Origin of the sequence: Persicobacter psychrovividus (assembly GCF_036492425.1) — a bacterium.
GTDB classification, from domain to species: domain Bacteria; phylum Bacteroidota; class Bacteroidia; order Cytophagales; family Cyclobacteriaceae; genus Persicobacter; species Persicobacter psychrovividus.
Map to the genome: position 1 here is coordinate 2,362,750 of NZ_AP025292.1, position 461,373 is coordinate 2,824,122.

Annotated in this window: 383 protein-coding genes, 21 tRNA genes and 4 other RNA genes (1 of these 408 only partly in view); 164 read left to right on the forward strand and 244 right to left on the reverse strand. The window is 43.7% G+C overall.

What is annotated here, in order from left to right; genetic code table 11:
• From AABK40_RS10080 to AABK40_RS10095, 4 genes are all read left to right on the forward strand, one after another.
• Positions 1–1,155, forward strand: partial view of a bifunctional UDP-3-O-[3-hydroxymyristoyl] N-acetylglucosamine deacetylase/3-hydroxyacyl-ACP dehydratase gene (locus AABK40_RS10080; protein ID WP_332922249.1) — the 3' portion only. Its footprint begins 234 nt before the window's first position; 1,155 of the gene's 1,389 nt are visible here — the last part of the coding sequence; the start codon falls outside the window, past its left edge; the stop codon is at positions 1,153–1,155.
• Entirely contained in the window at positions 1,152–1,925 is a 774-nt protein-coding gene (lpxA, locus tag AABK40_RS10085; protein ID WP_332922250.1) for an acyl-ACP--UDP-N-acetylglucosamine O-acyltransferase, read from the forward strand. Before AABK40_RS10080 ends, lpxA begins: the two co-directional genes overlap by 4 nt.
• Before the next feature lie 74 nt (positions 1,926–1,999).
• Entirely contained in the window at positions 2,000–2,635 is a 636-nt protein-coding gene (locus AABK40_RS10090) for an ABC transporter ATP-binding protein (protein WP_332922251.1), read from the forward strand.
• Positions 2,632–3,105 carry a hypothetical protein gene (locus AABK40_RS10095; protein WP_338396964.1) on the forward strand — a complete coding sequence of 158 codons (474 nt, stop codon included), beginning with the start codon at positions 2,632–2,634 and terminating at the stop codon, positions 3,103–3,105. Before AABK40_RS10090 ends, AABK40_RS10095 begins: the two co-directional genes overlap by 4 nt.
• 70 nt (positions 3,106–3,175) lie before the next feature.
• Here AABK40_RS10095 and AABK40_RS10100 read toward each other — a convergent pair whose 3' ends face one another.
• Positions 3,176–4,051, reverse strand: a complete 876-nt coding sequence (locus AABK40_RS10100; RefSeq protein ID WP_338396965.1) for a helix-turn-helix domain-containing protein — start codon at positions 4,049–4,051, stop codon at positions 3,176–3,178.
• 102 nt (positions 4,052–4,153) lie between these two features.
• On the opposite strand from AABK40_RS10100, the gene AABK40_RS10105 reads away from it, so the two are divergent.
• The 3 genes from AABK40_RS10105 to AABK40_RS10115 are packed head-to-tail and all read left to right on the forward strand — an operon-like array spanning position 4,154 to position 6,815.
• Positions 4,154–4,951 carry a hypothetical protein gene (locus AABK40_RS10105; protein ID WP_338396966.1) on the forward strand — a complete coding sequence of 266 codons (798 nt, stop codon included), beginning with the start codon at positions 4,154–4,156 and terminating at the stop codon, positions 4,949–4,951.
• Between the two features lie 10 nt (positions 4,952–4,961).
• Entirely contained in the window at positions 4,962–5,786 is an 825-nt protein-coding gene (locus AABK40_RS10110; protein WP_338396967.1) for a phytanoyl-CoA dioxygenase family protein, read from the forward strand.
• 3 nt (positions 5,787–5,789) lie between these two features.
• Entirely contained in the window at positions 5,790–6,815 is a 1,026-nt protein-coding gene (locus AABK40_RS10115; RefSeq protein ID WP_338396968.1) for an L-rhamnose/proton symporter RhaT, read from the forward strand.
• 225 nt (positions 6,816–7,040) lie between these two features.
• Here AABK40_RS10115 and AABK40_RS10120 read toward each other — a convergent pair whose 3' ends face one another.
• Positions 7,041–7,514, reverse strand: coding sequence for a DUF4293 domain-containing protein (locus tag AABK40_RS10120; RefSeq protein WP_332922257.1), 474 nt, complete (start codon positions 7,512–7,514; stop codon positions 7,041–7,043).
• Positions 7,515–7,669: 155 nt separating this feature from the next.
• On the opposite strand from AABK40_RS10120, the gene truA reads away from it, so the two are divergent.
• From truA to AABK40_RS10150, 6 genes are all read left to right on the forward strand, one after another.
• Complete coding sequence (gene truA / locus AABK40_RS10125; RefSeq protein WP_338396969.1) at positions 7,670–8,425, forward strand: tRNA pseudouridine(38-40) synthase TruA; 756 nt, start codon at positions 7,670–7,672, stop codon at positions 8,423–8,425.
• A gap of 41 nt (positions 8,426–8,466) precedes the next feature.
• Positions 8,467–10,236: an ABC transporter ATP-binding protein gene (locus AABK40_RS10130; RefSeq protein WP_338396970.1), complete on the forward strand. Its 1,770-nt coding sequence runs from the start codon at positions 8,467–8,469 to the stop codon at positions 10,234–10,236.
• A gap of 110 nt (positions 10,237–10,346) precedes the next feature.
• A complete protein-coding gene (locus AABK40_RS10135; RefSeq protein WP_332922260.1) occupies positions 10,347–11,162 on the forward strand; it encodes a carboxypeptidase-like regulatory domain-containing protein in 816 nt (271 codons plus the stop codon).
• A 101-nt stretch (positions 11,163–11,263) separates the two neighbouring features.
• The gene (gene proC / locus AABK40_RS10140; protein ID WP_338396971.1) at positions 11,264–12,067 is read left to right on the forward strand and encodes a pyrroline-5-carboxylate reductase; all 804 of its coding nucleotides are present in this window, start codon (positions 11,264–11,266) and stop codon (positions 12,065–12,067) included.
• An 80-nt stretch (positions 12,068–12,147) separates the two neighbouring features.
• A complete protein-coding gene (locus tag AABK40_RS10145; RefSeq protein ID WP_338396972.1) occupies positions 12,148–12,351 on the forward strand; it encodes a fructose-6-phosphate aldolase in 204 nt (67 codons plus the stop codon).
• A 3-nt stretch (positions 12,352–12,354) separates the two neighbouring features.
• Positions 12,355–13,068, forward strand: coding sequence for a cell division ATP-binding protein FtsE (locus tag AABK40_RS10150; protein ID WP_332922263.1), 714 nt, complete (start codon positions 12,355–12,357; stop codon positions 13,066–13,068).
• Positions 13,069–13,093: 25 nt separating this feature from the next.
• On the opposite strand, the gene AABK40_RS10155 is transcribed toward AABK40_RS10150, so the two are convergent.
• The 6 genes from AABK40_RS10155 to ffs (AABK40_RS10180) all read right to left on the reverse strand — a co-directional run bounded on the left by AABK40_RS10155 (position 13,094) and on the right by ffs (AABK40_RS10180) (position 16,809).
• Positions 13,094–13,969 carry a DUF2279 domain-containing protein gene (locus AABK40_RS10155; RefSeq protein ID WP_338396973.1) on the reverse strand — a complete coding sequence of 292 codons (876 nt, stop codon included), beginning with the start codon at positions 13,967–13,969 and terminating at the stop codon, positions 13,094–13,096.
• Positions 13,970–14,052: 83 nt separating this feature from the next.
• Positions 14,053–15,360: a cryptochrome/photolyase family protein gene (locus AABK40_RS10160; RefSeq protein WP_338396974.1), complete on the reverse strand. Its 1,308-nt coding sequence runs from the start codon at positions 15,358–15,360 to the stop codon at positions 14,053–14,055.
• A 55-nt stretch (positions 15,361–15,415) separates the two neighbouring features.
• Complete coding sequence (gene fsa, locus AABK40_RS10165; protein ID WP_338396975.1) at positions 15,416–16,072, reverse strand: fructose-6-phosphate aldolase; 657 nt, start codon at positions 16,070–16,072, stop codon at positions 15,416–15,418.
• 126 nt (positions 16,073–16,198) lie between these two features.
• An RNA gene (gene ffs / locus AABK40_RS10170) (signal recognition particle sRNA small type) lies at positions 16,199–16,295 on the reverse strand.
• A 210-nt stretch (positions 16,296–16,505) separates the two neighbouring features.
• Positions 16,506–16,602: signal recognition particle sRNA small type (ffs, locus tag AABK40_RS10175), an RNA gene on the reverse strand.
• Positions 16,603–16,714: 112 nt separating this feature from the next.
• Positions 16,715–16,809, reverse strand: an RNA gene (ffs, locus tag AABK40_RS10180) — signal recognition particle sRNA small type.
• 225 nt (positions 16,810–17,034) lie between these two features.
• Here ffs (AABK40_RS10180) and AABK40_RS10185 point away from each other — a divergent pair.
• From AABK40_RS10185 to AABK40_RS10210, 6 genes are all read left to right on the forward strand, one after another.
• Positions 17,035–17,505, forward strand: coding sequence for a hypothetical protein (locus AABK40_RS10185; RefSeq protein WP_338396976.1), 471 nt, complete (start codon positions 17,035–17,037; stop codon positions 17,503–17,505).
• A 147-nt stretch (positions 17,506–17,652) separates the two neighbouring features.
• Positions 17,653–17,928 (forward strand): phosphorylase family protein, encoded by a 276-nt coding sequence (locus tag AABK40_RS10190; protein ID WP_338396977.1) that lies wholly within the window; start codon positions 17,653–17,655, stop codon positions 17,926–17,928.
• Complete coding sequence (locus AABK40_RS10195) at positions 17,921–18,541, forward strand: nucleoside phosphorylase (protein WP_338396978.1); 621 nt, start codon at positions 17,921–17,923, stop codon at positions 18,539–18,541. The genes AABK40_RS10190 and AABK40_RS10195 overlap by 8 nt, the downstream gene beginning before the upstream one ends.
• A gap of 51 nt (positions 18,542–18,592) precedes the next feature.
• Complete coding sequence (locus AABK40_RS10200) at positions 18,593–19,282, forward strand: SDR family NAD(P)-dependent oxidoreductase (RefSeq protein WP_338396979.1); 690 nt, start codon at positions 18,593–18,595, stop codon at positions 19,280–19,282.
• Between the two features lie 348 nt (positions 19,283–19,630).
• A complete protein-coding gene (locus AABK40_RS10205; RefSeq protein ID WP_332919893.1) occupies positions 19,631–20,794 on the forward strand; it encodes a pyridoxal phosphate-dependent aminotransferase in 1,164 nt (387 codons plus the stop codon).
• A gap of 37 nt (positions 20,795–20,831) precedes the next feature.
• Positions 20,832–21,692, forward strand: a complete 861-nt coding sequence (locus tag AABK40_RS10210; RefSeq protein ID WP_332919894.1) for a prephenate dehydrogenase — start codon at positions 20,832–20,834, stop codon at positions 21,690–21,692.
• Between the two features lie 104 nt (positions 21,693–21,796).
• Here AABK40_RS10210 and AABK40_RS10215 read toward each other — a convergent pair whose 3' ends face one another.
• On the reverse strand, positions 21,797–22,228 hold the full coding sequence (locus AABK40_RS10215) for a hypothetical protein (protein ID WP_332919895.1): 432 nt from the start codon (positions 22,226–22,228) through the stop codon (positions 21,797–21,799).
• A gap of 199 nt (positions 22,229–22,427) precedes the next feature.
• Between AABK40_RS10215 and AABK40_RS10220 the strand changes: the two genes are divergently transcribed.
• On the forward strand, positions 22,428–23,219 hold the full coding sequence (locus AABK40_RS10220) for an acyl-[acyl-carrier-protein] thioesterase (RefSeq protein WP_332919896.1): 792 nt from the start codon (positions 22,428–22,430) through the stop codon (positions 23,217–23,219).
• 271 nt (positions 23,220–23,490) lie between these two features.
• Here AABK40_RS10220 and AABK40_RS10225 read toward each other — a convergent pair whose 3' ends face one another.
• Both AABK40_RS10225 and AABK40_RS10230 read right to left on the reverse strand, forming a co-directional pair.
• Entirely contained in the window at positions 23,491–25,296 is a 1,806-nt protein-coding gene (locus AABK40_RS10225; protein WP_338396980.1) for a hypothetical protein, read from the reverse strand.
• Between the two features lie 146 nt (positions 25,297–25,442).
• Positions 25,443–26,045 (reverse strand): ribonuclease HII, encoded by a 603-nt coding sequence (locus tag AABK40_RS10230; RefSeq protein WP_338396981.1) that lies wholly within the window; start codon positions 26,043–26,045, stop codon positions 25,443–25,445.
• 85 nt (positions 26,046–26,130) lie between these two features.
• Between AABK40_RS10230 and AABK40_RS10235 the strand changes: the two genes are divergently transcribed.
• Positions 26,131–26,676, forward strand: a complete 546-nt coding sequence (locus tag AABK40_RS10235; protein ID WP_338396982.1) for an NUDIX domain-containing protein — start codon at positions 26,131–26,133, stop codon at positions 26,674–26,676.
• Here AABK40_RS10235 and AABK40_RS10240 read toward each other — a convergent pair.
• The gene (locus AABK40_RS10240) at positions 26,673–28,457 is read right to left on the reverse strand and encodes an SLC13 family permease (RefSeq protein WP_332919900.1); all 1,785 of its coding nucleotides are present in this window, start codon (positions 28,455–28,457) and stop codon (positions 26,673–26,675) included. The genes AABK40_RS10235 and AABK40_RS10240 overlap by 4 nt on opposite strands.
• A gap of 426 nt (positions 28,458–28,883) precedes the next feature.
• On the opposite strand from AABK40_RS10240, the gene AABK40_RS10245 reads away from it, so the two are divergent.
• The 3 genes from AABK40_RS10245 to dnaN all read left to right on the forward strand — a co-directional run bounded on the left by AABK40_RS10245 (position 28,884) and on the right by dnaN (position 30,975).
• Positions 28,884–29,225 carry a hypothetical protein gene (locus AABK40_RS10245; RefSeq protein WP_332919901.1) on the forward strand — a complete coding sequence of 114 codons (342 nt, stop codon included), beginning with the start codon at positions 28,884–28,886 and terminating at the stop codon, positions 29,223–29,225.
• Positions 29,226–29,265: 40 nt separating this feature from the next.
• The gene (locus AABK40_RS10250) at positions 29,266–29,709 is read left to right on the forward strand and encodes a type I restriction enzyme HsdR N-terminal domain-containing protein (protein ID WP_332919902.1); all 444 of its coding nucleotides are present in this window, start codon (positions 29,266–29,268) and stop codon (positions 29,707–29,709) included.
• 135 nt (positions 29,710–29,844) lie between these two features.
• A complete protein-coding gene (dnaN, locus tag AABK40_RS10255; RefSeq protein WP_332919903.1) occupies positions 29,845–30,975 on the forward strand; it encodes a DNA polymerase III subunit beta in 1,131 nt (376 codons plus the stop codon).
• Between the two features lie 239 nt (positions 30,976–31,214).
• Here the strand turns inward: dnaN and AABK40_RS10260 are convergent, their stop codons facing one another.
• Positions 31,215–31,700 (reverse strand): hypothetical protein, encoded by a 486-nt coding sequence (locus AABK40_RS10260; protein WP_338396983.1) that lies wholly within the window; start codon positions 31,698–31,700, stop codon positions 31,215–31,217.
• 672 nt (positions 31,701–32,372) lie between these two features.
• On the opposite strand from AABK40_RS10260, the gene AABK40_RS10265 reads away from it, so the two are divergent.
• Positions 32,373–34,151 (forward strand): hypothetical protein, encoded by a 1,779-nt coding sequence (locus tag AABK40_RS10265; RefSeq protein ID WP_338396984.1) that lies wholly within the window; start codon positions 32,373–32,375, stop codon positions 34,149–34,151.
• Between the two features lie 42 nt (positions 34,152–34,193).
• Here AABK40_RS10265 and AABK40_RS10270 read toward each other — a convergent pair whose 3' ends face one another.
• From AABK40_RS10270 to tamL, 7 genes are all read right to left on the reverse strand, one after another.
• Positions 34,194–34,979: an NYN domain-containing protein gene (locus tag AABK40_RS10270; RefSeq protein ID WP_332919906.1), complete on the reverse strand. Its 786-nt coding sequence runs from the start codon at positions 34,977–34,979 to the stop codon at positions 34,194–34,196.
• Between the two features lie 6 nt (positions 34,980–34,985).
• Complete coding sequence (locus AABK40_RS10275; protein WP_338396985.1) at positions 34,986–38,054, reverse strand: MBOAT family O-acyltransferase; 3,069 nt, start codon at positions 38,052–38,054, stop codon at positions 34,986–34,988.
• A gap of 1 nt (position 38,055) precedes the next feature.
• Positions 38,056–39,636: a hypothetical protein gene (locus AABK40_RS10280; protein ID WP_338396986.1), complete on the reverse strand. Its 1,581-nt coding sequence runs from the start codon at positions 39,634–39,636 to the stop codon at positions 38,056–38,058.
• Between the two features lie 298 nt (positions 39,637–39,934).
• The gene (locus tag AABK40_RS10285) at positions 39,935–40,402 is read right to left on the reverse strand and encodes a DoxX family protein (RefSeq protein WP_338396987.1); all 468 of its coding nucleotides are present in this window, start codon (positions 40,400–40,402) and stop codon (positions 39,935–39,937) included.
• A 172-nt stretch (positions 40,403–40,574) separates the two neighbouring features.
• Positions 40,575–42,101, reverse strand: a complete 1,527-nt coding sequence (gene purH / locus AABK40_RS10290) for a bifunctional phosphoribosylaminoimidazolecarboxamide formyltransferase/IMP cyclohydrolase (protein WP_338396988.1) — start codon at positions 42,099–42,101, stop codon at positions 40,575–40,577.
• A 118-nt stretch (positions 42,102–42,219) separates the two neighbouring features.
• Positions 42,220–42,789, reverse strand: a complete 570-nt coding sequence (purN, locus tag AABK40_RS10295) for a phosphoribosylglycinamide formyltransferase (RefSeq protein ID WP_332919911.1) — start codon at positions 42,787–42,789, stop codon at positions 42,220–42,222.
• A gap of 188 nt (positions 42,790–42,977) precedes the next feature.
• The gene (tamL, locus tag AABK40_RS10300; protein ID WP_338396989.1) at positions 42,978–45,449 is read right to left on the reverse strand and encodes a translocation and assembly module lipoprotein TamL; all 2,472 of its coding nucleotides are present in this window, start codon (positions 45,447–45,449) and stop codon (positions 42,978–42,980) included.
• Between the two features lie 15 nt (positions 45,450–45,464).
• On the opposite strand from tamL, the gene AABK40_RS10305 reads away from it, so the two are divergent.
• On the forward strand, positions 45,465–46,220 hold the full coding sequence (locus AABK40_RS10305) for an RNA methyltransferase (RefSeq protein WP_338396990.1): 756 nt from the start codon (positions 45,465–45,467) through the stop codon (positions 46,218–46,220).
• Here the strand turns inward: AABK40_RS10305 and AABK40_RS10310 are convergent.
• From AABK40_RS10310 to AABK40_RS10330, 5 genes are all read right to left on the reverse strand, one after another.
• Positions 46,164–47,024 (reverse strand): queuosine precursor transporter, encoded by an 861-nt coding sequence (locus AABK40_RS10310; RefSeq protein WP_338396991.1) that lies wholly within the window; start codon positions 47,022–47,024, stop codon positions 46,164–46,166. The genes AABK40_RS10305 and AABK40_RS10310 overlap by 57 nt on opposite strands.
• Before the next feature lie 248 nt (positions 47,025–47,272).
• Positions 47,273–48,184: a ribonuclease Z gene (locus AABK40_RS10315; protein ID WP_338396992.1), complete on the reverse strand. Its 912-nt coding sequence runs from the start codon at positions 48,182–48,184 to the stop codon at positions 47,273–47,275.
• 93 nt (positions 48,185–48,277) lie between these two features.
• Positions 48,278–48,643 carry an STAS domain-containing protein gene (locus AABK40_RS10320; RefSeq protein ID WP_332919916.1) on the reverse strand — a complete coding sequence of 122 codons (366 nt, stop codon included), beginning with the start codon at positions 48,641–48,643 and terminating at the stop codon, positions 48,278–48,280.
• A 74-nt stretch (positions 48,644–48,717) separates the two neighbouring features.
• Positions 48,718–49,665 carry a phosphoribosylaminoimidazolesuccinocarboxamide synthase gene (locus tag AABK40_RS10325; protein ID WP_338396993.1) on the reverse strand — a complete coding sequence of 316 codons (948 nt, stop codon included), beginning with the start codon at positions 49,663–49,665 and terminating at the stop codon, positions 48,718–48,720.
• 96 nt (positions 49,666–49,761) lie between these two features.
• A complete protein-coding gene (locus AABK40_RS10330) occupies positions 49,762–51,096 on the reverse strand; it encodes a toxin-antitoxin system YwqK family antitoxin (protein WP_338396994.1) in 1,335 nt (444 codons plus the stop codon).
• Between the two features lie 810 nt (positions 51,097–51,906).
• Here AABK40_RS10330 and AABK40_RS10335 point away from each other — a divergent pair.
• A complete protein-coding gene (locus tag AABK40_RS10335; protein ID WP_338396995.1) occupies positions 51,907–53,061 on the forward strand; it encodes a porin in 1,155 nt (384 codons plus the stop codon).
• A 254-nt stretch (positions 53,062–53,315) separates the two neighbouring features.
• Entirely contained in the window at positions 53,316–54,743 is a 1,428-nt protein-coding gene (gene aspA, locus AABK40_RS10340; RefSeq protein ID WP_338396996.1) for an aspartate ammonia-lyase, read from the forward strand.
• Positions 54,744–54,821: 78 nt separating this feature from the next.
• Here aspA and AABK40_RS10345 read toward each other — a convergent pair whose 3' ends face one another.
• A complete protein-coding gene (locus AABK40_RS10345; RefSeq protein WP_332919921.1) occupies positions 54,822–56,075 on the reverse strand; it encodes an aspartate kinase in 1,254 nt (417 codons plus the stop codon).
• Between the two features lie 382 nt (positions 56,076–56,457).
• On the opposite strand from AABK40_RS10345, the gene fbp reads away from it, so the two are divergent.
• Together fbp and AABK40_RS10355 are read left to right on the forward strand one after the other, a co-directional pair.
• Positions 56,458–57,462 (forward strand): class 1 fructose-bisphosphatase, encoded by a 1,005-nt coding sequence (gene fbp, locus AABK40_RS10350; protein WP_332919922.1) that lies wholly within the window; start codon positions 56,458–56,460, stop codon positions 57,460–57,462.
• A 127-nt stretch (positions 57,463–57,589) separates the two neighbouring features.
• Positions 57,590–58,567, forward strand: a complete 978-nt coding sequence (locus AABK40_RS10355) for a cation diffusion facilitator family transporter (RefSeq protein ID WP_338396997.1) — start codon at positions 57,590–57,592, stop codon at positions 58,565–58,567.
• A gap of 180 nt (positions 58,568–58,747) precedes the next feature.
• On the opposite strand, the gene AABK40_RS10360 is transcribed toward AABK40_RS10355, so the two are convergent.
• Positions 58,748–59,689: an alpha/beta hydrolase gene (locus AABK40_RS10360; RefSeq protein WP_338396998.1), complete on the reverse strand. Its 942-nt coding sequence runs from the start codon at positions 59,687–59,689 to the stop codon at positions 58,748–58,750.
• A 158-nt stretch (positions 59,690–59,847) separates the two neighbouring features.
• The gene (locus AABK40_RS10365) at positions 59,848–60,747 is read right to left on the reverse strand and encodes a site-specific tyrosine recombinase (protein WP_332919925.1); all 900 of its coding nucleotides are present in this window, start codon (positions 60,745–60,747) and stop codon (positions 59,848–59,850) included.
• 94 nt (positions 60,748–60,841) lie between these two features.
• Between AABK40_RS10365 and aroQ the strand changes: the two genes are divergently transcribed.
• The 6 genes from aroQ (at position 60,842) to AABK40_RS10395 (ending at position 65,095) form a co-directional block, all read left to right on the forward strand.
• Positions 60,842–61,258, forward strand: coding sequence for a type II 3-dehydroquinate dehydratase (gene aroQ / locus AABK40_RS10370; RefSeq protein ID WP_332919926.1), 417 nt, complete (start codon positions 60,842–60,844; stop codon positions 61,256–61,258).
• A gap of 21 nt (positions 61,259–61,279) precedes the next feature.
• Entirely contained in the window at positions 61,280–62,329 is a 1,050-nt protein-coding gene (locus AABK40_RS10375) for an aminotransferase class V-fold PLP-dependent enzyme (RefSeq protein ID WP_338396999.1), read from the forward strand.
• Between the two features lie 28 nt (positions 62,330–62,357).
• Positions 62,358–62,951, forward strand: coding sequence for a MarC family protein (locus AABK40_RS10380; RefSeq protein WP_332919928.1), 594 nt, complete (start codon positions 62,358–62,360; stop codon positions 62,949–62,951).
• Positions 62,948–63,421: a ribonuclease HI gene (gene rnhA / locus AABK40_RS10385; RefSeq protein WP_332919929.1), complete on the forward strand. Its 474-nt coding sequence runs from the start codon at positions 62,948–62,950 to the stop codon at positions 63,419–63,421. Before AABK40_RS10380 ends, rnhA begins: the two co-directional genes overlap by 4 nt.
• A 74-nt stretch (positions 63,422–63,495) precedes the next feature.
• The gene (locus AABK40_RS10390; RefSeq protein ID WP_338397000.1) at positions 63,496–64,203 is read left to right on the forward strand and encodes a tRNA1(Val) (adenine(37)-N6)-methyltransferase; all 708 of its coding nucleotides are present in this window, start codon (positions 63,496–63,498) and stop codon (positions 64,201–64,203) included.
• A 259-nt stretch (positions 64,204–64,462) separates the two neighbouring features.
• Positions 64,463–65,095 carry a TetR/AcrR family transcriptional regulator gene (locus tag AABK40_RS10395; RefSeq protein WP_332919931.1) on the forward strand — a complete coding sequence of 211 codons (633 nt, stop codon included), beginning with the start codon at positions 64,463–64,465 and terminating at the stop codon, positions 65,093–65,095.
• A 91-nt stretch (positions 65,096–65,186) separates the two neighbouring features.
• On the opposite strand, the gene AABK40_RS10400 is transcribed toward AABK40_RS10395, so the two are convergent.
• The 4 genes from AABK40_RS10400 to AABK40_RS10415 form a co-directional block, all read right to left on the reverse strand.
• Positions 65,187–66,998: a M61 family metallopeptidase gene (locus AABK40_RS10400; protein ID WP_338397001.1), complete on the reverse strand. Its 1,812-nt coding sequence runs from the start codon at positions 66,996–66,998 to the stop codon at positions 65,187–65,189.
• Between the two features lie 197 nt (positions 66,999–67,195).
• Positions 67,196–67,765, reverse strand: coding sequence for a hypothetical protein (locus AABK40_RS10405; RefSeq protein ID WP_338397002.1), 570 nt, complete (start codon positions 67,763–67,765; stop codon positions 67,196–67,198).
• A 5-nt stretch (positions 67,766–67,770) separates the two neighbouring features.
• Entirely contained in the window at positions 67,771–68,424 is a 654-nt protein-coding gene (locus AABK40_RS10410; RefSeq protein WP_338397003.1) for a protein-L-isoaspartate(D-aspartate) O-methyltransferase, read from the reverse strand.
• Entirely contained in the window at positions 68,405–68,989 is a 585-nt protein-coding gene (locus tag AABK40_RS10415) for a phosphatase PAP2 family protein (protein WP_332919935.1), read from the reverse strand. The genes AABK40_RS10410 and AABK40_RS10415 overlap by 20 nt, the downstream gene beginning before the upstream one ends.
• Before the next feature lie 614 nt (positions 68,990–69,603).
• Here AABK40_RS10415 and AABK40_RS10420 point away from each other — a divergent pair.
• Positions 69,604–70,167: a hypothetical protein gene (locus tag AABK40_RS10420; RefSeq protein ID WP_332919936.1), complete on the forward strand. Its 564-nt coding sequence runs from the start codon at positions 69,604–69,606 to the stop codon at positions 70,165–70,167.
• Between the two features lie 13 nt (positions 70,168–70,180).
• Here the strand turns inward: AABK40_RS10420 and AABK40_RS10425 are convergent, their stop codons facing one another.
• From AABK40_RS10425 to AABK40_RS10435, 3 genes are all read right to left on the reverse strand, one after another.
• The gene (locus AABK40_RS10425; RefSeq protein WP_338397004.1) at positions 70,181–70,384 is read right to left on the reverse strand and encodes a DUF6728 family protein; all 204 of its coding nucleotides are present in this window, start codon (positions 70,382–70,384) and stop codon (positions 70,181–70,183) included.
• Positions 70,385–70,452: 68 nt separating this feature from the next.
• Positions 70,453–72,435 carry a (E)-4-hydroxy-3-methylbut-2-enyl-diphosphate synthase gene (gene ispG, locus AABK40_RS10430; protein ID WP_338398065.1) on the reverse strand — a complete coding sequence of 661 codons (1,983 nt, stop codon included), beginning with the start codon at positions 72,433–72,435 and terminating at the stop codon, positions 70,453–70,455.
• Positions 72,436–72,596: 161 nt separating this feature from the next.
• Positions 72,597–73,307: an SDR family oxidoreductase gene (locus AABK40_RS10435; RefSeq protein WP_332919939.1), complete on the reverse strand. Its 711-nt coding sequence runs from the start codon at positions 73,305–73,307 to the stop codon at positions 72,597–72,599.
• Positions 73,308–73,497: 190 nt separating this feature from the next.
• Between AABK40_RS10435 and AABK40_RS10440 the strand changes: the two genes are divergently transcribed.
• From AABK40_RS10440 to AABK40_RS10450, 3 genes are read left to right on the forward strand one after another with little or no spacing between them, the layout of a single operon-like run.
• On the forward strand, positions 73,498–74,226 hold the full coding sequence (locus tag AABK40_RS10440; protein WP_332920118.1) for an MlaE family ABC transporter permease: 729 nt from the start codon (positions 73,498–73,500) through the stop codon (positions 74,224–74,226).
• 10 nt (positions 74,227–74,236) lie between these two features.
• Complete coding sequence (locus tag AABK40_RS10445) at positions 74,237–75,001, forward strand: ABC transporter ATP-binding protein (RefSeq protein ID WP_332919940.1); 765 nt, start codon at positions 74,237–74,239, stop codon at positions 74,999–75,001.
• Positions 74,998–75,588 (forward strand): HAD-IA family hydrolase, encoded by a 591-nt coding sequence (locus tag AABK40_RS10450; RefSeq protein WP_332919941.1) that lies wholly within the window; start codon positions 74,998–75,000, stop codon positions 75,586–75,588. The genes AABK40_RS10445 and AABK40_RS10450 overlap by 4 nt, the downstream gene beginning before the upstream one ends.
• 417 nt (positions 75,589–76,005) lie before the next feature.
• Here AABK40_RS10450 and AABK40_RS10455 read toward each other — a convergent pair whose 3' ends face one another.
• The 17 genes from AABK40_RS10455 to AABK40_RS10535 all read right to left on the reverse strand — a co-directional run bounded on the left by AABK40_RS10455 (position 76,006) and on the right by AABK40_RS10535 (position 99,244).
• A complete protein-coding gene (locus AABK40_RS10455; protein WP_338397005.1) occupies positions 76,006–79,665 on the reverse strand; it encodes a sensor histidine kinase in 3,660 nt (1,219 codons plus the stop codon).
• Positions 79,666–79,917: 252 nt separating this feature from the next.
• The gene (locus tag AABK40_RS10460; protein ID WP_332919943.1) at positions 79,918–80,217 is read right to left on the reverse strand and encodes a hypothetical protein; all 300 of its coding nucleotides are present in this window, start codon (positions 80,215–80,217) and stop codon (positions 79,918–79,920) included.
• Between the two features lie 11 nt (positions 80,218–80,228).
• Positions 80,229–80,816, reverse strand: a complete 588-nt coding sequence (locus AABK40_RS10465; protein WP_338397006.1) for a DUF420 domain-containing protein — start codon at positions 80,814–80,816, stop codon at positions 80,229–80,231.
• 51 nt (positions 80,817–80,867) lie between these two features.
• Positions 80,868–81,440, reverse strand: coding sequence for a hypothetical protein (locus AABK40_RS10470; protein ID WP_338397007.1), 573 nt, complete (start codon positions 81,438–81,440; stop codon positions 80,868–80,870).
• 50 nt (positions 81,441–81,490) lie between these two features.
• Positions 81,491–81,820: a cytochrome C oxidase subunit IV family protein gene (locus AABK40_RS10475; protein ID WP_332919946.1), complete on the reverse strand. Its 330-nt coding sequence runs from the start codon at positions 81,818–81,820 to the stop codon at positions 81,491–81,493.
• 119 nt (positions 81,821–81,939) lie between these two features.
• Positions 81,940–82,710 carry a cytochrome c oxidase subunit 3 gene (locus AABK40_RS10480; RefSeq protein ID WP_332919947.1) on the reverse strand — a complete coding sequence of 257 codons (771 nt, stop codon included), beginning with the start codon at positions 82,708–82,710 and terminating at the stop codon, positions 81,940–81,942.
• A gap of 32 nt (positions 82,711–82,742) precedes the next feature.
• Entirely contained in the window at positions 82,743–83,276 is a 534-nt protein-coding gene (locus tag AABK40_RS10485; RefSeq protein WP_332919948.1) for a cytochrome c oxidase subunit 3, read from the reverse strand.
• A gap of 67 nt (positions 83,277–83,343) precedes the next feature.
• Positions 83,344–84,237, reverse strand: a complete 894-nt coding sequence (gene cyoE, locus AABK40_RS10490; protein WP_421953288.1) for a heme o synthase — start codon at positions 84,235–84,237, stop codon at positions 83,344–83,346.
• A 65-nt stretch (positions 84,238–84,302) separates the two neighbouring features.
• Positions 84,303–86,171, reverse strand: coding sequence for a cytochrome c oxidase subunit I (locus AABK40_RS10495; protein ID WP_332919949.1), 1,869 nt, complete (start codon positions 86,169–86,171; stop codon positions 84,303–84,305).
• Positions 86,172–86,188: 17 nt separating this feature from the next.
• On the reverse strand, positions 86,189–87,268 hold the full coding sequence (locus AABK40_RS10500) for a cytochrome c oxidase subunit II (protein ID WP_332919950.1): 1,080 nt from the start codon (positions 87,266–87,268) through the stop codon (positions 86,189–86,191).
• 435 nt (positions 87,269–87,703) lie between these two features.
• Positions 87,704–90,679, reverse strand: a complete 2,976-nt coding sequence (locus tag AABK40_RS10505) for a M16 family metallopeptidase (protein ID WP_338397008.1) — start codon at positions 90,677–90,679, stop codon at positions 87,704–87,706.
• A gap of 169 nt (positions 90,680–90,848) precedes the next feature.
• Positions 90,849–92,180, reverse strand: a complete 1,332-nt coding sequence (locus AABK40_RS10510) for a quinol:cytochrome C oxidoreductase (protein ID WP_332919952.1) — start codon at positions 92,178–92,180, stop codon at positions 90,849–90,851.
• Between the two features lie 53 nt (positions 92,181–92,233).
• Complete coding sequence (locus AABK40_RS10515; protein ID WP_332919953.1) at positions 92,234–92,860, reverse strand: c-type cytochrome; 627 nt, start codon at positions 92,858–92,860, stop codon at positions 92,234–92,236.
• A complete protein-coding gene (locus tag AABK40_RS10520) occupies positions 92,850–93,413 on the reverse strand; it encodes a DUF3341 domain-containing protein (protein ID WP_332919954.1) in 564 nt (187 codons plus the stop codon). Before AABK40_RS10520 ends, AABK40_RS10515 begins: the two co-directional genes overlap by 11 nt.
• 1 nt (position 93,414) lies before the next feature.
• On the reverse strand, positions 93,415–94,788 hold the full coding sequence (gene nrfD / locus AABK40_RS10525; RefSeq protein ID WP_338397009.1) for an NrfD/PsrC family molybdoenzyme membrane anchor subunit: 1,374 nt from the start codon (positions 94,786–94,788) through the stop codon (positions 93,415–93,417).
• Positions 94,789–94,801: 13 nt separating this feature from the next.
• Positions 94,802–97,930, reverse strand: coding sequence for a TAT-variant-translocated molybdopterin oxidoreductase (locus AABK40_RS10530; protein ID WP_338397010.1), 3,129 nt, complete (start codon positions 97,928–97,930; stop codon positions 94,802–94,804).
• Positions 97,931–97,993: 63 nt separating this feature from the next.
• Positions 97,994–99,244, reverse strand: coding sequence for a c-type cytochrome (locus AABK40_RS10535; protein WP_332919957.1), 1,251 nt, complete (start codon positions 99,242–99,244; stop codon positions 97,994–97,996).
• An 810-nt stretch (positions 99,245–100,054) separates the two neighbouring features.
• On the opposite strand from AABK40_RS10535, the gene AABK40_RS10540 reads away from it, so the two are divergent.
• From AABK40_RS10540 to AABK40_RS10550, 3 genes are all read left to right on the forward strand, one after another.
• Positions 100,055–102,319, forward strand: coding sequence for an aconitate hydratase (locus AABK40_RS10540; RefSeq protein ID WP_332919958.1), 2,265 nt, complete (start codon positions 100,055–100,057; stop codon positions 102,317–102,319).
• Between the two features lie 177 nt (positions 102,320–102,496).
• The gene (locus tag AABK40_RS10545) at positions 102,497–102,826 is read left to right on the forward strand and encodes a hypothetical protein (protein WP_338397011.1); all 330 of its coding nucleotides are present in this window, start codon (positions 102,497–102,499) and stop codon (positions 102,824–102,826) included.
• Positions 102,827–102,994: 168 nt separating this feature from the next.
• Complete coding sequence (locus tag AABK40_RS10550) at positions 102,995–103,837, forward strand: hypothetical protein (RefSeq protein WP_338397012.1); 843 nt, start codon at positions 102,995–102,997, stop codon at positions 103,835–103,837.
• A gap of 114 nt (positions 103,838–103,951) precedes the next feature.
• Here the strand turns inward: AABK40_RS10550 and AABK40_RS10555 are convergent, their stop codons facing one another.
• A complete protein-coding gene (locus AABK40_RS10555) occupies positions 103,952–106,552 on the reverse strand; it encodes a DUF5686 and carboxypeptidase regulatory-like domain-containing protein (protein ID WP_338397013.1) in 2,601 nt (866 codons plus the stop codon).
• Positions 106,553–106,694: 142 nt separating this feature from the next.
• On the opposite strand from AABK40_RS10555, the gene AABK40_RS10560 reads away from it, so the two are divergent.
• Complete coding sequence (locus tag AABK40_RS10560) at positions 106,695–107,564, forward strand: SprT-like domain-containing protein (protein WP_338397014.1); 870 nt, start codon at positions 106,695–106,697, stop codon at positions 107,562–107,564.
• 11 nt (positions 107,565–107,575) lie between these two features.
• Here the strand turns inward: AABK40_RS10560 and AABK40_RS10565 are convergent, their stop codons facing one another.
• On the reverse strand, positions 107,576–108,142 hold the full coding sequence (locus AABK40_RS10565; RefSeq protein ID WP_338397015.1) for a hypothetical protein: 567 nt from the start codon (positions 108,140–108,142) through the stop codon (positions 107,576–107,578).
• A 93-nt stretch (positions 108,143–108,235) separates the two neighbouring features.
• Here AABK40_RS10565 and AABK40_RS10570 point away from each other — a divergent pair, with 93 nt between their 5' ends.
• On the forward strand, positions 108,236–108,814 hold the full coding sequence (locus AABK40_RS10570; RefSeq protein WP_338397016.1) for a DUF3332 domain-containing protein: 579 nt from the start codon (positions 108,236–108,238) through the stop codon (positions 108,812–108,814).
• Between the two features lie 101 nt (positions 108,815–108,915).
• On the opposite strand, the gene AABK40_RS10575 is transcribed toward AABK40_RS10570, so the two are convergent.
• Complete coding sequence (locus AABK40_RS10575; RefSeq protein WP_338397017.1) at positions 108,916–109,455, reverse strand: DUF2911 domain-containing protein; 540 nt, start codon at positions 109,453–109,455, stop codon at positions 108,916–108,918.
• A gap of 163 nt (positions 109,456–109,618) precedes the next feature.
• Here AABK40_RS10575 and AABK40_RS10580 point away from each other — a divergent pair, with 163 nt between their 5' ends.
• On the forward strand, positions 109,619–110,113 hold the full coding sequence (locus AABK40_RS10580) for a deoxycytidylate deaminase (RefSeq protein WP_332919966.1): 495 nt from the start codon (positions 109,619–109,621) through the stop codon (positions 110,111–110,113).
• Between the two features lie 77 nt (positions 110,114–110,190).
• On the opposite strand, the gene AABK40_RS10585 is transcribed toward AABK40_RS10580, so the two are convergent.
• Entirely contained in the window at positions 110,191–115,587 is a 5,397-nt protein-coding gene (locus AABK40_RS10585; protein WP_338397018.1) for a BspA family leucine-rich repeat surface protein, read from the reverse strand.
• Between the two features lie 153 nt (positions 115,588–115,740).
• On the opposite strand from AABK40_RS10585, the gene AABK40_RS23855 reads away from it, so the two are divergent.
• Positions 115,741–115,944, forward strand: coding sequence for a transposase (locus AABK40_RS23855; protein WP_421953289.1), 204 nt, complete (start codon positions 115,741–115,743; stop codon positions 115,942–115,944).
• On the forward strand, positions 115,917–116,798 hold the full coding sequence (locus AABK40_RS10590) for an IS630 family transposase (protein ID WP_338397019.1): 882 nt from the start codon (positions 115,917–115,919) through the stop codon (positions 116,796–116,798). The genes AABK40_RS23855 and AABK40_RS10590 overlap by 28 nt, the downstream gene beginning before the upstream one ends.
• Positions 116,799–117,116: 318 nt before the next feature.
• Here AABK40_RS10590 and AABK40_RS10595 read toward each other — a convergent pair whose 3' ends face one another.
• From AABK40_RS10595 to AABK40_RS10620, 6 genes are all read right to left on the reverse strand, one after another.
• Positions 117,117–121,403, reverse strand: coding sequence for a BspA family leucine-rich repeat surface protein (locus tag AABK40_RS10595; RefSeq protein WP_338397020.1), 4,287 nt, complete (start codon positions 121,401–121,403; stop codon positions 117,117–117,119).
• Positions 121,404–121,611: 208 nt separating this feature from the next.
• Positions 121,612–123,009 (reverse strand): group II intron reverse transcriptase/maturase, encoded by a 1,398-nt coding sequence (gene ltrA, locus AABK40_RS10600; RefSeq protein ID WP_338397021.1) that lies wholly within the window; start codon positions 123,007–123,009, stop codon positions 121,612–121,614.
• Positions 123,010–123,473: 464 nt separating this feature from the next.
• On the reverse strand, positions 123,474–124,493 hold the full coding sequence (gene murB, locus AABK40_RS10605; protein WP_338397022.1) for a UDP-N-acetylmuramate dehydrogenase: 1,020 nt from the start codon (positions 124,491–124,493) through the stop codon (positions 123,474–123,476).
• Positions 124,494–125,340: 847 nt separating this feature from the next.
• Positions 125,341–126,477 (reverse strand): DNA-processing protein DprA, encoded by a 1,137-nt coding sequence (dprA, locus tag AABK40_RS10610; RefSeq protein ID WP_338397023.1) that lies wholly within the window; start codon positions 126,475–126,477, stop codon positions 125,341–125,343.
• A complete protein-coding gene (locus AABK40_RS10615; protein WP_332919970.1) occupies positions 126,455–126,790 on the reverse strand; it encodes a MerR family transcriptional regulator in 336 nt (111 codons plus the stop codon). Before AABK40_RS10615 ends, dprA begins: the two co-directional genes overlap by 23 nt.
• A 236-nt stretch (positions 126,791–127,026) precedes the next feature.
• Positions 127,027–128,004 (reverse strand): M23 family metallopeptidase, encoded by a 978-nt coding sequence (locus AABK40_RS10620; RefSeq protein WP_338397024.1) that lies wholly within the window; start codon positions 128,002–128,004, stop codon positions 127,027–127,029.
• Positions 128,005–128,177: 173 nt separating this feature from the next.
• On the opposite strand from AABK40_RS10620, the gene alaS reads away from it, so the two are divergent.
• Together alaS and AABK40_RS10630 are read left to right on the forward strand one after the other, a co-directional pair.
• Positions 128,178–130,802: an alanine--tRNA ligase gene (alaS, locus tag AABK40_RS10625; RefSeq protein WP_338397025.1), complete on the forward strand. Its 2,625-nt coding sequence runs from the start codon at positions 128,178–128,180 to the stop codon at positions 130,800–130,802.
• 400 nt (positions 130,803–131,202) lie between these two features.
• Complete coding sequence (locus AABK40_RS10630) at positions 131,203–132,009, forward strand: DUF2262 domain-containing protein (protein ID WP_338397026.1); 807 nt, start codon at positions 131,203–131,205, stop codon at positions 132,007–132,009.
• 296 nt (positions 132,010–132,305) lie between these two features.
• Here the strand turns inward: AABK40_RS10630 and AABK40_RS10635 are convergent, their stop codons facing one another.
• Complete coding sequence (locus tag AABK40_RS10635; RefSeq protein WP_338397027.1) at positions 132,306–133,895, reverse strand: ATP-binding protein; 1,590 nt, start codon at positions 133,893–133,895, stop codon at positions 132,306–132,308.
• 174 nt (positions 133,896–134,069) lie between these two features.
• Here AABK40_RS10635 and AABK40_RS10640 point away from each other — a divergent pair, with 174 nt between their 5' ends.
• Positions 134,070–135,188 carry a redoxin domain-containing protein gene (locus AABK40_RS10640; protein WP_338397028.1) on the forward strand — a complete coding sequence of 373 codons (1,119 nt, stop codon included), beginning with the start codon at positions 134,070–134,072 and terminating at the stop codon, positions 135,186–135,188.
• A gap of 84 nt (positions 135,189–135,272) precedes the next feature.
• Here the strand turns inward: AABK40_RS10640 and AABK40_RS10645 are convergent, their stop codons facing one another.
• Positions 135,273–135,830 carry a YfiT family bacillithiol transferase gene (locus AABK40_RS10645; protein ID WP_338397029.1) on the reverse strand — a complete coding sequence of 186 codons (558 nt, stop codon included), beginning with the start codon at positions 135,828–135,830 and terminating at the stop codon, positions 135,273–135,275.
• Positions 135,831–135,966: 136 nt separating this feature from the next.
• Positions 135,967–138,900 (reverse strand): FAD-binding and (Fe-S)-binding domain-containing protein, encoded by a 2,934-nt coding sequence (locus AABK40_RS10650; RefSeq protein WP_338397030.1) that lies wholly within the window; start codon positions 138,898–138,900, stop codon positions 135,967–135,969.
• A gap of 248 nt (positions 138,901–139,148) precedes the next feature.
• On the opposite strand from AABK40_RS10650, the gene AABK40_RS10655 reads away from it, so the two are divergent.
• Complete coding sequence (locus AABK40_RS10655) at positions 139,149–139,622, forward strand: C40 family peptidase (protein ID WP_332919978.1); 474 nt, start codon at positions 139,149–139,151, stop codon at positions 139,620–139,622.
• On the opposite strand, the gene AABK40_RS10660 is transcribed toward AABK40_RS10655, so the two are convergent.
• Positions 139,619–142,888 (reverse strand): SpoIIE family protein phosphatase, encoded by a 3,270-nt coding sequence (locus AABK40_RS10660; protein WP_338397031.1) that lies wholly within the window; start codon positions 142,886–142,888, stop codon positions 139,619–139,621. The genes AABK40_RS10655 and AABK40_RS10660 overlap by 4 nt on opposite strands.
• 427 nt (positions 142,889–143,315) lie before the next feature.
• On the opposite strand from AABK40_RS10660, the gene AABK40_RS10665 reads away from it, so the two are divergent.
• Both AABK40_RS10665 and AABK40_RS10670 read left to right on the forward strand, forming a co-directional pair.
• Positions 143,316–144,503 carry an FKBP-type peptidyl-prolyl cis-trans isomerase gene (locus AABK40_RS10665; protein ID WP_338397032.1) on the forward strand — a complete coding sequence of 396 codons (1,188 nt, stop codon included), beginning with the start codon at positions 143,316–143,318 and terminating at the stop codon, positions 144,501–144,503.
• Between the two features lie 90 nt (positions 144,504–144,593).
• Positions 144,594–145,730 carry a THUMP domain-containing class I SAM-dependent RNA methyltransferase gene (locus tag AABK40_RS10670; RefSeq protein ID WP_332919981.1) on the forward strand — a complete coding sequence of 379 codons (1,137 nt, stop codon included), beginning with the start codon at positions 144,594–144,596 and terminating at the stop codon, positions 145,728–145,730.
• Positions 145,731–145,992: 262 nt separating this feature from the next.
• Here the strand turns inward: AABK40_RS10670 and AABK40_RS10675 are convergent, their stop codons facing one another.
• From AABK40_RS10675 to AABK40_RS10690, 4 genes are all read right to left on the reverse strand, one after another.
• Positions 145,993–146,229, reverse strand: a complete 237-nt coding sequence (locus AABK40_RS10675) for a hypothetical protein (protein WP_332919982.1) — start codon at positions 146,227–146,229, stop codon at positions 145,993–145,995.
• A 116-nt stretch (positions 146,230–146,345) separates the two neighbouring features.
• The gene (locus tag AABK40_RS10680) at positions 146,346–146,789 is read right to left on the reverse strand and encodes a cupin domain-containing protein (protein WP_338397033.1); all 444 of its coding nucleotides are present in this window, start codon (positions 146,787–146,789) and stop codon (positions 146,346–146,348) included.
• Positions 146,790–146,902: 113 nt separating this feature from the next.
• Complete coding sequence (purU, locus tag AABK40_RS10685; protein WP_332919984.1) at positions 146,903–147,769, reverse strand: formyltetrahydrofolate deformylase; 867 nt, start codon at positions 147,767–147,769, stop codon at positions 146,903–146,905.
• Positions 147,770–148,335: 566 nt separating this feature from the next.
• On the reverse strand, positions 148,336–149,547 hold the full coding sequence (locus AABK40_RS10690) for a bifunctional alpha/beta hydrolase/OsmC family protein (protein WP_338397034.1): 1,212 nt from the start codon (positions 149,545–149,547) through the stop codon (positions 148,336–148,338).
• Positions 149,548–149,727: 180 nt separating this feature from the next.
• Here AABK40_RS10690 and AABK40_RS10695 point away from each other — a divergent pair, with 180 nt between their 5' ends.
• Entirely contained in the window at positions 149,728–150,735 is a 1,008-nt protein-coding gene (locus AABK40_RS10695) for a YhdH/YhfP family quinone oxidoreductase (RefSeq protein ID WP_338397035.1), read from the forward strand.
• Positions 150,736–150,834: 99 nt separating this feature from the next.
• On the opposite strand, the gene recD2 is transcribed toward AABK40_RS10695, so the two are convergent.
• The 3 genes from recD2 to AABK40_RS10710 form a co-directional block, all read right to left on the reverse strand.
• Entirely contained in the window at positions 150,835–153,396 is a 2,562-nt protein-coding gene (gene recD2 / locus AABK40_RS10700; protein WP_332919987.1) for an SF1B family DNA helicase RecD2, read from the reverse strand.
• A 142-nt stretch (positions 153,397–153,538) separates the two neighbouring features.
• Complete coding sequence (locus tag AABK40_RS10705; protein WP_338397036.1) at positions 153,539–154,531, reverse strand: FKBP-type peptidyl-prolyl cis-trans isomerase; 993 nt, start codon at positions 154,529–154,531, stop codon at positions 153,539–153,541.
• Between the two features lie 91 nt (positions 154,532–154,622).
• Entirely contained in the window at positions 154,623–155,639 is a 1,017-nt protein-coding gene (locus tag AABK40_RS10710) for a DHH family phosphoesterase (RefSeq protein ID WP_332919989.1), read from the reverse strand.
• 219 nt (positions 155,640–155,858) lie between these two features.
• On the opposite strand from AABK40_RS10710, the gene AABK40_RS10715 reads away from it, so the two are divergent.
• The gene (locus tag AABK40_RS10715; protein ID WP_338397037.1) at positions 155,859–156,311 is read left to right on the forward strand and encodes a carboxypeptidase-like regulatory domain-containing protein; all 453 of its coding nucleotides are present in this window, start codon (positions 155,859–155,861) and stop codon (positions 156,309–156,311) included.
• Between the two features lie 288 nt (positions 156,312–156,599).
• Here the strand turns inward: AABK40_RS10715 and AABK40_RS10720 are convergent, their stop codons facing one another.
• Positions 156,600–157,112, reverse strand: a complete 513-nt coding sequence (locus tag AABK40_RS10720; protein WP_332919991.1) for a hypothetical protein — start codon at positions 157,110–157,112, stop codon at positions 156,600–156,602.
• Positions 157,113–157,228: 116 nt separating this feature from the next.
• Here AABK40_RS10720 and AABK40_RS10725 point away from each other — a divergent pair, with 116 nt between their 5' ends.
• Entirely contained in the window at positions 157,229–157,804 is a 576-nt protein-coding gene (locus AABK40_RS10725; protein ID WP_338397038.1) for a hypothetical protein, read from the forward strand.
• Positions 157,805–157,921: 117 nt separating this feature from the next.
• On the opposite strand, the gene AABK40_RS10730 is transcribed toward AABK40_RS10725, so the two are convergent.
• Positions 157,922–159,739, reverse strand: a complete 1,818-nt coding sequence (locus AABK40_RS10730) for an AMP-dependent synthetase/ligase (protein WP_332919993.1) — start codon at positions 159,737–159,739, stop codon at positions 157,922–157,924.
• A gap of 804 nt (positions 159,740–160,543) precedes the next feature.
• On the opposite strand from AABK40_RS10730, the gene AABK40_RS10735 reads away from it, so the two are divergent.
• A complete protein-coding gene (locus AABK40_RS10735) occupies positions 160,544–160,828 on the forward strand; it encodes a hypothetical protein (protein WP_332919994.1) in 285 nt (94 codons plus the stop codon).
• Positions 160,829–161,115: 287 nt separating this feature from the next.
• Here the strand turns inward: AABK40_RS10735 and AABK40_RS10740 are convergent, their stop codons facing one another.
• Positions 161,116–163,740: a WG repeat-containing protein gene (locus AABK40_RS10740; RefSeq protein ID WP_338397039.1), complete on the reverse strand. Its 2,625-nt coding sequence runs from the start codon at positions 163,738–163,740 to the stop codon at positions 161,116–161,118.
• A gap of 173 nt (positions 163,741–163,913) precedes the next feature.
• Here AABK40_RS10740 and AABK40_RS10745 point away from each other — a divergent pair, with 173 nt between their 5' ends.
• From AABK40_RS10745 to AABK40_RS10770, 6 genes are all read left to right on the forward strand, one after another.
• On the forward strand, positions 163,914–164,828 hold the full coding sequence (locus tag AABK40_RS10745) for a Ppx/GppA phosphatase family protein (RefSeq protein WP_338397040.1): 915 nt from the start codon (positions 163,914–163,916) through the stop codon (positions 164,826–164,828).
• A gap of 155 nt (positions 164,829–164,983) precedes the next feature.
• Positions 164,984–166,864, forward strand: coding sequence for a hypothetical protein (locus AABK40_RS10750; protein WP_338397041.1), 1,881 nt, complete (start codon positions 164,984–164,986; stop codon positions 166,862–166,864).
• An 85-nt stretch (positions 166,865–166,949) separates the two neighbouring features.
• Positions 166,950–168,953, forward strand: coding sequence for a BatA domain-containing protein (locus tag AABK40_RS10755; RefSeq protein WP_338397042.1), 2,004 nt, complete (start codon positions 166,950–166,952; stop codon positions 168,951–168,953).
• A gap of 104 nt (positions 168,954–169,057) precedes the next feature.
• Entirely contained in the window at positions 169,058–170,320 is a 1,263-nt protein-coding gene (locus AABK40_RS10760; protein WP_338397043.1) for a dihydroorotase, read from the forward strand.
• Positions 170,321–170,395: 75 nt separating this feature from the next.
• Entirely contained in the window at positions 170,396–170,926 is a 531-nt protein-coding gene (locus AABK40_RS10765) for a DUF4199 domain-containing protein (protein WP_332920000.1), read from the forward strand.
• A gap of 12 nt (positions 170,927–170,938) precedes the next feature.
• A complete protein-coding gene (locus AABK40_RS10770; RefSeq protein WP_338397044.1) occupies positions 170,939–171,484 on the forward strand; it encodes a DUF4199 domain-containing protein in 546 nt (181 codons plus the stop codon).
• 164 nt (positions 171,485–171,648) lie between these two features.
• Here AABK40_RS10770 and AABK40_RS10775 read toward each other — a convergent pair whose 3' ends face one another.
• From AABK40_RS10775 to hisG, 5 genes are all read right to left on the reverse strand, one after another.
• Positions 171,649–174,408, reverse strand: coding sequence for a family 14 glycosylhydrolase (locus AABK40_RS10775; protein WP_338397045.1), 2,760 nt, complete (start codon positions 174,406–174,408; stop codon positions 171,649–171,651).
• 309 nt (positions 174,409–174,717) lie between these two features.
• A complete protein-coding gene (gene hisB, locus AABK40_RS10780) occupies positions 174,718–175,824 on the reverse strand; it encodes a bifunctional histidinol-phosphatase/imidazoleglycerol-phosphate dehydratase HisB (protein WP_332920003.1) in 1,107 nt (368 codons plus the stop codon).
• A gap of 2 nt (positions 175,825–175,826) precedes the next feature.
• A complete protein-coding gene (gene hisC, locus AABK40_RS10785; protein WP_332920004.1) occupies positions 175,827–176,888 on the reverse strand; it encodes a histidinol-phosphate transaminase in 1,062 nt (353 codons plus the stop codon).
• Between the two features lie 11 nt (positions 176,889–176,899).
• Positions 176,900–178,192: a histidinol dehydrogenase gene (gene hisD / locus AABK40_RS10790; protein WP_338397046.1), complete on the reverse strand. Its 1,293-nt coding sequence runs from the start codon at positions 178,190–178,192 to the stop codon at positions 176,900–176,902.
• Positions 178,193–178,198: 6 nt separating this feature from the next.
• Positions 178,199–179,059, reverse strand: coding sequence for an ATP phosphoribosyltransferase (hisG, locus tag AABK40_RS10795; RefSeq protein WP_338397047.1), 861 nt, complete (start codon positions 179,057–179,059; stop codon positions 178,199–178,201).
• A gap of 651 nt (positions 179,060–179,710) precedes the next feature.
• Between hisG and AABK40_RS10800 the strand changes: the two genes are divergently transcribed.
• Complete coding sequence (locus tag AABK40_RS10800) at positions 179,711–180,238, forward strand: hypothetical protein (RefSeq protein ID WP_338397048.1); 528 nt, start codon at positions 179,711–179,713, stop codon at positions 180,236–180,238.
• A 141-nt stretch (positions 180,239–180,379) separates the two neighbouring features.
• Here the strand turns inward: AABK40_RS10800 and AABK40_RS10805 are convergent, their stop codons facing one another.
• On the reverse strand, positions 180,380–180,889 hold the full coding sequence (locus AABK40_RS10805) for a hypothetical protein (protein ID WP_338397049.1): 510 nt from the start codon (positions 180,887–180,889) through the stop codon (positions 180,380–180,382).
• 76 nt (positions 180,890–180,965) lie between these two features.
• Between AABK40_RS10805 and AABK40_RS10810 the strand changes: the two genes are divergently transcribed.
• The 3 genes from AABK40_RS10810 (at position 180,966) to AABK40_RS10820 (ending at position 183,390) form a co-directional block, all read left to right on the forward strand.
• Entirely contained in the window at positions 180,966–182,138 is a 1,173-nt protein-coding gene (locus AABK40_RS10810) for a DUF2891 domain-containing protein (RefSeq protein ID WP_338397050.1), read from the forward strand.
• A 45-nt stretch (positions 182,139–182,183) separates the two neighbouring features.
• The gene (locus AABK40_RS10815; protein WP_338397051.1) at positions 182,184–182,681 is read left to right on the forward strand and encodes a helix-turn-helix domain-containing protein; all 498 of its coding nucleotides are present in this window, start codon (positions 182,184–182,186) and stop codon (positions 182,679–182,681) included.
• A gap of 79 nt (positions 182,682–182,760) precedes the next feature.
• Positions 182,761–183,390 (forward strand): transposase, encoded by a 630-nt coding sequence (locus AABK40_RS10820; protein ID WP_338397052.1) that lies wholly within the window; start codon positions 182,761–182,763, stop codon positions 183,388–183,390.
• Between the two features lie 182 nt (positions 183,391–183,572).
• Here AABK40_RS10820 and recO read toward each other — a convergent pair whose 3' ends face one another.
• The 3 genes from recO to AABK40_RS10835 all read right to left on the reverse strand — a co-directional run bounded on the left by recO (position 183,573) and on the right by AABK40_RS10835 (position 187,252).
• Positions 183,573–184,268, reverse strand: coding sequence for a DNA repair protein RecO (gene recO / locus AABK40_RS10825; protein WP_338397053.1), 696 nt, complete (start codon positions 184,266–184,268; stop codon positions 183,573–183,575).
• 169 nt (positions 184,269–184,437) lie between these two features.
• Positions 184,438–186,681 (reverse strand): type IX secretion system anionic LPS delivery protein PorZ, encoded by a 2,244-nt coding sequence (porZ, locus tag AABK40_RS10830; RefSeq protein ID WP_338397054.1) that lies wholly within the window; start codon positions 186,679–186,681, stop codon positions 184,438–184,440.
• A complete protein-coding gene (locus tag AABK40_RS10835; RefSeq protein ID WP_332920012.1) occupies positions 186,638–187,252 on the reverse strand; it encodes a thymidine kinase in 615 nt (204 codons plus the stop codon). Before AABK40_RS10835 ends, porZ begins: the two co-directional genes overlap by 44 nt.
• Before the next feature lie 239 nt (positions 187,253–187,491).
• Between AABK40_RS10835 and AABK40_RS10840 the strand changes: the two genes are divergently transcribed.
• On the forward strand, positions 187,492–188,502 hold the full coding sequence (locus AABK40_RS10840; RefSeq protein ID WP_338397055.1) for a hypothetical protein: 1,011 nt from the start codon (positions 187,492–187,494) through the stop codon (positions 188,500–188,502).
• Positions 188,503–188,647: 145 nt separating this feature from the next.
• On the opposite strand, the gene ald is transcribed toward AABK40_RS10840, so the two are convergent.
• Positions 188,648–189,778 carry an alanine dehydrogenase gene (gene ald, locus AABK40_RS10845; RefSeq protein ID WP_338397056.1) on the reverse strand — a complete coding sequence of 377 codons (1,131 nt, stop codon included), beginning with the start codon at positions 189,776–189,778 and terminating at the stop codon, positions 188,648–188,650.
• 484 nt (positions 189,779–190,262) lie between these two features.
• Here ald and AABK40_RS10850 point away from each other — a divergent pair, with 484 nt between their 5' ends.
• Positions 190,263–192,677, forward strand: coding sequence for an alpha-ketoacid dehydrogenase subunit alpha/beta (locus tag AABK40_RS10850; protein ID WP_338397057.1), 2,415 nt, complete (start codon positions 190,263–190,265; stop codon positions 192,675–192,677).
• 311 nt (positions 192,678–192,988) lie between these two features.
• Here the strand turns inward: AABK40_RS10850 and AABK40_RS10855 are convergent, their stop codons facing one another.
• The 6 genes from AABK40_RS10855 to AABK40_RS10880 all read right to left on the reverse strand — a co-directional run bounded on the left by AABK40_RS10855 (position 192,989) and on the right by AABK40_RS10880 (position 200,020).
• Positions 192,989–193,369 carry a PH domain-containing protein gene (locus AABK40_RS10855; RefSeq protein WP_332920016.1) on the reverse strand — a complete coding sequence of 127 codons (381 nt, stop codon included), beginning with the start codon at positions 193,367–193,369 and terminating at the stop codon, positions 192,989–192,991.
• 259 nt (positions 193,370–193,628) lie between these two features.
• Positions 193,629–193,814 (reverse strand): histone H1, encoded by a 186-nt coding sequence (locus AABK40_RS10860; RefSeq protein ID WP_332920017.1) that lies wholly within the window; start codon positions 193,812–193,814, stop codon positions 193,629–193,631.
• A 205-nt stretch (positions 193,815–194,019) separates the two neighbouring features.
• Entirely contained in the window at positions 194,020–195,267 is a 1,248-nt protein-coding gene (locus AABK40_RS10865; protein WP_332920018.1) for an aminotransferase class I/II-fold pyridoxal phosphate-dependent enzyme, read from the reverse strand.
• Positions 195,268–195,401: 134 nt separating this feature from the next.
• Positions 195,402–196,712: a UDP-N-acetylglucosamine 1-carboxyvinyltransferase gene (murA, locus tag AABK40_RS10870; RefSeq protein ID WP_332920019.1), complete on the reverse strand. Its 1,311-nt coding sequence runs from the start codon at positions 196,710–196,712 to the stop codon at positions 195,402–195,404.
• A 196-nt stretch (positions 196,713–196,908) separates the two neighbouring features.
• The gene (locus AABK40_RS10875; protein WP_332920020.1) at positions 196,909–197,619 is read right to left on the reverse strand and encodes a DUF4290 domain-containing protein; all 711 of its coding nucleotides are present in this window, start codon (positions 197,617–197,619) and stop codon (positions 196,909–196,911) included.
• A 97-nt stretch (positions 197,620–197,716) separates the two neighbouring features.
• A complete protein-coding gene (locus tag AABK40_RS10880; RefSeq protein WP_332920021.1) occupies positions 197,717–200,020 on the reverse strand; it encodes an ATP-dependent helicase in 2,304 nt (767 codons plus the stop codon).
• Positions 200,021–200,412: 392 nt separating this feature from the next.
• On the opposite strand from AABK40_RS10880, the gene AABK40_RS10885 reads away from it, so the two are divergent.
• Entirely contained in the window at positions 200,413–200,985 is a 573-nt protein-coding gene (locus tag AABK40_RS10885) for a DUF3109 family protein (protein ID WP_332920022.1), read from the forward strand.
• Positions 200,986–201,347: 362 nt separating this feature from the next.
• Here AABK40_RS10885 and AABK40_RS10890 read toward each other — a convergent pair whose 3' ends face one another.
• The 3 genes from AABK40_RS10890 to glgX all read right to left on the reverse strand — a co-directional run bounded on the left by AABK40_RS10890 (position 201,348) and on the right by glgX (position 207,026).
• Positions 201,348–203,579 carry a ligand-binding sensor domain-containing protein gene (locus AABK40_RS10890; protein WP_338397058.1) on the reverse strand — a complete coding sequence of 744 codons (2,232 nt, stop codon included), beginning with the start codon at positions 203,577–203,579 and terminating at the stop codon, positions 201,348–201,350.
• A 382-nt stretch (positions 203,580–203,961) separates the two neighbouring features.
• Complete coding sequence (locus AABK40_RS10895) at positions 203,962–204,747, reverse strand: YARHG domain-containing protein (protein ID WP_338397059.1); 786 nt, start codon at positions 204,745–204,747, stop codon at positions 203,962–203,964.
• A 218-nt stretch (positions 204,748–204,965) separates the two neighbouring features.
• Complete coding sequence (gene glgX / locus AABK40_RS10900) at positions 204,966–207,026, reverse strand: glycogen debranching protein GlgX (protein ID WP_338397060.1); 2,061 nt, start codon at positions 207,024–207,026, stop codon at positions 204,966–204,968.
• Between the two features lie 316 nt (positions 207,027–207,342).
• Between glgX and AABK40_RS10905 the strand changes: the two genes are divergently transcribed.
• The 6 genes from AABK40_RS10905 to AABK40_RS10930 all read left to right on the forward strand — a co-directional run bounded on the left by AABK40_RS10905 (position 207,343) and on the right by AABK40_RS10930 (position 216,224).
• Positions 207,343–208,341 (forward strand): homocysteine S-methyltransferase family protein, encoded by a 999-nt coding sequence (locus AABK40_RS10905; RefSeq protein ID WP_332920025.1) that lies wholly within the window; start codon positions 207,343–207,345, stop codon positions 208,339–208,341.
• A 162-nt stretch (positions 208,342–208,503) separates the two neighbouring features.
• Entirely contained in the window at positions 208,504–211,254 is a 2,751-nt protein-coding gene (metH, locus tag AABK40_RS10910) for a methionine synthase (RefSeq protein ID WP_421953290.1), read from the forward strand.
• Positions 211,255–211,684: 430 nt separating this feature from the next.
• Positions 211,685–212,314 (forward strand): tetratricopeptide repeat protein, encoded by a 630-nt coding sequence (locus AABK40_RS10915; protein ID WP_332920026.1) that lies wholly within the window; start codon positions 211,685–211,687, stop codon positions 212,312–212,314.
• Between the two features lie 280 nt (positions 212,315–212,594).
• Positions 212,595–212,864, forward strand: a complete 270-nt coding sequence (locus AABK40_RS10920) for an OadG family protein (RefSeq protein ID WP_338397061.1) — start codon at positions 212,595–212,597, stop codon at positions 212,862–212,864.
• Between the two features lie 219 nt (positions 212,865–213,083).
• A complete protein-coding gene (locus tag AABK40_RS10925) occupies positions 213,084–214,967 on the forward strand; it encodes a biotin/lipoyl-containing protein (RefSeq protein ID WP_338397062.1) in 1,884 nt (627 codons plus the stop codon).
• Between the two features lie 60 nt (positions 214,968–215,027).
• Positions 215,028–216,224, forward strand: a complete 1,197-nt coding sequence (locus AABK40_RS10930; protein WP_338397063.1) for a sodium ion-translocating decarboxylase subunit beta — start codon at positions 215,028–215,030, stop codon at positions 216,222–216,224.
• Between the two features lie 63 nt (positions 216,225–216,287).
• On the opposite strand, the gene AABK40_RS10935 is transcribed toward AABK40_RS10930, so the two are convergent.
• The 5 genes from AABK40_RS10935 to AABK40_RS10955 all read right to left on the reverse strand — a co-directional run bounded on the left by AABK40_RS10935 (position 216,288) and on the right by AABK40_RS10955 (position 222,086).
• A complete protein-coding gene (locus AABK40_RS10935) occupies positions 216,288–217,856 on the reverse strand; it encodes a GAF domain-containing protein (RefSeq protein WP_338397064.1) in 1,569 nt (522 codons plus the stop codon).
• Positions 217,857–218,358: 502 nt separating this feature from the next.
• Positions 218,359–219,207, reverse strand: a complete 849-nt coding sequence (locus AABK40_RS10940) for a hypothetical protein (protein WP_338397065.1) — start codon at positions 219,205–219,207, stop codon at positions 218,359–218,361.
• A gap of 237 nt (positions 219,208–219,444) precedes the next feature.
• Positions 219,445–219,518: transfer RNA gene (locus AABK40_RS10945), tRNA-Ala, on the reverse strand.
• Between the two features lie 197 nt (positions 219,519–219,715).
• A complete protein-coding gene (gene codB, locus AABK40_RS10950; RefSeq protein WP_338397066.1) occupies positions 219,716–220,978 on the reverse strand; it encodes a cytosine permease in 1,263 nt (420 codons plus the stop codon).
• Positions 220,979–221,093: 115 nt separating this feature from the next.
• On the reverse strand, positions 221,094–222,086 hold the full coding sequence (locus AABK40_RS10955; RefSeq protein WP_338397067.1) for a hypothetical protein: 993 nt from the start codon (positions 222,084–222,086) through the stop codon (positions 221,094–221,096).
• A gap of 1,049 nt (positions 222,087–223,135) precedes the next feature.
• On the opposite strand from AABK40_RS10955, the gene AABK40_RS10960 reads away from it, so the two are divergent.
• Complete coding sequence (locus tag AABK40_RS10960; protein ID WP_338397068.1) at positions 223,136–224,506, forward strand: GAF domain-containing protein; 1,371 nt, start codon at positions 223,136–223,138, stop codon at positions 224,504–224,506.
• 270 nt (positions 224,507–224,776) lie between these two features.
• Positions 224,777–225,370 carry a YceI family protein gene (locus AABK40_RS10965; RefSeq protein WP_332920035.1) on the forward strand — a complete coding sequence of 198 codons (594 nt, stop codon included), beginning with the start codon at positions 224,777–224,779 and terminating at the stop codon, positions 225,368–225,370.
• A 68-nt stretch (positions 225,371–225,438) separates the two neighbouring features.
• Here the strand turns inward: AABK40_RS10965 and AABK40_RS10970 are convergent, their stop codons facing one another.
• The 9 genes from AABK40_RS10970 to AABK40_RS11010 form a co-directional block, all read right to left on the reverse strand.
• Entirely contained in the window at positions 225,439–230,538 is a 5,100-nt protein-coding gene (locus AABK40_RS10970; RefSeq protein ID WP_338397069.1) for a T9SS type A sorting domain-containing protein, read from the reverse strand.
• Positions 230,539–231,269: 731 nt separating this feature from the next.
• Positions 231,270–231,675: a transfer-messenger RNA gene (gene ssrA / locus AABK40_RS10975) on the reverse strand.
• A gap of 74 nt (positions 231,676–231,749) precedes the next feature.
• The gene (locus tag AABK40_RS10980) at positions 231,750–232,634 is read right to left on the reverse strand and encodes a GIN domain-containing protein (RefSeq protein ID WP_338397070.1); all 885 of its coding nucleotides are present in this window, start codon (positions 232,632–232,634) and stop codon (positions 231,750–231,752) included.
• A gap of 118 nt (positions 232,635–232,752) precedes the next feature.
• A complete protein-coding gene (locus AABK40_RS10985) occupies positions 232,753–234,114 on the reverse strand; it encodes a DUF58 domain-containing protein (protein WP_338397071.1) in 1,362 nt (453 codons plus the stop codon).
• A 6-nt stretch (positions 234,115–234,120) separates the two neighbouring features.
• The gene (locus AABK40_RS10990) at positions 234,121–235,101 is read right to left on the reverse strand and encodes an AAA family ATPase (protein ID WP_332920039.1); all 981 of its coding nucleotides are present in this window, start codon (positions 235,099–235,101) and stop codon (positions 234,121–234,123) included.
• A 19-nt stretch (positions 235,102–235,120) separates the two neighbouring features.
• Positions 235,121–236,296, reverse strand: a complete 1,176-nt coding sequence (locus AABK40_RS10995) for a DUF4350 domain-containing protein (protein WP_338397072.1) — start codon at positions 236,294–236,296, stop codon at positions 235,121–235,123.
• Position 236,297: 1 nt separating this feature from the next.
• Positions 236,298–236,960 (reverse strand): hypothetical protein, encoded by a 663-nt coding sequence (locus AABK40_RS11000; RefSeq protein WP_338397073.1) that lies wholly within the window; start codon positions 236,958–236,960, stop codon positions 236,298–236,300.
• A 36-nt stretch (positions 236,961–236,996) separates the two neighbouring features.
• On the reverse strand, positions 236,997–237,785 hold the full coding sequence (locus tag AABK40_RS11005; protein WP_338397074.1) for a hypothetical protein: 789 nt from the start codon (positions 237,783–237,785) through the stop codon (positions 236,997–236,999).
• A gap of 5 nt (positions 237,786–237,790) precedes the next feature.
• Positions 237,791–238,753, reverse strand: a complete 963-nt coding sequence (locus AABK40_RS11010) for a stage II sporulation protein M (protein WP_338397075.1) — start codon at positions 238,751–238,753, stop codon at positions 237,791–237,793.
• Between the two features lie 108 nt (positions 238,754–238,861).
• On the opposite strand from AABK40_RS11010, the gene AABK40_RS11015 reads away from it, so the two are divergent.
• Both AABK40_RS11015 and AABK40_RS11020 read left to right on the forward strand, forming a co-directional pair.
• Positions 238,862–239,590 (forward strand): RDD family protein, encoded by a 729-nt coding sequence (locus AABK40_RS11015; RefSeq protein ID WP_338397076.1) that lies wholly within the window; start codon positions 238,862–238,864, stop codon positions 239,588–239,590.
• 106 nt (positions 239,591–239,696) lie between these two features.
• On the forward strand, positions 239,697–241,547 hold the full coding sequence (locus tag AABK40_RS11020) for a DNA polymerase III subunit gamma/tau (protein ID WP_338397077.1): 1,851 nt from the start codon (positions 239,697–239,699) through the stop codon (positions 241,545–241,547).
• A 22-nt stretch (positions 241,548–241,569) separates the two neighbouring features.
• On the opposite strand, the gene AABK40_RS11025 is transcribed toward AABK40_RS11020, so the two are convergent.
• Positions 241,570–242,793, reverse strand: coding sequence for a leucine-rich repeat domain-containing protein (locus AABK40_RS11025; RefSeq protein ID WP_338397078.1), 1,224 nt, complete (start codon positions 242,791–242,793; stop codon positions 241,570–241,572).
• A gap of 203 nt (positions 242,794–242,996) precedes the next feature.
• Between AABK40_RS11025 and guaA the strand changes: the two genes are divergently transcribed.
• The 9 genes from guaA (at position 242,997) to AABK40_RS11070 (ending at position 254,651) form a co-directional block, all read left to right on the forward strand.
• Complete coding sequence (gene guaA, locus AABK40_RS11030) at positions 242,997–244,526, forward strand: glutamine-hydrolyzing GMP synthase (RefSeq protein ID WP_332920047.1); 1,530 nt, start codon at positions 242,997–242,999, stop codon at positions 244,524–244,526.
• A gap of 237 nt (positions 244,527–244,763) precedes the next feature.
• Positions 244,764–246,611 carry an ABC transporter substrate-binding protein gene (locus AABK40_RS11035; protein WP_338397079.1) on the forward strand — a complete coding sequence of 616 codons (1,848 nt, stop codon included), beginning with the start codon at positions 244,764–244,766 and terminating at the stop codon, positions 246,609–246,611.
• An 8-nt stretch (positions 246,612–246,619) separates the two neighbouring features.
• Positions 246,620–247,912 carry a glutamate-1-semialdehyde 2,1-aminomutase gene (hemL, locus tag AABK40_RS11040; protein ID WP_332920049.1) on the forward strand — a complete coding sequence of 431 codons (1,293 nt, stop codon included), beginning with the start codon at positions 246,620–246,622 and terminating at the stop codon, positions 247,910–247,912.
• Between the two features lie 404 nt (positions 247,913–248,316).
• Positions 248,317–249,369: a hypothetical protein gene (locus AABK40_RS11045; RefSeq protein ID WP_338397080.1), complete on the forward strand. Its 1,053-nt coding sequence runs from the start codon at positions 248,317–248,319 to the stop codon at positions 249,367–249,369.
• A gap of 122 nt (positions 249,370–249,491) precedes the next feature.
• Positions 249,492–250,229, forward strand: coding sequence for an SIMPL domain-containing protein (locus tag AABK40_RS11050; RefSeq protein WP_338397081.1), 738 nt, complete (start codon positions 249,492–249,494; stop codon positions 250,227–250,229).
• 77 nt (positions 250,230–250,306) lie between these two features.
• Positions 250,307–250,531 (forward strand): hypothetical protein, encoded by a 225-nt coding sequence (locus tag AABK40_RS11055; RefSeq protein WP_332920052.1) that lies wholly within the window; start codon positions 250,307–250,309, stop codon positions 250,529–250,531.
• Between the two features lie 370 nt (positions 250,532–250,901).
• The gene (locus AABK40_RS11060) at positions 250,902–253,262 is read left to right on the forward strand and encodes a TonB-dependent receptor (protein WP_338397082.1); all 2,361 of its coding nucleotides are present in this window, start codon (positions 250,902–250,904) and stop codon (positions 253,260–253,262) included.
• A 75-nt stretch (positions 253,263–253,337) separates the two neighbouring features.
• Entirely contained in the window at positions 253,338–253,907 is a 570-nt protein-coding gene (locus tag AABK40_RS11065; protein ID WP_338397083.1) for a Crp/Fnr family transcriptional regulator, read from the forward strand.
• Positions 253,908–254,051: 144 nt separating this feature from the next.
• The gene (locus tag AABK40_RS11070) at positions 254,052–254,651 is read left to right on the forward strand and encodes a GNAT family N-acetyltransferase (RefSeq protein WP_338397084.1); all 600 of its coding nucleotides are present in this window, start codon (positions 254,052–254,054) and stop codon (positions 254,649–254,651) included.
• Between the two features lie 70 nt (positions 254,652–254,721).
• On the opposite strand, the gene AABK40_RS11075 is transcribed toward AABK40_RS11070, so the two are convergent.
• The 6 genes from AABK40_RS11075 to AABK40_RS11100 form a co-directional block, all read right to left on the reverse strand.
• A complete protein-coding gene (locus AABK40_RS11075; RefSeq protein WP_338397085.1) occupies positions 254,722–255,183 on the reverse strand; it encodes a low molecular weight protein-tyrosine-phosphatase in 462 nt (153 codons plus the stop codon).
• A gap of 8 nt (positions 255,184–255,191) precedes the next feature.
• On the reverse strand, positions 255,192–255,908 hold the full coding sequence (locus tag AABK40_RS11080; RefSeq protein WP_338397086.1) for an RluA family pseudouridine synthase: 717 nt from the start codon (positions 255,906–255,908) through the stop codon (positions 255,192–255,194).
• A complete protein-coding gene (locus AABK40_RS11085) occupies positions 255,905–256,993 on the reverse strand; it encodes a sensor histidine kinase (protein ID WP_338397087.1) in 1,089 nt (362 codons plus the stop codon). The genes AABK40_RS11080 and AABK40_RS11085 overlap by 4 nt, the downstream gene beginning before the upstream one ends.
• A 106-nt stretch (positions 256,994–257,099) precedes the next feature.
• Complete coding sequence (locus AABK40_RS11090; RefSeq protein WP_332920059.1) at positions 257,100–257,789, reverse strand: response regulator transcription factor; 690 nt, start codon at positions 257,787–257,789, stop codon at positions 257,100–257,102.
• Between the two features lie 117 nt (positions 257,790–257,906).
• The gene (locus tag AABK40_RS11095) at positions 257,907–258,737 is read right to left on the reverse strand and encodes a DUF3108 domain-containing protein (RefSeq protein ID WP_338397088.1); all 831 of its coding nucleotides are present in this window, start codon (positions 258,735–258,737) and stop codon (positions 257,907–257,909) included.
• Positions 258,738–258,754: 17 nt separating this feature from the next.
• Complete coding sequence (locus AABK40_RS11100; RefSeq protein WP_332920061.1) at positions 258,755–259,783, reverse strand: aminopeptidase; 1,029 nt, start codon at positions 259,781–259,783, stop codon at positions 258,755–258,757.
• Between the two features lie 266 nt (positions 259,784–260,049).
• On the opposite strand from AABK40_RS11100, the gene recA reads away from it, so the two are divergent.
• A complete protein-coding gene (gene recA, locus AABK40_RS11105) occupies positions 260,050–261,087 on the forward strand; it encodes a recombinase RecA (protein ID WP_332920062.1) in 1,038 nt (345 codons plus the stop codon).
• A gap of 139 nt (positions 261,088–261,226) precedes the next feature.
• On the opposite strand, the gene AABK40_RS11110 is transcribed toward recA, so the two are convergent.
• Complete coding sequence (locus tag AABK40_RS11110) at positions 261,227–262,471, reverse strand: ABC transporter permease (protein ID WP_332920063.1); 1,245 nt, start codon at positions 262,469–262,471, stop codon at positions 261,227–261,229.
• Between the two features lie 155 nt (positions 262,472–262,626).
• Here AABK40_RS11110 and queA point away from each other — a divergent pair, with 155 nt between their 5' ends.
• Together queA and AABK40_RS11120 are read left to right on the forward strand one after the other, a co-directional pair.
• Positions 262,627–263,679 (forward strand): tRNA preQ1(34) S-adenosylmethionine ribosyltransferase-isomerase QueA, encoded by a 1,053-nt coding sequence (queA, locus tag AABK40_RS11115; protein ID WP_332920064.1) that lies wholly within the window; start codon positions 262,627–262,629, stop codon positions 263,677–263,679.
• 391 nt (positions 263,680–264,070) lie between these two features.
• Positions 264,071–264,757: a 2-C-methyl-D-erythritol 4-phosphate cytidylyltransferase gene (locus AABK40_RS11120; RefSeq protein WP_338397089.1), complete on the forward strand. Its 687-nt coding sequence runs from the start codon at positions 264,071–264,073 to the stop codon at positions 264,755–264,757.
• Positions 264,758–264,800: 43 nt separating this feature from the next.
• Here the strand turns inward: AABK40_RS11120 and AABK40_RS11125 are convergent, their stop codons facing one another.
• On the reverse strand, positions 264,801–265,022 hold the full coding sequence (locus AABK40_RS11125; protein WP_332920066.1) for a DUF2795 domain-containing protein: 222 nt from the start codon (positions 265,020–265,022) through the stop codon (positions 264,801–264,803).
• Positions 265,023–265,244: 222 nt separating this feature from the next.
• Between AABK40_RS11125 and AABK40_RS11130 the strand changes: the two genes are divergently transcribed.
• Positions 265,245–266,060: an N-acetylmuramoyl-L-alanine amidase-like domain-containing protein gene (locus AABK40_RS11130; RefSeq protein WP_338397090.1), complete on the forward strand. Its 816-nt coding sequence runs from the start codon at positions 265,245–265,247 to the stop codon at positions 266,058–266,060.
• A 3-nt stretch (positions 266,061–266,063) separates the two neighbouring features.
• Here AABK40_RS11130 and AABK40_RS11135 read toward each other — a convergent pair whose 3' ends face one another.
• The 4 genes from AABK40_RS11135 to AABK40_RS11150 form a co-directional block, all read right to left on the reverse strand.
• Positions 266,064–267,341 carry an MFS transporter gene (locus AABK40_RS11135; protein WP_338397091.1) on the reverse strand — a complete coding sequence of 426 codons (1,278 nt, stop codon included), beginning with the start codon at positions 267,339–267,341 and terminating at the stop codon, positions 266,064–266,066.
• Between the two features lie 64 nt (positions 267,342–267,405).
• Complete coding sequence (murQ, locus tag AABK40_RS11140) at positions 267,406–268,215, reverse strand: N-acetylmuramic acid 6-phosphate etherase (protein WP_338397092.1); 810 nt, start codon at positions 268,213–268,215, stop codon at positions 267,406–267,408.
• Positions 268,216–268,290: 75 nt separating this feature from the next.
• On the reverse strand, positions 268,291–269,139 hold the full coding sequence (locus AABK40_RS11145) for a hypothetical protein (protein ID WP_338397093.1): 849 nt from the start codon (positions 269,137–269,139) through the stop codon (positions 268,291–268,293).
• A 167-nt stretch (positions 269,140–269,306) separates the two neighbouring features.
• Positions 269,307–270,560 (reverse strand): DUF349 domain-containing protein, encoded by a 1,254-nt coding sequence (locus AABK40_RS11150; RefSeq protein ID WP_332920071.1) that lies wholly within the window; start codon positions 270,558–270,560, stop codon positions 269,307–269,309.
• 210 nt (positions 270,561–270,770) lie between these two features.
• Here AABK40_RS11150 and ettA point away from each other — a divergent pair, with 210 nt between their 5' ends.
• From ettA to radC, 3 genes are all read left to right on the forward strand, one after another.
• Positions 270,771–272,453, forward strand: a complete 1,683-nt coding sequence (gene ettA, locus AABK40_RS11155; RefSeq protein WP_332920072.1) for an energy-dependent translational throttle protein EttA — start codon at positions 270,771–270,773, stop codon at positions 272,451–272,453.
• Between the two features lie 271 nt (positions 272,454–272,724).
• The gene (gene rpsT / locus AABK40_RS11160; protein ID WP_332920073.1) at positions 272,725–272,976 is read left to right on the forward strand and encodes a 30S ribosomal protein S20; all 252 of its coding nucleotides are present in this window, start codon (positions 272,725–272,727) and stop codon (positions 272,974–272,976) included.
• 122 nt (positions 272,977–273,098) lie between these two features.
• Positions 273,099–273,797 carry a RadC family protein gene (radC, locus tag AABK40_RS11165; protein WP_338397094.1) on the forward strand — a complete coding sequence of 233 codons (699 nt, stop codon included), beginning with the start codon at positions 273,099–273,101 and terminating at the stop codon, positions 273,795–273,797.
• A 131-nt stretch (positions 273,798–273,928) separates the two neighbouring features.
• Here radC and AABK40_RS11170 read toward each other — a convergent pair whose 3' ends face one another.
• Positions 273,929–274,513, reverse strand: a complete 585-nt coding sequence (locus AABK40_RS11170) for a tetratricopeptide repeat protein (RefSeq protein WP_338397095.1) — start codon at positions 274,511–274,513, stop codon at positions 273,929–273,931.
• 58 nt (positions 274,514–274,571) lie between these two features.
• On the opposite strand from AABK40_RS11170, the gene AABK40_RS11175 reads away from it, so the two are divergent.
• The 5 genes from AABK40_RS11175 to rny all read left to right on the forward strand — a co-directional run bounded on the left by AABK40_RS11175 (position 274,572) and on the right by rny (position 280,172).
• The gene (locus AABK40_RS11175) at positions 274,572–275,192 is read left to right on the forward strand and encodes a DUF1684 domain-containing protein (RefSeq protein ID WP_338397096.1); all 621 of its coding nucleotides are present in this window, start codon (positions 274,572–274,574) and stop codon (positions 275,190–275,192) included.
• Positions 275,193–275,347: 155 nt separating this feature from the next.
• On the forward strand, positions 275,348–277,753 hold the full coding sequence (pheT, locus tag AABK40_RS11180; protein ID WP_338397097.1) for a phenylalanine--tRNA ligase subunit beta: 2,406 nt from the start codon (positions 275,348–275,350) through the stop codon (positions 277,751–277,753).
• 213 nt (positions 277,754–277,966) lie between these two features.
• Entirely contained in the window at positions 277,967–278,227 is a 261-nt protein-coding gene (locus tag AABK40_RS11185) for a hypothetical protein (protein ID WP_338397098.1), read from the forward strand.
• A gap of 2 nt (positions 278,228–278,229) precedes the next feature.
• Positions 278,230–278,502 (forward strand): cell division protein ZapA, encoded by a 273-nt coding sequence (locus AABK40_RS11190; RefSeq protein ID WP_332920079.1) that lies wholly within the window; start codon positions 278,230–278,232, stop codon positions 278,500–278,502.
• A gap of 104 nt (positions 278,503–278,606) precedes the next feature.
• Positions 278,607–280,172 carry a ribonuclease Y gene (gene rny / locus AABK40_RS11195; protein WP_332920080.1) on the forward strand — a complete coding sequence of 522 codons (1,566 nt, stop codon included), beginning with the start codon at positions 278,607–278,609 and terminating at the stop codon, positions 280,170–280,172.
• A gap of 153 nt (positions 280,173–280,325) precedes the next feature.
• Here the strand turns inward: rny and sucD are convergent, their stop codons facing one another.
• The gene (gene sucD / locus AABK40_RS11200) at positions 280,326–281,210 is read right to left on the reverse strand and encodes a succinate--CoA ligase subunit alpha (RefSeq protein ID WP_332920081.1); all 885 of its coding nucleotides are present in this window, start codon (positions 281,208–281,210) and stop codon (positions 280,326–280,328) included.
• Positions 281,211–281,464: 254 nt separating this feature from the next.
• Complete coding sequence (locus tag AABK40_RS11205; RefSeq protein ID WP_338397099.1) at positions 281,465–282,850, reverse strand: hypothetical protein; 1,386 nt, start codon at positions 282,848–282,850, stop codon at positions 281,465–281,467.
• Between the two features lie 233 nt (positions 282,851–283,083).
• On the opposite strand from AABK40_RS11205, the gene AABK40_RS11210 reads away from it, so the two are divergent.
• The 5 genes from AABK40_RS11210 (at position 283,084) to AABK40_RS11230 (ending at position 286,455) form a co-directional block, all read left to right on the forward strand.
• Positions 283,084–283,320: a cytochrome b5 domain-containing protein gene (locus AABK40_RS11210; protein WP_332920083.1), complete on the forward strand. Its 237-nt coding sequence runs from the start codon at positions 283,084–283,086 to the stop codon at positions 283,318–283,320.
• A gap of 66 nt (positions 283,321–283,386) precedes the next feature.
• On the forward strand, positions 283,387–284,040 hold the full coding sequence (locus tag AABK40_RS11215) for a DUF4159 domain-containing protein (protein ID WP_332920084.1): 654 nt from the start codon (positions 283,387–283,389) through the stop codon (positions 284,038–284,040).
• Between the two features lie 344 nt (positions 284,041–284,384).
• Positions 284,385–285,053 carry a head GIN domain-containing protein gene (locus AABK40_RS11220; protein WP_338397100.1) on the forward strand — a complete coding sequence of 223 codons (669 nt, stop codon included), beginning with the start codon at positions 284,385–284,387 and terminating at the stop codon, positions 285,051–285,053.
• A gap of 32 nt (positions 285,054–285,085) precedes the next feature.
• Positions 285,086–285,766: a GIN domain-containing protein gene (locus tag AABK40_RS11225; protein ID WP_338397101.1), complete on the forward strand. Its 681-nt coding sequence runs from the start codon at positions 285,086–285,088 to the stop codon at positions 285,764–285,766.
• A 2-nt stretch (positions 285,767–285,768) separates the two neighbouring features.
• Positions 285,769–286,455, forward strand: coding sequence for a head GIN domain-containing protein (locus AABK40_RS11230; RefSeq protein WP_338397102.1), 687 nt, complete (start codon positions 285,769–285,771; stop codon positions 286,453–286,455).
• A gap of 269 nt (positions 286,456–286,724) precedes the next feature.
• On the opposite strand, the gene ltrA (AABK40_RS11235) is transcribed toward AABK40_RS11230, so the two are convergent.
• Positions 286,725–288,122: a group II intron reverse transcriptase/maturase gene (gene ltrA / locus AABK40_RS11235; RefSeq protein ID WP_338397103.1), complete on the reverse strand. Its 1,398-nt coding sequence runs from the start codon at positions 288,120–288,122 to the stop codon at positions 286,725–286,727.
• Between the two features lie 1,031 nt (positions 288,123–289,153).
• Between ltrA (AABK40_RS11235) and AABK40_RS11240 the strand changes: the two genes are divergently transcribed.
• Together AABK40_RS11240 and AABK40_RS11245 are read left to right on the forward strand one after the other, a co-directional pair.
• Positions 289,154–291,562 (forward strand): TonB-dependent receptor, encoded by a 2,409-nt coding sequence (locus tag AABK40_RS11240; RefSeq protein ID WP_338397104.1) that lies wholly within the window; start codon positions 289,154–289,156, stop codon positions 291,560–291,562.
• Positions 291,563–291,687: 125 nt separating this feature from the next.
• Positions 291,688–292,374 (forward strand): head GIN domain-containing protein, encoded by a 687-nt coding sequence (locus AABK40_RS11245; protein ID WP_338397105.1) that lies wholly within the window; start codon positions 291,688–291,690, stop codon positions 292,372–292,374.
• A gap of 222 nt (positions 292,375–292,596) precedes the next feature.
• Here the strand turns inward: AABK40_RS11245 and dnaA are convergent, their stop codons facing one another.
• The 3 genes from dnaA to AABK40_RS11260 form a co-directional block, all read right to left on the reverse strand.
• Positions 292,597–294,033: a chromosomal replication initiator protein DnaA gene (gene dnaA / locus AABK40_RS11250; protein ID WP_332920088.1), complete on the reverse strand. Its 1,437-nt coding sequence runs from the start codon at positions 294,031–294,033 to the stop codon at positions 292,597–292,599.
• A 98-nt stretch (positions 294,034–294,131) separates the two neighbouring features.
• A complete protein-coding gene (locus AABK40_RS11255) occupies positions 294,132–295,049 on the reverse strand; it encodes a bifunctional metallophosphatase/5'-nucleotidase (RefSeq protein WP_338397106.1) in 918 nt (305 codons plus the stop codon).
• Between the two features lie 11 nt (positions 295,050–295,060).
• Entirely contained in the window at positions 295,061–295,831 is a 771-nt protein-coding gene (locus tag AABK40_RS11260; protein WP_338397107.1) for a 5'-nucleotidase C-terminal domain-containing protein, read from the reverse strand.
• A 399-nt stretch (positions 295,832–296,230) separates the two neighbouring features.
• Here AABK40_RS11260 and bioB point away from each other — a divergent pair, with 399 nt between their 5' ends.
• A complete protein-coding gene (gene bioB, locus AABK40_RS11265; RefSeq protein ID WP_332920091.1) occupies positions 296,231–297,220 on the forward strand; it encodes a biotin synthase BioB in 990 nt (329 codons plus the stop codon).
• Positions 297,221–297,355: 135 nt separating this feature from the next.
• On the forward strand, positions 297,356–298,207 hold the full coding sequence (locus AABK40_RS11270) for a lysophospholipid acyltransferase family protein (protein WP_332920092.1): 852 nt from the start codon (positions 297,356–297,358) through the stop codon (positions 298,205–298,207).
• A gap of 85 nt (positions 298,208–298,292) precedes the next feature.
• Here the strand turns inward: AABK40_RS11270 and AABK40_RS11275 are convergent, their stop codons facing one another.
• On the reverse strand, positions 298,293–299,750 hold the full coding sequence (locus tag AABK40_RS11275) for a trypsin-like peptidase domain-containing protein (protein ID WP_338397108.1): 1,458 nt from the start codon (positions 299,748–299,750) through the stop codon (positions 298,293–298,295).
• A gap of 245 nt (positions 299,751–299,995) precedes the next feature.
• Between AABK40_RS11275 and AABK40_RS11280 the strand changes: the two genes are divergently transcribed.
• The 3 genes from AABK40_RS11280 (at position 299,996) to rseP (ending at position 304,247) form a co-directional block, all read left to right on the forward strand.
• A complete protein-coding gene (locus tag AABK40_RS11280; protein ID WP_332920094.1) occupies positions 299,996–301,498 on the forward strand; it encodes a GH3 auxin-responsive promoter family protein in 1,503 nt (500 codons plus the stop codon).
• A gap of 231 nt (positions 301,499–301,729) precedes the next feature.
• On the forward strand, positions 301,730–302,896 hold the full coding sequence (locus tag AABK40_RS11285) for a 1-deoxy-D-xylulose-5-phosphate reductoisomerase (RefSeq protein ID WP_332920095.1): 1,167 nt from the start codon (positions 301,730–301,732) through the stop codon (positions 302,894–302,896).
• A 1-nt stretch (position 302,897) separates the two neighbouring features.
• Positions 302,898–304,247 carry an RIP metalloprotease RseP gene (gene rseP, locus AABK40_RS11290; RefSeq protein WP_332920096.1) on the forward strand — a complete coding sequence of 450 codons (1,350 nt, stop codon included), beginning with the start codon at positions 302,898–302,900 and terminating at the stop codon, positions 304,245–304,247.
• A 222-nt stretch (positions 304,248–304,469) separates the two neighbouring features.
• Here rseP and AABK40_RS11295 read toward each other — a convergent pair whose 3' ends face one another.
• From AABK40_RS11295 to AABK40_RS11305, 3 genes are all read right to left on the reverse strand, one after another.
• A complete protein-coding gene (locus AABK40_RS11295; RefSeq protein WP_338397109.1) occupies positions 304,470–305,396 on the reverse strand; it encodes a hypothetical protein in 927 nt (308 codons plus the stop codon).
• A 581-nt stretch (positions 305,397–305,977) separates the two neighbouring features.
• Positions 305,978–307,024, reverse strand: a complete 1,047-nt coding sequence (locus AABK40_RS11300) for a hypothetical protein (RefSeq protein WP_338397110.1) — start codon at positions 307,022–307,024, stop codon at positions 305,978–305,980.
• Between the two features lie 428 nt (positions 307,025–307,452).
• Positions 307,453–307,962 carry a D-glycero-alpha-D-manno-heptose-1,7-bisphosphate 7-phosphatase gene (locus AABK40_RS11305; protein ID WP_338397111.1) on the reverse strand — a complete coding sequence of 170 codons (510 nt, stop codon included), beginning with the start codon at positions 307,960–307,962 and terminating at the stop codon, positions 307,453–307,455.
• A gap of 194 nt (positions 307,963–308,156) precedes the next feature.
• On the opposite strand from AABK40_RS11305, the gene AABK40_RS11310 reads away from it, so the two are divergent.
• Positions 308,157–308,963, forward strand: a complete 807-nt coding sequence (locus AABK40_RS11310) for a polyprenol monophosphomannose synthase (protein ID WP_338397112.1) — start codon at positions 308,157–308,159, stop codon at positions 308,961–308,963.
• Between the two features lie 81 nt (positions 308,964–309,044).
• A complete protein-coding gene (locus AABK40_RS11315) occupies positions 309,045–309,755 on the forward strand; it encodes a YoaK family protein (protein ID WP_338397113.1) in 711 nt (236 codons plus the stop codon).
• 96 nt (positions 309,756–309,851) lie between these two features.
• Here AABK40_RS11315 and AABK40_RS11320 read toward each other — a convergent pair whose 3' ends face one another.
• Positions 309,852–311,072 (reverse strand): ABC transporter permease, encoded by a 1,221-nt coding sequence (locus AABK40_RS11320; RefSeq protein WP_338397114.1) that lies wholly within the window; start codon positions 311,070–311,072, stop codon positions 309,852–309,854.
• Between the two features lie 109 nt (positions 311,073–311,181).
• On the opposite strand from AABK40_RS11320, the gene AABK40_RS11325 reads away from it, so the two are divergent.
• From AABK40_RS11325 to AABK40_RS11350, 6 genes are all read left to right on the forward strand, one after another.
• Positions 311,182–312,378, forward strand: a complete 1,197-nt coding sequence (locus AABK40_RS11325; RefSeq protein ID WP_338397115.1) for an exo-beta-N-acetylmuramidase NamZ family protein — start codon at positions 311,182–311,184, stop codon at positions 312,376–312,378.
• A gap of 16 nt (positions 312,379–312,394) precedes the next feature.
• Positions 312,395–313,309 (forward strand): methionyl-tRNA formyltransferase, encoded by a 915-nt coding sequence (gene fmt / locus AABK40_RS11330; protein ID WP_332920104.1) that lies wholly within the window; start codon positions 312,395–312,397, stop codon positions 313,307–313,309.
• Between the two features lie 4 nt (positions 313,310–313,313).
• Entirely contained in the window at positions 313,314–313,802 is a 489-nt protein-coding gene (locus tag AABK40_RS11335; RefSeq protein ID WP_338397116.1) for a dihydrofolate reductase, read from the forward strand.
• A 136-nt stretch (positions 313,803–313,938) separates the two neighbouring features.
• Complete coding sequence (locus AABK40_RS11340; protein ID WP_332920106.1) at positions 313,939–315,099, forward strand: BAR domain-containing protein; 1,161 nt, start codon at positions 313,939–313,941, stop codon at positions 315,097–315,099.
• 20 nt (positions 315,100–315,119) lie between these two features.
• Positions 315,120–316,373: a competence/damage-inducible protein A gene (locus AABK40_RS11345; protein ID WP_332920107.1), complete on the forward strand. Its 1,254-nt coding sequence runs from the start codon at positions 315,120–315,122 to the stop codon at positions 316,371–316,373.
• Between the two features lie 193 nt (positions 316,374–316,566).
• Entirely contained in the window at positions 316,567–318,186 is a 1,620-nt protein-coding gene (locus tag AABK40_RS11350; RefSeq protein ID WP_338397117.1) for a 2-oxo acid dehydrogenase subunit E2, read from the forward strand.
• A gap of 256 nt (positions 318,187–318,442) precedes the next feature.
• Here AABK40_RS11350 and AABK40_RS11355 read toward each other — a convergent pair whose 3' ends face one another.
• Positions 318,443–321,181 (reverse strand): hypothetical protein, encoded by a 2,739-nt coding sequence (locus AABK40_RS11355; RefSeq protein ID WP_338397118.1) that lies wholly within the window; start codon positions 321,179–321,181, stop codon positions 318,443–318,445.
• 881 nt (positions 321,182–322,062) lie between these two features.
• On the opposite strand from AABK40_RS11355, the gene AABK40_RS11360 reads away from it, so the two are divergent.
• The gene (locus tag AABK40_RS11360; protein ID WP_332920110.1) at positions 322,063–322,419 is read left to right on the forward strand and encodes a hypothetical protein; all 357 of its coding nucleotides are present in this window, start codon (positions 322,063–322,065) and stop codon (positions 322,417–322,419) included.
• A gap of 36 nt (positions 322,420–322,455) precedes the next feature.
• Here AABK40_RS11360 and AABK40_RS11365 read toward each other — a convergent pair whose 3' ends face one another.
• Positions 322,456–323,085: an NAD(P)H-dependent oxidoreductase gene (locus tag AABK40_RS11365; RefSeq protein ID WP_332920111.1), complete on the reverse strand. Its 630-nt coding sequence runs from the start codon at positions 323,083–323,085 to the stop codon at positions 322,456–322,458.
• A 254-nt stretch (positions 323,086–323,339) separates the two neighbouring features.
• Between AABK40_RS11365 and AABK40_RS11370 the strand changes: the two genes are divergently transcribed.
• The 6 genes from AABK40_RS11370 to AABK40_RS11395 all read left to right on the forward strand — a co-directional run bounded on the left by AABK40_RS11370 (position 323,340) and on the right by AABK40_RS11395 (position 332,858).
• A complete protein-coding gene (locus AABK40_RS11370) occupies positions 323,340–326,063 on the forward strand; it encodes a 4-alpha-glucanotransferase (protein ID WP_338397119.1) in 2,724 nt (907 codons plus the stop codon).
• A 275-nt stretch (positions 326,064–326,338) separates the two neighbouring features.
• Complete coding sequence (locus AABK40_RS11375; protein ID WP_338397120.1) at positions 326,339–327,922, forward strand: acyl-CoA carboxylase subunit beta; 1,584 nt, start codon at positions 326,339–326,341, stop codon at positions 327,920–327,922.
• A 31-nt stretch (positions 327,923–327,953) separates the two neighbouring features.
• Positions 327,954–329,144, forward strand: coding sequence for an acyl-CoA dehydrogenase family protein (locus tag AABK40_RS11380; RefSeq protein ID WP_332920114.1), 1,191 nt, complete (start codon positions 327,954–327,956; stop codon positions 329,142–329,144).
• A gap of 161 nt (positions 329,145–329,305) precedes the next feature.
• Positions 329,306–331,279, forward strand: a complete 1,974-nt coding sequence (locus tag AABK40_RS11385) for an acetyl-CoA carboxylase biotin carboxylase subunit (RefSeq protein WP_338397121.1) — start codon at positions 329,306–329,308, stop codon at positions 331,277–331,279.
• A 3-nt stretch (positions 331,280–331,282) separates the two neighbouring features.
• Positions 331,283–332,110 (forward strand): enoyl-CoA hydratase/isomerase family protein, encoded by an 828-nt coding sequence (locus tag AABK40_RS11390; protein WP_338397122.1) that lies wholly within the window; start codon positions 331,283–331,285, stop codon positions 332,108–332,110.
• A gap of 31 nt (positions 332,111–332,141) precedes the next feature.
• On the forward strand, positions 332,142–332,858 hold the full coding sequence (locus tag AABK40_RS11395) for a phosphorylase family protein (protein WP_338397123.1): 717 nt from the start codon (positions 332,142–332,144) through the stop codon (positions 332,856–332,858).
• A gap of 247 nt (positions 332,859–333,105) precedes the next feature.
• On the opposite strand, the gene AABK40_RS11400 is transcribed toward AABK40_RS11395, so the two are convergent.
• The 8 genes from AABK40_RS11400 to AABK40_RS11435 form a co-directional block, all read right to left on the reverse strand.
• A tRNA-Asn gene (locus tag AABK40_RS11400) sits at positions 333,106–333,179 on the reverse strand.
• Positions 333,180–333,219: 40 nt separating this feature from the next.
• Positions 333,220–333,293 (reverse strand) — tRNA-Asn (locus tag AABK40_RS11405).
• A gap of 40 nt (positions 333,294–333,333) precedes the next feature.
• Positions 333,334–333,407, reverse strand: a tRNA-Asn gene (locus AABK40_RS11410).
• A 40-nt stretch (positions 333,408–333,447) separates the two neighbouring features.
• Positions 333,448–333,521, reverse strand: a tRNA-Asn gene (locus AABK40_RS11415).
• A 40-nt stretch (positions 333,522–333,561) separates the two neighbouring features.
• Positions 333,562–333,635, reverse strand: a tRNA-Asn gene (locus tag AABK40_RS11420).
• A gap of 40 nt (positions 333,636–333,675) precedes the next feature.
• Positions 333,676–333,749, reverse strand: a tRNA-Asn gene (locus AABK40_RS11425).
• A 40-nt stretch (positions 333,750–333,789) separates the two neighbouring features.
• Positions 333,790–333,863 (reverse strand) — tRNA-Asn (locus AABK40_RS11430).
• A 40-nt stretch (positions 333,864–333,903) separates the two neighbouring features.
• Positions 333,904–333,977: transfer RNA gene (locus AABK40_RS11435), tRNA-Asn, on the reverse strand.
• A 427-nt stretch (positions 333,978–334,404) separates the two neighbouring features.
• Between AABK40_RS11435 and AABK40_RS11440 the strand changes: the two genes are divergently transcribed.
• Positions 334,405–335,886: a Do family serine endopeptidase gene (locus tag AABK40_RS11440; protein WP_338397124.1), complete on the forward strand. Its 1,482-nt coding sequence runs from the start codon at positions 334,405–334,407 to the stop codon at positions 335,884–335,886.
• Between the two features lie 324 nt (positions 335,887–336,210).
• Entirely contained in the window at positions 336,211–339,114 is a 2,904-nt protein-coding gene (gene gcvP, locus AABK40_RS11445) for an aminomethyl-transferring glycine dehydrogenase (RefSeq protein ID WP_338397125.1), read from the forward strand.
• A gap of 241 nt (positions 339,115–339,355) precedes the next feature.
• Here the strand turns inward: gcvP and AABK40_RS11450 are convergent, their stop codons facing one another.
• Together AABK40_RS11450 and AABK40_RS11455 are read right to left on the reverse strand one after the other, a co-directional pair.
• Positions 339,356–339,754: a hypothetical protein gene (locus tag AABK40_RS11450; RefSeq protein ID WP_332922941.1), complete on the reverse strand. Its 399-nt coding sequence runs from the start codon at positions 339,752–339,754 to the stop codon at positions 339,356–339,358.
• Positions 339,755–339,796: 42 nt separating this feature from the next.
• Positions 339,797–340,519 (reverse strand): SH3 domain-containing protein, encoded by a 723-nt coding sequence (locus AABK40_RS11455; RefSeq protein ID WP_332922942.1) that lies wholly within the window; start codon positions 340,517–340,519, stop codon positions 339,797–339,799.
• Between the two features lie 150 nt (positions 340,520–340,669).
• Between AABK40_RS11455 and AABK40_RS11460 the strand changes: the two genes are divergently transcribed.
• The 7 genes from AABK40_RS11460 (at position 340,670) to AABK40_RS11490 (ending at position 344,898) form a co-directional block, all read left to right on the forward strand.
• Positions 340,670–340,742, forward strand: a tRNA-Lys gene (locus AABK40_RS11460).
• 79 nt (positions 340,743–340,821) lie between these two features.
• Positions 340,822–340,894: transfer RNA gene (locus AABK40_RS11465), tRNA-Lys, on the forward strand.
• A gap of 30 nt (positions 340,895–340,924) precedes the next feature.
• Positions 340,925–340,997 (forward strand) — tRNA-Lys (locus AABK40_RS11470).
• Positions 340,998–341,027: 30 nt separating this feature from the next.
• Positions 341,028–341,100, forward strand: a tRNA-Lys gene (locus tag AABK40_RS11475).
• A 29-nt stretch (positions 341,101–341,129) separates the two neighbouring features.
• Positions 341,130–341,202: transfer RNA gene (locus AABK40_RS11480), tRNA-Lys, on the forward strand.
• A 187-nt stretch (positions 341,203–341,389) separates the two neighbouring features.
• Positions 341,390–344,107: a TonB-dependent receptor gene (locus tag AABK40_RS11485; protein ID WP_332922392.1), complete on the forward strand. Its 2,718-nt coding sequence runs from the start codon at positions 341,390–341,392 to the stop codon at positions 344,105–344,107.
• Positions 344,108–344,109: 2 nt separating this feature from the next.
• On the forward strand, positions 344,110–344,898 hold the full coding sequence (locus tag AABK40_RS11490) for a hypothetical protein (protein WP_338397126.1): 789 nt from the start codon (positions 344,110–344,112) through the stop codon (positions 344,896–344,898).
• 70 nt (positions 344,899–344,968) lie between these two features.
• Here AABK40_RS11490 and AABK40_RS11495 read toward each other — a convergent pair whose 3' ends face one another.
• From AABK40_RS11495 to AABK40_RS11510, 4 genes are all read right to left on the reverse strand, one after another.
• Positions 344,969–346,003, reverse strand: a complete 1,035-nt coding sequence (locus AABK40_RS11495) for an alpha/beta hydrolase (RefSeq protein ID WP_338397127.1) — start codon at positions 346,001–346,003, stop codon at positions 344,969–344,971.
• Positions 346,004–346,152: 149 nt separating this feature from the next.
• The gene (hxpB, locus tag AABK40_RS11500; RefSeq protein WP_338397128.1) at positions 346,153–346,812 is read right to left on the reverse strand and encodes a hexitol phosphatase HxpB; all 660 of its coding nucleotides are present in this window, start codon (positions 346,810–346,812) and stop codon (positions 346,153–346,155) included.
• 230 nt (positions 346,813–347,042) lie between these two features.
• On the reverse strand, positions 347,043–348,173 hold the full coding sequence (gene bshA / locus AABK40_RS11505) for an N-acetyl-alpha-D-glucosaminyl L-malate synthase BshA (protein ID WP_332922396.1): 1,131 nt from the start codon (positions 348,171–348,173) through the stop codon (positions 347,043–347,045).
• Between the two features lie 2 nt (positions 348,174–348,175).
• Positions 348,176–351,139, reverse strand: coding sequence for a serine hydrolase domain-containing protein (locus AABK40_RS11510; RefSeq protein ID WP_338397129.1), 2,964 nt, complete (start codon positions 351,137–351,139; stop codon positions 348,176–348,178).
• 128 nt (positions 351,140–351,267) lie between these two features.
• On the opposite strand from AABK40_RS11510, the gene AABK40_RS11515 reads away from it, so the two are divergent.
• The 4 genes from AABK40_RS11515 (at position 351,268) to AABK40_RS11530 (ending at position 355,616) form a co-directional block, all read left to right on the forward strand.
• Positions 351,268–351,621 carry a hypothetical protein gene (locus AABK40_RS11515; RefSeq protein ID WP_332922398.1) on the forward strand — a complete coding sequence of 118 codons (354 nt, stop codon included), beginning with the start codon at positions 351,268–351,270 and terminating at the stop codon, positions 351,619–351,621.
• A gap of 44 nt (positions 351,622–351,665) precedes the next feature.
• On the forward strand, positions 351,666–353,660 hold the full coding sequence (mutL, locus tag AABK40_RS11520; RefSeq protein ID WP_332922399.1) for a DNA mismatch repair endonuclease MutL: 1,995 nt from the start codon (positions 351,666–351,668) through the stop codon (positions 353,658–353,660).
• A gap of 142 nt (positions 353,661–353,802) precedes the next feature.
• Positions 353,803–354,642 (forward strand): rhomboid family intramembrane serine protease, encoded by an 840-nt coding sequence (locus AABK40_RS11525; RefSeq protein ID WP_332922400.1) that lies wholly within the window; start codon positions 353,803–353,805, stop codon positions 354,640–354,642.
• 68 nt (positions 354,643–354,710) lie between these two features.
• Positions 354,711–355,616 carry a rhomboid family intramembrane serine protease gene (locus tag AABK40_RS11530; protein ID WP_338397130.1) on the forward strand — a complete coding sequence of 302 codons (906 nt, stop codon included), beginning with the start codon at positions 354,711–354,713 and terminating at the stop codon, positions 355,614–355,616.
• Positions 355,617–355,705: 89 nt separating this feature from the next.
• Here AABK40_RS11530 and AABK40_RS11535 read toward each other — a convergent pair whose 3' ends face one another.
• The 5 genes from AABK40_RS11535 to cysC all read right to left on the reverse strand — a co-directional run bounded on the left by AABK40_RS11535 (position 355,706) and on the right by cysC (position 360,502).
• Positions 355,706–356,143 carry a Rieske (2Fe-2S) protein gene (locus AABK40_RS11535; RefSeq protein ID WP_338397131.1) on the reverse strand — a complete coding sequence of 146 codons (438 nt, stop codon included), beginning with the start codon at positions 356,141–356,143 and terminating at the stop codon, positions 355,706–355,708.
• Positions 356,144–356,219: 76 nt separating this feature from the next.
• Positions 356,220–357,248: a phenylalanine--tRNA ligase subunit alpha gene (gene pheS / locus AABK40_RS11540; protein ID WP_332922403.1), complete on the reverse strand. Its 1,029-nt coding sequence runs from the start codon at positions 357,246–357,248 to the stop codon at positions 356,220–356,222.
• Positions 357,249–357,607: 359 nt separating this feature from the next.
• Positions 357,608–358,882: a sulfate adenylyltransferase subunit CysN gene (cysN, locus tag AABK40_RS11545; RefSeq protein WP_332922404.1), complete on the reverse strand. Its 1,275-nt coding sequence runs from the start codon at positions 358,880–358,882 to the stop codon at positions 357,608–357,610.
• 84 nt (positions 358,883–358,966) lie between these two features.
• Positions 358,967–359,872 carry a sulfate adenylyltransferase subunit CysD gene (gene cysD / locus AABK40_RS11550; protein WP_332922405.1) on the reverse strand — a complete coding sequence of 302 codons (906 nt, stop codon included), beginning with the start codon at positions 359,870–359,872 and terminating at the stop codon, positions 358,967–358,969.
• Between the two features lie 18 nt (positions 359,873–359,890).
• Positions 359,891–360,502 carry an adenylyl-sulfate kinase gene (gene cysC, locus AABK40_RS11555; protein WP_332922406.1) on the reverse strand — a complete coding sequence of 204 codons (612 nt, stop codon included), beginning with the start codon at positions 360,500–360,502 and terminating at the stop codon, positions 359,891–359,893.
• Between the two features lie 213 nt (positions 360,503–360,715).
• Here cysC and cysQ point away from each other — a divergent pair, with 213 nt between their 5' ends.
• Positions 360,716–361,477: a 3'(2'),5'-bisphosphate nucleotidase CysQ gene (cysQ, locus tag AABK40_RS11560; protein WP_338397132.1), complete on the forward strand. Its 762-nt coding sequence runs from the start codon at positions 360,716–360,718 to the stop codon at positions 361,475–361,477.
• 232 nt (positions 361,478–361,709) lie between these two features.
• Here the strand turns inward: cysQ and AABK40_RS11565 are convergent, their stop codons facing one another.
• The 17 genes from AABK40_RS11565 to AABK40_RS11645 form a co-directional block, all read right to left on the reverse strand.
• Positions 361,710–363,017, reverse strand: coding sequence for a UDP-glucose dehydrogenase family protein (locus AABK40_RS11565; RefSeq protein WP_338397133.1), 1,308 nt, complete (start codon positions 363,015–363,017; stop codon positions 361,710–361,712).
• A gap of 91 nt (positions 363,018–363,108) precedes the next feature.
• Complete coding sequence (locus AABK40_RS11570) at positions 363,109–364,470, reverse strand: exopolysaccharide biosynthesis polyprenyl glycosylphosphotransferase (protein WP_338397134.1); 1,362 nt, start codon at positions 364,468–364,470, stop codon at positions 363,109–363,111.
• A gap of 3 nt (positions 364,471–364,473) precedes the next feature.
• A complete protein-coding gene (locus AABK40_RS11575) occupies positions 364,474–366,150 on the reverse strand; it encodes a capsule assembly Wzi family protein (protein ID WP_338397135.1) in 1,677 nt (558 codons plus the stop codon).
• The gene (locus AABK40_RS11580) at positions 366,134–366,886 is read right to left on the reverse strand and encodes a glycosyltransferase (RefSeq protein ID WP_338397136.1); all 753 of its coding nucleotides are present in this window, start codon (positions 366,884–366,886) and stop codon (positions 366,134–366,136) included. Before AABK40_RS11580 ends, AABK40_RS11575 begins: the two co-directional genes overlap by 17 nt.
• 3 nt (positions 366,887–366,889) lie before the next feature.
• Positions 366,890–367,930 (reverse strand): glycosyltransferase, encoded by a 1,041-nt coding sequence (locus AABK40_RS11585; protein WP_338397137.1) that lies wholly within the window; start codon positions 367,928–367,930, stop codon positions 366,890–366,892.
• Positions 367,908–369,146: an O-antigen ligase family protein gene (locus AABK40_RS11590; RefSeq protein WP_338397138.1), complete on the reverse strand. Its 1,239-nt coding sequence runs from the start codon at positions 369,144–369,146 to the stop codon at positions 367,908–367,910. The genes AABK40_RS11585 and AABK40_RS11590 overlap by 23 nt, the downstream gene beginning before the upstream one ends.
• Complete coding sequence (locus AABK40_RS11595; protein WP_338397139.1) at positions 369,127–369,972, reverse strand: glycosyltransferase; 846 nt, start codon at positions 369,970–369,972, stop codon at positions 369,127–369,129. Before AABK40_RS11595 ends, AABK40_RS11590 begins: the two co-directional genes overlap by 20 nt.
• Entirely contained in the window at positions 369,972–370,979 is a 1,008-nt protein-coding gene (locus AABK40_RS11600) for a glycosyltransferase family 2 protein (protein WP_338397140.1), read from the reverse strand. The genes AABK40_RS11595 and AABK40_RS11600 overlap by 1 nt, the downstream gene beginning before the upstream one ends.
• On the reverse strand, positions 370,969–371,940 hold the full coding sequence (locus AABK40_RS11605) for a polysaccharide pyruvyl transferase family protein (protein ID WP_338397141.1): 972 nt from the start codon (positions 371,938–371,940) through the stop codon (positions 370,969–370,971). Before AABK40_RS11605 ends, AABK40_RS11600 begins: the two co-directional genes overlap by 11 nt.
• On the reverse strand, positions 371,940–373,016 hold the full coding sequence (locus tag AABK40_RS11610; protein WP_338397142.1) for a radical SAM protein: 1,077 nt from the start codon (positions 373,014–373,016) through the stop codon (positions 371,940–371,942). The genes AABK40_RS11605 and AABK40_RS11610 overlap by 1 nt, the downstream gene beginning before the upstream one ends.
• Complete coding sequence (locus tag AABK40_RS11615) at positions 373,000–374,538, reverse strand: lipopolysaccharide biosynthesis protein (protein WP_338397143.1); 1,539 nt, start codon at positions 374,536–374,538, stop codon at positions 373,000–373,002. The genes AABK40_RS11610 and AABK40_RS11615 overlap by 17 nt, the downstream gene beginning before the upstream one ends.
• Before the next feature lie 55 nt (positions 374,539–374,593).
• Positions 374,594–375,595, reverse strand: coding sequence for a dTDP-glucose 4,6-dehydratase (rfbB, locus tag AABK40_RS11620; RefSeq protein WP_338397144.1), 1,002 nt, complete (start codon positions 375,593–375,595; stop codon positions 374,594–374,596).
• Positions 375,596–375,656: 61 nt separating this feature from the next.
• Entirely contained in the window at positions 375,657–376,517 is an 861-nt protein-coding gene (gene rfbD, locus AABK40_RS11625) for a dTDP-4-dehydrorhamnose reductase (RefSeq protein WP_338397145.1), read from the reverse strand.
• On the reverse strand, positions 376,517–377,068 hold the full coding sequence (rfbC, locus tag AABK40_RS11630; RefSeq protein WP_338397146.1) for a dTDP-4-dehydrorhamnose 3,5-epimerase: 552 nt from the start codon (positions 377,066–377,068) through the stop codon (positions 376,517–376,519). The genes rfbD and rfbC overlap by 1 nt, the downstream gene beginning before the upstream one ends.
• 1 nt (position 377,069) lies before the next feature.
• Positions 377,070–377,930: a glucose-1-phosphate thymidylyltransferase RfbA gene (gene rfbA / locus AABK40_RS11635; protein WP_338397147.1), complete on the reverse strand. Its 861-nt coding sequence runs from the start codon at positions 377,928–377,930 to the stop codon at positions 377,070–377,072.
• 36 nt (positions 377,931–377,966) lie between these two features.
• Complete coding sequence (locus tag AABK40_RS11640) at positions 377,967–379,112, reverse strand: GNVR domain-containing protein (protein WP_338397148.1); 1,146 nt, start codon at positions 379,110–379,112, stop codon at positions 377,967–377,969.
• Positions 379,113–379,120: 8 nt separating this feature from the next.
• On the reverse strand, positions 379,121–381,502 hold the full coding sequence (locus tag AABK40_RS11645) for a polysaccharide biosynthesis/export family protein (protein WP_338397149.1): 2,382 nt from the start codon (positions 381,500–381,502) through the stop codon (positions 379,121–379,123).
• Between the two features lie 495 nt (positions 381,503–381,997).
• On the opposite strand from AABK40_RS11645, the gene AABK40_RS11650 reads away from it, so the two are divergent.
• The 6 genes from AABK40_RS11650 (at position 381,998) to AABK40_RS11675 (ending at position 387,624) form a co-directional block, all read left to right on the forward strand.
• Positions 381,998–382,657, forward strand: a complete 660-nt coding sequence (locus tag AABK40_RS11650; RefSeq protein WP_332922424.1) for a heme exporter protein CcmB — start codon at positions 381,998–382,000, stop codon at positions 382,655–382,657.
• A 93-nt stretch (positions 382,658–382,750) separates the two neighbouring features.
• The gene (ccsA, locus tag AABK40_RS11655; RefSeq protein WP_332922438.1) at positions 382,751–383,491 is read left to right on the forward strand and encodes a cytochrome c biogenesis protein CcsA; all 741 of its coding nucleotides are present in this window, start codon (positions 382,751–382,753) and stop codon (positions 383,489–383,491) included.
• Positions 383,492–383,515: 24 nt separating this feature from the next.
• Entirely contained in the window at positions 383,516–383,764 is a 249-nt protein-coding gene (locus AABK40_RS11660; RefSeq protein WP_332922425.1) for a CcmD family protein, read from the forward strand.
• 68 nt (positions 383,765–383,832) lie between these two features.
• Entirely contained in the window at positions 383,833–384,237 is a 405-nt protein-coding gene (locus AABK40_RS11665; protein ID WP_332922426.1) for a cytochrome c maturation protein CcmE domain-containing protein, read from the forward strand.
• 63 nt (positions 384,238–384,300) lie between these two features.
• Positions 384,301–386,877 (forward strand): heme lyase CcmF/NrfE family subunit, encoded by a 2,577-nt coding sequence (locus AABK40_RS11670; protein ID WP_338397150.1) that lies wholly within the window; start codon positions 384,301–384,303, stop codon positions 386,875–386,877.
• Between the two features lie 375 nt (positions 386,878–387,252).
• Positions 387,253–387,624, forward strand: coding sequence for a hypothetical protein (locus tag AABK40_RS11675; protein ID WP_332922428.1), 372 nt, complete (start codon positions 387,253–387,255; stop codon positions 387,622–387,624).
• A gap of 108 nt (positions 387,625–387,732) precedes the next feature.
• Here the strand turns inward: AABK40_RS11675 and AABK40_RS11680 are convergent, their stop codons facing one another.
• The 8 genes from AABK40_RS11680 to guaB form a co-directional block, all read right to left on the reverse strand.
• On the reverse strand, positions 387,733–388,698 hold the full coding sequence (locus tag AABK40_RS11680) for an AAA family ATPase (RefSeq protein ID WP_332922429.1): 966 nt from the start codon (positions 388,696–388,698) through the stop codon (positions 387,733–387,735).
• A gap of 180 nt (positions 388,699–388,878) precedes the next feature.
• Positions 388,879–390,228 carry a peptidylprolyl isomerase gene (locus tag AABK40_RS11685; RefSeq protein WP_332922430.1) on the reverse strand — a complete coding sequence of 450 codons (1,350 nt, stop codon included), beginning with the start codon at positions 390,226–390,228 and terminating at the stop codon, positions 388,879–388,881.
• Positions 390,194–391,090: a peptidyl-prolyl cis-trans isomerase gene (locus AABK40_RS11690; protein WP_332922431.1), complete on the reverse strand. Its 897-nt coding sequence runs from the start codon at positions 391,088–391,090 to the stop codon at positions 390,194–390,196. Before AABK40_RS11690 ends, AABK40_RS11685 begins: the two co-directional genes overlap by 35 nt.
• Positions 391,056–392,933, reverse strand: a complete 1,878-nt coding sequence (locus AABK40_RS11695; protein ID WP_338397151.1) for a peptidylprolyl isomerase — start codon at positions 392,931–392,933, stop codon at positions 391,056–391,058. The genes AABK40_RS11690 and AABK40_RS11695 overlap by 35 nt, the downstream gene beginning before the upstream one ends.
• A gap of 138 nt (positions 392,934–393,071) precedes the next feature.
• Positions 393,072–393,482 carry an ATP-binding protein gene (locus tag AABK40_RS11700; protein ID WP_332922433.1) on the reverse strand — a complete coding sequence of 137 codons (411 nt, stop codon included), beginning with the start codon at positions 393,480–393,482 and terminating at the stop codon, positions 393,072–393,074.
• Positions 393,466–393,816 carry an STAS domain-containing protein gene (locus AABK40_RS11705; protein WP_332922434.1) on the reverse strand — a complete coding sequence of 117 codons (351 nt, stop codon included), beginning with the start codon at positions 393,814–393,816 and terminating at the stop codon, positions 393,466–393,468. Before AABK40_RS11705 ends, AABK40_RS11700 begins: the two co-directional genes overlap by 17 nt.
• Positions 393,817–393,852: 36 nt before the next feature.
• On the reverse strand, positions 393,853–395,910 hold the full coding sequence (locus tag AABK40_RS11710; RefSeq protein WP_332922435.1) for a PP2C family protein-serine/threonine phosphatase: 2,058 nt from the start codon (positions 395,908–395,910) through the stop codon (positions 393,853–393,855).
• 125 nt (positions 395,911–396,035) lie between these two features.
• A complete protein-coding gene (gene guaB / locus AABK40_RS11715) occupies positions 396,036–397,505 on the reverse strand; it encodes an IMP dehydrogenase (RefSeq protein WP_332922436.1) in 1,470 nt (489 codons plus the stop codon).
• Positions 397,506–397,701: 196 nt separating this feature from the next.
• On the opposite strand from guaB, the gene AABK40_RS11720 reads away from it, so the two are divergent.
• The 8 genes from AABK40_RS11720 (at position 397,702) to AABK40_RS11755 (ending at position 399,716) form a co-directional block, all read left to right on the forward strand.
• Positions 397,702–398,124: an acyl-CoA thioesterase gene (locus AABK40_RS11720; RefSeq protein WP_332922437.1), complete on the forward strand. Its 423-nt coding sequence runs from the start codon at positions 397,702–397,704 to the stop codon at positions 398,122–398,124.
• A gap of 121 nt (positions 398,125–398,245) precedes the next feature.
• A tRNA-Ser gene (locus tag AABK40_RS11725) sits at positions 398,246–398,330 on the forward strand.
• 44 nt (positions 398,331–398,374) lie between these two features.
• Positions 398,375–398,459 (forward strand) — tRNA-Ser (locus AABK40_RS11730).
• Positions 398,460–398,514: 55 nt separating this feature from the next.
• Positions 398,515–398,599, forward strand: a tRNA-Ser gene (locus tag AABK40_RS11735).
• Between the two features lie 26 nt (positions 398,600–398,625).
• A tRNA-Ser gene (locus AABK40_RS11740) sits at positions 398,626–398,713 on the forward strand.
• A gap of 69 nt (positions 398,714–398,782) precedes the next feature.
• Positions 398,783–398,867, forward strand: a tRNA-Ser gene (locus AABK40_RS11745).
• Between the two features lie 70 nt (positions 398,868–398,937).
• Positions 398,938–399,022, forward strand: a tRNA-Ser gene (locus tag AABK40_RS11750).
• A 274-nt stretch (positions 399,023–399,296) separates the two neighbouring features.
• Positions 399,297–399,716 carry a hypothetical protein gene (locus tag AABK40_RS11755; RefSeq protein WP_338397152.1) on the forward strand — a complete coding sequence of 140 codons (420 nt, stop codon included), beginning with the start codon at positions 399,297–399,299 and terminating at the stop codon, positions 399,714–399,716.
• A 24-nt stretch (positions 399,717–399,740) separates the two neighbouring features.
• Here AABK40_RS11755 and AABK40_RS11760 read toward each other — a convergent pair whose 3' ends face one another.
• The 7 genes from AABK40_RS11760 to AABK40_RS11790 form a co-directional block, all read right to left on the reverse strand.
• Complete coding sequence (locus AABK40_RS11760) at positions 399,741–401,084, reverse strand: PhoH family protein (RefSeq protein WP_338397153.1); 1,344 nt, start codon at positions 401,082–401,084, stop codon at positions 399,741–399,743.
• Between the two features lie 270 nt (positions 401,085–401,354).
• Positions 401,355–404,390 carry a protein translocase subunit SecDF gene (secDF, locus tag AABK40_RS11765; RefSeq protein ID WP_338397154.1) on the reverse strand — a complete coding sequence of 1,012 codons (3,036 nt, stop codon included), beginning with the start codon at positions 404,388–404,390 and terminating at the stop codon, positions 401,355–401,357.
• A 105-nt stretch (positions 404,391–404,495) separates the two neighbouring features.
• Positions 404,496–404,864, reverse strand: coding sequence for a hypothetical protein (locus AABK40_RS11770; RefSeq protein WP_338397155.1), 369 nt, complete (start codon positions 404,862–404,864; stop codon positions 404,496–404,498).
• Positions 404,865–405,026: 162 nt separating this feature from the next.
• A complete protein-coding gene (locus tag AABK40_RS11775) occupies positions 405,027–405,728 on the reverse strand; it encodes a potassium channel family protein (protein ID WP_332921284.1) in 702 nt (233 codons plus the stop codon).
• Positions 405,725–406,348: a uridine kinase gene (udk, locus tag AABK40_RS11780; protein WP_332921285.1), complete on the reverse strand. Its 624-nt coding sequence runs from the start codon at positions 406,346–406,348 to the stop codon at positions 405,725–405,727. The genes AABK40_RS11775 and udk (AABK40_RS11780) overlap by 4 nt, the downstream gene beginning before the upstream one ends.
• Positions 406,345–406,974, reverse strand: a complete 630-nt coding sequence (udk, locus tag AABK40_RS11785; RefSeq protein WP_332921286.1) for a uridine kinase — start codon at positions 406,972–406,974, stop codon at positions 406,345–406,347. The genes udk (AABK40_RS11780) and udk (AABK40_RS11785) overlap by 4 nt, the downstream gene beginning before the upstream one ends.
• Positions 406,975–407,054: 80 nt before the next feature.
• Complete coding sequence (locus AABK40_RS11790) at positions 407,055–407,636, reverse strand: non-canonical purine NTP diphosphatase (protein ID WP_332921287.1); 582 nt, start codon at positions 407,634–407,636, stop codon at positions 407,055–407,057.
• A 213-nt stretch (positions 407,637–407,849) separates the two neighbouring features.
• Between AABK40_RS11790 and AABK40_RS11795 the strand changes: the two genes are divergently transcribed.
• The gene (locus AABK40_RS11795; RefSeq protein WP_338397156.1) at positions 407,850–408,797 is read left to right on the forward strand and encodes a Ppx/GppA phosphatase family protein; all 948 of its coding nucleotides are present in this window, start codon (positions 407,850–407,852) and stop codon (positions 408,795–408,797) included.
• Positions 408,798–408,887: 90 nt separating this feature from the next.
• The gene (locus AABK40_RS11800) at positions 408,888–409,958 is read left to right on the forward strand and encodes an Ldh family oxidoreductase (protein WP_332921289.1); all 1,071 of its coding nucleotides are present in this window, start codon (positions 408,888–408,890) and stop codon (positions 409,956–409,958) included.
• A gap of 45 nt (positions 409,959–410,003) precedes the next feature.
• Here AABK40_RS11800 and AABK40_RS11805 read toward each other — a convergent pair whose 3' ends face one another.
• The 49 genes from AABK40_RS11805 to AABK40_RS12045 form a co-directional block, all read right to left on the reverse strand.
• On the reverse strand, positions 410,004–410,558 hold the full coding sequence (locus AABK40_RS11805; protein ID WP_338397157.1) for a hypothetical protein: 555 nt from the start codon (positions 410,556–410,558) through the stop codon (positions 410,004–410,006).
• 37 nt (positions 410,559–410,595) lie between these two features.
• Positions 410,596–410,895: an FtsB family cell division protein gene (locus AABK40_RS11810; RefSeq protein WP_332921291.1), complete on the reverse strand. Its 300-nt coding sequence runs from the start codon at positions 410,893–410,895 to the stop codon at positions 410,596–410,598.
• A gap of 82 nt (positions 410,896–410,977) precedes the next feature.
• Entirely contained in the window at positions 410,978–412,276 is a 1,299-nt protein-coding gene (eno, locus tag AABK40_RS11815; RefSeq protein ID WP_332921292.1) for a phosphopyruvate hydratase, read from the reverse strand.
• A gap of 11 nt (positions 412,277–412,287) precedes the next feature.
• Positions 412,288–413,394: a glutamine-hydrolyzing carbamoyl-phosphate synthase small subunit gene (carA, locus tag AABK40_RS11820; protein ID WP_332921293.1), complete on the reverse strand. Its 1,107-nt coding sequence runs from the start codon at positions 413,392–413,394 to the stop codon at positions 412,288–412,290.
• Positions 413,395–413,516: 122 nt separating this feature from the next.
• Entirely contained in the window at positions 413,517–413,993 is a 477-nt protein-coding gene (gene rplQ / locus AABK40_RS11825; RefSeq protein WP_332921294.1) for a 50S ribosomal protein L17, read from the reverse strand.
• Between the two features lie 8 nt (positions 413,994–414,001).
• Positions 414,002–414,991 carry a DNA-directed RNA polymerase subunit alpha gene (locus AABK40_RS11830; protein WP_332921295.1) on the reverse strand — a complete coding sequence of 330 codons (990 nt, stop codon included), beginning with the start codon at positions 414,989–414,991 and terminating at the stop codon, positions 414,002–414,004.
• Between the two features lie 55 nt (positions 414,992–415,046).
• Complete coding sequence (gene rpsD / locus AABK40_RS11835; protein WP_332921296.1) at positions 415,047–415,649, reverse strand: 30S ribosomal protein S4; 603 nt, start codon at positions 415,647–415,649, stop codon at positions 415,047–415,049.
• Between the two features lie 31 nt (positions 415,650–415,680).
• The gene (gene rpsK / locus AABK40_RS11840) at positions 415,681–416,073 is read right to left on the reverse strand and encodes a 30S ribosomal protein S11 (protein WP_332921297.1); all 393 of its coding nucleotides are present in this window, start codon (positions 416,071–416,073) and stop codon (positions 415,681–415,683) included.
• 11 nt (positions 416,074–416,084) lie between these two features.
• Entirely contained in the window at positions 416,085–416,462 is a 378-nt protein-coding gene (gene rpsM, locus AABK40_RS11845; protein WP_332921298.1) for a 30S ribosomal protein S13, read from the reverse strand.
• Between the two features lie 3 nt (positions 416,463–416,465).
• The gene (gene ykgO / locus AABK40_RS11850; protein WP_071932151.1) at positions 416,466–416,582 is read right to left on the reverse strand and encodes a type B 50S ribosomal protein L36; all 117 of its coding nucleotides are present in this window, start codon (positions 416,580–416,582) and stop codon (positions 416,466–416,468) included.
• 8 nt (positions 416,583–416,590) lie between these two features.
• Positions 416,591–416,812: a translation initiation factor IF-1 gene (infA, locus tag AABK40_RS11855; RefSeq protein WP_332921299.1), complete on the reverse strand. Its 222-nt coding sequence runs from the start codon at positions 416,810–416,812 to the stop codon at positions 416,591–416,593.
• Between the two features lies 1 nt (position 416,813).
• The gene (map, locus tag AABK40_RS11860; protein WP_332921300.1) at positions 416,814–417,587 is read right to left on the reverse strand and encodes a type I methionyl aminopeptidase; all 774 of its coding nucleotides are present in this window, start codon (positions 417,585–417,587) and stop codon (positions 416,814–416,816) included.
• Positions 417,587–418,903 (reverse strand): preprotein translocase subunit SecY, encoded by a 1,317-nt coding sequence (gene secY, locus AABK40_RS11865; protein WP_332921301.1) that lies wholly within the window; start codon positions 418,901–418,903, stop codon positions 417,587–417,589. Before secY ends, map begins: the two co-directional genes overlap by 1 nt.
• Before the next feature lie 9 nt (positions 418,904–418,912).
• The gene (rplO, locus tag AABK40_RS11870) at positions 418,913–419,359 is read right to left on the reverse strand and encodes a 50S ribosomal protein L15 (protein ID WP_332921302.1); all 447 of its coding nucleotides are present in this window, start codon (positions 419,357–419,359) and stop codon (positions 418,913–418,915) included.
• 2 nt (positions 419,360–419,361) lie between these two features.
• Positions 419,362–419,541, reverse strand: a complete 180-nt coding sequence (rpmD, locus tag AABK40_RS11875; protein ID WP_332921303.1) for a 50S ribosomal protein L30 — start codon at positions 419,539–419,541, stop codon at positions 419,362–419,364.
• A gap of 5 nt (positions 419,542–419,546) precedes the next feature.
• Positions 419,547–420,065 carry a 30S ribosomal protein S5 gene (gene rpsE / locus AABK40_RS11880; protein ID WP_332921304.1) on the reverse strand — a complete coding sequence of 173 codons (519 nt, stop codon included), beginning with the start codon at positions 420,063–420,065 and terminating at the stop codon, positions 419,547–419,549.
• Between the two features lie 4 nt (positions 420,066–420,069).
• The gene (gene rplR / locus AABK40_RS11885; protein ID WP_332921305.1) at positions 420,070–420,426 is read right to left on the reverse strand and encodes a 50S ribosomal protein L18; all 357 of its coding nucleotides are present in this window, start codon (positions 420,424–420,426) and stop codon (positions 420,070–420,072) included.
• 5 nt (positions 420,427–420,431) lie between these two features.
• Entirely contained in the window at positions 420,432–420,989 is a 558-nt protein-coding gene (gene rplF / locus AABK40_RS11890) for a 50S ribosomal protein L6 (RefSeq protein ID WP_332921306.1), read from the reverse strand.
• 12 nt (positions 420,990–421,001) lie between these two features.
• Positions 421,002–421,397, reverse strand: coding sequence for a 30S ribosomal protein S8 (rpsH, locus tag AABK40_RS11895; RefSeq protein ID WP_332921307.1), 396 nt, complete (start codon positions 421,395–421,397; stop codon positions 421,002–421,004).
• 91 nt (positions 421,398–421,488) lie between these two features.
• Positions 421,489–421,758: a 30S ribosomal protein S14 gene (rpsN, locus tag AABK40_RS11900; RefSeq protein ID WP_053406754.1), complete on the reverse strand. Its 270-nt coding sequence runs from the start codon at positions 421,756–421,758 to the stop codon at positions 421,489–421,491.
• Positions 421,759–421,767: 9 nt separating this feature from the next.
• Positions 421,768–422,319, reverse strand: a complete 552-nt coding sequence (gene rplE / locus AABK40_RS11905) for a 50S ribosomal protein L5 (protein WP_332921308.1) — start codon at positions 422,317–422,319, stop codon at positions 421,768–421,770.
• Positions 422,319–422,642, reverse strand: a complete 324-nt coding sequence (gene rplX, locus AABK40_RS11910; RefSeq protein ID WP_421953291.1) for a 50S ribosomal protein L24 — start codon at positions 422,640–422,642, stop codon at positions 422,319–422,321. Before rplX ends, rplE begins: the two co-directional genes overlap by 1 nt.
• A gap of 19 nt (positions 422,643–422,661) precedes the next feature.
• A complete protein-coding gene (gene rplN / locus AABK40_RS11915) occupies positions 422,662–423,030 on the reverse strand; it encodes a 50S ribosomal protein L14 (RefSeq protein WP_053406751.1) in 369 nt (122 codons plus the stop codon).
• A gap of 2 nt (positions 423,031–423,032) precedes the next feature.
• Positions 423,033–423,287 (reverse strand): 30S ribosomal protein S17, encoded by a 255-nt coding sequence (gene rpsQ, locus AABK40_RS11920; RefSeq protein WP_332921309.1) that lies wholly within the window; start codon positions 423,285–423,287, stop codon positions 423,033–423,035.
• Positions 423,288–423,291: 4 nt separating this feature from the next.
• On the reverse strand, positions 423,292–423,483 hold the full coding sequence (gene rpmC / locus AABK40_RS11925; RefSeq protein WP_332921310.1) for a 50S ribosomal protein L29: 192 nt from the start codon (positions 423,481–423,483) through the stop codon (positions 423,292–423,294).
• Positions 423,484–423,488: 5 nt separating this feature from the next.
• Entirely contained in the window at positions 423,489–423,911 is a 423-nt protein-coding gene (gene rplP, locus AABK40_RS11930; protein ID WP_332921311.1) for a 50S ribosomal protein L16, read from the reverse strand.
• 27 nt (positions 423,912–423,938) lie between these two features.
• Complete coding sequence (gene rpsC / locus AABK40_RS11935; RefSeq protein WP_332921312.1) at positions 423,939–424,664, reverse strand: 30S ribosomal protein S3; 726 nt, start codon at positions 424,662–424,664, stop codon at positions 423,939–423,941.
• A gap of 6 nt (positions 424,665–424,670) precedes the next feature.
• Positions 424,671–425,033: a 50S ribosomal protein L22 gene (rplV, locus tag AABK40_RS11940; protein ID WP_332921313.1), complete on the reverse strand. Its 363-nt coding sequence runs from the start codon at positions 425,031–425,033 to the stop codon at positions 424,671–424,673.
• 2 nt (positions 425,034–425,035) lie between these two features.
• On the reverse strand, positions 425,036–425,314 hold the full coding sequence (gene rpsS, locus AABK40_RS11945) for a 30S ribosomal protein S19 (protein WP_332921314.1): 279 nt from the start codon (positions 425,312–425,314) through the stop codon (positions 425,036–425,038).
• Positions 425,314–426,138, reverse strand: coding sequence for a 50S ribosomal protein L2 (rplB, locus tag AABK40_RS11950; RefSeq protein WP_332921315.1), 825 nt, complete (start codon positions 426,136–426,138; stop codon positions 425,314–425,316). Before rplB ends, rpsS begins: the two co-directional genes overlap by 1 nt.
• 11 nt (positions 426,139–426,149) lie before the next feature.
• On the reverse strand, positions 426,150–426,437 hold the full coding sequence (gene rplW, locus AABK40_RS11955) for a 50S ribosomal protein L23 (RefSeq protein WP_332921316.1): 288 nt from the start codon (positions 426,435–426,437) through the stop codon (positions 426,150–426,152).
• A 2-nt stretch (positions 426,438–426,439) separates the two neighbouring features.
• Positions 426,440–427,066 (reverse strand): 50S ribosomal protein L4, encoded by a 627-nt coding sequence (gene rplD, locus AABK40_RS11960; RefSeq protein ID WP_332921317.1) that lies wholly within the window; start codon positions 427,064–427,066, stop codon positions 426,440–426,442.
• Positions 427,067–427,070: 4 nt separating this feature from the next.
• Positions 427,071–427,694, reverse strand: a complete 624-nt coding sequence (rplC, locus tag AABK40_RS11965; protein WP_332921318.1) for a 50S ribosomal protein L3 — start codon at positions 427,692–427,694, stop codon at positions 427,071–427,073.
• A 370-nt stretch (positions 427,695–428,064) separates the two neighbouring features.
• Positions 428,065–428,370, reverse strand: a complete 306-nt coding sequence (rpsJ, locus tag AABK40_RS11970) for a 30S ribosomal protein S10 (RefSeq protein WP_053406740.1) — start codon at positions 428,368–428,370, stop codon at positions 428,065–428,067.
• A gap of 15 nt (positions 428,371–428,385) precedes the next feature.
• Positions 428,386–430,509 carry an elongation factor G gene (gene fusA / locus AABK40_RS11975; protein WP_332921319.1) on the reverse strand — a complete coding sequence of 708 codons (2,124 nt, stop codon included), beginning with the start codon at positions 430,507–430,509 and terminating at the stop codon, positions 428,386–428,388.
• A gap of 5 nt (positions 430,510–430,514) precedes the next feature.
• Positions 430,515–430,982, reverse strand: coding sequence for a 30S ribosomal protein S7 (gene rpsG / locus AABK40_RS11980; protein WP_338397158.1), 468 nt, complete (start codon positions 430,980–430,982; stop codon positions 430,515–430,517).
• A 37-nt stretch (positions 430,983–431,019) separates the two neighbouring features.
• The gene (gene rpsL, locus AABK40_RS11985) at positions 431,020–431,400 is read right to left on the reverse strand and encodes a 30S ribosomal protein S12 (RefSeq protein WP_332921321.1); all 381 of its coding nucleotides are present in this window, start codon (positions 431,398–431,400) and stop codon (positions 431,020–431,022) included.
• Between the two features lie 198 nt (positions 431,401–431,598).
• Positions 431,599–431,934, reverse strand: coding sequence for a DUF3467 domain-containing protein (locus AABK40_RS11990; protein WP_332921322.1), 336 nt, complete (start codon positions 431,932–431,934; stop codon positions 431,599–431,601).
• 107 nt (positions 431,935–432,041) lie between these two features.
• Complete coding sequence (gene rpoC / locus AABK40_RS11995; protein WP_332921323.1) at positions 432,042–436,349, reverse strand: DNA-directed RNA polymerase subunit beta'; 4,308 nt, start codon at positions 436,347–436,349, stop codon at positions 432,042–432,044.
• Positions 436,350–436,385: 36 nt separating this feature from the next.
• A complete protein-coding gene (gene rpoB / locus AABK40_RS12000; RefSeq protein ID WP_332921324.1) occupies positions 436,386–440,246 on the reverse strand; it encodes a DNA-directed RNA polymerase subunit beta in 3,861 nt (1,286 codons plus the stop codon).
• Positions 440,247–440,421: 175 nt separating this feature from the next.
• Positions 440,422–440,796, reverse strand: a complete 375-nt coding sequence (gene rplL / locus AABK40_RS12005; protein ID WP_332921325.1) for a 50S ribosomal protein L7/L12 — start codon at positions 440,794–440,796, stop codon at positions 440,422–440,424.
• Between the two features lie 38 nt (positions 440,797–440,834).
• A complete protein-coding gene (gene rplJ / locus AABK40_RS12010; protein ID WP_332921326.1) occupies positions 440,835–441,362 on the reverse strand; it encodes a 50S ribosomal protein L10 in 528 nt (175 codons plus the stop codon).
• 2 nt (positions 441,363–441,364) lie between these two features.
• Positions 441,365–442,063, reverse strand: a complete 699-nt coding sequence (rplA, locus tag AABK40_RS12015) for a 50S ribosomal protein L1 (protein WP_332921327.1) — start codon at positions 442,061–442,063, stop codon at positions 441,365–441,367.
• A gap of 12 nt (positions 442,064–442,075) precedes the next feature.
• Entirely contained in the window at positions 442,076–442,519 is a 444-nt protein-coding gene (gene rplK / locus AABK40_RS12020; RefSeq protein WP_332921328.1) for a 50S ribosomal protein L11, read from the reverse strand.
• 8 nt (positions 442,520–442,527) lie between these two features.
• Positions 442,528–443,094, reverse strand: coding sequence for a transcription termination/antitermination protein NusG (nusG, locus tag AABK40_RS12025; RefSeq protein ID WP_332921329.1), 567 nt, complete (start codon positions 443,092–443,094; stop codon positions 442,528–442,530).
• A gap of 18 nt (positions 443,095–443,112) precedes the next feature.
• On the reverse strand, positions 443,113–443,304 hold the full coding sequence (gene secE, locus AABK40_RS12030; protein ID WP_332921330.1) for a preprotein translocase subunit SecE: 192 nt from the start codon (positions 443,302–443,304) through the stop codon (positions 443,113–443,115).
• A 23-nt stretch (positions 443,305–443,327) separates the two neighbouring features.
• Positions 443,328–443,400: transfer RNA gene (locus AABK40_RS12035), tRNA-Trp, on the reverse strand.
• 104 nt (positions 443,401–443,504) lie between these two features.
• Entirely contained in the window at positions 443,505–444,692 is a 1,188-nt protein-coding gene (gene tuf, locus AABK40_RS12040) for an elongation factor Tu (RefSeq protein WP_332921331.1), read from the reverse strand.
• A 286-nt stretch (positions 444,693–444,978) separates the two neighbouring features.
• Positions 444,979–447,549, reverse strand: coding sequence for a M1 family aminopeptidase (locus tag AABK40_RS12045; RefSeq protein WP_338397159.1), 2,571 nt, complete (start codon positions 447,547–447,549; stop codon positions 444,979–444,981).
• A gap of 155 nt (positions 447,550–447,704) precedes the next feature.
• Here AABK40_RS12045 and pyrH point away from each other — a divergent pair, with 155 nt between their 5' ends.
• The gene (gene pyrH, locus AABK40_RS12050; protein ID WP_332921333.1) at positions 447,705–448,415 is read left to right on the forward strand and encodes a UMP kinase; all 711 of its coding nucleotides are present in this window, start codon (positions 447,705–447,707) and stop codon (positions 448,413–448,415) included.
• A 12-nt stretch (positions 448,416–448,427) separates the two neighbouring features.
• A complete protein-coding gene (gene frr / locus AABK40_RS12055) occupies positions 448,428–448,988 on the forward strand; it encodes a ribosome recycling factor (protein WP_332921334.1) in 561 nt (186 codons plus the stop codon).
• Positions 448,989–449,124: 136 nt separating this feature from the next.
• Here the strand turns inward: frr and lpdA are convergent, their stop codons facing one another.
• On the reverse strand, positions 449,125–450,519 hold the full coding sequence (gene lpdA, locus AABK40_RS12060) for a dihydrolipoyl dehydrogenase (RefSeq protein WP_332921335.1): 1,395 nt from the start codon (positions 450,517–450,519) through the stop codon (positions 449,125–449,127).
• 302 nt (positions 450,520–450,821) lie between these two features.
• On the opposite strand from lpdA, the gene fabG reads away from it, so the two are divergent.
• A complete protein-coding gene (fabG, locus tag AABK40_RS12065; protein WP_332921336.1) occupies positions 450,822–451,568 on the forward strand; it encodes a 3-oxoacyl-[acyl-carrier-protein] reductase in 747 nt (248 codons plus the stop codon).
• A 184-nt stretch (positions 451,569–451,752) separates the two neighbouring features.
• Entirely contained in the window at positions 451,753–453,831 is a 2,079-nt protein-coding gene (locus tag AABK40_RS12070) for a hypothetical protein (RefSeq protein ID WP_338397160.1), read from the forward strand.
• 402 nt (positions 453,832–454,233) lie between these two features.
• Here AABK40_RS12070 and AABK40_RS12075 read toward each other — a convergent pair whose 3' ends face one another.
• The 3 genes from AABK40_RS12075 to AABK40_RS12085 form a co-directional block, all read right to left on the reverse strand.
• Entirely contained in the window at positions 454,234–456,789 is a 2,556-nt protein-coding gene (locus AABK40_RS12075; RefSeq protein WP_332921338.1) for an ATP-dependent Clp protease ATP-binding subunit, read from the reverse strand.
• 89 nt (positions 456,790–456,878) lie between these two features.
• Positions 456,879–457,526: a WbqC family protein gene (locus AABK40_RS12080; RefSeq protein WP_332921339.1), complete on the reverse strand. Its 648-nt coding sequence runs from the start codon at positions 457,524–457,526 to the stop codon at positions 456,879–456,881.
• Between the two features lie 18 nt (positions 457,527–457,544).
• A complete protein-coding gene (locus AABK40_RS12085; RefSeq protein ID WP_332921340.1) occupies positions 457,545–458,174 on the reverse strand; it encodes an L-threonylcarbamoyladenylate synthase in 630 nt (209 codons plus the stop codon).
• Between the two features lie 40 nt (positions 458,175–458,214).
• Here AABK40_RS12085 and mltG point away from each other — a divergent pair, with 40 nt between their 5' ends.
• Positions 458,215–459,252 (forward strand): endolytic transglycosylase MltG, encoded by a 1,038-nt coding sequence (mltG, locus tag AABK40_RS12090; protein ID WP_338397161.1) that lies wholly within the window; start codon positions 458,215–458,217, stop codon positions 459,250–459,252.
• 82 nt (positions 459,253–459,334) lie between these two features.
• Here mltG and AABK40_RS12095 read toward each other — a convergent pair whose 3' ends face one another.
• From AABK40_RS12095 to AABK40_RS12110, 4 genes are all read right to left on the reverse strand, one after another.
• On the reverse strand, positions 459,335–459,862 hold the full coding sequence (locus AABK40_RS12095; protein ID WP_338397162.1) for a dihydrofolate reductase family protein: 528 nt from the start codon (positions 459,860–459,862) through the stop codon (positions 459,335–459,337).
• A gap of 3 nt (positions 459,863–459,865) precedes the next feature.
• Entirely contained in the window at positions 459,866–460,321 is a 456-nt protein-coding gene (locus tag AABK40_RS12100; RefSeq protein ID WP_338397163.1) for an FKBP-type peptidyl-prolyl cis-trans isomerase, read from the reverse strand.
• 69 nt (positions 460,322–460,390) lie between these two features.
• Positions 460,391–460,819 carry an FKBP-type peptidyl-prolyl cis-trans isomerase gene (locus AABK40_RS12105; RefSeq protein ID WP_332921344.1) on the reverse strand — a complete coding sequence of 143 codons (429 nt, stop codon included), beginning with the start codon at positions 460,817–460,819 and terminating at the stop codon, positions 460,391–460,393.
• 90 nt (positions 460,820–460,909) lie between these two features.
• On the reverse strand, positions 460,910–461,218 hold the full coding sequence (locus AABK40_RS12110) for a DUF4286 family protein (RefSeq protein WP_332921345.1): 309 nt from the start codon (positions 461,216–461,218) through the stop codon (positions 460,910–460,912).
• Positions 461,219–461,373 lie beyond the last annotated feature (155 nt).

Here is a 461,373-nt window from a genome sequence, read left to right on the forward strand (position 1 = left end):
CACGTTTTAGCAGCATTGGTGGGTTTACAGATTGACAATGTGATGGTTCAATTGGATGGCCCAGAGCCTCCAATTATGGACGGCTCATCAATGGCATTTGTAGAAGCACTCAAAAGTGTTGGCCTTGAAGAGCAAAATGCACTCCGCAACTATTTTGAGATTCCGAAAAGTATCTATTACAGCGATAAATCCAAAGACATCGATATTGCAGCTATGCCTGCCGATGACTACCGATTAACCGTCATGGTAGATTACAACTCGCAGATTCTTGGCTCACAGCATGCTTCTATCACACATATCAAGCAGTTTGAAAAAGAAATTTCTACCTGTAGAACTTTCGTTTTTCTGCACGAGCTTGAAGCCCTGTACAATCAAGGATTGATTCGCGGAGGTGATGTGGATAATGCCGTAGTGATTGTTGACCGGGAACTTTCTCCTGAACAAATGGAGAACCTGGAGAAAATTTTCAATAAAAAAGACATCGTCGCTAATCAAGGTTTCCTGAATAACGTCGAGTTAAGATATAAGAATGAGCCTGCACGCCATAAATTATTGGATGTGATAGGTGATTTGGCTTTGGCAGGTCGTCCCCTTAAAGGACAAATCATGGCTGCACGCCCTGGACATGCCGCCAACGTGGCTTTTGCCCGCAAGCTGAAGAAAATGATGCAGGAATCGCATAGCAATATCCCGCATTACGATCCAAAGATGCCTGCAGTAAAAGACATTAAGCAAATTCAAGAAATGCTGCCGCACCGCTACCCATTCCTTATGGTGGATAAAATCTTCCACCTGGACAGCAAGTACGTGGCCGGCATTAAAAATGTAAGCTTGAATGAGCCCCAATTTACGGGACACTTCCCTGGTAACCCAGTTTTCCCTGGTGTACTGATGATTGAAGCATTGGCACAAACAGGTGGGATCTTGGTCTTATCAAACTATGAAGACCCTGAAAACCACTGGACTTACTTCCTTGGTATTGACAAGGTAAAGTTCCGCCAAATGGTAACCCCTGGCGATACGCTGATTCTTCAGTGTGAGCTCTTAGCACCGATCAAACGTGGCATCGCCAAAATGAAAGGTGAAGCTTACGTAGGAAACAATCTGGTATGTGAAGGGGAAATGATCGCAAGAATTGTACGTAAAGACTCATGAAAGGAGAAATAAGTAAACTGGCAAATGTTCATCCTGAAGCAAAAATTGCTGATGGAGTAACGATAGAAGCATTTGCTACGGTACAAAAAGATGTCGTTATCGGTGAAGGCACCTGGGTAGGCCCAAATGCCGTGATTATGGATGGCGCACGAATTGGCAAGCACAATGAAATTCATTGTGGCGCTGCTATTGCCGGAACTCCTCAGGATCTTAAATTTGCGGGCGAATACAGCACCGTAGAGATCGGAGACCACAACATCATCCGAGAATATGTAACCATTCACCGTGGTACGGTGGATAAGCACACCACTGTGGTGGGTAATCACTGCCTGCTGATGGCTTATGTACATTTGGCACACGACTGTATCGTCGGTGACCGTTGTATCTTAGGAAATGCCACTCAGGTGGCAGGACATTGTAAAATTGACGACTGGGCTATTTTAGGTGGCACAACAGCCGTTCATCAGTTTGTCAGTATCGGTGCCCACAGTATGGTGGCTGGCGGTACACTTTTAGGCAAAGATGTTCCTCCATTTGCCATGACGACCCGCTCTGGCGGATTTTCTGGGATTAATTCTATTGGACTGAGAAGACGTAACTTCACCTCTGAGCAGATCAATATCATTCAGGAAACTTATCGCACGATTTTTAATCGTGGATACAATATTTCAAAAGCAACTTCCGTTGCTGAAAACGAAATTCCTGTAACCAAAGAAAGAGATTATATCCTGTCCTTTATCAGGAGTTCTGAAAGAGGCATTATTAAATAGTCAGTATTACTGACCCTAAATCACAGCCACATTGAAGCGATATCCCTTTAATGTGGCTGTTATTTTTTAATGATATGATTAAACAAGAATTTAAAATCAGTGCGCAGGGTGTCGGCAAAAGATTTATCAATGAATGGATCTTCCGCCACTTCGACTACACCTTTGAGGCAGGTAATACCTATGCGGTTACAGGCCCCAATGGCAGTGGAAAATCCTCGATCATGAAAGTGCTCGCCGGAATTACACCACCAACGCAGGGAAATGTGCATTATGAAAAAAATAGCGCCATTATTAAGCCCGATGCTTTTTTCAAAGAACTGGTCTATGTGGCGCCTTATCTTGAATTACCAGAAGAACTCTCACTTCGCGAATTCCTACTATTTCATTACAAATTTAAAGAATTAAAAGAGGGTTTCTCTATTGACTTCTTAATAAAATTTCTATCTTTGGAAGGTCATTCCGATAAACCTATCAAATTTTTTTCTTCGGGAATGAAACAACGGGTACGTTTAGGATTGGCCTTTGCCACCGACTCCCCTTTGGTTTTTTTAGATGAACCAACGTCGAATCTTGACGAATGGGGTATTGAGTGGTATCACCAAAACTGTCAAAAGTGGTTGATGAATCAATGTGTCATCATTGGATCCAATCAACCTTTTGAGTATAAACATGCAAATTTTTTATTAAACATTAACTTGTTCAAAAAATGACAAATCTGTTCAACCACGCTGCAAAATTGTTTTTCTTCATTGGTGCTATCGCCCTTATGACTGCCTGTGGCGGTGATGATCCAGCGCCAACGCCAGAGCCAGAAAATCCACAAGAAACTCAATCAAAATTATTGATGGGAATGTGGGGCGATGCTACAGTAGAAACTACTGACGGCGACGATTCTTTCGATGCTTTAACATTGAAATTTGGTAACGACGCTGACTTCAAAGGTGGTTCTTTGGAAGCTGGTGGTGTAAATGATGAATTAGCTGCATTCGGTGACGCTTGGGCTTTTGCCGGTTCTTCTACTACTTCTCTTTCAGTAGGTGGTGGTGTTGAAACAATCACGATCGAAAGCATCAGTGAAACAACTTTAAAAATCAAATTCTCTTACGAAGGTGCTGAGGCTGCTCGTGAAAAAGCAATCAACGGTGTAGGTTCTTACACTGTGACTTTGACTAAGAATTAATTAGATCAAAACATTAATTAAAAGCCACCTCTTCCACGGGTGGCTTTTTTTATGCCCAAATTTTCCTTACTTACAGCGCCCCTTTACGATAAGCCGAAGGGGTTTTTAACATGACCTTTTTAAACTGACGGCAAAAATAAGCCTCCGAATCAAAGCCTGCTGCAAACGCGACCTCTTTCACAGTCATGGTAGTTCTTGTCAGTAGATTCCCCGCATATTTGATTTGCAACCCAATTTTATATTGCTGTGGTGCATAGCCCGTTTCCATTCTAAAAGCCTTCCTGAACCACACATAACTCACCCCAAGTTCAGCAGCCAATTGAGGCATATTAAAGGCCGAATTCACCGCCTGCTCCTGCATGCGTATTTTTGCCTTTCGTAATAACTGATCCTTTCGGGAAGTGGACACCTCCCCCTGATGGACCTGCAAAAAAATCATCGATAAAAGTCGCTGCAGTTCACAACAAGCCCGTACCTGAAAACCCTCGCGCTCCTGCAACACCTCTTGCTTTACCTGCGCCAAAATACCCAACACCACTGAAGGCTCTTTCAGAGGTACCCGCTGCTGCTTCCCCAGTACTTTATAGTGAGATAATAATTGATCTATCGACCTACCCGATAATCCTACCCAATGCTCGCGCCACCCCTTGTCTGGCAATGGTCGGTACCGATGCCGAATTCCTGGATACAGGATCAGGCAATCACCAGGATTCACTTGTTGCAATGGCTGATCCTCCACCTGGAACTCTCCTGCCCCCTCACTGATATACACCAAAAAAAAGGTATCCAATACTCGGCCCTTCTGCCAGAAAGAATGCTGGTAATTTTTACTGACTCCCCCTTTGCTTTCTTCCGCAGGAACAAACAACTCCCCGAAACTATACAGGTGCATTCCCCATACCGTTGATAATGAATCTGTGTTAAACTCTTTTAGGATTAATGACATGAAATATCAATTTGTGCAATCATCCACCCAAAACAATGAATGAAAAACACCTGATCATTTTCTAATATTATAAGTGTAAATTAATAATTATCAGGAAAGTAAATGACAGAAGTCAGTAATAATTTTGAATGGTGGATCAGTATGGGTAACCTGTCTGACTTAATCAGCACTGCCACCCCCAACCGTATCCCTGCACAGGAACACTATGCATTCATTAAAAAAGCAGGATTTAATGGCGTTTCAGGGGTTTTCAGCGAGCTGAATTATCCCCTTCTGCAAAAGGAACAGCTTCAGTTCAGTATTACCATAAGCTTTCTCGATCTTTCTCAAGGGATACACGACCTGCAACAGGCCTTAAGCAAAGTGCCTACATCAGTAAATATTCATTTAGGGATAGGAACGGAAGAAGACCAACAAATAGTGCAATGGCTCAATGCTATTCAGGATATTCAAACTACTATCCCCATTTATATTGAAACGCATCGAGGAACAGTTACGCAAGACCCCTGCCGCTGCCTTGCCCTTCTGAGACAATTCCCCGCCCTTCGCTTCACAGGGGACTTCAGCCATTGGTACATCAGCACCCTCATGGCCGATCACTTTCAGAAAAAGTTCAATGCCATTTTGCCCATCCTCCAAAATACCCGAATGATCCATGCCCGAATGAGCTCCCCAGGTATGATACAACCTCCTCTCAAAAACATTTTCACCGAAGATAAAAACCATTTTTTACAGCTTTGGAATCAGGTGCTCCGCCTGAATCCCGATCATAAAATTCCCATTGTCATCGAACTGCTGAGTCACCAGTTAGGCTACGCTCCCGCAACACCAACAGGAGAAGATGCCGTCGACCGCTGGGAAGAAGCGATTCACCTGAAATCTATTTTTAACACCCAATAAATATACTTTTATGAACACAAACATCACCGCAGCACAAACCGAATTTTACCAAGAAAATGGGTTTGTCGTTATCGATGACTTTTTAACTTCTGATGAGCTTGACCATTGGCGCCAACAGGTAGATGAAGCTGTTGCTTTGCGAAAAGGACGGGCATTACCCGACAGAAATGAAGTTACAGAAGGTGCTGATCGAACTTTTGTAAATAAAGTATTTGACCAGCTGATCAACCTGTGGCAAGATCATGAGGGTGTCAAAAAATTGATGCTCGACGAACAACTTGGAAAAATGGCAGCGCAGCTCGCCCAAGTGGACGGCATTCGGATATGGCATGATCAGGCTTTGTTCAAACAACCCTGGGGCAACCCCAGCACCCTGCACACCGACAATCCCTATTGGTCGTTCCACCACCCGCAGGCCATTACTATCTGGATCGCCCTCGATGATGCGACCCTGCAAAATGGCTGTCTGTATTTCCTGCCAGGTTCCCACAAGAAAACGACCTACCAGGAAGCTGGATTCTCGGCCAATATGGATGAATTTTTCATCACCTTCCCCGAGCTGAAAAACACTCCTGCCGTTCCTGCCAATATGAAAGCCGGCAGTTGTTCCTTTCATAATGGCTTGGTGGTACATGGCGCCAACGCCAACATGACTCCTTTTGCACGCCGTGCCATGACCTGCGCCTATATGCCTGATGGAGCCATATTCAATGGCAAAAAAAATATACTCTCCGAAGCGCAGCACAATGCCCTGCAAGTTGGACAAACGCTCCAGGACGATCAGCAAAACCCTTTACTGTGGTCAAAAAATTTAGTTTCCACTCCTGAATCCTAACCCATGAGTTCATTTATTGGAATATTCTTACACGCCGTCGGGGGATTATGTGCCGGAAGCTTTTACGCACCCATTAAAAAGATTGAAACCTGGTCATGGGAAAGCTCCTGGCTGGTCATGGGCCTATTCGCCTGGCTCATCGTTCCGTTGGCAGTAGCAGGCGTTACCGTCAGTGGACTTACCCAAAGCCTTTCCCTTGCGCCAGATCAGGCCATCGCCATGACTTTCCTTTTTGGATTTATCTGGGGGGCAGGTGGCCCGATTTTCAATTTGACCATGCGTTACCTCGGCGTTTCGCTGGGCATGACAGTTTCCCTCGGAAGTGGCGCGGCCTTTGGCACCCTTATTCCTCCACTGGTCGATGGAAGTATGCCAAGCCTGTTGCAAAGCACCTCCGGACAGCTAACTCTTTTTGGGGTAATGATCTGCCTATTGGGCATTGGCATGGCAGGCTATGCCGGACACCTGCGAGACCGAAGCCAGCGCAATACCACAGGAGAAGGCTTTAAATCCATGAAAGGCATTGTGATTACCTTTCTTTCTGGCCCGATTGGCGCTTGTTTCGCCTACGGACTCGCTGCCGGCCAGCCTATTGCCGCTGAAGCGCAGGCATTGGGCACTGCCCCACTGTGGCAAAACAATGCGGTATTGATTGTGCTCCTGCTTGGCGGCTTGCTAAGCAACGCCCTGCTGTGTCTGTATTACAATTTCAGAAATAAAACCAGCCGCGAATATTTCAAAAAAATCCCTACAACCCGAAAAAATTATCTCCTCGCTTCCCTGGGCGGATCAATATGGTATTTGCAGTTTATGTTTTACGGCATGGGCTCCTCCTTCCTTGAGGAACGCTTCCACTTCGCCAGCTGGACCGTCCATATGTCCTTTATTATCTTGTTTGGCAACCTGTGGGGACTATATTTTAAAGAATGGGCGGGCGTGGCGAAAAGCACCAAAAGGTGGCTGATTTCAGGCCTGCTTCTCCTCATTACGGCAACGGTCATTATTGCCTGGGGCGGGCAGACGCATTAATACCACCAACCTTCATGTAGTGTGATATTTTGTTCACAGATTACTTTCAATATACATTCTTTTGGTTCAATGCCTCTCCCTTGAATAAAGCACCCAGTCCAATAGGGTTCCTTGAGCAAAAAAACCGATTTACAAAATCGGGAGATGCGGTATTAATTTGGCGACAGGCAAAAAAAAGGGCTAACACAATATTCGTGTTAGCCCTTTTTGAGTATCATCAACCCCTTATCTCATACGGTCCATTGAGCGAACAAGCTCTTCATCTTTACGGATGAACTTACCGGCCACCATATTGGCAACAATTGCACCGACGACCAAAAAGAAGCCTACAGAGTAGTTTCCTTTTCCTCCTGCCAATTCTACCAGGTTGTATTTTACCAGATAAAGACTACCGGCCATAATACCAATCATCAAAAATGCGTTGATATAGCCAAGCTTTAATTGCTTCATACGATTCTTGAACTGGAAAATAGAGATCAAAGAAATGGTTGCTGCTGCAAAAGCAAGCATCCCCAAGGCCGCATAAGGCATGGCTTCTTTCACTATTTCACCACTTGCTGAAATATGATTGTATCCTAAAAGGAACAACTGATGAACTTCTCCACCTGCGGCATCAAAAGCCCACACCGGAAAAAAACAGGCAGCTACCAAAAGGGCAGACACCAAAAACAAAAAAACGGTTTGAATTCTTTGTATCATAATAATTAATAGTTTCTCTTATTTGGCAAACTTACGAAATTCTATTTAGGGCAAAAATACTTTTTTGTGCTTAAAGAAATATTTCAAATCAGGCCAAAGAGTTGAAAAGTTTGATATACATGTATTAGCTTTACACTGAAAAAACACAGAACATTTTGCGATACTTTATCGAGATCGCCTATAAAGGCACAAATTACCATGGCTGGCAGAGCCAAAAAAACCAGACAGTACCCACTATTCAGGGGGTTTTAGAAAAAGCGTTGAGCACAATACTGAGAACGCCCATTGAAATTCTGGGCAGTGGCCGAACAGATACCGGCGTGCACGCCAAACAAACATTCGCACATTTTGATGTCGCTGAAGCGCTGGATTGCGAAAAATATGTATATAAATTCAATGCCCTGTTACCCTTTGATATCAGCATTATGCGGATGTTCCCTGTCGATGATCAGACACATGCCCGCTTCGATGCCACCACACGAAGCTATGAATACCACCTCCACCTGAGTCGGGACCCCTTTCTTCAGGAACTGAGTTATTTTCATAAGGAGCCTGTGAATGTGGAACGAATGAATGAGGCCGCAAAACTCCTTTTGGGCAGGAAAGATTTTCAGTGCTTCTCCAAAGTAAAAACGGATGTCAATAATTATTTTTGTGAAATATTTCATGCACAATGGGAACTCAGGGATAAAGATCATCTGATATTTCACATTACCGCCAACCGATTCCTTAGAAATATGGTTCGTGCCATAGTGGGCACACTGCTTGAAGTGGGCCGCGAGCGCATGACTCCACAACAGGTGCTTGAGGTCATCGACAGCAAAAACCGAAGCGTTGCCGGGCGTTCCGTTCCTTCTGATGGTTTATATTTATCAAAAGTCCTTTACCCGTTTATAAAAGAAAATGCGTAATTAGGCATTTGCTATCCAAGGCAGTCTAAAAAAGAAAATTTGTGAAAGAAGAAAAAATCAGTGGCAAAGTATTCGACTCCGTTGTTTTACGGCGATTATTCAAATTTGTCAAACCTTACTGGAAACGATTCATTCTATTGCTTGTCCTAACGGTCGGTGTGGCGATTTTAGGGCCAATACGCCCTTATTTAATCCACATCGCTATTGATGAGCACGTAGCTAATGGGAATTTCCCGGGCTTGCTGAACATGACCATCCTGCTGATCGGTCTGTTGGTTCTGCAAGGCATCGTTACCTATTTGCATACCTATATTTCGGGCTGGCTGGGGCAAAACACCATTAAAGATATCCGCGATGAACTCTATGACCACCTGCTGGGCTTGCAGTTGCGCTTTTTCGACAATACCCCCATCGGGCGGCTGGTAACCAGAACGGTGTCAGATATCGAAACCCTTGCCGAGGTATTCAGTCAGGGAGTAGCGGCCATCGTCGGCGACGTGCTACAACTGTTTGTCATTACTGCCATCATGTTTTATACCGATTGGCGACTGACACTGGTGAGTCTTTCAACCCTTCCCATTCTGCTGTTCTCCACTTACATCTTCAAAGAGAAAATTAAATATGCCTTCAATGAAGTCCGTAATGCGGTATCTTCCCTAAACTCTTTTGTGCAGGAACATATCACGGGCATGGCCATTGTACAGATTTTCAACAGCGAAGATCGGGAGTATGAAAAATTTGAGGAAATCAATAAAAAGCACCGTGAGGCCAATCTTAAGTCGGTGTTGTATTACTCCATTTATTACCCTGTCGCTGAAATTATTTCCGCAGGTTCCATCGGCCTGCTGGTTTGGTATGGCGCACAGCAGCTCCTTTCCGACAACAGCATTACGCCAGGGATACTCATCGCCTTCATCATGTATATTCAGATGTTTTTCCGTCCGATACGCATGATCGCCGACCGCTTCAACACGCTTCAGATGGGAGTCGTTTCCGCTTCACGAATCTTCCTGCTACTCGATAGCGAGGAACAAATTCCTGATCAGGGTAATTTAAAACCTGCAAAAATCAATGGGGATGTGAAGTTTGATAAAGTCTGGTTTGCTTACGATGATAAAAACTTTGTCCTCAAAGACATTTCTTTTGATGTCAAGGAAGGACACACCCTCGCTTTGGTAGGTGCTACGGGAGCGGGGAAATCATCCATTATTAATCTGTTGAACCGTTTTTACGACATTCAGCAAGGGAGCATTACCATTGATGGTCATGCGGTAAAAGATTTTGACCTCCCTTACCTCCGGAAAAATATTGGCGTTGTGCTGCAGGATGTTTTTCTGTTTTCAGATACCATCCGCGAAAATATCCGCCTCGGCGACAACAGCATCACTGATGAACAAATCCGAAAAGCCGCAGAATTGGTAGGCGCTTTGGACTTTATCGAAAAACTGCCCGGTGGCTTTGATTACAACGTAATGGAGCGAGGCTCAACCCTCTCGGTGGGGCAACGCCAACTGATCTCCTTTGTGCGCGCGATCGTCTATCAGCCCCGAATCATTGTGCTCGATGAGGCCACCTCTTCCGTAGATTCAGAGACGGAGGAAATGATTCAAACCGCTATTGAGCGACTCATGAAAGGCCGCACAGCAATCGTGATTGCCCATCGACTGTCAACCATTCAACATGCTGAAAAAATCATTGTCCTGGACAAGGGCAGGATTGTGGAACAGGGAGATCACCAGCAACTGCTCGACGCCAAAGGCTTTTATGCCCGATTGCACAAGATGCAGTTCAAAAGCCTCAAGCAAGCCTAACCAAAGCCCCAAAGATCATAAAAGGAACCCCTCGGGTTCCTTTTTTACGTTAAAAAAGGTGAAATACACCCCCCGACTTTGCTTGTGGCCAAATATTCCATTTAATTTATATGAGTGAATTATTCGACGGTAAAAAAGTAATATTGAAAGCCTCAACCCTCTTATTACTGCTGATATGCAGTCTGCCCATTTTTTGTTTCGGACAAGATGCCCCACAGCTGCCGGAGAAAATCATTATCCGTGGTATTGTCATGGACGACTCCACCCGCGCACCAATCCCTTTCGCTCAAATTGTACTCCAGGGAAAAGTACGCGGAACCACCACCAATGAAAGCGGTGCCTTCGCCGTAAAAATACACCCCTCAGACACCCTCATTTTCAGCTCTATGGGCTACGCTTACAGTTCCTACTGCTTCAAAGATAGCAGCCAGCTCGACATGCCCAACCTGATTTTTCTTAAGGAAACAGCCATCAGACTGAAAAATGTGGATGTTTACGGCATTGATGAAAACCACCCGCTGATAAAAAAAGAACTGAAACCCTACTATATTCCCGGGCTTGGTCAGAATGCCGACGGCACCTACCCTGAGCCCAAAGACCTCACAGGATTCCAGAAAGGTATGCGGGCAGTTGGCAGCCCAATTTCTGCCCTTTACGATGCGTTCAGTAAAGAAGGAAAACAAAGACGGAAGATGGTGGAAATCCTGCGTAACGAGAACGAGGAAGCACGGCAAATTGCTTATTATCAACGGCGCCTGAGCCCCGAGAGAATCAGCAGGCTGCTGAACATCTCGAAAGAAGAGGCCGTCAATTTCCTGAAATTCTACACCCCTTCCATGGAGTTTGTCCTATATGCTGACCGCAACCAGCTGACCCTCGATATTATGGAGTTTTATGAACGCTACCAGCTGATTAAAGACCTATAAATAATAACAATGGCTACAGGCTTTGTGATCTGACCTGATTGAGATGTTGATTTGTAAAGAATTAACCTTAAATTTCAACAAACAAGACCAACAAACCTGACATGAACCAAAAAATTGCCATCATCGGTGGGGGAAACCTCGGAAGTGCCATTGCCTACGGACTCATCAACGAGTCTTTCATTGCACCGGAAAACCTATACATTACCCGCCGCCAAACCAATAAGCTGGCAGACCTGGCCGAAAAAAAGGTCAATGTCCTTGCCGACAACCTTCATGCCTGCCGACAGGCACAATGGATCATCCTTGCGGTAAAGCCCCATTTGATCAACAAGGTGCTCAGAGAAATCAACGAAGCCATTACGGCTGATTCTGTCGTGATTTCCGTGGCGACAGGCGTAGATATTCAACAGATCAGAAACACCGTCGGCGAAGCACCTGCTGTATTCCGTGCCATGCCCAATACCGCCATCGCCATTCAGGAAAGTATGACCTGTATCGCAACAGATACCCCTTCGGCAACCCTTCAGCAAGCAGTTGTCGACCTGTTTGAGCAGGTGGGCAAGGCCATCATCATTAATGAAGAGCTTATGAATGCCGCGACCGTGCTTGGTGCTTGTGGTATTGCCTATGCCCTGCGCTTTATCCGTGCGGCCTCGCAAGGAGGGATCGAGATTGGCTTCCCAGCAGAAACTGCCCAGCTGATTGCCGCCCAGACGGTAAAAGGAGCAGCCTCCCTACTGATAGAAAACGGGCAGCATCCTGAAAGGGAAATCGACAAAGTAACCACCCCAATGGGCTGTACAATTGCGGGTCTTAATGAAATGGAGCACCGTGGCTTCAGCTCTGCTTTAATCAAAGGGGTAAAAACCTCCTACCAAAAAATTGATAAGATCCCGACGGAATAAGCAACTATGGTCGGTTTTTGAAGCACATATTCAACAAAAGCAATGCTTTTTTCTATATTGCAGAGAGAACAAGGATCACTATGTATATTATTAAAGTAAAGGGGAAAGCAAAAATCCCCGATTATATTCAGTTAAGGGACGACAACTTTGTGTTGGTCGCTTATTTTCGTGCTGACCGCCCACTGAAAAAGCTGGAAAAATATGGCCTCGAAGGGCAAGAAGAAGCCCTGAAGGCCATTATTGAAGCCTTGCCTTTTGGTAAATTACACCCTTTAAATCTGTAACTGATGGCCCCTTTTTCCACTGACCCCGTTGTTTCAGTCCGCAATATTGAAATCAGTATTGAAGGGCGACAATTGCTGAAAAATTGCTCCTTCGACATTCAGAAAGGTGAATTTGTTTACTTGGTAGGACGCACAGGCAGCGGAAAATCTTCCCTGCTGCGAACCCTATATGCCGACCTGACCCTGGATGCCGGCAGTGCCTCAGTAGCCGATTTCAACCTCGTCGAACTTAAGCAAAAAAATGTCCCGATGTTGCGCCGTAAGCTCGGCATTGTCTTTCAGGATTTTCAGCTTTTTAAAGACCGTTCGGTCAATGAAAACCTGGAGTTTGTCCTTAAAGCCACAGGCTGGACCGACCGCAGTAAAATGAAATCGCGCATTTCAGAGGTGCTGATGCTCGTTGGGCTTGCTGGACAGTCAAAAAAAATGCCCCATCAGCTTTCTGGGGGAGAACAGCAAAGGGTGGTGATTGCCCGTGCCTTGCTGAATGAACCAAGGATCCTGATTGCCGATGAACCCACGGGAAACCTTGACCCTGAAGTTACGGAGGACATCTATCAGATTCTCGACAAAATTAATCGACAAGGAACGGCCATCCTGATGGCGACGCACGATTATTCGATGATCAATCAGCATCCGCAGCGGGTCCTGAAACTTGAAAATGGTGAAATTATTGACTCCAATGAACAGGAGATTAAGCTGGTAACCATCTTTTAAAATTCAGAAAACCGTAAGAGCGTGTTTAAAAATAAACCCAGTACAATTGCCAATGCCCATTTTCGCGAACTTCGAGGGTGGGCATCGGTAATTTGAATAGTTCCAAAACTAATTTCACCCTCTGGAGCCTGCGCAAAGGCAGCTGTGCATAATCAATATCAAAGCTAAAAAGCAAACTGTTGTAAGGCTTGTAGCCCGCCTCAAGGTTTTGGTGTACCCTGCCATAAACCATCCCCTCCACCTGATACCCGATAGAGCACATCAGCCAGGAAGGGACACTTTTACGGTTGATAAAATACCGTACCGGGTAACTCATCCAATAAACCTGCCCATTATAATCCTTCAGTACCTGCTCCCCCAAATGCTGCCCCAGCAACTGCGGACGGTGTTCCGCCCAGGCAGAAGGAAAGAAGCTGAAACGGGGAAACATTTTCACTTTACCCCAAAAGCGAAGCTGCAAATAGGCAAAGGAGGCACCTGCAGCATTGGCCAGCAAATCATAAACAGAAAATCCATACGCTCTGCCAAATCCATCCAAAACCTCCACAGGCAATAAAATCAGTAAACCTAACAGGTAAGCCACCGACTGCCGTTTCTGACGATCCCATCCGCCCTTTTTCAGCAAGACCTCAGCCCAGCGCACCATCTGAAAACAAGTGAAAAAGTGGCCAAGCTTATCCATGCCATACCATTCGTCCAGATCATTGAAAAAATGAAAGCTCGACACGCCCTGAGGGCCATACCACGCCAAGCCAAGCCCCGCGATCATGAGTACATACCAAATCACAAAGTACAACAGGCCACGCCCTGCGGTCCAGGTGGTCGGTTGACGCTTACTCACCTGAAGCAGTACCCAAATAAAAAATAACAGCAGGGGGACCCACCAGTATTGTGCTGACATGTTTACTTTTTATTCAAAGAAAAGCCATCCCCACGCTATTACAAAAAGATATTCAAATTATCTCTTATTTTTCAACCGCGAAATCAACCATCGGCTTTGTCCAGTGCTTCTTTATAGGTATCAATAGCCCGCTGCCGAGCCGATTTATGCTCGACCATAGGTTCCACATAATCATCGGTACCATACTCCGGCACCCACTTTTTCACATAATGCTCGTCAGGGTCAAATTTATTGAATTGACTTTCTGGATTGAACACCCGAAAATAAGGCTGAGCATCGGTGCCTGTTCCTGCAGCCCATTGCCAGCCCCCATTATTGGAAGCCAATTCGTAATCCAGTAATTTTTCCGCAAAATAAGCCTCACCCCATCGCCAGTCAATCAGCAGGTGCTTGGTCAGGAAACTCGCCACCACCATTCTCACCCGATTGTGCATATACCCCGTTTGGTTGAGCTGTCGCATTCCGGCATCCACCATCGGGTAACCTGTTTCGCCCTTGCACCATTTCTCAAAACCCTCTTCGTCATTTCGCCACGGGACATTATCGTATTTTGCCTTAAAGGCCTCACTGACCACATGCGGAAAGTTCGCCAGAATCATGGCATAAAATTCCCGCCAGATCAACTCACTCAGGTAAACTTCACTTTCGTCCATCGCCTTGGCCACCAAATCACGAATACTGACCGTCCCAAACCTTAGGTGTAACCCAATGCGGGTCGTGCCTTCCTCGGCCGGGAAATCCCGCTTATCCTCATAATTTTGCAACGTCCGCTTGTTCACCACCTTGGTGGGCATGTCCTCATATTTGAAGCCTGAAAAACCCATTTTCTTCAAGGTAGGCAGTTTGAATTTCGGTTGGCCTTCCAAAATATGGCTCAGCCGATTTTCAGAAAGGAAGTGCTGCTCCCCTTCCTTTTTATATTTCGCAAGCCACACTTTTTTATAGGGCGTAAACACCCGATAGGCGGTACCATCATCTTTGGCAACCTCTAGTTTTTCAAAAATCACCTGATCCTTAAAAGTTTCAAAAACGATATCGTGTCCTTCAAGCAAATCACGAACCTGCTCATCCCTTTCATCAGCATAAGGCTCATAATCATGATTGGCAAATACCTTCTTGACCTCGTACTTTTCAATCACCTGCTCCCAGGCCTTCAAGGGTTCATCATAGATAAACTCGAACACCTGCCCGTCAATCTTATCGCGTAAATCTTCAAGACGTTCATAAATGAAAGTTACCCGCGCATCATCTTCAGGCAGTTCATCAAGAATATCCCGATCAAAGATAAAAAGTGGAACAACAGGTTCGTCGGCTTCAAGGGCCTCAAACAGTGCGTGATTATCCTTAAAACGAAGATCACGCCGCATCCAATATATATTTACTTTCGCCACAACTATAAATTTTTATATCCAAAGGAATACAACGGACTGTACCCCAAACTGGCGGTTATTTTTGGGATTTTTGATAATCAGCAAGGAATTTTTCCAGGCCAACATCTGTCAGTGGGTGCTGAAACAGTGCTTTGAGAGTTTTGAGTGAAGCAGTAACCACATCGACGCCCATTTCCGCAGCTGTAATCACATGCATGGGGTGGCGGACCGAAGCGCCAAGAATTTCAGTCTGAAAATTATAATTTTGATAAATATTGACAATCTGCCCGAGCATCTCCATGCTGTCCATGGAAATGTCATCAAGTCGGCCCAAAAACGGTGACACATAGGTTGCCCCCGCCTTCGCGGCCACCAAGGCCTGCCCTGCCGAAAACACCAGCGTACAATTGGTTCGCGCCCCCATACCTGACAGCTTTTTTATTGCCTTCACGCCATCGGGTATCATTGGGATTTTCACTACAATCTTTTCATCTATGCCCGCAAGGGCATCGGCCTCTTTCATCATGCCCTCAAAATCGGTGGAAATCACTTCCGCACTGACATTATTATCGACCAAATCGCATATTTTTTTATAATGCTGATAGATGGCTTCCTGCCCCTGAATTCCCACCTTGGCCATCAGTGAAGGGTTGGTGGTTACCCCATCAAGAATCCCGAGACTTGCCGCCTCTTCTATTTCTGAAAGTAATGCAGTATCAATAAAAAACTTCATCGTGTTATAATTATCTGTGAGTGAAATATTTGATAATTATAAAACGAAAAGATCCCCCAAAAAAGAATAATTTTTGGGCATAAAAAAAGACCCATGGGATGGATCAGAATTGTACTTTTTTGATATAAAAAAACGACCCGACGTAGCATCGCTCAACTATTTACCCTTGCTGCCTTCCGGCCCTGGGGGAGTTCAACAGGAGCAGATCTCGTCGAATCGCATGACAAAAGTACGCCTTTTTTATTGCTTTACAAGCACTGAGGGCTATTTTTTAAACTTGTCGGCGTATTACTTTTTTGAGCAATTGACAATCAACCACTTAATCTTAAAAATTTTTTAACGCTAAGGATACTCCTTTTAGGGAATTGTACTATTCCTGAAATTTTGGGCATAAAAAAAGCCCTCATTTAGAGTGCTTCACGGATAATTCAAAAAAAAGACAAGCCAAGATCGCATCGCTCAACCACTTACCCTTGCTGCCTTCCGGCCCTGGGGGAGTTCAGTAGGAGCTGATCGTCCTGACTTGCGGGCACAAACATACGAACTCATTATCGATTTCCAAAACATGACATCAAAAAATTCAAACAATTTTTTGGGCATAAAAAAAGCCCTCATTTAGAGTGCTTCGCGGATAATTCAAAAAAAAGACAAGCCAAGATCGCATCGCTCAACCACTTACCCTTGCTGCCTTCCGGCCCTGGGGGAGTTCAGTAGGAGCTGATCGTCCTGACTTGCTCTGCAAAGTTGGGGAAAAAGTTCGGATTCTGCAACCTCAGCCCATAAAAAAGCCATTCAGCAGCCCTGAAGGCACACTCAACCCACGAATGGTCAAGCAGTTGACCCTTGATTTTTTTTTCTCCCCAACACCAAAACTCCGTACAAATCGCCCTTACCTGTTGCCTTTGGCGCTGCATTTTGATTAACTTGACGCTTCAATTTCAATCTGATCCTATTCCCATTTTATGAAAAAATTTCTTGCCGTCCTTTTTTCTGTGTGCTGCCTGTCGTCAGTGGCAGTGGCACAATCAAAGTCTTCCGCACCAAATACTGAAGGCAAACTTGAGCTTGGTATTCGGATGAGTGTTACACCGGGCGTTACGGGTGTCTATAAACTTGGCGAACAGCAATCTATCGAGGGGTTACTGAATTTCGATGGTAACGCAGCCATTCTTTCTGGTTTTTACAGGTATAATTTCGGCTTGCTCTCCTCCAATATCCCGGGGCTTACCTGGTATGGCGGCGCAGGGGCACACCTGCGCATGGACAGCGGCCTGACCCTCGGTGCTGGGGCAATGATTGGCTTGCAGTACACCTTCGACGAAGCTCCGATCAATATCAGTATTGACTGGAAACCATCTTTCGATATTGTTGGCGTGGACGGTGGCGGTGGCCACTATAACGACGTCGGGCTTTCTGTCAGGTACATGTTCTAAAATTGAGCTCCCATTAAAGAAGCCTCAAAGTTATATTAATTTACTTTGAGGCTTTTTTTTATTGAAAAATACCGACAATATTGACCCTTCAGCTAACCTCTATGATTTTATATAGTTGATTTTTTTAAAGTACATTAAGTAGATATTATGAGTAACAAGATAGACCCTTCAGAACTGATCATTAACGAAAATGGCAGCATTTTCCATCTGAACCTGATGCCCGAAGACATTGCAGATACCATTATCTTAGTGGGTGACCCCGGCCGTGTGGAGTTGATTTCCTCCTATTTTGACCATGTTGAACTGGAGAAAAAAAACCGCGAGTTTGTTACCAGAACGGGTACATACAACGGAAAGCGAATTTCGGTGGTAGCCACAGGTATTGGTACCGATAACATCGACAATCGACATTGTAGTGAATGAACTTGACGCCCTGGCGAATATCGACCTAAAAACTCGCGAGATTAAGGCTGAAAAAAAACAGCTGAATTTCGTGCGTATCGGTACTTCTGGCGCATTGCAGGAAGACCTCCCAGTGCATTCGTTTCTGCTTTCTGAAAAAGGAATGGGCTTTGATGGCCTGTTGAACTTTTATGCGAACCGTGCGGCAGTTTCTGACCTGCAACTCGAAGATGCTTTCACAAAACACACCGACTGGGACAGCAAACTTACAGCGCCTTATGTTGTGCCTGCCGCTGAGGAGCTGATCAGTAAACTCAAAAGCGATGCTACAAGACAGGGGATCACGATCTCGGCACCCGGTTTTTACGGACCACAGGGGCGCATGCTTCGCCTGAAAACGGCAGACCCTGCGCTTAACGACAAAATCAGTGCTTTTGAATTTGAGGGACAGAAGATCACCAACTACGAGATGGAATGTTCTGCCATTTATGGCTTATCGGCATTGCTTGGCCATCATGCTGCCACGGTATGCCTGATTATTGCCAACAGGCTGCGCGGGGAGTTTGGTGGCGATTATAAACCACACATGAAGCGACTGGTAAAATATGTGCTCGATGCACTGACCAAGAACTAAACTAATTTCTTCGATATTCGCTTACGATAGTAACTCACTAAACGTACGATCATGAGCAAATATTTGATTGTCGGTGCAAGCAGCGGTATAGGGCTTGCATCGGCAAAAAAACTCACCGCCAACGGCCACCAAGTTATCGGCATCAGCCGTAGCGAAAACCTTTTCAGCCACTCGAATTATGATCACTTTACGGCTGATATTACCGAGAAAAACCCACCCTTCCCACAGCTGGAATCCCTGGATGGCATCATCTATTGCCCGGGCTCCATCAATCTGAAGCCTTTTCAGAGTTTAAAGCCTCAGCAATTTGAAGAGGATTTTGAACTTAACTTTTTAGGAGCAGTAAAGACCCTCCAACATTATTATCCGCTCCTGAGGAAATCACCCGAGGCGGCGGTCATCCTTTTCAGTACTGTTGCTGTGCAACGCGGCATGAAATACCACAGCTCCATTGCAGCGGCCAAAGGCGCTATCGAAGGGCTTACCCGCTCCCTTGCAGCCGAATGGGCTCCAAAAATTAGGGTCAATGCATTGGCTCCTTCACTGGTCAAAACTTCATTGGCAGAATCCCTGATCAATACGGAGGACAAAGAAGAGCAGGCCGCCAACCGCCACCCCATGCAACAAATCGGTGACCCCGATGATCTGGCGGCACTTTGCGCCTATTTACTCGGGCCTACTGCCAAATGGATCACCGGACAGGTTATCGGTATCGATGGGGGAATTTCCTCCCTCGGCTAAGCGCACGTTATTTTTGATCCCTTTTACAAAACACCATTTTTTTTTAACGAATTATAAATCACAAATACCCGCAAAAAAATCGCAAGGAGCCTTCGGGCTCCTTTTTTTGGCTGAAAAACAAATCGGGATATTAATGTAATAAAAATGCTTTTTTCCGGACAGCTATTGGATATTTCGTCAAGGTGATTTAAGTTTGTAGCACTCGAAAAAATTATGAAAAACGTAAGCGTAAATATCATTCCCACCCGATATTATTACTATTATCGCTATCAGGCTTAATCCAACATAAGCCGACCAACCCCACTACATCTACTTTTTTTCGAATTATCCCTTTTTAAAAATTTCATCATGATTATTCCAAAAGCCGAGCGGCTAAATAGTGTTAAGGAATACTATTTTTCTGTCAAATTACAGGAAGTTCGCGAACTTATTGCCCAAGGAAAAGAGGTCATCAATATTGGTATCGGTAACCCTGACCAACGACCTTCAAGTGCCACTTTAGAAGCATTAACCAATGCTGTCAATCAAAATGATGCACACGGTTATCAGCCTTATCGCGGTATCGCTCCCTTACGCTCTGCCATGGCCAATTGGTATAAACGCACTTATGATGTAAGCCTGCAGCCGGACACCGAAATTCTCCCACTGATGGGCTCAAAAGAGGGAATTACACACATTTCTTTGGCTTTCTTAAATCCAGGAGATGAGGTTTTAGTGCCTGAACTCGGCTACCCTGCTTACCGGTCGGTCACCGAAATGATCGGTGCCAAGAGCGTCAATTTCCCAATGGTGGAATCTACCTGGGAGCCTGATTTTGCCGCATTGGAGCAAATGGACCTTTCGAAAGTAAAAATCATGTGGGTCAATTACCCCAACATGCCAACAGGCAAGCAAGCTTCTTTGGGATTGTTTGAGCGGTTGGTCGCTTTTGCCCAAAAGCATCAGATTTTACTTTGCCATGACAACCCCTATTCATTGATTCTTCCGCAGCAAAAACCGATCAGTATTTTGTCGGTGGCAGGAGCCAAAGAAGTCGCTATTGAGTTGAATTCAATGAGTAAGTCGCACAATATGGCCGGCTGGCGTATTGGCTGGATCAATGGCGATCAGGCCTATTTGAATGAGATCATCAAGGTAAAAAGCAATGTTGATTCCGGTATGTTCCGACCACTTCAGGAGGCGGCCACTGCGGCGCTCAGCAATTCCGAGGCGTGGCATCAAGCACAAAATGAGGTTTATGCGCAAAGGAAAAAGCTGATGACGCAGGTACTCGACAAGCTACAGTGCACCTACGACAACGAGCAGGTGGGCATGTTTCTTTGGGCAAAAATCCCCGACCAAATTCAGGAAGTGGAGAAACTCGTCGATCGCCTGCTGTATGATTACAGTATCTTTTTAAGCCCTGGCTTTATTTTCGGAGAGAAAGGCCAACGGTACATCCGGGTGTCGCTTTGTACGCCTGAAAGCAAAATTCAGGAAGTCATTGACCGCCTTGCGGATTTTAAAATTTAATGGTTAAATAAAATCACCTTTATACTATTTTTTTGCTATGAAAATATGTGTTATTGGATTGGGGCTTTTAGGAGGCTCCTTTGCACTCGGGGTACGCAACACCCTTGACGATGTAGAAATTATTGGGGTGGATAAAAACCCTGAGCATTCGCAAAAAGCCCTTGAACTGGGGATTATCGACAAGATCATGACCATGGAAGATGCCGTTCCGCAGGCTACCATCGCCGTGATCGCCACACCAGTGAATATCATTGAGTATCAGTTACCGTTTGTACTGGATTTGATCTCGCCTATGGGTGTGGTGATTGACCTTGGCTCTACCAAAGGAAACATCTGTAAAGCGGCCGAAGATCATCCCAAAAGAGCACGATATGTAGCGACACACCCGATCGCCGGTACCGAAAATTCCGGTCCTGAATCTGCTTTTAAGGGCTTGTTCCGAAACAAAACAATGATTATCTGCGACCGTGAGAAAAGCGACCCGATCGCCTACCAGTTTATCAAGAGCATTTTCAAGGACCTTGACATGCAGGTATCTTATATGGATTCGGTGGAACACGACAAGCACATTGCCTATGTTTCGCACCTCTCGCACATCAGTTCTTTCGCCCTTGGAGCGACGGTATTGGACATGGAAAAAAGCGAGAAGAGCATCTTTGCCATGGCAGGCTCGGGTTTCAGTTCTACTGTCCGGTTGGCCAAAAGTTCCCCGGCCATGTGGGCGCCGATCTTTGAGCAAAATGCCGAAAATATCTCCGAAGCGCTAGGAAGTTATATTGAACACCTGAAATCGTTCAAAGAAATTATCGACAATAAAGATATGGAAAAAAGCACGCAGGTGATGAACCGGGTGAATGACATCCGCCGGGTGCTTAAAGGTATTGATATTAAATCCTAACGCACTCCCCTTCATAGCAAAAATTAAAAAAGCACTAACTCCCTAAGAATTAGTGCTTTTTTTATGGGAAGGATTTCTTCCGCTATTATTAAGTCAGTACCTGATTAAAGGACTTTCTCTCCGAACCAAACTTCTTTACGCATCACTTTGCCCGACTGAATCATGAATCGTAATGGGTTTGGAATCACGACCAAGCGGCAAATTCTGTCCTCAAGCTCTTCCACATCGACAATCACACCTTCTTTCATGCCAACATCAAACATCGGCTTGCCGTCATCATCTTTTCCAACAATGGTGTATTCATGGGCAACATATGCAATCGGTGACAATACATCGCTTTCAGGACAATATTGATCATGGATATCACCAATGATGTCCTCCAAATACTCACCATATTCATCAATAAAGTCATCTTCAAGGTCATGCAATTCCTCTTCAACGTCATCATACTTGTCGTCTGAATAGCTCATTGCAGTTAGCTCATTGCGCTTCAGTGCCAAGGCAATCAAGGCTTCATTTAGTTTTTCCTTATCCATATCGAGATTAATCCTGTTTCCAGTTTAAAGATAAAGCAATTTTATAAAATCGGCAGTCCTAAAAAAGAAAAATCAGCGGATTCTTACTACGATGTAAAAAATATCACCTTTTAATAATATTGACATGCAAATCCTTCACATACTTTTGATTCAGCCCACGAACTGTTAGATTACCAAAAAATTGAATAAGCATTGAATTATGAAAGAGATAGAAGGAATCTGGCAGGAGGCACATCGTATTCAGGCCCACGAATGTGACCCCTTTGGCTTTGTACGCCCGATTGTTATTGCTGATATTTTACAGGAAGGCGCCAGTAATCATGCCATTTACCGTGGCTTTGGCTTTGATGACATGCTGAAAGAAGGGAAACTATGGGTGTTGAGCCGCATAGAAATTACTTTTTTAGAGCTCCCAAAATGGCGGGACTGCCTGAAGCTTAAAACCTGGGTGAAAAATTATCAGCGTTCTTTCTCCCATCGGGATTTTGAAATTTACAATGCCTCAGGCGAGTGCATTATCAAGGCCACTTCTTTATGGGTAATGATTGACCATGCCAATCGCCGACCAACCACTATTGGTACTGTGGCGGAAAAAATGCCTGCCTTTCCTGAAAAGCACGGTATTGAACGATCGCCAGTACGGGTAAAGGCGGTCAGTACAGAAAAACCTTATGTTTTCGGTGTTCGCTATGGTGAAATCGATCTGAATAACCATGTCAACAACACCAAATACCTACAATGGGCCATTGACAGCCTCTCGGAGGAAGTTTGGCAAACCCACCGACTTAGTAGCATCACGGCAAACTATCTTACAGAAACACGACTCAAAGATAAGGTTGAAGTGCACACCATTACTGAACAGGAGGGCGAAGGGCTATGTGTATTTACAAGCCTGACCAACCAGAACCAAGGAAAAAATGCTTGCCAGATCGAGACCCATTGGGTACCTGCCCATAAGGAATATGCATCTAAAAGTGCGGCGAAGGCTTAACCTGAAGGAGTTACCGATCAATTTATTTTCAACAATTAAGAAGCTGATGCCATTCCCTGACCTCATGACGGATACTTCTGTTTTTCCAGCATAATCAAACATCAGATAAAAGGTGGCTGATTATCGGAAGGACAGAACCCATCCGTCATATTTCAGAACAATTATTGGCCAGGTATTTAACTGTCCATACCCCAACCTCCATGTTGTCCCATATTTATTGCTTCTTCTTCCGCTTTGCTCATCCGTATTCCCCTAATCCCTGCCTTCAGCTCTATTCAAAGAAATTAACCTTCGGCTTACGGATCTGAAAATTATCCCAGTTTACAATAGTTCGGGTGGAGAAATCAATCGATAATGGCGCTATTCCCGAAGGAGGATCTATGTGCACCCCAATACGCAACTGCATGGTATTGAAAATCAGGTTTTCATTGCGCAAGCGGATCCCGCCACCGACACTGTTGTAAACATCCCGAGGATCTTCGACATCCGTTGCACCACGGATATTCGCCACATCAGCAAAGCTGAAAAAAGCCATCTTGAAGCCGACCAACTGCCAAGGGCTAAAAAAGACCGACTCATATTTGAAGACTATCTTTCGGTCTCCCAACAACCCAGGGACATTCAGCCCACGGACATCCTGTTCACGATCCAGCCCAAGTGCCAGCAAACCCTGATAACCAAAAAGCTGTGAGAAACTCGCCTCAAAGAAGTTTCGCCAATGAAAGCCCCCCAGTGGTACCAAAGGGGAAATATATTTATAGTTGGCGCCCAAAGCATAATTATTCACCTCCTGATAATCGGTATTCAAGGAACCGGTTACCGAGGCGTAATGGTACCCCTTGTGGGGTGCATACCAGCTTTTGGAAGCTTCCGCCTGATAGAGTGTCCCCTGGTCAAATTCCAGCCATTGGTAGCCCCCTAACAACGACAGCTTCCAGCCCACCGGAATATCCTCCGTCTGCCCAAAAGCCCGAATCAAATTAGACTTGTAATAAGATTGCTTGTTCAAGCTCAGGCCACCAAGGAAAACCCGCCCATTAATAAAAATGCGGTTACTGTCTGGCGCAACAAAAGGGCGCTCAAAGAAGTGCCGCTCCGCGAAACGCCCCGTCAGGTAAAGCCTGATGGCATCAAGATCATCTCCCTGAATATTGAAGGAATGCCCCGCCCAGGCTTCATTATTCACAAAATGAATAGGTCCTTCGAGGGTATCGAGCAGATTGATCACTTGCCCTTTCTGAATCACCTCCTGATGATACACCGCCCCTGCCCATCGCAATCGTGGCGTCAGGAATTCCCGACGAACTTCAGCACTCTTTTCCAGCCGCACCGCATCGTCCTCAAAGCGTAACTCAGCATCCACAAAAGAGCCCAAAATATTTTTTGCCTGATATCCAATGTTGAAACCAATATTTACAGAATCCTGAAAATTAAAGGGCACTGCCATCGAAAGCTCATGACCATAGCCCAGAAAGTTACGATCTTCAAGACCAAGCTTACCCGACTGCAAACTGCCAATCTCGGCAAGTGGCCGTATCGGAAATACATCCTGCGTTACCACCAAAAGGCTCACTGATCCATCACTGTTCTTCCGGACCAAAATGCGGGCATCCTGCACATTGGCCGAGGCACGCAAAAGTCGCTCAGATTCTGCGAGCAGTGTCGGGTCAAGGGCGTCGCCTTCCTGCTGAAGCAACAGGCGCTTGAGGATAAAGGTACGCGTGGGGATGGTCAGTTTGTTACCAATAAACTGACGCGCCTCTTCGCTGTCCCAGGTGGAGCGATCAAAAATACTTACCCCAAAAATCTCCAATTTGCGATAAGTGATCGATTTAATAGGTTTGCCCTCGTAATTGACAAAACTATTGACATTCTCCTCTCCCTGGTAATTCTGTTGTCCCGAACTCTGCGAGACAAACAGCAACTTATACAAATGAGAGGTTACCTTCCGTTTTTCACTGTAGGACTTCAGCGAATCAAGCATTTTGCGGGTTCGCAGAGAATCCACCACATTCGTAGGGGCGATATATCTTTCCTGCCTGACGTTGTCTTTCGTCTGGGCGGTATCATTCCTCAAAATTTCCCTTTTGATACTTTGCGGAATAACAGGCTTCTGAATGACGGAATCATTTGGCAGTCGAATTTGGGCATAACAAGCACTCCCTTTGTCAATAAAAGAGCACACCAATAGGCACCATATCACATACCAACCCCTGACCATGGTTATTTTTTATCCGCCAATAATTTGAAAGACCTTCGGTGAAGCGGGCTCGGCCCATGTTCTAAAATCCCCGCCCTGTGCGCTTTGGTTGGGTAGCCTGCGTTTTTCTCCCAGGCATAAAACGGATATTCCTCCGCCAAAGTGATCATCAGCGCATCACGGTAAGTTTTCGCTAAAATTGAGGCGGCGGCAATCGACATAAATTTACCATCACCCTTAATCACGCACTCATGCATAATCCCCATATAAGGTGAAAAGCGATTACCGTCAATCAACAGTAATTCTGGCCGTACTTTTAACTGATCCACCGCCTTGTGCATGGCCAAAAAGGAGGCATTTAGAATATTGATCTCATCGATTTTTTGATGATCCACCTCGGCTATTGCCCACGAAAGGGCATCCCTTTTAATAATTTCAGCAAGCTGATCGCGCCTTTTGGCAGTAAGTTTTTTTGAGTCATTCAAATATGGCAGTTCATAATCTTTGGGCAAAATTACCGCTGCAGCCACCACAGGCCCTGCCAGGCAACCTCTCCCCACTTCATCGCAACCCGCCTCAATTAAATCGGGTGTGCGCTGTGCCGCCAATTTTATCGTATCTTCCATGTAACAAAAATAAAGGAATAATTTCTATCTTTCCTACCGAATTGGGAGTTCAAACACATAAGCCTATTTAAAAAAACATGAGCCGATGAAAGAGATGGAGAACCCTTGGAAAAAACTCAACAGCGATACCGTGCATGAAACTCCGTGGATCAAAATTGAGCAGGACCAGGTCATTACCCCTTCAGGGAAAAAAGACCAGTACAGTAAAGTTCATTTTCAGCAAAAAGCAGTCGGCGCACTGACCATCGATCAGGAAGGGAACATCTGGCTCGTTGGCCAATACCGGTATGCCATCGATCAGTATTCCTGGGAAATCCCCTTGGGGGGTGCACCTGCTGGCGAACCAGCCCTTGAAGCTGCAAAACGGGAGCTGAAAGAAGAAACCGGCATTGTGGCAAAATCATGGCACCCTTTCCTGTACCTGCACCCTTCAGTATCCTCCACGGATCAGGAGGCGGAAATTTTCCTTGCTCAGGAGGTAACGCATGGCACAACGGCTCCGGATGAAACCGAAGTGCTGGAAGTAAAAAAAGTCAGCCTGAAAACCGCCCTTCAAATGATCGACAACCACCAGATCACCGAAGCTATTTCCGTGGCGGCCATTTATAAATATGCCCTACTGAAAAGCTAAAAAAAACAGGAGTGATACAGCACGCAGATCGCTGTAATCACAACCACCATATAAATGAGGGTCATCGGTAAACCGACCTTTATAAAATCACTGAATGTATAACCGCCAGGGGCAAAGACCATCAGGTTGGTCTGATAGCCAATCGGGGTCAGGAATGCCCCCGAGGCCGCATAGGCAATCGCAAGATAAAGCGGTGTTCCGTCCATCCCCATTTGGTGGGAGATCGACAAAGCCAAAGGAAAGGCAATGGATACTGCCCCAACATTGGTCACGAAGCTTGTCAGTACAATCGTGATGATAAACAAACCCACAAGCACGGCCAGTGGCCCAATAGGTTGCAGCACCTCCAATAAGCCAGCGGCCAGCAGGTCGCCGGCTTTCGTAACTACCATCGCCCGTCCCAAAACCAGTGAAAAGGCCAAAATAGCAAGCATATCCAGATCGATGGTGCGTTTTATATCTGTAATTGAAATCAGCTTGGTCGCTGCCATCACTGAAAAGATGACCATCAACGACAAGAACAATGGGTACACGCCCGTAGCCGCAAGCCCGATAGAAATCAAGGCGGTCAGGATAAGTGCCCAGCTGCGTTGCTTACTTGGCTTGGCAAACTCCTCCACCTGATTCACCACATGCAAATCACTGAAAAAATTGACATTCTTCGTAAAGTTGGGCCCGGCATACAGCAGTAATAAATCTCCCGAGAGCAGGGTCATATTACCGATTTTCCCCGAGAGGCGTTCGCCCTGTCGGTGAATTGCCACCACTGCGGCATCATAGCGGTTCCGGAAGCCTGAGGTCTTGACCGTCCGCCCGATGAGTGGGGACGTTTTGGCAATCACGGTCTCAATCACCCGTACGGCCTCATTTTCTTGCTGATATTTATCTTTCGGCAGGCGCAAACCTTCCATTGATTTCACAAGGTCGTGAATAGAGCTGGTATCTCCAGCAAAGAAAAGGCTGTCGCCCCCCTGAATAATCTCTTCAGGTTCCACGGGCGAAATCACGCGGTCGCCACGAAGAATCTCCACCAGGTATACCCCCTTCAAATTACGCAAGCCTGCCTCCAGAATAGTTTTGCCCACCAGTTTCGATCTGTCAGACAGATGAGTTTCGACCACAAACTCCCGAATATTTTCACGGAAATCCGCTACTGCTCTTTGGCGGTCAGGCAAAAGGCGATGCCCATAAAGCACAAAAAAAGCAATCCCGACAATCACGACTGTCCCACCGATACGGAACAGGTCGAAAGGCTGAATACTCGGCAGATCGGAGGACTCCAAAAAACCCTGCAACACCAATGTTGTCGAGGTACCAATTTGTGTAATCATTCCGCCAAGAATTGTGGCAAAAGACAAAGGGATCAATAATTTGGAAGGGCTGATTTTATTACGCTTTCCCCAGCTGATAATGTAAGGGGTCATGATCGCCACCACAGGCGTATTATTGATGATCGAGGAAAGAATCGCCACTTTGGCCATCATCCGCGCCAAAAAGCCTTTGTAACTCACCTGTGCAGGAAAAAGCTTATCGATCATCCCAGCGAGGTTGAAGTTTTTCCGCAAGCCTGCCGTAATCAAAATCAACAAAACCACCGAGGCGATGGAGGAATTCGAGAAGCCGATCAGTAAATCTTTACTGTGTAAAATCCCCATCACTGCAAAAAGTAAACCCGTCAGCAAAAAGCCCACCGATGCACGAATCTTGTTCAGGTAGATAAATACGAAAAGCAAAAAGGTAGCTGCGATGACAAAATAAGGTTGGGCTGCCTCTGAAAGCATATATTTTTTTGTTAGAATACCGTAAAATTCAAGGCAGAAATTTAAGTATTTAGGCCGTCCTATCCTATGACTCCACCCAATAATTAAAAATTAGCCCGCCCCCCTTCCGCCCACTGAAAATTTTCATTTTCCTAACAATCAAAGGGTTCCAACAATAAAAATCGTAATTTTTACACCCAAATATTTGGGGAATAAAAAATTCCTCCCTAAATTACCTGCATACAAAAATTCACATGATTTTTATGCTTTCGACACCAAATAATATGGTCATTAAACAACGCTTAAACTACTCTATGTATCGCATTAGAGAAGGATTATCGTCATGACCGTGAATTTGTATCGAGCATAAACGAAAAGTCCTTCTCTCCGTAAAATGAGTGAAGGACTTTTTTTTATACCCCCATTAATATATTAAATGCAATTAAAATGGAAAAGCAATTTTGGATTACCTTGTTCGCTGACAGCAGCGATGAAACTTTAGCCCAAATCACCACTGCATTTGTAGGAAAATCAATCAATATTGGTCAGCTCCGAGCGCAGTCAAGCCTTTTGCCTACTTTAATGCAATATGACATCGAGGTCTCGGTCAAGCCCGAAGCCTTAAAAGACCTGAAAAAAATGCTTAACAACGCTTCTACAGTACACAAACTACTGACCTATGAAGCCAAAGACAGAAATGCACCAAAAATTAAAGACAAAATCAAAGACACCCTCAAGACAGTAGCGCGTAGGAAACAATCCTACCTCAACATGAGGGTTGGCGCCTGATTTTTGGGCATTCGCCAAATCTTATGCAACTTGCACCCCGATGATGGAAAAACTAAATTTACCCTCCTTCCCTTTTGAGATTCGGGAAGCATCGGGGCGCAAGTTACTTTTTGACCCCCTTCGTAAAAAAGAGGTCGTCCTTACTCCTGAAGAATGGGTAAGGCAACACTTCGTACAATACCTTATCCAACAATGCCAATACCCCTCGGCGCTTATTTCAATGGAAAGCGGCCTGAAATACCACGGCATACAAAAACGCTCAGACATCCTGATTTATGACCGCAATGGCGCTCCGTTTCTGTTGGTAGAATGCAAAGCACCGAAAATCAAGCTCGACGCCAAAGTGGTACAACAAGCCGCAACTTACAACCAAAGCCTGCGCGCCCCTTACATCGCGATTACCAATGGCTTACAACACGGCTGTATGCACTGCACCCCCGAAGGCAGCAAATGGATCAGCGGCTTTCCTCCCTTTCCAAAATAGCCAAAATTATTGCGCCTAATCGGCAGTCAGATTTCAATTAACGGATTAATTTTTTACCTTTGAAGTTCCCCAAATACATTGGGAAAGTATCGCCCATCCGAGGGCATTATCTTGCAATTTTAACCCTGCACATATATGAAATTTATTGTTTCTTCTTCTTCATTGTTGAAGCAATTGTCCAAAATTCATGGCGTCGTTACCACTAATCCCGTGGTGCCAATTTTGGAGAATTTTTTGTTCGAAATTGATGGTGAATCAGGAAAACTGACGGTAACAGCATCTGACTTGCAATCTTCGATGATCACGGAGATTGAAGTGAATGCTCAGGAGAGTGGCAGTATTGCTATTCCTGCAAAAATCTTGTTGGACACCCTGAAAAACCTTCCTGAACAGCCTGTAACTATTTCAGTTGATGAAGAAACATCAGGTATTGAAATCAGTTCTGAAAACGGTCTTTATAAACTTACTGGAGAGAACCCAACGGACTTCCCCCGCACCTCAAGTGTAGAGGGTGGCCAATCTATTGAGCTTTCTGGAGAAGTGATGAGCCGCGCGATCAACAATACGCTTTTCGCTGCTGGAACGGATGACCTTCGCCCTGCGATGACAGGCGTTTACATGAATCTGAATGCCGAAAACATTACTTTCGTAGCCACTGATGGCCACCGATTGGTACGTTACCGCCGTTCAGACATCGAGGGGGCTTCAGAGGCATCCATCATTCTTCCTCGTAAGGCATTGAACTTGTTGAAATCGACTTTACCAACTGATGAAACTCCAGTAACGATCGAGTTCAACGATGCTAACGCATTCTTTTCTTTCAACAATCTGCGTTTGATCTGCCGATTGATTGATGAGCGTTTCCCTGATTATGAAAACGTGATTCCATTGGATAACCACAATGAGATGACCATCAATCGTGCACAATTCCTGAGCACGTTGAAGCGTTTGGCCATTTACGCCAACAAAACCACCAACCAGGTGCGTTTGTCGATCAAAGGAAATGATCTTGCAGTTCATGCGGAAGATTTGGACTTCTCGAACGAAGCCAACGAAACTTTGGCTTGTCAGCATTCAGGTGAGGACATCGATATTGGTTTCAATGCAAAATTCTTGATTGAAATGCTGAACAATGTCAATGCCACGGAAGTAACTTTCCAATTCTCTCAGCCTAACCGCGCAGGATTGATCGTCCCAACGGATCAGGATGAAAACGAAGACTTACTGATGTTAGTAATGCCAGTAATGTTGAACAATTACTATTGATCGGAAATTGAAAAATAAAGAAAAAAGGCTGTTGAATAGATTTCAACAGCCTTTTTTTGTGGGGAGTGGGCTTCATGTTTTTTTGACCATGATTTACATGACTAAAAGGATTACCGTGATTTTTTTTGCTTTACATATCTCGAGTTTCTTTGATCCAAGCGACTCTTTTGAATTAATGATGATAAATTACTTTCCCCCTGACAATATTGTTTGTTGCTTAAAACCAATATTGAGCATAGTTACTTAATCAACCTCGCATAAATATGAGCATACACACAGGAATTATCTACCCCACGATCCACTCTAACATCTAAAAACTGATCAGCAGAAGGCTTCAATTCAGATACAATCCTTAACAGTTCTTCCATTAAATTTTGCTTTGTGTTGTATTTTCCATGATCCTCATATTTGACATTAGACTGCGCACCAAGCGGGTTTACGACCAATTCAGAAGGGGTTATTTTAAACTGTATAGGATCGTCAATCATCTCCTCTCCCATAATTTCTCCCTCTTCAAAAAATTCAGCAGCAAAGACATCAACCACCTCTACTATTGGCATTTCCTCAAGGTCAATATGTGTAGTCATAAACCCTTCGGGTAATTCAAAATTATCCCAATCAATCCCTGAAATCTCGATTTCCTCTTGTACCGCTTGTTTCTCAGCACAAGCACCTACGCTGAACAATATTGAAAACAGACCAATAAATTTAAGTACTTTCATCATGTAGCTTGTTGGTTATCTACTCAAGATAAGCAAGTTGTACTTCTTATTCGCTACTGAAAAAACAAAAACCTTACATATAAAACATCATCCTTTTACCCCAGGGGCTGTCGCAGAACTCTAATCTAAAATCACCTTACAGAATTTTATGCTGTTGGGCACGGGCGAACCCAATGTCATTAAGTTAAGCGCATTATCCTGTAGAAACGTTATTTTTAACGTCTAATTCAATGGTGATTTTATAGGTTTCCTCTTAGATTTATTCAAATTGTTACGTGAGTCGTTAAGAATAACGCCTCTACGAGCATTTCAAATTTAGACCTGTGTCCCTCAAAATCCTTAACTTAATGACATTGCGGGCGAACCCACGTGTTCGCCTGAAGTTAGCGTGCAAAATGACTATTTAGGTTATACTCATGGGGCTGACCCTGCCAGATCCGAATATTATTTGATGATATAAATTACAATTCAAGTTATGCAACAACCCCCGCTGTATTGGAGTTTAGGCTCATCAACCCTACCCCATTACATTTGAATATATCAGACTCGCTGACAAAGAAGCATTGTCAGAATGCCCAAAAAAAAGCATTATGAGCTGCTTACTTAGGATTGATCGGAGTATTTAACTATTTTCACCCACTAAAATTACACCATCACATCAACCTATTTAAGACCATGAGACATCCAGGGATTATTTTACTCCTGTTGCTTTTCACCATTAATTCCGCAGTCGCTCAAGAGGCTCCTACTGAATTATATTATCAATTGATCCAAGGCCAATATCCAGTAACTGCAGATGCTTTGGAAAATTACGAAGAAACCTCTTTTCATGAGGCTTCGATGGGTTTCAATTTTGCTGAAAGGGAAGTGCCTGCAATCCTATATTCCAGTTCTTATGACTATCCCGTCAATCTTAGCATCGAAATCCCTAAAAAGAAAGCACATTTCAAGGACCCTTACCGGAACACCAAGTTTAAGATCAAAACTGATGAAATCGATAGCATTTGGGCGGGAGAACGTAAGATCGTTACCTCAAAAGAAAAAATCATTATAGGGAATAGTCAAACGCCAAAAATGTATTTGTTATTTGAGGATGAGAAAGTCGCTGATATGCAGCTATACAAAACCTTTAACAACGACCTGATCGCTTGGGGTGGCACTCACTTTTACAATGTTCAAGTTAATAAGGTATGGCATAAGGCTGGCCTTCGGAAGGTTTTTGGAAATGTCCCCGTGCTTGAGGAAAGCTTGAAGGAAATGAAAAAAATTGAGATTAATAACCTTGCGCATTGGATCAAAGTTTCGGACTACCATCATGCTTCGAAAAGCAATGGCTATTTATATTTTGATCAAAAGGGTATCCGTACCACAGACCATAAAAATTACCACCTGAAAGCGAAAGTTAAGGAGGTTATACCGAATCTTTGGGAGCTTGAATACTATAACCAGCAGGATGTTTTGGTTAAAACTGCCACCTACAGATTTAATGTCAGTGAGCAGGTCAAAACCCTTTGGGAAAACATCATAACAAGTGATCACCCCTCCAGCCAAAACGCTTTTTCTGATCCACAAATTTCTGACAAAGAGCTAAGAGCACTAAAGCAGAAAACAGAACAAAGCAAATGGCATGAATCTTCAGCCAACCAATACGAAACGCAATTGATTGGTGAGGTCAAATACTTCCGCCCAGATGGCAGTCTCCGAAAGGTGTTTATTCCTGTACCCTCTACAGCAACAAAAAAAACGTTGAAAAATTACCCTTTCGACAAAGACACCTACATTACTTATTTCCCAAACCATCAACAAGCGCATTACACTTACCAAATCAAAAATGGAAAGGTCAGTTTCATCAGTGTCAAGGATTCTCTCGGAAACGAAAAATTAAACGAAGAAGGCGCGGGAATCGAAACCCTGTGGGATCCCTTAGCCAAGAGAAAAATCCGACGAGAGTTTAGTCGGAAACATTTAACCAAAAGCTTCTTCATGGGAGATGACAAAAAATACATTTCTCAAACCTTATGGCCCAAACCGCTAAATCTTGAATTTGACACAAAGAAGGTCGAATTAGACCCTGATTTATATACCCACCTACTAAAATCACCTTCTTTTTTGGCAAAAGTTACCTTCGGAAAAGACCTTAGGGTGAAGGACCTTCAGTTAGTCGGTGCACCAGAAGCCCCATTTTGGGAAAAACAGCTGACTCCTGCATTAATTAAGCAATTCAAGAAAAAGAAAATAAGCATCTATAATAGTAACCCCACTGCTGAAGAGACACGAGTGATTGTGAGGATAAACTTTTATTCAGATGTTTTCACCATACAACGCTCTTATTGGGATTTACTGATGAACCAATCTCAGGATATGATGATGATGCAACTTCAGCAACAACAATTCCATCAAATGATGCATCAACAAACGATGCAGAACATCCAACACAGTATGCCTAAATTTTAATAAAAAAGTCCCCTGAGAAAATGAATCTCAGGGGACTTTTTTTTACTTCCGACGCTTCCTGAGCGCCCTGACATAAACATGCTTAACATTCTTATCGTTACTGGAGGCACGCTCATCGACTTCAAAATAATCTGAGAGAAATTTCATCATATTCATCAGCTTGCGGAAACCATAGTTTCGAGGATCAAAATCTGGTCTTTGCTTATTGAGCATCGATCCAAATTCTCCGAGGTTTGCCCAGCTTGAATCATCGGAAACATCATCAATTGTTTTCCGCAGAAGTGCCAACACTTTCCCATCGATTCGCTTGATCGAGGTCGCTGAATCCTCATTCTTGGACGTAGCCCCCTGATCATTGTCATTCTCATCTTTCGAGGATTCCTTCTGACGCAACACTTCCAGGTACACAAATTTATCACAAGCGATAATGAACGGCTTGGGAGTTTTCTGTTCCCCAACGCCCATCACCCACATGCCGGATTCCCGAAGTCGGGTGGCCAAACGGGTAAAATCACTGTCACTGGAAACAATACAAAAACCATCCACGCTTCCAGAATACAGAATATCCATTGCATCGATAATCATGGCGGAGTCTGTCGCATTTTTTCCCTGAGTGTAACCATATTGTTGCACAGGACTGATGGCATTTTCCAAAAGGACATTTTTCCATCCCCCCAAATTGGGTTTGGTCCAATCTCCATATATTCTTTTAGTGGTTAAGCGTCCAAAACGAGCGATCTCCGCCATCATCTCCGTCACATAGTTAGACGACACATTGTCGGCATCAATCAGGACCGCTAAGTCCCTGTCTTGTTTTTCTTTTTTCATAAAAATCTAAAACTGAAAATAAATAAAGGGATGAACATCTGAAGAAGTCACTTGCCAAACACACCACATCACAAAGGCGAGCGTCAGTGCTCTTCCCCATACGGGAAAAATACTCAGCGTATGCTTAAATCTGTTTTCCCAACGGTTGGGAATCAGGTGTGTCAGGTATCCAAGTATAATTAAGCCAAAAACCTCCTTATATCCCATAATTACGACAGGAATTTGCTTCCAGGTCGTATCTGTAAAAATTCTACTGATCACGGTACTTGCCTGGGCGAAACTTCCTGCACGGAAAAACACCCACGCCAAACATACCCAGTGGAAAGTATATAATTGCCCGAGGGAACGGGTTACGGCATTTGATGGCAGCCTCCAATAGGTCTTTACCAGCCTTTCAATAGCCAGCACCACCCCGTGCATTGTTCCCCACAATACAAAATTCCATGATGCCCCATGCCACAATCCACCGAGAATCATGGTCAGCATCAGGTTAATATAAGTTCTGACTGTTCCATTTTTATTCCCCCCGAGCGGAATATACAGGTAATCCCGAAGCCAGGAGGAAAGAGAAATATGCCAGCGTCGCCAAAATTCCGTCAGGCTGAAAGCATTATAGGGCGTCCGAAAATTCTCTGGCAACTGAAAGCCCATCAGCAATGCTATACCAATGGCCATATCCGAATACCCTGAAAAGTCGCAATAAATTTGAATGGCGTAACCATACACGGCCATCAGGTTTTCAAAACCAGAATACAGGGTCGGCTGGGTAAACACCCGATCCACAAAATTTACACTGATATAATCGGAAATGATGGCCTTTTTGATCAGTCCACCGATAATCAATGTCAGGGCGATGGTCATTTGGCGCTTATTCAGGCTGATCTTCTGTCGGATCTGAGGAATAAAGTCTGCTGCCCGAACGATAGGCCCCGCCACCAACTGCGGAAAGAAGGTTACGAAAAACATAAAGTCTCCGAAAGACTCCGCAGGTTTCATTGATTTACGATAGAGGTCAATTGAGTAACTCATCGTCTGAAAGGTATAAAATGAAATACCTATGGGCAGAAAAATGTTGGCATGAGCAATATGGCCTCCCGCAATAGCGTTCACACTATCGATAAAGAAATTGGTATACTTAAAATAACCCAACAAGCCGAGATTAACAATGACACTGAGTGCGAGGTACAACTTCCGCTGCTTCGGATCGGTGACCTTATAAAGCTTATTCCCGATATAATAATCCACTATGGAAGAGAATATCAGGAGCACAAAAAAGATCCCGCTCGATTTAAAATAGAAGAAAAGGGAAAAAATCGTTACATATATCACCCGAAAAGAGTGAATATGCTCCCACTTCAGATAAATGGCATAGAAGAGGATGAACAGGATCAGAAACAAGCCAGAGTTAAACAGTAAAGGGCGTGTTTTCTGATAGGTAAATACCGATGAAATCGCCGACCAATTGACCTGATCAAAGTTTGGAAGGCTGAAAAGTGCCGCCTCCCCTTTATCTTCAGCCACCTGTTCTTTCCTGATTTTCTGAAGGAACTCAGGAGTCAGGTATTGGCCATCAATCGGCATGGCATCCTTCACATCCAGCCCTTTCGGCGGTAACAGCAACTCCCCACCCGATTGTTCATAGGCACGAATCATTGCCTGATAAAAGCACCTTGCCTGAATACGGTAGCCTCCAGCAGAAAAATGCACATAATCGCGGCTATAACCTGCTTTTTTCCATGCGCGAATGCCGTTCTCGCCACCCATCACAGCCCACCAGTCCCAATAAGCAACACGCTGCTCATTTGAAATTTGGAGCATGGCATCGTGTACCGCTTTCACGCGAGGGTTGTAGCGCTTTTTACTTCCCCGACCGATATAACTGTCCGCAGGAGTGGTTAAAATAATGGACGCTTCAGGGTGATATTTTCGGATCTGCCCAATGAAGTGGCGCATATCATCTTTGTACTCTACCATCGTGTAGGATGGATCGAAACATTCATTGGTGCCCATGGAAAGGACATACAGGTCGGAAGGCAATTGCCCGAGCTGCTCAAAAAACAATGGATAGCGATTGTAATCTCGGAATTGCGCACCATTAGCGCCCAGCATACTGTAAACAATACCCTTAGCCTGAGAATCTTCCAGATAGAAGCCCGTAAATACCGACTCCTGCTGTTGGGTGTTTTTCTTAAACCCCTGCAGCAAACACGCCTGCTGAGGACTGTCCCAAGAAAATACCTGCATTCCAACGCCAAAATGCTGTGCTTTCACCTTCGCCCAGACAACATCATCACTTTTCAGTCTTGACACTGCCGATGGCTGATCGCCATTTTTTACCACTAATTTTTGCCCAGCGCGAATCATGGTTTTTCGCCCCATGCCATTCCATTGCTGAAGGTGCGATACCCGCACACCATATTTTTTAGCAATAGACGACAGGTTATCCCCTGAGCGCACTTTATGATACACTTTAGTCGGTGCCGCAATATATTTTTTCTCCGTAGCCGCCTGCGCTTTGGCTACTCCAACTTTAAAATCATAGGCCCGATCACTGGGTTTGGCAAACACCCACAGGCGATCGAAATGCCGAAGGCTGTCCTGTAATTTTAAGTTGATCTGATAGAAGTCAGAAGTACTTTTAATGCTATGTCCCGAAACTCCGGTTTCCTGCACAGGTTTCCGCAGTGAATTTCTTTTGCCTTTCCAACGGATATTTGAGCTGTACTTTACCGCTGAAGGTCCGTTGGTATGCGATAAGCGATAGGGAAAACTTGCTCCCCAGCCGCCATCACCAAAAGTCCCCTGCATCAGGTTACGCACCTCTCCACTGAAAAAGTCCGCCTGAATATGGCTGTCCCCGATATGAAACACGCGGACTTTATCCCGCTGGTCAGCCTCCAGCCCACTGAGTTTCTTCAGAAACGGACGAATATACTGCGCATTACCTATACTGTCTGCGGCTTCATTCAGTAGGCCTGAGGGCACCTTCACCTCATGATCGGAAGGGTGAGCCACTGTCGAAAAAGACCACCCCAACAGACCCATAAAAATTAAAAAAAGCTGTTTAAAAGTCATCTTATCGAATGTTTTTTGTTTGGATCGTTTTTACCTCTACGCGTTTCTTTGCGCGCGCCCGAATTTCCTCCTGACGTACCTTCCAGCCGTCGAGTAAAAAATCATAAAGCAGGTGCCCTACCTTGTTGGCACCCCTGAAATTAAAGTGGGTGTAATCTTTATTTGCCTTCGGTTTGGGATCATCAACCCATTGGATCATCGACCCCTCGCCACCCATAGCATTGAACAGGTTAAAAAAGGTGGCGTTGGCTTTTTTGGCCGCGCCCATCTGAGCGGTAATTACACCATGAACTGCGGGGTCTGTCTTTAGCTCCCCATCAATTTTACGGGCTTTATCAGCCATAGATACGATCAGGCAAGGCGCTTTGAATTCCTCTTGCATAAATCGGATGGTTTTATACAAATTCACCCCATACCAGCCATAATTAAGGTTGGTGGTATCCACCACATTGGCACCATATTGCATAATGACCAAATCGTAATCGAGGTATTGGTTGAAAGCCGTAAGTACATCTCCTTTCAGGTGCCTCAAATGTGTCCCACTACTGCCTCTCAACGACAAATCATCGACAATCACCCCTTTGTCCGACTCCACACTTACGCCATAAAATGGTAAATCTTTGTCTGCCTTTACGTGAAGATCAACCCGCTTTACGGCCTTTTCAGAAACCGTAAGCTGATTCACGGCCTTTTGTCCATCAAGCTTGAACTGAACGGAATCCCGTTTATCCAAAACGGCCATCATGCTATAATCTCGTCGCTTGGCCTGTGACTGACCGTAATATAACTTAATATTTTTCAGGCTGTCCAGTCGTTTGCGGTGAACGCCTTCAAACCGTACCCACAGATCATCATAGGTTTCCGCAGGGGTGGCATAACTTACATCGCAGCTGATACCAAAGGCGTAAGGGGTTGTTTTCCGATTGAAAATATAATTGTCATGTTGCCAGTTATCAGAAAATTTATGGCGTATCGTGCCACGGAAGCCTGCCACGTTGGAGATCATCGGCACAAAACCAACACCAGAACCGCCAAATTTTTGCTGGAACAACGAACGTACCGTACTGACGATCAAATCGCCTTCAATCATGGAATCCCCAAAAAAGGCAATCCGTACCTGTTTCTTTTTCCCTGTTTTCAGGGCATCCAATGCGGCATAAAATTGCTGCAAATTTGGGCTTTGAAAGGCAGGCGATTTAAATTTGGCTTTTGCTGAAGCAGTGGTTTTACTTTTTGCTTCAGGCACTGCTTTTTTTGCGGGTTGTTGTACCGTTTTCTGAGATTTGCTAACGGTCTTTTTAACAGGAATCACTGGTTTTTTCAGCGCCTGCTTCCCCGCTCGGCGGCTCGAATCTTCCGAAGCGGCAGCGTCAATTTGCGCCAGAATATCTTCTTCACTGATTTTATTTTCCGCGGGCGCTTCCTTCGACGGCTCTTTGAGGATCAGGTCACTGAAAAAATGAAAATTTCTAAACCCCTGAAGTGCTTCGATATGTGGTGTTGCCACCTGATATATTAATCCGAAACAAAGCACTAAAATCAGGGTATGCAATGTCTCTTTAAAGTATTTATTTTCTCTCACAATTATTCACTCGGTCAACAGGATATTTTTCGCTGTATAGCATTACTAACCTTTTTATAATATCCTTGGTTCTGCACATTCCTTCTCCAACAAAAATTACTCCACCAAGCAACAAAGTTAAGGTTAAATTACCAATAAGAATGAAGGCTTGCGGTGAGTTATTGCGGTTTTCAATGGTTAAGGGCACGAAATTACGCAATTTCTAAATACAGAGGCAAAAAAATAGCCTTCAAAACACTGGGTTTAAAAGGCTAAGCAGGTGAAATTTTCATGTTCTGTTCTTTAACCGCAAGAAGGATCAGGCGGTGAGTTCTGTGCGCTTTTTGGTAACTGTCCTGACTTTCCGACTTCGGTTGTAAGTTTTTCTGCCAAAAAAATCCTGAAAACGATGATCGGGAATCATGGCGTATTTTCCATCTCCGAGAATAATGATCGTCACCATACCGATGAAATACACAAAAAGGTTCTCTTCCAGCGTTACCGTGGCTGAAAAGGCGGAGAGCAGGGCCAAAGTAAAGAGTACAGCAGCTGGAAAGATCGCTACGATTCGACTTCGGATACCGAGCATAATTAATAAGGGGCAGATCAGGCAGGCGGTAATGCCCAAAAACAATAGGGCTATGGCAGATACGCCCGTTTGAGCTAAAAATGTTGCGTTGGTTCCAGCGGACATCAACAGGTCCAATTGCTCAATTCCGAAGGGAATCAATAACAAGCTAAAAGAGACCCTCAGAAACAAACGACCAAAATGCGACCACTTTCTCATTAATATAAATATTCAACGTTTAGATAATTAAATATAATAATAATGATATCTATCGAAAAACAAATAATATTTTTTTATGATCATTTATTCTTGAAGTAATAAATTTAATCAAATGACAAAAAAAAGCCACCCGAAAAGGGTGGCTTTAGTATCATTGAGTGGTATTTGAATCTTAGTGTTTGAAATGACGAACACCCGTGAAGACCATTGCCATGTCGTTTTCATCGCAATAAGCAACAGAGTCTTTATCGCGAACAGAACCACCTGGCTGAATAACCGTTTTGATTCCCTCTGCACGGGCAATCTCTACACAGTCGGCAAATGGGAAGAAGGCATCAGAGGCCAGCACCGCTTTCGACAAGTCAAATTTGAACGATTTTGCTTTTTCAATCGCCTGGCGCAATGCATCCACGCGGGAAGTTTGGCCAACACCAGTTGCAAACAATTGCCCTTCAGCAGCCAACACAATCGCATTGGATTTGGTATGTTTACAAATTTTCGATGCGAAGATCAACGCTTTCTTTTCTTCTTCAGAAACCGCTTTTTTGGTCGCCAAAGTTAAATCTTCAATCGCATCTGTTTTCAAATCTCTATCCTGAACAATTACACCATTCAGACAGTTTTTAAACATTTTTGTAGTGGTTAACGGCTGCTTCTGCACCAAAAGAATACGGTTTTTCTTTGATTTCAAAAGTTCCAAAGCCTCCTCAGAGTAAGAAGGGGCAATCAATACCTCGCAGAAAAGTTTGTTGATTTCTTCTGCGGCAGCCAAATCTACACTTCCATTGGTACAAAGCACGCCACCAAAAGCAGAGATTGTATCTGCAGCGAAGGCTTTCAAATAAGCATCTTTAACGGTTTCAGCTGTGGCACAACCACAAGCATTGGTATGTTTCAGAATCGCAAAAGCGGTTTCACCCTTAAATTCTTCTACCAACGATACCGCTGCATCGATATCCACCAAGTTGTTGTAAGAAATCTCCTTGCCATGCAGTTGGTCGAACATTGCATTGAATGCACCGAAAAACTCCCCTTTTTGATGAGGGTTTTCACCATAACGAAGCGTACGGCTTTCGTTTTCGCTTACGCGGAAAGCTGGTAAAGTTTCGTCCTGGTTGAAATAGTTGAAAATGGCACTGTCATAATGAGAAGATACCGCAAATGCCTGAGCTGCAAAACGACGACGGTCAGCCATTGTTGTACCGCCCTCGTGGTCTGTCAATACCTGCTCCAATTCACCATATTGCGCTCTTGAAGCCACAATTGTAACATCCTTGAAATTCTTTGCCGCCGCACGGATCAAAGAAATACCACCGATGTCAATTTTCTCGATAATCGCCTCTGCCGCAGCACCTGAAGCTACTGTTTCTTCAAAAGGATACAAATCCACGATGACTAAGTCGATCTCAGGGATCTCGAATTCCGCAATTTGCGACTGGTCGGTATCGTTATCACGACGGTTCAGGATACCTCCAAAAATTTTCGGGTGAAGTGTTTTCACACGACCACCCAAAATCGACGGGTAACTTGTCAAGTCTTCCACAGGAATCACTTCAGCGCCTTGCTCTTCAATGAACTTTTGCGTGCCTCCGGTAGAGTAGATCGTAACGCCTTGGTCTTTCAACAATTTGATAATTGGTTCTAAATTATCTTTGTAGAAAACAGAGATCAGTGCCGATTTGATTTTTTTTACTGACATGGAGTTGTAGTTTACTTATTAAAGAAATCTGGTAATAGAATGATTTTATTGCCTTATTTATGAGCTACACGAAAGTATAGCAACAAAAAAAGCCCTCAGAGAAAAGGGCCCAATAATTTTATATTTCTTCCACCACCTGCTGAATCACTGCAGGAAAGTGTGCATATTCTAACGCGTGGATTTTTTCAGCCACCTGCTCAGGGCTATCCGTAGATTCAACCGCTACAGTAGCCTGGAAAACCGTCGCGCCTTCATCGTAGCGTTCGTTCACATAATGAATCGTGATGCCGGTTTCCTTTTCCTGCGCTTCCACAACGGCCTGGTGCACGTTCATGCCGTACATCCCTTTACCGCCAAATTTAGGCAATAGCGCAGGGTGAATATTCAGTATTCTGTTCGGGTAAGCCTCCACCAGATAAGGCGGAACGAGCCATAAAAAACCCGCTAACACAATAAAGTCGATTTCATTTTCCTGAAGAACGGCCATCATTTTTGAGGCATCCCTGAAAGTCGGGCGATCGAAAACATAGGAAGGAATCCCCAGGTTTTCTGCGCGCGTCAAGCAGTAAGCTGAAGGATTATTACATAATATCAGGCTTACTGTTATGCTTGGGTGATCTTGGAAATGCTCCGCGATCTTTTGTGCATTACTTCCGCTTCCGGAAGCAAAAATTGCGATCTTTTTCATGGATTGCAGGTTATGAACCGTGTTGAATAAAAAATTCCAAATTTAACAAAACATGCTTTTTTACGGCTTAAACGGCTATTTTGAACCCTTGATCACCGACAACACACTTGCTTTTGACTATTTGAAGCGCAAAAATAACCCTTTTTTCCATACAAATGCAAAATAAAGAACAAAGTATATTGCATTAATTAGAACGGGTAACCAATTCCGATATTGAGCAGCACCTGATTGTTGCCACTGTTCAAAAATTTGAAGTCGCTCCATCGTAAATCCGGCAAAACGAAATAGTGGCCATCAGGGCGGGCAGGGTCAAATGCCCGGACACCGACATCAAAACGGATCAGCATAAAATCAAAGTCAAGGCGAAGGCCGGCCCCTACCGTTACCCCCAACTGTTGCAGGAATGAATTGAACTGAAATTTACCCGCCACATTTCGGTTGTTCTCATCGGGCAGGGTTGTTCCTTCGGAAGGTGTTACCGCACTGCTGCCGCCCTGGTTGAAGCCCAGCGTCCATACGTTACCGGCATCAACAAACAATGCGCTTTCAAAAAAGCCGAACAGCTTCTGACGATACTCAAAGTTGGTTTCCAGTATCATCTCGCCCGGTTGGTCGTAATTGGTTCCGGGAACGGGCACAAAATAACCCGGCCCAAGCCTGCGCGGCACCCACCCACGGTTAGAGCTGCTACCACCGGCAAAGAAATACCGCTCGGAAGGTAATTGCTTGTTGTCTCCGTAGGCCACGGCCATCCCAAACTTCAGCCGATAGGCAAACCTCGCCGTCTTCTGACGGTTGAGGGTAACGTATTTTCTGAAATCAAAGGAGTATTTAAAATAGCGGTAAGACTCCAGATTGTTTTGGTCATACAACGGCTTGAGGACGTTTCCAAAAAGCAGTCCGCCACTTTCCAAAAACACCTGTAAATATGCCCCCCGATCGGGATTGTTGACATCACGGTTAAAATTGAAAATCGCAGAGAAATTGGTGGTTGTTACCACAGAAGGCAGGTAAGAATTGATCAGGTTGTTCCCCTGCTTGGCCAGCTCTTCGAGGTCTTCCCGGAACTTATCACTCAGGGAGGAGTTGATGAATGCCACCTCAAAAGGGGTAAATTTAAACTGATTCCCCTTACGGCCTTTCCATACATAATCGAAAGAGGTGTTAATATTACTCTTGAAATAATCCGGACGATCCACCGTACCATAACCGAGAGTCAGCTTGGTTCTGGGGTTTAAATAACCGAAGCGCAACCTTTGCGACTCTTTCATGGGAAAGAGGAACTGCGGGAAGGTCAACGATAAGTTGGCGCGCCACTGCTGGCTGATATCAATTTTCGACAAGCCTTCATTATTGATCGTCTGCACCCCTTCCATGGAATACCCTCCGTTAAGCTCCAAAACCTCGAGCCCCCCGAAGGTATTTCTGTTTTTCACCCCAAGGTTGAATACTGGCCCTGGAATTCCCTGCGTTACGTTCATACCGGCCTCATAACTGGTTTGGTAGAGGTCAAGGGGATTGGTGAAAATGTGCGCCACCATCTTTCCGCCAAGGGTATCATAATTAACATTGACAAAACGGAACATGTCCATATTGGCAAGTTGCTGCTGTGTTTGCAGGGTTTTATCTTTACTGTAAGGGTCGCCTGGGCGAATAAATACCCTTCGGGAGAGTACCTTATCAGACATTCGATGATCTTCAGAGCTAAAAACTATGCCGGAAACCGATCGCTGAATACGGGCTTTTTCCAGTCCCTGCACCGAAGCATCGGTTGTAAAGGTCACCGAATCGAGGGTATAGACTTTATGTGCCCCGCCATCGTCAGGGTTACTGATTTGTGTTTCCACAGAGTAAAAGCCCGGCTTTGTGAGGGTGTCCACCTGAAAGCTGACATATTCCTTACTGAATTCAAAATAGCCATGATTTTTCAGCAAATCATCAATCCGGGTACGTTCATCGCTCAATTTCGACTGTGCGTAGATGGTGCCTTTCTTCAGCTTGGACTCCGCCCGATGTTCTTTAAGCAATGCTGTGATATTGGCATCGGTGGTAACGAGCTTTACCGTATCCAACCGATGTGGAGTGCCTTCAGACACGTTGTAGGTAACACTGGCCAACCGTTCGCGGTACTTGACATTGTAATTCACCTGAGCAGAAAAATAACCCCGCGCATGGTAAAGTGCCTCAATCGCTTCTGCTGAAGCCTCCACTTTACTGCTGTCGAAAACCGCCAATGGTTCACCATTCCTCATCCAGAAGTTCCCCTCTCGAATCTTCACGTCCTGTTTTTCTACCTTGGCACGCTTTTTATCCAGGGTTTTGTTGTACTTCCTGCTGTTGGGTTTAAGCTTGGCCAGCTTGGTATCATACTTTGAAATGATGCGCTGCTTTTGTGCTTCATAGGCGGCAGAATCATAGCTATGCACTCCCCGTTCGTACATTGTAACGTAATAATTGAACGGCAAAAACAAGGTTTTGCTGTTTGGCTTTGCTTTTGCCCAACGTAAAAGATCGTCTTCTTTAAAAGAATCATTACCTTTGACCTGATGCCTGTTGAGCACATATTGCCCCTCTGCCAAATAACGAGAGGCGCCACAGGCCGAGAAAACGAGCACCATTAAGGTGTAGAGTACAAGGGTTATATAAAACTGCTTTCGCAATTGACAATGAGTTATATGATGTATAAGGAACTATCCAAAAGGATCTCAAAATTGATCAAATCCCTGCAAATAAAAAAGTACAGGAAACAAGAACATTCATTTTTTGTCGAAGGTGCGAAAAATACAGAAGAAATTCTATCAACAGGCTATAAAGTAACGGTTTTGGTGGGTACTGCCGATTACCTTGACAGTATTGCGGAACTGATCGCCAAGCACCCGGAAATGGAAGTTTTTGTGGCTGATGAAAAACAGCTCGGGGCCTTGGGTACATTCGCTACCAACAATGCTGCTATTGCGGTGGCGGAACAGAAAGATTTTGAACAGCCTTCACTCGATGAGCAGGAATTTGCCCTCGTGCTCGATGATGTCCGTGACCCGGGCAACCTCGGGACCATCATCCGTATTGCGGACTGGTATGGCATCAAAAAAATTATTGCCTCTCCCAATACTGCTGACTTCCACAACCCAAAAGTACTGAATGCCTCCATGGGTTCTTTCAGCAGGGTGAGTATACATTACACCGCCCTGCCGGAGTTTCTTGCCGCGCAGCAAGCCCCCATTTATGGCGCACTGCTTGAGGGAGACAATATCTACAATGAGCGCTTTGATCAGGGCGGATTTGTGATCATGGGTAACGAGTCTATTGGAATATCAGATGCCGTGAAACCATTCATCACACATCAAATTCATATCCCCAGAATTGGTGGGGCAGAATCACTGAATGTCGCTATTGCCACGGCGGTGATCTGCGACAACATCCGAAGACCCTAAAGATTCTTGCTCGCCAAAAAACAAAGAGGTTTTGCTTGCCTCATTGGCCAATTCATCTGCATATTCCTTGCCCAGGTATTGGTCGATGAGGTAGTGAGCAAAATACAAAACGGGCGTCAGGATAATGGCTACCGTGAATTTATAGATGTAATTAATGATCCCCACCGATAGCACAAGGCTGTACGACCAGTTACCAAACACCCAAAAGGCAATCCAGAGCACCACAAAGGAATCTATCAGCTGAGAAACAAGGGTGGAACCGGTGGCCCTGAGCCATATTTTACCGGAGCCGGTTACTCGTCTTAATTTCTGAAAAATATAAACGTCAAGAAATTGACCGATCAAAAAAGCCACCAGCGAACCGACAATAATCCCCAGCCCCTGCTGAAAGATGGTTTTGAATGCATAATTGATATTGAAAGCCTGCCCCTGCGCATCCTGCGCATTGACCTCAAGCCAAAAATCTGCGGCAGGCAGCTGCGTAACGCCATAAATCACAAAAAACGAATAGGCGATCAGCCCGGCGGTCAGGAAGCTGATTTTCCGCACCCCCGCTTTCCCAAAATATTCATTGATGATATCCGTAGTGATAAAAACGATAGGCCAGAGAATTGCGCCAGCGGTCAGGTTAAAATCCAGCATCAGCTCTTCAAAAAGCGGAATCCTTGCCGGATCCACACCAAGCGCCTTTTCAGCGGAAAAAATCTTTACCCCTATCAGCTCCGCAAGAATGGCATTGGTGATGAAAATCCCGCATAAAAATATAAACAGGCTGGTTTTCTTTTTAGTAAGGTTGGTGGTCATGGCAGGTAGTGGTTATCGGTATTTTAGGGTGATGAAGGTTGAATTTCGGCAATTTATTGTAATGGGCAGCAAAGTAAGGCTGAAATTATGCCTAAAATTTGGCCCTTAAACCAATGGAATTTATAGGGTGAATTTTGAAATCCAATAATTCTCATGCCATTGCAAGCGCATATCGCCGCTTATACTTGCAGCAAGAACAGAAGTCGCCACTGCGTTTTGCTCAGCAAAAACCAAAATCGGCGGTACAATTACTTTCTAAGGTAAACTTTCGTTCCTTCTACTCCCAGAATTGTCTGTTCAAATACTTCCCTGGCCTCTTCCAAAAGAGGATCGAGCTCATTATATCGAATAGAAAAGTGGCCGATCATGAGCTGCTTCACATTGGCCATTTTTGCGATAGTCGCAGCCTGTTTGGTGGTGGAATGATGCGTTACTTTCGCTCGGGCTTCCATATCATGCATAAAAGTGGCTTCATGATACAATAAATCGACCCCTTTGATTTGCTCAATAAATGATTTTGTAAACAGCGTATCTGAGCAATAGGCATAGGAAAATGACGGCTGAGGAGGCAAGGTGTATTCCTGATTGCTCAGAATCCTGTTTTTATATACCGTATCCCTGCCGCTTTTCAGGTCACCAATATTTTCCAAACTCAAATCGTAAGGCATCTTGGCTTTATTGATTCTCCGCTGATGGGGTTGTTCCTTGATCAGAAACCCTGTGCAGTGAATCTGATGCGCTAAAGGAATAGAGGTTACCGAAAATTTGCTCGTCTCAAGGATGGTTTCTGCCACCTCGCCATTGGTCACATGAAACACCAGGCGATAATTCAGAAATGTCATGGAGGCCTTCAGCTGTACGGTAATCACCTCGGCCAGCTCCGGAGGCCCGTAAAGGTGCAGTTCCCCTTTCTTCTTGAACAGATGCATGGTGGAAAGCAGGCCTATCAGGCCAAAGTAATGATCCCCATGCATGTGAGAGATGAAAATATGGGAGATCTTGGCCAGTTTTGCCCGGTACTTGATCAGTTGCAACTGCGCACCTTCTCCACAATCAATCAAAAGGTGATGATTATCGATGGTGATAAGCTGGGATGTGTTAAATTTATTCAGTGCTGGCGCCGCAGCATTGGACCCAAGAACTAAAACTTTAAATGCCAATGGTGTAAGGTATTAAAGAAAAAGGAAGCAATAAATTGCTTCCTCTTCTGTATTATAAATATTTTCTTTTCTGACTTCAATTCAGCATTTCAATCAATTGACGTCGCGTTCAATCTCATTGAAAAAAACAGCATCAATAGCATCCTGTGTAGAATCTTTGATTTCAAGGACAGAATCCAATTGCGAAATTTTGATCAATTTGCTGACGTGCTCATTAATATTGGCCAGAATAAACTTGCCTCCTTCGTCTTTAAACAAGCGATTACCTACTAATAAAGCACTCAATCCTGATGAGTCGATGTACTTGACATCGGCAAGGTCCAAAATAATATTGGTTACCCCTTCAGCATGCAGGGTGATCACTTCGGTTTTTACGATTGGAGAAAGGGTCGAATCGATTTTCTCTTCATTTAAATGTAGAAGAGAATATTTTTCTTCTTTGTTAATGGAATATTTCATAGCAGTCGCCTGTAAAAAAGGTTATCGGTCTTTAAATATAGGAAAATTAAAGTCCTTGAGAAAATATTCAAATCTTATTTCAGTGTTTCAAGATGTGCTGAAATATTCTTTTCTATACGGGCAATTACATCATTCATGTCAGATTTTTGGAACTTTTCTCCTGTTACCTGTTCAAAAAGCTCAATATATCTTTCAGAAATCCCCTGAATAACCTCTTCCGTCATGGCAGGAACCTGCTGTCCCTCTTTCCCTTGAAAGCCATTTTCTATCAACCATTGGCGCACAAACTCCTTGGAAAGCTGTTTTTGTTTCTCGCCCTTGTCCTGACGTTCCTGGTAACCTTCAGCATAAAAATAGCGAGAAGAATCCGGTGTATGAACTTCATCAATTAAGTAGATTTTTTCACCTTGTTTACCAAATTCGTATTTGGTATCGACAAGGATCAAGCCTCTTTCTTTGGCCATTTCAGTGCCTCTCTCAAACAGCGCCAAGGCATATTGCTCGAGTTGCACATATTCCTCTTCCGCGACAATGCCCTGCTTCAGAATTTCTTCACGGGAAATATCTTCATCGTGGCCCTCATAAGCCTTCGTTGTCGGTGTGATGATGGGGTGCGGTAGGCGATCATTCTCTTTAAGCCCTTCAGGTAATGCAACACCACAAAGGATGCGTTTTCCTTCGCGGTACTCGCGCCAGGCATGTCCGGCAAGGTAACCACGAACGACCATTTCCACAGGGTAGGTTTTACAGCCCACACCAAAGGAAACACTTGGGTCCGGAACGGCTTCGAGCCAGTTAGGGACGATGTCTTGGGTTGCTTCCAAAAACTTCGACGCAATTTGGTTGAGCACCTGTCCTTTATAAGGAATTGCCTCCGGTAAGATCACATCGAAAGCTGAAATTCGGTCTGATGCTACAATTGCAAGCTTTTTCCCGAAGTAATACACATCACGCACTTTTCCTCTGTAAAAGTCCGTCTGTCCTTCAAAATTGAAGTTTGTTTCTTTAATTGCTACTGCCATGATACAAAAATAAACATCCCATCGGCATTGCCCACGTAATGAAGTATAAATTTTAAAATTTGCTACAATTCGTAATCATCGAGGTGTTTTTCCACCCTATTGTTCCTCCACAAGCACCCCTCGCTTGTAGTTTTCGGTGTTTTTCACCGCACCTCTTCGGTTGTGATATTTCCATTCACCCACCTTCTGATCGCCGACATACTCCCCTTCCCAGGCCACAATTCCATTGCGGTGGTAGGTGAAATACTTGCCATTTTTTTTGCCCCGCGCATAGTTGGCCAGGGTTGTTAATTTTCCGGAAGGGCTGTAGTTTTTTACTATGCCCGTCAGGTGCCCAAAATGATATTGCGCCTCCTGCTCAAGCTGTCCATTCGGATAATAAAAAATGCGCATCCCATTAATCCGGTCTTTATTATAAGGGCAACTTTCTTTCAACTTGCCATTCTGTGCATAATAAAATTGCCAGATACCTATGGCCAGATCATTGGCCCACTTTTTATCCGCGATCAACACGCCATTTTCAGCATAGCTCAACTCCTGACGGTGGCGCCCCTTATCCGTGATTTTTATGAGCCGTTTCACCGATTCACCATCAGGGAAATACTCATAATTATCGCCATGCATTTCATTGTTTCGGAAATTGTTTTTCTGCCACAGCTTACCGCTTTCATAATAGGCCAACACTTGCCCTTCTACTTTGCCCTCTTTATAGGTACCTGATTTTTTCAGTTGCCCAGAAAGGTAGTACTCTTTAAAAGTTCCTGATTTTTTCCCGGCAAGGTGCTCGTAACTCTTTTGAAGTTGTCCGCTTTCAAAAAAGGTTTTATAAGAGCCATTCATGTAGCCATTCACAAAAGTCGCTTCGGTAGATTTATGCCCATTGGGGTAATAGGTAATGGTCAGGCCATTGGGTTTGCCATTTTTATAAACCACCGACTTCCTGATCTTCCCATTGTCATAAAAATCGTTCACCTGTCCATCAGGAGCTCCACCCGCCATGGCTGTCTGGTTCCTGATTCGTCCATCGGCATAGTAGGAAGTTACCTCGCCAACGAGCGTATCGGCCTTAAAAGTGGCCTGCTGAATCACCACTCCCTGATCATTATAAACCTCCACCTTTCCGGATTTCAGCCCCTGATGATAGGGAATCTCACGCATCAGCTGCCCATCGGGATAATAATCCTTGAAAGTCCCTTCTCGTTTACCTTTCTCAAAAATGCCCTCACTGGATATTTTGCCATTGGGGTGAAAAGTTTTGAACACTCCTTCTATCATGGAGCTGTCGCTGCCAATAATAAAATAGTGAGCCTTGAGTTGCTTTTGAGCCTGATCGTGGTAAATCGTTACTTCCCGCAGCGCGGGTCTTCCCTGCCCAAAAGTAGCGGCAGCAATAAAACTGAAGAATAATAAATGGATTAAGCGTTTATTCATAGCTTAAAAATAGCACAAAATTCAATAGCCTAAATAATTTTTATGCTGATATCATTTTCAAATACAACAATCACCTTAATTACTAACCTCATTTTAATATAGAGGTGATAATAATCGACATTTAAATAAAATTTAATGATAACAATCATAAACGAACCTTAAAGGCGTCAATATTACTCTCAGTTCAACCCCCTACATTTGTATTATAGTCAGTGAGCGTGCAACGAAGCACCTCAGCCAAGACTAAGTGGTTATTGTTTGTTTTATGGTTTTGCAATAACAGGAGGTGGGTTCTCCGTTATTGAAAATTTGTTTGATTGTTGATTAGATTCCCGGTTTCTTCGGAAACCGGGAGTTTTTCTAAACAAGCCACGAACTGAAGAGTATCTATCCGAGCTTCGGCTCCGGTATTTATATTATAGGTTGAATTTCATTTCAACCTATGGTTATTGTTTGTTTTAGGGTTTTAGAAAGGTGTAGAGGTACATCTTTCGGGTTTTAGTTTGATTGTTGATAGCCTTTCAATGTTTGCATTGAAAGGCTTTTTTTTGCTCCAATCCGAATTATTTTTGTGTAATTAGCAAAAAAATACCCTTATACAAATAGACAATCCTGTCGCCCAACATCCACTACTAACTTTTACCAAAAACAACCCCCTGTTAAACTGAGGGCGCTTTTTATGTCAAACCTACTCTTTTTTGGAAGAGCGACAATATTACGATCATGCTCAAGAATACTAATCACAACGATAATCACTATTATTTATATGGCACGATAATTGGCTTAAAGGATTTTGTAAAAAATATCCCAATGAAGCAACCAGCCGTTTTCCTCTTTTTTATTTCGCTGTTTTTTTGCGAGCACACTAAGGCGCAAGATGCCACCAACGATTACGTTGAGCAAACCCCTAATTCCTTGCTTTTAGGGCCACAGTTCAAGCAAAAGCACAATGGTTATATTCTGTTGCAAAGCAGCTTCAACTTGATGTCTGGTCCTGAATACCCACAGGGATCATCGTTTAGCATTAATCAACTCAGAATTCAGTTTAACGGTGAAATTATCCCCGGTTTGGAGTATGACGTTCGCCAAAGACTTAACGAGCCTTCACCAACTGAAAACCTCGATAACTCCTCACTGGCAACAGACTGGGCGTACCTGACCTACACCTTTCAGAATAATCTATTTATTACTGTTGGTAAACAATGGGCGGCTTACGGAGGGTTTGAATTTGATGCAACCCCAACAGATATTTACAAATACAGCCAAATGGTATGGTGGAAAGAGGCTTTCCTTACGGGGATTAATCTGGGCTACAGATACAAGGAACAGGAAATTAACTTTCAGGTCACCAATGGGCATACAGCAACGATAGAGTCTTTTTACGGTAACCTTCCGGAAGGCTTTACCCCTGCCGCCCATCCGCTACATTATGCGGTGAACTGGAATGGCGGACTTTTCAACCATTTAATAGACACCCGTTGGAGTTATGCGGTAACGCAGGAAGGCGAAGAAGAATTTACACAATACCTGGTACTGGGCACCAAGCTGAATCAGCCCTTCTGGCAGCTTTCTGTAGATTATCATTTATCTGCAGAAGACCTTGACAGAACCTGGTTTGCCTCAGCCCTGATGCCTGAGGATCATGCCGTTTTAAGGGACACTCGGTATCAATCAACTTTGGCTCGATTAGATGTACAGCCTGCAGAAAGATGGAATTTATTCTATCAGATGGCCTATACAGACACCTATTCCTATGATGCTTCATTAGGAGAAAACAAAGGTTGGATGTACACCTCGCAGGTTCAGCAAATGGGAGTGGAATTTCAGCCTATCAAAGAACAGCCTTTAAAGTTGTTTGCCACTTATATTCATGAAAAAGACCTCAAAAGTGAATTCCTGAATTCCCCAACAGCTATCAATAAAAACTTAATGATAGGATTTCTATATAAATGGAACATCTATTAATTAAATTTCATCTTGATTTAGAGATAATTTTACCTATTAATTTTATAAATTAATTAACCAACACACTGCTAATCAAGCAAAAAAGGGAATGATTCTCCTTATGCTTTAAAGGAAATTCAATATAATTTATCAACTAAATATTATCCTTCATTCCATTCGTCATTTCATAAATTTAGAGTGATTGGATATTGCGAAATTATCCTCTACATTTGGTCGAAGAATTTTTTTGATACATTCCAGTAAAGCAAAATATCATGGAATATAGAATTGAACACGATCTGCTTGGGGAAAAACAAGTACCCGCAGATGCCTACTACGGTATACAGACCCTCAGAGCCATTGAGAACTTCCATATCTCAGGCGTAAAAGTAAATATGTTCCCACTTTACATTCGTGCTTTAGCGGCTGTAAAAATGGGTGCAGCAAAGGCGAATCATAACCTTGGATTACTCCCGAAGGAAATAAAAAAAGCAATTGTTCAGGCATGTGAAGAAACCATGGATGGTCAGTTGGATGATCACTTCCCGATCGACCTGATTCAGGGCGGAGCGGGGACTTCTACCAACATGAACATCAATGAAGTAATTGCCAATCGTGCCTTGGAGATTATGGGGCATGAGAAAGGGCAATATGAATTCTGCCACCCGAACAACCATGTTAACATGGCGCAATCGACTAACGATGCCTACCCTACGGCCATCAAGATTGCCCTGCAGTGGATGAACGAAGAGCTGGTAAAAGAACTTCAGTTGCTGATAAAATCCTTCCGCAAGAAGGGGGAAGAGTTCACCAACGTTATCAAGATGGGGCGTACCCAGTTGCAGGATGCCGTACCGATGACCCTTGGGCAGGAGTTTGAAGCATTTGCCGCAACACTTGAGGAAGAGGTTACCCGCCTGAATACGAACGCCGCCCTTTTCAGAGAAATTGCGATGGGAGCAACAGCGATTGGTACAGGTATAAATGCCGATCCGGAATATCCTGATAAAGTGGTGAAGCATTTGCGAAAAATCACAGGACTTGAGTTGGTAAAAGCCACCAACTTTATTGAGGCAACACCAGACACGGGCGCATTCGTCATTTATTCAGGAACAGTAAAACGCCTTGGGGTAAAACTTTCCAAAATCTGTAACGACCTCCGCTTGCTTTCTTCTGGTCCGCGTACAGGGTTTAACGAGATCAACTTGCCGCCAATGCAGCCGGGCTCCTCGATTATGCCTGGTAAGGTAAACCCGGTTATTCCTGAGGTGGTGAATCAGATTTGCTTCATTGTATTCGGAAATGACTTGACGGTGACCTTTGCTTCAGAGGCCGGACAATTACAGCTGAATGTGATGGAACCGGTGATTGTTAGATCATTGTTTGAAAATATTCAGATGTTACGCAGAGGGATGGAATCCTTACGCACCAATTGCGTGGATGGCATTACCGCAAACGTTGAGCACTGCAAGGAAATGGTGTTAAATTCAATTGGTATTGTTACGGCGCTGAACCCCATTCTCGGTTACGAGATCTCCTCATCGTTAGCAAAAGAAGCACTGAAAACCAATGGATCGATCTACAAGCTGGTCCTTGAAAGAGGCTTAATCCCTAAGGACGAACTCGACCAGATCCTATCTCCTGAGAATATGGTAAAACCTCATCACCTTGACCGGATCGAAGAGGAAAACGATGATAATTAATCATCAAAAGAAATAAAAAAAAGGTCGTGAATATCATTTGTTCACGACCTTTTTTTTTATATACTAAATTACGCTATTTTACTTCGTTACCAACTGAAAGGTTGTCGGGGTTCGCTGTTCAGTAACCACCTCCGCTACCGAAAGGTACTTCCTTTTTAATTCAGGTGTATAATTCCTAAGCGTAATCAATTGTAAATCTTCCTGATAAGCAATTTTAAAATCTCCCTCCAATGCATCGATCAGTTTTTGAACACGATCCAGTCGGTTATCAAAACAGATACTCAAACTCAGTGCGGTACTTTGCAGCATATTTATCTTAACACTGTGTTTATCCAGCAGGTGAAAAATTATCGACAGATTATTCTCATTTAAAAAGGCTAAATCACGCACACTGAAGGTCATCAGGCATTGGTGATCCTTGAAAATAATATTGGGGATTTTTTTTGTGTCCACTCCCCGGCCTATAGTGGTGCCCGACGCCTGTGGGTCTTCAAAAGAACGTACCAGCAGAGGAATATTTTTGTCTGCCAATGGCTTGATCGTCTTTGGGTGAATGACCGATGCCCCGTAAAAAGTCATCTCCGCAGCTTCCTGATAGGAGATTTCTTCAAACTTAATAGTATCCGACACCCGCTTTGGGTCCGCATTCAGAATGCCTGGCACATCTTTCCAAATCGTTACCGATTCCGCATCAAGAATATTTCCGAAAATCGCCGCAGAAAAATCTGACCCCTCACGGGCAAGTGTCGTGGTTGCGCCCATGCCACTTGAACCAATGAAACCCTGAGTCATCACCACCCCCGCAGCAAGCAACTGCGGAACGTCTGCCAACACCCGCTGCTCGGTCATGCCCCAGGAAATTCGCGCTTCCTGAAACCGGTCATCAGTCTTGATCACTTTTCGGGCGTCCATCCAGCACGATTTAATCCCTGAAGCCTTCAGGTACTGATTCAGTATCGCTGAACTGAGCAACTCCCCATAACTGACAACGGCATCATACATTTGATGCTTATCGCTCCAGTCTTCGGTGAGCAATTGCTCCGCCTGCTCCAATAAGTTTCGAACAATTCCATAGGCCTGATGTGCTTTATCAGCAAACAAATCGCCCAGCATCTGCTCATGAAACTCGGTACAGACAGCCCATTCAGTCGCCCAGTCGGCTGATTTATCCCAAGCAGCAGCCACCACCCGCTCGAGTGCATTGGTCATTTTCCCCATTGCCGACACCACCACCAACAAGTCGCCTTGCTGATGATCAGCAATAATTGCGGTCATATTTTTTACCGCATGAGCATCTTTAATAGAGGCCCCTCCAAACTTAAAAACCTTCATGATAATCTATTAAGCGGCACAGACTTATGTGCGCTTAAAAATAATAGTTTAACTTGTTAAATAAGTACCTTTTTTGAGAAATTCCGTTAAATTTATATAATCATAATTTTTCAAGATATTAGAACGTGTTCAAAACCTGACATTCACAATGAAAATCTGGAATACTGCCAAATGATGGAACAACTTTTAGAATAGTAATGCTATTGCTGAAAGGAGTTCAAAGTCATTTTCAGTCCTCTGAATTTGCAGCCGGATGCCAATTTTTAACACACGCTTATCTTTAGTGCCATTTTTTTAGCTTAAATCAAACACTTGAAACGAAAAACTATCTTTATCTATGTGTAAGGAGTGAAACATTCATTAACCCCCAAACAACCAACGCATGTCATTTAAAAAATTTGACTTTGAGGTAGGATTGCCTCTCGACCGTTTCATCAAGAAAAAACAAGACGATTTCCCCTATGCCACTGGGGAGCTCTCGCAACTCCTCCGCGACATTGCCCTTGCGGGCAAGCTCGTTAACCTGGCCATCAGCAAATCTGGCCTTTTGGGCATTGAGGGCGCAATGGGCAAAAACAATGTGCAGGGAGAAGCCCAGCAACACCTTGATGTGATTGCCAACGACCGGTTCATCAATGCACTGAAGAACGGTGGCGAAGTGGCGGGTATTATTTCTGAAGAAGAAGACAATATCATTAAGGTAAACTGCGATGGCAAGTACATTGTGGCTATTGATCCTCTTGATGGCTCTTCCAATATTGATGTTAATGTCTCAATTGGCACCATTTTCTCCATTTATCGCCGCAAGTCGGAAATTGGAGGAAAGGTTACGAAAGAAGATGTGCTGCAGAGCGGGAATCAACAAGTAGCCGCAGGATATCTGCTTTACGGATCCTCCTCTATGCTGGTATTTACAACAGGTGCGGGAGTGTATGGCTTCACTTATGAACCATCGATTGGCGAATTCTTCCTTTCCCACAACAACATTCAAATCCCTGAAAAGGAAACTTATTACTCTGTGAATGAGGGCTCGTATTTCAATTTCGATGACAGCATTCGCCAATATATCGATCAGTGCAAAAAATCGGGAATTTCTGCACGGTACATCGGCTCGTTGGTGGCGGATTTCCACCGTAATTTACTCAAAGGCGGAATTTACTTCTACCCAAGAACGAAGAGCTACCCTGAAGGAAAATTAAGACTCTGCTATGAGTGCAACGCACTGGCATTTTTGGTGGAACAGGCCGGGGGCATGGCCTCCAATGGGCAACAGCGAATTTTGGATATCAAACCTGAGAGCATGCATCAGCGATGCCCTATGTATATCGGAAATAAAAGCATGGTAGAAGAGGTCATTAGCCTGATAAATGAAGTCGCTACCCCTTAAAAACATTTAAATTGTATCAAAAAAACACCGTTTCCTACGGTGTTTTTTTTCGCTTTTCCCATTTTTTGCAACAAGGTAAAACTTCTTTTTTCCTACCTTTCCTTTGCAAAACCAAGAACGAATTAAAATGGGACATCATCACGGGCATCACCATCACAGCAGTCAACTGAATGGCAGAAACCTCTTCCTGACCATCCTGCTTAATATTGGAATTACCGCTGTACAAATTGTTGTGGCAATATTTACCGGCAGCCTGGCGCTACTCACCGATGCCGCACACAATTTTAGCGACGCACTGTCGATCGTTATCAGCTGGGGAGCCAATCGCATGAGTCAGAAGCAGCCTGATGGTCATGCCACCTATGGTTATTACCGTGCGGAAATTTTATCAGCCCTGATTAACGGTTTAGCCTTACTGATTATTGCTGGGGTGCTGCTTTATGAAAGTCTACTGCGGCTCATCTCGGGCGCGACTGGAAGCCTCAACAACCCTCTTTGGATACTTGCCGCTGCCGCTTTCAGTGTAGTTGCCAATGGCATCAGTGTTTTACTACTCCATCACGACGCCAAAGACAGCCTCAACATCCGGTCGGCTTACCTCCACCTGCTCACCGACCTGATGACCTCCATTGCCGTGATTATCGGTGCGGCTGCCATGTGGTTTTTTGAAATTTACTGGCTTGATGCCGCCATTGCCACGGGCATTTCCGCCTACCTCGTATATTCAAGTTATCCCCTACTGAAAAATTGCTACCAGATTATTATGCAGATCAGCCCAATAGAGGTTTCTCCTGCCGATATGATTACGGTTGCACGGCAAACCAAGGGAGTCGTTTCGTTGCATGATGTCCACCTTTGGCAAATGAACGAGCACCAGAATATGATGGAGGCGCATGTTGTTCTGGATGATAATTACGACCTAAAGACCACCAATATCATCATTGATAAACTCAAAAAGTCCCTCGACAAAAAGTTCGACCTGGCGCACATCACTTTGCAGCCTGAAGTTCTTCAATGTCCGGCGAGTGTATTTTCAAGGGAGTACTATGAAGAAGGCGCCATCCGTGAGCCACAAAAATGCGATCACAAACATCATCATCATTAAGGATAAAAGCATAAATTACCGCCCATTTCACCATGGATAGGCGGTATTGCTTGAGCCTATACTCATAGTAACCCACAAATGATGCTCCCTTCCATTCTTTCAAGACCTGGCTCAAGCTGACGCCTTTGAACGAATTGGGCGGGTCAAAAACAACCTTTTCAGACAATCAGAATAAGGCGATCAATGTGCCTCATTGGCTGCGGGCAAGCCTCGGGTGAAAGCAATACACTGGTCGAGCCAGCCCGAGAGCCCTTCCTGTCCGACCGCCAGACCAAACCCATGCGCACCCTGCGGATACAGAAACATTGCAGCATGCACTCCCTTTTGCTGACAAGCCTCAAAATACACCATGCTGTTCTTGTAATTCACCGCTTGGTCATCTACACCATGAATTAAAATCGCCGGTGGAGTATCCTCCTTCACCTGTAATTCATTGCTGAAATGGTGCACCAAATCGTTATTGTTCCACTCTTGCCCGAGCAAATTTTTCCGTGAGCCCATATGGGTCAGGGCGTCGGAAAATGAAATAACAGGATAAACCAGCCAGCTGAAATCAGGTCGGGAAGAAAACCTGTCCACTGGGTCTTTTGCCTGTGGATTTTCAGCAGAAAAATGCGTACTGAGCGTAGAGGCGAGATGCCCTCCCGCAGAGAAGCCCATCACCCCAATTCGGTCGGGTTTCAATCCCCATTCTTTCGCTTGTGAGCGCACTATTCGTACTGCCCGTTCTGCATCAAGCAGAGGGGATTCCCATCTTACCTTACTACTTTCGGCCGCAGGCAATCGGTATTTTAAGACGATGGCGGTAATGCCTTTCGAAACCAGATAACTGGCAATATCAGTCCCTTCAAGGTCATAAGCCAGCATATGATAGGCACCTCCGGGGCAAATGATCACGGCCTCGCCTGTGGCATATTTTCTCGATGGAAAGAATACGGCAATTTCCGGGGACTCCACCTTCCACAGTTTCATCATACCATCTTTTTTCTCCACAATTTCCTCCCGAGGAGCACGGAGTGCATTGGGCACCTGGCCCTGATACAGGGGCAATTTCAATTCCTGGGCTTCGGCAAACGAAAAGCCGGCGACGATAATCAGCAAGACAAAAAATAATTTCTTCACAATGATAATGAATAGATTGAAAAATAATGCGCTGATAATTTAACCGAAAAGCGGCTGAAAATTATTCTCATTAATAAATGGAGAGAAAAAAACATCAAAAAAGCCTTCCCCGAAAGAGGAAGGCCCTGAAAATTTTATGATCTGCAGTTATCTCACCACTAACTACGAGGGTGATATTCTGTAATAATTTGCTTCAGATAGGTCTGATCAAGGTGTGTATAAATCTCCGTAGTAGTTACAGACTCATGACCAAGCATCTCCTGAACGGCAATCAGGTCAGCCCCACCTTCAATCAGGTGTGTGGCAAAACTATGGCGGAAAGTATGGGGCCCGACAGCCTTCTTCATGCCAATTGCCTGCGCAAGGCGCTTAATAATCGTGAAGATCATCACCCGGGTCAGCTTTGCCCCCCGACGGTTAAGAAACACATAATCTTCATTGTTTGGCTTTACATTTACCGCAGGACGAATTTCTTCCAAATAAAAATCGATATTCTTCAGTGCAGGTTTTCCGATGGGCACCAAGCGGTCTTTGTTACCCTTACCGTGAATCCGCAAAAAACCAATATCGCGATGAATATCATTTACCTTGAGGTTAATCAGTTCACTCACACGCAGGCCTGAACTGTAAAGGGTTTCCAGGATGGCAAGATTTCGGGGTCCCTCTGGAGTACTTAGGTCGATGGCGTCCATCAACTGATTGATTTCATCGATATTCAAAACCTCTGGAGGGTTCCGCTTCAGCTTGATACTGTCGATTCTTGAACAAGGGTCAATCTCAATTTCATTTTCAAAACGCAAGAAGCGATAAAAAGCTTTCACCCCCGATAGCATTCTCGCCTGGGTGTAAGTTGACATCCCCAACTCGCCAAGATACTCCAAAAAATCATGCAATTGCACCTCTGACACTTCCGTAGGGCCAATATTCCAGTTCCGCAAGCGCCCGAATTCCTCCAATTTATAGAGGTCCCGCAGGTAGGCTTCGGTGGTATTGTCTGCCATCCGTCGATCCAGACGGAGGTAATTTTTAAATGAGTCGATATAATACTGCCAGTTCATGCTACAAAAATACAAAATCCATTAGTAAATTGATGCCCTTTGGGCATTTTAAGGTGCTTGATTATCTTTACATGTGAAAAAACACAGACAACCCATGAACATCCTCATACTTAACGGCCCGAACCTGAACCTTTTGGGCGTCCGAGAAAAAACCATTTATGGTGATCAGAGCTTCGAAGACTATTTTAAAGAATTAAAATCAAAATTTGAAGAAATTGAGCTGGAATACTTTCAATCTAACCACGAAGGGGCTATCATTGACAAAATTCACGAAGTTGGCTTCTCTTTTGATGGTATCATCCTGAATGCCGGCGCCTACACCCATACTTCCGTCGCCATCGCTGATGCCATTAGTGCGGTCAACACCCCAGTGATTGAGGTACACCTATCGAATGTGCACAAGCGAGAGCCTTTCCGCCACAAAAGCTATCTTTCCCCTGTTTGCAAAGGGGTCATTGCAGGATTTGGAATGGACAGTTACCGTTTGGCACTGGCACACTTCATCAAGTAAAAAAAATTATTCCGTTCTAATATGTACACTTTTTCACCAGGTCCTTCAGCGGTGCACGCGCAGCTGCCCCAATACTTTCAGGAGGCTTTCGATACTGGTATTTTAAGCATGAACCACCGCAGCCCGGAGTTTATTGCCATGAATAAAGAGCTTCAGGAGGTGATTCGTTGTAAGCTTGAAATCCCTGCGGATTATGTGGTGATGTTCTCCTCCTCGGCAACGGAATGCTGGGAAAATATTGCGCAGAGTATTCAGCCCCAACGGAGCCTGCACTTTTACAATGGTGCTTTTGGTGAAAAATGGGCCAGCTACCATGAGCAGATTTGTGGGGAAGAGCGCACGCTAAAAGCGCCTTATGAGGTAGAAGAGATGCCCGATTTTGAGGCTTATAAAAGTGAAAAACCCGATTTGGTTTGCCTGACACACAATGAAACCAGCAATGCAACACAACTGCCGGAAAACAGCCTGCATTTGGTTCGTCGCCATTACCCTGAAGCACTGATCGCCCTGGATGCCACAAGCTCCATGGCTGGTTTGCGCCTGCCATTTAATCAGGCAGATATCTGGTATGCTTCTGTACAAAAATGCTTTGGTTTGCCGGCAGGGATGAGCGTGATTATTCTTTCTCCCAAAGCGCAGGAGCGTGCGCTGGCCACTGCTAACAGTCACTATAATGCCCTGGGGAGCATGATTAAACAAGCGGAAAAATTTCAGACAACCCACACGCCGAATGTCAGTAACATTTATCTGTTGTTGCGTACGCTGCAGGACAGTGAGCATATTGCCGTTACTGATGACCGACTGCATGCGCAATGGTTACAATGGAAAAATTTCCTGAGTGAAAATGGTTATGAGTTGCTGGTCAAAAATGAACTGATACAATCTAAAACAGTGCTTGCCATTAAAGGGCAGCCGGAAGAAATTCGCGAGATCAAAGCCAAAGCCAAAGCCGCAGGTATTTTGCTGGGCAATGGCTATGGCGCCTGGAAAGACAGCAGCTTTCGCATCGCCAATTTCCCTGCCATTCCTCTCACAGGAATCCAGGCTTTACAGCAGTTTTTGTCGAAATAAATTAAACCACCTACACCACAATTTATCCATGTCTTTTAACTTTGCACTGGAGCACTTTTCTCTCAAAGAGATCATCTCCGTTAGTTTGATTCTTTTCTCGATTATCGATATTGTCGGTTCTATTCCGATTGTTATTGACCTTAGACAAAAAATCGGTCATGTGCAATCAGGGAAAGCAACCCTCGTGGCTGGGGGGATTATGATTCTGTTCTTGTTTTTGGGAGAGAACTTACTGGGGCTCTTCGGGGTAGATGTCGCCTCTTTTGCCGTTGCGGGGGCCATTATTTTGTTTCTTATGGGGCTTGAGATGATTATGGGTATAGAGCTTTTCAAAACGGAACCTTCGGACACCGGAGCTTCTGCCATAGTACCGATCGCTTTTCCTCTTTTGGCAGGTGCCGGAACCATGACCACCATTATTTCACTGAAAACCACCTACCTGACGGAAAACATCCTGACAGGGATCCTGGTCAACTTACTTGTGGTGTATGTCGTTCTGAAATCCTGTGGATGGCTACAAAAAAAGATAGGCACTGGAGGGCTGACGATTTTGCGGAAAGTGTTTGGAATTATTCTACTTGCCATCGCCATTAAACTATTCAAATCCAACTTAATGTTATGAGTCAAATAACAGTTTACACTGATGGATCATCGAGAGGAAACCCGGGCCCTGGAGGCTATGGTGTCGTCTTAATGTTTGGTCAGCACAGAAAAGAACTCAGCCAAGGCTATCGAAAAACCACCAATAACCGAATGGAGCTTTTGGCGGTAATTGTTGCTTTGGAGTCTATAAAAAGACCTGAACTACCTGTTGTTATTCACTCCGACTCTCAGTATGTGATTAATTCCATAGAAAAAGGATGGCTCTGGGGATGGGTAAAAAAAGGCTTTAAGGGCAAGAAAAATGCCGACCTTTGGCAACGCTTCATTCCCGCGTACAAGCGGGTAAATGACGTTAAACTGAAGTGGGTGAAAGGGCACGCAGGTATTCCTGAGAACGAACGTGCAGATGAATTGGCAACCCTTGCGGCAGACCATCCACCACACCTAATCGACGCTGGCTTTGAGCAAGAAGCCAACACCTTATTATAAATTATTGTATAAAATTGCCTTAGTGAACCGATTCACTAAGGTATTTTTTTTGAGGATCACATCTTTCATATTCAATGGCTTTTCATTTTAAACAATTCTCTGTTGCCCAGGACCAATGTGGCATGAAGGTAACCACCGACGCATGCATTTTAGGTGCCTTTGCACACCACCAAAACCCTGTAAAAATTCTTGACATTGGCGCAGGCACAGGGCTACTGAGCCTGATGCTCGCCCAGCGCTACCCCGAGGCGGAAGTTCATGCTATTGAGGTAGACCTCAAGGCTTTTCAGCAGGCAAAGGAGAATTTCAGCAACTCCCCTTTCAGCGATCGGCTCCATATACACCATGGTACCATTCAGGATTTCGCCATCAACGCCCCACATACCTTCGACCTGATTGCGGTAAATCCGCCATTTTTCCCTGACCACCTCAAAAGTACCGACGAAGCCCGCCGCAAAGCTTTTCATAATGATCTGTTGCCCTTCAACGAACTTGCAGCATCCATTCGCTTATTACTGGCTCCTCAGGGGCTGTGTCATATTTTACTTCCCAAAACCCAATGCGACTGGATTGAGCTCGATATGATCGTGGAGCAACTCTTCATTCAGGAAACATTGGTCATCTACCCCAAGGAAGGGGCGCACAACCCCAGACAGATCAACGTTTTTGGGAAAAATGCAGGCTTCCACTATCGTCGCCATTCGTTAACCATCAAACAACCCAACGATCAGTACACCTCAGAAATGGTAAACTTAATGCAGCCATTCTATAAAAATATTTAAACACCGATCATAAAAAAAAGTAGAAACCGAAAACCGAAAACGAATATTAGTTTCCTTCTTGCTTATATTAAATCACTTTTTTTTGTATATTTAAGCGTAAAATTCAAGACAATATCTCAATTAAACATCGCGCAGGTGGAAACGTACCAATATCAGTTTCTTATTTTTGGCTGACTTCACAAAGCTCACAAAAAGGAAACCGAGCATTTAGAAAACGCTCCTTCGCCCAAAGCACCCGATGTACAAACCATAGATTTCAATGGATAAGCAAGCTGCTAATAAAAAGAAAATTCAGGATACAGCTAAACAACTTTTTTTAACTCAGGGCTATACGAAGGTTACCATGGATGACATCGCCCTACAATTAGGAATGAGTAAAAAAACACTTTACAAGCACTTTAAGGGCAAGTATGAACTGCTTTCGAAAGTGATTGAGGAGTTCAAAAGAAAAACAGGCGATGGTGTCAATAAAATACTGAATGACACAGAGTTGGAATACGCTACAAAACTCAAAACCATGCTGAAGTTTATCGCTGTTGAACTTAGTGATATCAGTCCCGTGTTAATTGAGGATTTACAGCGCAATGTCCCTGAACTTTGGCGCGAGATCAATGCCTACAAAAAGGAAGCGGCCTTCAATCGCTTCAGCCGCCTGATTGAGGAAGGTGTGAAAAAAGGGCATATCAACCCAGAAATCAACCAGCCGTTGGTGGTAGCACTTTACGCTTCGGGTATCAGTAACCTGATCAATGCAGAGTTTTACAGCTCGATGCCCGAAGAGATGGTGGAGCAGATTCCTTCTTCGCCATCAGAGATTTTCGACCATATGATCAACATCATTTATGAAGGGATCCTTACGGAGGAAACTAAAAAATGTCTGCATAGCTCATAAAAATAATCAAGAAATAACAATGAATAAAAAAGCGAGTCCTTTAGAAGAACTCGCTTTTTTTATGCAATTCAATTATGGTATCTGAAAAAAATTAATCATTTTTTGCCAGCCAAATCGCTTTAAGTTTCTCTTGTTGCTTAGTCGATTTATCCATTTCACTGAACTTGTATTGGTGCGTCTGCATTGGCTGAGGCGTCACCTTGATTGTTTGAAGTAAACCATCTCTGTTAATCAATACATCGATCGCTTTGCCTGATTCCATTCGGCTCAGCACCGACTTGTAATTGTCCATCGTCATTCGGACACCATCAACCGCCAGAATTTCATCATGAACATTCAGCCCATCGTTCCATCCGGCACCGCCACGCACCACTGTACGAACCACAACATCATTTCCTGAATTGCTGAAATACACCCCAAGAGATGGCGATTTTTTAGCCTGAAGACCTGCATCTGTCAAATTCATTCCAACCGCAGCAAAATATTTCTTGTAATCAATGGTTTTCGTACCATGGATAACATCAGCAAAAAACTGATCCAGGTTTTGCTTGGCATACTTTTCAACCGTCGATTTCACCAAAGCTTCATCATAGCCCTTCCCTGTTTTCAGATAATGCTGATACAATGACTTCATCACGTCGTCGAGTTTATACTTCCCTTTTGAGCCGTCAATAATAATGGCATCCAACAAGGCCGCCACAACGACTCCTTTAGTATAATAAGAGATCGTGGAGTTGTAAGAGTTTTCATCTGTGCGGTAACCCTTGATCCAGGCATCAAAAGATGAACTTGCCAAGGATTGTACCCGTGAGCCTGGCTGATTTTCCACCCTTGTGATTGTGGCCGCCAACTTACTCAAATATTGCTCTTGCGTATAAGCACCAGAACGAAGCAGCAACAGGTCGTCATAATAAGTGGTTACTCCTTCGGCCACCCATAATAAGGAGGTGTAATTTTCATGCTGATAATCAAATGGCCCCAAAGCTTCTGGGCGAATACGCTTAACATTCCAAAGGTGGAAATATTCGTGCGCTACCAGCGATAGAAATCGTTTGTAGCCACTGTCAGTACCGTATTGCCAGCGTTCAGCCTGCAAGGTGGTCGATTTCTTATGTTCCAGCCCTCCTCCAGGGTTCTCAATATTGTGAACAATAAAAAGGTAATGGCTACCCTCGTTCGGATTACCACCGAAAACTGCCGTTTCCTGCTCCACAATTTTTTTCATATCTACCTGAAGCGAAGGAATATCGTAATTCGACTGCCCGTACATCGCAACGGTGTGCTTCACCCCTGAGGCCGTAAAATCAAATACCGTTTGGTTGCCTATTTCAATAGGGCTATCTGCCAACTCATCGTAATCTTTGGCCGTGAAAGTGTTTTTTTCTTTCCCTGCATCCATCGCCGTAGAAATCGTTGACCAACCCTCAGCAGGAGTAATCGCCAACTTGATCGGCAAATCTTTATGCCCTTTCAGGTACATAAAAACGGAAGTCCCATTGATATATGCATGGGAGGCATCGATAAAGGAGGTACGCACCGAAAGTTCGTAAGCGTAAACCTTATAAGAGAAAGTAAAACTGTGATTTCCTTTGGTATTGACCACCCAGGTGGCTTTGTCTTTTTTCCTGAAGGTCAGCTCCTGCCCATTTTGCGCAGTAACTTTTACCCCTTCCACATGGCCAGCAAATTCCCGAACAAGGTAGCTTCCTGGTGCCCAGACTGGCATCTGCACTTCCGCCTGCTGGCCTCTGAAATTATCTACTTTAAAGGCCACCTCAAAATAATGCGTTTGAGGCATCGGCATACTCAACTGGTAGTGTACATTAGGTTTGGCAACTGCTATAGAAGACAGGGCGACAAGCAGCAGCACTAAAAAAGAATGGAGTCTTAAATTTTTAGACATTCGAGCGTATTTTTCGAAAAGAAAAGCCCATTCAGAATGGCTTCAACTTTTCATGAAATGATTTGATTTCTATAATCCCGAAGATCAATAAATACATGCTCATTTCAAACCCAAAAACGATTGAAGCCCGATTTTTTTATATGAAGTAATATGGTTAGTGTTTAGATGGTCATGCATCTACGGCTACCATGCCCAGATCAGGCAATGGGCAAACCTTTAATCATGTTCCAAAGTGCCAGCTTGGCGTCACGGTCATTGTGCATTAAAGACAGGCTGTTCGTTGGGCAAACAGTGAGTGTTTTTCCCTTACGGGCGACATTCCACTGCAAGCCTCGCAACTCTGGAATATCGGCTTCAGAGAGCCCGAAAGTCAGGATGAAAGTGGCTGGAAGGTGCTCACGAAGCATCGCAAAGCCGAAACCTTCCGCTTCGCTCATGTTGACCAAAGCCACGTCCTCGATGTTAAAATCTTTTGCTTTCAGGATATTGGACAGCAGCGTTCGGTCATTATCAGGCAGGCCAGCAGGGTATTTTACAATCACCAGCACCTGAGCTTCCGCATTGCCATATACAGGAAATGGAATTGCTGCTTCAGCATCTTCAGTGGTAGCCTCTTCAGCCACATACACATCGGCAAGCAGTTGTTCGGCCACTTCGGCCACCTGTTTTTCGTCGTGCGCTTCATTGACTACAAACAGCAGATCGTGATCTAAAAATGATACTGCGGAAAAATCCGTCATCTGTGCTTTATCCATTCCTTCCTCCATAATATCTACCAACCAAAGGTTCCTTTCAAAGGTACAAAACTAAAATCATTAAATATCTCCTGTTCGAATTTGGTTTCCGAAACACGGGTATATCGATACATTTTTTGTCGCTCATGGTCACCAACAGGAATAACCAACCGACCACCAACCACAAGTTGCTCTAACAAAACCTGTGGTAAATTTGGTGCTCCCGCCGTTACGATTATCCCTTGATAAGGCGCATGTGCAGGCAAACCCTTGGAGCCATCGCCCCAAAATAAAGTGGGTGAGAAACCGAACTCATTAAGCTGTTCTGCGGCTTTCAAATGTAAATTCTTGACATACTCTACAGAATATACCGCAGCACCCAAATGGCATAACACCGATGCCTGATAGCCTGAGCCTGTACCAATTTCAAGAATTTTATATCCCGCTTTCACGCCCAAAAGTTGCGTCATGAAAGCGACCGTATATGGCTGAGAGATCGTTTGCCCATCGCCTATTGGAAAAGCCTTGTCCTCATAGGCATGAAACAAAAAAGCCTCATCAAAAAAGTAATGTCGGGGGATTTTACCCATCACGGCCAAAACATTTTTATCGGTAATGCCTTTTTTTTGCAGCTCAAGAATCAGTTGCCGGCGCAATCCCTGGTGTTGATAACTATCCGTTTTTTTCTTCATCTTTCTTTAAAAATAAATGCGTCAGCAAATTCCCAAAGTTCACGGCTACCCAACCAGAGAACAAACCGACCAGTGCACCGCCAATCACATCAAGGGGATAATGTACCCCCACATAAATTCGGGAATAAGCCACAACCACCGCCCAAAAAAATAACCATTTGATCCATGGGTATCGCGGCTTCATGATTTTATATAATAATAAGGATAATCCGAAAGTATTCGAAGCATGTGAGGAAACAAATCCAAATTTTCCTCCACGGGTACCGACCACATGCACCAAACCTTCAAGCAGCGGCTCATGGCTTGGCCTCGGTCGCATAAAAAGAGGTTTGATCAGGCCGCTCGCCAGTTGATCGGCGCAAACAATACACACGACAATGGCTAAAATCCATACCCATACCTCCTTTTTGTATTGTTTAACCAAAAAATACAACAGCACAGCATAAAAGGGAATCCAAGTAAATTTATAGGTAATAGCATACATGATCGGATCAAGAAAATCCCAATGCCATTGATTAAGTGCCAAAAACCACCCCTGATCGAGCTGAAAAATTTGCTGAAGCATATTATTTGTATAGAAAGCCAATTACTGAAACACATTGGCAGCAGGCTCACTTAAACCAACTGCCAGGGTAAATATTGAGGGTGTAAATGTAGAGAAAAGTACTGAGATTTTTTCTGACAGAAATAAAAAGGCGCTTTTTCAGCTGAAAAAATTTTTATCGCAAACAATTCTATACTAAAAAACAGGTAACCTCAACGAGAAACTTACATCACGGAAAAATGATACAAATATTAATGGGCAAGCATGGTTTAAGCATAAACTACATCAATACCTACACCTCAAAACCTACCACTAAAATCCACGCAATCACAGTACAACATTGCAAAACATTTGAAATTGGTTGAAAAATCAACATAAAAATAATGCATCTCGAAAGTGGTTTTCTGTCATCAATTGCACTATTAATAGTGTGTACCTTAATAAGGCGATCGAATTGCCAATTTTTAATGTGCTGTTTTGGGGAAAAACAAGCTTGATTACTTGAGATGTTTATCTTCAAACAAATAAGGTACGCAGATTATTTACGCAAAGGAGAACAATTTCAGCATAAAGAACTGAAATAGAGTTTATTCCAATGCAATACCTGATTTTTTTAAAAATTAAAATTGTAACAAATGCCAAATGTTGTTCTATATCACGAAGCTCAATTCGAAGCAAGCCTGCAAAATTTCATCGATCAGATGCAGAATAACAGGCATCGTCTGTCTTCTACAGGAAAACGGGCACTAACCGTTATGCAGCAACAATTCGAGAAGTGGCAAAATCTTCCTGAGGATGATTATTTTATTCAAAAAATCAGGAATCTCAACATCATCAAGTGCAATCTTGAGGTGGAGATTCGGGAATTGCACAAAATGGAATTTCCTGCGCTTGCCCATGAACTGAGAGGTTTGAGCGGCATCCCGATGGTCGATTTTTTACAGACTGAAGGAATGCACTGTGCCACCAATGCCATTATCTGGAAAAAGCTCAGCCAATTGATGGAAGAGCTCAAAATCGCTTCCATTATGAAGGATGAATACCTTGCCACACGGGAATCGATTGGCAATACCCGCAAGCACCTTCAGAATGAACTTTGGAGAACAAAGGTGAACTATGAAACGAGCAATATTTTTTCCTTCAGAGGCGCCTTACAAGTGTTTAGAAACACGGCACTTTTAGGCAAGGCCAAAGCATAGCCCGTGTTCCGCGTTAATACATCAACCTACGCACTACCAAATACACTACCCCTATCAGAAACATCAGGATAGAGATTTTATTGACTCCGTGCATCATTTTCAGGCTGAAGGAGGTCGGACGATTAGGGTCTTTCTTTCTGAAAAAGTAGCCTAAAACTTCAGAGAACTGAAAATAGGCTTTCCAGCCCTTTGGTTTTTCATCGGTAGATTCTTTCATAGTATAAGTGTTGATATTGGGAAAACCCGATGATCGACCACAAAGTTAGCCGATCACCACGTTTTTTATTATGATTGTGGATCGAACCAATTATCGTCCTCTTTGATAATTTCAATCAGCTCATTCACCGCATTTTCAGAAGGCACATTTCGCTTCACTACTTCCTGCCCACGGTACAGGGTGATTTTCCCGACGCCAGATCCTACGTAGCCATAATCTGCATCAGCCATCTCTCCTGGCCCGTTAACAATACAGCCCATAATACCGATTTTCACCCCTTTGAGGTGATCCGTCCGCTGGCGAATCATGGCGGTGGTTTCCTGCAAATCAAACAACGTTCTTCCGCAGGAAGGGCAAGAAATATATTCCGTTTTGGTCATTCTCGTTCTTGCTGCCTGCAAAATACCAAAACTCACCTGGTTGTACATTTTTACCCTGGTCATCATGGCATCAGCATCCTGATCCACAAATTTCGGGCTCAGCATTACGCCATCCCCCAGGCCATCAATCAGCAGGCCTCCAACATCTGTTGAAGCATGCACCTGAAAATCTTCCTCTTCCAGCTCGGCATATCGTTTCCATGCAACCACAGGAACGTTCACATTTTCCATCATCAGCTGAAAAATCAAACGGCGGGTGGCCACCATGGCGTGATCATTTTCAGTCTCGAGTAAAAATACCACTGGATAATCTTTCAAAGACGCCTTCAACGCTTCCGACCAATCGGCCATAGACAGGCGGATGAAGTTCAGCGCCTCGTGCTGACGTGCTGTTGCCAACCATTCTTGCGCAGTAAAAACAGGGTATTGATGTTCGTCGGCTTCCTGCTGTTGCCATAGCGAAGCATCCACCAACGCTTTCAGTCCATTGGGTAACATGAAAGGCAAAGGGTGCTTACCCACATAAACCATATCAGCCCCAAGGTCGCCCATTTTCCACTTGTCCAGTTCAGGCAAATAATGGTGGCCAATTACTTTAAGGTCTTTATATTGCACCTCGCCACGGGCGGTCAGGGCAGAAATATCTGCAATTACCCGGGGCACCTGCGCACCACCAAAAACACTTACTTCCTGTGTTTTTCTGCGCTCATAAGTGTAAGGGTTTACAGGCGATTGTTTCAGTGCTGGGATTTCAGCGTGTTCGGCACGTCCCACATATCGGTCAATCAATTTTTTTGCTACTGGTGCTTCGGCTTCTGGTGCTTCGGTCAATGATACCCGCACAGTATCGCCAATACCATCTTCCAGCAGGGTCCCAATTCCAACGGCAGATTTAATCCTGCCATCTTCACCATCTCCTGCTTCGGTAACGCCGAGGTGCAACGGGTATGGACGCATACCTTCCTGCTCCATGCGTTCTACCAGCATTCGGTAAGCCTGCACCATAATACGCGTATTGGAAGCTTTCATCGACAACACCACTTCGTGATAGTCGAGGTCCTCACAGATCCGCAGAAACTCCAAAGCAGATTCCACCATCCCCAGCGGGGTATCACCATAACGGCTCATGATACGATCAGAAAGCGACCCATGGTTGGTACCGATACGCATCGCCGTACCGTGCGCTTTACAAATTTCAACCAACGGGGCAAATCTGGCGCGGATACGATCCAGCTCCGCCTGATATTCCTCATCAGTGTATTCTATCTGCTCAAAGCGTTTTTTATCAGCATAATTCCCTGGGTTAATCCGCACCTTCTCGATAATGCGTGCAGCCACTTCCGCCGCATTGGGAGTAAAATGAATATCAGCCACCAAAGGGACATCGTAGCCTCTTTTGAGTAATTCCGCCTTGATATTGGCTAAATTCTCCGCTTCCTTTTTGGAGGGTGCGGTAATGCGGACATACTCACAGCCAGCATCTACCATACGGATGGTTTCTTCTACCACCGCCTGAGTATCCATGGTATCCACCGTGGTCATGGATTGTACCCGTATCGGAAAATCTCCGCCCATCGGCACTTTCCCTATATGAACTACAGACGCCTTTCGACGCTGATAGCGGGTAAGGCTCGGACAATATTTACCTTCTAAATTATTATTCTCTGACATCAGATTATTTCTATCAAAAACATAGCTGAAGCTATGAAAAATATGCTTACCAAAAACAATAGGCGTGGAAAAACCGATTTGAAAACCACCTTTTTCTTCTGACCACCTACGCAAAAATACCAATTTAACGGCTCATCACCGAAAAACCACCCATAAATCTGCTACCCCAAATCACCGAGCTGTGGACGGATCACGATTTCTTCCACCACGGCCGAAGGACTCATCTGGTAGGCACTCCATACACTTTCGGCAACATCCTCCGCTTTCATAAAGCGCTCTTCGGGTAAATCTACCCCATCCCAGGAGGCGGTCAGGGTTGCCCCGGGCATAATCGCGGTAACCTTCACCCCATGCTCCTTCATTTCTTCCCGCAATACACGGGTCAGGCCGAGTTGAGCATGTTTGGAAATGGCATAAGAGCCACCGTTGGTGTAGGCGGTAATACTTGCCGTTGAACAAATATTGAAAACATGGCCCGCTTTCCGCTCCTTCATCTCTGGAACTATCGAACGGCACAGGTGGTAGGTGCTGTACAGGTTGGTTTCGATCATTTCCTCCAAAACACCCTCTTCTTCCTCATGAATAAAGCCTGGAATAAACCGCCCTGCATTATTGATCAACACTTCCACTGCCTGCGGCAGGCTGTTCACCAACTCGCCAAAGCTTTTCACCTCCTCTTTTTTCGACATATCCACAGTGGCCACATAGCACTTTGTTTCAGGAAATTGCTTCAGCAGCTCTTCCCTAAGGTGCAGTAGATCTGCTTCATTTCTGGCGCAGGTAACAATATCAAAACCTGCCTGGGCAAAGCGGTGGATAATGGCTTTACCGATACCTTTGGTACCTCCCGTAACGACGATTAATGGATTCATTTAAAAAGGATTAAATTTTTGTTTTCCTATAAATTAATGCCTTGCAACACCAAAAAAACGTGATGTATAGCGACATGATTCAGCAAAAAAACGCTAATTATATTAAGTTCCGCAAAAAAACACGTTGAATTGATTCATTTTTATAAATCTGTGGCATCTTTGCAGTAAAACCACTTTAAGATAATTCATGATTTCGAATTTAGGAAAGTATTGTTTATTCATTAAATCCCTTTTCGTCAATAGAGAAAGATTTAGTCTTTACGTTAGATTGACGTTTGAGGAAGCGGTGGAGATCGGTTACAACTCCATCATCATTGTTGCACTGATATCGACTTTTATTGGTGGTGTTACGGCTATTCAAACTGCCTACAACATGACCAACCCACTGATCCCCAATACCGTGATTGGCTTTATTGTTAGAGAAATGACCTTTCTTGAGCTTGCCCCAACCATTACAGCACTGGTATTTGCCGGAAAAGTAGGGTCGAGCATTGCTGGGCAAATCGGCACCATGCGAATCACCGAGCAGATTTCTGCCCTGGAGGTGATGGGTATCAACTCTTCGAGCTATTTGGTCCTTCCGAAAATCACCGCGACCATGATCACCTACCCTTTGTTGGTCATTCTCGCTATTGCACTCGGCCTGACAGGCGGTTACTTATCGACTACCCTTACAGGAGCACTTACGCCAGTTGAATATATTCAGGGAATTCGCACAGAATTTATCCCATGGAATGTGGCATTTGCACTGATCAAGTCCATTGTTTTTGCTTTTATCATTTCGAGTGTTTCAGCCTACGAGGGCTTCTTCACCACAGGAGGTGCTTTGGAGGTTGGTAAATCATCGACAAGAGCGGTAACAAACAGCTGTTTGATTATTTTGGTGGCTGATTTCTTCCTTGCTGAATTGTTATTATAATTTTATTGACATGATTGAAGTAAAAAATCTTAGCAAATCTTTCATGGGGAAATCGATCCTCAGGAATATCAATGGGACCTTCGAGCAGGGAAAAGTCAATATGATTATTGGCGCATCTGGTACAGGAAAAAGCGTGTTGCTGAAATCAATTGTGGGGCTTTACCCTCCTGAGGAAGGGGAAGTGCTTTTCAATGGGCGCAGTTTTTATGATTGTGAGCTGAAAATGCAAAAAGAAATCCGGCAGGAAATCGGCATGCTGTTTCAGGGGTCTGCACTTTTTGACTCCAAGACGGTGGCTCAAAATGTGAAATTCCCCCTTGATATGCTGACCGATTACAGTGAAAGCGAGAAAGAGGACCGCGTAGCCGATATCCTGAAACGGGTAGGCCTCGAGCACGCACATCACAAAATGCCCTCGGAAATTTCGGGCGGTATGCAGAAGCGGGTGGGCATTGCCCGAGCCATTATCAATAACAGCAAATACCTGTTTTGCGATGAGCCCAATTCAGGCCTTGACCCACAGACGTCCATTCTTATTGATGGACTGATCAGGGAAATTACCCTCGAATATAACACCACCACGGTAGTTGTAAGTCATGATATGAATTCCGTACTCGAAATTGGCGATCACATTATTTTCCTCTATAAAGGCGATAAAATATGGGAGGGCCCCAATACAGAAATCACCAAGGCGGAACCTGAATCTTTACAACAATTTATCTCGGCCAACAAGCTTCTCAGGGCGATGGTCGCTGAAGAAAATAAGAAACGATGAAAAAGCAGATTATTATCCCTGCGCACATCAAAGGGTTGATCTTTGATGTAGATGGAACTTTGGCTGATACCATGCCAACGCATTATTTGGCATGGAAAGCCATTGCTGACCGCTATGGATTTGAGTTCCCAGAATCGCTGTTTTATGAATGGGCAGGAAAACCAACGACTGAAGTAACGGCATTGCTTAATCAGCGCCACGGCCTTTCATTAGACATTGAGCGGGTTTCTGCAGAGAAAGAAGAGGCTTACCTCGCGCTCGCCGATCAGGTTCAGCCGATTTCCATCACGGTAGATGTAGCCAAAGCTTACCACGGAAAACTACCGATGTCCGCAGGAACGGGAAACATTCCTCACCTGACCACACATAGCTTGAAAGCCATCGGTTTGGAGGAAATCATCACGACCATCGTAACGATCGAAGATGTTGCCAAGCCCAAACCTGACCCTGAGACTTTCGCCCGCTGTGCTGAATTAATGGGTGTTGCTCCTGAAGATTGTGCTGTATTTGAAGACGGTGACCACGGAATTGCTGCTGGCAAGGCACTTGGAATGACCATCTTTGACGTTCGGGATTATCTGGATTAATCCTTTAAGTTAAGTGCCCACAAATTACAAAAGTTCCCCCCGTTTACTTCTCGTGATTTGACTGGTAACTGTATTTTATGGCTTAGCGTACATATGAAGTTGCATCCTCAATATCATTAAGTTAAGTGCATCACCCTGTAGAAACGCAATTATTTGCGCCTAACACCACGGCGATATTATTGGTTTCTCTCCTTGAATTATTCAAATGGTTAGGTGGGTGGTAAGAACAACCACAATACTGGCATTTCAAATTCAGGCGAGTGCCATATTGAACCCCTTAACTAAATGGCATTGGGACATCCATACCCTGCACGAGGAAATCATTTACATTAGATTTAAAGAAGACTTTAGCATAGATCAGGTAAATAAAGTCATCGACCCATCATCAGTAACCTCAGATCGCCTTTTTAGGGTCGATCAAACCGTTATTTGCTTTGGCAACTGCACAAAGAAAGTGGTGCCCTTCCCTTCTTCAGAATCAAACCAGATTTTTCCTCCCGCATGCTCTATCCCTCGTTTGGCAATGGCCAGGCCAATGCCTGATCCTGAAAATTTAGTACTGAAGTTCGGCAGGAAAACCTTCGACTGAATGTCCTCAGCGATCCCCACACCATTGTCTTTAATAGCCACTTCGATCACCTCGCCAAGATCGGCAAGCTGAAGTTCTATCAGCGGTTCAACATCAGAAGACACTGCCTGAAAGCCATTGATTATCAAATTTGACAATGTTCTACCGATCAGTTGCTGATCTCCTTCCACCATCATTTGATCAGGGATTTCTGGATACACCAATTGCCCACGTTCGGGGGTTCGATGCAATTCAATCACTCGGCGCAATTCGGTCGAGAAATTAAAAGTTTCCTTGATGGGCATCGGCATTTTTGCAAACTCACTGAAAGAGGTAGCAATTTCCGAGAGGGTATCCACCTGCCCCAGCAGCATATCAATTGCACCACGGATCCGCTCCACTTCCTCTGCTTCACTATTCGACATCACCATTTGCATATATTGCAGGCGCAGCTTCATCGGTGTCAGCGGATTTTTAATTTCATGCGCCACCTGTTGGGCCATCTCCCGCCAGGCAGATTGCTTTTCCGTTTGTGCCATCTGCAATTTATTGTCGGAAAGCTTCCGCAACATCCGGTTGTATTCCTTCACCAGCGCACCAATTTCATCATCAGAACGCCAATGCAGGGGCTGATCGAGCGACGTCAGGTTTGTTTGTCGGATCCGTTGCGCCAAAAGGGTCATCGGGTAGGTCAGCCACCTCGATGCAAAGAAAGCCACCGAAAGGAAGATGATGAAAATCACGGTAAACAGATTGATAATACTGTTCACGCCCTCGTTAAGCAAGGGGTCTGAAATTGGATTTACAGGAAAGAAAGGTACCCCGATAATCCCCATCAGTGTGCCATCCAAGGCGGAGCGTAAGGCTACATACACTTGTTTGTATTCGTAATCACCAGCATATTCATCAAAAACCACTTTTTGCTCACCTTCAAAAACCAAGGCCCGCAATGCTTTCGGGTTAATGTGATTCGAGAGTAACTGCCGCTGAAAGATCATCGGCTGATTGGAAGTAATGAGTTTTCCGCGCACATCATAAAGCGCAATATCAAGCGAGGAAATATTCGCCACCTTGGCAATTTCCGCCACAATATCTTTTTTGTCAAAAATGCGGTCATGATAACGCACCATCACCTCGTTGAGGTTATTGGCAAGCCCTTCCGCCTTGGAGCTGTAGGAGCTGATTACCGATCGCTTGGAAGTGTTGACCATCATACTCAGTGTGGTAACCGAAAGCGCCAACAGCGGCACCAAAAAGGCCGAGTTCAGGTAGATCTGAATCTTGGCAACGAAGTTCAGTTTTACATTCTGCGAAAGCATCAGGAAACCAAAGCTTACCACCACCAGGGAGGCCAGCAAAATCATGATCAGGAAGATATAAGCAAAATCCGTGTACAGGTCATAGAGCCCATAAACGGCGTGTGTAACCACCCGAACACGGTTTTCCTTCTCGCGGATGCCAATATGCCGATAGCCATTCACCACAACGCCACTTTCGTAAAGCGCAGGATTCTGCAATAAATCCTGATTGAAAAATTTGGCGTAATTGTAAGCGCCACTCTGAAATTGCAGTTCATCAAAAGCAAAGTCCGCGTAGCTGAACTTCGACTCATCATAACTGTTATTTTTTTTCTTCTCGTGCATTAACAGCAACGGAAAAACACTGTTCTGATTCAAATCCTGATGCACCAGTTTGATCACCACATACCCTTCAGCACCTCCCTGATCCCGAACGGTAAACACACAGGAGTAGGTCAAGTTTGCGCCAAAGGAGGCATCTTTCAGTTGATATACCGAAGGGTAGTCTGTCTCCGTCATCGTTTTCCGAAACTCCACCCGAATCCGATCCAGCGTTTCGGTATTGTTTACCGAAATCGGTAAGCCATCACGGTCAAAGAAATAAAACTGCGCGGTATATTTATCGAAATAGTCATTGAGAAAACGTCGCTGAAAATACTCATCATCGAACTTCACCAACTGCTTCGGGTGGGTAATTAAGCGACTCACCCAGGCATCCTCGCTCATGGTTTGCCCGACGCGCTGCAACAGATATTCCCCGATAATGTCGTTTTCAACATTCAGGTTATTGATGAATCGCTCTCGGCTTGCCCCCAAATTATAACTCTGGTATTTCTGTACGGAGATCGTTCCCAGCACCGAAACGATGATCGTCCCCAAAAACAGGTATAAAACCGTTGCATAGCTGATACTTCCTTTTTTGCGGAAATTGCGCCATCGCCAGGAAAGCAAAACCAATACCCCGACAGTGCAAACCACCGCCAGGCCTGTAAAATCAAAATGGTTATTGTTCAGTAATGCCAGCACCATTCCCCCAAGCCAGATCAGGCTGGTAGAAAGGATATTCTGACGGTAAAAAAACTTGGAAATCAACTTCAATAAAACCGACTCGCCGAGCATAAATGCCATGGCGGAAAGTGCCACACACAAATAACTGAAAACCATGAAATTATCCCACAGCAAATTGACGCCAATGGAAAAACTGGACTGCGAATGGTAATTGATCGACTCAAAAATATTGAACACGAAAAAGCCGAGTTCAAAAACAAAAAAGGTGAAAATCAGCCCGTAAAAATGCAGCGTTCGCGAAGATTGACGAAACAGATAACGCACCAAACCTGAACGGTAATAATGGCTGAAAATATAATTGACCACAATACACAGGAAAAACAGATTCAGGATCAGGTCTCCGAGTGAGGGGTTCAGAAAAGACGAAGCAAAAATCTTCGGATCAAAGATCTTGATCTCATTGAAGGCGAATGTTTCCCGGGAAAACAGCAAAGGCAATCGCCCACCGACCAGGGCAGTCACTAAGAACAACAAGCCGAAATCGAAATGCCCTGCCTGTGCAAGGTATTGCGCATTGATCCATACAAAACGGATAAAGCAGGCAATAGAAAGAAAAATCACCAGCCAAATGAGGTAATAGACGTCTGCCATCTCCCGTCGATAGCCCATCTCGTACTGAATGCCACAGAGGAAATTGCCGTTGGGAGCGAAAATCCGGAATTTGGAACTTTGGTATTGCGCCTTCAGGTGGAGTAACTTATTGGTGAAAATTTTCTCATTGTAAGTTTTCCCCTGATACGTAATGTGGGTCTTTGCTTTGACCTTTAGCGGAATGACCTCTACAATTTCATAAATGATCGAGCCTTTTTCCAATGTCCGCCGCGAAAGGATCGATTCCCTGCGTGCCACTTCCCGAAAATGGTAGCGGTAATTCCCTGCCACTTCTTTATAGGAAGGCACAAAGGTTTGGTCTGACCAATAGATCAGCTTTCCATTCAGGTATATGGTCGTTGGGTAAGTGGGCGTAAAATCCCCGAGGTGCTCGGCATTAAAATAGCCATCCTCCTGAATCTGATCCCGAAGCAGGCTCATTTCAGCATTCACTTTTTTGAGCTCGGCATTGAGCTTGGTCTGAATCTGCTCCGTATAGGCCTTAGGGTATTGAAACTGCCCTACGGCACCTTTTTCTAAAAAAATAGCCAATAGGAGGCCTATTCCCGAGATCAGGAGCCACCTAAGATGATAAATCTTTATCTGTTTTGAAAAAAGTTGAAATGTACTTACCAAAAGAAATTTCTAATTGTCATTTAATGTAGGAACCTCATACAAAAGAAGTACCAAATTTTATTTATTCATCAATATAATTCAAAAAAACAGCCTGAAGCATTTATTTATTCTTGCAGGCCTCCAAAAATACCATCTATTTGATACAAAAAAAGCCCTTACGGGCATTTTTTAATTTGTTCGCTGAGCAGCGTTCTGTATGATATGTTGATTTTTGAGCAAGCGTTCTTTCTCTCTTTTGGAGCTTCTGTACCAAAAGAATCCAATGGTAGAAATGACCACATAGGGCAGGATAAAAAGGTAGAGAATTCCTGTATTTAGCCCTGCACCAATACCAATATCTCCTTCAGAGACATTGTTTTCCACCGTGGCACGACACATGGCACACTGTGCCAACACGGGCATTTTAACAAACACCAGTATTCCGATCAATGTAAAAATTCGCGAGCACCATTTCATAGCATCAGACATCCTTTTCAGTTTTATTGGTAATAAGGAAGAATCATCAGGTAAACGATCACTCCAGAGACAGACACAAAAAGCCAGATAGGGAATGAAAGTTTAACAATTTTGCGATGCTTTTCCAGCTTATTAGAAAGTGCATAAAGATAAGACAATAACACCAACGGAAGCACCACCATTGCCAAGCCAATATGTAATAAAAGCAATCCAAGATATAATGTTCGTAAAATCCCCAGGGAATTTTGTTCGGCCGTATCGAGCACCCCATTATGGTTGGCATCGCCGAAAATAGTGGCTTCCACGGAACCATGGTAAATCACATACCCGACCAAAAACAACGCACCAAGCACAAAAGCTGCAAACATAAACTGTTTATGTTGCTCTACCTTTTTCTGCTTGATCGCACGCACCGCCAGCACCAGTGCTACGGCAGTTGCAGAGTTGATAACGGCATTAAAATGGGGGATCATCTTCACCCATTCGCCAGTAATTTCAATTTTAAATGGGCTGAAAAATAAAACCGCTACGGCAATTGGGATAATGAAGCTCAGCAGGGCAATAAGAATGATAAATTTTCGTCCTTTTTCTTGATCAATAGCTGTTTCCATAATTGTAAAGATTGTAATTGGGTAGAATGGAATATTAGGTTTGGGTTCAGTTTAATACTGACTGTATAAAATGCTAACTTCTTGTTTGAGGCGATCCATTTCCTCCATTTTTTTGCTGTCGAAGAATCCCCGCAAATCCCCTGCGGAATCCATCAACACAATGGTAGATGTCCAATCCCCTTGTGGTTCAAGGGCAAATCGGCATTTAAAAACTTGGGCTAAAGTTGTGGCATTTCCCAAAATCGTATGGATGCCTTCTGGGGTAACCCCTTGCTCCTCTGTCATGAGCCAATAGCCTACTTTGGGATATTTCTTCAGGGCATCTTTAAGCTCCAGCAGCAAGGCCGCCTGTTGTTCGGGTTGCTGAACACCGTAAGCCATCAGGTTGATTTGTCCTGCAAGCTGACCATTGATCTGCAATTGTGCTGCGCTGTCGTCAAGCAGCAGGGAGGCTACTTTTACCGATCCGCAATCGGTTTGAGTTATGAGCGAATCTTTGGCATAGCGCACAGGAAGATCATAGCTGTTTTCGCCGAAGGCCTGTAAAAAAAGGTAAACCAAAACAGGCAAGAGCAATAAAGCTGACAGAAATATAGATTGTTTAATTTTGTTCTTCTTCATCATAAAAATAAAAATCAGACCGATGAGGTCTGATTTTATTACTTTTTAAACACTTATCCTACAAAATAGGAGAATATCGCCGAGCCTTCGTTGAGTAAGGCAATTACAAGCCAAATTATAAAGACCACTGGGAGACCCAATGACCAGATCAACACCTTGTGTTCATGTTTCAGGTGCATAAACTCCGAAACAATATAGAATGCTTTCCAGAGGGTCAGCAAAATAAACAAAGAGTTACGTGGCATTCCTGAAGATACCGTAAAGGCAATCACGAATTCCACCGCGGTAATCAGGGCAAGAATCCCCGCTACCTTCCATATTTTCTTGATCTTCGCAGGATCAGCAGGTTGTACCTGAATGTTGTTGTTGGTCGTTTCCATCATTTCATATTTTTAAAAAAGCAGTGGAGCCTAAAATGAGCTACTTATTTTCCGAATAATTACAACTCGGCTCCCACTAACATTTATTTCTTAACGGCGCTATGACAGGCTTTCGATGCTCCTTAGATCAAATAGAAAAAGGTAAATACGAATACCCAAACCAAATCGACAAAGTGCCAATAAAGTCCTACTTTTTCCACCATCTCATAATGTCCGCGTTTATCATAGGTACCTACTACAACATTATAGAAGATAATGAAATTCAGGATAATCCCTGACAACACGTGCGTTCCGTGGAAACCAGTGATGAAGAAAAACAGATTGGCAAAAACCTGAGGTCCGTACTCGTTGGCTTCCAAATTGGCGCCGTACACCATGGCTTCCACCCATTTCCCATCTACGAGTTCCTTGACTACCATACCAACACCTTTACCATCGATAAAGTGTGCCCATTCCCAAGCCTGACAGCCCAGGAAAGTAATCCCACCGACGATCGTCCAGAGCATCCATTTCTGTACGGCCTCACGGTCCATACGGTGCCCAGCCTCTACAGCCAAAACCATTGTTACTGAAGACAGGATAAGAATAAAAGTCATGATCCCCACAAATACCAAAGGCAAGTGAACACCATGCAAAAATGGAACAGCATCAAATACCAGCTCAGGAATCGGCCAATGTTCTGCTGAAGGCAGGAACGAGTCCGTTGGAGAATGCGGATAAGCCGGGAATCGGTATCGCAACATTCCGTAGGCAATCAAAAGCCCAGAAAAAGAGAAGGTATCAGACAGCAGAAAAAACCACATCATCAGCTTGCCGTAGCTTGCATTCATGGGCTTGTTTCCACCCCCCCAAACACCAGTAGCGCCAGGAATTAAAGTTGAGGTTTGTGACATAATGGTTGATAAGGTTATAGTCGGTTATTTTTTTAATTATAGTAATTCAGAAATACGTAAAGGTAGATCCAAAGCCCTCCGAGGAAGTGCCAATAGGTTACAAACATCTCCATACGGTCCAGTTTACGAGAGTGTACCTTGAAGCGGAAAGCGGCATAAAGCATGATCAGCAAAAAGACAATAGCACTCACCAGGTGCGCAACATGAACACCCGTAAAAACATAAATGAATGAACCTGCAGGGTTGCCCACAAAGTTGATATTCATCGCCATAAGATCATCCCAGGCAAGCAACTGCCCATAAATAAAGGCAATGCCCAAAACTGCAGAAGCCACCAGCATCATTTTCACTTTGGCAAGCTGATCTTTTTTCGCAAAATGATAAGCAAGCTGTGCGGTTACCGAAGAGCAGACGATCAGTGCGGAGTTCCATAAGAAGATGGTCGGCAAACTGATTCCGAGCGTACCGGTTTCAGAAACCTTAACAATATAAGCGGAGGTCAATGCGCCAAACAACAAGACAACTGACACCAAAAACAGCCATAAGGCAAATTTCTGGGCATTCATAGCTAAAGGTGTTTGGGGTTGTGCACTCATATGAAGCGAAGTATCCATCGTGGTATTTGTTTAATGATTAAAGCAAGTCAAACAGTAATGACAGTTGCACAATAGGCAGGTAAATAAACGACCCGAACATAATACGCAAAGCGGACTTGCGGTCCTGATAGCGCATCAGCTGGATGGTCTGTGCTAAAAACAGCACCCCGCATACGGTGGTAATCAATGCTGAATTAATGCCTGTGATTCCAAAACGGGCAGGCAAAAGCCCTATTGGAATTAGAAATAAAGTGTAAGTGATAATCTGTAAACAGGTTTCCATATCCTTTTTACCATTCACTGGCAAAAGCTTGAATCCTGCTTTCTTATAATCTTCATCAGCCACCCATGCAATAGCCCAGAAATGAGGGAATTGCCAGAAAAACTGAATACCGAACAGGATAATCCCGATCAGGGAAATCTCCCCAGTTGCGGCTGTCCAGCCCAAAAGCGGAGGCAAAGCACCGGGAATTGCCCCTACGAATACCGCCACAGGACCAACGCGTTTCAGTGGTGTATATACAAAAGCATATAGCACCAAAGAGATCACCGACAGAATGACTGTAAGTGGGTTGGTGTAAATCACCAGCAACACCAGGCCTGCAGTACCAACAATACCGGAATAAAGTAACGCTTCCATGTCGGTCAGTCGACCTTGTGCCATCGGGCGGTTTTCCGTCCGTTTCATTAGCAGGTCGTACTCTTTTTCCTGAATTTGATTCAGCGTAATCGAGGCACCGGAAACCAGGAAGCCACCGAGTGAAAGCATCAATAATGTTTCCCAGTTCACCTCACCACGCATAGCCATGGCATAACCAAAAGCCGATGAAAAAGCCACTAAAAGTGACAGTCTTGCTTTCAGTAAAGCCATCAGATCCTTCACGATCAGCATGCTGAATGTTCGGTTGGAAACAGGATTGGATGAAATCATAGCCTAAAGGGATTGTTGGAATAGAAGAAAAGATTTGGGAGCTCAGCGCTCCCCTAATGTATCACTTATTTATTCACTTGTTTTTGCACTTCTTTCAACTGCTCCTGCTCATGTGGCAAGTTCGAGTTGGGGGTTTCCGTTAAAGGAACTGTTTGAGGAATAAAATCCTCGAATCCGTCTGCTTCCGCATTTGGCTTAGAGTAATCGTAAGGCCAACGGTGAACAGCAGGAATTTCTCCCGGCCAGTTACCATGCCCTGGCTCTACTGGAGTAGTCCATTCCAAAGTTGTCGAGTTCCATGGGTTTTGCGGAGCGCGACGTCCACGGTACATCGAATAGAAGAAGTTGAAAAGGAATACCAATTGCGCAAAGAAGGTAAAGATTGCCGCCGCAGACACAAAAGCATTCAGATCAGAAAATCCGCTGAAAGCCTGGAAGTTCGTGAAGGAATAATAGTGTCGTGGGAAACCTGCAATACCGATATAATGCATTGGGAAGAAAACCAGATACACGCCGAGGAAAGTAAACCAGAAGTGAATATAACCCAAACGAGGGTCGATCATTCTGCCAAACATTTTCGGGAACCAGTGATAAACCCCAGCCATCAGCCCGAAGAAAGAGGCAGAGCCCATTACGAGGTGAAAGTGAGCGACCACAAAATAGGTATCGTGTAGCTGAATATCAATTGCGGAGTTCCCCAGGAAGATCCCCGTCAGTCCACCAGAGATGAACAAGGATACCAAACCAATAGAGAACAAAGTTGCGGGTGTAAATACAATGTTACCTCTCCAGAGTGTCGCCAGATAATTGAAGACCTTAACGGCCGACGGCACGGCAATAATCAGGGTAAGGAGGGTAAATATTGTCCCGAGGAATGGGTTCATTCCGGAGACGAACATATGGTGTGCCCATACAACGAAAGACAAAACCGTAATACCGAGCATAGAACCAATCATGGCACGATAACCGAAGATCGGCTTACGTGAGTTGGTAGAGATTACCTCTGAAGTAATACCCAACGCTGGAAGCAGTACGATATACACTTCTGGGTGCCCAAGGAACCAGAACAAATGCTGATAAAGGATCGGTGAGCCACCTACCTGTGGCAATGCTTCGCCACCAATATAAATTTCTGACAAATAGAAAGCGGTACCGAATCCACGGTCGAAGATCAACAACAAAGCGGCCGCCAATAACACAGGGAAAGACAACACACCAATAATGGCTGTCAGGAAGAATGCCCAGATCGTCAATGGCATACGGGTAAGGGTCATGCCCACCGTACGGAGGTTAATTACTGTCGTGATATAGTTGATACTTCCCAATAGCGAGGAAACGATAAATAAGGCCATCGCCACCAGCCACATCGTCATCCCCAGTCCTGAGCCAGAAACTGCCTGCGGCAGTGCCGACAGCGGCGGATAGTTCCACCAACCTGCGGAGGCAGGCCCTGTTTCGATGAACAAAGAAAGGAGCATTACCAAGCCTGAAGCGACAAAGAACCAGTAAGACAACATATTCATGAAGCCTGAGGCCATATCGCGGGCTCCAATTTGGAGCGGGATGAGGTAATTACTAAAAGTACCCGACAAGCCGGCGGTCAGTACAAAGAATACCATAATGGTACCGTGCATGGTCACCAGGGCGAGATAAAACTCGGGATCGAGCTTTCCTTGTGGTGTAATCCATTTTCCCAAAATCGGACGGATCCACTCCAAATCCATATCAGGAAAACCAAGCTGAAGACGGAAAATCATGGAAAGTCCTCCGCCAATCAAGGCCCAGAATATACCAGTCACCAAAAATTGCTTACCGATCATTTTATGATCCGTAGAGAAAATATATTTGGTCCAAAAGTTATCGTGATGCTCGTGGTGGTCATCATGTGCGTGATCTTCGACATGTGCCGCCGTCTGCGTTCCAGTAGTTGACATCTTAAAGGTATTATGAATTATAGGGAAGTTTCTTTTTCTATTGCGACTTCAGCACCAGCGGGCTCTTCTGCCTGCCCTGTTTTCACCAAAGCCAGTTCTTTCAGCTCTTCAGGAACCCTTGACAAATATTCAGGATTCTTCGACAGCCATGACTTCTGCTCCGATTTCCATTTCTGGTAATCTTCCTGAGAATCCACCACTACCAAAAGTCGCATAGCGAAGTGACCACGGCCACAAATTTGGTTACAGGCCAATTCATAGTTGAAATCCGGGTTACCCAACTCCTGACGCATCTGTTCCGTCGTTTTTGTAGCTGTAAAATGAAAGCGAGTTGGCATGCCAGGAACGGCATCCATTTTCAGGCGGAACTGAGGAATAAATACAGAGTGGATTACATCACGGGCACGGATTTTCAACTCTACAGGCTGATCTACCGGAATGTGTAATTCACGAGGAATGAAATCATCAAAAGCAGTACGGTCAGAGAAATCGATCCCGAACATATTATCTGCATCGATCAGGCGGTAATCGTGCTTACCCAGTTTACCATCGGCACCAGGATAGCGCACTTTCCATGCAAACTGATAACCAAGCACTTCAATGACTTCTGCATTTTCAGGTGCCGGACCCGTGATTTTATGCCAGGTGCTCAAACCTGTAACAATCAAAGCCGCCAGAACAATTGCCGGAACGATCGTCCACAAAGCCTCTACCTTGCCGTTGTCAGGGTAAAAGAAAGCGGGTTTCTTTTCGTTATGCTGATACTTAAAAGCAAAGCCAAACAACAATACCTGAGTGATCAGAAAAACAACACCCGTAACCCCCATGGTCACCCAGAACAGGTGGTCCGTCATGGCGCCGTGCTCAGAGGCAATCGGAATGGTGTATTCGTCAAAATGAACGTAGGAATAGTAACCTGAGGCAATCAGGGATACGGTTAGAAAAATCACCATTAAGGCGGCATTCCATTTGTTGGCCGGAGTGATTCGCTTTTTATCGGTGCCTTTGACAACGCCTACAAGTACAAATATTCGATGTACGAGTAAAATCGCTACCAAAACAAAGAAAGCCCCGACTAAAATTACAAGGTTCTGCATGGATGTGGTTCTTAATTATATAGGGTAATAGTTTATCAAATCTATATGCTCAACCAACTGTGTAAAGGCTGGGTTGAAAAATAAAAATATGACGTCTGTCATAATTCATTGCGATAATAGTTAGACTTTTCCTTTCAAGCAATAAAAATCCATGAAAAATATATCTTAACCGCTATTCAATTGAATGAAAGCACGCCAAAACGAAAATACACTGTTTGAGCCCCAACCTTAATAATCCCAACAAAAAGCGCTTCACAACACCATAACGGTCTATTTCCCTCGAAAAAACAATATACATGAGTCAAACAACAAAACATGATGCATATCATTTATATAAATATAATACTATTTTAATGTGTATTTGTTGCCCATTTCGACCAAAAAAAAGAGCCATGGACTACTCCATGACTCTTGTTCATATTGATTCTAATTTAACTATAAGGCTAAATCCTCTTCAAAACCAAAGATTTCCTCCAGGCTAATCTGCTGCAAGTCACCGTATTTCGACAACTCCTTAAAGTCCAAATTCTCTTTTTTGCCGATCACCGCCAAATTGTAATTCCCTCCTTTGATCATCTGCTGCTGAAATTTCATCAGGTCGTCAAGGGTTAATTTTTTAAGCTCGTTATACACTTCCTCAGTCTGATCTTCGGTCAATCCTTTACGGAGCGTGGACTCATAAGCATTCAGTACGCCTGCACGAATCACCCTGCTCGACTCCATTTTCTTGAGCACCGCCACCTTGGAAGCCTCAAAGTTTTTCTCGACCCGAGGAGGGTTATTCAATAGGTCAGTCATGCCTTCAAGGGCATCCTTCAGCTTATCTGATTGCGTGCCAATATAAGCAAACATCATGTCGCGCTTGGCCTTTTCATTGGCAGGGACATAAGCGGCATACACCGAATAAGCCAATGCCTTGGACTCCCGCATCGTGGTGAAGACAATGGATCCCATACCGCCACCAAAATATTGATTGTACAACGTTACCAATGCCGTTTGCTTCGGGCTGTAAGTATCCAGCGGAGCGATCATCACCACTTCCGCCTGGCGCATGTCATAATCTACCCAAAAGACCTGAGGTTTTTCCGCCTCCAAAACCTTAAAGTCCACTTCTTCGGGCAATGCTTTCAAAGTTGCAGGTAGCTGGTGTTTTTCATCCAGCACACTCACGAGCGTTTCCATTTCGAGCGGACCGTAATATTCCACCTTGTGGGTATAATCCAACATATGATGGATTTTATCAATCAGCTGATCTGCTTTCAGTGCTTTTAACTGACTATTGGACAGATCATGTCTTGTTGGCGATTTTTTACCGTAGGCTGCATAAGCCCTCAGGCCAGAAAACAACAGGGCCTGCTTGTTCTTCACAAGGTCTGCACGTTGTTTCAGTTTGCCGTCAATCATGTTGGTCAAGGCCTGCTCATCCGCTTTTACATTTTTGAGCAAATCTTCAAACATTTCCAGTGCAGGCTCAAAATTCTCCGTGAGGCCAGAGAGGCTTACATACACCTTACGGTCGCCGGAATAAACCCCGTAATCACAGCCGAGCTTGTAAAACTCCTGCTTTAAGGCTTCAGCCGAGAGTTTGTCTGTACCAAGGTAAGAAAGGTAGTTTACCGCATGTGCCAACACCGGATCGTTGTTTGAGCCCCTGTCGAGTTGATAAACCAGCGAGAACAAATCATTTTCTGTGTTCTGCTTATACCATACCGCAATATCCTGCTTCATGGCGCCAACGGCCATATCATTCTTGAAGTCCACAAATACGGGCTTCAGGTCGGGCATTGGCTGACCGTTCACTTCCGCAAGGAAAGCCGAAGATTTATCCCTGTTCAGGTGTACCTCTGTGATCTGTGGTTTTTCCACCTTCTGACTCACTTCCTTTTCACCTGTCTTTTTATAGATCACCACATAGTTATCACCGAGGTATTCATTGGCATAATCCATCACATCCTGCTTCGTCAGTGCTTTCATTTGCTCATCATCATCCACATAATCAGCCCAGCTGATATCATTGGTGAAAGCCGTAACAAAGTTGGCCGCACGCTTGGCGTTACTCTCCTGCTCACGGATGGTCGAAATTCGGAAATCGTTCACAATGGCATCAATCAACCAATCATCAAACTCCCCTTTCTTGAGCTTATTGACTTGTTCAAGCAACAGGTCTTTGACCTCTTCGAGGGATTGCCCCTCACGAGGTGCGCCGTGTAAAATAAAGGTCGAGTAATCGTTGTTGGCAGACACATAAGAATAAGGGTTCAGCACCTTCTGCGATTGCGAAAGGTTCAGGTCAATTAATCCCGCACTACTGTTGGAGAGGATCATATCAGCCAGCTTGGCCACCGTCCGCTCTTCCGCCATATTTCCTGGAATTTTAAAGCCTATCTGTACATATTCAGCCTCAGGACCGGTAATGGTTTTCTCCTGAATTGCTGATAATGGTGCAGATTTCTGCTGTTCGTAAGCGGCCAGCGGCTTTGCTTCCCAGCCGCCGAAATGCTCCTGAATTTTAGCGATGGTTTCGTCATAATCCAGATCACCACTCATACAAATCGCCACATTGTTGGGCACATAATATTTGCTGAAGTATGCTTTAATTTTGGTGATCGAAGGGTTTTTCAGGTGGTCAATTGTTCCGATAACCGTTTGCTTACCATACTTATGATCTGGAAAGAGTGTTTTCGACATGGTTTCATAAACCTGCCATCCGTCATTATCAAGTGACCGGTTTTTCTCTTCATAAACCGCCTCAAGCTCGGTATGAAACAAACGGTTGACCTCCATCGAGAAGCGTTCCGCTTCCACTTTCAGCCATTTATCAACAGCATTGGCAGGAATATCATTCACATAAACTGTTCTGTCTTCCGTTGTGTAGGCGTTCGTCCCGGTAGCACCCATACTACTGAGCATTTTATCATACTCATTGGCGATGGCAAATTTAGAGGCCTCAAGGCTTACCTGATCTATCTTCGCATAATAGGCCTTTCTCTCCTCAGGGTCATCGAGGGTGCGATAGTGCTCAAACATCTGCTCAATGCTGTCGAGCAAAACTTTTTCCTGCGCCCAGTCCTGCGTCCCGAACTTTGAGGTCCCCTTGAACATCATGTGCTCGAGGTAATGTGCGAGTCCTGTCGCATCAGTAGGGTCATACTTCCCGCCAGCTTTCACGGCGATGTAAGTCTGAATACGAGGGGTGGCGTTGTATTTCGAAAGGTAAACTTTCAGCCCATTATCGAGGGTGTAAATACGGGCCTTCAGCGGGTCGCCTTCCACATACTGATAGGAAATGCCATTGGCGCCAGTTTCGGTGCGCATACCCGTGCCTGTGGGCTCGCCCTGATGTTCCTGGGTGGCACATGCTCCAAAGAGAAGCCCCATCAGAAGCACCAATAAGTAGGTTGTGTTTTTCATTGAGTCAATTAAAAGTAAATGAATATTGAAATCAATATAAAGTACTAATAATAACATTATAAACGAAATTATTGAACTTTTTAAAGATCAACATTATTGTGCTTTACCATAAAAAAAAGCCCCAGGTCAATGACTGACCTGAGGCTTTACATAAAACTATATGCTCAAATTAAATATGATGATGTTTTGCTTCTTCCATCATTGGATGATTTGGCGCCACCAATGGGTGCTTGGCCAAATTGGTCAGGAATACCCAGATGAAGGCTACGCCGAACACCAGGAAGAATCCTAAATCAATGAAGGTTAAACCGCCGTTGCCTTTCAAAATACCTGGCGCTACCATCAGGTAGAAATCCAACCAGTGACCAGCAATTACTGCCGGACAAGCAATCTTCAGGAACAATCCGTGACGCTTCGCATCGCGGGTCATTAAGAAGAAGAATGGGAAGATAAAGTTGATCGCGATATTAATGAAGAACAATGGCTTGTATGGGCCCGACTGCAAACGCTGTACGTAGTAGATGGTTTCCTCTGGAATGTTGGCATAATAGATCAACAAAAACTGAGAGAACCACAAGTAACACCAGAATACAGAGAAGGCGAATACATATTTACCCAAATCATGGATATGGTTTGAGTTTACTTCTTTCAAGTAACCGTTTTCTTTCAGCAACACCACCGACATACAAATAAATGCCAGGCCAGTCACCCACCAGGAAGCGATCACATACCAACCGTAAAGGGTCGAGAACCAGTGTGGGTCAATCGACATCAACCAGTCCCATGATGCCGTTACACCAGTAACCGCAAAGATGATGATGTAGATGGCCGACAACTTACGGCCTTTGAACCAGTATTGGTCACCACCGTTGGCATCTTCTGCCAAGGCGTTTTTCTTCAGCTGGAAGAACATTACAATCCATAATGCTACATAAAGCACCATACGAACCACAAAGAATGGGAAGTTCAGGAATACCTTTTTACCATCCAGGATAGGATCGTATTCAGGGGTTCCCTTCACATAAAGGTACTCGTGCGTCCAGTGGAACAAATCATGGTTGGCTACCACAGAGATGATCACCAACAAGATTGCACCAATTGGCAACCAGTTACCCATCGCCAAAGGAATACGCTGAACGGGCGCCGACCAACCTGCCTGAGCGGCATATTGTACAGCAAAGAACAGAATACCTGCGGCTGCGATTCCCAAAAAGAATACGGCATTATGCCATAATGAGGCTTTCACGCGCTTGGTCCAGGAGAATTCCTCGTGGTGACCACCAGCGGCGTGCTCATCGCCATGCGAAGCGTCAGCATGTGCGCCATGCGCATCATGTCCTGCAGTTTGCTCCACCTTCGGAGCGTGATCAGCATGGGCGTCGTGATGACCACCACCCATAATGCCCATCGCAAAACCGATGATCAAAAACAGGATACCGGCAATGGCCACCCCGATCAACGGTTTTTTAACTGCAGCGCTAAAGTCAAATTTTTCAGTCATGATGTTAGCTATTTCTTAGGCAAGGCCGAAGCCCTGCCGTTGTTTCAAAAAAATTATTGTTTTTGCAGTTGCTGAACGTAAGTAACAATCTCCCAACGCTCCTTCTGATTCAGCTGAGAAGCGTGAGCACCCATACGTCCTTTACCGTGCGTGATCACATGGAAAATATGACCTTCGGAAACTTCTGCCACACGACCTTTAGAATAAGAAGGCACCCCTTTGAATACCTTACCTACTTTACCGTCGCCTTGCCCGGCACCACCATGGCACTGCACACAGAACTTGTTATAAAGGGCACGGCCATTCTCTACCATTGCTTCGGTTTTCTCGAATGGGTTCGTTACCACTTTACCGGCATATTCCAGGCTGTCGGCAGGCAAACGATAAGGCAACAAGCCGTTTTCGTCGCGCTTCACCGTACCGGCCACAGGCTCCCTCATGTTCATGTTGTTCGGGTTGTTTACGTTGGAGTTAAAAAACTCCCCTAAACCATCCTCACGGGTAGAAAGCCATGATCCTGCCTCTTTGTTATCAATTTGCTTGAGTGGCTCATAAGCTACAGAGTGGTACATATTTGGTGCATATTCCACTCCTTGGTTATCGCCATCAGCCATGGTACAACCGAACATTGCGGTTGCTGCCAAGGCACTCATCCATAATGTGTTCCAACTAAACCGCATATTCTTCTTGTTGTTTTTCGTTGTTCAAACCACGATTGCTGTCATTGACCTCCGAAGCACCGGAATCTTTGATAATCTGGCGAAGCACTTCTTCGTCCATTTTATTCTTGTCCAAATCAACAATCATCACATGCTTGTCATCCGTTTGGCGCACGTCGTAAACTTCTGCCGTGGCGTAAGGCTTCAGCCCCACCATCACGAAGAAAGTCCCTACCATGCCAAAGGCCGCCAATAGTACCGTCAGCTCAAAAGTAACGGGAATAAAATCCGGGAATGCGATATGATCTTTACCACCAATAATCATTGGCCAGTCAATTCCCATCATATAGGTCATCATCAAAAGTGCCAGCGTAGTGCCGAGTCCTCCGAAAAGGAAAGCAGCGATAGGCAAGCGAGAACGCTCGTAACCCAAAGCGTGCTCAAGCCCGTGCACAGGGAAAGGTGTAAACACCTCATAGATTTTGACATTATTGTCACGCACCTTCTTCACTCCGTGAAGTAGCACGTCCTCATCATCATAGATGCCGATCAAATAATTCTTTGGAGCACTCATATTATTTCTTGTCAGCGATTTCACCAGAAGAAGATTTCAAAACAGACTTCACCTCCGCCATATTAATTACCGGGAAGAACTTCGCGAAAGCAAAGAACAGGGTAAAGAACAGACCGAATGTGAACAGGTAGAAGCCTACGTCATACCGCGTTGGGTAGAACATTGCCCACGATGAAGGCAGGAAGTCACGGTGCAAAGACGTTACGATAATCACGAAACGCTCAAACCACATACCGATGTTCACGATGATCGACAAAATGAATGTCAGCTTCAATGAACGACGAACTCTCTTAAACCAAAAAGCTTGAGGAGATATAACATTACATGCCATCATTGACCAGTAAGCCCACCAATAAGGACCAGTCATACGGTTAATAAATGCATATTGCTCGGCTTCTACACCTGAGTACCATGCCACGAAGAACTCCGTGATGTAGGCACAACCTACGATAGAACCGGTCGTGATAATCACGTAGTTCATGTACTCGATGTGCGTCATGGTGATGTAGTCTTCCAATTTATACACCTTACGGGTAACCAACATCAGCGTCAATACCATCGCAAAACCAGAGAAAATTGCTCCGGCTACAAAGTATGGCGGGAAGATGGTAGTATGCCATCCAGGAATAACAGAAGTCGCAAAGTCAAAAGATACAATGGTGTGTACCGACAATACCAATGGTGTTGCCAGACCAGCCAAGATCAATGAAACGGCTTCATAGTGCATCCAGGCTTTAGCTGAACCACTCCAGCCCATAGACAAGGCACCGTAGATGGCTTTAGAGATTGGGTTCTTTGCACGGTCACGGATGGTTCCGAAATCAGGAATCAAGCCGATGTACCAGAATACCAGCGATACCGAGAAATAAGTCGAGATCGCGAAAACGTCCCACAAAAGTGGCGAGTTGAAGTTCACCCAAAGTGAACCAAAGGTATTCGGTAAAGGCAAAGCCCAAAGAAAACCGATCCATACACGGCCCATGTGAACCAATGGGAACATGGCCGCACAGATTACGGCAAAGATGGTCATGGCCTCGGCCGCACGGTTAATTGAGGTTCTCCATTTCTGGCGGAACAACAACAATACTGCTGAGATCAGGGTACCGGCGTGTCCGATACCTACCCACCAAACGAAGTTGGTGATATCCCAGGCCCAACCAACTGTCTTGTTCAGTCCCCACATTCCGATACCGTCCCAAAGGGTACGGTACACAAAATAGGAGCCGAAAAGCAGCAAAGAGATGGAGGCTACCATGGCCACCATCCACGATTTCGTCGGGGCTTGTTCCACACGCGAGCAAACGTCTTCGGTTACGTCGTGGATGGTTTTTCCACCGGTAACTAAGGGCTCGCGAACAGGTGATGTTACTTGCATATCTAAAATATTTTTAAGCCTGAACTACTTCTTTTTTGTCTTTATTTCGGATTTTGGTCATGTAGAACACGTTCGGCAATACATTAATCTCTTCCAAGACATTGTATGCACGCTCTTCGCCTACCTCAACAATCGTTTCCACCTTATCCGTACGCTCTTTCTTCAATTTCAAAGTTTTTGAAATCTGCGAGTTTGGATCATTGATATCACCAAACACAATCGCCCCAGCCGAACAAGCCGCTGCACAGGCAGTGGTTACTTCTCCGTCTTCAATGCGGCGACCTTCTGCTTTGGCACTCAGTTTACCTGCCTGAATACGCTGCACACAGAAAGAACATTTTTCCATTACACCACGCGAGCGAACGGTAACATCCGGGTTCAATACCATTTTACCCAAATCGTTATTCATCGACAAGTTCTTATCGAACTGCGTGTTGTCGTGGTATTTAAACCAGTTGAATCGACGTACTTTGTACGGACAGTTGTTCGCACAGTAACGCGTACCGATACAACGGTTGTAAGTCATCTGGTTCAGACCTTCCGAAGAGTGTGTTGTTGCAGCCACCGGACAAACCGTCTCACAAGGAGCGTTATTACAGTGCTGGCACATCATAGGCTGGAATGTAACCTCTGGGTTATCAGAAGCCTCCTCAAGTCCTTTATGGTCTGATGGGTCCGCATCAGAAGAATAGTAACGGTCGATACGCAACCAGTGCATTTCACGACGCATCAATACTTCTTCTTTACCCACAACAGGCACGTTGTTTTCTACATTACAAGAAACCACACAAGTACCACAACCATTACAGGCGTTCATGTCAATGGCCATCACCCAGTGGTGATTTTCATATTTATGACCGTTCCAAAGCGTTACTGCATTTGGTTTTACTTTACCGTCCACAGTGGTAATTTCAGGACTCACACGACCCGCTGAAGCATCTTTTTGATACTCGGCCAAAGTTGTTTCCTGAATCACATTATGGCGATTCATGTAAGTATGGTGCGTCTGGGTTTGTGCAATGCGGTACTTCTCACCGGTTGGCTTCAAAGAAACCCCTTTGGTGATATAGTAATTGGCAAAGCCGTTAACCATCGTTACCAATGGGTTGGCATCAACACCTACACCGTCAGCCACACGGCCGGCAGCGGTACGTCCGTAACCCAATGCCAAACCGATCGACCCTTTGGCCTGACCTGGCTGCACCATTACAGGCACGTTCATTTTCTGACCACCAACCGTCAGTTCCACCATCTGAGAATCTCCCTCAAACATTTCAATGCCGAATTCCTTCGCCATCGCCTGTGAAACCGTCACGTAGTTGTCCCAAGTCGATTTCGTTACCGCATCAGGAAGCTCCTGCAACCAAGGGTTGTTGGCCTGAACACCAGTACCGATACCGAATTTGGTATAGATCGCCAATTCAACCGCTGCAGGTTTGTAAGTAGCGGCCACTTTCTTGGCGCACACTACTGGGTTTCCTGTAAACGGAATGGCTTCGGCAGCATTTTTACCTTTAGCAGGCTCAAATACACCGTCGTATAATGTTTTATCCCAGAACATCTGGAAGTCCGCCTGCTCCGATTGCATCGGGAACAAAGTCGCTTTCCAGTTATTTTGAAGATAAGTGTAATAGTCTGTTTTCTCTCCTGCCCATGCAAGGAAGGATTCCGGCATCTGGCGTGTGGCAAATAATGGCGAGATCGTTGGCTGAGCCAAAGAGTAGAAGTTCGGAACAGGTTCCGCATCATTCCACTGCTCCAAAAAGTGATGATCCGGAGCAACATAAGTTACCGCCTCAGTGGTTTCATCTTTTCGGTCTGAAGTAGAAACGGTCAGGCTGGCCTTTTTCAATCCTGCCTTGATCGCCGCCCCTTGAGCGTGATCATAAACCGGGTTACAGTTCAGGAAGAACACCCCTTTATACTGGCCACCGTTCAATCCTTTCACGAAAGCACCGAAAGCCATATCATCTCCCTGGCGGGTCAGGTTAGGCTGATTCAGGTTGATCGTGGTGGTATAGTTGCCCAGCATCTCATTGATACCGTTCACCAATACCTGAACGTAAGGATCATTTACTCCTGCTACTACCAATGATTTCCCTTTGGCTGCCCAAAGGTCCTTGGCCATTTTATCAAAATAAGAAACGTTCGCTTTACCTGCTGAAACCGCTGGGCGGTTTGCCTTTTTGGCAATGGCATTGTAAAGATTCACGACTGCCACAGGAATCATCGATGGCTGTACAGCCGAGCGGTAATCCGCATTGGCGCCGGTCATCGACAAGTTCGCTTCCACCTGGTAGTGGCGCGACATGTTTCTATCTTCTTTGGTTACTTTTTTCGTCGCTGCATATTGAGCTGAATGCGCAATTGGATTCACCCAATTATTCATAAAGTCGGCATCAAAACTTACGATCACTTCTGCTTTCGAGAAGTCGTAAGAAGGGACCACCTTGCGGCCGAAAGACCATTCGTTGGCTTGTGCAATTGCGGCTACAGAAACAGGATCATAAGAAACCATCTCTACGTTACCATATTTGGCAGCAAAAGCATTCAGCACCTTCTTGGTCGTTGGCGAGATAATCGAATGGCTCACCAAAGCGATCTTTCCACCCTGACTGGCGATTTTCTCCAGTCCAGCGGTAACCTCTTTATCCAGATCAGCCCAGCTCACCTGCTGCCCACCTTTTTGTGGTGCCGTGAAGCGGTGCTTGTCATAAAGGCTCAACACAGAAGATTCCACCTGTGCATTTACACCACCAAGTGTAACGCTCGAAAGCTTGTTACCTGCTAATTTGATCGGGCGACCCTCGCGGGTTTTTACCACTACCGATGCGTAATCACCACCCAGCATATAGGTAGAGGCATAGTAGTTGGCTTTCCCTGGATCTACATCCACAGGCTTATTCAAATATGGGATTGCTTTTCTTACCGGTGCCTCACAAGCGGCCAAAGCTGCTGCGGTCACGGAAAAGCCCATCATTTTCAAAAAATCTCGACGGGAAGGTCCGCCCTCATCGCCTGCACGCTTGGATTCGTTGATCGGTAAGTATTCCGAAAATTCCTTATCAGCATGCTTAACGAACTCAGGATCGTTTTTCAACTCTTCGATCCCTTTCCAATATCTTTTATTCGTTTTTTCCATTGTTGTGTAGTTATAGTATGTGGTTCAACACTGCCCAACCGGGGGCAGTCAACACCATCGCTACTAATAATGACATTTAGAACATTCTAAGCCGCCAATGTCTTCAACACGCATAGGCTCTTTGCTATGCTCTGCGTGAAGCTCTACTAACTTATCGTAGTAAGCATTGCCTTTGCTATTGACTTCCGTCTTGCGGTGACAGTCAATACACCAGCCCATCGTAAGAGGAGCTTCCTGCTTAACGACTTCCATCGTCTGTACTTCACCATGACATTGCTGACATTCCAAACCGCCCACTTTTACGTGCTGCGAGTGATTGAAATAAGCCAGATCCGGCAAGTTGTGAATACGAACCCACTCGATCGGCTGATTGCTCTCGACTGCGGCATAGATCTTTTGGATCTCTGGAGAGTCGGTTTTAATCGCCGAATGACAGTTCATACAGATGTTGGCAGAAGGAATGTTGGCATTTTTTGATTTGGTAACCCCTGTATGACAGTAGTTACAGTCAATATCGTATTGTCCGGCATGCAATTCGTGAGAGAATGCAATAGGCTGCGTAGGCGCATAACCCTGCTGAACACCAACATAGAAAAGAGAATCAATAACCGTTTTAGTGATCACTGCAATAAACAGGATCGTCATGATGGCAATCATCGGTTTTGATTTGAATACATTCGCAAGGCTGAAACGCTGTGCGATAATTTCCTGATCCTCGGCGTCCAGTTCAGATTTCTGCTGCAAGTACTGGGTCAATACTCGAACAATCATCGCAAGGACAATCAGGATCAATACCAAAATCACCAAGTTGATGATCAGGGCATACATCACAAAATCAGACACCCCTTCTGCAGGAGCTGCCTGAGCACCTTCGGCTCCTGCTGCCGGCGCGGCATCAGCAACTACGGGCGCTTTACTTGACTCCTGCTTTACGTAAGCAACAATGGAGTTGATCTCTTCATCAGAGAAATCAAAAGAGGTCATCTCTGTTTTGTTGTACTGCTCGTACAATTTCACAGCATACTCATCTCCACTTTTGATTACCTTCTGGGAGTTTTTGATAAAGGCATGCAGCCATTCCAACGGACGCCGCTCGTGCACATTCTTTAGTGCTGGTCCAACGACCACCTCATGGACCGCATGGCAGACGGTACAGTTATTCTCAAAAAGAGATTTACCTGCTGAGATGGATGCCTCGTCCGTCGGGAGTCCGTCCCCTCCGGCAGCATCCTGAGCGTGCGTGCCAGCCGTGAAGCTGAGCATCAACAGCACCGTGAATGCCAAACGAGAAAAAAAAGTTTTAAACAACATCATAGCGATTAATAAGAAGCATTGAGTTTTATGTTTTCGTCTAAAAAAGACTTCGGTTATTTCAAATCTAACACGACCTTAATTCATTTCATAATAGGATCAATTCGGGCATTTCATCAGGCAAGTACAAACGGGCACCCAAAACACTGATATTTGTTTGAAATAAAGGTATTTAAAGCCCTCGGGGGGATATAAAATATAGTTATTTAGAATTATTATAAATTGTCTTTTTTTAGATAAATACCATTCAAAAACATGATTATCGTCATTTCAACGACAAGCATCCGCTATTCAATCAGCGCCCTAAGGTCAGAATTTAAGTAAAAAAGAATAATTATCATTGTTCAATAGTCTAAAATAGACATTGTCGTTAAAATTACCCTAAGTCACAAAAACAGCCCAAATTCCGCAATTCACAGCATAAACGCCAAAAACGGCATTCCTATTCAGCTTTCGACTGATATTATCAGTAAAACTATTTGTCTAATACATCCCAAGCCCATTAAGGCAAAAATAAAGTACACCCTCGGGCTTGTCTGATATATACTTTCATGGAAAATGTTTGCGCTTTTAAGCTAAAAAACTGACAATAAATTCGTCAAACTCTATCTATTTTGATTAATTAATTGATGTTTTTTATTAAATTCGGTGAACAAGCAAAGAAACGCTAAAAAACATGGCGTAAGCAGCTCCTGCACGATACATTCAATCAATCATGACTGCCAAAAAAAATGCTTCATGGCAAATGCCGAAGCCACATTGCTTGACCCTTGTAAAACATCGCAATTAACTTTTCACCTAAAATCCATTTTTATGATTTTCGATTTAGATATGATCAAAGCCCTCTACGCTAAGTTCCCTGAGCGTGTAGATGCTGCAAAAAAACATATCGGAAAGCCGCTTACCCTTGCTGAAAAAATCCTTTACGCTCACCTTTGGGAAGGCAACGCTTCTCAGGCTTATGAGCGTGGATCTTCTTATGTTGACTTCGCGCCAGACCGCATCGCTTGTCAGGATGCCACCGCACAGATGGCCCTTTTGCAGTTCATGCAGGCAGGAAAATCACGTGTGGCTGTTCCTACAACCGTTCATTGCGATCACCTTATTCAGGCCAAAGTAGGCGCTGAAAAAGATTTGGCCAATGCAAAGTCACAAAGTTCAGAGGTATTTAACTTCCTGGAGTCAGTATCCAACAAATATGGTATCGGATTCTGGAAGCCTGGCGCGGGAATCATTCACCAGGTGGTTTTGGAAAACTACGCCTTCCCTGGCGGTATGATGATCGGAACCGACTCCCACACCGTAAATGCGGGTGGCCTTGGGATGGTCGCTATTGGTGTAGGTGGTGCTGATGCCGTGGATGTAATGGCAGGAATGCCCTGGGAGCTGAAATTCCCGAAACTGATCGGTGTAAAACTGACCGGTAAACTGAATGGCTGGACTGCCCCTAAGGATATTATCCTGAAAGTGGCGGGTATTCTGACTGTAAAAGGCGGAACCGGCTGTATCGTTGAGTATTTCGGCGAAGGTGCAAAATCCCTTTCAGCAACAGGAAAAGGAACAATCTGTAATATGGGAGCGGAAATTGGCGCAACCACTTCTACTTTTGGTTACGACGAATCTATCGAGCGTTATCTTGCAGCCACAGGCCGTAAGGACGTTGCAGATGCTGCCAACGAAATTAAAGAATATTTAACTGCTGACGAAGAAGTGTACGCTTCTCCTGAGCAGTATTTTGATCAGGTGATTGAGATTGACCTCGATACCCTTGAGCCACACCTTAATGGTCCGTTTACGCCAGACCGCGCAACGCCAATCTCGGAAATGAGCAAGGTGGCCAAAGAAAACGAATGGCCTTTGGATGTTGAGTGGGGACTGATCGGATCATGTACCAACTCTTCGTACGAAGATTTATCGCGCGCTTCTTCAATCGCCAAACAAGCGGTAGAAAAAGGTTTAGCCACGAAAGCTGAATTTGGGATCAACCCGGGTTCTGAGCAAGTGCGTTACACTGCCGAGCGTGATGGCTTGTTGGAAATTTTCGAAAACCTGGATGCTAAAATCTTCACCAATGCCTGCGGACCGTGTATCGGACAGTGGGCCCGTGCAGGTGCAGAGAATGGTGCCAAAAACACCATCATCCACTCTTTCAACAGAAACTTCTCCAAGCGTGCCGATGGCAACCCGAACACCCACGCTTTTGTAGGTTCCCCTGAAATGGTGGCGGCCATTGCTATTTCCGGCCGTCTGGATTTTAACCCGATCACAGATACCCTGACCAACGACAAAGGAGAGCAGGTTAAACTTGATGCCCCGGTAGGCGATGAATTGCCAACCAAAGGTTTTGCGGTAGAAGACAACGGCTACCAGGCTCCTGCAGACAATGGCGAAGGTGTTGAAGTTTCGGTAAGCCCAGACTCCAAACGTCTGCAATTACTGACGCCTTTCGAGCCTTACGATGGCAAAGAAATCAGCAACATGAAATTGTTGATCAAAGCACAAGGAAAATGTACAACAGACCACATCTCGATGGCGGGTCCTTGGTTACGTTTCCGTGGGCACCTCGACAATATCTCTGACAACTGCCTGATCGGTGCGGTAAATGCTTTCAATGAAGAAACCAACACCGTGAAAAGCCAGATCACAGGCGAATATGGCCCGGTACCTGCAACCGCACGTGCTTATAAAGCGGCTGGTATTCCGTCGATTGTAGTCGGTGATGAAAACTATGGTGAAGGATCTTCGCGTGAGCATGCGGCGATGGAGCCTCGTCATTTGGGTGTGAAGGTGGTATTGGTGAAATCTTTCGCCCGTATTCACGAGACCAACCTGAAAAAGCAAGGTATGCTTGGCCTGACGTTTGCCAACCCAGCGGACTACGACAAGATCAAGGAGGATGATACTTTCGAAACCCTTGACCTTACGGCATTTGCACCAAACAAGCCACTTACCCTGAAGGTAACTCATGCTGATGGATCGGTGGACGAAATTGTGGCCAACCACACTTACAATGAGAATCAGATCGAGTGGTTCAAATCTGGCTCGGCCCTGAACTTGATTAAACTTCAGAATGTTTAATACTGAATTTAAAGCATAAGATCATTAAAACGCCCACCAATTCGGTTGGGCGTTTTTTTATGTGTTGATTTTCATGCATTTAATCATCAATTAATCTGAAAAATGACCTCATTAATTTTGATATTCGTATATTAAAGTACCACATCAATCATTTTTTGTCCCCAAATACGATTTGTTATGGAAAGCTTTATATTAAACTCGATCGGATTATTGGTTATGGTGCTTGCTTTAGGGCTGCCCATCCTTTTTATTGGCACCATTGCGCTGGTGTCTATATTGTATTTTCAGTATCACGAACATCACCTCCACAATGTCATCCCCATGGTGATCATCAGCCAGGGCATTACCCTGCTACTGACCGCTGCACTTTACGCACTGGTTTTCAAGGACCTTCCGCTGTTGATCGGAAAAGTCATGATCCCTGCCACCATTATTGAAATCATCGTCATCCCGGCAACCCTGCTGTTTAAAGGATATGACATCAGTAAAATATTACCGAGTTATTAAGCGCGTGTTTTAAACACAATCGAAATTTCAGCCATCAAAATATTCCCAAAAGCCGAATTTTTTTCGGCTTTTTTTGTATGCTTGTTAAACCTTTTCTGCCACCGCGCATCAAAAGGCTCAATATTAACCATAAGCACACCACTGGTGCTGAAATATCGACCCATAATTATGAAAAAACACCTCCTATCACTCGCCATTTTATGGATAGCGGCCATGACCTTCACCGCCTGCCAGCAAACTGAAATGGCCAATCCTAAACCAGAAGAGGAAGAAGAAGAAGCATTGGCGCAAGACCTTGTAGAGGCACAAGACGAAGAAATTGTCGATCAATTTTTTGCTTCCATCGAAGATGCCGCAGAATACGAACTCATCAATGGCAATAACAGCAGAACTGCGCAGGCTTATGCTGTTGATACCGACGAAACCACAAATAGTATCATCATCGATTATCAGGATGGCTGGCAGAACGCCAACGGCGATATTCTTAAAGGAAAGCTGACCATCGTTTGGGAAGGCGACCGCCGATCAAGTGAACGATCGAAAACACTTTACCCAGAGGATTTCTATATCAATGGGTATAAAATTGAAGGAACACGCCAGACCATCTGGAATAAAGAGGCACAAAATTTCACGGTGCTGCTGGAAGATGCCATCATTACGGCTCCTGATGGTAGCGTAATGACACGTGATGCCTCATGGACGATCAATTTACAGCGCGACGAAACCACCAACGGGCGCTACCGATTTGGAACAGCAACAGGGACTTCACGATTTGACAGAACCTATCAGGTAACGATCAAAGAAGACGAAGCTCTTTTTTATGACAACAGTTGTAAACTTGGCCGATCACGTTTCCCCGTTTCAGGGATTAAAACCCGAACAGTTACTAAAGACGGTGTCGAACTCCGTACCAAAACCATCGATTTCGGTGATGGCAACTGTGACTACAAGGTGATGGTTACGATTGGGGAATATTCCATGGAAATCGACCTCAGACCTACCAATAGATAACAGGCCGACTGCTGATCTGCAACCAAATACCGAAGGCTAAACCGACGGCACAGGCTGCAGATCATCAGTCTCCTTTACACAAAATAAAGGTGGCCAACGAACCTTTTTCTTTCTTTAGAAAGACAGCCCAACCTTCATCCCCCAGCTGTCATACTGCCCTTTATTGAAGCCGACAACCGCTTCCACGGATAAGAGCATAAAGATCTGCCGTAACCCATAGCAAACTTCAAAATAATGATCGAGTGATGGGTTTTGCATATAATCCAGGCTGATATTTTCACTGATCAATGTTTTGTTCAGGATCGGTAACCGCTTCAAAAGCAAGCGCTGGGTATTGAAATTCAGGTGTGCCTCCACAGCATAATCATCCGTCCCGTTCAAATAATAAGGCAACAGTCGGAAACCATTTTGATGCTGCCCAACAATGAACTCAAACCGACGGGTATTGGGATAATAGAAATCCATCAAGCTCATTTTGTCATTGTTCAGGAATTTCGACCCCTTGACCATATAGGTCAGGCTCCCCAGAAAGCCCACCTCAAATTGCTGTTCAATGCTCAGGTCAGCAAAATCATAATTAATTTTGTCGGAAAAGCCTTTGCGGTAGTGCGCACCAATGGTGGGGTATTTGGACTTGACGTGCTTCTTGACGCCCTTTTTGGTAAAATAGTAGCGGTGTCGTGGCGTATATTTCAGCCCTACTGAAACAATATTCACCTGATGGTCGAAATTCAAATCTGCACCACCATCTTCCACCACGGGAATATTGGCCGTATATCGTTCATCACGACCACGCCAAAATACGGTCGAGGAAAAATTATCCAACACGTGCCGATCTTCAAAACGGTAACCGACATCCACCATCAGCCCATTTACAGGTTCATACTGATGCGTTAAGTGCAAGAAATTCTTTTCGTACAATTTCAGGTAATTATCCCCGAGAAAAAGGGAGGAGACGATATTTTCCAACACATGCATTCCCGTTGACGGGTTGTAATCCGAAGTCCACTTCCCTCCTTCAACCGAATAGCTCCCAAAATGCCTTGGGGCATAATGGTGCTCAAATTTCATTTTCAGCAATGGCGCCTTCCGAGCAAAAGTATAACCGCCTGCAATGCCTAATTCCCATTGCTCATGCTCCCTGGTTTCCTTACTGAAAGTCATTCCTGATGTCAGTTTAAAGCCGTCCACAGTATTGAACTGAAGGCTGTCCAGCAGGCCTGTGTAGCGAAGTATTGCACGATGATCTGGGTATTTATAGGTGTTGCCGAAAATAACATCACCAGCATGGAATTTCATTTCTGCCTGCTTGACCGAATCCTTATAGGCAGGGCTCGAGGTGACCGCCACGATGGAATCCTTTTCCGTAAAACTCTCTTGCTCCTTGATGGTCAGTGGCACCGGGCGGACGGTATTCCAGTAATCCCCAGAGCGCTGGCGTGCCAGGGAATCCACCTTCACCTGCGAACGAATCTCCAGGGGTGGCTCTGGCGCATTTTTCTTGGCTTCCTTCTTCACCAGCCGCTGAAGTTTTCGCATCTCCTTGTTCGACAGGTCATCTTTGGCCATCAGTTGCTGGATATTGCGCGTCCGTTCATTGATCGTCCCTATGGTATCCTCTGGAGAATCCACGAGTGTTTCTGCCACCTCTTTGGGCAACGCATGGGCTATCTGCGCCTGAATTTCGGTATCAGGCACCACAGTGTAATTGCTCAGGGAAGTCATATAATCAAAGACGAGCTCAACCCCCATCACCGAAATATCGCCATCCACTTTCAGCGACACGGGCATCCAAACACCATCATTCTGCGGCGCATAAAGTTGCTTCACGTGCACATCGCCAAAAGAGGTTGGCACCACTAGATTGGTGCTGTGAATAAACCAGGCATTCTCCACAATATAAATATAGCCCCGATAATATTGCTGCCCTTTTCGTTTTGGACTGAGTTTGATTTTATTGACCTGCATCCCGCGATCCTCAAAAGTCCCCTCATATTTGAAGCGGTAAAACTGAAAGGCATTACGGGAAAGTGGGGAAATCATGATGTCAGTTTTTTCATCATAAAGACTTGTGGTTACAAACTGCATCGGGTCCACCTGATCGTCGGCATCAGGAATGCTCGAGCGGTAGGAAATGACTTTCTGCTGATATTCCTGCGGTTGGCGATAATGAACATCCACCACCGATTCCATCACCAGTGGTTTATCGAGGAGCTTCTTTTCGTCCTCGTCATCCATCATCATTTTGAACATGCCTGGGATTTTCTTGACCGTTGCTCCCCCTTTTACATAGGCCCGCATATCATAAGACATCACCTGCTGACGGTAGAACTTCGCCAGCCCGATGGCCTTCCGCATAATATAATAGGCAGGATCTTCTGCATCGGAATTGATATTAACACCTGAAAGGGTAATGGCCTGTTCCTGCAATACAATGTTCAGTTGCTGATCCCCCTTCATTTCCACAGGAATAATATTGAGGGCATAGCCCATAGACTGAAATTGAACCTGATGCGATCCCTTGGCCAGGGAAAGCTCAAATTTCCCTTCACTATTAGAATAGGTTCCATTCTTTTCGCCAATAACCAGAATGGTTACATTGGGCAGTGCCTCGCCCTGGGCGTCGTTTACCTGACCCGTAAGCGTATATTGCTGGGCCGAAGCAGATAAAACCAGCGTAAAAAAAAAGAAGGTGAAAAGCAGGCGATAGGTCATAAAAGTATCAGGAAGTTATTTATTTTTGGGATGTGTCGAATGAATACTGACTTAAAATTACAATGACGTAAAATAGAACGATTTCAATACGTCTTCAACAATTTTTCAGACAATTAACGCATAAATTTATTCTCCATTTCCTATGAATGCCAAAGAGATCGAAAATCACCTTCGCCCTATGCTCCCGCCAGCCTCTGCAGGCCTTGTTGCTGACCTTTGGAAGAAAGACCCTTTTTCGATCAAAATCACCCGAAACAGGCTGAGTAAGTTTGGTGATTTCAGCTATAAACCTGCCCAGGGAGCCATGATCAGCCTGAATTCCACTTTAGAGCCCATGCAGTTCCTGCTCACCCTGATCCATGAAATTGCCCATTGGCACTGTTTTCGGAAATATGGCAGCAAACGGAAGAAAATTGCCCCGCACGGGATGGAATGGAAACGAACCTTCCAACAATTGATGGTCCCCTTTCTGAACCATGATCACTTTTCGGAAACGGCCCTGCCGCTGGTCAAAAACTATATGGAGAACCCCAAGGCAAGTTCCGCCCAAAACGCTCCCCTTTTCAAGGCGCTCAATCCTCATCAATCATCCCCTGAGAACATGAAGGAGGTGGGGCTTTTTGAAGTCGGTCAGTTGACCATAGGCGACTATTTTATTTATCGCAAACATGCCTACCGCCTCGACCGCCATTTGGACAAAAACACCCTTGCCCACAGGGTCACCGATCAGCGCAATTACAAGTTCAACAAAGGCGCTTTTGTCCAGCATATCAAGGAAGAAAAACAACGGGAGGCCTTTGAGCTTCTGGATCAACAGGCAAAAAACTTGCAAGCCGAAGCCTCCGCTGATCGTATTACCGTAGGCGAAATCCCGATCGGCTCGGATTTCCGCTATCAAAAAATCCGTTACCGCAAGCTGAAAGACAACCGTACGCGAAGTGTCGTTCAGCAGGTTGGAACATCGAATCACTTCACTTTTCCGATGGAGGCCGAAGTAGAAAAAATAGCCTGATCAGGGGCTCTTCAGCCCAGGCGCTTTCGTGCCAGGCCATCCACCGCCTGCAGCAGTAATTGTGGTGGGCTGGTGCGCCATTTGCTCATCTGCAGGTCCTGCCCACTGATTACATACTGACCGATCTGAAATTGGTCCATCTCCGCCAGCACATGTTCCCGAAAGTTCATCGCGACTATCCAGCCTTCTTCCACCTCCTCGAACCACTCTTCATAATAGGCGTCGTCAGAACCATGAAAATTCATCACATATTCACCGATCAGTAAAAATTTATTGATCCCTTCTGCCATCAGGCTTTCAAGGATATTCCTTTTCAGGCTCATGATGTCATTATTGATGGCGTCGTTCCACTCACCAATAAATTCCATAATCACTCCACCCCATTCGTAATTAACATACAGTATTTTAACAAAAAGCGTTTCTGATCCAATACTATCCCAGGCAGGGTCAATATAGTAGCCATAAATGGTCTCAGAATACAAATCAAAATTGTACTTTTTCTCGTAAAAGGGAGAAAGCATATCTTTTGTGCTGTCGTAAAATTGATACCAGCCAGCATAAGGCTCTAAATCATGCATAAAACTATCTATTTTTTACGTTTTTTTCTAAATTCACAGTAATAAGGCCACCGCTGTGGTGCACTATCATAAACACAACCAAAATTCACTCAAATGAAAAAACTATCCACTTACCTTATGGCATTTTTTATGCTGAGCGCAGGATTATTTCAAACCAGCTGTTACGGCCCTTTCAAGCTGACCGTAAAATTATGGAACTGGAATGGTCAGATTGGCGATAAATTTATCAATGCCTTGGTTTTTGTAGGCCTGAACATCATTCCTGTTTATGGCATCACCGCATTTTTGGATGCAGTCATTTTCAACTCTATTGAATTTTGGGGTGGCAACAATCCCATCACTATGGGACCTGATGAAACAGAACAACGAATTGTTCAAGGGGAAAATAGCACTTACGCCATCACGGCTTCCCAAAACCGCTTTGATATTGAAGTAATTGCAGGTGAACATAAGGGCGAAACGGGTGCTTTTGTTTTCTCGGCACAGGAAAAATCCTGGGCATGGGAAACAGAAAATTCTTCGGAGGTTTTGATTCAGATGTCGGGCGACGAAAATAATCCGATGATCAATATGCTTCCTCAATCAGCACACGCTTTCACGATGGATTACGCGCAATTGGAACGTGTAAAAGCAAAAGGATGGCAAGCTCCTGAACTTGTGATGAACAAATAACGTTATCAAGGTGTAAGTAATACAACTTATCACAATGACAATCGGTCATAAAAAAAGGTAGCCTCAAACGGAAGCTACCTTTTTTTGTGCCTAAAAAAGTCTTACCAGGCAAATTCCACGGGAATCACCACCTTGGTTTTATCCCAAATGATCAACCAGTTGGCTTTGCCATCCTCTTTGTTTTCAAACTCCATGGTAAAAGGCTCATACACCTGATCGAGCTGTTCTACCTTAGCCGTAACCCGAAGGACATCATTGTTTTCGTTATAATCATAAGCGCCCCATTGCCCAAGGTCATTATTAAAAATGATGGTCCATTCTTTTTCATTAGGCACAGTAAACACCGAATAGGTGCCCGCTTTAAGGATTTTTCCGCCAACACGCACATCCCCCGTAAGGGTGATTTCTGTAGCTTCATTGGCTCCCGTCCTCCAGACTTTACCATAAGGCACCAGCGTGCCAAACAGTTCCCGGCCGCGTTTATTTGGCCTTCCGTAAGTGATCTTCACATAGCTGTCATGATTTTTCATGGTCACCGCCGCCAAGGGACTCACTCGAGGCTTTAGGGCCTGTTGCGCCTGTACCTGAAAGGCTATCGTGCATAAAATCACCATTAAGCTCGCTAATATAATTTTTTTCATCTCCGTTTAGTTTGATTTTAAGTGTGGGCAGATTTATTTTGAGTCAAAATAATACTTGACGGAAATTAAGAAGACCTTTTCAGTCCCGCAAATGAATTCGTGCTGATAAAGCGATATTTTTTATGAGTGGTTAATTTCTGTCCTCCTACGAAATATAAAAACCATGAGCAGACCGAATTTTGACGATATTTACATGGAGCTCGCGCTGAATATCGCACGACGATCCCACTGTATCAAGAAGCATGTTGGTGCAGTATTGGCCAAAGACACCCGAATTATTTCCATCGGTTATAATGGGCCTCCAGCAGGCACACACAACTGTGATGAAGAATACCCAACAACAGGATGCGCAAGTGATTCCAAGGGAAGTTGTTCATTGGCCATCCATGCCGAACAAAACGCAATTCTGTATGCGGTAAAAAATAAAACAGACGTTGAAGGCAGTACGCTCTACGTTACCCTTGCCCCTTGTTTGGCCTGCGCGCGCATCATTTACAGCTCTGGCATCAAGGAGGTGTATTATTACAAATCATATGCTGAATACAAAGGACTGCCTTCAGATGAAGGCGTGGATTTCCTGCGTAAGTTTGGCGTGAAAGTCGAAAAATACACCACCCAACGATTTGAAGATAAAGAACGATTGGATTCGTTGATTTAAATACTACAACAAACGAAACAGGCTACCCAAATTGGATAGCCTGTTTTTGTTTTATGCGGAATTTTGGTGCACTCACCTTATTCTTTCAATAATTTCTCGATGACCTGTCCGTCCAACATCACCTGGTACAAACCTGTTCCCAATGGACTGACATCAACCGTTGAGGCGTTTGGCGCAACCACTGTTTTCAAAACAATGCGTCCCATGGCATCAACGAACTGAACCGTTGCCTGCTTGCTCAGCCCTGCGAAATGAAGGTGCTCTTGAACAGGGTTTGGATAAACATGAATGCCCACCTGCTGATCATTCGACAAAATACGGGTAAAGATCGCCGTGATTTCATGGTCTGCGTCCACGGCCTCGAAGGTGTAGGTTTCTACCGCACCAACGGATTTGCCATCGACTAAGACGTCTTCGATGCCTCCATTTTCAACAGGAGTAATGGTAAAGGTTTGACTCTCTCCATAACTCAGGTTAGTGGTTTCAGGAGAGATCGTTCCAAAACGAGCTTGTGTTACCATAAGGGTATAAATAGCAGGTTCTACTACGGCTTCCACTTTTAAATAACTTTTTTGCACATTCTTCAAGACAAAGGTGGTTGATGTTTCATCTTGAATAGATCCAACAACATCACGAAGAATCCAATGTTTCAATTGATAGCCAGGGTCAAGGGTAAGGGTAAAAGATTGATCACTCCCATGGGTTACATCAACTACTTCTGGACTAATCGTTGCCCCTTCATTCACTGTCGCAGTTACCTGATAGGTTCTCAACTTGAAAGCAACCTCTACCTTAACCGCTGCCTGAACGTTTGCGACAACAAACGAACCTTGCTCACCTACAAAAATCGGTTCTCCATTAACTGTCACCTGATCTACCACATAATTTTCATTAGGAACGGCTTTTAGCGAAATACTCCCGCCTTTTCTCACCAAGTAATCATTGCCTTCCACGCTTCCATTTCCATCGGTGCTAACATTTACAGCCAATAAATTACGCTGAAAAAATGGCCGCTTTTGGTTACCCTCAATACCGATTGCCCACAAGGCATCAAAATCCCAACTCTTGAAATTTGAAGAAGTTGCAAAATCAGCAGTAGCCAAGCCTGCATTTTCACTCGAACCGGCAGAAGATGTTTTACCTGTCACCTCTTTGTCCCAGTACACATTCTCTACCAATAAACCGACCGTCTCGACGCCTATCACACCGCCGACATTCGAACCGCTGGCATTTATTTTTCCCGCAGCATAAACATGAGCTGTACGTCCGGTGTTATTTTGCGCTACGATCCCACCGACATTCGAACCACCATTTACTTCTGCCAAACTATAACTATTCACAATATTGGCTCCCATGGCATCTCCGACCAAACCACCAACATATTCAGTGCCTTCAACCTTTCCTTTTATGGCTATATTCCGGATATCAGTATCGTATCCACCCAAGCCAAATATATAGTTGGCATACCCAACAGCACCACCAACTGAATTAGCCCCTTTCACATTCACCTGAAGATCAGCCGTAGCTACTTTACTATTGGATAGGAAACCTACTATTGCTCCTGTATAATCTACTCCCTCAACGTCTCCCTGAATATGAATATTCTCTATTTGTGAGTTTCGGGCAGAAGCGATCAGACCGACTTTCTCTTTACCTGCAATCGAAAGGTCTGTCAATGTTACATTCTTGATGGTGGCGCCATCCACCTTTCCAAAGAACCCAATATCATCATGCTGATTATCATTTATTCGCAAACTGAAAATATCGTTGGATTGACCATCAAATACCCCTGTAAAGGCTGTTGTGGTATTTCCAATTGGCATAAGGCCCAAACCGTCATTCCATTGTTGAGTTTCTATGGCATCAATAATATTCGTTACCTTATAGTATTTACCTGCCCAGCGTTCTTCATCGGTCATACCACCCGAAATACCTTCAGACAGCCAACGGAGTTCTGCCAGATTCGAAATCAAATAGGGAGTTCCTTCCGTACCATCACCCTGCGGTTTGACCGCTGCGGTCTCCTGATCAAAATCACAGCTTCTTCCGCCATCCCTTAGATCCCAGCCTTTAGCGGCTAATTTTTCATGAGCTTCAAATGCCTCAACAGAACAATAAGCCAAATCAACTTCTAACACCACACCTGCAGGTAGTTGTTGTTCACTCCAAGAGATCAACATTCGCTCATAGTCTTCATCGGTCAATGAGGTATTTTGAATAAAACGAGAAGCCGACTCCAAACTCGACAACTCCCATGTACTTAAATCGCCATTAAAAGGGTAAGCATCATAAAACATATATTGCATATACCGCACACTACTAACATCCCAAGAGGAAACATCTCCATTGAATAATCTGGCTCCCTCAAACATAGAGTTCATATTCGTCACATTACTCACATCCCAGGAAGAAACATCACTATCAAAGGCATAGGCATGCCCAAACAAAGCATTCATATCCGTTACATGTCTCACATCCCAGGAAGAAACATCACTATCAAAGATATAGGCACTGCGAAACATTGAGTTCATATCCGTTACCTGACTCACATCCCAAGAGGAAACATCTCCATTAAAAGAGCGAGCAGCACGAAACATTGAACTCATATTCGTCACATTACTCACATCCCAAGAGGAGATATCACTGTTGAATGAACGGGCATCATAAAACATAGCATTCATATCCGTTACATGACCAACATTCCAAGAGGAGATATCACCGTCAAAAGATGTTGCCTGCTCAAACATACTATTCATTTTTGTTACCTGACTCACATCCCAGGCATTCAAATTTTGATTAAATACCGTGGCTCGATCGAACATCCGCTCCATATCCGTTACCTTGCTCACATCCCAACCTCCAATATTTTGATTAAATTGACTATTGAGTGAAAACATATTTCCCATGCTCGTCACCTGACTCACATCCCAACGACTAAGGTCTCCATTAAAAGGACAGTCTGAAAACAGTCCTCCCATATGAGTCACATTACTCACGTCCCAATCACTGATATTGCCCGTAAAAGATCTTGCCCCCCTAAAAGTCCAAATCATCAATTCGACATTACTCACGTCCCAGGCATTCAGGTCTGCATTAAACAGCCCTGCTTCCCTGAATGTATTTCTCATGGTGGTTACATGCGTCAAATCCGGAACAGCGTCAGTATTATAGATAAAGTTTCCGGCACCATAAAAAAGATTAGCTAAACTATACCATTGATTATTTCCCCAGGAGTCCAAACTGATGACTTTTTCAGCATTTTCCGAATCACTGGAATTTAACCATTCTCCAAAACCCGAAAACGTCATTTGTGGTAATTTCCCACTAATACTTACTTGGTATTCCCCCGCCGATTCATATGTATGATCAATTGTTTCGATAGCATCACTTCCTCCCGTCGTAATATTCCCATCTCCCCAATCAATCGTGTAATCACTCGCTCCCGATTCATTAACATTCCCATGGATTTTTACATAAAAGTCTTTGCTATCTTCTGGGATTTTAACGGTAACTATAAAATCATCCGCATTGCCCACGACAGCTTTCAATCGATGGTCAGCCTGAATATTTTCAATGGTAAAACTGTTGCCTTGAACGGACTGACGAACCCCATTCACCGACCAATAAAGCACCGATTTACCTTCAGGGACATTGACCGTGAAAGTATAAGAATCGCCTGGAGTAAGAGTCACTTGATCTTCAAAAATTGTCGCTCCTCCAGTGGCCGATGCCCAAATCTGATAATCATATTTGGCATAAAGGGTCATGTTTTCCACTGCCTGATCTTTCATAAAATCCCATGCGAAATCCAATGTCTGTCCGCCATCATTACTTGTTGCCCAACCTACACAAGGCTGTCCGTCTTTTTCAGGAACAACCTGAGGTACCCTTACCAACTGATCCTTTTGGCCAGCATATTGATCAACCAAGGAAGCTGGATTACCGCCAAGGGTATTGAACCTCACCAATGCACTACAGTTTTGTGTACTTTCAGTGATTGTCCAGCCTTTCTCACTGATAAGCTTTTCACGTAAGGCATAATCTGCTTCATTACAGTAATAGGCCGGTGCTCTAAACACCACATTGGATTGTAGCGGTAATTGAGACCAGGCATAAAGCAATTCATCGTAATTCCCCGCAGCAAAGTTATTTGTCCAAGAAAACATCCCCTCCATACTCTCCACTTTGCTCACATCCCAACTACTCAAATCGCTATTGAAACTGATCGCAGAATAAAACATGCGAGACATATCAGTCACATTACTTACATCCCAGCTACTCAAATCACTATTGAAACTCATGGCATAATCAAACATTTGAGACATATTCGTTACATTACCGACATCCCAAGAACTCAAATCACTATTGAAACTCGAAGCAGAATTAAACATCTGATACATATTCGTTACATTACCGACGTCCCAACTACTCAAATCACTGTTGAAACTCGGAGCAACAGAAAACATCTGATACATACTTGTCACATTACCGACGTCCCAACTACTCAAATCACTGTTAAAGTTCCGAGCCCAACAAAACATAGCGGACATATTTGTAACACTACTGACATCCCAAGAACTCAAGTCACCATTGAAACTGTCGGCACTTCTAAACATCTGATACACACTTGTCACATTTCCAACATCCCAAGAACTCAAATCACCATTGAAACTGTTGGCGCCAAAGAACATAGATGACATTCTTGTCACATTTCCAACATCCCAATTACTTAAATCACCATTGAAATTAATCGCTCTACTAAACAGCAGTGACATGTTCTTTACATTGCTTACGTCCCAATTACTTAAATCATCATTGAAAATAGTTGCCTCACAAAACATATAAGACATATCTGCTACGTTACCTACATCCCAATCACTTAAATCACCATTGAAGCTGTTGGCGCCAAAGAACATAGATGACATATCCGTTACATTACTAACATCCCAACTATTCAGATCACCATTGAAACTCTTGGCACCACGAAACATATATCTCATGTCACTTACCAGAGAAAAGTCAGGGACATCAGTATTTCTCCCCTGTATATTCCTTGCAAAATTAAACATGAAACTTGCACTGTACCATTGATTTGTTCCCCAAGCGTCTAAAAACAAAACCTTTGCTGCATTATTTTTTCTCACTTCTGATGCTTGCCCAAAAAATACTGAAAAAGTAATATGAGGCAACTTCCCACTCATACTCACTTGATACTCCCCTGCTTCAGCATAGGTATGACTTACCTCTTCCTCTGAACTGCTTCCTCCTTTGGTCGTATTACCGTCCCCCCAATCAATGGTATAATCACTGGCACCTGAGCCATTGACATCCCCTTTGATTCTCACAAAAAAATCCTTGCTGTCTTCGGGAATATTGACAGTAATGATAAAAGGGCGCTCTTCTTCGGCACAGGCGTGCCATGGCGCCACCATTTGGAGCCCCAACAGGCTCAATAGTAGAAATAAAAATCTCATATAGGTTGAGTTAAATTAAAATATTATAAGTAAAAATAAATATTATTTTACTGAATGAATGCTTGATATTGATTTTTATTCTCAATAATTATAGATCACGAAGAAACTTTCCGCCCAAATTTGTTATAGCTCTACAACCAGTAGTAAAAAACGATGAAAAAGCTTGAAGACATCCATTTATTGAACAATTGGCTCGATGATAACAAGAAGTACTCTGAAGAATTCCGTGCATTATGCCTCAAACTGATTGACGAGTATGATGGAAATATTTCACACGTAGCCCAAGTTACTCATGTCTCAGAGAGTAGTTTGAAAAGCTGGAGGAGAGCATGGCTCGAAAAAAAACGGACGTCCTGACAAGTCATCAAGGTAAAAATGGTGGACGAGAATCCAAGCTGAGTGAAGAGCAGCTCACTAAAATGAAAACTGAACTTCATCAAATCGACTTTTGGTCAAACTCGGATGTGCGAGCCTATTTAGAAGAAGAGTTTAATGTCCAGTATTGTAAACGCTCCGTTGTCAATTTATTGAGGGGATTTGGGATGTATTATTACAAACCAAGCCCTATAGATATACACCGACCAAAGAATGCTGATAATATATTGAAAATGCGTTTAAATGGCTTAAAACAGCAGTTGGAGCTCGATAATGTTAAATTTGAGAATTGTAGCTTCGGCTTTTGCGATGAAACCTCATATCAAAATTATCACAATTCATCACGGCTATGGAGCTTTTTTAAAAAACGGAAAGAGGTAAACTCTAAAAGAAACAGACTTAGTACTTTTGGTTTTTATGCCATGAAAGGCAATAGTGTTTATTGTGAGCTTGAAAATGCCAAGTCAGATCGGTTTGTTGACGCTTTAAAGGAGGTGAAAAACGCTAACTCTGAGGCGGAAGCAATTATTGTATTGTGGGATAATTTTTCATCTCACAAATCGCAGGCAGTAAAAGAATATGCTCGAGAGAATAATATTTACTTAGTTTACCTACCTCCATACTCACCTGATCTTAACCCGATTGAGCAGTTATGGAAGCAAATAAAAAGGAGCTTAAGCCAACAAGGTATCATTAAAAGCAAAGATGTTTTGAGCGAATTTATTCAAGAACAATGGAGTGAGCTTGCCTCAAAATTATCAACTGGAATTAGATGGTTTAAAGAATATATTGACCCACTATTCCCGTCGGTGCAATTGGGAAAGACAGAAAGTTGATTCCATGTCTATACATCAATCAACCTATAGCGACCCAAGCACTTAACCGAATATAAAGGAATTAAACAAAAAAATACAAGCCTGAATTGAACTTGGATCTCCCTCTCTTATCATCAAGAGATAATATTGATGCATTTATCTTATTTTATTTTCATTTAATATCAATCAATAATATTCAAACCTGACTGAATCCATTGATTTAAAAACCGTCGCAAACAAAACAGGCTACCCCAAAAAGGATAGCCTGTTCCTATTTTATGCGGGATCTTGGTGCGACATATTGAACGTTAGCACGCCGCATGCGGTGCACCTACCGTCTTATTCTTTCAATAATTTCTCGACCACCTGTCCGTCCAACATCACCTGATACAAACCGGTTCCCAATGGACTGACATCAACCGTTGGGGTATTTGGTGCAACCACTGTTTTCAAAACAATGCGTCCCATCGCATCAACGAACTGAACCGTTGCTTGCTTGCTCAGCCCTTCGAAATGCAGATTCTCCCGAACTGGGTTTGGATAAACACGAATGCCCGCCTGCTGATCATTCGACAAAATACGGGTAAAGATCGCCGTGATTTCATGGTCTGCCTCCACTGCCTCGAAGGTGTAGGTTTCTACCGCACCAACGGATTCGCCATCGACTAAGACGTCTTCGATAAGGTGGTATTTATCCGTTGAGATCGTGAAAGTTTGATCTTCGCCATAACTGACTGTGGTGGTTTCTGGGGAGATGGAGCCGTTTTCTACTTGAACCACTGTTAGGGTATAAACCACAGGTTCTACCACCGCTTCAACATGCAGATTATTTTCCTGAACATCCTTCAACACAAAGGTATTAGAGGTTTCTGTCTGAATCATGTCATTGACCATCCAATGTTTCAGTTGGTAACCAGCTTCGATCTCCAAAGTGAAAGTTTGATTTTCACCATGGAAAACAGACACGGTCTCAGGGGAAATGGTTGCCCCCTCATTCACGCTTGCCGTTACCTCATAAGCCTTGCGCGTTAATAAAGCACTTACTTGATGTTCAGATTTTATATCTCTTAAAGTATAAACCAAACTGTTTACTTTTACCGACTCACCGTCTACCGTCCAATAATCTACTGAATAACCATCTTCCAGGGACAGTTCAAAGGTTTGATCCATACCATGTGCTACTTCAATGGTTGCCGGTGAAATCGCAGCTCCTTCTACCTGAACAACGGTTATTGGATATTTGATCAATTCAAGGACAACTTCAATAACCAAGTCTTCTTTTACCCCTTGAATAAGCTTGTTGGTTTCTTTGGTATTTTCAACCACCCCATTGACAACCCACTGATTGACTTCATACCCCTCATTCAAGCTTACTGAAATCTCAAAATCCTGACCGTGGATAAGTTCATCATCACGGTAGGACAGGGAACCACCAGCATCATTATTTACAGAAGCATTGACCTTGTACTTCTTCTGTTGTGTTGTTGCGTGTACATGATGTTCACCGCTTACCAACAAATCAAATGTATTGCCCGCCGCACCTTCTTGAGTAACATCATCTACGGTCCAACGAATCACTTCATAATCCTCTCTTGGTGTAACAGTAAAGCGTTGTGTTGCCCCATAACCCACCATGATCTCTTCTGGAGAAATCGTTGCATTAATACCTGCAGAAGCGGTAATGTTATAAGCAATCGGTTTTACTTTCGCCTCGATATTCATCGCATCAAAAGCAGTAATACGCAATGTGCTTGATGTTTCTGACTGCAATTCATCATTAATATACCAGCCATCCAACTCATAGCCTGTTTCAATAGTTAGTTCGAAATCTTGACTTGCACCATGTTCCAAGGTTACCGTCGTTGGATTGATACTTGCTTGATCTGGCTCAGATACAGATGCCGATATTGGATAAGTTTTCAACTTGACCGTAGCCGAAACTCTATGCGCCTGAGTTACGCTCAAAATGGTCAAAACATTCGATGGTTCATCGACTACCACATTATCGATTGTCCATTCATCCAATTCATAGCCTTCTACTGGCTCCAAGGTGAAGTTCACTGAAGTGCCATGAGGAACTGAAGTCGTTGATGCGGAAATAACCCCATTTTCCAAAGGTAGCAACGTCATTGGATATTCAATGATTTTTGCTTTAGCCTCCACTGTTTGAGCCTTCGTCACATTACTTAATGTTAAGGTATTGGAAGTCTCTTCCTGAATTTGGCCATCAACCTTCCAATAATCCAACTCATAGCCGGGATCGAAAGTCAAAGTAAAGCTCGCCTCATCCCCATGCGTAACTATTGTGGATTCAGGGGTAATCGTTGCTCCTTTTTCGCCTATTGGTCCGTCTGCTACTGATGCGGTTAGTTCGTAGGTTTTCAATGTAAAGCTGACATTGACATTTATATCTTCCTGAATGTTCGCGAACTCCAACTTCATATTGTCCTTCACATCAACAATATGACCATCAACCTCGCAAGATTCCAACACATAGTTTTGATTTGGTTGAATCACGAAACTTAAATCAACACTATCAAAAGCATAAAAGGCATCCCCAGTTACTTTCCCATTACCATTTATGGAAACCTTTACCTGATTTACATCCTTTTGGAAGAACGGGCGAATTAATCCTTCACTCGTCTTACCCATTGCCCAAACACCCTCAAAATCCCAGTTGGTAAAATTGGACTGATCTTCAAAATCAGCCGTCAAGAGCCCGACCGAATGCTCCGAACCATCCGATTGCATTCCCGTGGTTTGTTTATCCCAAAAAACACCCGCAACATTACTGTTGGTTACCTCTCCAATTGCACCACTTAAAACTTGTCCATAATTTGGTATAAGGAGCCCTATTGCGTAGGCATTGCTAATTTGAGCGTCTTCAACAAATCCTGCAAGTCCGCCAATCTGGTCAATATGGTCACCTGGGTATTTACTTTCTATCTGAACACTCGAATGCCCATTTTCTAACTTTGTATTCTTCAACCAACCGACAAGCCCTCCAATATAATTATATCCCGGTATGGTTCCTGCCGACTGACAAAGACGTATAGTCCCTCCATCCACTGCCTCACCAACAACCCCTCCAACCTTTTTAGGTACGCCTATCATTTCGACCGTTGCTGCGCAAAGACTTATATTGGACCCATCACCTAAATAACCAACCACACCACCTAACGTCTCCTTTGCCAAATATCTTCCCTGAACATGAACATTTTCAATTTCACTCCTAATTGCGGAGGCGATCAAACCGACTTTTTTATCAGCATAAACTTCATAATGGTCAACGGCTAAATTTTTCACCGTCGCATCTTCTATTTCACCAAACAAGCCATAGTTTATGCCATATCTGTCATCGAGCCTCAAATAAGAAATCTTAAAATTTTGTCCGTCAAAAACGCCTGTAAAACTCAACCCCTCACGACCAATCGGCAAAAAACCTTTCCCCTCGTTCCATTCTTTACACTCAAAGGCATCTATATCAGCAGACAATAAATAGTGATTATGCTCCCCCTGCCATCGATCAGCGGCTGAGGTTCCTTCCTCTATTCCCTCAGACAACCACCTCAGTTCAGCTAAATTTGATATAACATAGGGGTTTTCGGACGTACCTTCTCCCTCCGGCAGTTGAGGAGCTGTTTCTACTACCCCAGAACAATTTCTCCCATTATCAGAAATTACCCATCCTTTTTCGATCAATATACGCCGACCTTCAACCGCCTCAGGCGAGCAATAAGTGGTGGATAATTCAAGTCTGAGCCCAGAACGCACGTCTAATTGGCTCCAATTTTTCAGAATTTTTTCATAAAGGTCCCGATTAAAATTAGGGTACCGTAACAAATCATCCATCAAGTACACATTACTAATATCCCATGTGCTCAAATCCCCAGAAAAGATCAGCGCACCACTGAACACATAACGCATATACCGCACATTACTGACGTCCCATGCGCTTAAATTCCCATTGAACGCTCTTGCATGTTGAAACATAAAATCTATGGTTGCCACATTACCAACATCCCAGCTACTTAAATCTCCATTAAACGATGCGGCAATTGCAAACAAATAGGACATATCCTGCACATTGCTGACATCCCAGGAACTCAAATTTCCATTGAAATTAACTGCTCTGTAAAACATTCCCTGCATGCTACTAACAAAGCTCAAATTGGGACTTTCTTCTGGCATATCTGTTATTGCGGATGCTTCCGCAAACATATATTCCGTACTGTACCACTGGTTACTTCCCCACTGAACGACCTCGGATACTTTTGAAGCGTTGTCCTTTTGAGTTTGATTAGGATTATTATTAAATGTCGAAAATGTAACTGAAGGCAACTTCCCACTCATGCTTACCTGATACTCTCCTGCCTCCGCATAAGTATGACTTACCTGTTCCTCTGAACTGCTTCCTCCTGTTGTCGTATTGCCATCCCCCCAATCAATGGTATAATCACTGGCTCCGGAATCATTGACTCCTCCCCTGATAAGTACATAAAAATCCTTACTGTCATCCGGAATATCGACAGTAATAATAAAAGGGCGTTCTTCATCGGCATGAGCCTGTTGTGATGCAAATACCTGAACGCCCAATAAGCCTAATAATAAAAATAGAAATCTCATATAGGTTGAGTTGAATTTAGAAATTGGAGCAAAAGTATACATTTACCTAAAGAACAAACTCCACTTTTTAACTCCCAACCCTCTTGAATTATCCCGTTTGAAAAATCAACATAATAGGGTAGATGGCTGGTGAAAGAAAATTTCCTCTTTCACCAGTGCACCTCCCACACCACCCTGCGTACGGATCCGTACAGGGCGGTTCTTTAATTCAGTGTACAGAGAGATAGTATGTCTTTAGAGAGACGTAGCCTTGTTCTCGAAGCACTTCATCAGTCAGGGTTTTGTGTAATACAGGGCTCTTTGCGATCCGCCAATGTCCTTTTCTTGTGTTGGCGTGTTCCCAGGCTTTCGATGTATCGGCACCCAGTCGCTTTAGTTCCTTGAACCGTGTTCTTACCCGCTTCCAATTCTTCCAAGTAAATGCCCGAATTCGTCGGCGTAACCACTCGTCGAGTCGTTGCATGATGGTTTTCATCTCGGCAAATTTGTAGTAATTGATCCACCCTTTTATCGTTTGAGATAGCAGGGTTTTCCGCCTTTGATAGCCCAGACCATTACTTTTATTGGTGATAGCACGCATTTTATCCTTTAGCCGATTGATACTTTTGGCTTGAACTCGAAAACGTGCTTTTCCCTTCCACATGTAGAAGGAGTATCCCAAAAATTTGATTTGCCGTCTTGGTACTACCTGCGTTTTCTCCTTGTTTACCCTCAAATACAGCCTACCTTCAATAAATCGGGTAACTGTTCTTTTGAGTCGTTCCGCTCCTTTTCTACCTTTACTAAAGATAATCATATCATCAGCATAGCGCACGAATCGGTGTCCCCGCTTGGTCAGTTCTTGATCCAACACATTAAGCATTACATTGCTCAATAATGGGCTCAATGGTCCACCCTGCGGTACGCCGTCGGTGCTTGCTTCAAATTTATGACCGATCACAACACCTGCATTCAAATATTTGTGAATGAGTGAAATCACCGATCCTTCCTTGATTTGTTCTGACAGTAAAGTGATAAGATAACTATGATTTACCGTGTCAAAGAACTTCTCCATATCTAAGTCCACCGCATAGCGATAGCCTTCTGATAAAATCTCTTGGCTTTGAAGTAATGCCTGATGCTGACTGCGACCAGGACGAAATCCATAGCTATGAGGTGAAAATTCCTTTTCGTAAATCGGAACTAAAACTTGGCTGATCGCCTGTTGTACCCAACGATCCACTACCGTTGGTATCCCCAAAGGGCGTGTCTTCCCATTGTCCTTCGGTATTTCTACACGTCGGACTGGGTTCGGGCGGTAGTTCCCTTGACGTATGGACTGCACAATCTCCCTTCCATGAATTTGCAGATATGACGCCAAAGCGCCGACCTTCATTCCATCAATTCCATGGCTCCCTTTGTTCTTGACCACTCGCTGATAAGCTCGGTTCAAATTATAAGGGCACAAGATTTTGTCTAACAATCCTTCCTTTCTCTGTGTAACTGTGAAATCATCCGCTTCAGTTATCCAAACAAAAGTCGGCACTCGTTCGGCTTTCCCCTGTTCCGCAGGTGCTTTTCCGAACAAGCTACTATTTCTTTGTACTTTCTGCTTTCTACCTTTCATTCGGTAACTTTCTGTAATGATTTCTAATTAAAGTTCAGTCCTTCGCCGTCGGTCTCGGCTACTATGACTTCGGCTGACTTCTCGCAGTAAACCTTTTTCGAACGTGTCCTTTACTATTAGTAGACACCCCTGCGAGATCTCCCGCGGTAAGACGATTAACTTTCTCCCCATCTACCTGCACCATTTACAGCATTGCCTTCCGAGTAGTTTTGGACTTTACTTTGTTATGCAAGCTTATCCAAACAATACTGCCTCATGATGTTCGTGTCCCTCAGGCCAGAGATTTGCATACGGCTTCCTTCAGATTATACCTCACGGTATACACCCTTGCCTTCTGCTATGTGGTTGGCACTACTAACCCCCACTACGGACTTGCACCGATTAGTTAATCGCCATGCACGGCGCACATAAAAAAGTCCAAGCCTTTATTAGACTTGGACTTCATTGTATTATTAAGAGAAAAATCAACCAATAATATTCACTTCTGGCTGAATCTCCACCCCGAACTTTTCCATCACTGAGGCTTGAATTTCTTTCGCCAGATCAATAATCGCCTGACCGTTGTTTCCGCCGAAGTTCACCAAGACCAATGCCTGCTTTTCGTGTACGCCAACATTCCCTTTTCGGTAGCCTTTCCATCCTGCTTGGTCGATCAAAAAACCTGCGGGGATTTTCACAAAACCTTTTCCTGCAGGGTAACCGGACAATCGTGGAAACTCTTCTTTGAGGTCAAGGTATTGATCTTCTTCAATGACAGGATTTTTGAAGAAGCTTCCGCCGTTGCCGATTTCTTTGGGATCGGGCAATTTGGACTGACGGATCTCAATCACGGCATCGCTGACGGCCTTTGGGGTGATTTCGGTAATGCCTTTTTCTTCCAAGACCTGCTGAATCGCTCCATAGGAAACATTGATTTGTGCGGATTTATTCAGCTTCAGACAAACCGAGGTAATGATGAATTTGCCTTTGCCTGCTCTTTTGAAGAAGGAATCACGATAGCCAAAAGCACATTCTTCATGCGTAAAGGTTTTCAGCTTGCCGGTTGCCACCTCAACAGCCTCCAAAGATTCAAAAACATCTTTGAGCTCCATGCCGTAGGCTCCAATATTCTGTATCGGTGATGCTCCCACAGAACCTGGGATCAAGGACATATTTTCCATGCCAAACCAACCGTTTGCCAAAGTATGCAAAACCACTTCATGCCATACCTCTCCTGCGCCTACTTTCAGGAACACATTACTTTCATCTTCCTTTACCAACTCTATGCCTTTGATTTGATTCAAGATGATTAATCCATCATAAGGCTTGGTGAACAACACATTGCTTCCACCGCCGAGCATCATCCACGGATTCTGCTGAAAAATATCCGAGGCCAACACCTCTTTCAGTTCCTCCACAGAGGTTATGGATGTGAAATATTTGGCTGTTTCAGACACCCCGAAAGTGTTCAAGCCCGCAAGCGAATGGTTTTCCTGAATTTTCATGCTGTAAATGTTATGGCTTGCAAGTTAAGGAACAGGAATGAGAATTAATACCATGAGGGGAAAGGATTGTGGCTTGTCAGTTGGAAGGGCTAAATTGTAGTGTTTTGACCATGATTACCTTGATTTACAGGATTGCCTTGATTTTTTTATTCAGGTCAATCTTGTAAAGGCATAATTCATTATGTCTCACCCTATGGTTTTCGATGATAATGTAGAAGGGTTGTTGCATAACCATAATCTGATTTTACACCACGAAATTTTATTTGGCCACTGTATGGGCTGACCCAATGTCATTAAGTTAAGCGCATTATCCTGTAGAGACGTTATTTTTAACGTCTAATTCAATGGTGATTTTATAGGTTTCCTCTTAGATTTATTCAAATCGTTACGTGAGTCGTTAAGAATAACGCCTCTACGAGCATTTCAAATTTAGACCTGTGTCCCTCAAAATCCTTAACTTAATGACATTGTGGGCTGACCTATGTGTCTGCCCGAATCATCATCTATTTTGGGTGGTTTGGATACACACGCAGGTGCATCCGTACAGCTCACGAAATAATATTTTGCACTAAATTCAAAGAACCAAACCGTGCGACAGCCTCTTAGCGAAGCGAAAGATAAAGGTCATGGTTAATTGATTTTTTATTAAAGCTAACCCATGCTATCACGAGAGAGACGCTCGCGATAGCCTAAAATTGTTAAGTGAGTCGTTAAGAATAACGCCTCTACAAGCATTTCAAATTCAAGTCTGTGTAAATAAAAATCATGGAAATCAAGGTCCCTTAACACGCTATTTTGGTACCTCACGGTACGGACGTTGCATGCAACGTCCCTACATAACCATAAATCACCGCCGCAACACCACCTGATTACCTGGCAGGTTTTGCACAATAGACTGCAACTCCAGGCTCAGCAAGGTCGAAAGCAACTGATTGTCCTCCATCTCCATTCCTGCCAAAAGTTCATCACGGTGAATGGGTTGCCCGTATTTTTGAAGAAAAGTAACCACGGCCATCTCCTCATTGCTCAAAAATTCTTCAAACTTCTTGCTTACTGCGTCTTGTTCATCTGTTGGCAATTGCCAATTCAGCAAGCTGACCAAATCCTCGGGAGTCGTCATAAGGTGTGCTCTTTGCTGTTTGACCAGGTTATTGCAACCTTCACTATATTTGGAATGATAGGGCCCACCGAGTGCCAAAACCTCCCGATTGTAATCATTGGCAAGTTCAGCCGTAATCAGGGCGCCACCAGAAGCCATGGCTTCAATGACCACCACAGCATCGCAGAGGCCAGCGATAATCCGGTTTCGGGCAGGAAAAAGCATGGCATCGGGGGAGGTATCCAAGGGGGATTCTGTGATCAGGGCACCACCACATTTCACCATTTCTACGGCGGTATTGCGGTGTTTTTGCGGATAAATAATGTTCATTCCACTGGCCATAACTCCGATGGTGGGCAGCGCTGTAGCGAGTGCTCTTTTATGTGCATGGATATCAATACCGTAGGCAAGCCCAGAGACGATGGTGGGCTGATAGGGCTTGAGGTAATCTATAAAATCAGTGAGAAAATCAAGTCCGTAAGCGGTAGCACGCCTTGTACCCACCACTGCAATACTCCGGTGCGGATTCAGGTCGGCCTCCCCATATACATAAATGACGGGCGGCGCATCGGCAATTTGTTTGAGTCGGAAGGGATAAGCGGGATCCTGCAATGAAAGCAAACGGATACCCAGCAGGCTGCAACGATCGATTTGCTGTTGTGCGGCATCAAAAAACAGGGTCGGGTTTTTCAGGTGTGCCGATAATTTAGCGCCCACCCCTTTAACTTTCTGAAGTTCACCTGGAGGAACATCCCATACCGCTTGTGCCGAGCCAAAATGGGCGATCAGTGAACGAAAAATATGCGCTCCGACGCCTGGTACCATGCCCAGGGCGATAGCGCCTAAAAGGAATTGTTTTTCCTTAGAGCTGTGTTTTGAGGTCAATGAGGAAAGATTTTAGTGAGCGAAGAGATTCTACTATCTCCAACTTATCTTTAACCTCTTTGGAATTGTTTTTCAGGTAATCTTTGGCACCTTGTAAGGTATAGCCCTTTTCTTTCACCAAATGGTAAATCACTTTCACATTGGCAATATCCTCACGCGTAAACTGACGGTTACCATTGCGGTTTTTCTTCGGGCGGATCAATCCAAATTCCCCCTCCCAGAAGCGAATCAATGAAGTGGAAACCTGCAACATTTCCGCTACCTCGCCAATTGTAAAGTATTTTTTTAGTATTTCTTTCTCTTTGTACGGCACAGTTCAAAGGCTTAAAGTGTTCATTTCCTCCCAAGTACTCTTTCTTAAATATCGCATAAATTTAAAAGAAATAAAGCACTTACTCTAAAAGACTTCAAAAAAATAGCGACAGGTTTTCTCCCGAATCCACGGACGAAGGTCGGCAGATTCGCGAAAAACCAATCGCTAATATTGATCTCAGTGCCTCAAAACGGTTTTTTCAAACGCTCGAGCAAAAAGACGAAATTTTGTTTTATTTATGACAATGACTGATTTTCTACCGATGCCAGGCGCAATAACTCCTCATATTCCTCAGGCGTAATCCCCTGGTACAAATAATTAATTGGATTGACCGGGCGGTCATTTTTACGGACTTCATAATGGCAATGCGGTGCAGTCGAAGAGCCCGTGTTCCCCACGTAGCCGATCAAATCCCCACGCTTCACTTTTGCACCACGCTTAACCGCAAAATCCTGCATATGCGCATAAAGTGTTTTATAGCCATAACCGTGGTCAATCACAACATGCTTACCGTAACCACTGAAATCCGTTTTGGTCTTCACCACCTTGCCGGCCCCGGTAGCGTAAATTGGCGTTCCTTTGGGTGCCGAAAAATCAATCCCAGTATGTAATCTTCGGATTTTATGAATCGGGTGAATACGATAACCGTAACCGGAAGCCAAACGCTTCAGGTCTTTATTACTCAAAGGCTGAATAGCAGGCAATGATGCCCACAGTTTTTCTTTGTTTCGGGCCAGGCTCAAAATTTCATCGTAGGATTTAGACTGCACATACAGGCGTTTGCGCAGCGCGTCCACTTTTTTGTAAGTATCCAATACCAGGGATTCACTTTTCAGCCCTCGCTCCAGCAGGTCAGCATACCGATAACTGCCGCCAACACCCCCTTGCCGTACTTCGAGAGGAATAGGCTCTGCCTCATAAATTACCCGATAAATATTTGCATCCCGCTCCTCCAGATAGCCCAGCATCTTCACCGCATTATCGACCTTGCCTTTAAGCAGGTCATAATGATACTGAAGCTCTTTATTTTCCTTCTTGAGTATCGCTTCCTTCGGGGAGTCAAACCAAATACCGAAAATCACTAAAATAACGATTGCACAGCAAATACTGCCGGTCAGGAACCCCAAATAGTTCATTAACCGCATACGTTTAGATATGGTAATCCTTTCGTATCTGCACGTTTCTGTATCGTAGTAATATTTTATCTTGGCCATCTGTTGAGTATGTATTCTAAAATTCTGCTATTTTTGTGAATTAAATGTTCGTTCACATCATTTGATGCATTACTTTTGCAGAAGTGATCAAAATCGACATAGCAAGTTATGTAAAGGTACAGCTAAAACATAACTTTCAAAATTAGCAATTCAAATTTTAGTTATTCAGATACATGGATTCCAAGCAAATAAGACAGAAATTTTTGGAGTTTTTTGAGGAAAAAACACACCAAGTAGTGTCCTCTGCGCCAATGGTAGTCAAAGACGACCCTACCTTGATGTTCACCAATGCCGGAATGAATCAATTTAAAGATATCTTCTTAGGTAATAAAACGGTAGATTATAAACGAGCCGCAGATACTCAAAAGTGCATGAGGGTTTCTGGCAAGCACAATGACTTGGAAGAGGTGGGGATTGATACCTATCACCACACCATGTTTGAGATGCTGGGTAACTGGTCTTTTGGTGATTATTTCAAAAAAGAAGCCATCGCTTGGGCGTGGGAACTTTTGACGGATGTTTATCAGTTGCCAAAAGAGCGTTTGTATGTAACGATCTTCGAAGGGGACGAAAAAGAAGGATTGGCACGCGATACGGAGGCTTATGATTTCTGGAAAGCGTTGATCGCTGAGGACCGTATTCTGAACGGTAACAAGAAGGACAACTTCTGGGAAATGGGTGAGCAAGGTCCTTGTGGTCCATGTTCGGAAATCCACATTGACTTGCGTTCGGATGAGGAGATCGCCAAAGTTGCGGGTAAGGATTTGGTGAATGAAGACCACCCACAGGTTGTTGAAATCTGGAACTTGGTATTCATGCAGTTCAACCGCATGGCGGATGGTAGCCTGATCAAGTTGCCTGCGCAACATGTCGATACGGGTATGGGCTTTGAGCGTTTATGTATGGCGCTTCAGGGCAAAACATCAAACTACGATACAGATGTTTTCCAACCAATGATCCAATTCTTGGCACAGAAGTCAGGCGTTGAGTATGGTAAAGAAGAGAAGATTGACATCGCTTTGCGTGTGATTGTCGATCACGTTCGTGCGGTATCATTTGCGATTGCCGACGGTCAGTTGCCATCAAACAACAAGGCAGGATATGTGATCCGTCGTATTTTGCGTCGTGCGGTACGTTACGGTTATACTTTCTTGGACTTCAAACAGCCATTCATCAACACGCTTGTGCCATTATTGTGTGAGCAATTTGACGGTGTGTTCCCTGAGTTGATCGCTCAGCAGGACTTCATCATCAAGGTGATCATGGAAGAGGAATCGGCTTTCTTGCGTACGTTGGAAACAGGTTTGCGCAAAATCGACGGCTTGAGCGAAGAGTTGAAGGCTTCGAAAAAAGATACTTTGGACGGTAAGACTGTCTTTGAATTATATGATACTTTCGGTTTCCCTGTCGATTTGACGGCATTGATCGCCCGTGAGAACGGTCTGAACATTGACGAAAAAGGCTTCGAGGCGGAGATGAAGGTACAGAAAGATCGTTCGCGTAATGCGGCGAAAACAGAAACTTCGGATTGGACGGTTGTTCATGAGGGAGAAGATGTGAGCTTCATCGGCTACGATCATTTGGAAGCAACGACCAAAATCTTACGTTACCGTGAGGTGAAAGACAACAAGAAAAAGTCGATGTTCCAAGTGGTTTTGGAAACAACACCATTCTATGCAGAATCAGGTGGACAGGCTGGTGATGTTGGGTACATTGAGGCTGAAGGCAAAAAATACAGCATCATCGATACCAAGAAGGAAAATGAGTTATCTATTCACATCATGAAGGCACTTCCTGAAAATCCTTCGGCAGAATTTCATGCAGTGGTAAGCGCGAAAAAACGTCAGTTGTCGATGAACAACCACACGGCAACACACTTGTTGCACTCGGCATTGAAATCAGTTTTGGGTGATCACGTTCAGCAAAAAGGATCTTTTGTATCTGACAGCGTTTTGCGTTTTGACTTCTCTCATTTCTCAAAAATGACAGACGAGGAAATCGCTCAGGTGGAAGAAATCGTGAACCAAAAAATCCGTGAGAACATCTCTTTGGATGAGCGTCGTAACTTGCCAATCGCTGAAGCACAAGCTTTGGGCGCAACGGCATTGTTCGGTGAGAAATACGGTGATTTCGTTCGCGTGATTACTTTCGATCCTGCTTACTCTGTTGAGCTTTGTGGAGGTACACACGTATCGGCTACGGGTCAGATCGGTTTGTTCAAAATCACTGCTGAGTCTTCAGTAGCTGCGGGTGTTCGTCGTATCGAAGCCTTGACTGCTGACGGTGCGGAAGCTTATATGAACAAAGCATCGAACGAGTTGAAAGCGATCAAAGAAGCATTGAAAAATCCTAAGGATGCCATCAAAGCGATTGAAGCCTTGATGAACGAACGTGCTGCTTTGGCGAAAGAAATCGAAACATTGCACGCTGAAAAAGCACAGGCATTGAAAGGCGATTTGAAAGCTGCTGTTGAAGCCAAAGGCGACATCAACGTAGTGATCAAAAAAGTAAGCCTTCCTGCTGCGGATCAGTTGAAAAACCTTTGTTTCCAAATGAAAAACGAGATCGATAACCTGTTCATGGTATTGGCTGCCGACATCGCTGGCAAACCACAGGTAGCGGTAATGATCTCCGAAAACTTGGTAAAAGAAAAAGACCTGCACGCAGGCAAAATGGTGAAAGAATTAGCCAAAGCCATCAAAGGTGGTGGCGGTGGTCAGCCATTCTTCGCTACTGCAGGTGGTAAAGATATCACAGGATTGGATGCCGTGGTAGAGAACGCCAAAGCGTTGATCTAATCATCCATTCTTCTTTGAATTTTAAAGCGTCGCTTTCCTCGGAAGGTGGCGCTTTTTTTGTATCCTACATAATTGAGCCATCCTGTAAAGGCGAAATTCATTACGTCTCACCTATTGTGGATCCGTCCCCTGTTTCTTTTTACCACAGCTGAAGCAGTGGCCTAACAGAGTAAAACCTGCTGAAGCAGGTTGGTATTTCATTTATGGATAATCCTGTAGAGGCGTAATGCTTTGCGTCTTGGCTAAGGCGAAAATTGACAACGATTCAAATAATTGAAATTTGTTCTGTTTGTTGGGTGATATAATTATATTAATGAAAATTATTTTTTTGAGATGTAGACTTGTTAACACATACTCAATATATTTATCACAGAATTTCACAATAACGTACAAGCAAAAAATGAAGAAAGAAGAATTAATTGGCGTATGGAAATTAAATGAATGTAGTGATGGTCAAAACAAAATGTTTACAACACAAACCCATTTAGTTGTTAAAGATGATATTTTATGGAAAGTTCATCCTGAAACCGTTTATTATGAAAACAAGCCTGGACCCGATGTAAAATATGATTTTGAAGAAGGAAATTTAAATTCTCATGGAAAGCTTAGTTTAGAGAATGGTTATAAATACCTTGTAAAAAAAATTGGGGATACCCTTTATCTAAAACTTGGAAATATTTATGGTCATTTCCCGAAAGACTTTGAGGATAAAGGAAACATAGAGAAGTACCAATTGGAGATAGAGGAAGTTGCTAAAGTTATAGGCATTCTACCTAAAAAAGTAAAAGAACAAGAGTTTAAAATAAGCGGTTTGGGCACTTTAAAATTTGATAGTAACCTGGACTGGTGGACAGGTAATGCTAAATTTCAAGATAATGAGATCACTCTGAATATCTATGCATATGAAGAGAATAAACTTAAGCCTATGGACGATATAAAAGGACGGCTTAAAGGACTTGAAAAACTCTCTTTTGAGCAAATAGCAGCAAACAACTTATTATCATTATTTAATGGCTCATGGAACGGAAATAATCCTGACATTACACAAGGGGAGTTTGCTTCAAGGGTAAAATTAGAGGCCATTACTTTTGAAACAGGTGGAGAGGTATCAATCTGGCTCGAGGATGGGGGAATTTTCGGAGGTCATTCAATAACTATTTCTTTAGATGGTGAAAATAATGTTATTGATGTTGAAATGATGGGTTAAAAATTACAAATCGAGAAAAGATAAAAATGTAAATCCAATATAGATGTAGACGAAAGAACCCATAACGTGAGACGTAATTAACTACGCCTAAACAGGATATCAATAGCTATCACGAGAGCGACTCTCGCGATAGGATGAATAATTGGTACTTCCCAACACCCACCAAACCAACCCACTTCAGTGGGTTTGACGCTGTTAGGCCAAGGTTTCAACCTTGGTGAAAATATGTAGGTCAAGGCTTTATTCTGATAAAATAATGATTGGGTCGTAGACGGGAGCCTACGACCCGCGCTTAATTAAATAGTATCATCCACCTCAAACCAATCCAAATTACGCTCGGCTTCATTGAAGTGCATACCGATCAGAATGATCTTTCGACCATCATTCAAGTAGGGCGCATAGTACTTTTTCTCATGGATTTGCTGAATGGCTTCGCCTTTCTCTTTGCCTTCGGGCTTTGGTGCATTCACCTTGAATTCGACTACATAAATGTGCGTTGGGGTTTCCATCACCAAGTCAATACGTCCGTGAGAGGTCGCTTCTTCGGTGTGGGTTTTCAAGCCTAAAGCCATCAAATAAACATACATCACCGAGGCGTAATAGCCTTCAAACTTATCGATGTTGTTTTGCACATAATTGTTGTAAGGGATGGCTGAAAACATCGCCCTGATTGCTTTTTCGAAATCACCCAATTGATGATCATAAATAGCATCAAATGCCTTATAATTTTGGTGCTGACTGCTTTGACGGAGTCCTGTCAGATCCATCAGGAAGAGTCTGTTCAGCGATACCTGGATTTCATTATTGGGGATCGCCATTCGGTAGCGATAACCACGCATTGGTATTTTGATGCGCTCAGCAATGGTCAGATAGCCCGCTTGCCACAACAAAGAAACCAAGTTCAGGTTGTTCAAATCAAACTGTTTTAACTCCTCCGAAGGCAAAACCAAATTGCTCAATTGGTAGGGCGTGACCTCCCCTTTCGAAAAGATTTTGGTGATGAAAGCAGGCTGACCTGAGTCCCACCAATAATTATCAAAATCAGCACCTCTGTCTAAAAACAATAATATATCAAAAGGATTATAAACCTTGTCCCCAAGGTAGTTATAGCCATTATACCAAGCTTTCACCTCCTCCATATCGACATTATCGAAATAATTACCAAAGCAGGTCTCCAATTCATTCTGAGTAAATCCACAAATTGAGGCATATCGACTATCCAGTGTAATATCATTGAAGTTATTCGCCCCACTGAATAGCCCCACACCAGTGAACTTGGTAATTCCCGTCATGAAACAGAAGCGAATGTATTGATCCGATGCTTTGATCGCCGAATAAAAACCCCGCAAAACATCTAAAGACTTAGAAGCTAATTGATCATCGCTGGACAGGGTATCCTGCACGGGTTTGTCATATTCGTCGATGAGGATTACAATTTTGCTTTCATATTTTTGGTGTAATTTTTCGATCAATTCACCAAATTTGGGCCCCAAACCTTTTTGTTTTAGGTCTTCGAATGGAATGTTATGCTTTAGGCAGGTTCTTAATAATGAATTCCCAAGTTGATCTTTTACTGACTCAAGATTCTCATAATTGATTCCACTCAGATCAATCCGAATCACAGGATAACTTTGCGACCAATCCCATTTATCATGAATATAAAGTCCCTCAAACAGTTCCTGCTTTCCTTCAAAAAGCGCTTCAAAGGTGGAGCAAAGCATGGATTTTCCGAAACGACGAGGACGTGACAAAAAGTAATAACCAATGCTAAGTTTGGCCATTTCATAAATATATTTTGTTTTATCCACGTACAAGAAGTCATCCTTAGGAAACCTAAGGCGCTCAAACGTCTGTATGCCGATCGGTAATGCTTGTCTTTGGCTCATGGGATTATCCATTTTTATATTCAAGTTTAAAGATACAGATTTTTTAGGAAAGAGACTTGAAAAGTAGTCGAGCTTATCTTTGCAGGATTTATTGCGGGATTTGCATAATCCGCCACTTCCCGTTATTTTACAAAAAAATAGAAATCAATCACTCCACCCTCATACCCCCTTATCATGAAAAAATATCTTTTTGGGCTCTCCATTCTTGCTTCTATCGGGTTTAGCGCCTGTAATTCTTCGGAACAAGCACAACAGGAAAATGCCAAACATACCGTTCACCTGAAGGGGAATATTCAAAAAGCTGAAGATGCCCAAGGTGCTGTGGTACTTTTGCAAGTGGAACCTGCAGGTAATCTGCGCGACACCATTCGGGTGGATGCCAATGGAAAATTTGATTATGAATTGAAGGACTTTGAGCCAGGATTTTATCGTCTGATGGTTTACAATCAGCTTCCTGTGATTTTAGCGATCAACAATAATGACCTTGAGATTAATGTTGATGCGGAGAACTCCAAGGTTACGGGCTCTCCTGAGGTTGAGGTGCAGCAAAAGATCAATTTACTCAATCAGCAAATTACCGACAGCGTGGCTGAAATTCAGATGAATTATGCCGAAGCGGCCAATAAAAAAGACCAGGCAGGAATGCAAATGGCCGAAGCGCAATTTACCAACTTGCAAGGGCAGTTGAATCAGCAAATAAAAAAAATTATTGAGGAGGCGCCAGTCAACCTAACTACCCTGAACATTTTAAAGGATGTGATTACCTATGATACTGATCCAGAATTTGTAGATGCACAGCTTGCTCGACTTAATAAGAAAATGCCTGGCCTGAAAATCGTCAAGCAATTTGAGATGCAGCTTGCGGCAACAAAAAAGCTTGCCATTGGTGCCGAAGCCCCCGAGGTCAGCCTCAAAGATCAGGAAGGAAAAACCATTAAGCTGTCCTCTTTGCGTGGTCAGGTGGTTTTGTTGGATTTTTGGGCTTCATGGTGTGGACCTTGCCGTAAGGAAAGCCCAAGCCTTGTGAAAGCCTATAAAAACTTCCACGATAAAGGATTTGAAATTTATGGCATCTCACTCGACCGCAACCCTGAAGCGTGGCAAAAAGCCAAGGCTGATGATCAGTTGCCAGGCGTGCAGGTGATCGGGATGGAAGATGGTAAAGCCGATGTAGCAGGTATCTATCAGATCACGGCTATTCCTGCATCTTTCCTTTTAGATAAAGAAGGGAAAATCATCGCCAAGAATTTAAGGGGCGAGGAATTGGAGAAGGCGTTGGAGAAGGCGTTGTAGGTTGAAATATTGGTCGTAGCGAAGGCGCCACGACCAAATAAGGGTAAAAACTGGTTGTAGTCTCCGTACTATGACCAGTTTTTTTTATAAATATGGCCTACCCCTTAGCTTCCCTTCAGCCTCAATTGCCAATCGAACATGAGCCAAATGATGGTTACAATGCCATGCATAAATCCCAATATTCTCCACCAAACTAAAGGACGTACCATGCTCGGGATGCACAAAGGTTCGATTCAACTCCTCTTGATTAAGGCTTTTCAACAACTTCACCCATTTCCGATGCAATGCCCTGAGCAAAAGCAAAGAATCCTCAATATTATCATCCAAACTATCTGATAGTTCTGCCCAACGATCTTCAAAATAGGGTCTAATCGCTGGCGCCTCTTCTGTTAATGCCAATTTGAACCGAATGAAGCTGTTCATATGAGAATCTGCACAATGATGAACTAATTGTTTGATGCTCCACCCTCCTGCTCTATAACACCAATTTAACTGATCAACTGATAAGTCCTTCACGACCTCTTGTAAGGTGGAAGAAAACTGTTCAATCGTCAAAATCCATTGTTCCAATTGTGCTGAAGTTGGGTGTTTTTCAGAAGGCATTTCCCCAATAGGGAATCGTAGGTTGATTGTAGAATTCATACTATTTGATTTTTTATCGCACAGCTAAAACTGATCGTAGTTCGGGGACTACGACCAGTAAAGACTATCACGAGAGGGACTCTCGCGATAGCTTTAATTTTATCGTCCAAGCGCGACGCTTGAACGGTAAAATTTCTTAATCCAAAGCCTCATACAAAATCTCCACAGGGTGCTTGGCGTGACGGTCAGTTCCATCCTTAATTTGATGTCGGCAACTTGTTCCAGTCGCTGAAATCAAAACCTCTTCCGGTTGCTTTCTCACCGTTGGGAACAGCACCAATTCTCCGATCTGCATTGATAGTTCATAATGCTCTTTTTCATAACCGAAAGAGCCTGCCATTCCGCAACATCCTGAAGGGATAGACTCCACGGTGTAGTTGCTTGGAAAGGATAATATCCGCTTGGAAGGCACCAAACTCGCCACCGCCTTTTGCTGACAGTGCCCATGCAGTTTAACCTTTTTACTTTCTTTGGTAAAGCGACTTTTATCCACTTTCCCTGCTTCCATCAACTGATCAATGAACTCATCAATCATAAATACATTCTTTGCCAACTGCTCCGCCTGCTTGCGCATGGTGCCACGGGTCAGGTCGATATATTCATCGCGGAAAGACAAAATCGCTGAAGGTTCCAAACCCACCAAAGGCGTTTTATCATTCACCAATTTGGAGAAAATATTGATGTTCTTCTCCGCAAAAGCCTTCCCTTTTCTCAGGAAACCTTTCGACAGGTAAGCCCTTCCACTTGGGGCATGCTCCACCATCAACACCTCATAGCCCAGGGCTTCCAAAAGCTTAATCGCCGTTTGTCCGATATTGGTATCGTTATAATTGGTAAATTCATCGCAGAAGAAATACACCTGCCCATGAATCGCAGGGGTGCGTTGCTTCGGACGCTTATTGAACCAATCACGCAAAGTCACTTTATGTACCTTGGGAATACTGCGCTGAGGTGCGATGCCCGCCGTCGCCTTCACTATCGAAGAGGTGACCGAATTATCCACCATAAAGTTAAACAATGACGACACCTTCGATGCGAGGTGGTTGCTTTTATGAATATTGGCAATCATTCTTGAGCGCAAAGGCGCGCCATGCACATCGTAGTAGTTTTGCAGAAATTCCGCCTTCAGTTTACCAATATCCACATTGGATGGACATTCCGATTTACAGCCTTTGCAGGACAGACACAGATCCAAAACCTCTTTCAGCTCTTCGCTGTCAAAGCGGTTGGCATTGGTATTATTGTTCAAAACCTCCCGCAGAATATTCGCCCGCCCACGGGTAGAATGTTTTTCCTCACGGGTCGCCATATAACTCGGACACATGGTCCCGCCAGAAGCATGGGATTTCAGGCAGATGCCCGTTCCGTTACAGTTTTCTGCTGCCCGCACCACGCCGTGGGTAGAAGAAAAATCAAGCAGGGTTTCAATTTCTGGTGTTTCCTGTCCTGGCTCAAAACGCAGGCTTTCGTTCATCTTCGGCGTATCGACAATCTTGTTCGGATTGAAGATGCCCTTCGGATCCCACATGCGCTTGACCTCTTTGAGCAGGGCATAATTTTTTTGCCCGATCATCAGCGGAATAAACTCCCCGCGCAAACGGCCATCGCCATGCTCCCCACTTAATGAGCCATTATATTTTTTCACCAAATGGGCAATTTCCGTCGCAATTGTACGGAACATCTCATTCCCTTCTTTGGTCTTCAGGTTCAAAATCGGACGCAAATGCAACTCGCCTGAACCTGCATGGGCATAATGGACACAACTCAAGCCGTACTTGTCGAGTGTAACATTGAAATCGCGGATAAAGGCTGGCAAATCCTCCACATCAACGGCTGTATCCTCAATCACCGGTGCCGGTTTGGCATCGCCCGGCATATTCGACAACAAGCCCAAACCTGCCTTACGCAGCGACCACACCTTACCGCAGTCAGCTCCTTCAATCAGTGGGAAATGATAGCCCAAGCCTGCTTCCTTAAAGTCTGCCACCATCGCCTCATAAACCTGCTGCACTTCCTCCTTGGTATCTCGGGAAATATCCACCGCCAAAATTGCACCCGGCTCACCTTGCACAAAAAAGCGGTAAGGCGCATACATTTTACTGTTGGCGGTACACTCCAAAATAAACTGATCCATTAATTCTGAAGCCAGCACATCATGTTTCAGTGCGACCAAATTACCTTTCAGTGCCTCATCAACACTGTTAAAATGAAGTGCAACCAATGCTTGCTCCGTCGGGGGCAAAGGGGCACACTGCAAGGTAATTTCATAAATCAATGCCAGGGTTCCTTCTGATCCGGCAATCAATTTACAAAAGTTGAAATCATCTTTTCCAAAGGTATAAGGTGCCGTATCCAGGAGCATGTCAATGGCATAACCTGTGTTGCGACGTGGAATAGACGGCTTCGGGAACTCCTTCCTGATTTCCTCCTGATTGGCTTTATCGGAAAGCATGGCGTCCATACCGTGATATAAAGCGCCTTCAAGGGTTTTTAGCTGACATTTTTTCTCGAATTCCTCCCTGTTGAGGGCTGAAAAAGTGACATCAGAGCCATCAGCAAGAATAGCCTTCACCTCAATCAGCTGCTCACGGGTAGAGCCATAAACCACCGAATTGGATCCGCAGGAATTATTGCCCACCATTCCGCCGATCATGGCGCGGTTGGCCGTAGAGGTTTCCGGACCAAAATAAAGCTGTGAAGCTTTCAGGTGCATATTCAGCACATCGCGAATTACACCAGGCTGAACAGTCACCCGCTGATTTTCGGTATCTACAGAAAGGATGTCGGTGAACTTTTTGGAGACATCAACAATAATCCCCTTGCCGACCACCTGCCCGGCAAGTGAGGTTCCCGCCGTTCGGGGAATCAGTGGTACTTGATGCTGATCCGCAAATTTTACCAAAGTGAAAAGGTCCTCTTTATTTTCAGGGATTGCCACCGCAAGCGGAAGTTCTCGGTATGCTGAAGCATCAGTAGCATAAAGCTTGAGCATCAGGTCATCATAATATAATTGCCCCTGTAACTGCTCAGCAAGCACCGAAAGTAGTTGATTGTCCACCGTGTCCATCATTCAGAAATTCGATTTAATAGGTTTGGTATGCACTGGTATCAAAAATTATTGATACTGGGATATCATTGAATAGAATACCAATATATGAAAAATTAATGGGGTTTGATGTTTTAAATGCACATATCAGACGGTTTAGTTGCTGATTTAACAGGAAAAATGATGGATATTAAAAATCAAACAATCCTGTTCTTCCCCTTAATAAAATTATAAATTGCAACCGTAAAAGTATTCCCAATATTGATTTGAAGATGAGACAACAACTTCCCGTATTTTTTTGCCTGATAATTTTAGTGCTCGTGCTGGGCAGCTGCTCGGCCCGAAAAAAAGCCCGCAGCCGAAAAGTCAACACGATCATTCAAACAGCACGTTCCTATACGGGCACCCCTTACCGTTGGGGCGGCACCACCCGTGCGGGCATGGATTGCAGCGGCCTGCTGGTCAATTCCTTTCAGGCCGGCGGCATAAAGCTTCCGCGAACATCGCATGAACAAGCGAAACTGGGTAAAAAAGTAGGGATGAAGGAGTTGCAGAAAGGCGACCTTGTATTCTTTGCTACAGGAAAGAAGCGGCGGAAGATTACGCATGTCGGGATGGTAACCGGAAAAAAGGGAAAAGACAGGATCATGTTTATTCATTCTTCAAGCAGCCTGGGCGTGGTTGAGACCAATATTTATTCAAGCTATTTCAAGAAGCGGTTCCGGTATGGCCGAAGGGTCATTTAAAGCGTGAAACCGACAATGGTTACATCATCCACCTGTTCCTCGGCACGTTTCCATTGGTAAAAGGCATCGACAAATAATTTTTGGGACAGCACCACGCCCTGTTGGCTTTGCTGTTTCTGAATCAGTTGCTCGAGTTGCTTAAAGCCAAATTTACGATTACCCTCTCCACCAAACTGATCCGTCAGACCATCGGTAAAAAGGAAAAAACCTTCCGTTCCTTTATAGTCAAACTCCTGTTGTGTGTAAGGCGAAGCTCCCCGTAAATACTGTTCGCCAATCGATCGGCGAACCCCTTTTACTTTTAGCACCTGCCCACTTTGCAGCACCCATAAGGAACGGCGCGCACCCGCATATTTTATTTTTTTCCGCTTTCGGTCGATCTGCGCAAGGCCAAGCTCCATCCCCTCCTGAAGGTAGGGATTTTCATTTTTCATCAGCTTGCCAAACTCATGGTCAAGCCTCTCAAGAATTTCACAGGGCTCCTCCAGTCCGTAAAAATTAACGGTCTCCCGAATTAAGACGGTCGCAATAGAGGACACCAACGCCCCTGGTACCCCATGCCCTGTACAGTCGCCCACCACCATACAGCAGCGGCCCTCATCCAGGGGAATGATCATATAAAAATCGCCGCCAATGGTATCCTTGGGTGCAGAAAACACAAAGTGGTCAGCAAAATACTGTTGCAGCTCTTCTTCTCTCGGGCGGTTCATCCGCTGTAATTGTGCACCGTAGCGCATATCTCTGCTGATCTGCTCATTCTTTAGCGAAAGCACTTGTGCCTGCTCCCTGATGGCTTGGTTTTTCTCTTCCAGCAACTCATTTTTTCGGGCGATAGACCGGGTCCGCTCTTTTACTTTGTGCTCCAGCACTTTTTTCTCCCTTCGCAACTTATAGGAAAACCACTTTCCACTGATGATCATCAGACCGATTAATCCAAAGAAATAAAGCAGTAACATATACCACTTCCGGTAAAATGGCGGAAGAATGACAATGTTGAATTGCGTGGTTTCACTGGAATGCCCAAAGGTATTTTGTGATTGCAGATCAACCCTGTAAGCGCCTTCATAAAGGTGTTCAAGCACAATTTTATGATCGTAACTCCATTCCGACCAATGCGATTCACCACTAAAAAACCGCTTAGGTGCCGTGATGCGGTAACGGTATTTGTGGGGCATCATGTTCTCGCCAATCACTGAATAATTGACCCTCACCGGCAGGCTGTCATAAGGAATCGTTACCGTTTCGCTGAAAGTCGGCGACATATAGCGGGTGTAATCCCCATTCAGGTAATCAAGCCGTAAAACCCGAGGGCGAAATTCCCCGAAGGGAATATTGAACAGTTCGGTATTTACACTCAGCAAACCAATGCGCCCCCCAACCCAAACACGGCCATGATCAGAACCTCCGGCACCAGTGCGTATTGTGCCGAGGTTCAGCCCGTAAATCGAACGGCTTACCGGCACCATCTCTTTGCCGGTCCACTGGCCAATCCAGAAATAATCTTCCTCCGCAGAACGTTCACTGATCAATAATTTTTTCTCGGAAGGGCTCACTGGCAGCACAAAATTCACCCCTTTAAGCGGTGGATTTACCTGCTCAAAACGATCTTCCTCTTCCATAAAATGCCAAAAGCTATCCTCAGATTGAAACACATTTTCGCCTAACACTGGCGCCAACGACTGTTCGAAACCCAAGCCGGGATCAAAGCCTTCGGTGGCCCCAAAATACCGCTTACTGACTGCCAAGCCTTCATTCACCCCCCAGTGGAGCTTCAGCTCGGCCAGCTCCCCATTGGCGTGATTTACCCAAATACGGTAGGAACCATCGGGAAAAAGCGTACCGACAGTCAGCTGATTGGGCACTCCTTCCCATTGGGTTTCCTTCCACCGCTTGATGGCTTTGCCTCCCTTGAGCTGATAAACGACCACATAGTTACTGCGGGCGAGGCAAAGCCATTCGTTGCCCGCAAACTGAAAGATCAAAAAGTCCCGCAGGCGATTAGGTACCGACGGAATGCGCTCAATCTGTTGCCTCCTGACGCTCCAACGAAACAAACCTTCCTCTGTACTGATCACAATTCCCAGCTCCTTGCTTTCCTGAATGTCGTTGATCTTGCCGCTGTCATCAGAAAGAATCTCAATCCGCGGCATGTCTTGATCCGAATTTTCAATTATCCGCCCAAACTCCTGCTCTGTCCCAAAATAAAGGGTATCATCGCTCTGCCGGAAAATCTTCGTCACCATTCCCTTGTATTGATCACCCTCCTGAAAATGCTTGAAATTGACCCCATCGTTTCGCACCTGCACAATGGATTTAGAAGTGATGATCCACGAGATCCCACGGAAATCCACAAAAAGGTCATAGACCCGGTTGGAGCTCATCCCCTCCTTGCGCTCAATCCTCCGAACCACCGACTGCGACTTGATACTTAAATAAATGACCCCCCGATTACGGGTATAAATACCGATCAGCCCATTGCGGATTTTGGCACTTCCCTCAATACGCCCGAGCTTTTTAGGCAGGTCCCAATAGCTATGCTCACCCGTTTTAGGGTTTAAATCCATCACCCAGTCGTTTTGTCCATAGCGCCCAACAAGGATCAAATGCGATGGTGAAATTTCAATGACCCCCTCCACTTTATGGTCTTCCACATTGCGGATCGGAATCGGTAATTTTCGCCCGTAACGATACAACACCCACTTGTTGGGACTCTCAATAAATATCCCTGCTTTCAGGGGAAAGATATGCCGAATATATGGGCCAAGCTGAATCTCTGACCAGCTGCTGCGATCAATTTCGCGCATTAGCACCCGATGTTTCAGGTTGAAATAAACATTATTGCCCACCACGTAAGCATCCAAAACCTGCCGAAAGTGCTTCACACTGTCGGGCAATTCATTGAGAAAAGAATGGAAATGCATTTCCCCCTTTTGATCAAAGTCCATGCGGCCAATATCTCCTACGGCTCCGTAAAATACATGATCTGTGGATAGCGAAGAGGCGACGGTATTGATCTGTCGGGAATCGTTGGGGTTGAAATTCCGCCAATACATGCCGTCGAACATCAGGGCTCCCTTCTCATGGGCGAAAAACAGATAATGCCCTTTGTTCTGTGTAATGGCAAAACTTTCGGAATTGGCCTGAAAATCATGAATGGGCACGACTTCCTGCAGCATTTCAAAATTAATGCGTTGTGCTTTCAAAAGCCCCCCACCCCACAGGATTGTTATCAGAAAAAGTACACAGTATTGGGGCCATTTAATCATAAAAAAAGCTCAGGCATACACCCAAGCTTTGTATTACCACGAATGGTAATTTTCCCTTTTTTGATTAATCTGTCGTAAAAAAGGACAATTAATCCAAGTGGGCAAATCTTAGGCAATTTTTCTTAAATTATTTTTTTACTCCGAAAAAAACGATTAGTATTACTTCCTTTTTTGTCCTATAATCAAGGCTTTTAGTATCCGGTTTCGGCCCTGAACAAGGATTGCTTCAGCACTGGAAATTCACCATTGCACTAATGCTATAGGGTATTACTTTTATCGAGCCGCATTGTTTACCAATCCGTCCAAAAACTCCCCATACACCCTCCTGCGAATATATTCTATACCAATGTGCTTTTATTGTTTGCACCATCACGTGCAATTGGCTAACTTGCAGTATTGATCACAATTGTAAATCAACGAACTAAATATGCGCTTTTTAAAGCACTTCGCTTTTATTTTTGCACTATCAACAGTGCTTTTCGCTTGTTCCGAAAATCCTCGCCCTACGGAGAACGATGAACGCAACTCGCAACAAGACATCGAGATGGGCTTGTTCCTTCAGAAAAAATACCCTAACGAAGATTTCATAAAAATCAATCAGGGTGTTTATAAACATACAGATGTTGAGCCTTCAGCTGATGCTACACCTGCCGATGCCGGAAATGTGGTAGCCATTCAGTATGAACTTTACACCGTAGATCAAGACAATAATGGCCAGTTTGTTGATGGCCACTTAATTGAGAAACTTGTTCAGAATATCAACGGAAACGACACGACTTACACCAAAACATCGGTGGTCTTTTCTGATGCAGAAAGAGAGATTGTTAAGGAGGAAGATGATCCTTTTGTATATGGCCTGAACCAGGGCAACACTTTCCCTTCCACCTTCAGTGGTATTAGTGGCAACATTAAAGAAGGTGAAACAGCGACCTTTTTCTTTACTGGCCAGTTTGGTTACGGTCAGTATTCTTACCAAAAAATTGGTGTGGGCCGCTATCAGCCTGTCATGCTGAAAGTCACCATGACAAAGGTCTTTGATGAAGACAGCTTTGAGGCATTTGAGGACCGAAGAATTGTTAAGGAAATTCAGCGCGACAGTAAATACTGGGACAACGAAGGGATTAACTGGAAAGAGGTTGCGATTACCGAAAATGGTACGCACGTGATTACCTGGAACCGAGATACCCTTTCGGATACCGAAGATTCTATTCAGCGAAAAGCACAAGTAAAAGTGGACTACACCGGACGCTTATTCAAATTTGATTCACTGGTATTTGATACTTCAGTAAAAGATACTGCCGAACTTTACGACCTTGCCCCGCGCCAAACCTACGAACCTTTCGAGTTTGAAGTAGGTGTCGGAAGTGTAATTAACGGCTGGGATGAAGGTGTACAAAAAATGTTCCTGAACGAGATTGGCGTATTGTATATTCCTACCACTGCTGCATATGTGGCATCACCTGCAGGTGGGCGAATTGTAGTGCCAGAATTCCTGCGTGAAGACCTCAATGAAAACCCGAGCAATCCCGCAGGGCTCTCGAGTATCATTAAGCCTTATGACCCATTGAAATTTAATATGCACATCACCGAGGTGGATAATCCCTCGGAGGAGTAAAACATAATGAAAGGGTGTTGCTTTTAAAGTAACACCTTTTTTCTTTCCAGCATCACCAGCCCATTTGAATAGAATTGATTAAAAATTTATATGTCTGCACAAAAAATTGTCATCATCTGTGCTCCAAGAATGAGCGAAGTCGTTGCTCAGGAGGTTAGAGACTTGAACCTAAAAGTAGATTCAGTCGAAAGATTAAGTGTTACCCTATACGGGGACTTCAAAACGGCAATGAAACTCAACTTGCACCTGCGTTGTGCCAACCGCGTGTTACTTGAGGCAACAAGCTTTGAGGCCCATACGGCCAATGATCTTTACAAACACATCCGCAAGTTTGACTGGGAGATGTATATCCCGCTGACGGGCTATTTCACTATTGATTCCTATGTGCATAACGATACCATCCGTGATAATCGTTTTGCCAACCAGAAGATGAAGGATGCTATTGCAGACCGTTTCATGCGCGACTTTCAGAAACGCCCAGACTCGGGTTCTGACCGAAGCCGTACCTGCCTTTACCTGCACTGGGTAGAAAACCGCGCTCAGGTTTACTTTGATACCACCGGAGAAACCATTGCCAAACACGGTTACCGCATCAATCCATGGAAAGCACCTATGATTGAATCTTTGGCGGCAGCGGCGATTTTAAATTCCAAATGGAACAAGGAAAGCCACTTTATTAACCCAATGTGCGGATCAGGCACTTTGGCGATTGAAGCCGCACTGATTGCCCTGAATATTATTCCGGGAATGTTCCGTGAGAATTATGGATTTATGCACTTGCGCCAGTTCAGAAAAGATGATTTTGACCAACTGATGCAAGAGGCCATTGCCAATGAAAAGGATGCCCCAAGCCACATGCGTATTATCGCCAGTGACCACGACTCCAAGGCGCTTGATGCTGCACGTACTAATGCAGAAGAAGCGGGCGTTGATCACCTGATTGAGTTTGTACAGTGCGATTATGCAGAAGCAGAAGTACCTTACGGACCAGGGGTTGTGATTATGAACCCTGAGTATGGCGAACGCTTGGGCGAAGAAGAGGAACTGCTGCCTGTTTATCAGGGAATTGGAGATTTCTTCAAACAACAATGTGATGGCAAACGGGCCTATGTTTTCACAGGAAATATTCCTTTGGGAAAACGTATCGGTCTGCGGGCTTCGAGAAGAATAGAAATGCAAAACGGACGAATTGACTGTCGTCTGTTTGAATATGAAATGTACCGATAGGGTATTTTCAGCGCATCAAAATTTAACGGGGGGCTTCAGGCTTGCCCGTTTTTTTTTGCTGATTTTTTTTGGGGGGAGAAAAATAATGAAGGATAAATAGCGCCTCGACGCCCCATGAAAGGAAACCTTTAGGGGATAGTGAATGATGCAGGTAAGCATTACTGTACGTTGAGGCCACAAAATACCATTCTTAATTGTGACCTTCAGCAATGTAAAATTAATCGCTATTGATCCTCCATTAACACAAAGGCTGATCTTTAATTTAGATCAAAACCGGATCCGATAAGAAAATCCACTCCATTTTGAAATGTGCTTTGGACTTGGACTTAATTTTATTGAAGGTAGGCGCTAATACGACGGCTACCACTGCGCTGAGCAAGATAAAATAACCAATATTTACTTGCTCAAAAGAAAAATGCGAGATTGCCAGGCTGATTACATAAATCAAGGCAAAAGCGGAAAAATCAAATAGTCTGTACTTTACTTTACTGCTAAACATAAAAGGGTTGGTTCGTAAAACATATTTTGAACTGTCAGTGCAGTTCAGGAAAAAAGCATCCTAACCAAGGACCTCCTCACCAATTTCAGCCACCACAAGTGGACTTTAGTTTATCTTTATAAGAACCGCAAACCGTACCTGCCACATATTTCAGCCACCCGATCCAAATCAGGAGGCCCCTCAGGTAATTTTGCCAGTTCTTCAAACATCAATTCTATGCCGGCAGGAAAAACGCTCATCATCACTTTCGCATGCCCCTGCCCGGTTACTTTCCATGAATGTGGAACCCCACGAGGACAGAAAATCAAATCGCCGGCCTTTAAAGTTTGAGTTGCCCCACCGAGGGTCATTTCCACCTGCCCTGTCAGGAGGTGAAATACTTCATCCTCCCGTTCATGAACATGGGGCGGAATCCCCGCACCAGGCTCGTTGGTTTGCTCAATAAGGGTAAATTGCCCGTTGGTATGATCCCCTGAGAGTTTGATCACCTGCTGGTCTCCCATCACACGCCAAGATAGGCCTTCTCCTTTTCTGACAATCTTTGGTTGCTGTGCACTCATTTTATTATTGTATGGTTTCTCAATAATGAAACCACCACGCCAACAAAAGTTTAACTCAGCCCCCTGAAATGTCAATTACAGACACCCCAAAAGCTTGTTTATGAGCATTAAATTTAATCAAAAATTACCGTTTTATTCTCAAAAACAATCAATTTGTGCTTAATATGCTGACGTATAGCTCTTGAGAGCACAATTTTCTCGAGGTCCTTCCCTTTCCTGATCAGGTCGGCGACATCATCTTTATGACTGACCTTGGCAACATCCTGCTCAATGATCGGCCCCGCATCCAGGTCTTCTGTTACGTAATGGCTCGTCGCCCCGATAATTTTCACTCCTCTGTCATGTGCAGCATGGTAGGGTTTGGCCCCCACAAAGGCTGGCAGGAATGAGTGATGAATGTTGATGATTCGGTTAGGGAATTTCCTGATGAAGTCTGGTGGAATAATCTGCATATATCGAGCCAACACCAGAAAATCGCACTGGTATTCTTCGATCAGCGCCATTTGTTGTGCCTGCACTTCTGCTTTGTTCTCTTTATTCATTGGCAGAAAATGATAAGGAATATCGAACTGCCGTGCCACTTTCTCCAGGTTTTCATGATTACTGATGATCATCGGGATTTCCACGCGCCATTCCCCAGATTGCCAACGGTAGAGGATATCGTAAAGGCAGTGAGACATTTTGGACACAAACAACGCCATGCGTGGGGTACGGGAACTGAAATGCAGCTCGAAGGTGATGCCGTAACGCTTGGCAACAAGGGTGCTGAAATAATCCGCAAGTTGATCTTTGGGAACTAAAAAGCCTGCAATCTCAAAAGAAACCCGCATAAAAAAGCGAGAGGTGGCACTGTCTACATGCTGATCGAGGGAGATAACATTCCCCTGGTTTTCATCTATAAATCGACTGACGGCCGCCACTATTCCCTGCTGATCGGAGCAATGCATCAGAAAAATGGCGTGTTCGTTCGGGTTATTCATATCGGTTGAGTTGAATTAAAATACGGTGATTTACCAAATATATAGCATACAATGCAATTGGCAATGAATTTCACATCAATCACGCTTATTTATAATGAATATTTCATATCAGCGGACCGTCTCCACTACAGCAATACTATTTCTCAAAAAAACTTTCAGGCAAATTCAGTCGCATGACCAAAAGGGACTAATGACGCACACCTGAATACCGCATGATTTTTTTACTGCCAATAAATCATCATTAGGTCGGGATGTTATGGAGGACTGAAAACTCATACTACAACCTGTAAATAACGCACACTTTTCTTAATGGCCCCTTCATCAAAAAGAATAGTAAAGTGTCTGTGAATTTGCGATATCCGATTGACGAAATAAAAAGATCTGCGGAAATCTGTATCACCTTTGGACAATACAAAATCGCGCAATAATTGGGAGTGGCACCATTAATCTCATTGTCATGATGAACTGCTGTTACACCCCATAATAATGCCCCCTTATTTTCCTCAATGCTTGCGCCAAGCAGGGCGCTCCGAGGCTTATCAGGGGAACCCGAACAAGAGATATCACTATTCCTCTTTAAGTTCCGTGTACACGACCACCTTATGATGCAATGTTTTATGCACAGGACATTTATCGGCAATTTCGACCATCCTTGCACGTTGCTGAGGGGTGAGCGATGGGCCTGAAATTTCCAGCTTTCTTTCAAAAACGTCCACCTTTTCTTCTTCCCCCTGCTCGGTAACCATCCTGCGTTTTTCATGCTGAACAAAAACCTTCACGCCCTCCAGCGGCAACTCCTTTCGGTCAGCATACATTCTTAACGTCATGGCAGTACAGGTACCTAAAGCGGCATTCAGCAAATCGTAAGGCGACGGTCCGAGGCCTCCACCACCAACGCTTTCGGGCTCATCCGCAATAAATTGCATACCCGCAGTGGCCACTTTACTCTTGTATTTTGTCGTCCCGATACTCACCACCGTTTCCCCCGCTGGTGCAGTGGGCATATCCTTTTCAGGCAGCAGGTCCGATGCCCATGCACCGATCATCTTGCCGGCAAAACCAGCATGTTGGGGCGCTGTCAAGAGGTGGTCGGCACCATCAAGAGAGATAAAGCTTTTGGGATGATGCAGCACCTCGTAGATTTTCTGCGCCTCGTCAATACCCACAATATTATCCTGTGGAGCATGTAAGATCAGTGCTTTCTTTCCCCGCATATTGGCCAGCTGATCATGCAATTTGAAAGTATTGATGTCCTCAAGAAACTGTTCCTTCAGCAAAAATGGACGTCCGCCGATGCTCACTTTCGCCACCCCTTGCGCCTGCAGTTTTTGCTGATCCCCTTCAGAAATTAATGCCGCCACATGATCCGGTGTTGCTGGCGCGCCGATGGTTGCGATCGCCTTCACACTTTCAAGCTGGGTGGCTGCCATTAACGAGGCTGTTCCGCCAAGAGAATGCCCTACCAATAACACAGGCGCCTGATAATGCTGATCGAGGTAATCACTTGCGGCAAGCAAATCAGCCACATTAGAGGAAAAATTGGTCTCCGAAAAATCCCCCTCCGACTGCCCCAAACCAGTAAAGTCAAACCTCAGCACCCCAAAGCCCAGGGCCGTGAGCTGCTCGGTAATCACCTGAATAGGCTTGAGATTTTTACTACAGGTAAAACAATGTGCAAACAAGGCAAAAGCAGCTGCCTGCTTACCTGTGGGCAAATCGAGCACCGCTGCAAGGGTTGCTCCATCTTTATTGTCAAATTCTATTTTCTGGCTTTTCATTGGATGCCGTTTTCATAAAAATATACTATTTCTTGTCCTAACGTTTAGTTTGGCCAAATAATTATCGTAAACTAAAATACAATTCAAGAAACAAAGTTCTAAATTATTGCATTTCCTTAATAGGTAGGTACGAATCTTGATGTTGTACTATTTTTATAAACAAAGTCAAAAGAAAAAATTATGAGTAATTGGAGTGAAAGCCTGACGTTCAAAGCTGTTCGTATTTCATTGGATGATGAAGGTAAAGCATCCCGCGCAATTGTAGAGCGCAAAGCACCTGAATTGCCAGAAGGGGAAGTGCTGATCAAGGTGAAATATGCGGCATTAAATTTTAAGGATGGACTTTCTGCCAATGGTAATAAAGGAGTGACGAGAAATTTCCCGCATACACCTGGCATTGATGCCGCAGGTACAGTTGTAGAAAGTACCCATGGTGACATAAAGGCGGGAGACGAAGTGATTGTAACAAGTTATGATCTGGGAATGAACACCGATGGTGCTTTTGCGGAGTACATCTCTGTTCCTGCGGAATGGGTATTACCATTACCATCATCAATGAGTATGAAAGAAAGCATGATCATTGGTACTGCTGGCCTGACAGCAGGGATTGGTTTGTGGAAAATGGAACAAGGGGGGCAAAAACCTGAAAATGGAAAAATCCTGATTACTGGAGCTACGGGCGGTGTTGGCTCGTTGGCGGTAAGTATTTTCAGTAAGGCAGGCTATACTGTGGCGGCTTCCACGGGAAAAATGGAAGAGGCCGATTACCTGAAATCGCTGGGTGCTGAGGAAGTTATTGACCGCAATACCCTGAGCGAAGAAAACAAACGCCCAATGCTGAAGCCTGCTTTTGGCGGTGCTTATGATACCGTGGGCGGAACAACGCTGAGCAATGTACTGAAGCAAGTAGGCTATGGCGCCAATGTTGCAATTTGCGGTATGGTTACAGGACCTAATTTTGACGCCAATGTCTTTCCATTCATCTTGAGAAACATCAACCTGTTGGGGGTAGATTCTGCGGAATTACCACTGAAATGGCGTAAAATTGTATGGGAAAATCTTGCTAACGACTGGAAACCAACGAACCTGGAAGAAATTGCCAAGGTGGTTACTTTGGAAGAAATTGATCCTTATTTTGATGCCATTCTTAAAGGAGAGGTAAAAGGTCGTGTATTGGTAGCGTTTTAATCAATAGAAATTACCACTGATGCTCATGGGAGGCTCCCTTCGATGAGCACATGAAAACAAAATGCCACAGTTCCTGCAATAGGAGCTGTGGCATTTTTGTTATTCCTGAATATCCATCCTCGCCACCAGGGCCTTCAGGCAGGTTTGTCTTTTTCGGTTATCTTCATTACGCACCGCAACAGACATCGAGCGGCGGCTACCGAGAAAAACCGACATCTTTTTCGCACGGGTCAGTCCCGTATAAATCAAATTACGGAAGAGCATTTTAAAGTGCTGTGTAGCCACTGGCAGAATGACCGCATCGAACTCTGAACCCTGAGATTTATGAATGGTAATGGCATAGGCAAGGTCGAGCTCCATGATGGCATCACGGTTATATTCCACCCGCTTTTTCCCGAAGGCGATCACGATCAGGAAGTCTGTAGGGTTTATACTGATAATTTTCCCAATATCGCCATTGAAGACTTCAAGATCGTAGTTGTTGCGCTTTTGAATCACGCGATCGTTCACCCTGAAGATCCGATCGCCGATGGTCAGCTGCTGTTTGGTTTCCGCAGGAGGGTTGGCTGCCTGCTGAATCAGCATGTTTAACTGTCGGGTGCCGAGCGTTCCTTTGGTCATCGGTGTGAGAATCTGAATTTCCTTATCTTTGCCAAGCTGCTGTGGGAGGGTCTGGCAATACAGTCGAACCACCATATCCGCAGCCGAAAAACCATAATGCAAAGACGACCACGGGTGCACGTTCGTTAGTACTGACTGCAAAGCGGCAGCCTGGGAAGGCGTGTTGAGCAGGTCGGTAACATTGACATGCATAAACTGCGAAGGAACATTGAAGGTATATTTGGCAATCCCCTCTTTGCGGATACGATCAAGCTCTTGCTGATCAATATGCTCCACAAAATAATCTTCCTGCTGTTGCTGAACAGTATTGTAAACGCCCTCGGCCTCTTTGACAATCGCGGTTTCGCCACTTTCCACCACCGATTTCATCGTCTGACGAATCTTCTTGATAAACTGTGCCTGTTGCTGCGTCGCTTCCTCGGCATCAATAAACAGGCAGTCTTCCTGCTGCCATGCTGAGCGGTTACGGATCGGGCTTTCAATCCTCGGCACCTGTCCCTTATTGATCTGGTGGGCGTAAGTGATGATTTTACTCGCTGCCCCTTGCCTGAAAATCTGTGTGAGCGCAAAAACAGGTACACGACCTGAATCCATTAAATCTTTCAACACGTTGCCCGCCCCAACAGACGGCAACTGATCGGCATCGCCAATCAGCAATACCTGTGCCCCAGAAGCAATGGCTTTTAACAAGGAGGCCGTCAGGCTGATGTCAAGCATCGAGCACTCATCCACAATAATGAAATCCCCTTCGAGCGGATCCTCCTCCCCTTTTTTAAACCCACCCTGCGAGGGATCAAAAACCAACAGGCGGTGAATGGTGACCGCCTCACGGCCGATGACCTCTGACATCCGCTGACTTGCCCGACCTGTGGGTGCTGCAAGCAGGACCTTTTTACCCATCGCGACCCCAAGCTGAACGGCGGCTTTTGTGGTGGTGGTTTTTCCACAGCCTGGCCCGCCAGTCAAGACACTCACCGACTGCCCGACAATGCCTGCCACGGCCTGCGTTTGTTCCTCGCTCAGGGGAAAGGGTTGTTGCTGGTTAAATTTGTTCAGCCAGTTCAATACCCTGCGTGTATCCACCTTCGGGCGAAACTTCATCAGCCTTTCCAGTTCATGGACTACCGTCAATTCATCATAATACAACGTTTTGGAATAGTAAGCCATCAGGCTGTTGCCTTCTTCATCTTTCAGCTTTCGGGTACGCAGTTCATTCTCCTGCTCCAGTGCGGTCAGTTGCTGCTTAATCAGCTCTTCGGCACCCTTCAGTTTCAGCAACTGCCCTGCCTGTTCCAGAATCTGCTCCAGCAATAAATAACAATGTCCTTCTTCGCGGCTTGCGGCCAGCACGTGTTTTACGGCTGCTGAAATTCGCTCGGGGCTGTCTTCTGCAAAACCCATTGAAAGGGCCACCCGATCGGCAGAAAAGAAGCCAATACCATAAATATCCCTGGACAGACGATAGGGATTTTTGGAAACAATCTCAATGGCATCAAACTCATAAGCCTTGTAAATCTTGACCGCATACAGGGTACTGATCCCATATTCCTGCAAAAACATCATCACATTTCGGATCGAACGATGCTCCAGCCATGCCGACCGAATCTGGGACAGCTTGTTGGCCGCGATGCCTGGCACCTCCTGAAGGCGGTCCATCTGTTCTTCAAACACCTCCATGGTTTTATCTCCGAAATGGGCCACAATCCGCTTGGCGGTTTTCGGGCCGACACCGAAGATAAGCCCTGAGCCCAAATATTTCTCCAGTGCCGAAGCGCTTGCAGGCTTCACCTCCAACATGCGTTCAGCCTTGAACTGCTGCCCAAACTTGGGGTGCTCGCTGTAATTCCCTTCAAACAAAAAGGTCCCTCCGGCAAAGACTTTCCCCTGGTGCACCGTAACGGTCGTTTGCTCCTGCGCCCGACCCACAGGCGTAACTTTCAGGACAGAGTAGCCCGTATCTTCGCTATGGAAGGTAACCCGTTCAACAGTGGCTTTCAGTTCAACGGTATTGGAATCTTTTTTCTGAGGAATGTCGATCATCGTCTTGATTTAAAGCTTTCACAAGATAATTAGCTTTCTGAGAATAATCAAAGTTTCCGGAAATCCATAGAAGCTGAAAAAAATTGGCCAAAAAAAAGGCCACCCGAAGGTCGCCTTTTTTATGCTATATTTTTAGCCTGGATTATTTCGCAGGGGCATCAGTTCCCTTAACACCAACAACTTCGATGTCGAATACCAAGTTAGAGTTTGCAGCGATTTTGTCGCCCATTGCCTGTGCACCATATGCCATTCCTGATGGGATGTACAAAGTTGCTTTTGTACCTACAGTCAAGCCTTCAACACCTTCGTCCCAGCCTTTGATCACACGACCAGCACCCAATGGGAAAGTAAATGCCTGATAAGGGCGACCTTCCTGGTACAAGTTGTGTTCTTTAGCCACTGACTCAATAGAAGTATCGAACCAAACGCCTTTCATTGTACGGCCAGCATAGTTCACCTCTACTTGGTCACCTGCTTTTACCGCCTGGCCATCGCCTTTTTCCTTGATCTCGATATAAACACCATTTTCTGTTTTCTCAGCTTTGATGTCATTCTTTTTCAAGTAATCGTTGATCGCCTGATCGTCCTTAGCTACCAATTCCTTGGCTTCTTTTTCCATCTCGATCGACTTCTCGATATTTTTAGCGATATCTTCTTTGCCTAATTCACGGAAACGAGCCGCCAAAGCCTCTTTACCCGCCATCAATTTCTTTGCACGTACATGCATAGTGAAGGTATCTCCTTCTTTAACCATTGGAGGGCGCATATAATCCTGAGGGAACAAGATTTTTGCAGGCAAAGTAACTACCATTGAGTCACCTTCAGCCATTTCCTTCAATGCATCTGCAGGGCTTGCAGGGCTGCCTTCAGGCATTTTTTGGAATTCAAAGATTCCTGGAATTTCCTGACCTTTAGATGTCTGCCATACAGAATCTTTAGCATCAGTCATATCAAAATCAAATTCCATAAACTGACCTTCTGCCAATTTAGGACCATTTCCAGCATCTACGATTTGGTACTCAATACCAGAATCTGTTGTAAATTTACCAACTTTGCTTCCGCTGTTGTCACACGAAGTCAAGGCTGCAGCTCCTCCCACTAAAAGGAAGGCTAAGGGTCTCATTACTTTTTTCATCTCAAAAAAACGTTTACAATAATATTCAAATCAAAAACAATCCTCGCAGGAATCAAAACTCCTGCAAGCATTTTATGCTAACTGGTCGATCTTAGTTAGCGGCAAGTAATTGTTCCTTATAGGCAGGCAATAAACTTGTGAATTTTTCTACTGTGGATTCCATATCTTCCATGTCGCTGATGCCTCCAGCGGCATTTTTATGTCCTCCGCCACTGAAGTTGTCTTTGGCAAAAGCACTGGCGTCAAAAGTTCCTTTGGAGCGGAACGACATCTTGATGCCATCCTTACGGTGGATGATCATGGCGGCAAAAACGATCTCGCGCATGGAAAGGGCATAATTTACAAAGCCCTCTGTATCGCCCGTCTGTTCATTAAATCGCTTGAGGTCTTCCTGTGTCAGGGAGAAAAAAGCGGTACGGTATTCGGGCAATACCTGCAGGCGCTGGCTCAGGGCAAATCCCAGAAAGCGCAACCTGTCCAGGGAGTTGGCATCGTAAATGTATTTTCCGATTTTGGCAGTATCAGCACCAAGGGCGATCAGATCTGCCGTAATCATATGGGTTTTACGGGTGGTATTGGAGTGTTTGAACCCTCCAGTGTCAGTCATGATTCCCGCATATAATTCTTCGGCCATATCGGCGTCCACAAACTCCCGGCCATCAAGTTCAATGATCAAATCATAGATCATCTCACAGGTTGCCGCATAGGTGGTATCAGAGAATGGGAAATCAGCAAAGTCATCAGGCTCACGGTGATGGTCAATCATCACTTTCATGGCTGCAGATTTCTCCACCAATGCGCCAAGCCCGCCAATACGTTTGAGGCTGTTAAAATCCAGGCAATACACCACTTCGGCATCCTGCACCAGTTTTTCCGCTTCGGCTTCGTTACCCTCATAAACCAACACCTCTTCCTGTCCTTTCATCCACTTCAAAAAAGCGGGATAGTCCGTTGGGGAGATGATCGTTACCTCATGCCCTGTTTTGCGCAGGAAATGGTACCACGCCAGGCAAGAACCCAGGGCGTCGCCATCAGGTTTAGAGTGTGGTAGAATTACCCCTTTTTTCGGGGTTGAAATAAAAGACTTAAATCCTTCAAGATTTTGCATATCAATCAAAGTCTCAGACTAACTGAGTCATTTTTTGTAAGATGCAAAGGTCATTAATAACTTCAAATATTCAAACAGTATGAACAGGAATATGTGCCTACTAATCCTAATTTTACTAAATGTTTGCATTATATTGCTTTGAAATAACCTATTAATACCCTGAAGAGCCTTTTTTTTGCCTTGATTAAAAATCATTATCAACCATCAATTTAAAACAACATGAGTCAACACCTTCATTTAATCCTTTTTTTCAGCTTCCTGATTTTCAGCAGCTGTAAGCAACCCGAGCAAACCACTTCAGGCACTGTGAAAGGACAAATTACCTGGGCTTCGGGCAATATGATGCCGAGCATTGGTACAGCAACCCAACAACCAACAGGCGTAGAAAGAACGATTCATTTTGCGGTACCAGTGAAGGACGCCAACATCAAGCGCAATGCCGAAGGGCTGATTGACAAAGCGGGCATTGAGATTGTGGAAAGTGCCAAAAGCAATGCTGACGGCCAATTTGAAATTGCATTACCTGCAGGAAAATATTCGGTACTTACAGAGGAAGACGGCGGACTTTTTGCCAACAGCATGAATGGGCAAGGGGAACTTAATCCGGTAACGGTAACCAGCGGAGGCGTTGCAACCATGAATATTGTGGTGAATTACAAAGCCGTATATTAATTTCGGCACTGAAGGCTTGTGCTGCAACTTCAGCAGGAACTGACGGCCTGCAGAACAAGCCGATTGCCGCCTTCAACATGGCACATGGAAACCACCTGACGGGTGCAGCATGTGCCCTGTTTTTCAATAGAAAACCAAAGCCAGCCTATGGTTATTTTTTGTTTGTTAGGCCAAGGGATCCTGCCTAAATAAGGTAGGTCGTAGCGCGCTGCCACGACCATTGGAAGAATTGAGTGTTATTTTGGCGATTTTTAAATCGTGTGGCCATGAATGGCTGTCATGCCAAACTTAAATTTCCTCTCCCTTCAGCACCTGCCAACCTTCCTGCTTGTTCAGGTCAAGGTCTTTGGCAACCTTGTGCAAGGTGGGGTTGTTCCACGAAAACACAATCAGGGTAATACAGAACATGGCGAAATAGAACTTGTCGCCAGTAACGAAAGCGCAAATACTCGACATCCAGTACCCGATGGCAATCCAATAGATTTTTTGCTGAAGCGCACCATAGAACACCATCAGTTTTTCTCGTAAATCTTCGATGGGCTTGGCTTCATTGCGTATTTTAGCATATCCTTTATACCCCATAGCAATGCTGATAACCACCACCAAAAGGTTTGCTGCACGCAATATAGCTGTGGCCGATGCTGAAAGGTGGACAATACCCGCAAACTGGTTGCCCTGCGATTTCAGGTAGGCCATCACAAAAATGATCAGCGGAAGGGCGAGCAGGATGTACATCATCATGTTAACTTTATTGATGTAATCCCGACTTGTTTTAAAGGTTAAACGGTCTTTTGTAAACATTATTTTATCTTGCTACTATAATATGACACTGGAAAGTGTGCAATATCCGTGAATTTACGCAAAAGTCAAACAGAAAGCCCTTTGCGATGCTCCTTCACCAACATAATACTCAATATATGAAAATGATCTCTCCCTTTTTTCGCTATGCACTCACCGCCACAATGCTTACCTGTGGACTGATGGCCTGTGAGGATAAAAAAAGCCAGCAAGCAACACAGGAAACCACCCCAAAACCACACACGCTCTTACAGCTCAAGCACGTTGCAGACTCCAACTGGCAGGTGATGATGACCTCCGACAGCCAGAAATTCAATTACCTACACCGATTGGTGCAAGAGGTGGAGTACTCCGACCATCAGGATGCTCCAACGACCAAGAAACTCCATCAGCTGATTTCGACACTGCAACATTCAAGGTACGACCGTAACGGCATTGCAGATACTGAAAAGGTGATTGTTTATGATTCTATCAGCCAACTGACGATCCATCAGGTGATCGACTATTGTGCCGACCTGCCGATTTTCAGCACGCAGCCTACCATGAAAGCACTCGTGGAAGGCATACAGGAAGAGGATGCCAGAACACTCAAATTGCGCATCAACTATGATATGTCGGCCTTTGATTTCAATGAATCCCTTGAACAAAACCCCGAGGCGAAACTTCAGCCCATGCCGACTTTTATTCAGGAATAAATGCTACCGAGGCCATTGCGTGGCGGTTCAGCGATCATTCACGGCCTTACCGAAAAGTTTGCCCCATAAAAAAAGGCACCATCGAGGGTGCCTTTTCTATAGATCAATTAAAAGCTTTTAGCTTGCTTTTTTTTTCTGTTGTTGCTCATCGTACATTTCATCAATCTCCTTTTTGTATTTAGTATTGATGACTTTACGCTTGATTTTCATGGTTGGGGTCAGTTCACCACTTTCCTGTGTAAACTCTTTGCCCAACAGCTTAAACTTCTTGATTTTTTCGAATCGTGCAAGGTTGCTTTGAAGTGCCTCCAAACGCTCGTTGAAGAATTCCGCTACTGTAGAATGCTCCAGCATTTCTTTAACATTATTGAACTCGAGGTTCTTTTTCTTCGCCCAATCAGCCAACACATCAAAAGCAGGAACGATCAATGCCGTAACATACTTCTTCTCATCACCAATTACGGCAATTTGCTCAATGAACTGATCTTTACCTACCTGCGATTCAATCATCTGTGGAGCGATATACTTACCACCAGAAGTTTTCATCAGGTCTTTCAAACGTTCTTCAAAAACAAGGTTTCCGTGGGAATCAAAACGCCCAGCATCTCCGGTGCGCAACCAGCCATCGACCAACACTTCAGCCGTCGCTTCGGGCTTTTTGTAGTATCCGCGCATAACGTTACCACCTTTCACCAAAATTTCATTGGAAGCCCCCATTCGGATCTCCACTTTCGGCATCACTTTCCCTGCTGATCGAACATCGAAGTGCGTATCTTCAAAACAAGTTACCGACGCACAGGTTTCTGTCATGCCGTAACCAATCTTCACTGTAAGGCCTACGGCATGGAAAAAGCTGACAATATTGTCATTCAGTTTACCACCACCACAAGGCATGATTTTGATGCGTCCGCCTACTGCTTCACGAATTTTTGAAAGCACCAATTTATCCGCTACCGCATGCTGCATACGCAAGTACAATGGCACTGACTTCTCCAGACGGCGACGGTTCATGACTTTGGTACCCACATTTACCGCCCAATGGAAAAGCTTCTGCTTGGCCTTTGGTGCTTCTTCAAGCTTGCCGTAAATGGTTCCGTAAATTTTCTCGAACAATCGAGGCACAGAACAAAGGACGGATGGCTTCACCTCTTTGAGTGCTTCGGCCACAGTGGCTGTATCACGCAAATAGTAATTGGTCATCCCTTTATAGAACACATAAAATGTCCATGCACGCTCAAAAACGTGACTCAGTGGCAAGAAACACAACGAAGTGTCCTCCTCTGTCAAGTTAATTCTCAGGTCGTGAATCTCATTGGTAAACGCAAAGTTGGAGTGATCCATCATTACGCCCTTAGGTTCGCCTGTTGTTCCTGAAGTATAAATAATCGTTGCGAGGTCATCCATCTTGGCCGTAGCCAGACGTTTACTCACTTCCATACGCAAATTGTTGGACTCCCCTACTGCCAGCATCTCTTCGAACAGCATCACCTGCTTACTCTTATCGATTTGTACAGACGGATCAAACACAACGATACGCTCCAAAGTTGGGTGTGTACCCAAAATAGAAACCGCTTTATCGTAATGCTCCTGCCCACCAACAAAGAGGGTTTTGATCGTTGAATCAGAAAGAATGTACTCCAACTGCCCCAGGGTGTTGGTCGCATATATAGGCACAACCACACCACGAACAGACATCACCGCATAATCCACAGTTGTCCACTCAGGTGTATTTTGTGAGAAAATACCCACTTTTTCATCGACCCCTACACCGTAGTGCAATAATGCCGAGGCAATGAGGTCTACGTTATTTGCAAAATCTTTCCAGGTAGTGGAAACCCAATCCATACTACCATAAGGCTGATAGTAATAAGCGATCCGGTCTTGATATTTTATAGCTTGGTTTTTAAAACCAACTGCCAAATGTTCATACTTCATAATTGGAACGTAAGAATATTTCTTAACATGAAATGAAAAAATATTAGGTGGAGATAAATGTCTAATTTCACCATCCCTGTTTTTTACAGTGCAAAAATAAAGAAGATCCCGCAGAAATGATAGTTTTTCTTCATTTGCGTGATAATTATTATTTTAGCCTATTTTTATTTATCGACTATTTATATAAAGTTTCCGATATACTCCCTTCAACGACTTCAATTCATTACAGAAATCTTTAAATTATCCATTGAAATTTCAGACCGATTTTATCATTTAAAATTAATCTAAATTTTAAAACAACAGTAAAACGGTTCATTTCTGAGGAGATCAAATACAACACTACGCACCCATTGTTGCACCCTCAACAGATTGTATGTTGAGATAAGACTTATTTAGGACTTGGATTTCCCTTCAACCATAAGAAAAGTGAAATCGCTCATAAAAAAATGTTCTTTTTCACCTTAAACATTACCTTAAAAACAAGAAAGTAAAAAAAAATGACGCCCCCCTTCTTGTCAAAAATGGCGCTATTTTGAAATTTGTTTTTCAAATATTGCCAAAAACACCCCGCATATCATTGAAAAAAATTTAATTTTTAGGTGAAAAAACACTAAAAATAAGGAATAAACACGATGCCACTTCCGCTTGATTTCTCTTCACTTTACTTTAAAATACAATCACTTATACTTACATTGACATTAACAACATCGTGTAAGCAGCATTAGTTCTTGATACTTTGTTGAACCATCTAACATTTTCCCCCAATATTGAAATAGGGAACGTTTTCATTTATCACCAATAATTATGGCAGAAACTGTGACCGTAGTCGATCCAAAATCAGAAGCTTTAGAAAAAGCTTGCGTAAGCGCACTTGAAAAATTCGAGAAACTGGATCTTGAAAAACATGCGGTAATCCGAGAAAAATTAACTTGGGTTATCGGAAGCTACAACTATGATAAAAACCCTGAGGGTTTGGTAGAATTTGGGCAAGTTGCTTTAGAGGAACTGGAAGCCTTTAAAAAGCAAAAGCCTCGTCAGGTAGCTAAAAAGCTGATTGATGACTTGAAAAAATCTTTGGCTAAATTTTAAAACGCCAACAACATTGTGTTACCTCATCCTTGATGATGGATAACATCACCGCCAAAAACAGGGAGCCCAAAAGTGCTTCCTTTTTTTATGCTTATCCCCTTAATAAAACAAGCCCCCTGCTGTGCATTACAGTAGGGGGCTTGGCTTTTATCATGACAACGGCGACTTCCCGCCACCATCTGTAAAATCATCCGGCAGGCAGTGCCCACCGATGCACTATTGGAAAGCTCCTTTGATCAGAAGAACCCGACCACACAGTGGCATAACCTCAGCGGCGGATGGGGACATTACTCGATACAGTCGATCCGCTCAAAATCCTGCGCATTGAAGGTCTGCTGACGCAATCGGTTACCCGCCTGATCATAATAGACCCAAATGTACAGATCAGCTTCAGAGATGTACTTTTCACCCACAAACAAGGGCGCCTCAGGGGTACCAATATTGCTCATCCTGTCGAATGTAGGTTTTATCACTGTCCCTTTCTTTTGATTGAACAAGCCCTCTTTACCATTCACCACAATAATCAGGTCGCCTCCTTTTTGCTTCGGATTCACAGGCAAATAGCGGTCAATCCCCTCCATCAAAGGAGTTTGCGTCCTGACATTCAGCACTTGCCACTTTTTGTCTATTTTCGCCAAGACCAAACTATCGGCATAATTTTCCAGCATCTCGTACTTGAAAGGAATTTTCTCTTTGCCTTTGCCATCCACTGCGCCCCACTTGCCCGCCTTGTCGGCAAACAACAACTGATCGTTTACAGGCACCAGCTTAGTTGCATATTGTGGCCTAACATAGAGTGAATTATAAGGATTGAAAATACCAAATTTACCATTCAGCAATAAACTCACATACCCCTGCTGATAATCCGCAATGCCATTGTAAAGCGTTTTCAGCATTTGCTGATTGCCCTTCTTCACAATCCCCTTGCGCTTGTTGACCTCCACCACAAACATCGAACTGTCCAAAGGCACAATACTTGAATAATTTCCATTCAGAACTTCCTGCCCTGTGGAATCGAGCACCGACTTGTATTGCTTGCCCGCAATCAGTGCAAGATATTCTACCGGCTGATCAATATCGCCTGTCGTTAATACTTTACACTTTTCGCCTTGCTTTAAGTTCAGGTATTTCCCATTCTTGAATAAAATACTGGTAGAATCGTTTCTGGTATAAATAAAATCGCGCCCAAGAAAGGCCACAGAATCATATTCAAAAGTTGGAGAGGAAGGGTCGTCCCAACGCTGTAACGACCATCCGTTCTTTTGGGCAGACCACCATTCATCGTTGAAATTAAAGCTGTTGAATGCCTCCTCGTACTTCAGGTTGCCCAGCGAATCAAACAGCACGTAATCGGTGGTTTTACTGATCCAGTGCGAATTTGCAGGGTTAATAGATTGCAAAGCCAAAGGAATAATTTCTTTCATCGACTGATCATAAAGCACTTCCTGATTACCGACAATCCCGATAATATGTCCGTCGTCCACCACCTCATAGTCATCAAAATTAAAGAACAAGGGTACCGATGAATTATCCGCTCCCTGCACCAGAAAACGCTTGTCTGTGAAGGCATATTTCTTTCCTTTGCGCAGAATATAAAAATTGCCCTCGTGCTCCACCTCATCAAATTCTGGCTTCAGCGCAACACGCCCCGTGGCACTGATTACCCCCCAAACCTGTCGCTTGCGAACCGCAAAGAATGAAGGTGACAGCCGGCGGATTTCATCATACTGAGGTGTGGCCAGGATTTTCCCCGTTTTATGTACCAAGCCTCGGGCATTTCCATTAATAATCTCCATCACCCCATAGCCCAGGTCATAGGCCTCGTTTACTTTCCCATCATAAACCAGGTGCCCATCGCGGGCAATCAGCTTCGATTTACCCTGCTCCACCACCAGCAGAACATCCCCGCTTACGGCATTACATTTGTAATCCCGCGCCACTTCATCAAAACGGTTGGGCATCGTCTGTTTGCCTTCATGGTTAATAAAAACAAACTGCTTTTGATCAAAGAACGGGTTCCAGTCGGCCTGCGAAAGTTGCGCGAAATTCTTCAGGGAGTCGATTTTTGATACCGAGCCAAAACGTTCAAAAAAGGCCGGCAGCTGATCGTGCTCCTTGTACCAATAATAAAGATAACCCATTGCTGTAGGCGCCACCTTGCTGGTCTGGCTGTATTCCTGCAAAAACCACAGCAAAGGCGTTTCGGAATTGTCCGAAGCCACAAAGTTAAAAATCTGTTCCTCGGCCTGTGCCCTGAATGGCGTATTGGGGTACTCCTTCAGGAAATTCATATAGCTTTTCAGCTTGCCATTTTTTGTTTTCGCTTTAAAGAGCAGCGCATCGTATTGTTTACGCGCTTTAGGATACTGCTTGGCTTTGGGGTATTGTTCCATGAACTCATAATAAGCCAGGAAAGTCCCTTTTTGCGATGCCTGATCATAGGCCATGCTATTGCGCTGGGCAATGGCGTCGTCCTTTTGGCGGGCATCGGCGTACGCATCTATAAAATACTGGTAACGGTCGATGGTATTGACCGACTTGGTGTGTTCATAGCCGAGGCTGTCGATCAAGGCTTCCTGCTGATCGAGTCGATCACGGGTAATTTCCGCCTTGGCCAACTTGTCCAGTATCCGCTCATCGTCAATGTTATGATATCCTTTTTGCGCCAAAAGGATTTTCACGTGTGCCGAGTCCACATTTTGCTTTTCAAATTCTGAAACCAGCAACAACTGGCTGTAAACAAAATTTGCCGAAGGCGAAAGGGAATCCACCGCGATCTCTTCCTTCAACAGTTCTTCAGCCTTGTCATACTCTTGCTTATCCATCAGCTTGCTGGCCTTTTTCACGTTATCAGCAAAAGTCAGTTTGCTGATGCTCATCAAGAGAAGGAAAAATAAAAATTTCTTATTCATAAGAATGCGCATGTATCAAAATTTACGGTCATCAAATTTAGTAAATCAAGTATCCAAACCTTGAGCGAGCGCAAAAAATATTTGGTATAAAGGGAGAAAAATGACTTAGTTCTATTTCTATTCAAACATTGAGCGTCATAAATCAGATCTTTTTCAAAAAATTAATCTTAATTTTGAGACAAACAATCAATCATTTGAACATGAATCAGCCACGCATTAAGCTTGCGGCCATAGATATAGGATCCAATGCCGCAAGAATACAAATCAGCTCTATACTTGGCGATGAAGATTCCCCCATTTTAAAAAAGGTAGAATATATCCGTTTTCCCCTTCGGCTGGGCAAGGATGTTTTCAGCACTGGGGAAATCGGGGACAAGAAGAAGGACAAGTTCATTAAGCTCATGCAATGCTTTAAACTGATGATTGAGCTGCATGAGGTCAAGCACGTTCTTGCTTTTGCCACCTCCGCCTCCAGGGAAGCGAGCAACGGGCAGGCGATTATTGAGGAGATCAAGAAGCTTACCGATATTGATCTGCAAATTATTGATGGGGAAATGGAGGCCGAAATTACCGACCTTGCCCTTTCAGAATTTATCGACGACCAGAAATTCATCCACATTGATGTCGGTGGGGGTTCAACAGAACTCAATATCCATGAAGACAATCAGCGGATTGCCTCCAAGTCTTTCAAGATCGGATCGGTACGTGTAAAAACCGCCGATGATCCTATTTGGGATGATATCCGCAGCTGGATCAATGAACATATTTCTGCCGACTGTGGCAATATTGCCTGCCTGGGAACAGGAGGGAATATCAATAAAATTTTCCAGATTGCAGCGACAGAAACACCCCACACCCTGAGTACGGGAGATCTAAAAATGACCCGCGATTACCTCCATAAGCTGACCATCGATGAGCGTATTCAACGACTGAAACTGAACGAGGATCGTGCTGATGTGATTGTTCCTGCTGCCGACATTTACCTCGGTATCATGACCGCCTGCCGTGCCAAGCGAATCCTGGTTCCGCAAGTAGGTCTAAAAGACGGTATGATCATTAAACTGATGAAATCCGTTACCGAAGGGTAGCATGGATCGGTAACTGATCCGCCATCCTCCAAAAAAATACAACTGACAAACCCAGAACGCCTGAAGATTTTTCTTCGGGCTTTTTGCATTATACTGAATTCCCCACAACAAGCGCCGACAAAAAGTTCGTTAAGACCAATATTGACCGACTCCATATGCGCCATAACATCACCCATTCTTTCACCTTTCAGTTGCTGAAACTTTCCCTTCGCAACCACCCCCTGCTGCTCGCCTTCTGGATCCCTGTTTTATACCTCATTTTTCAGCCTGCCACCAGCAACATCTCCTTTGTGCTTGAGCCTGAATTTATGGGAAAAGTGGATTTCATCAGTTTCCTGCTGACAGGCCTCACTTTGGGCATTTTTACTTTTGCCTACCACCTGAGCCTGTTCATTTTCTCCAGCCCCCGCCTGCCTCAGCTGTATCATCAAAAAAGCCCCCTGCGCCTGTTTATCCTGAACAACAGCCTGCTTCCGGTGCTTTGCCTGCTGCTGTATACTTTCCTGAGCGCCCTTCATTTGTGGCGGGTCAGTCATGCTGTGGCCGTGGTTTTTGGGCTGCCCGTGGGCTTCCTGCTGAGTCAGTGGCTGTGGTTGTCCCTGATCGAGAGCATCACCATCAACCCCCTGCATCAACTGATCCGCAAGCTCAACCACCATATGCAACATTTTGCTCCCTGGCGAAAAAAACTCCTCAAATTCAGGCAGCAACAGCGGCACCCCCTCAGGGTCGAGCGCATGATCGGTTCATCGGTAAAAAACAGCTTCAAAAGTCGCCCCAAGCTGTCGGCAAACTGGCTCATGCTATTCAATCAGTACCACCTGAACCTGCTCATGATCGCCATCACCTTGTTAGCCGCCGTTCAGATTTTCGCGCACTACCCTTCCGACAGTGCCCTTCACCTGCCTGCCATGGCAACGCTCTTCATTATTCTGGCCATGCTGCTGTTACTCATGACTGCCCTCAGCTACTGGCTCCGCCGTGCATCATGGGTCGTCTTGCTTGGCCTGGTGATCATCAGTGGTTTCAACCGTGAGGAAAACATAAAATCCGTTCCCGCACTTCCGCTGAAAACCATCAGCAGACAAACCAACCTTCAGGAAAACAGCCTGCCGCTATTTCTGAAGAACTGGCGCGCACGCTATACCGACAATCCTCACCTGATCCTGATTTACGCCGAAGGGCACGGACAGCGGGCAGCTCTGTGGAGTTTTGAAGTTATGCGACAACTTGAGCAAGCAATGCCGAGACACTTTCGGGAAAGTAGCCCGATTTATTTCGGGCAGGGCAGCAGCCTTGTCGGCCTGACCTACTTTCGGGAGCTGAGCCTCCGCAAGGCCAAAGGTTACCCAATAGACCTGACAAGCGAAGCATATCGACAGGACTTAAGCAGGGAAATCTTCAATTCCACCTTCCTGAATCTTTTTTCCTTTCAGGCATTCAGCGCCTTCATAAAATCCAATGAACAATATTTCAGTACCGTTTACGAAACCAAACTTGATGAATACACACGAGGCCTATTGCGGAGAAAAGTACAATCAGAGCCACTGAATCCCATGTTTCAGTCGGCTCCCCTGCTTTGGATCAACGGACAGCAAACCTTTCTTTCCGCAGAAAAACAGCCTAACCATCATTCGCTGATTCACCTGCTGAGCCAACAGATCAACAAAACTCCTGAAAGGAACAGTTTAGCCCTGTTTCTTTCGACCCACCAGCAGTGGCTCAGCAAAAATACCATGGGCATCACCATTGTTCATCTTGCTGAACAGCCCCAGAAAATAAAGCTGCCAGCCTTTCACGATCAGCTTTCTGCGGAAGAAATTTGCTTCAGCAGAACCGATCAACAGCCTGACCATCAAGCCCCATCATTGCTGAGCTGGTCATTATCGATAGATCAGAAAAACACAATTTTACACAATATGCGCAAGGAGCGTAACCAAAGGGGCTTGCAAATAGTGAAAGATAAGACAGCGTACAATAACAGGCTGCTAAAACTCACGCAAATAATTCCTCAAAATGAGCTTATCAATCCTTAATAATTACTATTTTGAGGATTCCGAACCAGCCCATGGGCATTCGGGAATTTTGCTGTGAACATCATCTCACCATCAACCCATGATTATGCTTTTTCCATCCATGCTTTTCGGATTAGGGCTACTGCTGATCCCCATTCTCATTCACCTGTTTCATTTCCGCAAAGCGAAAAAAGTTTACTTCACCAATACGCGGTTTCTCTCCCAGGCCAAAAAGGTTACCCAGTCGCAAAACCGGCTGAAACACCTGCTGATCATGGCCTCGAGGATGCTTGCCCTTGCGGCGCTGGTGATGGCTTTTACGCAACCGATGTTACCTGCCAAAGAGGAGACACTCGACAGTAAAATGGTTTATATTTACCTCGACAACTCCATGAGCATGACCAACAAGGTGCAGGAAAACAGCAGCGCCCTCGATATGGCTGTGGCTTATGTCGATCGAATATTGGATATGTATCCGCAAGGCACCAAGTTTCAGCTGCTCACCAATGAATTTGATGCAGAAGCAAGGGTCAACAGGTCTGCGACTCAGCTTTCCGAAAAACTCACTGAAGTCGAGTATAGCCCCGTGGAGCGCTCATTAAAGGATATTTTTCAGCGTCAGCGGACAGAGTGGACAGACAATAATGCCCCTTCAGACTTCTATTGGATCAGTGACTTTCAGGCCTCCACTGCCGGAATGCTGGACGAAATTGCCGTGGACAGCCTGATCAGCCTCAAGCTGGTTCCGGTGGCCATCCCGAATGTAGAAAATATTTATATTGACTCCGTTTACCTCAACACGCCCTATTATCTGCCAGAGCAAAAAAATCAGCTGTCGATCAATTTGCGACATGCTGGGCAAAAAGACTACAATGACCTGTCGGTAAAAATGCTCATCAATAATACGCAGATCGCCGCTACTGTCGTTGATTTGCAGGCAGGAGAGCAGCAGACCGTTACTTTTGATGTTCCTGCTCAGCATGCTGCCAGCAAGGTAAAAGTACAAATTGAGGAATTCCCCGTGACTTTCGATAACGAACGCTATTTGGTGTTGCAGCCTTCCCCTCCTGTAGAAACGGTTTCTATTTACGAGGAGCAGCAAAATTTAGCCATCACCCGCGTTTTCGGCAATGAGGATCTGTTCCATTTTTCCGCCATGAAAACCACCCAGCTTGACTTCGCCATTTTGGAGAAAGCCAACTTTATTTTCCTCGATGAAGTCGCCAACCTGAGTCCTTCACTGAATGACTTTCTACAGCAATGGGTTGCTGATGGTGGCCACCTCGTACTGATCCCATCTCCAAAGGCACGTCCGGATGCCTACGTACAATTGATGCCATTTGTAAAGGTAAATAAATTAGACAATATCAAGAAAAGGCCACTACAACCATTAGACCTGAAAAATCCATTTTTCGCCAATGTTTTTGAGAAACAACAGAAGAATTTTCAGATGTTTTCAGCCCAGGCAATTGTGCAAAAAATGAATGCCCCTGAAGTTCCTCTGAGGTTCGCTACTGGCGAGCCCTTCCTCGCTTCCAAGATTTATGACAACGGAAAACTCACCGCTTTTGCAAGCCCCTTTAATGCGAAATATTCCGACTTCCACCTGCAAGCGCTCTTTGTGCCTGTGATGTATAAACTCGCCAATGAAAGCCGTCGGGGAAGCACAAACCTTTACCACTCCTTGCGCGCCTCAAGCATGGAATTACGAGGCCTGGAGCAATACAATCAAACCTTGCTGAAATTACGACAAGGTCAGGAGGAAGTCATCCCTGCACAACAGTGGTTTGGCAATAAACTCGTTTTGGAGTTGCCTCGCTTTGCCCTGAAAACGGGCTTTTATGATTTGATCAATGATCAGAAAAAACGCATCAGCACCCTTGCGTTCAACTTCCCCGCCGAGGAATCAAAACTCGCCACAATCGCTCCTGAGGAGCTCAACTCATGGGCACAGGGGCAGGGCGCGGAGATCATTTCTGTAGAAAATGAGCAACAACTCGAAGCGCGCCTGGACGAAAATTATCGAGGAAAAGCGCTTTGGATGTATTTCATTGCGTTGGCTTTATTATTTTTGTTTTTTGAAAGTCTATTGATCCGTTTCTGGAAATAGTATTTTTTGGGAATCACCACTTCGGAAAGCTCAAAAAATACTATATTGATGGGATTAATTGACGATCAGAAAAGTTTTTCGTAAAAAGTAAACCACAGATTCCGATGAGTATCCTCATTCAAAATGCCCAAATTATCGATGCGAGTTCCTCGTTTCATGGTCAAAAGGTCAATATTTTGATAGATGATCAGGGAAAAATTGCCAAAATATCGGCGGAGGCAATAACAGGTGCCGACCAAACCATCGATGCTGAGGGCATGCTCCTGAGTCAAGGCTGGCTCGACATGCAAGCCAACTATTGTGATCCTGGCCTGGAGCACAAAGAAGACCTGACCTCTGGGCGGGCGGTCGCTCAAGCGTCAGGGTTTACTCAAGTGGCTGTTGTTCCAACAACAGAGCCCACGATTCAAACAAAAAATGACGTCCGCTATATTGCCTCAGAAAACAGGGCATCGCTGGTACAGCTGCGTGCTATTGGTGCAGTAACCAAGCAACTCAAAGGGGAAGACTTCACGGAAATTATCGACTTGCACCAAGCGGGTGCGGTGGCATTTTCGCAAGGAGGAAAACCACTTTACAACAGCGACATCCTACTAAAGACCTTGCAGTACCTTCAGAAGTTCAACGGCCTGTTGATCAACCGTCCTGAAGACCGGTGGTTGTCGATGTTTGGCCTGATGCACGAAGGGATTGAAAGCACTATTCTTGGCATGAAGGGGATTCCTTCAATGGCGGAAGAGTTGATGGTGATCCGTGATCTTAAACTGCTTGAATACGGAGGAGGTAGATTGCACTTTAGCAATATATCCACTAAAGAAGCTGTTGCACTTATCCGCCAGGCAAAAAGTGAAGGTTACGAGGTGAGCTGTGATATTGCGGCCCATCAGCTTGCTTTCACAGATCAAGATCTTCATACTTTTGATACCAATCTGAAAGTCAGCCCACCGTTCAGAAGCCAGGCCGATCGCCAGGCACTCATCGAAGGCTTGCAAGACGGAACGATTGATGTCATCGTTTCGGCGCATGAACCGCAGGATCAGGAATCGAAGAAGCTGGAATTTGACCTTGCTGATGCCGGAATTATCGGTCAGCAAACTTTACTTCCTGTGTTATTACAGGCGGAATTACCTGCCGAAGAATGGATTCATACGGTTACTACCCGACCTGCTCAAATTTTGGGATTATCCCTTGAGCCGATCGAAGAAGGCGCCATCGCCAACCTGACCTTGTTTGATCCAGAAGCCAAATGGACCCTTGACCACCGCAGCAGCCAATCCTTATCTGAGAATAATCCTTTCTGGGGACAGGAATTGCAGGGACGTGTGAAAGCGGTTTTCAATAACGGACAACACGCGCTTAACTATTAATTCGAATAACCCATTTACAATATGCCAGAACCACCCATGGGTTCTGGCAATTTTTTTTACAATCAATTGACCATCATGAATCAACCCTTAATTAAAACAGGCTTACGCTACGGCATTATCGGCACACTGGTATTCATTGCCGCTTATACCTCTTTGGCGTTTATTTTCAAAAACCCACCCTTTTCCCTCCCTGTTCCATTGCATGCCCTTGCGCTGTTTCTGTTCATCTTTGGCGCCGCTTACGAGCTTCGCACGCAACAGCAATCGCTTCACTTTTGGCAAGGCGGAGCCATTGGCGTTATTGTTTACCTCTGTATTGCCATCGGCAGTGTATTTTGCATCCATAGCCTGTTTGCCTACGGCGACCAAGTAATTGAGTGGGAGCGCACTGCACGCTTGCATTACGCCAGCATCAATCAGGCACAAATGGAAAATTACGTGGGTGTTGAGGGCGTCGTAGAACAAAAAATACAGGAAATCAGAACTTTTGGCGCTTGGCGTTTAGCAATTAACAATTACCTTTGGATCAATTTAATCATCGGCCTGTTTTTATCTATTTTTGTAGCCTTCCTACTACGCAAAAAGAAGGTTGACACACCTACTTAATGAAAGACAATTATGCAAAAAGAATCAAGTGCTGAACAGAAAAAGCTCATGTACGACCTGGGTATACAAGGCGGTTTACTCCTTGCTATTATTTCGATATTAAGCACGGTCGCGAGTAATCAACTGAGCAACATGACCTTTAAAGTTGTTGCTGGGCTTACGGCTCTTGTGGCTGCCATCGTTATTTATATTGTATTCAATAAAAAGTTCAAGGCTCAGAACCAAGGTTATATGAGCTTTAAACAAGGGATGACCATCGGTACCATTATTACAGCCATCAGCACCTTTATCAGTGGGATATTTTCCTATATCTATCCGCTATACCTTGACAAGGGCATGTGGGACCGCCAAATTCACTCCACCATTCAAACGCTTCAGGGCTATGGTTTATCGGAGGATCAGGTAGATCAGGCCGTTCAGCAAATTAAAAATATGAAAGACCCTGCTTTTTATGCCACGAGTGTATTGCAGGGTATGCTATGGTCTTTTATTTTCTTTATTGCCATCCTTGCGATAGTTTGTGCGATTCAGAAGAAGCAAAAAACTTTATTGGATTAAAGCTGATTAAAGCCTGACGGCCCTACTGCAAAGTGCAGGTTTCACAGGGAGCCCATCAGCATAAACAATGCGCTTTCAGCAGCCTGCTGTGATGGGCTGAAGGCATAAAAAAAATCCCCAGGTGAATAAACGCCTGGGGATTTTTTTGTACTTTATTTTTGGGCTTAGCCCAGTTTCTTGATCAGCTCTTTAAACCTGCTGAAGCCATACTCTGTATCGAGCAAGTTTTTGATCCGCAGAATCGTAAGGCCGCTGTACCCATTGGTTCGGGTGAGTGCCCGTTCCATCTGCGACCAACCTTCGCCAGTCGATAGCTCGTAAGTTGTTGCGTTCTCTCCTGCAACATTGATTTTCAACTCTGCCGCCGCATCAGCAACCCACCGTACCAAATCTTCCGCTCTCGAAAAACCTTCATGGTCTTTGTTGAATTTCTCCAGACAGGTAAAGTGCACCACCAGGCGCTCACGGTCTTCCTTATCAATAAGAATATTGAGCATCTCCAGGTACTCCCGCTGATCGGTGCCATTCAAATGCGGATGCGCATTCAGCAAACCTGCCGTAATTTCGGATACCCGTGGCATATTCGGATTGCTGATATTCCAGTGCACTCCAGCAATTTTAAAGCCCAGGGGCGTACGGTCAAAATGCTCCCCGGAAAAGACTTCCAGTGCCACTTTCAATACCCTGCGGCCATGCATCAGCAAAGAGTTATGATACCAGCTGATCAGGTCGCGGCCCATCACGGTTTTGTAATACGTCTGCGCCCCGAAAAAATCGTCTGGCGCTTTGGGCATCATCACTTCTGAGAAATCGAGATAAGCCGTTTCCCAATGGATGTTCATCTCCTTAATGTTGGTGTACTGACGCTGAAGGTACTCCCTGAAATCTTCCACAGCCAGTTTACTGTAACACTGTAGCGTTCCACGGTTGGGGTAATCCCCCCAGTCATGGGCGTTATAGGAAGGGTATCGTAATTCCCCTGCAGGCCCAAGGCTGATGTTGATTTCTGCGGTCATGTCCTCATAAGGTGCAAATCGACGCTTGAAAGCCTCCATAAACCTGCGGTAGTAAGGCAATACATATTCATCAGCCCAAAGCGACACATACTCTACTGAAGCCGCCCCAGATTCACTGACATACTGAAAATCAGAGAGGGTAAGGTCGGTGTGCCCTTGCATCAATTCCCCCCACAGCCAAACGGGAGTCCATTGGGTAAAGTCATCATTCACATTGCCTCCCGCCTGATGGAAAGACAAAATAGGCACCCAGTTCAGTCCGTTCAGTCGAATAAGCTGAACAATGCGGTCATAATAATTCCAGTCGAAATGGGTAGGTCCCTGCTGCTGCACCAACCCCCACCAAACATCGACAGAAATCGCCTCCACGCCAGCCTCTTTCATCAGGCGTAATTGTCGGTCAAACTCCTGCCAATCATCACGGCTGATCATGCGGCGGTCACTTGCCGCAGAGAGGTGCAAAGGCCCCATCACGCGGAACGACTTCCGATGCACAGGAACAAAGGTGTTTTCACTTCCCGCCTGCTCAATCATGCGCTTAAGGCGGTTTTTCGCCAATTCATGATCGAACAAAATGCGCAGAGAAATGACATTCAGCCCGTGGAATCCCGCAACATCAAACAGTGCCCGATCCAGCTGATTCCAGCCAACATTATCAAGCAAGCCGCCTTTGGTGCCATTTTCTGCCACCACGCGCACGCCGATTCTGCGGCAGGCTTCCGCCACCCAAAGGGCCAAATCTTCCGCCCTGGAAAAACCTTTATAATCCTTATTTTCCTTCTCTACACACGAAAGGTGTACCACCGTCATCTCACGGAATTTCTCGGGAATAAGGGTGTTGAGTGTTTTATAATATTCCCGCTGATCATTGATGTCCAGATCGGGATGTGCCGCAATAATTCCTGCGGTAATTTCTGCCGCCCGCGGCATATGCATATCACTTATTTTCCAGTGAACAGCTGGCAGGCGGAAACCGATTTTACATTTGTTGAAAGGCTCATCACGGAAAACATCGAAGGCCATTTCAAGCATTCTTCTTCCATGCCGAACCAGCTCGCCACTGTACCAGCTCGAAAAATCCTGCCCATACTGCGTGGCCAAATATCTTTTTTCATCGAATATATCATGGCTCTCATCGGGCAACTGAACGGCTGCCCAGTTTTCCCAGTCCGAGCCATAAACCTGATTCACTGCCTCCAAAGAGCCGTAGTTATTCAGCAACCACGATTGCCAACTGCGGAAAGCGGGCTTGGAATAGCATTGCAGTGTTCCGCGGTTAGGGTAACCTCCCCAATCGTGATTATTGAATGAAGGGTAACGCAACTCCCCGTTAGGGCCCATACCGATCATGATTTTCGGAATCTGGCTGCCCATACTTCGGAAATTTTCACGGAAGGATTTCAGTACGTTTCTATAAAGCGGAATGGCGTAATCGTCCACCCACAACGACAACACCTCAGAGCAGGCATCGCCCGTTTCCGACACATACTTAAGGTCACTCAACCGCTTGAGCCCTGGCTCTTGCATCATCAGGTAACCCCACACCCATTCTGGAATAGGCTGCATGTATTTAAAGTTTTCAGACTCCGAAGTGGCAGACTGAAAATGGAAACAGAATTCAGGCACAAAACCGATGCGGTTATCGCGAAGGATTTCTGCTATTTTTTTGTAATAAGACCAGTTAAAGGTGATTTCTGCATTGGGGTCCTTGAGGTCCACTTTGGCTTCAGGCTCCACCGATGCCCAGGAGATCGGTACAATAACGGCATCTACGCCCATTTCTGCGAGTGAACGGGTCCACTGTTCAAAAAGGCGCCAATCGTCGAGGTTCAAAACTGAACTCTCGTTATATAGTCTAACGCTTAGAGGCGCAGTAACTTCAAATGTTTTTCTTTTGAGGGGTGACATGATCGTAAGATTAATTCCCTAAAATATTTGCCAGTAAGGGGTTTACTGACACTTCATTTTTAAATCCATAAAAACGTTTATCCAATAACAAAGTTATTTCATTACCTATCAACTTATAGGACAACTATTATTTTTTATTTCATTGGTAACGAATGCATATATATTTTGGGGGCCATGGTTGCTATTTACTGCTATCATTGGCCTGCTCGGTCGGTTGAGTGGTTTTCGGAACTGAAAACCGATTCATCGTTTATCGCCATAAAGCAAGAAAAGCTACCGATCTCAGTAGCTTTCCATTTCTTTAAATATTTATAACGCCCCTTTGGTGGAGGGCAGCTGATCGAGCCGCTGTACATCGCGAGCGACCGCCATTTTTATGGCCTTGGCAAAGCCTTTAAAAATGGCCTCAATTTTATGGTGCTCATTATCTCCTTCGGCCTTGATGTTCAGGTTGGTGAGCGAAGTATCGGAAAAGGACTTGAAGAAATGATGGAACATTTCCGTCGGCATATCCCCGATTTTCTCCCGTTTGAAGGTCGCCTCCCAGATCATCCATGGGCGGCCACCGAAATCAATCGCCACCTGCGCCAGGCAATCATCCATAGGCAACAGGAAACCATATCTGTAAATCCCCATTTTATCTCCCAGCGCCTGTCGGAAAGCCTCTCCCAAAGCCAGGCCAGTATCTTCGATGGTGTGGTGTTCATCAATATGCAAATCGCCCTTCACCTCTACGGTCAAATCGCAGCTGCCGTGTCGTTTTACCTGATCGAGCATATGGTCGAAGAAAGGCAAACCAGTATTGATCGTTCCTTGCCCTGTCCCATCGAGGTTCAGGTCGATAAAAATGGTGGTTTCTGAGGTTTCCCTGCGGACGGTCGATTTTCGGGCAGGCAACAACAAAAACTCATAAATCTTGTCCCAGTCGGTGGTGGTCAGTACGGCACGGTCGTCCAGGGGCTCTTCATGAATCAGGATCCCTTTGGCACCCAAATTTTCTGCGAGCTGGATATCCGTTGCACGGTCGCCGAGCACAAAACTGTTTTCCAGGTCGTATTCTTCGGAAAAGTAATCCGTCAGCAAACCCGTATTTGGCTTTCTCGTCGGGGCATTATCAGCCTCAAAAGTGCGGTCGATATGTACGGCCGAAAAGTGGATCTGCTCCGCTTCAAGCATCTGCATCATTTTGTTATGAGCAGGCCAGAAGGTCTCTTCAGGGAAACTATCAGTCCCCAAACCATCCTGATTGGTGACCATCACCAGTTCATAATCGAGCTGTTCGCTGATCTTCCTGAGGTTGGAAAGTGCCTTGGGAAGAAAGCCCAGCTTTTCCAGTGAATCTACCTGATAATCAATCGGCGGTTCCACAATAATGGTCCCGTCACGGTCTATAAATAATACTTTTTTCTTTTTCATAATTAGGGTTGAGTGATGGTTTCGTAGGAGCCGATCGCCTCCACAACAGCTTTATTTTCTTCAGGCGTACCGACCGTAATTCTCAGGCAGCTTTCACACAACCGAACTTTGGAGCGGTCGCGCACTACCATGCCTTTGCCCAACAGGTATTCATAGACCTGGCGGGCATCAGCCATCCGCACCAAAAGGAAGTTGGCGTCGGAAGTATTGATGCTTTCCACCATTGGCAGCTGCAACAGTGAGGCACGCAATTTTTCGCGCTGTAGAATTGATTCCTTCACCCAGTCATTTTTCTGGCTGTATTGCTTCAGTGCTTTCAGGGCCTCCTGCTGAGTGGGTTCAGCAATATTGTATGGCGGCTTGATCATGTTCAGAATATTGATAATATCCTCGCTGGCGTATCCCACACCCAGGCGGATGCCCGCCAAACCATAAGCTTTGCTGAAGGTCTGCAAAATCACAAGATTCGGAAATTCCTTGATCAGCGGCAGCACACTTTGCTCTGGCGCATAATCAATATAAGCCTCATCTACCACTACCAAACCATTGAAGTTCTCCAACAGGTTCAAAATCACTTCGCGCTGTAACAGGTTACCCGTCGGGTTATTTGGCGAACAGATGAACACCATTTTGGTACGCTCATCAATCTGTTCATAAACTTCGGGCAGATCAATGTAAAAATCCCGTGTTAGTGGCGCTCGGCGTGCTGTAATATTATTGATGTCGGCACATACCTTATACATACCGTAGGTTGGTGGCATGATCACCACATTGTCTTCGGCAGGTACACAAAAAGCCCTGAATAATAAATCGATGACTTCATCACTACCATTTCCCAGTAAAATCTGACTGGCTTCGACCTCCTTAATCTGGCTTAAACGCTGCTTCACTTTCGACTGAAGCGGATCTGGGTAGCGGTTGTATTTCCCCCCACCCACAGAGCCGTAAGGGTTTTCATTGGCATCCAAAAATATTTTTGCGTGTCCACTGAACTCATCCCTTGCTGAGGAATAAGGCTTCATATATTTTAAATGGGGGCGAATCAGTTTCGATAAATCAAACATAAAATATAGGGCTATTTGGAATTTAAATAATTCAGACGCAAGGTGACTGCCTGCTTGTGTGCTTGAAGTTCCTCACTGGCGGCCATTTTTTCAATAGCTGGGCCGATATTTTTCAGACCTTCTTCGGTTATTTCCTGAAAAGTAATCTGTTTTAAATAACTATCTAAAGAAACGCCAGAATGATTGCGGGCATAACCGTTCGTTGGCAGCGTGTGGTTGGTTCCTGAGGCATAATCCCCTGCGGATTCTGGCGTGTATGCACCAATAAATACAGAACCTGCATTGATGATCCTTTCGGCAATTTTGTACTGGCTTTCCGACTGTAGAATCAGGTGCTCTGGCCCGTAAACATTGATCAGTCGGATCGCCTGCTCCAAATCCTTCAGCACAATGGCCATACTGTTGCCCAAAGCTTTTTCGGCAATTTCTGCCCGTGGCAAGGTGGCCAACTGACGATCCAAAGCTTCCTGCACCTCCTTCACTACGGCCTCTTCATTGGTTACCAAAACCACCTGACTATCCACGCCGTGCTCAGCCTGCGACAATAAATCCGAAGCGATAAAATCCGCATTGGCCGTAGCATCGGCATAAACCAACACTTCCGAAGGGCCTGCGGGCATATCAATTGCGACACCTGCCGACTGACTCACCAACTGCTTGGCAGCGGTAACATACTGGTTGCCTGGCCCGAAAATTTTATATACCGCAGGAACACTCTCGGTACCATAAGCCAAAGCGCCAATGGCCTGCGCCCCTCCAGCCTTCACGATTTTATCTATGCCGAGCAATTTGGCGGTGAACAAAATCGCAGGGTGAATTTCTCCTTCCTTATTCGGAGGCGTTGCCAGAACGATCTCAGCACAACCCGCCAATTTTGCAGGAATGCCAAGCATCAGCACTGTGGAAAATAATGGCGCTGTTCCGCCAGGAATATATAGGCCTACTTTCTCAATCGCCACGCCTTTTCGCCAGCATCTCACCCCTTCCATCGGACTAACCTCCAAGGTTGGGCGTGCCTGTGCAGCATGAAAACGCTCAATGTTTTTTGCAGCCAAACGGATCGCATCCTTCAGCCCTTCATCCACTTTAGATTGCGCCGCTTCCATTTCCTGCGCACTCACCCAAAGCGTTTCAAGCTTTACACCATCGAAGCGTTCAGCATACGTTTTCAAGGCGGCATCTCCTTCTTGCTTAACCGTTTCAAGAATTGGGTTCACCTGATCATAAATAACAGACAAATCCATGGTTGGGCGCTGGAGTATTTGCGCCCAATCTGCAGATTTCGGTTCAATATATGTTTTCATCTGTTGCTATTTGATCATTTTATCAATCGGCAAACTGATGATGTCTTCACCACCCGCATTCTTTATCTCCTCAATCATATCCCAGAAATCGTCGTCAGCAATAACCGCCTGAAGCGATACCCAGCCTTCGGTAGACAATGGCGTTACCGTTGGGCTTTTCACGCCAGGAAGAATTTGCTCAATTTTCGGAAGTGCCGATACTGGCGCATTAAGCATGATATAGCGGAATTTTTTTGCTTGCTGCACTGCTTCAATCCTGAATAGGAGCTTGTCTAAAATTGCCTGCTTTTCTGCCGAAAGGCCCTGGTTGGCAATCAGTACGGCTTCAGAGTAAAATACTTTCTCTACTTCTTTAAGGCCATTACTGATCAGGGTAGAACCTGAAGAAACAATATCGAAAATCGCATCTGCAAGACCAATGCCTGGAGCAATTTCCACAGAACCGCTAATGGTGTGGATTTCAGTATTGATGTTGTTCTCATCAAAAAATTTCTGAAGAATCACTGGGTAGGAAGTCGCTACTTTTTTATTCTGAAAGAAAGACAACCCCTCGTACTCAATCTCTTTAGGAATTGCCAAAGAAATACGGCATTTCGAGAAGCCTAATCCTTTAACTCTTTTTACTTCCTTGTTCTTTTCAGACACCTCATTCTCTCCCACAATACCAATATCGGCAACACCGCTCGCCACATAATCAGGGATATCATCATCGCGAAGGAATAAAAACTCTACTGGAAAATTAGATGAAACCGCTTTCAATTTTCTGTCATTATTAGAAAATTTCAATCCGCATTCTTTCAATAAACTTAAAGATGACTCCGATAAACGGCCTTTTTTCTGTACGGCCAAACGCAAAATATTACTCATGATAACTGTTGATCTTAGAATTGTTCATGATACCCCACTGAAGGATCTTTTTCTTCAAACAGGCGCAATCAGAACAGAAATTATGTATTTTATATAGAAAATCCGAACCACAGCAGACATATCATAGGATAAAATGTAAATAAAACATTTTATGTTCTTATGTGATCGAATTATAAATGGGGAGAGCTGAGGCAGACGTCCTGGACGATCAAGATCCTCAATAAATTAACATTCCACAACAGTGGAATGATGCATAGCTGCATGATGATGACGATGGAAAGTGTGGGCATGACGAACAGCAACGATGTCAAATCGTTGTGCGATACGCGGCGTTATGTTCGTCTGTGGTGTCATCATTATTTGATGATCCTAAGGTATATGACCGATTTATAAAATACAACCTTTGACATTGATTTTATTTAAAGTCTAATTGTTTTCCAACAGGCTTTATGGTTTCGTGGCAGTTTTATAACAGCTCCCCTTCGTCCAAGCATCCCACTTGAACGAGGGAGAGTTGTCTTTAATCCAAGCGAGACGCTTGAATCAAAAAAAAGAAAATGCTTGAGCGAGGAAGCATGAAACTTGATTTTTTTTTAGATAACTCATTAACTTATAGCATTAATAATCAGATCATTTAACCAACACCCACCTATGAAACTCTTATTTTTCACATCCTTTATCTGCATACTGACCATCAGCTGTACCCAACAACAAGAACCCGAACCTCCTATTTTTGGAATGGCTATCGGTTCCGACATCGATTTATCCATCCAAAACCCTCAAGGGGTAGATTTGATCAGCCCTGCGACTGAGGAATATTTTCCAGTTGAAGATATGCAGTTATATTATTTAGTTGATGGGAAGAAGGTCAAAGTACAAGATTTTGCCCCACAAATAGGTGGACATAATGGTTTGAAGCTACTCAATGGGATTTCAACGCATAAGCTAAGGTGTTTTTTGTACAACTATAATGAGAAAGAAGAGGAAATTGGAGAAGATGGTGTAAAGAAGGGAACAAGTATGTACTACCTTCAACTGAATCAAACCATAACGGATACGATCAAAACCGAGTGGGAAGCACTTGATGGCCGATACTATGCTATTCGAAAGGTGTGGTATAATGGGAATCTGTTTGAGGAGGAGCCTTTTGATTTGACGATTGTTAAAGGGCAAGAATAAATTGTAGGTTGTTAGTTGGGGCAAAAAATCATTACCCCGTACTGGTTGTAGCGTCCCCGCCACGACCAGCCAACCATTGGGTGAGACGTAATGAATTACGCCTTTACAGCATTGGGTTAGATACCAAATTTGATAATCATTCTATGCCAATTTCTGTTTCTTATCTCCATTCAACCACTTCGCAACCCACTCATAGTTTGTTACCAAAAGAAGGCCTACAAATATTTGAACAAAAGTTAAGGCCATTTGGGTCTTATCTATTGGGGAATCAAAAGGATTATTGTCCTGCTTTAAAGCGATATAAATATAATTCAATAGTTTGGGGAAATTATTCACCACCATTACCCCTCCTAAAATAAAAGAGCTAATCCTCACTACATCTTTAGGTTTGAAATCGCCTAACTTAATATATGACTCCTCAAACCCACTGTCGAGGCGAAGCAAATCCACGACTTTACTTGCATAAAAAATTAGGGCGTAAGTTATTCCGATAGAAAAAATAACAGAAGCTACAATTATTAGCACACCTGTTGAATCTGCACCTATCATAATAAAAGGTATGCTTTGTGGCAGGATAGTAAAAAGGTTAAGAACCAAAAAGTATAACCCAAAAACTTTAATCAGTAATACAAAAAAATCTTTCTTAGTCATATTTTAAAAATTTATATAATCATCACCTAATTAAGAATAATTGATCAGCAATATAAAGAGTTTACTCCTTTAAATCATGAATAAAATTACGGTTGGTTTCCTTACCTTTAACCCAAAAGATTTTTTCACCCAATCAACCCCTATGAAAATCACCCGCGCTTTATTCATAAGCCTGCCTCTGCTATTGTTGGCTTGCAAGGAACAGGCTCAGAAAACGACGACACCTACGGTCGTTCGTACCAACAAACAAATCACTTTAGACATCAAGGAAGCCAATCGGCTGAGTGAACTGCCTTTGGGCTGTATCCAAAATCCACTGCCGTATAAATCGGGCGTGGTGATTGCCAAAGAAAGTGATTTGGCTATGCCAGCAGTGCATCATCCTGCTTTCTATGGTTGCTTTGATTGGCATTCGGCAGTGCACGGACATTGGTCGTTGGTGTATTTGCTCAAGACCTTTCCAGGCTTGGCGCATCGACAGGAAGCCATTGATAAGCTGAATAAAAACCTTTCACCGGAGAATATCGCCAAAGAGGTGGCTTATTTTTCGATGAATCCAGAGAGCAAGATGTTTGAGCGCACCTACGGGTGGGCATGGTTACTGAAGTTGCAAGAGGAACTTTATACTTGGGATGATCCAATGGCCAAGACATGGTACAACAACCTCAAGCCGTTGGAGGATTATATTTCCGAAGCCTATATGGAGTACTTGCCCAAGTTGGTCTATCCGATCCGAACGGGAACGCATTCCAATACTGCTTTTGGCTTGAGCTTCGCTTATGATTATGCACAGACCGTCGGTAATGATGCCTTGGCGCAAGTGATTCGGGAGTCCGCTATTCGCTTTTATCAGCAAGATCAAGACTGCCCGATGGGTTGGGAGCCGAGTGGTCATGATTTTCTATCACCCTGTTTGCAGGAAATGGACGTTATGAGGAAGGTGTTGGCAAAGGAGGCGTTTGAACCGTGGGCGAAGGCGTTTCTACCTGCTTTATTCGATCAAAGTATGGATCTGCATCCCGGTATTGTCAAAGACCGATCGGACGGGCACTTGGTGCATTTGGACGGGCTGAACTTCTCACGTGCGTGGTGCCTTTATCCTTTCAAAGACAACGACCTTGCTTATAATTTAGCGACGGAGCACCTCGATTATTCGCTTTCCAAAATCACTGACGGCGATTATGCCGGACAACATTGGCTAGGGACTTTTGCCTTGTATGCGTTTAAGGTGAAGAAGGAGAGTTCCTAGTGCTACACCCCCTAAATTTAGCATGATTTTTTCTTGAATCACTGTATGGGAAGAAAAACATCTATTGTCATTGATCTGACGGAGCGAGAAGAGAGACTACTATTTAGAATTATTAATAGTGGGAAGACGCCTTCAAATATTCGTCGCCGAGCCTCATTTGTGTACCATTTTAATAAGGGGTTAAGCTTCAAAGAGATTTGTGCTAATGAAAAAGCAGATCCCAATACAGTGAAGAGATGGCTTAATAAATGGGACGCAATCAATGAGTTAGATGAAACCCAAAATAAAATAGGAGATACTGAATTTATCCGACTTATTTATGAACAATTAACTGATTCTAAAAGAAGCGGAAGGAAACCTCGTTTAACTGCCGAAGAAAAAATTCAAGTGCAAACATTAAGCTGCCAAGATCCTCAAGATTATGATGTTCCAATCACTGAATGGTCTCATGAGTCTTTGAGTGAGCAAGCGAAGAAAATGGGAATCGAAATCTCATCAAGTCATGTTGGTCGACTTTTAAAAAAACGAATTAAGTCCTCATAAAACTGAATATTGGATACATCCAAAAATAGGTGACCAACAGGAGCATAACGACCGTGTTTCTGATGTTTGCAGTGTTTATTTGGAGCAATCAGACGATGTTGTGACTATTTCTGTGGATGAAAAGACGGGTATTCAAGCTAAACAAAACATAAAAATAACCACAGCAAAAAGCGGTCAAGTTAAGCGAGTAGACCCAGAATACAAGCGGAACGGAACGACCTGTTTAATCGCAGGCCTGAATATAATGGACGGCGAGGTCACCAAATATCAACTTGGACAGACTCGGAATGAGGAGGATTTTTGTAAATTTATAGAGTCAATCATCGATAAATACCCTAACAAAAAAATCGTTTTTATTGCAGACCAGCTTAATACACATAAATCAGAGTCATTAGTCAAGCTAATTGCTGATAAAGTAAATTATGACAGTGATTTAGGTAAGAAAGGACGGTGTGGAGTATTAAAGACGATGAAGTCCAGGATGGAATTTTTAGAGGATAAAGACCATAAAATCAGATTTCAATATACTCCAAAACATTGCTCTTGGTTGAACCAAATAGAGAATTGGTTTGGCCGTTTACAGAAGCATGTAATTCGTAATGGGCAATTTAACTCGGTCCCTAATTTAGAAAGAAAAATCACCAACTATATTGAGTATTACAATGAAAGATGGAAAAAGCCAATTGAGTGGTGTTTTGGTGGGTTTTAAATCGGGTGGTATTTAAGGGTTATCGCACTAGGGGTTCGGGGTCGTAGCGGGGACGCTACGACCAGTGAAGGTGTAGGCCATGATTACCTTGATTTACAGGATTACCACGATTCTTTATTTGTAAGCAACAACTAAATGAATCTCATAAAAAAGTCTGTGGACAAATCAAAAAACTTAGACCATCACGACAACACCTCTTTCAAAACTGCCAGCGACTGTATCTGCCCAAAGCCGTGCACCTGCTCCTGATAAAAGCGCAACAGGTGGGCAAGCACCGTTCGGCGCATGAAATTATCCATCGGGATATGGTCGCCGAAAGAGGCGGAACGCAACTGTTCAAGGACTGCTTTTTCCTGTTGGGCAATGGTAGGATCATCCGCCCACTGAATCACTTCAGCAATAATCTGATCGCCAGTGGTCACCCCCAAACCGAGGGGTTGCCCTGCTTTCAGGAGAAATTGCAGGTGGAAGTTCTGAAAGCGTTCTTCCATCTGATCAAAGGCCTGCACGGCATAATACAAATACTGAAACATGTGCTCATTGGCTTCCTGCTCATGTTTGAGCAACTGCCCCAACACTTCGGTGATGAATAGTGCTACCGAGGATTTCATCACATCAAAAGGAATCGACTGCAAAGGATAAGCGAGTTGTACCTCGGAAATGCGGTTCAGATCCTTGCCTGGCTTTTCATAAACCACCAAATCAAGCAATGACAAAGGCTGAAAAAGGGCGATCTTATTTTGCTTTGCCCGAGCCTTCCGCACACTATTGACGATGTAGGAACGCATACCGAAGGCTTCGGTATAAATGCGCACAATGATCGAGCTTTCCCGATATTTGATGTAATTGAGTACGACGCCTCTGGTTTTTTCAAGCATGATGAATGAATGGTAATATAATGAAAGCGTGCCGATGTGTTTTGTCCACAGATGACACAGATTTCCACAGATTACTTTTTTGATTTGATATTTTAACAAGCGGATGCTTGTGGGGTTTCCGTCCAATTGTAGGGTCAGGCCTATGTGCCTGACCTACGATCAGTTTATATTAATTAACAATCGCCACCTTACCCACAGTCGCATCGGTACCATCGGGTTGAGCAACCCAAACGAGGTAAATACCCACGCCTGCACGGGCACCATTACTGAGGCTCCCATTCCAGGTCGCCGTGCCTCCATTGGCAGTGGTTTCGTAAAGAAGTCTGCCGGAAAGATCAGTAATTTTCACGGTGGCATCAGTTGATAGCTGACTGATGGTGATTGGTCCGCTGAAATTGCCACGTACAGGATTCGGAAAGATCTTCACTTCCCCCTGTGGACTTACGCCTGCGGAAGCATCAGCACGAAAAGAAACCAAGCCCGCCCGGGTCTGGACAAACACCTCTCCACTCCGTGGCTCATCGGTAAGTCTGAGCACCTCATTGGAGGGCAGCAGGCTATTCTCGGTCGTAAACTCTCCCAGTAAATCAATATCTGAATTATTGGTAAAATCTGAAATGGGTTTTGAGTACAAAAACAAACCCGTATTATTTCCAAACCACTTGCGGTTACCGCCATCAATGGTAATGCTACTGACTTCTTTTTTATTGAAAATCGGGAAGCCTTCATAAATCGGCAAAACCGCGGCAACACTTTGATTCAGCCAGTCGCCTGAGGGTAAATATCCGACCCCCTGATCGGTGGCCAGCCATAAATTACCCAATCGATCAAAAGCCATATCGTTAATATTATCGCTGGGCAAATTGTTAATCGATGCGCTGTTGAGCAATCGGCCAACCTGATTTTCAAAATCATAAACATAAATCCCCCGACTTCTTGACGGGTCCATGCGGGCTACCAAAATATTCTGATAAGGGTGCACCAGCAACTGTACAATCGGCAATGACTGATTGATCAGTGGTTTCCACTCTTCAGCGCCAGCCTTCACCCATAAGGCAGGCTGAGCATCATACTGACTGAGCCATTCGTTACCATATCGATCGCCAATAATAGTCGAAAGAGGAGCATCCTGAGGAATCACCGAAGAAGGTGAGCGGCTAAACTCGCCCTGTGCATTCACCTCCCATAAGCCCGTACCCATCGTAGCCACCGCATAGGTTTCGCTTTGCTGACGGTAAAAAGCATCGACCACATCCCTTGCTTCGGGCTGCGTATTTTCAGCATCAAAGTTGGTCCATCGGCCATTGAGAAAAACATCAAAAGCCCCAGGGTCGCCGTTAGGAACCCCCAACTGATATCCGCCCCGAAAGGCCATCACCCGCTCCCCCTGATGATCAATATGAAAAGGAACCACGGAAGAAATCCCCGATGGTGCAATTGACCGCTCTTCAGCCCCGCGCTTCGACACCAGGCCGACACGGGCATCCGCTATCCAAAGCTGGTCGGCATTTCCACTGATTTGCTGAGGCTGCTGCGCCTGCAAGTCCACCGCTTCAAGCCCACTGTCCTGCAACTGGTACAAATGCAATCCATCAACCACCATCAGCTCGTCTGCGGTATTGAAATGCTGAACAGGCTGATCGGTCTGCCCCACTTGCTGAACGCCCTCCTGATAAGAAAAAAGCTGTGATCCTTCCGCCCAAAAAAGCTGCCCATCGAAAGTCGTGATTTGCTGAACATTCGCCGAAGGGTGCCCCCACAAAGTATTGTAGCGTTGCCAGCTGCTGTAATCCTGAATATTGGATTTCCCGGTCAGGTCATTACCAATAATCCCCTCGGCGGTGGCAAGCATCAGACTATCTCCCTTAACGGTACCGTCAAGGATGCGCAGTGCAGCTCCATTTTGCCCGAGGTTGCGGGCCGTAGAAATCACCCTGTTTGTAGAAGACTCATAAATAAAAGCCCCATATGAGAGGATCACGATACTGGTATCTCCTTTGAATAAAATTTTCTGAATGGCTTTGTCGCCAGGCTGTGGATCCTGACGGATGGCATCGAAGGTCGTGATGGCACGGCCTTTAAGCTGATCAATTCCACCGCTTTGGTAGCCAATCAGCCAGGCTTTATTGCGGGCATCATAGGCCAGGGTACTGAACTCATTTTCCGAAAGACCATCGCTGCTACTGACCACCTCCACCTCATTGGATTGGCGGTCGTAAAAAAACAGAGAATTTTGGGTGGCGCAACAAACACTGTCGGGGTTGCTCGCCACCAAGGCTGCCTGCCGGTAATTGAAATGGCTTCGCCAGCTTCCGGTAGGGATCTCCTGCGCGGAAGCCTGCAAGCTAAAAAATAAAAATAGGCACCAATTACTGAGAATCAGTTTGTATGTTGTGTTGTTCTTGTTTTTCATTCATTCCCTCGTTATAACATTTTCTGCAACGAGGCTCATAGGCGTCCTTCTCTCCCAAAACCACCTGCTCTTCGCTCATGGTTGTCCGAAAGGAATAAGAAGCCACCGAACCACATTGTGCACAGATGGCATTCACTTTGGTTACAAATTCCGCCGTGGCCATCAAGCCTGGCATTGGCCCGAAAGGCACTCCTTCGAAATCCATGTCCAGTCCGGCTAAAATAACCCTTTTCCCCTTGTTTGCCAATTTGTTGGCCACATCCACCAGGTCAAGGTCAAAAAATTGTGCTTCATCAATACCAATCACTTCAAATTCATTGATATGGTGAAGGATTTCCGCCGCATTTTTTACAGGCACACAAACCACTGCATTGGCATTATGGGAAACCACCTCCGCCTCCGCATAGCGCGTATCGACCGCAGGTTTAAAAATCCCGACCTTCTGTTTGGCGATAATCGCCCGATTAATCCTGCGGATGAGCTCTTCTGTTTTCCCTGAAAACATAGATCCACAAATAACCTCTACCCATCCGGCCTGAGCAATCCCCCCGAAGTGCGGTTCAATAAACATGATGCTTGATATTTTTCTGTAAATTATTTCTTATCAGGCCAAAGGTACGATGAAAATTTTGATCAAATTGTATTGACTATCCTGCAAAATTAATTTATTGGGCAGATATTTTTTTTAAAACCTAATTTGTTTTGTAGTTTAATTGCAAAACAAAAGCATTATTTTTGCTTACTATTGCAAGTTGTTTACTTGATAGTAATACAATTTGAGACTTACGAGACTTTATAGGGTTAACATCCATGATAAATCAGATAAATAAAGGTGCCCTTAGGGATTATGCCAAAAACTTCACTTTAGAATTTTCTGCGAATTTTTTTCGCAGTGCGCCAGTGGTTAAAGGGGCACATTTAACCACCCTTTGCAGTGTGAATCAGGTGAACTTTTTTGTGATTCAGATTCTTTTCGAAAAATGGCATATTGAAACCCAAAAAATTAAAAGCCCTTATTTTAATTTTTCAGCTGCGGAGGTGCAGGAAGCCTTCGTGCGTTTCAAGAATATCCTGTCGAATCATATTGCGGTGGAGCAGTACGACTTTGAGCCCTTGCTTGAAGAGGCCTGTTACAGGGCCCTGTTACTGACCTTTGATCCTGAGGATTATTATGAAGAAATGCTCGACCACTGGGTAGGCGACACGGTCTATCTAATGGAGCTTGAAAACTGGACAAAGTACCTGAAAATAAACCCCATGCCCATCGATAAGATGGTACAAATCTGGCAAGCGGAGCACATTCAACAGATGTCGGTGGCCGATACCCGCACACAATTACATGAGGTGATCAGTCATACAAGCTGGACAACTCCAGACACCGACACCCTCATTGAGGAATACTCAAGGGTATTTCCTTTGAACCTCGAAAAGCTGAGCCAGCCTCAGGAGGAAGATGCCGTCTCGGGCTTACCCCTTGCTGAAAATGACAAGTTGCTCGGGGAAATTGAAACCCTTCATGACCAGCTGACCAAAGGCAAGCCGGTGCAGTTCAAGACCCTCGGCGACCGCCTGAAAGAAAAAAACAGCAGAAGCATTGCGGAGTCCATTTCCCTGAATGACCGCTTTATGTTTACCAATGAGCTCTTTGGGGGCAGCAAGAAAAGTTTCCGTGAGGCCCTCGACCATATTGAGAACCTGGAGACCAACGACGAGGCCGCCACTTACCTGATCAATAATTTTGCACGACCATACGCATGGGATATGGAGGCTACAGAAACCAAACAACTACTCAATTTGGTGGCCAGCAAATTTCAGGAATAACAATCATCAGAAAGTATTCAGCAAAAAAAAGAGGCTGTCCGTGTTTATCCACCGACAGCCTCTTTTAGCATGTATTCAAAACCAACAACTCAGTTCAGCCGCTATGTTTTAAACACCCTTTTCTGTTTGATATAAACTATTGCGCTTAAACCGCCATTTCTTCATCTTGCAGATATTCCTCTACAGGCACATAAGGCAAATCGAAAGCTTCAGCCACCGCTTTATACACCACATCGCCTTTCACCACATTAAGCCCCGTTTTCAGTTCAGAACTTTCCTGACACGCCTTCTTCCAGCCTTTGTTGGCAAGCTCAAGGGCATACGGCAGCGTAGCATTCGTTAGTGCCAAAGTGGAAGTATAAGGAACTGCCCCAGGCATATTCGCCACGCAGTAATGCACCACATCGTCAATAATAAATATAGGATCAGCGTGTGTGGTCGGTTTACAGGTTTCGATACACCCGCCCTGGTCTACGGCCACATCCACAAGTACTGCGCCCGGCTTCATGTCTTTCAACATATCCCGCGTAACCAAATGTGGTGCTTTTGCGCCTGGAATCAACACCGCACCAATCACCAAATCCGCCTCTTTAATTTCCTGACGGATATTATATTCACTCGACATCATTGTGGTAACGTTCGCCGCCATCACATCATCAAGATAACGCAAACGATCCAGACTGATGTCCATGATGGTTACATCAGCACCAAGACCTGCCGCCATTTTTGCGGACTGATAGCCTACGATACCTCCACCGAGCACCAAAACTTTAGCCGGCTTTACCCCTGGAACACCCCCAAGGAGAATCCCACGGCCCTGCATTGGTTTTTCAAGGTATTTCGCCCCTTCCTGAATCGACATACGACCCGCCACTTCCGACATCGGAACCAGCAAAGGAAGGCCGCGTCCGCGCTCTACGGTTTCGTAAGCCAGACAAACCGACTTGCTCTCAATCATCGCTTTGGTCAGCGGCTCATAAGAAGCAAAGTGGAAATAGGTAAACAATAACTGATCCTCACGGATCAAATCGTATTCGAACTCTATCGGTTCTTTCACCTTGATGATCATTTCGGCAATGCCATAAACCTCTTCAATGGTGGCTAAAATATTCGCCCCTGCTTCAGCAAAAGCCTCGTCGGAGAAACCACTGCCTTCGCCTGCAGTAGATTGCACATACACCTGGTGCCCGTGCTTTTTCATTTCGTTCACACCAGCAGGCGTAAGCGCCACACGGTTCTCGTTGTTTTTAATCTCCTTTGGTACACCGATAATCATAATACAAAGGTTTTATAGTTTGTGTTGATAATTCAATATTAAAAAAATGCAATATTTATCGATCAGTAAAATCGAAGCCTATTTCTGATGGTAATTTGCTGAAATTATTTTTATTTCCTACAAAATAGGTCATAATTTTTATCCAAGTCCATTTTGGACAATTCAAACTATGGTACAATACTGTAGCAATAAAGACCAATCGTTTAATAAATACAGACGGGAACGCCCTAAAAAAGTTAAAAAATTATATTTTATGAAAATATGTTTTACTGAAATAAAATTCCGCCCCGCTTAAAAATAATACTCTTTTGCCACCATGTTCATTTCAATGCGAAATTTTCAGGATTTACCCACAGGAATAATTTTAGGGCTTTACACCAAAAGAATGTATATTTAGGATAGGAGATCTAAATTCCAAGGCGAAAAAAAGACACCTTGAGATGTTCTCAAAGATATTTTTGTGTACCATTAAACCTGTTTGACAGTGTCGGATCAAAGTACTACAACTGTTTCCCCTTTAAATAAAAAATATATTTTAGAAGACTACCGCACAGTAGTTGAAAGCCGTGAAACTGCCCTTGCCGGTCGGAAGGAAGTATTCATGGGTAAAGCCAAATTTGGGATATTTGGAGATGGAAAGGAAGTACCGCAAGTGGCGATGGCGAGAGCTTTCCAAAAAGGAGATTGGCGTTCGGGATACTACCGCGACCAAACCTTCATGATGGCGATTGGTGAAATGTCGATTCAGGAATTTTTTGCGCAACTTTATGCGCACACTGATATTGAAGCTGAGCCAGCCTCTGGTGGCCGAATGATGAACGGACACTTTGGCACCCGATGGATTGCCGAAGACGGTTCCTGGAAATCGCAGTCAGACACTTGCAATGTGGCCTCTGACATCTCCCCTACTGCGGGCCAGATGCCTCGAATTGTGGGGCTGGGCTATGCATCAAAACTTTACCGCCATGTAGAGGAATTACAGGGTGAAGCCTTCGAGAAGTTCAGTCATCAAGGAAATGAAGTGGTATTTTCCACCATCGGGAACGCCTCCACTTCTGAAGGGATGTTTCTGGAAACCATTAATGCCGTGGGCGTAATGCAGCTGCCCGTCGTGATGTCGGTTTGGGATGACCAGTATGGTATTTCCGTAGGCCCTGAGCACCACACGGTAAAACAGAGTATTTCCAAAGCACTTGCAGGTTTTCAGCGCACGGAGGAACATCCGGGGATAGAGATTTTTGAAGTTAAAGGATGGGACTACCCTGCCCTGTTCGAAACTTATCAGAAAGCGGCACAGCTTGCCCGCGAGCAACATATCCCTTGCCTGGTACACGTAATTGAGGTAACCCAACCACAAGGGCACTCCACCTCGGGATCACATGAGCGCTACAAAAACGAGGAAAGACTCCATTGGGAGGCTGAATTCGATTGTGTGAAGCAAATGCGCTCCTGGGTTATTGCCGAAGGTTATGCCACAGAAGAAGAACTGAACACGCTGGAACTTGAAGCCAAGAAAAAGGTTCGTGATGAAAAAAATGCGGCATTCAAGGCTTTCCTTGACAGCATGGCCCCTTTGCGCAAGCAGGTCATTGAGCTGCTTGAGCGTTTGGCAGACAGTTCCGAAGAACATACAGAAAAAATTAATGCGATTGCTGATGGGCTGAAAAATGGCTTCAACCCCATCAAGATGGATAACATCAAGGCCGTAAAAAAAGCTTTACGCCTGACACGCAAAAAGACCAGTCCTGCCCGCGTTGCACTGATCAAATGGCTTGAAACAGCCATGGCACAACATCGGGAAGAATACAATACCTTGCTTTATTGTGAGGATGAACGATCGGCGCTGAAGGTTACGGAAGTTGCCAAAAGCTACGACCAGGACCCTGAAATGGTTGATGGCCGTGAGATTATCAATCAGTATTTCAAGAAAGCACTCGAGAACGATCCCCGTGTTTTTGCCTTCGGTGAAGATGTTGGCAAGATTGGGGATGTTAACCAGGGAATGGCTGGTGTTCAGGATATTTTCGGGGAGTTGCGCGTACATGACACCTCCATCCGTGAGATGACCATTATTGGTGAAGGCACAGGAGCGGCCATGCGTGGCTTGCGCCCTATTGCTGAAATTCAGTATCTCGATTACCTCGTATATGCACTTAACACCCTTACTGATGATCTTGCCTGCCTGCACCACCGCACCGCCGGAGGCCAGAAAGCACCGCTGATCATCCGTACACGTGGCCACCGCCTTGAAGGAGTATGGCATTCCGGCTCACCTATTTCGATGATTTTGGGGAGCTTGAGAGGGATGTACATCCTGACGCCTCGCAACTTTACACAGGCTGCCGGTATGTACAACACTTTGCTGAAAGGTGATGATCCTGCCCTTGTCATCGAATGCCTGAACGGCTACCGCCTGAAGGAAGCGATGCCGAACAACCTTGGAGAATACACTGTTCCCCTTGGCCGCCCAGAGGTATTGCGTGCCGGAACAGACGTTACCGTAGTTACTTACGGATCCATGTGCAGAATTATAATGGCAGCAGCTGAAGAGCTCGCTCAGGTGGGCATTTCAGTAGAAGTGATCGACGCTCAGACCCTCGTACCATTTGACCTCGAGCACCGCATTGTAGCATCCGTGCAAAAGACCAACCGGGTAGTTTTTGCAGATGAGGATGTTCAGGGTGGCGCGTCAGCTTACCTAATGCAAAAAGTCCTTGACGAGCAAAATGCGTATCAATACCTTGACTCGCAACCGATTTGTATCTCCTCGGAGGATCATCGTCCGGCTTATGGTTCTGATGGCGATTTCTTCTCCAAGCCAAGTGCGGAGTCTGTTTTCGACCGCATCTATCAAATGATGCACGAATTTGATCCAGAGACTTACCCAGAGATTTATTAAGCGATACATCTTAAAATAGCAAAAAATACAAAGGCGACACCTATTCATAAGGTGTCGCCTTTTTTTGAAATTCATCTTAGAAAACGCTTCTTTTTAGTGCCTTTTAAATATGTTTTTCCTGACCTAAAATATTGGGCACTGAAAATATTGATCTGCAATAACTCATCGCTTGGCACAACAGACCGAGGCAGAAAAGTGAGCACTTGATCAACAATCATGAGTGAGGTTCTCACTGCATCCTATTTGGTTTTAAGCGTGCCTGCACTGACTAAACAATCCTTCTGATCAAGATAAAAATCCGTGCCCCCTCATTACCCACAAACCTTTTCAGCAAGCAGTTTCTGAACCGCATAAACATCTATGCTCTTATTGAAGGGCTTATCGATCGTGGGCTCATCCTCTCCGGAAATCCACACTTTCAGCTCGGCATCCAGATCAAAAGTACCGGCAGTTTCAACAGAAAAGCGCGAAATGCTTTTGTAAGGAATACTTTTATACGCTTTCTTTTTACCTGTTACCCCCTGTACATCAATCAGGATGAGCCGTTTCCCTGTAAAGAGGAACACATCTCGAATCAGTGAAAACCCGAACTCTATACGCTCCTGATCCATCAGTATTGGCTCATATTCTTTTTGCAATTTCTCAACGCTAACTGCCGAGGCGTTGCCCATTAATTTTTGAAATAACCCCATCTTTTGTTATTTGATTTAAGCTGAATTAATCGATAGTGGTCACCTGCCGCCCATTACAACATCTGCGCTGCAGGCTTTACAAATTACCTATAAATAGCCTAACGACCATTCTTCCTTGCTTGATATATTCAGGGCCAATGAATGTCAGGCATCGTGGTTTGGCCTACGGAAAGCCAAAGTTTAAAGCAAAAAAAAACGGTCAACTGATGCTGATCGCTTTTTCAGGATTTTTAAATCCCGGCATTTCAAATAAAAAAATTTAAGCTTCGTGCTTCGTATTTTTCTTTTCTTGAACTTCAACACGAATATCCTGTGCTAAATTTTTCAATTCTTGCATTCCCTTACGGACACGTGTTCCGGCAGCTTGGTTTTCTTTCTCATAAAACTTTTGAAAGTCAGCTTCCAAGGAGAGTAATAGGTCTTTGATTTCGTCAAATCTTTTCATCGTTCAAAAATAGGTTTTAAGTTATAAAAGTTATGCTTCTCATAAGCAATATAATAAAAATACCCAAAAACCATTATATCAGACTAAAATCAAGACATAAAAAAAGCTGAAAAATGAAATTATATTGATTGTTCACCAGTATAACAACAATTTTCAGCTAATTCGTTAATACCTTGAAGTTCAAAGTATTGTATTTTCGGCTAAATTAGTCAGGCATTTGCTCAGCAATACCATCAAATTTATACTCACCACCATCAAGTTTTGCTTTGATTTGCTTGAAGGCAGAGATCGTTTCATTCACATCGTCCAAAGTATGCGCTGCCGTAGGGATAATACGCAACATGATTTGCCCTTTAGGAATCACCGGGTAAATAACGATTGAACAGAAGATGTTAAAACGCTCACGGATATCCTGTGTCAGGTTACCTGCTTCAGTCATTGTTCCTGAAAGGAATACTGGTGTTACAGGAGTTTCTGTATTACCAATATTGAAACCGTTCTCTTTCAAACCGCTCTGCAAAGCATTCACGATTGTCCAAAGTTTATCTTTTGCCGGAGAGTTTTTCAACATTTCCAGACGCTTCAGGTTTCCTTCAACGATCGGCATAGGCAATGATTTCGCAAAAATTTGCGAACGCATGCTGTAACGCAAGTATTTCACGATCTTGTGGTCACCAGCAACAAATGCACCGATAGAAGCCATAGATTTGGCAAAAGTTGAGAAGTAAAGATCGATACCGTCCTGGCAACCCAATTGCTCACCAGTACCTGCACCTGTTTTACCCATTGTACCGAAACCGTGCGCATCATCAACGAACAAACGGAAGTCGAATTTCTCTTTCAGCTTGATAACTTCTGCCAAAGCGCCCATCGCACCCGACATCCCGAAAACACCTTCGGTAATCACCAAGACACCGCCACCGGTTTCTTTCGCCAAACGCTCCGCACGCTCCAGCTGCTTCTCCAGGGATTCCATATCGTTATGAGTATAAACGAAACGTTTACCGATATGAAGACGAAGACCATCAAGGATACAAGCATGGCTTTCTGCATCGTAAACTACGACATCGCGACGGTCCAATACCGCATCAATAATTGATACTACCCCTTGGTAACCGAAGTTCAGCAAGAAACAATCTTCCTTCCCTACGAAATCCGCCAACTCACGCTCCAACTGCTCGTGCTTAGTGGTATTTCCAGACATGATACGCGCACCCATTGGGTATGCTAATCCCCAGTTTGCAGTAGCATCAGCATCCGCCTTACGCACCTCAGGATCGTTCGCCAAACCCAAATAATTGTTCAACGACCAGTTCAATACCTGACGGCCTTGGAAGTTCATACGAGGACCAATCTCCCCTTCCAACTTAGGAAACATGTAGTAACCTTCGTCTACATCTGAGTATTTTCCAAGAGGCGTGTTTTTTGCATCACACTTAGCAAATAAATCCATATAGAATATTTTTAATCAACGAAAAAATGCTTTTCAAATAAGCCACAAAGGTACACAAAAAAGCTTCATACCCAAAATGATGAGGGTAGAAGCCTTTCAATTTCTATAAGAGTAATGTTTTTATTTACAACAAATTAGTTGATCCTTTCGATTTTCGCACCCAATGCACGCAAGCGTTCATCGATGTCCTGATAACCGCGGTCAATCTGCTCTACATTGTCGATCACGCTGGTACCTGTGGCCGAAAGGGCGGCAATCAGCAAAGAAACTCCGGCACGGATATCCGGGCTGGTCATGCGAATACCACGGAGCGGATATTTTCTATCCAGGCCAATAACAGTAGCCCTGTGAGGATCACAAAGGATGATCTGCGCCCCCATGTCGATCAGTTTATCGGTAAAGAACAAACGGGACTCAAACATTTTCTGGTGAATCAGTACGGTACCTTTCGCCTGCGTTGCCACCACCAATAGAATGGACAGCAAATCAGGGGTGAAGCCCGGCCAGATAGCATCGGCGATGGTCAGGATTGAGCCATCAATGAAGGTATCAATCTCATAATGTTCCTGAGCAGGAATAAAAAGATCGTCCCCTTTTTCTTCAATGCGAATACCCAGTTTTCGGAACGTATTTGGGATTAAACCCAATTGATCGATACGTACATTTTTGATGGTAATTTCGGACTTCGTCATGGCAGCGAGGCCAATAAAGCTCCCAATCTCAATCATGTCAGGAAGCAGGGTATGTGTGGTACCACCAAGTACCTCGACCCCTTCGATTTCCAGCAAATTGGACCCGATGCCTGAGATGTTGGCACCCATACGGTTGAGCATTTTGCACAACTGCTGCAAGTAAGGCTCACAAGCGGCATTGTAAATGGTTGTTTTTCCTTTTGCAAGTACGGCCGCCATTACCAAATTGGCAGTTCCTGTTACAGAGGCTTCATCCAGAAGAATATACTTGCCCGTAAGCTGCTCCGCTTTCACGAAATAACGATGGCGCTGTGCATCAAAATCAAAGTTTGCCCCGAGTTGCTTCAGTCCTATAAAGTGGGTATCAAGACGGCGGCGGCCAATTTTATCACCACCAGGCTGAGGCATTTGTGCTTCACCGAAACGCGCCAACAGTGGGCCTATCAGCATAATGGATCCACGCAAGGAGGAGGCCTTGCTGCGGAATGTTTCTGTTTCGAGGAATTTCAGGTCAACCCCTGAGGCCTCAAATCGGTAACTGCCTTTTTCTTCAAGCTGATCGACTTTTACGCCGAAATCCTTCAGCAATTCGATTTGCTTATTGACATCCCTGATATTGGGAATATTGTGGATGGTTACAGGTTCTGAGGTCAACAGAACTGCACTTAGAATTTGCAGTGCCTCATTCTTTGCGCCCTGAGGAGTGATCTCACCGCTCAGTGATGCGCCACCCTCTATTTTGAATGCTGCCATGGATTTTTATGATTATTGAGTCTTAAAACAAATTTAGCAAAGCCTATGCTGCCACCCGAATGCTTTGTAATAAGTTAAACAAGAAATTGGGGATCTCCGACTGAATGTATGAATTTCCGAAGATAAAAGCTGCATATTTTTTGAAGGGACAAATCTAAAAAAAAGGAGGCTGTTTCGGCCTCCTTTTTTAATATAATTAATTTTTTCTTTTTCGGTAGTTGTTGCCTTTCCCTTGGCCTCCCCTGTTCTGCCCGCTGTTTCTGTTGTTGTTATTGTTGCGGCGATCATTGGAGAAGTTTCTCCGGCGGTTGTTATTGGAAAAGTTTCTGCCAGTCCTGTTTGGTGTTCCACTGCTGGCCAAAAGGTTATCTTCAAGAATTTTGTCGTTATCAAACTTGACACTCCCTCGGGAGATCCGCTTGATATCATCCAAAATCAGACGATCATCGACATTATCACGGTTCCATTGCAGGTAGAAGATTTTCATCAGCTTCCCGATCGTTACCACTGCCCCGATCAGCTCTTCCTCGTCTTCAATTTCCGAAGCCTTGGCAATCATGTTTTCGATATTACGGCCATAGTGTCGGTAGCGAGGCTGCCCACCCAAGTAAGGGACCGTTTGTGGCTTTTTGTGGATGCTTGCTGGCTCTGGACACTCAAAAGGAGCGTCAACATCAAGCTTGAAATCAGTAATGATGTACAAATCATCCCAAAGACGTTGCGCATATTCCGGAGAGTCCTTCATTTTATTTGGGGTCAGCTCCTTCATCAGGTGAATCAGTGCAAAAGCGGCTTTGGTGCGCTCTTGTCGATCTTCAATACTGACTACATGAGCAGCAAGCTCCTGAATATTACGACCATATTCCTTTTGTAAGATTTCGGATTTGGTGGTATTGTAATTATGCATATATCTGAATATTTTCTTTGCTTTAGGATGAGTTACGCAATGGCAAAGCCGTTGGCGCAAAACAAACACGATAATCTATTAAAAAAATTGCTTGCCTTTACTCCACAATATGCAGCTTGGCAAAACTCAGCAGCAGGGTTTTATCTCCTACCAGTTCAAAGTTCACTTGTGCTTTTGGTGCCGCACCGTTCAAATCAAGCCGGACAACCTTTCCGAAGCCAAACTTAAGATGTTCTACTTTTTGCCCTACGGCCAGCAGACTCGGATCACTTGGTGTAAATCCTGATGACGGCTTATGATCTACCTGCGGACTTTTGCGGTTGGCCAATGGATTATTATTGACGAGGTTTTTAGCATACTGCGCTCCGGATGTTCCCTTGCTGTTCATGAAGTTTGACCCCAGCCCAGAAGGGTTAACGCTTGGTGCAGCATCATTGAAACTCACCTGTCGGGTCTTTTTGGCCACGTTGAGCAAGTTCGAATCCACCTCTTCTAAAAAGCGTGAAGGCTCACAATTGACCAATTTACCAAATCGGTAGCGATTCATTGCAAAAGAAAGTGTTAATTTTTGCTCGGCACGTGTTATGGCCACATAAAACAAACGGCGTTCCTCCTCCAAATCATCTCTTGAGGCCATCATCATGGTCGAGGGAAATAATTCCTCTTCCATACCGGTAACAAAAACATGCTTGAATTCAAGCCCTTTCGCCATGTGGATGGTCATCAGCGTGATCACGTCCGGATCATCGTCCTTGGCCTGATCCACTCCTGTGAGTAAAGATACTTCTTGCAGGAATGCATCCAAGGTTTTATCCTCATTTTCTTCGTTATCGACAAACTCTTTGACCGCATTGAGCAATTCCTGCACGTTTTCATAACGGCTCACCCCCTCGACGGTCTTATCTTCGAACAATGCACGCATCAATCCCGAAGCTTTGGCTACTTTTTGTGCCGCCTCGAAAGCATTGAATTTCTCGACATCAATTTGCATGGATTTGATCAGCGTAACATAGCCGTCTACCGCATTGGCTGCCCGTCCGGGAAGGAAAACACGGCACTGCTGAAGGGCTGTCCACAATTCAACGTTTTGCTCTGCGGCATATACCCGAATTTTATCTACCGTACCGGGTCCAATACCACGCTTGGGCAAATTGATCGAGCGCACGACCGCCTGCTCATCGTTGGGATTCAGGGCGACACGGAAATAAGCGATCAGGTCCTTAATTTCCCGACGCTGATAAAAGGAAAGGCCACCAACGATCTTATATTTCAAGTTCGCACGGCGCAAAGCTTCCTCCAGAGAACGTGACTGCGCATTGGTACGATAGAGGATGGCAAAATCCTCGTTATGCCACTGATGGGTCATTTTGGATTCAAAAATCCCCTGGGCAATCAAGCGGGCTTCTTCACTATCCGAAGAGGCTTGCACCAAGTCAATTTTGTCCCCTTCCGCATTGGCCGTCCAGACGTCCTTTTCAATCTGTCCCTGGTTTTTGGCGATCACCCCATTGGCCGCATTTACAATCGTGCTTGTCGATCTGTAATTCTGCTCCAGCTTAATGGTTTTTACCTCAGGAAAATCCTTTTCAAAATTCAGGATATTCTGAATATTGGCACCACGGAATGCATAAATCGACTGGGCATCATCACCTACCACACAGATATTCTGATGCACCCCTGCGAGTTTTTTGACAATCAGGTATTGCGAAACGTTGGTATCCTGAAACTCATCGACCAGAATATATTTGAAACGATGCTGATATTTATGCAAAACATCGGGATGGTCGCGGAACAATACATTGGTATTGAACAGCAGATCATCAAAATCCATCGCTCCCGCCTTGAAACAGCGGATCACATATCGTTTATAAATCTCCCCTAACAATGGGCGCTTGGCGGCCTCATCATCGGCCTTAAACATCGGATTTTTGAGGTACTGATTAAAATCGATGAGGTTATTTTTGGCATTGGAAATACGGCTGTAAACGGCATTGGCTTTATACACCTTGTCGTCCAGTTGCATTTCTTTGACAATCGTCTTGATCAAGGATTTGGTATCGTCCGCATCGTAGATGGTGAAGTTGGACGGATAGCCGAGCTTTTCACACTCAAAGCGCAAAATTTTGGCAAATACCGAGTGAAAAGTCCCCATCCAAAGGTTGCGGGCCTCATTCCCCACTTCCTTTTCAATACGCTCGCGCATTTCACGTGCCGCCTTATTGGTAAAGGTCAGCGACATGATTGAGAATGGATCCACCCCATGAGCGCGCATCAGGTGGGCAATCCGGAAGGTCAGCACCCTCGTTTTCCCTGATCCTGCCCCAGCGATAATCATCGTTGCTCCTTCAGTATTCACTACACCCTCTCGCTGTGGTGCATTCAGTAGATCCAAATAATTCATTTCGTTTGCGTAATCGTGATTAATATTCAATGGCCAAAAAACAAATATAACGCTTTTGGCGGGATTATTCTCATTCGTGGAAGGTGGTATTCCACCAGGGGCAGGCTAACTTTATTGGTCCCGGAGGAGTTCTCTTTTCAGGGAACGCCCATGGTGGGCGCTGTGAGCCTGGGAGGTTGGCTCCACTGCCAGCAATTCAACAAATCGCTGAAGGTCTTTGGTTTCAGCAAAAGCTAAAATTACAGGTCTCCACCAACAAAATACGATATAATCACAAATTTGCATTAAATTTGCACGGTTTCCTTTCCGCGCCAGGATGCTCCCCTCGGGTAATCATCTTGCTGCGAAGGCATTACAACAGACAGAATAATCATTCATTTAAAAATATAAAAATGATCGTAATCGATAATCAGGTCATCAGCGACGATATCAAAGAACAAAAATTTGTTTGCGATCTTAGTAAATGTAAAGGCGCATGTTGTGTTGAGGGCGACCTCGGTGCACCATTAGAGGCTGAGGAACTTCCTATTCTCGAGGAGGTTTATGAGCAGGTAAAGCCCTATATGACTGAGGAAGGCATTAAAGCCGTTGAGGAGCAAGGTACTTATGTAAAAGATTGGGAGGACGACTATTCGACGCCTATCATTGACGGGAAAGAATGCGCCTATGCCAATATTGAGGCGGACGGCACCTTGAAATGTGCGATTGAACAAGCGTATCTGGACAAGAAAATCTCTTATTATAAGCCAATCAGTTGCCACCTGTACCCGATCCGGGTGACTAAATACGACCAGTATGATGCACTGAACTATGACCGTTGGGACATCTGCGCCGACGCCTGTACGTTGGGCGAGAAACTCAAAGTACCGGTTTATAAATTTTTGCAGGGACCATTGGAACGCAAGTACGGTGAAAAATGGTACCGCAAATTGTGTAAGCAAATTGAGGATGAGGAGGCGAAGTAATCGCTTGAAGATATAGAAAAGGCTTACCGTGTGGTAAGCCTTTTTTTTGTGTCTTGATTTAGATGCTGATTTGCATGATTAGTAAGGATTAGCTTGATTGGCGTGATCTCGTAAAGACGTAATTATTTACATCTAACACCATACTGATTTTCACCTATCGCGAGCGTCCCTCTCGTGACAGGCCATACCAAGTTATATTTAATATTTCCGTTACCAACACTGCCCAGAGGACAATAAAAAATCATGGGAATCATGGTCCCTTAACACGCCTATTTTTCTACCTCACGGTATGGACGTTACGTGCAACGTCCATACTGATTTGGTACTCTTGATTTGGTTCTCATGAACCGATTAGCAAGGTATTATTCTTCCTCTTCGATAACTGACACCGGCACTTCCGATGAGTTGAATACTGCCCAGGTTACTTCTTTCCCATAAATAAATTTTTCTTTTTTTACGGGAACAGGCTCTACAACTTGTTGTGTTGCGGATTTAGGAGGGGTAAAATCTTTGATTATGCATTTTAAATAATCCTTTCCATCCTTGACAATCACAGCATCTATCCAACTACCTCTAAGGGTTGAGTTCCACTCATCAAATTTGATTAACTCTCCATTTTTTAAATAATAAAACGCTTCGTTACCAATAAACCACACACCACCATTCGCACCCTGATAACTTTCCATCGTCACCACCGATTTCTCATTATATTTGATGTTTTTGACTTCTTTTTCCGTTTGCTCATAAATCCCCCCATAACTTGAGCCACTTGGGCTGTACACCACTCCATTTTCGCCTTCAATATACCCACTACCTGCTGACTTATAATCCAACCATTGCCCATCAATTTGCTTATAATTTTTCCACAATGTTCTCATGTATTTAACACCATTTGATGCCTGAAAAACTTGATATGGCTTAGTTGTAGGTAATCCACCATCATTCTTCTTGGTATAAAACTGCACAGAATTATCTACTGAAATTACGAACATTCCCTTAGCCGCACGAATCCATATTTCCCCGTCTGCCAATTTCCAAACTCCTTTAAAACCTTTAGCCAATTTAGGGTCCTGTCCTTCTAATAATTTAGTCAATTTTCCTTCACTATATTGATGCACTTGATCTTTATCGTAAATAAACAAAGTGCCATCTTGACCCTGAGTATGTTTCATCAAATAGTCTTTGCCCGGAACGGTCACCACATCCACTTCCTTCCCATCGACTACCTTCTTAATAACCGCCTTGTCCAAACGAATATTTTCGCCATCCACCTGCATTGTTGAGGCCAACAAGTCTAATTCCTTAGAATCGTTAACAAGACTCCATGTTGGAGCAAACATTTCATAATTTGGCCCAGCTGAAATAGAACTAACTTGTGTAATTCCAGTGTTTGAATATCCCTTTTTCGGTGGAGTAACATTCTTAAAGTTATTCTTTGGCAAGCCTCCATCTAAAAACCATATCTTACCTTGATGGTCGGCTACCATATCGTAGATTCTTGTGTTTTTGCCTAAGAAGTGGCCTTTAGTTAAATCGAATTGTTGTACCACCTTTTTACCATTTAATAAAAAGACAGACTTATCCGTTGCTATCCACAACTGATCCCCGAGCCCTTCAATCGCTCTAATCTTGGTTTGGCTATCATCGAAGGTTTTTAAATCCAAATATTCTTCCCAGGTGTTATTTTTATAAGAATAAAGAGTTGTTCCATTATCTGCAATAAGGGCTGCCTCATCATAAAATGTAAGGTCATGCATTGAAAATAGACCATCTAATGAAATTTGGTCTAAAAGCTTTTTTACTTTACTTCCCGTTTCTGAAGGTGCTTCTTTGGTCGTTGCCTCAACCACCTCCATTTTTTTGTCTCGTATTTGAACTAAAAAGTAATTTTTTTCATCGACACTTAAGGACGGTGAGGTGGTGTAAATCCCAATAACTTCGTCCTTATCATTGATCTTCAAATTCATGAGGAGGTCTCTATTACTCATAAGGGAGGCTCCTACATTGTTTGTGTCGCTAATAGCAATGGATTCATCCCCATCAAAAAAGAAAACAGTCGTGGCTGTTTCAGTCACATAATCCTCCCCTTCTTTATTCACTTCACTTATAAAAGCTCTTCCCGTAAGATAAACCCCATCGGAACCTGCTACCATATCAGTAATATGCTGTAAAGGCACATTTGCTTCCTCAAATTGCTCCTCACTTTCACATAGTTTAAAATACCTCCACTTATTCTCTTCAAAAACAGAAAGATACCCAGTTGAACAAGACCAAAGCCTTCCTTTGCCGTCCACTGCAACTCGTCTCAAAGAACCGCTATTAGCTTCACTTAACAATTTCAAGTCACCATCTTTCAAAGAAAAAATACCTTTCCCCTCATACGCCAAATACATGGTACCATCTTTTGAGAACGCAATAGAATTAATGGCGCCTTCTCCGAAATCCGAAATAGGAGATGACTTAAAATCCTGAATATAACTTGAATCTGTTAGAACAGTCCAATTCGCACTAAAAGGACTTTTCTTCAATTCCTGCGCATTTACAAAAAGCGCAGAAATAAGCATCCCCATAAGGGAGAGTAACCTTAACTTCATAATAGGTTGATTAATATTTATTGATAATTTTCACATACTATCTACCCGATAGATAAATAGCAATATTAAATTAGTTAAAATATTAATTCGTAAAGAACTATTTAAGAAATATATTTGTGAGTATTGAAACAAAATAAAATCGCAAATTCACATTAAAAGCTAAACAAGGCTGTATAGGCCTATTTTCAAGAAATGAATAACTTTATTGTTTGATCTTTTAACAAAAATAAAAAGGACAATAAATCTGTTTAGGATATTTTAAATATGCCTTCGAACAAAAAAAAGGACGTTGCAAGCAACGTCCCTGATCCTTTAGATTTAATAAAAAATTACCCAGATAGCTTAAACAAATAATTGTCTTGACTCTAAACTATCTAATAGATCATTTCAATCGATCTTCACATTGAAGCAAAAGGTCAATATTCTTTTTCTCAATCACACTTAAATAGGATGTAACATCAACATACTTTGCTTCATACCAAGGTTTTTCATCAAAATAAGTCTTCCATTTTTTTGACTTAAAGACATAGCCATGCGCTGCAAAAATTTCATTCCGTATAATGGCTAATTCCTCCTTACTTTTCCCCACCAAATCTTTCTTCCCGAGTAACTCTGTAGACGTTACATAATACTCCCTTGAAGAATTTACACTCCTCACCTCAGTCTCTTCTATTTTTCCATCAGGTAAAATCCGATACGATTTCAACAACAATTCCCTATTGACAACTTCGTCGCAATTAGCATATTTTTCCTTTCGCTCAAGAACAACAATCAAAGTATCAGATTGGAAACTACATTTTTGTCTTTTTGAGTAACCACAATCAGCGAAATCGTATTCAAAATGCGATAAGCGCCCTCTTATATGCCCTTTTAAATCCAAAACATTTAGCTCTCGGTACTGACACATACCGCCGGCACTACAATCCACCACACACACAATTCCTATCAAGTGATCGGTTTTAAATAATATTCTATCGGCGGATGCGACTCCTCCAGTCAAAGAATCTAACTTGACATCAAAATACCTATCAAGTTCATCTGCTGATAATTGTATTAAACTTTGTTGAGGTTGGTTAAACTTATCAAGAAAGGTGTCAAAATCAGAAGTCCCTTGCCCAAAAACAGATAAACAGTTTATGATGCCAAATAAGGTCAGTAGCAGTCTCATCTAAAAAAGTATAGTCTCAAAAAATACCTAAAGTAGTTGTTTTAAGCGAAGGAGGACAGGTCGTAGAAAGAGTTCTACGACCAGCGATGATTTAAACCTAAGAAAAATAAAAATCATGGCAATCCTGTAAATCAAGGTAATCATGACCCTTTAATACGCCTATTTTGGTACCTGCGGTACGGACGTTGCATGCAACGTCCCTACAATTGCAGCATCTTTTATCCCCTCTCCATCAAAATCACCAGCGACCGATCCGTCAAGCCGTATTTATTCTGATTCAGCAATGGTTTAGATTCCTTTTTATTTGTAAAGTTATCGCCATCCGGCAGTGCCGTATCCACAACTCGATGCCAACTTTTGCCCTTGCTTGGAAATGGCAATTCAAAATGAAGCGGTTCCCAGAAAAAGTTCATCATGACATGCAAACGCTCACCGTGGGCCTCGTCCACCAATTCAAAAGCCAGTGTGCGCACATAGTCCTCCCAGTCGGGCTCATTGCGCTTAACGCCATGCCATTTCATATAAGCGCGCTCTGCTATGGGCTGATCATGAAGCACAAACTCCTGACGGAACAAGCTTAACCCTTGTGTGAAATGAATCATATTTTGGGTAAAATCAAACACCTCCTTATTGGTGTCCACCAGCCCCCAGTCGAACCAGCCGAGCTCGTTATCCTGACAGTAGGCATTATTATTCCCCAGTTGTGTACGGCGAACCTCATCTCCCATCAGGATCATCGGTGTCCCCTGCGAGATCATTGTCAGCGCCATCAGGTTTTTCACCTGACGCTGGCGCAAGGCTTCCACCTTCGGGTCATCTGTTGGGCCTTCCACCCCACAGTTCCACGAACAATTTTCATTCATTCCATCCCGATTGCCCTCGCCATTTGCTCGGTTATGCTTTTCATTGTAAGAAACCAAGTCGTTGAGGGTAAAACCATCATGACAGGTCACAAAATGAATACTGCGACATACCTCACGACCATCTTCATCAAACACGTCAGGACTGCCGAAAATCCGGCTGGCCACCTTGCCAACCATCTTGGCTTCACCACGCACAAAGTTGCGAATATCATCCCGATAGGGGCCGTTCCATTCCGCCCAGCGGTCACCGGTAAAGTTACCCACCTGGTACAGCCCTCCGGCATCCCATGCTTCCGCAATAATTTTGGTGCCCGCCAATACTGGATCCGACTCAATTTCCCATAGTATAGGCGGGTTTTTGATCGGGTGCCCTTCTTCATCTCTTGAAAGTACAGAAGCCAGGTCGAAGCGGAACCCGTCCACATGCATTTCTGTTACCCAGTAACGCAGGGAGTCCCGAATCATCCTGCGGACGATAGAATGATTGGCGTTCAGGGTATTCCCACAGCCTGTAAAATCCAGGTCTTTTGACTGATCGTTAGGGTCAAGAATATAGTAGGAATTATTGCCAAAACCACGAAAACTGATATTCGGCCCCGCACCATGCGATTCTGCCGAATGGTTAAACACCACATCCAGGATAACCTCAATACCCGCTTTATGCAGTGCCTTGACCATATCTTTAAACTCTTTCACAACCACCAATGGGTCCGACGAAGTCGCATAACGGGGATGCGGACTGAAAAAGTTGATCGGGCTGTATCCCCAGAAATTACTTCGGGGAGAAGGGATGTCCTGCCAGTCGAAGAAATGCACCGGCATCAATTCAACCGCCGTAATACCCAGCGATTTCAGGTAGGGGATTTTCTCAATCACCCCCAGGTAAGTCCCCCGAAGTTCTTCAGGCAGCCCACTTGAGGAGTGCTTCGTAAATCCGGCCACGTGCATCTCATAAATAACCGACATCTCGTAACTGCGATTAACATGGCGATCACCCTCCCAGTCGTAGGTATCAGCCACCACCACAGATTTTATCGCATTAGCGATATTGTCCTCATGGCCAAAGGCTTTTTTCCGGTCGTACAAATCGGCACTTACCGATTTGGCGTAAGGATCTACCAGTACTTTTTTACCCTCAAAACGCTTGCCACGCTCAGGGGCATATTCACCATAAACCCGATAGCCGTACAGCTGCCCGGCACCGATACCATGAACCTCCACATGCCAGTAATAATACGTTTTGTTGATGATAGGATCCAATGGAATTACCGCTGAAGCTTCCGTATCGGAGGCGGCGTCGAAGAGCAACAGCTCCACCCGATCGGCATTGGCAAAAACACTGAAATTCACCCCCGCAGGAGTAAGGGTTGCCCCAAGCGGGTGGCTTTGCCCTGCCGAACTTTTATATGTGGTCATGGTCATGTTTAATATTATCTTATATTCAGCGGGAAATGTATAAAAGGAAGAAGTGTTTTCCAAGAAAATCCCCTGTTCATCACTTAAACAATGCGATGATTGATCTTTTTTAGGTACATCTACCCAAACCCCAAAATATTCTATTGTAAATCAAACTTTTTCAGTTGAGATTGCAAGTGAATTGCCTTAACATTGTTATTAATTACACTTATCAGCCTGAAAATTACATTTTATACTTTGCATCCCTTATTTTGTAGGCTAATTCAATTTTTGACACCCTGAGGCTTAAGCCCTTTTTCGATAGATATTTAGACACATGAATAAGCATTCAATCACAGACCTGTTAAAAGACCGTATTTTGATTTTGGACGGTGCAATGGGCACCATGATTCAACGCCATACCCTGGAGGAAGAAGACTTCCGTGGAACCCGATTCAAAGACCACCCTTGCCCTTTGAAAGGCAATAACGATTTACTGTCCATCACCCGACCGGAGATCATCAAGGATATTCACCGCGCCTATCTGGAGGCCGGAGCCGACATCGTGGAAACAAATACCTTTTCCGGAACGTGGATTGCCCAGGCCGATTATCAGCTTGAAGACGCTGTTTACGATATCAATTTTGAATCTGCACGGCTGGCCAAGGAAGCCTGTGAAGAATACACTGCCAAAGATCCCAATCGGCCAAGGTTTGTGGCAGGGTCTGTGGGTCCAACCAACCGTACAGCAAGCATGTCGCCGGATGTGAACGATCCTGGTTACCGCGCCATCACCTACGACCAGCTTGTAGAGGCTTATCAGGCACAGGTAGAAGCACTGATCGACGGCGGAGCTGACATTATCCTTGTTGAAACTGTTTTTGACACCCTGAATGCCAAAGCGGCTCTTTTTGCCGTAGAGCAGGCCTATGAGGCGAAAAATGTAAGATTGCCCATCATGGTTTCCGGCACTATTACCGATGCCTCGGGCCGTACCCTGAGTGGGCAAACTGCCGAAGCCTTCCTCATTTCCATCAGCCACATGCCTTTGCTTTCCGTGGGACTGAACTGCGCATTGGGCGCCAAAGACATGAAGCCCCACCTCGAGGTGCTTTCCCGTAAAGCCTCCTTTCACATCAGTGCTCACCCGAACGCTGGTTTGCCCAACGAATTCGGGCAGTACGATCAGGGGCCTGAGGTAATGGCAGACATGATCGCCCCTTTCTTTCAGGAAGGTTATATCAACATCATCGGTGGGTGCTGCGGTACCACACCAGATCATATCTCTGCAATTGCCGAGCGCGCCGCTACTTTCAGACCACGTTCGGTAAAGTAAAGTGCAAGCTTTAAAGAAGGCACTCGACAATTATCCCCGGTATTTGATCCAAGCCAGGCGCTTGATCCTAACAGCAGAAAAAATCTGTGTCACCTGAGGGTAAAACATCGTGCTGAATTTAAAGCGCAAACCAATAGTTTTTTGAGTAAAGAAGTTAAGACAATGAGTTTACATCCAGATTATTCAGGAGTATATAAAAATAAATGGTCCGATGTTCCCAATCTGAAATTAAGCGGACTGGAACCTTTGGAAGTCTCTGAAGCCCTCAACTTTATTAATGTTGGGGAGCGAACCAACGTGGCCGGAAGCCGGAAATTCCTCCGCCTGGTAAAAGAGGATCAATATGATGAAGCCCTCAGCATTGCCCTTGACCAGGTGAATAATGGAGCGCAGATTATCGACATCAATATGGATGACGCCATGCTTGACGGTAAAGAAGCGATGGTTCGCTTCCTGAACCTGATTGCTTCGGAGCCTGATATTGCGCGCGTACCGATTATGATTGACAGCTCGAAATGGGAAATCATTGAAGCGGGCTTGAAATGTGTTCAGGGAAAATGTGTGGTAAACTCCATTTCCTTGAAAGAAGGTGAAGAGAACTTCATTGCCCAGGGCAAAAAAATCAAGCAGTATGGTGCGGCCACGATTGTCATGGCTTTTGATGAAGTAGGACAGGCCGATACCTATGAGCGACGCATTGAGATCGTTAAACGCTCCTATGATATTTTGACGGGCCCCAAAGTGAATTTCCCGCCGCAGGACATCATTTTCGATTTGAACATTTTTCCCGTGGCTACGGGAATGGAAGAACACCGCCTGAATGCCATTGACTTCTTCAAGGCTACCCGATGGGTACGGGAAAACCTCCCTGGTGCGCACGTGAGTGGTGGGGTGTCCAACGTCTCTTTTTCTTTCCGTGGCAATAATACGGTAAGGGAAGCGATGCACTCGGCATTTTTATACCATGCCATCAAGGAAGGTATGGATATGGGGATTGTCAACCCTTCAATGCTCGAAGTTTATGACAACATCCCCAAAGACCTTCTCGAGCATGTTGAAGACGTACTGCTCGACCGCCGAGATGATGCCACCGAAAGGTTACTCGACTTTGCCGAAACGGTAAAAGGCAGCAAAAAGGAGAAAAAAGAAGATGATGCCTGGAGACAAGGAACGGTAGAAGAACGGCTGGCGCATGCGCTGGTTAAGGGGATCACAAAATTTGTGGACGAAGATACCGAAGAGGCTCGCCAAAAGTACGACCGCCCGATTCATGTCATTGAAGGCCCACTAATGTCGGGAATGAACATCGTGGGGGATTTATTCGGCAGCGGAAAAATGTTCTTGCCACAGGTGGTAAAATCTGCCCGTGTCATGAAGCAGGCCGTGGCATTACTGATTCCTTATATTGAAGAAGAGAAAAGGCTGAACCCTGAGATGAGTGCAAATTCTTCTGCAGGAAAAATTTTGATGGCCACCGTAAAAGGTGATGTGCACGACATCGGGAAGAACATTGTTTCCGTGGTGTTGGCTTGTAACAATTTCGAGATTATCGACCTTGGCGTTATGGTACCGATGGAGAAAATCCTCGATACTGCCGAAGCCGAAAATGTCGATGTCATCGGCTTGTCGGGATTGATCACCCCTTCCTTGGACGAGATGGTTTATGTGGCCAGAGAGATGGAAAAACGGGGCATGAAGATCCCACTGATGATCGGTGGAGCAACCACAAGCCGTATTCATACCGCAGTGAAAATCGACCCGAACTATTCCGGTGGGGTTATTCACGTACTGGATGCTTCGAAGTCGGTACCTGTTGCTTCCAAACTCACGAGTGAAGACCAAAACCTGATCAAGCAGGTAACCCTTGAGTACAAGGAGCAATATGTCGGCTTGCGAGAAGATCACGCCAAAAGACAAAAACGCAAAAACTACCTTTCCCTGCCACAGGCACAGGCCAACCCCGTGAAGATTGACTGGGACCAGAGCCCCGTTTATACTCCTGCAACAAAGGAAAAAATCATTTTTGATGATTATCCTCTGGAGGAATTGCGGGATTATATCGACTGGACCCCATTCTTTCAGTCCTGGGATTTGCATGGTAAATACCCTGCAATTCTCGAAGACCGTGTGGTGGGAGATGCCGCCAGCAAGCTTTTCAATGAGGCCAATGTATTGCTCGATGAGATCATCAGTAAAAAACTCCTCAAAGCCAAAGCCGTCGTAGGCTTCTTCCCTGCCAATGCGGTGGGCGACGATGTGGAAGTTTATGAAAACAATGACCGTTCTGCGGTGAAAACCACCCTAAATTTCTTGCGCCAGCAGAACAAGAAAGCACCGAATTTACCGAACTTCTGCCTGTCGGATTTTATTGCACCAAAAACCACAGAGAAGGAAGATTATATTGGAGCCTTTGCCGTAACCACCGGCTGGGGTGCCGACGAGCTCTCTAAGGAATATGAAGAAAAGCTCGATGATTATTCCGCCATTATGGTAAAAGCACTTGCAGACCGCCTCGCCGAAGCTTTGGCAGAAAGAATGCACGAGCGTTGCCGTAAGGAATTTTGGGCCTTTCAGCCCGAAGAAGCACTCGACAATAGCCTCCTGATCAAAGAGCAGTATCAGGGAATCCGACCGGCGCCGGGCTACCCTGCCTGCCCCGATCACCTTGAGAAAAGCAAATTGTTTGAGATGCTCGACGTGGAAAGCGCCACAGGTATTAAACTGACTGAGAACTACGCCATGTTCCCGGCAGCATCTGTGAGTGGCTGGTATTTCGCCAGTCCTGAAAGCCGTTATTTCGCTTTGGGGAAAATTGGTAAAGATCAGGTGGAGAATTATGCCGAGCGCAAAAATATGCCCGTAGAAACCATTGAAAAGTGGTTGATGCCAGTTTTGGCTTACGATCCTGATTAAATTCAAAAACTAATTTATAAGCTATCGCGAGAGTCTCTCTCGTGATAGCCATTGTTTAGCACCGAATTGAAAATACAAAGGAGTGATTTATTTGTCCACAGATTTTTTTTGATAATAAATAATCATGGTAATCCTTTAAATCAAGTAAATCATGGTCTATAACACCTCATACTATCGCAATGACCTTTCTCGTGATAGCGTGTGTTTTTATTTTTTACCTGACGGTACAGACGTTACATGCCATGTCCCTACAATAAATGATAAAACCACCTTCATGCCGCCAATTTTGATCCATATAGAGCCGCAATATTACATCACAATACCTGGCAATGGCATGAGAAAAAAAACAGTCCTGTACCATGTACTGTTTTCTAAATTAATATCACTATTTTTCGGAGAGTAATTCCATTTTTACCCAACTTCAACCAAGATGAAAAGATTTACATTACTACTGAGCATCCTGCTGATGAGTCTTCAGGGTTTTGCTGACCATAACGATAAAAATGCCAAAAGCCTGATTAACGAAGGGAAAAACCACTTTCTGATGAAAGACTATGTGGAGGCACTTTTTAAGTTCAATCAAGCTATTGAAGTAGACCAAAAAGCTTTTGAGGCCTATTTCATGCGGGCACGGATCAAATCACATTTTGAAGATCGACACGGAGCGATGAAGGATTTCAACGAATCGCTTTCTTTGAATAAAAAGTTTGCCGAAGGCTACTTCGAAAGAGGCAAGGTAAAGTTTGATTTGCAAGATTACTACGGCGCTATTGATGATTACACCAGTGCACTGGAAATCAACCCCAACCTCGAGGAAGCACTGTACCACCGAGGCCAGGCAAAATTACAGCTCGAAGCATTCGAAGATGCCATTAATGACTGTTCGAAGATCATCGAGATCAATGCCAAAAATGTCGATGCCTATTACCTTCGGGGTATCCTGAGGATTGAGGCCGGCATGACCGAAGCCGGTTGCCTGGATTTAAGCAAGGCCGGTGAACTTGGGGACATCAAAGCCTATGAGGTGATTAAAGAAAAATGTAATCAGCGATGTAATTAAGCTATTTATTCTTTTTAAAAATAACAAGACTTCAACAAATGTTGAGGTCTTTTTTTTGTCCATTTTCGACTATAAAAACGCTGCTAAAACCGACACAACTGCATTTCGAACAACCCAGCCAATACCAAACATTCCACTGCAATTACCTCAAATTAAAAAATATAACCCAACAACTAACACCCCAAACCAACACGAAATGACAATTGTCATTCCGAAAATGATGATAAAAAACTATTTTAAATTATATCTTTTTTACATCAATTAACAAATAACAAATGCAATGAATGAGAACTTTCAAGAAGGATTAATGCTGATGGCCGTTGGCATGCTGACGGTATTTGTTATTCTCTTCCTTATTGTCGCTCTGGGCAACTTGCTGATCCGCCTCGTTAATCATTTTGCCCCGGCAGATGAAAAACAAATCAGTAAAAAAACCACCAAAGAGCCCCCAATTAGAGATATTCCTGCCGCACAATTGGCTGCAATAGTAGCCACCGTTCAAACGGTAACTCACGGCCAGGGGCAAGTCAGGGAAATACAAAAAGCCTGACTACGCCATGATGATGGCCGCCCATAAACTTTTTTTTGAGCGTGTTTAATGCTAAAAATTCGTGATACAAACCTGGCATACTGTAGCAGTGGTGAAGGATTATTTTGAGCCCACAGGCCAATGATCAATACAAAAAATTCAACACCAAGGCCTGTAAGCCAAAATTCCCACGGATGGTCAGCCTTTTAAATACACACTTAGCAACTATATTTTTTCAACATGTCTAAATCAATCAAATTCAGCCTCGTTTACCGCGATATGTGGCAATCAAGTGGCAAGTACGTTCCCCGCGTCGATCAACTCACAAAAGTAGCACCTCACATTGTAGCGATGGGCTGCTTCGCCCGCGTCGAAACCAACGGTGGAGGGTTTGAGCAGGTCAATCTGCTCTTTGGCGAAAACCCCAATAAGGCGGTCCGAGAGTGGACGCAGCCATTCAACGACGCCGGTATCCAGACCCACATGCTCGAAAGGGCCCTCAATGGTATCCGGATGAGCCCTGTGCCGGCGGATGTTCGGGAGCTATTTTTTAAAGTCAAAAAAGCACAGGGAACAGACATCTCCCGGTCGTTCTGTGGCCTGAATGACCCACGAAACCTTGAAAATTCCATCAAATTTGCCAAACAGGCGGGAATGATTTCCCAAGCGACGCTTTCGGTAACCTACTCGCCAGTGCATACGGTCGAATACTATGTGAATTTAGCAAAAACCCTGATTGAGATGGGGGCCGATGAAATCTGTGTAAAAGATATGGCGGGTATTGGTCGGCCGGTATGGCTCGGAAAAATCGTCCGTGGCATCAAGGCCATCAAGCCAGAAATCATCATTCAGTACCACGCCCATTCGGGTCCGGGCTTTGCCCCAGCCTCCATTCTTGAAGTTTGCCGTGCCGGTGCCGATATTATTGATGTCGGTATGGAACCACTTTCTTGGGGAACAGGTCATGTGGATCTTTTGACTGCTCATGAAATGCTTCGCGATGCGGGCTTCGAGGTGCCCGAAATCAATATGAGTGCTTATATGCAGGTGCGCAAACTTACGCAGGAGTTCGTTGATGATTTCTTGGGGTATTATATCAATCCCAAAAACCGCTATATGAATTCCCTGCTGATTGGCCCTGGGCTCCCTGGTGGCATGATGGGTTCATTGATGGCCGATTTGGAGGACAACCTGAAGTCCATCAATAAATTTAAAACCAAAAAAGGACTCCCATTGCTGACGCAGGACGAGTTGCTGATCAAGCTTTTTGATGAAGTACAATATGTATGGCCCAAACTTGGCTACCCACCACTGGTAACGCCATTTTCTCAGTATGTGAAAAATGTGGCCATGTTCAATGTAATGGCCATGGAAAGAGAAAAAGCGCGCTGGTCGATGATTCCCGATAATGTTTGGGACATGATTTTGGGTAAATCAGGCCATCTGCCAGGGCCCGTTGACGAGGAGGTCATTGCGCTGGCGACCCAACAAAACAGGTCGTTTTTCACTGGAAATCCACAGGATGAATACCCGGATGCCTTGCCGGAATTCAGGGCCGAAATGCAAGAAAAAGGCTGGGGCCCCGGGCAAGACGAAGAAGAGTTGTTCGAGCTGGCAATGCATCCCGAGCAATACCGTGCTTATAAATCCGGGCAGGCGAAGGCCGACTTCCTAACCGATCTCAACAAACGCAAAATGGAACGGGAGGCCAAAAAATCGACCGCCACGGCCACTCCACAACCCATCGTCCCTACCCCAAGCGAGATGACCATCAATGTGAATGGCGAGGATTTCAGAGTGAAGGTTGCTTATGGTAATGATCAGCCCCTTGAGCAGCAAACCCCTGCCACAGCAACGGCACAGGCCGCCATTCCTGCCACCGAAGAAATCGATACCAGGGCGGTGATTGCACCGATTGAAGGGAAATTCTTCCGCACAAAATCCTCCGCAGAAACCGCTAAAAAAGTCGGAGATCAGATCAATGAAGGCGAAGTGATCGGCTATGTGGAATCCATGAAAGTATATAACGCCATCACTTCGGAGGTTTCGGGGAAAATCCTTGAAATCTGCCCTGCTGATGGCGATACGGTCGATGAGGACGATGTATTGATCAAGCTGCAGTAATTTTTTTTGCACCGCAGAAATCTGTAAAGCTCGTGCGGTGCTTTACTTTAGAGATTTAACATGGAAATTTTAGACCACCTATACCACATGACAGCCCTGGGGAATATTATTCACAGCCCCGGAACGCTGCTGATGCTGGCCATCGGTTTGTTTTTGCTCTATCTGGGCATTTACAAACAATATGAGCCACTGCTTTTGGTGCCGATTGCCTTTGGGGTGATTCTGGCCAATTCCCTCGGTGGAGGGATGGCGATCAGTACTGCCGAAGAGATCAAGCACCTGACCTTTCTGGAGATTGCCAGCAAGTATGGCATCATGAACTACCTTTATTATGCACTGATCAAAACGGGACTGCTGCCACCGCTGATTTTTATGGGCGTAGGTGCCTTGACTGACTTCGGTCCGATGTTGCGCAACCTGCGACTGGCCATTTTTGGGGCAGCCGCACAGATGGGCATCTTCTCGGTATTGCTCGCGGCGCTTCTGATGGGATTTAACCTTAAAGAAGCGGCATCGCTCGGCATTATCGGTGGTGCCGATGGTCCAACGGCTATTTACACCACCATTAAACTTGCACCTCACCTGTTGGGGCCAATCGCAATTGCGGCCTACTCTTATATGGCCCTGGTGCCGGTGATTATTCCTTTTGTGGTAAAAATGACGATGACCGAAGAGGAAATTAAAATCAATATGAAGCAAATGGACAAACGCTTTCCCCCGAAACATCCGGTGAAAAATATGGCCCTGATGAAAATCCTCTTTCCGCTGTTTGTGGGCGGACTTGTCGCGGTATTTGTGCCATCTTCTGTGCCGTTGGTGGGAATGCTTTTGTTTGGGAATTTAGTGAAGGAGATTGGCGCCAACACCCTGCGCCTAAAGGAGGCTGCGACTGGACCAATCATGAATTCCGCAACGATCTTCCTGGGCCTGACCGTCGGGGCCACCATGACCGCCGACACCTTCCTGAACAGTAAGACCCTCTCTATTGTCGGTGGAGGCTTTCTTGCCTTCGCCATTTCTATTGCCGTAGGGATTTTCGCCGCCAAACTGTACAATGTGTTTGCACAGAAAAAAATCAATCCGCTGATAGGTGCTACGGGGCTATCGGCAGTTCCCATGGCCTCGAGGGTCGCCAATGAAATCAGCCTGAAATATGATTCAAGAAACCACATTCTGCAATACTGCATGGCTTCGAATATTTCCGGGGTAATAGGCTCCGCAGTCGCTGCCGGGGTACTCATTTCCTTCTTGGGCTAAAAAGCAAAAAACGCCGGGCATCAATGCTCGGCGTTTTTGTATGCTTCATCTTTCCTTCGGGAATTAAGCTGTTAGGGCGTCCTCCTCAATCATAATTCTGATTGATGGATATTGTTTTTTAAGGATATCAATATAACCCGGGTTGCCCTTGAGCACCGAAGTTACCTCCCGCTGGATTCCTAAAAGTCCCATCTCTCCCGTCGTCGGGATCTTCATCGGTAATTTAGTAATCAGCCAGAATTTTTCCTGCTCATTAACTTCCACACGCTCCAGGGAGTAAACCGTTTTACCTTCCTGAATAATTTCCTTTTCCGCATCCCAATAGCCCTTCGCCACCTCATACTCAAAGAAAGAGCTATCATCACGGCCACGCAAGTGATCTGCCGTAACGCCATAATCATTCAGTACAGCTTTATTGAACAGGTAGAATTTCCCTTCATGATCTTTGATATACACTTTACCTTCCACTTCATCCAACACCTCAGTAACCATTTGTTTTTGTGCCTGAAGTTGTTTCATCATTTTGGAATAGGTATCCTGCTCTTCTCGCTTCATGCGCTCAAGCTCCTCCTGCGTTGCCTGCATCTCTTCAATATTCTGACGCAGCTCCTCTTCACTCGCTTCAAGCTCCTGTTTCTGTTTCATGGATTCTTCCAACAGCATATTGGTATGTTCTTTCACCACGCGGCTGTCAATCATTGCGGCCACTTCCTCGCCAAGTTGCTGAACAAATGCCATCTCGAAATCTTCAAAAATATGGAAAGAGGCAATTTCCAGCACACCACGAACTTCATCATTATAAACCAATGGCAAAATATATACATTCGAAGGTACTGCTTCGCCAAGCCCTGAAGTAATACGGCAAAAATCAGAAGGCACATCTTTAAGATAAATAGGCTTGCGCTCCAGGTATGCCTGCCCTACCAATCCTTCTCCTACCCGCACTTCATGTTCCATGAATTTCTTGCGTCCGTAGGCATAACTGCCCTTCATCACAATTCTGGTATATCCTTCAGGAGCCTGTTCTGTAACGTGAATCGCCACCTGATTGGCATTGATATACTTGGCCAGATCAGACACAAACTGATCACAGAAACCAGAAATATTCAGGTGATCGGTTTTACGGAACAAAGAGGAAAAATTGGCCAGCCCAGCGTTCGCCCATTGTGTTCGTTGGTCTTCTTCTGCTGATTTCCTCAACTTTATACCCATACTGGACAAAGCAGCCCCAAGGCGGTCTCCTTCTTTTATCGTGCGCTCACGGAAAGACAGTTGCTCCATTTCCTGAGCATAGTTGACCAGATCATCAAAATAATTTGACAGGTTAAATAACTCCTGATGCACCCGGGTAAATTCTTCGGTGATATATTTAGAGGATTTCCATTCCTCAGAATATTTCACAAAGCTTTTCATATCTTTCAGCATGCCTTCAATTCCTATGCGGATTGCAATACCAAAAAACATCACCAACAAATTGATGACTACCGTGAGGGCAATGGTTGGGTAAAGTGCCGATTTAATATCGAAAGCTAAAAGGAGCATTCCCAACAGGTTGAGAAGGCCAATAACAGAGGCAATAGCAAAGTAAGTCTTTAGTTTCAGCTTACCTTTGATGGGTTGATGTTCTTCCATGAAAAAATTAACAAAAAATGATAACCAATTATATAAATTTAATGGGCATAGCGCCTCACCAAGTTAAAGCGGCTGCATTTCAAAACACGGTTTTGTAACACAAACTGCTTCACGTCAAAAAAAAGAGGCGATTTGCTGATGATCGACCAATGAGCAATGTGAAACTCCCAGTCGGTACAGGTCTGCCTTTCTTGTCGGTTAATGGTGGTGGCCACATTTAGAGCCCATTTAAAACTTCAACATCTTGCTGCAAATCCAAATTATTGGCATTGACACGGACGATTTTTCAACAATCGCGCTACAACTCAAAATAACCCTTCATTGCTTCTGCAATACGCTAAATTTTCATCACGAAATTTTAAACACGCTCTAAACCGCCTAAATATTATTTTCCTTAATTTAATATAAATTACGACGAAATTAAATTATTTTTTTCAGCATAAAAAAACTCCTCAACCATAATTGATTGAGGAGTGCTTTATTATTGACAGAATCGTCAGTATTAATCTTTATTTTCATCTTTTTTCGTAACATCCACACGCTCTCGTGCTGGAAGTGCCGGATTTGGCTTTCTTGCAGGAATGTCCTCACGCTGTCTTGGTGGAAGATCATTTCTACGAGGTGCATAACCTCCTTCGCGACGATCGCTATTATATGGGCGACGGTTATCGCTGTTATAACCTCCTTCGCGGCGGTCGTTATTATACGGACGACGGTTATTGCTGTAGCCACCTTCGCGGTTGCCTCCAGTGCTTTCACGACGGTCGTTATTATAAGGGCGACGGTTATCGCTGTTATAACCTCCTTCGCGGCGGTCGTTGTTGTACGGACGGCGGTTATTGCTGTAGCCACCTTCGCGGTTACCTCCAGTGCTTTCACGACGGTCGCTATTATAAGGGCGACGGTTATCGCTGTTATAGCCTCCTTCACGGCGGTCGTTGTTGTACGGACGGCGGTTATCATTACCTCCTTCGCGACGATCGCTATTATATGGACGACGGTTATCGCCTCCCTGCCCAGTATTGCGGTCGCTATACGCTTTACGTGGCCCGCGGTGCTGGAATTTATTAACTTTCTGTGGTCTTGGTTTTTTCTTCGACTCAGGAAATTCCTTTTGCAGTCTGGACAATACAGAATCAATAGTATCACTCATCTCAATAGGATAAGCAAAAACTTCCATTTCCTGACCTCGAACCTCTCTTTTCACCTTCTCAGGATCACGGCCAAATACTTGACGGTACATGCTGATGACCTGCATACCGGCACGTTGTTGTCCCCAACCCCATTTTCCCATACCCAGTTCGAAGGCACGTTCGTCAATGGTGGTATATTTTTTTCTATTATCTGACATCTGTCTATCCGCTTTAATTCACCTTAATATAATAACATCTCATCACTCCTACAATCTCTCCTATTTAATTAGGGCATGATTACAGGTTATCCCGCACTTCCTTTTCAAATAATAACAAAACTTGTTCCAATCTTTAAAAGAGCAATTCCTTACAGGGATAAACGTTAAATTAGAGAAGGTTAATAGGCTTATCTCAAACTATTTTTCTTGAGCATCGCATTCTGCGACCCTACGGTGTGGAGAATATCGGAGTCGAACCGATGACCTCCTGCTTGCAAAGCAGGCGCTCTAGCCAACTGAGCTAATCCCCCTTGATCAATCTGCCGATAAAATTATAAAATTTTAGTTAGTCCCAAAATTTAAACGCCTACTTTATCAATATAATAGGGGTTAAAATTTGGTTTTTATGATCTTCTAATCTGATTTTTGTAAAAACTCATCAAAAGTACATTGAAAGAATAACAAATAACGATTGATGAGTTTTATTACAAATATCAGATAGGAGCAATTATTTAATCAGTTTAACTAAAATTGGATAAACGATAAGGCTCACGATGGTGGCATTTAAAGGGGTAATCCCCCCGATGAAGCCATGTTCGGTAAGCAAAGCCACGGCCACTCCAATACCCCAGGCCAACAATGCAGGAATTCGGATGGCCTTAAAACCATTCACCTGATCGGTTTTCATTTGTGCCATGCTCAGGTATTTCCCTTTGTTTACCACAAAGAAATCGGCAATAATAACCGCCCCAATGGAAGGCAGCATGACATTAAGGGTGCTCAGCCAGCCCACAAAATTATTGTATAGCCACATTGCGAAAATGGTTCCGATAATCCCATTGAAAATTACCACCCATTTTTTCGGCAAGCCAGTAACATTCGACAGCCCCAAACCAGAAGCATAAAGAGCGTTATCGTTCGTTGTCCAGATGTTAAGCCCCAAAACCACCATTCCGAGAACAATCATTCCTTGCTTAACGAGTACGTCTGAAATATCATTCAACTGATATAATGCCGCACCTACGGCACCAAAAATAAACATCAGGGTATTGCCGAGGAAGAAGGCAATAACGGTCGTAGATACTGCCACTTTCTTCGTTTTGGCAAATCGTGTAAAATCAGGCGTAAGGGTTCCTCCACTGATGAATGACCCTACACAAATACCAATGGCGGCAAATAAGGACATCTCGTGAATCGGCGTTACTGACTGCAGGGCATCAAAGCCAAAAGTGCCAATGGCATCCGTTACGGAATAACAGCCCAATACAGCGATGGCAGGAACGGCAATAAAGCTCAGGATCGTCAGCGCCTTGATCCCAAACCAGGCCGAGGAGGTCATCAGTAATCCTCCAATAATAATGAGAGCGTACACATTCCAGCCTGTGGCTTTAGCAATGGGAATGGCAAACATGGCCACCCCGACACCAAACCAGCCCACCTGGGTGAAGCTCAGCAAAAACGAAGGCAAATAAGAGCCTTTTGCACCGAAGGAATATCTTGCCAAAAGGTGCGTTGACAGCCCTGTTGAGGCAGCAATATAAGCCAAAGCGCCCGTGTATAGCCCCAGAATAAGGTTACCCGCAAGCACGGAAAGGAAAAAATCATTGAACGTAACGCCTGCACCGAGCTTTCCTCCAGCCCACATACTGGCAGAAAAAAAGGTAAAGCCGAGCATGACCACCAGCATTGAAAAAAAGCCTTTTTTACTTCCTTGCGCAACGTGATCCAACGCAAAATCTTGATCTACTACTTTAGCGGTAGTTGCCTCCATGAATGATATTAAATATAAGTTTTAAAGATAATTTTCAACATAAATTACCCTGCACAAAAAAATGAGGGTAAAAAAATATCCCCATTCCAAAAAAGAACAAGGATACTGCAATATTTTAATGAAGCCCTAAAGCCTTCAGTTTATCGACTTGCTGCTGCGCGACCGTCAATAAATCCACCTGACCGAAATCGGCGGCATCCATATCCGGGCACCTTTCCGTGAGTAAAGCCTGATAGCTTGTTTCTTTGGCCAAAGCCACCACCTGCTGCCAGTAGTCCATCACATCCTCCACATATTCCGGCACATTGAAAGCCCGCGAACCTGCATCGTAGATGGTGCATCGTTCCAGTGGGAAAGCGGGATTTTCCATTTGCGAAGCCAAAAACTCCGGCGCCAGCAAGGAATCCCTGCGCAATAAATCTGTACCTGTCAATTTAATAGACAAAGGAGTTTCTGGTGTTGCGATCGCAAAACGTCCTTCGATATAGCAGACCACCGTTTTCTCGTATTCCGGGAAAGTCGCTTTACATTCGGCATCAATTGCCGCCATCACTTCCTCGGTTTTCGGTCCGCCGAAAGTAAAGAAAACAATATTTTTCAAGCCCACCTGCTGCTGCTTTGCCTCATCGATCATACACTCCAGGCCGTGCTTCAGGCTGGTACCTGTTGCTACCACATCGCCAACCACCACCTGGGCATTGGCAGGAAAATATACTTTCTTATAACCATCCTCAGTGATTTCCCACTCTTCGGAATTCCCTTCTACCCGGCGGCGCTGCGCAGAGATAAACGCACTCCCGTGCATGTTCCAGTCATAGGCATCAGCAAGTGCTTCGCGAAGGCTAAAGTTCAGTCCTCCACGCAGGATATTGAAAATCAAAGACTGTCGCTCATGCAGGGCAAGCATCTCTGCCGCTGCAATTCCCTTAAAAAAAGACGCACAGGCCTTTTGCAGTTTTCGGGTGTAATTCAATCCCATCACCATCGGATCATTACAGATCGCTCGGCTCTCAGGTGTAGATAAAATATAACGTTCAATGGTAGTTTCAACCTGATCATCGATCGCGTAAATGGCGCAATCGCTTTGGTCATGAATTTTCTTCAACATCTCTCCCAATTTCTATAACTCAAAATCACTTTCATTTTTTTCTGACCACGCCCTTAAAGTATGGATCAAAAAAAATCCCGAAATGACCCTTTTTGGCATTCCGAGATGAACCCGAGAGGCGAAAATCACCTCCGTAATTTGATATCATAAGCCTCACTCAATTGAATGAATAACAATTACAGTTCGGGAGTGCAAGTTAATACAAGAAAGCCCGATTTACTAAAGTAATGGGTACATTTTAAATCGTTCTACATTTCCTATAATTAATCAACACAATAATCTTATATGTGACTTACGATTATTAAAAAATGATTAAAACAACATAAACCAAACATAAAATACAGGCCGTGGACTACAATTAACGACCTATTTACGAGCCAGAAACCAACTTAACCACCTGAGTTTCTACTACATCAAGCTCAAAGGACAAATCTTTAACAACAGCCGATAAGCATGCCTTTACTCAGCGCCACTATCACAATGCCTGAAGGTCAACCAAAACCACCTCAGTAAAAATTCCTAAACCTAAAAAAACAAATATAATTATCTACAAAACACAAATTTTTAGAGTGAATTTAAACAATGTCAGTTACCAAAATAAGCAACTACATAATTATTTCTATTTTTCGTACTGAAAGAAAATCGGCAACCCTCTCAAACCATTTAAAAGCGAAGTTAATCACCAAATAATCATGCAAAATAACTTACTCTGAATTTCACAAAAGAAGCAAACAAACGCTCTACCGCACTGATCTTTAGGCCGAAACACCAAAAAAAACACCCATTTCCACTCAAAAAAAGACCCTAAATTCATAAAAACCACAAATCCAAAACCACTTATGCTATTTTTTCAACCACCCATCACGAAAACCAATGTATTCCATCTGTTTTATATAATTTTTTATTATCATTGTTAAATATACACCGAAATCAATGATAATTTTTTTCTTATTTATTAACCAACTCTATAAGCAGGCACCGATTCAATGCATACCATCAATAGAAACGATGCCCAATACACAACTTTCAACCTTACATTTTAATCAACTATGAATCTTAATCAACTCCTATGGGGAAACCATGAGGTGTCTGAAGCTGAAAAGCTAAAACTCGTGGCGCTCAAGTTTATCGCAGGTTTACTTATTGTTTTTGACCTGATCATGTTGTACCAAACCAAAGGAACAGACCTGATACTGCTGCCGGTAATTCACCTGTTGGCAATCTGTCTAACAACCGGCCTTGGGGCAATGAAGCTTTACGATGTTTCCAAGAACATTGCCACTGCAGCTACTGTCGCATACTTTTTAGCCATTGCCTTTATCGACATGAAGATGTATTCCATCAATGGGCCAATCCTGATGTCGTTAATTTTTTGTATCACGCTGTCTTTCGTCGTTTATGGCATTGATCAGTACAAAAAAATGGCGGCCTATTTAGTGATCATCACCATTGGCGGGCTCATCGCTTATTATACCGACCCATTTATTGATCTGCCTACCCCACTTTATGGCACGCCTGATCAGAAAATCCATATTGTTTTTGCGCTATACTTGCTGCTTACGCTAAACTTCTGCTTGTTTATTGTTGATTATAATGGGTTTCATCAGATCAATAAATCCAAAGAACTGAATGATGAAATGAAGGCAGCCAATGCGTTGGTCATCACCAAACAAGAAGAAACACAAGCCTACATTAAAGAGATTGAGCAGGTTCGGGAAAAAGAAAATGAGCAAAAATGGGTAGTAGAGGGCGTTTCTCGTATTGACAATACCCTACGACAGGAGACAGAAGACTCACAACACCGTGATGATATTCTAAAGGAGATTATGAAATACAGCAAGCTGAGCCAAGGAGCACTTTACCTGCTTGCTGACGATAAGGATGACGATATTCTTGAACTGGTGGCGACCTATGCTTACGGACGCAAAAAGTTTGTGAAAGACTTTATAGAGCCTGGTATTGGTATTTTGGGACAGGTATTTTATGAGGAAGAGCCACTGTATATGGATGAAATCCCTGAGGATTACATCAACATCAGCAGCGGACTCGGCAAGGCGCGCCCGAATTACATCTACCTCATCCCACTGAAATATAATATGGAGGTGATTGGCGTAATGGAATTTGCCGGATTTGGGGTTTTGAAAGACAAGGTCATTGAATACCTGAATAAAATTTCTGAGTCGTTGGGGGCACATATCGCTAACCGAAAGGTTGCCCTGAGAACACAGTTTTTACTGGAACAGGCACAACAGCAAGCAGAGCAGTTACGGGCTCAGGAAGAGGAAATCCGACAAAATATGGAAGAGCAGCAAGCCGTCAATGAACAGGCGGAACGCGACAAAGAAATTTATATGAATCAGATTGCTGAACTAAAATCTGAGCTGAAGAAACGATCCAAGCAGGAGGCTGAAACCGCCTAAACACTGCCGCATTTTTCTTCACCGATACCCGCCGAACGCTGCTGTAATGTTCGTTGCGTTTGGGGACTTCGCGCTGAAACCCCTCGACGTTTATTATACTAAGCCATAGAGAAGCAGGGGTATTGAACTCGGACGACAACACTATCGAAAGCAATAAAACCGATGCAAACCACCTTTTTGCATCGGTTTTTTTATGGGGCGACAGAAGAAGTACAATATTAAACTGAAAGGACTTTGAGGTTCAGCATATTTTTTGTTTTCTTGTACCTTATGCTTGCATACCTTTTATTCATCATCAGCTTAATATCGCCTCCTCCGCATGGAAGATCCGGTAAACTTTTTTGGGACCAATCCTGCCTCCTGACCATTCATGGGGAAAGTAACGTCAGCAAATTCGCCTGTTCTTACAGCTCCGACCGCTCGGCCTCCGTTGATTTTCTTTTCAAGTTCACCTCTGATGAGTATCCGGTTTCCGCACAACTCAACGCCGATCCAATCAGGATTCCCATTACACAGTTTGACTGCAATATCCCCGGAATGCGATCCGACTTCCGCTCCCTCCTTCAGTACAAACAACACCCTTTCGTACGCATGAATATGAACGACATCAGTATGCGGGAAGGGCCCAATGCGGATATTGAATTCAACCTTGAGATTACACTTGAAATTGCCGGAGCACAACAAATCTTCACCGTTCCGGTAACCTCCGAACAGGGAGAAGATGGGCAGTTTTACCTCTTCGGTGAAATGAACGTTGACATTCGAAACTACGGACTCACGCCCCCCACCAAATTTTTGGGTACCGTAAAAGTATCCCCCTATGTGGTAGTGGCTTTTAAAATTGGTATTGAGTTGGAGGCTTAGCAGTATTAGAGCACAAAAAAGCACTTCAAAAAATCCCTTTTCTGAAGTGCCTTTACTGTTGTTTTACGCTATGGTAATTTCACTATTTTAAATTGCTGTACTCCACCTTCACCGCGTATCGTCAGTAAATAAACGCCTGCCGCCCACGATCGGCTGTCAATCGATAACTGTGATTGCCCCTCTGTGGTGAACGACATGATGGCTCGCCCTTCTACATCATGAACAAAAATCGTCAATCCTTCCTCTTCCGGCAGGTGCAGAAGTTCGAAGTTCGCCCTGAAAGGGTTGGGAGATAACTGCATCTGGTGGCCTGTATCAACATTCAGTACCCTCAGAATTTGTAAGCCAATAAGATGTGTACGACTACGCCCTAAATGGTCAGTCACCTCAATGGCCAAATCTTTAATACCGTCAGCCTTAGGAGTAATGGTCAGGGTTTGGTTATTGATTTGTGCATCGAAGTATTCATTCTCCGGACTGTTGATTTTACAAAATATGGAATCTCCTTCCGCATCGTAGAAAAGTTCATTCATCTGATACGATTTTGATTCTCCTACACTTAACACCAAAAGGTCATCTTGCATTTTTATCGGTTCCTCATTGTTTGTCAGTATCAGCCCCAAGTCAAGCAATACAGACTGCCCTATTTGATCTGTGGCTTTAATCGACAACGATCGTTCCTCTGCTTTATGATAGAAAAGTGTCAGGCTTGACTCCTTGACTTCCTCTATGGCACCATCCAAGTGGAAGTTCATCAGTTCGTAAGTTAAAGGTGCATGAACCCCTGCGTGAAACCACTGCTCAAGGTTGTATTCATACTGTACATGCGTACTCAATGCCACCTCTTCTGAGCTTAGGCGAACCGATGGCCCACTATTTTCACTGACCCCAAAAGAATACTCATGGGTTAGGCGCCCACCGTGTTCATCCTGAACATTGATTTGCAGTTGAGTACTCCCCTGTTCACGTGTCTGTAAAAACAATGTATTTCCCGACAGCCAACAAGCATTAACGGTGGCATCTGCTGAAAAACCTTCAAGTTCAAATGTTATAAGGTCATTATCCTGATCACTGAAGTAATCAAGTAAATTCAACTGAATATCTGCATGTTCTCCAAAAGACGTAGGAAGTGGGTGGGTAAGTTCAGGAAAATGGTTATCAGCCACCTTTGCCAAAAAGGTAGATTCTACCCATCCGCCTCGATGGTCTGTGGCTCGGACCGTCACACTACGCTCACCGGCTGCTATACCTGTCAATAATAATTGATCCCCGTTTATTTCTGCTCCCAAGAAACTTACATTATCCATATGCTGAACAGAGAAAGTCAAAGGCATTCCATTTCCTTTATTGAAATAGCTATATAAATATAATGTCTGCGCTCCTCCTCTTGGAATAATCTGTTCAGGGATCTGTCGTGTTACCCTTGGCTGTGTTGGCTCCATAAAATTAAGATAGACGCTTAACCAGCCAGAACCTCCCTTAATATCGGTAGCTTCCACCCGAAACTGGTATATCCCTGCTTCTCTACCCATCACCTTCAGCTTTCTACCTTCCATTATCACCAAGTGATTTATGGAATGATGACTATGGTGCAAGGTATAATTTAAAGGATCTCCATCTGCATCAGAAAAGATCGAATCCATATCAAACTCACGTAGCTCATTAACCTCAATACTCAAAGATAAAGTGGAATTAATAGGCATCGGTGGTGCATTAGGAAGAACGACCTGCTTTATTATTACGGTATCCTGATAACTACTATAACCGAGGCGGGAAAGTATTCTACCATAATTTTCACCTAAAGGATGATGAAAGGGGATATCGAAATCGAGTGACACAAATGCACTGTCTAAGCCGGTAATCGTTCTGTTACTCCAATCCAGCCTTAAATATTGCAAGTCATATTTCTGGAGATTAACATAAGCAGAATAATCCCCTATATTTTTAAGGAACAATTGATCTGAAACCGTTTTCTTTTGCCCTTGATAAACCTGAACCTCGACAGTATCCTGCGAAAACCTTACCGCTGCAGGGAGCATTCCCCGTACAGACAGCGGAACGACAAGCGTGTCTTTCCCAATTTCATTATGCGAGATCCGCAGGAAATATTCAGACACTCCTTGTTTGTCAGGGGTGATGTTTATGGCCACACTCTGATAGCCATTTGGTCGCGCAACCCGATCTACCCCACTAAGCACCAACACCTGTTCAACATCGCTGAACACACTGAACTCAAGATCATCCTCACCATCATTAAAAACGAGCAGGTTATATCTCATGGCCCTGTTTACATCAGATGAAACGGCAATGGAATCTGTACTCAACCTTATTTTTGCCCGGGTAAGCACTCCTGTACCCGTCAGGGAGACGGAATCCAGCAGGGGCGCTGCCAATAACTGTTGTACATAAAGCGAAGCTCGATAATCGAGTGTATCTTCTGCCCGCATGGAAACCGGCAGGTTTAGTGCTGTAAATGCCGGCACAATTACCGTGTCTGAGCTAACCGTGAAAACCCCAGAAGTTTGCAGCCTTAGTGGGACATCAAAATTCCCTGTATTCACAAAGTTTAACTGCCTTGTGGATGTTACCCCAATCTTGGCAATCCCCCAATCAATAGAATCCGCAAACTGAAAGCTGTGAATACTGTCGATATCGAAAACTACGGGCAACCTTGTAATTAATTGACTTGAATCATTACTATGAATATTGACCTGATATTCATGTCGCCCCCTCGACATCATCAAAGGGCTTTTATACAATTGTAATATCGTTGAATCTCCGGCAGCAACCACGCCCTCATTCGGTCCTTGTACTAATTCTTTCACCCGCTGATATAAGACTGCAAATGTATCATCATAGCCAGATTGCCCTGATGAGGAGGTTAAAATCCCTTCTGTACCATCTGCATTTTCAATACCAATCACCCCGGTTGTCGTAGAGCTGCTCAGTTCTCTATACTGTAATTTAATATTGCCATTACTGTAAAGGATGGCTTGAAAAGTATAAGTAGGCCCTCCGCTATAGGAGGAGATTTCATTGAATTGTAATATCAGGCGGTTACTTTCTTCTTTTGCAAAGACCCTTCCTGAATAAACGACAAGGTCTTTCCACATCATTGCAATTAAGTTATTTGGAGCAGCAGTGTTGGGTAAAACCTGACTGTTAAAAGTGGTACTGCCATTACCAAAACCCAATAGACCATTGGTAGAAATATACATACGACTGTATTCCTCTTCATAAAAGGGAAAATTAAAAGGTAGATTGATAAATTTATAGGTATCATCACCACTCAGGCCGACCGAATAACCGGTCGATGTAATGTCCTGCCAATCATATAGCTCAGGAAAATCCGTACTTCTCTTCTCAGTGTATTTTTCGCTATTTGAGTTTTCAACTGCCGAAGACGACAATAAATCCTTTGAGTCCAACACCTTACCGTCGAGAGAAAAAATCGGCATGCCTGTCTGATGTTCACCTTCAGTTAAGACCTCAACATCCACTTCAAATTGCAAATCACTTTCCCCTCTATTGTAAATAACCACTGTTTCCTCGAAAGCAGTCGTATCTCGTCCAAAATCGTGATAAAGACTGTCGGTATTCAAAGCTATTTCCGCGCCGGAAAGTACCCGTAGCAAATCCGTATAAGTCTGCTCATCGCTGCCAAGTATATTTTCGACCTTTAAACGAACGTCAAAACGGCCTGTATCAGCATACATAACCACCGGACGAGCCTCATAGCTCACCTCCGGAGATCCCCCTTCAAAATGCCATTCAAAATGTGCCACATCATCTTCTCCCTCTACCCGGAAAAACACCCGTTCGTAGGTCAATACTTCAGATTTACTTTCCACAACATTGGCCAAGGGGGCTGCCTGAGGCTGTAATACAAGCATCATGTTTTCTGCTTCGTAAACCGAAGTATCCCCCGCCGTGCTATATGCGGTCAGTCGAACATCAAATGCTCCTGCCTGTGGATAGGTAACCCATAAAGAATCAAGCGTCAGGTCTTCCGTTTCCCCCCCTTCAAACACCCACTCCAAACGATCTATCTCTGCATTAGCTTTTACTGTATAAAGGACCTGCTGGCTCGCTTTGATGGTCGTTTGTGAGGCCGTTGCCGTAGCACGGAAACCTCGGAATATAGCTGGAGAGTTTAGCAGCTCTTTTCTTCTCGGACTATTTTCCATTACCACCATTGAACGTTCCTTTTGATGGACGGTGAAAATATTTTTACAGGCATCTGCCGTGTAATCCATATAGTTCTCTACCATATCATAAGAGCCGCAGGAGTATTCGTTGCCACAAGAGCGGTTAGGCCCTGAGGAGTTTGGTGTATCTTCGCAATAATCATCCGCACTACAATCTCCATCGCCCCAAATATGACGCAAACCGATCCAATGCCCTACCTCGTGCGTCGTTACACGCCCAAGATCATAGCCAGACATCAAATTGAAATTCCCTTTTTCTTTCGACCCAAAAACTTCCGTATGCATTACAACTCCGTCAGTTTCTGCCAAAGTAGGCAAGCCCGGAATGTCCAAACCAGGCAAACCTGAAGCCACTGGAAACTGCGCATAACCAAGCAAACCTCCCGACAAAGGCACGACCCACATATTAAAATAGTGATCAGGATTCCAGGAAGTCGCTGCTTTAATCGTATTCTGTACTGTATTTTTATCTAATTCTCCGTAAAGTCCGAAGTCCGACAAGGGAACCCTGTTAATCCCATGTTCAGGCAGCTCCACACCTTCTTCATCAAACACTGCCAACACAAATTGAATAGGCATTCCCGTACCCACGGGATCATCATTATCCCCCCGGGTGCCCGCTATTTTCTGAAAATCTTCATTAAGCACCACTATCTGACTTTCCACCTGAGCACTGGAGATATTCGTTCCCTGCCCAACAGCACTACCATCATGGATCACATGCACAACAACAGGAATAAACATGGTATCGATCGTATTCTCAGCAAAACGATGGGCGCGACGAAAAGCCACTTTTTCATTGATAAATTGTTCAAATCGATCATCTGAAAGCGCTTCCGGAAATTGACGCTGCAACTGTTGCTGCATTTCCACCGTAGCACAAATTTCCTGCTCTTGAGCAAATAAATAGCCTTGCAAGCTCAGGAACAATAAAAGAAGTAGGTTGAATCGTAGGTGCATTTTAGCGTAGGTTGATAATAAATAGCCCTAAAAATAAATAAAACATTAAAATAGTACATTTTACTTTAATATCAAATTACATTCATTTGATTGACTTTTTCCACTTAGATTAATGTGAAAAATTTATCACCTCCCGATGCGGCCACTACCGAAGATCAAAAACAAAATGAGTACGATTATTTTAGGTAATACCCTGGGTGTCTTGCCCTATAATAACTTGGTGCCTTTTATCTGATTGAACGCCTCAGGACTTGAACTATAGCAAGTATGTATTTGGGTCGCATTTCGAGATGTCGCCGTGGGCACCGCGCTCCCTGTAGGAGTTTCAAAACTGAAGGTAACAAGTCGAGGCGTACGCCATTCAAAACACCACAACAGATCATGGACACCATCCATGATCTGTTTATTTTTATATTGATCACAAAAACATCAACTATGAAATACAAAACACTCTTTTTGCTCTTATTCATTTTTACGGCTATGAATAGCTTCGGGCAGCGTTATGTCGGTCGGAATATCATGTTCAGTAGTGGTCTGAATGAAAGTAATCAATAGGACCATGTGGGTAGTTTACCTAAATCCTCAGAATAATCAGAACGCCATTCATTCCCCCACTCAACAAGCCTACCCTTTCAGATTTAGCAACCACCTTGGGCAATACCTTGGCCACTTTTTAAAAAAAAAGAAAAAAAGCCCTCTGAACGATGCTCAGAGGGCTTTTTAAAGAGTTGTTGTGGAGTCGGCGAGAATCGAACTCGCGTCCAGAGAAGGTAACTGTCGAGCCTTCTACATGCTTAGTTTACACTTAAATTTTCGAGCAAGGGCAGGTGGAAAACAACCAACCGTTCGCCTTATCTGCTTGTATTCGGATTGGGATCGCAGCATCTCCCTTTCCTATTTTCTTATTAACGACACCCCAAATCCAACCGTAAGAAACCCCAGTTGGTGGGATGTGGCCCGGGAACCTTGGGTTCAACCGATTAAAGCCTGCTATCACACTCTAAGAGTAATGATTAGGCAGCCATGGCAAAGTTAGACTCGCCAAATAGAGTTTGCGTAAATTTATCACGGAAGTACACGCTCCTCCCGACATGCTTATACTCGCAACGACTCATCCTGTCAAAACCGATCGACCCCTATCGGATGATCCCACTCCTTGAAGTGGAGTGCGAATATCCGCTAATCATTATTCTTTTGCAAGTTTTCGGGCATCAATATTTTGTGATCAATGCCGATCCCGTGGTTGAAACGCTGATTCTTGCGAGTCCAGAATATCGCAACTCACTTGAGCCGCTCATAAAACCACTGATTTGCCGTTGGCAGCTCACGCCGAGGTATGCAGACCCCATCATATTGATATCCAGCTGCTGACACTGAAACTTCTCCCCATTCACGGCACTGCTACCACTGAGGGTGGCGTCCATTTGGTCGGTGAAGCCATACAGCCGCATCTGGCTTGCGCCCTCCGCTTTTATTTTTAGAATTTTTGTAAGGAAATCGCCTGTCATCACCGATGAACCTCCTTGATACAGGTCTGCATAAACTGCTTGGCAGTCCATCGACACATCTGAAGCGCCTGCCTGCAATATTTTCACTGTTTCGGTATTCAGTTGCCCCTTTAGATAGGAAGAGCCTGCGAGGGAGATCCGTACCTCGGTTGCATTATTGACAATAATACCACGCGCCTGACTGCTGCCTGCCAAATCAATCCCGATCAGGTCTTCAGCAAAACAATTCGCACTGTCGGCTTCAAAGCTACTTTCACCTGCAAGGCTGAGGTAGTTCAGTCGCCGATCTATTTGCAGGTGCACCTCCACCCCCTCATGCCGGTTCACATTCCGTTCATAGTCCACCGTCAGCATTCCATCCTGCACCTGCAGCCGGGTAACATCCAGAATATTGGATTGTCCCTTCAGAAAAATATGCGGTTCCGTGCCATAGGTCAAATATACCTGAAGGTCCTCCTCCACAGCAAGGGCATCAAAAGGAGCAAGGACTTGCTCCACTTCCCTTTCGACCACAGGGCCATCCCCGTTGATGCCTGCCCAATGACATCCCGTCAGTATGAGGGCAAAAAATAACACAATTATTCTCATGATATAAGTTGATATTGAAGTCGCAAGTTAGGGAAAAATCCCGCTTCACTCCTGCTCTTCACCGGTACTTTCTTACAAAGAAAAAGGCTGCCACCGCCTTTCTGACCGAATATCGATCTTAAATTAACCCTCTTGCCTTCAGCTCAAGATATTTATTTACCGTCGAGATGGTCAATTCCTCCGGACGACAAAGAATTGGGTGAATGCCATATTGCTGCAGGCGCCGAACCATCAGCTGCTTTTCATTCTGTGCCTTTTCAGCGACCCCACGACGGTAGGCAGAGGCGCTGTCGGTCACGGGATCCTGCAACATATCCTGCAGGGTGTTATTGATAAAAAGAACAACGACCAATAAATGTTGTCTGGCTATTTTCCTGAAATAAGGCAACTGGCGCTCAAGGCTCCGTTCGCTTTCAAAGTTAGTGAATAACAAGATCATGGAGCGCTGCCGAAGCTGATGCCGTAGGCGGGTGTACACCTGAGAAAAATCGGTTTCGGAAAAGGTAGGTGAAAATTGATAAAGCTTCTCCTGTATCAGCTGCATGGCCTGCGGATGTTTGGAGGGCTTGAGCCAGTCCTGCTGTTGCTGATCATGACATTGCAGCCCCACCAGATCCTGCTTCTTCAAGGCGATATTTAAAAATACGAGGGCCGCATTAATGGCATAATCCACCAGGTCCATTCCATCAAAGGCAATTTTCATGTTTCGCCCACCATCGATCAGCGCAATCACCTGCTGGGCTTTTTCATCCTGATACTGATTGACCATCAGGCTTGACTTGCGGGCAGTGGCTGCCCAGTTCACCTTACGGATATCATCACCGATCACATAATCTTTGATCTGATCAAATTCTTTTTGCTGACCAATTTTCCGGAATTTCTTTAGTCCCCCGAAAGTCAGGGCGGTATTCTGCGCCATCAGTTCATACTGCCGCAAATGCACAAACGACGGATAACAGGGCACCTCCTGAGGCTGTGCCAGTTTAAAATGCCGACGCACCAGCCCAAACATGGCAGTCACCTCAATATTGAGCATGCCGAACTCATACTTCCCACGCTCAAAAGGGCGCACCTGATACTGAAACTGATACTCCTGCGGCTTTCGGCCACTGAACTTCATTTCGGGATTATCAGTAGGCAACTGCCCCGGAATTTCATCTACCCATTTACCTGTAAAAGGAAAGCGATAGTCGATGTTGATGGTCAGTCGCACCGGGTTTTCATCGCCATTGCTCAGCCGCTTGGGCAGATACCTTTCCGCACTGATCCCTCCGAAAACAAAAAGCAACAGCGCCTCAAAAATCACCAATACCCCTAAAGCCCAAAGACCAACGTTGGCAAGGTAAAACAGTACCGGCCACCAGAAACTGAACACAAAAAGTACCGACAACCCCATTGCAGTGACATAAAACCGCTGGCTGAAGTTGATCCTGTACAGGGATTCCAGCTGTTGAAAAACAAATTTGAAAAATCGCTTCATGCCTGACTACCTTGGTGCTTCCACTGATTTGATGATCTGATCGAGGGCCATCTGAACAGTAAAACCTTCCATTTCTTTTTCAGGGGTGAGCATCACACGGTGCTCCATAACAGCGGTAAACACAAAAATAACGTCTTCAGGCGTTACGAAATCCCGCCCGTCCATGATGGCCTTAACTTTGGCAGACTTCATGATCGCAAGGGAAGCACGTGGCGAAGCACCATAATACAGGTGTGCCGACTTACGGCTTTCCTGCACGAGTTTACTGATGTACACAAACATCTCATCAGCAATAGTAACCTGATCAACCACCGAACGAATATCCTTCAGCTGTGCCGTACTGAACAGTGCATTTACCTGCTGATCGTCAGCGAGCATCTGCCCCCCGTGGTGGCGTTTCAGTACCTCCACCTCTTCTTCAAGTTTGGGGTAATCTACTGAAATTTTAAACATAAAGCGGTCAAGCTGCGCTTCAGGAAGCGGATACGTCCCCTCCTGCTCTATGGGGTTTTGCGTAGCCAGCACCATAAAAGGGTCACCGAGCGGATACGTTGTGCCGTCGTTGGTAATTTGCCCTTCTTCCATCACTTCAAACAGTGCCGCCTGTGTTTTTGCCGGCGCCCTGTTGATCTCGTCGATCAGTGCCATATTGGTAAAAATCGGCCCTTTTTTAAATTTGAATTCACCCGCTTTCTGATCAAAAATCAAGGTACCGAGTACATCAGAAGGCATCAGGTCTGGGGTAAACTGAATACGGGAAAAATCAGCCTCCACCATTTTTGCCAGTAATTTTGCCGCCAGGGTTTTGGCTACTCCCGGCACCCCTTCAAGCAACACATGCCCCTTTGCAAGCAAGGCGATGATCATCATATCGACGACTTTCTCCTGCCCTACGAGCTGTTCGCCAATACGGACCTTCATGGCATTCAACTGCGCTTTAATTTCCGTCAGGTCGATTCTATTTTCAAAAATTGGTGAAGTTTCCATATTATAATTTCTGTAAATGCTATTTGTAAAAATGATTGATGGTCTGATTGACATGCACAAAAGGAAGCGCAAGGGTGTCGGCTCTGCTGGTGTGAAGTTGCTCCCACAGGCGCTTCAGAAACAAAGGGGTGTGCCCGCTCTTTTCTGCCAGCAACCTGAAAAAGTCCTCATCGGGCTGCGAAGGATCAAGTAAATAGTGTTTCTTAATATAATCCATCAGGTATTGCTTGCGGTGCAATAAGATGGCCCGCTCAGCATATTTATGCTCATACAGCTTGGCAAGGGTTTCGATATACGCGCGGCTTTTATTTTCCTTATAGGGCTTGCGATACCGAACACCAATTCGGCGCTGGGCACCAAAAACAAGGAATAAAAATCCACAGACGACCACCACCCATTTGGCTCGCCGTAGCCCAGGCGAGGCATCAATGAAACCAAACAAGGAGTTGGTTTCAGTGGGCCCGAGTAAAAAGTAACTGCTGATTTTCCACGGATAGGGTGGCATCTTTGAGAGCAGTCCTGCCACCGCCTGCCGGTCGTTGTCGATCATCAGGTGATAGTTACTCAGTAGGCAAGGCAAACTGCTGATCATGATTTTCCCCTCCCCATACTGCCCAACGAGAATCACTGGCGCATTGCTTTGGGTGTTTCGTGCCAGAATTTCCCATTCCACAGGCGAGGAAAGCTGTGGGGCCAGTTCCGACCACAGGTCAAAATCTGAAACCGCCACCTGTTGGTGTTTCATTTGAATGATCAGTGAATCACTTCCGGAAGAATGCCCCCCTGAGGAAACTATTTTTTCTACACGATTCCTCATCGTCTGCTTCAGCCCTATTTCCTTCAAAAATTGCTCATTAAACCGCACGGCAGAGAGCACAATATTATGCCCACTCCCAACGGCCCCAAGTAAATCTGACACTTCATCTTCACTCAGCCGAATATTTGGCGCAATACCAAGCACATTCACCAGCTCACCTTCGGGCAACGAATACTGACTGATCTCGGCGCGGATAGGCTCCCCCGAAGATCCCACATACCAGTCCTGCAACAGCATTCTGATAATTTTAGTCCCGTAAGGGGCCTTTGAATAGCTTCGGTAATGCTTCGTCCAGTCATGTTCCTGGCTATAGAAGAAAACAGAAGTCAATAGCGCAAGCGCGACCACAGCAAGAATTCTTATCGTACTTTTCGGCATATCACTTTCTTATTTGCTGTTCAAGTTCATGGTAGGTTGCCTGCATGGCAGCAAAGTCCACCTCGCTCACTTCGTAGTTCCCATAGCATACATACTGAAAAAAGTAACCCAAATCATTGAAGCTCTTCCTGATATGCGCTGCGGAAATCTGTCGTGCAATTTGAGTATGGAGCTCCCACTGCCCAAAGTCGATCGTGTTTTTTGCGGCCAGCAATTTCAGCCCCTGAATGTAGGTCAGCCGGGTCGCCTCCCGATAATCTCCCTGAGCGATGGCCTTCTTGAGCAGCATCGCCAAATCGTGTTCCGAAACCCGCAACTGTTCGGGCAACGATATTTTTCGCTTGCGCCCCTTTTTTCTTCGGGACATGCGCAGCTCAAACCACTTCAGCCGGAAGCCTATAAACAAAATAATCGATAAGCCTGCGGCACCCCATCCCCATACCGCATAGTCGGAATCAAAAGCCACATTAAAAATGGTCAACAGCCAGTCCTGCAGTACCCCCATTATGGTATCCCACAGCTGTTCAATGGCCGTTGGCGTCTTGATGACCGGTGGTGCATACTGAAAAGAGGCGTCCTGCTTGAGGTGGGCTATTGTTTCAGAATTAAAAGGCAAAGTTTCAGCTCCCTGCGGAGTGCCTTCAAGATGTTCAAAGTTTGGCATAAGCTCAAAAGGAAGGTGAAAACACCCTGACAATCATTAAAACTGGGAAATCTCTTCCGCTATTCCCTGAGGTTCTTTCAGTGCAAGCAGATGATAATACTGAACCACTACGCCAAAAGCATAGAATACTGAAATGATGACACTAAGCACCGACACAATCGGGCTGAACACATAAGCAGAATAAGCCCAGGCATTTCCTAAAACAAGCGACAAGCCTGTGAGCCCGCCTAACATGGCCGTGAAAATAAAGCTCAACACCCATACAATCACCGAGAGTAACATCACAAAACCGGCTGTATTCCACCAGTAACCCTTCACGAGCTGATAGCTTCTATTCAAACTGTCTGTTACTGATTTGTCCTCAATCATATAAACAGGTAAAGCCACCGAAAATGCTATAAAAAGAAAAATCCCTGGAATGAGTAAAAACATCATGCCCAAAACAACGCTGAGGCCTGTCAAGAAAGAAACGCCCACATAACCCCAGAACGAGCCATCAACACGATCAGAAACCTCCTGAGGTGTAGGCACCTTTCCCGTTTCCTGATACAGCTGCATCAGCGTCATGGTCTGCAGGTACATATGCAGCATTCCTCCATAAAGGAGAAAAGACCCAATGCCATTCATCAATAAATAGATAGAAGATGATTCCCCTGCAAGATTAAGGGTGTGGTAAACTCCTCCGAGGCCTAAAATCGACCCGATGATCACCAAGGGCAGCCCCCCAGCCATATAAATGGAGAATATTTCCCGAAAATTTACTTTAAAAAATTGAAATGAAGTGTCGAGTCTTTGATCTATACTTCGTACTTGTCTTAATTCCATGACTTTTAATTTCTGGTTGAACGATTAAATATGACAATAGGCCTGACCACATAAAATGTCAGAATAAAAATAGCCGAGACCACCACAATAATGGCCCGCCAAAAGTATTCCCACTCTGTGTGTCGGGTTAAAAAACTCTCAATGAAGCCTGCCATTATAAAGACAGGAATTAAACTGATGATCACCTTCAGTGCCGCACGCCCATAAACTTTGAAGCTCTCGAAACGTGAGTAATCGCCAGGAAACAGCCAGGAAGTGCCAAGCATCATGCCCGCTCCTCCTGCAAGAACAATGGCCGAAATCTCCAGTGTACCATGCAGCCATACCGTCAGGATGTAATCCTTCATGGCCACATTTTCAAGGATGAAAGTCTGAAAAGACCCCAGCATAATGCCATTATTCAGCAACACACTCACCGTCCCGAGGCAGGCAAATATGCCATAAATAAAAGCGATAAAACTGACCATGATATTGTTGGTGGTGATGCCAAAAAACATCTGTGTTGCCTCCGTTGATTTATAAATAGCAAGCGGGTCACCACTTGCAATATTGTCCAGCGTTTTATTCACATAGGCATCTCCAAGCACCACCCTGACGAAGGAGCTGTCGTAATAACTGGAAATATACCCCACTAAAAATGCCAGAATAAAAATCAAAAAAGCCGACACGAACGGCAAGGGCCTGCGGGCAATCACCGAAGGAACTTCTGTCCAGAAATAATCTATGAAATAGGCATAATCTACCGCCCGTTTTTTATAAATCATATAGTGGAGCTTGCGAAGTAGTGGGCTCAGAAAAGCCTGAGATTCGCCTTCAGGAAAAAAGGTCTGAGCATATGACAAATCATCATTCGTGGTATGATACAAAGCGGACAACTCATCCGCATTCGCCTCTTCTCTCCCATCCACAATATCTTCGAGCTGTTGCCACTTAGCCCTGTTTTTAAAAATAAAGGTTGCTTCCCGCATTCGCTAAAATATAAAAATACGGTGTAAAATCTATAAAAATTATTTTATAATCAAGTCAAATTAATGTTAATTTAACAATCAATATGATTTTTATACTATACACTAAATATGGCAACCGTTGATTTTTCCACTTCACAAAATGTAGGTATCACCACACAGCACGCGGGTATTGGTCGGCGCTTGCTTGCCCTGATCATTGACTACCTCGTATTGCTAATTTTATTCATGGTAACTTTTTTCCTGTCGTCCTACATCTCCACCGTCCTGTTGTCACTCCTTGCGCCGGTAATGCTCTACTCCTTTCTTATGGAGTATTTTCTCAACGGACAGACACTCGGCAAAATGGCCATGAAAATTCGGGTGATTTCAGAAGATGGCTTCGGTCTTTCGGCAAGTCAGTGTTTCAACCGATGGATCTTCAGAATTATTGATTTGCAAATCTCACAAGGGGCTGTGGCTGTTACTTCCATCGCCCTGACGGCGAAAAACAAAAGGCTTGGCGACATCTCTGCAGGCACCATTGTGATCAAAGACAAATATGACAAAGGGCCGATTATGAGCAATACTGCATTTAACGCCAACTATCTTCCCGTTTATGAAGAAGCCGCCCTGCTGACCAATACGCAGGCCAACATTATCCAGCGCGTACTCGCCATGCCCGAAGGCAACACCAGCAAAGACCTGAATAAAAATATGCTGGCAAAACAGATCGGCAAAACATTCAGCATGCCCGATGACACCTTAAAAAGACCTGATTTCCTTGACGTATTTTTGGAAGACTACTATTTTTTCTGTTGGGAAATCGCCCAAAACCAACAACAATCCGAAGCGGCTTAAACCAATTCCGAACATTGCCGAACATCCCTAAAGGCCAATGGGTGCTATTTACGCTTCCCGCTGAATTTATTTTACATTTCCATAAAATCAGTCTATCTTCGCCCTAATGGAAAAATTTGTTGTCTCTGCCCGAAAATATCGCCCGGCCACCTTTGATAGTGTTGTCGGCCAAAAGCACATCACAACGACGTTGATCAATGCGATTAACAACAACCACCTTGCGCAGGCTTTCTTATTCTGCGGACCAAGAGGGGTGGGTAAAACTACCTGTGCGCGTATTTTAGCAAAGACAATCAACTGTACTGATCGGCAGGAAAATGGGGAAGCCTGCGGGAAATGTGATTCCTGTACCTCATTTCAGAACAACGCCTCTTTCAATGTTCATGAGCTCGATGCGGCCTCCAACAACTCCGTGGATGACATCCGTAACCTCGTAGAACAGGTACGCTACGCACCACAGTCGGGGCAGTATAAGGTGTATATTATTGATGAGGTGCACATGCTCTCCAATCAGGCGTTTAATGCCTTTCTGAAGACCCTCGAAGAGCCGCCATCGTATGCCATTTTCATTTTGGCAACCACCGAAAAGCACAAAATTATTCCGACCATTCTCTCTCGTTGTCAGATCTTTGATTTCAACCGCATTACTGTGGGCGACATGACAAGCCACCTGATGAATATTGCCGAAAAAGAAAGTATTGATGCTGAGGATGAAGCCCTGCACCTGATTGCCCAAAAGGCGGATGGTGCCTTGCGTGACGCCCTCTCGATCTTTGACCTGGTCTGTACTTTTGCCGCAGGAGAAAAGGTTACTTATAAGAATACCGTGGACAACCTCCACGTACTCGATTATGACTATTACTTCAAAATTGTAGACCTCTGCCTCGCAGAAAATCATCCGGAAATCCTGATTACCTTCGATGAAATTCTTCGCAAAGGTTTTGATGGCCATAATTTTATTATCGGATTGGCGGAACACCTGCGCAACCTGATGGTTTGCCGCGACAAACAAACGGTACAACTCCTTGAAGTATCAGAAACCGTGCAGGAGAAATACCGCAGCCAGGCGATGGAGGCTCCAATCTCTTTCCTTTTAAGCGGACTGAATTTACTCAGCAATTGCGACCTGCAGTATAAAGCGGCAAAAAACCAGCGGCTACATGTAGAGCTTTGCCTGATGAAGCTTGCCCATCTGAATGCGGCCATTACCCTGAGCCGTGCGGCAGCAGCCGTTGAAAAAAAAAAAGCTGAATTAAGGGCCGCAAACCCAAAGCCGGCAACGGCAACGGCAAAAAGTAGCAGCAACAAGCTGGCGGCTCCAAAATCTACCAATACGGTACAGGAGCCTACGCCAAAGCCTATTGCCCAAAGTGCACAAACGGCGCCCAAGCCGGTGGCAAAACCTGCAGCACAGACGCCCCCACCGCTTGGCCGTCCAAGCATCGCTACACGCCCTACCACCATCGGTAATGCCCAAAAGCCTGGAGGAATGCCCTCTTTTGCTGACCTGAAAGCACGTGTTCAGCAAAAGTCCACACAACAGGAAAATCAGCAGGAACAAACAGAAAACCAACAAACGGCCGAACTGCAAAATCGCCCTTTTACCGTTCAGGATGTTGAAAAAGCCTGGAATTTGTTCAGTGAGCAGCTCCGCCATGAAAACAACCAGACTGCTTTGAGTGTGATGCACCAAAAATGGGCTCTTGAAGGCACGGTCCTCAAATTGCAGCTCTCGAGTGTTTTGCAGCAAGATTTACTGGAAAAATTCCGAATGGAGTTGGTGCAGTTCATGAAACTGAAACTCGACAACAGCAACTTCAAACTTGAGGTGAATATTGTAGAAGGGGAAACCAGAAAAATGATCTACACCCCGAAGGAAAAGTACGTTCACCTGATGGAAAAATACCCCGAGCTGGATAAATTCCGTGAGTTTTTGAATCTTGATTTCGACATGTAATCATCGCCTTGCCATTGGCAAATCAGTAAGCCAGCATAACACCGCTATCAGCGCAGTCGGCACGAAAATCATTCAGCGAATCCCCCTGAAGTGGGTTCCCCTTCAGGTTCAGCCATAAATATTTAATCGATTGTTTCTGCCACCCTGGCGTTGGCCGCTGATCAATCCTGTTAAAAGACAAATCGCAGCGCACAAGGTTTTTAAAATCAAAAACCTCTACCGGAAAGTGTTCAAAAGCATTACTTTCCAACTGAAGCCCTGTCAGCTTATCCATATTTTTGGCGGATAAGGATAAGGTGTAAAGTTTATTGTGCGATAAATCCAGCCGTTGCAAAAGGGGCAAAAAAGCAATGCCGCCCAGGTCATCTTTCAACTGATTATAACTCAAATCAAGATCCGTGAGCGATTTCATGGCCTCGAAACCATTTGCTGGCAGGCGGTCAAGTTCATTAAAAGACAGGTTGAGGGATTTCAGTTTGGCCATTCGCAAAGCAACCTGAGGAAATGCATGCAACTCATTCCCCTTCAGGTTAAGGTACTGCAAACTGCCCAGCGCCATCATTCTGCCCGAAAGCAACTCATCAGAAATTTTGTTGGAAGATAAATCAAGGGAAATCAACTTAGGAAGCTGCTCGAAATTATCGGGCAAATCGGCCATGTCATTCTTTGACAATGACAGCGACTTCAGTGCTGGCAGCTTTGGAAATCCACCCTGAATTTCCAGCTCGTTACGGTCAAGGCTCAGCTTTTCAAGCGCCCGAAAACGACGCAAGAAGGAAGGTAATTGTTTGATTTTATTATCCGAGAGATCAAGAGATTCCAGGGATTTCAACTTGCGAATACTGCCTGGAGCGTGTACCCAGCCATGAAAGCGCATCTCAAGATGTTTCACTTGTGGCAACTTCGGAAACTGCGGATAACCGTCGATCTCCGGCGCCGCCATAGGCACCATACTTGATGCTTGCCGAGGCTCCACCAAACCATTATAAACGATTTTTTCAAGCTTGGAAAGCCCTGCCATCCATTTCGGGAAATACTTAATCTGCGTTCCAGAAACATCCAGCAGCTCGATATTCTCACACTCTTTCAGCCACAAGGGCATCTGAACAAGGGTAGAATCATGCAAATGCACCACTTTAAGCGTATCCTTGCGTTGATTCGAAACCAGCTTCAAACTCTCCGTTTTGAAATAATAGTTGGATCTACTGACCACCTGGGCCTGGGTGGAAAAGACTGAAAAAGCCATCAAAGTTCCTAACAAGCATTTACACCACCGATTTCGTTTCCAAACAATCATAACTCAGAATTATCCTACAAAAAAACTCTCATTCACAATTACGGCAATCTTTTTCATATCCGCTATACCCATAAAAGGAAATATGTCCTTATAAATTCAAAGTTCCTTTCCTTTTTTATGTGCGGTTTAAAATCTATCTGTTATTTTTGCGCATGGCTGAACAGATTCTCATTATCGATTCCGGATCACAGGTGACGCAGCTTATTGCTCGCCGCATCCGTGAAATGAACGTTTATTGTGAGATTCACCCTTACAACAACATCCCTGAAATCAGTGATGACGTTATTGGCGTGATTCTCTCGGGTAGTCCTTGCTCAGTAAGACAAGACGATGCCCCACAAATTGACACCAACACCCTTCGTGGAAAATTACCGCTTTTGGGGATTTGCTATGGGGCGCAATACCTTGCGCAGGCACATGGCGGCGAGGTGACTGCAAGTAAAATCCGTGAGTACGGACGTGCACACCTTGAAAGCTTCAATGCTGAAAACCCTTTATTCCAGGGGATCTCTCCAAAATCCACTGTTTGGATGTCGCACGGAGACACCATCACAACCCTTCCTGAAAATTTCGAAATTATTGCTTCAACAGAATCTGTTGAGGTGGCGGCTTTTCATGTAAAAGGAGAGGCTACCTATGGCGTGCAATTCCACCCAGAGGTAACCCACTCTGATGAAGGGGAGCAATTATTGAAAAACTTTGTGGTCAATATTTGTGGCGCATCCCAAAACTGGACTCCAGACGCTTTTGCCGACACCATGATCGCGGAGCTGAAAGAAAAGTTAGGCGATGACCGTGTAATCCTTGGACTTTCCGGCGGGGTGGATTCTTCCGTTGCCGCGGTATTGATCCATAAGGCTATTGGCGAAAACCTACACTGTATTTTCGTAAATAACGGGCTTTTGCGTAAGAATGAATTCAGCGAAGTGCTGAAATCTTATGAAGGCATGGGCTTGAATGTAAAAGGTGTAGATGCCTCTGAGCGTTTTTACGATGCACTGAAAGGGCTGAAAGATCCTGAAGATAAGCGTAAAGCAATCGGGCGTGTATTTGTGGAGGTTTTCGATGATGAATCTCACAAAGTAGAAAATGCAAAATGGTTGGCACAGGGAACAATCTACCCTGATGTGATCGAGTCGGTTTCTGTAAACGGACCATCAGCCACCATTAAATCCCACCATAACGTAGGCGGTTTACCTGACTTCATGAAACTGAAAGTTGTGGAGCCTTTACGCAGCCTGTTCAAAGACGGTGTTCGCCGTGTGGGAAAATCTTTGGATATCGACCCGCAGCTTTTGGGTCGCCACCCATTCCCAGGGCCAGGTTTGGGCATCCGAATTTTGGGTGATGTAACCCCAGAGAAAGTAAGCATTTTGCAGGAAGTAGATCACATCTTCATTCAGGGCTTGAGAAAGCACCACCTGTATGATTACGTATGGCAGGCAGGTTCAATGTTGTTGCCCGTACAATCTGTTGGTGTGATGGGCGACGAGCGTACTTACGAATCCGTAGTTGCATTGCGCGCCGTAACTTCTGTAGATGGAATGACGGCCGACTGGGCAGAACTTCCTCACGAATTTTTGAAAGAGGTTTCTAACGACATCATTAACCGCGTAAAAGGGGTTAACCGCGTTGTTTATGACATCTCTTCCAAGCCACCAGCAACCATCGAGTGGGAATAATCTTCCCTTCTTTATAGATATTCAAAAGCCAGAAGCGTCGTGTTTCTGGCTTTTTCTTTTTTAAAGCCCCCTTCTTTTCGCCCCTGCTCGCCTCTGCTCGTCTCTACACATTCAGTAAATCCCTCAAAGGCTGTTTATTTACACTCCTTATTTGCATCAGTAAAGAAAAAAAAAGAACTTTACAGCCATAACATGCATAGGTGTGGCCTGTAACCAATCAGCTAACCTTTAACTTCAATGGAAACCAAGACACATACCATGAAAAATAAATACCTTTTACCGCTTATCTTGCTGATGCTGTGTTGCTCAACACTTACATTTGCACAAAAAAGCAACCCTCAGCAGGTTTTTCTTAAGGGAAAGGATTTTTACAAGAACAAAAAATACCTGATGGCTATGGAGGTCTTCCGACCTTTTACTGAAAATGCCTTCAATTCTGACATCAATCCGTATGCGCAATTTTACTACGGACTTTCCGCTTATCAGGCAGGACAAAAAGAAGTCGCGCGTAATACTTTCCGTAACCTGAGCAACAGTTATCCTTCCTGGAAGCAGATTGACGAAGTTCAGTTCTGGCTTGGACGTTCCTACCTTGAAGAAGGTAATTACGCCTCTGCTTTTGCCAATTTCGCCAAAATCAAAAACAGTAAAACCAAACAACAGGCACAAGCCTTTCAGGGACTGAATTTTGAAAAAATTGACCTGTTCAAGCTTCAGGGACTACAGGAGCGTTTCCCTTCTGAAGCAGGATTGGGCGAGGCACTGGCCAACAAAATTATTCAGCAGCCGATCACCGAACAAGACCGTGAGCTATTGGCTAAATTGGTCGCTGACTTTAAGCTTGACGGCAGCCGATATGCGCATTCTGATATCAGAAAGAGCGAAAGAAAAGCGGTTTACCATGTGGCCGTGATGTTGCCTTTCAGATACGACACCACCCATCAGTACCAAAACAGAAAAAACTTTTCGTGGCAAATTTATGAAGGTGTGAAGCAGGCCAAAGAGCAGCTTGGCCGCATGGGCATTCAAATTCAGTTGATGGCTTATGACACCTACAAAGATGAAGCAAAAACCCGTGAGTTCCTCAATGATCCAGCACTGAAAAAGGTAGACCTGATCATCGGGCCGCTTTATCCTGGACCATCAAAGGCGGTAACCGAATTTTCCTTTGCGCATCAGATCAACATGATCAACCCGATTTCCCAAAATACCGATATCATCGCCCAAAACCCGTTCAGCTTCCTGATGAAGCCAAGCAGCAAAACGGTGGGCATTGCAGCAGGGCAATTGGTCAAAAAAACAATGCCTGAAGTAACTCTTGATGAGCAACTCGATACGCTCAAGCAAAACGTTGTGATCGTTTACACTGATAATAGTAATGACTCCACAACGGCTTATAACTATATGCAACAGCTTGAAAGTACACATTACCATATTAACCACATTCTGAAAATCAGAAAAGGGGAAGAGCAGTCGGTCATCAACTACTTTACTGAAAAGGAAGAAGTTGCCATTCCTGACAGCGTTCTGGTAACTTTGCCAGAGGATGCCCCAACGACTGAGGAAAAGTTCGTGATTCGACAGGACAGCATCGATCAGGTGATGGTGGCTTCAAGCAATGCCAACCTTGCGGCAAGTGTTTTATCAGCCCTAACTACCCGCGACGATAATATCTCGCTGATCGGGGAGGCCTCATGGCTCTCTAATCCGCAAATGCCACTCGATGCCATCACCAAACTGGACACTTACCTGATGGCGCCAAATTATATCGATACCGAAAGCAACAGTTATCAGGCGTTTGCACAGCGTTATACGGAAAAGGCGAATCAGTTCCCTACCAAGTTCGTTTGCGCGGGCTACGAAGCGCTTTTCACTTTCGGAAAGATGATGAATGAATTTGGAAACCGTCCACAATTGCAACTCACTGACGGCCCTGTAAAAGGTGCCCTTGTCAATAAACATATTTTTTATTCCGCCAACGATGACCGTTGCGTTCCTGTGCTTCATTTTGAAGATGGTGACTTTAAAATGGTCGATCAGGTAATCGTCAAAACGGAGGATACTGCCTCCACAGACGACAAATAATTTTAGCTATGATTACTAAAGACAAAAGCCAAGCCTTATTTGAAGAGGCTCAAAATTATATTCCTGGAGGGGTAAACTCTCCTGTACGCGCCTTCAAAGCTGTTGGGGGCAATCCATTATTCATCAAAAGTGCCAAAGGGGCTTATATGTATGATGTGGATGGCAATGCTTATGTGGACCTGATTAACTCTTGGGGGCCAATGATTTTTGGTCATGCCGACGATGCCGTATTGGAAGCGGTACAAAAAGCCATTCCTGCATCGCTCTCTTTCGGTGCTCCGGGCGCTTCTGAAGTGGAAATCGCCGCTTTAATCACCGACCTTTTCCCATCGATAGAAAAAGTGCGCATGGTCAACTCCGGAACAGAGGCAACCATGTCGGCCATTCGTTTGGCGCGTGGCTACACTGGCCGCGAGAAGATGATCAAGTTTGAAGGCTGTTACCACGGTCATGGTGATTCTTTTCTGATTGCTGCCGGTTCAGGTGCGATCACAATGGGAGAACCTAACTCACCGGGGGTAACTGTCGGCACAGCCAAAGATACCCTTACAGCACCTTACAATAACCTTGAGGCTGTAAAAACTTTAGTAGCGGCCAACAAAAACGAAGTAGCGGCGATCATTCTTGAGCCTGTTGCAGGAAACATGGGCTGTGTATTACCGCACGAGGGCTATTTGCAAGGCTTGCGTGAAATTTGCGATCAGGAAGGAATTCTATTGATTGTGGATGAGGTAATGACAGGCTTCCGTTTAGCGGCAGGTGGAGCACAGGAGGTATTTGATGTTCGTGCAGATATCACTACTCTCGGAAAAATTATCGGTGGCGGTATGCCCGTAGGTGCCTATGGAGGAAAGCGCGAAATCATGGATTACGTTTCTCCTCAGGGACCGGTATATCAGGCAGGAACGCTTTCTGGAAACCCAATTTCCATGGCCGCAGGTTTGGCGCAGCTGAACAAGCTGAAAGCTGACAAAGACCTTTATAACCGTCTTGCAGAGAAAACAGAACGCATTGAAGCAGGGATTAAAAAGAACCTTAAAGAACTTGGGCTGAATTACACGACCAATCGCATCGGTTCTATGTTCACGCTATTTTTCACCGATCAGCATGTAACCAATTTCGAGGAAGCCAAAGCATGTGATCTGACCCTCTTCGGTAAATTCTTCAACACCATGCTCGAAGAAGGCGTTTACCTTCCACCGAGTCAGTTTGAATCATGGTTTATCTCTGACGCCCTTGGTGATAAAGAAATCGATCAGATTATCAGTGCCTCTTATAAAGCACTGAAAAATTTATCCTAAAACAGCGGTGGAGCAAATAAGACTTCAGCAGTATTGCATACCATGCAACAGCTGATACGTGCGTGGCGATCGGTGGACTCCCCTCCTCCGATCCCTACGCACAAGTCTACTCCTGACTTTTTGTGGAACGGCAGTTCGGTCGCCTTTAAAGAAACCGACTTTGGATTTCCATGAATAATATTGGATAGGACACCTTAAATACACCGCTTTTTTTACCTCAAATATTACATTTAAATATACTGCTCACTCCCCTTATTCGGTGACTTTGTCTTTAAATGAACGATACTCCATATACTCTTTTTATACTAAAAATGGATTATCACACTTTTTTAGTATATTGAGGCTTAAAGTTAATATTTTTATAATATTACATGAATCTCAACATTAACCCAACAGCTGTGCTTATGGCGCGGATACCTTTTATCTCGACCGTCCTTTTAGGTCTCCTATTTCATATTCCTGCTTTTGCTCAATCTGTAAAAAGCGTGACTTACGATGAACTCTATGACGAACCATACGAGATCAATAAGTTATTTATGAAACTTCAGCCCGTAATCACAGAATACAACAGCATTAATATGTATGTTGGTTTTGGATTGGAGGCCGAGTATTACCACGAGTCCCTACTGGACATCAAGGCCAATTTCAGAAGATCCTACGGGCAAAAATTTGACCTGATGCAGGACCTTTCCAGCAAGAACAATATCCAGACGGTGAATAATATCCCTACGGTCACCAAAGCGGCGATGTCGGGAGAATTAATCGGTACTTACCATATCAAAGACTTTGAAAAGGATACTGAAACCAAGATGATCCTTTACCGAAGCAGCTACCGCCGCAGCAACAAGTGGCGATCAAAAGTACCTGATCACATTAAGGTTCCTTCAAAAGTCCGCAAAATTATCGGTGGACGTTTCGGTCCCTATTTTCAAGGTTCAGGTATGGATGTCAGGCTGGCTATGGACAAACAAGGTATTGAGAGCCTTCAGGGCGCAGGACCTGAAAATGTCGATCAAACCCTGACCCCTAACGATCCAAACCAATTCCCTGATGGCGTTCCGTCATTATACACCAATCAGTCGTCACTCGGCTTTGCATTGGGGGGATCACTCTCCTGGATCAAGAATTTTGCAATTAAGCCGACAAGAACGTTCGCCTCTACAGCAAGTGACATGATCATCACGACTTATTTTGATGTGCTGATCGCCCCTTGGAACACGATAGAGAACTTCAATTATAAAGGTGTAGAATATGACGCTTCAGTAATTAAACATACCGCTGTAGGGTTCCGAGCAGGGGTCGACGGAAAATTCAACCGAGAATTTGGCTGGGGTTACGGCGCCGAAATGGGGATGCGCCCAGGTGTTCAAAAACAAACATTTTTTGCCGTTATAAAAATCAGTATTCCAATTTTCAGCACCAACCTGAACCACGAAGTGGAAGCGTTCAGCAAGTAAGAAAATAACATAAAACAAAAAGCCTGTTGATCAACAGGCTTTTTATTTGACAAAACCAACATTACGCAAATAGTTTTAGATTTTATTCGTATTTTTACAAAAGACCAATCACCTATTATTATATGTTCTTTAAAGTGATCAAGATTTCTCTCGGTTTAGCATTCGTTAGTTTGCTCTTCACAGCAAATAGTGCTTTAGCCCAACTGATTGACTCCAAAGAGAGTACCATTTCAGTGGAAGCTACAGGAATGTTTTCTGCGAGTCCTGATATTGTCAATTTATCCATTAACCTTGAAGGGCGTGACGAGATATTTGCCCGGGCACTGGATTTACTCAATACCAAATCCGAAAATATCACAGAAGCATTGCTTAAAGCAGGCTTGAAAAAAGAACAGCTGTTTACCGCCGATTATCAAATCAGGCAAAATATGCAATACAACAAGGAAAGCCGTAAAAGTGAAATTGTTGGATATATTGCCAGCCATGCACTGACGCTGCAACTTCCTTTAGATAATCAGCAGATCAAAAAAGTCATTTCAGCCATCAGTAAGGCAGATGCCAACGCACTCTTTCACGTCTCTTTTGCCCTGAAAGACGCCAATAAAGCCAAGGAAAAAGCGCTTGCCAATGCAGTGCTGCAGGCACAGCAAAAAGCACTGATCATTTGCAAAGCCGCTGACCTCAAACTTGGCAGCATTAACCGTGTGGAATTCAACGAACAGTTTGGCGGAACACCTTACCAGCGATTAAATGGGGCGAAAAAATACGATATGGAAATGAGTGGTAATATCCCTGAATTTACCCCTTCAAACATCACCGTAACGCAGTCTGTGAAAATTCTATATAATTTTGAGCAATAGTTACGGTTTTCTAACTTAGAAAGCACTACTCATAATAGAAAGACAATAAGTGAATTACCTATATTAAATATCCCGACATGAAAAAAAGTATCTTCCTTTTTGGGGTTGTACAAACGATCGTTTGGGGATTGTTTTTTCTGAACACTGACAAGGAAAATAATGCGAATGAATTGGCGAATCCACAACAATGGACACCCGACCAGCAGGCTAATTTTCCCTTTCTGACTAAAAACACCTTAGAAAAACAATTACAAAAAGATCAATTGGAGCAGGCGAAAGAGCCGCTTATTTATACCAATTAACTCCATCGGAGGCCCCCCATTTTAGTCTCCACCTAAATAACAGTCCAATAATCCTTAGTGATACTAAGTATTATTGGACTTTTTTTTGTGCCTGCGCACCGCTCCGCCCCACCTATCAAGGTTATGCCCCGCTGAACTGAAATCATTTTGAATTCTTCAATCAATCGTTCAACTTGCCGGTGTGTATCCATCAATCATCAACCTCACCGAACAGGTGTACGCCTCCGACCATAATACTGTCCGGAAGCGTACACAATTTAATTTTGCGTCCGCCAAAATAGGCCATAGGAGCTCTAAAACCGCCTATAAAGTAATTGGCACACCTTTTTCAATAAAGACGGAAACAACTATTTATTCAACTCAATTCAACATGTCGAAATACCTCTACCTACTTTTATTATGCTGCCTACCGATGGTTTCCAATGCGGCAAATAGCACCGGAGAAGAATTACTGAAGGGATTTATTAAAGGGCGCATCATCGATGCCAGCACAGAGGAAGGCGTACCCTACGCATCAATTATTATTGCACAGGACGGTAAAACAGTCGGTGGAAACATCACAGATACCGATGGTCGTTTTATAGTGAAAGACCTTCAGGAGGGCAACTACCTGCTGACGGTTCAATTCATGGGCTATGAATCTAAAAGCCTTCCTGTTTCTGTAGGAAAAAAAGCTGATCAAAATGTCGGACTCATCAAAATTAAGCCGTCGGATAAAGTCCTCGATGGTGTAACAGTAAGCAGCGAGCGCATTAAAGTACAGCAGCAATTGGGTAAAAAGGTCGTTAATATAACGCCTGAACTCATCGCCGGAAATACCAATATTGCTGAAGTGCTACAACAAATTCCGGATGTCAATATTGATGGCGATGGCAAAATCAGCCTTCGTGGAGAAAGTAATGTAAGGGTACTGATCGACAATAAACCTACACAGCTCTCTGCTGAAGAGGCGCTGAAGTCCCTTTCCCCTGAACTGGTAGACCGCATTGACGTGATCACTAATCCGTCAGCAAAATATGACCCTGAAGGGCTTTCAGGCATCATCAATATTATCACCAAAAAGAACAACATTAAAGGCTTTAATGGAGCTACTCGCCTTTCGCTGGGAACCAACGATAAATATATGGGAGGCATGAACTTTAATTACCGGGTCAATAAGTTCAACTTTTTTGTTGAGGCCAATGCCGCAAAAAGGCGTTTCGTCAACGAAAAAGGATTTACAAGAACTTTCGATAATACTGAAAATGTACTTTCCCAAAATCAGACCGTGGGCGAAAACTCAGGCTTTCAGCAATACAAAATCGGTACCGATTATTTTATTGACTCGGTTAACACCCTTTCCTTTTACTACCAGTATTTTAAATGGCAACAAGAGGGTAAAAACCCTTTCGAACAAAACCTGGAAGATGCACAGAATAAATCTACCATTTTGGGTAACAGCACCAGCAAAAATATCAATGAAGGCCATCAGTTTGACCTGAATTACCGACGGGATTTTAAAAATGGCTTTCTGGAGAGTGATCTTTGGGCAATGGATGGACATGGGCAGTTCAGCACCAGTAACAGCCAACATGAGCATGGTGGTACGGGAACACTGAATCAGCGCAACTCCAACTTTTTCACCTTCCAGATATTTGTTCCTTCTTTTGATTATACGCTGAACATCAATAAAAAACACAAAGTGGAACTGGGCTACAAAGGAGAATACCTTGATGCTTTCTCGAACAGTGAAAACTTCAATGGCAGTGAACTTCACCAGTTTGGCTACGATTACAACGGGGCAATTTCTGGGCTGTACAGTACCTATTCCACACAAATAAATAAATTGCAATTGCAGGCAGGTTTAAGAGCCGAACGTGCAAGTCAAACCGGAATCATCAAAAAAGAAGGCCAGGACACCCCTTTTACTTACAGTTATAACAGCCTGTTCCCAAGCCTGACGATCGTAGAACCTCTCAATAAAAAATCGACCATCGGCTTTAGTTACAGCCGCCGTGTTCGCCGTCCGAACATTGATCAGATTGCGCCTTTTGAGGTATATTCAGATCCGCAGAATGTTCAACGAGGCAACCCCAATCTAAAGCCTTCTTTCACCAACTCTCTGGAGTTAAGCTATAACCTGAATGGTGAAAAATACTCCTTGTCGGTCAGTCCATATACCCGACTCGGCAATGATGTGATCCGTTCCTACAGCTTTTTCGACGAGCAACTACAGGCCAATGTCTCTACCTTCGATAACCTGGGCTCGGTACAAACTTATGGACTTTCACTCAGTGGTGATGTTACCTTGTTCAAATGGTGGACAACTTCTGGTGGTGTTGATCTCACTCACATCGATTTCAATGACACAACCTACAACATCCCCAACCGCCCGAACATGAACACCAACTTCAAATGGAATAATACCTTTACACTTCCTGCGAAATTCAAGCTGGTGACCAATGCCAATTACAGTGGTTATAATTACGGGCTGCAGAATACTTCAGACCCTGCTTACGCACTGACCATGACCCTGAGTCGAAATATCCTTCAGAATAAAGGAAACCTTTCTTTGAGAGCACAGAACATCGTTTATTCAGGCTACCGCAACCACGTGTACGGACTCGGATTTGAGGAAGAAAATTTCTATATCGGCGAGCAGCCGATTTATACGGTGAATTTCTCTTACCGATTCGGCAACATGAAAATCGCTGGCCGTAAACGGAAGATCAATACACAGGGAGGACTATAAACCACCTGAAAGCAATGGGGCAGATAAATCGGTATCGTGCTGAGAGCGGTTAATCTGCCCCTAAATCACAACATTTTGATTCATACTGATTTTATAAACATCCTGAAAAAAGTTAAAGAATTGGATGAAGCGGCATATGATTCTTTAATTTCAAACTTTCATCATGCGCACTGCAACAAGGGCAAACACCTCCTTCGTTCGCAAAATACCTGCGATGCCATTTTTTTTATTGAGTCAGGAATACTCCGAGAATATACCCTGGCCAACGATAAAGAATATAATATTTGGTTCTCATTCGAAGGAAGCATCGTCTGTGATCTTCAAAGCTTTACCCATGGACATCGGTCAAAAAAAAATATCCAGTGTTTATCAGCAGTTCGTTATCGCTACATTAAGCGACAAGATCTTGTAAAACTGGCTTCACAATATCATGTTATTGAAACCTTTTACCGCAAGATGGTCGAAGTGTACTTTATTGAGGTGGAAGACCGATTGCTGAGAATGCAAACCCTCAACGCTAAATCACACTATGATTACCTGCTGAAGCATTACCCACACTTCATTAAAGCGATTTCATTAACTCACTTGGCCTCTTTCCTGGGGATCACCAAAGAATCACTAAGTAGAATTCGCCGACAAAAATAAGGTCAGCGACATTTCCCTCCTGATTTCGCAGCCCTGGCCACCATGCAAATAAATCGATTTCAAGTAGGCATATATTTTATCAAATGATAATTTTTCGGTGAACACAACTCACTATCTTTACTTGCAAACCAACGATAAAACACCATGAGACTCGCAACAAGGGCAGACAAGGAAACTGTCGTAAACATCCTCAAGCTTGCATTTAATGAATACCGACAGACACACTGGGCACTGAAAGCGGAGGAAAACCCCAAACGACTGGAATACCTTTTCCGATATACTTTTGACGAAAATATTGAAATCGGTAAAATATACCTCAACGCTGAAAATAGCGCTGTTGCCATCTGGAATACCAACAAAAAAAGTCCTTTCAACTTCAGGCTGTTAATCGCAAAGTTAAAGCTGATTTTTCGCATGGGGCTTCCGGTGATCTTTCGGCTGATCGAGCTGGAGAGATTACTTTACCTCAAATTCCCAAAAAAATCAGATTACGACCACCTGCATATGCTTGGGGTGATTCCTACTGAACAGGGAAAGGGGCACGCAAAACAATTATTACTTCCCATACTTGATAAAATGGCGACTGAAGGGAGACCTGTTTACCTTGAAACTGGCGCTAAAAAGAATGTCAATATCTACAACAAGCTGGGCTTTTCGGTCATTCATATCCAAAAATATGGAGATTACGATCTGCACATCATGAGGAAAGCCCCAACACAAGTTCCCGCCGAATTAACAAAGTAATTTCCAGCGTCGATCAACGTCAGCTTGATCATAAAAAAGGTGCCTTCCGCAAAGCGAAAAGCACCTTTTTTTATTTTTGAAGATATTTCAGAAAGTGGGCATTGGAACGCATCAGCAGGTCAAACACCAACTGAAAACCCTCAGGGCCACCATAGTAAGGATCAGGAACATCCGCCCCCCGATCCTCGGTATCAAAATCCCGAAGTTTCATCAGCTGCCCTTTACTGCCTGCAGGCTGAACCCGCTGAGCATTGGCGAAATTCTGATCATCCATCACCAGCAGGTAATCGAAATATTCAAAATCCCTGGGCATCAGCTGCCGCCCCCGGTGCTTAATCTCCACCCCTTGCGCACGAGCATTGTCCATTGTGCGGGCGTCGGGTAACTCGCCGATATGGTAGTCGGAAGTTCCACAAGAATCCACTTCAAACTGGTCGTTCAACCCTGCTTCACTGATCATTTTCTTCATGATCGCCTCTGCAAGTGGTGAGCGGCAAATATTGCCCAAACAAACATAAAGTATCTTCGTCATGCTTTTAATCAATATCGGTGTTTAGCCAGTTGCTTCACCGCAACAGCAAAATCTTTTGGATAAGGCGCCTCAATTTTCTGAAGATCCCCCTTTACATTGGTAAACTCAATGGCATAGGCATGCAAAGCAAAGCGCTTCAGCAAAGCTTCCTCCTCCGTTCCTCTTTTCAGGTTGAATTTCCTTTTCAGGGCTGAAAGGTATAAAGGGGCGCCACCATAGGTATCATCGCAAGCAATGGGCGCTTTCAGTGTAGAAAGGTGAATACGGATCTGGTGCATTCGGCCAGTGTGCGGTACGGCCTCCACAAGGGTATGCGATTTATAAGCCTCAAGGGTGGTGAATACCGTACGCGACGGCTTACCCTTGTCAAAATCAATCTTTACAATTCCTTTGGTACCTGGATAAATCGGCAGCGTATTGACCTTCTCATCAAATTCGTGAATGCCGTCGGCAATCGCATGGTAGATTTTTTTTACTTTGCGCTTTTCAAACTGAATCGACAAATGACGATAAGCCTCAGGCGTCTTGGCAATCATGAGCACCCCTGAAGTTTCTTTATCCAGTCGGTGGCAATTCTGTGCAGTTTCGCAATACTCCCGCGCCATCATCAGGATATTGGTGTAAGATGCGCGATCTTCGAGCGTTGCCACATAAGGTGGCTTATTGATTGCGATATAGTCCTCATCCTCAAAGATAATGAGGTCTTTAAATTTTATTTTTTTCATATATTCTGTTCTTCCTTATCTAATTCTGTTTGCACATCGTGCTCTTCAAAGTATTCTGTGGAAAGGTAAAAGCTGAACGTTGACCCCAAGCCCACAGAAGACTTCACAAAACATTGTGTTCCGTGTGCCTGTAAAATATGACGGACAATCGCCAGGCCAAGCCCATTTCCTCCTTTGGATTTTGCGCGGCTTTTTTCTACCCGATAGAAGCGTTCAAAAATACGCTTGACATCCTCTTCAGGAATACCAAAGCCATTGTCTGTTACCTTCACCAAAATCTTGCCGTCTTCTTCCTTCAGGGAAACTTCCACCAAGCCCGCTTTGTTGTCCTGATATTTTATCGCATTCACAATCAGGTTGGTCATCACATGCCCAATCCTACGGCGATCAGCATACACCAGCACCTCAGGGGCGGTATCTTCAGAAAAACCTAAACTGACATATTTCTTATCGGCTTTATTCTCCAGCTGATCAAAGATTTCTTCAACCTGTTCGCGTAAATCATAGCGCTCAACCACCAGCTTGGCATCCCCCGACTCCAGTTGCGAAATCGACAGCAAGTTGTGCACCATATTGTCGAGTCCATCAAGGCTTTTGGCGGCCTTTTTAAGGAATCGCTTGGCAATGACCTCATCTTCCAGTGCGCCATCCAAAAGCGTATGTACAAAACCCTGTGCGGCAAAAATCGGGGTTTTCAATTCATGGGATACATCTGCCAAAAACTCCCGACGGTAAACTTCCATCCGCTTCAGATCCGCAATTTCCTTGCGTTTAGCCGAAGCATAAGACATGATTTTTTTGTTGGCCAGCTTGATGGGGTTGGTCGATTCACCCACCTGTTCTTCGATCAGGGAAAAATCATCTGCATGAAGCTTATCCAATACCTCGTACATCTTTCCCAGCTCCCGAAATACCAGAAACTCCATGGTTGACATCACCAAAAGATAGGAACAGGAAAAGGAAATTCCCAAAGCTACCAACAGGGCGATATCCGAAATACCAGGCACCAAAGAAAGAAAAAGGGTCGTTACGACGGCGATAATGGCACCAAGAACTAAACCGACACTACGTGAATTAAAAAACATTTTATGTAATTGTTAAGACAGATTGAATTGTTAGCCTATGATAAAAAAAAATCTGATAAGGAACACTGCCCTCATCAGATTTTTCATGGCTGCCTACATTCAAGCCTTAAAAGATATCTTCAAATTTATAGCCAACACCTTTGACCGTTACAATATACTGGTCACCGATTTTTTCCCGCACCTTCCGCACGTGTACATCTACTGTACGTGCCAAAACGTAAACATCAGCCCCCCAAATATTTCTCAGCAATTCATCACGGCTAAACACTTTTCCGGGATGAGTGGCCAGAAAATAAAGCAATTCAAACTCTTTGCGTGGCAAAGATACATCCTGCTGATCCACCTGCACGGTATAGCTGTCCCGATCAATCAGTAAACCACCAATAGCGATCTGATCCGCATTGGCGGTCATCTTACTTTCTCGGCGGAACATGGCTTGCATTCTGCTGAGCAACGCTCTCGGTTTGATTGGCTTATTGATGTAATCATCGGCTCCGGCCTCGAAAGCGGCAACCTCGGAATACTCTTCTGAGCGAGCGGTAAGAAAGACGATATAGGTACTCTGAAACTCCGGCAATTCCCGTAACTGCCGGCAAGTCTCGACCCCGTCCTGATCAGGCATCATGATATCCAGAAGAATTAAGTGGGGTTTGAAAGCTTTGGCTTTTTCGATCCCTTTCCTGCCATTTTTGGCCGTCTCTACTTCGTAACCTTCTTTCGCAAGGTTATATTCCAAAATTTCGCGGATGTCTGATTCATCATCAACCACCAACACACGATAGCCTGTTTTTGCCATTTAAATCTTTATATTTTCAGAAGACAAAATTAATTAAAATACAGGACTAAAAAAAGGCCAAAGCCAACTGAATGAAGCGATATATTGAAATCAAAAAGAAAGTGTATTATTTTATCGTTAAGGATTCTTGAAGGCTTTTTTATGTCCCGGATAATATTTTTTGATCGTTACCTCCGCAGAACCCACCAGCAGCTCTGCCTTTACTTTCAGGGGAATCTTGTGCTCATCGTCTGAAAGGTAGGCCGTGATCGGGCTGTCCTTCTCGAAGGTTTCATTATCCGGCATGACAGGCACCAGAATCAGGGCTTTTCGCTTGCCCATATCCGTCTTAATGGTCGTTCTTCCATCAAATCGGATTTTCATGTGATGCACTTTTTTATCAAAGAAACCCGTAAATTCCATCAGGGTACCTTTTTCTATTTTACTGAAATCGATATTTCTGAGGAAATAAAAGCCACTCACAATATCCTGCACATGGTCAGGAATACTAAAACCCTCCTTGCCCTGCAACTCCCCCGTTTTCCGGTCGAGTTTGGAGAGCACAACAGTATCCATCTCCGATTTAAAATCCAATAATTCCTTATGTCGGTAGCCCGCCTCCTGAATGTCCATCCGAAATTGTACGGGTTGTAATTTTGCGGTATCGATTTTCGAGCTCCAGTTATCCTGAATACGAACCACCTTGCGCCAGAAGCCCGTCGTGCGTCCTGTTACCTGAACATCATAGCAGGGGTGCCCATTGACATACTCCACCTGATCACCCACGCGCATTTCTGCTTCTCCGGCATTGATAATACCATAATGCACCCGATAGACCATCCGTTCCCCGAAATCAAAAGCCACAGGCATCGTCAGGTGCAATTCCCTGGAATTAAGCACCCTGTGTTGTGCCGTAGCATGATCAGACGGCATCCATAACACCAACAAAGTCAACAAATATGCTATCATAGTTTTTGGGATCATTTTTACATCGATGGATATTTTTGCTTATAGTCCTCCAGCATCCGCTCTACATCACCACCATATTTGGCATTCAGCTCCTGCTCTAAAACATCAAAGTATTCTTTATATCTTACGAAAGACATAAAAAATGCGTTATTGGGCAGGTGTTTTTTGAAATAGGTACGAAAACGACTTGCGCCACTAAAACTGACCGTATCCATTCGGTCAACAATTTGCTGGATCATGGCTTGCTTCAGCGCATTTCGCTGCTGCTCGGGCATCTGTTCCGGAAATTGCTGATAGACGGAATCAAGCTGATGTGCCGCGCTCAGCATATAATTGGAGAACTTGCGCTCATCGGTCCACTCTGCAATATATTTACGGTAGGGAGCTGAATTATTTCCATATTTTTCAGACAAAAATCTGATCGCCCCTTGATGGCCGATGAAAGTTGCCAAATTTTCGTTGAACGTTACACTATCCTTGACAAACAAAGTACCGTGGGTCAGCTCATGCAAAATCAGCTCGGTCAGCTGCCCTTCATTGTTATTTAAAAAATTCGACATCACCGGATCACTGAACCACCCTAAAGTAGACCAGGCCGAAACCACCCGCAGGTTGGTGTCCAGCCCCAGAGAATCCAGCCTGCGCCTTTCAGCCCGGGCTTTGTCCAATTCAAAAAATCCTTTATAGGGGAAACTGCCAATAAGCGGAAAACGCCACTCACGGGGCGATAATTCATAAGGCTTACATGCACTTAAAACCCACAGTGTTGGTTTTCCCTGCTGATCATACATCTTGGTGTAATTGTCGTTTTTAAAAATCCCGAGATGATCGAATCCATAATTGCGCACCTCCTGAATGAGTCGCAAACGCGCCTTCAGACTGTCAGGGTAATCCGCTGACTGAAGGAATTCGGTGATTGGCCGGGCACCCACAAGTACTTTCAACTGACCTTTCCCTTGCATAATACCGTAGCTGATCAAGTCGCTGTAACTCCAAATAGCCAAGACCACTACGAGCATTACAACCCAAAAAATATTCCTTTTCATGCTGCCTGAGTTCTGTTTTTGGTAATTAATGAAATTATATGATTTAATTGAACTATCATGTAATTATCTAAACTTTAATGGGGAAAATTGCACAAATTGTTGAGGAGAAATACAAATGGCGGAATTCCCGACTTCAAAAAGATGTTTTTTCGTACATTTTACTTAAAAACCTTTCACATTGAATTTATCTTTATTAAATTTCAACTTTAGAACGGTAAACCCTACCTTCTCAACGAAGATTTTAACTGCGAAATATATATACAATTATGAGTGACGAAAGAGCCGAGAAAATGAAGTCGCTGCAGGTGACTTTAGACAAACTTGACAAAGCTTACGGAAAAGGTACTGTAATGAAACTCAGTGATGAGCGCGTTTCAGATGTACCTGCGATATCTACAGGATCCTTAGGGCTGGATATTGCCTTGGGTATTGGCGGGATTCCCCGTGGCCGTATCGTAGAGATCTACGGGCCTGAGTCGTCTGGTAAAACGACCCTTTCGATGCACTGTATTGCAGAGGCACAGAAAGCAGGTGGTATTGCCGCCTTTATTGATGCTGAACACGCCTTTGATAAATTATATGCAGAAAAATTAGGCATTGACACCGAGAACTTGCTGATCTCTCAGCCCGACAATGGTGAGCAGGCGCTTGAAGTTGCTGAGCATTTGATCCGTTCAGGAGCTATTGATATTATCTGTATTGACTCCGTAGCGGCACTGGTTCCTAAAGGGGAATTGGAAGGCGATATGGGAGACTCCAAAATGGGTCTTCAGGCACGTTTGATGTCACAGGCACTGCGTAAACTAACAGGTGCGATCAACAAAACTGCCTGTACCTGTATTTTCATTAACCAGTTGCGTGAAAAAATCGGGGTGATGTTCGGTAACCCGGAAACAACCACAGGTGGTAACGCCCTGAAATTCTACTCTTCTGTACGTCTGGATATCCGTCGTATTGGTCAGATCAAAGAATCTGCTGACAATATCACTGGTAACCGTACGCGTGTTAAGGTAGTGAAGAATAAAGTGGCACCTCCATTCAAGCAAGTAGAATTCGACATCATGTATGGTGAAGGAGTATCGAAAGCCGGGGAAATCCTCGATTTGGGTGTAGCCTTGGAGATTGTACAAAAATCAGGTTCTTGGTTCTCTTACGAGGGCAACAAATTAGGACAAGGCCGTGATGCCGTGAAGAAAATCATCAAAGACAATCCTGAATTGATGGAAGAACTGGAAGCAAAAATTCGCACGCAATCTGGTTTAGGTGGTGAGGTGGAAGAAATCTCTCCAGAAACTGAAGCATAAAAACAACAATCATAGCACTTTAAAAGACCACTTTCCTGTGGTCTTTTTTTTGTCTAAACTTTTTCGATTACCGGTTACATCAAGTTGAACGCAGTTTAATCTTCGGATCAACAAAGCCACCGAATGCAACGCAGCGTCCCTATTGCCTGATCGCCTGTACGGGATCCATTTTTGCGGCAATGGCTGCCGGAATCACCCCTGCCAATAAACCGATAATGGATGATACCACCAAGCCGACCATCACATTCCCAAACGACAGCCCAAGTTCCAAACCTGATATCGGTATAAAAGTCAGCCCAAACACCAACACCAGCCCGACCGCCCCACCTGCAAGACTCAGCAACATGGCTTCAAACAAAAACTGAAAAAGAATATAGAAACGCTTTGCGCCAAGGGCTTTCTGAATACCGATTAAATTGGTTCGCTCCTTTACCGATACAAACATAATATTGGCAATACCAAAGCCGCCAACCAATATGGAGAAAAAGCCGATCACCCCGCCAGCCAATGACAACACGGCAAAGATATTATCAATCGCTCCCGCAATGGCTTCGGGCCTGTTGATTGCGAAATTATCATCATCCTTTGGACGCAAACCCCGTAAGCGACGCATCACTCCCCGCACTTCTCCTTCAAGATTCATCAGCCCAGGGTCTGTATCAAACCCCTTAATGGCAATCGATGGGCCCACACCGTTTTTACCCACGAAGTACAGCTTGGTGAAAAATTTAAAAGGAACGAAGCAGGCTTTGTCTTTATCCACAAAACTGAACAAGTTCTCCCCTTCTGAGCGCAGGACGCCAATAATTTTACACCGATGGCCCCGAAGCGTTACCATAGAACCCACAGCATCTCCCTGCGGAAAAAGTTGCTCCGATAACTCATGACCAATAACCGTTACATTACGCCCTCCGTCGGCTTCCACCTGGGTAAAATACCGCCCCTCTTGCATGTTCAGCTCCATGATCTGATCATACTGATAACTAACCCCAAGCAGTACCATTCCACTCGCACTGTTGCTGCCTTTTTTAAACGTTACCCCATCTTTTACCGCCGAAATAGCAATACTTGACTGGTTATCGAGGTTGGCTTCAAGTGTTTTGAACTCTGCAAAAGAAGCTTCTGGTCGGTTCAGGTAAGTCCACCAAGGGTAATCGCCACCAAGACCATAGGGCCACTTTTCCACATAAATGAGGTCGCCCCCTAAAAAATCAAGACTTTTTTTGATGCCATTTTGCAGCGAGTCCACCAGCGTAAACACGCCTATGATGGCAAATATCCCTACGGTTACCCCTAAAAGTGATAAGATTGTCCGTAATAAATTGGACTTTAAGGCATTTAGGGAAGATCTGAAACTTTCCCAAATCAAAAAAAGCGTTTTCAAGGTTGTAGTCTTAATTAGTGCACTGTTAAGTTGCAAGAAAAAAAGAAATTTACAAAATACTACATTCTAAGGAAGGGTTTTATTAAATTTACATCTTGCATTTTTATGTGCAATAACTTGAAGAAATTGCCAACCCATAAATTTTGTCGTAATACATGAAGCTTTCAGAATTCAAATTCGAACTTCCATCCGATCTGATTGCCCTACATCCTACTGATAGTCGTGATGATTCGCGATTAATGGTTCTTCACCGCGATACGGGTAAAATCGAACACCGCATTTTCAAAGATGTCGTAGAATATTTCGACGAAGGCGATGTATTCGTAAATAATGACACCAAAGTTTTCCCTGCCCGCCTTTATGGTAACAAGGAGAAAACAGGTGCTCAAATCGAAGTATTCCTGCTTCGCGAATTGAACAAGGATTTACACCTTTGGGATGTTCTTGTAGACCCTGCGCGTAAAATCCGTGTAGGTAACAAGCTGTATTTCGGCGAAGGAGAATTGGTCGCTGAAGTTGTTGACAACACGACCTCCCGTGGCCGTACGATTCGTTTCCTTTGGGACGGAGAAGATGAGGCTTTCTACAATTTGATCGATACTTTAGGAGAAACGCCATTGCCAGATCCTATCATTGAAAAAAGAAAAGTAGCCCCTGAGGACCGCGAGCGCTATCAGACCATCTATGCTAAAAACGTAGGGGCTGTCGCTGCACCAACAGCTGGTTTGCATTTCACGCCTCAAATCATGAAACGCCTTGAGATCGTTGGCGTAGATATTGAGTCGATTACACTACACGTAGGATTAGGAACTTTCCGTCAGGTAGATGTAGAAGATTTGACCAAGCATAAAATGGATTCGGAGAACTTCCGCGTAACACAGCAAACTGTTGAAGCCGTCAACCGTGCTTTGGATGCTAAAAAACGTGTTTGTTCTATCGGTACTACTTCTATGCGTGCCTTGGAGTCTTCGGTATCTGCAAGCAACCGCTTGAAAGTGAACGAAGGGTGGACTGATAAATTCATCTTCCCTCCTTACGATTTCAAAATCTGTAACGCGTTAATTTCCAATTTCCACATGCCTGAATCAACCTTGTTGATGATGTCTGCGGCCTTTGGTGGTTATGAGTTTGTTATGGAAGCTTATCAGGAAGCTATTAAAGAAAAATACCGTTTCTTCTCTTACGGAGATGCGATGTTGATTCTTTAATCCAACATATTTAAAAGAAACGGCAGTCGATTCGGTTGCCGTTTTTTTTATGTGTTTTTTATTTTTCTGGTTACAAACGAAAGCAATCGAATGTTTTTGTACCTGACGACGCGGGGCTGTCGCATCATTTTCAATTACTGATCAAATTTTATTCTCCCACTTATGTATCTTGGGTTAAAACCCGAAGCTATTACAAAATGCACCTTCGGCACATGAGTCCTGAAAAGACTTTTTGTAATAGACATGGCATTCATTCCATGGTAAAAATAGGCGTGAGTAAATTTTATTTGGTGTGATAAATCACGAACATAGTTCTGCAACGTCCCTACAAACCATTAAAATCAAAATCCTTTTAATCTCATTAATCTGTGGACAAAAAAATATCCTATAAATGAGTAACAAACAAAAATATGCCGTGATTGTCGCTGGGGGCAGTGGCAGTCGCATGCAAAGCGATATCCCCAAGCAATTTTTACTGGTAGATCAACTGCCAATATTGATGCACACCATCAATGCTTTTTATGCTTATTCCAGCGAAATCAATGTTATTGTGGTATTGCCTTCGGCAGAAATTCCTTATTGGCACGAGCTCTGCACGAAACATCGGTTCGATAAAAAAGTAACCGTCACTGCTGGCGGTGCATCGCGCTTTCAGTCGGTAAAAAATGGGCTTAGCATCATTAAAGATTCAGGGCTGGTTGCAATCCACGACGGTGTCAGGCCCTTCGTAAGCACGGCCGTTATTCAGCAGAGTTTCGCTGTGGCTGAACAAAAGGGCAATGCCGTGGTCGCTGTTCCAATGAAGGATTCCCTACGACAGGTAAACCAAGACGACACCAACAATAGCGTTGACCGTGCGGCCTTCAGGATTATTCAAACGCCGCAGACTTTCCAGACGGAATTATTGATCGGCGCTTACGACACTCCCGAACTGACCACCTTTACCGATGACGCCAGCGTGATCGAACATGCAGGTCATGCCATCCACCTGATCGATGGAACATATGAAAATATCAAGATCACCACGCCAGAAGATTTACCGATTGCAGAGGTGCTTCTGAAGCGAAAAAACGGATAAAAAAAAAGACTGATGCTTATCATCAGTCTTTCTTATTTCAAACCTAATATTCATCTTCATTAAAGAAGAAGTCATCCTTAGTCGGATAATCGGGCCAAATTTCTTCAATACTCTCGTATGGTTCGCCATCATCCTCCAACTCTTGCAAATTTTCCGATAATTCCAATGGTGCTCCAGAGCGGCTACAGAAGTCAATTAGTTCTTCTTTAGTGGCTGGCCATGGTGCATCTTCCAAATACGATGCTAATTCGAGCGTCCAGTACATTATATACCTCCTTTTTATTAATCTTAAAAATACTTTGCTAATTCCGTTTACTTAGTTAGACTGCATCACTATTAACAGGTTTCACTAAGCCTCGCAAAAATAGCAAAAATAATAAGTGAACAAAGCAAAGCAACTATAATTTATTTCAACAAAGCAATGAATGAATATCCTTTTTCCAAGATTTTGAAAACTTTCTATACTTTTTGTCTGACTTTGTCATTTATGATATGCCTATCTGTTCAAAGTTTTGCGCAATATAAATGTTCAGCCCAAGACAGCCTGATCTTCAATAAGCTCATGCAAAAGGCTGAAAAACTACAATGGAAACAGTTTTCGATCGGAAAAATCATCACCCTGACAGGTGAGCAATTCATTCAGACCCCCTACGTTGCCAGCACCCTGAACCAGTCTGATCAGGAGTCCGATTTGATCATCAACCTGACGGGTTTAGATTGCACGACCTATGTGGAACAAGTGCTCGCCATGGCGCAATGCATTAAAAATAACCAAACCCACTTCGGGGATTTCACAAAAGCCCTGACCAGTATTCGTTACCGAGATGGGAAACAGCAGGGTTATTTATCCCGACTCCATTATTTTACCGACTGGATTTATGACCACCAAAAACGGGGAATGATTGAAGATATCACGCCTCAGCTTGATGGCCTACAAATGGATAAAAACATTAATTTCATGAGCACTCACCGCAAGAGTTACGCGCCTTTGGCGGATGCCGAAATATTCAAGGGTATTCAGGAAATTGAACGACAGATCAATCAACGCCAACAATGTTATTTACCTAAAACTGAAATCCCCAAACATCAGGCGCAGATTCAGGATGGCGACCTGATCACGCTCGTAACGACGATCAAAGGGCTCGATGTTTCCCATGTCGGTTTTGCCCATTGGATGGGTGATGAACTCCACTTCATGCATGCCTCCAGCAAACACGGCGTAATGATCACCTCCGTTCCACTGGTGGATTACCTGATGAAATTCAAATCCAACAAGGGCGTGATTGTGCTTCGGGCATTGTAAACCTCAGCCCTTGGCCTTTCGGCCAAAATCCGCAGGAATACCTAAAAATGGCACCAGCAAAATCGCTGGAATACCACAAAGAAACACATAAACAAAGAATCCTGTGTAACCTATTTCTGTCTGTACCCAACCGCTTAACATCGAGGGCAACATGACGCCGAGTGCCATAAAGCCTGTACAAAGTGCGTAATGACTTGCCTTCATGGCACCATCAGCAATATAAATCATGTACATCATCAGGGCTGAGAAACCAAAACCATAACCAAATTGCTCAATAATCACGGTAATGCTGACCCAGAATGCTTGTGGCGGCTGAAAGTGCGCAAGCAGTGCGTAACCGAGATTCGGAATATTCAGCAACAGGCACATCCATAAAATCCAGCGTTTGAGTCCAGATCTGGAGATTAAATAGCCCCCAATAACCCCCCCCGCAAGCAGGGAAAGCACCCCGTAAGTCCCGTAAATTATCCCTTGGGCTTCATTCGACAAGCCCAGCCCTCCTTTTGCCACGGGATCCAGCATAAACGGGGCAACCATCTTCACCAGTTGCGCTTCGCCAAGTCGGAACAACAGAATAAAAGCCAAGGCAACACCAATCCTCTTTTTAACAAAAAAGGACAGAAAAGTAACCATGAAACCATTCCCTTCTTCCGTACCAACCGCGCGGTCAGTTAATGGCTTTGGGCAGATAAAGTAATGGTAAACACCCATCAATATCAAAATCAGCGCTACAAGCGAGAAGGTTACCATCCATACTTTGGCATAATCGGCTGTCCAGTGACTTGCAAGGTATCCCGTAAAAAACACCAGCGGTCCCTGCATCAGCAACATACCTACACGATAAAAAATAGAGCGCACCCCCACAAAATAAGACTGATCGTCCTCCGTTAGCCCCACCATATAAAAGCCATCTGCGGCAATATCATGGGTTGCTGAAGTAAACGCCAGCAACAGTAAAATAGCCATGGAAGCCTGAAAGAAGAACGGTAAAGGCAATACAAAGCCCAGACCGCCCATCAGTACCCCCATCAGCAACTGTGCGGTTACCATCCAGTAACGCTTGGTTTTAAACCAGTCGACCACAGGACTCCAAAGCGGTTTTATAACCCAGGGCAAATTCAGCAAACTGGTATAGGCGGCAATTTTCACATTGCTCAATCCCAGGTTTTTATACATCACCACCGATACGCTCATCACGAGCATATAAGGCAGGGCTTGCGTCAGGTACAGTGAAGGCACCCATGCCCAAGGCGAGGTTTTATCAGTTTTCAATCGAAACATCTACTCAGTAAAAAAATGAATAACTTGGATTACAGCTCATGGCCCGCACACCGCAAAAAACAGATTATTTTTGCGCTTCGAAATGGTGAGCAACAGCCTTGCGGACACTCCCCTCACGCAGCAAAAGTGCCTCCGCCTGAGCGTAAGACAAACCCGTAGCCTCAACGATCATCTTGGCCCCACGGTCCACCAGCTTTTCATTGGTCAGTTGCATATCCACCATGCGGTTACCTTTCACCTTTCCCATGCGAATCATGCAGGCCGTTGAGATCATATTCAATACCAACTTCTGCGCCGTTCCCGCTTTCATACGGGTACTTCCAGTGACAAATTCAGGCCCTACAACCGCCTCAATGGCAATATCAGCCGCCTCACTCAGCTTCGAACCTGCGTTACAGGTAATCCCTGCGGTAAGCAATCCATGCGCCTTGGCTTGCGCCAGACCACCCAGCACATAAGGCGTACGCCCCGAAGCGGCAATCCCCACGAGTACATCGTTGGCATTGATCTCGTAAGCTTTCAAATCTTCCCACGCCTGTGTTTCATTGTCCTCCGCAGCCTCCACCGCCTTACGGATAGCGCGGTCACCGCCAGCAATCAAGCCAATCACCACACCTTCCACGCCATAGGTCGGAGGGATTTCAGAAGCATCCAGCACGCCAAGGCGTCCGCTTGTTCCCGCTCCGATATAAAACAGACGCCCACCATTTTTCATGCGCTTCACTGTCTGTTCCACCAGCTGCTCAATGGCAGGAATGGCTTTGGCAACCGCCTGATGAACTTTGGCGTCCTCTTTATTCATATTCACCAAAATCTCCTGCGCCGTCATTTGATCTAAATTCTGGTAGTTTGATGATGCTTCCGTTGTACTCATATTATATTTTAATTGATGCTAATACCTGATTTTTTCACCTGAAGGTTCCTAAAAGTATTCCGCCTACTTTAGCGGTCAGGAACTCGTTTTATGATATTCCACCAGCCCGTTGATCGGTGCCTGTGTTACCTTGCCAAGGTGCAATTGATGCTCAGAAAGTACCTCCAGAAGTTGATCCTGAAAATGGTAAGCCACACTGCCCACAAAACGCACTTCAGCAGGATAAACCGTTACCATCGGCTTCAGGTACTCCGCCACATAAGCAGACAATTGCCCTGTTACGAGTTGCGAGATTTCTGGGGCCTCGATATGTAATTTCAGGAAGGGGGTAAACTGAGCCATGAACCGCTGCTGCAATTTACTTTGGTACAGTAAAGGCACCAAATCGGCTACTGGCCAAGGGGAAAACCGAGCAAAATCTTCCAATAAATTCGAGGATAGTTTCCGCCTTAACACCCGCTCCAGGAGCGCTTGCCCCAATCGGGCACCACTGCCTTCATCGGACAACAGCCAACCCAGCGAAGTAGCTTTTTCCTGCAACTGCCCCTGCGCATAGTAGGCCGCATGGGCACCTGTCCCGAGTATGCCCACCAAGCCATTGCCTGCTCCCCAGACTGATCGCGCTGCGCCCAGAAGATCATTCTCAATCGTAATACGGGCAGCAGTAAAATAAGTGGAGAGTACCGTATGTATGGCTATTCTCCCCGCCTCCGTTCCACAGCCTGCGCCATAAAAGTAAATTTCTTTCACTGATTTTTTAGGCACTGGCCAGGAAGTCTGATGCAGCAACGCACGCAGTTCCTCTGTTCCGCGCAGCAGCGGATTCATGCCTGCAGTGGTAACCTGCTCCCCGAAGGTTTCATTCTCAAAAGCCCAGACGGCCTTCGTCCCTCCGCTATCGACGATCAATGTGGTTTGTTCCATGGTGATATTTTCGCTTACCTGTGCTGCTCGACCACATACTCGATGGCGACAAAATTTATCGACATCCTTTTCCTGCAGCCACCAGCCTGCTGTAAGTTAATTATTTTAAAACAAAAAAAATCCCACGCTCGAAAAACGTGGGATTTGATCATATCTGTAAGGGCGAATTACTCTGCTGCTTTCAATTCAGCATTCAATTGCGCCAACAATTGCTTTTTCACTTCTACTTTACGGGCTTTAAGGTCCGTTTTGTTGTCTACCAATTTACCAAAAGCAGCGCCAAATTTTTCGGCATTCTCCTGATAAAGGGTCAATTCGTGCTGATCGCGGTTATACAACTCACGCAACATACGAATCAATGACTTCAGTTGCTCAGCAGCCGTTTTTTCGCTAAACCCACGCACTTTCTGCGAAGTCAAACGATACAAGAAGGCCCGCTCAGAAACCATGTCGCAAGCGGCAAAGAAACGATCGTTCAACTCCTTAGACTGCCCCTTAGGCAAGCGGCCGGCGCTTTTCCAGGCATCCTGAAGGTTACGCACCTCTTTTGCAGCATCCTGATCTCCACGTCCAACCAAAGCTTCGGCTTTTTCCACCAATGCTTGTTTTTCCTCCGCAGCGGCACCTTTCTTCTGCTCTCTGCGGCTTTTACGCAATGGCTCCAACTTCGCATATACAGCATCCGTTTCGGCCTTGAAGCGTGTCCAGAGTTCATTACGAACTTTTACAGGAACAACAGGCAACTGTTTCCAGTCAGGGATTAAAGTCATGAACGCTTTATCCACCTGCTCAAGATCTTCCTCTTCGAGGAGTCCATGGGCTTTGGCGATCAAGGCTTCATACCCTTTGGTTTTTTCTTCAAGTTCTTTCTTACGGGACTCGAAAAAAGCATTTCTCTTCTCAAAAAATTCATTCAAGATTGTCTCCATGCGTCCTTCAACCTCCTGACGGTGTTCATCAGCTACAGCTCCTGTTTTCAACCATCGCTGTTTCAGGTCTTTGAACTTCTCTCCAGCATCACGCAGGTCTTCCATTTCACGGATCACCTCCGCTTCCGCAAGCAGAGCAGTCTTGATTTCCAGGTTTTTGGCACGGTTACGGTCAATCAGGTCGCGAATCAACACCTCGTAGCGGTCGAGCGTTTCGAATAACGGCTCGTAATCCCCTAAGGCATCAAATTCCGACAATTGCTTACGCAAGTGCACTAATTTCATTAAAAATGACCCCTTGTTGGTGGCCTCCTCGATAGTTTTAGCGAGGACTTCTACTTTTTGTTTTGCGAGTTCAAAGCGGTCTTCGAAATATTTGATCGAAGCAGCTTCATCTTCTTTTACGTCTCCGATTTCACGCTCAGGAAACTCTAAAAATCCGTTGCGAAAAATTTTCCCGTCTTTGATGTACCCGTACTTGTTCGGTTCCAATGCTTTGTGGATTAAGTTATCGATAGATAAGTACGTCGTTTAAATTGACTGATGCAAAACTAATTAATTAGAGTAAAAGAAACATGGTTAAGGGTAAAAATTAGCATATTTGCATGTGGGAAAAGTGAAAATTTCCCAAAAAGCGGTCAACATTCACCGCATATAGAGTATTTTAGTAAGAAAATAAACGCCAAACTATCTGATAATACAATGAGCGATAATAAGATCATCTTTTCAATGTCAGGGGTAACGAAAACTTACCCTCCACAAAAAACAGTGCTAAAAAACATTCACCTGTCGTTTTTCTACGGTGCCAAAATTGGTGTTTTAGGACTCAACGGTTCTGGTAAATCGAGCTTATTGCGCATTATCGCAGGGCTTGACACCAACATTCAGGGCGAGGTTGTTTCTGATAAGGAGTACTCGGTAGGTTACCTGGAGCAGGAGCCTCAGCTTGACCCAAGCAAGACTGTCCGTGAGATTATTGAAGAGGGTGTTCAGGAAATTGTGGATCTTTTGCAGGAATTTGAGGACATCAATGCCAAATTTGCCGAGCCAGAGATTTTGGAAGATCCAGACAAAATGAATGACCTGATTGTTCGTCAGGGTGAAGTTCAGGAAAAAATCGACCATATGGACGGTTGGAATCTGGACAACCGCCTCGAGCGTGCAATGGACGCACTACGCACTCCTCCTTCAGACCAAAAGATTGAAGTTCTTTCTGGTGGTGAGAAGCGCCGTGTGGCTTTGTGTCGCTTATTGTTGAAAGAGCCTGATGTATTGCTACTCGATGAGCCTACCAACCACTTGGATGCCGAGTCGGTTTACTGGCTGGAGCAGCACTTGCAGCAATATAAAGGAACCGTAATTGCCGTAACACACGACCGTTACTTCCTTGATAATGTTGCGGGATGGATTCTTGAGCTTGACCGTGGTGAAGGTATTCCATGGAAAGGAAACTATTCTTCTTGGCTGGAGCAAAAAGAGAAGCGTTTGGCGCAGGAGAAAAAATCAGAGAGCAAACGTCAGAAAACACTGGAGCGCGAGCTGGAGTGGATCCGTATGTCGCCGAAGGGCCGCCATGCAAAATCCAAGGCACGTATCAACTCTTACGACAAACTGGTTTCGCAGGAAAATGGCGAAAGAGAGCAGTCGTTGGAGCTTTTCATTCCTGCAGGTCCGCGTTTGGGCTCCAAGGTTATTGAAGCCCATGGTGTATCAAAAGGCTTTGGCGACAAGCTATTGTATGAAAACCTGGATTTCATGTTGCCTCAGGGTGGAATCGTTGGGATCGTAGGTCCTAATGGTGCAGGTAAAACAACGCTATTCAAAATGATCACAGGCCAACTTCAGCCTGATGCTGGTACTTTTGAAGTGGGTTCAACGGTAAAAATTGGTTATGTAGATCAAGAGCATGACAATCTTGACCCTGAAAAAACAATCTGGGAAGTGATCTCCGACGGCAATGAATTAATGATGGTAGGCGACAAGGAAGTCAATTCCCGCGCTTATGTTTCTAAATTCAACTTCTCTGGAGGCGAGCAACAAAAATTGGTGGGCGAACTTTCTGGTGGGCAACGCAACCGCGTACACCTGGCCATGACACTAAAAGAGGGTGCCAACTTACTGCTACTCGATGAACCTACCAACGACCTCGACATTAATACCCTTCGTGCACTGGAGGAGGCCCTGAATGAGTTTGGTGGCTGTGCGGTAGTTATTTCTCACGACCGTTGGTTCCTTGACCGCGTTTGTACACATACTTTGGCTTTTGAGGGAGAATCTCAGGTAAAATGGTTCGAAGGAACTTTCACCGAGTACGAAGAAGACCGAATTAAGCGCATGGGAGAGCTTCGACCAACGCGTATTAAGTATAAAAAATTGACGAAATAATTTATTTCGAAAAAAGATGTTCCTCTATTTTGAGGAACATTTGCTCCTTTTCTGGAGTATTTAACACTAACTTAAACATTTTCAAGGTGAAACCGAGCTTCACCTTTTTTTCTTCCGATTGTTATCCTATCTTTGCGCAACTCTTACGGAATTGCAAGAAAGGAAATTTATTTTCCGCAGTTTATTTGACTAACAATCTCGAAAACACTACATTTGCAGTCCTGTATTTCGAAGAGGAAAAAACAATTAAAAAAAAATATATAAGTAAAGCATGGCAAATCATAAGTCAGCGTTGAAGAGAATCCGTTCCAACAACGCAAAACGTTTGAGAAACAGATATCAATTGAAATCTACTCGTACTTTTATCAAAAAATTGAGAGGTTCTAAAGATGCTGCTGAAGCTCAAGAATTGTTCGTAAAAGTAGTTTCAATGATTGATAAGCTTGCTAAGCGTAACATCATTCACAAAAACAAAGCCGCTAACAACAAATCGAAGTTGGCGAAATTTGTGAACAGCTTATAAGATACTTAAGAAAACCTCGCTACAAATAGTGAGGTTTTTTTGTATCCAGCCCATTTTGGTACTTCAGCAAAACCAACATTTCTGAAGGATTTTCTTTTACCCAATAAAGAAAATGTAAACCTATGGACTACCCACAAACCCCAAACCCGATCAGTAACTGGGCCGAAGAAGACCGCCCAAGAGAGAAAATGCTACACATCGGCAGGCAAAACCTCAGCAATGCCGAACTGATCGCGATCCTGCTTGGCTCTGGCAGCAGAAACAAATCTGCCGTTGATCTTTCCAAAGAAATCCTGCAAGCGAACAACAACAGCCTCTACGAATTAGGCAAATGCTCCGTGGCCGATCTGACCAAATTCAACGGCATGGGACCAGCAAAAGCCATCACACTATTGGCTGCCATGGAACTTGGCCGCAGACGAAAAGCCGAAACTATCCAAAAAAAGCCTGTTATCAAGAGCGCCAAAGACGCCCATCAGGTATTGGCACCCTACCTTACAGACTTACCCCACGAAGAATTCTGGCTCCTTTGCCTCAATCGGGCAAACCATGTAACAAAAGCCTTGCGCATCAGCGAAGGCGGCATGACGGGCACTGTTGCCGACCCGAAGAAAATCTTCCTGAAAGCCCTTGAAATGCAGGCCGCCAGCATTATTATTGCTCACAATCATCCTTCAGGCAATACAACACCAAGCGAGGCCGATCTCAAAATCACCAAGAAAATCAAAGAAGGCGGTCAGCTACTTGACCTCCCGATCCTTGACCACCTGATCATCACCGACCACACCTACCTCTCCTTTGCCGATGAAGGCTTACTCTAAGCCTGAAACTCCCATTAAATATGAATTCTTGCCCACAAGGCTCCAATTTTCATCCGATATAATCTTCAGCACAAAAAAAATCCCACCTTAAAAAAAGTGGGATGCTTATGCTTTATTGAAAATCAGTGTAATTACCACGACAACACCAAGGCCGTCCAAATTGCCAAAGGAACCACCGTCCCCAGAACAACTTCAGTCGTTCGTGCATTACGATAAGCACGCTCCTGCGACTGTTGCGCGGCAAGCTGCGCATTTTGGGCATCGATCTCCTGCTGACGCGCAGTGAAATACTGATTTAATTTTTTCTTATAGGCTTTTGCTTCCTGATTCGATGGGTAATCCACCAAATAGGTATTGATATCCGACTGCGACTGCTCATATTCACCAATATGGTAAAGGGCAATTCCCCGAAGGAAAAACACCTCTTTTTTATAAGGCTGACGTTCGGCCACATAATCGAGGTCTTCAATTGCCCCCTCGAAATCCCCAACCTGCAAGCGCGTCGCGCCCCGATCAAGGTGAATTGCCGTATAGTAAGGCATAATTTCAATTGCCTTGGAAAAAGAAGCGATCGCCTCTTTATATTTTTTTTCCTTCGCCAGCTCACGACCTTCTTGGTGATACTGCTGATATTCTTCCACACCCTGCGCAAAAGCCACACTCACACACAGTAGCGTCAGGAAGAAAGTAATCGCAATATTTTTACCTTGTTTCATTGGTCTTCTACTATATTTACCTTTAAACAACAAAAATCTTACCATAATATCTAACCAAATGGCTAAAAAAATATCCTACATTGTACTATCGATAGTCGTTATTGGTATTTTACTGTATAGCTTTCAGCACTCAGATCAATTTAAGTTACCTGAGCACTATCTTGAATTAGTTCAGCAGCACCGAAAAAATCAAAATAATTTTTTCAGAACCAATAAAAACTCCCCTCTTTCTATTAACGCAAAAAAGGCGTTTCAGGGCTTAAAATATTTTGATATCGACCCCAGCTTCAGGGTCATTTGCCGCCTTGAACACACCCCCAATGCCGCAATCATGAGGCTCAATACCTCCTCGGGAAAAATCAAGGAATACAAGCCTTACGCAACGTTACACTTCAAACTATCGGGCAAAGAACTACAACTACTCGCGCTTCAGCCCCTCACGCACCCCGACATGCTTTTTGTTCCGTTTACCGACCAAACCACAGGCTTCGACACCTATGGCGCAGGCCGATACCTCGAACTCCCAATGCCGGATGGCGATCAGATGGCGCTTGACTTCAACTATGCCTTTAATCCCTACTGCGCATTTTCCGATGGATACTCCTGCCCTCAGCCCCCTCAGGAAAATTTTCTGAATCTTAAAATTACCGCAGGAGAAAAAAGCCCAAAAAAGCATTAACCAAGCTGATTTCCACAAAAACAGCCCACCAATTCCCGAAAAATAGGCGTCAGAAATATTCTTCCAAAGAAAAAACGGCGCTTCACATTATTAATAACGGCGGAATCTATTAATTTTGTTCTCAAGTACATCTATATATAGAAGAGCATTTTCTTATGAAAATATCAGTTAACTGGCTAAAAGAATATATCAATATAAATCTTGCTACGGAAGCTTTGGGCGATGCCCTTACTGCTGGTGGCTTGGAAGTTGAAGGTTTGGAGACTATTGAATCCGTAAAGGGTGGTCTTCAAGGCGTTGTCATTGGTGAAGTTTTGACTTGTGAGAAGCACCCAGGTGCCGACAAGCTTAACAAAACAACGGTAGATTTAGGCGATGGAAACATTGCCCCAATCGTATGTGGAGCGCCAAATGTGGCGGCAGGCCAAAAGGTTGTGGTGGCAACAGTAGGTACCACTTTATACCCTGACGGTGGCGAAGGCTTCAAAATCAAAAAAGCAAAAATCCGTGGTGAAGTTTCCATGGGGATGATCTGTGCCGAGGACGAACTGGGCTTGGGCGTATCGCATGACGGCATTATGGTTTTAACCACCGACCTGCCTAATGGAACACCTGCTGCCGACTATTTTAAGCTGAAAAGCGAAGAGGTTTTCGAAATTGGACTGACACCAAACCGCGCAGATGCGGCTTCGCATGTTGGTACTGCCCGCGACATCGTTGCCCTTACAGGAGAAACCTTGCGCATGCCTAATATCGAGGCTTTCAAAATCGACAACCACGACCTGCCAATGGAAGTGATCGTTGAAGATCAAGCAGCTTGCCCACGATACAGCGGATTGACCATCTCTGGAGTAACGGTTAAAGAATCACCGGAGTGGTTGAAAACCCGCCTGACTTCTATTGGCCTTGCACCGATTAACAATATTGTGGATGTAACCAACTTCGTATTGCACGAGCTGGGGCAGCCATTGCATGCTTTTGATGCTGCTGAGGTTACTGGTAACAAAGTTATTGTCAAGAAAATGGCCGAAGGCACCGAGTTCATCACCTTGGATGGTGAAACCCGCAAGCTTTCTGCTCAGGATCTGATGATCGCCAATGAAACAGCACCAATGTGTATCGCAGGGGTATTTGGTGGCGCACAATCAGGCGTTTCTGATAATACCACGAACATCTTCCTTGAAAGTGCTTACTTCAGCCCTGACTCCGTGCGAAAAACAGCACAGCGTCATACCCTGAAAACAGATGCCTCTTTCCGATTTGAGCGCGGAACAGATCCTAACATGACTGTTTTTGCACTGAAACGCGCAGCATTGCTGATTCAGGAAGTTGCTGGGGGAAGTATCAGCTCTGAAATTACAGACATTTACCCTGAGCCAATTCAGGATTTTGTAATTCCTGTAACTTACGCTTACATCAATAAGCTTATCGGTATTGAAATTCCTAAAGAGCGCATTCAAAAAATCCTGACCGATTTGGAGATCAAGCTCGAAGCACTCACCGAGGAAGGCTTCACGGCAATCGTTCCACCATACCGAGTAGATGTTACCCGCCCTGCAGATATCGTAGAAGAGGTTTTACGGATCTACGGATTGGATAATATCCCGCTTGATGATTTCTCTGGCGCAGACTATCTGGCTGATTTCCCTATTAAGGACAAGCAAAATAACGAACGTAAAGTTGCTGAAATCCTGAGTGCGAATGGTTTCTTTGAGATCATGACCAACTCCATCACCAATTCCAACTACACCGCAGAGGTTAAGCCTGAGGAGCAGGTAAAAATCTTGAATTACCTCAGTGAGGATTTAGATGTGATGCGTCAGCAAATGGTTTTCAACTTTTTGGAAGTGGTGGCACGCAACAGCAACCGCCAGCAAAAAGACCTGAAGATTTATGAGTTTGGAAATACCTACTTCAAAAAAGAAGAAGGTTATACCCAAAACAGCCGTTTGGCCATGGCCATGACGGGTAACTTTGAAGCTGAAAACTGGGTAGCCAGCAGCCGAGCGGTAACTTTCCATGATTTGGCATCGCACCTGACGAAAATTTTGGAGATGTTCAACATCACCAAAGTAAAAACAGAGCAGTTCAGCAACGATATTTTTGCTTATGGCTTAACCGTAGGTACAAGAAAGCAAGCATTGGGCTATATTGGTCTGGTGGATCCTGCCTTGGCCAAACAGTTTAATATCAAAGAGGAAGTTTTCTTTGCTGATTTGGATTGGGATGCGATCATGGAACTGATCAGCAACGACATCGTTTTCGAAGCTGTTTCAAAATTCCCTGCCGTACGCCGCGACCTTTCGTTGGTCATCGACCAATCGGTGAGCTTCTCCCAAATTATGGAAGTGGCCAAGAAAAGCAGCAATAATTTGATCACCAACATCAATTGTTTTGATGTTTATGAAGGAGATAAAATTGAGGCTGGAAAGAAAGCTTACGCGCTGTCTTTCACCCTACAAGACAAAAATAAGACCCTTAACGACAAGGTCATTGATAAAACAATGAACAAATTGCAGGTCAATTTTGAAAAACAATTAGGAGCGGTGATCCGTAAATAAAGCCTGTTTTAAAAGAAATTATTTTCAAGCAGTAGCCTATTTTTTTTCGCTACTGCTTTGAATTACCTTTAATGTTTCTGTATTTTTAGAAACAGAAATATAATCTTCGGATTATTACATTATAATTAATTCATAAATCTGAAATCTCCGTCTTAACTGCTGACTGGTAATCCACATATGTTGAACAAAAAGATTCATAGTGACCTCCAAGCCATGGAGCGAAAAGTGAGACTCTTACTCGCAGAACATCAACAACTCAAACAAGAGGTGTCGGAACTGCGTGCGGAAAATCATACGCTTCAACAGGCGGTACAAGCTAAGGATGAGCAGATTTCCGATTTCAAAAACCAAATAAATATAAGTACAATTGCAGGTAACCTAAAGGATGGTGTTTTGGATACATCTGGCCTGAAAGTACTGATAGATGAATATATTTCGGAACTGGATAAGTGCGTAACGCATTTAAGCAAATAATTATGGGGGACTTATCGATCAAAATTAAAATCGCTGACCGAGAATACCCTATGAGGGTCGCCGAGAGCGACGTAAATAAGGTTCAGAAGGTTGCGGAGCTTATCAACAACCAGATCAACGATTACCGCAGCAAATACCGCTGCGATGACCGCCAGGATCTTTTAGCAATGGTTGTTTTTGATGCTTTAATGAACCAAGTTGAAAGTCATGAGTACGAAAGTACCATCGACCAAAAGGTAAGCTTCCTAAACGAACTACTGGACAATAACTTATGATCAGACAAAACTGACCACGACATATATATTTTTTTTCAGCACTCACAAGCCAAGAACCCTATCCCTCATCACCCAACCATTAGAGCTGCTAAAACGATACGCTAATGGAAACTTTCATTTACGTTGCGATCACGGCGATCGTAGCACTTGGTATCGGTGTTTTTATCGGGCGTAGTATGCTTTTGAAATTCTTCCAAGCTCAAGAGCGGGAAGCACATCAGAATGCAGAGCGCATCGTCAAAGACGCCAAAATTGAAGGAGATTCAATTAAGAATACCAAAATTTTAGAGGCTAAAGAAAAAGTCTTGAGCATTAAGGCGGACTGTGACAAGGAAGTCAACAAGCGCAAGAATCAAATTAATGTCATTGAGAACCGCATCAAACAAAAAGAATCCACTTTAAACAAACAGATTGAAGTGGGTAAAAAGAAAGATGCAGAACTGAACAGAATCAAGAAACAACTTGACAATGAACTTCAGTTGATCGACGACAAAAAAGCAGTTGTTGAAGCTGAACGAAGCAAGCAAATTGAGCTTTTGGAGCAAATTGCAAGCCTTTCAGCCGAAGACGCGAAAAAGCAGCTGATCAAACAAATCGAAGACGAAGCCCGAACTGCTGCATCTGCACAGGCGAAGGACATCGTTGACGAGGCGAAAATGACCGCTAACAAAGAAGCCAAAAAGATTGTCATTCAAACTATTCAGCGTACTGCCACTGAGCATGCGATTGAAAACTGTGTATCGGTATTTAATATCGAAAGCGATGACATCAAAGGAAAGATTATTGGCCGTGAAGGTCGAAATATCCGTACTTTGGAAGCCGCAACAGGCGTGGAAATCATTGTTGATGATACCCCTGAGGCGATTATCATTTCAGGTTTCGATCCTGTACGTCGTGAGGTTGCTCGTTTGTCGTTGCACCGATTGGTTGCTGATGGACGTATTCACCCTGCACGTATTGAGGAGGTTGTTGCCAAAACAACCAAAAATATTGAAGAAGAGATTGTTGAAATCGGAGAGCGTACCTGTATTGATTTAGGGATTCACGGTCTTCACCCAGAGCTGATCAAATTGGTTGGACGCATGCGCTTCCGTTCCTCTTATGGTCAGAACCTGTTACAGCACTCTCGCGAGGTGGCTAAACTTTGTGCTACATTGGCATCAGAGCTTGGCTTGAACTCGAAAATGGCAAAACGTGCTGGATTGCTGCATGATATTGGTAAGGTATGGCCTGAAGAGCCAGAATTGCCACACGCAGTGTTAGGTGCTGAATTGGCCAAGAAATACAAGGAACACCCAGATGTTGTGAATGCCATTGGTGCTCACCACGATGAAATGGAGATGACCACCATGATTGCGCCAATCATTCAGGCGTGTGATGCCGTTTCTGGCTCTCGTCCTGGTGCTCGCCGCGAAGTCATGGAGTCGTATATCAAGCGTCTGAAAGACATGGAAGCACTGGCGATGAGCTTTGAAGGCGTCAACAAATGTTTCGCTATTCAGGCGGGTCGTGAATTGCGCGTGTTGGTAGATTCTGAATCAGTAACTGATGATCACGCAGGATCATTGTCATATCAGATTTCTCAGAAAATTGAGAAAGATATGCAATACCCAGGTCAGATTAAGGTAACTGTTATCCGAGAAATGAGATCTGTAGCCTACGCAAAATAGGCCAAGTATAAAACACCTTAAATCCCCTTTAGCGAAATGCTGAAGGGGATTTTTTTTGGCTAAATATGGCAAGGCTACCACAGCGAAAAACCAGGCACAAAAAAAGCCATCTCAAATGAAATGGCCTTAATCTTAAACTTAATATATGACTTCTTAAACTTCTTCTTTTGAAAGCGCCTCAACAACCACTGCACCAATATCTGCAGGCGATTGTACCACTGAAATACCACATTCAGCCATAATGCGCATTTTTGCTTCTGCGGTATCATCAGCCCCACCGATAATCGCGCCAGCATGTCCCATACGCTTACCTTTTGGTGCGGTCTGCCCTGCAATAAAACCTACCACAGGCTTTGGATTACCTTGCGCCTGAATCCAACGAGCGGCTTCTGCTTCATAGTTTCCACCAATCTCACCGATCATCACAATAGCGTCAGTCTCCGGGTCGTTCATCAGTAACTCCACAGCCTCTTTGGTTGATGTTCCGATGATCGGGTCACCACCAATACCGATTGCTGTTGAGATACCCATACCTGCTTTTACTATTTGGTCTGCCGCTTCGTAGGTCAAGGTTCCTGATTTTGAAACCAAGCCAATACGTCCTTTCTTGAAAATAAAGCCAGGCATAATTCCTACTTTAGCTTCCTCAGGTGTAATAACTCCTGGGCAGTTTGGCCCGATCAAAGTCGCACCTTTTTCTTTCACATAAGCTTTTGCCGCCTGCATGTCCAATACAGGAATTCCCTCTGTAATACAAATGATTACCCCGATACCTGCTGCTGTAGCCTCCATAATTGCATCTGCTGCAAATGCTGGGGGCACAAAAATAATGGATACATCCGCACTGGTTGCATCCACAGCTTCTTGAACGGTATTAAAAACGGGTCTCTCAAGGTGTGTGCTTCCTCCTTTTCCTGGGGTTACGCCGGCCACCACATTGGTGCCGTATTCAATCATCTGACCAGCATGGAAACTACCTTCTGTGCCAGTGAAGCCTTGTACTACTATTTTTGAGTTTTTATTTACAAGTACACTCATGAGTTTATGTTTTTTAGTTTGATGTCGATATTTGAACAAGTTAAAACCACTGTAAAAAGCGGCGACCTGCACAATCTTATAGTAAGTTAAAAGATTAATTCAATAATTAAAAGAAATATAAAGCTATGAGGGATCCTTATCATCATCAAATCATCTGTTATAAATAGACAACGTCAAGCAGAAAGGTTTTAAATAAAACAAAAGGCTACCCAAAAATTGAGTAGCCCATTGAATTACAAGATGTAATAAATGACTTAGAATCGGAATTGCATCTGGGTAATGAAAAGTCCTTTGCTTGAATCAAGCTCCATGTTTTCATTGTAAATAGGTCTGGTAGAATAAGCCATTGACAGCTTAATATTATGCCCTACGATTAAGTAGTGCATACCAATATCATACTGCATGGATGCATCTTTAAGCCCCTCAAAGTCTTTGTACTGAAGTGCTGCCCAAGGCTGCAATCGCCCAACCTCACCAATAGTAAATGGCAGAATATAGGCTGCATTCAAATAGCCTACATTCCCCGTTCCCAAATAATATTGCGAGATTCCCGCGCCTTGTGGCAGAGCAGACCCATCAGAAATACCGGGGTTCATCACCCCAATAGTATTCAGGTAGTTGGGACCATAATCGAAACGGTAAAAGGCTCCATATAAATTCAGGACAGCCCCTTTGGCCATCGGTTCCTCATAGAAAAGGTCTATGGCAGTGGCCAGGCTTCCTGTGGTTTTTACATTTTCCGCACTGAAATCACTCCCTTCTTCAATATACCCCATAGCACCGCCATCGTATCTGAATCCTGCTCCCAGGTTCAGAAATCGTCCTTTTCTCCCCAAATGGGACATCGTATTAAAAGGGGTGAAGCCGGGTTTCTCTTTGGTGAAAAAGTGGTATTCGAGATAAGCATTGTAGCTTAAATCCGCCGTGCGGAGGTTAAAAGCCTGATCCGCCACTTTACGCGATGCCAGTTCTTCTTTGGTCAGAATTTTGGAAGAATTGCTTGGCTGAAATGGCTGATTGACCGACGCCATATACTTGAACCGGCCGGTCATCCCCTGAAAGAAAACCCCCATCTGGCGAACAAAATCATCCGTTACATTCACCTGCGGAAAGTTGAAAGAGGGGTTGTCCAGGGTATTGGTACGCCAGTAACTCACCAGCGACAAACGCGACAAACCCATAAACATGTGCTGGCCCGCACCAATAAAGTTATTGGTGTTCCCCAAACGAATTTTCCCCCAGAAGTCGTGAACAAAAATCGGCTGGTGCGCCGTCCCATCTGTCGGGTGCGACGTAATCCCGATTTGGGTAAAGATAAAATACTTGTTTTCAATGTTTGAATAAGCCAGCAAACGCAATCGACGCATGGCAAAATCATTGACATAAGAAGTGGGTTCCTTGGTGTTGCTGTTCAATGTACCAGGGTTCATTTCTCCTGATCGGAACCAGGTTTGCGCCCCGATGCCATATTTAAAATAAGACTTCCCCCCGACAGGGATGGTCAGACCTTTGGTAAATTTTTCAAGCGCTTTGGCTTCAACACTTTTTTCTTCTTCGGTGTGTTCTTGGGAGGTAGATGATGCAAATACAGTGGACAGGCTGCCACAAAAAAGCAATACAATAAGTAGTGTATATCTCATTTTAAATAATTTTTCAAACCGCAAATATCAAAATTTAAGTAGTGAGGCTTCACTAATATGAATCATGTTTTACTTTTTTTTCTGATGCTTTTTGTGGTTTTAAAACCTGAATAAGATATTTCATGGCTGTTTTCCTGTATTTTACACCATTGTAAAATGCATGCAGGAATATTTTTGCAAATTTGCTTCAGGCGTTAATCCTGCCTAAATTTCTAAAAATTGATCCTAAAATAATGGAAACAAACAAAACATATACCCGATCGCAGCTCGCGCTGCGTAACGGTCAGGATAAAGAACAAATCTGGGTCGCCTTTGAGGGGATTATTTATGATGTTACACATTCAAGAATGTGGCGTAATGGCAAACACTACGAGCATTGGGCAGGGCAAGACCTGACCGAGGAAATGGCCGATGCACCGCATGCTGAAAAGGTTTTTGAGAAATTCGATATCGTAGGTGAGATAAAATAACTTTCCGCCCGACATCACCTTCATTTTTTCGTATTCTTGACAAGACAGTACACCCAACCCACAACTATGCGATTTATCTCTGCCATCTTCATGCTTCTACTGCTTTGTTCAAGCATTGCAAACGCCCAAATAAAACTCGCCAAACTAAAATACAACGGCGGCGGCGATTGGTATGCCAATAAGACTGCCCTGCCGAACCTGATTGAGTTCTGCAACAAAAACATGAAAACCGATATTGAAAAAAATGAGGAGATCGTTGAGGTGGGCAGTTCGGATTTATTCTTGTTTCCCTATGTGTACCTCACGGGGCATGGCAATGTAGTTTTCTCGGATCAGGAAGCGGATAATCTTCGCCGATATTTAATCGCTGGAGGTTTTTTGCATATTGATGATAACTATGGACTTGACCAGTTTATCAGACTGGAAATGAAAAAAGTCTTCCCTGAACTGGAGTTTGTTGCCCTGCCTCATGATCACAAGATTTACCATACCCAGTATGATTTCAAGAATGGTCTACCAAAAATTCACGAGCACGACGGCAAACCTGCGCAAGGTTTCGGGTTAATTTTCGAAGGACGCCTGGTTTGCTATTACACCTATGAATCCGATTTGGGCAATGGCTGGGAAGATCAGCGACTGTATGGCGACCCCGAAGAGGTACGCCAGCAAGCCCTAAAAATGGGCGCCAATATTGTTTCCTACGCTTTCACGGAAGAATAGCCAATAATTTTCATCGGCTGTTCATCCTGTTTCAATACTTTTTCCGATTTATCAACGAAACCACAGGCGCCCTCTCTGCCTTTGGGTGCTTCAACCCTCAATTGTTGGCTCGTCCTTTTATTACAGACTAATTATTGGGCTGATAAGCCTTGCATCATTCAACTCCTCCGCCTGAGTCAGGCATGTGAAAAATAATGTGTGAATTGTTTATGAATGGCAACACTATTTTAGTACTGATCACGCCTTATTCAATAATCCACCGATTTTTTTTCGGATCGCATGCAACCCCTCCCCCCTTTTGTGCATCATGGTACTGAATAGTATATCATTTAATGAACACATCCATGAAACGCAGTCTATTTCTATTGATTATTTTGTGTGCGGCGCTATTTGCGAAAGCAGAAAAGCGTAGCATTGACATCACCTCCTTCAAATTTCTGAAGGTGAACGGTGCTTTTCAGGTCTATTTCACCACAGGCGCTGAATACAAAATGACCATTGAAGCTTCAGCTGATGACTTTGAAGGCATAATAATAGATCAGAAGGACAGCACCCTTCAAATCAGCCGAAATGCCAATCGCATCCACGGTAACATCTACTTACAGGCGCCCTCCTTCAGTGCCTTGCTTTTAGAAGGGAGAAACCACTTTTACACCAAGAATGCCATTGTTGCCAAAACATTTAAGGCGGAAATCAATGGGGCATGTCAGGCAAAAATAGAAATCAACGCTACTGATTTTGAGCTTTCCAACAACGGCGCCACGGAAGTTATGATGGTCGGAAAATGCGATAATGCCCAAATAAAATCCGACGGCGCATCGACCTTCGACGGGCGAACATTGATTTGCCAACGCATCAAGGCTGATGCTTACGGAGCGACCAAAGTTCATGTTTTTGGACAGGAGTCCGTGATTGCCAAAGCGCATGGTGCTTCCGCCCTCTCCTATAATAAAAGCACCAAATCACCTTACATCACCAATGAGCCTGCCGCTTCGGTAAGCCATTACAATTAATCGATCCCCCATATTCTCAAATTCAATTGACCATGAAAAGCCCTGTTATTCTTATTTTGTGCCTCCTCCTTTTTGGTACTGCACAGGCAAAAGATCAATATAAAGAACACCGCACCGTTGGCGACTTCACGAAAGTTCAGCTTGAAGGTGCCTTTACCCTGTTCATCACCCAAGGCAACAGCAACGCCCTTGCCCTGGAGGCCAAAAAACAGTCTGTCATTCATCGCCTACATACCGAGGTGAGAGGAGAAACCCTCTACATCACCACCGACGACAATATGGATAAGGCCAAAAAACTGACCGTCTATTTACAGGTGAAAGATTTAAGCCTGCTCAAAGTTCTTGGGGCTACGAAAGTATATTCCAAGAACCCACTAACAAACGATCTCCGTGTGGAATTGCTCGGCGCCGCTAAAGTGCGGCTGTTAGTCCAAAATAAACAGTTGGAGTTTCACGCCCAGGGGGTGTCTTCCTCCATCATCAAGGGAAAAGTACAGCAAGCCGATTTTCAGATGGAAGGCATGGGCAAGCTCGATGCCGAGGAGCTCATTTGCACCGATGCGCACGTTTACCTTGCAGGCTTTTGCAAAGCCAATTTGTATGTTAAAAATAAAATTATGGGCAATATTGAAGGGTTCTGCAAACTCGCTGTTGCAGGGACTGAAAATAGCGCAATTGTTTCCAGTGAATTCAGTAAATACGATATAAACTAATTATGAAAAAACTTATCCCTATCATCCTGATCATCTTTACTGCAGTGTACTCCCTGCAAGCCAAAGACCTTGAAAAAAGAACCATTGAAGTGAGCAGCTTCAATAAGTTGCATCTCGGCGCTGCCTTTAATGTCTATATCACGCAAGGAAAAGACTGCCAGATGGTGATTGAAGGCCGAGGCAAAGACCTTGATTTGGTTAAAGTGAAAGAAAGCGCCAACAGCCTTTCGGTGAACATGAGAAACGGCAGTTATAACACCAAAAAAATCAATATTTACCTGCAACTGAAGGATGTGAATGAAATAGAGGTTTCTGGAGCATGCAGTGTATATTCCAAAAATGCGATCAGGGCGAGCGCCCTAAAAATGCGTCTTTCGGGTGCATCGAACCTGAAGCTTGAGTTGAATGCAGAAAGCTTAGACCTGCGCTCTTCGGGGGCAAGTAATGCCATGCTCGTTGGAAATGCAGAGAACTTTTCCGTGAACCTTTCAGGTGCGAGCAATGTAAAGGCTAAAGACTTAATCACCGGACAGGTGAAAGTTGCTATGAGCGGGGCTTCAAATTTAAAAATTCACGCAAAAGATGCCATAGAGGGCAACTGCTCGGGCGCAGCTTCGGTGAAGTTTACTGGCGATCCTCAGCGTGTCTTGGTGAATACTTCAGGCGCAGGCTCGGTACAGCGATTGTAAGGCTTTATTGGATGTTTTATTTGTCCACAGATTATTTATTCCTTGTTTTTAGTTCAAGTGTCTCGCTTGGACTAAAAATTTAGTGACCTTTGATCCAAGCGGGACGCTTGAACCAACCATTATCACGAGCCGGACTCTCGCGATAGTGGATTCATCCTAACCACAAAAAATCAAATAGGGTAGATGGCTGGTGAAAGAAAATTTCCTCTTTCACCAGTGCACCTCCCACACCACCCTGCGTACGGATCCGTACAGGGCGGTTCTTTAATTCAGTGTACAGAGAGATAGTATGTCTTTAGAGAGACGTAGCCTTGTTCTCGAAGCACTTCATCAGTCAGGGTTTTGTGTAATACAGGGCTCTTTGCGATCCGCCAATGTCCTTTTCTTGTGTTGGCGTGTTCCCAGGCTTTCGATGTATCGGCACCCAGTCGCTTTAGTTCCTTGAACCGTGTTCTTACCCGCTTCCAATTCTTCCAAGTAAATGCCCGAATTCGTCGGCGTAACCACTCGTCGAGTCGTTGCATGATGGTTTTCATCTCGGCAAATTTGTAGTAATTGATCCACCCTTTTATCGTTTGAGATAGCAGGGTTTTCCGCCTTTGATAGCCCAGACCATTACTTTTATTGGTGATAGCACGCATTTTATCCTTTAGCCGATTGATACTTTTGGCTTGAACTCGAAAACGTGCTTTTCCCTTCCACATGTAGAAGGAGTATCCCAAAAATTTGATTTGCCGTCTTGGTACTACCTGCGTTTTCTCCTTGTTTACCCTCAAATACAGCCTACCTTCAATAAATCGGGTAACTGTTCTTTTGAGTCGTTCCGCTCCTTTTCTACCTTTACTAAAGATAATCATATCATCAGCATAGCGCACGAATCGGTGTCCCCGCTTGGTCAGTTCTTGATCCAAAACATTAAGCATTACATTACTCAATAATGGACTCAATGGACCGCCCTGCGGTACGCCGTCGGTGCTTGCCTCAAATTTATGACCGATCACAACACCTGCATTCAAATATTTGTGAATGAGTGAAATCACCGATCCTTCCTTGATTTGTTCTGACAGTAAAGTGATAAGATAACTATGATTTACCGTGTCAAAGAACTTCTCCATATCTAAGTCCACCGCATAGCGATAGCCTTCTGATAAAATCTCTTGGCTTTGAAGTAATGCCTGATGCTGACTGCGACCAGGACGAAATCCATAGCTATGAGGTGAAAATTCCTTTTCGTAAATCGGAACTAAAACTTGGCTGATCGCCTGTTGTACCCAACGATCCACTACCGTTGGTATCCCCAAAGGGCGTGTCTTCCCATTGTCCTTCGGTATTTCTACACGTCGGACTGGGTTCGGGCGGTAGTTCCCTTGACGTATGGACTGCACAATCTCCCTTCCATGAATTTGCAGATATGACGCCAAAGCGCCGACCTTCATTCCATCAATTCCATGGCTCCCTTTGTTCTTGACCACTCGCTGATAAGCTCGGTTCAAATTATAAGGGCACAAGATTTTGTCTAACAATCCTTCCTTTCTCTGTGTAACTGTGAAATCATCCGCTTCAGTTATCCAAACAAAAGTCGGCACTCGTTCGGCTTTCCCCTGTTCCGCAGGTGCTTTTCCGAACAAGCTACTATTTCTTCGTACTTTCTGCTTTCTACCTTTCATTCGGTAACTTTCTGTAATGATTCCTAATTAAAGTTCAGTCCTTCGCCGTCGGTCTCGACTACTATGACTTCGGCTGACTTCTCGCAGTAAACCTTTTTCGAACGTGTCCTTTACTATTAGTAGACACCCCTGCGAGATCTCCCGCGGTAAGACGATTAACTTTCTCCCCATCTACCTGCACCATTTACAGCATTGCCTTCCGAGTAGTTTTGGACTTTACTTTGTTATGCAAGCTTATCCAAACAATACTGCCTCATGATGTTTGTGTCCCTCAGGCCAGAGATTTGCATACGGCTTCCTTCAGATTATACCTCACGGTATACACCCTTGCCTTCTGCTATGTGGTTGGCACTACTAACCCCCACTACGGACTTGCACCGATTAGTTAATCGCCATGCACGGCGCACATAAAAAAAAAGCCTGGCAATTTGCGTTGCCAGGCTTTTTTTAGGTATAAATTAACGGGAGGTCATTTTCAATTGCTTATTGACATCCTTGATTTCAGTCGTCATAGGCTCCCGTTTACTGCCACTTATTTTTTAAAACCTTGATTTCCTTGATTGAAAGGATTAACATGATTTTTTTCTTCCTGTAATAGCATAATTAATCACTTCTATATTCGGCCACTTTGGTTCAAGCGTCCCGCTTGGACCAAAGTCAATTCAGCGCCTCTGCCCAATCACTACATTTACACTAATCGTGGACTGTCGAGTATTTTTGTACCTCACGGTACGGACGTTGCATGCAACGTCCCTACGGCACTAAAAATGATGTTTTTGGATAAGCTAATGGAATATTTTCGACAGGCTACACTAATCGTAGGTTTATACCTTCAACCCACAGACTAAAAATAAATATTTAAAAATTTTCACCACCATGCAACCCTTCCCAACTTTTGCGCATCATGATGGTGAGTATATTATAAATTTATACTCAAAAATATAAATAAAAAACACCACCTATCACCTTTTTTCTCTTTTGTAATTGGTTGGTACTTTTTTTATCAATTTTTTTTAAAAACTTGAAATACTATGAAATATTTTTTCCCACTAATAGCATTTTTTTTACTGCTAAGCCAAACCTCCTTTGCACAATCAGTAATGTTAAAAGGAAAGTTGGTCAATACCGATCAGCAACCAGTAGAATTTGCTAATGCTTATTTGATGTCTTCCCAAGACAGTACTTACATCGAAGGAGATGTTACGAAAGAGGACGGTTTATTCTCTATTAGCACTACTCCAGGCAAATATATTCTACACTTGAACATGATAGGCTTCCAGGACGAATATCTACCAATAACAATAACCAAAGATACCAACATAGGAACGAAAGTACTTCAAGACAATATTCAACTAGATGAAGTTCAGATCACCTACAAAAGAAGCAAAATCGAAAGCCAGGGAAATAAAACCATTTTTCGGGTAAGTGATACCTTTGAAGCCAATATCAGTACCTCAAGCTATGACCTACTTAAAAGAGTACCAGGCTTAATCGTTGATACCAATAGCAATAGTATATCTATTGTTGGAAGAAGTGTTGCCAGAATATTAGTTAATGGCAGAATGGTCAATTTATCAGGTGAACCACTTAACTCCTATCTTAAAAGCATTAACCCTACTAATATTGAAAAAATTGAACTGATGCAGAACCCTCCTGCACGCTATGATGCCGAAGGAAATGCGGGGCTTATTAATATCGTACTAAAACATCGCACATCCGATTACCTTGGTGGAGCAGTAGGCTCAACGTATAAAAAACGTAACAGAGGACAAGATCTCTACAACAATGTGGCATTGAACTACTCTAAAAAGGATTGGAACCTTAGTACATCTCTTAACTATGACTTGAGCAACCCACAAAGAAAATATGACATCACGCAAGAAAACATTGGGAAATTAGTTAATCCTACCGATGGTCTATGGAGTATAGATGGGAAAGGCTTGGGCTTTAACCTGGCAACAGATTATAAAATTAACAATCGTTGGTTTGTTGGTTTGGGATACACTTTTAACAATAATGATGAAGACGAAAAGAATACAGGTGTTCGAAGTGCTTATGACCTCACAGAGAACCAAAAAGACCTTACCTATATTAACCATTACTTCAACATAGGTAACTCACTCAATCGTACCCATAACCTAACAAGTTTCATTGATTACAGCATCGATGACCAAGGAGGGAAATTATCATTAGAAGCAGGTACGGTGCTTTCTGATGGGAGCTCTGACCAATTATTTGATAACCAACTTGACCATCAAAACGGCAATATAGAGCAAATCAAAAAACAAAACCAATTTGGCTCTGAAAGTAAAGTTTATACTTTAGGGCTAAATGCCTCAAAAAAAATACATGGCGTACAGTGGTCTGCTGGTCTTAAATACACCCAAAACCAAAGAACAAACGACTTCAAAGACTTCGATTACCAAGACGATCAACCCATACTCAATTTACCGAACTCCAGTGAATTTGATTATAATGAATCAATTTCAGCGATATACACCGAAGTCAACAAGAATTGGAAAAATATCAGCTTACAACTTGGACTGAGAGGAGAATACACAAAAATAGCCACAAAAGAACACTTATTAGACAGTGCCAATAACAGTGACTATTTCAAAATATTCCCAACATTCAATCTAAGCTACACAGACTCCTCAGGCAGTTACTTTGGATTATCTTATAATCGAAGATTAACCCGTCCTGGTATGGGAGTATTATCTCCAGCCGTCATGTTCTTTGGAGAACAAGCCATTGTCGTAGGTAATCCATACCTCACACCGATGTATATCAACGACCTGTCCTTTAAATATCAAAAAGGGAACCTATCAGCAGGAGTAGGTTACTCGATAGAAACAGACATGTACAACGCTGAAGTGCAGTATTTTGACACTGAAAAACAGATGTATGTCAATACCCGATTCAATAATTTTGAGCAACATAACATCTATGGATATATCAACTATAACTACCGAAAATTCTCTTGGTGGGAAAGTAACAATACCATATATGCTAAACACTTTTTAAATACGAATACCAATCAGGAATTTGATATCGCTGACAGTGAAGGTTGGGAAGCTTATTTCAGCACCCAAAACACATTCTTCCCTATCGCAGACAACAAAAACTTTTCACTCAATTTTCATTATTGGTTCAACCCAAGAATAGTAACAGCACGAGAAACCACTTATGGAAAGCAGAACTTAGACATAGGAGCTAATCTATTATTGCTGGACAGAAAGTTAATATTTTCAGCACAAGTGACTGATATTTTTGACACGAACATCGATAGACAAACGACAATACAGAATGACGTCATTTTGAGAACAAACTTTAACAATGATGTTAGAAGCATTCAGGTAGGCGTTCGCTATATCTTTGGAGGAAATAAAAAAGAATCTCGCATGAGACGTGTAAATAGAGATTCAATGAGAAGACTTTAGGATTACTTGTAAATCTAATCGCATAGATCTCTACTGGTAATAGGCTCCTGTAAATTAATAGGAGGTGGTGCCCAAAGATCCTCCGTTACTGCAATTGATTTCGTTAAATATACAAAAAAATAATCATGAAAAAATTACTCCAGACTCTTCTAATGGTCTTTGCTATAGTTAGCACTGTGGTAGCTAAAGACATTGAAAAAAGAACCATTGAGGTAAAGTCATTCAATGAACTGCACTTCGCAAGTGCTTTTGAGGTGTTTATTACCCAAGGTAAAGATTGTCAAATGGTGATGGAAGGCCGTCCGCAAGACTTGGATTTAGTTAAAATCAAGACAATTGACAAAAGCCTAAGTGTTAGCATGCAAGACGGTCGCCACAAAACAAAAAAAATAACCCTCTACTTTCAAGTCAAAGATATCAACGAGGTGCAGACTTCGGGAGCTTGTAATGTGTATTCTAAAAATGTACTGAAGTCAGATAATTTGCAAGTCAGGGCGTCAGGTGCATCAAAAATGAAGCTTGAACTTAACACAAAGAACGTTGAAGTTCGCTGTTCGGGTGCAAGTAATGTCATGTTGGTGGGGACTACAGATAATTTTATAGCGAAACTTTCTGGTGCGAGCAATGTAAGAGCCAAAGATATGATTAGCAACCAAGTGCATGTTTCCATGAATGGCGCATCAAACCTTAAAATCCACGCCAATAATTCCATAGAAGGTAACTGCTTAGGTGCATCGTCTGTGAAATTTGTAGGCGATCCTCAGCGTGTCTTGGTGAATACTTCAGGCGCAGGCTCGGTACAGCGATTGTAAGGCTTTATTGGATGTTTTATTTGTCCACAGATTACTTATTCCTTGTTTTTAGTTCAAGTGTCTCGCTTGGACTAAAAATTTAATGGCCTTTGATCCAAGCGGGACGCTTGAACCAACCATTATCACGAGCCGGACTCTCGCGATAGTGGATTCATCCTAACCACAAAAAATCAAATAAAAAAGCCTGGCAATTTGCGTTGCCAGGCTTTTTTTAGGTATAAATTAACGGGAGGTCATTTTCAATTGCTTATTGACATCCTTGATTTTCTGTTTCAACTCATTGTCCTTTTCCAACATATCATTGACCGACTGCACGGCGTGAATCACTGTTGAGTGATCTCGGCCACCGAAATGATAACCGATGGACTTTAGCGAATGATTGGTATATTCCTTAGAGAAATACATGGCGATCTGCCTTGCTATCACGATTTCCTTTTTACGGGTTTTCGCTTTCAGGTCCTCCACTTTCAGTTTAAAATATTCCGCTACGGTCTTCTGAATGAAATCAATCCCTACTTCCGTTTCGATATCATGGACGATATTCTTCAGGATTTGCTTGGCCAAAGGCACATCAATGTCCTGCCGAACCAATGAAGCGTGGGCGATCAAACTGATCAGCACCCCTTCCAACTCACGGATGTTGGTATCGATCGTATGCGCCAAATATTCCAATACATCTTCAGGAATGTTGATTCCGTCTGCCTGCATTTTTTTCTGAATAATGGCAATTCTCGTTTCGAAATCTGGCGTCTGCAAATCTGCGGTCAGCCCCCATTTAAATCGAGACAACAAACGTTCCTGCAAGCCTTTCAACTCTCTTGGCGGGCAATCGGAAGTCATGATAATCTGCTTACCCGACTGATGCAAGTGGTTGAAAATATGGAAGAACATCTCCTGTGTTTTTTCCTTTCCCGAGAGAAATTGCACATCATCAATAATCAGTACATCCACCTGCAGATAGAAGTTCTGAAACTCCCGCATTTGGTTGGCCTTCAAAGCCTCAATAAACTGATTGGTGAATTTTTCAGAAGATACATACAAAACGAATTTGCCTGTAAAGTCCTCTTTCCGCAAAATCTCGTTTCCTACCGCCTGTACCAAGTGTGTTTTCCCAAGCCCAACGCCTCCGTAAAGCATCAAAGGGTTGAAAGAGGTAATCCCTGGCTTTTGTGCCACGGCAAAACCTGCCGAACGCGCCAAGCGATTACAATCGCCTTCAATGTAATTTTCGAAAGTGTAATTGGGGTTCAGGTTAGAGTTTTTCACACTCTTATCTATGGCCTGAATATAAAATGGGCTTGTATAGTTATTCTGGTTTTCGGATCCGTCTTTTTTCGGTCCTGTTTTGCTGGACTTGGAGCCGTTGGGCAAATTAACCGTGTAAGGCTGGTTGTTTTCATTACCACGATCCACGATCACCGAATACTCCAGCCGACCATTTTTACCAATCTCTTTATCGATTGCTGCACGCAACAAATAAACGAAGTGCTCTTCCAGGTATTCGTAAAAATACTGGCTCGGCACTTGAATGGTCAAAACAGTACCATTCAGACGCAACGGCACGATAGGATTAAACCAAGTGGTAAAAGCCTGTTCTGATATATTGCTTCTTACAAATTCAAGGCAGCGTTGCCAAACCGATTGCGCATCCAAATTCATTACCGAATAAAAATTAACCCGATCTTGGGAGGTTCCAAAAAGGAAACCAAAATTGATAAAAAATCCCTTAAAAAAAAAGAACTATCGATTTTCGATCACTAAAGTTGAACGTTTTTCCCGTTAATTCCACTTTTCTTTTTCTTTCGATCAAAAGTAACTTGAATTTTCCCAATCCTTACCCCTGACCAGCCCGAATGATTTATCAGTACCTCTTCGCCTTGTGGGTTTTTCACATACACTGGTGCGTCCATAAAAGTATGAGAATGGCCTCCCAGAATAATGTCGAGCCCACTGACCGCCTGCGCCACTTTTACGTCATCCATTTTTGGACCATCGTACTTATAGCCGAGGTGACTCAGACAAACCACCAAATCACAGCCTTTATCCTGGCGTAATTCCTTCACCATCTTTTGGCTTACCTTTATAGGGTCAAGGTATTTGGTTTTGCCATAGTTTTTATCCCAAACCATGCCGTCGAGCTCTACACCAAGTCCGAACACGCCAATTTTCACCCCCTGGCGCTCAAACACTTTATAAGGCTGAAAGCGATCCTTGAGAATGGTTTCGCTGAAGTCGTAATTCGAGCAGATGAATGGGAATTCTGCATATTGCAGCATGTTGCGGATGCCCTCCAGCCCGTTGTCAAATTCGTGATTCCCAAGATTTGCCGCATCATAATGCATCTTGCTCATCAGCTTCATCTCCAGCTCTCCTTTGTAGAAGTTGAAATAAGGTGTTCCCTGTACAATATCGCCAGAATCAAAAAGCAACACATTTTCATGATCCTGACGGATTTTCTCTACCAAAGCCGCCCGAGCAGCATAGCCCCCTTCATTGGGGTAATCGGCAGAATTCTTGGGAAAAGCCTCAATGCGGGAGTGGGTATCGCCAGTATGCAGCAAGGTAATACTGATATGGTCATTTTTCTTGCTGGCAGCCTTCGTGATCGTCGGTGCCGCCACAGAAGCAAACAGGGCGCCTAAAGCGGATTTTTTCAAAAACTTTCTTCTTTCCATCGTTGTATCTGTTAGTCGATTTTCACTCGGCCTTCCACTTTCGCCTCCACAGGTTTCCCCTGACTTTGGAAGGATTTCAAATAATCAAATATGGCATCGCGAACATTGTAGCTGGATGCTTTCAAAACTCTGCAGTCACGGAAGAAGAACATTTTGTCGCCACCCCCTGCAAGATAATTACTCACCGACACGGTATAGGTTCTTGAAGGATCGAAAGGCTTACCGCCAATTTCAAGATCATCAATTTTACCATTGATAGCATGTACATAAGTATTGGAAACTGACGCCAGGCGGGTGTCCACCAAATACTGCATCAATTGCATCACCTGTTCGCCGTTCAGTTCAAGGATATACACTCGGTTGTCGAAAGGCATCAGCTCATAAACATCCCGAGTGGTAATAGGCCCCTTGGCAATCGGCTTGCGCAGGCCGCCGTTGGTCATTACGCCCATATCCACAGGCTTTCCAAATTCTTTGGTTCCCTGCACCTGCATTAAATCAGCCATAAAATTCCCCAGGTTACATTCCACTGGCTGCGAGAACATCCGTTGTGCACTAACGGCCACCACATCACTCATGCCCTTATCCAGCTTTTCCTTGAAAGGGGCAATCATCTGTGTAATTTCCGCATCGGTGCCCTCCACCGCTTTCACGGGCTGATCCACACCTTGCACTGAGGATTTCACCAGTACCTTTGGCTGGCAGCCCAACATGGTTACCGCAAACAACAGCATCACCCAGAGGCTGCCAGTATGCGATGCATGCTTCGTAAAATTTTTCATATTCTTCATCAAATTAATCTGGTGCGCAATTTACAATCTTTCCCGCTCCTCTGCGCACCTGAAAACTATAATTTATTAAATCGAATTGGCACAATACTTACAAGAAGCTCGCCAAACCTTCTATTAATTATAAAAATGGTAAAACCATCACTATTTCAAGCCTTTTAAAAACAACACTCCCGATTCCGCTTTGTTGAGAAAAAAAAGCAATTCAAATTATTGTTCAACACTTTAGCAATCTGCGCAGAGGAAACCGAGCGAGGTAAAAATATTGACGCCTACAGATTTTGATGGTATCCCGATTGTTTGATGATTGAATTTTTTCTTATACTTTTACGTTAGCGGTCAAGTAAAAAATTTTTACGGCCTATATATGATCAGATAAAACTAATTTTTAGAATGACTGAGATCAGAAATAATTGGACGAGAGAAGAAATTGCTGAAATATATAACTCACCGATCATGGACTTGATTTACCGTGCAGCGACGGTACACCGTGAATTCCATGATCCGAATGAGGTGCAGGTTTGTACATTGTTATCTATCAAAACTGGTGGGTGTTCAGAGGATTGTTCGTACTGTTCGCAGTCGGCAAAATACAATACCGAAGTAAATGTGCATAAATTAATGCCGAAAGACCAAGTGGTACAGGCGGCGCAAAATGCCCGTGCAAATGGCAGCACACGCTTCTGCATGGGGTCAGCGTGGAGAAACATCCGTGACAACCGTGACTTTGACCGCGTGCTGGAGATGGTTTCTGAGGTAAACGAAATGGGCCTTGAGGTTTGCTGTACTTTGGGTATGCTTACTGAAGAGCAGGCACAAAAGCTTAAGGATGCTGGTTTGTATGCTTACAACCATAACCTTGATACTTCAAGAGAGCATTACGACAAGGTGATTACCACCAGAACTTATGACGACCGCCTGGAAACGATCGAAAATGTTCAAAAGGCAAAAATTTCGGTTTGTTCAGGAGGAATCATTGGTTTGGGAGAGACCAACAAGGACCGTATCAGTATGTTACATACCCTTTCGACACTGCAAACGCACCCCGAATCTGTTCCTGTAAATGCTTTGGTACCTATTGATGGCACACCAATGGCAGGAAATAAGCGTGTTTCTACTTGGGATATGGTAAGAATGATCGCTACGGCAAGAATTTTGATGCCTAAGTCGATGGTTCGCCTTTCAGCAGGAAGAAATGAAATGAGCTTTGAAGATCAAGCATTATGCTTTATGGCAGGAGCGAGTTCTATTTTTGCTGGCGACGAACTACTAACGACCCCTAACCCTGAGCAGGACAAAGACAAAGAAATGTTTCAGGTACTGAATTTAAAACCGCGTGCTTCGTTCAAGGAAACCAAGCATTTTGATTTGAATATGCAGTAATATCAACAAAAGATATAGAAAAAGGCGGTTTGTGTAATACAAACCGCTTTTTTTATGTTTGATCGTAGGGGGATACCGTTAAGAACGACTCATGATATTGAATTATCGTAATCCCAAATAAAACACACCTCACTTATGATCATTTCTGTCAATACGATTCAGAAAGTTTTAAAATATATTCCGACGAGCGTCTATTACGGCATTGCCAATGTGCTCTACTTCGTCGGCTTCAGATTGTCGGGTTACCGCAAAGCGGTGGTTCGAAAAAATATCCGCCAGGCCTTCCCTGAAAAATCAGAAAAAGAGTGCCTGAAGATTGAACAGCAATTCTTCCATCACCTTTGTGACTATATCGTCGAAACAGCCCTGCTTTCCAAAATGGATGCCCAGGAGCTGAGTCGCCGCATTACCTTTAACAATGCAGATTTACTGAACGATTATTACGATCAGGGAAAAAATGTGGTGCTCACAACCGGCCATCAGGCCAACTGGGAATGGATGGCGCTCATGCCCAAACTCCTCAAGTTTAAATCCTCGGCGGTATACCGTCAGCAATCTGCGGATGTTTCCGATCAGATTATCCTGCAAAACCGCAGCAAGTTTGGCTTTAACATGATTAAGGACAAAGAACTGATTGCATACTTGAAAAACCAGCCCGCAGATTCCCTCGAACTGATTTATATGCTGTGCGATCAGCGCCCACAACCCACCAAGCGCCCCAAGGTGCTGAAATTTATGCACCAGCCGACGGCTGTATTTCAGGGGTTGGATTTTATTGCCCGAAAGTTTGATTACGAGGTGGTGTATGCGCAGCTTGAGAAAACCAGCCGTGGCCATTACGAAGTAACCTTCCGCCCACTGGATCCTCAGGAGGGAGAAACACCTGTGGAATGCTTTTTCCAAAAACTTGAAGACAGCATCCGCCATCAGCCATTTACCTATTTATGGTCGCATAACCGATGGAAAAACCCGCCAGTCGTTGAATAAATTTGAAAGCAATCACTGCTGTTTATAAAAAAAGGGAGCCATAAGATGGTTCCCTTTTTTATGCATTTCAAAAATAATCGGTTGTTTAGAAATAGTAACGATAATAGCCTCGGCGTCCCTTTGCGGTAACACCTTCTATAATTACTCGGCCCCGAATTCGGGACAAAATATCCACGAGCTGTTCTGGGTCTTTAATTTTGATATTATTGATCTCCGTAACCACAAATCCTTCGGCAATCCCGAGTCGTCGGAACCACCCGTTGCCAATTTTCACGACGCGCACGCCGTAGTCAATACCAATCATATCACGCTCCACAGTGGGCACCCGCTCAAATGCTGCCCCAAGCTCCCGATCGGCATACACTTCCTTTTTCACCAGGCCTGTTTTGCCATCAATGTTGGTCAGCACCAAAGAGGCGCTATAAATTCTGCCCTTACGTTTATAGGTCAACTTAATGCGGTCGCCAGGCGAGCGGTAGCTGATCAGTTCCTCAAATTCTGCCTGCGAATCAATTTGCTGCCCATCAATGTCCAGAATCACATCGCCCACGGCCAGCCCAGCCTTCAATGCAGCACCATTCTTCTGAACATCAGCAAGCACCACCCCATCATAAGCTTTCAGTTCCAGTTTTTTGACGATCTCCTGGGTAATATCAACCACCTGACCGCCAAAAAAGGCCTTCTGTACCTGTCCATATTTAATGATATCATCCACCACCTTGGTGACAATATCGACGGGCACGGCAAAACCATATCCCGCATAAGAGCCCGTCTTGGATAGAATAGCGGTGTTAATACCCACCAAACGCCCGTGGGTATCCACCAAAGCGCCTCCCGAGTTCCCTGGGTTAATGGCGGCATCGGTCTGAATAAAGGATTCCAACGGGAAATTCCCTGCATTAACATGAATCTGCCGACCTTTGGCACTGACAATCCCCGCAGTTACGGTGGAGGTCAGGTTAAAGGGATTTCCGACCGCCAGCACATAAGCGCCAACGGGCAAATCCTTGGAACTTGCAATTTCAATATTGGGCAATTGGTTACCTTTGATTTTCAGCACGGCCAAATCCGTGGAAGGATCTCGCCCTACCACCTTCGCTTCGTAGGTTCGCTTGTCATGGATCACCTCAATGCGGTCGGCGCCATCAATCACATGGTTATTGGTCACAATAAACCCGTCCGTGGAATAAATTACCCCTGAACCCGAACCTACTCCCTGATAGCCAGAGCTGGAATCTCCGCCACGCATAAAATACTCGTACCACGAACTCACCGCTCGCCCCTGCACAAAAGTTTTGATATAAACCACCGAAGGCAAGCTTTTCCTTGAAGCCTCCACAAAGCCGTTTTTGGGCATGGTGGTTTCATCGGCATTTATGCCCGCCCCTTCGGAGAATACCGATTTGGCGATAGGTGTTTGATATTTTTGACTGACCATCCGGATGGCAGGACCAGTATTTTGATCAGAAAAATCATTGATAAAAAATACCGTCGCCAAGGCCGTCCCTATCGCGACAACCCCAAGTCTTATCCAATCTTTCATTGACTGTTGTTCTTTGGTGAAACAAGATTTCTTTCTCAGGGGCTTTCCACACTTCCAACAACACCCTCCCCTGCGAGACCGCTAAATTAACAAGGGAACAAAACGGCACAATAATTTTTACATTTTTTAACCTTTATGCTATAATTTCAGCAAATTCAACCTTAAAATTACCAACCATTTTTCTGCAAAGGGTATTCAATACATAAGTATTTATTATATCCTTATTTTTACTACTTTTGTAATCTATGGGATTGTTATCTTTTTTCTCTAAATATGTTGCGGCATACACTGTCCGGCAACAAAACAAATGGGCTTCACGCCCTATCGAAAGCCAATACAACGTATTTCAGTCTTTAATTAAAGGGGCAGAAAATACGGCTTTTGGCAAAGACCATGATTTTGAAAACATCAACACCTATGAGGATTTCAAGAAGCGTGTACCGATTCGTGATTACGAGCAATTGCGTCCTTATGTGGATCGTGTTGTCGCAGGTGAAGCTGATGTGCTCTGGAAAGGTCGTCCAATTTATTTCGCAAAAACCTCTGGAACGACTTCCGGGGTAAAATATATTCCCTTGACCAAGGAGTCGATTCCCAACCATATCAATTCAGCAAGAAACATGTTGCTCAATTATATGCATGAAACCGGGAATTATGACTTCGTGAGTCGAAAGCTGATTTTCCTTTCAGGCTCGCCTACACTGGAAGATAAAAATGGTGTTTTCCTGGGCAGACTTTCCGGGATTGTCAATCATCATGTTCCGGAATATTTGCGCCGCAACCAAATGCCCTCCTACGAAACCAATTGCATTGAAGAATGGGAGGAAAAACTGGATGCCATTGTGGCCGAGACCAGCAAGGAGGACATGTCGCTGATCTCTGGGATTCCTCCCTGGGTTCAGATGTATTTCGACCGGCTGCAGGAAAAGCATGGGGGCAAAAAAATCATCGACATCTTCCCTAATTTCAGTGTATTTGTATGGGGAGGGGTGAATTTTGAACCTTATCGTGCTAAACTTTATCAGTCAATAGGAAAAGAAGTGGACACCCTGGAGACCTACCCGGCTTCGGAAGGCTTTATTGCCTATCAGGACACACAGGATCAGGAGGGGCTTTTGCTGAATATTTCTTCGGGAATCTTCTTTGAGTTTATTCCTGCGGATCAGTATTTTGACGAAAACCCAGAACGCCTGAGCATCGGAGAGGTGGAGCTTGGTGTAAATTATGCGGTCATCATCAACAATAATGCAGGCCTTTGGGGCTATTCTATTGGTGATACCGTGAAGTTTGTCAGCAAAAAACCTTACCGGGTGATTGTTTCCGGCCGTATCAAACACTTTATCTCCGCTTTTGGGGAGCACGTCATTGGTGAAGAAGTTGAGAAAGCCATGAAGGCAGCGGTGAATAAATTTCCAGAAACAGAACTGACGGAATTTACTGTTGCTCCGATGGTGAGCCAAAGCGAAGGGCAATCCAAGCATGAGTGGTTTGTGGATTTTGAAAACAAGCCCAAAGATATGGACGCATTTTCCCTTTACCTTGATGAGCAACTGCAGCAACTCAACGTTTATTATAAAGACCTGGTGTCTGGAAATATTTTGTTACCGCTACAGATTGTCCCACTGAAGAAAAATGCTTTTCAGGATTATATGAAGTCTATCGGGAAGCTCGGAGGGCAAAACAAAGTACCTCGCCTTGCCAACGACAGAAAAATTGCTGATGCGCTGATGGATTACGCTGAAAAGTAAGCGCACATTGGAAATTGAAAATTCGTGACAAAAATTTAGGGTATGGCCACAATGGTGAAGGAATGTTTTGAAAATAGCATCGCTATGGTTGAAGAATAATTCAAATCCATTCCAGTAATCTGAATTTGCAATAGAATAATCGATTTTCAAACCCGTTCTAATCCTTAAAAAAAATACTAAAAATTTAACGATTCAGTACCTCCATCCCTGGTGTTGGCGGTATGCTTTATAATGGAACCACTTTTTGAGAAAAAAAGACACATTGCCATCCTCGGTTCTACGGGCTCAATAGGCACGCAGACACTGGAGGTCATTGCAGAACAACCTCAGCACTTTCAGGTGGAGGTTTTGACTGCCCGGCGCAATGTGGACTTATTGATAAAACAAAGCCTTCAGTTCAAGCCCAATGCGGTCGTGATCTCAGAGGAATCTTTGTATGAGAAAGCTTTTGAGGCCCTCGACCCACATGGCATAAAAGTATATGCCGGCCAAAACGCCCTCAACGCTGTTGTGCAGATGGAGGAAATCGACATTGTCCTTACCGCTTTGGTGGGTTACAGTGGGGTATTGCCGACCATTAAGGCCATTGAAGCCGGAAAACACATTGCCCTGGCCAACAAGGAAACACTTGTAGTGGCCGGTGAGATCATTACTGAACTTGCACAGCAACATCGGGTATCGATTTTCCCGGTGGACTCTGAGCACAGTGCCATCTTCCAGTGTTTGGTAGGAGAACATCCCGACAGCATTGAAAAGCTGATTCTTACCGCTTCAGGAGGGCCATTCCGTGGCATGAAAACCGACGAGCTGCGGAAAGTTACCAAAGCACAAGCCTTAAAACACCCCAACTGGGACATGGGCGCTAAGGTAACGATTGATTCTGCCTCGCTGATGAACAAAGGGCTTGAAGTAATTGAAGCCAAATGGCTCTTCGGGGTAGATGTTGATCAGATTGATGTGGTCGTTCATCCACAATCCATCGTTCACAGTATGGTACAGTTTAAAGACAGTTCCATTAAAGCACAACTCGGCTTGCCCGACATGCGCCTGCCGATTCAGTATGCCATTGGTTTTCCGCATCGATTACCCTGCAAATTTGAGCGGCTGAACTTTATGGATTACCCTACCCTGACTTTTGAAAAGCCAGATATGGCAACTTTCCGCAACCTTGGGCTGGCCTTTGAAGCCATTAAAGCGGGCGGAAATATGCCCTGCATCCTGAACGCAGCAAACGAAATTGCTGTTCAGGCATTTTTGGAAGACAAGATAGGATTTTTAAATATGTCCGATTTGATCGAAAATTGTATGCAAAAGGCTACCTTTATCGCTCAACCTACGCTTGATGACCTCATAGCAACAGATAAATCAGTTAGAAACTTAGCATCAGAATTATTATAAAATGGAAGGTTTAATTATGGCTGCCCAAATGATCTTGGGACTTTCGATTCTTGTCGGAGTTCATGAGATGGGACACTTGGTAGCGGCAAAAGTATTTGGCATGCGTGTGGAGCAATTTTCTATTGGCTTTCCACCCAAACTTTTTTCAAAGCAATTCGGCGAAACGGAATATTCTTTATCACTGATCCCACTTGGCGGCTATGTGAAAATTTCAGGAATGATTGACGAATCCATGGATAAAGAGCAAATGAACCAGGAACCACAAGACTGGGAGTTTCGCTCAAAACCGGCATGGCAACGCCTGATCGTAATGCTTGGTGGCATTATCGTGAACGTGATCATGGGGATTATCATCTTTGTGATTCTTTCCTACAGCTTCGGGGAAACCTACATTCCTAAATCAGAATTGAACAAAAACGGTATTATTGCCTATGACCTTGCCCAAGAAATTGGTTTTAAGACTGGTGATAAAATTCAGAACATCAACGGGCAGGAGTTTGAGCGTTTCTCGGACCTGCTGAACCCTGAATTGATGATGAATGCCGGAAGCTATTATACGGTGGTTCGTAACGGCCAAACAGCCAAAGTAACGATCCCTGCTGGATTCATGGATAAAATCGCTACGAATAAAGAGGATGAAAAACCTCACTTTATTGGTCCACGTCAGCCGTTTGAGGTTGGACAGGTCATGACCAACTCTCCTGCTGATATCGCAGGCCTGAGCCAGGGAGATAAGATTGTAAGCATCAACAATGCTGATGTTACTTTCTTCGATCAGTTACAAAAAGAACTGGAGGACAATGCCGGCAAGCAGGTTTCCATGACCGTAAGCCGCAACAATGAAACAAAAACACTTGAGGCCACTGTTGGTGAAGATGGCAAGCTGGGCTTCATGCCTGTGATGGGCTTGAAACTGGCAAGCATTCAGCCAAGCTTCGGTGAAGCCATCGGTTTGGGTACGACAAAGGCCTTTTCTGTGGTTTGGCTGAACATTCAAGCTTTTGGGAAAATCTTCACCGGAGAGCTTTCTGCCAAAAAATCCCTTGGGGGGCCTATCGCCATTGCACAGTCTTTCGGAGGCACCTGGGACTGGTTCAGATTCTGGTCGCTCACAGGGCTTTTATCAATGGTATTGGCCTTTATGAACCTTCTGCCAATCCCTGCGCTGGATGGTGGCCATGTGATGTTCCTACTTTATGAGATGATCTCTGGACACAAACCAAGCGACAAGTTTATGGAAGTGGCGCAAAAGATCGGTATGGTCATGCTATTGGCCCTGATGGTCTTCATTTTTGCTAACGACATCATTAAGCTATTACCTACAAGCTGGGTTCAGTGGCTGGGATGGTAAGTTTTAGTGATTAATGATTAGTGATTAGTGATTAATCGCTGTACCAAAAATATATAAAAGCCCCCTTTTCTTGCGAGAAGGGGGCTTTTTACTTGTTGCCCACAATGGGCTTTAAGATAAAATATTCGTCTGCTGAATTTAATTACTGTAGTGATTTCCAAAGCTTGGTCATCAGCTTACAAAAGCATTGCGAACAATACCAATCATTCAACAGACCGTTATTTATGCTCCAATGTGTAAAATATTAGGCACATCAACAATCACTTCCTCATCATCGATTAATGCCTTTAGGCGAACCGCACTATTTTGTGCCTGATAGCGTTGAATATCACTGATCACCCAACTATTCAACCCACTATAACTTTTCAGTTCAAAAGAAGCATATTCCGCCCAATTAGAAATTCTGTTCCAATATCCGTCTGCTGTCTGATACTCGATCGAAAGCGTAACCATTTTTGAGCCATTTTCATCTGACATTGGCACGCCAAGCCCTACATAAACCATATTGTTATATACCATAGCCTCCACACTCAAGGAAGAACCATTAAAATAAGTGTGCATTCCATTAGGGAAGACAGTCAGTCGCTGCTCTACGGTACCCCAATATTGATCAAGTAACTCTTCTTCAAAAACAACATTTGAATTGTTCGTAACATTTGCCCACATCTCGAGTTCTGTGAGTTCCCCCCTTTTTGCAAAAGTTTCCCGATCCATTCCCGACAGGCTAATATCACCATTAACATGATAATGATCAAAAAGAGGACTACTACTTGAGCGAAGGTTTTCTGTTACCAAATGCCCGTCAGCGACTACCGTTACATTCTCAATTAAAAATTTGTTCGATGGTGCTTCAAAATTCAACTTGAAACCGTTAAACACGCCTTCTCCCACACCACTGAATTGATTGGTTTGGGGATCAAATACCCCACCATGAAGGGTATTGACAAAAAACCTGTAATTCATGTTAAGGTCCCAGTCTGCAGGTAGTCCGAGTGTATCAGGAGAGCTACAAACACCATACAACTGAACGGTTGTCTCTACAGGAAAAGCATTGATTAAAGCATCTTCATCATCTTTATTACAAGATAGTAAGGCAAAAGAGACAAGAAGGGCCATAGCCCCAAGCTTGATGTTAGGTAAAAATTTCATTAAACAATAGGTTGAACAACACATCTAAATAACCAATGTGTTAAAATAAATATGATAAAATTAAAAAAAGGCGTACTTACGCCTCATAAACAGTGATTAAAGTTATAAAAATTAATCATTTATTTAAATAATATATTTACCCAAACTAATGCACACTAAGCAAACCCTCTATATATTAATTCTTTAATAGAAGAAAATAAATTCAACATACCCCACACTTAGCAACTATAAACCACAATTTATCCTCCAATATTTTATATATACTCGAAGGAACTCTATCATCAAGCCCCAACTATTCAACATTGATGAATATCATGCTATTTATTTTTACAAAGTGAAAACACTCAATTATTTCTAAATTCACCTTCGGATATCATATTTAAATCAGGCCTCCATTTTTTCATTCAAAATAAGAAGAATATTTTTTTATAATCTGCCAGTTAATAAACAAGCGCTATTATCACCTTCTTAGAAACAAGAGTGTACAACAAGCTGAAAGTACGCCATTTAGCAATAACGACAAGGATTTTTGACCAACCTGCTATACACTCTATTTGATAAAAGGAACTGAATAATCTCTTTTAGTAAGGATGGCCCTGCAAGCCTCTTAACATATCTTCACCAAAATAATAGGTAAACATATCGACATCGGCACCAGAAGGCCACTTTGGCGACTGTAACAGCCCTTGAACAGACGGCTGAGTATTGAAGCCTGGAGCAACTACTGCCTGCACATAATAAGGAATATTATTGGGGTTCAGCAGGACATTTGCACCGTCATGGCTGTATCCCCAAGTGTGTGTGATTTCGTGCATTAACAAGCCAGCCGTCATGTAAAACGAACCTGTTGCCACACCATGTTCATGTAGGTAAACTTTCAATTCACCTCCTAAGTCGCCATAGGCCTCACCACCATTCACCTGACTGTACAAAAACAGCTGATAGTTTTTCCCGCCATTGGTCATCGCATGATTCGCTACCTGCTTAAATGCCTCGAAATTGCTGGGAATATTTCGCGCAGGTGCCTGTGTAGCCCCATTAAAGGTATATTGCTGTAGTAAGCCTAAGTTGCGATTAAACACCTGCTTGAATTTTGGTGCATTGAACATGAACTTGATTAAGCCGAACATCCGCTGGATATTCTTCTGTGCCTGTCCGCTCCAGTACATGGGGCCTGCCAAAATTGCACCCCAGGATGCCGGTGGGTTAGTCGGTATTCCAAACTGATAGTGTACCCCTTCCATTAATCGATGCTGATCCTGTGCAACGGTCAATGCGTCTTGTCGGTGATTTTTCACTACGTATTGCGCGTCTTGTTGCTCAAGACCAAAATCTACCAGTCGCTGAACAATTTCGGTGTCCGTCAGCTGATGGATTAGTGCAGGGCTTAGGGAAGTCATGGGAATACCTTGATCGACAAGCTGAGCCGTGTCAAGTAATAGAGGCCTTATTGTGGAGTCAGAAACAGCCTCTTTGCCTTTCAGTTTATGGTGGTCTCTATCGCCCTGATGCCGAGCGGTTGTTTCTTTTTGAGGTAAAACAGGTTTGGGATCATTGGATTTAGAACAGCCCCAAAAGCCCATAAGCAAACATAGCAATCCTGCTATTTTGATCGTAATTTTTCTCATAAGTTATGGTAGTGGTGATTACTATTGAATCTTTTTCACCAAAAAAGCCAAATATTATACCACTGAAACCACCCTCATTAATATCTAACAACTCCCTTATTCAATTGAATAAAAATCGCGATAAAGCCCATAAAAAAGGAAAAGGCCCGGTTACCCTATGAAGGAAAACCGAAGCCTTTACCGGCAAGAAAACAACTTCCCGTCTTTATCAATTGAACTGCTCTAACTCAAATTTGAACTGACCGAAACAATCGGTTCAACAAATTGAAAAATTACCCCAAGCCACCACCTGAACCTGTCGCGGGACTCTGCCTCATGTTACGAATCATAAATACCACATGATTTTTTTATCGTCCACAGTTTGCGCAGGTTCACACCGCTTTTTTTGGGCTAACGTGCGTGATTTTTTTATGCATCGATTCGCTTTTTTACGCTTTCAAAATATAGTCTGATGCTTCGAGCAGGCTGAAACAAAAATGATCCCCATCGGTCTCTACTTTCGTTGGCGCCACACGAACTGTTCCCATGCCTAATTTTTTTGCTGGCACCAAATCGCGTTCCTGATCTCCTACCATAAAGCTTTGAATCGGATCAATGTTATATTTGGCGATCGCGCGTTCAAACATCAATGTACCAGGCTTACGGGCAATAGATTCCGATTTGGTGGGATGGTGCGGACAATAATAAATGGCGTCAATCAGCCTGCCGGTATTCGCCTGCAACTTCTCATGACACGCCAGCACATCGGCTTTAGTATATAAACCTTTGGCTATTCCTGCCTGGTTGGTAATCACTACCAAACGGTAGCCCGCATCCTTCAATCGCTTCAGCGCTTCACCAACGCCAGCTTCAATCTCAAAATCTTCCAACCGAAAGGTATATTCTCCTCTTTCTACATTCAGGACACCATCACGGTCCAAAAAGATGCACTTTTCCATGAATAACAATTTTACTGTTTGCCCAAAATTACGAATTAATCGAATATCAAAGGCCTTTGGATTAAATATATTGGGTTATTGTAATGCTTTTCTTAATTTTGCCCTTTACTTTGAGGGGCTGAATATTATTTCGGCAATATTTTTGATCAAAGACTATTGACTCCCACATCTTTGGGACTGAAAACACCAGATATATGAGTAAAAATATTGTAATCATACCTACCTATAATGAGAAAGAAAACATTGAAGCGATTATTCGCAAGGTATTTTCTTTGGAGGTAGATTTTCATTTGCTGATCGTGGACGATGGTTCCCCTGACGGGACAGCGATTATCGTGAAAAAACTTCAGCAAGAGTTTGGCCACCGTTTACACATGATCGAGCGCTCAGGAAAACTGGGCTTGGGCACTGCCTATATCACTGGGTTCAAATACTGCCTGGAGCAAGGCTATGATTACATCTATGAGATGGACGCCGATTTCAGTCATAATCCCGAAGATTTGGTACGACTCTACCATGCCTGTGCGATTGATGGCGCAGATATATCGATCGGTTCCCGCTATGTGTCGGGTGTCAATGTCGTTAATTGGCCCATGAAGCGCGTACTGATGTCTTATTATGCAAGTAAGTATGTACAATTCATCACTGGATTGCCTTTTAATGACACCACCGCAGGCTTTGTCTGCTACAGTCGCCGAGCGTTGGCACACCTTGACTTCGACAAAATCAAGTTCGTTGGATATGCCTTTCAGATAGAAATGAAATTCACGATCTGGAAGCACGGATTCAATATTGTGGAGGTGCCTATCGTATTTACCGACCGTACAGAAGGAGAATCGAAAATGTCTGGAGGTATCTTTAAAGAAGCCGTAATTGGCGTAATCAAACTGAAGGTCAATAGCTTTTTCAGAAAATTCGCTCCTTGTACAGCTCCTCAGCAGGAAAAAATCAGCATAGAAGAAACGAAAAAAAAGACGGAAGCCTCTCTGGTAGAGGCGTAGATAAAAAATAACACCATTAAAGGCTGTTGCTGACAAGTTCAGGAACAGCCTTTTTACATTCCCATTGACCTGACCACTACTATGTTTCAACTCAATACCCAAGGCCGTACATACGGTCAAAACCTGCGTTTGGCCATTTTTTTATCCTTCTCCGCAGGACTGATCAATATTATAGGCCTGTTGCAGTTCGGTGAACTGGTGACCCATGTAACGGGGCACTTTACCCACTTCGCCAATGCCCTGAGTACGGGCAACTTTACACTGATCCTCCAACGGTTTGGTTTTCTGTTCTCTTTTATCTTCGGCGCCATGGCCGCTTCGGTACTGGTCATTTATACTGGCCGATGGAAAGAACAATACTCACACACTTTTGCCCTACTGATCGAAATTGCCATTTTGTTTTTTGTATTGAGCCACCCCAATTGGTCAGCACGCTGGAATGCCTATCTCCTGCTTTTTGCTATGGGCCTGCAAAATGCCCTGGTCACCCGCATCTCGGGTGCGGTGGTAAGAACCACCCACCTAACGGGAATTTCTACAGACCTGGGGATAGAGCTCGTTTCGCTATTTCACAGCCAGGGCGAGGAAAGGAAGCAGATTACCCGCAGGCTGTCATTGCAATCCACCATTGTTACGGGCTTTGTTGTCGGAGGAATTGGCGCCGTATTCTTGTTCAGCAAATTTCATATTCATGCCCTGCTTTTGCCCATTGCTATTTTAACCAGTGCACTGATTTACGACGCCGTACACTATCAGCTCCACCATAAAAAAGATTTATCCAAAATAAACTAAACCAATAATGCCCCCTATTTTCACGACGAGCTTTAAGTTCTAAACACGTTCTGAAAATAAGGGGCATCAGAAGCACCATGACCGAAAAGACCTTTATCAGTCGAAGCGGATTGCCTTTATAGGTGTAATTTTTGAGGCCACGACTGTCGGCAACCACAATACCAGCGTTACAACAACGAAGGTAAGCAAATTGGAACCGATCAGATACGTCCAGTCCCAGGAGATTGGTACATAGTTCATATAATAAGAAGACATCTCGAGCGGAATCAGGTGAAATTTCCATTGTAACCACCCAAATCCCAAACCAATCAGGTTACCGTAAAGCATCCCTTTCAAGATCAGCAGCGAACCATTGTACATGAATATTTTCCGCACCTGATGATCCGTCGCCCCGAGGGCCTTGAGCATCCCAATCATTTGTGTGCGCTCCATAATGAGGATCAGTACCACTGATACCATATTGATACAAGCCACAAAAAGGATCAGGCTGAGGATAATCACCACATTGTTGTCGAGCAATTTCAGCCAGTCGAAGAAATCAGCATGCCGATCGGTCACTTTGGTAACAAACAAATCAAAGCCCGCCAAATCAAACAGCTGTTCATGAATCTGATCGAGCTGCTCCATACTTTTCAGGTGAACTTCAAGGCCTCCAACCAAAGAGTCTGGCCACTGGTTCAGGCGTTGAATCATCCGCAGGTCACCAATGACCACCTTCTCGTCGAACTCCTCAAGCCCCGATTCATAAACCCCACTGACATACACTTTCCGAAAGCGTGGAGGGTCCTGAATAAAGTACATCCTGGTGGTATCGCCCACGTGCAAATCCAACAGGTTGGCCGTCGTTTTACTGACCATCACCTGCTGATCGTATCGTCGTGTGCTGTCAAACTGCGGAAAATGCCCCGCAATAATATTGGTGGCAAATTCCGAATGCTCATAGGACTGATCCACCCCTTTGAGGATAATCCCGGCCACCTCATCGTTATCTTTCAACAAGCCCGGCTTACTGGAATAAGGGTAAACCCCCTCAATGCCTGAAATATCTTTCCACTGCTCCATCACAGGGTTATGAACAGATATCGGATCTTCTTCATAAGAATTACTCAGTGAATAGCGCAACACCTGGCAATGCCCACTGAAGCTGACCACCTTACGGATGATATTTTCCCGAAAGCCCGTCAGTATCAAAAAAGAAATCAAGATCAGCCCAAGGCCCATAGCAATGGTGGCCACAGCCACGCGGTGAATCACTGCCGAGAAGGTTCCCTGACCGACTTTGTTAATTCTTTTGGAAATAAATAAAGATAGGTTCAATTTTATCTTTAATTTTAAAATTCAAAAAACTGACCCTTAAATTTAAGCGTCCTCCCCCAAAATGGGTTATATTCTCAAAACTATCGAATATCAAGCAAGATTAATATAAATGAAAGGTAAACTTTGGATATTATGCCTTTGGGCGATGTTTTTTTCACTCTCCTGTAAATCCCAGGCTACTGAAACGTCGAAAGACCTCCCCAAGATCACTATGGGCGCTTCACAGACGGCACTCTACTTCCCACTGATCAAAGATAAAAAAATTGGGATGGTCGTTAATCAGACCTCCGTAGTGGAAGGGCAACACCTCGTGGATTTCCTGTTGTCACAGAAACAGCAGGTGGTCAAGGTTTTTGCGCCGGAGCATGGGTTCCGAGGCAAAGCCGATGCCGGAGAACATGTGAAAGATGCCAAGGATACCAAAACAGGCCTGCCCGTCATTTCGCTATATGGAAAAAATAAGAAGCCTTCGGCGGAAATGCTCAAAGATATTGACGTGGTAATTTTCGACATTCAGGATGTCGGCGTTCGTTTTTACACCTACATCTCCACCCTGCACTTGGTGATGGAGGCCTGTGCTGAAAACAACAAACCGCTGATTGTCCTCGACCGCCCGAACCCCAATGGCGATTATGTGGATGGCCCCGTGCTGGAGCCCAAGTTCAAATCATTCGTTGGAATGGATCCACTCCCTATCGTCCATGGGCTGACTATCGGCGAGCTCGCCAAGATGATCAATGGCCAAAAATGGCTAAAAAACGGCCTTCAGTGCAACCTGACGGTGGTAAAGATGAACCATTACTCCCACAAGCGTTTTTACGATTTGCCCATCAAGCCATCGCCAAATTTACCCAATTATCAGTCCATCCGACTGTACCCGTCTTTATGCCTGTTTGAAGCCACCAACATTAGCGTTGGTCGCGGAACCACCATCCCTTTTCAGATTTATGGTTACCCAGACAAATCTGCTGGCGCTTTCTCTTTCACCCCGAAAAGCATTCCAGGGATGTCGAAACACCCTAAGTTTGAAAATCAAACCTGCTACGGTGCCGACCTCCGAGATAATATTTCGGCGAGAACCTTCACGCTCACTTACCTCCTGGACACTTACTACCATTACAAGGATAAGGAAAATTTCTTCCTCAAAAATAACTTCTTCGACAAGCTGGCAGGAACCGATGAATTAAGGCATCAGATTGAAGCCAACCTGACCGAAGATGAAATTCGCCTTTCGTGGCAAACCAACCTTACAGCCTACAAAAAAATGCGGAAACAGTACCTGCTGTATCCCGACTTTGAACTGTAAACAATAGCATACCAAAATGAAATCACTCAAAATTATATTTATGGGTACGCCAGAATTTGCCGTACCATCCCTGAAAGCACTTGTTGAAGCTGGAAAAAATGTGGTAGCCGTTATTACGGCACCCGACAAGCCCAAAGGCCGCGGACAAAAACTGGCCTTTTCCCCGGTAAAAGAATATGCCGTAAGCCAGGAGCTGCCGGTACTTCAACCTACCAACCTGAAAAACCCTGCATTCCTCGAGGAACTTCGCAGCTATGAGGCCGACCTGCAGGTGGTTGTGGCTTTCCGTATGTTGCCAGAGGCTGTATGGGATATGCCCAAAGAGGGGACCTTCAATTTGCATGCCTCCCTGCTGCCGCAATACCGTGGTGCTGCCCCAATCAACTGGGCGATTATCAATGGAGAAAAAGAAACTGGCGCCACCACTTTCATGCTCAAACATGAGATTGATACTGGCAGTGTGATGTACCAGATTAAGGAGCCTATTCACCCAGAGGATAATGTCGGTACGGTTTACGAACGCCTGATGAACAACGGTGCGCAGCTGGTGGTAAAAACGGTCGATAAAATTGAAAGTGGCCAGTACGATTTGGTTCCACAGAATGAAGATCAGGAACTTAAGCACGCCCCAAAAATCTTCAAGGAAACCTGTGAAATCGACTGGAACAAAACCAGCGAAGCTATTCACAACCTGGTTCGTGGACTTTCCCCTTACCCTGCGGCATGGACACACCTTAAAGACAAAAGCCTGAAAATCTATCAGACGGAAATCATTGACAAAGCACTTGCTGCCGGAACAGTGGACTCCGATGGAAAAACCTACCTCCACTATGGTACTGCTGATGGTGCCCTGAGCATCCTTGACCTTCAGTTGCAAGGGAAAAAGCGCATGAAAGTAACCGATTTTTTAAGAGGATATAAATTTAACTAAGTCGATGCAAATCAATGTTATCGTTGCCACAGGAAAAAACCTGGCAATAGGCAAAGACGGGCAGATGCCCTGGCACTTACCTGCCGACCTAAAGTACTTCAAGAAAACAACCCTCGGCCACCCCGTCATTATGGGGCGTAAAACCTATGAGTCTATCGGGCGCCCACTGCCTGGCAGACTCAATATTGTGGTCAGCAGAAACCATGAATATCAAGCGAAAGGATGCCAGACGGTATCTTCGCTCCCTGAAGCCTTTGCGCTGGCCAAAACCGAAAATGAGCAGGCCTGTTTCATGATTGGCGGCGGGCAATTGTATCAGGAAATCATTCCTCTCGCCGACCGCTTGTTCATCACTGAAATTCAGGAAAACTTTGAAGCCGACACCTTCTTCCCTGCCGTGGGAGCAGAATGGAAAGAGGTGGAAAGAACAGCACATCAGGCGGATGAAAAAAACCCTTACGACTACCACTTTGTGGTCTATGAAAAAGCATGATCGCTCACCTATTGAATATTTTCGGGGATAATGTGGAAATTATTACTCATCCGCAAAGGATAATTCCCGATTGACTGCCCATGCAGCAGCAATTATCACTAACTTACCCTCGCAATTTTAATTATACCTTATTTACATGATAGATACTTCCGAATTTGATGCCATACGCCCATACCGGGACCACGAGGTAGCTCAAGCGCTCAAGGAGCTTATGTCTTCTGATTTTCTGTCGGAAGCTTTGCACTTTTTTTTCCCCAACCAAAATCGGGAACAAATCATTCAGTTTGTAAATAACATTAATGATATCAACAGCTTCCAACGCAATGTTATCGTGTCGTTTCTCGATAATATGTTGAAAACCCAGATCAATGAGTTCTCTCATGCCGGGATGGAAGCCTGTGCCCCTCAAACTCCAGGTTTATACATCTCCAATCACCGAGATATTATCCTGGACTCTGGCCTACTGAATTATGCACTGCTGAAAGCTGGTTTTCAGACCACTGAAATCGCTATCGGCTCCAACCTGCTCGAACACCCTGACGTCAAAAGACTCGCCCGCCTGAACAAAAGCTTTGTGGTTCACCGCAATGTACCACCAAAAGAGATGTATGCCATCTCCCAGCGATTGTCCAACTACATCATGCACCAAATTACCCAGGAACAGCAGTCCATCTGGATTGCCCAAAGGGAAGGACGTGCAAAAGATGGGAACGATTTCACACAGACAGGCCTGCTGAAAATGCTGAATATGTCGGGAGGAAAAGACATCAAAGCCACTTTCCGTGAATTGAACATCCGTCCTTTCGCCATCAGTTATGAGTATGATCCCTGTGATGCCCTCAAGGCTCAGGAGGAATACAACAAATCCATGAACCCAGATCATAAAAAAGGGGCCCTGGATGATATCATCTCGATGCAAACCGGCCTGAAAGAATACAAGGGCAACGTACATATTGGCTTTGCCGAATGCCTGAACGATCACCTCGAGGACCTGGATCAGATTAAAAACCGTAACGAATACATTTTTGCGGTTGCCAAGAGAATCGACAACCTGATTCATTATAACTACAAACTGTGGCCTTCAAACTACATTTGTGCCGATATGATCTCGCAATCGCAGCCGTTCAAGGATTACTACACCCCTGCACAGAAAGCGGAATTCATGACTTATATTGAAAACAAAATCTTGCAGATCAATGGGCACGTGGAGGCATATATGCCGTATATTCTTAGAATGTATGCCAACCCTTTAACCAACTACTATCAGGCCAAGGCATCCCTTGAAAAAGAAGGTTAATCCATAAATTTTAAATTGATATGCAAATATACGCTGAGCTCCTCACCATCGGGGACGAGTTACTTTATGGTCAAACACTCGATACCAATACCCATTGGATGAGTGGTCAGCTGGACCAATTAGGCATTAAGGTCATCAGAAAAACGACCGTTGGAGATGTTAGAGAGGAGATGTTGCAAGCCTTTAAAGAAGCTGAAGAGCGTGCGCATATCACTTTAATTACCGGCGGACTCGGCCCGACGAACGACGACCTGACCAAACCACTGCTTGCGGAATTTTTCGACAGCGAAATGGCCATGCACCCTGAAGCACAGGAAGAGGTCAGCCGTTATTTTAAAAGCCGTGGGCGAGAAGTTACCGGGCTGAATTTACTCCAGGCCGAGTTGCCGATCAAGTGCACGAAAATATCGAACCATAATGGCACAGCCCCGGGAATGTGGTTTGAACGCAATGGCCGTGTGTTTGTCAGTATGCCTGGTGTACCACATGAAATGCGCCTGATGATGCAGGAAACCGTCCTCCCTAAGTTACAGCAAAAGTTTGCCCTGCCCGTGATTGTCCATCGGATGATCAAGACCGCTGGAATTGGGGAGTCCTTCCTTGCTGAAATTATCAAAACCTGGGAAGACCAGCTGCCAGCACATATCAAGCTCGCCTACCTGCCTTCCCCTGCACAGGTAAAATTACGCCTGACAGCCACCGGCGAAGATAAAACACTACTCACCACAGCCATCGATGCTGAGGTCGAGAAGCTGTTGCCTTTGGCACATCCCTATGTTTTTGGCTTTGATGAAGACACCCTGGAATCTATCATTGGTAAATTACTGATGGAAAAAGACCTGACATTGGCTACCGCAGAAAGCTGCACAGGGGGGAATATTGCCCACCTGATCACTTCAGTACCCGGAGCGTCAGCTTATTATCAGGGCAGCATTGTTGCCTACCAAAATGAGGTAAAAGTCCGTATGCTGAACGTCAATCAGGCTACCCTCGATGCCCATGGCGCTGTTTCCGAACAAACCATTATTGAAATGGCCGAGGGAGTACGCAAGACCCTCAATACCGATATCGGAATTGCCACCAGTGGCATTGCCGGACCTTCGGGAGGTACAGAAGAAAAACCGGTGGGAACAGTATGGATCGCCCTCTCTGACGGCGAGCAAACCATCACCAAAAAGTACCTGATGGGTAAAAATCGAGACTGGAATATCAAGCTCAGTTCTTTCAGTGCGCTGAACCTCCTTCAGCGTTATTTAAACGGAACTTGGAAATAAGCTATTTAAACAATGCCCTCAATTGATTATATTTACAATAGTCAGATGAGGGCTTTTTATTTTTGAACGATTCACAGAATAATCATTGGTAATCGCTCAATTTTGACAAAGATGATTTTTATCAAAATCATCGAATCAAGAAACGAAATTTGGAATCAGACACTTTTTTGGTGTCTATTAGCAATTTTTTGACATGGCAATTGTAGAAATGGTATTACCCGCAATGGGTGAAAGTGTATTTGAGGCAACCGTCAATTCATGGCTTAAAGGAATTGGTGAAAATGTCGATCAAGACGAAGCGCTCCTTGAAGTTGCGACGGACAAGGTGGACACCGAGGTGCCTGCTTCACACGCTGGTACGCTTCACGAAATATTGGTTCAAGAGGGTGAAATTGCAAAAATTGGACAACCGATAGCATTGATCAATACCGCAGAAGAGACGCCTTCAAAAAATGAGGCTACTCCAAAAGTGGAGGCTGCACCGCAAGCCACTGCCGCTACCGATCAGGAGATGGTATTGTCGCCGATGGGTGAGAGCGTTTTTGAAGCGACCATCAATACGTGGTTATTCGCCGAAGGCGATCAGGTTACTGCTGACGAATCCCTGCTGGAAGTCGCCACTGACAAAGTGGATACAGAAGTTCCTGCGGCTTTCAGTGGCATCCTGAAAACCATCCTTGTAAAAGAAGGAGAAGTGGCTAAAATCGGTGAACCGATCGCCATTATCACTACCGCTGAAGGAGGCCAGGCCACCGTTTCGGCACCTGCTGAACAGGGCAAGGATACTGCCAAGGCAGAAATTTCCCCAGCTCAGGAAGCTCAGGCAAGCCCTGTGGCCAATATCAGCAGAAAAGAATTAACCGCTAAGGGAGAACGTTTTTACTCTCCGCTGGTGAAGAAAATCGCCCTTACCGAGGGTATCTCTGCCGAAGAACTCGAGCGGGTAGCAGGAACGGGTCTTCATGGAAGAGTCACCAAAAAAGACATGATGAACCACCTTGCTGACCGCGGACAACGTACCAGTACGGCAAGACCCGCTGCTGCGCCAATAAAATCGGCACTAGTCATGAACAGCCAGCCGCTCGTTCAGGCTACCGCAGGACAAAACGATGAAATTGTGCAGATGGATCGTATGCGCAAGATGATCGCCGACAGAATGGTGGATTCCAAGCGTCAGGCACCACACGTTTCCTCTTTTGTGGAGGCTGATGTTTCTGAAATCGTTCAGTGGAGAAATACCAATAAAACGGCCTTCCAACAACGATACAGCCAAAAACTCACCTTCACTCCTATCTTTGTGCAGGCGATTGTAAAAGCTATCCAGGATTATCCGGCGATCAACGCCTCGGTGGATGGCGATAAAATCATCATCAGAAAAGACATCAATATCGGAATTGCCGTTGCCCTGCCTTCGGGGAACCTGATTGTACCCGTTATTAAAAATGCCGACCGCCTTTCACTTGCTGGTCTGGCGGAAAAGGTCAATGAGCTCGCCAAACGGGCAAGAGAAAATAAACTGACACCAGACGACCTTTCAGGAGGCACTTACACGGTCAGTAATATTGGTTCGTTCGGTAATATTGCCGGCACACCAATCATCATGCAGCCACAGGTAGCCATTATGGCGCTGGGGGCAATTGTGAAAAAACCTGCCGTAGTGGAAACCCCACAGGGCGATTTCATTGGCATACGCCAGAAGATGATCCTCTCCCACTCTTATGATCACCGTGTGGTAGATGGGCAACTCGGAGGCCTGTTTGTCAAGAGAGTAAGCGATTACCTCGAAGCCTGGAACAAAGATGTTCAGTTGTAAATCCTGATATTTCCACGGAATAAATTCCATGTCTATTGCGAAAAGTCCTTTCAGGACTGGTGTACCGAAGGTACATTTCAAAATAGCTTCGGATTTTAATCCGAAGAAACAAAACATTATACAAAAGCAAAGGCAGTGAAGATCAAACTTCACTGCCTTTTTTATTTAACTAATCGCAGTTATGCAAAGAAAAGAACACCGCCCCCACCACAGAAGCAGTGTTTCAAAAATATATGAATTGTAATTGCTTCCTTTTTTAACTTGCAGAAGGGCAAGTGCCCACTGTAGCTCCTAAACTCGCTGTTCCTCCTTTACTCCATTCAGTACCTGATGCAGAAACAGCTTTACGAACATTGATTGTTCCGCCAGCAACTCCCTTCACCAAGAACCATGAGTTTGCCGGCACAATGGTTTCAATAGAAGGACCTCCATAGATTCCAATCGTGAAAGTCTGCGCTTCGCCTGTACCATTCTTTAACTGATAAACATCTGTCCCCTGCATAGCAGACACAGCAAGTCCATCAAGTGCTGATCCACACCATAGGTACTTAGTAGCATCAACAGATTCACCTACGACACCACATGCTGATAATTGTGGGATAATCAGTGTATTTACAGGATCAACTTTCATCGTTGAATATCTAAAACCACCATCTACTCGTCTGCCATATTTTGAGTTTGTCCCCAGAACAAACTTCTGACAAGATCCATCTTTTGAAATCGTTCCTATGATATCTGTACCATCAAAGGAAACAAACTCAAATGAGTGTCCTGCCACCCCAAGGCCTCTTCCATATAAGCTGCCATCAGTAACACCCAAATACGATGGGTTTGTAGGTCCTTTAGGCATCGCAAGCAAAGATTGATCAGCCATATTTGTACCTCCTTCTCCCCAACTTTGACTTGAAAGCCCTCTTACCTTACAGTTATTCAAAATCTCGTAACCATGTAACCTTCCATCTATTTTGAATACCGCCAATCCTATTGCCAATGGATCTTTTCGACCATTTTCTTGCAATGTTATACCGTCAAACTCTACTTTAGAATCACCGATACTTCCAAAAATCTGAAACTCCTCAAGTTGATCTGCTGAAGGTATTTGGAAAGCATCTACACCGTCAAGGAACATTTCTTTAGAAGGGTGGATAAAATCATAAGCAGTGATATCGCAAGCTAAGCCAGTCTCTGACGCAGGCAAAATGATAGGCTCCTCATAAGCGGCCACAAAATTAATATCAAAACCATCTTTACCTGATTTGGATTCAGCACTTACAATTTTCACCCAAGAAATTTCATCATCTGCATTTAGTTCAGCAACACCAGATAAAGAAAACTCATTATTAGAAATATGCGCATTGCCTACTTCAACCCACACGGTGTTTGCATCAAAGGTTCCATCATAATACCTTTGTGTTGAGGTCGACACATAAACTGTGGCATTTTCATGATAGGCATCATTTGCATCACCCTTGCTATCATACTCTGCAGCCTTATTGTGTGAAGTTTCTACCACCTGTAGCACTCCATTGGCTACTTTTACAGGGGTTGCAAATTTAAGCAAAGCAACGCCCATTTTATCTCCAGAAGTTTTTCCTAAAGATACAAATCGGTTACCATTCTTACGATAATCAGCAATATCTGCATTGGCTGCGTTACCTCTTGTTTCTGCAGGGACACCACCATTATCATCTAAATCAGCAACATCATAGGCTGATTTATTTGGTAGATTCCCTGCTCTAAAAAGCTTAATTTCTGCGTACTGATGACCTTTCTCAGCTCCGTGGTACCAATCTTCCTTTCTATCACCAAAAATTTCTTTATTTGAACCATCAGTAGTTTCTCCTGCCAAATGATCGAAAGACTGAGTCGATGCCATGTCTCCCCAGTTATGCCCCTTTCCATCATCTATAAAACCACCTTCCATTTCTACTTCGGCAATTTTTTCTCCATGTAAGTTCCACAGGAATAGCGCCGTGTTTTTATGGTGAGAGGTCATTACATGGTTATCACCAATTAAGCAAGCACCTGTTACCCTTTCAACTTTCTTACCGTTGTCCCCCATTGCTTTCTTATGAAACTCGCTACCACTTCCTCCAAACAATTTACCTGCATTAAAGGAAATTGTTGGCCAATCCCACTTTAAGTCGAGAGCGATGGCCGTATTGCCTTGCATCTGAGAAAAAGAAATTAACCTTTGTTGTTCGAAACCATTGGTTTCATCACTGTTTTGAGTGAAAAGAATATCCCCTCCAAGAAATTTGGCCTTTTTAGGAGAAAGCGTGGTTACCTCATCAAAATAATCTTCACCATCTTCAAGTGTTTCAACAAAATTACTCTTGTCTAAAGTATATTTTGCCACATGAGCCCATACCTGTCCTTTCACGTCATCATCCTTCAACGTTTTATCCTTATCATTCCAAATATCACCACCATTAACTTTTGTAGGGTCAACTGTTCCGTTACCATTATCTGCAACAACTCTATAAAAGCCTGCCTTACCCGCAAGGAAAAGGTAACCTTCTTGATCAATATCCACCTGAGTAATTTTTCCTGTGAAGCGGTTCTCGTCATAATGATCCTTATCTGGCACAACACCATTCGGGTCATGATTTAAAAGTTTTATTTCCTTTACATCTTTAGTATCAAGGTCAACTATATAGATACTTCGCCCTTCAAAGTCCTCACTATAGGCCACGACTGTCAAACTTTTGTTATCCGGAGAAACACACATGTGACCACCTTTAGGGAGCTCTACTCCGATATCATTAAGAGTTGCTTTACCTTGTAAGCCTTGAAAGTTATATTCGATTTCATAGATTCTCGATTTATCAGTAGAATTAAGAATAAAAGCTCTTTGATTAAAAGGCATACGGAGGGACTCTTCCCGTTCCCGATCAGGGCTGTTGACATCAGCGAACTGATCCTTACAGGAAATCATTAGGCTACTTACTAAAAGAAGTAGGCCCAGCATCAATTTTGAAAAATCGCGCATCATAAGTGTACAGTTAAGGTTTAATGTTGTAATTATCAAACTTATCCTACCTGCGTACCTTTAGATTGTGGATCAAGAGGTAAACAATTTTCATCCTCGAAGAGCGCTTCACACTCACTATCATTACCGATAAGTGATAATTAATACTATTTGAATGCAATAAAAAGGGATTATTTTCAAAAATCCTAAAGCTTCAAAAAGTTTAAATGACTGAAAAACAGGATGATATTACATGTGTACCAATCAACAAAAAGCTGCACCAACCTCCTCACTTCAGCGTAACACTAAAGGCTATACAAAAATTACATACTCAAATTAATTCAATAATTAAACCTAAAGTTCAGCGGTGTTGCTTTGTTTAAAATCCAACCAACCGCATAAATCCAAAGCTCTTCAACTATAAAATAAAAAATAAATAGTTAAAAAAATCATATTATGAGCCCCTACTGTACCTTCTATTATAAAGCATAAACAGTAGAGATTGAAAAAAAGAATCCGATTCAATTTATTGAAAAACACGAAAAACATTACCTGAAACCATGTAAACAATCACTTGAAATAAATCAAAAAAACACCCATCAAACACAAAAATAATTCAATTGAATTACTTATCTCCACTCATTTCACTCATCAAATCCTGATGTTTTCGCAAGCTTACAATGCTAATCGGGCAGGACACGCAACCCCACGCGTAACAACTAATGATCAATGGGTTAGCGACAAAAAAACAAGCCGACACTGTTCGCTAACGGACACTTCCGCCCCTAAACCGAACACCTCCAAGCCCTCAAAAATTTTAAAAATAGCCTATACAGCTCAAAATTGAAGATTATACTTTTGGCACTGATATAGTATTGAAAGAAGTGTACTTAAACTTAACGACAATGAAAACGCTTCTTTTACTTCTACTGATTATCGGCAGTCTTTCTTCTCAGGCTTTTGCTCAAATTCCTATTCAGCATTCACAATCCAAAGCCCAGGTGATTATTTCACAGGATGGCCAAACCCTTACCGTGGACATGACCAACCGAAGCTGCGGGGCACACACCACCATTGACCTCTCTAAAGGTGATGAACTGGGTTACAAAACCAGGGTGGTGAGGTATTTTGGTGGTTTGCTGAAGCAAGACACCTACCCATTAAAAAATTTGGTCATCATTACTGCCGAAAAAGAGGAAGAGCTCCTCTTTAATCGCAGCAATATCAATCTTTTGGTGCATTCATTGATCGACCTCCAATAAATGAAATAAGTCCGGCGACCAATCGCACCATAATGCTTACTTTCTGATAATGATGGTACTCAGCGGTTTCCTGACTTTCGCCTGCTGTGCCAGCTCATCACTTTCATCTCTAAAACCAATCGGGCACATTACAGTGCTTCGCAAACCCTCCGCTGGAAGATCGAGAATCCGATCAATTTCCGCAGGTGCAAAACCTTCTATCGGGCAGGCATCAACGCCTTCCGCCGCACAAACCGTCAGCAAATTACCCAAAGCCAGATAAACCTGATGATCCAACCAAACGGCCTGCTGCTCGGCGCTTAACCCTTTCAAATAACCATGGATCATGTTTGCGTACCCCGTCAGGGAATCCGTGCTCACTGATCGCGTATTGGCCATTAAGTCCACCATCTCTTCTACATCTGTGGCCTCCACTTCTTCCTGCCGACAAAGAATCAAAAGGTGGGAAGCATCCGTTACCTGCGACTGATTCCAGGAGTGCGTTTTGATCTCCTCGCGCAAAGATTCAGTCTCCACCACCACAATCTTCCATGCCTGTAAACCCAGCGAAGAAGCCGACCAGCGCACGCCCTCTAAAATCCGCCTCAATTGTGATTCTTCAAGTTTTCGTGCACTGTCAAATTTTTTGGTGGCATACCTCCACTGAAGCTGATCTAAAATATCCATATTATTTAATGCTATGAGTTCTCAAAAATAGGTATCGTTTTTAAACGTCTTGATATCGTATATCATCTGTTTAACGAACAAGATCCACAGCCCTGCAAGAAAGCGCAAACATTTGCATAAAGATTCGATATAAATCTTTTCGATCTAAGATTGAAGAATGATATTTATGTCTAAATTATGAGAATAATGAATAAATAAGCCTATTTTTTCACACCTTAAGGCAAAAATAATATCCACGATTGTATTTTGAAAAGATGAAAATCCAATTCAATATTGATTATCACACCCAATGGGGTCAGCAAGTGTATGTTTGCGGTACCATTCCTGAGTTAGGGAATGGCCTTCCTGCACAGGCGCTTCCCCTGAACATTATAGCCAATGAACACTGGCAGGCAACCGTCGAACTTCCTTCAACAACAGCCGATTTTAATTACTTTTATTTTGTTGCCAGTAACCCCGCCACTGAAATCGATAAAGAATGGGGAAGTCGGTACCTGAAGCTGGAAAAAAGCAAAAACAGCTACCTTCTAAAAGATGCCTGGCGACCAAAAAGCCGCGAGGAGAACACCTTTTTCACCACCGCCTTTCAGAATGCCCTTTTGCCAAAACCCGCTGCGGCAGGAAAGAAAAAACGCATTACCCTGAAAAAATCTGAAAACCTGTTTCGCTTTCAGATTCAGGCAGCGCGTGTTCCTGAAGGTCATCAACTTTGCTTGCTCGGAAGCTCCTCAGCATTGGGCAACTGGTCGCATCAGGAGGCATTACTGATGACTTGTAACGATGAAGCCCTATGGTCTGTGGATGTTGCGCTGAATTCCATTGCGTTGCCGCTGGAATACAAATACGGCTTTTACAATATTGAGAAAAAAGACATTGTGGCCTGGGAATCCAGGGATTTCAATCGTGTCCTCAGGGCTGATATTACCGAAGAGAAAACCGTTCAGGTTATTACTGATGAAGCCATCAGCTACCCATTTGCGAACTGGAAAGGGGCTGGCGTGGCCATTCCTGTATTTTCCCTGAGAAGCAAAAGTGGCATGGGGGTGGGTGAATTCAATGACCTGAAGCTCCTCGCCGACTGGTCTGAAAAAGTCAATATCAAGCTGATACAGATTTTGCCGATCAACGACACCGTTGCCAACCATAACTGGAAAGATTCTTATCCTTATTCGGCCATATCGGTATTTGCGCTCCATCCCATGTACCTGAATATGGAACACTTGGGTCAGCTGGCATCAAAAACCACCCGCAAGATTATTGCTGAAGTCCGCGACAAGCTCAATGAGTCGGAAACCGTCGAATACAACGATGTGATGCGCACCAAAAGCCGTTACATCAAAATGATTTACGGCGAAACCAAAGAGCAATTCTTCAAGGACAAAAAAGCACAGCAATTCCTGAAAGAAAACGCTCACTGGATCAAGGCTTATGCTGCTTTCTCTTTCCTTCGGGATTTATACCGAACCCCTGATTTCAAGCAGTGGGGAGCTTATGCTACTTTCGATGAAAAAGTGATTGATGAACTGGTCAAACCAAGCTCACAACACTACGATGAAATCGCCATTCACTATTTCATTCAGTATCATTTACACCTGCAACTCCTTGATGCCGCAGACTACGCAAGGAAGAAAGGAATTGTGCTTAAAGGAGATATTCCCATCGGAATTTACCGCTACTCGGTTGATGCATGGATGAACCCTTCTCTCTATCGTATGGACTGCCAGGCAGGCGCGCCACCCGATGCTTTTGCTGTAAATGGGCAAAACTGGGGTTTCCCTACCTATAACTGGGAGGAAATGGCTAAAGACGGCTTCTCTTGGTGGAAAAGCCGAATGACCAACATGGGCACCTATTTTGATGCTTTCCGTATTGATCATATTCTTGGATTCTTCCGTATCTGGGAGATTCCCTGGGATGCCGTTCAGGGAATCTTGGGGTACTTCAACCCTTGTTTGCCAATCACCAAACAGGAGTTCTACGACAGGCAGATCCATTTTGATTATGACCGACTGGTGAAACCTTACATCCGCGAACATTTCCTTCATGAAATTTTCGGGGAAGACACAGCGGCAGTCAAGGCGCAGTATCTGAACGAGTATCAGCAAGGCTGTTTCGAAATGAAGCCCGAATTCGACACCCAGAGAAAGGTGGAAGAGTTTCTTGCCCACGACGAAAGCCTGACCAACGATGAGCAGGCCTACCGTGAGCAAATTAAGCTGGGGCTTTTTGGACTGATTGCCAATGTTGTTTTGGTGGAAATTCCCAAAACCAACCACGAGCATTTCAGCCCAAGGATTGCCATGCATCAAACCCGCTCTTACCAGGAGCTTGATGAATACAGCAGGGCAAAGCTCAACGAAATGTATATTGATTTCTTTTACCACCGCCAGGAGGACTTCTGGAGAACACAGGCCATGGTCAAGCTTCCTGCACTAAAAGAGGCCACCAATATGCTGATCTGCGGAGAAGATTTAGGGATGGTTCCTGATTGCGTTCCGCCCGTAATGGACGAACTGGGCATGCTGAGCCTTGAAATTCAGCGTATGCCAAAAAATCCGAAGGTGGAATTTGGACATCCGGCGCACGCACCATATTTATCGGTGGTTACCCCTTCATGTCATGATATGTCCACCATTAGAGGATGGTGGGAAGAAGATCCAGACCAAACACAGGCCTTTTTCAACCATATGCTTGGCCACCATGGCGGCGCACCGTATTACTGTGAAACCTGGCTTGCTGAAGAGATGGTCAATCAGCACTTGTGGTCGCCTGCAATGTGGGCAATTTTCCCCATTCAGGATTTAGTGGCCATGAATGCCGACCTCAGAAAGCAGGACGCGAAGAGCGAACAGATCAACGTGCCGGCCAATCCGAATCATCAGTGGAAATACCGTTTCCACCTCAACCTCGAGGACCTGATGAAGGAAACCGAATTTAATGAGCATGTAAAGCAAATGATTCAAAATTGCGGTAGATAAAAGCCCAAAACAATACACTGACAAAAGCACTGAAATTGATTTCTTCAGTGCTTTTTTTTGCGCCAAAACTTCAGGAAACTCCCCAAACAACCCATCACTTTTCAGTAGGAAAACACACCATTACCGTGTATTTTTTATTATATTATATATTGACATCAAAAGATTTACCAAAACCACAGCATCTACAAAACGTTCAACAACAGGAAACTCTTTGTATTATCCTGTGGCGATTGTTCACCTGAAATAAAATGTCAACCACCAACTAAAGAACCTGAATGCAACCTATCCACTCCAATATCATCCCCCAATCGGAAGGTTATCAGCGAAACCTTTCCAATATGGAGGAATTGCTGAATACTTTGGCGCAGCATTTACACGAAGCCCGATTTGAAGGGCCTGAGAAACACCTCCAAAAAGCCCGAAATCAGGGCAAATACCTCTCGCGCGAAAGAATTGAGCTTTTGCTGGATCAGGACTCCCCCTTTCTTGAGTTGCTCCCCCTTGCAGGTATTGGTCGCGATGGCTTCGGACCCTGCGGAACCCTGGTGGCTGGCATTGGGCTGGTCAGTGGTAAAATATGCCTGATTGCCTCCAATATAGGTACCAAAAAAGGGGGCGCCATAGATCATGCCACCGTGCAGAAACATCAGCGCATTGCGGAGATTGCTTATGAAAATCACCTACCGGTAATTAACCTCGTGGAATCCGCTGGCGTCAATTTACCAGAACAGGAAAACATCTTTAACAATGCTGGCACCATGTTCCGGGAAATCACCAAACGATCCAAGCTTGGTGCCCCCACTATTTCGGTGGTTTTCGGCAGCAGCACCGCTGGTGGGGCGTATATCCCTGGCATGTCAGATTATGCGATTTTCGTGAAAGATCAGGCGCAGGTATTCCTTGCCGGTCCTCCACTGGTAAAAATGGCCACGAATGAGGATGCGGTTGCCGAAGAACTTGGTGGCGCGAGCATGCATAGCAAAATCAGTGGAGTATCCGATTATCTCGCCGATGATGAGCTCGATGGCATCAGGAAAGCCCGGGAGATTATGGCCTTTTATGAACCCGCCCAAAGCAATAACCCCCGTCAGGAAGTAAAGCCGCCGTTATATGCTGCGGAGGAAATTCACGGCATCCTCCCCCCCGATATTAAGCAACCTTTCGACGCCCGCGAAATTATCGCAAGAGTGGTCGATGGCTCTGCCTTCCATGAATTCAAAGCTGAATTCGGCCCCACCCTGATCACCGGCTATGCACACATCAATGGGTTCAGGGTCGGAATTATTGCCAACAATGGCGTACTGTTCAGCGATGCAGCCAATAAAGGAGCGCATTTCATTCAGTTGTGCAATATGAATGCCGTCCCTATTGTCTTCTTTCAGAACATTACTGGTTTTATGGTAGGAAAAAAATATGAACAGGAAGGGATCATTAAGCATGGTGCCAAGCTGATCAATGCGGTTTCCAACAGCGAAGTCCCCGCCATCACCATCATGACTGGCGCCTCTTATGGTGCTGGAAATTACGCCATGATGGGCCGTATGTACAAACCCCGATTTCTGTTCACTTACCCCAATGCCAAAATCTCTGTGATGGGTGGTGAACAGCTCGCCGGTGTGATGGACATCATCAGGCGCGGGGGTGGCAAGGTGGTGGATGAGCAACAGCTTGCGGCCGATAAACAAGCCCTTGTTGACGACATCGAGCGAAAATCAACGCCATATTACTCCTCAGGACACCTTTGGGACGATGGCGTAATTCAACCCTCTGACACCCGAATATACCTCAGCATGTGCCTGGAGGTGATTCACCTGCAAACCATCGAAAGCAGCCGAAACTTTGGCATCTTCCGCATGTAAATTCTACCCTTGACAAACAACAATTCCCCCTATGAAAAAATACCATGAAGAACATCAGTTACTGAGAGATTCCCTCAGACAGTTTATAGAAAAAGAAATTACGCCAAACCTGCAACAGTGGGAAGACCAGGAGGAATGCCCCAAACATCTTTTCAAAAAAATGGGGGAGCTGGGCTTTATTGGCGCAAACTTCCCTGAAGAGGTCGGGGGCAGCGGCATGGACTTTCTGGCCTCTGAGATCGTAATGGCAGAACTATCCTATGCCAATATTGGTGGCTTCACGGGCTCCTATTACGCACACACCTTCCTGCCGTTGCCACTGCTGAATGCCATGGGTACAGACGAGCAAAAGGACAAATACCTGCGCCCAGCGATTCAGGGAGACATGATCGCCTCTTTGGCCATCACCGAACCTGGTGCAGGCTCCGACGTCAAGGGCATATCCACTTTCGGAGAAGATGCAGGCGACCACTTTATCCTGAACGGTTCAAAAATCTTTATTACCAATGCCAACATCGGTGATTTTATGGTGGTGGTTACCCGCACAGGAGAAGGGCACAAAATGACCCTGCTGATTGTTGAAAACCATTGGGAGGGCGTCAGTTGCTCCCCTATTGATAAAAAACTCGGCTGGCATACTTCGGATACCGCACAGGTGTTTTTTGACAATGTAAAAGTGCCCAAAGAGAATGTTATCGGCGAGATCAACAAAGGATTTTATTACCTGATGAACAATATTCAGGAAGAGCGTTTACTGATGTCGGTTATGGCTACCCACACCGCTCAGTATGCCTATGACGAGGCCGTCAAGTATGTCCGTGACCGAAAAGCCTTTGGCAGCACCCTTAGCAAATTGCAGGTTATGCGCCATAAAATTGCCAAAATGGCCACCCAGCTCGAATCCTGCCACGCCATGACCGACCGCGCTTTGCTGGCATTTATGGATATCGGGCCAAAGGCTACGGAAGTCATTACGATGTCGAAAGTCTATACTGCCGAAACCGCCATGGAAATTATCAATCAGGCCATTCAAGCCCATGGGGGAAATGGCTATGTGGAGACTTATGGTGTGGCCCGCGCCTGGCGCGATACCCGACTGTTTTCAATTGGTGCAGGCTCGTCGGAGATCATGTATGAGATCATCAGTAAATTTGAAATTGATCGCATTAAACACGAAAAGCAATTTGTCGCCTCAAGAAGCGGGAAAATGTCCACTACATAGGGCGCTACGCATACTCAGGATGTGTAACCATTTTCAATAAAACCCAAATGAAGATGGTAAAAGGTGACCAATGATCAGCGTACCGAATAATTCACGTCACTTTGTACCTGGCATCTAACAGCATACTAAAAAATCAACCCCTTACCCAACACCACCAAATTATGAACCCTAAATCTTTCAATAAAATACTGATTGCCAACCGTGGGGAAATTGCCCGCAGAATTATTCGTACCTGCCACAGGCTCGGCATCAATACGGTGGCGGTGTTTTCTGAAGCGGACAAACATGAGGCCTTTGTATATGAAGCCAAAGAGGCTGTAGCCCTCGGCGGTAATCGGCCCGACGAATCCTACCTCCGTCAGGAACTGATTATCGAGGCAGCACAAAAAACGAACGCACAGGCCATTCATCCTGGCTTCGGCTTCCTCTCGGAAAACACAGACTTTGCCGCAAAATGTGAAGCGGCAGGCATCACGTTCATCGGGCCCAATGCTGAAGCAATACGACTGATGGGCGACAAAAAAACAGCCAAACAACTTATGGCAGAAAATGGCGTGCCTGTGGTTCCTGGCTACAATGGAGATGACCAATCGCTGGAAGCATTTATCCGTGAAGCGCGAGAAATTGGCTATCCAGTTTTACTGAAAGCAACAGCGGGAGGAGGAGGAAAAGGGATGCGTGTGGTTAATAGTGAAGAAGAAATGTCTGATGCTTTTGATGCCGCCAAACGGGAGGCTAAATCCGCTTTTGGCAACGACCTGATGCTCCTCGAAAAATATTTTGCCTCCAGCAGGCATATCGAATTTCAAATCTTTGGAGATCAGCATGGGCAGGCAATTCATCTTTATGAGCGTGATTGCTCCATTCAGCGGCGCCACCAAAAAATTATTGAAGAAAGCCCCTCTCCCGCCCTCAATGAAGTTACCCGCGCCCGCATGGGTGGTGTTGCGGTGAAGGCTGCCGAAGCCTTGAATTATGACAATGCAGGCACCGTAGAATTTCTTTTTGCGGAAGACAATTCCTTTTATTTCCTGGAGGTCAACACCCGATTGCAGGTGGAACACCCTGTTACGGAAATGATCACTGGCCTCGATCTGGTGGAATGGCAGATCAGAATTGCACAGGGGGAGAAACTACCAATGGAGCAAGCCGAAATCCCGCAGCAGGGGCATGCCCTTGAGGTGCGGGTTTATGCCGAAGACCCTTCAAACAACTTCCTGCCACAAACAGGAAAAATCCTAAAATTCGATTATCATCAGCACCCACAGGTACGGGTTGATGCAGGTGTGGAGACTGGTTCGGAGGTCAGTATTTATTACGACCCAATGATTGCCAAGGTCATTACACACAGTGCCACAAGGGCTGAAAACCTGCGCCTCATGCATTACACATTGGAGCAAACCGCCCTGATTGGCGTCAATAATAATATTGATTTCCTGAAAGGGATTATGCGGCATGAGGTATTTCAGTCTGGTGAATTCGACACCCAATTTTTGGTAAAATACCAAGTTGAAAGTCAGCCCTCCACCACCCTTACGGAGGAAGCTTTATGCGTTACGCTGATTTACGAATGGCTCGAAAGAAGTAAAAAACAGCCTTATTTCCGCCATATCCCCAGTGGGTGGCGCAACAACCTTTCTATGTTGCAACAAATAACGTACAAAATAGCAGGGTCATCGACCAACATTGCCTATAAGCGCACTAAAACGGATACATTGGAATGCGAATTCAATGATAAGCAATTCACCACTGAAATCATCAAACAGGCCGGCGACAGTTGGATTATTCAAATTAATGGAACGATCAGAAAGTGGCAGATATTTCCATCAAAAACAGGCTACTTTATATACACCCCCACAGAAGGAACGGTTAAGGTTGATACTGTACCCCGCTACCCCACATCGCAAGCCAGCAAAAGTGATGACGCTTACACCTCTCCGATGCCTGGCCAGATCATTAAGGTAATGGTAAAGGCAGGTGATGAGATCAAAACTGGTGATCCCTTACTGGTGCTGAGTTCCATGAAAATGGAAAATACAATTTACGCACATTCGGAGGGCATCATTGAGGAGGTCTTTGTAAAGGCTGATGATATGGTAGAATCTGATAAAGTTTTTCTGACCATTAAATCATAACCTATGCTTGCTTATCCACAACATCAGGCGGAAAACTTACAACAATACCAATTTGGTTTTTTATCAGTTGAAGGTGATGACCACTTCCTGAACATTACCCTCAACAGGCCTGAAAAGAAAAATGCCATGCCGCCGCAAATGATGAATGAAATTGCTTTTGCGCTCAACCATGCACACTACAATCCCGAAATATGGGGCGTTACGATCAGCGCAAAAGGCGATACTTTTTCAGCAGGCGCCGACCTCAAGGCTTTCGCAGGACTGCCTGTTGACATCAAGGGGTCGACCATTCCCGAGCCCAAAAAACCAGTAAAACTTGGTGATGCTTTCATGAAGTTGCATAAACCATGCATCGCAATTGTAGAGGGGAATGTGTATGCTGGTGCATTCCTTATTTTGGCAGGCTGCTCCCACGTGGTCTGTCTGGAAAATGTGGAGCTCAGTCTCCCTGAAGCCAAGCGAGGCATCTGGCCAATGCAGGTCATGGCTTCCCTTGCGCCTATTGTTCCAAAGCGAATTCTGCTCGATTGGTGTATGCGCGCGGAAATGATTTCAGCACAGGAAGCAGAACGGTGGGGACTCATTACGAAAGTGCTCCCTCCTGAAGACCTGCGGCCTTACCTTGACAAACTTTTTCAGCAGCTCAAACAGGTCGCTCCGCTGGCTGTTCAACGCGGGCTCAAGGCTTATGATGAAATGCTCAACCTCTCGCCAGTCGCGCAGCATTCCTATCTTTTGGAGCAACTTCAGGAACTGATTAAAACCAAGGACGCACAGGAAGGCTTAACGGCTTTTCGGGAGAAACGCCCCCCTGTATGGCAAGGTGAGTAGTTTTTGTTAGCTTGCAAAAAATATCACTTCTATGCACTTTAAAAGAATAGTTCTGGTGATGGCCATGCACGCCGAAGCCAAACCCATACGCGAGCAATTAAAACTTCAGCCTGTTGAGAAACTTCACTCAAAGCTTCCCATGGACACCTATCAGGGGAAGGTCAACGATTCTGAGGTATTTGTGGTCGTCAATGGCATTGATCCTCGATTTAATATCGACAGTATTGGCACGACCCCTGCCGCCGTTGCGACGCTCACAGCTATTAATCAACTTCAGCCCGACCTGATCATCAACGCTGGAACCTGTGGTGCTTTCAAAAGTAAAGGCAGCGAGATTGCCAAAGTTTACTGGGCAAATAATGTGATGCACCACGACCGCCGGATTTCTATTCCAGGCATGGAGGAATACGGCATCGGAAATTATCGCTGCTGGACAGACGACACCCTCGCCAATAAGCTGAAAATGGATTATGCGACCATCAGCACGGGAAATTCACTCGATATGTGTGATACCGATTATGCGATTCTGGAAAAACAGGAGGTAGTCGTCAAAGAAATGGAGGCTGGAGGAATCGCCTATATTTGTGAATTGCTCGATATGCCTTATCTGGGCATTAAGTCTGTAACCGATTTAGTCGATGGCGGCATGTTACCTGCGGACGAATTTTTGATCAACCTGAAAAAATCATCTGAAGCATTGAAAGAAAAGGTTTTGCAGGTGATTGATGCACTGAGTACCGAAAAATAAAAGGACATTATAATGTAGAGACGTTCGGAAGGACGTCTTTTTTTATTTTAGACCACTTTGGTTCAAGCGTCCCGCTTGGATCAAAGTATTTATATGAAATCAATCCAATCGGGACGCTTGAACTGATAAGAACGTTGCATTAGACGTTAAAAATAACGTCTCCACAGGACAGCATGCTTGACTAAATAACCTTGCCTACTTCAGTATAGACCAAAAAAAAGCCGATCATTACGACCGGCTTTTTTTGCTCCCAAGGTTGGGCTCGAACCAACGACCCTCTGATTAACAGTCAGATGCTCTAACCAACTGAGCTACTTAGGAATATTCTTCAGACCTAACATCCAAGGCGTTTTTACCTTTGCTCCCAAGGTTGGGCTCGAACCAACGACCCTCTGATTAACAGTCAGATGCTCTAACCAACTGAGCTACTTAGGAATATTCTTCAGACTTAACGTCCAAGGCGTTTTTACCTTTGCTCCCAAGGTTGGGCTCGAACCAACGCCCCTCTGATTAACAGTCAGATGCTCTAACCAACTGAGCTACTTAGGAATATTCTTCAGACTTAACGTCCAAGGCGTTTTTACCTTTGCTCCCAAGGTTGGGCTCGAACCAACGACCCTCTGATTAACAGTCAGATGCTCTAACCAACTGAGCTACTTAGGAATATTCTTCAGACTTAACGTCCAAGGCGTTTTTACCTTTGCTCCCAAGGTTGGGCTCGAACCAACGACCCTCTGATTAACAGTCAGATGCTCTAACCAACTGAGCTACTTAGGAATATTCTTCAGACTCAACATCCAAGGCGTTTTTACCTTTGCTCCCAAGGTTGGGCTCGAACCAACGACCCTCTGATTAACAGTCAGATGCTCTAACCAACTGAGCTACTTAGGAATATTCTTCAGACTTAACGTCCAAGGTGTTTTTACCTTTGCTCCCAAGGTTGGGCTCGAACCAACGACCCTCTGATTAACAGTCAGATGCTCTAACCAACTGAGCTACTTAGGAATATTCTTCAGACTCAACGTCCAAGGCGTTTTTACCTTTGCTCCCAAGGTTGGGCTCGAACCAACGACCCTCTGATTAACAGTCAGATGCTCTAACCAACTGAGCTACTTAGGAGTGTTTCATTACGTCAGGCAATAATTTAGCGATCTGCTTTGCTTAACGGATTGCAAAGGTGCACTATCGTCTTTAATTATGCAAGTATGCCCACAAAATTTTTTTCATCAAATCATCCTTCAGGAACCAATAGGCTCATTTTCAATTTTTTTACTGACTGATTTTTTTCCGTCCGCAAAGTACTCCTATTAACAAATCTGACCAACATGGTGTACTCCCTTGAGGAAATCATGAAAATCTGTCGGACGAATAAGGTCAGCCTGTCGTAATTTATGACAACCCCAAGCCACGCCACTGACAGCCCGAAGCCCTTTTCGGCTGCTGTTGTTAAATAATGTTAAGGTTTCCGATTGTATTTTGCTATGGCGCGAGCTTTGCCGTTATTTCAACTGTAATAAGAATCTATTCACAGAAATATAATATATCCATGAGTAATCGAAAGTTATTTCTTGCATTATTCGCGGCCTCATTATTAGGCGCAATCATCGCCGTTGGAGGATTTCAACTGGTAGCGCCACAACAAGAAGCTGCCACTCCCCAAAACGACGCTATTCAACAGCACACCAAATTAACAAACTACTTATCCCAGACGGACGCCTCGGTTCCCGAAGGACTGAACTTCGTGATGGCTGCTGAAGCCACCACCCCTTGTGTAGTACACATTAAATCAACGATTACAGAAAGCTCAAACTACGGCGGACAACGCAGCGAACAAATGGAGGAATGGCTTCGACAGTTCGGCTTCGAGCCTCGCCGCCAACAGCCCCGATCAGGTCAGGCTTCAGGCTCAGGGGTCATCATCTCTAAAGATGGTTATATTGTGACCAACAACCACGTGATCGACAAAGCAAGCGACGTAAAAGTGGTGTTGAATAATAACAAGAGCTACGAAGCGAAAGTCATTGGTACCGATCCTGCAACAGATTTGGCGGTCATCAAAATTGATGGCGATGGCGACGACTTCCCATTTGTAAAATTCGGTGATTCCGATGGCATCAAGGTTGGGCAGTGGGTACTCGCTGTAGGAAATCCATTTGAACTGAATTCTACCGTAACTGCGGGGATCATCTCCGCCAAAGGTCGAAACATCAATATCAACAGAAGCCAGTATGGTATTGAGTCTTTCATTCAGACGGATGCTGCGGTAAACCCGGGCAACTCAGGCGGCGCATTGGTCAATCTTAAAGGAGAGCTGATTGGCATTAACACAGCCATTGCCTCACCAACAGGATCGTATGCGGGTTATTCATTTGCTGTCCCTGCTTCACTGGTTAAAAAGGTAGCCATGGATCTCAAAGAATTCGGTATTGTACAGCGTGCATTGCTCGGGGTTGCAATTCGTGAAGTAAACGCTGATTTGGCCAAAGAAAAAGACTTGGATGAAGTACAAGGCGTATTTGTAGCGGGAGTAAACGAAAACTCATCGGCAGACGATGCAGGCTTGGAAGAAGGCGATGTGATTTTGAAAATTGACGACAGTCCAACCAATACCGTTGCGGGCTTGCAAGAATCCATTGCACGCCACCGTCCTGGCGACAAAGTAAAAGTTACCTTCAAACGTGGCAGCAAACGCAAAACAACAACGGTTACCCTCAAGAACATGATGGGCGAAACCACTGCGGTAAAATATGCAGGCTCGACAAAAATCGAAGGCGCAACTTTTGCCAACCTGACCCCAAAAGACAAAGAAGCTCTCGAGGTTAAAGGCGGTGCCAAGATCATGGAACTTAAAGCAGGGAAATTCAAAGATGCTGGTCTCCGCGAAGGTTTCACCATTACCCAAATCGATAAACGCCCGATTCACAATACCGAAGACCTGAGCCGTGTGCTTTCGTCGAAAAAAGGCGGTATCCTCATTGAAGGGAAGTACGAAGAAGGTGATCCTGTTTACTACGCTTTAGGCTGGTAAATCGCCTCAATATAAATTCTTCATTTTTTAGGCCTGAGTAATCGTTTACTCAGGCCTATTTTTTTATATTTCGAGACAAAACAGGCCTTTTTAGACTCCATTCAAGCGTTTCGAGATTTTGATCATGAAAAAAAATGACATATGCGTCGTTTTTTTTACCATTCTAAATTGAACAATCTGAAATTTAATTATTTTTGCCTGCACAATTGGTTCGCTATATCAATGGCTTGCCATGCAGAAAAAAGATAACCCGAAACCCCAATTTCAAACCTTTGGGGTGGAACACTTTTTTAGCTTTTATATACTATACTTACAACAGAACTAATGACGAAGATTCGATTAACCGAGGCAGATCGTTTTGAGCGCCGCCACAATGGCTCTCGAGAAGTAAGAACACAAAAAATGCTGACGAAAATTGGCGTGGACAGCGTGGATGAACTGATAGATCAGACCATCCCTGCGGCCATTCGACTGAAGCAACCCCTACAATTGCCTGCCGCACAAACCGAGCACGGCTTTCTAAAAAGCTTTAAAAGTATTGCTGATAAAAACCAGGTATTCCGCTCGATGATTGGATTGGGTTATCACGATACCATTACACCAGGCGTAATTCAGCGTAACATCCTGGAGAACCCAGGCTGGTACACGGCCTATACGCCATATCAGGCAGAAATCGCCCAGGGCCGTCTGGAGGCTTTGATCAATTTCCAGACCATGGTAACCGACCTGACAGGTATGGAGCTGGCCAACGCCTCCTTACTTGATGAAGGAACTGCCGCCGCTGAAGCCATGTCGATGCTTTTCGCAACCCGCAAAGGAAAGAAAAAGAAGGCCGCCTTCAAGTTCTTCGTAGATCAGCATACCTTGCCACAAACACAGTCAATCCTGAACACCCGCGCAACGCCTATCGGTATTGAACTGGTAACTGGAGATGTGGCTGAATTTGATGCTACTGATGAATCATTTTTCGGAATCCTGTTACAATACCCTAACAGTGAAGGGGACATCCTCGGATACCCTGCTGTGGCTGAGAAAGCAAAAGCCAACGACATTAACGTTGCCGTTGCGGTGGACTTACTCGCTATGGCACTACTTACCCCTCCGGGTGAATGGGGTGCCGACGTAGTGGTTGGAACAACCCAAAGATTTGGTGTACCATTAGGCTTTGGTGGCCCACACGCCGCTTTCTTTGCGACAAAAGAAGCCTACAAGCGCCAGATTCCAGGCCGAATTATTGGGGTATCGCAAGACCGCGACGGCAACAAAGCCTACCGCATGGCCTTACAAACCCGCGAGCAACATATCAAAAGAGAGCGTGCAACTTCCAACATTTGCACCGCACAGGTTTTATTGGCCGTTATTGCGGGAATGTATGGCGTTTATCACGGACCTGAAGGCATTAAGACCATCGCCACCAACGTACACGGACACACTCAGCTGATTGCAAAAGGGGTAGAAGCTTTCGGCTTTAAGCAATTGAATGGCGCCTATTTCGATACCATCAAAATTGAAGCCACTGCTGCGCAAATAGCGACTGTACGCACCCTGGCTGAAAAGGCGGGCATCAACTTCCGCTATGCCGAAAATTTCATCGGCATTGCCGTTAACCAGACCACAGCGCTTGAAGACGTTCAGGATATCCTGACTATTTTTGCTGAAGCTGCACAGGCCGATGTGAAATCCTTCGACCTGACCGCTGCCGCCGATCAGCTGGAAATCTCCTGGGCTGATCAGTTCAAGCGCAGCTCTGAGTACATGACACACCCGGTGTTCCATGCTTACCGCTCAGAACACGAATTGCTTCGCTATATGAAGCGCCTTGAAAATAAAGATATTTCTCTTGCCCACTCGATGATTTCGCTGGGCTCCTGCACCATGAAGCTGAATGCTACCGCAGAGATGATTCCGATCACCTGGCCATCGCTGGCAAGCATTCACCCTTTTGCGCCTGCCAACCAAACAGAAGGTTATTTTGAGATTTTCCGAAACCTCGAAGGCTGGCTGAATGAAATCACAGGCTTTGCAGGCACCTCCCTTCAGCCCAACTCTGGCGCACAGGGTGAATTCGCAGGACTGATGGTCATTAAGGCCTATCACGAAGACCGTGGCGATCACCACCGAAATATCTGTATCATCCCTACTTCTGCACACGGCACCAACCCTGCCTCAGCTGCTTTGGCAGGAATGAAGATCGTTTTGGTGAAATGTGATGATGCGGGTAATATCGACGTAGCGGATTTGCGTGAAAAAGCGGAAGCGAATAAGGAAAACCTTTCAGCACTGATGGTTACTTACCCTTCTACGCACGGGGTTTATGAAGAATCAATCATTGAAATCTGTAACATCATTCATGAGAATGGCGGACAGGTTTACATGGATGGTGCCAACATGAACGCACAAGTGGGCTTAACCTCCCCTGCCAATATCGGTGCGGATGTTTGCCACCTGAACCTTCATAAAACTTTTGCCATTCCTCATGGTGGTGGCGGACCAGGCATTGGCCCAATCTGTGTTGCTGAACAATTGGTACCTTTCCTTCCTGGAAGCCCATTAACGGATCTTGCAGGTGGCGAGAAAGCCATTACAGCCATCTCTTCTGCACCTTGGGGCTCGGCTGGTGTATTGGCGATTTCTTATGCTTACATTGCCATGATGGGCAGCGAGGGCTTAACGAACGCTACTAAATTGGCCATTCTGAATGCCAATTACATTCAGTCCAGATTAAAAGACCATTTCCCGGTATTGTATGTTGGCGCTAATGGCCGCAATGCCCATGAACTGATCCTTGATTGTCGTCAGTTTAAAACAATCGGCATTGAAGTTGAGGATATCGCCAAGCGACTGATTGATTATGGTTTCCATGCACCAACGGTTTCTTTCCCTGTTGCAGGCACACTGATGATCGAGCCTACGGAGTCTGAATCTTTGGAAGAACTGGATCGTTTCTGCGATGCTATGGTGGCGATTCGTCAGGAGGTAAAAGAAATTGAAGACGGAAAAGCCGAGGCGGAAAATAACGTGCTGAAAAACGCACCACATACGCAGGCCCTGGTATTGAATGACAACTGGGAGATGCCATACAGCCGCGAGAAGGCGGGCTACCCACTGCCATACCTTAAGGAAGCTAAAATATGGCCTTCTGTCAGAAGAATTGACAACGCTTTTGGCGACCGTAATTTGATGTGTTCCTGCATCCCTGTAAGTGAATATGCAGAGGCAGAAGCTTAAAAAATAAAATTGCGAATCACTAAAAAAAGCCTGAAGGACAACATGGTTCTTCAGGCTTTTCTTTTGCTTAGATTGTTGAGCACGCGTTTAAAAATTGATCATCCTTCGGAAAATTCAGACTACTGGAAATTGATGCTGAATAAATTTTCAACAATAGCATCGCCAAATTTCCCGCACAGATTTCAAGTTTTAAACACCCACTGTATTTTTTCAGGCCTTAACTCAATGGCTCTGCGGTTGTTTAGCGCAGGTAAAGCGTATGCTTTTCCCATCCCTTTTCTTTCAGCTTGTACGTCTTAAGCACCAGCTGATCTGCCTTAATTTTCTTCACCTGCATACGCTCAGACATTGTCGCGTGATGCTCGGCATCCTGATATTGCAGCACCAGATATTTGCCATCAAGTACCCAGGTACCGTGCGAATAAGGATCATTAACACTCTCGATGTAAAATTTGCCATCATGATGAAAATTGATCTTTTCTCCCATCTGGAAGCGGTCATCTACACGGCCGTCCACTCGAACTATTTTCCATGTTTTCTGAACAAGATACGATTGCGCCTGCGTTGCTCTGCGGTTTTGCCCGAAAGTAACGGCTGCCAACAGGCAAAGCACAAGACTTAGGAAGAGGTGTTTTTTCATGGTCGTATTTTTTTAGATTGATGATGCTTATTATACGCTGAATTACAGCAATTGAAGGTTATGATCTTTCACATAAACCGCTTTCCCTTCCCACAAAATTTTCGTCCACACATCCTGATGCCCAACAACCTCTACACGGTGGCCTGCACCAATCATCCCGACTACATCCCCACCTGCTGAAGGGGCATCAAGCATGGCCGTTTTCGGAAAAGATACAATGGCACGGTGGCCATCAACTTTAATGTTGAGCTCAAGGCCCCAAAAGAGAATCAGTGCCCAGGAAGCCGCAACAAATGACCACTTCGCCGTTACTGATTTATTGTTGTAGTACAAAAACCCCGCCAACAATAAGGATAATATCAAGAAAATTAAGACATTAAATAAGTCATAATATTGTTGATATAAGTTTGAAAAATAAGCACGATCGCCAAATTCATAACCCTGAAGCTGTGCATTCTTGGCTAAAGTGTCCATTTTTTTCAATACCCCCTGATCGAGTGTCCGATCATAATATTTATTCAGAAAATACATCGTCGCCCCATAATCCTTCATCCCCTCTTTGATGAACGCCATTTTCAATAACATTGAATTACTCACTAATTGCTTATCAAAAACTAATTCTTGATATAATTCAAAAGACTCCGTGTAGTGCTTCTGAGCGAACAAACTGTCCGCTTTTGCTAACTGTTCATTATCCGATTGTTTTCCAAACGATTGCGAAAACACACCAAAAAAAACTGTCAAAAACAAAATAATTTTCTTCACCAAACTTTGCGTTTAAAGACTAACCTACTACATTTGCATTCCAATTACGGAAAGATCGAAACAAAACGATCACTGCTTCAAATATGATGTATTGATCTCAGAATCCGAAATAAGCCTCGGATTTTTTATTGCTTTCTATTTTTCATCTCAGATTCGGTAGCTCAGCTGGTAGAGCATCTCCCTTTTAAGGAGAGGGTCCTGGGTTCGAACCCCAGCCGAATCACAGAAATAAATTTCTGTAAAGATCACAGATTGGCATAACTTTTTCTGCCTCTCTTTAGTCATATTTCAGACCAATAATTGATTCGGTAGCTCAGCTGGTAGAGCATCTCCCTTTTAAGGAGAGGGTCCTGGGTTCGAACCCCAGCCGAATCACTCCAAAATAATACTTGCGTAATAACGCACGATTCGGTAGCTCAGCTGGTAGAGCATCTCCCTTTTAAGGAGAGGGTCCTGGGTTCGAACCCCAGCCGAATCACTCCAAAATAATACTTGCGTAACAACGCACGATTCGGTAGCTCAGCTGGTAGAGCATCTCCCTTTTAAGGAGAGGGTCCTGGGTTCGAACCCCAGCCGAATCACAACCTAATAAATCCGTGTTAACACACACGATTCGGTAGCTCAGCTGGTAGAGCATCTCCCTTTTAAGGAGAGGGTCCTGGGTTCGAACCCCAGCCGAATCACATTGAAAGTCGATCTTTTTGATCGGCTTTTTTTGTTTACAAACGGGTTACATTCCTCCCTTCCGCAAAAGAAGCACCTCCACAAATGCGCCGTTGATAGGCTTTCGGCGAACGTTGGTTGAAAAATTTCACTCCCTTGAAAGCATTCCGATAGTTTTGAGTCCAAATTCAACCACACTATCAATATATGTATCGCTTTTTAACATTGGCCACTTTTTCGTGCCTCAGCCTATTGATCCCTATAATGGGGTTTGCCCAGAAAACACCGATCGATCAAAAGATAAAAGTTACCCACAATTACCTGGGACGAACAAAAAACCAAATTCTCCAGCACCTTATCGTTCATAAAAACCTTCGTAAAGATGGCCCTGAGAAGATTTTCTCCGACGAACTTACGGATATGAAATTCTATCGAAAAGCACCCATCAAGGAGGTTTTGGATGATTTATTTGAAGGGACTGACTTCCATTATAAACTGATGGCAGACCGCACGCTGGTCATCAGGAAAACAGATGTGAAGATTAATGCCCTGGATCAGATAGACGCCACACGAAGCAATTTCTCCTTATTGGGTACCGTCAAGGACTTCGTAACGGGGGAGCCCCTGCCCTATGCAACCATACAATTTGCTTATGGTACGGGCAAGGTGAGCAGCACAACCAACCTCGAGGGCTTGTTCAACCTCAAAAATGTTGCTTCGGACACGGTAACACTTTTGGTGAAATACCTCGGCTACCAGACGGTCAATTACAAACTCACCCCCGAGCGCATCAAAAATAATCATGTGACCATCCTGATGGAGAACGATGCCATGGAACTTGAGCAGGTGGTGATTTCCGATTTCAAAGAAAACCAGATTATGAAGCTCTCTGGCGAGCCTGGCCGAATGGCAATTTCCCCAGCACAGTTACGGGGGCTTCCGTCGTTGGGCGAGAAGGATATTTTCCGATCGCTTCAGCTTCTGCCAGGTATTAGCGGCACCAACGAAACAAGTAGTGGGCTTTATGTGCGCGGAGGAACGCCAGATCAAAACCTGATCTTACTGGATCACATCCCTATTTTCCATGTCGATCACCTTTATGGCTTCTTTTCGGCTTTCAATACACAGGCCCTGAAGGATGTTCAGGTTTACAAAGGCGGCTTTGGTGTTCCTTATGGCGGCAAAATGTCCTCTGTCGTGGATATCACTGGAAAGAAAGGAAATGCTGAATACTGGCAGGGGAATGTCAACCTGAGTGGACTCAGTGCAAGTGCTTTACTCGATGGGCCGATCAACAATGGAAAAGGCAGTGCCCTTATTGCCTTCCGACGTTCATTTCAGTCCTCTTTGTTCAATAATATCAATGATGTTTACGACAATGGCAATACCGTTGCGCCAACTCCTCCGGGTGGTGGACCAGGAGGCGGACGGCCTGGTGGTGGTGGCGGCGGTGGTCGTGTGCAATCTCAGCCTTCCTTGTATTTCTGGGATTTAAATGCCAAAGTGAGTCACCAGTTGGGGGAGAAAGATCAGCTTTCTTTTAGCTACTATCAGGGGAAAGATAATATGGACAACTCCCGTTCCTTCAGTATTTCGAGGCCAGGAACCGAGTCCGTCGATATTTCAGCAATTGATGAAAACTACTGGGGAAACATCGGCAGTAATATGCAATGGAACCGCCAGTGGAATCACCGCTTATTTTCTTCCCTGAATTTGAGCTATTCGCAGTACTTCAACAACCGCGAACGCAGTGCCAATGTGGGACGAAACGAGGAAGAGCCTCCAATGGATATTGAAAACAACAGTATTGAAGATTTGCGCCTGCAATGGGATTTTGATTATAACCTCAGTGACCGACATCAGTTAAAAATGGGTTCACAAATCGATTTTAACCGTGCGCAATACGAATGGTACAATCAGGACACCACCTATGCCGACCATCAGCTTCAGGGGAATACTTTTGCTTTCTACCTACAGGATGAATGGAAGATTGGCAGTGCCCTTAGCCTGACAGGAGGGCTGAGAACAACCTACTACGATATTACTGATCAGTTTTATTCTTCCGCACGGCTCTCTGCCCGGCTGAAGATCGCCCCGAACACCCACCTTAAAGGTGCTGTGGGCAATTACTATCAATTCAGCAGTCGCATTACCAGAGACAATATTGACGACCGCCCACGGGAATTCTGGCTGATTGCCGACGGCGACCATCTCCCTGTGGGGCAATCGACCCATTACCTTTTGGGCCTTACCCATGAATGGAATAATTTGGTACTGGATGCCGAGCTTTTTTATAAAACCATTGATGGCCTTTCAGAATACAGTTCCGCAGGTCCTGCAAATTCAGGCCGACCAGGCGGATCGATCGATATTGGCGAGGAGAATTTCTATCAGGGAACGGGCTACACACAGGGAATGGAATTGTTGCTTCAGAAAAAGGCAGGGAATTTCACGGGCTGGGTGGGCTACACCCTCTCCCAGGTCGTTTATGATTTTCCAGAACTGACGGATCAGCCATTCTATGCGCTGCACGATCAGACCCATGAATTTAAAATGGTGGGGAATTATAAATGGAACAGCTGGATTTTCGCGGGCTCGTGGATCTACGGAACAGGCAAACCCTATACCGCTGTACTGGGCAGTTACACCTCCACCCTGCCGGATGGCAGCCTGGATTACCACCCCATTCTGTCGGATAAAAATGAATACCGCCTGCCCGACTACCACCGTCTTGATGTCTCCATCACGCATGAATGGAAGCTGAGTCGCCGTTCTGCCCTTGATGTGGGCATTACCTTCTTCAATCTTTACAATCGGGATAATGTATGGTATAAGCAATACGACATTGTAGAGGGGGAACTCATCGAAACGGAAGTGAACACCCTGGGCTTCACGCCAAACTTTTTCATCAATCTGAAATTCTAACTATGCGCTATTTACTGATCATTTCCTGCCTTCTGTTTACTGCCTGCCAGCAGGTAGAGGAGTCTGATTTTTCCATCATGACCCTGCAGACCTATCTGTACCCCAATCAGAAAGCCAACTTACAATTCGCCTATTATGATTATTACGATTCACTGCCTCAGTTTCCTTCAAATATCAACCCTTCACTGCGTGTTGATGGCGAGGATTATGCCTTGATCCACCTTGACTCTGGGCACTTTCAGTCCGTAAATACCCTCCCTGCGAATGAAGCCTCAGTATTTGAAGTTGTGGCACTGGATGGCTCCCTGACCTCCACAGCCACCATGCCTGAAGCACTTGGATCCGTTGCGCTGATTGACAGCACCGAGCTTTACAAAGATCAATTTCACACTTTCATGGAGGCGAGAGCATACCAGAGGGCGACGGCACTGCAAATTTATGTTGAGAAAGCCAGTGGGCAGTATTATTACTATCAGATGAAACGCCCCGAGGAAGGGGAGTATATTTATGATGAAGACTATTGGGCGAGCGATGTGGATTTACCTTGTGGGGTCTCCGCTTCAGATTCCCTGTTTATTGATGGGGCTTACCTTGAAAAACTGGGCGAATATGAGCTGGTGGTGGCCTCCTGTTCCGATGAGTTTGTCCGTTATTTTCAGGGAGGAATAAACACAGGAAGTATCGACCCGAATTACTCCAACATCAGTGGTGGCGTGGGTGTTTTCACTGCCATGAATCCTGACACCCTTGTTTTCAGCCTGAAACGAAATACCGACAGCGAATCCTTGTGAGCAAGGTGGTAAATGCAGACAAAAAAAGGCCCCCATTACGGAGGCCTTTTTTTATTCTTGATCAGTGTTTTCAGTTTAAAGCCGTCAGTTCAACGGGCTTCATTTTCAGTATTTTTTCCGCAAACTCAAAAGAGGCCTTTTCAACCCCTTCAACATCTTTACTGAAACTGCGCCCCGCAATTACATGATTACCTGCATTGGGGAAAGCCACCTTTTGCTTAAGGGCTTCCGAAGTTCCAAGCTGATCATACATTTTCAGTACAGAAGCCACGTCCACCGTGGGGTCCTGATGCGCTTTATCTTTATAGTAGTAACCCACAAATGTCGGTTGCTTAATCTTCTCGAAAGTTTTCTTGGTCATGGTAGCATCCATGAGTGAACGCAGAGCCACCAGCGCCTCGATGCGGTATTTTTTATTCCAGTACCGATCCACTTCCTTGGTGCTGCCCTTGTCTTCGCGATATTTGCCTCCCAACACCAAACGGGCAATTTGAAGCCCCCAGGGTTTTGTCAGCAAAATCGATGATTTATCAACGATGTCCACATTGGGAGAATAACAGATCAAACCATCCACCAAATCGGGATTGTTTGCCGCAAGGTACAAGGCCAGCGTCCCCCCCGTAGAGGTACTCATCAGCAACACCTTCTTGCCCAGCTGGTGCCCAATGGCGATGGCACGTTTAGCGGAATTCACCAAGCCTTCAGGAGCCAGGTCCTTCAGTTCATTCTCCGAAGCCACCCCATGCGCCTGCAATCGTGCAAGGTAGAGGTTGCAACCGAATCTTTTGGCAAAATCGCGGTGGGTAGGGTTCCCTTCATATTTACTTGCTGAAAAGCCATGCAGGTACACCACACACCATTCCGTTTTTTCCTTCAGGCTGTCGTTTGCCCAGACAATTTCAGCCTCATTGTTCGGTTTGATATTTGGCACCGCCGCTTCGGCTTTTTTCACCACAGCCTCCACTTCAGAGGGCTGCATATCAGGCAAAAGCTTGATTTTCGGATCGAGCTTAGGCTTGGGACTTTGGGGCCCTATGAAATAAGCGCCAAAGAGCAATACCGCCAGCCCTCCCATTAAGAATTTTGATCGTCTGTTTATACTCATGGTGTATTGTTTATTTTTTCAGAAGTCGTTAGGTGGAATGTCGTTGGTCTACATGGGTTCAAACACAATGCACCAACAAAATAATATTTCTTTTACTTATTTACCACGGCTTTGCACCCGCGGAAAACATAAAGTAAAATAATACCCATTTATTTATTCAACTGCTCAAAAACCTCCTCACTAAAATCGGTCAACGAGTCCAGCAACACATCTGCCACCTGAAATCGCGGCTGATCCTTTAATTCTGCCTCAGGCACTCCTATGGCTGTCATCTTCGCTGCTTTTGCGGCCACCAAGCCGTAAAAAGAATCCTCAAAAACCAGGCATTCTTCGGGCAGTACGCCCATTGCTTTGGCCGTATTGATGAACACCGAAGGGTGTGGTTTGCCGTACTCCTCCTGCATCCCTGAACGCATCACCGTCAGATCGTCGGCAATTCCCATTTTCTTGACAAAAGAAGTAATCAAAGACATTGGCGAGGAGGAAGCCAGCGCCATAGGTATCCCCTGCTTATGAAAAAAGGCGATGGTCTTTTCAACACCAGGCATTGTGCCGCCCTTTTCCCACACCAGCCGATCTACTTCAGCAAGAATGTCGGCATTCACTTCTTCAATGGTACGGTCCCGCCAGGGGTACTTCCGTTGCCAGTAGGCAATCACTTCATCCATGCGAAGCCCCATGGTTTGCAGGGCCATTTCCCAGGTCATGGGCACGCCCAATTGATTAAAAATGGAAATCATCGCTTCCCTCCACAATGGCTCTGAATCAATCAGAAGGCCATCCATATCAAAGATTACTGCTTTTATCACTGCTATATCGTTATTTTTTTTACTGCTGAAGTGTCCTTGCTTGTTACGGCATTTAGGGTTTAGCGTACCGCTTCAATGAAGCGCGTGTTTAAAACTTAAAATTTGGAGTATTGTAGCAATGCTGAAGGAATATTTTGAGCGAATAGTATTGCTGAAAATAGTTCAAAATCAACTCCAATTATCCGAATTTCAGATAGGTAATAAATTGATAAACACGCCCTAAGGTGCACTTACTTTTTATAGTTTGCCAATACCTGCTGATAGTAAGCCTCATATTTAGGCAGAATATTCGAAATATCAAACTCCTTGGCACGGGCAAGTGCATTGGCTTTAAAAGTCGGCAGGTGGTCATCATCGAGGATCTTTTTAGCCTTCTCCACCATATCGTCGATATCGCCTATCGGAGATAAATAACCCGAATAGCCATCTTTGTTCAGCTCGGGAATTCCCCCAGCATCAGACGACAAAACGGGCACTTCGCAGGCCATAGCTTCAAGAGCGGCCAATCCAAAGCTTTCTTTTTCGGAAGGCATCAGGAATAAATCGGCGACAGAAAGGACCTCTTCCACGGCATCGAGTTTTCCGAGGAAACGGACATCCGCACAGGTACCGAGCTTACGGCAGAGGGCTTCCGCTTCTGGGCGGTCGGGGCCATCACCCACCATCAGTAATTTACAGGGCATGGATCTTCGCACCTGGTCAAAAACCCGAATCACATCATTGACCCTCTTTACGGAACGAAAGTTCGAGGTGTGCACCAGCAATTTTTCCCCATTAGGGCAAATGGCGGTTTTGAAGTGTTCTTTGGGTTGCTTCTTGAAGCGTTCCAGATCAATAAAATTGGGAATCACCTCGATGGGCTTCTGAATATCGAAATGGCTGAGGGTGTCTTTTCGCAGATCATCAGAAACCGACGTGATGCCATCAGAAGCATTGATACTGAAAGTAACTACGGGCGTATAGGTGGGGTCTTTTCCTACCAAAGTGATGTCGGTACCGTGCAGGGTGGTCACCACTGGAATAGAAATGCCCTCGGTCGCCAAAATCTGCTTGGCCATAAATGCTGCAGAAGCATGCGGAATGGCATAATGTACGTGTAGAATATCCAGCTGCTCATATTTCACCACATCGACCAGTTTGGAGGCCAGGGCCAACTCATAGGGTGGGTATTTGAAAAGCGGATAGGAACGCACCCCTACCTCGTGGTAATACAGGTTCTCGTTAAAGAAATCCAGTCGGCGTGGTTGCGAATAGGTAATAAAATGGACTTCATGTCCTTCGAGTGAAAGTGCTTTCCCAAGTTCGGTGGCAACGACTCCGCTGCCGCCGTATGTAGGATAACATACTATTCCTATTTTCATGTTTACAGTTTATTGTCGTAAAGATCTGTAATCTGCTGATCTGTAATAGATTTGTAGATAAAATCTTGAATCGTGGGTCTAATATTTAAGGTAACTAATTTTTTGTTACGAGAGGTTGGATAGGTTCTATTTGATAAGAAAATATACACTAAATCGTATTGGGGATCTACCCAAACCAACGTCCCTGTAAAGCCCGAATGCCCGTAGGAATCGCGGCTTGCATAGCGCGAGGCGGAACTCATCATGGGGTCTTCCAGGTGGGGTTTGTCCCAGCCCAACCCGCGTCGGTTGAGCGTGTATTGCTGTGCGGTGAAGGTATCAATGACCGCAGGCATAAAGTACCGCACCCCTCCGAAGGAACCTCCTTGCAGGTTCATCTGCATGAGCTTTGCCAGATCAATGGCATCGCCAAAAAGGCCCGCATGTCCCCAGGCCCCTCCATGCATGGCGGCATGCGGATCATTCACATCGCCCCGTAATTCCTCATGCCTGAAGAAGTCATCTTTCTCCGAAGGGATAATTCTTGAAAGAGGCAATTTCCGCTTTGGGTTGAAACATAAAGTGGAAGCCCCGAGAGGTTCATAGAAGTTGTTCATCACAAATTCCTCCATCGGTTCTGAAAGTAATTTGGAAGCCAGCTGGTACATGATGTACATGCCAATATCCGAATAGCGGTAATCGTAAGGCTTGTTCAGGCGGTCCGCAGGTTTTTCGCGCAGCGGAGAATTAATTGCCCAATGCCAGAGGGAATCTGGCAATGAGTGGCGCCCAAAAACCCCTTTGGCTACGGGCACATCGTAATCTTTTATTTTTTTGACGGAATAGTATTTGGGATCAATGCGCTTGGCCACCATGGTGCTGTCCCAGAAAGGGTAATAAGGAAACAGCCCAGCCTGATGGCTGATGATATCGCGGATGATCAGGTCTTCCTTATTGGAGCCTTTGAGTTCTGGCAAATAGTAGGAAGCCTTTTTATCGAGGTCGATCAGGTTTTGCTGATACAAATACATCAGCACCTGCGTGGTGGCCGCCACCTTGGTTACCGAGGCCAAATCATACACTACATCTTCCTGTACTTTCACTTTTTTTGCATAAGTCTGATAGCCATAATCACGATCAAAGACAATACTACCATTTCTGACCACCAAAATCTGCATTCCTGGTGCTGCTTTTTGCTTAATAGTCTCGGCAGCGACACTGTCAATCTTGTTTAATATCTGGCTGTCCATTCCTTCCGACTCAGGGTTCCCGCATCTGAGCCGACGCAGATTTTGCGTCCCCAGCCCTGTACCAGCGGGGAACTTGGGCCCCGCAGAAACGGGCAGCTTCCCTTTGGCGGGAATCGCTCCAAAAATTAAGGCTGCTGCTGCCTGATGCGCTTCCTCCACATCGTCATAGGCACAAATGAGGTGCTCAGCATCGCCCATAAACTGTACGGCATAAGGGTTGCCAAATACGGTGACCACCACGCGGTGCCCAGCAAGCTGAAGCCGTTCGATCATCATTTGTTCTTCCCGATTGATGCCATACCGCTGACTCGCCTTACGACTCATGTGGTGAATGCCAACCACAATGGTTCCATAGGTTTTTAGCTTTGCCTCCATACTCCTGATCTGTGCAGAGGTAGCCTTTTTCCCGAGATGGTAGCCATCGAACTCAATATACCTGTTCAGGTATTTGTAGTAAGTATTATGCCCTGTATTGCTGTTAAGCCCCAAATAGGCAAATTTGGTGGTGTCCAGCACCTGAATCGGCAGGTAATTGTCTTTGTTAGTGACCAGGGTGGCGGCCTGTTCATACATTTTATAGCGGAGGGCTTTAACTTTTGGCGTATTGAGCCTTTCTACCAACCCATCGGTTGGCAGGGGCTGCCAGTCGTTCAGGCCCGCCTTTGCCTTGGCGAGCAAAATCTTTTTAACCTTGTGGGCCACCTCTACAGAATCCAGTGTGCCATCTGCGAGGGCTTTTTCAATGGCCGTAACTCCTTTGGCGACATTGGCAGGAAATAACAGGACGTCGTTTCCCGCCTGCAAGGCAAGTACTTCCGCCTGCCCCGGACTAAAATTATCCGATACGGCATGCATGTTCAACGCATCGGTAAACACCAGTCCATCGAAATGCAGATCGTCCCTTAAAATTCCCTTGATTATTTTATCTGATAATGATGCGGGACGGTTCTTGCGCCCATCAATTTTAGGCAACTCCAGATGCCCCACCATTATGCTTTCCACCCCCGCTTGAATGAGTCCGCGGAAAGGCTTCAGCTCCACCTCATCGAGCCGTGTGCGGCCATAAGGAATAACTGGCAAAGCATAATGAGAGTCCTTACCCGTATCGCCATGTCCAGGAAAATGCTTGGCATTGGCAATAATCCCATTGCTTTGCAGCCCTCGCATATAAGCGATGGTTTTACTTTCCACATTATGGGTATTCTCCCCGAAGGAACGCGTACCGATCACAGGGTTTTTGGGATTAACATTCACATCAGCCACAGGCGCAAAATCAATCTGCATTCCCAGGGCTTTGAACTGATCGGCCACCACGGCGCCCATCTCATGCACAAGTTCACTTTGCGGCATGGCGCCCAAAGTCATTTGGCGGGGAAAAGCGGGAACACTATCAAGTCGCATCGAGACACCCCACTCGGCATCCATCCCGACCCATAGTGGCGTTTTACTGACCGACTGATAATGATTCAGCAGGTTTGTCTGACGAACAGGTCCACCCTGAAAGAATATCAGTCCACCGACATGGTACTGTTTGATGAGCCGCTCGACCATCTGCTGCTCGGGCTTTCCTTGGTTGGAATAGGCAGCCACCATAAACAACTGCCCAATTCTTTCCTTTGGACTCATGTGTTGGTAAACGCTGTCGGCCCAGTGTTTTTGTGCTTCAGTGGGCTGAGCGAACAAATAGCCATGCGATATGATCAGGGTAAAGAGAAATAAAGTAACTTTTTTCAACATCAGGGGGTTGAGATTTTGACCTAAAATGAAATATCCGCTAATTTTACGGTTGGAAGCGAAAATGCGATGATATAACTTCAAATCAAAATCATTAATTTTGCATCCGGCCATTAAATGTAAAAAATGTCATGAAACTTCCTTCTCTGTTTAAAATTCCGAAGCATCAACAATTCAATGTTAAGCCCCGCTATTATGATCCCGTAAAGGAGCATGTGGAAGAACGGCGCCGAATTGTTGAGCAACAAATGGCCCGTGAGGCCAGGGGAGAGTCAGATGCCGCCTATGCGTCCTCGATTCGGGAGGGCTTTCAGCGCAACCGCAAAAAAAACAGCCCAGTACGTGCTGGGATGGCGCAGGGGCTGATGGTCATTGGGCTGATCAGCTCTGTACTGATCTACTGGTTCTACGGCGATTGGGCATTTTATTTCTTCGGAATTTTTATTGCTGCCTACATTTACCTAAAAGTCAAAGGAATCCTTTAAATTTGCCCTATTCCTACTGATTAATCTTTTAAGGTCCACATTGCATGTCTGATATTATCAAACTTCTTCCTGACGCATTAGCCAACCAAATTGCTGCGGGTGAGGTCGTTCAACGCCCTGCCTCCGTAGTTAAAGAGTTGGTAGAAAATGCGATTGATGCCCATGCCACCGCCATTCAGGTGATCGTAAAAAATGCAGGAAAATCCCTCATTCAGATCATTGACAATGGTAATGGGATGAGCCCTTCGGATGCGCGCATGAGTTTTGAGCGGCATGCGACCTCCAAGATTACCTCTTCGGAAGACCTATTTTCTATTCGCACCATGGGGTTTCGTGGCGAAGCGATCGCTTCTATTGCCGCCGTATCTCAGGTGGAGCTGAAAACTCGGCAGGCCGAGGATGAAGTAGGAACACTTATTATTAATGAAGGCGCTGAATTTAAGGAGCAAACACCGGTAGCCACCGCTGTGGGCACCTCTTTTGCGATCAAGAACTTATTCTTCAATGTTCCTGCACGCCGAAAATTTCTAAAAAGTAACCAGGTAGAGCAGAAACATATTATTGAAGATTTTCAGCGCCTCGCACTGGCACACCCTGATGTGGCCTTCTCGCTGAACCTCAACGAGCGGGAGATTTTCAAGCTGCCACGCACGAAGCTTTCGCAGCGCATCGTCAATATTTTCGGTAAAAATTACCGCAGCCAGATGGTCCCTATGGAAGAAGAGGTACCACATTTAAAAGTATCGGGCTATGTAGGGAAACCCGAGGGGGCAAAAAAAACCCGTGGCGAGCAATTTATCTTTGTGAATAACCGCTTTATAAAAAGCAGTTACCTGAACCATGCCATTACGAATGCTTATGACGGCCTGCTGAACAAAGATACTTACCCATTTTATGTCATCTTTCTGGAGATGGACCCTGAGCAGATTGACATCAATGTGCACCCGACCAAAACAGAGATTAAGTTTGATGATGAAAAAACGGTATATGCCATTTTGCAGGCAACCGTTCGTCAGGCCATTGGTGCGCATCACCTGGCTCCTGCCCTTGATTTTGACAGTAACGTCAATTTCACACCCCTACTGAATATCGACCTCAACCCCGAGGAACTTGACAAAGAGATGATCAGTACCAAAGGACAGGATGATACGCCCGTTATTCCACGTGAGGAACCCAAAACCTTTCTGAAAGGATTTTCCTCTGCGGCTTCCCCTTCCAGTGAGCAAGCCGATGTGTTCAGGCCTTCCCCGGGGAAAAGCCAGCAATGGGAACAGATGTTTGAACAGAGCGACAACACACCGTCCACTTACCAGCCAACGACTGGGCGTTCGGAAAATACGGATAACAATTTTGAAACCAGGACTTTCCAATCTCGCGGACAGGAACAAACAGGGGCGATTACTTTTGAAAGCGCCGCCAATCAGTTGCGAAAAAAAGACCGCCTGAGTTCGGAGTTTTTCAATACGGAAGATTCCCTGAGCCCTTTTCAGGTACTGAATCAGTTTATTGGTTTGCCTTCGAAAACAGGGCTGATGCTCATTGATCAGCAAGCGGCACATGAACGCATTCTGTATGAAAAATACGCAGCGACACTGGTTACTAAAACAGGCTCCTCTCAGCAATTTCTATTTCCTCAGAGTATTCAACTCAATGCCGCTGACTACAATCTGGTGATGGATCTTGAAGATGAAATTCGTTACCTCGGCTTTGATTTTGAACTTCGTGAGCAAAACATGATTAGCCTTAACGGCATCCCCTGCGACTGCAATACCCACGGCAGCGGTGAACAAGCGCTTTTTGAGGGCTTGCTTGAGCAGTACAAACAAAATCAGCAAGACCTTTCCCTGAACCGACAGGATAACATTGCCCGCGCAATTGCCCGTCGGTCAGCGATAAAAAATGGCACAAAACTGACCATCGAAGAGATGAGAAACCTGCTCGAGCAACTGTTTGCCTGCGCAAACCCGAACTATGCCCCCAATGGACAAAAAACCTATACGGTACTCGATGGGGACCGCATGGCGGGTTTCTTTAAGTAAGACAGCAGCTGTACGGACGTTGCCTGCGGCGTCCCTGCTGCCACAAAAACACTTTATCCCTCCTTTTGTAAATTATATTATTTACATTTGAATTCTACAGACGGACATCCGTAAATATTGTAAATTCAAAAAGATAATTTATATGATGGGAAGAATCACTCCTATGGTGAAAAACCTGCTGCTGATCAATATCGCAGTATATATTCTAACCAGTGTCATCCACACCCCACTTTCTAACCTGATCACCAACTATGGTGCCCTTCGCTATCTGAACAGCCAGTGGTTCCTTCCTTTTCAGGTGATCACTTATATGTTTATGCACGGAGGCTTCTGGCATATCGCCTCCAACATGCTCGGGCTGTTTTTTCTCGCCCCGCTATTGGAACAGGTGTGGGGACCAAAAAAATTCCTTATTTATTATATGGCCTGTGGTATAGGTGCCGGGATTCTTTATGCCGGTGCGGGTTCTGTGGAATCTATGTATGTCAATAAAAACATCAACTCCTACCTTTCTATTGAACATCCCACACCCCAACAATACAATGATGTGGTGGACATACTTGATCGGCATGCTGATAATTATATCAATATTCCTGGTCTGCGCGATCTTTATTATGACTACAGCGAACAAGGCGCCAGCCAGTCTAATTTTGAAAGAGACAGCAAACGGATCATGTTTAAGGTGAGTGAGGTTTACAAAGCAAGCAGGGACCGTTTCCAGCTTATTGGAGCTTCAGGCGCTATTTTCGGTATTATCCTCGCTTTCGGCATGATGTTCCCCAACCTCGAACTCATGTTACTGTTCCCCCCTATCCCCATCAAAGCAAAGTATTTTGCCCTCATGTATGGGGCCTATGAACTCTTCAGGGGCGTCAATCAATCGCCGGGAGATAATGTTGCTCACTTTGCGCATATCGCCGGGATGATTGTTGGATTTATTATATTACGACAGTGGAAAAAGCAACATGGCAGTTTTTATTAAAGCTTGCCCCGCAGAATCGAACCGACAGAATGATTCTGCGTTAATCTTGTTGTAAGAAAAGCACTAAAATGAACGGTATATTTAACGAAATAAAGAATTCCTGGAATCGCCCCAATAATGGGCTAATGCAATTGATTATCGTCAATGTAGCAGTATTTATCGCAGTAATCCTCACGAAGGTAGTCATGACATTAGCCGGATATCATCAGGTTTATGTAGAGATGATGTCCTACTTAATGCTTCCTGCTGATATTCATACTTTCATTTACCGACCGTGGACGATCTTCACCTACTTCTTTTTACATGAAGCGCCACTGCATCTGCTGATCAATATGTTTGTATTGTATTGGTTCGGAAGTATCCTGCTTCAGTTCAAAGGGCAGGGAAAGCTGATTACTTTATATAGCCTCGGTGGGGTTGTCGGTGGTTTATTTTACCTGTTACTTTTTAATACGCTTCCATTCTTCTCGGAACAAGTGGCTCTGAGCCAAATGTTAGGTGCTTCGGGAGGGGTATTTGCCGTAGTGGTTGGTGCAGCGACACTCGTTCCCAATTATCGGGTAAATTTATTTTTACTCGGTGAGGTGCGCTTAAAGTTTATTGCACTGGTGTATGTGTTGTTTTCACTTGCTGATACCACAGGTGCAAACGCTGGAGGAAATATTGCGCATATCGGTGGAGCATTGGCTGGTTTTATTTATGTGCTCAGCCTGCGGAATCATAATGGCGATATTTCTGATATTTTCTCAGGAGTCAGGGGTTGGTGGAACAGTTTGTTTACTAAACCTTCGAAGATTAAAGTAACGCATAAAGCGGAGTTTCAGACCAAATACCGCTATAACAACAAGCCCAATGTAGGGATGGATGTAGATCAGGCCGTGATTGATTCAATTCTTGATAAAATCTCTGCCAATGGCTATGAAAGCCTCACTAAAGAGGAAAAAGAAAAGCTTTTTAATGCCAGTAAAAAGTAATTAAACAGGAAATTCAAGGTCTAAAAAAAAGCCACATTGAAACCGATTTTTTGGTTTTAATGTGGCTTTTTTGTTGAGCATGTTTTCGATCAGTAACGGTAAATAAGAAGGTTACCGTTACCTTCATCTGCAACCTGATAGGGTAAAAGATCATTTAACGCAGGCCCTGAAAGATATCTACCTTGGCGACTGAAATGTGATCGACACCCTTCGCTGGGGTCTATGATCTGACTATAACCCGTATCTTCATCCATTACCAAAGCCTTGCAATCATGCTCTGTAAAATAGGAACACAGCCTGTCAAATGCCCGATAGCTCCCATCATTGTTATTGACCAACAGAATCCCTTTGATCCCCACATCATTTAAATACATGAAGCCATTGTGTTTGGTTAATTCTGGGTAATTATTCACGTTTAACCGCTTTTCAACGCGCTTATACGGCCAGCCTACCTGTTGAGTGTCAGGCCCACAAGCTTGCATAAAAGTGGCCACGGCTAAAAATAGGACAATCAAAAATTTCTTCATGGGAATAAAAATAATGTTCAAAAAAAAAGACATCCAAGCGAACCGAGATGTCTTTTGAAAGCAGTACAAGACCTGCCTATTTTATATTTTTAAACTGCTTCAGGAAGCGGACATCGTTTTCGGTAAACAATCGCAAATCGTTGATCTGATACAACAACATGGTGATACGCTCGATTCCCATCCCGAAAGCAAATCCTGAATATTTCTCAGGGTCAATATTTGAAGAGGTCAATACGTTAGGATCAACCATACCTGCACCACCGATTTCTACCCAACCAGTATATTTACAGATATTACATCCTTTTCCCTTACAGATATTACATGAAATATCTACCTCCACAGAAGGCTCAGTAAATGGGAAATAAGAAGGACGGAAACGGATTTTGGTATCTTTTCCGAAAAGCTCTTTCACAAAATGGTAAAGCGTCTGCTTCAAATCTTTGAAAGATACATTCTCATCAATGTACAAACCTTCTACCTGATGGAATACACAGTGTGCACGTGCTGAAATCGCCTCATTACGATATACACGACCAGGAGACAAGGTACGGATTGGAGGCTTCTGATTTTCCATCACACGTACCTGCACCGATGAAGTATGCGTACGCAATGCGATATCAGGGTTACGCTCAATAAAGAAAGTATCCTGCATCTCACGCGCAGGATGATTCTCAGGAAAGTTCAATGCCGAGAAGTTATGCCAGTCGTCTTCTACCTCAGGACCTTCCGACAAGTTGAATCCGATACGCTCAAAAATCTCAATGATTCTTGCCTTAGTGGCCAAAATTGGGTGCTGTGCGCCCAATTGGTCTGCTACAGGAGGCAAAGTCAGGTCTGGCACATTGGCTAATTTCTCACTGCCTTCTTTGGTCTCCAAATCATCTACAAACGATTTAAATCGGTTTGTTGCGATGTTTTTCAGCTCATTCAGTGTACGGCCCATCTCGCGTTTCACCTCTTGGTCGGCTGTTTTCAGTTCATTGAATAAATCACCAACAACCGATTTACGGCTAATAAACTTCATTCTGTACTGCTCCAATTCCTCAGCAGTCTCTACAATATAGGCTTCGATCTCTTTTTTGAGCTCTTCAACTTTCTCTTTCATAGATCATCTATCATTCACGGCACAAGACCGATACAAATCAATATTTTAGACGGTAAATTTAATCAAACCCAATGGAAATAAAAATTAATGGGACGCATAAGCATAGGACGGGCTTATTTTATTGTCCAGAGATTATTTTTGTGATGATCTAAATCCCACCGCTTTGGAGACCTCAGCCACAAGTCTTTCCCATGAAAAATATACTTGTCAGAATTCCTCGCCTACTTGGACGCTCCTGCATGGAGGCTCAAATCAATTCAAACAAAAAGCCCGACAAGTATCTTCACAACACTTATCGGGCTTTGGGTAGTTGCTATCAAGAAGCGGGATGCTCTCAATAGCAATATAAAAATCAATGCTTACAACATCATTCCTGCCGCAACAGTAACGTTTGTAGCCTCATCAATCAAAATGAAAGAACCTGTATGACGGTTGGTTTCATATTTATCGATAAACAATGGCTTTGTCGTACGGATTTTCACTTTAGCGATATCATTCATTCCTACCGTTTTGTCTTCTTCCATACGGTGAAGTGTATTGATATCCATTTTGTAAACCACCTCTTTGATCATACAACGCGCATCGCTTGAAGTATGACGCAAAGCGTACTTTCCATTTGGCGTCATGCCTTTCTCGTTCATCCAGCAAACCATCGCCTCAATATCCTGCGTAGATTCTGGCTGATTGTTCACTCGAACAATCATATCACCACGACTGATGTCTATTTCATCTTCCAAGGTAATAGTTGCCGCCATTCCTGCGAAAGCTTCCTCAAACTGTTCGCCATTTAACTCAATGGTTTTGATTTTCGAAGTAAATCCAGAAGGCAATACTGCAACATCATCTCCTACTTTGAAGACTCCACCAGCCACCTGACCAGCATAGCCACGGAAATCGTGGAATTCATCAGACTGAGGGCGAATCACATATTGTACAGGGAAGCGGCAATCAATCAGGTTCTCATCAGAGCCAATATGAATGTTCTCCAAAAGATACAACAAAGTTGGGCCTTCATACCAAGGTGTTTCTTCCGAGCGGTTCACCACGTTGTCGCCTTTCAGGGCTGAAATTGGCATGAAATGAAAATCTTTCACTTTCAATTTAGCGGCAAAAGCTTCCGCCTCCGCTTTAATTTCGTGGAATCTTTCTTCAGAATAATCTACCAAGTCCATTTTATTGATACAGAATACGATATGTGGTATTCCCAATAAGGACGCGATAAAAGTATGACGACAAGTTTGTTCAATCACACCTTTACGGGCATCGATCAGGATAATCGCCAAGTTAGCCGTTGATGCACCCGTTACCATGTTACGAGTGTACTGAATATGGCCTGGTGTGTCGGCAATGATGAACTTACGCTTAGGAGTTGCGAAGTAACGGTAGGCCACATCAATTGTGATCCCCTGCTCACGCTCTGCACGCAGACCGTCCGTCAGCAATGCAAGGTTTACATTTTCGTCTCCACGGCGGCGCGAAGATTCCTCCACGGCGTCCATTTGATCCTGAAAGATTGATTTTGAATCGTACAGAAGACGACCAATAAGTGTAGATTTTCCATCATCCACACTACCTGCAGTTGTAAACCGCAGCAATTCCATATTTAGATAAGCAGAATTATTATGCTGTTCCATTTTTTTAATACTAATCGGGAGGGTGATCCCGTGATGAAGAGTTGTGAAAAGTTCAAAGCGCAGATCAACTGCTACCGACAGATTTTAGAAATATCCTTGTTTCTTTCTGTCCTCCATCGCTGCTTCAGAACGCTTGTCATCGGCACGGGTACCACGCTCAGTTGTACGGGCCGCAGCAACCTCATTGATAATATCAGCCAAAGTCGATGCGTCAGAATCTACAGCACCAGTACAGGTCATATCACCGATAGTACGGAAGCGCACCACGCGCTTTTCAACAGTTTCTGTTTCACGGCGGTTGATGAAATCTGAATTACCATAGATCACGCCATCACGAACAAATACCTCACGCTCATGTGCGAAATAAATCGAAGGGATGTCGATATTCTCCATCAGGATATACTGCCAGATGTCCATTTCTGTCCAGTTTGAAATTGGGAATACACGGAAGTGCTCCCCCATATGCTTACGACCATTGTAGAGGCTCCACAATTCTGGTCGTTGGTTTTTAGGATCCCATTGCCCGAAATCATCACGGTGAGAGAAGAAGCGCTCTTTGGCACGTGCTTTCTCTTCGTCGCGGCGACCACCACCGAGGGCAGCGTCAAACTTGTTACTTTCGATCGTTTCCAACAAAGTAACGGTCTGCAAAGCATTTCGAGAAGCATTGAATCCTTTCTCCTCCACAACTTTACCCTCATCAATAGACTGCTGAACAGAGCCTACGATCAGATTGGCGTTAATGTCCTTCACAAATTTATCGCGGAACGCTATGGTTTCAGGAAAGTTGTGACCGGTATCCACATGCACCAATGGGAAAGGAATACGACCAGGGTAAAATGCTTTTTTGGCCAGGTAAGCCATCACAATGGAATCCTTTCCTCCTGAAAACAACAGGGCAGGGTTCTCAAACTGTGCAGCCACTTCACGAAGGCAATAAATAGCCTCTGCCTCCAAGGCTCTTAAGTGTGTTAGATTGTATGAATTCATTTTATAACGATTATATGCTTATTTATTAGGGGCGGGTTGAATTTTTCCGAGTACGTAGTTCACCAAAAGGTCGAGACTTTCATTTAACTCATGCGCCGCCGTATTGACCACGATGTCTGCATCAGTCGGAGCTTCAAAAGGAGAGCTGATTCCTGTAAAATCCTTAATTTCCCCTTTACGTGCTTTGGCATACAAGCCTTTGACATCCCGTTGTTCACAGACCTCAATAGGACATTCAATGAATACCTCTTCAAATGTGTCTTGACCAATAATTTCCTTTGCCATCTTACGGATTTTTTCCGTTGGACTGATCAGCGAACAGATCGTGACCAAGCCAGAACTGGCAAATAATTTTGATACTTCTGCTGCACGGCGGATATTCTCGGTACGGTCTTCCTGAGAAAAGCCCAGGTTATTGTTGATCCCTGTACGGAGGTTGTCGCCATCGAGCAGCATGGTTTTAAACCCCTTTTCAAACAGGGCATTTTCCAGGGCGCGGGCAAGTGTGCTTTTCCCTGAACCTGAAAGGCCTACCATCCAGAATACTTTGGCGGTTTGCCCAAGCAGTTGCTCCTTGTCTTTAGGCTGCAGAATAGTGTCAAAAATAGGATATATATGGTTGTCGCTCATAAAATTAAAAGATAGTACACATTATATTGCAAAAGTACGATTTTTATTGGATTAATAAACCCCCTAAAAAGTACGGAATTGTTACATTTCTATAGACGAGATAAATTGTATTGAACTTAACGCACCACAATTTGAAACGTTCTTTTTATTATTAACAAAAAATATTCGCAATTTGTCATTTTAAAATGATTTGAACATTACTAATAGATTATTATGAATATCGAGCAACTTCTCCCTATAGCTAAAGATGCTGGCGCAGCAATCTTAAAAATATACAACAATCCCGACCAATCCAAAGTCGTTGATTACAAAGCTGATGACTCCCCACTAACCCTGGCTGATCAGGCTGCAAATGAAGTGATTGTGGCGGCTTTGCGCAAAAACTTCCCTGAGGTTCACATCATCTCTGAGGAAGGTAAGGATATTCCCTACCCTGTCCGCAAGGACTGGGAAACTTTTTTCCTTGTAGATCCTTTGGACGGCACCAAAGAGTTCATCAAACGTAATGGCCAATTTACGGTCAATATTGCACTGATTGAAAATGGCAAACCAACTATGGGAGTGGTTTATACTCCAGTAACTGACACGATGTATTTTGGCGATATTCACAAAGGCGCATTCAAACAGGTAGGAGAAGAAGCTGTACAGCCCTTGCAGGTTAATCATAAATCGACTGAACGAGTGGCGGTACGCAGTGCATCGCATGCTTCACCGGAAGAAGAGACTGTATTGAAAAAATATGATGTTCAGGATGAAATTTCTGTGGGAAGTTCTCTCAAGTTCTGTATGGTTGCTGAAGGAAAAGCAGACTTGTATTACAGACATGGTCCAACGATGGAGTGGGACACCGCCGCAGGGCAAGCAGTGGCATTGGCCGCTGGTGCAAAAATGTATGTTGGCAATACCGAAGAAAAAGAATTCACTTACAACAAAGAATCTTTGCTCAATAGCGGATTTTTGGTGTTGGGCTTTTAGATTATTTTAGTTCAAGCATGGAGCAGCTATCGCGAGACTCTGCCTCGGAATAGTTACCAATGAACAGTCATCAATAGTTAGCCATCACAAAGGGACGCTCGCGATAACTATATCATACGGACGTTGCATGCTACGCCCCTTCTACCCAAAAACAACAAAACCTCCAAGTCCGAAAACTTGGAGGTTTTGTTTTATATATACGTACGGACGTTGCATGCAACGTCCCTACAAATTACGCATCCTTACGCCCAATCGAAGTATAGTAGAACCCTTGCTCACGCATGTTCTCTACACTGTATAAGTTACGACCGTCAAAGATCGCAGGATTTTTCAATGCCTTTCGGATCTTATCAAAATCAGGAGTACGGAACAATTGCCATTCTGTCATGATCATCAGCGCATCCGCACCTTCCAAAGCAGCGTACTCATTCGCAGCGAAAGTGATCTTGTCACCCATCACGCCTTGTACATTTTCCATTGCTTCAGGGTCATAACAAACCACCTCTGCACCTGCAGCCAATAAAGCCTCAATATTATAAAGCGCTGGTGCCTCACGAATATCATCCGTCTCCGGCTTAAAGGCCAAGCCCCAAAGTGCAATCTTCTTGCCTTTCAGGTCGCCATCAAAATATTGCGACACCTTCGCCATCAACTTCGTCTTCTGCTTGTGGTTTACATCCATCACCGCCTTCAAAATGCGGAAATCATAATCCACCTCATTTGCAGACATTGCCAAGGCTGAAACATCCTTAGGAAAACAAGATCCACCGTAGCCAATACCCGCAAACAAAAAGCGGTTACCAATACGACTGTCCGTACCAATTCCTTTACGTACCAAATCTACATCAGCCCCTAAAAGCTCACACATGTTGGCGATTTCATTCATAAAGGTGATTTTCGTCGCCAAAAATGAGTTCGCCGCATATTTGGTCAATTCTGCAGAACGTAGATCCATATGAATAATTGGATTACCCGAACGTACCAAAGGCTCATATAGACGATCCATGATTTTGGCTGCCTTGTCAGATGTCGATCCGATCACTACACGATCCGGCTTCATGAAATCTTCCACAGCAACCCCTTCTCTCAGGAATTCAGGGTTTGAAACCACATCGAAATCAACCGTAGCATTGGCAGCGATTGCCGCCTGAACCTTCTCGCCCGTCCCCACAGGCACGGTAGATTTGTCCACCACTACCGCATAATGATCCAGCATTTTACCCAAATCATCCGCTACACGCAAAACATACTGCAAATCCGCTGCTCCATCAGCACCAGGAGGTGTAGGCAATGCCAGGAAGATCACTTCAGCATCCTTAATGCCCTCTTCCAAAGAAGTGGTGAACTTCAGTCTGCCCTGTTCAATATTTCGGTGAAAAAGCAAATCAAGGCCTGGCTCATAAATGGGCACAATACCATTCTGCATTTTCTCCACTTTATTCTTATCGATATCTACACAGGTTACTTCTACACCTGTTTCAGCGAAACAGGTACCAGAAACCAAACCTACGTAACCCGTTCCTACTACGGCTATTTTCATGATGTTGTAAATTATTTTTTAGGGGAAACATCCCCGAATTAATCCTATAAAATTATCAGATTATAATAACAAAAAATAAGATTTCCGTCAGTTAATATGCTTTTTCTTCGCCGTTAAGCATCGAATTAACAGTCATAACGATAATCTTCACATCGAACCAAAAAGACCAGTTTTCGACATAAAAACGATCCATCTTCACACGGTCAGCCATCATCTTCACCGTTTCCGTTTCCCCACGATAGCCTTTGGCTTGCGCTAAACCTGTAATGCCTGGTTTTACTTTATGGCGTTGATTAAACTTCTCGATCAATGGTCGATACTCTTCATTATGCTGTACTGCATGAGGCCGTGGCCCAACAACAGACATCTCTCCCTTGAGTACATTAATAAATTGAGGCAATTCATCAATGCTTGTTTTCCGAATAAAGGCGCCAATCTTTGTGATTCGAGGATCACCTTTCGTTGCCTGCACCACTTTTTTATCATCATGGACGCGCATGGACCTGAATTTCCATACCTTGAAAGGTTTGTTGCCCTCCCCTCCACGGGGTTGTTTAAAAAATACGGGCCCTTTGGACTCCAAACGGATTAACAACGCCATTAACGGAAACAACCATGCCCCTATAAAGATCAGAAAAAACAGACTGAAGCCGATATCAAAAGCCCGTTTGAGCCATTGATTCATTGGGTTATCAAAAGGGTGCGGCTTTAGCTTTAGTACTGGAACATGACCATACAACTGGACATCCATTCCCTTAAAGATATACCCCCTGAAATCAGGGACAATTTTTAAGGTAATGATATTATCATCCGTGAACTCAACCAACCGCTCCAAAACCTCGGGCTCAATGTGCCCAGGGTGACAAAACACCTCCTGAATTTCATTGACAATAAGGAAGTCAAAGAACTTCTCTAAATCAGCTAAAATCTCCCGATCGAAAATTCCCTTGACCTTAAAACCCAGATCTGCTCGGGAAAAAATGATTTGCTTAAGATCACTGGTTACTTCAGCATCGCCAAGCAAGACAATATTTTTAATATTATACCCCGCCCTCCGGTAGAACTTCAAAAAAACAATGAAGCCCATATGAAAGCCTATAATTCCAAAGGATGAAGCCAAATAAGTTACGCAAACATACTGCGGAGGAAGACTAACCAACGAAAGACCATATACCCCGAAAATGGCTAACAGGAAGATCGTCAGCGCATTCAACAGCCTGGAGAACACCCGCTCAAGCTGCAAACTCCGCGCAGTCTCATGAATCTCGAGGAAAGAAGATGAAAACAACCATGCAAAGTTGTAAATCAGCAACAACACCTTCATACTCCGATGAGGAAAAGCCTCCGAAGACACAAAAGTCTCGAACAAAAATTGCCCGAGAAAATAGAAAACGTTCAGCGCAATAAGATCGCCAAGTAACTTGACTTCTTTAAGGTATTTTCCGTATCGCATTAATTACTTTTTTCTCGAAAAATGACATACACCTGTCCACTTGACTCCAAGCGTAACACCAAAGTTATTGGTTATTTCTCCAAAATCATAGCCTAAGCCCGCAGTAAACGACCACTCTTTTGCTTTTGGTAACTGAAAAGAGGATTCAAAATAGGTATACCATTGCGTTAAACCTCCATAGTATTTGTAGTTGGGGTCGGGGGTGAAGTTGGGGGTGAAACGACCAATAATATCAAAGTCATCTAAAGCGTATTTATCCCAATTCCCATAGTTTAATGAATATGCAACATTAACTCTATAGCCTATAGAGCGACTTAACTGCCCTGAAGCGCCTAAAGAAAGAACTTTCACTCTATTATTTTCAGAGAGAATATTCCTTACTTCTTCTTTATTCTCTTCGTAGGCTTGAACCTGTACATTTGTAGTAAGAAAAGGGTTCCCAAAACCACGACCTCTGTAGCCTAAATTATACTCAGAATGATTATAGTAATCTCCTCTTCCACCATAGTCATGTCCATTATTAAAGGTATTTTGTACCCATGACCATAACTCCTCATTATTCATTGCAGCTGTTTCTTGCGGATATGCTTCCCGGATTATATCACCATCTTTTGTATTACCCCACATCAATAAATTTCCATTCCCTGTAGAACCTGTTAGCAATCTATCATTTTCATCATAAACCACAACATCCGGTAAACCCATTCCATTTTGAACATCACTCTTAATAAATTCAAGTTTGATTTTATTAATTATATGCTCTTTTGATTTAAAATCAACTTGGAGTCCTAAAAAATAATCTTTATTTCTACCAAATAAATATTTAGAGGAACGATCAACTATCGGTTTTTGTACATACAACACTGTACTAAAATTGGACAAATCAACATCAAAACCAAACTCCACAAAACCATTATGACTTCCTACTACGTTTGTTCGGTCTCCCGCAATGGGAGAACTTGGGTCAGACTTTGCAAAGAAAACACTCTTGAATGATGGGTTAGGGCTAATTCCATTTCCATCTTCGCCACCATACATAGCGAAGTGTGCTATACCTCCATGAATATTTACTTTACCAACATTAGACTTTAAATAGAAAAACTTATCGTGAATAGAAGGTCCTAAAAATCGCCCATAAGAATTATCTTTTTCCAATTTACCAACACTAAGCCCACCTTTGAATAAAAGTTTCCCAAAGGTAAAAGGCACTTTTCGGTAGTCATAAACCCCTAAAGCGATTCTATTGTAGGGAGAAGCATTTGTTCCTAAAATATATCCACCTGACGAAAGCTGATCTCCATAAACACCCACGGAATACTCCTCACGCCCAACAACAGCTGTCAATCCCAAGTACTTAATTTTAAAATACAATTGTTGCACAAAAAAATCATTTCCACCGGTCCGTCCAACACCTTCAACTCCAGAGGAAATTGATAATTCTTTATTTATCACAAGATCGTATTTTAAATTAAGATCAGTATAAAGATTATTCTGAAAGTAACCGAATTTCCCAAAATCATTCGCTTGCTGCCAAAATAAAGATGCCTTATTGGTTGAGCCACTTAACATTGTGGTATTGGTAATACTGAGCGAATCAACTTGCGCCCAAGAATGTACGATGACCATCTGTAGAGCCAGAAACAGCCCAACAAACCTTAAGCATTTAATTTCTAAATACATACTTCAAATTCCACTTAAGCAAGAATTTAATCATGCTACACAAATTCCAATAATTATATTTTGAAAAAATACTAACTGAGCTGCTTTCTTGTAATTCATGGAACACATTAATTTCTTCTGTACCCACAACTTTAAAGCCTTTTACTTTAGCGTTAAAACACACATCTACATCTTCACAATAAAGACGGTATCGCTCATCAAGGAGCTTGGTAGGAGATAACATTAATTCCCGTCGTACAACTAAACAGGCTCCTAGTGCCCAATCGATATTACCCGAAGAAATGATCTTTTCATCAGTAATGCTCCTTAGACCTAACCTCTTTAAGACCCCATGATGAAGTTTTGGAAAGGCTTTCCAAGACTTTTGAATTTCGCCATTTGGATAATAGAGTTGCGGGCATAAAACTCCAACATCAGGGTTTTGATCCATGTATTCTACACATTTAGTAAATACATCACTATCAACATAGGCGTCAGGATTCAAAAGCATGAAATAATCAGGGTCTAGCTCGAATGCTCTAATTAGATCATTATTATTCTTACTGAATCCATATAAAGTTGAATTCGTTATTGTATTACTTGAAAATTTGGATTGATTTAAAATCTCAAAGGAGTTATCAGTAGAAGCAGCATCACAGAAATACGCATTCTCAAAACCACTTCGTTCAATAGAATCAATTAATTTGCCGATTGAACGCGCATGGTTATGCACAACGGTTAAAGATACTATTCGCATACTTTACAATATTTCTTTAATTTTAGTGATCATGGCATTCAACTGAAAATAATCCATGAATCGTATATACATTTTTCTATTCAACCCTTCTTTAACGGAATCTGCGCTCTCCCTAAATTTATTAAGACAATTAGAAAGAGATTTAGCGTCTCCCACTTGAAATGTGAATGGGTAATCATCCCCTAAAGTTTCAACATTAGGTGGAATATCAGAAGCCAAAATACCTAAATTTTGAGACATAGCCTCAACCAATGTAAATGGCAATCCCTCTGAATAAGAGGGTAATATTAACAAATCGAACAGGGATATGATCTCTACAGGATTACTAACAAAGCCACAGAATTTAATTTGACTACTATAACTTTTATTTTTCACATACGCCTCAAGACTTTCTCTCTCTACTCCATCGCCAATAACAAAGACCTTTGCATTTTCAAACCCCTCATACTCCATGGCATCAAATAAAACCTTGTGCCCCTTTATCGGATCTAATCGCCCTACAATACAAATATTTAATTGACCATTTCGTACCGTAAATTTTTCACTAAATTCCTCTTTCCGCCTTTGAGATGAGTTTTTTGCCTCTATACCATTATAAATTACAGAAATCTTCTCTTCCGACACATTATGATGCTTTACCCAATGGTCTTTCAAAGAATTACTAACGGCAACAAAATGCTTAATAAAGAGAGGAAGAATTGATCTACCATGTGTAAAGTAATGAATATAATGTACAAGTTTAATATCTTTACCTAATACAGCACACCAACCCGCTAACGTACTAAATCGATGATGAGAGATTATTCTACTTATGTCATTATTACTAATAATTACTCTCACAAAAAGAATCAATCTCAATAGATTAACAATATTCAACTTTTTATAAGCAAACAAAAAACATCGATTTAAATCATCTATCTTTTTGTTCAGCTCTTCAGAATTCGTAATAATAAATGAATGCTCTCCCAGATTATTATAAATGAGCTGAGTGATATTCTCACCTCCGCCGAACTTCCCGTCCTTAGATACTATTATTTGCAACATACTTAACCTCTTGTTTTCGATATAAGACAGCACCAAACGCGATAAAAAATATTAGAAATATATTACTTTGCTCAAGGCCGTCAATTAATTTAATGAGAGAAAAACCTATAAATGAAACCATAAACAATATATGTTCGGGTTTGTAAGAAATTTCACGTAATTTTTTCACCCACCAAATCAATAAACTCAAATGAAAAGTAAAACCTAATACTCCAGTTTCAAAGAGATACTTTACATAGTCATTATGAGCTTGTAAAGGCGCCCCTGTTATTTCAACATTTAATATATCGGTAACATTAATCCCACACCCAATCCATGGGTGCCTTACTAAAGAATAACTTAATAGGCTATACCAGTTATATAAACGCCATGTCATTGAGCCACTTAAATCTCTATTTTGAACTATTTCCATTAGGCCACCCCCAGACATCACTTTTGTTATTTCACCTAGGAATCGATCTCGCATTAAGTAAAAGAACAAAAACAGAACAAAAACAGCTCCCAAATATATAAAAGCCTTATTAGCAAAAGAACGTACATACCCTCTAAGAAAATACATACCGAAAACACAGACTATGAAAACAGCAAATAGAATAGCTGCACGGGAAGATGTTAACCCCAAAAATATAAAGGAACCAAAAAAGTACCATCTACTCAATCTATACCCCTTAATAGTCCATAAAAACAACCAATAAACCATTTGGATGACATAAAAATTCGCTAATGCATTTGGGTGACCTGTAAAAGACTCTATTCGATTTCCATCAACTACTGATATATAAGGTAAAACTCGAACTATTTGAAGAATAGCACCTAACGTAATGAGATAAAAAGAATACTTGAATAGTCTATGCAGAGACTTATAAGACAAATATTGAGAGCAAAATATCGAAGTTAGAAACAACAAGAAGACTCGACTAACTTCTTTGAAACTCGCAAAAGGGTAAGCTATTATTGATTTATTTAGAATACTAAATACAAGAACAAATAAAAACCAGTATAAAAAATACTTATCAAATAATGAATAAACATGTCTTCCTTTATAAATAAAGTAGGATAAAAATAACAAAAGCCCTGACATCGAAAGGCCAACCCCCAGTACCTTAGGTAAATGAAAGTAACTTTGATCTGCAATTAGTCTAAATAGCAGAATAAGAGCAATAATTAAATATGTTGCCCCAGATTTTATGGTAATTTCACGCCTCTGTATTTCCAATTCCTCTCAACTTTAATACCTCTCTCTTTACAAAATATTTGAGCACTGCTTTTAAATTATAAAAACTAAAGACAAAGGCTCGCTTTATTGCTAATTTTTTATTCAAAAACTCATACATCCGTATCAAATGCACAACCTTATCATGTTTTGAAAATCTATGCTTATGCTTTTTATAAAATAAAAGATATTTATGAGCATAGCCCGATGAAGCTGTAATTCGGTTATTTGCTGCTGTTTCATCAACAACATAGGTATACTCCGCTAACTGTAAAGCATCACCATATCTATCAATTAAACGCAAATACAAATCATAATCTTGACATGCCTTCATGTATACATCAAAGCCCCCGACACTAAGAACCTTTTCAGTTTCTACAAAAACCTGACTACCTGTACAATTTTTTTTAAACATGTCCTTGAGTGAAATAACTTGTCTTTTTCCAAAGTTACGTCCACCAATCACCTCATATGAAGCACAAATCAACGAATATCGATCGGATACATTATCAACAAATAGTTGCAGTCGGTTTTGCGCAAAATAATCATCATCATCTAAGCCAGTAACATATTTACCATGAGCGCATTGAATAGCTAAGTTCCGAGCATTACATGCTCCTAACGACACTTCATTAACCAAGTATTTTATCCGAGAATCTTGCTCGCTAAGCTCTTTACAATACTGTACTGTACCATCAACACAAGCATCAGCGACAATAATCAATTCCCAATTGGTATAAGTTTGATTTTTAACCGAATCGACAGCACGCTTTAATAAGTCTACGCGATTATGTGTCGGGATATAAACACTAACTAAACATCTACCCATTATTTTGCGACCATAGATAATAAAAACCTTGTGAATAGAACCCTAACTGGTACGACCTTCACAATGAAGTTCTGAACAAAGTATGGCAAATTATACAAAGAACAATACATTTTCGCGAACAAATCTGAACTTACCCATTCATTCCCTAAACACACCTCATACAACTTTCCAATATATAATTTAGCTTCTTCTTTATTCACAAATTTTAGAGATTTAAGAAAAACACCACTATAGCCTGATTTCAAATAAAATATCTTCTCCTCTCGCGAGTTTTCATTAATTTCATCACTAATTAATGACAAAATAAACAACCAGTTATCCAGACTTTTTTTATACCCACTGGTGGTTATAGAGTTGGGGTTAATATAATGATTATATGTAACATCAAAACAGTATGCTATAGAATCGATTTTTCTCGCTAATTGAAAACCCCAATATTCATCCTCATGAATAATGCCTTCCTTGAAATACAAATTATTTTCTAACAAGAACTTTCTCGAAATTAATCGATTCCATGCAGTAACTGGAGTTTTTCTCTCAAGAATATTAGTTCGAATCTGAGCATTCCCATGAATTACACTCGGCAAGCGCGAAGATAATACGTAACGGTTAAATATTTTTTCCCCTTGAAAGATCATTGTACTTCCTTGTACCATTTCAACAAATCCATTCACCTTATCAAGGGTCTGTACTAAATTGCTAATTGAGTCTTTTGGTATATCATCATCGCTATCCAGAAAATACACATACTCACCATTAGATGCCAAAAGTCCAGTATTCCGAGCCCCTGAAAGTCCTTTATTTTTTTGGTGCGAAACTATTTTGAAATCGATGACGCCTTCATACTGATCAATCAATGACTCTAATATATTCCTACTATTATCGAGTGAGCAATCATCGATAAACAGGCATTCCAAATAAGGGTAGGTCTGTTCTTCAACAGATTTGAAACACCTTTCGATATACTTTTCAACCCCATAGACGGGTACAACAACACTAACTAACATTTGATCTATCAATAAATTCGATCCCACTAACCCCACTTAACCAAGTATCATAAAACCCTTTATTCTTCCCATAAGAATTATCAAAAAATGTAATCTCTTTACTCAGAAGAATTGAAAGAATTGCTCCATGCAATCTCGTTGTATATATATAATTATACTTAGAAAGAAATTGAACCCCCTCAGATAACATGGCTGGAAAAAACACTGAATTTGCATACCAATTTGTAATACTCTTAACAAAAGAAAATGGAAGACGACGACAGCCAGTCAGCAAATAATCCATTAGTTTAGCTCTAAAAATTGGCCTTTCCATAGACGGCCAATCATGACTATCATAGTCACCATCTTGTAAGTACAAATCAAAATCAAATGAAGCTTTTTCAGAATCATTTCGTTTGAAAAGAAGCGACTTAGTCAAACTTTGCTTCGATACCTCTACTTTCAACCCATTTAGATCAATAAAAAATGCCGTATCGGGTACGAGAAGATTATTACAATTTAAAAAGTATTTATTTAATAAATCGAAAGTTCTTCGATCACGCCCACAAATTGTCACATTACCTCTTCGATTCATGACCAAGGCATCTTGCTGTAAGACTGACTCATCTTGATAATAGATGGTTTGAGGAAAAATAACCACTCTATTCTTAGGGTATTTATCTATCACATCCAACACAAAAGCTGTATGCCGGCGCCATAGATCTCCAAAATTACCCCCACCCTGAAAGATGATTATTGTTTCCTCAGAGATATTTGGAGCTATAAAGTTCTCAATTGCAGATTCATAAAGGCACTTATGAGGCAGTGTCTCTAAGTAGGTCTTTGCTCCTTTCCAAATCAGCACATCCCCTATATTATTATAATAAGGTAAATCTAAATATATATAATCCGAATCAATTACAGCATTTAAATTATCTGATATTTCCCTTTTTAAATCTATAATCTTCTTTTGGTAGCTCACTACTGAATAACTTTATTAAATAATCTTTTCATTCGACGCGCATTGTGCAAAGCACCATACTTAATATTCACAACCCCTTTTTTCCAAGGGGAATATTCTTGGTTCGACTCTATTAATTTCTCGCTTAGAAATTGACACATCTTTTCACTTTGCCACCCTGCTATCTTACGATTGCGCAGACTTCCATATGTTGGAGTTTCTTTTGATGGAATAACACCTAAAGACATAAAGTGACTTGAATTCACGCAATATTCTAATACACAATTACATCCAATAGCCTCAAATTTAATTGGCTCATTCAGGCTCTTATAAATATTCTGTCTTTTTCCCATACCATAACACCCCATCATGTCACCGGTACCAATATTTAATTTCGCACTCCATTCTCCAGCATAACAAAACTCTGTTCTTTTTTGATTAAAATTATCAACAGTAAAATCGAACAATGGAGAATTCATTTCTTTCCCTTTACGTACATATTCAGGAAAAGATAGATCACTCATTATTTTAAATTCCTTAAAACTTTCATCTCTTGTTAACGCTACATGTGGTAAGGCTCCAAAATTATCTAAGCAAATGTGTTTTATCTCATCCCAACATTCAATATACTCGTCAGTCAAGTTAATTTGAACTAAAAAAGAACATCCACTTGCTTTAACCAAAGCCACATTTTTAAGGAACACTCCAACTAAATCTTTCTTTTTTAATTCAGTGAAATGAAAGGAAAATGAAAAGTGTAGTCTCTCTAAATAATCCTTTGAAAAATTATTGATAATTTCTTCAAACTTATTTGTTAATGTCCCATTTGTTGTAATATTTACAAAATGACCATTTTCTAAAAGTTTATGTGCGATAGGGATAATCTCTTTTGGTATTAACGTCTCTCCATTGCCGCACAAACTAAAATAACAGGTTCCGCCCAATCTCTCTTTAGTTAATGCATTAGCTATATGATCAGCAGAATATAAAAAACCGTCAATTTTACCATTTCTTCGACCTTCTTGGATAATATAACAATAACTACATTTAACATTACATTTAGTTATTGGAACTGTACACTCAAAAAACCTTTTCATAAATTTTCTTTTTAAGTAATGAATTTATCTTCTGTCGGTCTTCACCTGTAAAAACCAATTTCCAAGAGACCATAGGAACAATAAATAGCGTGCCTGCAGAAACCTTTATTAAACCTTCCCACCCACTAAGATCGAATAGTGTCAAAACAAACAAGAATGATATTGAGATCAAACTTAAGGCTAACGCCTTACCAATAACTTTCATAAAATATTCTGATATACTAAACCTATTTTCTTGTTGTTTCAGCAAATAGCATCTAACTCCCAGCGAAAAAACTGACAACATGATAGAAACTATAACAGTGTACAAGGGACTAAAACCTTTACTTAGAATAATGTAAGAGACAGGTAGGTTAAATAGCACAATAACTCCAACAGCAATTTGATACCTCTTAATTTCCCCTGTTGCTCGCACCACATCTCCTAAATAAAATGAGAAAACATCAATTAAAGAATTAATTATTATTAGTCTACAAAACCAAATTGTGTATTTTGGCACACTTTTTAACCAAACTGATAAGATAAATTCTGTACTAAATAGAATAGGCAAACTCAGAAACAGCAATAACACAAAAGAATATATTGAACCTTTGCAAACTAAATCTAACACCCTATTTTTCTCCCCTACTGAGTAATATTTAATTATTTGAGGACTAAAAGATGATGATACACTTTGAGTAAACTGACTTAATGCAAGATTAACTTGCAATGCAATCCCCCTTGCAGCATTTACTGCAGGTCCATAAAAAAGGTTAAGCAGTACATTTACCCCTTGCATTTTAGTAATGTTTGCAAAACTCCCAATAAAGCTCCATCCTGAAAAAGACATCATTTTATAAAAGATCGTTCGATCAAACAATAAGCTATTTTGATACTCAGTGAATCTGCCTCTACAATACTGATGACAAAGAAACATCAATAACAGCGCATTAACCATCGAAAAAACACTAAAAACAATAAGTTTATCATATGGAATAAAATACAAGCTAAATACAGTCAGTAATTTCACAAAAACGTTGGACACTCCAATTAATGCAAACGCTTGCATCCTTTCATGTGAAATAATCAAAGCCGTCAGAGGCACCTGCAATAACGTAATAAAAGCAGTAAACACACTAAAATGAAAAACAATGCGAGCTGCATAAAGACGTTCGGCGGGAATAACCATCTTATGAGTAATGAACCACCCTCCGACTGACTCCAATAATAGCACTACAATAACTGCAATGATTAATAATATCGTAAATGCTGTTTGGTAAACTGTTCTTAGTTCAGTGTGGTTGCCTCGACCGATCTCAAAGGTTAGAAAACGCGATGTTGCCGTAGATAAAGCTCCAGAAACAAAGCTAAACATCGTTACAAAACCACTTATAACGTTGTAAATTCCAAAATCCTCGACGCCTAATAGGTCTAAGACTATTCTCGTGGTATAAAGAGACACCAATAATGTAATGATGTTTCTTAAATACATTGCGAAAGCATTTTTTGCCAAACGCCTATTATTCTGCCTTATATCTGTCATTAAACTTTGTAAAGTGAAAGCTCCAATCCTTAGAAATTAAATAAGAACTTAACTTTTAAACATACCACTCAACAGTTTTCAAAATACCACTCTCAAAGTTCTCATCAGCTTTCCAGCCTAAGTCCTTCTCAAGTTTAGTTGCATCAATCGCATAGCGGCGATCATGTCCTGGACGATCCTTCACAAAAGAGATCAAGTCCTTATAGCTTGCACCATTTGCTCTTGGTTGCTTTTCATCCAAGATTGAACAAATCTTATCTACGATATATAGGTTATCCCTTTCATTGCGACCACCAATATTGTAGGTTTCACCCAATTTACCGGTATGGTAAACCAAGTCGATGCCTTTACAGTGATCCAACACATACAACCAGTCACGGATATTCTTTCCATCACCATAGATAGGAATCAATTCTTCCGCCAAAGCCTTACGGATAATGGTTGGAATCAACTTCTCTTTATGTTGTTTTGGACCGTAGTTATTCGAACAGTTAGTGGTAATCACGTTCATTCCATAGGTATGGAAATAGCTTCTTACGATCAAATCGCTTGATGCCTTAGAAGAACTGTATGGAGAGTTCGGAGCATAAGGCGTTTCTTCAGTAAACAAACCTGCTTCTCCCAATGTACCATATACCTCATCCGTAGAAATATGATGGAATCGGCAATCTTCGTATCCTTCTTTGAATTTGAAAGGAGCTTCCATCCAATAGTTGCGAGCTACATCCACTAAAGTAAAGGTACCATTAACGTTGGTTTGAATGAATGCTTCAGGTCCTGTAATCGAGTTATCTACATGTGACTCAGCGGCAAAGTGAATGACGCCTCTGATATCGTAGGTTTTGAATAGGTGTGCTACCAATTCACGGTTACAAATATCCCCTTCCACAAAAATATGGCGAGGGTTATCCATCACCTCTGATAAATTATCCAAATCACCTGCGTAGGTCATCTTGTCTAAGTTAACGATGGTGTAATCCGTGTATTTCTCTAAGAAATAAGGTACAAAGTTAGAACCGATGAATCCAGCTCCGCCTGTAACTAATATATGTTTCAATTTTTTATTTTTAAATGTAAAGTACAGTCGTTGCATGCAACGTCCCTACGATGTGGTTCAATTAATTAGCCAATTGATCTATACAAATCTTCAGGCTATCCTTCCAATGTGCAATCGCTATACCAAAGGTCTCTTTGATTTTGGATTTGTCCATTACTGAGTAATGAGGACGGGCTGCAGGGGTTGGAAATTGGAAAGTTGCCAAAGGCTTTAAATCTACTGTAATGTTAGATTGATGGAAGATCTCATGGGCAAAATCATACCATGAAGCCACTCCTTCATTACTGTAATGGTAGATACCACCGAAGGTGTGGTCTTTGACCAATTGTGGAATGACCTGAACAATGGCATCTGCTAAATCAGCTGCATTGGTTGGTGTTCCTACCTGATCTACAATCACCCCCAAGGTATCACGCTCCTTGCCCAATCGCTGCATCGTTTTGACAAAGTTATTGCCAAAACGGGAGTATAACCAAGAGGTACGGATAACCACTACATTGGACATCAAGTCTGTCGCTGCTTGTTCTCCTTTCCATTTAGTGAATCCATAATGATTTACGGGATCAACTGCTTGATCTTCTTTTAGAGGCAAGTGTGCTTTACCATCAAATACAAAGTCCGTAGAAATTTGGATCAACTCAGCACCGAACTCTTTGCAAGCCTCTGCCAAATATTCGACAGCAGTAGCATTTAATAGTAATGTCAGGTCCTTATCTTCTTCCGCCTTATCTACCGCGGTATAGGCCGCACAATTCACACAATGGGTAAATTGTTGCTGTTGAAAGAAAGACAATACGGCTGATCGATCGGTAATATCCAATTCCTCACGATCTGTAAACGTCCACTCCCAACCGGTAGTGGTAGCCAATGCTTGTAATTCAGAGCCTAACTGACCGTTAGCTCCTGTTACCAATATCTTCATTAAAAATTATTTTCAGCCAATGCCATTGCAGGCAATTTTTGATCTTTTTCCGAGATAATCAAATCCTCATGCGGCAAGATCCAGTCAATGCCCAATGCTACATCATCAAACTTGACACCTGCATCCGCCTGAGGTGCGTAAAAGTTATCACACTTATATTGGAACTCTGCCTCTTCTGAAAGCACCACAAAGCCATGGGCAAAACCACGAGGAATGTACAGTTGCTTTTTGTTTTCAGCACTTAGCCTTACCGCTACATGCTTTCCAAAATTAGGAGAGCTCTCGCGCATATCAACCGCCACATCCAATACCTCCCCCTTGGTTACTCTTACCAACTTAGCTTGGGCAAATTCACCGGTTTGAAAGTGTAAGCCTCGCAATACACCGTAAGATGATTTGGAGTGATTATCCTGAACAAACTGGACTGTTTCTCCTACTGCTTGCTCAAAAGCCTGCTGATTAAAGCTTTCATAAAAATAACCACGTTCATCACCAAAAACACGTGGGGTAATTTCATATACACCCGCTAATGCAGTTTCTTTAATCTCCATCCTAATCCAACAATCCCATTAAATATTGTCCGTAACCACTTTTCAACAAAGGAGTCGCTACGGCTTTCAGTTGTTCCGCATCAATAAAGCCCATGCGATAGGCAATTTCTTCAATACAACCAATCTTTAAGCCTTGACGTTCCTCGATTACCTGCACAAATTGTCCTGCTTCCGCCAAAGAGGCAAAGGTACCTGTATCCAACCAAGCCGTTCCACGGTTCATAATCGACACCTGCAGCTTGCCTTGTTTCAAGTAGGCATTATTCACATCAGTAATTTCCAATTCCCCTCTTGGGCTTGGCTTAACGGCTTTGGCGATTTCTACTACAGAATTATCATAGAAATACAAGCCTGGTACTGCGTAATTAGATTTAGGCGCTACAGGCTTTTCTTCAATAGAAATAGCTTTTTGATCTTTATCAAATTCAACCACCCCATAGCGTTCTGGATCATTGACATGATAAGCATAAACCACTCCACCATCCGGTTGGGTATTACTTTGCAAAAGCTTGCTCAAGCCACTTCCATAGAAAATATTATCTCCCAAAATTAAAGCGACATCATCATCACCGATAAAGTCTTCTGCAATGAGGAATGCCTGCGCCAAACCTTCTGGCTTTGGCTGTTCTGCATACTCAAATCGACAGCCCAAATTTGCACCATCGCCTAATAATTGCTTGAACAAAGGTAGATCTCGTGGAGTAGAGATGATCAAAATCTCACGGATACCTGCCATCAACAAATTAGACAATGGATAATAAATCATCGGCTTATCGTAAATAGGCATCATTTGCTTACTTACTGCCAATGTCAATGGATGAAGGCGGGTTCCTGAGCCTCCTGCTAAAATAATTCCTTTCATTCTCTGCTTCTTTTAGGTCAAAAAACACACTTCATTTTAAGCGTTCTCCGCTTGTAAACTGAGCTGTTGCTGAACACTATTCTTCAAATGGCGAAAAAATAAAATTCCCAAACCTATAAAACCTCCTAAGAAAAGGCTAACAATAACAATCAAACCCCGCTTTGGAGCGGATTTCTCCACAGGCACGCTTACAGGCTCCAAAACTGTAAAATTAGGCATTTTCTCTTTGACTGCAATCTCGGCGGTCTCGAGCTGTTTTGCCAATTCCTGAAAAATATTATAGGCCATCGTATATTCATCATTAAGCTGTTTTTCTTTTACCTTCGCCGTCGCTGTGGTAACGTATTTATTTCGATCCTGAAACGCGGCCAACTTGTTTTGAACAGCCAAGAATTCCTCTTGTCGTTCGTTATAACGCTCTTTGATAAAATCTAAATTTGCCCGAGCTTTACCTGTTTTATAATCGGTAATATAGTCTTGCAGTAAATCCAAAGCTTTTGATGCCACCTGCGCAGAGGCTTTGGCTTCAGGCATCTCCACAGAAAGTGTAATAACCCCCGTTTTTGCATCTGATTCCACGAGAACCAAGCCTGTCAGGATATCTCGTAATGTTTTCTGTTCTTTGGTTATAATTTCGGGACCGCTATAATTAGGATTTGGAACACGCTCTTGCTCACCTGCGATCGCCTTCTTTAGCGTTCCTGGCAAGCCAATTGTATATTTCTTCACTTTAGCGGAAGGTTGTTCCTTTTTCCAGTTGGTATAATAATCAAATAGCGTAATCGGATGACCGACGTCCTCCAAATCAACTTTAGTATTCATTAATGCCTTTTGAAAAGGCCATGAAATTACGACCTGCGGATATAGCTCAGGAGCAATGGTTGAACCATCCCCCCCCATACTACTCAGATCAATTCCTGCCATACCTGCCAAGCCCGCAAGGCCGCCGAGTTTACCCATAGAAGAGGTTGGTGCCTCGGGAATCAATGTTGCTGTTGCGGTATAGGATACTGGGTAAACCAATGCAATGAAAATCCCCAAAAGCGCGCACACGATCATACTTTTGTAGATCGTTTTCCTTCCCTGGTAAATCGACTGGAATACAGCGATTAAGTCTATTTCATCCTCTTCGTAATATGATGGCTCCTGACGGCGGGTTTCTAAATCCATTCTTTCACTCATGATGCTAATTATTTGAAGATGTTAGATACCGTTAATGCCAGTGTGGCTGCTGTTGAGGCGATTGCCATCCATGCAGTGATACTCATTGGTGCACGTTCAGGTTTTTGAGGAACAATAACCTCGGAGCCAGGGGTTACTTTTGGATACCGATGAATGATAAACCCTCTTGTAATGCCGGTGGTTCCGTTAGGGTAGCGAACATAGGTCTTTCCTTTTTTAGCTCTTAAGCCAAACCCTCCGCCCTGGGCGATATAGAATTTCGCTCTTTTTCGTTTTTTATACGTTGTGGATACAGGGTTCAATACTTCTCCAGAAATACGAACCGTCTGGACTTTTGATGGCACTGTAATTTCATCTCCCGGCGACAGGAAGATATCGTATTTACCTCCTGGGTTTGCCATAATATCCTGCAGCCTGATTCCCACGACTTCAAAGTCCAAATCAGTAAGATCAATTGATTTATCTCTTTTGAGCATTTCACCCTCCAGTGCTTTCTGCTTATCTGTTTTTACAATTTTACGTGTAAGCATTGCTCCTTCTGGATACGCGTTGGCGCTAAATCCTCCTGCACGTTTAATAACGTCAGAAATACGTTCATTCTCTGAACTCAAAGAATAATCACCAGGATAGATTACATCACCAGTAACAGAAACTACTCGCTGTGTTTTATAGCCTGGCGACTTACGAATATAAATTTTATCAAAAGGCTGGATTTCAAAACTACCATCCTCTTCAGATAATTTCAGATCCTTGGTGATATCCATGCGATAAATCTTCGCAATATCCAAAGAAGAGGTTTCCGCCTGCTCCCCTTCGTGTCTACGAGCAACCTCTACACGAGCTCCTGAGGCTTCAATTTTAAATCCTCCAGCCATCAGAATCAAATCCTTTAGCTTCATACCTTTACCGTACTTCAGCTGGCCAGGGTGCATTACGGGACCACTAACAGTCACAAATTGCGTCTCACGCATATCTGTAATAGAGGAAATCGTCACAAAATCTTCCCGTTGCAGCTTGACATCCTCCTTGCCTGTGATTACCCCCTTAACCGAAAAGGATAACACTTCATCAGACATATCCGCCGCTTTTCTATAGATATAGGCACGCCCTAAATAAGCATCCTCTTTCAAGCCCTCTGCTTTCTTGATCAGATCAGAGACCATCAAACCGTCAGAAAGTTCAAAAGTCCCTGGGCGAAATACCGCCCCTGCAATCTGAACCCGATTAGCAAAACGGTTCAAAACTGCCTTAGCGACGATAGAGTCACCGCTATGTAAAACAGTAGTAGAGAATTGATCCTGCATGACATCCTTAATCAACTGCTCACGACCGTTTTTTCTATAAATTTCCAATCGGTGTGAATAGGCATTCTCCGTAAAGCCTCCTGCGACCTCAATAATGCTACTTAAGGTCTCTCCCTCTTTCGCCTCAAAAAGACCATTTCTCTTAAACTGCCCCTGAATCACGACCCTTAGGTCATAAGTAGGCACTTTAATAATATCATCATTCTTCAGTTGAAGATCGGCACTTCCGTTACCGTGAATGAGGTAGTCATAAACATCAACCGTTTTAAATATTTTTCCATTTCTGATGACCTGAACCTTTCTAAACGATCCTATTTTATTCGGGCCACCCGACAAGTACAAAGCATTAAACAATGAAGCTGTAGATGGCAGAGTATAAGTTCCTGGCATGACCACTTCGCCAATGACATTTACCGTAATTCCCTGCAACTGCCCCATGCTTACCTGCGCAAAAGTATCTGGGTGGCTACCGTTCATTCCACTGAAAATAGTAGACAGGCGTTTTAGTATTTTTTTCTCTGCTGCGCCAAGTGAGAGGCCATAAACTGAAATTGGACCAATATCAGGAATAACCACTGCCCCAACTTTATTAATTAATAAGCGATAATTTTGCTGGGAAGCACCCCATACCTCAATGCGAACTTCGTCACCAATACCCAATTTATAATCTTTCGATGGATTTAGTGCCACTGAAGGCTCAAAGGTCAGGTTTGATGCATTAAACAAATTAGACCCAAAAACACGGTGAGGTACATCCTCTTTTAAAGGACTGTCTTTCTCTGAGTACACTGGCGTTACCTCAGGGGTATTAACCTCAGCAGGCAGATCACTTTGCGAAGCCACTTCTGAAGCACCGCTAACACCTGCTAACCTGGCCTTTAACTTCACCACCTGTGCTTCAGGAACTCCTTTCGCCTTGGCAAACATGTCGATATCATTAACCGTGAGACCTCTTTTGGTCATTTCAGCTTGAATCTGTGCAATCTGAGCGTCCGTCAAGTCATCAACATTCTTTTTAGAAAAATCCATCTCGCTAAGATTGACTCCATTTACCGTTTGCGCCTGCACATTATGGACAGAAAGCATAAGACTGAAGAAAATCAGTAAGCATGAAATGTAGGGAAGTAGTTTTTTAGTATGCACCTAATTACTATTATTATTGGTTTACAAATTCTGACAGACACAGCTTCGCCCTCTCAGTCCCATATAATGAAACATCCCGAAAGCACAAAGCTGATAAATTCAAAAAAAAGTAGGTAAATTCAATTTTCAGGCTGCAAAGATATTCCGAATTAAAAGAGGAAGCAAAGACCTTCGGAATTTTTACAATCATAACGGTAATCATTCTTTATATAAGCCAAATCAGTAGCTAAAATCACTTGATTACTGCTATTTTTATGAATTTGATACCTTAAAATAAATGTTCAACATATTAAAGGCTTATTCATCCTTTTTCTTAAACAACTCCAATTTATTCACTTCGTAAAAATTGATTCCATTTTAGTTCCTTTGTTTTTATTAGGCAATTGCCCAATAACCACCTATTTTTGCATTTTACAATCAGACCTGAACAATTTAAGCATGCAAATATCCGCCTTAATCAGCCGAGAACTAAAGATGGAATGGCGTCAAAAATATGCATTGAACGGTTTGCTGCTCTACGTAGGTTCTACAGTATTTATCTGTTACCTAAGCTTTCATATGCAAAGTGGAGCAATGACCGTACCGATTTGGAATGCCCTTTTTTGGATCATCCTATTGTTTGCCGGAATAAACGCCGTCGCGAAGAGCTTTCTTCAGGAGAGCGAGGGACGAAACTTATATTGGTATCAGCTGGTGGCTCCTGAGTATATTATTATCGCCAAGGGCATCTATAATACGTTGCTCCTGCTGACCCTCGGACTGGTGGCTCTATTATTTTATGCGACTGTGCTGGGGAACCCGATCATGAACTACCCAGTGTTTATTAGCACGCTGATTTTAGGACTGACAGGCTTCAGCTTCACCCTGACGATGGTTTCTGGCATAGCTGCCAAAGCACAAAACTCGGGTACCCTGATGGCTATTCTTGCTTTCCCTGTCATTATTCCCATTTTACTGATGGCACTCAAATTGAGTAAAGGAGCACTTTTAGGCGTTAATTTTACGGACAGCATTCCCCATCTCCTTACACTGCTTGCGGTAGATGTTATCGTGGCAGCGATCAGCATCATACTGTTCCCCTACCTGTGGAGAAGCTAAAGCAATAGCATGACTATCTAAACATCAATTATAATCATCGAAAATAGTGATAAGACTTTTCCAAGAAGTCGATCAAATACCCATGCTTTTTTGATAAAACACACTATTTTTGAGAACTTTTTATCACAATCAAACACAGTCATGAAAAATTACTGGTGGAAAATATTGGGCGTAGTATTAGTTGCCTATACCATAATTGGCGGCTTACTCTTCAACGTTCCGCGTTTAAACATCCTCAATGAGACGATTCGGAACCTGCACTTTCATGTGCCGATGTGGTTTGGCATGATCGTGATGCTTTTGGTTTCTGTCGTTTATTCCATAAAATACCTCACCAATGGTTCTGAAAAAAATGATGCCTTTGCAGACCAATTTGCACAGGTAGGTGTATTTATGGGCGTTCTGGGAATTATCACAGGTATGATCTGGGCGAATTTCACCTGGGGAGAGCCTTGGAGCAACGACCCCAAACAAAACGGCGCAGCAATCGGCTTACTGATCTACTTTGCCTATTTCATTTTACGGGGATCACTTGAAGACCCACAGCAAAAAGGCCGCATCAGTGCGGTGTATAACATTTTTGCTTTTGCGCTACTGATTCCATTGCTTTTCATCCTGCCAAGACTAACGGACTCGCTGCACCCTGGCAACGGGGGCAACCCAGGCTTCAATGCCTATGACCTGGACAGTCAGTTAAGGCTTGTTTTTTATCCTGCAGTGATTGGCTGGATTCTGCTGGGCGTTTGGCTTGCGCAGATCAAATCAAGAATTGCCGTGATTAAACGCCACCGACATAATCAAGAACTTGAAGCAGCTGCTTTCACAACAAAATAACCACCCACAGCAATACGCATTATTATGAAGAAGATTTTTTTAACATTATTGGCCGCAGGTACATTTTCCTCCACCTTTGCTCAAGATAAAATTCCTGTTGAGCAAAAAGATTATGAGAATACACAAGTGCAGATGGCTGACAATTTTCGTGGTGAAGGAAAAATTTACGTTGTTGTAGCCGTAGCACTGACAGTATTGGGCGGTTTTGCGGGCTATGCTTTCCGCATCGACAAGCAATTGAGCCGACTCGAAAGCGAGATCGAAAAACAATAGGCTACCTACGCACAGTTCTATTCATAGCAAGCAGGGATATGCAATCCCAATCAACAAACAACAAACTCATGAAGAAATCACATATTTTTGGAATTGTCATTATCGCAGTCGCCATTTTGGTTATTGTCAGTACCATTGGCGATTCAAGCACCTACACCACCTTTACCGTAGCGCAGTCAATGGCTAAAGATGGTGACCGTCAGGACATTCACGTTGTTGGGCAGCTCACCAAAGATGACCAAGGCAACGTTCAGGGCATCAGTACTGGAAAGGACCTTGTCTCTTTCACCTTCAAGATGGTGGACAATGATGGAAAAATAGAAACCGTATTTTACAATCAGCCCATGCCACAGGATTTCACCAAGTCCGAGCAAGTGGTGGTGATCGGTTCCTATAAACCCAACGGCCTTTTTGTTGCCAACAAGATTTTATTGAAATGCCCTTCAAAATATAAAGAAGAGCAAACCATCTAATTCTCCCCTCTACCCAACAGAGGTTTAAAGGTCCGCATTACTCTTTAGCCAAAAAATCACTCAATGATGAACATATCCCTTGGAAATATTGGGCACCTGCTCACTATTTTCGCTTTTATCACATCGCTTGTTGCTGCTTTTTCTTATTATAAAGCAACAGCAGGATCAAAGCTCAAAGCCAACGACTGGCTGAAGAATGGGCGATGGGCTTTTCTGGCTCACGCCGTCACCACCCTTGGTGTCTTTGCCATTCTATTTACGATCGTCAGTGGCAATCACTTTGAATATAACTATGCCTGGAGCCACAGTTCCAAGCACCTCCCCTGGTACTATATGCTATCTGCCATGTGGGAAGGACAGGAAGGCAGCTTCCTGATTTGGATGGTATGGAACGCCCTGCTCGGTGTTGTTTTAATCTTCACCAATAAATCATGGGAAGGCCCCGTGATGGTCGTTTTTGCCTTGGTGCAGGCATTCCTTGCTTCCATGGTACTTGGCGTAGTGGTTGGGCATACACAAATTGGTTTGTCGCCATTTGCCTTGCTGAGAGATGCAATGGATGCTCCAATCTTTCTTTCCAACCCCAATTTTATCCCTGAAGATGGCTCGGGCCTGAACCCTCTTCTTCAAAGCTACTGGATGGTGATTCACCCTCCCATTTTGTTTTTAGGGTTTGCGACTACTTTGGTTCCATTTGCCTACGCTACCGCAGCACTCTGGACGAAGCGTTACCAGGATTGGGTACGCCCCGCACTTCCGTGGACATTGTTCTCTGCCGCAGTGCTCGGATTTGGGATTTTACTTGGTGCCTACTGGGCCTATGAAACACTGAACTTCGGTGGTTACTGGAACTGGGACCCCGTTGAGAATTCATCTTACGTTCCATGGTTGATTTTGGTGGCAGCCATCCATACCATGATTGTATTTAAAAAGAATCATACGGCACTGAAAAGCTCCCTTGGGCTTTGTATCGCCGGATTTGTATTAATCGTCTATTCTACTTTCCTCACGCGAAGCGGTATTTTGGGCAATGCCTCAGTACACAGTTTCACTGATCTGGGCTTGAGTGGTCAATTACTGATTTATCTGGCCGTATTCACCATAGGTGGATTCGGTTTGTTCCTCTACCGATGGCGTGATTTGCCTGTTGAGGGTGAAGAGCCTTCGGTTTACAGCCGAGAATTTTGGATTTTCATTGGAGCGACCACCCTATGCCTGATGGCATTTCAGGTGATCATTCCTACCTCGATTCCGGTATGGAACAGCATTGTTAAGGCCTTCGGCGGAATTTCAAATGTTGCGCTCCCAACCGATCAAGTCGCCTTTTATTCCAAATTTCAGCTTTGGTTCGCCGTAGCCATTGCGTTACTATCGGGTACGGGACAGTTCTTTTACTGGAAAAAGATGGATGCGCAGAAATTCTGGGATGCCATTACCATTCCTTTTATTCTGACACTTGTTTTCTCTGGTGCCATCATTTTACTCTACCCTATCGCTGATCTGTCTTACATTGCATTGGTCACCGCAGGGATGTACTGCCTTACCGCCAATGGTTTTATTCTTTTCAGCTTGCTGAAGAAGAGCCCGAAACTTTCAGGTGGTGCCGTAACCCATATTGGAATGGCGCTGATGCTGATCGGGATTTTGTTCTCGGCAGGTTATTCCAATGTCGCTTCTTTGAATCAAACAGGAATGCCTATTTTCAAGGACGCCAAGGACAAACAGTTTGATCAGGAAAATTTGGTATTGTGGGTCAATAAAGATCGCCAAATGGGGCAGTATATACTGAACTATAAAGGCCGAAGACTTGAGGTGGATGGCATGCCCAATTATGTTGATCACAACCTTTTGAAATCAACAGGCGACAGCAGAATGAAAATTGCCCGTGAGGACCTTGCCTACGAAGGGCGCACCTATTTCCACAAAGGCGACACCGTAGAAGTTCACCCTGAAAACATCTACTTTGAGGTGGATTACAAGGACCTTTCAAATGGTCAGAATTTCACCCTCTTCCCACGTGCACAGGTCAATCCAAACATGGGCATGGTGATCTCTCCTGATATTAAAAGAGGACTCACTGGTGACCTCTATACGCACGTTTCCGCATTTATCACTCCTGATCAGGAAACGGAGTGGAGCCCTGCAAAAACTTTTGAGGCAAAAATGGGCGAGCAGTTCATCATTAATGATTTCGTTTGCCGTTTCGATTCCCTCACCAAGCTGAACAAGATTGGTGATATGCCTTTGAATAAAGAGGATGTGGCTGTACAGGCGACAGTAACTATTTTTGATCAAAACAGATCCTATGAAGTCAACCCAATCTTTTTGGTCAGTGGGCAGCAAGTAGGAAAAATCCCTGAAGTATCCGAGGATTTAGGTATTAAACTGAGCTTGTCCAATATCAAACCCAAGGAAGGCATATTTGTCTTTGAGGCACAAACAAGCCAAAAAGATTATATTGTACTCAAAGCCCTGAACAAACCATTTATCAATGTGTTATGGCTCGGGACCCTTTTGGTGATGATTGGCTTCTCTATTGCGATGGTCAGAAGATATCAGGAATTTAAAAAGCTGAGAGACAAAAAATCAGGCAAACGATTCACCGCAGAAAATAAAACAGAAAAAAGTATCCCTTCCTGAAAACAATCAGAAGAGTTGTGAAGTTATAATAGCAGACTGCCATAAATACAGTCTCTTATAGATTTTCGGTGTGTTACATCGATCTTCTTATATTTAAGTTACCGACTCACGTCGGCATTACCACTTGTATCATTATAGTGGAGATTAAATTGAAGGATAGCACTTGAAACTGCTATCCTTTTTTTTGTCGTTTTTTTCAGCACCATGCTTGACAAATGATTATATTTCAGTAATTTAAGTACAGACAATTAATCGATTCAAAACTTTGAAAAATTCCTACTCTTTGAAAATCAAGTCATAAAAGTACCGAGATCATAACCGCTTGATAAAGGTGCCTTTTGTGACCATTATGGTATTATCTTTATCTGTACGCTTATGAATTTCATCACGCACGAATCTTTACATCAACGATTTAAAGGCTGGATCTCCAATATTGACTTCTGGCAATCAGAAATCCGATTTTTCAAGAAACAACAAGAGCTGATCCTCGCCCACTCTCAGGATGAAACACATGCGAGGATGCTTAATGAATTGGCCCATCACCAGCGTTTACTCTCCAAACTCCGACAAATTATTTCCGCCCATTCCTCTTTCTATTGTGATTACGTTAATCGGAGAGGAGAATTTCCCGATCAGGCAATTGGTGAGGAGGATTTTCACGAAAGTGAAAAGCACCTTCAGGTATTTAAGCGAAGTTATAAAAAGCTTAAAGAGCGACTCCGAAAAAGATCGCTTGCCACCGCCTGAACGTGACAGCTTGGAGCGCAACGGTGTAGGTAACAAATGCCTGTTACCGCCGATCAGCCGATGTGACTAAAAACAAAAAAGCTCCCTGAATTTGGGAGCTTTATACTTTTATAATAAATCTTCAATAACCTTTTCAATCGATAACCCCTCGGCCTCGGCCTTAAAGTTCCGAAATACCCGATGGCGCAAAATAGGCTCGGCCACCGCCTTAACGTCTTCAATATCGGGTGAGTATTTACCGTGTAGCAAAGCGTGGCATTTAGCCGCAATTACGAGCCACTGAGAAGCTCTTGGCCCTGCTCCCCACTCAAGGTATTTTTTTGAGAATGATGGTGCATTAGGACTCGTAGGTCTTGTTTTATTCACCAGCATCACGGCATATTCCACCACATTATCGGCAATTGGCACCCGACGCACCAACTGTTGATAAGCTAAAATCTTATCTTTCCCCATTACTTTATTCACCTGTGGATTTGCTCCAATAGTCGTTGCCTTCACAATGCTCACCTCCTCTTCATAGGTTGGGTAGTCCAAATAAATATTGAACATGAATCGGTCCAGTTGCGCCTCAGGAAGTGGATAAGTTCCTTCTTGCTCAATGGGGTTTTGTGTTGCTAAAACGAAAAATGGCTCATCAAGATGATAGTGTTGCCCTGCAATGGTAACCGAGTACTCCTGCATGGATTCCAGCAAAGCAGCCTGCGTTTTCGGAGGCGTCCGGTTGATTTCATCCGCAAGTAAAATATTGGAAAATATCGGCCCTTTAATGAATTTAAAGTTACGCTCTTTGTCCAATGTTTCGGACCCCAAAATATCAGAAGGCATTAAGTCAGGGGTAAACTGAATACGGTTAAATGATAGATCAAGCACCTCAGAAATTGTCTTAATCAACAGGGTTTTGGCCAAACCAGGTACTCCTACCAATAAGCTGTGGCTTTTACAAAACAGCGAGGTCAATACTTGTTCGACAACTTTCTCCTGCCCCAAAACTACTTTCCCGATTTCTTTTTTCAGTAAGCTGAAATCTTCAGCTAATTGATCTGCAGCGGTGACATCTGAATCAAATAAACTCATATTATTACTTTGGCTTAACGTTGGATAAGGTGGTACCTTTTTGGTAAGGAACGAAAGTTACCCATAAAAGGAAGTCCTAATTTGGGAAAAATATCACTAAATAATTAAAAATCGTCCATAAAAAAAGCAATAGACCTGTATAGACCTATTGCTTTTTCTTCTGATGAAAGTCGCTATTACTTAATCATCCAAAATTCCACAATCTTTATATTCATCCGCTACCTGAATGAAAACATCATCCTTGGCCGTCTTGAACCATTTGGAAACTTTATCACCCTGCTTTTTATTCAAAGCAGCCTGCTGAATCTTAAGGTAATCATCTTTAAGGTTGGCAACATGCGGCGCGACCTTTTTACTGAAATACAAAATCCTTACCGCTTCAGTACCATCTTGCTTACGGTAACGAATTGGTTTAGAAACCGATCCAACCTTCATGGTATCAATGGTAAAGAAAATTGTTGGGTCAAGGGCTTCTACTGAGACAATATTACCATCAGACTGATCTGTGAAATAACCACCTGTATTAGCGGTGTGCTGATCATCAGATTCCTCTTTAGCCGTTGGTTCAAATTTGATAGAATCGGCTACGATGAGCGTACGCAGACTGTCCAGGTAATGCTCAGCCACTTCAATATCGCCATCTGATACTTTTGGTTTGATCAGAATATGGCGAGAGTTAAACTCATTCCCTCGGCGATCGATCAACTGAATAAGGTGATAACCAAAATCAGACTTTATAGGGTCTGAAATTTCTCCCTTTTTCATGGTCATGGCTGCTTCCTCGTATTCAGGCACCAATTTCCCCCGGGACATCCAACCCAAATTACCTCCAAAGGCACCTGATCCTGGATCTTGAGAATATTTTTTGGCAAATTCTTCAAAGGAACCACCCGCCAAAACTTTCTTCTTAATATCGAGCAAAGTCTCTCTCGCTACTTGCTCTTCTTCCTCGTTAGGCTTAGGGTCTTTAACAATCTGCGCCAGTTTCACTTCAGTGGAATAGTAAGGTAAACTATCCTGTGGAATATGACGGAAGAATTTACGCACCTCATTAGGGGTTACCGTAATATCCTTGGTGATTTCATGGTGCATGGTCTGCTTGGTGATGTCTTCTTTCACACGATCGTACAGTTCCTCCTTGAAATCCTCAACAGACTTTCCGTAATACTCTTGAATTTTTTCTTCGCCACCTACTTGTTGCACAAAATAAGCCATACGGCGATCCAGTTCACCATTAACCTGATCATCAGAAACCTCCACAGAGTCAATCTCCGCTTTAGCGACCATCAATTTATCGACGATCAACGACTCGAGCATCTTACATTTGGTCATTCCTGAATTCATCTTTCCTTGCGAAAGATACTCCAGGTAAGCACGCTCCAATTCCGATTTCAAAACAATATAGTTATCCACCTTTGCGATGATCTTATCCGCAACTACCGCATCTTGGGCATAGGCACGGCTTGATAATCCACTCACGCAGAAAATAATGAAACTACTTAGCAGCAGTGGGAAAAATTTCAATTTCATGATTCCTTTCAGCTCGATTATATATTTCTTTTTCTAAATTTTTCAGCAACTCCACCTTTCGTTTGTTCCTGACAATATCCGCCACCTGCTCTCGAACAAATGACAATGGTGGTACTTCCTCCAAACCTCTAAATTCCTTAATTTTTAAGAAATAAATCATTTCGTCGGTAGATCGTTCTGCAAAGGTATTCTTTTTAAGGAAATTGCCCTTGTTTTCAACCTCTCCAAAGGGAGTATTTTTTACCAATTCATCAAACGCGACCCATTGTTCCTCGTCCAGGGCATAATTTGTCGCATATTGAAAACAATAGGCTTTCAGTTTGTCCTGATCCGCTGATTTACTCGACCGAAACCACTTCCTGAAATTTTTCAGCTGTGGCGACGACTTGGGCAACTGAACGAAGGTTCCGCGCACGATATTTTGCTTCAACTCAAAGTTAGCTTTATTTTTTGTAAAATAATCGTCTATCTCCGATTCTGAAACATTTGATTGCATATGTCGGCGTACATATCGCTTTTTAAACTCATAAACCAACAAGGATTTGCGGTAAGCTTCCACCCTTCGGTTTATTTCCGACAGGTCAATCCCCTCGGATTCTGCCTGCTGAATAAGCAGCTGATGCTTCACCCAGGCATTTGCAAGACGATGTAAATTTTCGACACTATCCTTATCAGTCCCCCGATGTAAACTGCCATCGTTTAGGTCTTCAAGGTGCAATTGTTTATCTCCTACCGTCGCAACAACAATACGCTGCCCAACACCTGACTCCTTCGGGTTGAAGTACTGACAGGAAGAAAGCTGTAAAAGAATACAACCGCCCCAAATTTTATAATACTTGCTGATATATTTTCTGTAGTTCACGCTTATTGACTTTTACTTTATACTGCTTCGAAAGCTGGCTTAACCAGTCCGCTTCCAATTTAGCCTGGTAATCATTCATCACTTTCAGTCTGCATTCCTCCAAAGGTAATGCTTCAGCGGCCTTCACTCCGTTAATTTTCACAGACCATTCCCATCCGTCGACAGTGACCGAATCCACTTGCCCGACAACAATGTTCGACAAATGATTCAGCACCTCAAATTCTTGCTTGCTGAACTGCCCATTTTTAGTCACAATTTGTTTGTAAGCAGGATCTGAACTGATGTCAGCAACAGACATTCCACCTTCCATAGCCGTATTTACAGCCGAGAGTAACGCTTTATCTTTTGCACCAAACGCAACAACATCAAACTGCTCCGCTGTCTTGTATTTTGACTTATTCTCCTGATAATAATTTACCAGACCAAGAGAATCTTTGGACGCTTTTCCCCACACCTTTTTTTCCATAATCTCGAACAACACCATTCCGTCGTGGTATTCCTGCGACAGGAATCCATATTCAGGATGCTCTTCGCTCAAGTGCGCTTTTTCCATCACAAAAACGGTATCCTGTAACCATTTCTGGTAATGTTCCGCTGTATTTCCCGCTGCCAATAACTGACGTAATGATGATGAATACACTGGAAGTCCCTGAACACTCACCAATGCCGCTGAGCTGTCCGCTTTAAAAAGGCTATCATAATCACTCACTTTTTTCACCTGATATTTTTCGGCCAATTTTGCAACCACCATTTGTTTGCGCTGATCATCCGCAACAGCTCTGCGCAATTTTCGCTCAATGCCTTCCTTCATTTTTTCAAAAGGAGGAACACCCTTACGGTCCAACAACTTCACCAAGTGCCAGCCATAGGTTGTTTTTATTGGAGCACAGACCTCTCCTTTATTTTTCAATGAAAAAGCCGCCTTTTCAAACTCGGGTACCATTCGCCCTGCGCCAAACCACGGCAACTCCCCACCTCTGTTTTTTGACCCAGGATCATCGGAAAACTGTCGGGTGAGTGCCTCCCAGTTTTCACCATCTTTTACCATACTGTAAATCACCTGAATTTTATTCTCGGCAGCAGACACCTGCTCAGGGCTATTCTGTGGGGTTCGGATCATGATATGCGCCACTTTTACCTGACCACGTGCTGCACGTCGGGCTTTAGGGTAAATCAAATGGTAACCAAACTGGGTGCGCACGGGAGCACTTACCTCTCCGACAGGAGTGGCATAGGCTGCCACTTCAAAAGGATAAACCATCTGAAAAGTTGAAAAATAGCCCAAATAGCCGTTGTTCCGCTGGGCTGAAGGATCTTCTGAATACTTTTTTGCCAAAGTATCAAAAGATGCTCCCGCCTCAAATTCCGCTTTAATCTTCATTACCTTCTGATACGCTTTAAGGGTATCTTCTGGGGAGGCATTCTGCGCAACTTTAATCAGGATATGCGAAGCACTGACTTCTTCTTTGGAGCGATTGTAGGCTGCCAGCACCAGGGAATCATTTAACTGATTCGATAAAAGGTATGGCTTAGCGAGTTGGTCAATATACTGATTGTATTCTTTAGTAAATGCCTGTGTGGTATCGATCCCCGCCGCTTCGCCAGCGATCACTTTCCGCTGAAAATCGATATAGGAAGACAAATATTCATCGACGGCCTCTTTGGTTACAGGCTTATCAGAAATCTTATTACTTTTTTCAAAAGCGTAAATAAAGGCATCACTGGAGACCGTCTTATCGCCGACCTTCAGCAATGGTGATTGTTCATCACTTTTAGTCGCGATGAAGGTCTGGCAGGCAGACAGAAATAGCAGTGAAAGCAAAGTTGATCTTAGGACATTCATAAAAAATTAACCTTTAAACGGTTGAAAAAGTGTTGTATTGCTATTTATTAAAATATTTTGAACCCCTAATTTCACTTTTTTTGAGACAAAAAAAAACCGCAAGTTGCGGTTTTACAGTAATGTTATTCAATAATGCCATTAAATGCATTTGGAGAGTCGGTAAACGTGTTTGGGTGGCAAATTAAAGTATTCAATCCTGTCCATAATTTTATCGACAAGCTGCAAACCCAGGCCACCTTTTCGTTTGTCTTCAATCAGTATCGAAACAGGTACCGATTGGTGGTTTTCAATATCATAGCCAAGCTCGTGCTTATCTACAATTTCAAAAACGATGTATCCTTCTTTTTTTCGGATCGTCAATTCTATAAAATCATGCGCGTCACATTGGTGCGAATGTATCATTACATTTGCGCACACCTCATCAACAGCCAATGCTAAATTGTAGGCCATTGTATCAGAAATACCAATAGTGTGAAGCGTGTGTTTCACAAAGCCACGAAGTTCAACGAGCTTATTTGTGCTACAACTGACTTTATGCCGAAATTCCATCTAAAATTGCTTTTGCTTGCTTTTGATTGTCAACAATAGTAATCAATTGGTCTAATCCTAATATTGAGAATGTCCCTTTCACCTTCGGGTCTGGGCCATACAATACAAAACCAATGTCTTCACTGTTGATTGTCTGAAGATAGGACATAAATACACCGAGACCTGCCGATGAGATATAAGTTAGGCGACTTAAATCTACCATCACTTTTTTCTTATTTTCTGCAAAGGCGTCTTCAATAGCGGTATCAAGATGAATGGACGAACTGGCATCCACTTCCCCAATCACCTCAATGATATATTTATCATCCTCCTGCGATTTACGTATCTCTACCATAATCAGATATACGGATTTATTTTTAATGAGTTATTATTATTTAAACTTGACGACCATTGTTGTGTAGTCATCATTTGGCGGATGATCGTCACAAAAAGAATATAATCCTTCGATCACCACATCCTGAATTTTATTCACATCATACTCCGCATACGACTGCACGAGCCGTTTAAGATGGTCAAAACCAAACTCTTGCCTTGCATCGTTATGTGCCTCTACAATACCATCGGTATACAAAAACAAAACATCCCCTTGCTCATAAGTGAAGGTGTTATTGTCGATAAAATTTCGGAACTGATTTTTTCCCCTGATAAGCCCCAAACCTATGCCTCGGTCCTCTAAATACTCCGCCTGTTGCGTTTCTTTTTTATAAACCAGCGTTGGGCAATGTCCTGCCCGAGCATAATCGACCCTTCTTCTTTTCGTATCTATTAACAGTAAAGTTGCGGTAATAAAAGTGGATTTATCGAGACAACGACTGAGGGCATCATTGGCGATATCGAGATAATCAACAGGCTGAACACCAATATTAAACAAGGAGTGAAACACTCCCTTCATCTGTGCCATATAGAAGGCTGCGGAAGTTCCTTTACCCGAAACGTCAGCCACAATCATGGCATACCGGTGATCATCCAACTGATGAAAATCGTAATAATCCCCACCCACCTGATCTGCCGCTTTGGAGAAGCAGGCCAAGTCGAAAAATTCATTTCCTAAATCATTTTGCGGCAACAGACTTCGCTGAACGCGCCGTGCAATTTTTATTTCTTCCCTGAAACGCTCATTTTCCAACGCATTACTCATCAGTCGGAAATTCTCCAAAGAAACTGTCGCCTGATTAATAAAGGTCATTACAATGTCCTCCATTTCTTTATTAAAGCCGTCCGCGACATCTTTCAAAAGATACATAGTGGCCACCACTTTATCCTTGATCAGGATGGGGCACACCATCAGCGACCGATAATCATAATGCCCCAGCTTCAGGGTATTTTTAATCGGGATGAGTGATTTTGACAGGTGGCGGTTACAAATGAGTTCTACCTTCTGCTGATCGATGAAACCTTCTTTCAGTTCCATCACGCCATCTTCACTAATTCCGTGACGAGTGCTGTAAGTCGCATCATCGTTGTCAATTTTTATTTCCAGCCATGCAGCACTTGCCGCCACTGTACTGGCGCTGGAGTCGAGCAGGATCTCATAAATTTGTTCGGGAGTAGATCCTGAGATTCGTTCTGCCAAACGACTGAAATTGATGGCCTCTTTTAACTTTTGCTCAAACACCGAGGAAGTCGGAAGGTTGAACAAGGTCACCAGCAATGAGAATACAAGATATAATGCAATAAAGAATGTTGTAGCGATAAGCGAAGGGAATTCCACAACATCAAGATTGACCTGACTTTCTATATGTGAAAAGTAATTCACCCGCACGAAATAGACCAAATAGGCGATGGTCAATAGGATCAGTAATATGCTTCGCCATTTTTGACCAGAGTCAAGATAAGCAACCCACTTCATGTTGATCGACAATATCACGGCCAACACCAATAGATATGCCAGATACACCAGCTGAAAGCCTTTCATTTCAAAAGGCAAGAAAACACTCATGACCAATCCCACTAACAAACTGTACTCAAACAGTCGCCAAATGAACAGGAGGGTTCTCGACTTCTGATAAAGCACTAAGCGTTTGGAAACAGAAAACGAGGAAATGAGGAATAACAAGGACAGGCCTAAAACCACATGCCCTGTAAAAGCATCGAATAGCACATTGGATTCCCATGACTTCCCGATATCGGTTTCAAGAAAAAAGAAAATGACCAAGGCAATGATGGTCGCTGATAATCCCGTAACGAACATTCGCCACAGCAACTCCTGGATCTGAATTCGCTCTGAAGAGGCTGTTTGATATCGAAAGAAAATATAGGCACTGAAAGTAAAAAGCACCAAAAACATTTCTGGCAACTGCTTATCAAGCCTAAAGCCGACCCCCAAAGGATCGTTATGCCCTATTGCCAAGTCGGCAAAAGACATCCCCACCCAAGCGGCAATTGCTATAAATAAGCTTAATCTTACTATATATTTATCTGAAGGCATAAATTATTAGGAAACGCATCGAATTTACAGTGTGAAGATACCAATAAAAATTCATTATGTCCTAAAATCAAAAAAAAAGCTACCCGTCAAGAGTAGCTTTTTAAAATCGTGTAATCTATATTTTTCTATCTGCTGTAATTTGGTGCTTCACGCGTAATAGTAACATCGTGAGGATGAGACTCATGCGCACCAGCAGCAGTAATTTTTACAAATTTGGCCTTTTTCAGGTCGTTCACACTTCCTGCGCCACAATAACCCATTCCAGCTTTCAAGCCACCTACCATTTGGTATAGGACTTCAGATACGCGGCCTTTGTATGCCACACGCCCTGAGATCCCTTCAGGTACCAATTTCTTGATATCGTCTTCAGCGTCCTGGAAGTAACGGTCTTTTGATCCGTGCTCCATTGCTTCCAAAGAACCCATTCCTCGGTAAGTTTTGAATTTACGACCTTCATAGATGATCATTTCACCAGGAGCTTCTTCTGTTCCTGCCAGTAACGAACCGATCATTACTGTTGATGCTCCACCTACAAGGGCTTTAACCAAGTCACCTGAGAATCGGATACCACCGTCGGCAATTACAGGAATCCCTGAACCTTCCGCCGCTTTAGCACATTCGTAAACTGCTGACAACTGAGGAACCCCAACACCTGCAATAATACGCGTTGTACAGATCGACCCTGGGCCAACACCCACTTTCAATGCATCGGCACCCGCTTCAATCAAAGCAGTTGCTGCTTCGCCAGTAGCAATGTTACCAACGATTACATCAAGCTCTGGGAATTTTTCCTTCACGCGCTTAAGTGCATCAATCACCCCTTTAGAGTGGCCATGAGCTGTATCAATTGAAATTAAATCAACACCCGCACCAACTAATGCTTCAACGCGTTCCATCAAATCACCAGTAACACCTACTGCAGCACCTACACGAAGACGACCAAATTCATCCTTACATGCGTTAGGACGGTCTTTATTCTTCAAAATATCTTTGTAAGTGATCAGTCCTTTCAGTACGTTATCGTCATTGACAATCGGCAACTTCTCAATTTTACGAACCTGAAGGATATCTTCTGCTTCTGAAAGTGTTACCCCAGGAGATGCTGTAACCAAATTTCCTTTGGTCATTACCTCTACTACAGGCGACTTCATATTTTTGTGGAAACGAAGATCACGATTGGTCACAATCCCTACCAGGTGGTTTTGAGAGTCTACCACAGGAATACCGCCTACTTTAAATTCGTTCATTAGACGAACGGCATCACCTGCTGTTGAATCAATGTTTAAAGTAATTGGATCGAGGATCATCCCACTTTGGGAACGCTTAACACGGCGAACTTGCTTCGCTTGCGCTTTGATGGGCATATTTTTATGGATGATGGCAATACCACCTTCCAAAGCCATAGCAATGGCTAATTCAGCTTCCGAAACAGTATCCATGGCCGCAGAGACCAAAGGGATATTCAGTTTAATATTTCGGGTAATGAATGACGAAGTATCCGTATCACGTGGCAAAATTTCTGAGTATGCCGGACGTAACAAAACGTCGTCATACGTGAGGGCTTCGTAAGTAAATTTATCTTGATCTAAAGACATGGCAAATAACTTTAGGTAGTTTATTTGCAGGACAAAAGTACGGCAATAATTTAACAGTTGGAATGCGATCTGTCATTTTTTTTCAATAATGCAGTAAAATTATTAGGCGTATATTCGCTAAAAATCATAATATGTTGGATTATTGAATTAAATATTGATGGCGACTCGCTGCCTTTCTATTTTTAATTGAAAAAATATGTTTACATACGAAACACAAATCAGGGTACGTTACGCAGAAACCGACCAAATGGGCTATATGTATTATGGCAATTATGCGACGTACTATGAGGTCGCCCGTACGGAGGCGCTCCGCAGCCTGGGGGCAACCTATAAGGAAATGGAAAAACAGGGTGTCATGCTCCCAGTACTGGAGCTGCACAACAAGTTTATCCGCCCCGCACATTATGATGATCTTTTGACGGTAAAGACGATGATCAAAGAACTGCCGGGCATGCGGATCACCTTTTTCTATGAAGTAACCAACGAAAGCGGCACCTTGATCAATCATGGGAAAACGACCCTCGTTTTTGTAAAAATGGCCACAGGCAAACCAACACTCCCTCCAGAGCCCATTATGAATTTGTTCAAACCTTATTTTGAAAGCCCTGAGGAGGCCTAAATCCTTTCCCATTGATTATCAGCGGATCGCTAAAAAGGAACGAAAATTATTGCACTTTTTTTGAGCTCATGCTTGCAACAAAATAATTTTTACCTACCTTTGCAATCCGTTAAGCAATCACAGAGGGTTGTCAGAGTGGTCGAATGAGGCAGTCTTGAAAACTGTTGTACCGCGAGGTACCGGGGGTTCGAATCCCTCACCCTCTGCAAATGAACAAAAGGTTCATTGCGAAATTTTGAGAATATTAAACAGAGAGTTGTCAGAGTGGTCGAATGAGGCAGTCTTGAAAACTGTTGTACTGCGAGGTACCGGGGGTTCGAATCCCTCACTCTCTGCATTTAATTTCTTAAAAATATATTTCCTGAAACTGAATATTTAAAACATATCCAAAGAGAGTTGTCAGAGTGGTCGAATGAGGCAGTCTTGAAAACTGTTGTACTGCGAGGTACCGGGGGTTCGAATCCCTCACTCTCTGCAAATTTAAATATTCAGTTCTTTTACAGAGAGTTGTCAGAGTGGTCGAATGAGGCAGTCTTGAAAACTGTTGTACTGCGAGGTACCGGGGGTTCGAATCCCTCACTCTCTGCCACGTTTCATTATTGAAATGAATCAGGAAATACAACACTATTGCGTGTATAAAGGCATCAAATAATTTCACAGAGAGTTGTCAGAGTGGTCGAATGAGGCAGTCTTGAAAACTGTTGTACTGCGAGGTACCGGGGGTTCGAATCCCTCACTCTCTGCATTGTTTCCTTTTAGGAGCAAGCAGAAATTATTTAGGCGATGATAATGCCGTAAAAATTATCCTATTTTAGAGAGTTGTCAGAGTGGTCGAATGAGGCAGTCTTGAAAACTGTTGTACTGCGAGGTACCGGGGGTTCGAATCCCTCACTCTCTGCAAAAGTCCTAACTTTAATTAGTTTAGGACTTTTTTTTTGCCAATCCTTACTTCCCCACTCTTTTTCATCCATCAATGAACGTACTGATTTCAGGATCAACGGATTTGAATTTTGCTCAACAGAAAAAGCCTCTCCAAGCGTTCATTAATTCCGTTATTTTTACCTGAATAACAACCCCGACATTACGCAAACATAATACTCCCCCCTCAGTAAGAAAGTGGCTTTAAGTGAATTACGGCCGTAAAGAATCATTGTAACCAAACACAAACGACAATGATTAACGCCAATACTTACACACAGCCGCAGCACAATCACACAGAAGTCAGCCTAAATCTTGAGGAGAAAATCCATGAATATTGTGAGGGTGATACAGAGATGTATTATGAACTTGCAGGCTTGTACAAAGGCTCTTTCCGCGAACTTCATGACAAGTTCAACCAATTTATCACAACGCATGATTTGGCAGGCTTTCGCTTTTTAGCACACAAGTTACACTCCTCTATTGAACTGCTGAGCCTACAACAGCTCAGGACCTACTTTACGATTATCAGAAACTACCTGGAAAACCCGGAGAATACCCAAAAGCCCGATCACGTCATTCAATCCATTAACGCCATGACGGCGCAAATTCTTCAGGAATTAAATGCGATCATTAAAAGAGGGTATGAGGAAAACAAGGAGAGCGCTTCTTAATCAGAAGCGCCCTGCTGCCTGCCACTAAAGCAGATCATTTGCCAGATTAGCCAATTCCGAACGTTCTCCCTTCTCCAGGGTAATTTGAGCGTACAGGGGATGATTCTTAATCTTTGACATCAGTGTTGAAAGTCCGTTACTTTGCGCATCAAGGTAAGGGGTATCAATTTGGTGAATATCGCCAGTGAAAATAATTTTTGTGTTTTCGCCAGCACGTGTGATAATTGTTTTGACCTCATGAGGCGTGAGGTTTTGCGCTTCATCAACAATAAAAATAATATTGGACAAGCTACGCCCGCGAATGTATGCCAATGGTGTGATGACTAACTTTTCATCTTCCACCATTTTTGTCAGCTGCACGTACTCTTTATCTTGTTCATTGAAGTGATGCTTGATAAATTTCAGATTATCCCAAAGCGGCTCCATATAAGGATTCAGTTTAGATTTAATATCCCCCGGCAGGAAGCCCACATCTTTATTGCTTAACGGCACAATTGGTCGAGCAAGATAAATCTGCTTGAAGTCTCTGCGTTGCGCCAACGCACCAGCCAAGGCCAGTAAAGTCTTTCCTGAACCAGGAACACCTCCGATCGTTACCAATTTAATATCTGGGTTTAAAATGGCGTGTAACGCAAAAGCCTGCTCGGCATTCCGAGGCTTTATACCATAAGCGGTATACTTCTCCACACGCTCAATGCGGTTACTTGCTGCGGAACAGAAGGTCATGACGGACTGATCATTGCTGCGCAAGACAAAATAACCATTCGGACATAATCGGGCTTTCAGCTCTTCCGATATTTCAGCAAAACCCACTTCATAAAGTGTGTCGATCAAGGCAGGGTCTATGCCGTCGATTGTTTTAGTGCTTTTATCCAAAGCGGCAATATCCTGAACTTTGCCTGTTTTGTAATCATCAGCCTTTAAAGACAGCGATTTGGCTTTTAAGCGAAGATTGACATCCTTCGTTACCATCACCACTAACTTATCCGCATTATCTTCCTGAAGCGACAATGCGGCGTTCAGGATCTGGTGATCCATCTTCTTTGAATCAAATACCTCCTGCGCATCCACGCTTGCTGTCGTACTCAGCACAACCTTTAAGCGCCCCTTACGCTCGCCAGGCAACGGCATCCATTCTCTGATCGGATGACCGTCAGACAGATCATCGAGCAGTCGGATGAAGGCTCTTGCTTCAAAATTCACGGAATCATTCCCTTTTTTAAAATTATCGAGCTCTTCAAGAACGGTAATCGGTACAGCGACGTCGTGTTCTCCAAAATTCAAAAATGAGCGGTGATCAAAAAGAATGACAGAGGTATCAAGCACAAAGATCTTCGCTTTGGCTGTGGAAGTTGCTTGCTTTGACATAGGACTTATTTTTCGGTGAGCAATGTAAAGGACGGCATCATCATGCCGTTTGGGTACGGGCTCCTTTTTTCAACCCTAATTTGCTACTGCAGGAAAAAAAGCGTTCCCTCTTTCCCATGTATATATAATGTCCGTGGAACCGATGTGATTACAGGCCGCTAAAAGAATTTACGCAAATGAATTGAATAAGGAAAAAATAGTATAAAAAAAAGACCAGTCGAATGACTGGCCTTTCTATATTTTTTATCGGTAACAAGTACCGAGCTTTAATTATTTAGCAATCGCAGCTTTTTGTGATTTCTTTGCTTTACGACGCTCAGCTCCATAAGTGAAGTCAAGAACAATCGGTGTTGCAACGAAAATCGATGAGTAAGTACCTACTGCGATACCTACCAACATTGCGAATGAGAATGAACGTAACACTTCACCACCAAACAAGAACAATACAACTACTACAATAAATGTAGTGAATGATGTCATCAATGTACGAGACATCGTGTTGTTGATCGCCATATTGAACGTTTGCTCAATATCTTTATTTGGGTTGGCTGCAACATCCTCACGAATACGGTCAAACACGACCACGGTATCATTAATAGAGTAACCGATGATCGTCAGGATTGCGGCGACAAACACCTGATCAATTTCGTAGTTAACGCCAAACAATGCGACAATCGCAAAGGCGGCAAACACGAAACAGGTATCGTGAATCAAGGCCAGGATCGCTCCTGCCGAGAATCCCATTTTTCGGAATCGGATGAAGATATACAAGAACAGCACAATCAAAGCATAGAAACCTGCTTCCATCGACGAGTACTTGATATCATCTGCAATTGTCGCTCCTACTTTTGAAGAGGAAACAACCGCAAAATTATTCTCCTGAATATTTTTAGCATCATCGGTGCTCGACATTCCTGTAGCCTGCGCAATCGCATTGATTACTGCCTGCTTCACTTCCACGTCAGCGTTATCACTGTCTTCATCAATTTTGTATGAAGTCGTAATCTTCAGAACATCAGAAGCGCCATAAGTTTTAACTTCTACACCTGACTTCTCGAACGCCTCATAGTTTGAGATACCCGTTTTAACCGTCGATGCTTCCATTGACTTACCGAAGTCAACCACATAAGAGCGACCACCTTTAAAGTCCACACCCATGTTCAATCCACCTTCAGCGATAATCAGACCGATACCAACAACGATGAATGACAATGAGATGATATAAACTTTACGACGAGCACCCATGAAGTCGATATTCACATTCTGCATAAAGTTACGTGACATACCTGTTTCGAAAGACAATTTCGACTGGTTACCTTTCTTAGACAACCAAGACAAGATCACGCGAGTGATAAATACTGCAGAGAAGAATGATGATGCAATACCGATCATCAATGTAATCGCAAAACCTTTTACTGGACCTTGACCCAACACGTAAAGAATTACACCGATCAAGAAAGTAGTAACATTGGCATCAAAAATAGAGCTGAATGCTTTATCGTAACCTTTATCAATGGCGCTGAGCAATGGAATACCCGATCGCATTTCCTCTCGAATACGCTCAAAGATCAGTACGTTCGCATCAATCGACATACCGATAGTCAGTACGATACCGGCAATACCAGGCAGCGTCAGTGCGGCGGAGAGGTTGGCAAGGATACCCAAGATGAAGAAGATGTTGAACACCAATGCAGAGTTCGCAATCAAACCACCTTTTGCATAGAAAGCCACCATAAAGATCACTACCAATGCCAAACCTAAGAATACCGAGTAAATACCTTGTTGTTGTGCTTCTTTACCCAAAGTTGGTCCAATTACAGCTTCCTCTACAATACGAGTAGGCGCTGGCAAAGAACCTGCTTTCAAGATGTTCGCCAAATCTTTCGCTTCATCGATTGAGAAGTTACCAGAGATAGAAGAAGAACCGTTAGGAATTTCACCGTTTACCTGAGGAGCAGAATAAGCATAACCATCCAATACAATAGCGATCTGGCGACCGATATTTGAGGCAGTCAATTTCTTCCATTTCTTAGCACCTACGGAGTTCATTTGCATAGAAATCGCTGGACGACCAGACTGGTCGAAATCCTGGCGAGCATCCGTAATCACTTCACCTGTTAAAGGAGCTTGTCCTGCACGGCGAGTTTTCAAAGCATAAAGCGTCAATAATTCCTGACCGTTAGCTTCGTTTGGTTTTACTTCCCAAGCGAATTTCAAGTTACGAGGCAATAGAGATTTGATATCTGCACGCTCGATAATACGGTTGATTTTTACGGTATCTTTTACGTTGTAAACCAATCCGTAAGGAGATCTGTTCAATGCCAATAGCGGAGATACGTTTTGGCTCATGGCAGCCTGAAGGCTATCGATTTTTGCCTGAGCAGCAGCTGCTGAATCTGGAGCTACTGTTCCTTCCGTTTTTCCACCTGTTAGAGAAGCCAAATCATCCTCATCAGAAGATTTCACAACGGCGTTGTTATCTGATTTCTCAGTACCTGTTGCCAGGTGATTTACTTTTTGCTCAGCAACCAATTTCTGGTTAATGGCCATCAATGACTGTTGGTATTCCTGAAGGTTATACACTTCAAAGAACTCCAATTTTGCAACACCTTGCAACAATTTACGAACACGCTCAGGGTTGTCTACACCAGGAAGCTCTACCTGAATACGGCCTGTACCTTGCAAACGCTGAATATTTGGCTGTGAGGTACCGAAACGGTCAACACGAGTACGAAGAATGTTAAAAGAACGATCGATCGCACTTTCCACCTCAGTATCCAAAATTTTCAAAACCGCATCATCAGAAGACTCCAAAGAGATACGACCTTTATTTGCTGCGTTAGCGAAAACAGTACTTAACTTGCTACCGTTGGTTTGCTTTTCCCACGCACTGTAAAACAACTGCACGAAGTTACCACCAGTTTTGTGATAAGCAGTATTTGCTGTTTGAACAGCAGCGTTAAAGTCCGCGTCTTTTGTATTACCGGCAATTCCTTTCACGATCTCTACAGGAGAAACCTCCAATGTCACGTGCATACCTCCCTGAAGGTCAAGACCCAAGCCAAGCTCAGTTTCTTTAATTTCCTTGAAAGTATAAGGGTTGCCTAATAAATTAAAAACGGGCTCGTTCCAAATGGAATCAAGATAGTTTTGCTTTTTGTTAAAGTTAACCTTGCCACTCGCATCTGTTGCGTATGCCGTTGCCTGATTCTGAATTTTTGTCGATACCAAAGTGAAAGACAAATAATACAGACACAAAGCCGTAATAATTACGGTCAGTGCAACAATGAAACCTCTGTTTCTCATTGTTCTATTTATTTGAATATAAAAAAGTATTTATTTTTTCTGATTTGAAGGGTGCCCACAACAATTAAACTTGCTACCAGACACAGGGGTAATCACGCCACCAAATTACGGGGCATTGGGGGAGAGCTGACAGTCGAGCAGCCTTAAAAGAATAGAAGTCGAATAGACTTTAACACCTTGCACTACATCTGAAGTCCCCATCAGGCTACTCCAGAAAGGTTCAATAATTCCCTCTAAGCTTAAAAAATGTAGTGAAAATGAAGATACCGCTTGATAAGGCTTTAAAACAAAATCTGTTTTTTCAGGAGAACTATCCTGATGCTTATCATGCTGACTTTTAGCATTATGCGATACCGATTGCTCCACATTAGGGTGACTGACCACATGCTGCACAACAGGGCCCGCTACCATCCAGAAGGTGGTAAGTAGGAGCACGATGATGCTCGATGTCGATATTTTAGTCACTTTAGTCATGGATTGCAAAAGTAAATAAAAAAGGGTCAAGCACAAAGCCCGACCCTTTTAAATTTCTTTTTTTACAAAAACCACATTTTGTCATTAAATAAACACATCAGCTAAAAACCAACATGAGTGTTCCCGACAACCAACAATGGGTTGTAATTCAATATTTTACAATTAGGAGTTTACCTCAATAAAACGGTTTACATTGTGGCGTTTGCCCATAAGCACCAACTGATCCGTTGCTTTAACAATAGAATCAGCTTTGGGCACCCCAACAATGTGTTCTTCCGTACGCGCCGCACCCGTTTTTTTGTCCACGGTCTGAAGGCTATTCTTTATCGTGATCAGGTTAAGGTCATATCGTTCACGCAATCCCATATCTTTTAATTGCATATTCACCACCCGCTTAGGTGTTTCAATTTCCACAATCTCATAATCATCAGGCAGCGGAAAGAATTTTTTAATTGAAGGGTTAATCAAGCGATGTGCCAACAGCACTCCTTCGTTAGCCTCGGGATTAAGAATCTCATGGATCCCCATTTTCTCCAAAATCAAATGCTGATGCGCGTTACTTGCGCGGGCAATGACTTTTTTCACGCCCAACTCCTGAAGAATTACAGAAGTCAAAACCACGTTTTCAAAGTTCCCACCAATTGTAACTACTGCTGTATCTACCTCTTGAATGCTCTGTGCAACCAATGCGCTTTCATCAGTAGAATCCATATTAACCACATAAGCAACTTTGTCTTTTGCGGCTTCAATCACATTTATATTTGAATCAATCCCGATTACTTCTGCACCAAAATTAGACAAACATTCCGCTAATGCCATTCCTAATTGTCCAAGACCGATAACAGCTACCTTACCTTTTTTCATGAATTTACATGTTGTTTTAAGTGGGAAACCAAAACCCCCAACCCGATATCAAATGTTGTATTATTCGGAATGATGATATGCGCCGTCGATTTGAAAGGTCTGATAAACTTATCATAAGTAGGCTGCACATGCTTTTCATACCTGTACAGCACCTCCTCCAAACCTTCATTTCGCTCTTCACTATCCCGAACGATTCTTCTTTTCAACTTAATATGTTCTTGCGCATCTATAAATACGCGAACGTCTATCAAATCTGATAGGTCCTGGTCATAAAAAACAAACAACCCCTCTACAATAATGATTGGGGCTGATTTAAAGACCAATTTCTTCGGTACAATGTTGGGATTATTAAATGTATACTCTTCAAGTTCTACTTGTCGCCCCTCTTTCAGATCCTTAAGATCTGTAGCATATTTGCGCAAATCAACCGATTCTGGCAGATCAAAATTTTCGATCCCCATATCATCAACCGGTTGTAATTCCTTTGGCAAATAATAATTATCCTGAGAAATAAGACAAACCTGGTCCGAAGAAAAGGCTGACAATAAATTCTTCAGAAAGGTAGTTTTCCCTGACGCACTTCCTCCGGTAATTCCAACTACTAAGGGCTTCACACTCATCCTATTTTTGATTTTAAAAATTTCGACACCACTTCCATTCCCATATCAAAGGTGCTGTTATTGGGCACTACCAAATCTGCCGATGATTTAAACGGGGCAATATATTGCTTATAAGTTGGAATGACATGCTGCTCGTATCGATAGAGCACCTCTTCGAGGTCGTAGCCTCGTTCAGCATTATCGCGAATAATTCGTCGCTTTAGCTTGATATGCTCCTCTGCGTCCACAAATATTTTAAGATCCAGGTGCTCGGCAATCAGGGGCTCATAAAATACAAAAAGCCCTTCAACCACTATAATGGGTGCGGGCTCAAAAGTGAGCATCTTCGGTGCAACATCACTGTTATTAAATGTATATTCTTCCCTTTGGATGGCCTGCCCACTTTTCAAGGCTAAAATATCAGACGCAAAGCCCAATAAATCTATTGACTTTGGAAGATCAAAATTTATCATCCCATTTTCATCGACAGGTTGCTGATCACGATCGCGATAATAATTATCCTGAGATAATAGGCACACTTCCTGCGCTGTAAACTGGCTGAGCAGAGCGTTCAGAAATGTGGTTTTACCCGACGCACTACCGCCTGTAATCCCGACTACAAAGGGTTGTTTTTTTGACTCAATCATAATGGAATAAATTCCGATCTAAAATTTGTACTTCACCATGGTTACAAAAATAAAGCCGAAAGGCCTCATTTTCATGATGCTTAATAATTATCCTTGAAAAATTGAATTAATTTACGAACCGCATGACCACGGTGGCTAATTTCATTTTTCTGATCCTTGTTCATCTGGGCGAAAGTATTAGAATACCCCTGAGGAAGAAATATAGGGTCATAACCAAAACCCTGATCGCCTGTCAAAGTTTCAATGATCTCTCCTTTTGCAACCCCTTCAAATTGATTTGTTCCATCTTCAGAAATCAAGGTAATCACTGTACGGAACTGCGCCGCCCGGTTTGATTTCCCCTTTAAACGCTCAAGAACCAAGGCCATATTATCTTCACTGCTCCGTTGTGGGCCAGCATAGCGAGCAGAATAAACGCCAGGAGCACCATCAAGTGCCTCAATCTCTAAACCAGTATCATCAGCAAAACATGCCACTTTATAATGCTCAAAAACATAGGTAGCTTTTTGTAAAGAATTTCCTTCGAGTGTATCCTGATCCTCGGGTAATTCTTCCTCACAGCCAATCGCTTTCAAACTCAACACCTCAACATTGGCAGGCATCATCGCTTGTATTTCCGCTATTTTATGTGAATTATTAGTTGCAAAGCAAATTTTTATCATTATTCAAGTAATTTAATTATTATTGAACCACGAATAACAAACGATCTGTTACTCAAGGTTTCAGGATTATATCGCAAAGATTAACCACTACAAAAACCATCACGCAATTTACGGAAAACCGTTCAAATTTACTGATATGTGCTATTTTTGTGATCTCTCCGCCTCGAATTATCGTATTTTATAGTAACTTCAAAAAATTTTCCTTGATTTTGAATGAAAAAACCTAAAATCGCAATATTAGATCTTGGCACGAACACCTTTCACCTATTGGTTGTTGAGCCTTATGAAAATCGCTTCGAAGTGATTTATCGGGAGAAAATTGCCGTTGGTTTGGGTAGAGGGGGAATTAATGAAGGATATATTACACCTGACGCTCAAAAAAGAGCACTGAATGCTTTGGTGAGGTTTCGAAGGATTATTCGAAAATTGGGTGTGGAACATATCAAAGCGACAGGCACAAGTGCATTAAGGTGCGCAAAAAATGGTCAAGAATTTGTCGCCGTCGTGAAAGACAAAGTGGGTATCGATATTCATATCATCAGTGGAAATGAAGAAGCCGAACTCATTTATTTCGGCGTAAAAAAGGCTGTGCAGCTTAAAGCCAATCCATCCCTGATTATCGATATTGGTGGCGGTTCAGTTGAGTTCATTATTGGAAATAACAAAGAGCTTCTTTGGAAAAAAAGTTTTGAAATCGGCGGACAACGTTTATTGGATAAATTTCATGAAGTAGATCCTATCCCAAACGACCAAATCGTCCGACTGAACAATTATCTATCCGATGAACTCAAAGCGTTGGCATCAGCAATAGAACAATTCCATGTGGAAGAAATCATTGGGTGCTCTGGTGCTTTTGATTCCTTTGTTGAAATTTTCCATGAATCTGACGAAACTGAACATGCCAAAAAAGGATTTAGAACCGAGCGACATTTACCCGTTGAAGAGTTTTTAAAAATCAATGATTTACTGGTTTCTAAAAACCGTGATGAACGTATTTTAATCCCCGGCATGATTCCATTACGGGCTGATATGATCGTGGTAGCCGCTCTTTTGGTAAAGCATGTAATTGAACGATTTAAAATCACGAATATTCGGGTAAGTTCTTATGCACTGAAAGAAGGTTTGTTGACACAAATTTTGGAAAATACTCCAACCTTATAAGCCATTATTCCTCCTCAGAAAATCGCTCATGGCTACTTATTCAATATCTATTGAAAAAATCGTACATTGTGGCCTGAAAAGAAGCGAATTATGACTTTTTCTTACGATAAATTAAAAAATTTTACGCAGCAGGTATTCCTAAAAATGGGATGCTCTCAGGAACATGCTGAACAAGCTGCAGATGTTTTACTTAATGCCGACCTGAGAGGGGTTGATTCTCATGGAGTTGCTCGACTAATTGGCTACGTTCGGCTTTGGGAAGTAGAACGGGTAAATGCAACACCTGAAATTAAGGTAATTCACGAAACGCCAAGTACGGCTACAATCGATGGTGACCGTGGTTTGGGCCTTGTAGTAGCACCCTATGCCATGAAAATTGCCATTGAGAAAGCTAAAGTGGCAGGCACAGGTTGGGTGGCCATCAAAAACTCCAATCATTATGGTATCGCAGGTTATCATTCCATGATGGCACTTGAGCATGACATGATGGGAATTTCTATGACAAATGCCTCAGCATTGGTTGCGCCAACTTTCTCACAAGAAAGAATGCTGGGCACTAATCCTATCGCGGTCGCTTGTCCCACAAATGAAGAACCGCCTTTTGTTGCCGATTTCAGTACCACTACCGCAGCCAACGGAAAACTTGAAATTCTTCAGCGCAAAGAAGAAGATGCGCCTGAGGGGTGGGTGCAAGACAAAGAAGGCCACAATACAACTGACTCAGGCATATTGAAAAAAGGAGGCGCTCTACTTCCTTTGGGAGGTGACAGAGTACACAGCAGCCATAAAGGTTATTGTCTTGGCTCCATTGTTGATATTTTCTCAGCAGTATTATCAGGCGCGAATTATGGCCCGTGGGTACCACCATTCCCAAGCTATGTACCATTACCTGAAAATCCTGTAGGGGAAGGCATTGGACATTTTGTTGGTGCTATGCGAGTGGATGCTTTCCGCCCTGCGGAAGACTACAAAAACCATATGGATAATTGGATTCGTAGATTTAGAGCGGCCAAACCTGCACCAGGTCATGACCAGGTGATTATTCCTGGTGACCCTGAGAGGGCATCAGCATTGATCAGAATGAAAGAGGGGATTCCACTTCTTCAGCCTGTGATTGAGGACCTAAAAGGAATTGCAGATAAATTCGAAATCGAATTTTAATAGTAATACAAAAGGCTTTTCTTCATCGAAAAGCCTTTTGTGTTTTTACAAAGTAAAACCTACCCGAATAACATATGGCTCGGCATATGGGCTGCGGTCACGGTCGAAAGTAAGATTATAAAGGACTGCGAAAGAAATCCCTCCTCGTTGACCAAAAGGCTGAAAATAACCTGCTCCCAAAAATGTACTGGGAATCCATTCTCGTTTTAATTCAAAACCGTTGGGTGTAACTGATCCTACTTCAAGGTTCAACACTTCATATTCACCCCTAAGAAAGAAATTTTGAATAAGGTTATAGCGCACGAATGCTCGACCACCATAAATACTGCTACTGTAGGTTTCAGTAAATCGCTTGTCCTGAAAATATTGATAAACAAATCCTCCTCCTGCTGAAAGTTTTGGGTTGATCATTACCCCGACCAAAGGAGAAACCTCAATAGAAGTTATTGTTCCGAAGGATAAACCAAGGTTACCACCGAAAAACAAACGATCCTTTAAGGGGGGCTTTTCTTCTGCAACATAATTCACTTGAGCGAAAGCTGCGAAAGATAGAGGAACCGTCAATAACAAAAAAAGAATGGTTTTTTTAAGCATAATCATAAATAGGTGAATTGAGTAGATAACTAATTTACGATTATTACTGATGTTCTATAATATAAACATCTTCATTTTTCTTTTTCATCAAATATTTTTCTCGAGCAAATTTCTCCAACAGCTCTTTATTGGTCGTCAGCTCTTCCCTATCCTGTTTCACCGCTTGAATTTCACGTAAATAGAAGGCCCGTTCCTGCTCAAGTTCTTTTTCCTTATGATATAACTGGTACTGATTAATCAAATCATTGGAATCAAAACAAAGCATCCAAATAAAAAAGGAGGCGACTATATATAAATAAGGCGACTTAACGAATGAGGGCAACTTTGCAAAATCTTTCTTCATGGCACTAAAATTATGATCTGCAAAATAAAAAAAAGCCCCGACATAAGTCGAGGCTTTAATATTAATTAGTGAATTTCTTCAATTAGAAGTTAAATTCTTGCTTGAATGCTTTCAAACCTGGGTAAACTGCAGTTGCACCCAATTGCTCTTCAATTCTCAATAACTGGTTGTATTTAGCCATACGGTCAGAACGAGAAGCAGAACCTGTTTTGATTTGTCCACAGTTCAATGCAACGGCCAAGTCAGCAATTGTATTGTCTTCTGTTTCACCTGAACGGTGTGACATTACTGAAGTATAACCTGCACGGTGAGCCATCTCAACAGCAGCAATAGTTTCAGTCAAAGAACCAATTTGGTTTACTTTAATCAAAATAGAGTTAGCTGATTTCTCTTCGATACCACGAGCCAAACGCACAACGTTAGTTACGAACAAATCATCACCTACCAATTGTGTTTTGTCACCGATTGCAGCGTTCAACATGTTGAAACCGTTCCAATCTTCTTCGTGCATACCATCCTCGATAGAAGTGATAGGGTATTTAGATACCAATTCAGACAAGTAAGCAACTTGCTCCTCAGTAGTTTTTACACCACCTTGCATGTCGTTGAATTTAGTATAATCGTACTTACCGTCTACGTAGAATTCAGAAGCAGCACAATCCAATGCGATTGTGATATCCTTACCGAATACGTAACCTGCATTTTCTACCGCCAATTTAACTGAATCCAAAGCATCTTCAGTAGATTCGAATGCTGGTGCAAATCCACCCTCATCACCTACAGCAGTAGAAAGACCACGACCGTGAAGAACTTTAGCCAAAGAATGGAATACTTCACATCCCATACGGATAGCCGTAGTGAAATCTGGTGCCGATACAGGCTGGATCATGAACTCTTGGAATGCGATAGGTGCATCAGAGTGAGAACCGCCATTAATGATGTTCATCATTGGAACAGGCATTGTTTTGGCAGAAACACCACCAACATATTTGTACAATGGCAATTCCAATTCGTCAGCAGCTGCTTTAGCTACTGCCAAAGAAACACCCAAAATAGCATTTGCGCCCAAATTGGCTTTGTTTGGAGTACCATCCAAGTCGATCATCAATTGGTCGATAGCAGCTTGCTCTGTTACCTCCATGCCGATCAATTTCTCAGCGATAACCTTGTTTACGTTCTCAACAGCTTTAAGAACACCTTTTCCAAGGTAAACACCTTTATCACCATCACGCAATTCAACTGCTTCAAATTGACCAGTAGATGCACCAGAAGGAACAGCAGCACGACCGAAACCGAATTCTGTTTTTACATCAACTTCTACAGTTGGGTTACCTCTTGAGTCAAGGATTTGACGCGCGTGAATTTCTTGAATTAAGCTCATTTTAATTACTTTTAGTTATTCATTAGTGTTAAAAAGTCATCAAAAAGATAGTGAGAATCGTGTGGCCCCGGAGAAGACTCAGGGTGATACTGCACAGAGAACGCATTTTTTCCTTTAATTCGGATACCTTCTACTGTGTTGTCATTCAAGTTAACATGTGTAACTTCCACATTATCTGATTTCGCCACTTCTTCCGCACTCACTGCAAAGCCATGGTTTTGTGAGGTTACCTCACATCTTCCAGAAATCACATTTTTAACAGGGTGGTTTAACCCACGGTGTCCAGAGTGCATTTTATAAGTAGAAATTCCTGCTGCACGGGCTAAAATTTGATGCCCCATACAAATACCAAACATCGGCTTATCTTCGGCCAAAATCGCCTGGACAGTATCTACAGCATAATCCATCGCTGCAGGGTCTCCAGGACCGTTTGATATAAAGTATCCATCAGGATTCCACGATTTCATTTCTTCGTAGGTCGTAGTTGAAGGGAAAACTTTACATTCCATGCCTCTTGACTCCATGTGTTTCAAGATGCTTTCTTTAATTCCCAAATCAAGAACCGCTACGCGGCGCTTTGTTTCAACATTTTCATCCTTACGTAATACTGGCTCACTTACGCAAACTTTACTTGAAAGCTCCAATCCTTTCATTGAAGGAACTTCTTGAAGTTGTGCGCGAAGTACTTCATAATCGTGAATTTCAGAAGAAATGATAGCATTCATTGCTCCTTTATTACGAATATGTCTTACTAATTTACGGGTGTCAATATCGGCAATACCAACAATTCCATTAGACTCTAAATAGTCCTGAAGACTTTCACTTGCCTCCTTACGACTATATAGGTCGCTAAAGGAATTAATAACAACACCAAAAATAGATGGTTTTGGCCCTTCGAATTCCGCTGGGTGAACACCATAATTACCAATATGCGAATTGGTAGTTACAATAATTTGGCCAAAATAAGAAGGATCGGTGTAAACCTCTTGGTATCCTGTCATTCCAGTATTGAAACAGATTTCGCCTCCTTTAGTTCCTATTTTGCCTAAAGAGCGACCATGGAACACAGTTCCATCTTCCAACATTAAAACAGCTTCCGACTTATACTTGTACTTCATAGGTGAATTAGTATTTCGATATAAAATTAAAGAATTTGGGAAAAACAAATTGTGATCTGTGTCAACTTGTCATAAAAAAAGGGATTAGCAAAACTAATCCCTTTAATATCTTAATCAAAGAATCATTCTGCTGATTCTTCTTTTGGTGCCTCAGTTGCCTCAGTAGCTGGTTTAGAACCACCACTACGACGACTACGACGAGTCTTTTTCTTCTCAGCAGCATCGCCACCTAATAACAATACATTGTAGTCAACTAACTCAATGATTGCCATTTCAGCGTTATCACCCTGACGTGTACCCGTTTTGATAATACGAGTATAGCCACCTGGGCGAGAAGCGATTTTTGTCGCTACTTCATCAAACAAAATCTTTACAGCCTCTTTGTCTTGAAGGTAAGAGAATACCACACGACGTGAGTGAGTAGTATCTGACTTAGCTTTAGTTAACAATGGCTCGACAACTTTGCGCAAAGCTTTTGCTTTTGCTACAGTTGTTTGGATGCGTTTATGCAAAATCAAGGAAGTTGCCATGTTAGATAACATAGCGTTACGGTGAGCCGTCTTTCTTCCAAGATGGTTAAATTTCTTCCCGTGTCTCATTTTTAAAATTAATCCTCATCAAGTTTATACTTGGAAATATCCATTCCGAAGGTTAGACTTCTATCGGCAACCAAAGCTTCCAATTCAGAAAGCGATTTTTTACCGAAATTACGGAACTTCATCATATCAGAAATCTCAAGAGTAACTAAGTCACCCAACGTCTTCACATCAGCAGCTTTCAAACAATTGTAAGCACGTACTGATAAGTCAAGATCGTTCAAAGGAGTCTTCAACATTTTACGCATGTGTAGAACTTCCTCATCGATTGGCTCAGCATCTTGTCCTCCGTTAGTTTCCAAGATCATTGAATCTTTGGTAAATAGGGCAAAGTGACGAATCAAAATGTTCGCTGCGCCTTGTAGAGCATCCTCAGGATGAATCGAGCCATCAGTTTCGATATCCAAGATTAATTGTTCATAATCGGTACGCTGTTCAACACGCGTATTCTCGATATGATACTTAACATTTTTTATCGGTGTAAAGATGGCATCAATCGGAATAAACCCAAAGATCTGCTCAGCTGGCTTGTTTTCCTCAGCAGGTAAGTAACCGCGGCCTTTTTCTAAAGTAAATTCGATTTCGAATTCTTTAGTTTCGTCCAAGTTACAAATTACTAAGTCCGGGTTCAAAATCTCGAAAGAAGAAGTGAATCCAGCAATGTCACCAGCAGTAAAGGTTCTTTGTCCCTTAATGCTCACATTTAACTTATTCTCAACTATGTCCGAGATTTTCTTGAAGCGGATTTGCTTAATGTTAAGAATAATCTCTGCTACATCTTCGACCACCCCTTCCATGGTTGAGAATTCGTGTAAAACACTTGCGATTTTGATGCCGGTAACAGCATATCCTTCTAATGAGGACAACAAAATACGACGCAATGCATTTCCAATGGTCACTCCATATCCTTTTTCTAAAGGTTTGAATGTGAATAATCCATGGAAGTCATCCGCCTTCTCCATGACCACTTTCTCGGGCATTTGAAACGCTAAAATCGACATAGTTTTTCCGTTGGTTACAGAATAAGTTAAGAAATAAGTTAATAAGAATAAATGATTATTTAGAGTAGAGCTCGACGATCAACTGCTCGTTGATGTTCTCTGGAATATCCTCACGAGCTGGTAGGTTAGTCATCTTACCTGCCATCTGAGAGTTATCCCACTCCATCCAACCATAACGATTAGCGCGAACTGCTAATGAATTTGTGATTACCTCTAAAGATTTAGATTTTTCACGAACCGCAATTACAGAACCAGCTTTAACAGAGAATGAAGGAATATTCACTACATCTCCGTCTACAGTGATATGCTTGTGCAATACCAACTGACGCGCTGCACGACGAGTAGGAGCAATACCTAAACGGAACACAACGTTATCCAAACGAGACTCCAACAATTGTAGGAGTACTTCACCTGTAATACCTGATTTGCGAGAAGCTTTATCAAACAAGTTACGGAACTGACGCTCCAAAACTCCATATGTATATTTAGCTTTTTGCTTTTCAATCAACTGAATTGCATATTCAGATTGCTTGCGACGACGACCGCGGCCGTGCTGTCCTGGGCCATACGGCTTTTTGGAAACAGCTTTTGAAGGACCGAAAATTGGGTCATTAAAACGTCTGGCGATTTTCGCCTTAGGGCCTCTATATCTTGCCATATTTTTTCAACAAATAATTAGGATACCTAGATTATACTCTTCTTCTTTTTGGAGGACGACAACCATTGTGAGGAAGTGGAGTCACATCCTTGATTGCAGTCACTTCAATACCTAAAGATTGGATAGTACGGATCGCAGACTCACGACCTGAACCAGGACCTTTTACAAATACTTCCACTTTACGAAGACCTAAATCATAGGCAACTTGTCCACAGTTTTGTGCTGCAACTTGTGCTGCGTATGGAGTGTTTTTCTTCGAGCCACGGAAACCCATTTTACCTGCTGATGCCCAAGAAATTACTTGACCCTGAGCATTAGTCAAAGAGATAATAATGTTGTTGAAAGAGGCTTTAATATGTGCCTGACCTACCGCCTCTACGTGAACAACTCTCTTTTTGGCTTTATCTTTTCTCTTTTGTGCCATAACTTTTTAGATTACCTTACTGCCTTTTTCTTGTTAGCAACAGTTTTACGTTTACCTTTTCGAGTTCTCGAGTTGTTCTTAGTGCGCTGACCACGAAGTGGTAAGCCTTTTCTGTGTCTCAAACCACGGTAACAACCGATATCCATCAAACGTTTGATGTTCATCGTAACTTCCGATTTCAAAACACCTTCAGTTTTGAATCCTTCAGCAATAATGTTACGGATTGCTTGAGCTTCCTCGTCTGTCCAATCTTTAACCCGCTTGTCCTCAGAAATCTCAGCTTTTGCCAAGATTTGGGCAGCGGAACTACGACCTATACCAAAGATATAAGTCAATGCAACTACACCCCGCTTGTTTGACGGGATATCAACGCCTGAAATACGTGCCATAAATTAACCTTGTCTTTGCTTGAACTTAGGGTTCTTTTTGTTAATAATGTAAATTTTTCCTTTGCGACGCACAACTTTACAGTCGGCGCTACGCTTTTTAATAGAAGCTGTAACTTTCATTGTTCTATTTATTGTTTGTAACGATATACAATTCGTCCTTTAGTCAGATCGTATGGTGACATTTCAAGCTTTACACGGTCTCCCGGTAAAATTTTAATGTAGTTCATTCTCATCTTTCCAGAGATATGCGCTACTACTTGATGTCCGTTCTGTAACTCTACACGGAACATTGCGTTGGACAATGCCTCAACAATTGTACCGTCTTGTTCAATAGATGACTGTTTGGCCATGTTAAATTTTGATATGTTCTTCGATGTATTTGTGCGTAGTCAAGACTTCAGTCCGGTCGGCAAAAATAGCGATTGTATGTTCAAAATGTGCCGATGGTTTGTAATCAGTCGTGCGGATGGTCCAACCATCTGCCTCCTGCACAATATCCTTAGTCCCCAGATTGATCATAGGCTCAATAGCAATAACCATACCAGCCTTCAATTTCTTTCCTTTTCCACGACGTCCATAGTTCGGTACTTCAGGATCCTCATGAAGATTTCTCCCTACACCGTGTCCTACCAACTCACGAACAACGCCATAACCAAACTGCTCGGCATGCTGCTGTACAGCATAACCAATATCACCAGTAAATTTACCGACTTTAGCAGCCTCAATCCCTTTCCAAAGAGATTCTTTAGTTCGGCGAAGTAAATCCATCGATGCCTCTCCTACATCCCCAACAGGATACGAATAAGCACTATCTGAGTGAAAGCCTTTATAAAAGACCCCACAATCAACAGACACAATATCGCCCTCTTCAAGCACATACTTGGAGGGCATACCATGAACAACTTGTTCGTTTAAAGAAACACAAAGAGTAGATGGAAAACCATTGTACCCTTTAAAAGATGGTGAACCACCAGAATCTTTAATAAATTCAAATGCCAATTTATCTAATTCCAAAGTAGAAATCCCTGGTTTGATATGCTGTGCTACCAAACCATGGGCTCTACCGAGAATATCGGCACTTTCTTTTATAAGATTAATCTCTTCTTCAGTCTTAAGATAAATCATTAGGCAACTGCCACTTTATTAGCTCTACCCTTAATCTTACCAGACTTCATCAGGCCTTCGTAATGACGCATCAACAAATAAGATTCTACTTGCTGAAGAGTATCCAAAACTACACCTACCATAATCAAAAGACTCGTTCCACCGTAGAATTGGGCAAAAGAACCCTCAACACCAGCCATTCTTGCAAATGCAGGCATAATTGCTACGAGACCTAAGAAAATTGAACCAGGCAATGTGATCTTTGTCAAAATACTATCAATGTATTCTGAAGTTTGTGGACCAGGTTTTACCCCAGGGATAAATCCTCCATTACGTTTAAGATCATCAGAGATCTGATTTGGATTAATTGTAATCGCTGTGTAAAAGAAGGTAAATACAATGATCAATACAGCAAACAAAGTGTTGTACTGCCATGATGTGATATCTGCAAAAGTCGCTCCAATAGAAGCTGCTGTCTCATATTTATCTGCTAAAGACTGCGCAAGCAATGATGGTAAGAACATCAATGATTGAGCAAAAATGATAGGCATAACCCCTGCTGCATTCACTTTCAAAGGCAAATACTGACGCTGTCCACCGTAAGTGCGACCACCGACAACCTGCTTAGCATATTGAATCGGAATTTTACGTGTAGCTTGAGTAAGCATGACTACTGCCATAATGACAAAGAACAATGCTACCAACTCGATCACGAAAAACAACAAACCTGTTGATCCACGAGACAAAGCTTCCGCTACAATGGCTCCAGGTAAACGAGAAATGATTCCAATCATGATCAGCATAGAGATACCGTTTCCGACACCCTTATCCGTGATCTTTTCTCCTAACCACATACAGAACATAGTCCCTGCCACAAGAATAATCAATCCAGAGATTCTAAAGAACCACGGATTAATCAAAACTGCTTCTGCAGGGATAGTCGCGGTTACATAACCGAAACCTTGCGCTATTGTAATGATGATGGTCAATACCCGAGTAATCTGATTAATTTTATTTCTACCAGATTCACCATCATTTTGCATCTTCTGAAAATAGGGTACTGCTACCGTCAACAACTGCAACACAATGGATGCAGAAATATAAGGCATAATCCCCAATCCAAAAATGGATGCATTACTGAAGGCGCCACCTAAAAACGTGTTCAGGAGTCCAAATATACCACCTTCGTGGCTCGTTAATGCTGCAGGATCAACACCTGGCAACACAACAAAGGATCCTAAACGGAAAATGACCAACAAAATCAAGGTGTTGAGAATTCTTGTTCTCAACTCCTCGATGGAAAAAATATTTTGAATAGTAGAAATAAACTTCTTCATGATATATTATCAGATAACAGTTGCTGTCCCACCTGCCTTCTCGATTGCTTCAACAGCTGAAGCAGAGAATTTATTCGCAGAAACTTCCAATTTAGAAGTAACCGCGCCATTAGCAAGTACTTTTACCAAATCCGCTTTTCCGACGATACCGTTCTCACGCATCATTTCGATCGTGATAGCAGTAACACCAAGCTTGTCAGCCAAGGCTTGGATAGCGTCAAGATTAACAGGTTTGTAAATTACTCGATTTGGATTGGTAAATCCAAATTTAGGGACTCTTCTTTGCAAAGGCATTTGACCACCCTCGAAACCTACTTTCTGAGAATAACCAGATCTTGACTTTGCACCTTTGTGACCACGTGTAGAAGTACCACCTCTTGTAGACCCCTGACCACGACCGATACGTTTACCTTTTTTGGTAGAACCATCGGCTGGTTGTAATGTATGTAATTTCATAATTATACCTCAGCTACAGTAATCAAATGTTTTACTTTTTCGATCATCCCCGCAATTTGAGGAGTTTTCTCATGCTCAACGGTTCTATTGATTTTACCAAGACCCAAAGCCTTGATTGTCTCAACCTGACGTTTCGGACGGTTGATTGTACTACGAACCTGAGTTAAACGTACTTTAGCCATCTTTATTAACCGTTAAATACTTTAGAAACACTTACTCCTCTTTGCTCAGCAACTTGCTGTGGAGTTCTCATTTTAGCCAAAGCATCGAATGTTGCTTTAACTGCGTTATGTGGGTTTGATGAACCTTTAGACTTACCAAGTACGTTATGTACACCAGCAGCCTCCAATACAGCACGCATCGCACCACCTGCAATTACCCCAGTACCCTGAGATGCAGGCTTCATCAATACGTAACCACCACCAAATTTACCAGTAGCTTCATGAGGGATAGTACCGTTGAATACAGGAACTTTCACCAAGTTCTTCTTTGCATCTTCGATACCTTTAGTAATGGCATCAGTCACCTCGTTGGCTTTACCCAAACCATGACCTACAACACCGTTTCCGTCTCCCACTACCACAATAGCGGAAAAACTAAAACGACGTCCACCTTTAACTACCTTCGCTACACGATTGATAGCAACAACTTTTTCTTTAAGGTCAAGCTCGCTTGCCTTAACGCTTTTTACAGTTTTATTGGACATTTGCTTAGAATTTTAATCCGCCATTTCTGGCACCTTCAGCCAATGCTTTAACTTTACCGTGGTATTGGTAACCACTACGGTCAAAAACAACCTCAGTAATTGAGTTTGCAACCGCTTTTTCAGCTAATTTAGCACCAACTTTTTCAGAAATTTCAATATTACAATTTTTACGGGCACCGAATTCTACAGAAGTAGCAGAAGCCAATGTAACACCGTTAATATCGTCAATCAATTGCGCTGAGATGGCTGTGTTACTTTTGTACACTGAAAGACGCGGACGTTGAGCTGTTCCTGAGATCTTTCTGCGGATTCCGCGACGGATTCTCAGTCTTCTCGCGATTTTTTCGTTCTTAATTGCCATAACTATTATTTTTTAGCAGCTGTTTTACCCGCTTTTCTTCTAATATATTGACCTTCCTCACGGATACCTTTTCCTTTGTAAGGCTCAACTGGACGAAGAGACTTGATTTTTGCGGTAACTTGACCCAACAATTGCTTGTCAGCAGACTCCAAAGTAATCACTGGGCTCTTACCTTTTTGAGTTTCTGCTTTAACTTCTACCTCTGCTGGTACGCCAAAGTAAATGCTGTGTGAGTAACCTAAGTTTAATTCCAACGTTTTTCCTTGTGATACGGCTTTGTAACCTACACCAACAAGCTCTAACGTTTTCTTAAAACCCTCTGAAACTCCAATAACCATGTTATTAACAAGAGAACGGTATAAACCGTGCATCGCCTTGTGTCTCTTTTGGTCGGTAGGGCGTGACAAAGTCACAATATTTTCGTTGATCTCTACAGTGATGTCACGATCGATATCTTGCGACAAAGTTCCTTTAGAACCTTTAACTGTAACAACGTTTTCAGCATTTACTTCTACGCTTACACCCGCAGGAATAGTAATTGGCTTCTTTCCTATTCTCGACATTGTAATATTAAATTAGTAGATGTAACATAAAACCTCACCACCAATATTTAGTGCGCGAGCTTCTTTGTTACTAATAATTCCTTTGTTTGTGGACAAAATGGCAATTCCAAGGCCATTCAATACACGAGGTAATTCGGTATTCTTCGCATATTTTCGGAGGCCTGGCTTAGAAACACGGATCAATTTTTCCATTGCCGGTTTCTTTGTAACAGGGTGATACTTCAATGCTACTTTAACAGTGCCTTGAGGTCCGTCCTCTACGAATTTATACGACTGAATATACCCTTGGTCAAACAACACCTTCGTCATGTTTTTCTTGACGTTAGATGCTGGGATTTCAACAACGCGGTGTCCCGCTTTCTGAGCGTTACGCAAACGTGTTAAAAAATCTGCTATTGGATCAGTCATGATAAATATTTATTGATATGATAAGCAATACCCTGCTAATTTTAGCAGGGCTTGCAAAGTTAATAATTAAATCTTACTTCTCAAAGGTAACTTACCATGAAGCTTTTGTAACACCAGGAATCAAACCTGCTGAAGCCATCTCACGGAAAGTAACACGGTTGATACCGAACTTACGCATATAACCTTTTGGACGACCAGTCAATTTACAACGGTTGTGCAAACGAACTGGAGATGCGTTGCGAGGCAACTTATCCAAACCGATATAATCGCCAGCTTCTTTCAAAGCTTTGCGTTTCTCAGCGTATTTCGCGACCATTTTCTCGCGCTTGCGACCACGCGCTTTTACTGCTTCTCTAGCCATTGTATCTTATTATTTTTTGTTAGCAAAAGGCATACCGAAAGCTTTCAATAATTCTAAGCTTTCTTCGTCAGTCTCAGCAGAAGTAACAAAAGTGATATCCATACCAGAGATTTTATTTACCTTTTCGATAGAAATCTCAGGAAAGATGATCTGCTCTTTTACACCCAAAGTGTAGTTACCACGGCCATCAAAACCTTTAGCAGAAACTCCACGGAAATCACGAACTGCAGGCAATGCGATCGTCAAAAGACGGTCCATGAATTCATACATTTTGTCTCCACGCAAGGTAACGCGCGCACCGATCGGCATTTCTTCTCTCAACTTAAAGTTGGAGATAGAATTTTTAGCCTTGGTAGGAACAGCTTTCTGACCAGCAATAGTAGTCATCTCTTCCACACCTTGATCGATCAATTTTTTATCGGAAACTGCTTCCCCGATACCTTTATTGATACAGATTTTTGTCACTGCTGGAATTTGCATTACAGATTTGTAACCAAATTTTTCTTTTAAAGCACCAGCAATTTCGTTCTGATATTTTTCTTTAAGTCTTGGAGCTGCCATTACTTAATTTCCTCCCCTGATTTTTTGGCGTAACGCACGATTTTACCATCAACTACTTTACGTCCAACGCGACTTGTTTCGCCTTTAGCAGGATCAACAAATGCTACGTTAGAAATATGAATAGGAGCCTCGACTTTCTCGATACCGCCATTAGGGTTAGCTGCAGAAGGTTTAACATGCTTAGTTACAATATTAACCCCCTCTACTAACACGCGGTTAGTTGCTGTGATCACCTCTTGTACGAGTCCAGTTTTACCTTTATCGTTACCGGCGATCACCTTAACTGTATCTCCTTTACGGATTTTAATTTTTACTTTAGTCATGATCTTTTCCTTTAAAATATTAAAGTACTTCCGGTGCCAAGGAAACAATCTTCATGAATTGCTTCTCACGTAATTCACGGGCAACAGGGCCGAAGATACGTGTTCCTCTTGGTTCATCATTAGCACCTAACAATACAGCAGCATTGTCTTCGAAACGGATATAAGAACCATCTTTACGACGGATTTCTTTTTTCGTACGAACAACAACCGCCTTTGATACGGTACCTTTTTTCAAGTTGCTGGATGAAAGGGCTGACTTTACAGTGACAACGATTTTGTCACCGATAGAAGCGTAACGTTTCCCAGTTCCACCCAAAACACGGATACAAAGTACTTCTTTAGCACCTGAGTTATCCGCTACGTTTAGACGACTTTCTTGTTGGATCATAATTACTTCGCTCTTTCAATGATTTCTACCAATCTCCAGCGCTTGTTGCGAGACAATGGACGTGTCTCAGCAATGCGTACAGTATCACCGATACCACCTTCATTATTCTCGTCGTGTGACATGAATTTAGAAGTTTTAGTAACGAATTTACCGTAAATCGGGTGCTTTACTCGACGGGTTACCTCAACAGTGATGGACTTGTCCATTTTGTTGCTGGCGATAACACCGATACGTTCTTTTCTTAAGTTTCTTTCCATGATCTTACTTAGCTTCAAGTTGACGTAATGCGGTTTCAAACCTAGCGATCATTCGACGACTAACACGAATTTTCATCGGATTCTCAATCGGCGAAATTGCGTGCGCAAACTGCATTTTTTGCAAGTTTTCCTTTTCAGCAGTGATCTTTTGGATCAACTCTTCCTTGCTTAGTTGTGCGATTTCAGAATTTTTCATAACTCTTATGCTTCAACGTAATCTCTACGTACAACAAATTTAGTTTTAACAGGCAATTTCTGTGCCGCTAGACGCATTGACTCTTGAGCCAAGGCTAAAGGTACACCTGTTGATTCAAATAAGATGGTTCCTGGCTTGATACAAGCTACCCAGTATTCTGGGGCACCCTTACCCTTACCCATACGAACCTCTGCAGGTTTCTTAGTGATAGGTTTGTCAGGGAAGATACGGATCCATACTTTACCTTCACGTTTCATTGCACGTGTAACCGCAATACGAGCTGCCTCAATCTGACGGCTGGTGATCCAACCTGCCTCAAGAGACTTGATACCGAAGCTACCAAAGGCAATCTCATGGCCTCTTCCAGCAAGACCTTTAACTCGGCCTTTCTGAACTTTTCTATGTTTTACTCTTCTCGGTTGTAACATTTTAAAGCTGTTTTACTTTCTTAGCGATTACTTTCTTCTACGACGACCGCCTTGTTGGTTGTTATTACCATCTTTACGACGACGACCACGACGATCATTATCAGTAGTTGGAGTCAAGTCACGCTTACCGTAAACTTCACCTTTGAAGATCCAAACTTTGATACCGATTTTACCGTAGATTGTATCCGATTCGCAGATAGCGTAATCGATGTCTGCACGCAATGTATGCAATGGAATACGTCCTTCTTTGTACATTTCGGTACGTGCCATTTCAGCACCACCCAAACGACCAGACAATTTCACTTTAATACCTTGAGCACCTACACGCATTGCAGAAGCAATTGCTTGCTTCATAGCACGACGATACGAGATACGCGCACGTAGTTGTTGAGCGATAGACTCCCCGATCAATTTAGCTTCCAATTCAGGACGCTTGATCTCGAAGATGTTGATTTGCACATCCTTAGATGTCAATTTTTTCAACTCTTCTTTAATTCTATCAACTTCCGCGCCACCTTTACCAATTACTACACCTGGACGGGCAGTATGGATAGTTAAAGTGATGCGCTTTAATGTACGCTCAATCACGATACGGCTGATTCCACCTTTAGGAATACGAGCCAATACATATTTTCTGATTTTTTGATCTTCGATCAATTTGTCAGAAAAATCACGAGAGTTAGCATACCAGTTTGATTCCCAGCCTCGAACGATACCTAAACGCAGGCCTATTGGATTAACTTTCTGTCCCATAATTGATTAATTCTTTTCAGTTTTGGTTGACAATGAATCCACAACAAGCGTAACGTGATTCGAACGCTTACGAATACGGTGAGCTCGTCCTTGAGGTGCTGGACGCAAACGCTTCAACATACGTGCACTATCAACGAAAATTTCGCTAACTACCAGGTTTGCAGTTTCAAGGCTTTCACCTTCATTTGCATTCTCCCAGTTAGCAATCGCTGAAAGCAACAACTTCTCTAGACGATTCGAAGAATGTCTAGGGTCGAATTTCAAAATATTTAATGCTGTGTCCACGCGCTGACCGCGGATCATATCTGCTACCAAACGCATTTTGCGCGGCGAGGTCGGACAGTTTCTTAGTCTTGCAACAGCTTTCATAATTATCTCTTGCCCTTGTCTTTTTTATTAATATGACCCTTATAAGTACGAGTTGGTGCGAATTCGCCCATCTTGTGACCTACCATGTTTTCTGTAACATAAACTGGAATAAATTTATTTCCATTATGTACAGCGAATGTGTGTCCTACGAATTCTGGAGAAATCATAGAACGACGAGACCATGTTTTGATCACAGTCTTTTTACCACCTTCGTTCATGGCGTCCACTTTCTTTGTTAAGCGGAAGTCAATATAAGGTCCTTTTTTAAGTGATCTTGCCATTATTTCTTACGTCTTGAAATGATCAATTTATCAGAGTATTTGTTGGCTTTACGGCTCTTACCACCTTTAGCGTAGATACCGTTACGAGAACGTGGGTGACCACCAGAAGAACGGCCTTCACCACCACCCATTGGGTGATCAACTGGGTTCATTGCAGTACCACGTACACGAGGACGACGACCCATCCAACGGTTACGACCCGCTTTACCCAATCTAACGTTCATGTGATCTCCATTAGAAACCACACCGATAGTAGCATAACATGATGCCAATACCATGCGCATTTCACCAGAAGGAAGTTTGATTGTTACATACTTACCTTCCTTTGCAACCAACTGAGCCGAAGCACCAGCTGAACGCACCAACAAACCACCTTTTCCAGGAGTCAACTCGATGTTGTGAATCACGGTACCTAATGGAATATTTGCCATCAATACGTGGTTACCAACTTCAGGAGCTGCATCAGCACTCGATACAATCTGAGTACCTACCTGTAATCCTTCAGGAGCAAGGATGTAAGCCTTCTCACCGTCTGCATAAAAAAGCAAAGCAATGTAAGCTGTACGATTTGGATCATATTCGATCGCTTTAACGGTAGCTGGAACGCCAAATTTCTGACGTTTGAAATCAACAGAACGTAATTTACGTTTGTGACCACCACCTAAATAACGCATCGTCATACGACCACTGTTGTTACGACCACCAGACTTACGTGAACCTACAGTAAGAGATTTTTCTGGGGTTGATTTAGTGATTTCTTCGAATGCAGGCGCTACTCTGAATCTTAGTCCAGGAGTTACTGGACGCATTTTCTTTACTGCCATTGTCTAATTCTTTAGATTCCGCTGTAAAAATCAATAACTTCACCTTCTGCAACTTGGACAAAAGCTTTCTTATAGCTGTTGCTACGACCAGAAATGATCGAAGACTTAGCATAACGTGTGCGTTTTTTTCCCAAGTAGCGCGCTGTACGTACAGCTACAACGTTAACGCCGTACATACGCTCAACCTCTTTCTTTACTTCCAACTTGTTAGCGTTAAGGTCTACAATGAAACCATATACACCACTTTCGTTTTGAAGTGAGGCTTTTTCGGTAACCAAAGGTTTTTTAAGTACACTCATGATTAAGCGAATAATTTTTCAATTTTCTCAATAGAACTCTCAAAAAGCACTAGGCTATCTGCGTTCAACACATCATAAGTGTTAATTGAATCAACATCAGCAACTTTTGCTTTGCGAATATTACGCGCAGCCATGTTTACATTGTCATTCAAATCACCAGTGACAGCCAAAATTTTCTTTCCATCCAAAGAAAGACCTTTAAGGATGCTCACGAATTCCTTCGTTTTAGGAGCGTCCAAATTCACATCTTCGATAACGATGATGTTTTGATCTTTAGCTTTGTAAGAAAGAGCAGACATACGTGCCAAAGCTTTAACTTTCTTGTTCAATTTAAAGCCATAATTACGTGGGCGAGGACCGAAAGCTCTACCACCACCAACGAAAACAGGAGACTTCAAAGATCCTGCACGTGCAGTACCTGTACCCTTCTGTTTCTTGATTTTTTTAGTAGATCCTGCGATCTCACTACGTTCTTTAGACTTGTGAGTACCTTGTCTCTGATTAGCCAAGTACTGTTTCACGTCTAAGTAGATTGCGTGATCGTTGGGCTCAACAGCGAAGATTGAGTCTTGCAACTCAACTTTTTTGCCGCTTTCGCTACCGTCAACTTTTAATACCGAAATCTCCATTGAATTACTTTTCTAGAATTACAAATGAATTTTTAGCGCCTGGGATAGAACCGCTCACTACAAGCAAATTCTTCTCAGAGTACACTTTCATAACACGCAAGTTCTGAATCTTAACGCGATCACCACCCATACGTCCAGCCATACGAAGACCTTTAAATACGCGTGATGGGAACGAAGCCGCTCCAATAGAACCTGGTGCGCGAAGACGGTTATGTTGACCGTGCGTAGCTTGTCCAACACCACCAAAACCGTGACGTTTAACAACACCTTGGAAACCTTTACCTTTGGAAGTTCCAATAGCGTCTACGAAATCACCCTCTTCAAACACATTCTCTACTCGAATCTCGTTACCCAAAGCAACTTCACCTTCGAAGTCACGGAACTCAACGAGCTTTCTCTTTGGAGTAGTGTTTGCTTTAGCGAAATGCCCTTGCATCGCTTTCGAAGTGTTCTTAGCTTTCTTATCGCCGAAGCCAAGCTGAACAGCATCATAGCCGTCTGATTCGACGGTCTTTACTTGTGTGATAACACAAGGACCAACCTCTACAAGTGTGCATGCGACATTTTTTTGTCCATCGGCACTGTAGATGCTAGTCATTCCGATTTTTTTACCGATAATACCAGACATACTAACTTTTTAGTATAAAATAAATTAAAATATACGAACGACCATTCGCTCGCCATTCTAAAGGACTGCAAAGTTAGGAATTATTCTCAAGAACCAAAACAATTAGAGAAATATTAAGTCACATCTCACTAAAAAAAAGGGACTTACGAAATAGAATAATTTCCCAACAACAATTAACCTCTTGAGGGATTTACAAAAAGCATGCAGAAAAGAGCAAAGCACCCCCAATTTACAGTATAAAAATGTGAATTTTCGACACCTCAAGCTTTCCTACCATTCGATCACCCTATAAAGCTATTCTGCAATTTTGCGCATAAAAAAAGGTCTGAAGCTAAAGCTCCAGACCCTTAATATCAATTAAGACACAAGATTAAACCTTGATCTCAACATCTACACCTGATGGCAATTCCAATTTCATCAATGCATCTACAGTTTTAGCTGAGTTTGAGTAGATATCTACCAAACGCTTGTAAGTACAAATTTGAAATTGCTCACGTGATTTTTTGTTAACGTGAGGTGAACGCAATACAGTGAAACGTTCTTTTTCAGTTGGCAATGGAATTGGACCGCTTACTACAGCACCCGTTGCCTTAACTGCCTTTACGATTTTCTCAGAAGACTTGTCTACCAAGTTGTGATCGTAAGACTTTAGCTTTATTCTAATTTTTTGATTCATATCTATCTAACGCTCTTATTCTCCTTTCGCTTCTGCGATAATATCTTTAGCCAAGTTGTTTGGAACTGGATCGTAGTGTGAGAACGTCAAAGACGCAGACCCACGACCAGAAGTGATCGTACGTAAATCTGTTACGTAACCGAACAACTCAGACAATGGCACATCAGCTTTGATTACTGAAGCAGTACCTTTAGAGTCCATACCTTTCATGATACCGCGACGACGGTTCAAGTCACCTGTTACAGGACCAGTATAATCCTCTGGAGTAACTACCTCAACTGCCATGATTGGCTCCAAGATTTGTGGTTTAGCTAATTTAGCCGCCTCACGGAATCCCATACGTGCTGCCAATTCAAAAGACAAAGAGTCAGAATCGACATCGTGGAATGAACCATGGAACAAACGAACAGTCATAGCCTCAACAGGGAAACCTGCCAATGGACCATTAACCATAGAAGATTCGAAACCTTTTTGTACCGCTGGGATGAATTCACGAGGAATAGCACCACCCACGATTTGGTTAACGAACTCAAGACCGTCTTTTCCATCTTCGCGTGGCTTCAATTCGAATACGATATCCGCAAATTTACCACGACCACCAGACTGCTTTTTGTAAACCTCACGGTGCTCAACACCTGTAGTGATATGCTCACGGTAAGCTACCTGAGGAGCACCTTCATTAACCTCTACTTTGAACTCGCGTTTCAAACGATCAAGGATAATTTCCAAGTGCAACTCACCCATACCACGCAATACAGTTTGACCAGTTTCCTCGTCAGTATTTACACGCAATGTAGGATCTTCTTCAATCAATTTACCCAAAGCCATACCCAACTTATCAACGTCAGCTTTTGACTTAGGCTCAATAGCAATACCGATTACAGGCTCAGGGAAAGTCATTTCCTCCAATACGATTGGATTCTTTTCATCAACCAAAGAGTCACCTGTTTTGATATCTTTGAAACCAACACCTGCACAGATGTCACCAGCTTCTACTACATCAATCGGATTTTGCTTATTTGAGTGCATTTGCATCAAACGAGAGATACGCTCTTTTTTACCAGTACGCGTATTCAATACATAAGAACCAGCATTCAATTTCCCTGAATAAACACGGAAGAAACACAAACGACCTACAAATGGGTCAGTTGCGATCTTAAATGCCAATGCAGCAAATGGATCTTCGATAGTCGCATTACGCGTAACCTCTTCATCAGTATCAGGATTGATACCTTGAATTGCAGGCAAGTCTAATGGAGAAGGCAAGAATGAACATACAGCATCCAACACTGCCTGTACACCTTTATTTTTAAATGCTGAACCACACATTACAGGCTGCATTGACATGTCAATTACAGCTGCACGAATAGCCACCATCATTTCTTCTTCAGTAATTGAATCAGCGTCCTCGAAGAATTTCTCCAACAACTCCTCATCATACTCAGCTACTGCTTCAACCAATTTCTGTCTCCACTCAGCAACCTCTTCAAGCATATCTTCAGGAACTTCTTGCTCAACATAAGTCATACCCATGTCGTCTTCGTTCCAGATAATTGCTTTGTTTTTGATCAAATCAACAACACCAGTAAAAGTATCTTCAGCACCGATTGGCAATTGCAACGGCACTGGATTACCTCCCAATTTGTCGATAATTTCTTGAACAGTTCCCAAGAAGTTAGCACCAGCACGGTCCATTTTGTTAACAAAACAGATACGTGGAACATGGTACTTATCTGCTTGACGCCATACTGTCTCAGACTGAGGCTCTACACCAGAAGATGCACAGAACAATGCTACAGCACCATCCAATACACGCAACGAACGCTCTACTTCTACAGTAAAGTCAACGTGACCTGGAGTATCGATAATGTTCACAGTATAAGGTTTAGTCAAACCTTTTACGTGAGTACCTTTATCCGTTGGGTAATGCCAGTTAGTTTGGGTAGCAGCAGAAGTAATCGTGATACCACGCTCTTGCTCTTGCTCCATCCAGTCCATGGTAGCAGCACCATCGTGAACTTCACCAATTTTGTGAGACAATCCAGTGTAGTAAAGGATACGCTCAGTAGTTGTGGTTTTACCAGCATCGACGTGAGCCATGATACCGATATTACGCAGGAAAGTTAAATCCTTAGCCATTTGTATTAGAATCTAAAGTGAGAGAATGCTTTATTAGCCTCCGCCATGCGGTGTGTATCATCTTTCTTCTTCACAGCTGCACCTTCGCCTTTGGAAGCAGCAATGATCTCCCCAGCCAAACGTTCTTTCATGGTTTTTTCACCACGTGAACGCGAATAACGAATCATCCATTTGATTCCCAAGTAAGTCTTACGGCTAGGTCGAACTTCCATCGGCACTTGGAATGTAGCACCACCTACACGACGAGATTTCACCTCGACAGCTGGCATTACATTATTCAAAGCCTTTTTCCAAACCTCAAGACCGTTCTCACCCACGCGCTCTTCTACTAGATCGATCGCGTCGTAAAAAATATTATAGGCAATACTCTTCTTCCCATCTTGCATAAGATAGTTTACAAACTTAGTTACCAAAGTATCTTGAAACTTTGGATCAGGAAGAATATACCGCTTTTTTGGTTTAGCCTTTCTCATTGCTTTTTATACAATAATGTACTTAAATTTTTTAAAATTATTTTTTGTCCTTAGGACGTTTCGCACCGTATTTAGAACGAGCTTGTAGACGACCACCAACACCTGCAGTATCCAATGCACCACGAACTACGTGATAACGAACCCCAGGAAGATCCTTTACACGACCACCACGAATCAACACGATTGAGTGCTCTTGCAAGTTGTGACCTTCACCACCGATGTAGGCATTCACCTCTTTACCATTTGTCAAACGCACACGAGCTACTTTACGCATCGCTGAGTTTGGTTTTTTAGGAGTAGTCGTGTAAACACGCGTACATACTCCTCGACGTTGTGGACAAGAATCCAAAGCAGGTGATTTAGACTTATCAACCAAGCTTTTTCTGCCCTTGCGTACTAATTGCTGAATAGTAGGCATTTAATAAAAACGTTTAAAGTATTAATAATACAGTTCTGAAATAGGACTGCAAAGGTATTGATAATCACTGACTAATCAAACCATTACCGACTTATTTCTAAAAAGTTAGTGAAAAATAATTATTAATATTACCTCGAACTAACCTGATACTGAACTGCTGAAAATTCTAATTTTGAGTGCTTTGAACTGATTATCAGCTTAAGCTTCCCCTACTGGTCCCCCAAAATTATAGGGGTTATTATCACCTGAAGGGTTATTTTGACCAATCGGCCCACACATTGCCTCATACTTAGCAATATTATCTTGCAAAGCCTGCAATAACCGTACCGCATGCTCTGGAGTTAACACCACCCTTGATTTCACTTTAGCTTTAGGCACGCCTGGCATAATGCGAATAAAGTCCAGTACAAACTCACTGTTAGAGTGAGCTATCATGGCTAAGTTAGCGTAAACGCCCTCGGCCATTTCTTCTGGCAATTCGATATCAATTTTACCACCTTGCTGAGGCTTCTGATCTTGCTCTGGATTCTGCATAAGTTTAGATATGATGTAAGAATGTGTATATAAAAAGAATAGACTACAGCCTCAACGGCCGCAGTCTATTCGCTTATCTTATATGTTAGGGTGCTGAATCATCTTGATTAAGCACGCTCATTTTCTGCTCTACGCTCACGCATTTCACGTAATTCTGCTTCCTCATCTTTATGAGTAACGATCAATTTACGGAAATCACGAACACCTGTACCTGCTGGAATCAAGTGACCTACGATTACGTTTTCTTTCAGTCCAAGTAATTCATCACGCTTACCACGAATTGAGGCTTCAGACAACACCTTAGTAGTTTCCTGGAAGGATGCTGCTGAGATGAACGAGTCAGTACCCAAAGATGATTGCGTAATACCTTGAAGTGTAGGTTTAGAAACTGCTGCTTGCGCATCACGTACCTGTACCAATTTCAAGTCACGACGGCGAAGGTTAGAGTTCTCATCACGAAGACGACGAGCGGTGATGATCTGACCAGCTTCTACATTTGTAGAATCACCTGCATCAGTAACCACTTTTTGATCCAATATCTTGTCGTTTTCTTCACGGAAAGAGAATTTATCAACGATTTGGTTGGTCAAGAAGATGGTATCACCTGGATCCACAACTGTAACCTTCTGCATCATCTGGCGAACAATCACCTCGATGTGCTTATCGTTAATTTTCACACCCTGAAGACGATATACCGCCTGGATTTCGTTCACCAAATATTCCTGAACTGAAGTAGGACCTTCTACATTCAAGATATCGTTTGGTGTTTTCGCTCCATCAGACAATGGCATACCCGCTTTCACGAAGTCATTTTCCTGAACCAAGATGTGCTTAGAAAGAGATACTAAGTAACGCTTCTTAACACCATCTTTCGACTCGATATAAACTTCACGGTTACCACGCTTGATACCTCCGTACGTTACCACACCGTCAATCTCAGAGATTACTGCTGGATTAGATGGGTTACGTGCCTCAAATAGCTCTGTTACTCGAGGAAGACCCCCTGTAATATCGGCAGACTTACCTGCAGAACGAGGAATCTTACACAGGATTGTACCTGGCTTAATATCGTCGCCTTCTTCTACATTAAGGTATGCTCCAACAGGAATGTTATAAGACTTGATCTCACCTTCATTTCCATTAATAGAAATCGATGGGTTCTTAGTCTTATCCTTAGTATCCATCACTACTTTCGACTGGTGACCAGTAGTATCATCCATCTCTACTTTGTAGGTGATACCCTGCTCTAAAGCATCGAAGCCAATCTTACCGCCATACTCTGAAAGGATCACGGCGTTAAATGGATCCCACTGACAGATTTTGTCACCTTTCTCCACCTTCGCACCATCTTTGAATTTCAAGTATGCACCGTAAGGAACATTATTGGTCATCAAAGTCTTACCAGAAGCAGCGTCGATAATTTTCACTTCGCCAGTACGTCCCATTACTACATCTGCTGGCTCATCATCAAGATCAGAATCTACAGAAATAGAACGGATTTCCTCAAATTTCAAGATACCTGGGAACTTCGCAATCACAGAGGCATCAGCAGCAATCGCAGATGCTGTACCCCCAACGTGGAATGTACGAAGTGTAAGCTGTGTACCTGGCTCACCAATAGACTGTGCTGCCACAACCCCTACGGAATCACCAACCTGCGCAGAACGCAAAGTAGATAAGTTTCTACCGTAACATTTCGCACAAACACCCTTACGTGTTTCACAAGTCAATACAGAACGAACCTCAACTTTCTCAACAGCACTTTCTTCGATGCGTTGAACATGTGTTTCGCTGATTTCCTGACCTGCTTCAACCAATACTTCACCAGACAATGGATCCTCAACATCATGTACAGAAACACGACCCAAGATACGCTCACCCAAAGGCTCAACAATTTCCTCGTTGTCTTTAAGTGGCTCCATTTCAATACCTCTCAATGTACCACAATCGTGCTCATTAATGATCACATCCTGCGCTACATCCACCAAACGACGAGTCAAGTAACCCGCATCGGCAGTTTTAAGGGCGGTATCGGCCAAACCTTTACGCGCACCGTGAGTAGAGATAAAGTACTCAAGTACATCCAAACCTTCCTTAAAGTTAGAAAGAATTGGGTTTTCAATAATTGCACCTACTGATGATCCTACGTTTTTCTGCGGCTTAGCCATCAGTCCACGCATACCACCCAACTGACGAATTTGCTCACGAGAACCACGGGCTCCGGAGTCCATCATCATGTAGATCGCATTAAATCCATTTTGATCTTCAGCCAACTGCTTCATCAATACAGTCGTCAACTGGCTGTTGATACGTGTCCAGATATCAATGATTTGATTGTAACGCTCAGTATCAGTGATAAGACCCATTTGGTAGTTCATCATCACTTCATCACGTTCCTCCTGAGCCTGAGCTACCAATGGTGCCTTTTGGTCAGGAATCATGATATCATTAAGACCCATAGAAAGTCCACCGGCGTATGCTGTCTGGAATCCTAAGTGTTTAATATCATCCAAGAATTTTGCAGTTTTAGCCATTCCTGTGATTTTATACACATAAGAAATGATTTGCTGCAGTTTTTTCTTGGTCAATAGTTCGTTCACGAAACCAACCTCTTCAGGTACAAACTGGTTCACAAGAACACGTCCAGCAACTGTATCAATTACTTTCGTTTCTAATTCACCCGTATCATCGTTACGAACTTTTGTTTTTACTTTAATATTGGCATTCTTATCACAAGCGCCTTCGTTGATCGCAATGATCACCTCTTCAGCGCCATAGAAAGTCATGCCCTCACCTTTAATTGGATAGGCAGGTGTATTCGGACGGCCTTTTGACATATAATAAAGACCCAATACCATATCCTGAGAAGGTACGGCAATAGGCGCACCGTTGGCAGGGTTCAAAATGTTATGCGATGATAACATCAAAACCTGTGCTTCCAATACTGCTTCATGGCCTAATGGTACGTGAACCGCCATTTGGTCACCATCAAAATCGGCGTTAAATGCAGTACATACCAATGGGTGAAGCTGAATCGCTTTACCTTCAATCAATTTAGGCTGGAATGCCTGGATACCCAAACGGTGAAGTGTAGGAGCACGGTTAAGCATCACAGGGTGACCTTTAAGCACGTTTTCCAAAATATCCCAAACAACAGGATCTTTACGATCAACGATTTTCTTCGCTGACTTCACTGTTTTTACGATACCACGTTCAATCAGCTTGCGGATAACGAATGGCTTGAACAGCTCGGCTGCCATATTCTTTGGCAAACCACATTCGTGCATTTTCAACTCAGGACCAACGACAATTACCGAACGACCAGAATAATCAACACGCTTACCCAACAAGTTTTGACGGAAACGACCTTGCTTACCTTTCAGCATATCAGAAAGGGACTTCAACGCACGGTTACCATCAGAACGAACAGCGTTTACTTTACGAGAGTTATCGAATAATGAATCGACAGCCTCTTGCAGCATACGTTTCTCGTTACGAAGGATCACTTCAGGAGCCTTAATATCGATCAAACGTTTCAAACGGTTGTTACGGATAATTACACGACGGTAAAGATCATTCAAGTCAGATGTTGCAAAACGACCACCATCCAAAGGCACCAATGGGCGCAATTCTGGTGGAATTACTGGCACCATACGAATAACCATCCACTCTGGGCGGTTATCGATACGCGTACGTGAATCACGGAAAGCCTCTACAACTTTCAAACGCTTCAAAGCTTCTGCTTTACGCTGCTGAGAAGTATCTGTTGCTGCCTGATGACGCAATGCAAAAGACAATGAATCCAACTCTGTGCGCGCCAACAACATCTCAATGGCATCAGCACCCATCTTCGCAATAAACTTGCTTGGATCATCATCGTCAAGCATTTGGTTCTCACGAGGCAATTTGTCCATGATCTCCAAATACTCATCTTCGGTTAAGAAATCCATTTTCTGAATTTCATCTTCCTCTTTTACACCAGGCTGAATTACAACATAACGTTCGTAATAAATGATCTGATCTAATTTTTTTGTTGGAAGACCTAACAAATAACCAATCTTGTTAGGTAAAGAACGGAAGTACCAAATGTGTGCTACAGGAACTACCAATTCGATGTGTCCCATACGCTCACGACGTACTTTCTTCTCTGTTACTTCTACACCACAACGATCACAAACGATCCCCTTGTAGCGAATTCTTTTATATTTTCCACAATGACACTCCCAATCCTTCACAGGACCGAAGATTCGCTCACAGAAAAGACCACCCATTTCCGGCTTATAAGTACGGTAATTGATGGTTTCTGGCTGAGTTACCTCCCCGAATGAACTCTCCAGAATAGATTCTGGAGAGGCCAATGAGATGGTTACTCTTGAAAAGTCATTATTGATTTTTTTATTCTTTCTGAAACTCATATTTCTAAGGGAGAATATTTTAAATCGAGATGATGATTAGTCTAATGTTACTTCAAGTGCCAATCCACGAAGCTCGTGTACCAATACGTTGAAGGATTCTGGAATATTTGGTTTACCCATATTATCCCCCTTAACAATCGACTCATAAGCTTTAGCACGACCGATTACGTCATCAGACTTAATCGTCAAGATCTCTTGAAGGATGTGCGCTGCACCGAATGCCTCAAGTGCCCAAACCTCCATCTCTCCGAAACGCTGACCACCAAACTGAGCTTTACCACCCAATGGTTGTTGCGTAATCAATGAGTAAGGTCCGATAGAACGAGCGTGCATCTTATCATCAACCAAGTGACCCAATTTCAGCATATATGCGATACCTACCGTAATTGGTTGATCGAAGCGCTGACCTGTACGGCCGTCATATAGGAATGAACGTCCATAATCTGGTAATCCAGCAGCTCTCAATTCACCTTGAACTTCGTCCATAGTACCTCCATCAAAAATTGGAGTAGCGTACTTTTTGCCTAATTTACGACCTGCCCAACCAAGAACTGTCTCGAAAATCTGACCGATGTTCATACGTGAAGGTACCCCAAGAGGGTTCAAACAGATATCCAATGGAGTTCCGTCTTCCAAGAAAGGCATGTCTGCAATCGGAACGATCTTAGCCACAACCCCTTTGTTACCGTGACGACCCGCCATTTTATCACCCACTTTCAATTTACGTTTCTTCGCCACGTAAACTTTAGCAAGCTGAACGATACCTGCTGGCAATTCATCACCTACTTCTAAAGTGAAACGATCACGTTTGAATGAACCAGTAATTTTGTTTCTCTTGTTGATATAATTTTTCACCAAGATTACAATCAGCTCATTAATACGCTCATCATCAGTCCAATTATCCAAATTCAAATCAGAAACCAAGTTGGCTTCCGCAGAAACGGCATATGCACTTTCATCACGATAGATATTCTCTTCTGGGAACAAGTTGTTTGAGATATTCGCGCGGTTGAATTCAACCCCTTCGCTCATAATCTCATCACCGAATTTATGCTTGATTCCACGGCTTGTTTTTCCTTCAAGAAGGCTCACCATTTTATCAATCATTTCCGTTTTCACCTTGTTCAAATCGCTTGCATAACGCGCTTTCAATGCTTCAACATCTTTCTTCGCTTTAGCACGCAAATCTTTGTCCTTTTTAGGACGAGAGAACAATTTAGTATCAATCACTACTCCATTTAATGAAGGAGACGCTTTCAAAGAAGCATCTTTTACATCACCAGCTTTATCACCGAAGATTGCACGTAGCAGTTTCTCTTCAGGTGTTGGATCCGTTTCTCCTTTAGGAGTAATTTTACCTACTAAGATATCACCTTCTTTGATTTCAGCCCCGACACGGATCACGCCATGTTCATCAAGGTTTTTAACTGAATCTTCAGAAACGTTAGGAATCTCAGTAGTCAACTCTTCTTCTCCACGACGAGTGTCACGAACTTCGAGTTCGTACTCATCAATGTGAATAGAAGTATATACATCATCCTGAACAATACGTTCAGAAATAACAATCGCATCCTCAAAGTTGTATCCCTGCCAAGGCATGTAACCTACTAACAAGTTACGGCCAAGTGCAAGCTCACCCTTCTCAGTTGCATAACCATCAACCAATACCTGACCTTTAACAACCTCATCATCTTTTAAAACGATTGGGCGAAGGTTCACACAAGTATCTTGGTTAGTACGACGGAATTTCACCAATTCGTAGGTCACCAATTCGTTATCAAATCCTGAAGTTTTTTCATCTTCAGTCAAATCGTAACGGATAGTGATCTTTTGTGAATCAACATAAGCCACGGTACCTTTGCCTTCAGCACGCAATAAAACGCGAGAATCTTCAGCTACTCGTTTCTCCAAGCCAGTACCAACGATTGGTGCCTCAGGGCGCAACAATGGTACTGCTTGGCGCTGCATGTTAGAGCCCATCAATGCACGGTTGGCATCATCATGCTCCAAGAAAGGAATCATCGATGCTGCAACAGATACAATCTGGTTAGGCGCAACATCCATATATGCGATGCTCTCTGGACCTTCAAGAGGGAAATCACCTTGGTAACGTACTTTAATCTGACGTTCCTTGAAATTACCTTCACTGTCCTGAGGTGCGTTAGCCTGTGCAATATTTTTGTAATCCTCCTCTTCGGCAGTCAAGTAAGTTACTTCTTCAGTAATCTTACCATCGTCGATTTTACGGTATGGTGTTTCGATGAATCCCATATCGTTCACCTTTGCATGAACACAAAGAGATGAAATCAAACCAATGTTTGGACCTTCAGGAGTTTCAATCGTACATAGACGACCATAGTGTGTGTAGTGAACATCACGAACCTCGAAACCGGCACGCTCACGGGAAAGACCACCAGGACCTAAGGCTGACATACGACGCTTATGCGTAATTTCTGCCAATGGGTTGGTTTGGTCCATGAACTGCGACAACTGGTTTGTTCCGAAGAAGGAGTTGATCACAGAAGACAATGTACGCGCGTTGATCAAATCAACTGGTTTAAAGTCTTCATTATCACGAACGTTCATACGCTCTTTAATCGTACGAGCCATACGGGCAAGACCTACACCAAACTGGCTGTAAAGCTGCTCACCTACAGTACGAACACGACGGTTAGACAGGTGGTCAATATCATCCACTACTGCCTTAGAGTTAATCAAGTGAATCAAATACTTCACGATTAACTCAATATCTTTAATCGTCAAAACTCGCATGTCCAAAGATTCATTAATCTTCAGCTTACGGTTAATACGATAACGTCCTACCTCACCCAAGTCATAACGCTTGTCTGAGAAGAACAAATTATGAATAATCTCACGAGCGGTTGCTTCATCTGGAGCATCAGAATTACGCAACTGACGATAGATCTGCTCTACCGCTTCTTTCTCTGAGTTTGATGGATCTTTATGAAGGGTATTATGAATGATCTGGAATTCCGCAATGTTTACATCATCGCGGTGCAATACGATTGCATCCTGACCTGAATCAACGATATCTTCAATATCTTCCTCACTAATGACGTGGTCGCGTTCGAAAATCACTTCGTTACGGTCAATAGAGATAACCTCCCCAGTGTCCTCATCTACGAAGTCTTCCGTCCATGAACGCAATACACGAGCGGCTAACTTACGGCCAACCACCTTCTGCAATGGCGCCTTTTTAGCTTCTACCTCTTCGGAAAGACCAAAGAGATCCAAAATCTCCTTATCCGATCCGTAGCCAATAGCTCGTAACAGTGTTGTTACGGGAAATTTCTTTTTACGGTCGATGTAAGCGAACATCACGTTATTTACGTCTGTTGCAAACTCGATCCATGATCCCTTGAATGGGATAATTCGTGCCGAATACAATGTAGTACCATTGGTGTGCTTCGACTGTGCGAAGAATACACCAGGAGAACGGTGTAATTGCGATACGATAACGCGTTCAGCTCCGTTAATAACGAATGAGCCTTTTTCGGTCATGTATGGGATGTTACCCAAAAACACTTCCTGCTCAAGCGTTTCGAAGTCCTCGTTGTCCTCATCGTTGCAAGAAAGACGCAATTTCGCTTTTAGCGGCACAGAGTAGGTTAGTCCTCTGTCGATACTTTCGTCAACCGTATATTTTGGTGGATCAATCATGTAATCCACAAACTCCAAAACGAAGTTCTCACGGCTGTCGCTAATCGGGAAATTTTCTTGAAAAACCTTGTAAAGGCCTTCATTCTCGCGTTTTTCGGCAGGCGTATCGATTTGGAAAAAGTCCCTGAACGACTTAAGTTGAACATCCAGAAAGTCAGGATAGTCAATTACGTGTTTAATCGACGCGAAACTTTTTCTTTCAGTTTGAATAGCCAAGGCAGTAAGATTTAAATGATAAACTGGAAAAGGAGAGAATCCGGGAAAATGATTCGTCTATGCTTAATTTAGTCAAAATGTGCATAAACGGCAAAAGACCGGACTATGATAAGCCCGGTCAAATAAATTTCGAATTGCCCGCGTACGCTAGACATTTCAAAATTCAGAGTGTATCTTATTTCAACTCTACTTCTGCACCTACAGCTTCCAATTCTTTCTTAAGTGCTTCAGCTTCGTCTTTAGAGATTCCTTCTTTGATTGTAGATGGAGCGCCATCAACTACTTCTTTAGCTTCTTTCAAGCCAAGACCAGCCAATTCTTTAACCGCTTTAACTACTTTCAATTTAGCTGCGCCAGCTGCTTTCAACACTACGTCGAACTCAGTTTTCTCAGCAGCAGCGTCACCTTCACCAGCACCAGCTACCATTACAGGAGCTGCAGCAGCTGCAGGCTCGATACCATATTCCTCTTTTAGGATTTCAGCTAATTCGTTAACGTCTTTAACGGATAGGTTTACTAGCTGTTCTGCGAATTCTTTAAGATCTGCCATCTTTGTATTAAATTAAAATTGTTTTTTTAAAATCTTTATTAACGTTCAGAAAGGGTTTTGATGATACCCGCCAAGTTGTCTCCACCTGATTGAAGTGCAGAGATAACGTTTTTAGCAGGAGATTGAAGCAATCCAATAACCTCACCGATAAGTTCAGCCTTAGATTTAAGCTTGCTTAATGTATCAACATTATTATCACCAACGAACAGATCGAAATCGATGGAAGCACCTTTAAGGATCGGTTTCTCATTCGTTTTTCTAAATTCTTTGATTACTTTAGCCGGTACTGAAGCAGTCTCTTCACTGGCAAACATAATGCCAGACTGACCTGCGAATACAGCGCCGTTAGTAAATTCAGAAACATCAGCACCTAAGTTCTCTAATGCTTTCTGAATAAAAGTGTTTTTGTACAATTTGTACTCAACTCCTTGGTTGAAACATGCGCGACGCAAATTATTTACGTCGGCCACGCTTAGCCCAGCTGCATCTGTAATGTAGAAGACATTGTTTTCTTTCAACTTTGCAGTCAGGTCATTAATGATCTGAATTTTTTCTTCTCTATTCATAATTACAATCCAGCTACGCTATTTTTATCAACTTTAATACCTGGGCTCATCGTAGAAGAGATGCTGATCGACTTGAAGTAAGTCCCTTTTGCTGAAGAAGGCTTCATTTTAGAAAGCGTATTCAACAACTCAAGTGCATTTTCTTCGATTTGCTCTGGAGTAAATGAGCTTTTACCGATAGAAGTATGAATGATACCAGTTTTATCAACTTTAAAGTCAATTTTACCAGCTTTCACTTCCTTAATCGCTTTAGCAACATCCATTGTTACCGTACCAGCTTTAGGGTTTGGCATCAAGCCACGAGGACCTAACACACGACCTAAACGACCGATTTTAGCCATAACAGTAGGCATTGTGATGATGACGTCCATATCAGTCCAACCACCTTCGATTTTCTTGATGAACTCATCCATACCTACGAAATCAGCACCTGCAGCTTTTGCTTCTTCTTCTTTCTCTGGTGATACCAAAGCAAGTACACGTACTTCTTTACCAGTACCGTGAGGAAGAGCAACAACACCACGAACCATTTGATCAGCTTTACGAGGATCTACGCCCAAACGAACGTCGATATCTACAGAAGCAGCAAATTTTGTGAATGTGATTTCCTTAACAAGTGAAGTAGCTTGAGACAAAGAGTATTCCTGCTCTCTATCAAATTTAGCCAAGGCTTCTTTTCTTTTCTTAGTTAATCTCGCCATTGTTCCTAATTTTTACGCTTCCCAAGGAGCAGTTCCTTCTACTTTAAGACCCATACTACGAGCAGTACCTGCAACCATGCGCATACCTGCTTCAACTGTAAATGCATTCAAATCAGGCATTTTAGTTTCGGCGATCTCTTTAACTTGATCCCAAGTAACAGAACCAACTTTCAGACGGTTAGGCTCAGAAGAACCTTTCTTCAACTTAGCAGCGTTCATCAAAAGAACAGCAGCTGGCGGAGTTTTAACAACGAATTCAAATGACTTGTCTGAATAGTAAGTCACCAATACAGGCAATACTTGACCTGCTTTGTCTTGAGTTCTCGCATTAAATTGCTTACAGAACTCCATGATGTTGATACCCTTACTACCAAGCGCAGGTCCAACCGGTGGCGAAGGATTCGCAGCACCTCCCTTAATTTGCAGTTTTAAATAACCGGCAATTTCTTTAGCCATTTTTCTAACTAATCTTGTTTTTCAACTTGAATATAATTCAACTCAACAGGTGTGTTACGACCAAAGATCTTCACCATCACCTTGAGTTTCTTTCTTTCGTCATAGACTTCTTCAACGACCCCGGTAAATCCACTAAATGGACCATCCATCACCGTCACTGGCTCATTCACCAAGAAGACTACATCTTCACGAGGATTTTCCTCCTCAACTTCTTCAGATTCCTGACCGATACCTAAAATTCGATTGATTTCCGCTTCACGAAGTGGAACGGGAACCGAATTAGCTCCAGCAGAATCTCCTAAGAAACCGATTACACCAGGTGTACTTGTTACGATGTGCAGCGCTTCCCCATGAGAAAGGTCAGCTGACACGATCACATAACCAGGGAAGTGGTTACGCTCACGAACGCGTTTCTTACCGTTACGCATCTCGTAAACTTTCTCACTCGGAATAAGAACCTCGGCTACGAAATCCTCTAATTTATGGCGTTGAATCTCTGTTTCCAGATACGCCTTTGCTTTTTTCTCTTGTCCACTTACTACGCGGACAACATACCATTTCAACTCGCTACTCATCAGTTACCTTTTGCGTAATTAGAAATTTCCGTAGAAAAATTTCATCAGGCTGTCAAAGGACAGGTCCATCGCACCAATTAAGGCGGTAAACACCAAACAACCCACAATCACAAGGATTGTAGAGTTTTGAAGCTCACCATAAGGAGGCCAAGTCACTTTTTCACGCATCTCAACGTAAGACTCACTGATAAATGTTTTCAATTTCAACATAACCTGAAAAATTAAAAAATTAGCACGGGAGGTAGGACTTGAACCCACAGCCAATGGTTTTGGAGACCACTACTCTACCAATTGAGCTACACCCGTGTAAAAAGCGTCCCACACTAAAGCGGGACGCAAATTTAAATATTTATTATCAAGTGTGCAATATCTATTCCAAAGAATATTATTGACACTCAGATATTAAATTCTTAGTCCAAAATCTCAGTTACCTGACCTGAACCTACAGTACGTCCACCTTCACGGATCGCGAAACGCAAGTTCTTCTCAAGAGCGATTTTGTTAATCAAAGATACTTCGATAGTAACGTTATCACCAGGCATAACCATCTCAACACCTTCTGGCAACATGATCTCACCAGTTACATCCGTTGTACGGAAGTAGAATTGTGGACGGTATTTGTTAAAGAATGGAGTATGACGTCCACCTTCTTCTTTTGACAACACATAGATCTCAGCTTTGAAGTGAGCATGTGGAGTTACAGAACCAGGCTTAACGATTACCATACCACGTTTGATGTCTTCTTTAGCAACACCACGAAGCAATAGACCTACGTTGTCACCAGCCAAACCTTGATCCAAGATCTTACGGAACATCTCAACACCAGTAACAGTTGAAGTCAAGTCTTCAGCACCCATACCCAAGATCTCTACAGGATCACCAGAGTTGATAGTACCACGCTCGATACGACCAGTAGCAACAGTACCACGACCAGTGATCGAGAATACGTCCTCTACAGGCATCAAGAAGTCACGGTCAGTCAAACGCTCAGGCTCAGGAATGTATGAATCAACGGCAGCCATCAATTCTTCTACAGTCTTAACCCACTCAGGCTCGCCATTCAATGCACCCAAAGCAGAACCTTGAATTACAGGAATATCATCACCTGGGAAGTCATATTCAGACAACAACTCACGAACTTCCATGTCAACAAGCTCAAGAAGCTCTTCGTCATCTACCATGTCGCATTTGTTCAAAAATACAACCAATGCAGGTACACCTACCTGACGAGACAACAAGATGTGCTCACGAGTTTGTGGCATAGGACCATCAGTAGCAGCTACTACGATAATCGCACCATCCATTTGAGCCGCACCAGTAACCATGTTCTTCACGTAATCGGCGTGACCAGGACAGTCAACGTGCGCGTAGTGACGGTTTTCAGTTTGGTACTCAATGTGAGAAGTATTGATCGTGATACCACGTTCTGCTTCTTCTGGAGCGTTATCGATAGAACCGAAATCTCTTTGCTCTGCAAGACCTTTTCCAGCCAATACACTAGAGATTGCCGCAGTCAAAGTAGTTTTACCGTGGTCAACGTGACCGATAGTACCGATGTTAACGTGCGGTTTCGAACGGTCAAAGGTTTCTTTAGCCATGTTTCTAAATCCTCAGTTTTGTTATTTAATATATAAAAGAGTAATCGTTTTTAGCGTTCACCAAAATTAACGCTCGCTTAAGTCAAAAAGACGGAAGTGAACGATTGGCTGTCGACAAATCGAAAGTGAATTGCGAAAGACAAAATAAATATTGGCTCAACAAACGGAATGCAAAGGTAGATGCTTTTTTTCATTTGTCAAATAAAAACGACAAAATTTAAAAAGGTTAAACCTTTGATTTTTAGCAGCCTGAATGCATTCGTTTGATTTGTGTGCAAATATATGGTTATTCTTCCGTCCTTTCACCATTATTTTTCAATAATTTTTGGTTCTTTTCACTTGATTGTACTTCAAGGATTATTTCCTGCAAACCATTAAAGGACAAAAAGTTCAAACTTTGAAAAGCAACCATTCTGGTGAAGTCATCTTCTGAGTTTATTGCAAGATTTTTGAGTCTTTGTGCCCCAGCCCGCTGATCTTTCTCTGGGGCGTTCATCAATAACTCACCGTAATATTGAATCAGGTACCAAAGCTCCTGATTTTCTGAATCATCGATTTTTTCCTCAAACCACCCTTTTTTATCCACCATACTGTTCTCAGCGTAGTAACTTGCCACTGCGACCACCATGTTAAGGTCTTTTTCGCCAGCAAACTGCTCGACAACCTCATTAGCATCGGACGGATGACTTCTTACATAGCCCATCAGCGCAGTGCCGCGCACCTGATAGGAAGGGTAAGACAGGTTTCTTTTGAAGAGCATTCTGTATTCCGCTGCTGCGTCCTCACCGAGCACCCACATTGCGGAACTCCGCACTTCATTGTCTGTATCGTGTTCTGCCAAATCTGCAACCACTGCCAAATAGGCTTCTTTCTCCTTAACAGAACTTGTTGATATATGGTTCAGTGCCCAATCCCGAATATAACCTACCGAATCTTTCAGCGCCTGATGATATACCTGGACATCAATATCGAGGGAATCAACCTGCAGCTGATCTATGTTTTCGAGGGCAGAAATTCTTGCGATGGCATTTTCTGCTTTTTCGTATTGGTACGTCCATTCCTTTTCAGATTTTTCATGCTTGACCACACCTACCAAATGCTGCTCAGGGTCTACCAATACCAAATCCGGCTTGGCTCCTACTGAAAACTTAAACACCTGCTGCTCATCCTCAAGCACAACCTGATGTATTGATTTCTGACCATTAGCCCAAACATCAACCTCCAAAGGCAAGCGGTAAAGCGGTGTTTTATCAAAATCCTGGGTCTGCGTCATGGTCACTACAAGCTCACCCGCCTCATATGTTTGATTCACTTTCAAAATCGGATGTCCTGCGGCATGAAACCACTGATTGAAAAACCAGCTCAAATCCTGCCCAGTAACCTCTTCAAATGCCAATCGCAACTGTGCAACCTCAGCATTTTTATAGGCGTGTTCGGTTAAATATAAATTCAGCCCCTGATAAAATGCCTTTTCACCAATTAAATCCTCCAGCATTTTCAATATCAGCCCTCCCTTAGAGTAAGAATGCGCATCAAACATATCTTCCCTGTTTTTATACTGATATCTAATCAGCTTCTCCTGTTTGGTCGCGGCTTCAGCGAGATAGGACTGCAACTCTGAGTAATTATGATAATCTCCTTCAGCTTTACCATACTTATGTGCCAACCATTCTGCTTCACTAAAATTGGCAAACGCCTCATTCAGCGGCAGGTTTGCCCAAGATTCGCAGGTCACCAAATCCCCGAACCAATGATGAAATAATTCATGGGCAATAATATAGTCCCAATTATAGTCCTTCAGTGCTATTGAATCTACATTCAGCTGATCCATAAATACCGAGGCCGTGGTATTTTCCATAGCACCAGACACAAAATCACGAACTACAATCTGGTCATATTTTGGCCACGGAAAAGGGTAATTCAGCTTTTTGGAGAAAAACTCGATCATCTCTGGGGTATTACCAAAGATCTTCTTCGCATAAGGTGCGTAATCCCGCTCCATCCAATAATTGACTGGAATATTTTTCCAATGGTCTTCAACTTTCACAAAATCACCCACAGCGACCATGAAAAGATATGGCGCATGGGGCTGATCCATTTTCCAATAATCCGTGCGCGTTCCATCAGAATTCTCCCGAGAATAAATCAACACCCCGTTGGACAATGTCTTATAACGCTTATCAACCGTTAAATACATCTCTTCGGTACTCTTCTGATTTGGACTATCGATGGTCGGGAACCAGCGACTGTTACTTTGGGTTTCACCTTGTGACCAAATTTGTTGCGGAACCCCTACACGGCTACTGTCAGCATTAATAAAATAAAGTCCTTTATCATCTTTTATTGCCTTACTGCCTTCCGATGGCTGATCATAAGGGTGAGCGATATAATTAATTCTAAGCTTCACCAACTCATCCTTACCATATGCACGAGGCAATGTTACCTTGAGCTGGCTACTGTCATAATCAAAATCAACGTCAGTCCAATCGTCGCCCACTTTCAACTTCACCCAATTCAGGGTAAAGCCAACAGCGTCAAGTGTTACCTCTTTTTGATCATAAAAATGTGCTTTCAAATCCAAGGCAGCCTCCCCTATCACGGCCTTCTTCGCCCAATCAAAAGACAAATCCAATCGGGTATGTAATAAATCGTGTACCTTTGTTCGCGCAGCCTGATAGCGTGGCTGCTTGCGCAGGGTATCTGTAAGAACAACGGGAGCCTCCTGAACAGCAAGAGCAGGTGGATCTGCCTGATGCGGCATGGCAGACTGATGAGGAGCGACTGACTTACAGCCAAATGAAAATACGCCGACCATCAGCAATAATCGAGGAACGGATTGAAGAAACTTTATTTGCATGTGGCAAATATTATTATTTTTATTAAAAGTAAATACAAAGTAAGTTCTGTTTCTCAAAAATCTTTTCAATCAGACATTTTATGCCTGCTGTATTTTAGGAATCGGCCTTGTACTCCCGTATATTTGTCTGATTTATTTGACAAGTGCCAGTCCTTATGAAATACAAAAGAATTCTTTTAAAGCTAAGCGGTGAAGCATTAGCAGGAGCAGACAAACACGGTATCTCTCCAGAACAACTGATCCAATATACACAAGATATTAAAGCCGCTTTGGATAAAGGGGTGGAAATTGCAATCGTTATTGGCGGTGGCAATATCTTCCGCGGAATCCAGGCTGAAAAATCAGGTGTGGACCGTGTTCAGGGTGACTACATGGGTATGTTGGCCACTTTAATCAATGCCATGGCGTTGCAGAGTGCCTTGGAAAACCAGGGAATCCAAACCCGATTGATGTCTGGTTTACAAATTAACCAAGTCTGCGAACCATTTATCCGTAGAAAAGCAGTTCGTCATCTTGAAAAAGGACGTGTTGTCATCTTTGGAGCAGGGATTGGTAATCCTTATTTCACAACGGACTCCACAGCCTCTTTGAGAGCTGTTGAAATCGAAGCTGATGTTGTATTGAAAGGAACGCGTGTAGACGGTGTTTACACTGCTGATCCTGAAAAAGACCCTGAAGCACAAAAATTCAACAATATTTCATTTGCTGAAGTTTATAAACGTGGATTGAACGTGATGGACATGACCGCCTTTACGCTATGTAAAGAAAATGGCCTGCCAATCATTGTTTTTGACATGAATAAAAAAGGCAATTTGGAAAGATTGGTGACTGGAGAAGATATCGGAACATTAATTTCAGACAAATAATAATACATACTCATGGAAGAGATCGAATTTTATTTGGAAGAAGCCAAAGAAGGTATGGAAAAAGCCATTAATGCCGTAGCGCATGAAATGACTAAAATCCGTGCAGGAAAAGCTTCTCCACAGATGCTTGATGGACTGACTGTAGAATATTACGGATCAGTAACTCCTCTTAATCAAGTTTCTTCTGTTACAACTCCAGATGCTCGTTCTTTAGCGATCAAGCCATTTGAAAGAAACTTAATCAATGACATCGAGCGTTCGATTATCAACTCTGATCTGGGATTGGCGCCAATGAACAATGGTGAAATGATCCTACTCACTATTCCTCCTTTAACTGAGGAACGCCGTAAGGATTTGGCTAAACAAGCAAAAAACGAGGCTGAAAATGGTAAAATCCGTGTTCGCCGCGTTCGTCAGGAAACTAACGATGCTTTGAAAAAGCTGAAAAATGATGGTGCATCTGAAGATATGATCAAAGATGCTGAGGACTCAGTTCAGAAGCTTACCACTGCATATTACGCCAAAATCGAAGAGGTTTATGCGAAGAAAGAAAAGGATATCATGACGATCTAATGATATGCTTTATTCTTGAAGCAAAAACAGCTGAGGCCAAACCTCAGCTGTTTTTTTTGTCCGAAAATTTTTTAGCGCAAAAAAAATCCATGTCTATAATAAACATGGATTCCTTTGGTATTATTTTAATAGATTCTTAAAGGTGAATCACCTCATCATAAGCCGCTGCGGTAGCTTCCATCACTGCTTCCGACATTGTTGGATGAGGGTGAACAGCCTTCAATATTTCATGCCCTGTTGCCTCAAGCTTACGTGCAGCAACAACCTCTGCAATCATCTCAGTAACGTTAGCGCCAATCATGTGGGCACCTAACCACTCCCCGTACTTCGCATCAAAGATTACTTTCACGAAACCTTCACTTGCTCCAGCCGCTTTTGCTTTTCCAGATGCCGAGAATGGGAATTTCCCTACTTTAATATCATAACCAGCATCCTTGGCTGCCTGCTCGGTATAACCTACCGATGAAACCTCAGGCGTACAATATGTACATCCAGGAATGTTTTTGTAATCCAATGGCTCTGGGCTGTCACCTGCAATTTTCTCTACACAGATAATACCTTCCGCAGAAGCTACGTGCGCCAAAGCTGGGCCATGAACGATATCACCAATAGCATAAACACCAGGGATATTTGTACGGTAGTAATCATCTACAATCACTTTACCACGGTCGTACATCACACCAACATCTTCCAAACCGATGTTCTCCAAATTGGTCGATACACCAACTGCAGAAAGGACTACATCAGCCTCAATAGTCTCTTCACCCTTAGCCGTTTTCACTGTAACTACACAGCCTTCTCCTGAAGTATCTACATTTGTTACTTCAGACTTGGTTTTGATCTTAATGCCTTTTTTCTTGTACTCACGCTCCAACTGCTTCGAGATATCTGTATCCTCTACAGGAACGATTCGGTCCATAAACTCTACAATTGTTACTTCTGTACCAATTGAGTTATAAAAATAAGCAAACTCAACACCAATAGCACCAGAACCTACCACAACCAATTTCTTTGGCTGAGTTTCCAATGACATCGCCTGGCGGTAACCGATAATCTTTTTACCATCAATCGGCAACGAAGGCAACTCACGCGCACGGCCACCCGTCGCAAGAATAATATGGTCAGCACTGTATTCAGTTACAACACCATCTGCAGCGGTAACCGCTACCTTCTTGCCTGCAACCAATTTACCCGTACCGTTGATTACATCAATTTTGTTCTTCTTCATCAAGAACTGCACCCCTTTGCTCATGCTTTCAGCAACACCACGAGAACGCTTCACCATTCCTGTAAAGTCTGCTGTGGCATCACTTACCGAGATTCCGTAATCTGCTGCATGTTGAATGTATTCGTAAACCTGAGCTGATTTCAAAAGCGCTTTCGTTGGAATACACCCCCAGTTCAGGCAAATACCTCCTAAGTTTTCCTTTTCAACGATTGCTACTTTCAAGCCAAGTTGAGAAGCGCGGATTGCAGCTACGTATCCACCAGGACCGCTACCTACAATAATTACATCATGTTTTGCTGACATCTTATATTAGGGTATAGTTATTCGATTAGATTTGATTTTGCGAATTTATAGGTTAAGTCAATCCATGCCAACAAATAAAACGATAAATATCATCTTTTTTTATTTTTTTTATTGGATAACAGACGATAACACTAATTTAACGCCACAAATATCTTTAAAAAATCAATATTGATAATCGGCTTGAAAAAATCAAATCCCCCGTAATTAGTTTCTTTTTTCCGAAGATTTCTAAAACTTGAAATTCTATGCCTATATTTGAGCTCATTTAGATTCTCGAAATCAAGAAAATAAAAAATAAATACATGAAACTTTTAGAAGGAAAAACAGCCCTTGTAACGGGTGCTTCCAAAGGAATCGGTCGGGCAATCGCCCTTACTTTTGCCGAGCAGGGTGCTAATGTCGCTTTCACATACCTTTCAAGTGTTGAAAAAGGGCAAGCTTTAGAGGCTGAATTAGCCGAAAAAGGTGTTCAGGCAAAAGGTTTCCGTTCTGATGCTTCAGACTTTGCTGCTGCAGAGGAATTGATCAACGACGTAGTTTCGACATTTGGCCGCTTAGATGTATTGGTGAACAATGCGGGTATTACAAAAGATGGTTTGCTGATGCGAATGAACGAAGAACAATTCGACCAAGTCATTCAGGTAAACCTAAAATCTGTTTTTAATACTGTAAAAGCAGCTACACGCCAATTAATGAAACAAAGAGGTGGATCGATTATCAACATGTCATCTGTTGTCGGTGTGAAAGGGAATGCTGGTCAGGCAAACTACGCAGCCTCAAAAGCAGGTATCATTGGCTTTACTAAATCTGTTGCTTTGGAATTAGGCTCAAGAGGCATTCGTGCAAACGTGGTTGCTCCTGGCTTCATTGAAACCGAAATGACTGCCGCATTGGATGAAAAACAAGTTCAAGGCTGGAGAGATGCTATTCCTCTAAAACGCGGTGGCGCTCCAGAAGATGTTGCAAACACTTGTGTTTTCTTGGCATCAGATATGTCAGCTTACACAACTGGGCAAGTTTTTCAGGTAGATGGTGGTATGCTTACCTGATCTACAAAATTCTTAAAAAAAAGAGCGACCGATTCGGTGGCTCTTTTTTTATGCAAAAACTTTCCCTTCTCGTAGATCATCAACTTTTTTTTGCATTTTTATCAGAAAATAAAAGGTACATTACGTAAAAACATTGACGGCCATTTTTTTCTGGCACCCAATTCTCAACCCATAAATTCTGTTCATGGAATCAATTCAGGTTCAACTGCCCATTTCTGCCTGGTGGCTCATTCCAGCCTTATTTTTAGGCTTACTTTACGCATACCTACAGTATAAACACCCTCAGCGTTTCTCCAAACCTGTAAGAAATGTATTGGCGGTCTTTCGATTTATGATTGTTACTGTTCTTGCTTTTTTACTGATGAATCCACTGATCAAAACGGTCAGTAATAAAACAGAAGCGCCAAGTATGGTCATGCTACTCGATGCCTCCACGTCAATCAATGACTACTCCGACTCCCTTAATCTCGAAAAGAGTATCAGAGCGCTCTCCAAATGGAAAGATCAGTTAGAAAATCTGGGCTTTAAAATAGATGTGCAGGATTTGGAAGGCAATCACCTGAGTAACTTACAAGAAGTACAATTCTCTGAGAATGCCACAAATTTATCCAATGCACTCCAAAGTGTAAAAACCAGTTATGAGGGCCGCAATTTAGCGGGTATTTTACTGCTCAGTGATGGGCTTTATAATCAAGGTATTAATCCTACTTACCTCAATTTAAATACCCCATTATATATTTTGGGAGCAGGTGATACTATTCCCAAGAATGATTTAGGAATAAAAAAATTACGATTTAACAAGGTCGTATATCAGGGCAATCAGTTTTTGCTTCAGGCTCAGGTTGAGGCTTTCGGTTTTATGGGAAAAACAGCTAACATCAGGCTAATCCATAGCGGAAAGGTCATTGCTCAGCAAAAAGTCGCCATAGAAAAGGACCGCGATTTATTGGACGTTGACTTCAAAGTAGATGCTAAAGAAAAAGGGTTACACCGATATCAGGTTGAAATTGTTCCCATCGATGGTGAATTCACGACTAATAACAATAAAAAGCAGGCTTATATTGAAGTCATTGAAGGAAAGCAAAAAATAGTCTGTATAGCTTATGCACCACATCCCGACCTCAAATTTTTACGATCAATCATTGAAGAAAATAAAAACTATGAGTTTGAGCTAAAATATATCAACAGCAAGACGGCACTCCCAAAGTCACCTTTTGACCTGGTCATATTCCATCAAATTCCCAACAAGAAGAACTTAGGCAATGCGCTGATCGCCACTGCAGAAAAAAGAAATATTCCAAGCCTATTCATGACAGGCAATACTACGGATTTCAATCAATTGAACAAGCTGAATAAAGCCCTTACTTTAGTTGGTTACCGAGGACAAAAGGATCAAGTTTTTGGAAAGTACAATAACAGCTTTTCCTTATTCAACCTTTCCTCTGATTACCAAGGGATTATTTCATCATTACCTCCACTTACTGTCCCTTATGGTGAAGTTGCTTTGAAAGGCGCAAGTCAGACGGTCATTTTTCAACAGATTGGTGCTGTTACTACCGAAAAACCCGTGTTGGCGATAAACACTTCTGCAGGAAGTCGAAGTGCTACATTTATAGGTTCTGGCTTGTTTCGGTGGAAGCTGAAAGAATTTGCTCAACATGGAGAAGTGGTTGCTTCAAGCGAACTCTTTAAAAAAGTGTTACAGCTGCTTTCCAAAAAAACAGACAAAAGGCAATTTAAATTTTACCCACAAAAAAATGAATACTGGACAAATGAACAGGTTGTGTTTCAGGCAAACTTGATGAATGAACTTTTTGAGCCCATTTACGACCTGCCTATTCAACTGACCCTAACTCATGAAAATAATGCTGTTCAAAACTACGAATTTGTTCCAGGAAAAAACAATAATCGTTTCAGGGTAAAAAATTTACAGGAAGGGCTGTACCAATACAAGGCTACAGTTAAAATTAATGGAAAGCAGTTCATTAATAAAGGGGAGTTACTGATGAAAAAACAAGAGTTGGAGGCGCTGCAAATTACCGCAGACTTTGACATGCTGAGACATCTTGCTCACACCAATAGAGGTGGCTTCCAAAGTATAGATAACTTTAATCCACAACAATGGACTCCCGCACAAGCACAGGGCCGTATTTATTCTGAAGAATCTTTCAGGCCGCTTATCGACCTTAAATGGATCTTGCTGTTATTTGCCATTTTATTAACTGCTGAATGGTTCTTACGAAAGCTCAATGGCAGCTATTAATTTGACCGTCTTTCTGAAGATGATTTAAAAAAGGCTTCCCTCATTTAGGACTACTTGCTAAAAACACATCCACCAACCACCAGCGTTCTATTTTGAGAGCGTGATTTCCCTCAGATTAATGATGCGAACTTAATGAGACGAGACTCAACAAAAACACTACTGATCTCATTAAATTTCGAAAATAAGCTTTTCTTAAGAGCGCGTGACATTCCGTTGGTCTCTTGCATTTGACAAGATAAAATCATATCCCGTCAGTTCAAATACAATAAAAGTGCCCTCTGAGTCAAATTTTACTGGAGTAGCCTTCCATTAAAAGGACCTGAGTGTCATTCATTTTCAAACATAAAAAAAGTGAACAACGAAATGCTGTTCACTTTTTTATATTATGGGATATTTACTTCTTTATTCTTCTTCAGGCGAATTCACTGGCTTGCGAATCTCAAGACTTAATTCTTCCTCTTTGTCTTTATGGTCTGCTACAATCACATCACCATCAGATAAACTTCCTTTCAGAATTTCCTCTGCTACGGCGTCTTCCAAATATTTTTGGATTGCCCGATTCAACGGACGAGCACCATATTGTGGATCATAACCTTTATGAGATAAGAAATCTTTAGCCGATTCCGTCAGTTCAATACTAAAGCCAAGATCCTCAATTCTCTTGAAAAGCTTATGCAATGAGATATCAATAATCTGATGGATATCCTCCCTTTTCAAACTGTTGAATACAATCACATCATCCAATCGATTTAAAAACTCAGGACTAAATGTTTTCTTCAAAGCATTTTGAATCGTGGATTTCATATGGTCATCAACTCCTTCACGTTTTGCCTGAGTGGCAAAACCAACACCAGAGCCGAAGTCTTTCAACTCACGGATACCAATATTTGAAGTCATGATGATAATGGTATTTCGGAAGTCAACCCGACGCCCCAAACCATCTGTCAAGATACCGTCATCTAAAACCTGCAAAAGCAAATTGAAGATATCTGGATGTGCTTTCTCGATTTCATCTAAAAGCACCACAGAATAAGGTTTACGACGAACTTTTTCCGTTAACTGTCCACCTTCTTCATAGCCTACATAGCCAGGAGGCGCTCCAACCAATCGAGATACCGAGAATTTCTCCATATACTCAGACATATCAATCCGAATCAAAGAATCCTCTTTATCGAACAAGTAAGTGGAAAGTACCTTCGCAAGCTCTGTTTTCCCAACACCCGTAGGCCCCAAGAACACAAATGAACCAATTGGCTTTTTAGGATCCTTCAAACCTACACGAGTACGCTGAATTGCTTTGGTCAGCTTGCCAATCGCCTCGTCCTGTCCAATAACTTTTCCTTTGAGTTCATCACCCATACCTACCAACTTGAGGCTCTCATTTTGAGCAACTCTCTTCGTTGGTACGCCTGTCATCATTGCAATAACTTCGGCAACGTTATCTTCATTAACAGTATATCTCTTAGTCTTCGTTTCCTCTTCCCAAGATGCCTTAGCCTTGTCCAGTTGTTCGATCAATTTTTTCTCATTATCGCGCAACTGAGCGGCTTCCTCATACTTCTGGGACTTAACAACGCGGTTTTTTTCTACCTTGATATTCTCAATAGCATCTTCAAGTTTCAGAATTTCATCTGGCACATGAATGTTATTAATATGAACACGTGCACCCGCTTCATCCAAAACATCAATTGCTTTATCCGGCAAAAAGCGATCACTGATATATCGATCCGATAATTTTACACAAGCCTGAATAGCCTCTGGTGTATAATTAACGTGATGATGCTCTTCATATTTAGATTTGATATTATTCAAAATCTCCATGGTTTCCTCTGGCGTCGCAGCATCGACCATTACTTGCTGGAATCGACGAGCCAAAGCTCCATCCTTTTCAATATACTGACGATATTCGTCGAGGGTAGTCGCTCCAATACATTGTATTTCTCCACGTGCAAGGGCAGGTTTGAACATATTCGAAGCATCCAGCGAACCCGAAGCTCCTCCAGCACCAACAATCGTGTGAAGTTCATCAATAAACAGGATAACATCTGGAGATTTTTCCAATTCATTCATGACCGCCTTCATTCGCTCTTCGAACTGACCACGGTACTTGGTTCCTGCTACTAAAGATGCCAAATCCAACGTCAGCACACGTTTGTCAAACAACACACGTGAAACTTTTCGCTGAATAATTCGCAAGGCAAGACCTTCCGCTATTGCGGTTTTACCTACACCAGGCTCCCCAATCAATATAGGATTGTTTTTCTTTCGACGACTCAGAATCTGCGCAACACGCTCAATCTCTTTGTCTCTTCCTACGATCGGGTCTAATTTGCCATCTTCAGCCATTTTAGTCAAATCTCGACCAAAATTGTCTAATACTGGGGTACGTGACTTCTCGTTTCCTTTTGAGTACTCCTTGCTACTTCCACCACCAACTCCACCACTGGAAGTACCTGCAGAACCGAAAATTTGTGGAGTCTCAGGATTTTTGGTCTCATCTGACTCTCCTAAATTTCTGTTTTCCATATGATACTCAAGTAATTCTTTAACTACGTCGTAATTAACATCAAATTTCTCTAAAATTTGTGTCGCTATATTATCCTCATCACGCAATATTGAAAGTAGTAAATGCTCGGTACCTATGAGCTGTGACTTAAAAATCTTAGCTTCAAGATAAGTGATCTTTAATACTTTTTCAGACTGCCTTGTTAACGGAATATTTGTCAGGTTTTTCACGTTACTCAGGGCGGTGCCTTTCGTTGACTGCTCAACTGCTTGGCGCAATTCCTCTAAAGTAACACCTAATTTTTTGAGCAAGTGCACCGCAACCCCCTCACCCTCACGGATGATACCGAGGAGAAGATGCTCGGTACCGATATAATCATGCCCGAGTCTCAGGGCTTCCTCTCTACTCAGGGAAATAACCTCTTTTACTCTATTTGAAAATTTTGCTTCCATACCTATGGGGTTTGGCGGTTTAAGCGTTAAATGGATAATTATTTTTCGTTTCTCTTATTCTCATTAAAACGGAATAAAAATCTGTTTTGTTACTTACACTTAACCGATTGTTGAATAACATTTCTTGCATTAGGACCTTCACAAAACAATAAGTCCAATACACTTAAATTGCTGACAAATTCATTACCAAAGAGTTGAGGATACGGGAATGGCACTAAAATTCCATTTTTGTCATAATCAACTTTGGGCTGTAACCTGTCACGCATGTCAATAATTTTGTCGGAGTCGGAATATTTGGCATACTCGTCTGTCAGACTGATTTCCTTTTTTATTCCTAAAAGCTTGAACAACACCTTCAGCAATGAGAGGTTAAACTCAAAAAGCGTCGTTTGCTCCCCAAAAAACACAGGCTCAAGAAAGTCGATATAATGTTCAAAAAATGGGGCTTTACCATAAGCTGTTTTAATGGAACGCCAGTGAATTTTTCGCCACTGCTGGCGATCATCCAAAAGAATTTTCTGAATATGATGTCTTTTATTTCCAGCCACCATGGGGATGGTCAAATCACGTACCCCCTGCGATGTAAGAATACGGCAACGGTTACGGTAGGTTTGTTTACTGAAGTTTTCTTGTGCTTCGATCAGCAACTTTTCCGATTGAATAATTGCGGCGAAATATTCTACAGAAGGCAGGTAATGCAAATCAAGTAATACCTCCTTGTTCTGTAAATCAAACATTGTTTATTTTTTAAATGATTAAACATACTGGGAAAGATCTCCCAATCCCTCCCTGATCACCTCAAGTTCACCATTGGTGGTGTCCACCACCGTTGAGGCGACATTATTCCCGTAGCCACCATCAATCACAATATCGACGAGGTTGGCATATTTTTCATAAATCAACTCGGGGTCGGTAGTGTATTCAAGTACTTCGTCATCATCAAGCACCGAGGTGGTAATGATCGGGTTCCCGAGTTCTTTCACTATTGCCCTTGGGATGTTATTATCGGGAATTCTGATACCCACCGTTTTTTTCTTGGCTGAAATAATTTTCGGCACTTGGTTATTGGCAGGAAACAGGAAAGTAAATGGCCCTGGCAGTGTTTTTTTCAACACCTTAAATACAGGTGTCGGGATCGAACGTGTATAAGCGGAAATATCACTGATGTCGTAACAGATGAATGAAAGACGGGTTTTATTGGCTTTTACCCCTTTAATTCTACAGACCCGATCAATGGCCTTTGCATTGTTGAAATCACATCCTATACCATATACAGTATCTGTAGGGTAGATGACCACAGCGCCATTTCTAATGGCTTTCACCACTTCAATAATCTTGCGTTCATCAGGGTTTTCTGGATATAATCGTATAAGTTCTGCAGCCATAAATTTAAGTGATTAAAATTTTTATTATTATTGCAAAAGTATGAAAAGAACAAAAATCATAGCCATTGCCCTCATTGTAGGTTCAATGCTCAGTGCTACTTTTTTATTTTATGGATATCAACTTTTGAAATCCCCCAACATTTTGGTGGGAAAAAAAAGCCCTGAATATATCTACATCAAATCAGGAGATACTTTCAAGGATTTGCAGAATCAATTGTTCGACCGTAAGATCGTGAATGATGCTGTGGCATTTAGCTTTGTGGCCAAGCTGATGGATTTAGATAAAACCCTAAAACCTGGACGCTATAAACTAAAGCCTGACATGAACAACCGAGCGGCAATTGCCACTTTTCGCTCAGGAAACCAGGCGCCTGTCAATATTACATTTAACAATTTAAGATTCCTAAAAGATCTGCCCGCTAAATTAGCGGGAAAGTTGGAAATGGACAGCGCAGCCCTTGCTGAGGCGATAAATGATGACTCGATAATGCTGGAGTATGGTTTTGACTCCCTGAATTATAAATCAATGTTTATTCCTAATACTTATACGGTATTCTGGGATATATCGCCGAAGGAATTGCTGCAAAGAATGAATTATGAATATAAGCGGTTTTGGAATGATAGCCGTTTGGCCAAAGCCGACAGCCTTGAACTCACTGCTCAGCAGGTCTCGACTCTGGCGTCAATCGTTTATGCTGAATCCAAAAAATCTGATGAATACCCACGCATTGCTGGCGTTTATTATAATCGACTGAAGCGGGGAATTAAGTTAGATGCTGACCCGACGCTCGTTTATGCCTGGCAGGATTTTACCATTAAGCGGGTTTTGAACAAGCATAAAGTTATTGACAGTCCTTTTAACACTTACAAAAACGCTGGCCTGCCCCCAGGACCGATCAATATGCCATCTATTAAAGCGATTGACGGTGTTTTAAACCTTGAGCATCATAAATACCTTTATTTCTGTGCCAGTGAAGATTTCTCGGGCTATCATAATTTTGCTCGAACACTCACAGAACACAATCGAAATGCGGCAAAATTTCAGCGAGCGTTGAACAAGGCCCGAATATATAAATAAGCAAGTGTGGTCGTCAGTCTATATTGCGACAATCTCAGCTTAAAAGTAAAGTCCATGAATCAAGAAGATCCATGGACTTTTTTTATTTCTTTTTATAGGTGAGCATCAATACGCCTGAAGGGTAATTTTCTGAAGAGACCAAATCAAACCCGGTTTCCTTTACTCCCGACGGAAACAAGGGAATCCCCCCTCCAATAATGGTTGGAATCAGGCAAATCATCATCTCATCGATCAGTTCATGGTTTAGGCAATGTCCAACTAACTGACCTCCCCCGAGTAACCACACATTTTTTTCTCGCTGAATTGAAGTCAGCACCTCTGCGTTCAACTCATTCAACACCATAGTATTTGGCGTCTTCGCCTTATAATCAGCCTGAGTGGTTACAATATAGGTTTGATGCTCAGGGTAAGGCCAGTCCACACCAAAACCCAATATTTCCTCGTACGATTGTCGGCCCATCAGAATCACATCAACGCCGTTCAAAAAATCAGCATAGCCATAATCCAGCTGATCGGGATTTGGTACCGCATAAAGCCAGTCCAGGCTACCATCTTGCCTGGCAATATACCCATCCAATGAGCTGGCAATGTATAATTGTAGTTTGTTCATCTTTTAAAAGCCTGTGTCTCCCATTAATGCTAACAATTCTATTTCAAAAGTCAGGTGCTTACCCGCCAGTGCATGATTTTGATCCAAGGTAACACTGTCGGCAGTCAAGGCCACTACCATTACCTGAAAAGGCTGCCCTTCGGCAGTTTGACCCTGGAGGTTTTTCCCGACCTCCAAAACCATCTCAGCAGGGAGGTTTAAGTTCGCCCTTGGAACCGTTACTACTTTTTGTTCCTCCCGCTCGCCATAGGCCTTTTCAGGGGAGAGGGTTACAGATTTCTTTTCACCAACGGCCATACCAAATACCGCTTCCTCAAATCCACGAATCATTTGCCCAAATCCTAAAGCAAACTCCAGCGGTTCTTTGCCTAAAGAGGTATCGAACACCGTACCATCCTCAAGTTTCCCTGTATAGTGAACTCTGACCAAGTTCCCCTTCTCTGCTACTTCATTCATCATCAAAAAATAAAATAAAAAAAGCCGAGAAGCATCATGCTCCTCGGCTTAAATATCGGAAAAAATCGCTAATTAAGCGATCTCTACTAATTCAATATCAAATACTAAATCTTCGCCAGCCAACTCATGGTTACCATCGATAGTAACTGTCTCTTCAGTCAATTCCAAAACCTTTACAGGGAAAGGCTGCCCGTCAGGACCCTGAGCGTATAGCGTTTGACCAACGGCTACTTCCATGTCCTCAGGAAGAGAAGTACGTGGCATTTGCTGGATCATTTCAGGTCTTGACTCGCCGTATGCTTCTGCACTTGGAATAGTAATTGTTTTTTTATCACCAATAGCCATTCCATGAACTGCTGCATCAAAACCAGGGATCATTTGACCTGCACCAAGTTCAAAAGCCAATGGCTCACGTCCTGCTGAAGAATCAAATTGTGTTCCGTCAGTAAGACGACCTGTATAATGTACTTTTACTTGGTTTCCCTTCTCTGCTACACTCATAGTTGTATATATAATAATTTAAAATTTCATAATTATCCTACACCTTGAACAATAAACGTTCCAAGGTATAATATCGGCCATATTGGCAGGTTAATCCACCTGCTCCATAATAGAGCGGTATGCCAAGGCCTTTTCTCCGAATTTTGCTTTCGATTTTTGCTGAAGTGCTGGTGAAGATTTGGTGATATACTGATTCAAAATCGCTTTTGATTTTGCAAAATACTGACAAACATAAGTCACCCCTTCATTTTGTTTCAAATGGGACATCAGTCGAAAAATCTTATGATCCTCGAAATACCCCGTCGCCATTACTTCGGGCATATGTTCTTCTTTCATCCATTTTAGCCAGGCTTCTTCAATGCCCTCTTCCACCGATATGGTAACGTTATATACTATCATACACTCAGTTTTCTTATTACAATCTTAGGAAACGACAAGGCGTCTCCCCTGCATCAGCCTCTATAGGACCCGCTATTATTAAATACCAAAACACAACGACATTGGTTTATTGAACTCCACAATGCCTGCAAAAAACTCCATTTGCAGGAGATTAT

Bases quoted from the DNA above. Each gene is read 5' to 3' on its own strand.
- secDF (WP_338397154.1), bottom strand. From the start codon at position 404,390: ATGAGAAACAGAGGTTTCATTGTTGCACTGACCGTAATTATTACGGCT.
- AABK40_RS10265 (WP_338396984.1), top strand. From the start codon at position 32,373: ATGAGACATCCAGGGATTATTTTACTCCTGTTGCTTTTCACCATTAAT.
- AABK40_RS10450 (WP_332919941.1), top strand. From the start codon at position 74,998: ATGAAAAAGCAGATTATTATCCCTGCGCACATCAAAGGGTTGATCTTT.
- AABK40_RS11795 (WP_338397156.1), top strand. From the start codon at position 407,850: ATGAAAAAACCTAAAATCGCAATATTAGATCTTGGCACGAACACCTTT.
- AABK40_RS12105 (WP_332921344.1), bottom strand. From the start codon at position 460,819: ATGAGTGTAGCAGAGAAGGGAAACCAAGTAAAAGTACATTATACAGGT.
- AABK40_RS11170 (WP_338397095.1), bottom strand. From the start codon at position 274,513: ATGAAACAAGGTAAAAATATTGCGATTACTTTCTTCCTGACGCTACTG.
- AABK40_RS11300 (WP_338397110.1), bottom strand. From the start codon at position 307,024: ATGAGAAAAATTACGATCAAAATAGCAGGATTGCTATGTTTGCTTATG.
- AABK40_RS10750 (WP_338397041.1), top strand. From the start codon at position 164,984: ATGCGCCATAACATCACCCATTCTTTCACCTTTCAGTTGCTGAAACTT.
- AABK40_RS10260 (WP_338396983.1), bottom strand. From the start codon at position 31,700: ATGATGAAAGTACTTAAATTTATTGGTCTGTTTTCAATATTGTTCAGC.
- alaS (WP_338397025.1), top strand. From the start codon at position 128,178: ATGGATTCCAAGCAAATAAGACAGAAATTTTTGGAGTTTTTTGAGGAA.
- AABK40_RS10155 (WP_338396973.1), bottom strand. From the start codon at position 13,969: ATGTCAGCACAATACTGGTGGGTCCCCCTGCTGTTATTTTTTATTTGG.
- fmt (WP_332920104.1), top strand. From the start codon at position 312,395: ATGAAATCACTCAAAATTATATTTATGGGTACGCCAGAATTTGCCGTA.
- AABK40_RS11095 (WP_338397088.1), bottom strand. From the start codon at position 258,737: ATGATAGCATATTTGTTGACTTTGTTGGTGTTATGGATGCCGTCTGAT.
- AABK40_RS11700 (WP_332922433.1), bottom strand. From the start codon at position 393,482: ATGGAATTTCGGCATAAAGTCAGTTGTAGCACAAATAAGCTCGTTGAA.
- AABK40_RS11535 (WP_338397131.1), bottom strand. From the start codon at position 356,143: ATGAAGAAATTTTTGATTGTCCTATTTTTAGCCGTGGCCACTTTTATG.
- AABK40_RS10445 (WP_332919940.1), top strand. From the start codon at position 74,237: ATGATTGAAGTAAAAAATCTTAGCAAATCTTTCATGGGGAAATCGATC.
- AABK40_RS11385 (WP_338397121.1), top strand. From the start codon at position 329,306: ATGAACCCTAAATCTTTCAATAAAATACTGATTGCCAACCGTGGGGAA.
- AABK40_RS23855 (WP_421953289.1), top strand. From the start codon at position 115,741: ATGAAAAAGCTTGAAGACATCCATTTATTGAACAATTGGCTCGATGAT.
- dnaA (WP_332920088.1), bottom strand. From the start codon at position 294,033: ATGAATTTGGATGCGCAATCGGTTTGGCAACGCTGCCTTGAATTTGTA.
- AABK40_RS10390 (WP_338397000.1), top strand. From the start codon at position 63,496: ATGGCTTTTCATTTTAAACAATTCTCTGTTGCCCAGGACCAATGTGGC.
- AABK40_RS11285 (WP_332920095.1), top strand. From the start codon at position 301,730: ATGGAACCACTTTTTGAGAAAAAAAGACACATTGCCATCCTCGGTTCT.
- AABK40_RS12100 (WP_338397163.1), bottom strand. From the start codon at position 460,321: ATGATGAATGAAGTAGCAGAGAAGGGGAACTTGGTCAGAGTTCACTAT.
- fusA (WP_332921319.1), bottom strand. From the start codon at position 430,509: ATGGCTAAGGATTTAACTTTCCTGCGTAATATCGGTATCATGGCTCAC.
- AABK40_RS11770 (WP_338397155.1), bottom strand. From the start codon at position 404,864: ATGACTAAAGTGACTAAAATATCGACATCGAGCATCATCGTGCTCCTA.
- AABK40_RS10585 (WP_338397018.1), bottom strand. From the start codon at position 115,587: ATGAGATTTTTATTTCTACTATTGAGCCTGTTGGGGCTCCAAATGGTG.
- AABK40_RS11665 (WP_332922426.1), top strand. From the start codon at position 383,833: ATGAAGAAATCACATATTTTTGGAATTGTCATTATCGCAGTCGCCATT.
- AABK40_RS10810 (WP_338397050.1), top strand. From the start codon at position 180,966: ATGAATAAAATTACGGTTGGTTTCCTTACCTTTAACCCAAAAGATTTT.
- lpxA (WP_332922250.1), top strand. From the start codon at position 1,152: ATGAAAGGAGAAATAAGTAAACTGGCAAATGTTCATCCTGAAGCAAAA.
- hisD (WP_338397046.1), bottom strand. From the start codon at position 178,192: ATGAAAACATATATTGAACCGAAATCTGCAGATTGGGCGCAAATACTC.
- AABK40_RS11510 (WP_338397129.1), bottom strand. From the start codon at position 351,139: ATGTTGAAAAAAGTTACTTTATTTCTCTTTACCCTGATCATATCGCAT.
- rpsS (WP_332921314.1), bottom strand. From the start codon at position 425,314: ATGGCAAGATCACTTAAAAAAGGACCTTATATTGACTTCCGCTTAACA.
- AABK40_RS12095 (WP_338397162.1), bottom strand. From the start codon at position 459,862: ATGAACAAACTACAATTATACATTGCCAGCTCATTGGATGGGTATATT.
- AABK40_RS11325 (WP_338397115.1), top strand. From the start codon at position 311,182: ATGAAAGGTAAACTTTGGATATTATGCCTTTGGGCGATGTTTTTTTCA.
- AABK40_RS10090 (WP_332922251.1), top strand. From the start codon at position 2,000: ATGATTAAACAAGAATTTAAAATCAGTGCGCAGGGTGTCGGCAAAAGA.
- AABK40_RS10965 (WP_332920035.1), top strand. From the start codon at position 224,777: ATGCTTGCATACCTTTTATTCATCATCAGCTTAATATCGCCTCCTCCG.
- tuf (WP_332921331.1), bottom strand. From the start codon at position 444,692: ATGGCTAAAGAAACCTTTGACCGTTCGAAACCGCACGTTAACATCGGT.
- rplP (WP_332921311.1), bottom strand. From the start codon at position 423,911: ATGTTACAACCGAGAAGAGTAAAACATAGAAAAGTTCAGAAAGGCCGA.
- rplW (WP_332921316.1), bottom strand. From the start codon at position 426,437: ATGAGTGTACTTAAAAAACCTTTGGTTACCGAAAAAGCCTCACTTCAA.
- cysD (WP_332922405.1), bottom strand. From the start codon at position 359,872: ATGAATTCATACAATCTAACACACTTAAGAGCCTTGGAGGCAGAGGCT.
- AABK40_RS11270 (WP_332920092.1), top strand. From the start codon at position 297,356: ATGATCATTTCTGTCAATACGATTCAGAAAGTTTTAAAATATATTCCG.
- hisC (WP_332920004.1), bottom strand. From the start codon at position 176,888: ATGTTTGATTTATCGAAACTGATTCGCCCCCATTTAAAATATATGAAG.
- AABK40_RS11775 (WP_332921284.1), bottom strand. From the start codon at position 405,728: ATGAAAAAAGGTAAGGTAGCTGTTATCGGTCTTGGACAATTAGGAATG.
- AABK40_RS10245 (WP_332919901.1), top strand. From the start codon at position 28,884: ATGGAAAAGCAATTTTGGATTACCTTGTTCGCTGACAGCAGCGATGAA.
- AABK40_RS11575 (WP_338397135.1), bottom strand. From the start codon at position 366,150: ATGTATTTAGAAATTAAATGCTTAAGGTTTGTTGGGCTGTTTCTGGCT.
- AABK40_RS11240 (WP_338397104.1), top strand. From the start codon at position 289,154: ATGAAATATTTTTTCCCACTAATAGCATTTTTTTTACTGCTAAGCCAA.
- AABK40_RS11010 (WP_338397075.1), bottom strand. From the start codon at position 238,753: ATGCGGGAAGCAACCTTTATTTTTAAAAACAGGGCTAAGTGGCAACAG.
- AABK40_RS11530 (WP_338397130.1), top strand. From the start codon at position 354,711: ATGAACGGTATATTTAACGAAATAAAGAATTCCTGGAATCGCCCCAAT.
- AABK40_RS11365 (WP_332920111.1), bottom strand. From the start codon at position 323,085: ATGGATATTTTAGATCAGCTTCAGTGGAGGTATGCCACCAAAAAATTT.
- AABK40_RS10920 (WP_338397061.1), top strand. From the start codon at position 212,595: ATGAATGAGAACTTTCAAGAAGGATTAATGCTGATGGCCGTTGGCATG.
- AABK40_RS11595 (WP_338397139.1), bottom strand. From the start codon at position 369,972: ATGGGTAGATGTTTAGTTAGTGTTTATATCCCGACACATAATCGCGTA.
- AABK40_RS10495 (WP_332919949.1), bottom strand. From the start codon at position 86,171: ATGTCAACTACTGGAACGCAGACGGCGGCACATGTCGAAGATCACGCA.
- AABK40_RS11190 (WP_332920079.1), top strand. From the start codon at position 278,230: ATGGGGGACTTATCGATCAAAATTAAAATCGCTGACCGAGAATACCCT.
- AABK40_RS10665 (WP_338397032.1), top strand. From the start codon at position 143,316: ATGCGCTTTTTAAAGCACTTCGCTTTTATTTTTGCACTATCAACAGTG.
- AABK40_RS11675 (WP_332922428.1), top strand. From the start codon at position 387,253: ATGAATTTCATCACGCACGAATCTTTACATCAACGATTTAAAGGCTGG.
- AABK40_RS11175 (WP_338397096.1), top strand. From the start codon at position 274,572: ATGGCTAAAAAAATATCCTACATTGTACTATCGATAGTCGTTATTGGT.
- proC (WP_338396971.1), top strand. From the start codon at position 11,264: ATGAACCAAAAAATTGCCATCATCGGTGGGGGAAACCTCGGAAGTGCC.
- AABK40_RS10230 (WP_338396981.1), bottom strand. From the start codon at position 26,045: ATGGAAGATACGATAAAATTGGCGGCACAGCGCACACCCGATTTAATT.
- AABK40_RS10895 (WP_338397059.1), bottom strand. From the start codon at position 204,747: ATGAGACTGCTACTGACCTTATTTGGCATCATAAACTGTTTATCTGTT.
- AABK40_RS10145 (WP_338396972.1), top strand. From the start codon at position 12,148: ATGTATATTATTAAAGTAAAGGGGAAAGCAAAAATCCCCGATTATATT.
- AABK40_RS10095 (WP_338396964.1), top strand. From the start codon at position 2,632: ATGACAAATCTGTTCAACCACGCTGCAAAATTGTTTTTCTTCATTGGT.
- rplR (WP_332921305.1), bottom strand. From the start codon at position 420,426: ATGGCAATTAAGAACGAAAAAATCGCGAGAAGACTGAGAATCCGTCGC.
- aroQ (WP_332919926.1), top strand. From the start codon at position 60,842: ATGAACATCCTCATACTTAACGGCCCGAACCTGAACCTTTTGGGCGTC.
- AABK40_RS10305 (WP_338396990.1), top strand. From the start codon at position 45,465: ATGATGTATAAGGAACTATCCAAAAGGATCTCAAAATTGATCAAATCC.
- AABK40_RS11060 (WP_338397082.1), top strand. From the start codon at position 250,902: ATGTCGAAATACCTCTACCTACTTTTATTATGCTGCCTACCGATGGTT.
- AABK40_RS10680 (WP_338397033.1), bottom strand. From the start codon at position 146,789: ATGAGTGCACAGCAACCAAAGATTGTCAGAAAAGGAGAAGGCCTATCT.
- rplJ (WP_332921326.1), bottom strand. From the start codon at position 441,362: ATGAATAGAGAAGAAAAAATTCAGATCATTAATGACCTGACTGCAAAG.
- AABK40_RS11335 (WP_338397116.1), top strand. From the start codon at position 313,314: ATGCAAATCAATGTTATCGTTGCCACAGGAAAAAACCTGGCAATAGGC.
- rpoC (WP_332921323.1), bottom strand. From the start codon at position 436,349: ATGAGTTTCAGAAAGAATAAAAAAATCAATAATGACTTTTCAAGAGTA.
- AABK40_RS11345 (WP_332920107.1), top strand. From the start codon at position 315,120: ATGCAAATATACGCTGAGCTCCTCACCATCGGGGACGAGTTACTTTAT.
- AABK40_RS10425 (WP_338397004.1), bottom strand. From the start codon at position 70,384: ATGAAAGAATCTACCGATGAAAAACCAAAGGGCTGGAAAGCCTATTTT.
- AABK40_RS10205 (WP_332919893.1), top strand. From the start codon at position 19,631: ATGATTATTCCAAAAGCCGAGCGGCTAAATAGTGTTAAGGAATACTAT.
- AABK40_RS11275 (WP_338397108.1), bottom strand. From the start codon at position 299,750: ATGAAAGATTGGATAAGACTTGGGGTTGTCGCGATAGGGACGGCCTTG.
- rpsM (WP_332921298.1), bottom strand. From the start codon at position 416,462: ATGGCACGTATTTCAGGCGTTGATATCCCGTCAAACAAGCGGGGTGTA.
- AABK40_RS10695 (WP_338397035.1), top strand. From the start codon at position 149,728: ATGAGTAATTGGAGTGAAAGCCTGACGTTCAAAGCTGTTCGTATTTCA.
- rplA (WP_332921327.1), bottom strand. From the start codon at position 442,063: ATGGCGAGATTAACTAAGAAAAGAAAAGAAGCCTTGGCTAAATTTGAT.
- sucD (WP_332920081.1), bottom strand. From the start codon at position 281,210: ATGAGTGTACTTGTAAATAAAAACTCAAAAATAGTAGTACAAGGCTTC.
- AABK40_RS11440 (WP_338397124.1), top strand. From the start codon at position 334,405: ATGAGTAATCGAAAGTTATTTCTTGCATTATTCGCGGCCTCATTATTA.
- AABK40_RS11705 (WP_332922434.1), bottom strand. From the start codon at position 393,816: ATGGTAGAGATACGTAAATCGCAGGAGGATGATAAATATATCATTGAG.
- porZ (WP_338397054.1), bottom strand. From the start codon at position 186,681: ATGAAAAACAAGAACAACACAACATACAAACTGATTCTCAGTAATTGG.
- AABK40_RS10215 (WP_332919895.1), bottom strand. From the start codon at position 22,228: ATGGATAAGGAAAAACTAAATGAAGCCTTGATTGCCTTGGCACTGAAG.
- AABK40_RS12110 (WP_332921345.1), bottom strand. From the start codon at position 461,218: ATGATAGTATATAACGTTACCATATCGGTGGAAGAGGGCATTGAAGAA.
- AABK40_RS10375 (WP_338396999.1), top strand. From the start codon at position 61,280: ATGTACACTTTTTCACCAGGTCCTTCAGCGGTGCACGCGCAGCTGCCC.
- AABK40_RS10655 (WP_332919978.1), top strand. From the start codon at position 139,149: ATGAGACAACAACTTCCCGTATTTTTTTGCCTGATAATTTTAGTGCTC.
- AABK40_RS11495 (WP_338397127.1), bottom strand. From the start codon at position 346,003: ATGAGTATAAACAGACGATCAAAATTCTTAATGGGAGGGCTGGCGGTA.
- AABK40_RS11205 (WP_338397099.1), bottom strand. From the start codon at position 282,850: ATGAGATATACACTACTTATTGTATTGCTTTTTTGTGGCAGCCTGTCC.
- rplN (WP_053406751.1), bottom strand. From the start codon at position 423,030: ATGATCCAACAAGAAAGTCGTCTAAACGTAGCGGATAACTCAGGTGCT.
- AABK40_RS11020 (WP_338397077.1), top strand. From the start codon at position 239,697: ATGGAAAAATTTGTTGTCTCTGCCCGAAAATATCGCCCGGCCACCTTT.
- rfbD (WP_338397145.1), bottom strand. From the start codon at position 376,517: ATGAAGATATTGGTAACAGGAGCTAACGGTCAGTTAGGCTCTGAATTA.
- AABK40_RS12085 (WP_332921340.1), bottom strand. From the start codon at position 458,174: ATGGCTGCAGAACTTATACGATTATATCCAGAAAACCCTGATGAACGC.
- AABK40_RS10470 (WP_338397007.1), bottom strand. From the start codon at position 81,440: ATGATGAAGAAGAACAAAATTAAACAATCTATATTTCTGTCAGCTTTA.
- AABK40_RS11760 (WP_338397153.1), bottom strand. From the start codon at position 401,084: ATGTCAAAGCAAGCAACTTCCACAGCCAAAGCGAAGATCTTTGTGCTT.
- AABK40_RS10250 (WP_332919902.1), top strand. From the start codon at position 29,266: ATGATGGAAAAACTAAATTTACCCTCCTTCCCTTTTGAGATTCGGGAA.
- radC (WP_338397094.1), top strand. From the start codon at position 273,099: ATGGACTACCCACAAACCCCAAACCCGATCAGTAACTGGGCCGAAGAA.
- AABK40_RS11055 (WP_332920052.1), top strand. From the start codon at position 250,307: ATGAAAAAAAGTATCTTCCTTTTTGGGGTTGTACAAACGATCGTTTGG.
- lpdA (WP_332921335.1), bottom strand. From the start codon at position 450,519: ATGTCAGCAAAACATGATGTAATTATTGTAGGTAGCGGTCCTGGTGGA.
- hisG (WP_338397047.1), bottom strand. From the start codon at position 179,059: ATGAGTAATATTTTGCGTTTGGCCGTACAGAAAAAAGGCCGTTTATCG.
- purH (WP_338396988.1), bottom strand. From the start codon at position 42,101: ATGTCAGTAAAAAAAATCAAATCGGCACTGATCTCTGTTTTCTACAAA.
- AABK40_RS10100 (WP_338396965.1), bottom strand. From the start codon at position 4,051: ATGTCATTAATCCTAAAAGAGTTTAACACAGATTCATTATCAACGGTA.
- recO (WP_338397053.1), bottom strand. From the start codon at position 184,268: ATGCTTGAAAAAACCAGAGGCGTCGTACTCAATTACATCAAATATCGG.
- rnhA (WP_332919929.1), top strand. From the start codon at position 62,948: ATGAGTCAAATAACAGTTTACACTGATGGATCATCGAGAGGAAACCCG.
- AABK40_RS11085 (WP_338397087.1), bottom strand. From the start codon at position 256,993: ATGTTTTTTAATTCACGTAGTGTCGGTTTAGTTCTTGGTGCCATTATC.
- ettA (WP_332920072.1), top strand. From the start codon at position 270,771: ATGAGCGATAATAAGATCATCTTTTCAATGTCAGGGGTAACGAAAACT.
- AABK40_RS10640 (WP_338397028.1), top strand. From the start codon at position 134,070: ATGAAAAAATATCTTTTTGGGCTCTCCATTCTTGCTTCTATCGGGTTT.
- AABK40_RS11145 (WP_338397093.1), bottom strand. From the start codon at position 269,139: ATGGAACAAACCACATTGATCGTCGATAGCGGAGGGACGAAGGCCGTC.
- rfbC (WP_338397146.1), bottom strand. From the start codon at position 377,068: ATGGAGATTAAAGAAACTGCATTAGCGGGTGTATATGAAATTACCCCA.
- rpsD (WP_332921296.1), bottom strand. From the start codon at position 415,649: ATGGCAAGATATAGAGGCCCTAAGGCGAAAATCGCCAGACGTTTTAAT.
- AABK40_RS11650 (WP_332922424.1), top strand. From the start codon at position 381,998: ATGCAAATATCCGCCTTAATCAGCCGAGAACTAAAGATGGAATGGCGT.
- AABK40_RS10480 (WP_332919947.1), bottom strand. From the start codon at position 82,710: ATGTCACAAACCTCAACTTTAATTCCTGGCGCTACTGGTGTTTGGGGG.
- recD2 (WP_332919987.1), bottom strand. From the start codon at position 153,396: ATGATCGACATTCCTCAGAAAAAAGATTCCAATACCGTTGAACTGAAA.
- rplE (WP_332921308.1), bottom strand. From the start codon at position 422,319: ATGGCAGCTCCAAGACTTAAAGAAAAATATCAGAACGAAATTGCTGGT.
- AABK40_RS10755 (WP_338397042.1), top strand. From the start codon at position 166,950: ATGCTTTTTCCATCCATGCTTTTCGGATTAGGGCTACTGCTGATCCCC.
- rny (WP_332920080.1), top strand. From the start codon at position 278,607: ATGGAAACTTTCATTTACGTTGCGATCACGGCGATCGTAGCACTTGGT.
- pheT (WP_338397097.1), top strand. From the start codon at position 275,348: ATGAAAATATCAGTTAACTGGCTAAAAGAATATATCAATATAAATCTT.
- AABK40_RS11695 (WP_338397151.1), bottom strand. From the start codon at position 392,933: ATGAATGTCCTAAGATCAACTTTGCTTTCACTGCTATTTCTGTCTGCC.
- rfbA (WP_338397147.1), bottom strand. From the start codon at position 377,930: ATGAAAGGAATTATTTTAGCAGGAGGCTCAGGAACCCGCCTTCATCCA.
- ltrA (WP_338397103.1), bottom strand. From the start codon at position 288,122: ATGAAAGGTAGAAAGCAGAAAGTACGAAGAAATAGTAGCTTGTTCGGA.
- AABK40_RS10110 (WP_338396967.1), top strand. From the start codon at position 4,962: ATGAACACAAACATCACCGCAGCACAAACCGAATTTTACCAAGAAAAT.
- cyoE (WP_421953288.1), bottom strand. From the start codon at position 84,237: ATGATTTCATCCAATCCTGTTTCCAACCGAACATTCAGCATGCTGATC.
- AABK40_RS10320 (WP_332919916.1), bottom strand. From the start codon at position 48,643: ATGAAATATTCCATTAACAAAGAAGAAAAATATTCTCTTCTACATTTA.
- AABK40_RS10310 (WP_338396991.1), bottom strand. From the start codon at position 47,024: ATGACCACCAACCTTACTAAAAAGAAAACCAGCCTGTTTATATTTTTA.
- AABK40_RS10270 (WP_332919906.1), bottom strand. From the start codon at position 34,979: ATGAAAAAAGAAAAACAAGACAGGGACTTAGCGGTCCTGATTGATGCC.
- AABK40_RS11090 (WP_332920059.1), bottom strand. From the start codon at position 257,789: ATGGCAAAAACAGGCTATCGTGTGTTGGTGGTTGATGATGAATCAGAC.
- AABK40_RS10670 (WP_332919981.1), top strand. From the start codon at position 144,594: ATGTCTGCACAAAAAATTGTCATCATCTGTGCTCCAAGAATGAGCGAA.
- AABK40_RS10865 (WP_332920018.1), bottom strand. From the start codon at position 195,267: ATGGATTTATTTGCTAAGTGTGATGCAAAAAACACGCCTCTTGGAAAA.
- fabG (WP_332921336.1), top strand. From the start codon at position 450,822: ATGAAACTTTTAGAAGGAAAAACAGCCCTTGTAACGGGTGCTTCCAAA.
- AABK40_RS11260 (WP_338397107.1), bottom strand. From the start codon at position 295,831: ATGAAAAATTTTACGAAGCATGCATCGCATACTGGCAGCCTCTGGGTG.
- AABK40_RS11185 (WP_338397098.1), top strand. From the start codon at position 277,967: ATGGAGCGAAAAGTGAGACTCTTACTCGCAGAACATCAACAACTCAAA.
- AABK40_RS11790 (WP_332921287.1), bottom strand. From the start codon at position 407,636: ATGATAAAAATTTGCTTTGCAACTAATAATTCACATAAAATAGCGGAA.
- AABK40_RS11000 (WP_338397073.1), bottom strand. From the start codon at position 236,960: ATGCCAAACTTTGAACATCTTGAAGGCACTCCGCAGGGAGCTGAAACT.
- AABK40_RS11225 (WP_338397101.1), top strand. From the start codon at position 285,086: ATGAAAAGCCCTGTTATTCTTATTTTGTGCCTCCTCCTTTTTGGTACT.
- AABK40_RS10960 (WP_338397068.1), top strand. From the start codon at position 223,136: ATGAATCTTAATCAACTCCTATGGGGAAACCATGAGGTGTCTGAAGCT.
- AABK40_RS11015 (WP_338397076.1), top strand. From the start codon at position 238,862: ATGGCAACCGTTGATTTTTCCACTTCACAAAATGTAGGTATCACCACA.
- hemL (WP_332920049.1), top strand. From the start codon at position 246,620: ATGATTACTAAAGACAAAAGCCAAGCCTTATTTGAAGAGGCTCAAAAT.
- rpsE (WP_332921304.1), bottom strand. From the start codon at position 420,065: ATGTCCAATAAAACTGTAAAAAGCGTTAAGGCAAGCGAGCTTGACCTT.
- AABK40_RS10660 (WP_338397031.1), bottom strand. From the start codon at position 142,888: ATGATTAAATGGCCCCAATACTGTGTACTTTTTCTGATAACAATCCTG.
- AABK40_RS11720 (WP_332922437.1), top strand. From the start codon at position 397,702: ATGTTTACATACGAAACACAAATCAGGGTACGTTACGCAGAAACCGAC.
- guaB (WP_332922436.1), bottom strand. From the start codon at position 397,505: ATGTCTTTAGATCAAGATAAATTTACTTACGAAGCCCTCACGTATGAC.
- AABK40_RS10200 (WP_338396979.1), top strand. From the start codon at position 18,593: ATGAGCAAATATTTGATTGTCGGTGCAAGCAGCGGTATAGGGCTTGCA.
- rplB (WP_332921315.1), bottom strand. From the start codon at position 426,138: ATGGCAGTAAAGAAAATGCGTCCAGTAACTCCTGGACTAAGATTCAGA.
- AABK40_RS11355 (WP_338397118.1), bottom strand. From the start codon at position 321,181: ATGATGCGCGATTTTTCAAAATTGATGCTGGGCCTACTTCTTTTAGTA.
- AABK40_RS10705 (WP_338397036.1), bottom strand. From the start codon at position 154,531: ATGAAAAAAGTAATGAGACCCTTAGCCTTCCTTTTAGTGGGAGGAGCT.
- AABK40_RS10220 (WP_332919896.1), top strand. From the start codon at position 22,428: ATGAAAGAGATAGAAGGAATCTGGCAGGAGGCACATCGTATTCAGGCC.
- AABK40_RS11680 (WP_332922429.1), bottom strand. From the start codon at position 388,698: ATGAGTTTATTTGATTCAGATGTCACCGCTGCAGATCAATTAGCTGAA.
- AABK40_RS10465 (WP_338397006.1), bottom strand. From the start codon at position 80,816: ATGGAAACAGCTATTGATCAAGAAAAAGGACGAAAATTTATCATTCTT.
- codB (WP_338397066.1), bottom strand. From the start codon at position 220,978: ATGGAGGCAACTACCGCTAAAGTAGTAGATCAAGATTTTGCGTTGGAT.
- AABK40_RS11280 (WP_332920094.1), top strand. From the start codon at position 299,996: ATGGGATTGTTATCTTTTTTCTCTAAATATGTTGCGGCATACACTGTC.
- AABK40_RS10335 (WP_338396995.1), top strand. From the start codon at position 51,907: ATGAAGCAACCAGCCGTTTTCCTCTTTTTTATTTCGCTGTTTTTTTGC.
- AABK40_RS10650 (WP_338397030.1), bottom strand. From the start codon at position 138,900: ATGATGGACACGGTGGACAATCAACTACTTTCGGTGCTTGCTGAGCAG.
- AABK40_RS11800 (WP_332921289.1), top strand. From the start codon at position 408,888: ATGACTTTTTCTTACGATAAATTAAAAAATTTTACGCAGCAGGTATTC.
- rplC (WP_332921318.1), bottom strand. From the start codon at position 427,694: ATGTCTGGTATTATCGGTAAAAAAATCGGAATGACTAGCATCTACAGT.
- eno (WP_332921292.1), bottom strand. From the start codon at position 412,276: ATGAGCTTAATTCAAGAAATTCACGCGCGTCAAATCCTTGACTCAAGA.
- AABK40_RS12080 (WP_332921339.1), bottom strand. From the start codon at position 457,526: ATGTTTGATTTACAGAACAAGGAGGTATTACTTGATTTGCATTACCTG.
- aspA (WP_338396996.1), top strand. From the start codon at position 53,316: ATGGAATATAGAATTGAACACGATCTGCTTGGGGAAAAACAAGTACCC.
- AABK40_RS10645 (WP_338397029.1), bottom strand. From the start codon at position 135,830: ATGAATTCTACAATCAACCTACGATTCCCTATTGGGGAAATGCCTTCT.
- AABK40_RS11485 (WP_332922392.1), top strand. From the start codon at position 341,390: ATGTATCGCTTTTTAACATTGGCCACTTTTTCGTGCCTCAGCCTATTG.
- AABK40_RS11295 (WP_338397109.1), bottom strand. From the start codon at position 305,396: ATGAAATTTTTACCTAACATCAAGCTTGGGGCTATGGCCCTTCTTGTC.
- AABK40_RS10535 (WP_332919957.1), bottom strand. From the start codon at position 99,244: ATGATGTTGTTTAAAACTTTTTTTTCTCGTTTGGCATTCACGGTGCTG.
- AABK40_RS10580 (WP_332919966.1), top strand. From the start codon at position 109,619: ATGAGCAGACCGAATTTTGACGATATTTACATGGAGCTCGCGCTGAAT.
- AABK40_RS10410 (WP_338397003.1), bottom strand. From the start codon at position 68,424: ATGAAGAAAAAAACGGATAGTTATCAACACCAGGGATTGCGCCGGCAA.
- metH (WP_421953290.1), top strand. From the start codon at position 208,504: ATGAGTTTACATCCAGATTATTCAGGAGTATATAAAAATAAATGGTCC.
- AABK40_RS11610 (WP_338397142.1), bottom strand. From the start codon at position 373,016: ATGAAAAGGTTTTTTGAGTGTACAGTTCCAATAACTAAATGTAATGTT.
- AABK40_RS10890 (WP_338397058.1), bottom strand. From the start codon at position 203,579: ATGAAGTTAAGGTTACTCTCCCTTATGGGGATGCTTATTTCTGCGCTT.
- AABK40_RS11600 (WP_338397140.1), bottom strand. From the start codon at position 370,979: ATGTTAGTTAGTGTTGTTGTACCCGTCTATGGGGTTGAAAAGTATATC.
- AABK40_RS10515 (WP_332919953.1), bottom strand. From the start codon at position 92,860: ATGCGGTTTAGTTGGAACACATTATGGATGAGTGCCTTGGCAGCAACC.
- AABK40_RS10765 (WP_332920000.1), top strand. From the start codon at position 170,396: ATGAATCAACCCTTAATTAAAACAGGCTTACGCTACGGCATTATCGGC.
- rpsH (WP_332921307.1), bottom strand. From the start codon at position 421,397: ATGACTGATCCAATAGCAGATTTTTTAACACGTTTGCGTAACGCTCAG.
- AABK40_RS10330 (WP_338396994.1), bottom strand. From the start codon at position 51,096: ATGAATAAACGCTTAATCCATTTATTATTCTTCAGTTTTATTGCTGCC.
- infA (WP_332921299.1), bottom strand. From the start codon at position 416,812: ATGGCCAAACAGTCATCTATTGAACAAGACGGTACAATTGTTGAGGCA.
- AABK40_RS10285 (WP_338396987.1), bottom strand. From the start codon at position 40,402: ATGAGAAAGTGGTCGCATTTTGGTCGTTTGTTTCTGAGGGTCTCTTTT.
- AABK40_RS10740 (WP_338397039.1), bottom strand. From the start codon at position 163,740: ATGAATAAGAAATTTTTATTTTTCCTTCTCTTGATGAGCATCAGCAAA.
- AABK40_RS11230 (WP_338397102.1), top strand. From the start codon at position 285,769: ATGAAAAAACTTATCCCTATCATCCTGATCATCTTTACTGCAGTGTAC.
- rplO (WP_332921302.1), bottom strand. From the start codon at position 419,359: ATGAAATTACATACATTACAACCAGCCGATGGTTCTACCAAAAAAGGT.
- AABK40_RS11210 (WP_332920083.1), top strand. From the start codon at position 283,084: ATGGAAACAAACAAAACATATACCCGATCGCAGCTCGCGCTGCGTAAC.
- AABK40_RS10105 (WP_338396966.1), top strand. From the start codon at position 4,154: ATGACAGAAGTCAGTAATAATTTTGAATGGTGGATCAGTATGGGTAAC.
- AABK40_RS11245 (WP_338397105.1), top strand. From the start codon at position 291,688: ATGAAAAAATTACTCCAGACTCTTCTAATGGTCTTTGCTATAGTTAGC.
- AABK40_RS11570 (WP_338397134.1), bottom strand. From the start codon at position 364,470: ATGCGATACGGAAAATACCTTAAAGAAGTCAAGTTACTTGGCGATCTT.
- cysQ (WP_338397132.1), top strand. From the start codon at position 360,716: ATGAATATCGAGCAACTTCTCCCTATAGCTAAAGATGCTGGCGCAGCA.
- dnaN (WP_332919903.1), top strand. From the start codon at position 29,845: ATGAAATTTATTGTTTCTTCTTCTTCATTGTTGAAGCAATTGTCCAAA.
- AABK40_RS10235 (WP_338396982.1), top strand. From the start codon at position 26,131: ATGAAAGAGATGGAGAACCCTTGGAAAAAACTCAACAGCGATACCGTG.
- AABK40_RS10240 (WP_332919900.1), bottom strand. From the start codon at position 28,457: ATGCTTTCAGAGGCAGCCCAACCTTATTTTGTCATCGCAGCTACCTTT.
- AABK40_RS10970 (WP_338397069.1), bottom strand. From the start codon at position 230,538: ATGCACCTACGATTCAACCTACTTCTTTTATTGTTCCTGAGCTTGCAA.
- AABK40_RS10520 (WP_332919954.1), bottom strand. From the start codon at position 93,413: ATGAGTGCTCCAAAGAATTATTTGATCGGCATCTATGATGATGAGGAC.
- AABK40_RS10995 (WP_338397072.1), bottom strand. From the start codon at position 236,296: ATGCCGAAAAGTACGATAAGAATTCTTGCTGTGGTCGCGCTTGCGCTA.
- AABK40_RS10940 (WP_338397065.1), bottom strand. From the start codon at position 219,207: ATGTCAGATAATAGAAAAAAATATACCACCATTGACGAACGTGCCTTC.
- rpsJ (WP_053406740.1), bottom strand. From the start codon at position 428,370: ATGAATCAAAAAATTAGAATAAAGCTAAAGTCTTACGATCACAACTTG.
- AABK40_RS11075 (WP_338397085.1), bottom strand. From the start codon at position 255,183: ATGACGAAGATACTTTATGTTTGTTTGGGCAATATTTGCCGCTCACCA.
- AABK40_RS11645 (WP_338397149.1), bottom strand. From the start codon at position 381,502: ATGCTTTCTGTCCATAATGTGCAGGCGCAAACGGTAAATGGAGTCAAT.
- queA (WP_332920064.1), top strand. From the start codon at position 262,627: ATGAAGCTTTCAGAATTCAAATTCGAACTTCCATCCGATCTGATTGCC.
- AABK40_RS11350 (WP_338397117.1), top strand. From the start codon at position 316,567: ATGGCAATTGTAGAAATGGTATTACCCGCAATGGGTGAAAGTGTATTT.
- AABK40_RS11450 (WP_332922941.1), bottom strand. From the start codon at position 339,754: ATGAAAAAACACCTCTTCCTAAGTCTTGTGCTTTGCCTGTTGGCAGCC.
- AABK40_RS10590 (WP_338397019.1), top strand. From the start codon at position 115,917: ATGGCTCGAAAAAAAACGGACGTCCTGACAAGTCATCAAGGTAAAAAT.
- AABK40_RS11830 (WP_332921295.1), bottom strand. From the start codon at position 414,991: ATGTCGATTTTAGCGTTTCAAATGCCCGAGAAAGTGGTCATGGAGAAG.
- murQ (WP_338397092.1), bottom strand. From the start codon at position 268,215: ATGAGTACAACGGAAGCATCATCAAACTACCAGAATTTAGATCAAATG.
- AABK40_RS10725 (WP_338397038.1), top strand. From the start codon at position 157,229: ATGAAAATGATCTCTCCCTTTTTTCGCTATGCACTCACCGCCACAATG.
- mltG (WP_338397161.1), top strand. From the start codon at position 458,215: ATGAAAAGAACAAAAATCATAGCCATTGCCCTCATTGTAGGTTCAATG.
- AABK40_RS11255 (WP_338397106.1), bottom strand. From the start codon at position 295,049: ATGGAAAGAAGAAAGTTTTTGAAAAAATCCGCTTTAGGCGCCCTGTTT.
- AABK40_RS10135 (WP_332922260.1), top strand. From the start codon at position 10,347: ATGAGTGAATTATTCGACGGTAAAAAAGTAATATTGAAAGCCTCAACC.
- AABK40_RS10420 (WP_332919936.1), top strand. From the start codon at position 69,604: ATGCCAAATGTTGTTCTATATCACGAAGCTCAATTCGAAGCAAGCCTG.
- AABK40_RS11370 (WP_338397119.1), top strand. From the start codon at position 323,340: ATGAAAATCCAATTCAATATTGATTATCACACCCAATGGGGTCAGCAA.
- AABK40_RS10185 (WP_338396976.1), top strand. From the start codon at position 17,035: ATGAAAAAATTTCTTGCCGTCCTTTTTTCTGTGTGCTGCCTGTCGTCA.
- AABK40_RS10860 (WP_332920017.1), bottom strand. From the start codon at position 193,814: ATGAAAAGATTTGACGAAATCAAAGACCTATTACTCTCCTTGGAAGCT.
- fbp (WP_332919922.1), top strand. From the start codon at position 56,458: ATGTCATTTAAAAAATTTGACTTTGAGGTAGGATTGCCTCTCGACCGT.
- AABK40_RS11050 (WP_338397081.1), top strand. From the start codon at position 249,492: ATGTTCTTTAAAGTGATCAAGATTTCTCTCGGTTTAGCATTCGTTAGT.
- AABK40_RS11805 (WP_338397157.1), bottom strand. From the start codon at position 410,558: ATGATTATGCTTAAAAAAACCATTCTTTTTTTGTTATTGACGGTTCCT.
- AABK40_RS11100 (WP_332920061.1), bottom strand. From the start codon at position 259,783: ATGAAAAGGAATATTTTTTGGGTTGTAATGCTCGTAGTGGTCTTGGCT.
- rplQ (WP_332921294.1), bottom strand. From the start codon at position 413,993: ATGAGACACGGGAAGAAATTTAACCATCTTGGAAGAAAGACGGCTCAC.
- murA (WP_332920019.1), bottom strand. From the start codon at position 196,712: ATGGCAGCATTCAAAATAGAGGGTGGCGCATCACTGAGCGGTGAGATC.
- AABK40_RS10925 (WP_338397062.1), top strand. From the start codon at position 213,084: ATGTCTAAATCAATCAAATTCAGCCTCGTTTACCGCGATATGTGGCAA.
- AABK40_RS10990 (WP_332920039.1), bottom strand. From the start codon at position 235,101: ATGGAAACTTCACCAATTTTTGAAAATAGAATCGACCTGACGGAAATT.
- AABK40_RS10475 (WP_332919946.1), bottom strand. From the start codon at position 81,820: ATGATGGAAACGACCAACAACAACATTCAGGTACAACCTGCTGATCCT.
- AABK40_RS10675 (WP_332919982.1), bottom strand. From the start codon at position 146,229: ATGTTTAGCAGTAAAGTAAAGTACAGACTATTTGATTTTTCCGCTTTT.
- AABK40_RS10875 (WP_332920020.1), bottom strand. From the start codon at position 197,619: ATGCATAATTACAATACCACCAAATCCGAAATCTTACAAAAGGAATAT.
- AABK40_RS10510 (WP_332919952.1), bottom strand. From the start codon at position 92,180: ATGACTGAAAAATTTGACTTTAGCGCTGCAGTTAAAAAACCGTTGATC.
- AABK40_RS10885 (WP_332920022.1), top strand. From the start codon at position 200,413: ATGATCGTAATCGATAATCAGGTCATCAGCGACGATATCAAAGAACAA.
- AABK40_RS11525 (WP_332922400.1), top strand. From the start codon at position 353,803: ATGATGGGAAGAATCACTCCTATGGTGAAAAACCTGCTGCTGATCAAT.
- rplX (WP_421953291.1), bottom strand. From the start codon at position 422,642: ATGACTAAAGTAAAAATTAAAATCCGTAAAGGAGATACAGTTAAGGTG.
- AABK40_RS10115 (WP_338396968.1), top strand. From the start codon at position 5,790: ATGAGTTCATTTATTGGAATATTCTTACACGCCGTCGGGGGATTATGT.
- AABK40_RS10935 (WP_338397064.1), bottom strand. From the start codon at position 217,856: ATGGAAGAACATCAACCCATCAAAGGTAAGCTGAAACTAAAGACTTAC.
- pyrH (WP_332921333.1), top strand. From the start codon at position 447,705: ATGAAATACAAAAGAATTCTTTTAAAGCTAAGCGGTGAAGCATTAGCA.
- AABK40_RS10730 (WP_332919993.1), bottom strand. From the start codon at position 159,739: ATGAAGTATGAACATTTGGCAGTTGGTTTTAAAAACCAAGCTATAAAA.
- AABK40_RS10635 (WP_338397027.1), bottom strand. From the start codon at position 133,895: ATGAGCCAAAGACAAGCATTACCGATCGGCATACAGACGTTTGAGCGC.
- AABK40_RS10550 (WP_338397012.1), top strand. From the start codon at position 102,995: ATGAAAAAACACCTCCTATCACTCGCCATTTTATGGATAGCGGCCATG.
- AABK40_RS10405 (WP_338397002.1), bottom strand. From the start codon at position 67,765: ATGGAGGAAGGAATGGATAAAGCACAGATGACGGATTTTTCCGCAGTA.
- AABK40_RS10505 (WP_338397008.1), bottom strand. From the start codon at position 90,679: ATGAAAAACACAACCTACTTATTGGTGCTTCTGATGGGGCTTCTCTTT.
- AABK40_RS10735 (WP_332919994.1), top strand. From the start codon at position 160,544: ATGGCAGAAACTGTGACCGTAGTCGATCCAAAATCAGAAGCTTTAGAA.
- AABK40_RS11685 (WP_332922430.1), bottom strand. From the start codon at position 390,228: ATGAAATTGAAATTTTTCCCACTGCTGCTAAGTAGTTTCATTATTTTC.
- rpsL (WP_332921321.1), bottom strand. From the start codon at position 431,400: ATGCCTACTATTCAGCAATTAGTACGCAAGGGCAGAAAAAGCTTGGTT.
- AABK40_RS11755 (WP_338397152.1), top strand. From the start codon at position 399,297: ATGATTAACGCCAATACTTACACACAGCCGCAGCACAATCACACAGAA.
- AABK40_RS10400 (WP_338397001.1), bottom strand. From the start codon at position 66,998: ATGTCTAAAAATTTAAGACTCCATTCTTTTTTAGTGCTGCTGCTTGTC.
- AABK40_RS12070 (WP_338397160.1), top strand. From the start codon at position 451,753: ATGGAATCAATTCAGGTTCAACTGCCCATTTCTGCCTGGTGGCTCATT.
- AABK40_RS12045 (WP_338397159.1), bottom strand. From the start codon at position 447,549: ATGCAAATAAAGTTTCTTCAATCCGTTCCTCGATTATTGCTGATGGTC.
- AABK40_RS11340 (WP_332920106.1), top strand. From the start codon at position 313,939: ATGATAGATACTTCCGAATTTGATGCCATACGCCCATACCGGGACCAC.
- murB (WP_338397022.1), bottom strand. From the start codon at position 124,493: ATGAAAATTCAGGAAAACCATTCGCTTGCGGGCTTGAACACTTTCGGG.
- AABK40_RS10210 (WP_332919894.1), top strand. From the start codon at position 20,832: ATGAAAATATGTGTTATTGGATTGGGGCTTTTAGGAGGCTCCTTTGCA.
- AABK40_RS10715 (WP_338397037.1), top strand. From the start codon at position 155,859: ATGAGTCAACACCTTCATTTAATCCTTTTTTTCAGCTTCCTGATTTTC.
- AABK40_RS11670 (WP_338397150.1), top strand. From the start codon at position 384,301: ATGATGAACATATCCCTTGGAAATATTGGGCACCTGCTCACTATTTTC.
- AABK40_RS10500 (WP_332919950.1), bottom strand. From the start codon at position 87,268: ATGCAGAACCTTGTAATTTTAGTCGGGGCTTTCTTTGTTTTGGTAGCG.
- AABK40_RS10345 (WP_332919921.1), bottom strand. From the start codon at position 56,075: ATGAAGGTTTTTAAGTTTGGAGGGGCCTCTATTAAAGATGCTCATGCG.
- AABK40_RS11585 (WP_338397137.1), bottom strand. From the start codon at position 367,930: ATGTTGCAAATAATAGTATCTAAGGACGGGAAGTTCGGCGGAGGTGAG.
- AABK40_RS10930 (WP_338397063.1), top strand. From the start codon at position 215,028: ATGGAAATTTTAGACCACCTATACCACATGACAGCCCTGGGGAATATT.
- AABK40_RS11135 (WP_338397091.1), bottom strand. From the start codon at position 267,341: ATGTTTCGATTGAAAACTGATAAAACCTCGCCTTGGGCATGGGTGCCT.
- AABK40_RS11035 (WP_338397079.1), top strand. From the start codon at position 244,764: ATGGAAACCAAGACACATACCATGAAAAATAAATACCTTTTACCGCTT.
- rpsG (WP_338397158.1), bottom strand. From the start codon at position 430,982: ATGAGAAAGGCTAAACCAAAAAAGCGGTATATTCTTCCTGATCCAAAG.
- frr (WP_332921334.1), top strand. From the start codon at position 448,428: ATGGAAGAGATCGAATTTTATTTGGAAGAAGCCAAAGAAGGTATGGAA.
- AABK40_RS10435 (WP_332919939.1), bottom strand. From the start codon at position 73,307: ATGAATCCATTAATCGTCGTTACGGGAGGTACCAAAGGTATCGGTAAA.
- bioB (WP_332920091.1), top strand. From the start codon at position 296,231: ATGACTGAGATCAGAAATAATTGGACGAGAGAAGAAATTGCTGAAATA.
- recA (WP_332920062.1), top strand. From the start codon at position 260,050: ATGAGTGACGAAAGAGCCGAGAAAATGAAGTCGCTGCAGGTGACTTTA.
- AABK40_RS10955 (WP_338397067.1), bottom strand. From the start codon at position 222,086: ATGTTGAAGAAAATTCATGACCAAAGCGATTGCGCCATTTACGCGATC.
- rpmD (WP_332921303.1), bottom strand. From the start codon at position 419,541: ATGGCTAAAGTACGTTTAACTCAGGTTCGTAGTACAATCAACCGTCCG.
- cysN (WP_332922404.1), bottom strand. From the start codon at position 358,882: ATGGAACAGCATAATAATTCTGCTTATCTAAATATGGAATTGCTGCGG.
- pheS (WP_332922403.1), bottom strand. From the start codon at position 357,248: ATGAAAGAGAAAGTTGAAGAGCTCAAAAAAGAGATCGAAGCCTATATT.
- AABK40_RS11130 (WP_338397090.1), top strand. From the start codon at position 265,245: ATGATATGCCTATCTGTTCAAAGTTTTGCGCAATATAAATGTTCAGCC.
- AABK40_RS10775 (WP_338397045.1), bottom strand. From the start codon at position 174,408: ATGTCACCCCTCAAAAGAAAAACATTTGAAGTTACTGCGCCTCTAAGC.
- AABK40_RS10380 (WP_332919928.1), top strand. From the start codon at position 62,358: ATGTCTTTTAACTTTGCACTGGAGCACTTTTCTCTCAAAGAGATCATC.
- AABK40_RS10630 (WP_338397026.1), top strand. From the start codon at position 131,203: ATGAAGAAAGAAGAATTAATTGGCGTATGGAAATTAAATGAATGTAGT.
- AABK40_RS10815 (WP_338397051.1), top strand. From the start codon at position 182,184: ATGGGAAGAAAAACATCTATTGTCATTGATCTGACGGAGCGAGAAGAG.
- AABK40_RS11025 (WP_338397078.1), bottom strand. From the start codon at position 242,793: ATGGCTTTTTCAGTCTTTTCCACCCAGGCCCAGGTGGTCAGTAGATCC.
- AABK40_RS12075 (WP_332921338.1), bottom strand. From the start codon at position 456,789: ATGGAAGCAAAATTTTCAAATAGAGTAAAAGAGGTTATTTCCCTGAGT.
- AABK40_RS10980 (WP_338397070.1), bottom strand. From the start codon at position 232,634: ATGAGAATAATTGTGTTATTTTTTGCCCTCATACTGACGGGATGTCAT.
- AABK40_RS10805 (WP_338397049.1), bottom strand. From the start codon at position 180,889: ATGACTAAGAAAGATTTTTTTGTATTACTGATTAAAGTTTTTGGGTTA.
- AABK40_RS10565 (WP_338397015.1), bottom strand. From the start codon at position 108,142: ATGCATGATTTAGAGCCTTATGCTGGCTGGTATCAATTTTACGACAGC.
- rpmC (WP_332921310.1), bottom strand. From the start codon at position 423,483: ATGAAAAATTCTGAAATCGCACAACTAAGCAAGGAAGAGTTGATCCAA.
- ald (WP_338397056.1), bottom strand. From the start codon at position 189,778: ATGATTATCGGTGTACCAAAGGAGATTAAAAACAACGAGAACCGTGTG.
- rplK (WP_332921328.1), bottom strand. From the start codon at position 442,519: ATGGCTAAAGAAATTGCCGGTTATTTAAAACTGCAAATTAAGGGAGGT.
- AABK40_RS10835 (WP_332920012.1), bottom strand. From the start codon at position 187,252: ATGTTTATTGAACCGCACTTCGGGGGGATTGCTCAGGCCGGATGGGTA.
- AABK40_RS11710 (WP_332922435.1), bottom strand. From the start codon at position 395,910: ATGCCTTCAGATAAATATATAGTAAGATTAAGCTTATTTATAGCAATT.
- AABK40_RS11005 (WP_338397074.1), bottom strand. From the start codon at position 237,785: ATGGAATTAAGACAAGTACGAAGTATAGATCAAAGACTCGACACTTCA.
- AABK40_RS10690 (WP_338397034.1), bottom strand. From the start codon at position 149,547: ATGAAAAGCCAGAAAATAGAATTTGACAATAAAGATGGAGCAACCCTT.
- AABK40_RS10395 (WP_332919931.1), top strand. From the start codon at position 64,463: ATGGATAAGCAAGCTGCTAATAAAAAGAAAATTCAGGATACAGCTAAA.
- glgX (WP_338397060.1), bottom strand. From the start codon at position 207,026: ATGACCACATATAAAAGTTCGGCAGGGCAAAGCCACCCGCTTGGGGCA.
- fsa (WP_338396975.1), bottom strand. From the start codon at position 16,072: ATGAAGTTTTTTATTGATACTGCATTACTTTCAGAAATAGAAGAGGCG.
- AABK40_RS11490 (WP_338397126.1), top strand. From the start codon at position 344,110: ATGCGCTATTTACTGATCATTTCCTGCCTTCTGTTTACTGCCTGCCAG.
- AABK40_RS10620 (WP_338397024.1), bottom strand. From the start codon at position 128,004: ATGGCCAAGATAAAATATTACTACGATACAGAAACGTGCAGATACGAA.
- mutL (WP_332922399.1), top strand. From the start codon at position 351,666: ATGTCTGATATTATCAAACTTCTTCCTGACGCATTAGCCAACCAAATT.
- AABK40_RS11375 (WP_338397120.1), top strand. From the start codon at position 326,339: ATGCAACCTATCCACTCCAATATCATCCCCCAATCGGAAGGTTATCAG.
- AABK40_RS10985 (WP_338397071.1), bottom strand. From the start codon at position 234,114: ATGAAGCGATTTTTCAAATTTGTTTTTCAACAGCTGGAATCCCTGTAC.
- AABK40_RS10325 (WP_338396993.1), bottom strand. From the start codon at position 49,665: ATGGCAGTAGCAATTAAAGAAACAAACTTCAATTTTGAAGGACAGACG.
- nusG (WP_332921329.1), bottom strand. From the start codon at position 443,094: ATGAGTAGCGAGTTGAAATGGTATGTTGTCCGCGTAGTAAGTGGACAA.
- AABK40_RS10555 (WP_338397013.1), bottom strand. From the start codon at position 106,552: ATGACCTATCGCCTGCTTTTCACCTTCTTTTTTTTTACGCTGGTTTTA.
- AABK40_RS10880 (WP_332920021.1), bottom strand. From the start codon at position 200,020: ATGAATTATTTGGATCTACTGAATGCACCACAGCGAGAGGGTGTAGTG.
- AABK40_RS10560 (WP_338397014.1), top strand. From the start codon at position 106,695: ATGAATGCCAAAGAGATCGAAAATCACCTTCGCCCTATGCTCCCGCCA.
- secE (WP_332921330.1), bottom strand. From the start codon at position 443,304: ATGTTGAAATTGAAAACATTTATCAGTGAGTCTTACGTTGAGATGCGT.
- purN (WP_332919911.1), bottom strand. From the start codon at position 42,789: ATGAAAAAGATCGCAATTTTTGCTTCCGGAAGCGGAAGTAATGCACAA.
- udk (WP_332921285.1), bottom strand. From the start codon at position 406,348: ATGAGTGTGAAGCCCTTAGTAGTTGGAATTACCGGAGGAAGTGCGTCA.
- AABK40_RS11120 (WP_338397089.1), top strand. From the start codon at position 264,071: ATGAGTAACAAACAAAAATATGCCGTGATTGTCGCTGGGGGCAGTGGC.
- AABK40_RS11310 (WP_338397112.1), top strand. From the start codon at position 308,157: ATGAGTAAAAATATTGTAATCATACCTACCTATAATGAGAAAGAAAAC.
- udk (WP_332921286.1), bottom strand. From the start codon at position 406,974: ATGATTGAGTCAAAAAAACAACCCTTTGTAGTCGGGATTACAGGCGGT.
- ispG (WP_338398065.1), bottom strand. From the start codon at position 72,435: ATGTCAGAGAATAATAATTTAGAAGGTAAATATTGTCCGAGCCTTACC.
- AABK40_RS11220 (WP_338397100.1), top strand. From the start codon at position 284,385: ATGAAACGCAGTCTATTTCTATTGATTATTTTGTGTGCGGCGCTATTT.
- rplF (WP_332921306.1), bottom strand. From the start codon at position 420,989: ATGTCGAGAATAGGAAAGAAGCCAATTACTATTCCTGCGGGTGTAAGC.
- guaA (WP_332920047.1), top strand. From the start codon at position 242,997: ATGGCTGAACAGATTCTCATTATCGATTCCGGATCACAGGTGACGCAG.
- AABK40_RS11380 (WP_332920114.1), top strand. From the start codon at position 327,954: ATGAAAAAATACCATGAAGAACATCAGTTACTGAGAGATTCCCTCAGA.
- rplL (WP_332921325.1), bottom strand. From the start codon at position 440,796: ATGGCAGATCTTAAAGAATTCGCAGAACAGCTAGTAAACCTATCCGTT.
- AABK40_RS11395 (WP_338397123.1), top strand. From the start codon at position 332,142: ATGCACTTTAAAAGAATAGTTCTGGTGATGGCCATGCACGCCGAAGCC.
- map (WP_332921300.1), bottom strand. From the start codon at position 417,587: ATGATTTATCTTAAGACTGAAGAAGAGATTAATCTTATAAAAGAAAGT.
- carA (WP_332921293.1), bottom strand. From the start codon at position 413,394: ATGAAGTACAAGTATAAGTCGGAAGCTGTTTTAATGTTGGAAGATGGA.
- AABK40_RS10570 (WP_338397016.1), top strand. From the start codon at position 108,236: ATGAAAAAACTATCCACTTACCTTATGGCATTTTTTATGCTGAGCGCA.
- AABK40_RS11810 (WP_332921291.1), bottom strand. From the start codon at position 410,895: ATGAAGAAAGATTTTGCAAAGTTGCCCTCATTCGTTAAGTCGCCTTAT.
- AABK40_RS10720 (WP_332919991.1), bottom strand. From the start codon at position 157,112: ATGTTTACAAAAGACCGTTTAACCTTTAAAACAAGTCGGGATTACATC.
- AABK40_RS11305 (WP_338397111.1), bottom strand. From the start codon at position 307,962: ATGGAAAAGTGCATCTTTTTGGACCGTGATGGTGTCCTGAATGTAGAA.
- AABK40_RS11315 (WP_338397113.1), top strand. From the start codon at position 309,045: ATGTTTCAACTCAATACCCAAGGCCGTACATACGGTCAAAACCTGCGT.
- ltrA (WP_338397021.1), bottom strand. From the start codon at position 123,009: ATGAAAGGTAGAAAGCAGAAAGTACAAAGAAATAGTAGCTTGTTCGGA.
- AABK40_RS10575 (WP_338397017.1), bottom strand. From the start codon at position 109,455: ATGAAAAAAATTATATTAGCGAGCTTAATGGTGATTTTATGCACGATA.
- AABK40_RS11990 (WP_332921322.1), bottom strand. From the start codon at position 431,934: ATGCAGAATCCAGAGCAAGATCAGAAGCCTCAGCAAGGTGGTAAAATT.
- AABK40_RS10545 (WP_338397011.1), top strand. From the start codon at position 102,497: ATGGAAAGCTTTATATTAAACTCGATCGGATTATTGGTTATGGTGCTT.
- rpsN (WP_053406754.1), bottom strand. From the start codon at position 421,758: ATGGCTAGAGAAGCAGTAAAAGCGCGTGGTCGCAAGCGCGAGAAAATG.
- AABK40_RS11580 (WP_338397136.1), bottom strand. From the start codon at position 366,886: ATGCGAATAGTATCTTTAACCGTTGTGCATAACCATGCGCGTTCAATC.
- AABK40_RS10415 (WP_332919935.1), bottom strand. From the start codon at position 68,989: ATGCTTCAGCAAATTTTTCAGCTCGATCAGGGGTGGTTTTTGGCACTT.
- rpsC (WP_332921312.1), bottom strand. From the start codon at position 424,664: ATGGGACAGAAAGTTAATCCAATAGGCCTGCGTTTAGGTATCGTTCGA.
- AABK40_RS10530 (WP_338397010.1), bottom strand. From the start codon at position 97,930: ATGGAAAAAACGAATAAAAGATATTGGAAAGGGATCGAAGAGTTGAAA.
- AABK40_RS11565 (WP_338397133.1), bottom strand. From the start codon at position 363,017: ATGAAAATAGCCGTAGTAGGAACGGGTTACGTAGGTTTGGTTTCTGGT.
- AABK40_RS11360 (WP_332920110.1), top strand. From the start codon at position 322,063: ATGAAAACGCTTCTTTTACTTCTACTGATTATCGGCAGTCTTTCTTCT.
- AABK40_RS10460 (WP_332919943.1), bottom strand. From the start codon at position 80,217: ATGTCTGATGCTATGAAATGGTGCTCGCGAATTTTTACATTGATCGGA.
- AABK40_RS10840 (WP_338397055.1), top strand. From the start codon at position 187,492: ATGATAAATCAGATAAATAAAGGTGCCCTTAGGGATTATGCCAAAAAC.
- ykgO (WP_071932151.1), bottom strand. From the start codon at position 416,582: ATGAAAGTTACAGCTTCTATTAAAAAGCGTAGCGCCGACTGTAAAGTT.
- rpsK (WP_332921297.1), bottom strand. From the start codon at position 416,073: ATGGCACAAAAGAGAAAAGATAAAGCCAAAAAGAGAGTTGTTCACGTA.
- AABK40_RS10595 (WP_338397020.1), bottom strand. From the start codon at position 121,403: ATGAGATTTCTATTTTTATTATTAGGCTTATTGGGCGTTCAGGTATTT.
- gcvP (WP_338397125.1), top strand. From the start codon at position 336,211: ATGACGAAGATTCGATTAACCGAGGCAGATCGTTTTGAGCGCCGCCAC.
- rpsQ (WP_332921309.1), bottom strand. From the start codon at position 423,287: ATGGAAAGAAACTTAAGAAAAGAACGTATCGGTGTTATCGCCAGCAAC.
- AABK40_RS11390 (WP_338397122.1), top strand. From the start codon at position 331,283: ATGCTTGCTTATCCACAACATCAGGCGGAAAACTTACAACAATACCAA.
- AABK40_RS11080 (WP_338397086.1), bottom strand. From the start codon at position 255,908: ATGAAAAAAATAAAATTTAAAGACCTCATTATCTTTGAGGATGAGGAC.
- AABK40_RS11660 (WP_332922425.1), top strand. From the start codon at position 383,516: ATGAAGAAGATTTTTTTAACATTATTGGCCGCAGGTACATTTTCCTCC.
- nrfD (WP_338397009.1), bottom strand. From the start codon at position 94,788: ATGCAAGTAACATCACCTGTTCGCGAGCCCTTAGTTACCGGTGGAAAA.
- rseP (WP_332920096.1), top strand. From the start codon at position 302,898: ATGGAAGGTTTAATTATGGCTGCCCAAATGATCTTGGGACTTTCGATT.
- AABK40_RS10905 (WP_332920025.1), top strand. From the start codon at position 207,343: ATGAATAAGCATTCAATCACAGACCTGTTAAAAGACCGTATTTTGATT.
- AABK40_RS10540 (WP_332919958.1), top strand. From the start codon at position 100,055: ATGATTTTCGATTTAGATATGATCAAAGCCCTCTACGCTAAGTTCCCT.
- AABK40_RS10275 (WP_338396985.1), bottom strand. From the start codon at position 38,054: ATGACTTTTAAACAGCTTTTTTTAATTTTTATGGGTCTGTTGGGGTGG.
- AABK40_RS11515 (WP_332922398.1), top strand. From the start codon at position 351,268: ATGAAACTTCCTTCTCTGTTTAAAATTCCGAAGCATCAACAATTCAAT.
- AABK40_RS10190 (WP_338396977.1), top strand. From the start codon at position 17,653: ATGAGTAACAAGATAGACCCTTCAGAACTGATCATTAACGAAAATGGC.
- cysC (WP_332922406.1), bottom strand. From the start codon at position 360,502: ATGAGCGACAACCATATATATCCTATTTTTGACACTATTCTGCAGCCT.
- AABK40_RS10760 (WP_338397043.1), top strand. From the start codon at position 169,058: ATGAGTATCCTCATTCAAAATGCCCAAATTATCGATGCGAGTTCCTCG.
- AABK40_RS10770 (WP_338397044.1), top strand. From the start codon at position 170,939: ATGCAAAAAGAATCAAGTGCTGAACAGAAAAAGCTCATGTACGACCTG.
- AABK40_RS10365 (WP_332919925.1), bottom strand. From the start codon at position 60,747: ATGAACTGGCAGTATTATATCGACTCATTTAAAAATTACCTCCGTCTG.
- hisB (WP_332920003.1), bottom strand. From the start codon at position 175,824: ATGAAAAAGAAAAAAGTATTATTTATAGACCGTGACGGGACCATTATT.
- AABK40_RS10710 (WP_332919989.1), bottom strand. From the start codon at position 155,639: ATGCAAAATCTTGAAGGATTTAAGTCTTTTATTTCAACCCCGAAAAAA.
- AABK40_RS10120 (WP_332922257.1), bottom strand. From the start codon at position 7,514: ATGATACAAAGAATTCAAACCGTTTTTTTGTTTTTGGTGTCTGCCCTT.
- AABK40_RS11215 (WP_332920084.1), top strand. From the start codon at position 283,387: ATGCGATTTATCTCTGCCATCTTCATGCTTCTACTGCTTTGTTCAAGC.
- AABK40_RS10915 (WP_332920026.1), top strand. From the start codon at position 211,685: ATGAAAAGATTTACATTACTACTGAGCATCCTGCTGATGAGTCTTCAG.
- rplV (WP_332921313.1), bottom strand. From the start codon at position 425,033: ATGAAAGCTGTTGCAAGACTAAGAAACTGTCCGACCTCGCCGCGCAAA.
- bshA (WP_332922396.1), bottom strand. From the start codon at position 348,173: ATGAAAATAGGAATAGTATGTTATCCTACATACGGCGGCAGCGGAGTC.
- AABK40_RS11640 (WP_338397148.1), bottom strand. From the start codon at position 379,112: ATGAGTGAAAGAATGGATTTAGAAACCCGCCGTCAGGAGCCATCATAT.
- AABK40_RS10855 (WP_332920016.1), bottom strand. From the start codon at position 193,369: ATGGGGTTATTTCAAAAATTAATGGGCAACGCCTCGGCAGTTAGCGTT.
- AABK40_RS10150 (WP_332922263.1), top strand. From the start codon at position 12,355: ATGGCCCCTTTTTCCACTGACCCCGTTGTTTCAGTCCGCAATATTGAA.
- AABK40_RS10485 (WP_332919948.1), bottom strand. From the start codon at position 83,276: ATGAATGCCCAGAAATTTGCCTTATGGCTGTTTTTGGTGTCAGTTGTC.
- AABK40_RS11045 (WP_338397080.1), top strand. From the start codon at position 248,317: ATGGCGCGGATACCTTTTATCTCGACCGTCCTTTTAGGTCTCCTATTT.
- AABK40_RS10800 (WP_338397048.1), top strand. From the start codon at position 179,711: ATGAAACTCTTATTTTTCACATCCTTTATCTGCATACTGACCATCAGC.
- AABK40_RS11125 (WP_332920066.1), bottom strand. From the start codon at position 265,022: ATGTACTGGACGCTCGAATTAGCATCGTATTTGGAAGATGCACCATGG.
- AABK40_RS11615 (WP_338397143.1), bottom strand. From the start codon at position 374,538: ATGACAGATATAAGGCAGAATAATAGGCGTTTGGCAAAAAATGCTTTC.
- purU (WP_332919984.1), bottom strand. From the start codon at position 147,769: ATGAATAACCCGAACGAACACGCCATTTTTCTGATGCATTGCTCCGAT.
- rplD (WP_332921317.1), bottom strand. From the start codon at position 427,066: ATGGAGATTTCGGTATTAAAAGTTGACGGTAGCGAAAGCGGCAAAAAA.
- AABK40_RS11070 (WP_338397084.1), top strand. From the start codon at position 254,052: ATGAGACTCGCAACAAGGGCAGACAAGGAAACTGTCGTAAACATCCTC.
- secY (WP_332921301.1), bottom strand. From the start codon at position 418,903: ATGAAGAAGTTTATTTCTACTATTCAAAATATTTTTTCCATCGAGGAG.
- AABK40_RS10355 (WP_338396997.1), top strand. From the start codon at position 57,590: ATGGGACATCATCACGGGCATCACCATCACAGCAGTCAACTGAATGGC.
- rpsT (WP_332920073.1), top strand. From the start codon at position 272,725: ATGGCAAATCATAAGTCAGCGTTGAAGAGAATCCGTTCCAACAACGCA.